Raw genomic sequence first — 461,373 nt, 5'->3', positions numbered from 1 at the left:
ACTCCGATCCGACTAGCCGTCCGAACTCAATTGCAGCAACTGCTTTCGACGTCATCCTGCAAGATGGCAGCGACAGCGTGATTACCGGTGACGGCAGCGACAGCATTGTTGGTGCTGGCGGTAGCGACACGATTGTTGCAGGTGCTTTTGCATTACCCAATCCAGCCAACACCGTTACCTTTGACCGCGACACGGTTGATGGTGGTGCAGGCAACAACTCCATCGTTACCGGCGATGGCGAGGACTCAGTAATTGCGGCTGATGGTAACAACACTATTAATACAGCCGGCGCGGGTTCTGTTTCCTTTGCCTTTGACACCGTTGATGGCGGAGTTATTAATAACCCTCCGAATGCCCCTATCGTGGTGCAAGACACCATTACGATCACTGCAGATAACGTTGGTGAAGATGACGTTGTCGCCACTGGTAACGGCAACAACAGTGTCGTGACTGGCAACGGCAGCGATTCTGTAGTTACGGGTTCAGGCAATGACACTATCAACACAGCCGGCACAGCTGTTACTGATGCTGCCTTCATTGCAGCTTTGAATGCGTTCGTAGCAGCTAATCCTGGGCTATTCGGACCCGGCAACCCTCTCGCTATCCCCGTTCCCCCCTTCGGCGATCTCAGCCCCACCTTGGTAGATTTTGTCGACAACAACGACAACGACATTGTTAATGCCGGTGATGGTGACAACTTTGTGACCACGGGCACTGGCAATGACTCTGTGCTTACTGGCTCCGGTGATGACCAGATCGATGTCGGTGATGGCAACAACATTGTTGTTGCAGGAGCTGGTAGCGATCGCATCATTGCTCAGGACGGCAATGACAGCATCTTGGCTGGTGCTGGCAATGATGAAGTGCTGGCTGGTGCTGGCGACAACATCATTGATGCTGGTGATGGTGCCGACGTTGTTGTTGCACTAGGTGGCGACGACAGTATCCTTGGTGGTGACGGTAACGACAGCATCCTAGCTGGCAATGGCAATAACACCATTGATGGTGGTACTGGTAACGACGTCATTGTCGTTGGTGACGGCGACAATAGCATTCTTGGTGGCAGTGGCAATGATGTCATCACTGCTGATGACGGCAACAACACCATCCTTGGTGGTGCTGGCAACGATGTCATCACTGTTGATGACGGCAACAACAGCATCCTCGGTGGTGACGGCGATGACATCATCACTGCTGATGACGGCAACAACACCATTGACGGTGGAGCCGGCGATGACGTCATCACTGTTGATAACGGCAGCAACAGCATTCTTGGTGGCGAAGGAAACGACTTTATTACCTTCAGTCCGATCAATGAGCTGGATAGCGCAGATACGGTTAGAGGTGGTGCTGGCACCGATACGCTGAGCTTCACCATCGATACAGATACTGACCTTGCACCTCGTGTTGGCAATCCGTTGCTACCTGGCTTCTTGCCACTTGGCCCCAACGACATCAACCCTGTGATCTCGGGCATCGAGCAGTTGGTTGTTGGCATTGACGATTCAGACGTTACCCTGCGTTTGGCACGGACGGTGGCTGCTCAGTCGGATGGAGCCAACGGCATCAGTGTTGTCGCAAATGCTAGCTCCGACTCCGCAAACTCCATTGTCACAGCAGGGTTGATCTCACCCAATGCCAACGATGGTGGTTTTGTGGTTGGCCAGAGTCTGAACATTATCAGCAATGGCTTCTTCAGCGGCTCTACTGCATTGCCCACTCCTCAGTTTGGAGCAGCTCCTAGCATTGCCCCAGCTGGCTCTATCCAAGCGGGACTCACTGGACTGCTAGTCCCCGAAACCGTCACTCGTATCACCAATGAAGATTCTCCTTTCACTGCGGGTGTGGGCGGCAGTGTTGTTAACCCGGGAACCGCAACGACAGCTATTGAAAAGCTTGCTCTGATTAATGGCTTCCTGTTCTCCGATAACCTCGGTGGTACTGCAGACGTTAATGTGGGTGCCGGCGTTGTGGGCGGTAGTGGTGCTGATAGCATTACGGCCGGTACCAAGCCGGTCATTGGCCTTAACGATCCACTGGTGATCGAGAAGACTCGTGGCTTTGTCAGCTACCAAGGGAACGGCGGTGCCGACACCATTACCCTGACTGCTGCCCCCGCAGTCGCAAACCCAGCTACAACAGATGCCTTCAGCGAATTCGTTCGCTACGTCACTGCCAACGACGGCTCTGCACAAGGTGTTGCCTCGGGCTTTGATGTCATCCGTAACTTTGATAACGGTGGCATCACGCTTTATGGCACTGCTGCTGGACAGCCAATCAACCTTGGTCCGGTTCGCGACTTCAACGACGTCGTGACAATTGATGCAAATGGTTTATCAAACCAGATTGATGTCGATCGCGCTGGTGGGGCCAATGATGGTGTCAACATTGACAACATCACTGGCGACAAGATTGTGATTGGTGGCAACCTGCTAGCCGGTATCACTGGAAGCAACGGCAACTACCTCCTTGACGACTTCGGGATTGACCGTGGCATTGACTTTGGCACTCGGGAAGCACTCTTCCTGACCAATGCTCAGGGCCTCGAAGATGCGGATCTCACCAACTTTGGCACGATCGCTACCAAGGTCAACGGCCTCACTGGTGGTATCACAGCAGATAGCGGCCAAGGTGGTCTGATCATTGCTCAGGGTCAAACCCAAAGCGCAATCTACTTCTTCGTTAATGAGACTGGTGCTTCTGGCGCTGGTGCTCAAGTTGAAGCTAATGAATTGCGTTTGCTGGCATTGGTCGATACGGCAAATCTTGCTGCTGACGACTTCCTGTTCCAAGCAACCCAAGCCCCAGTCATCAACCTCTAAACTCTTTCCAGTTAGGGGTAAGCTACTTTGCTTACCCTAGTAACTCGTTCAAGAGGGGCAATAGCCCCTCTTTTTTGTTAGACATCTCTTTGATAACTATGATCCGCTGGCAATATCGCTTGGTTTATCTCTCCACCAGCCCTTCCAAACCTCAAGCCTCTGGCTCAACCTCCCAGGCAGACACTCCCGCCACCTCACCCGAAAAACTGTTCTCCAAACCCTTCCTCGAACAACAATTTCCCGAATACTACAGCGATAAAGCCCAGCGCCCCCTGCCCAGCTCCGGTGGCCTCCAACAACTGATCGATCTCTTCAATCGCCTCGGCTCCGAAGGCTGGGAATACTACAGCCGCGAAGAAATTAGCGGCGTTAATCTCCTTATCTTTCGGCGTCCCTTACAAGACGATACCCCCAGCACTTAGTGCAACACACCCCTCTCCCAAAACAGGAGAGAGGAACCGGATCTTAATTTTGGCTTGGCTTCCCTTCTCCCCTGAGTGAAAGAAGGGATTAAGGGAAGAGGGGGCATAGGACATTGATTAAGCAATAAAAAAGCCCGAAACTTCAACAAAGTCTCAGGCAATATAGATAGCAATCAAAACAATCAAGCAAAAACCTAATCAGGCGTTTTCACTTACAGTTTTGAGAGAACTAAGCATTGCGCTGTGCTGCCTGTTGCTCCTGTTGCACCTGCTCCGACAACTTCCGCAACGCCGCTTCCAGACCCTTCACAAACTGCTCCGCCTTCACCGCCGGAATCAACAGCTCACCCACTTCATTGCTTTGGTTGTCGGCACCGTTTTGCACCAGCGTCAATCTTACCACCCCACCCGACAGCGACACTCGGGTAAAACCATCCGCAAAAATATGCATCGTTGAACTTTCTTATGCAACAGCCTTCGACTGTATCATCCATGCCCTTGCTTTATGTAGCTGGCAGAATCGTCTCTACGCCGCGCTCCAGCCTTTCCGATAGACACCTAGCTCACTAGGAAAGAAGGAGACGACAGTCTCTCGAGTCACTCTCCACGAAAACTACTGCTGAAGAAAAGTAAAAGCGATAGGTTTGGGAAGAAGAGACTTGGCTGAGAGACAGGAGGAAACAGAACCTAATCAATGGCTAATCTCTGTCATCTCAATGATTTGACCGATACAAACTGGGAACGACTTGGGTACTACTAGAGCCTGTCTAATTTTCAGCTGAACTCAAGGATTTCCCCCGCAACTGACCAACTGTGTGCCCAAATGGCGGTGATTACTCTCATTAGAGCCGTGAAAAATTGTTGAAGTAGGTGAATTTAATACTTAATAGATACGCCTGTTGAGTAGCAAGAAAAAAGCTTCTTAATTTGGGCTTGGTAGATACAATCACCAGATCTTCATCAACCTCCCCACAAGCCGGCGACTCCCAAAAAGCGTCGCTGGTCACTATGACTTACACCCATTCCCTCAAGTTCATTAGGAACAGATCCTTAAGAAAAGCTAGTCAGCCCAGACATTGAACATTCAATGCATCCAATTTGGTTTGAGGATCGTAATCTAGACAGAGCCGACTCATTCTCAAGAACTTTAGCAAGAATCTTAAAAAGATAGTGTTTTCTGCGGTACATAATTGTTGACACCGAGTATTCTAGTGTCTAAACAGCAGATTAATTGAGTCTGTTCTGCACTAACTATCATCAAGGTTGTGTCTCATGTCGTCATTTCTTTCCTCGTTAGCACTTTCAGTCAGAAGATTGATCAATACTCCTCCAACGGTCACAGGACTTTCCATAGGCGAGGATGGAGTGAGATTTACTGCGACAGACATTACCCGAGTCCGCCTTTTTGGCACGAGTTTTGCTTTGTTTAGAGATCCGCTGTCCTATGTCTCGCCATTTAACGGTCTAGGGAGCGTTCGAAATGGTTCTGAGACTACTCTCAGTGCGTTTGAACAGCTGAGTGCACGCAGTGGAGTTCTACAAATTGCAGATGGTTTGAGGACAGTCGATGTCGGTGTCTATCTAGGCTTAGGGACTAACGGTGCTGACACTTTTGATGCATCAGCAACCAATAACCCCAGTAACTATCCAGCAGCCTTGTATGGGTTTGGTGGCGATGACAACCTTGTTGGTGGCATCGGCAATGATGGGCTGTTTGGGGGTGATGGCAATGACACACTCCTTGGCAGAGAAGGTAACGACACCATCAACGGTAATGACGGCGATGACGTCATCAATGGGAATCAAGGCACTGACTTGATTAATGGCGGCATTGGTAATGACATTATCAATGGCGGCAGAGACAACGACACGATTGATGGCGGCGAAGGAAACGACACGATCAGTGGTGACCTTGGTGATGACATCATCTTGGGTGGATCTGGTGATGATGTCATCAACTACAACCTCGACACAGGCGGTGCTGATAGTATCAATGGTGGCGAGGGCCAAGATATCATTCAGTTTGCTACTGTGGCCACTCAAATCCGACTAACCTTTACTAGTTCGGAAGTTGGGAATGACAATCCTAATGATGGATCCACAAACTCCCCTCAAGATGGTGGCTTAGCTGTTCGTGCTCAAGCCGAAGACAACAGTGATGGGCTTATAGGGAGTGCTGGCCGTATTGACGATGAAGGTGTGACCTTTATCGCTGATGGAGTCACAACATTCGATGTTCGTGATATTTCAGGAATCCAGCGCGGTGATCAGTTCAAGGTCGCTGTCTTAGGAACTCAGGCAGCTGATACATTTGACTTTAGTTCAGCGACTGTCAATTACTACGTTAATGCAGGTCAAGGTAATGACTCAATTAATGGTGGTAGCGGTAATGATTTCTTGGTCGGCAGCGAAGGTGACGATACGATTCGTGGCCTGAATGGTAATGACAGTATTCTTGGTGGGATTGGCAATGACTCTATCAACGGTAATGTGGGCGATGATCTTGTTGATGGCGGAGTTGGAAACGATATCCTGAATGGTGGCCAAAACAATGACACCATCCTCGGTGGTGAAGGAAATGACACTATTAGTGGCGATCTAGGAAATGACAGTCTCAATGGTGGAGCGGGTGCCGATCGCCTAACAGGTGGTGCTGACTCTGATGTCTTTGTTCAGGGTGCTACTAGCAGTGTTGCACCAACCCAAATTCAAAATCTGACTGCTGGAAACATCAGGTTTGATTCCGCGACGATACCCTTTGTGGGGAATGTGCCAGCTACTGTTATCACTTTTGATGGCGGAGTTGATGTTATTACTGATTTTCAAGTAGGGATTGATAGGCTTGATATCGATGCAGTCAGCAGTGTTACTACTGCTGCAAATCTAGTAGTTAATGCTTCCAACCTCCCTAATAATACGCTGTTCTTAGCGCGTGGGGATTTTGATAGTGTGACCAATAAGTTTACTTTTAACGCCTTTGGTGGCAGCGACACGTTAGTTGCTCAAAGCGGAGGTAATAGTGGACAGAATGACAGCTTATTCACGAATGCCAGTATCTTCATTCTTGAAGACGTTGGTCCTGCAGCGCTGCTTGTTAATGAGGTGTTTGCCAGTACATTCATCTAGATTGATGGCTGTCATCTAACTAGCACCAAAATAGGTAAATCGCTGACTGTTCTGTTCCCCTTCGCATTGCGGAGGGGAATTTTGATCTGTGTCAGAAATAATTTTTCTTGCTTGGCTGCTTAAAAGCTATTGCAGAGAAAAGATAGTAAAGGGAATAAAAAGTCAAGAACTACAAATGATATCAAAGCCTAATCTACCTCGCTATAAATTGATTTTTTCTCAAAAGTCTCACGAGTTGACAACACTCTTATTCATCACCTCAAACGTTCTAGAAAGCTATTTCTAGAACGTTTGAGGTGAGCTGACATGTACTATGAGCTTCACAGCACATGGGTACCTAACGCCAAAATCAACGCCTGTTGCCGCTTCAGCGAATAGCGCAAGTCATAGCCCTCCACGATCGTTTGCCGAGCTGCCTGCCGCAAACTCTCACCGCGATCGGGATGCTGGAAAATTTCCTTCACCGCCTCCACCAGCTCTGAGGTTTGGAAGTAATCAACTAGCAAGCCATTCTTGCCATGCTGAATCACCTCCTCAAGTGGCGGCGTCTTTGAGCCAATGATCAACGCTCCACAAGCCATCGCCTCCATCAGCGACCACGACAACACAAACGGAATCGTGAAATAGACATGAATCGTCGTGAGCTGTAGCAACTTAATCAGCTGGCCATAGGGCAATGGCCCTAAGAAATGCAGCCGCTGCAAATCGAGTTGCCCCTCTAGCTCCTCCAACATCACCTGCTTATAGCTCTTGCCACTCGGGTGAGGGGCACCATAGCCATTCCCTTCGCTACCCACAATAAAAATATGGGCCTTGGGATGATTTGCCTGAATTTTCGGTAAGGCTCGCATGAAGCGATGGAAGCCTCTCGTTGGCTCCAAATGACGACTAATAAACGTGATTACCTCACTCTCCCGGCTGACCGTCAGGTCTCGGCTTTGGATCAGCAGCTTCGACTGTGGGTTGGGTTTGACATGTTCAATATCGATGCCGTCGTGAATCACACTGGTGCGCTCTTTCACCCTTGTTGGTAGTGTCTCCCACTGAAAGCGCGTCGGCGAAATCCCCCAGTCAATATCTTCGTAGCCCAGCAAAAAAGAAGCATTTTTAGTTCGCAAACGACAAGCATCCTGCCAGGAAGGAGGTGCCACGAACTCACGATCGAAACTCGAGGCATCCTTGTGGTAGTGAAACTCGTGATAGCCCAGAATCTTGACCTTAGGCCATACATCTTTGAGGAATAGCGCTTCACCCCAGCCTGGGTGTGCACAAATCACATCCGGGATAAAGCCCTCATTGCGTAACTGAATGCAAGCATCAGCACAGGATTCACCCCGAATCATCTGGCTTTCGAAGTCAACACTCCAAGGATGAATGTTGGGTGTGCTGCTTCGCTTCGCTTTGTAGCGCCGGACCTCTACCCCCGGTGCATGGATGGGGCGATCGTGCATCGCCAAGGCTACTGCTCGGTAGTTGGGTAAGGCAGCCATCGCTGGAGCAAGGTGCTTCCACTGGCCAGGAAAATTTTGGTGAATGAACAGCAGATTCATGCCGATGCGTGACGAAAGGAAAAGTCCGAAGAGAGCCGCCAACAAGTGCCCAAGGGCCTTGCGGCATGATACTGCGAGTTGGCGCTACATCTGCTTGGCTCAACTCTTACCCGACTAAAAAGCGAAAGTGGCTGAAAAGTTGAGAGTCACAACGCAGCCTAGGATGGGATAAATGTGCGGAGATGCTGCGCTAACCAAGGGAAGCGATCGTATTGATGAATGACTGGAATGATGCTGCGATCGCGATTGATCAGCCGTCCCTCTGCATTGATCAAAAATGACTGTTCATGGAAGAGTGTTAGTGCAAAGCCTTGGTAGTTTCTAGAAGTTTTATAAGTTGGATTTGAGTGGGTGTTCCACACCATACTGTTGAGGCAGGCTTGGTCAACACCCCAAGCTAAGTCAGTTTGCCGCGATCGTAAGCTGGACATTTTTTGTGTAAAGTGCTCAAGAAAGCTAATGAGCTCTAGTCTCTCACCCAAAATTGTGCCAGCACAGAGAACAGGATTTGAAGAGATTATTTGATACTCATCTTCTCCTAAGTATTTCTTGACCCAACTGCTATTCACTTGGCAGCTTGCAATGAGTTGAGGCTCTTCTGCAAAAACAATTCCCTCTATACCAAATGGATCAGATTGAAAATAGACATCACGTGCATCGCTAAGTAGCACCTCATCTGCTTCAATTTTTGCCAAAATCTCTTTGGCAATAAAGAAGCGTCGAAATACCATCTCAGTTAGTTCGCCCTGGAAATCAATAGTCACTAATTTCACTCGTGGCGAACTCAGTAATTGGTGGCGAAGCTGAGGTGAAGTTTTTGATGCTATCAAAATAACATCTGCAGATGTGTTACGTAATGCAGAGGATAGGAACAGATCTACTTTGTCGTAAGAATAGCCTACAACTGCTGAAAGAATTACATTTTTGCCCATTTAGCTATCAAACAACCATCACTGAAATTGGGCTTGATTGTAAAACAGAATCATCTTCTTTGCCTGCTGCGTGGCTATCTTGTATGGTCTGTTTCAGCGATCGCACCGCCCTAGCGCTGAGCTGGCTGCCTTACAACAAATCGGAAGCTTGATTGTGAGTGATCGAAAGCTCCATGTGTTGGTGGCTCTCTTGCAAGTTGATGGTGATATTGCAACCCTCTCCTTGGAATGGTCTGGATGCAAGTGCTCTGTCCTCAATAGGTTGCTGTTGGCATTGATTTAGTATGTCAACCGAAGACAAGATCAGGAAACTGACCAATTTAACCCAGCAATTGCAGTAGAAAAACTAAAATTGACGCGATCTTCTCCAAAAACAGCATCACTGCGACCCCGACCCAACCAACCGAGCAGCTCTCGGAGTTTTTGGGGTGCTGGAAGGAGATCAGTAGGCACGATCGCGCCTCAGTTTGTCTTCGTTCCCAGTTGTGCAGCCTCAGCCGGTTGATTGGCTCAAATGCTGCGCTATTGAAAATTGAGTAGAAGTCCCCGCCGAGGCGTTTGCGGGGACTGAGTGGTGGTGCCTAGGCAGGGATGGGAGACTCCAAGGCTGCGAGCAAGGCATCCCCCATGGCCTTACAGCCCACCAGCGTCATGCCCTCGGCATACAAATCGCCAGTGCGGTAGCCCTGATCAAGCACTTGATTGACCGCAGCCTCAATGCGAGTAGCGGCTTCGGGCTCATCCAAGCCATAGCGCAGCATCATGGCCGCACTCAAGACCTGAGCCAAGGGATTGGCCTTATCTTGACCGGCAATATCCGGTGCGGAACCATGCACTGGCTCGAAGACACCTGGCCCTTCTGCTCCCAAGCTGGCAGAGGGCAACATGCCAATGCTGCCCGTCAGCATGGCGGCAATGTCCGAGAGGATGTCGCCAAACAGATTGCTCGTGACGATGGTGTCGAACTGCTTGGGCCAGCGCACCAGCTGCATCGCCGCGTTATCGACGTAGAGGTGACTCAGTTCGACATCGGCATACTCACTGCTCAGCAGCGTCATCCGATCGCGCCAGAGTTGAGAGACCTCCAACACATTTGCCTTATCCACTGAGCAGAGCCGCTTACCCCGTTTGCGAGCAATGTCAAAGGCTACCCGACCAATGCGATCGATTTCGTCCTCGCGATAGACCATGGTGTTGAAAGCACGCTGACGTCCTTGCTCATCGGCAAAGCATCCCTTGGGCTCCCCAAAGTAGATGCCGCCGGTCAGTTCCCGCACCACCATCAGATCGACGCCCTCAATCACCTCGCGTTTGAGAGAGGAAGCATCGACCAACTGCGGCAGAATTGCTGCGGGTCGAAGATTGGCAAATAAGCCGAGGCCAGCCCGCAGTCCCAGCAGACCGGTTTCTGGACGCTGCGATCGCGGGAGCGAATCCCACTTGTAGCCACCGATCGCCGCCAAGAGCACCGCATCGCTGTTGCGACAGGTTGCCAGAGTTGCCTCTGGCAAGGGTTCTCCGGTGGCATCGATCGCTGAGCCACCAATCAGAGCTTCTTGAAACTCAAATGCCAGATCAAACTGGCGACCGATCGCCCGCAGAATCTCGACAGTCACCGCCATGATTTCGGGGCCAATGCCATCGCCAGGAAGCAAGGTGATGCGGTAGGTGCGGGTCATGAGCGATCGCCTGAAGTCAGCGATTTTCACTGTACTAGAAGGCTTTCCCTCTCACTCAAAATCAGGGTCAGAGCGATCGGAGAGCTAGGCGGTGTTCCCCAACACCCTAGAGGGGACGACTGTGGTCAATCAAACAGCCGGAAATGGGGATAGCGCATCAAGGTTCCGTCTTTTGACTCCAGTTGAAAATTGATCACTGCCCAGCAAGGATCTTCCTCGGGTGCAGGGCTGAACTGTACGGGGAGACCATAGATACGGTGCTCGCCGGCGACCGAAGCACTGCCAAAGCTGCCCGATCGCTGCCAGTAGCTGCGCAGCAACTCGCGATAGCGCACGGCGATCGTAATTCGTACAGCATGTTGCCCTTGGCTAAACAGGCGATCGAGGGCTTCGTGAATTTCAAACCGCAAACCATCGGGATGGGTATGCTGGCGATGCCATTGCTCATCCCAGCGCCGCCAGATCCGTCCAGACTGCAAGTGAGTCAGTTCGCCCGTTTGGGGATTGGCCTCGAAAGCACCGTGCCGATTGCAAAGATAGGAATCGGTGAGCGTTAGAGCAGGAATAGTCTGCCGACAGTGCGGGCAGCTGATCTCGGCACCAAAGAGAGGATACTGGGCGGCCGAGTAGACCATTCGAGATCCTTGCGGGCAGTTCTAGGCCGACATTTTAGCGAGCGATCGCGGGCGGCAGTGGGCTCTTCAGCAAGGCTTTCAATTTGTAGGGTTCTATCAAGGCTGCACACCTCACAGCTGACAATGGCAACGACCTACACAGACTCCAGAGGAGAGTGAGACCATGACTGCATTTGGCGATCGGGCTTGGGGCGAACCCGACTGTCAGCGAGCAACTTACATTGCCGGGAGTGCTGTGATCTGCGGAGATGTCGTTCTCGAGGAAGGCGTCAGCATTTGGCCAACTGCCGTTCTGCGGGGCGATGTCGAGCGCATTGTCATCGGCCGCGACAGCAACGTCCAAGATGGAGCTGTTCTTCACGGCGACCCCGGACAGCCCACGATCCTGGAAGCGGAGGTCACTGTTGGCCACCGTGCAGTCATTCACTCGGCTCAGATTGGCGCTGGCAGCTTGATTGGGATCGGAGCCATCATTCTCAATGGTGTCCAGATTGGGGCTGGCAGCATTGTTGGGGCGGGTGCTGTCGTCACCAAATCAATTCCGGCTGGCAGCCTCGCGATGGGAGTCCCGGCCAAGGTTGTGCGTTCCCTGAGTGAAACGGAGATCGCTGATCTGCGTCAGCACGCCCAGCACTATGTTGCTTTGGCTGAAGCCCACGCCCAACGACAGGGCGTCAAGACTAGCGAAAAAGGATCGGAATCCGCACAATGATTAAGGAAAGTCTGCGCGATCGCGCAAATACCTTAGGAGAGTTGAGATGGACTGGCGTTTAATTGTTGTCCTAGCTCCGATTCTATTGGCAGCTGGCTGGGCAGTGTTCAACATCGGCAAAGCAGCGTTGGATCAGCTCAACCGCGCTCTGAAAGGCGACCAAGCTTAATCCCTCCGCGACGGAAGCTCATGATCCCCGCCAATAACAGCGGGGATTTTTGTCGGCGTTGATTCTGCCCAGGTATTCCGTCTCTCACCAGCGGCTCAACCCTTGGCCTCACCCTCCTCATTTGTCTGCAACTCAAAACTGGCGATTTGCCAAGGCTGAATCTTCGTGGAAGCGTGGGATAGCGGTTGCTCCAGTCCATCCAAACGCGTTCCCAACTGCCAAGCGCGATCGCCCGTCAGTTCCAGCTGTGCTGTCTGACCAGTTGCCTCGTAGCAGCGCAGCAGCCAACGATCGCCATCCTCTGAACGTTTAATGGCAAGGGGCAAGAGCTGATCAGTCTTCCAGCTCAACAGTTTCTGGTTAGGGTGCAAGGAGCCTTGCCCCGATCGCACGGGCTGAACTCGTAAAGGCTGATTGAAGTCACGTGCCAAGGATGCAACGCCCGCTGTTTGCCAAGATTCTGGGTGCGGATAAAGCGCATAGGCAAATTGATGCTGCCCTAAATCGGCTTGGGGATCCGGCCAAGTGCTCCCCCGCAGCAGGGTTAGCCGCAGCTGGCGATCGCGACAGTCATAGCCATATTTACAGTCATTCAGAACGGCGAGGCCACCTTGCTCATCACTCAAATCAGCCCAACGTAAGGCCGGAACTTCCCATTGGGCTGCCTCTTCAGGCGTTTTTGGTTGTGTCGATCGGGCGATCGCGCCAGCTGCCATTTCGTAGGTCGCCGCAGAAGCTGTAACCGTGGTCGGAAAAGCAACTTTTAACAGTTCATGGCGTTGCTGCCAGTCAATCGTGGTTTCCAGCTTCAGCCAAGGATCCGATGTCGTCAGCACATAATCCTGTGTAATCGTCGAGCGATCGCAGCGCAAAACTCGTCTTAGCCGCCAGCGCAGTGGGCCCTGCTCTAGCCAAGTTAGGGACTGTAACTCTGGTGCTTCAAGAGGATGCTGCTCGTAGGCCGGATCGATGTTCCAAGCATCCCAATACTGACCTTGGTCTTGAAAGCGCTGGAATTGATTGCCTTGGCCGTCTAACAGCGATTGTTCTTGGCGATCGCGTAGCTGCTGGAGATCCCCTGTCCGTGGGTCGATTGTGGCTTGCAGCCAATCATTGGCAAGCGCTAACGGCACAGATGGATCGATCGTTGGAAGGGTCGCGATCGCGGGTTCCCGCCACAAACCCAACCAGCCAATTCCCGTGACAGTCACCGCCACAAGAGTCTGGGTTGGTGTGAACTGACTTAGAAGTTCTTGTCCTGCCAGATCAAAAAGGCGCCAATGTCCGTCGATCGCCAGCACGGCAGTGCGATCGTGTGGGAGATCGTTGAAGACCAGTAGCGGCTCAGCGGTAGGACTCGGAGCGGATGGCCAGCTAATTTGTGCCGCGATCGCCTGCATGGCTGTTGCCGTGACTTGTGCTGCTGTAGCGATCGCCTGTTGCCATTCAGGGTCGGCGTCAGCGTAGACCTCGGGAATAGCCGAGCCAGGCAAAATGTCGTGGAACTGGTTAAACAGCGTTGCCTTCCAAGCTGCTTCTAAATCGGCTTGGGGATAGTCCGTGCCCGTTAGCAGACTGGCAAAACTGGCCCAGACTTCGGCGCTATATAAAGCCGTTTCCGCTTGGCGGTTGTAGGCTTTCTGGTCGGCATGGCTGGTGTAACAGCCACGGTGAAATTCCAAATAGAGTTCGTTATCCCAAACCGGTAGGCGATCTCGATCGCCCAATCGATCGAGGTAGGCCGTTAGTGTGTCGAATTGCAGTTCGGGGAAGCAAGGCGACTGTTGCCAGCGGCGGGCTTGCTCCAACATGTCGCGAGTAGGGCCGCCGCCATGATCGCCAACCCCCGGTAGCCAGAGCGCTTCTGAGAGGCCGGTTTGCTGCTCCCACTCCCAGCTGTAATTAGCGATCGCCTCGGGATCAATCCCAGTCCCGATTGATGCCGACATCAGCGCAAGTACTTCACTGCCATCGGGCGATCGCCAGCGGAACAGTCCATGGGGGAATTGGGTGCTGTCATTCCAGCGCAACTTTTGAGTGACGAAGGTATCGATCCCTGCCTGTTGCAGCAGCTGCGGCAGTTGCCAGCAAAAGCCAAAACTATCCGGCAGCCAAGCAACGCGGTTCTGCACGCCCAAAGTCTTGGCACTGTAACGCTGCCCGTAAAGCAGTTGCCGCACCAGCGATTCTGCGCTGACTAGATTCAGTTCTGGCTCGACCCACGGCCCCGCATTGACCTCCCAACGTCCTGCGGCAATTTGGTCTTGAATAGCAGCGAACAGATCGGGCCGATGCTCTTCAATCCACTGATAAAGCGCCGGCGTCGAGTGACCAAAGGTCAGCTCAGGGAACTCTGCCTGCAGCTTCAGCACGGATTCAAAGGTGCGTTGTGCTGCCTCCCAAGTCTCAGCAACCGGCCAGAGCCAAGCCAAATCGAGGTGGGCGTGACCGAGCAGCGTCACTCGGCGATCGGGGATGGGTGCAGCGATCGCAGCCAGTTGATCCCGCAGTGCCGCCAATTGATTTGGTGCATCGGCTTGGCTGCAATCCAAGTTCGTAAAAGACTGCGCGATCGCCTCTAGCTTCGGCAGGAGATCCGGTTGCAGCTGTTCGGTAAAACTGGCAACTACCGCCAGCTCTTGCCCCAAGAAACTCGGTTCCGGCAAGGCTGACGAGGACTCGAAGATGAGCTGCGATCGCACCAAAGCCCCATCATCGTGACCGGGGCTGACAAGGCGTAGTAACAGCTGAATGCGATCGCTTGGTTGAGCTGCTTCCCGCAACAGCACTCGACTGCTGCAATCAAAGAGATCACCGGTTTGAACTAACTGTCCATCGACATAGACTTCAGCAGCTTCTGCCCACCAGGTCAGCGCTAGCCGCAAGGCCATGCCAGCAATGGGCCAGCGATCGCAGCGATCAGGAATCGTCCAACAGCAAGCAAGCCAATACGTTTGCTGACCTCGCGCCCAAGCAATGTGCTGCTTTTCGTTGCGCTCCGCGATCGGCCAAGTCTCGAATCCTTGGGCGATTAGACAATCTTCAGATTGAACAGTGGTAGGAGCAATTCGCCACTGAGGTTGTAAGTCAACTTCTGTTTGCCGACGCAGCAGCGTCACAAGGGCAGCGATCGCAGCAGAGTCAGCCTTCACAAGCGGGATAGAATCGGGTCGGCTCCGCAATCCGGCATGACTTCCGCAGGTCCCTACCAGAGTCGGCTGTTCAATCTTATCCTCCGCCAAGGACGGCAGTGGCGCGATCGCGTGCGTCAAAAACTGCGCGGCCTCAAGCTTTTTTCACGCTGGACACTGGAACTGCTCGCGGTACCGCTCCTAGCCTTCTGGCGATCGCGCGATCAAATTCCGACGATGGCTGGTCAACCTGCTGCCGAGCCTACAGCTTTGCCCAGTGATCATCCGGTTCAAGACGTCCTCGCGATCGCCCAGCGCTGGACCTTTGAGCTAGCCAAGTCCCCGCGATCGTGGCTCCAACGACGCCCTCCTAGCGCGATCGTGCGCGGCGTCGCCACAGATTTAAGTGATCGCAGCTTGGTCCTGGTCGATCACCACAATCAACTCCTCTCTCTCAGCTCCGAGCAGCGTTTATTGCTGCAACAACGGCTGGTCTGGTGGTTAGCTCAACGCCGCCAACTGCTCAGTTCCCGCAGGCGATTCAGCTTGCGCGGCCTGCGATCGCTCTTGCTCCTGCCCTTCCGACCGTTCACTCAACTCTTCCAACTTCCTGCTTTGGCTATTCCTGAACCGTTGGAGCTACCAGCGGCAGCAACTACTCACGTCCAACCGCTTGCCGGAACCCCGCTGCGTGTTGGTCTACCCCCTACGATCGCGGATACCACTCTTGATGCTCAGGTCACCAGTGTTCGCTACATCCAGCATCCGCTCCAGTTTTTGGTTGACTGGTTGGATCGTGCGATTGCCTGGTGTGAACAAGGATTCCTGCGGCTTTGGCAATGGTTGCGATCGATTTGGGATCGCTAACTTCCGTTACAGCCTCGGGATGGGGGATCGGCTCAGGTATGATGGGAAGGCTGTTGGGCGCTTGTGGCGCTCGCCCCTGGACGGCTCTGACGCTCGCGGAGAACCCTAATAATGCTGGCTTTGAAGGTTACGGTCTACGTTGTCGTACTCTTCTTCGTTGCTCTGTTTGTCTTCGGCTTCCTGTCGAGTGACCCGGCCCGAACCCCGAGCCGCAAAGACCTCGAAGACTAAGATCCGGTCTTAAATCGTAATTTCCTCAGAGGCCACTAGCACATCGCTGGTGGCCTTGTTGTGTAGGCGATCGGGTCAGTCGGAGTGGTGGCTGCTGAAGTGCCGGCGTCGCTTGGCAGGAACGGTAGTATTGTTGGGCTGAAATCGACTGGCTGCGATGCTCGACAGTTTGCCCCCCACTTCGGTTGTTGCCGAGATTGTGGCCCCCACTGAGCGGGTAGAACAGGCGATCGCCCAATCCCCAGCCAGTGCCCGTCCTGCAGCACCGGGTTCTGTCCTACCGCCATCCCAAGATGCCAGTCCCCCTCCAGCTCGACCGAGCCTGCGGCTACCTGCCCCCACACCAGCTGCTAGTCCAACAGACCCTGTAACAACGCCAACAACTGCCCCGCAGCCACAGGCCGAAACGGCTCCTGCTCTACCCAACTTGGAGTCCTTGGGCATCGTGCGATTACAGGCCGATCGCCAGAGCTTCGACGGCGAACGCCAATTAGTGATTGCTCAAGGGCGTGCTTCATTACGCTTTCGCGGCGGTGTTCTCTTTGCCGACGAGATTCAAGTCAATCTTCAGGCCAATACCCTCAAGGCCGAAGGGCGGGTTTGGTTGCTTCGCGGCCAGCAAGTAGCACGGGGCAGTCAGCTGACCTACAACCTGCTCCAAGAAAACGGCACCCTGCTCAATGCCCAAGGCCGTTTCAATACAGGTCCCACTGGAGCACGGGATCTCGATCCCTCCATTCCACCGAGTACGGATATTGCCGATCGCATTCAGTCGGTTGAAGAACTCGAACAACCGGTCACCAATGTTCGTCGCATTGGTCAACTGCTGGTCACCTCTGCCTTCGGGGGCGAGTATACCGACCCCAGTGACCTCCAAAGCCTGACTAATCCCGGCGCCGTTCTCCCTACTCAAATCAGTGGTTTTGACATTCGCGGCGGTGTTCAAAATGTTCGTTTTCAGGCCGATCGCCTCGATCTCGGTCCCGACGGCTGGACTGCGAAAGATATTGCCCTCACGAATGACCCCTTTGCACCTCCCCAAGCAGAGATTCGCTCTGCGCAAGCAACCTATCAAGCCCCACCGGGTAGCTTGGGCAGCCTAGGGATTTTTGGCTCCGGTTTGGTGCTCGAGAACAGTCTCCGCATTCCACTCCCCGACAACAACAGCGTGGTGCAGGAGCGAGAAGGCGGTATTCTGACTGTTGGCTTTGATGGAGTGGATCGCAACGGGGCATTTTTGGAGCGTGAGTTTTCGGTTATCAACGAAAACAATATCCAGCTATCCTTGACGCCTCAGTTTTTGCTACAGCGGGCGATTAACTTGGCCGGAGGGGGCCGCGAGCTGGGCAACGATGTCGAAGTCAATTCCGTCAATCCGCTCGATGCTTTTGGCTTGGTGGGACGACTGAACGCCAATATTGCTCCCAATACCCAGTTCAGCCTGATTACCAATTTGGCCAGTCTCAACCCTGAGAACTTGGGGACCCAAAGCCGGATTAGCTCAGACCTCCGGCAGGATTTTGGTTTCTTTGACCTCTTGCTCAACTATCGCTACCGAGAGCGCCGTTTCAATGGCTCGCTCGGTGTGCAAACTGTGCAGCAAAGCTATGGGGTGACGCTAGAGACCCGGCGGTTAAACTTACTGGCGCTTGCTGGTGTGAATCCGAGTGACACCTTTCCACGCATTGATGGGCTAAATTTTCGGTTTCAAGCTAGTTACCAAAATCTGTTAGCCCTGACTGATCAGCCCAATCTACTGGGCGCTCAACCCTCACCGGCCCTTGCCAATCTCAATCGCTTTCAGCTAGAAACCGGTCTAACTCTACCGATTACGCTCTGGCGCGAAGATCCGTTACCGGCCACGCCGGATGCTGGCTTGCGTTATACCTCAGCACCAGTGACCCCAGGACTTCGGATCATTCCTGAAATCACGGGTGTGATCACGAACTATAGCGACGGCACCAGCCAAAACTCGCTCGCCTATCGCTTTGGAGCTGATTTAACCCTTGGTAAGTTTGCCGGAGATTTTTTCGACTACACCAACCTCCGGGCTGACTATCTGCGATCGACGGGCCAAGGCTTTTCTCCGTTCCTGTTCGATCGCTTGGTCGATCGCAATGTCTTGGTGTTGGGGGCAACTCAGCAGTTGCTCGGTCCTTTCCTCGTCGGGGTCACCAGCGCGATTAACCTCGACACCAATGAAGCTTTTAACACCACTTATCGCTTGGAATATAGCCGCCGTGCCTTTGGGGTGTCTTTGAGCTACAACCCCAACCAGCAAGTCGGGATTCTAGCGATTCAACTCAATGACTTTGACTGGCAAGGGCTCGGTGGACAAAACTAGCGCTGGACTTGCCAGAAGGTCGTAGCCGGTCGGTAGCCTAGGTGACAATGGCTGGTGACCAATTTGCTAAACTTTTTACCAAACTTTGAGTTTAATCATCATCAAAACTGCTGTGTTGAGTTAAATCCTCATCATAAAAATTGCGTCGGTTAAAACAATCGAAAAAGTTTTTAATTCAGCTACTGGGAGGCTGTCGCATTGGAGCCCACTGTGACCACAACGAAAGCGGCTGTCATCTACTTGCTGGAACGCTACTTTGAACTATCAGCGGTCCGTGCTGCCGAGGTGCTCCAAAATCTACGAGCCCGTCACCCCGAAGCTTGGATTTATCCCGCCACAGTTGAAGCGATTTACCAAGGGCGCTATCGCTGGGTATCGATCGCTCAAATCCTTTCCTTATGGCAGCGACGGGGTCAACCCAACTGCCACTACAGCCCAGATTACGAACGTCTCTTGCTAGGAGAAGTTCCTGAACAATCCGAGCATCTTTCGCTTGAAATATCAGTGCCTGCGATCGCTATGACTCAGCCTTGGTTGCCGGAGCAGCCTGGCGAAGCGTTTATGCCTGTTCAAGATCAGTCAGGACTGACTGAACGGCTCTATCGCAACCTCGTGAGGGCAGGCGATCGCCCCGAATCCTTTGGCCCAGCTACGCGCGAGGCAATTTGAAGCACTTGGTTGAGTTACGGGCGATCGCGGTCACTCGACCAGAATTTAGAGCCCCCCGAGATCAGCAGTAGAATGCCGAACCCCACAGGCACGCTGGCCCAAAGTCGTGAGGTTCCTTCTACGAATCCAGTCGACGGTCCCACTAAATACGCATTAGTCGGGGACTGGCGGTCATACATCACCTCGAATACCGTCCCCACACTGGCGTTTTGGGAACAGTCCCGCAGCTGCAGCGGTTGGTTGACCCCGATGGCTTGATACTGCACGACCGGGCATTGTTCTTTCTCCCGGCGGCTGCATTTGAAGGGATTACCGCGTTGGATTTGGCGACAGGTCTGGGTGATTTCTAGCGCTACCACAGTTCCCATTGTCTGTTGTTGACGGATTGCCCGCTGCCAGGTTTCCCAAAAGGGTGTCCAGGTAACAGCGATGGTGACGCCCCCAGCAGCTATGGCTAGGATCCCTGTTGCGATCGCGTCCAATCGTTGAAAGGTCATATCGTTTTGGGTGAGATCAACCCATTGAAGCGGTTGTGCGATCGCGCTGCTGTGATGCTAACCGAGCAGCCCTGCGGCGCTATCTGGAAGTCTGGGGATATGGAGCCAGAATTTCCCTACAGTTGCAAGTCATCATCGTGACTGGATTTGAGTCACTGCATCGAGAGAGGCGATCGCTAACTCCAGACAGAGTGAGAGGCTGGTACGGCAGCCTACCGCTGGCATCCGCCACAATCAAAAGCAGTTGCATTCTATTCGGCTTGTATGCCCAGCACCGTCGCAAACCCGCTCTTGCGTGGAGAAGGTCTGCCGCCCTTCGATCAGATTCAGCCGCAGGATGTCGCCGCGATCGCTGACCTGCTGCAGGACCTAGAAGCAGAACTCAGCCAGTTGGAACAGAGCCTAGAACCGACTTGGGAAGGGTTGGTGGTGCCGCTCGATCAGATTGGAGAACGCCTGCGCTGGAGCTGGGGTATCGTCGGGCACCTGATGGGCGTGCGCAATAGTGATGAACTGCGCGAAGCCTACCAAGCGATGCAACCGGCGATCGTGGCGTTCTATAGCCGTTTCGGTCAGAGCCGTCCGATCTACGAAGGATTTAAGGCACTGCGTGACGGCGATCAGTGGTCGCAACTGGATGCCGGACAAAAACGGATTGTTGAAAGTGCGATTCGTGAAGCAGAACTGGCAGGGGTTGGATTGCCGCCCAAACAACAAGAGCGCTTCAACGCCATCCAAATGGAACTAGCGCGGCTCTCCACGGAATTCAGTAACCACGTGCTGGATGCAACCAAAGCGTTTAGCCTGACGCTGACCACACCGGAAGAAATTGTCGGGCTACCCGAGAGTTTGCTGGCCTTGGCGGCTCAAGCTGCCCAAGCCGCTGGTGAAACCAATGCAACGCCCGAAGCAGGCCCTTGGCGAATCACCCTGGATTTTCCCAGCTTTGGCCCCTTCCTGAAGTACAGCGAGCGCCGCGATCTGCGGGAACAGGTTTATCGGGCTTACATCCGTCGCGCCACTGAAGGCGAATTGGACAACCGGCCGCTGATTCAGCAGATTTTGGAGCTGCGTCGCCAAAAAGCACAACTGCTGGGCTTTAACACCTATGCCGAGTTGAGTTTGGCCAGCAAGATGGCCCCTTCTGTCGAAGCTGTCGAAGGACTGCTAGAAGAACTGCGAGTCGCTAGCTGGGATGCCGCGATCGCGGATTTGGAAGCACTCAAAGCCTTTGCCCAAGAGCAAGGGGCACCGGAAGCTGACGACTTGAAACAGTGGGACATTAGCTTCTGGTCGGAGCGGCTACGGGAAGCCAAGTTTGCTTTCAACGCTGAAGAGCTGCGCCCCTACTTCCCACTGCCGCGGGTGCTGGAAGGATTGTTTGGTCTCTGCCAGCGTCTATTCGGCATCCAAATTGAAGCTGCGGATGGCCAAGCCCCGATTTGGCAGAGTGATGTGCGCTACTTCCAAGTCAAGAACGAACAGGGTGAAGCGATCGCGGCCTTCTATCTCGATCCCTACAGCCGTCCGGCTGAAAAACGGAGTGGAGCTTGGATGGATGACTGTTTAGGACGGGCGCGTTTCCAGTTGGGCGATCGCACCATCAGTCGTAATCCGGTTGCCTATTTGATTTGCAACCAAACGCCGCCGGTGGGTGATCAGCCCAGCCTGATGACCTTTGCGGAAGTGGAAACGCTCTTCCATGAGTTCGGTCACGGTCTGCAGCACATGCTGACGACCGTCGATCATCCGGGTTGCTCTGGCATCAATAACGTTGAATGGGATGCCGTTGAGCTGCCCAGTCAATTCATGGAGAACTGGTGCTACGACCGTGCCACGCTCTTCGGTATGGCTCGTCATTGGCAAACTGGCGAACCCCTGCCAGAGGCCTACTACGAAAAACTGCTGGCTGCCCGTACCTTCATGGCAGGGTCTGGAATGCTGCGCCAGATCAACTTCAGCTTGCTAGATCTGGAACTCCATCACCGCTTCGATCCACAAGGAACCGAGACAGTGGAGGCAGTTCGCGATCGCATTGCGGCTAAAACCTCGGTGCTGCAACCCCTGCCGGATGATGCTTTCCTCTGCTCCTTCGGGCACATCTTCGCGGGGGGCTATGCGGCGGGCTACTACAGCTACAAATGGGCGGAAGTGCTCAGTGCCGATGCCTTCTCTGCCTTTGAAGAAGTCGATCTCAGCAATGAAACGGCGGTGCAAACGCTCGGTCGCCGCTTCCGCGATACGGTGCTCGCCCAAGGCGGTAGCCAACATCCGCTGACGGTGTTTGTCGACTTCCGGGGCCGCGAACCGGCTACGGAACCATTGCTACGTCACAGTGGCCTGCAAGCCGCCTAGGTTCTGCTCAAACATCCAATTTCATCAATGTAAGTTCCTCTCTCAACTGCTCGGGGGAGGACTTTCAGTTTGAAGGCGATCGCGGACACTAGAGAAAAGCGTGAGAACAACCCCAATGTCCCCTCTCAGTCGTTTTACTCCCAGCTGGATTCGTGCTGGTGTTGCAGCCCAAGAATATGCAGCACTGATCAACGCAGTCTCAACTGGGGATGAGGAAGCCCTTAAGAAATGGCAGAGCGGTCAAGGTCTTCGGTTACTTACTGAGTTGGTCACGGCAGAGCGATCGCGAGCATTAGGTGCTTATCAAGCAGAAGTCGAAGGCTTTCTCAATAGCATTTTGGTTCTGCTTGGAGAAGCCGAACGGAAGTCCTGAGTTGCAAGTTTATACAGATAGTTCAACTGCGATTACCAGCTTATTCCTTGCACTAATTTCAGTGGTTAAAAGGCTGAGTGGTCGCAGTGTCTCTCTCAATCTATTACAGCTAAAATTTCGATGCGTAACACCAGTTTAAATCTCCAAGAGATTCAGTTAATTTCATCGGGCTTTAGCTGGAAATTTGCCAATGAAAGCGAACTCGAACGCTTTTTATGGGAATTTCTACCTGACTATTTAGACTGTCAGCCTCTACAGCGTCAGTTCCGCATCAACAATCAGTGTTGCGATATTTTAGCGATCGGTTACGAAAACGAGCTGATCGTGATTGAACTAAAAGTTGTAGAAGACCGATATTTAGTGCCACAACTAACTCGTTATTTTGATGCGATCGCTCAAGAGCAGCCTTGTGCTGATCAGGTTAACTATCTACGCCCGATTCGACTGATTGCGATCGCGCCTAGCTATCATCCCGATAACTTGACTGATGTTCGCTACAGTCAACTGTCCTTTGAGTTGTATCAGCACCAAATCGAGCAACAGGCTCAAAATCACTATCTGATAGTACTCAATCTCCACACTCAAGAGCAGCGCCAGCAACAGATCCCAGTCTTCCAACTTCCAAACACGCCAGCTGCTTTACCTGACCCGCCACCTCTGATGCTGACTTGGCTTAAACGTTGTACGCCAAAGCAACGTGATCACCTCCTGAAATTACGGATCAAAATCCTCAACTTCGATCCACGCATTCAAGAAGTTGTTCAAGGTCAAAGTATTTTTTATGGAAAAGGCAAAAAGCATGTAGCAGAATTGTGCATTGATCCTGCGCGTGAGTTCTGTATTTTCTTCTGGTTTCCTAATGATGAAAACTTCTTCCGTGGGCGAGTCAGAAGATTTCGCTACTGGACTAATTGGATTACGGCCAGCTACTGGGGAACCTGCCATGCTGGATTTCAGCTTGACCTCAGACGGCGAGTTACTTATAAAGAAGTCAAACAGCCATTTAATCAGAGATCTTTGGAAAATCTTTTAGAAAAGGCATTGAAAATCTGGAAAAGGCGAATGGAGTGGCGCCAAAATAATAGTGATTCCTAAATCATTAGAACAGATGATTTGATCTGGAGAAGGTTAGCGCGATCGATCGCCTGGAGGTAATAGCCGCCCTTCCAACTTGGCAGTTAGGGGTTCTACAACCCGAACCAAAGCATCTTGAATAAAGCTACGAATAAATTCATCGCGACGATTGAGCTGGAATTGTTGCTGAACGACCTCTGTGATGCCGCCATCACCCCAGCTTTGGTTTTGGCGGAAATATTCAATGAAGCTTCTGCCTGCAATTCGCGTTAGGTAAGCGGCACTCACGCCCTGAATCGCGCGACCTAAAATGGCAGTCGCCACGTTAGTTTGCAAGGCTGCTGCCACAATCTGAGTGGCCCCTTTGATCAGGCCTAAACTTGTCAGTGTTCGAGCGAGAGACAAGGCCAAATCTCGCCCGCGATCGCGATCGAGATCACAGTCATAGAGGCGGCCAATTTCGATCACCATCTGGGCATTGACTGCGGCGGTCCCTAGTAGATCTAGGCCAGGTAAAGGCGTCACAGCAATTACGCCAGCGCTAATCCACTGAAAGCGATCGACGATTTGCTCAGCTTGCCGTTGCCGCTGCTGATCGAGTAGTTGTCGCGTCTCTTCACCCAAGCGCTGCGACTGCAGCAGGATGTTGTCAGCAATCAAATCCTCGCCTTCACTGCGGAGAACTGCTGCCATTCGCTTGAGCAGCGTTGTCACCTCTGGCTCTGGCTGCAAAAAGCTGCCATCCGGTAGGCGCACCGGCTGCGGACATGCGCTAGCCGTCAGAATGTCTGCGGGTGGAATCAGCCCCTTAAGGCGCTCCCGAAGACGCGCCAGAATCACCTCGCGATCGCGCTCTTCGTAAAGATCCGCCTTGTTGAAGATCAGGAGCGATCGCTTGCCAATCCGAGCCAGATCGAGACAAGGCTCCAGTTCTGAGCGGCGCAAATCGTTATCGACCACAAACAGCAGGAGATCTGCTTCGACTGCTAACTGGCGCGCCAGCTTTTCCCGTAATCGACCCGCCACGCCTGCTTCCAAAATTCCCGGCGTATCCGTGATTAAAATGTCACGCCCTACCCCACGCAGCCCCAAACGATAGGTCTCACCCTCTTCCGTAGAACCCATCGTTGCTTCGACCTTGCCGACAATGCGACCGAGCAGCGCATTGATCAGAGAGGTTTTGCCCGCTGAGCCTGTGCCAAAAATCACCACCCGCAGCTCACCGCGTTCCAGTTCGGTAGCAATCTGTCGCGATCGCTCGAGCAGTGCCTCCCGGGCAATTTCATCGGCGATTTGGTTGACCTGTTGCTGTACCGCCTTGAGGTTTTCTTCGGCAGCTTCGGCCTTGACCTCAGGGAGCTGGATGGGCTGCGATCGCTTAGGCGAACGGCCAAAGCGACTAAAGGAATAGATCAGGCTGCCGATGACCGCCACGATCATCAGCACTAAGACAAAGATCAGAAATCCTGCCAGCAGGGGCGAGCTGTAGGACAACTGCCAGTAGAGGCGCTGCAGGGCATCGATCACCCAGATCACCAGCCCCAGCGCAACCAAGACTAAGACTCCCAAGACCAAGAGCCGCGTATTGCGCAGCATCGACCCTCTGCCTCCAGCGCTTCGCCCTTGTAGCGTATCTGGCGATCGCCTCAGCTAGCTGCTCAGCAGCTTGCCAATTGTCCCCACGCAGCCACCAGCACTAGCCGCCCGTATTAAACTGAAAGTCTTGTCGCCTTTGCTGAATCATCATGCTCCAGCGCTTCGATCTGGATTCTCAAGATCTGCTCTTCAAAGCTGAGAGCCTGATTGTAGCTTCCCCCAATCGCTACCACGTCACCCTGCAGATCGCGCGTCGTGCCAAGCAAGCGCGCTACGAGGAGATGGAAAATCTGAGCGAGGAAACTGGCATTAAGCCTGTGCTGCGCGCCATTTTGGAAATGTCAGACGAGTTGAACCAGCCGGAGATCATTGGCGGGTGAAGCGGCAACGCACCCTAAGACTGTGGAGCGGTGTGCTGGCTCTCCTGCTCTGCTACGCATCCGTAGCTGAGGCGCAGCGGCCTCCCAGACCTGAAGAGATTGGGCAGCTCGTTTATGAAAAGCTGCCTAATCTCGAGCGTGCCAATACCTACCGTGGCGTGCGCAGTGGCGAGCTGCGTCCGACCGATACGCTGGTGTCGCGTCTAATTCGCTTCCATCAGCAGAACCGTAACCGTCGTTTGGCCTCGCGCTTGGATTGGAAGATCACGATGGCGGATCTGCTGGGTGTGAATGGGGTCCTGCGCCCCGAGGACTATCCCGGCTTCGAAACGCTTTCCCCTAATCCGCTTCAAAGTGATTTGCAAGCGATCGCGAAACTCACTCGCGCTGAACGCGATCGCCTGATCGATGCGATTTTGGCCGTAGTGCCGCGTCCACAAACAGCAGCGGTGCCGCCAGAAGAGACACTTGCACCGCCCGAAGTGCGGCCGACCCCACCAGTGCCAACACCAGCCGTGCCGCCACTGCCTGCTTTGCCCGGTCGGGGATCGGCTGATCTGTTGCGCTAGGGAAGATGGGGCGAATTCTGCGCGAAGGGTCAGGTTGGCGGCTGGGCTGGGATGAGGCAGCAGAACGCTATCCCGGCTTAGTGGGTACCACGGATTGGGCAGTCGAGCTGACTGCGGACGAGATGGCCGACTTCTGTCGGCTGGTTCAGCAACTTGCGGAAACGATCGCGGCGATCGCCAGTGAATTGATGCCCGAGGAACGCCTGCAGATCGAAGCGGAGTCAGCTCTGCTCTGGCTCGAGGCTGAGGGTTTTCCTGATGCCTATGACCTGCGTTTGATCCTCGCCAGCGATCGCCGCGTCGAAGCCTGCTGGCCCGCTGCTGCCGTACCGGATTTAGTGGCAGCGACCCACACGCTCAAGGCTTTTTAGCAGTCTGGGTGTTATTGGATGACCCAGACTGCCTTGTGGGCATCGCTGAGCCTCGACCATCTGTTTGCTTCAGCGCATCGATCAGCCGCTTGCTCCCGCTTGATCAGCAGGGAGCTGAGGTCGAGATCGCTCAAACCAATTGCGCGCCGTAATAGTCCGGTTCTTGGCCTGGGTGCCACTTGATGTTGCAGCCAATGCTGGGTTTTTGGTCGGCACTAGGTGCCTCTCCTGCAAGCACAGCGGTAATGGCAGCCCGTAGATCTGCTCCCGTCACCGGGCGATCGTTGCTGGGGCGACTGTCATCCAGTTGACCGCGGTAGACCAAGCGGCGATCGCGATCGAACAGGAAAAAGTCTGGTGTGCAGGCTGCCGTGTAAGCCTTGGCGACAGCTTGACTTTCATCGAGGCAATAGGGGAAGGCAAAGCCCAAACGCTCAGCCTGCGCCTTCAGCTGTTCAGGACCATCCTGGGGATGAGTCTGGAGGCTGTTGGGGCTGATCGCCACGATGCCCAAGTCGGGATAGTCATGACCGATCGCGGCCAGCTCCACTTCGATGTGCTTGACGAATGGGCAGTGCTGACAGATGAACATCACCAGCAGGCCAGGGCGATCGCGAAAGTCCGCCAGTTGAACCGTGCGACCAGAGACAACATCCGGCAGGGCAAAATCAGGTGCAACAGTCCCCAGAGCCAACATGGTCGAAGCGGTTTTTGCCATCGTCTTTCCGCAGAATCCATCCACTCTTGATGCTGGCGGATTCTGGTCTAGCCATCAAGTTCTGCAGTGGGGTGCTCACCGGGGAAGCTGATGATATGCAAGTCAACTCCCTGGCCTCGTAACCGTTGGAGCAGGCGATCGGTCAGGGGACGTCGCAGCCACCACAGCCACTTGCGACTGGGGCTTTCGCCAATGACGACTTGGGTGATGCGTTGCTCGGTGGCTGCCTTGGCGATCGCCGCAACGACATCGGTGCTTTCAACGCGGAGAAAGGTGCCCTCAAACATCTCGCAGAGCCGATCGCAAGTCTCGAGTTGCAGCACTTCGGCTTTGGTCAAAAACCGCTGCGGATCCGCCACAAACAGCACATACAGGCGCGCATCCATGGCACTCGTCAGGCGGGCTGCCCGCCGCAACAACCGAATCGACTGGGGATGAGTGGACAGACAGACCAAGACTCGCTCGCGGACGCTGACGGTTCCGGCTCCTTGGCGATCGCCCGCAGCTTGCTCTTCGATGCTGTCGGCCACAGCGCGCAGGGCCAGTTCTCTCAGGGCCACCAGATGGTGCCGTTGGAAGAAATTGGTCAGGGCTTGGGGAACCTTCTCGAGGGCATAGATCCGGCCTTCGCGCAAACGCTCCTCTAGGGTTTCGGGCGTCACATCAACCACGACGACCTCATCGGCTTCCTCCAAGAGGCGATCGGGAATGCGCTCGCGCACAATCACGCCGGTAATGCGAGCCACGAGATCATTCAGGCTTTCGAGGTGCTGAATGTTGACGGTGGAATAGACATCCAAGCCTGCCCTCAGCAGTAGTTCCACATCCTGATAGCGCTTTTCATTGACCGACCCCGGAGCGTTGGTGTGAGCCAGTTCATCGATCAGGACCAGTTGCGGCTGACGCTGCAAGATCGCCTCGATATCAACTTCACTGAGGACCACGCCGTTATAGGTCAGCTGGCGCGCAGGAATCGTCTCCAATCCTTGGGCTTGCTGTCGGGTTTCAAGCCGTCCGTGGGTTTCCAGCAACCCAATCACGACATCCAACCCCTCGCTGCGCAGTTGATGCCCTTCCTGCAGCATGCGATAGGTTTTGCCAACGCCGGGAGCCATGCCAATAAAGACTTTGTGGCGGCCGCGTCGAGCTTTCAACAGCGGCATCATGGGTGGAAGTGAGCGGGAGGCGCGATCGCGCTAGCCAAAGAGACGATCATGGGCGTCTGGCCAACATTCGGGGACTCCAGAAACTCACAGTAGTTACGACTGCAGTAACGCGCCCAACTGAGAGTCAGGGCGATCGTCATCACCCCATAGCCAACGATCACAACCCAAGCCAGCCAACGTCGAATTTGGGGTGGGCTACAGCGTAGAAAAATCAGAATGCCAAGCGTTGCGCCCACGGCCAAGCCAAGTGGCAACAAAATCACAGCAAAGGCGAGAACGTAGACTCCCGCATAAGGGCCTCCACCGATCAGTCCCGGAATCACGCTGATCGGCAGAATGGCCAGCAGCAAGACACCCCAAAAACTACCCAGCAGGCTGCCAGCCAGGGTCCGTCGCCAGCGCCGATTGACGGCTCCCGCGATCGCCCCGATCAGCCCCCCTCCCACCAGGGCGATCGCCAAGGCAGCGACCGTACCTCGCAGCAGATCGAGCAGAACCGGGTACAGCAACAAAGCACTCATGCCGTCAGTCCACGGGTGGCAGCGTTGCTAGCGTACACGGCAGAACTGGCAATGGACTGGTCATTCGGCGGATCAGCGCAGACGGGATGCGATCGCCGCGTTATGCTGCTCTGCGAGGTGGAGGCTGACCCTCGCAGGGGAAAAACTTGTCGCTAACGGGATTGCTTTGGGCGGGAATTGGATTGCTGCTGACGATCGCAGGCACGTTTATTGAACCGGCGATCGTGGTGCCAACCTGGCAAGATGGCAGTCTACGGTGGCTCACCTATTCATTGACCAGTTCAGCCCAAGTGGCGGCGATGCTGTTCACCAGTTGTATGGGCGGTGCCGAAGCCAGCTTTCTCGCCCAAGTGGCCTATCTGGCTCTAGGGCTCAGTCGCTATCCCGTCTTTAGCCAAGGCGGAGGCCCAGGCTATTGGCAAGAGCCGGGCTTTGGCTTCCTGCTTGGCTTTTTGCCAGCAGCTTGGCTCTGCGGTCGCTGGGCCTTTCGTCAGCCAGTCACACCTGAACATCTGAGCCTGGGTTGTCTGTTGGGACTGGCAACCGTCCAGTTTTTTGGGGCGATCTATCTGGCCCTGCTGACTCTAGGAGGTGGTTTACATGGCGGGGCAGCAGCCTTACCCAGCCTGCTCTGGCAATACAATATCGGACCGCTCTCGGGGCAACTAGCGCTCGTCTGCTGTGTCACCTTGATCGCCTTCCTGTTGCGGCGGCTTCTGCTCTACTAGAAAAGTTGATCTGCACACTGCACCCGAATGATGCGCTTTCGCTATCCCGCCTTTTGGATCCCAGCCCTGGGCGGCTTGATCTGCGATCGCCTCAGTAAGCTTTGGGTAGTCACTGAATTTCAGCTCTATCAAAGCTGGCCGATCTGGCCCCAGGTCTTCCATTTCACCTACGTGCGCAACTCAGGTGCTGCCTTCAGTCTGTTCAGTGGCGGAAGTGGCTGGCTGCGCTGGCTTTCCTTTCTGGTCTGTTTGGGGCTGGCGGTGTGGGCTTGGTTTGGCCCACGGATGACGCGTAGTGAGCAGTGGGGCTACGGCCTGATTTTTGCGGGTGCTTTTGGCAATGGCCTTGATCGCTTCTACGATGGCGCCGTCATTGATTTTCTCGACTTTCGGCTGATTCGTTTTCCCGTTTTCAATATTGCCGATGTCTTGATCAATCTTGGGGTTGCCTGTCTCCTGCTGTCCTTTGTCCGTCCACTCTGGACGCGTCGGCGATCGGGACAACCTCCCCAGACTTTGTAATTGACGAGCGATCAGCGAGGACGATTCATTCTGAAGCGGGTTGGTTTGGAGATGATAGCCGTCGGTTCGTGGGGGGATTGTGCACCCCCACCGCACGCACTCAGGGGGACTCGACTCCCTCAGCCCCCCTGCAACAAGATTTCGGATGAGGCACACTGGGGAGCCGCGATCGCAGCGGGTAAAACAATCCGGTATTACCCCTGAGTCTGAGGCTCATCAGACCTTGACACCAAGGCTGGCGGGCTCTTTTAGAGAATGCCGATCTCCTTGAGCATTTTCTTCTGTTGGCTGGCGGGAACGAGGGCATGGGCTGCCAGCGCTCCACTGGTAGCGACGGGTGGAACCCCAATGCCCGGGAAAACGCTGGCTCCACAGAGCAATAGATTGGCAATTGGGGTCTGGCAACCGGGGAACAGTCCCTGATCCGCACCGATCGCAGGCCCATAGCTGCCCTGAAAGGTGTTGAGATAGTGGGCTTGGGTGCGCGGCGTACCCTCCAAGGAAATCACAGCGCGATCGCGGACGTCGGGGATCAATTGCTCCAGCACATCCCAGAAGATTTGACAGCGATCGCGTTTTTGTGCCTCGTAGACCGCACTGCCTGGCTCTAAATCTCGCCACAATTCCCACGGTTCATTGGCTGGGGTGTAACCGTGCAAGACCTGATGGCCGGCTGGTGCAAGGTCAGGTTGCAGCAGAGATGGCATTGAGAGCACCACCATGTTGCGTTCTGCAGTGATCCCTCGCTGCCAATCACCCACCCAAACGTGATGCAGCGGTAAGTGCTGCAAATCATCGCCGCGCAGCCCAAGGTGAAGATGTAAAAAGCCATGACAAGCGGGGGTTTGCTGCCGCTGTTCTCGCCAGCGAGTCGGCAGGCTATCGCTAGGCAGCAGGTTCAATGTGTCCCAAATGCTGGCGTTGCTGACCACGGCGCGACGGGCGTGAATTATCTGACCATCGGCACAGCGAACGCCACAGGCGCGATCGCCTTCCACCAGAATTTCGGTGACTCGGCTGCGGACTTGCAAGGTGCCACCCTGTTTTTGGAGTCCTCGAACCAGTGCCTCTGCGATCGCAGCACTACCGCCAACCGGATATTCCAAACAGGCGTCCGGCTCAAACCATTCTCCAAACAAGGTCGCCATTGCTGCTGCACTGGTTTGATCCGCAGGCAATCCACTGATCAAAAAGCAGAGCAGTTCCACCCAGTTGAGCAGAAACGGATCGCTGAGATGACGTCGAGCGATCGGGCCAAATGCGCCACCCAAAGCAGCCATCCGCCCCAGATGCGGTAGCAGTTTGCCAGCACTTCCCGCCAAGGTGTTGAACAGACTGAGCCCAGGCCGTAACGCCAACAAGGGCAGCGCATTAGCAGCAGCACTATAGGGAGCCAGCCAAGTCATGAAGTCTTGCCACTCTTGAGCAGCAGCTGGTCCACGCAGGGCGGTGACTGTTTTGAGAAAGTCGGTGTTGCCCACCCCAATCTGTAACTGGCCTTCGGGCAGCAACACGCCCCATTCGCGATAGGTCAGGACCGGCACTTCTTCTCCGATCGCTCGTAAGACTTGAGCCAGCGGATTGGTACTCGGCCAGCGCCCTAAGCCTGACCAGAGCGACGGGCCAGATTCAAAGTGAAAACCACGCCGCTCAAAGCCATGAGCAGCACCTCCGGGGCGATCGTGAGCTTCCAAAACCAGCACGTCGAGGCCATAGCGAGCGGCTAAAGCACCACAGCACAGCCCGCCCAAGCCACTGCCAATGACAATCAGGTCAACGGATTCATGGGACTGCGGCATAGTGGCGTCTCGACACAAGCGGAGCGATCGCCGGAAGAACCCCGATCCAGATCCAAGCGATCGCGGCTCTCCTGTTGACCACTGCTTAATCTAGGCCATCCCTTGCGATCGCCGCAGAATTAGGACAGTCTGAATCCCCCAGCGAAGTCTCAGATGAAATCGTCAATCATTCGAATCCGTTTGCACGGTCAAAATACTGAGCAAAAGAATTGAGACTCTGGCTAATGATTGGATGAGGTGCTCTTAATTGAGCTGCCAGTGTTTCTGCAGGGATTGCAGGCTCCAATCCAAAGCACAGCCAATCAGGCCGATCGCCAATAGAACGGCGGTGAGTTCGTTGTAGGCAATGCGATCGCGGGTATCGAGGATGAAGTAGCCCAGTCCCGAGCTAACCCCTAGCATTTCAGCAGGAACCAGGACAATCCAAATCGTGCCGATCGCCAGCCGAAGACCCACGAGAATTTGCGGCACGATCGCAGGAATCACCACACGCCGAATCGTCTCACTGCGAGTCGCACAGAGGCTACGAGCTAGAAGCAAGAGTTTCTGGTTGACGGCGGCAGTACCGCTGCTGGTACTGAGCAGAATTGGCCAGACGGCAGCGATCGCTAGCAAGAAATAGACCGGTAGATCACCAATACCAAAGGCCATGACGGCAATCGGCATCCAGGACAGGGGCGAGATCATGCGGATGAACTGCAATGCTCCGGTTGCCGATCGCTCGATTGTTGGCACCAGCCCAAACAGCAAACCAATCGGAACCCCAACCGTGATCGCTGCCAATAAGCCCACGGCCACTCGTTGCAGGCTTGCACCGATGTGTGGCCAGAGCGTGCCGTTGAACAGCAATTTCCCTAAAGCCGCGATCGCTGATTCAGGGGCAAAGGCCTGCCACACCGGATCAGGGTTGATCCAAGCGGAGGTCAAAGCACTCCAGATCAACAGTCCTAACAGCAGCCCTCGCAAGGGATAAGGAATCCACTGGATAATTCGCTGCCAACCAGAGAACCAGGGGCGGCGCGATCGCAGGCTAATCGTCATCTCAACTGACCTGGAAGACTTCTTGACGACGGAAGTCGGGAGTCAAGCCAAATTGAGCGGGGCCACCCTTTGCCGCGATCGCTTTTCGGACAAAAGAGTCATCCACTAAATCGGTGGCGACCTGCTGGGGCGAGAGTTGATCGAGGAAGGTTCGCTCGCCTTCAACTTGAGTTTGTTGCAGCAGCGTGACTAACTTCTCGGTGTAGGACGGGAAGGGATAGGGCTGGAAGTCAATGCGATCGCTGCCCCAATCGGCATGGCGAATAGCTCCGATGGGGCCATAGACTTCGGGGCTGTAGGCAGTCAGCGCCTGCTGCAGGATGGGTAGTGGGTGGGGCGTATACTTGCCGACTCCATCCTTGGAAAGAATTTCGGCAACTTCTTGGCGGCGATCGCGCATCCACGCTTGGGAAGCCACCAAGCCATTGACGACTCGCTGCGCCCATTCTGGCCGTTCTTTAAGGTCGTCTTCGTGCATGAAAATCACACAGCAGGCGTGATCTTTCCAGACATCACCGGTGAAGCGGAGAATCTTGCCAACCTTGCGTTTTTCAGCGGCGGCATTAAATGGATCGGCCACGATGTAGCCGCCAATGCTGTCGTTGGCTAAGGCTGAAATCATGTCTGGCGGGGGTAGCACCACCAAGTTGACTTCATCGTCTGCGATCGCTGCTTCCCGAGGACGACGCACTACTTTTAGCCCTGTGTCTTGCAGCACTTGTTGCAGCACAACGTTATGGACGGAGTACCAAAAGGGCACTGCGATCGTGCGACCGGCTAAGTCTTCAACCTTGTTGACACTCGGCCCCACCGTTAGGGCTGAGCCATTGGTGTGGTTCCAAGCAACCACCTTGGCAGGGAAGTTCCGGCCATAGCGCAGCGAAATAGTGGCGGGCATCAGGATGTGAATGGCGTTCACCTTCCGGGCGATAAATGCCTCGATAATCTGGGGCCAAGAGCGGAACAGGGTTGGGGCTTCAACCTGTAACCCTTCCTGTTCAAAGAACTTTTGAGAATGACCGATCAGGAGGGGTGCCGCATCGGTAATCGGCAGATAGCCAATTTTGAGGGGCTGGTCATTGGCAGGGCTACTGGGTGCGGTTGAGGTTTCATTGCCCGGACGGCAGCCTGCAGCAAGAGCGAGAGACCCTGTAAACAAGCCTGAAAGCTTGAGGAATTGGCGGCGGGACAGGCCGCAGCATTGGCAGAACGGCGGATGAATCATGGTCGTTAACTCAGCGAGTAAGAATTACGGAGTCAGGGAATCGGAGAGGGCTTGCAGGATTTCGGCACGCAAGCCACTGAGGTCAGTCAGGCAATGAAACCGCGGACGCGGCTGGGGAATGATCCACTGCTGACCGAAGCGACCGGGGTTGCGATGCATCAGGATGACGCGATCGCCCAGTAGCAAGGCTTCATCGAGGTCGTGGGTGACCATCAACACGGCTTCGGTTTGTCCTGCGATCGCCTCCAGCAGCAGCTTCTGCATTTCCAAGCGATGGATCGCATCCAGAGCCGCGAAGGGCTCATCTAGCAACAGCAGATGGGGATGGCGAGCCAAAGCACGGGCAAGAGCCACCCGCTGGGCCATGCCGCCTGAGAGCTGCCGAGGATAGGCGCGTTCAGAGCCAGCTAGCCCAACTCGTTCTAGGGCTTCACTAATTCGCGATCGCCGCTGACTGTCACTTAGCTGTGGCCCCTGTTTCAGTTCCAAGCCAAAGGAGACGTTTTGCCAGACGGTCTGCCAAGGCAGCAGCGCCGGTTCTTGGAAGACAAAGCCAATGCGCGGATGTGGCTGACGCAGCGGCTGACCCAGAAACTGAATTTCGCCGGCATCAATGCTTTGGAGGCAGGCGATCGCTTGCAGCAAGGAGGATTTGCCACAGCCACTGGGCCCTAACAGACAGACGATCTCGCCCGGGTGCAAGCTGAGGGTGAGATCTTGAAAGGCGGTGACGTTGTGGTTGCCGCTGCGATAGTGCTTGGTCAGCGATCGCGCCTGCAGGATGATGTCAGTGGGCGATCGCGGGTTGACAACCGGATCGGCGATTGTGGTGGTCATGCCACTGCCTCAGCAGCGGTGCGCTGCAGTTCGCGCTCCAGTTGCACCAAGCTCGGCGTCAGCACGGGTAAAAAGGCAACTTCTCGCAGCCGTTTCGCGGTGCTGCCAGCGTGGTAGCCCTTGCCCCCACGAGCTTCTAGCTCTAGCCAAGTCACCTCGGTCGCCAAGCGGGTGAGGGCAATCCGCAATTCAAACAACTGACGGAGTTGTGGCAACGAGAACTCGCTGAGCTGCGCCAAGGCATGCAGATCGGCGGTCAGCCCCTCAAGTTGAATTTGAACTTGAGAGTAACGGCTCTTGAGAACTGCACTGGGCCCACTCAGGGTTGGGGCGATCGCTTTGAGTGCCGCTCGAATGGTTCCGAGAGGTAATCCGCACTGAAAGAGCAGAAAACTCGGGCGCACTTTGGGCAAGAAGGCCCGTCCTGCCTCAGCGATGATCCAGCGATCGGGTAGCCAGACCTGATCGAAATTGAGGGCACCCGTCGAGGCGGCAACCATCCCCAGTAAGTCAAAGTCAGGACTGCGTTCAACCCCCAAGGCATGGGAGGGAATCGCCACAATCAAGACCTCTCCGTCGCGAGTTTCCGTGGCCACAGCCACAAAAAATTGCTTAGGGACCAGATTGGAAGCCCAAGGTAGGGAGCCTTGCAACTGAATTCCGCCAGTTTGACGTTCAGCGTTGAGCCGCAAGGGTTCCAAGCCCGAGAGATGCTTCATGGCATTGGACATTCCCGTCGCTCCGGCCTTTTCAGCCCGCAGAACGATGGGCAGAACCTCAGATTTCAGCCAGTCATTCTCGCTAGCAGTAAGGTACTGAATAAACGTCCGTTGGCACCAAAAAGCAAAGCCACTGGTCAAACAGACTTCGGAAACAGCGGCGATCGCTTCGACTGCATCCAGAATGGAGCCACCGTTACCACCCTGCTGGCGATCGACCCCGAGCCCTAACCAACCGGCTTGGGCAATGAGCTGGAGAATATCGAGGCTTTGGGAGCGGTGCTCAGGATCAGCGGCGGAGAGCGCTTGAATCTCGTTTAGCAGAGTGGTGGTTGGCATCCCAGCATCCCTCAACCGATGGTTTCGATGGCAGCGAGGCGATCGATGGGAGCCCCAACGACTTCACGGGCACGGCGAACCGCTGCTTCGTCAGGACCGTCGTAGAAGCAAAGACATTTGGATAGGTCTTCGCAGACGTAGGTGCGCTCGAACTGCACTTCGGGCACTTGGGCATAGAGCGGGGTCTTCTCGGCTTTGCGTTGGAGATAGGTCTCCATCGTTAGGCCAGCGGGTAAATCCCACTCCACGAGGTAATTGGCTTCTGTTTTGCGATCGGGATTGGTGCGCGGGTCTTGGCCAATCAATCGAACTTGCTTAATCGCGGCGATCGCCCAAGGACTCGGTTTAACGGCGGCCTGAGCAACCGTTTCAGAATCCGCTTCAACAATCACAAAAATCTTGCGATCGCTGCGGGCAACTTGCGCTTCGATCAAAACGGCTTGCTGTTGGCTAGCGGCTGCCGCCAACTCACTCAGCTGGGTTTGCACAATCTCGGGAGTGACTTCTGGCAGGCTTGCCTCAACGAGATACAGCGGCATAAACACTCCTAGGGTCAGCTCAATCACTACCGATGTCGTGACCTGTTCTCTTTGAAACGAGGAACAGCTGTAATCACCGATAAATCGATTGAGATTTTGATGTTTACGCTAGTTGGGCGAGGAGACCAAACACAAGTACTGCAAGCTACAAGTTTTTCAAGCGTCTGACTGGAGTTTTAAAGGGGCGATCGCCTGATCGGTCATCGCGATGCGGGTTGATAGACCTCGTAGTTCAGCCAGGTGGTATAGAGCAGCTGGGCATGACTTCGCCAGCGGACGCGGGGCAGTTGGCTGGGGTCATTGTTGGGGTCGTAGTTCAGCGGCAGATTGATCAGCAACCTTTCTCGCGATCGCTAAACCGGCGATCGAGGTCTGTTCGGTAGCATCTCGGCTAGCCGGATGATTTCAAGGTTTCCGTGGTGACAATTGACAAGCGATCGCTGTTTTTTTTGCGACAGCTTGCTTGCTGGCGATCGCCCCATCCCTAGAACACGGCAGAGAAGAGAAGATCAAAACATCTAGCCCCATCCGCTGGTCAAAGCTCAGATGGAAGCCCATCGTCAAATCGTGCAAGTGAGCGGCACCCATCTCAGCTTGGATTTGCCCCCATCCCTGCGCGATCGCCGTCTGGAAGTGATCGTCTTGCCTGCTGCCGATGACGCACTATCTGCTGAAGGTGAGTCCGTTATTGATGAGCAAGCGATCGCCCGTATTTTCGCTGAAACCCAAGGTGCCTGGGGACAGACCGACTCAACTGCGCCAGTAGCAACGAATCAAGCTACCTGATGTGATCATTGCCGCCACTGCTCTCACAGAAAACTTGCCTTTGGTGACACGCAACGCCAAGGACTTTCAAAACATTGTAGGTCTGTAGCTGATCAATCCCTTTGAGCTGGATTAAAGCTGAGCGCTCTACATTAAGCCTCTCCCAAACTGACCTAGAGAGGCAGCTCTATTCATTCCGTATGAATAAATCTAAAACAGTCTACCTACCATTAAGCACTAGACATTTTCGAAACTCGTCGTACCAAGCAGAACTTGAGAGAACTATTTCCAGAATGGGTTCTGAGAAATCGAGTCTTACCGATGCTCCCTCGGTTAGTCAGGCAGGCTTGGATCTCAGCTGTGCGTACGATTTTTCCCTTGTCTCTGGTCTCCCCAAGACCTACAAAAATCCCAGCTTCTTTGCCCCTACTATCCCAGGACGACTGGATAGCGAGTTTAGAAACCGGGATTTTTGTTGAGACTACTAGTAGTCTGCCAAACGTAAAGGTGTAGCTTGGGTCACGCCAGCGCTGTATCCATCCAACCGATTAGGACTCATACAACCAATGCTGATAGACCACCGGCTAGCCTCTAGGACACCCAAGTAGATTTGGGCATGAGGCAGTGGATATGGTAAGCCCCCGCTTCCATACGGCCAATACGGGCATCCAGCGCCAAGCTCGCTAGGGAGTAGGCGTCCAGCGCCGTTAGCCTCTTTTCATCTTTGATGCGATTAACGAGCGTTAGCGCCGCCTGGTTCATGGCTTCCATAGCGTCGGCGTTGACCGCATGGGTAACGAAATCCGTGCGGGTATCCTTCATCGGCAGCGCAGCCATGGCGGGACCGTCGGTTTTAGACAGCATGCAATACACACCCTTGAGCTGATTAACGACTTCGGCTACCCGAATATCGCCATAGGTGGCCATGTAGCGGCGGGCATCGCTGCTGTTCAGGCCCTTCCATTCCGCCAGAAACTTGATCGTTTCCTCTTCCATAATGCGGATGGCCTTGTTCATGTCGCGGTCGTAGCCCACAGTCATCCAGTGGGTGTCGGATTCAATTCGGGGCCAAGACAGGGGCTTCTTCTTGATGACCTCTACCGTGAGGTTGAGTTCGTTGAAGGCCGACTCTACCGCCGTCAGGTTGATTTCGCCGTTGCCCTGCACCGCGTGGGAGTCACCCGACCATAGCAGTGCCCCTTCCACAAATACAGGCAGATAAACCGTTGTGCCTTCTACCATTTCCCGGCAGTCCATGTTGCCGCCAAAGGGGCCAGGAGGAACGGTGCTGTACTGGCCGCTCTCGGCGCGGGCTACGCCCAAAATGCCGGGGAAGGGCCGCACCGGTAGCTCGATACCGGGTAGGAATTCGGTCTTGCCGCGAGCCATATCCAAGTAAAAATACTTGGCCTGAGGTTCGGGGAAAAGCTTGGGAAATTGACCCAAACCCAACTCACCCGGCAGGTTCCAGTTGCAGCCGTAGGTGCGGGGAACAATCCGGTTAATTTTTACCTTTAGAACGTCGCCCGGCTCGGCCCCTTCAATAAATACAGGCCCAGTAATGGTGTGAGGGCCACGGCCAGGATTATCGACCCGCAGGCGAGTGATTTCCTCAATGGAAACGCCAGGAAGCACTTGGTTTTGGGAGGCCATCATCGTTTCGAGGATGATGGTATCCCCCGACTTAATACGGGCGCGGGGCGTTTCGGCATTGTTGAACCAGCCCCACTGCACAGTTTCATCCGTAGCAGGCAGGAGATAGACGCCCCCCTGATACTGGCCCACAAAGCCCTCCTTCAGCGCGATCATTTCCTCACGCTTCGTCTGGGCCTTGCCCTTAGAGGGACGCAGCACAGCCGCGGCAGCCGCCGTCGCAGCAGCACCCAACAAAAAATCACGACGTTTTGCCACAGATGAAAACCAATAAACAAACCGAAAACATGGGGAATTATTTGTTAAGGGTTCTTGCGAATGTGTAGCCTTTATTACGTTCGCGTTTTGGTTCTGACAATCAGAGCCTGTTGGCTGTCCGCCTAGGTTGCCTCATGCGGCCGATCGCACCCCTAAAACTCGATCGCCTTTGCTTCTAACTCCGCAGACAAATAAGCATTGCGATCGCATCCGATTAGATACTGCCGGTACACCACCGCCTGACCTTCTCTGACCATCTGAAGGCTCACATTCTTTCCTTGGTAAAACACCTCCGCGATCAACCGCCCGAAGCGATCGCGGTTGAACGTCCTCAACCTCATCGATGAACCCACTGGCATGAGTTGCTTAAGGCGATCGCCCCATCCCAAAAACACCGCAGAGCCAAGAAGATAGGCTCAAGCCTCAGCATCACTCTTGATGGGCTGCAATTAACCTTGCATCAATGAGTCAGTTGAAGGGCGGGAATGTGCGCGTAAGCTTCTGGATTCTCTACTTGAGCCTGACGTAAATCGTATTGGGCTTGCAAGTTCATCCAAAATTGAGGGCTATTGCCGAAGTACTTGGATAAGCGCAGGGCTGTGTCTGCAGTGATGCTGCGCTTCTCAGCCAGAATTTCACTAATGCGGGTCTGCGGAACCCCAATAGCCTTACTGAGGCGATAGGGCGTGATTTCCAAAGGCTCGAGAAAGTCTAGCCTCAGAATTTCTCCGGGATGAATGTTAGGCAGTCGATTTTCGTCCATGACCAGTTAGCTCAGTGGTAGTCTACGATTTCAACTTGGTCGGCATTATTCTCAGCGGTCCAAACAAAGCAGATTCGCCATTGATCGTTGATCCGAATGCTGTATTGCCCCTTGCGATCGCCTGCGAGTTTTTCTAGCCGGTGGCCAGGGGGGACCCGTAAATCATTGACGGATGTTGCTGCGTCGATCAGTAGCAGCTTACGCAAGGCAGCTCTTTGAATATCTGGCGGGTAATCGCGAGACTTAAAACCCTCAAAGATGAGCTTAGTTTCGTTGGAGCTGAAGCCGATGATCACGATACTACTGCGCTACGTTACTACCGTCAAGCAGTAGTATTATGCTGTGCCTTGGTCACATTTCGCTCCTCTGCGATCGCGCAAATCTTGGAATCACTGTGCGTCCTTGGGTGTGCACAAAGACCTGCAGGCGATCGCAACTTCTATCTCGCCATACAAGTCCCTGTTCTAGAAGCCTGAGGCCTGGCCATCCTTACGCGGATCGGAAGCGGCGACATAGCCTCGGGGCTGTCGCCAAATGATTTGTCCACCACCCAGTCTGGGTTCTGGCTGCCGCTCTAGGCGATGACCGCGACGAGTCAAGCTGGCATAGGTTGCTGACGGGAACCCGGGTTCAATCCGCACGGTGCCGTTGGTTTGGGCTTCCCAGCGAGGGGCTTCGATCGCCGCTTGGACATTCTCGCCGCGATCTAAAAGGCGATGCAGGAGCTGCACCTGTGCCTGAGCTTGGAGCGGCCCGCCCATAACGCCAAAGGCGGCGAGGGCTTGACCATTCCGCGTCAAAAAACCCGGCGTCAAGGTATGAAAGGGTCGTTTCTGGGGCCCCACCTGATTGGGATGTCCGGGGGTGAGAACAAAGCAAGCCCCACGATTATTGAAAGTCAGCCCTGTGCCCGGGACCTCGACCCGCGCCCCAAATCCCTGATAGTTGGACTGAATCAAGGACACCATTCGCCCCTGAGCATCGGCAGTGCAGAGGTAGACAGTGCCGCCCGTCGGAGTGCTTTGAGTCGCATAGGTTGCTGCCACTTTGGGACTGAGGGTGGCGGCGAGGCGATCGAGTCGTCGGGGATGGAGCAGTTCAGCTGGCGTCAGAGGCATCCAATCTAGATCCCCGAGTTCGCGATAGCCCAGATCGAGGGCAGCTCGCACCACTTCCAGCAGCCGATGTTGATTCGTGCCGCTTTCACTCGCGGCTTCTGGTCCGCGCCAACGCTTGAGCAGTTCCAAGGCAATCGGCGTAATTATGCCTTGGCTGTTGGGTGGCAAGGCCCAGACCTCTGCCCCGCTGTAGCTGACCGAAAGAGGTTCCACCCATTCCACTTGATGCTCGGCCCAATCTGCGAGGGTTTGTCCGCCACCGGCTGCCTGAGCCGCTGCGATTATTTTCCGAGCCAGATCCCCGCGATAAAACGCCTCGCCATGACTCTCAGCAATTTGGCGGAGACTCTGGGCAAGTTCTGGATTGCGCTGCCATTCTCCGACGGTTGGGGCGGTCTCTGGGGCATAGAAACGCCACCAGTAGGCCACTTGAGGGGCGATCGCAAACCCTTCTTCTGCGTGGCGAATGGCTTCTTGGAACAGTTGGGCGAACGGGAGCTGTCCCCAGCGATCGGAGAGTGCGACCCACGCAGAAACGGCTCCGGGCACCGTGACGCTCTCCCATCCCTGCTGGGGCATCTGCGGTAAGTGTGCAAACCGTTCCGGGGTCCAAGCCTTGGGCGATCGCCCGGACGCATTCAAGCCATAGAGGCGATCGCCCGTCCAGATTTGGGCAAAGGTGTCGCCACCAACACCGTTTCCTGTCGGTTCGACAACCGTGAGGGTAATGGCCGCTGCGATCGCGGCATCAATGGCATTACCACCAGCACGCAGCGCTTCAATGCCTGCAGCAGTCGCGAGTGGATGCGAGGTGGCAACCACATTCTGGGCATAGATAGGGCTGCGCCCCAGCCGCCTCGCAACAGAAGTCATGCCTGACTTTGGGCGATCGCGACCCAATCAGAAATGTCATCGCTCTCAAGGTTGATGTCGGCAAGCAATGTGCTGGAGAGATAGCGTTCACTGCCGGAAGGACAGACCGCTACGATGCGCTTCCCCGCATTTTCTGGGCGTTTGGCAACCTGTAATGCAGCCCAAACAATGGCTCCACTGGAGATGCCGAGGGGAATGCCTTCGCGGGCAGCACAGGTGCGAATCACTGCGATCGCATCCTCTTCGTAGGCCGAGAGGACTTCATCAATGAGACTGTGGTCGACTAAGGGGGAAACAAAATTAGGGCCCATTCCAGTCAGCTGATGCGATCCGGCCACCCCACCAGAGAGAACGGGCGATCGCGCCGGTTGAACGGCAATGCTTTGCAAGCTGGGTCTCAAGGGCTTGAGGTAGCGGGAAATGCCCATTAGGGTTCCACCCGTCCCGACACCTGCCACGACAATATCGACCTCACCTTCGGTATCGCGCCAAATTTCTGGCCCTGTGGTTGCTTGATGAATGCTGGGATTCGCCGGATTTTGAAACTGTTGCAGAATCACACTGTCTGGAATTTCCTGTTGCAAGGCTTGCGCTTTGGCAATACAGCCGAGCATCGCTTCCGCCGCAGGGGTGAGAACGACTTTTGCCCCAAGCAGTTTGGCCAAGCGGATCCGCTCAGCACTGACGCGATCGGGCATGACGAGAATCAGCCGCAACTGTTCAGCCGCCGCTGCAAAAGCCAAACCAATTCCGGTGTTGCCGGTGGTGGGTTCGATCAGGGTAGTTCCAGCGGTAATCAGTCCCTGCGATCGCGCCGACTGGATCAAGTTAAAAGCTGTGCGATCTTTGACACTTCCCAGCGGATTCAAATATTCCAACTTGAGCAGCACTTCCGCGATCGCCCCATATTGCTGAGCTGTCTCTTGGAGGCGTACCAGCGGGGTATTGCCGATCCATTCCGTTAGTCGATTGAGAATTTGCGGCATTACTCTTGGCTTAAAACCTACTGACAGTAATGGTTTTGGCTTGGATTAGCCTGCCCTCTGGGTTACAAAACGGTGCATTTGGGATGATTCATATAGGGTAGCCAACCGAAGTTAGTTGGCTGACTACTGCTTGGGCCAGAAAATGACTCCTGCGATCGCTGCAATCACGATGATTAAAGGCTCTGGCAACTTTTTACCCAGTTTCCATGAGCTAATTAAAGCAATGAGCCCAATCAAAAATGTAGGGAGATCGTGAAGAGATTGTCGTCCTAGAACAACAACAGCTCCTGCGATTGCCCCAGTAGCTGCGACAGTAACACCATTCACAAACGTAGAAATCTTAGGGTTCTTCCCATGCTTTTTAAAATAGGGTGCGGGAATTACTGTCAGAAGATAACAAGGAATAAACATTGCGATCGCTGCAACGCAAGCCCCCGGAAATCCAGCCACTAGAAAGCCAATAAAGCCCGTTGTAATGACAACCGGTCCTGGTGTAATCATTGCAACAGCAACAGCATCTAAAAATTGCTGGGAGTTGAGCCAACCAAAGTCTTTAACTACACCGCCATACAAGAAGGGAACAATCGCGAGTCCACTGCCAAATACAAATGCACCTGCTTGGGTAAAAAAGAGTGCAATCTGACCGAGCAAACTTGTAGTCGCAGTGGGTACTGCTGCCAAGAGAGGAATCAGAGGCAACCCGATGAAACTATTCAAGCGGTTCTGCTTAATCCAGTGCTTAGGTGGGAACTTGATGAGTAAAACAAGAGCCCCAGAACCCAAGATCAGCTCAACTCGTTCTGATTCTGTCACAATTGTCGTAACAGCATTAACCAAATAAATGCTCCACAATAACCAGCTTGTTCCAACTGTTTTTCGCGTTAATTTATATGCACTGATAGCAATGATGCCAATGACAGCAGCTCCGACGCCATAAAACACTGCCTGCATCCAATTTAAGCCACCATAAAGGGTGTAAGCCCATCCCAGTGCAACAACGATTAGGAAAGAAGGCAGGACAAAGGCAAATCCAACTAATGCTGACCCTAGAAATCCATAGTGGACATAACCCAAATAAAACGATAGTTGCGCTGCTAGTGGACCAGGGGCGACTTGAGCCAGGGTCAGTCCTTCTTGATACTCTGCATCAGAGACCCATTGGCGTTCTTCCACGAGATCCCGATGCATATAGCCAACTAAGGCGATCGGGCCGCCAAAGCCAAGTGTTCCCAGCTTCAGAAAATACTGGGTCAGCTGCTTGAGCGAATATACTGGCTGGACATGAGTGAAAGATTCAGAATCTGTCATTTATAGAACAAGAGAATGAAGACTAGGTCAGAGAACTAATTAAATGATGATTTTTGGTTATTTCATTGATTCCAAGGAAACCGCAACAATCATTTCTTGATGCAATCATGCTTGAAATCAACAGACCTTAATTAATGTGATCGTTGAGCACCTTAATCATCGTCCTCTTCTTCTGTATCGGCGGGTAAAGTCTTTGCGTCCCAAGCGATCAATCGTTCCCAGCTTTGTCGTAGCCACGCGATTCGTTGTAAGCGCTTGAAGCCACTCAGGGTCAGCAAGGTAAAAAAGGCTCCGATCAGGCCAAGTTGCCAAAGGCCACAGCCAATCACAGCACCCAAAGCAGCTGTAATCCAAATGGTGGCGGCGGTGGTTAGGCCACTAACGCGAGGCCGACCCGATCGCTTGGTTTTGGGAGCGCGTTGCAGAATTAGTCCAGCTCCAAGAAAGCCCACGCCTGCAGCAACCCCCTGCACGGTTCGGCTAAGGGCATTGATCGCAGCAAAGCTGCTGTCACCTTCTGCTTGCAATGGCACCATCACAAACAGTGCAGACCCCATCGCCACAAGAGTGAAGGTTCGCATTCCCGCCGGTCGTCCTCCTCTCTGACGATTGAGCCCAATCACGGCACCTACCAACATCGCTAACAGCAGCCGATAGGAGAGACCGAGCCAGTCGCCTTGAGGAAGAAAGATCACATTCATAGTTAGGTGCTCATGGCTCTCTTGTCTGAGCGCTATTCACTCCGGGGTGCTAGCGCGATCGGCCGGTTCTGAAGCGCCTTGAAATCAAGCCAGAGTTGTGGTTAAAGGCCACGGCTGCGCTTGCTATAGGAGAGTGCATAAACGCCTGAACGGAACTGCAAGACCGGATCGTTGGTCGGTTCAATTCCATCACTTAAGACCAGCGGATCATAGTTGATTCCTTCGCAGGCGGCTCCTGGCTGTGGAGAAGCAGCCGTCAAAGTCAGGGTTCCAACTTTTACCTGCTGGCGATCGCTCGGCCAGGCGATCGTTGGATTATCTTCCGCATCGCCGGGCTGACCCAGCGTGATCCAGAAGTCCCATTTCACTGGACTTTGTTGCGTTCTTTCAATCAGTTTCTGTTCCAAAAAATTGGCAGGTGCCGCTTGGAGTTCCGCATCCGTCAGTCGCTTTTCACCATCTTGGGGGACAAACTGCCAACGCACGAGACGGGTTTGATTGGTTTGATTAATGAACTTAAAGGCGTGTAGACCAAAGTAGCTTGTGTTGGCATAACTAGTTGGAGGATTGTTACTAGCGAGAAAGGCAGCCTGAGCTTTATTCTCTGGATACTTTTCACGGAATGCCTTCACCTTTTCGGGATCGGGTTTTCCTGTTGTAGGGTCTGGTCGAATTGCCAGTATGTTTTCATAAAACCCCTCTGGACTGGCGACCCCGAAGACAGGGGTATTGATCAGTGCCATGTTCAAGAAGCGATTATTCGGCAACTGGAACTGAAGCCCGAGGCCACGTGGATTTTTGGCAGTGTCAGGGGCTTTCGGATTGCCTCCTGCGAGGGAGAAACGAGCCACAACGGGAATAGATTTGCCTGAGAAGAGGGGCGATCGCGAGTAGGTCTTGGCTTCAGCCGTCGCGACAAAATTGCCAACAGCACAAGTCCCTTTGATGTGGTTGCGCCGTTGCCCTACGTTGACTCCAAATGTCCCTTCAATGGCACTCAAGACTTGATCAGGTGTGACCCCTGTCGCAGCAAAGCTAACCGTTGCAATACCAATGCTGGCAACAAGGGTAGCAAGAGCGATCGCTAGCCAACGGAACCAACGGTTTCGAATACGGATCATGGTGTTTTCAACAGCGGAGGAATAAAAAACAAGCAGGGAATGAGCAGATTTCAGCAGTGTTTCTGCTAGCGAGCGGCACCAGCAGTCGTTGCTTCAGGCACTTCAATCAAACGACCCGATCGCACATCGTAGAGATAGCCATAGATCGGGATATTGGCAGGGACTAAAGGATGCTTCCGAATACGCTGCACATCCTCAACCACACTCTGAATAGGGTCATCAATGGTTAGCCAGTGAATGTATTTCCCTTCCTCTGAACCTGGCCCTTGTCCGACATTGGTGAATCCATCGGGGCCTAAAACAGCGGTTTCTAAGCTGTTCGCTAGCAGATTGCCAATCACCGAATTCGTGAAGAACTCCATACCGCAATCGGTGTGATGAATCACAAACCACTCTTTGGTGCCGAGCAGCTTGTAGGAGATGACGAGCGAGCGAATCGCATCATCACTGGCACGGCCTCCAGCATTGCGAATGACGTGGGCATCACCCTCTTTCAATCCGGCATACTGCGCGGGATCAAGCCGGGCATCCATGCAGGTCAAGATGGCGAACTGCCGAGCTGGTGGCAGTGCCAAGGATCCCTTGGTTCCAAACGATTCCGCATAGTTTCGGTTCGCCTGCAAGACTTCTTCTAAAACCGCCATCGCAACGCTCGCCTGTGGCACAGCACAAAAACATCGGTATGTCGGTCAAGTTTTAGGTCATTTTCGAGCGACAACAAGTGCTCTAGGGATCTAGCCAAGCAAGGCGATCGGTGTAAGGCAAAGCAACACAGCCCGCTGATCCTGCGCTTGGAGCAACCTCAGGCTATGTAAATTTCCCTGAGACACCCATTAATCCGTGAGTTTTGTCAAGTCTCAGGGGGGACATTTTTTCGAGAGAGTCCCCCTCTAAACTAATTTGCCTAATCTCTATCGGTTTAGAGTAGTTTTCATGGGCTTCCGTTCTTTCCTCCCGCTTCGGCCTGGTATCAAACGATCGCTGGCAGGTGGTTTAGCCGCCGCGATCGCAGCAGGCAGCTTTGCCACAACCGCCGGAGCGCGCAACGCTCAAACCAGCGCAGCAGGGTCCACCCCGCAGCAGGTCGCACAAGCAAAACAAGAGCTGGTGCTGGTGTCCTATGCAGTCACCAAGGCTGCCTACGATCGCATCATTCCAAAATTCACTGCTAAGTGGAAACGCGAGAAGGGACAAGATGTCACCATTCGCGGTAGCTATGGCGGTTCCGGTTCGCAAACCCGTGCGATCCTCGACGGTCTGGAAGCGGATATCGCAGCTTTGGCCTTGGAATCGGATACCGCTCGCCTAGAACGAGCTGGTTTGATTGGCAAAGGCTGGCAAAAACGCCTGCCCAACAACTCCAACCTCTCTAGCTCTGTGGTGGTGATTTGCACCCGCAAAGGCAATCCCAAGAAAATCAAAGGCTGGTCTGATTTGGCTCGGCCTGGAGTTCGCATTGTGACCGCCAACCCCAAAACCTCGGGTGGGGCTCGTTGGAACTTCCTCGCGCTCTACGGTTCTGTGGCCAAGAATGGCGGTACCGAGAAACAAGCCTTCGACTTCGTGAAGAAGGTCTATGACAACGTCCCCGTATTGGCTAAGGACGCTCGCGAATCCACCGATATCTTCTACAAGAAGAATCAGGGTGATGTACTTCTGAACTACGAGAACGAAGTCATCTTGGCGCGCCTCAACGGTGAAGATGTGGGGAACTGCATCACGCCGCAGGTCAACATTGCGATCGAAACACCGATCGCTGTCGTCGATAAGATCGCGAATAAGCGCAAGACCAAAGCGATCGCAGATGCCTTTACCCGCTTTGTCTTTACCCCTGAAGCCCAAGAGGAACTGGCCAAAGTCGGCTTCCGGCCTGCTAATGCAGCCGTCGCTCAGAAATATCGCAAGAATTTCCCGCCGATTCAAAAGCTATTCAACATTAGAAGCTTTGGCGGCTGGGCTGCAGCAGATAAGAAGTTCTTCTCTGACGGCGGCATCTTCGACCAAATCCAAGGCCGCTAATCTCCCCTAACTCGTCCTCATCGCCCCCCATCGACAGCCCCGAGTGTGCAAGCTCGGGGTTTTTTTGTGTAGCAGGTACTTCACCGTGGACTATGGGCGATCGCCCCATGCTGAGCAGAGACGGATTGGGATCGCCCACCGCATCCTTCAACATCCCCTAACAATAAAGAGAGTGATCCCGAGGGGTAGCGAATGAGCGCGATGGACCTTGCCCAGCTCGCGAGGCAACTGGAGAGTGAGCAATCGCGCGATCGCCTGATTGCGCTGGCTTCTCTGCGGGACGTTGAGGCTGAGGATGCCGTCCCTTTGATTAAAAAAGTGCTGGCTGATGAAAGTATCCAAGTGCGATCGATGGCGGTTTTTGCCCTTGGGATCAAGCAGACCCCTGAGTGTTTGCCCTTGCTCCTAGAGGTGCTGGAAACGGAGGACGATTACGGCATTCGAGCCAGTGCAGCCGGAGCGCTCGGTTATCTCCAGGATGAACAAGCCCTAGAGCCCCTGCTGCGCGTGTTCTACGAAGACACGTCTTGGCTGGTGCGTTTTAGTGCAGCGGTAGCGCTGGGGAATCTGCAAAATGCACGGGCTCGGGATGCTCTGATTCAAGCCCTGGATAGTGAGGAAGTGTTGCTCCATCAAGCTGCGATCGCAGCCTTGGGTGAAATTGGGGCGATCGATGCGGTCGATCAGATTTTGCGCTTTGTAGCCGCTGAAGACTGGCTGGTTCGTCAGCGCTTAGCAGAGGCACTCGGAAAGCTTCCCTGCGATAAGGCCTTATCAGCGCTGCGTTACCTCGTTAAAGATAGCCATCCTCAAGTCTCTGCTGCTGCAGAACATGCCTTACAACAACTGGAACTAGGAACAACTGCTCAGTCTGAGAGTGATGACTTCCTGGTATGAAACAAATGGTGAAGAAAGCGATCCCCACACGTATCCTCGACTACAGTAATAGATGAAGCCACTGGGCTTCAGACAACAGAAAAGAATCCACTCCGTAGTGGATCAGCTGTTAGTTGAGAGGTAACCAAACACTGTCTCACACTGCCTTCTCTCAGGATTTGGAACGATACTTGATCGCTCATCGACTCGTCCTCCTCTAAGGTTTTGGGAGCAACTTCCGATTGAATCGGGTCTGCCTCTAAATAAACTTCAGACAGTTGAGGATAACCACCGATTTGTAGCTTGATAGAATGTTCCAATCTTCATCAGAAAGACGTCTTTCCTGTATCAAGTCGAATATCCATTTCAGCGGATTCGGTTCCGTCATTACGACAGGTTATCTGCCTGGTTACGCAACAAGATCTTGTTCGGTTTCACAGTTCAACAGACAAATCAAAAAGCGCACCCTAGGGATTGCTCGCCCAACGAGCCGAACTAGAACTGGGTGCGCTTTTTGTTGTAAATACTGGGAAAACCCTAGGTTGAGACCTAGTTCAGACCTTCAATCTTTGATGAGTTGCGTCCTTTCAAACTGTGGATTTGACAGAGGAGCGTTTCAACTTCAGCTTGCAAGACCAAGAGTTCAGCTTGATGATCAGTGCTGTACAACGATTTAAGTCGATCAAGGCTGGTCGTTGAGGCAGCCGGAGCGGGACGATCGAGAACTGCGTTGCTCATTGTGCCGTTTAATGAAACTTAATGACTGAAGCTTTGCGCATAGTACGCACCCCTTGAGGAATCCGCAAGGGCTGAATCGGGATTTAAGATTTGCTTAAGACTAGGCCGAGAGCTGAGAGTCGCTGGCATTGAAGAGATCGAAAGTCTGGCGGCAGAACTGTTTCAGACGATCGCAGACATCAGAAGCTGGTGTTTTGGGGCCGCGAATCTGCCAATCTGCGATCGTGGACAGCCGCCACTGTTCCCCGACATGACTCAGTCCAACCGCATCAATCCCCAGTAAGCGGCGATCGCCTGTTTCGGAGGTCGGTAACAACCGGACTTGCACCAAAATGCTGCGGCTCTGAAAGCGGGGGCTCCAACCTGGCAAATGGAAACCGATATCGATCGAGTCGGGATCAAGCCATTGTTCTGTCTCAGGGTCATTGCGCCACGGTTTGAGATCGGCGCGAGCATCGGGGAACTGCTGCTTGAACAAGTTGACGAGCGTGGCTATCTTGCTGGCCAGTTGCACGTTAGTAGCTTGTTCGGCTGCATTCACGACCCGAAGACCCCGTCGCATGGGCGCAGAAGCGCGTTCGTTGTTGGGTAGACTAGCGCAATCTTTCGGGGGAATGGCATCAGCGCCTACAGGATAGGCGATCGCTCTCCCGTAGGCTTGAAATGACGTGGATGTTTCGGAGGCTGGTAGCCGTCGATGTACGAGAAGATTCAACCCCCCAGCGAAGGCAGCAAAATTCGCTTTGAAGCCGGCAAGCCGATTGTTCCCGACAACCCGATCATCCCTTTCATCCGTGGCGACGGTACCGGCGTTGATATCTGGCCGGCAACTGAGCGTGTTCTTGATGCAGCCGTTGCCAAAGCCTATGGCGGTCAGCGCAAAATCACTTGGTTCAAGGTCTACGCTGGCGACGAAGCCTGCGACCTCTACGGCACCTATCAATACCTGCCGGAAGATACGCTGACGGCGATTCGGGAATATGGCGTTGCCATCAAAGGTCCGCTGACCACGCCGATCGGTGGCGGTATTCGATCGCTGAACGTGGCGCTGCGGCAAATCTTTGACCTCTATGCCTGTGTGCGTCCCTGTCGCTACTACACCGGTACACCTTCACCGCACCGGACGCCGGAACAACTCGATGTGGTGGTCTACCGCGAGAACACTGAGGACATCTACCTCGGCATCGAATGGAAGCAGGGTGACCCCACCGGCGATCGCCTGATCAAGCTGCTGAATGAGGACTTTATTCCCAACAGCCCCAGCTTGGGTAAGAAGCAAATCCGTCTCGATTCCGGCATTGGCATCAAGCCGATCAGCAAAACCGGTAGCCAGCGCTTGATTCGTCGTGCGATCGAGCATGCGCTGCGCCTCGAAGGCCGTAAGCGTCACGTCACCCTTGTCCACAAGGGCAACATTATGAAGTTCACGGAAGGAGCCTTCCGGGACTGGGGTTATGAGCTAGCGACGACGGAGTTCCGCACCGACTGTGTCACCGAGCGGGAAAGCTGGATTCTCTCGAATCAAGAGAAGCAGCCTGATATCAGCCTGGAAGAAAACGCCCGCATGATTGAGCCGGGCTACGACTCCATGACGCCTGAGAAACAGGCAGCGGTCGTGGCTGAAGTCAAAGAGGTACTCGACAGCATCGGCGCGACCCACGGCAATGGTCAGTGGAAGTCCAAAGTGCTGGTGGACGATCGCATTGCCGACAGCATCTTCCAACAGATTCAGACTCGCCCGGGCGAATACTCGGTGCTGGCGACGATGAACCTGAACGGCGACTATATCTCCGATGCGGCAGCAGCGGTCGTCGGCGGTCTGGGCATGGCGCCTGGGGCGAACATCGGCGATGAAGCGGCGATCTTTGAAGCGACCCATGGCACGGCACCCAAGCATGCTGGCCTCGATCGCATCAACCCCGGCTCTGTCATCCTTTCTGGCGTGATGATGCTGGAGTATCTGGGCTGGCAAGAGGCCGCCGACCTGATTACCAAGGGCATCAGCCAAGCGATCGCCAACCGCGAAGTCACCTACGACTTGGCACGCTTAATGGAACCAGCAGTCGATCAGCCGCTCAAGTGCTCGGAATTTGCCGAAGCAATCGTCAAGCATTTCGACGATTAGGCGATCGCGACAAAGCAAACTGGTAAGTTGGTGCTCAGACGTCTTGTCCGGAGCACCTTTTTTGATGGCTGCGGCTGCCAGCTTGGCCGATTGGAAGGCCGCATCTGCACCGTTTCCACTGTCGGAGCGCAGTGGGGGTGAACTGGCACGTCTGGGTGATCCCGACTGGTGGGTGCCGCCCGATCTCGATGCTTTAGCGGAGCTGATGCAGAAAGCCGCAGCTGAGGGCTGGCGAGTCCTACCAGCGGGACGCGGCACGCGACTGGATTGGGGCGGACTCGGAAACCCTGTCAATGCGGTGATTAGTACGGCTGGCTGCGATCGCCTGATTGAACATGCGGCGGCTGACCTGACAGTGACCGTGGAAGCGGGCATGACCCTTGGGCAACTGCAAGCCATTCTCGCGGAGGCTGGTCAGTGGCTGCCCTTTGACCCGATCGCCGGTGACTCCTCGAGTTTGGGTGCCTTGGTCGCCACAGGTATGTCGGGATCACTGCGCCATCGCTACGGTAGTTTGCGCGACTTTTTAATTGGCATTGCTTTCCTACGCCACGACGGACAGTGGGCGAAGGGCGGTGGCCGCGTCGTTAAGAATGTCGCTGGCTACGACATGATGAAGCTGCTACATGGCTCTTGGGGCAGCTTGGGGCTGATTGGCAAGCTGACCTTCCGCACCTATCCGCTTCCCAGTGCTTGGAGCACGATCGCTTGCCAAGGCGATCGCGAGGCGATTTTGCAACTGCGATCGCAACTGATTCGTAGCGACCTCACCCCCGTTGCTTTTGATTTGCTCGCTCCCGCGACGGCTGAACGCTTGGGGCTGCGATCGCAGTGGACGCTGCTTCTACGCTTTGGCTCGGTGGCTATCAGCGTGCAGGAACAACAACAGGCTGTTGAGGCACAGGCAACCCGCTTGGGTCTGGCAGCAATGACTGTCGAGGAAACGGTTTGGAGCCAACTGAATCACGCCTGTGAGCCACAAACCAACGCCGCAACGCTGTTGAAGCTAGCGCTTTTGCCCAGTCAGTTACCGCAGTTCCTCACAGAATTAGAGGCGATCGCGCCGGAAGCCTTGGGGCGAATCCATGCGGCGAGTGGAGCAGGTTGGTTGATGTGGCCGGAAACAACGCCGACCGTTGAGACGATCTTGCGGCTGCGGCGCAGTTGTGAGGTCGCTGAAGGATTCCTATCGGTCTTGGCAGCGCCGATCAGCTTGAAGCAACAGCTGGATATTTGGGGCTATCCCGGTCAAGGGCTAGCGGTGATGCGATCGATCAAACGACAATTTGATCCGCAATTCCGATTAGCCCCCGGACGCTTTTTGGCTGGTTTAGAGGAGTAAGTGTGGCTGAAACGACAAGCGCGATCGCAGCGGCGACACCGCACCTCACCGACGCCTGTGTTCACTGCGGCTTTTGCCTCTCGGATTGCCCTAGCTATCGCGTTCTAGGACGCGAGACGGATTCCCCGCGCGGTCGTGTCTACTTAATGGACAGTCTCAAGCAGGGACGCATTGAGCTGACCGATACGGTCGTTGAGCATTTCGATAGCTGCTTGGGTTGTTTGGCTTGTACTAGTGCTTGCCCATCAGGGGTGCAGTACGACCAACTGATCGACCAGATGCGGCAGCGCATCGCCCAAGAACACCAGCGACCTTGGCCAGAAGCGCTGTGGCGGAAGTTGCTGTTTACCTTCTTGCCCTATCCCCAACGATTGCGCCCAATTCTGCGACTAGGGCAGATCTACCAATCATCTGGACTGCAAGCCTGGGTCAACCGCCAGCCACTCTTGCAAAAGTTTCCACAACTGGCAGCAGCCTCTGCCCTCTTGCCACCGCTGAGTGAATCGAGCTTCCGAGACGATTGGCCAACCGTGCTACCCGCCCAAGGCGATCGCCGCTTCCGTGTAGGTCTGCTGCTGGGCTGCGTGCAACGGCTGTTTAATCCCGAGGTCAATGCGGCGGCAGTGCGGGTGCTGCAAGCTAACGGCTGCGAAGTTGTGATCCCACCCCAGCAGGGATGTTGCGGCGCGGTTGCCCATCATCAAGGGGAGATGCAGCAGGCACAAGATCTGGCGCGCGCCGTGATCACCAGCTTTGAGGCAGAAAATCTCGATGCCATTTTGGTGACGGCTTCTGGTTGTGGTCACACCCTCAAGCATTACGGCGACATTTTGGCCAATGATCCCGAGTGGAGCGATCGCGCTCAGAAACTAGCCGATCGCGTCCAAGATGTTCAAGAATTTCTGGCCAATGTTGGTCTGACGACTGAACTACAACCGCTGCAAGATGCACCGTTGGCGATCGTCTACCAAGACGCTTGCCATATGTTGCACGGCCAGAAAATTTGCAATCAACCACGGCAACTGTTGCAGCAAATTCCTGGCGTGGAATTGCGAGAGCCCGTCGATGCCCAACTTTGTTGCGGTAGTGCAGGCATTTATAACCTTGTTCAACCTGAAATAGCCGCTGAACTCGGCCAGCAAAAGGCGCGATCGCTAGCAGCAACGGGTGCCCAAGTCATTGCATCAGCCAACATTGGTTGCTATGTGCAAATTCAACGCCACTTGCGAGAACAAGGACTGAACTTGCCAATCTTGCATCCTCTACAGTTGCTTGACCAAGCGATCGCATCTTCTAGCAGTAGTCAGATTTAATGTTCAATTGATTGAAAATCAGCTTTAATTTAGCCATAAAAGTTATCTTTAATTGCAGGCTTAATTATTGAATTTTGCGTACATGTAGATTGCATCTCAGTAGCCTTTATGAGCTCATTAACATCCCTACAGGTCGAGTGCTTCGTTTCGAGGGTTCATTTTAGGTAAAGAGATGCCAGCATCGGTCAATCGCCGCTCGAGCAGCACTGTATAGATTGGCCGGTTGCCCAGGCCATGCGCGACAAGAGTTGCGGCTAAGCAGCTGACCATAATGGGCAAAATCAACCAGTAATTACTTGTAATTTCAGTCGTTAAAAGAATGGCTGTCAGCGGCGCTTGAACAGTCGCAGCGACAAGTGCCCCCATCCCCGCGATCGCCAGCACTTCAGGCTGAGGCAATAATTCTGGCAACCAGTTGACGGTTAACTGCCCCAGTCCCAGAGAAAACAAAGTAGCGATCGAGAGTAGCGGGGCAAAGATTCCGCCAGGTGCCCCTGAGCCATAGCAGAGGAGCGTTAGAGCAAATCGTACGCTGCACAGCAATAGCAATGTGCGGACTGGCTCGACCGTATCAAACGCCCAAAGCACCAGATTTTCGCCACTGTTGGTTGCGGGGGGATAGAGCCAGCTAACTAAGCCAATGAAGCCACCAACGCCCAGCCCTGTTAGCCGCAAAGGCAACCCTTGGAGGGTGGCGAAGCGGTCAAGACTCCAGACCAGCAACCGGTTAAAGCTATAGCCGACCGCCCCACAAGCCAGCCCCAGCAGCACAAACACCCAGAGGGAAGAGAGGGGCGGTGCTCCAAACTGCGTCAGCTCGATCGTGGGTCCCTTGCCCAGCAGGAGTTGGGTGCTAATCGTCGCGGTGATGCAAGCGATCGTCACGGCCTGATATGCCCCTAGCCGGTTCTGAAAGGTGGGCCGCATCTCTTCGAAGACGAAGACAATTCCCGCCAGGGGCGCATTAAAGGCGGTCGCCAAGCCAGCACCGGCACAGGCTGCTACCAACACCCGTGCCTGCTCAGTCGAGGCTCGACACCAGCTCGACACCATCTGACCGATCGCCCCACCCATTTGAATCGTTGGGCCTTCGCGACCCATCACCATGCCGCTCCCCAGCGTCAAAATGCCGGCGAGGAACTTCACTGTTAGGACTCGCCGCCACAACATTGGGAAAAAACCAGCTAGCCAGCCTTCAATCTGGGGAATGCCGCTGCCCGAGGTATCTGGGGCATAGCGACGCATCAGATAAAACCCCAGTGCCACCATGCCACCAGACAGCAGCACCGAGGCCACCAGTTCTGGCCCCAAGGACAAGGACGCCAGCCACTGCACCCGACCGTTTAAGGTGGCTGAGGTCAGCCACCGAAAAGCTCCGCCCACCAGCCCCACCATCAACCCCGCGATCGCTGCCCAGAGCAGCACGAGGTTGAGGCCCTCGGAGGCTTCGAGAAAGCGTCTAAACCGCATCCGCGAAGCAAGGAGCGAGGAGACAAAGCTGTGGGAGTCTGGGGTCATGGGCAGGTTCAGGTTAGAGCGATCGCAGCAGGATCTGGGGAGACGGCCGTCTGGTGAATCACCGTCCAAGCCCGCAGAATTTCACCCACGGACCAAGCTTGGGCAATACAACCGCGCGGTTGAAAGGGCGGGTCGCCGTCAAAGATTTCGCTAACAGTTCCCAGCCCCGCAGTTTGCAAGTGATGGGCGATCGGCTGTAAGACCTGATCTGCCGAGGCGCGATCGCGAAAGACAGCATAGTGAGCGATCGCATAGACCCCCAGCAACCAAGCCCAAACGGTGCCCTGATGGTAGGCACTATCACGCTGGGTTTGGTCGCCGCCGTAATGTCCCTGATATTGGGGCTGATGGGGAGCCAAACTGCGCAGTCCAAAGGAAGTCAACAACTGCTGCCCGCAAATCGTCACCACCTGCTTTTGTTGGTCAGGCGTGAGTAGGGCGGGTTGATCGCGATCGCAACCGAGGGAAATTGCCAGTAGTTGATTGGTGCGCAAGCTGGGGTCAGCGCCCGTCGGGCTATCGAGCACATCGAAGCAGTAGCCTTTGTCCGGCTGCCAATACCGCTGAAATCCCTTGAGGGTTGCCTCTGCCAGCTGGTCGTAATCCGCGCTGGGCTGGCCTAAACACCGGGCAAAGTGAGCCAGCGATCGCAGGGCAGCGTACCAGAGAGCATTGATCTCGATCGGCTTACCCATGCGGGGCGTCACCACCCAGTCGCCGACCTTGGCATCCATCCAAGTCAGCTGTACGCCCGCTGTTCCAGCAGCAAGCAGACCATCTTGGCGATCGAGATGAATATTGAAGCGGGTGCCTTGCTGATGCCAATGAATAATGTTCTGCAGCACTGGAAAAATCTCAGTGAGCAAGGTTTTGTCCCCACTGAAATCAAGGTATTGACGGACAGCTTCTACGTACCAAAGGGTGGCATCCACCGTGTTGTAGTCCGCATCGGTGAGGGGATTGCCATCGTCAGGGAAGCGGTTGGGCAACATTCCCTGACTAACAAACTGGGCAAACGTGAGCAGAATTTCTCGGGCAAGGTTGGGCCGACCAGTCGCTAGCGTCAGCCCCGGCAAGCTGATCATCGTGTCTCGGCCCCAATCAGCAAACCAGTGGTATCCCGCCAGCAGGCTTTTCCCCTCGGGGTGCTTGGGGAGTGGGCGATCGACAACAAATTGATCCGCTGCTAGCACCAGTTGTCGAATCCAATCAGGTGCTTTCGCTGCAAGGTCCGGCTGCGCGTTGTGCCACTGCTGCAGCCTCGTTTGGGTTTGCGATTGGGTGCGCTGGAGGGAGGCTGCGGCATCGAAATCCGGCTTGGCCTCCGTGCTGGCGATCAGGCAAACGGTTTCTCCAAGCATGAGTCTGAGATGGCAAGACCCGACCAGCAGATTGTCGTCGCGATCGCTGAGTCCCCGCTCGGCTTCGATTGCCAGTTCAAAGCCCCGATACCATTCTTGGGCGATCGCCCAGTCGCCCTGCGGTGCCAGTAGATAGAAGGGGCTGGCTTGCGGCCAAGCTAATACTTTGAGGCCGTTCTCCACCGGCTGCACATCCATGCGCCAGTCACCGGCTTGGGTGCGGCTGTGGTAACTGCGGTAATTGACCAAGGTTTTGACAGTGAGCTGGAGCGGCAGACTGCCGCGCAGCAGCCGATAGGAGACATAGGTCGTGTTGGCTTTCGGCTCCATCCAAATCCGCTTTTCTAAAAGCGCATCAGCGATCGCAAATTGCCAAACCGGTATCGTGCCATCCAACCAAAACTGCTCCAGCTGCTCGTAGCCTCGAGGAGCAACGGTGCCATCGGCCCAGCGGGTCGTACTCAACGGCAATGACAGTTCGCCATAGTCGACTTGCTCATCGAGATGTGTGACTAGCAAGGTGCGATCGAGGGGTGGCTTCAGGGCTGCTACTAAAAGCCCGTGGTAGCCGCGAGTTGGCAGTCCAGCAACCGTGCCCGAGGCGTAGCCACCAATCTCGTTGGTGACCAGCCATTCGCGCTGCTGGGCGATCGCGAGATCACCACAGATCTCTCGGCCGAAAGTAATGGTCATCGTCGCAGGCCCCTAAAACGATGGCATCAAGCCCAGAGAGTCGTAGAAAGTCTCATCGTTTAGTTCTTGAATCAACTGCGCGACCAAGGCCGTCCAGCCAGTTTGCTGACTTGCCCCCAGCCCTTTGCCGGTATCGCCATGGAAATATTCATGGAACAGCAGCAGATCACGCCAGTGGGGATCGGTCTGGAAGCGTTCGATGTCGCCGTAGGTGGGTCGAGAGCCATCAGGCTGAGTGCGGAAGACATTGACCAGCCGTTGCGATAGTTCTTGGGCGACTTGCTTGAGTGTCATCAGTTGGCCTGAGCCAGTGGGACATTCAACCTGGAACTCGTCGCCGAGGTAATGGTAGTAGCGCTGGAGCGATTCGATCAGGAGATAGTTCATTGGGAACCAGATCGGGCCGCGCCAGTTGGAATTACCGCCAAAGGTCGCGCTGGTGGATTCTCCCGGTTCGTAGTCCACCCCAAAGCTGTTGCCTCGATAGTGAAGAACGAAGGGGTCTTGAGCATGGGCCTTGGAGATCGAGCGAATGCCGTAGGGCGACAAAAACTCGTCCTCATTGAGTAGTCGCTGCAGTAACCGCCGCAGCTGCTCGGGACTGGCGATCGCGAGTAGATGGCGTTGTTCGCTGCACTCCGTCGTCGTACAAACGACGTTGTTGATCAGTTCCGGGTGATGCTTGGCAGCCCAGTCCATCACCTCTTGGATGTCGGACAAGTCATGGACAAATTTGGGCTCCAGCGTCAGCACGGCCAGCATCGGCGCTAATCCCACCAAGGAGTAGACCTGCAGCTGCTCTTCGCTGTCATCGGGGAACCGGAGGGCACTGAAGTAGAAGCCGTGCGTCTCGTCCCACAGCGCCAAATTGTCATCGCCCATTTGATTCATCGCTTGGGCAATGTTGAGGAACTGCCGCACAAAGCTGCTGATTGCGTGGTCGTAAATCGTGCCTTGCTGATTCAGCTCCAGGGCGATCGCCAGCATGTTGAGCGAAAACAGTCCCATCCAAGCAGTGCCATCGGACTGTTCTAGGTAGCCACCCGTTGGGAGGGGAGCGCTGCGATTGAAGATCGTGATGTTATCCAGCCCTAGAAAACCGCCTTGGAAGAGGCTCTTATCGTCGCGGTCTTCGCGGTTCAGCCACCAGTAGTAATTTGGCAAGAGCCGCTGGAAGATCTGCTGTAGAAACTCGCGATCGCCCTCTCCAGTTCTGACCTTTTCCGATTGGTAAATCTTCCAAGCCGCCCAAGCCTGTACAGGCGGATTGACATCGCCAAAGGCCCATTCATAGGCCGGAATCTGACCCTTGGGACTGACGTAGTTGTCGCTCAGCAACAGGCGCAGCTGCTGTTTGGCAAACTCAGGGTCAATCAGCGCCATCACGACGCAGTGGAAAGCCCAGTCCCAAGCCGCAAACCAAGGGTATTCCCAAGTGTCCGGCATGAGGATGACGTCATTGGCGGAGAACATGCGCCAACTGGCATTACGTCCCTTCTGTCGCGGACTAGGTGGCGGTGGTTGTCCTGCATCGCCCTGTAGCCAAGTCTGCACTTCGTAGAGATAGACCTGCTTGCTCCAGAGCAAAGCAGCTAAGGCTTGACGCTGAATCAGGCGATCGCCGTCGCTCAGTTTGGGAAAGAGCGTTTGGTAAAAGTCGTCGGCTTCCTGCTGCCGTTGGCTGAAGCTGTCAGCAAAATCGGTGTCAAAAGCAGCAGTCTGGGGGCGATCGCAAAAGCGAAGTTGGAGCGTGATCGTCTCGCCTGCTGGCACTTCTAAGCGATAACAAGCAGCGGCCTTCGTGCCAGTCTGAGCCGGATTGACCGCCTCGCGATCGCCTTGAATCAGATACTGGTGAAACGCATCCTTGACGTAGGGCGACGGATTAGTGCTGTCAAACAGTCGCGCAAAGTTTGTTTCATTGTCGGTAAACAGCAGCTCAAGCTCAGCACCATCCACCCGATCGCAGTAAAGCCAGCGATCGCCGTAATCGCGATGACTGAGTTGAATCGTCTGGTCATCAACTTGCGTGAGTCTGCCAGCGGCTACTTCCCCTGTCCAAGTCCAGGTATTGCGCAGCCACAGGGTCGGTAGCACTGCGATCGGGGCGGTTTGCGATCCATGATTCGTGATCTGGAGGCGAATGCCAAGATCAGATGGAGTTGCTTTTGCGTATTCCGCTTCGATATCGAAATAGCCGCCGTCAAAAATGCCGGTATCGAGCAGCTCATACTCCGGATCAAATTTCGATCGCTGGCCATTTACAGCGACTAGTTCCTCGTAGGGATAGGCTGCTTGAGGATATTTGTACCGCCAGCGCATGTAGCTGTGGGTGGGCGTGTTGTCGACGTAGAAGTAGTATTCTTTGACGTCTTCTCCGTGGTTGCCCTCAGAATTTGTGAGGCCAAATAGGCGCTCTTTCAGAATTGGATCGTTGCCATTCCAAAAAGCCAGCGCAAAGCAGATATTGGCTTGGCGATCGCAAAAACCACCTAGCCCATCTTCTCCCCAGCGATAGGCTCGCGATCGCGCATGGTCATGGGGGAAATAATCCCAAGCATCGCCACCCGCACTGTAGTCTTCGCGCACCGTGCCCCACTGTCGTTCGCTCAGATAGGGTCCCCATTGTCGCCAAGGCGAATTGGGGGCCACGCTCTGCTGAATTCGCTGTTGTTCAGGATTCATGAGGCTGTTCCAAGCTGAGACAAATGGGGCGATCGCGATGATGGCAGTGGCTGAAAATGATGATTCGAAATCTATTGATTGTTGTGCTGACTAAGGAAGAATTGAGCGATCGCTTGATTCAGAGCTGACAGACAAGTTCTCTGGAATCGACCAATGCGATCGCGACTCTCAAGTTCGGCGATTCAGCTATTCGTCACTGACGAACATTTACTGCTCGTGGTAATTCCAGAGCAATCCGCCATCTGCAAAGATCGTTGTACCCGTGATGTAATCTGCATCCGGTGATGCGAGGAATAGGACTAAGGAAGCAATATCTTTCGGCTTGCCAAGACGCTTTAAGGGGATGTTCCCGAGGAGTGCATTGAGCTCGGTTGGATTGTTCAACAGATTTGTATTGATTGGCGTCTCGATCGCGCCCGGAGCGACGTTGTTGATCGTAATCCCGTACTCGCCCAGCTCGACTGCCAGATCGCGAGTCATCATTTTGATGCCACCTTTGCTGAGGCAATAGGAAGCAAAATTGGGGAATGGTAACTCTTCGTGGACTGAGCTGATATTGATAATCTTGCCAGGCCGTTTTGTTTCTAAAAGATGTTGCACTAAAGCTTGAGTGGCAAAAAAAGCACCCTTGAGATTGACATTGAGGACCATGTCATAATCCGCCTCAGTCACCTCCCAGAAAGGAGCCCGCCGTTCCATGCCGGCGTTGTTGACTAAGATATCGAGCTTGCCAAAGTGCTTGATGCTTTCGGCAACGAGATTACGAACCTGAGTGACATCGCCCAGATCAGCCTGCACCACGTAGCCTTCTGGCGCATGATCTTTGGCTAAATGACATTGAGCGCCCGCTGCTTCTACCTGTTTGCGAGTCTCTTCCGCGCCTTCTGGGTGAGAGCGATAGTCAATGACAACGCTGGCTCCTTCCGAGGCAAGCCGAATGGCAATTTCTTGGCCGATGCCTTGGCTGCTGCCAGTGACGAGAGCGATTTGATTATCGAGTTTTCCCATGGGTAGTCATCCTTGAGTTGGTTTGTGAGAGCTGGCTACGGATCAAAATCGTGAAAACGCAGATTCACCTAGCCCAGCCGCTCGAGCAGGTGATCACCCACCCGTAGAGCGTTGGCAATGATCGTCAAGGTCGGGTTGACCGCAGCACTGGAGCAGAAAAAGCTGCTGTCGACCACATAGAGGTTGTCGACATCGTGCGTCCGACAGTTGAGATCGAGCACCGATGTCGTCGGGTCTTCCCCAAAGCGACAGGTACCGCACTGGTGTCCCAACACCTGAATGGGCGAACTGCTGCGAGGATAGAGGTTAAAGGGAATGACGTGATCGGCGCGATCGACCGCTTTCAGAATGTCGATCCAACGGTGAATCAGTCGTTGAGTCGACTCAGTGTTGTTAGGGGTGTAGTCCAAATGAATTTGATCGTTGACGACCCGCACCCGATTACTGGGATCGGGCAGGTCCTCGGTCTGGAACCACCAGCCCACTGAATGCTGAGCTGCAGTCTGGTACTGAGGCCCTAAATCAACATCCAGCTTGGGAGCAATCTTGAGGAGCGAGGCCAGCAGCCCTGGTGCTTCAGCTGGCATCATATCGGGCAGTACGTTTCCCGTATTTTGGATGAAGCCCATCGGGTAGTCGTAACCGTCTTCGCCCCAATAGAAATCACTGACTGCGATCGTTTTTTGATAGACCGACTCGTTTTTCTTGGCGTTGAGCGCCACCATCGCCGTTGTCAGGTGCTTCATGAAGTTGCGCCCGACCTGATCAGAGCTGTTGGCTAGGCCATTGGGATGGCGATCGCTCGCTGAGCGAAGCAACAATGCGGCGGAGTTTGCAGCCCCGCAACTGACCACTACGACATCGCCACTAAACAAGACAGTCTCACTGCCAATTTGGGTTTCAACGGCTGTGACCTCACTGCCTGACTCATTAGTCAGTAACCGCAACACCTTGGCCTCAGTCTTGAGGGTGACATTCGGGTAAGTCAGTACCGGCCTGACTGTGTTGACTTCACTATCGGCTTTGCCCCGAACCAAACAGGGAAAGCCATCACAGCTATCGCACCGAATACAGTCCCAGAGGGCGCGTTCCGTCTCGTTGAGCTTGAGCCCCACTGGCAAATGAAAAGGTTTTAGCCCCTGCCCCTGCAGCCCGTCATAAATCTCCTGCATGCGGGGTTCATGACTGACTGCTGGATAGGGGTAAGGAGTTTGGCGGGGTGGCGCAGTCGGATCATTGCCATCCTCGCCGTGAACATCAAATAGAGCTTCAGCTTGGCTGTAGTAGGGCTCAAAGTCCGCGTATTTCAGCGGCCACTCGGGCGAGATTCCATCCCGATGTTGGACGGCTTCAAAGTCGCGCTCCCGCAGACGCAGCAGGGCAGCGCCATAAACTTTGGTATTGCCTCCAACCCAGTAGCTCATCTGGGGACGAAACGCCTTGCCTTCCTTATCGATCCACTGATCGTGGGTGTGATAGCGTTCCTTGCCGTAGACCTCGGTTGCGCTCCAGTTTTCCTTTTCGCGGGGAAGATAAGTCCCTTGCTCAAGAATTAGAATCTTCTTGCCGCTTGGAGCGAGGCGATGGAGTAGCGTTCCTCCTCCGGCACCCGTGCCAATGATGACGATGTCGTAGTGTGTTTGATTAATAGCCATTGGAAAAAAGTCTTAGGCGTTAGCAGCAAACCCGGATAGTCAATGAGCTGTTAGCGATCAAGGCAAGGCACACCGTTCGATCGCACGGAGGTACACGCCAGCCAAAGCCACAATTCAGAAGAGAGTGGCTTTAACTGAGCAAGCCACGCGGGGTGTGTCAGAAAATCTAAGCCGGGTTTCTGCTGGGGTCGGGAGTCCACCGTGGTCAATATCCGGGCCACACATTTACTCCACTCGGCAGATGTTATACGAGACCAATCAGCAGGCTTAGCAACGCATCACCTCAGAGGCAACTGCATCTTTCGGTTGGTTTAGAACTAAAGCCTACGGGATTCACCATAACGCTCGTTTATGAGGGCGCTAGAACCTTTTACTTTTTATAAATGTCCCTAGGCTTGCTATCGCTTAGGACTGGCCTCGAGATAACTAAAGATAAAGTTTCTTGTCACTTAAGGGATAAGAAAAATTTCACAACTCTTGATCTAAACGGGCGATCTCGGTCTCTTGTTCCGCTGTGATCGCATTCAGTCTTTGTGGCAGCAATATTTTTGACCTATCTCAAATGAGGGCGACGCCAATGGATGAGATGACCACAGTGTATACAGCGATACAAAGGGTCGTGATAAAGCTTGGCGCAGAAGATATTGCGATGCCCGATCATCCGTATATAGAGTTCTGCTGCAGTTAACATGCCTGCAATCGGTGCAACAAAATAAAGCCAAATGGCCGTCCAAATCCCGGAGGGTAAAGCTGAGGCAACGGTCCGCGCAGGGTTCATGCCAAAACCTGAGAGCGGTGACTCAAAAATGACGTAGCTGACAATTAGACAGCCTGCAAAAAATGGCGTCAACCGTTCTAGCTTTGGCTGATTGCTGGTGTACAGGACCATGCCCATCATGATTACGGCAATCAAATATTCACCCAGTAGCGCTGCCAATACTCCAAGCCTTCCAGGTACAGTCACGACATAATCAACGGGTGCTTGGGTAAAGGGATCTCTCAATAGCAGTGCGACGATCACAACACCCAAGAAACCACCAATAAACTGAAAAATAATATAAAAAAAGGCATCCCAGCCTGCAATTTTATTCAAACGATAAAAGGTCAGGGTAACAGCTGGATTAATGTGTGCCCCTGAGCGCTTTCCCCAAGGGGAATACATAATTATTATTGCGGTTAAGCCCATGCCTAACCCCATGACAACTCGCTGCATCCAAGGGTTAGTAATAGTCTGATGGATGGGAGATTGAGGATAAAATAATAAGGTTCCAACAACACCAGCAGCCACCATAAATACTCCAAGCCCCCAAGCTTCGATTAAGTACTCTGGCCAGTGACGCTTAAGCGCAAGAATCATCTTGTTCATGGAAGTTGGGTTGGGGAACTAGTCAATGAACGCAACCTATGAATCCAGAAAAGATCTGAGAATATTTCGAGTCAGCGTTTACGTGTCAGCAACCGAATGCTTGAGGTCTAGGCGCGATCGCAGTGCTGTGTCATGGTTGGGCAAGGCAAGCATCCCTATCGTGTTTCCTCGAAATTGGTGAAGTAGCGGCGATCGCTCCACATGGGGTTATGCCACTCGGTGGGTCAGGCAGCAACTTAGGATTACCCACGTGTGAGAACTGACTGACTAAGCTGCAAGTGGTTAGTCATGAATAGTTGACAGAACTGCACCGGATCCGGCAGCTCACGGCCCTAAATTGGTCTGGCTACAAATTCCTCCACGACTCGGGCTTATCAGTGGAGTGCTCACAAAACAGCAGAACTGCTGGAAGGTATCGATCGAAATAAAGTTTTAGCGATAAGTTGATTCTTTAAGTGCATTGCGCTTAGTTGAGAATCCTGTTCCAGACAGTGATGAAGCCTCCTCGCCGGTAAAATAAGGCGTCGGCAACTGCAGGGATGATCAACATGTCAGGGTCGTGGACAACAGGGCGCATGCTTTTGATTGGGGGTGCCCTGCTTTTCGGAACCCTGTGGCTGAGCGATCGCCTGTTAGCTATGGTCAGTGCTGGTGGATCGTGGCTCGGGCTGGCGATCGCCGGTCTCCTGCTGTTGCGCTGGCTGCGAAGTCAACCACCCGCGATCGCGGCAACGACAGCGAAGACTCCAGTTTTGACGCGGGCGATCGTGGAATCACGGTTGGATGCCCTGACTCAGCAGGTCACTGAGCTGACGGAAGAGTACGGACAAGCCTGCGCAGATCCGCTACCGACATTGCGCTCGGGTTTGCAAGCGCGAGACCTAAAACTGGCGGTTGTGGGTGCGCCAGGCGTAGGCAAAACCAGTCTCGTTCAAGCTCTGGCTCGCTTTTGGCAGCCTCGCTTCAGCCTAGAGTTGCTGGATACCTTCTGTCTGTTCCGGAGCATTGCCACGGCAGAAGAGGCATTCACCCTACCACCCGATCTATTGACTGCGGATCTGATCTTGTTTGTGATCAACGGGGAACTCAGCGCTTCAGAACTGCGTTGCCTGCAGAGTCTGTTGCCTCAAGCCGAAGTCCTCGTGATCTGCAACAGTCCGGCCCAGCCCTTAGTGGCTGAGCAACAGCGACGGGCTGTCCTCGCGCATTTAGCAGGTTTGGTGGCAGCTGAGGATGTACTGGCGGTGTCTGCAGTGGCGAGTGATCGCTCTGAAATGGCTGCCCTGCTGCAGCGCTTGGATCAATGGTTGAGCAGTCGCAGTTTGGAACAGCATTTATTACAAGCCGTAGATCGTGCTATCAATCGTCAGCAGGCTTGGTTGACCGCCCAACTGTTTGAACAGCGTCGTCAACGGGCGATCGCTGCGATTGATCGCACCCAGTGGATTGTGGCGGGAACTGTTTTCCTTAGCCCTGTGCCCAGCCTCGACCTGATTGCTACTGCCGCTGCCAATGGTCAAATGTTGGTGGAGATCGGTGGCATCTTCCACCAGCGCTTCACTCTCGAGCAGGCAAAAGCGATCGCCTTGAGTGTGGGGGATCTTTTGCTCAAACTGGGTCTTGTGGAATGGTCTACCCAAACCTTGGCTGGGTTGCTGAAGAGTAGTGGTTTGGCCTATGTGGCGGGCGGAGCCGTGCAGGCGCTGAGCGCCGCCTACCTGACCCGCGTGGTTGGCGTCACCTTGGTGGAGTTCCATCGGCGCCATCCTCACCTCAGCCTAGAGACTGCGGAAGCAAAGCTCGAACTGAGTCGTCTCCTGCCCGAAATTCTGACGCAGGAGCAGCGCAGTACAGTCCTGACGGGCTTCTATCGGCAGGCACGGCAATGGCTCAGTCAGCAGCCAGCACTGCCGGCTAGTGCTTCCTGAATTGGGAGTGAGGATTGCGAGTCTGGGGATCACGTCCGCTATCATTCTCAATATGCCGAGCTAGTTGACTCGCAATGACCTACACAGCTGCCTCTCTCAAAGCGGAACTGAATGAGCGAGGCTGGCGATTGACGCCTCAACGCGAAGAAATCCTGCGAGTCTTCCAAAATCTACCGGCGGGCGAGCATCTCAGCGCAGAGGATCTCTACAATCACCTGCTCAGCCGCAATTCCCCGATCAGCCTGTCGACGATCTACCGCACCCTCAAGCTCATGGCTCGCATGGGTCTGCTGCGGGAGCTGGATTTAGCGGAAGATCACAAGCACTATGAACTAAACCAGCCGCTCAAGCACCACCATCACTTGATCTGCGTCAGTTGCAACAAGACGATCGAGTTTAAGAGCGATTCAGTCCTCAAAATTGGTGCTAGAACCGCTGAGAAAGAGGGGTACCACCTACTCGATTGCCAACTGACTATTCATGGCGTCTGCCCCACCTGCCAGCGATCGCTGGTCTAAGATCGCCAGTCTGATTGAACTCTCAAGGAGTGACACCGGCCGAGAGGGTTGGAGTCGGCAGCAAATCTTGGTAGAGCTGTTCTAAGCGATCGAGGTTGCCCTCAAGGGTATAGCGATCGAGAACTCGCTGGCGCGCCTTACAGCCAAGAATGGCGGTGAGTTCGGGCTGGTCGCGAAGGACAGGCAGCAGAGTTTGCAGTTGTGCGGAGGTGCGCTGCGGATTAAGGACAATGCCGGCTCCCCCTTCGAGTACCTCGCCATCAGCACCAGCATCCGTTGCAAGGCAAGCGGCACCGCAGGCCATCGCTTCCAGCAGGGAAAGGGATAGCCCTTCTACAAACGACGGCAGGATGAAGGCATCAGCCGCACGCAGCATCTCAATACGGCGTTGCTCACTGGGCTCAAAGCCCCACCATTGCACACCCTGCTCAGGGCCGTAGCTGACTTCCAACAGCGATCGCAGAGTGCCATCCCCCACAATCAAGAGTCGATTCTCGGGGCCGAGGTTGGCGAGCTTCCAGCCGCGCAGCAGCGCCTCTACATTTTTCTCAGCTGCAATCCGCCCCATGTAGACAAACAGGCGATCGACCCCAAGTTCCTGCTTGAAGTCAGAAGGGCCAGGACTATAGCGATCGATATCGACCCCGTTAGGGATCACGGCGATGCGATCGCTCGGAACCCCTAGGCGGATCAACAAATCCCGCTGCAGGTACGAGAAAACAATCGTGCGATCGTAGCGGGCGAGGCAGGGTGCGTAGAGCTGATAGGTGAGGTGTTGCGTGCCTGACGAAATGTTACGCAGCTTATGGTCAAAGGCCGGGTGGAAGGTGGCAACCAGCGGTAACCCGAGTTCCTCACAGATTTCAGGCAAGAGGAAATCAAGGGGGGAGAGTGTCAGTGAAGCATGGACGAGATCCGGTCGAATGTCTTCCAGAGAAGACTTGAGAACCTTGCTCGAGCGGAAAGAGGGAATCGTGTAAATCTGCGATTTGTAGAGGCAGGGCAGCGAAACTTCAAGGCCCTCTCCCATCTCGCCATTGGCTTCAGCTTCACTTTGTGCAAAGTGAAAGAAGCTGACATCATGCCCGCGATCGCGGAGCGCGTTTGTGATTTCTCGACTGTAGGTAACGTTGCCGCAGAAAGGAGACTTTTTACCGAGCCAAGCAATCCGCATATCGTCGCCACATCAATCTTAATGGGCAGGATAGCACTCAGTTTTGCTAGGCGCGGCCTGGGCTCAGCCAGCTCCCCAACAGGACGATCGCTGCTAATCCCAGCAACGTCGCACTCAAACCCAGCCAACTTTCTGCAAGACCCGCCAGGGCGAGCGGCAGGCTCAGTGCAATGTTAATCGCGTTATTTTGCAGCCCAAAGACCTTGCCACGCATGTCCGTTGGCGTTTTTTCTTGAATGACCGTCTGCATGGGAATCCCCAGCGCTGCCGCAAAAATGCCCAGTGTCGTAATGCAGATGACGCTGCCCGTCATGCTGGGTTCTAGGCAGCCCAACACAGCTAGCGTGATCGCCATGCCAATAGAACCGCCAAGGGCAAGCCGCTGGCGGGAAAACCGTTGGCCAAACTGGCCGACGAGTAAGGCACCAATGCCCATCCCTAAACCAGCCACCGAGAGCAGAATTCCAAACTGATCAGCACCCAGATTTGGAATCAGCTCTGCGAGCCGAACCGCGAGAACAGCCAGTGCCGCAAAGACGGAAAACAGGATCACTAGCTGCACCATCGCTGAGCGCACCAAGGGCTGTTGCTGGAGATAGTGCAGGCCGTCCATCACATCGACCCAAAGGTGGCGATCGCTCATGCGACTGCGATCGCGGGGACGCAAGCGCAGACCGATAAATACCAGCCCTGAGAGAACGTAAAAGAGACCCACAAGAACCTCTTTGCCCTCACCAATCCCGACCTGAAGCAACAGGTGATCGGCCAGGCGCAACAGAGGTTCACCGACTGCAAAGCCAATGATCGTCGCCCCCATTGTGGTGGTGGTGTAAATCGAGTTGGCTGCGAGGAGATGCGATCGCCGCACAATCAAGGGAATGACAACCTGTTCAGCGGGCGAAAAGAACTGGTTGAGCGTCGAGACTAGAAAGGTAATCGTCAGCAGAATTTGAAAACCGACCGGCTGTCCAAACAGCCAAGTTTGCCCCTCTGTCACGTAGAGCAACAAGGGAATGGCTAACACCATCACGCCTCGGATGACGTTGCTCCAGATCAAGACCTGCTTGAGGGGACCGCGATCGACCCAGACACCGGCGAGAGAGCCAAACAGCACTGCAGGGATGGTGTAGGCAATCATAATGGCCGAAACCCAGCCGCTGATTGGTTGACCCTCAACCTGGAAGCGGCTGCTGATCAAGGCAATCATCAAGACCAAATAGATCTTGTCCGCCATCTGCGAAAAGATTTCTGCCAGCCACAACGCCAAAAAATTGGGATTGCGGAGTACGGGCCAAAATCCAGTTCGACCCACAGGTGACGGCTGAGCCTTCATCTCGTCCTTAGCAACATCAAGCGGGGCCGTTGGGTCACAAGCATGCTCTGGCGTTGGTGGCTGTTCTAGAACAGACTCAGACAGAGGCGACATGGGATCCTGTCAGCAAGGTTTCTAGTAACAGCGCTGATTGTAAGGGCCGTTCCAGATGATACTCGGCGGAGTGGCGAAGCGCTCGCTCTAATATTTGCCAGCCGTCGCAGGACAAGCGATCCAGCGCTAGCACGGTTTCACTCGTAGGAATTTGTTGCAAAGCAGCCAACTCCGTGGCGGTTAATAACAATTCTCGCTGATTGGGGCGACGCTGATAGGCTGCCGACTCGGACAACACACCGCCCAAGCTTGGGCTGTAGCGCACGCGCCAGCGCGGTTGATTCAAGCGCGGTTGCACGGCTTGCTGGGTCAGGCAGCAGTAGTGCGTTTGCGGCGCCCAGCCTGCCCAGGCCAACAGTTGCCAAGTGCTGTGCAGCAGATAGGGTAGGACTTCGAGGCCAGACTGAGTTTCGAGTCGTGCCAAATCGCGGCAGAGTAATGCGAAGAGTTCGGGTTGTGGGTGTCGCTCGAGGGCTTGGGCCAGTACTAGCTCAGTTAAGTATTGCGCTGCTGCTAGACGGGCTAAGTCGCCACTGAGGGCAGTGTGGCTGCTCAGGGTTTCGACTTGTTGGAGACGATCGAGGCTTTTGCCACAGGCAATCAGGCACTCCCCCACGACAAATAGGGCGGTGCGGCCCCCCAACTTTGATCGCGGTTTACGAGCACCCGCTGCCACGACACGCAGCAGTCCTTGATCGGGTGAGAGCAGGGTTAGCAGGCGATCGGCCTCACCCAAGGGCGTGGCTTTAAGCACGATCGCAGTCGTGGTGTAGGTCCGACTCACACTGATGCCGCCACAGCAGCATCAGCCAGCCGTTGCTGAAGGATTAAGGGGCCATAGGATGTCCCCAGCCGCACGGCACCCGCTTCGATCAGATCTGCTGCTTGGTCCCAGGTGCGAATGCCCCCCGCCGCGTGAATACCAACACGATTGCGGGTCAGCTGCCGTAGTTGTTGAACCAAAGCAGGCGTTGCACCACCAAACCAACCTGTACTGATTTGCAGCATCGTAATGCCTGCATCCAAACAGAGGTCAGTCAGTTGCTCCAGTTCGCTGGGGTTGAGTCGCGTGGCTTCGAGAATGGCCTTGATCGGAACGCCAGTGGCCTCGACTATTTCAGCCAGTTCTTGGTGAACCAGATCAGCGCGGTCGCTACGCAACCAGCCAAGGTTGACGACGACATTGAGTTCTTGCGCCCCATTTTCGACCGCTTCCTGAGCGGCGAAGCACTTGCTGGCAGCCGTGCTCGCGCCATTCGGAAAGTCAATTACCGTGCAGAGTCGAGGCGATCGCCCGTTCAACCACTCCCGCGCTTGGCGCACCACCCAAGGAAAGACACAGACTGCAGCGAAGTGATAGCGATCGGCTTCTTGGCAAAGCTGCTCAATCTGCTGAAGGGTGGCTGCGGGGTCGAGCAGGGAGTGCTCAATGTAGGGGGCAAGGTCAAAATCAGACGGTAAATCAGCCACGGGACAACCCTCTTTTAGGCGCGATCGCTTGCAAAACGGCGAATGGCCTCAGCCCGAATTGCCAGCAAGTTAGCGGCCAGATTTTGGTCGAGTTGCGTCTCGATCAATTGAATCGGCATCGGCAGCTTGGGGGCGAGGGTAACGTCATAGGTCAGCTGGGTTCGATCTGCATCTACAGATTGAAACCGCCAGCTGCCGTCAAACTGCTCGAAGTCGCCCTCCAGCATCCGAAATTCCAGGCGATCGTAGGGAACTTCTTGCATCGCGAGAACCACGCGCGCACAGAAGCGAAAGCGCAGGAAACATTGACTACCGATCTGTTCAAGCCGAATTGAGCCATCATGAGTCGGCAGTTGCTGACTAATTGAGAGATTCGGAATGAACTCAGCGAGTCGGTTGTAGTCGGTCAACAAGGTCCAGAGATCAGCGATCGCTACAGGGACTTCGATTTGGACTTGGATCCGCCGCTGTCGAGGACCAAGGGATTGGGCATCGATCTGCACATCTTGCTGCGGAGAACGCTGCAGGGCGGGAAAACTCAGCGACAGAGGACTCACGTCGTCGTCTCTCGAACAGAATCGCTCTTTCAGCCTAGCGGAGGTCGTGGATCTTCGTGAGGGGCCTAGCATTGAAGCCCTTCGAGAACTGCTGTAGGCTGCAGGCAATCCTGGCATCCCTTGGTTTGTGATGGCGTCGTCTGTAGCTGCAGCCTCCTTGCCCCCCACGGCTTCCATTGGCACGGTCAAAGGCCCGGGAGAACAGGCGAACCAATACGTGTTCATCACGGCAGAAAACCACCATGTGCGGGTGGGGGAGTTTGTCTACTACCAGCTCCGCAGCCCGCTGGATGACTCGCTCCAAGCCATCCTTGGCAAAATCAGCGGCCGTCGCCTGATTGAGCACCTGCCCGATCGCATCTTTGCGGATGTGGAAACCAGTCCAGAAGCGATCGCCGCCCTGATTGGCTTCACCTACGACCATCCTGAGCTCTACGAAGTCACGGTTGAGGTGATCGGCTACTTTCAACCTGGCCTCGGCTTTATCAACCCACGACGAGCGCCGGATCCGGGGGCGCGGGTCTACCTTGCAGAGGATCAGCGGCTGCAACAGGTGCTGAATCGCCGCCATAGCGATGATGTGGGAGCTGCCCACGTCGGTTCACTCTTGCTGCGCGATCGCAACGCAGTGCCGATCATCCTCGACGTTAAAGAGTTGGTCAGTACCCACATGGCAATCTTGGCGGGCACAGGCTCCGGCAAGTCCTACACCGCGGGCGTGCTGATCGAAGAGCTACTACGACCTCAAAATCGTGCCGCCGTCTTGATCTTTGATCCGCACGGGGAATACGGCACCTTGGAGGGACTGCGCGGCAATCCCATTTTTGAAGCGGATGGCTATCGTCCGACAGTCAAAGTGCTGACCCCCGAGGATATTCGGATCCGAATTTCTTCGCTGAACTTCTACGATCTGCTGACGCTACTACCCCAGACGACAGAACGTCAGCAGGCGGTCTTGGAGAAGGCAGTCAACAGTCTCCGCAAGAATAAGACCCTGCGCGATCGCTGGGATTTTGGCCATCTGATCGAAGCGGTTAAAGCAGCGGACACCAGCGAAGACGATGAGGGGAACGAAACCATGGGGCCTTCGGCTCAGTCACTGAGCTGGCGCTTAGAACGGTTGCAATCCTCGCCCTACTTCCACAGCTGGGAACATTTGATTCCCCGTGACTTGTTTGAGCCCGGCCAGGCCACGATCCTGCAGATGAATGAAATTCCCCAGGAGCAGCAGCAAGTCATTTGCACGGTGATCCTCAACCAGAGCTATACCGCCCGCATCAACACTGTCCGTGGCGGCTCGACCGAAGGTGCAGAAGACCATCTTCCCTACCCGATCTTTGCGCTGGTTGAAGAAGCCCACCGCTTTGCCCCCGCCCATGAGCCATCGCGCTGCAAGCAAATTCTGCGGACAGTCCTCAGCGAAGGCCGGAAGTTTGGCTTTGGCATGGGACTGATCACCCAGCGCCCCGGCAAAATTGACTCGGATATTCTCTCGCAGTGCATGAGCCAATTCCTGATGCGGATTGTCAATCCGGTCGATCAGGAGAGCCTTAAGCATGGGGTTGAGGCGGCAGGGCGAGATCTCCTGCAGGAACTACCTTCGCTCAGTCGCGGCCAGGTGATCATCTCAGGAGCCTGCGTCAATACGCCCGTACTCTGCCAAGTCCGCACTCGCTACACCCAGCACGGCGGCGAGACAATGAATGCTCCCGAGGAATGGCAAAAGCATTTTCAAGGAACACGAGCCAAGGAGCGAGAGCTGACGATCGCCCCGATCGCTAGCCGACCTGCGGCTGTGCGGCGGCGTAATGTCACGATCGAGTAGATTCGGTTATCTCGACTACAGCGCGATCGCTCACAACGCGAAGGAGTTTCCTATAATGAGGGAACACAAGGGGCTGTAATGGTTTCGACGTGTTGGTGAATCCTTCACCGTGATTCAGGCCGAGAGGGAGTCCACTCTCGTAAATCCAGGCTCAAACAAAAGTAACTGCGAACAACATCGTTCCTTTCGCTCGTAAGGCTGCTCCTGTAGCTGCTTAAACGCCACAAACTTTCTGGCTCGAGCGTCTAGTCGTAGACTCCGTTAATACGCCTAGACTTAAACCCCCAACGGATGCTCGAGTGGCGGCCTCAGGTCCGTCCCCTCGCTAAGCAAAAACCTGAGCATCCCGCCAACGGGGATAATCGTTGGCTCCCGCACAGTGGGTTAACCGTGCTAAGCCTGTGAACGAGCGGAAAGTTACTAGTCAATGCGGACAGCGGTTCGATTCCGCTCAGCTCCATTTCTATTCGTTAGATGGCTTGTTGCGATTGCAGCAAGCTTTTCGTTTTTTCTGCGAAGCAGGATGATGACGATTCAGCAGTGGCTGGCCCTGGGATTTGCCATGCTCTTGCTAGCTGCACTACCCAGCTTGAGTGTGCTCACGGTGGTCACTCGATCTGCCAGTCTTGGGCTAGGACATGGTGCACTCACGACCGCAGGAATTGTCCTAGGCGATTGTCTCTGGATCCTGTTAGCCCTCGTTGGCCTCGAACAAGTTTCACAATTCGAAAGCTGGCTGCCGCTCCTTCGAGCTTTGAGTGGTAGCTATCTGATTGTTTTAGGGATAGAACTATGGCGATCGCGCGATCGCGTGCGTGCGGAATTACCCCTGAAGCAAACGTCACAACCGGCAAGTTTTCTAGCAGGGTTGCTGTTGACCTTAGCGGATCAAAAAGCACTACTTTTCTATCTCGGCTTTTTCCCAACCTTTCTGAATCTGGAGCGAATTACTCTCCAAGAAATTGCTGGGGTGATGGCGATCGCAGTGGGAACCATTGGTGGCGTCAAACTTACCTATGTTTGGCTGACAGTACAAGGACAACAACGATTGATCAGTCGGCACCAGCGCTGGCTGCAGGCGATCGCATCTGGATTGCTGATCACTATTGGCCTGTTGTTATGGCTGCAGTTGATCGGGGGGCGATAGCCTCTCTGGCGCTGACGGCTCCTGGGTTGGTATCAGGATGAGAAAAAGGATAAACACTGCATGATCAGTCCGTCCTACTGTCAGCAAATGGCTGCTTATAATCAGCGCCTCAATCAACAGATCATCGCTGTCTGTCGCACATTGCCCCAATCAGAGCTCGATCGCGATCGTGGGGCTTTTTTCGGTTCGATTCAAGCCACACTCAACCATCTCTACTACGGCGATCGCGTCTGGCTCGGACGATTTCAACGTCAGCCATACCAAGCTCCCAACCTAGGCCGCGATTTATTCACAGAATTTGCGGAGTATTGTCAGGCGCGCCAAGACTTTGATGAACACATTCTCAGTTGGGCCAATCACCTATCAGAAGTATGGCTGGTGCAAGAGTTCGAGTATTACAGCCCGCTCTATCAACAAACGATCGTTCGTCCCCATTGGTTTTTGGTGACTCACTTGTTTAACCACCAAACCCATCACCGTGGACAGGTCACGACTTTACTGAGTCAACTTGGGCTAGATGTAGGCGTCACCGATCTGCCTTGGGTAGTGTCACCGCTGCTGTAATTCCTTGGCTAGGACAGCGATCGCATTGCTCACAAATCAACCGATGATTCGTGATGAGAGCTAGCGACTAAGCGATCGCCGACATAGATTTCAAGCACTTGGCATCCGAGCCCCGCACAGAGTTGCTGACGACGTTGCCAAAAACAACGGGCCATCTGGAGATCCTGTGCCATTACGGACAGCGTTTGTCCATGGCGCTCAATTTCTGCGGTTTGCACCGCGCGTAAAAAGAGGTTGGATTGCACCCGCGATCGCTCGAATGATTTTGCTTAGACTTACGAGATTGCTCTCGCGACTGTGGGTTTCTTAAGCAGATCTTTATGATTGGGCACTGCGATCGCTCCCATCCTGCTGCAATCCCACAAAAAAAGTGGACGCTGTTAGAAGCATCCACTTGTTAAGACTCTGTACTGAACTCAGGAAAAGACCAAGTTCTAGTTAGTAGGTTTCAACATGCCAACGGCCAGCTTTCTTGAGGCTGCGCTGGTAGTCGGACCAGACGATGTCTTCCTTGGCTGCCGCTGTAGCCATGGCTTGGTCAATGCCATCTTCCATGCCACGCAGACCGCAGATGTAGACGTGGGTTTTTTCGTCTTTCAGTAAATTCCAGATCTCATCGGCATGCTCTGCCACACGATCTTGAATATACATGCGGCCGCCCGAGGTATTCTTCTGCTCGCGGCTGATCGCGTAGGTCAGGCGGAAGTTATCCGGGTATTTAGACTGAAGCTCTTCCAGTTCCTCTTTGTAGAGAATGTTCGCCGAGGTCGGAATCCCGAAAATCAACCAAGCCTTGCCGTTGAATTGATACTCAGTGTTGACGGCCCGCTCGTTGTCCTTGAACATCCGCCATAGGTAGGCCCGGAAAGGTGCAATCCCGGTACCGGTGCCCATCATGATGACGTTGGCATCCGTGTCAGCCGGCAGGAGCATCTCTTTGCCCACAGGACCGGTGATCTTGACGTCATCGCCCGGTTTCAAGCCACAGAGGAAGGTCGAGCAAACGCCGTTGATCGTTTCGCCAGCATCATTTTGATATTGCAGCTGGCGCACGCACAGTGAGACTGTTTTGTCATCGACATTGTCGCCGTGGCGAGTCGAGGCAATCGAATAAAGACGCAGTTTGTGCGGCTTGCCTTTATCATCGGTGCCATCAGGAATAATCCCGATACTTTGACCTTCGATGTAGCGCAAATCGCCTTCGGAAATATCGAAGGTGATGTGCTGAACTACCCCAATGCCCCCGTCTTTCACCAAGGGCTCATTCGAGATCACTTTGCCAACAAAAGGCTTATTCGGCCGATAGATGTTGACAGGTACGTCTTCAGCTGAATGCTTTTTGGTCACGGGCGCTGGTGCTGCCGCGGGCTCTTCTGCCGCAGCTTGTAAGGGTGCAGCACTCTCACCGGCAACAGCTTCTGCTGGCCGGATGTTGACGATTTTGCCGCCGAGACGCAGAATCCGCTGCATTTCTTGATTCATGCGGCTGTAAGGCACTTTGAAAAATGTGCTGCCGCTGCGGCGGATTGAGCTGTCGGACGGCTCGCCGTCAGTTTGGCGCAGACCGATCACTTCATAGATAAAGAGCCGGTTGCCATAGGTGGTGGTAGCTGCTCCGCCAGCCACACTCGCGTTCAACATTCAACTTCTCCGAACCTGTTCTTCAGAAGAGCTCCTGCAACCGGGGCGCACCCCGTCAGTGACTTAACTAGTTATCGCAATGCTAAAAAAGCACAGCGTAGGCTGAAGTCACTGTTCTCAGTGTAAGGGTGCAGGCTGCATAAGCTTACCCTGTGCCGTGCTTCTAGGGTGTAGCGATTTCAGCGTTTCTTGTTGAGTCCTCAACCTGTCTGGTAAGATTCCGCATAAACGGATACAGTCCGCTTCGACTCGCCGGTATCGATCTCAACCGATAGTGACTACTGACTTGGAAGGTCAATGTCGGTCCGCCGTAGCGATGCTGTTCTAGAACAGCAAGCGGGCGTCCAGGCGTGGCCTTGTGCCGGATGCTGACCCCATAATCTCGTCACTGTCTTGAGGGATCCTATGAGCAAGCCAGATCGTGTCGTTTTGATCGGCGTTGCCGGTGACTCCGGTTGCGGCAAGTCAACTTTCTTGAATCGCCTTGCTGACTTGTTTGGCACCGAGTTGATGACGGTCATTTGTCTGGATGACTATCACAGTCTTGATCGCAAAGGCCGCAAAGAAGCTGGCGTGACGGCTTTGGATCCCCGCGCTAATAACTTTGACTTGATGTATGAACAGGTCAAAGCGTTGAAGAACGGCGAAACGATCATGAAGCCGATCTACAACCATGAAACTGGCCTGATCGACCCGCCTGAAAAAATTGAGCCCAATCGCATTATCGTGATCGAGGGCCTACACCCCCTCTACGATGAACGCGTGCGCGAACTGCTCGACTTCAGCGTCTACCTCGATATCGACGACGAAGTCAAAATCGCTTGGAAAATCCAACGCGATATGGCCGAGCGTGGCCACTCCTACGAGGATGTTCTGGCCTCGATCGAAGCGCGTCGCCCTGACTTCAAGGCCTACATTGAGCCCCAGCGTGGTCATGCGGATATCGTCATTCGTGTGATGCCGACCCAGCTGATTCCCAACGACACCGAACGTAAAGTGCTCCGGGTTCAGTTGATCCAACGGGAAGGCCGCGATGGCTTCGAACCGGCTTATCTGTTCGACGAAGGGTCGACTATCCAGTGGACGCCCTGCGGTCGTAAGTTGACCTGCTCGTATCCGGGCATTCGCTTGGCCTATGGTCCCGACACCTACTACGGTCACGAAGTTTCTGTCCTTGAGGTCGACGGTCAGTTCGAAAACCTCGAAGAGATGATCTACGTGGAGGGCCACCTCAGCAAGACCGATACACAGTACTACGGTGAGCTAACTCACTTGCTGCTGCAGCACAAGGACTACCCCGGTTCGAATAATGGCACGGGTCTGTTCCAAGTGTTGACGGGTCTGAAGATGCGGGCCGCTTATGAGCGCCTGACTTCGCAGAAAGCACCGGTCGCCGCTAGCGTTTAGGTTGCGATCGCCTCACGGAAGATTGCTTTCAACTCCAGCTGCTCTCTCGTGGGAGCAGCTTTTTCATTGCTTGGTAATCAAAGCGGTGAACTGTGATCGCACCTGCCAAACTACTGCTGGAGGTGGGTAGAGAAATCCGTAGCCACAGAAAACAGTGCTGTTTCAGAGATCCTCACCACTGCGCAGAATTGTTTTCAGCAGCTTGAGGCCTTTCTTGACTTGGCGCGAGACAGTCACAGCACTCAAACCTAGCTGCTCGGCAACCTCGCGCTGGGTGAGGTCATAGAAAAAGACAAATTCCAGAATCTCGCGGGTTTTTTGTTCTAGGAGCTGCATCGCTTGCTGGAGGCGAATTCGGTCCTCTTCAGCCAGTTGAAAACTGCGATATTTCGGATCGGCGATCGCATCGCCAAGGTTGGTGACGTGTTCGTCATCGGCATACAAGGGCTGATCGAGGCTGATCATGGTGCGATTGATGCCAATCATCCGCACTTCTTGCCACTCCTCTGGTTCCAGCCCCAAGGATCGCCGCACCTCCTCTTCCGTTGGCGATCGCCCTAGCTCCCGCTGGAGTTTTTGACGCAGGGGCTCAATTTGCTGATGGAGTTCAGCCCAGCGCCGAGGCACCCGCACGGTATGACTGCGATCGCGCAGGTAGTGTTGAATTTCGCCGCGAATGTAGGGCACAGCAAACGAGCTAAAAGCCTTGCCCCGTTCTAGTTCAAAGCGATCGATCGCAGCAATGAGCCCCAACGATCCAATTTGCACCAGTTCCTCAAAGCTTTCGGGACACCGGTGGACCCATCGATAGGCTTCTTGACGAACTAATCCTAAGTTCAGTTCAACGAGTTGATTTCGAATTCGATGATCTTGGGTTTGTTGATACTGCTTTAGCAATAAAAAGGTACGGCTACGAGTGTCTGAGGGAAGCGGCTCATCGACATTGTCAGCCATATAGGAAAGACAGCATCAAGTATTCTCAGCCTCTCACAGGAGTTGAGGATCTGTAGCTTAACACCCAGTGTGTTTATCAATTATTCAAAGTTCTTGACTCAAGCCAGCAGTTGAATTTCATAGACTGACGACAGGATTTTCAGGATTTACTATAGATTAGTCAAGTGCTTAGACTGTAGGTTTTATTGACAACCTTATTTTTTGTTGAATAGATTTCTTCTCAAGAGTTCTTTTGTATCTCCTGAAGCAACAGATTGAATTCTGATTGGCAATAATTACCTACTGACTAGCCTTCGGCGTAGTGGCGAAAGCGTTCTAGATCCGCTTTGAGCGTGCCTTCTACAATTCGCCCCAAGAACAATTTGTCCATTAGGGGACCGAGACCGCCAGGAATTGAGTAGGAAATACTGAGTCGGACAATGCTGTGATCTTGGCGATCGTAGAACCGAATGGCACCACGATTAGGTAAGCCATCCACTGACTCCCACTGGATGAGTTGATTCGGCACGAGTCGCGTGATGCGTGAAAGCCAAGTGAATTCGAAGCCCTGGGATGCCAGTTTCCAGCGAGAAAGATCCGGATTGTCTTTCTGGACCTGCACCGAGTCAATCCACTTCATCCAGCGGGGCATTTGCTCTAGATCCGACCAGAGTTCCCAAGCACGGGCGACAGGAACGGCGACCTCCACTTGCACACTATGTTCAAGCCAATCGCTCATCCGACGCCCTACTGCTTAGAATCGATCGCCCCACTCGTCATTAAGCCGCTATCGCCTGTGCTTCTAGCATGGCTTTAGCAGCACGACGACCCGAGATGGTGGCTCCTTCCATGCTATCGATGTAGTCCTGCTGCGTATAGCTGCCGGCAAGGAAGAAGTTAGCGATCGGGGTCTTTTGATCGGGGCGGTAAGGATCCATGCCCGGCGCTTCCCGATAGAGCGACTGGGCTAGTTTTACGACGTTCGACCAGAGCAGGTTGAGATCGCGACTGCTGGGGAACAGCTCATGTACTTGCTTGAGCACGTGCTGGGCAATGTCTTCGTTCTTCATGGCGATGAAGGGATCGCCCGGCGTCAGCACACATTGCAGCAGCGAGCCTTGGCCTTCACGGTAGTAATCCTTAGGACTGCTCAGAGCTAAGTCGGCAAAGCAGGAGAAGTCTGCATCAGCGGTGTAAAGCAGGTTATCCAAGCCCGCTGCTTGTCCAAGTTGGTGGCGTTTTTCACGATCGTTCAGCTCGGTGACCCAACCATCGAAGCGGAGTTGTACCGTTGCCACTGGCACGGCATCAAGCTTGTAGATGTTGTCGAACTCCGACCATTTTCGCCAAGCTTCGGGCAGGAGGCGCTGGATGCCCGGTACATCACAGGCTGCTAGGTAAGCATCGGCTTCCACCCGTTCGACCGCATCACCATCTGCGATCTGCAGGCCAGTCACAAGGGTTTGGCCATTGGTTTCGCTGTACTCGATCTCGCGAACCCGTCGCCGCAGGTGGAGCGTGGCGCCTCGCGCTTGGATGTAGTCCAAGATCGGCTTGTGCAAATATTCCGCTGGGGACCCCGCCAGCAGGTTGAGTTTCGAAGCCTCAGTCTTCGCCGCGAACATTTGGAAAACAGTCAGCATGCAGCGGGCTGAGATGTTTTCGGTGTCGATGAAACCCAGTGCATAGGCGATCGGGTTCCACATCCGCTTGAGGCTGCCATTACTGCCGCCATGGCTACGAAACCAGTCCGCAAAGCTCACGCGATCGAGGGCGCGAATTGTTTTCATCGCACCTTCGTAGTCCACAAGACCACGTACCAGCGGGCTCGTGCCCAGCGCCAAGGCGTTTTGGAGCTTATCGAGCCAAGTCAGTTGGCTCGTGGTGAAGAAGGCTTTGAGGCCATTGAAGGGCGCCCCGATGGGGAAGCGAAAGTCTAGTTCCCCAACTTCACCGCCTTTGTTGATGAAGGTATGAGTGTGGGATTTCGGCAGGAGATTCTCAAACGCCCCAACCTTGCGCATCAGGGCGAAGAGGTTGGCGTAGTTGAAGAAGAAAACGTGCAGACCCATCTCGATGTGGTTGCCGTCGGCATCGATCCAGCTCCCGACTTTGCCACCTACAAAAGGCCGCGAATCGTAGATTGCAACTTCGTGTCCAGCATCCACAAGGTCAATGGCAGCCGTAAGACCGGCCAAACCAGCACCAACAATGGCAACGCGCATAGAGCTTTGGAATGCAGAACTATCTACAACGAATTGTAAAGGACTCCGATCGCCTCCCTCGCTTCAGCAATGCATCTCAACGGTCGATCTCGGACCGATCCCCATTGCTCGGTATAGTTGAGAAAAATTTCTGAGGGCATCCCGTGAAAGCAGTGACACTGCTCGGTTCAACCGGCTCGATCGGGACACAAACTCTAGATATTTTTGAGCAATATCCCGATCGCTTTCGACTCGTCGGGCTGGCTGCTGGTCGCAACATTGCGCTGCTAGCCGAACAAATTCGGCGTCATCGTCCTGAAATTGTGGCGATTCAAGACGCGGCCCAGCTGCCGGAGCTGCAAGCCGCGATCGCGGATCTCGACAATCCCCCGCTGATTCTGACGGGCGAAGCTGGCGTCACCGAGGTCGCTCGTTACGGCGATGCGGAAATTGTTGTCACCGGCATCGTGGGATGTGCCGGTCTGCTCCCGACAATCGCGGCGATCGAAGCAGGGAAAAATATTGCCCTTGCCAACAAAGAGACGCTGATTGCCGCAGGTCCTGTTGTCCTTCCCTTGCTACAGAAGTACGGTGTCACGATCACCCCTGCGGACTCTGAGCACTCGGCTATTTTTCAGTGTATCCAGGGGCTCTCAACTCATGCGGACTTTCGACCGGGTCAACCGGCTGCTGGACTACGCCGCATTTTGCTGACCGCCAGTGGCGGTGCTTTCCGTGATTGGCCAGTGGAGCGCTTGCCCCACGTTAAAGTGGCTGACGCACTCAAGCATCCCAACTGGTCGATGGGGCGCAAGATCACCGTCGATTCCGCCACCTTGATGAACAAGGGATTGGAGGTGATCGAAGCTCACTACCTGTTTGGGCTGGACTACGATCGCATCGACATCGTCATCCACCCCCAGAGCATCATTCACTCGCTGATTGAGCTGGAAGACACCTCAGTCCTCGCGCAGCTGGGTTGGCCGGATATGCGTTTGCCCCTGCTCTACGCCCTCTCTTGGCCCGATCGTCTCTCAACTCAGTGGTCCGCCCTGGATCTCGTCAAAGCCGGTAGTCTCGACTTCCGTGATCCGGATCACGCCAAGTATCCCTGCATGGATCTGGCCTATGCAGCAGGTCGCAAGGGCGGCACGATGCCTGCAGTCTTGAATGCGGCTAATGAACAAGCTGTTGCGCTGTTCTTGGATGAGCGGATTGGCTTCCTCGACATTCCGGCACTCATTGAACAGGCCTGCGATCGCCACCAGAGCGACTGGCAACAGCAACCAAGCTTGGATGACATTTTGGCCTGTGATGCCTGGGCACGGCAGTTTGTGCAAGCCGCCAGCCAAACCTTGGAACCCGTCGCCTAGGGCAACGGTGTGGCCTATCGCTATCTGCTCTTTCATAAGCCCTACGATGTGCTCTGCCAGTTCAGCCCGGGCGATTGCCCCGAGCAGCAGACTCTGAAGGACTACATCGATGTGCCAGAGGTCTATCCGGTCGGTAGGCTCGATCGTGACAGTGAAGGCTTGCTGTTGCTGACCAACAACGGGGCATTGCAGCATCGCCTCTGCCATCCTCGTTTTGGGCACGATCGCACCTACTGGGTGCAGGTCGAGCGGGAACCCAGCGAGGAAGCACTGACCACACTGCGCAAAGGCGTACAAATTCAGGACTATCGCACCCGGCCAGCCAAAGTGCAGCGCCTCGTCGACCCCCATATCCTCGATCGCGATCCGCCAATTCGCTTCCGCAAGACAGTTCCAACGGCTTGGCTCGCCATCACCTTACAGGAAGGCCGCAATCGTCAGGTGCGGCGCATGACGGCTGCAGTGGGGCATCCAACGCTACGCTTAATACGGGTGGCGATCGCCACTCACCCAGATCAGCCGCCGCTCCAGCTCCAAGGGCTGGCACCGGGTTGCTGGCGAGATCTAACGGCAGTGGAACGCCGTCGTCTAGAATCCCTTCTACGACAGGCCTAGTTTCTTCTAGGCTCTTTGCGAGGACAGTAGCAGTAGGCATGAGTGAGTCAATTCCCGAATCTGAGGCGTCCTTTGCGGCTGCTGCCGATGAGCGGACGGCCATGCTTTCGCTGTCACTCGCCCAGATGGAGGTGGCAGCCAGCACTGATGTCGGAATGCGGCGCAGTCAAAACGAAGATTTTTACCTCTATCACTATCGGCTCGAACACCTTGAAACCCCGCTGGGAACGTCAGTTCAAGCGAAGGGACTGTTTGTCCTTTGTGACGGCATGGGCGGCCATGCACGGGGCGAAATCGCCAGCTTAGAAGCTGCTCGGGTGTTCAAACAGCAGGTCGAAGCAGAGTGGACGACAGAACTTCCCAGCCGCGAAGTATTACGAGCCGCTGCGCTAACGGCGAATCAAGCCCTGTTTGATCTCAACCAAGCGGCGGCAGTGTCCGGCAGCGATCGCATGGGAACGACGCTGGTGGCGATCCTGCTACAAGGAACGAAAGTTGCGATTATCCATGTTGGTGATAGTCGTGCTTACCGCTATTCGCGGCTGACAGGTCTCGATCAGCTCACCCGCGATCATGAAGTTGGGCAACTCGCGATCGCCCAAGGGGTCGATCCGGATGTGGCCTATGCACGTCCAGAAGCCCATCAGCTTACCCAAGCGCTGGGACCGCGCAACAATGACTGGCTCGATCCCGAAGTGCGCTTCTTGGAAGTCCGAGAAGACACGGTCTTCCTGCTCTGCTCCGACGGCCTCTCAGACTTTGATCTTGTCGAGGAAATTGCCGATACGCACGTTGCTCCCCTCCTGCAAACCCGCACCAGTCTGCAGTTTGGTATCCAACAACTGATCGAAGCAGCGAACGAAGCGGGCGGCCACGACAACATCACAGTGGTTGCGGTGCGGCTGCGGCTCCGTCCTCAACTCGGGCCGGTGATTTAAACAGCGCGTAGACCTTGCCCCAAAGCTCAGTCCGTCGGGCGGCTGGGCCAATGTACGATCTGCCAACGCCAGAGCGCAGTGTTCCAGCGATCGCAGCCGCGATCGCGCCAATCTTCGGTCGAGAGGCTGAGATCGATGGCACCGAGGAGTGGCCAGTCCAGTCCCCAACTGCGGTCGCAGCCTAAGAGGGTGGCGAAGAGATGCTGGAGAAAGCCACCATGGCTGACGATCCAAAGGTCAATGTTGGCTTGAAGTAGCTGGGTGCAGATTTGCTCCGCTCGCATTCGACAGTCGGACAGTGTCTCAGCTTCAGGAATCGGTTGCCAGTGGCGATCGCGGAGTAGTAGCTGGCAGAGATCGGGATAGCGCTGCTCGGCTTCTGGCCAAGTTAAGCCTGTCAAGCAGCCTAAATCGATTTCGGTCAGTGCGGGCTGCAGCACGAGTGGCATTGCTTGCAATTGGGCTTGGCTGAGGGCGATTGCTGTTTGCTGTGCCCGCTGCAGTGGACTACTCCAAATTGCCTGGGGGTGCCAAGACTGTTGTCTCCACTGCACGCCCAATTGCTCTGCTTGAGTCAAGCCAGCGACCGTCAAAGGGGCATCTTGCCGCCCAACCATCCGTGCTTCGGCATTGCCGATCGCTTCAGCGTGGCGAATCAGTCGCAGTCGCATCATCCGAGGGCTCCACGGGAAGAAAAACCGTGATCACCTCACTGGCCTGGGGCGATCGCCGTCGCACCGTCAGTTTTCCCCCAAGCGCTTGGAACAGGTTTTTGCTGACTTCCAGCTTGAGGCTAAGGCTGCCTGTTTCGGGTTGCACAGTCAACAGTTGTCCTAGCGATCGCGGGGCAGTCCGAGGTTGGTCACTGGGGTCGGTCACCAATTCAGTGGCTGTCAACCGGAGCTTAAGCTGGGCTCCCGCCAAACTGACCACAATTTCAATCCGGCTACCGGCGGGCAAATTACGGGTGAAACGCTCCACCAAACTGGTTAGAGCCTGATCGAGCATGGTGGGGTCGCTGACAACTGCTGGCATCCGCTCCGGCAGTTGCAGATCAAGGGCAAGACTGCGGCGTTCGGCTTGCTTGCGCCAGCGCGGTACGGTTTCTGCAAACACATCCGTCAGCGAGGTGCGAGCCAACAACAGTGAATGAGAGTCGCGGTTTTCGAGCTCGACTGCACGGAAAAACAGACCAAAGCGATCGATTTGCTCAGAACACTCCAAATCGATTGCCTCCAGCCGTTTGCGGGCTTGGGCAGGCAAATCAGCACGGCGCAGGAGCGATCGCGTCAGGGTGCGGATCGTTGCAAGGGGAGTCTTCACCTCATGAGCAATAGCCTGTAGCAGTTCTAAATCTGCGCCCAGGGTTGCGCGATCAGGGTGATCGCTCCTCTCCTCTGGTGGGGGGCGATCGCTAGCCAAGACAGTGGGCCATTGCTGGAGAACAGTGGCCCAGAAGGGTGCCCAAGTCTCAGCAGCATTGGCCAGCGGACGAAAGCGATGCAGCGCCAGTACCAGTTCTGCTTGTAGGGCAGGAAATTGACGAGCTGTGTGCTGCGCCAATAAGCGCACCGCTTCTGCCAGCACTTCGGGTGTTTGACTAAAGCAACAAAGCGGCGTCGTCTCGTGCGGGACAAGGATCACCAAGAAACTGAGGCGATCGCTCAGCACGAGGCAAAAGGGTTCTTGCAACAGTGGATCGCCTAGTGCCAAGGGCAACACGCGCGGAAGCGTTAGGTCGACGGCTTCACTGGGATTGCTTTGGGGCAGTCCGAGGCTACCCTGCAAGCCCTCGGGGACCCAAAGCCAATGATCGAGACGATGTAGATCGCTGAGAAAAGGGAGCGGCGCTGTCAGGACGAGCCCAGTTTCCGCCTCAGTTAACTGCGATCGCAGAGCCTGCAGCATCGCCCACCAGGTTGGCTCAGCGGCAGCTCCAGTAATCGTTTGCAATTCCGCCGGAATCAGCTGACTTAGCCCCGGAATTGTCGTTTCAATCAGTGGCGAGGATGGCACACCCAAGGCTTTGCAATTGCGCTTTGACTGAGTCCGAACGGGAGATCAGTCCTGTTCTTCTTGAGCTTATCCTTTGCGGCTCGCTTCCACAGGCATTCCTCCCAGCACACAGGTACCCGGGACAGCTGGCGTGATTCAGTGGAATCGATCGCGGATCACGTCGATCAGCGGAACTGGGTCAGCATGAATGGCTAGCTCAAATCGGCGATCGCTGCTTCGGGGCCGACCAAGGAAAGGCAGCCTTGCTGAAGCCACGTTTGTGCAACGCGCTGCAAGTCAGTTGATTGCACTGCGGCGATCGCTTCAGGGAACTGCTGATCAAATTCAATGCCCAAGCCGAGGGTTTCGTACCAACCGTAGAGCTGAGCAATCTGGGCATTGCTCTGCTTACTCAGGGCATACTGTCCCAAGACTTTGCGTTGCGTTACGGCCACTTCTTCGGGGTTGAGGGATTCCTCAGAGAGGCGATCGAGTTCAGATCGAAGGGATGCCAAGGCGCGCGGTCCATTTTCGAGGGCGGTCCCCAGATAGGCAATAAACGGTGCTGGCCCGAGACGTGTCGGAAATACAGCAGAAACCTCGTAGGCAAGGCTTTGCTTTTCGCGCAACTCCACAAACAGGCGACTGGACATGCCATTACCCAGATAAGCAGCGAGTAACTTGAGCGCTGTGTAGTCGGGCGATTGCACATCAACGGTGGCATAGCCCAGCATTAGAATGAGCTGCTGCATCTGCCGACCTTGGCTGACACGATCGATCGGTTGACTCCGCTCGGGCAGTAAGGCAACTGGAGCCGGATCTAGAGGGTTTTGCCAATCGCCAAACACCGCTTCCACCCAAGCCAAAGCTTCGTCCGGTGTGATCTGACCCGCCACACTGATCACTAGTTGATCGGGGCGGAAATAGTGCTGATGCGCCTCTTGCAGGCGATCGCGACTGAGAGCACTGAGGGTAGCTTCGGTGCCCAAGCTATCGAGGGCGTAGGGATGCTGACCGTAGAGACTCTGCCGCAGTTGGTCGTAGGCCAGATTAAAAGGTTGCTCCCGCTGACTACGGAGAGCTTCGAGAGCGAGGCGTTGTTCTAGGGCGAATTCTGCTTCCGGCAGGCTGGGATAACGCAGCAGTTCTGCCGCTAGGGTCAGCAATGCAGGAAAATCGGCAGTCACACTCTTGAGACTAACCAAGAAGTAGTCGTTGGCGACATCCGTGCCGAGGCTCGCACCGCTGGATTCAACAAAATCGGCAATGTCATGGGCACTGCGATCGCGGCTGCCCTTCGTCAGCAGTGCTGAGAGTAATGCCAGCAAACCCGCTTGTTCTGGTGGCTCGCTGCTACTGCCTTGCCGGAGAAATAGCCGCCCCGCCACAATATTGGCTGCAGGATTTTCGTAGACCAACAGCACGATGCCATTGGCTAACTGACTGCGATGGCACTGGGAGGTCAGTAGAGCAGGCAAGAGAATTATCCTGAGCGAGTCGCCACCATGGCAGCGAAAGGAACAGACTCTACAGGAGAGCCAAGCAGGGTGTGGGAGTACCAAACCCTTTTGTTACGATAACCTGCACGCTTGCCAGCCACGGACAGCCAAGAATTTAGAGTAGGCAACAGGCGTTTTTCAGCGTTGGCGATGTCCTCCAGCACGCAAGTCGGCCTTAAAGATCAACTGCATCCTCTGATTCGGGATCTGGCCACGGGCATCGAAGCAACTTGGCAACAGTGGCTGGACTTAGAACCCTACGAGGCGATGCCTGCTGACCTGGGCTACATCGAAGGCAAGCTGGAGGGAGAACGACTCCAGATTGAAAATCGCTGTTACCAAAGTCGAGAATTTCGCAAGCTGCACCTAGAACTCGCACGGGTTGGCAATAACCTCGATATCCTCCACTGCGTTCTGTTTCCTCGCACAACCTTTGATCTACCGATGTTTGGTGCAGATCTCGTCGGCGGGCGGGGTCAAATCAGTGCCGCGATCGTCGATCTCTCACCGACCACGATCACCCAAGAACTTGCCGATGATTACGTCACAGGTTTGACGGCACTACCGAACCCAACCTTCCAAGGCGTGCGCGAGTTGCCCACTTGGGGAGACATCTTTTCGTCCTTCTGCCTATTTATCCGACCGGGAACTGTCGAGGAAGAAGCCGCCTTCCGCGATCGCGCCTTGGGTTTCTTGCAGGTTCATTGTCAGCAGGCAGCAGCAGCTCCAGCCTTGACCGATCCAGAGGCGATCGCCACGGTGCTTGAGCGGCAACGCTACTACTGCGAACAGCAGCGTCGCAATGACAAAACCCGTCGTGTCCTTGAAAAAGCCTTTGGCGAAGACTGGGCCGAGCGCTACATGACCACCATGCTCTTTGATTTACCAACCGTTTGAGGCGATCGCGCTGGCATCTGAGCTGGTCAGAATCACTGCCGTTACGCTGCGTAATAATTCTTGGCAAAATAAGAGCATCTTTTTGTGACTGCTGCCATGGTTGAAACGCGCAGTCCGGCAACTTTGAAGCCGGTCATCCCAGGCAACCGCCAACGCTGGCTGATCTACGGTGGGATAGGGATTCTCGTGATCGGCAGCGTGGTCTTTTTGCGCAGTCGCAGTGCTGCACCGCCAGAACCTGCTCCAGTCGTTCAGACGCAAACCGATCGCTATGTAGGTGCTTTGGGCCGTTTAGAGCCCGAGGGCCGAGTGGCAAAACTGACAGCTCCTCAGTCGGGCTTTAGTCAGGCTCGAATTGCTGAACTACGAGTCGAAGAGGGCGATCGCGTCGAGGCGGGTCAAATTTTGGCAGTTCTCGATAACCAACCAGAACTGGCAGCAGCCGCTGCTGCGGCTAACAGTGCTGTGGCAGTTGCTCAAGCGGATCTCAACCGGATTTTGGCCGGTGCCAAGTCCACCGAACGCCAAACTCAGCAACAGCAAATCAATCGGATTCAGGCGGAACTGGCGATCGCGCAGCGGGAATATGACCGCAACCAGGCCCTCTTCCAGAGTGGGGCGATCGCGGCCACTGCTCTCGATAGCAAGCGCCTTGAGGTCGAACGCTTGCGCGGTGAACTCGCCGTAGCTCGCAGCACCCTCGATAGTCTGGCTGAAGCGCAGCCCGAGCAAGTGCAACTGGCTCAGGCTCGACTTGCTCAAGCCCAAGCCCAGGCCCAAGAAGCGGCAGCCAAACTGGCCAATACAGTCATTCGTGCACCGTTTGCAGGTCAAGTGCTGCGGGTCAATAGCCGTCCTGGCGAAAGTGGCAGCGATGATGGGGTCATTGAACTGGCCCGCACCGATCGCATGCAAGTGATTGCTGAGGTGTACGAGACGGATGTGGGGCGGATCCAAGTTGGGCAGCCCGTCACGATTACGAGTGAGCATGGCGGTTTCAGTGGCAGCCTCAAGGGTCGGGTTGCCTTGATCGGCGGCAAGATCGACAAGAAAGGCGTGTTTAGCACCGACCCAGCCTCCGATATTGACTCGCGGGTGGTGGAGGTGCGGATTGATCTCGACCCGAGCGATCGCCAACGCGTCTCGCAACTAACCAACCTTCAAGTACTGGTGCGAATCGATGCAGGTCGGTCTTAAATGGCCTTGGCCACGCCGGATTCCCCTGGCGTGGCGGCAGCTCGCTCGCCAGCGTGTGCGGCTACTGGTTGCTTTAGCAGGCATCAGCTTCGCCGGTTTGCTGATGTTCATGCAGATGGGGTTTCGCGACGGGCTGTTCGACAGCATTGTCACGCTGCATGAGGCGATCGCGGCGGATGTCGTGTTGATCAGCCCGCAATCAACCGCACTGACTTCGATGCGGCCCTTCCCGCAGCGCCGCCTTTACCAAGCCTTGAGCTTGCCCGATGTCCAGTCGGTCAGTCCGCTCTACATCGGCCTCGTCAACTGGAAGAACCCTGAGACGCGGCAGCCGCGATCGATCCTGACCTTGGGCATTAGCCCCGACGAGAACGCTTTTGATCTCAAAGGACTATCTGAAAATCTCAATGAGATCCGCATCCCGGATGTGGTGCTGTTTGACCAGACCTCACGAGCGGAATTTGGACCGGTAGCCCAGCAGTTTCGAGCTGGTCAGCCCGTCGTGACCGAGGTGGGTGAACGGCGGATTCGGGTTGGCGGGCTCTTCACGATGGGAGCCACCTTCGGGGCCGATGGCAACATCATCACCAGCGATCTCAACTTCCTGCAGATCTTTCCGCAGCGGCGGCGCGATGAAATTGACGTGGGCTTAATTCGAGCTGAGCCCGGTACCAACATTCCCCAGCTTGTTCAAGAACTACAGCGATCGCTGCCACCGGATGTGCGGGTGCTGAGTAAGCCGGAATTTGTCGAATTTGAGCGCAACTACTGGGCGACGAGCACCGCGATCGGCTTTATCTTCACCTTCGGAACAGTGATTGGCTTCATCGTCGGTGGCGTGATCGTCTATCAGATTCTCTACAGCGACGTTTCGGATCACTTGGCGGAGTATGCCACGCTTAAGGCGATGGGTTACAGCGATCGCTATCTGCTGTGGGTTGTTTTCCAAGAAGCCCTAATCTTGGCAGCCCTCGGCTACATTCCTGGGGTCATTCTGTCGACAGGGCTTTACGCAATCACGCGCAGCGCCACGATGATCCCGATCGGCATGACCTTCGATCGCGCTTCGATTGTTTTTATCCTGACCTTGGTGATGTGCTTAGGTTCAGGCTTGATTGCAGTCCGCCGTTTAGAAGCCGCCGATCCTGCCGACATTTTCTAGGTAGTTTTCAGGTAACTGCTGCAGCCCTCAATGAGTGCAGCCATGACTGATTAAAACAACAGTCTCCATGCACAATGCGAGCAAGTTTCGTTCTGGAAAGTTCACATCAACAAAGCCTAGGAGTTGAGGTGCCGTCCTAACCGCTCCTAGGCTTTGGAAATCAATTATTTGGGCTGGGGGCTTAGAGGTTGCCGATGTTGGCCAAGCCGAGGATGACGCCAATGCCCAGAATGTGGCCGAAGCTAGCGGTCGCGAGGACTGCAGGCAGACCAAAACCACCAAAGAGTTGGGGCGAGGGCAGCGCCGGACCGGCATTCTGAATCTTGATGGTGGCTTTGCCAATGGCGATCGCCACGATGTTGCTCAGAATCATCACCAGAGCCACTTTCGGGCTCCAAGCAACAGTTTGGGGAATTGCAGCTAAAACCGGCAGCATTGGGCCACTCCTAAAAAATAATTTGCTATGACAGCTGCCGCTTCTCCGCGTTGAAAACGACAACCGCTACTCATCTTTTCCGATTGTTGCCAGCTTGCTGAGGAGCCTTCAAAAGACTTTACAGATTGCGATCGCGCTCAGCTTGCATGGTCTGTAGCCGTTGCCGAAAGCCTAACGCCACCAAGATATTGCTGAGGGTGAGAAAGACTTCCGCACTGCCATGCAGCCAGTCCACATTGGCCAAACTTTCGCCGTAGTGGACTTGGGCATAGATGCCTGCCGGAATTGTCACTGCGACGAACACCAAGGTGCCATAGAAGCCCCAAAGCGCTAGCTTTGGGAATTGTCCTGATCGCGTTGCAAACCAGAGAAAGCCCAGATATGGAAAGAGGGAAAGAGCAAAGAGGGTCTCTTTATTCATGAGCGCAAATCAGGCTGCTTGCTTAGTCTAGGCGCTGGAAAGTGGGCGATCGCCCAGTCCAGTTGCTCTCTGACGGGCGCAGATTGCAGCTCTGACGGTAGTTTCAGCCCCAGATGAGCGATCGCTTGGGAGAGCAACGCCGGTGCTTGGCGCAAATCCAGTGCCGGTGCCTTGGTTTGTTTACTGAGCTTGTCACCATTCGGCCAGACTACTAAAGGCAGATGACCGTAGTGGGGCGTCGGTAAATTCAGGAGCTGTTGCAGGGCAATTTGGCGGGGTGTGGAGGCCAGCAAATCAAGGCCGCGAATCACTTCCGTAATCCCCTGCCTTGCATCGTCCACCACCGTGGCAAGGTGGTAGCTAAACAGGCGATCGCGCCGCCGCAGAATAAAGTCCCCGACAGCCTGCGCCAGATGTTGCTGATAGGAACCCTGCCAGGCATCTTCGAGGGCGATCGCCGCTAGACCTTGAACATTGAGGCGATCGCTCCCTTCAACATCGCTGGAGAGCTGGCGATCGCGACAGAAGCCCGGATAGCGCAGCGATCCATCCACGGAGATCGAGTCAGCGGACTGAGACAACTGCTTACGGCTGCACTGACAGCGATAGACTCGCCCCGTCGCTACCAGCTGCTCCAAGGCTGCTTGGTAATGCTCCTGCTGGGGTTGCTGGAAATAGACCGTCTCATCCCAGTGCAGTCCAAAGGCTTCGAGACAGTGCTGAATGCGATCGCTGGCACCAGGCACAACACGAGGTGCATCGAGATCATCGATGCGGAGCAGCCAAGTCCCGCCTTGACTGCGGACATGGAGATAACTACCAACCGCTGCAACCAAGGATCCCAGATGCAGATCGCCGCTGGGGGTTGGGGCAAACCGACCTCGCGGAGCGATCGCCACTAGCCCCAGTATTTAGCCAAGAGGGGAGCCAAGCGCTGGCGCGTTTCGGCCGGTACATGCTCCTGCTGGGTCAGCAGCGCATAGCGGAGCGCGTCATGGGCAGCGGATTCTGGCCAGCGATCGCTGAGCAGCCCCACAGCGGTTCGCACCACTTTCTGAGCATTGGCAGCATTTTTGTGCAGATTGGCCACCACCATTTCAACCGTGACGCTGTCGTGATCGGGGTGCCAGCAGTCGTAATCGGTGACCAGCGCCAGCGTTGCGTAGGCAATTTCGGCTTCCCGTGCCAGCTTCGCTTCCGTCAAATTGGTCATACCAATAATCTGGGCACCCCAACTGCGGTAGAGCTGCGATTCCGCCTTGGTCGAAAAGGCCGGCCCTTCCATACAGACGTAGGTGCCGCCTTGGTGCAGTTTGACCTCAGGCAGCTCGGCCAGGCTGACAGCTTCCGCTAGCAGTTGGCTGAGGGCAGTGCAAAAGGGATCGCCGAAGGTGACATGACCGACGAGGCCATCGCCAAAGAAAGTGGAGGGACGGGCAAAAGTGCGATCGATAAATTGATCGGGAATGACCAAATCGAGCGGTGCGATCTCCGCTTGCAGGGAACCAACGGCTGAGGCCGAAAGAATGTATTCCACGCCCAACTGCTTCATCGCCAAAATGTTGGCGCGGTAGGGCACTTCGGTGGGTAGCAGGTGGTGGTGACGGCCGTGGCGTGCCAGAAAAGCGACAGGAACGCCATCTAGATTGCCGACAATCAGTGCATCAGAAGGATCGCCAAATGCAGTCTCAACCCGGACCTCTTCCACGTCTTTGAGGGCTTCCATGCGGTAGAGGCCGCTTCCCCCAATGATGCCGATCCGTACTTGAGTCATGCCTGTCGCGTCCCTGAATGGCCTCTCCCATTATTGGCTGAAGCCGGTCAGCTAGCCGGTGCTGACGCTGACTTCGGTTTCTGGCGTTGCTGCTATCGCATTCAGGTCAGGCGTCACGGCGATCGCTTCCTCGGGTTGATAAATCGGTAGATCAAACCAGAAGGTAGTGCCAATCCCGACTTCACTAATTAAATGGATGCGGCTCTGATGTTTCTCAACAATGTTGCGGACGATCGAGAGTCCCAGCCCAGTTCCTTCGAGAGTGTGGACACGGTTCTCCACGCGGAAAAAGCGATCGAAAATCGCCTCTTGATCTTCAGCATCAATGCCGATGCCGGTGTCGTTGATCTCAATCCGCACGTTCGGCAGCGAGCTAACAATTTCGAGATGCCCGGTTGCTTCTGTACGCAGTGGCTGCCCCACCAAATAGGCGCGCATCGCCACACAACCACCGGAAGCGGTGAATTTCAGGGCATTACCCACCAGGTTGGCAAACACCTGCAGCAGCAAATCATAGTTGGCGCGAACGGCGGGCAAGTCTGACGCAATTTCCGATCGCAGTTCAATCCCTTTCTCACGGGCATTGAGCTGATAAGTCCGCAGCGTTTGCTCGATTGGCTGCACCAGATCGATACCTTCGAAGCTGTAGCGACGATTCGATTCCAACCGCGATAGATCAAGAACATCGTTGACCAGACGGGTGAGGCGATCGGTTTCATGATTCGCCGTTGATAGAAACTCTCGCCGCTCTTCCTCACTCAGATCATCGCCATAATCATGCAGCGTTTCGATGAAGGATTTGATATTGAAAAGGGGCGTCCGCAGCTCGTGGGAGACATTGCTAATGAACTGACTTTTAGCTTCATTCAGTTCAACCTCGCGGGTGATGTCTTGAACCGTTACTGCGATGCCTTTGACGTTGGCTCGGGCAGTATCTAAGACATTACTGACCAAAATCCGTACGGTCCGATTGCTGCGTTCCGGCAAGGTCAGTCGCAACTCAACGGCTTCACGATCGCCATTCGCGATCGCCTTGAGGGGATCATGCAATTCTTGGGCGAGAGGTGACGGCAAATGATCGATCACGTCATCGCCTTTGAGCGATCGCCCTTCCCAACCAAAGATGCGAATCGCCGCCGGATTGACAAGGACTAAGTTGAGATCCGCATCCAACAGCAAAGCACCATCAGCGATCGTTGAAACTAACGTCTCTAGCTTGGCTTTTTCGGAGGTTAATTCATCAATATTCTGAGCGGCATAGCCTTCCAGCTGCTCTGCCATGTCGTTGAAGCTAGCAATTAACTCGCCGAGTTCCCCGCTGGGCGGCAGGTCGATGCGTTGCTTGAAGTTTCCGGAGGCAATGCTGCGAACGCCTTCCACCAACTCCCGAATCGGGCGGGTGATGATCAAGGCATTAAAGACGGCACCCACAATCACCATCACCCAAATGGTGATGAAAACCGCAATCGTCACATCACGGGTCAAGCCCGATGAAGCAACGACGGCTGGACTGGGGTTCGTACCGATTGCCAGCACTCCCAGATAGCGATCGTTCTGGAACAGCGGCACAAACACATCAGTGACGAGCCCTGCTGGGGTCAAATGCTGCCGAACGTAGGGGCGATCGCCTTGACGCAGATAGTCGGGTGGCAGCTGGATGCGGCGCTGAATCGTTAGGGAGTTACGAACTTCTGATTGCGAAAAAGGAATGCCGAGATAAATTTCGCCTTCCGTATCGGCATAGAGCAAATAGCGAATGCTGCTGGTGCTGCGATAGAAGCGATAGGAGAAGCGCGTCAGCCCGGCGATATCCTCGTCAGCAATGAGAGGCGTCGCGTTGGCAGCCAGCAACAGACCTAAATCGCGCCCAAAGCGCGTGTCATTGAGCCGTGCATCCTCTTGAATGCTGTTGACAGCCCAAAAAGTCAGCCCGCTCATAATCAGCGAGACGACCAAAGTGGCGATCGCCATCAGCTTGGTTTGCAGGGTGAAATCTGCCCACCAGCGGGTCAGCGTATCGCGCAGTTGTTGCCAAAAGGCCAGCATAGGCAGCTGCTCTAAGCCGAACAAACAGGACTGACCCTATCGTATCCGGCTGGCCGAAACCGCTTACGACTCGTGGGTTGCTGCCGCCGCCCCGCCCGATCGCACTTGCCAACCAATGTCACGCCGGTAGTAGCGATCGCGGAACTGGATCGATTCCAACGCCTGATAGACCTTGGCAAAAGCTGCATCAAAGTCAGCAGCCGTAGCCACGACGTTGAGCACCCGTCCGCCTGCTGTTTGGATCGCGTCATCCACAGCAGTAGTGCCGGCATGGAAGACGACAGCGCCCGCCGCTTCCGCTGCGGCCAATCCTTCAATGCGATCGCCCTTGGCATAGTCACTTGGATAGCCCCCTGCAGCCAGCACGACACAGGCCGAAACCGCCTCGTGCCATTCCAGTTCCGGCAAATCTGCCAAGCGACCTTCTGCACAAGCAAGCAGGACATCCACCAGAGGTGTGGCCAGCAACGGCAGCACGGATTGGGTTTCAGGATCACCAAAGCGGCAGTTGAACTCAATCACCTTGGGACCAGCTGTCGTCAGCATCAAACCGGCGTAGAGGATGCCGCGATAGTCAATGCCGCGATCGCGCAGGGTCGCCAGCGCTGGTTCGAGAATCTGGGCTTGCACCTCTGCCAGCAGTTCGGGCGTTGCGAGGGGAGCGGGGGCATAGGCGCCCATGCCACCTGTATTTAGACCAGTGTCGCCTTCGCCAATTCGCTTGTGATCTTGCGCGACTTTCAGCGGGCGAATGGTTTGACCATCGGTGAAGGCCAGCACGGAAATCTCCGGCCCTGTCAGGCATTCTTCAATTACGACCGTCTGACCGGCTGCCCCAAAGGCTCCCTCAAACGAGGCAGTGATGGCGGCTTCTGCCTCGGCCAGTGTTTGGGCGACAATCACGCCCTTGCCGGCAGCCAAACCGTCGGCTTTGACCACAATCGGCGCACCCTGCTGGCGCACATAGTCCAGTGCTGAGGCCGCGTTGGTGAAAACGGCCGCTGTGGCAGTGGGGATATTTGCCTCAGCCATCAACGCTTTTGCCCAGGCTTTGCTGGCTTCAATCTGCGCACCGGCTTGCCCCGGTCCAAAGACCGCAATACCGCGATCGCGCAGGAAATCTGCCACACCTGCTGCCAGCGGGGCTTCCGGCCCGATCACCGCTAAGCTAATCCCTTCCTGGGTGCAGAGGTCAGCCAACGCTTTGCCATCCAAGGGATTGAGCGCGTGGTTGCGGCATTTGGCAGCACCAGCCGTGCCGCCATTACCGGGCACACAAACGATCGCCTCAACAGTCGGCGATTGAGCCAGTTTCCAGACGAGGGCATGCTCGCGGCCCCCGTTACCGACAACAAGAATTTTCACGCTAGTCTGAGGCGAAAGTGGGTCTGGTCAGGTCGAAAGCCTGTCCAATGCAGCTTTCATCGTACCTGTCTGTCTGCCCATCTCCAGCATGGTGTTGGCAGCGACCCCGCCACCGATACAGTGATGCAGAGAGAGTCCAGTGGGGAGCGTGAGCATGAGTGGGCAGCGATGGATGATGGGCGGCGCGATCGCCCTCTGGCTCCTCGGTGCAACAGCGGCGATCGCTCAGACTCCCGCCGATCCAGAAACTGAGGCTCTAATTCCCCGCGCAGTCTTGCTGGATCTCACGACAGGCCCCAGCGATCCGCTCCTGCCGTCCAAACTGTCGACACGGGGCTACACACCCCTAGAAAAACGGGCCATTCGAGCAGCGATCGCCCAATTATTGGATGCAGCCGATGGGGCAGCCAACCTCCAGCAGGATGACTTGGCCTTTGAGCTGCGTTTTCGGGCAATCCGGCTGCAACAAGCCCTTGGGCTAGCGGAAGAGTTGCCGTTGCTCAAACTGACGGGTCAGCAAGCCAGAGAGAAAAATCGCGCGGTCGAAAGTCAGGCGATCACCAAGCGACTGCAGCAGATTGAAGCAACGACCCCCGATCTCAGCCCTGCTCAGCAACTAGATTTAGCGATCGCCTATCAGGAGGTGCGGGATTTTGACAATGCCATTCGCCTCTATCGGCAACTGTTGGCGCAGCCGCAAGCACCCGGCGATCGCCGCGATCTGCTCGATGCCCTCGCGACGAGTGAGTTTGAGAGTTTTCGCCACGCTGCTGCTGCCGAGACCTACGGGGCACTGGTCGCGTTGCTAACCGACAACCCCCTGCTTGACATCGGCCTGAACTCGCAAGTGCAAGAAGCACGACTGGGCCCCCGCCAAGAACCGAACTATAGTCAGCGCGAATGGGCCGTGCGGCAACAAATTTTTAGCTTGGAGCAGCTCCGGCGCTATGAAGAGGCGATTGCGTTACAGCAAGCCGAGCTCGCTCTGATTCGTCCCGATCTACAACCCGCTTGGCTCCTTGCGATCGCTGACAATCAACGGCGGCAAAAACTATTGGCGATCGCGGTCGAAACCTACCAGTCGGTCTATCGACAAGCACTGCCTCTTGGTCAGCTAGCCCTTGCCCGAGATGCTCTCGAAGCGCTGCGTGATCTCTACCAAGAGCAGAACCAAATGGCGGATGCGATCGCGGTTTATGACTTGCTGCTGTCCCAAGCACGAAACGAGGGCGACCTCTACGGCTTGATGGAAAACTACGCGCGGCTAGGGCGCTATCAGCTACGTCAGGGCGATCGTCCCGCTGCTGAACAAGCCCTGACTGAGGGGCAAAACATTGCAGGGCAGCTGGGTTATGGCGGTCCCGAACTGACGGCGCTACAAGCCCAGTTGTCCCCTTGACTTAGCAGGTCAATCTAGCCTTGGCCTATCGCGGTGGGGACTGCAGCTACAGTGGTTTTTCATTCATCTGACTGTTGCGGCGGTTACAGAGGCGAGAATGCCACTGTTGGCTGCCAAATGCTTGGCGATGATTGAGTGCTCAGACTTCGCTTGCTCAAGGGTTAAGGCTCCATGACCGGAAAAGAACTGCATCAGCTCTTGCTCGATCGCTGGGGCTATTCCTATGACGTTCAGCTGCGGCGGACTCAGGGCAAAATCTTTCTGCAAATCATGTGGAAGTATCTTGAGCAGGCCTCCTTTCCGATGGATGAGGCGGAGTACATTGCCCATCTGGATGAGGTTGCCAACTACTTGGTCGCGCTAGGAGCAACAGAAGCGATCGCCCAAACCATTCGTGAAACCCGCGAGAAGCCCCGACTGGGGAAAGCTGTCAGCATCCCCATTGAACTCGGGGCACGGGCCAGTGAGTGGTTTCCCGATTGAGCCTAGCGATTGCGTAGTGATGCCGGTGCATTGCGGATCTCCGCCAGTCGCTATTCTGGAGGGAGAGTCAGCTTTGTCTAGAGTGGCTGGCGCGATCGCCTTAGGAGTCAGACCGTGGTTTCCCTTGAGGAATCCCAATCAATACTCAGTCAGCAAGTTGAGAAGCTGGCGCAACAGTTCAGCGCTGTCTATAGCAACTACCTTGCGGCATTGGCGGCCACGGTTCAAGAGCAGTTGATCCAAGCGGGTTATCAGCTCTGTACCCAGATTTACCCAGAACAGTTTGTGGCACTGGAGGAAGAGCAACAGCGATCGCTGCAGCAGCATCTTCGTCAGCTCGGACAGAAAACGGTTGCTAACCTGACGGTTGATCAGCTCCTTGAAGCAGCGAAGAAGCGAGCGATCGCCGAAGCGGAAGTGGCCGAACAACTGGCTCAAACTGCCAGTGAAGCCAGTGAAGCCGAGTCAGATAAAAGTGCTGAGTCGCCTGAATCTGAACCTGTAACAGCGCCCACCGCCCCCGCCGAAGCGACAGCAGAACAAGCAGAACAACCAGAGTCAGCCGTTGCCGAGCTGGACCTCAGCTACCTGAACCCAGTACCTCCCGCCCATCCTGCTGCGATCTACGCCTGGCTGCAGTCGCTCAACCGGTCTCTGGTGCGACAGTTGCGCCACACCTCTCGCCAAGCCAATCGCCTCCTCGAGAAAATGGGGATTATCCGCAGTGGCGTTCCGCCCCAGATGCTAGAGGCGGCGATCAAAAATGATGGCGCTGAGCAGCAGTCTGGCCCTCCCAATCTCTTGATGCTGACTATCACTACCGCTCCCAGCGAAGAGCGTGAGGAGGAAGAGAGCACAACAATTCAGTTGGCGGCAATCTACCTGCGCCTTGCCGATCTAGAGTTTTCTGTACCCGAATTGCGGCTGGCACGGCAGCAATTGCGAGACTGCCAGCGTCAGCTGAAACAGCTGGGTCGCTTGGTGGCAGCCGAAGAACAACGCCAGGCGATCGCCCAGGCCGAAGCGGCTTGGCGCTTTGCTTGGAATCAGGACCGTTGACCTGCAGCCATGACAGCGGCTAGCCCAGCTCCTGATTGGCGTCGCCTCCAACAAGCCTTGGCGATCGAGGCAGAGCAGGGGTTTGGTGATCTTGTCGGGCGACAGTCCCGCTTCAGTGAATTTCTTAGTCAAGCCCTGCAAGAGGCTGCAACTGCGATCGCCGATGAACGCTGGCAGCAATTAGCCCAAGCCTATCAGCGCTACGGCGAACTGAGCGCCAGCCAGCGTCAGCACCTCGTGGCTAACACGCGGCGTCAAATTCATGAACAACAGCGGCGCAGCCAAGCCCGCGTCAGTGAAAACTCGCCCCCAGCCCGGCGCTTACCGCGTAGTCAATCACCTGTGGCGACCACCACGGCTCAGACGGCATTAGACCAAGCGCTGACTTATCTCAAGGGGGTTGGGCCTCGGGTAGCGGCGCAACTGGAACGGCTAGAGCTACGCACCGTTCGCGATCTGCTGCATCACTACCCGCGCAACTATGTCGATTACGCTCGCCATGTCAACATTCGCGCCCTTGAACCCGGTGAAACTGCGACCCTGATCGGCGCGGTTCAACGCTGCACCTGCTTCACTAGCCCGCGCAATGCCAAGCTGACAATTTTGGAGCTGGTAGTGCGCGATGGCAGCGGTCAAATCCGGCTCAGCCGCTTCTTTATGGGGACGCGCTACAGCGGTCGTGGCTGGCAGGAACAACAGCGACGGCTCTATCCACCGGGCACGATGATCGCTGCCTCAGGCTTGGTCAAACGCAGTAAGTACGGCGTCACCCTCGATAACCCAGAAATTGAAGTTCTCGATAGCCCCGACAGCCCGATCGCCTCTCTCAAAGTCGGTCGAATTGTTCCGATCTACCCGCTGACCGAAGGTGTGGCTGCCGACACCCTCCGCCGGGCGATCGTGCAAGCTCTACCAGCGGCAGAGCAACTGCGCGATCCGTTGCCCACAGCGCTGCGCGAACAACATCAGTTGCTGGTGCTCAATCAAGCGATCGCGGCCATTCACTTCCCAGAGACTCCAGAACTTCTGCAGCAGGCACGCCGGCGACTGGTCTTTGATGAATTTCTCTACCTCCAGTTGGGCTTGTTGCAGCGACGAGCTCGACAACGAGCAGAGTCAGCAGCAGCGGTTTTAGCCCCAACCGGAGAGTTGATCGATCGCTTCTATCAACTGCTGCCCTTCCAACTGACAGGTGCCCAGCAGCGGGTGGTCAACGACATTCTGACCGACCTACAGCAACCTTGGCCGATGAATCGATTGGTGCAAGGCGATGTTGGTTCTGGCAAAACGGTGGTCGCGATCGTCAGTCTCTTGGCGGCGATTCAAGCAGGCTATCAAGGTGCCCTGATGGCTCCAACGGAAGTGTTGGCCGAGCAGCACTATCGCAAGCTAGTAGACTGGTGCACCCAACTGCATCTGCCTGTGGAGTTACTGACGGGTTCCACGCGCGCGGCGAAACGACGGGAAATTCAGCGATCGCTGGCAACGGGGGAACTGCCCCTGCTAGTCGGCACCCATGCACTGATTCAGGATCCAGTTGATTTTCAAAATCTCGGCCTAGTGGTGATTGATGAGCAGCATCGCTTTGGCGTGGCGCAGCGAGCCAAACTACAGCAAAAAGGTGTCAATCCTCATGTCCTGACCATGACGGCGACGCCGATTCCGCGGACCTTGGCACTGACCCTGCATGGTGATTTAGAAGTCAGTCAAATCGATGAATTACCACCGGGTCGGCAACCGATTCAAACCACGGCCCTAGGCCCTAGCGATCGCCAACATGCCCATGATTTGATGCGACGCGAAATCGCTCAAGGGCGTCAAGTTTATGTTGTCCTGCCGCTGGTTGAGGAGTCAGAAAAACTCGATCTGCGATCCGCAATCGAAGAATATCAGCGTCTTTCTCAAGTCTTTCCCGAGTTTCAGATCGGCTTGCTGCACGGACGAATGAGTTCTGCCGAAAAAGACGCCGCGATCGCTGCTTTTCGCGATCGCCAGACCGACATTCTGGTGTCGACAACAGTCGTTGAAGTTGGTGTCGATGTCCCGAATGCGACGGTGATGCTGATTGAACATGCCGAACGATTTGGCTTGTCGCAATTGCACCAATTACGGGGTCGGGTCGGTCGCGGCGCAGCACGTTCCTATTGCCTCTTGATGAGTGCCTCACGCAGTGAAACTGCTCAACAGCGCCTCAAGGTGATGGAACAGTCGCAGGATGGTTTCTTCATTGCCGAAATGGATTTGCGACTGCGCGGCCCCGGCCAAGTGCTCGGCACACGTCAATCGGGCTTACCTGATTTTGCCCTTGCCAGTTTGGTTGAAGATCAAGATGTTCTCGACTTAGCTCGCACAACCGCCGAAACATTAATTGAGCAAGATCCAGAGCTGTCGCGATCGCCTTTGCTCAAACAAGAACTCGAAGCTCGTTATCGACGGCTGATGGGTGGCATGATTTTAACTTAATGTCTCTCTTAATCAAAAAATCCTTACTGTTGACAGTAAACGTAGCAGCTTTCTAGATGGTTAAGCCTCATCCAATTGTCGATTGTGGAGCAGGTTTGACCAATCTTGTGCGTAATTCAAGCCTACAAATCTGGTGAGTGCTGTGAAAGTAGTGAGCCATCACAGAGTGCTCTCTCAGAGGACAGCAGGTGATTGGAGCACCGGTTTGCTAGCTGCAGGTGATTGCGAAAACTGATCAACAATTCTGCGGAACTCATCTCCTTCGATTAACTCTTGATCAATGAGGCGATCGACAAGACGATCCATTAGGTTGCGATTGTCCGATAGGAGCTGGCGCGCTTCAGCATGACAGGCCTTGATCAGTGCCCGAATCTTGTGATCAATTTGAGCGGCAACTGCTTCTGAGTAATCTGCTCGACGTGACATCCAATCGCGACCGAGGAAGACCTCTCCTTGATCACTTTCCAGGGCTAAAGGCCCCAGATCGGACATGCCGTAGCGTGTGATCATTTCACGCGCCAAGTTAGTGATCATCTCAATATCGGAGGCGGCACCTTGGGTGACTTCTGCATCGCCAAAGACCACTTCTTCAGCCGCACGCCCTCCGAGGGCAACAACAATGCGATCGCGTAACCAAGCTCGGCTATAGAGGCCACTATCAATCAATTCTTCGTTGGGAATCGGTTTGGCGAAGCCACCAATGCCGCCCGATCGCGGAATAATCGTGACCTTATCCAAGCGATCGGAATGCTTGAGCAATGTCATCAACAAGGCATGGCCGATTTCGTGATAAGCAATCAGGCGTTTCTTTTGGCTATCGAGTAATGGCGATAGCGTCATGCCGATAGTGATCCGATCGATCGCATCATCGATATCTGATTCATCGACTGCTGTTTTGTTGCGGCGCGCCGTTAGGATTGCTGCCTCATTCAGCAGGTTGGCTAAGTCAGCTCCTGAGAAGCCGGGCGTGCGACGTGCGATCGCTTCTAACGACACATCCTCTGCGAGCTTTTTATTACGGGCATGAACTTGCAAAATCCCGAGACGACCTGCGTAACTGGGCAAATCAACCACGATTTGGCGGTCAAAACGCCCCGGTCGGAGCAAGGCTGAGTCGAGAACGTCAGGACGGTTCGTCGCCGCAATAATGATCACGCCCGAATTCTCTTCGAAGCCGTCCATTTCGGTCAGCAACTGATTGAGTGTTTGCTCCCGCTCGTCATTGCCACCGCCAATGCCCGCACCGCGCTGCCGACCAACCGCATCGATCTCATCGATGAAGACGATGCAGGGAGAATTTTCCTTGGCTTTGCGAAACAGATCGCGCACGCGGCTCGCGCCGACGCCGACAAACATCTCCACAAATTCGGAGCCGGACATGCTGAAGAACGGAACGCCAGCTTCACCAGCGATTGCCTTGGCCAACAGCGTTTTACCCGTGCCTGGCGGGCCAACTAACAGCACCCCCCGAGGAATTCGTGCGCCCACTGCCGTAAAGCGATCGGAACTGCGCAGGAACGAAACTACTTCCTGGAGCTCTTCCTTGGCTTCTTCGATGCCCGCCACATCCTCAAACATCACGCCGGTTTTGGCTTCCATCTGAAAGCGAGCGCGGGATTTGCCAAAGTTCAGGGCTTGGTTCGCCGCACCCGCCGATCGCCGTAGCAGGAAAATCAGACCAACAAGCAGAATGAGAATCAAGCCCAAATTGACGAGCGTGCCTGCAAGGGCACTGTTGTCTTGTGTGGGGGTGACTTCAAAAGGAACGTTGTAGCGGCGTGCCGTTTCGATCAGTTCTGGATTCTGGTTAAACAGCGGAACTTCTGCAGCTCGCCGCCCTTGTAACTGAACCCGCGCCACCCGTTGCACAGGGTCATAGTCAATGCTTTGGACTTGACCGTTCGCAATATCCTTCAGCAGGCCGGAATAGTCGAGGGAAACGGTTGTAGGTTCACTGCGATTCTGCGCAAGGGCAGGTGGAATACTGCCAGTACCGACACCTAATCCAAGCAGCAGCACCCAGATAAAGCGCCAAGAGTGACGGGTGCGGGACTGTGGCAAAAGCTTGGGCATAGTCGGTGGTACGAACCCCAAGGGCATGAAAATAGCACCTCCAGTCTAACGGCGGGCTCTGATCCTGCGTTATTGGGTCGCGATCGCTGCTCGATAGGGCGATCGCAGTGACTCAGCAGTTGACCAGCGTCGCCTTGCGAATCTATGATCGTCTTTCTGTGAATCTTCCAATCATCTAGTAATCTGCCATGGCCGTCCCAAAGAAGAAAACCTCCAAGAGCAAACGCGACAAGCGCAAGGCCACTTGGAAGCGTAAGGCTGCACTGCAGGCTCAACGGGCACTGTCCTTGGGTAAATCCGTCCTGACCGGTCGGGCGAAAGGATTTGTCTACCCGACTCAAGACGAAGACGACACCGAAGAATAGAAGCTGCTGCGATTCAAGTCAGCACTTGGGTGACAGCGTGATCCGCTCCGATCGCTGCCACCCATTTTTTGCTGTCAATTGATGCTTGGCAAAGCGGTTCGATAAATAACTGGGGATGTAATGCTTTCCAGAAGTACTGCACAAACGTGGCGATCGCCTCAGCAGACATGCCCTGCCCTCGTTGGTGCTGCAGTTCTTGCTCGGCTTGCAAACGCCAGTCATAGCTCCAGCGAAAATCTTGAGGCCTCAGGATTAGCAGCTGATCAAAAGACGTCCACAACGGTTCGTAGTCCTTTAAACGCTGATTGCAGTCTGTTGCAAACTCTTGATCTGCCAGTGTCTCAATCGGCCAAGGCCAAGATGTTGGTGGCCAATGGCGATCGCTACGACAGCCCACAAACCAGCCTTCAAAAATCACCAGATCGACAGGCTCCATTGCAATCGGTGCGATGCGATCGCCCGCTCCGGCATGGAGTGATTTATCGAAGCGGGGCAAGAGGGTCGGCTGCCCGGATTGAAGATGAGTCAACGCCTGCTGCAAGACAGCCAGATCGTGGGTACCTGGTGGTCCCCGCCAGATCAGCCGTGGGTCCTGTTGCTGTAACTGACAGCGAGCGCGATAGCTGAGGTAGCCATCGTCGAGGGAGAGACTGCAAACGCGATAGCCTTGCTGTTGCAGGAGGAGGGTCAGTACCTGTCCCAACGTTGTTTTTCCACAGCCCTGACTCCCGAGAACGCCGAGCATGACCGGCTGAGTCTGCTGCTGGATCTGCTCAGCAAGCACTTGGGCAAGGGGCAGCCACAGTCGCCATAGCGTTTTCCAGAAGGCCACTGATCCGGTTCGCAAGGCCGGATAGTGGGCACTGAGGGACGTCCAAGCAGCACGGAGCCACTCGGCTTGAATGTGCCAGTTGGCTTCTGACCGATCGCTGACCGTCAGTGCAGTCTCTGCGAGTCGCCACTGCTGGGCAATCGCTTGCAACTCCTCCTCAGACAAGCGGCTTGCTTGCTCCAAGCTGGCGATGCTGCTGGCGAGCTTCACTACCTCAAGATCCAATCTTGAGGGTTTCCATCGCAAGGGCATAGACCGCGCCCAGCTTGAGATTTTGCAGCAGGAGAAACGGCAGACTGCGATCGCGTTGCCCTGCCCCTGGCCCGCGATAGTACAGCCAGCTACAGACTTCTACCGACAGGGTGATGATTGCGGCCAAGCTCGGATCCCAGACGCCGGACTGCCCTGCGGCAAGAGACAGCGCGTTGATCAGCCAAAAACCAAACAGCAGGCAGATGATCTGCAACGATAGCCGTCGCCACGGTTGCTGGAACCACTGCAGGAGCGCACCGCCTGCGGCACTCACCAGTTGGTTGAGGCGCGTATTCTGCATATCGGCAAAAAACTGGGGCAAAGAACCGCAGCGATCGCGACTCTGGCACGATTGCTACTGCTGAGCATATTAGTCTTGCTGTGTAGAGGTGGGGAACGGTCGTTGCAAAAGGAATCCGAGGCGGGCTGTCGTGTCTTGCGATGGCTGAGTGGGGGTTTGCTACTCACTGTCCTGCTGGGAGGCTGTGGACTGCTCAGCGGATTCTGGGGGGTTGAGGCTCCTTTGGGAGAGACGGCTCCCCCAGTGGCAACGCCACCACTCCCGCCGGTACCGTCGCGCTTTCAAGATAGGGTCTCGCCGCGCGAGAACCCCGAGCTGAGCAATCGCATTGCGGCGAACCCTGCGGCCTATCGGGCTCCGATTCGGGTGGCCAACCGTTCCGATCACCCCGTGCGGGTCGTCTTACAGCAGACGGCTATCGCCCAAAATACTGAGCCTGTCCATTGGGATTTTGCTCCTCAAGAAGTGGGCTCCCAAGGACTGCTCCTCTCTCTGCCCCAAGGCAAGTTGCAGCTGCAACCCCAAGATGTGCTGGTCGCGTTTGCCCTCGATGGGTCGCGGCTCTATTGGGGACCCTATCAGGTGGGTCGCGATCGCCAGCCCCAGTGGAATCCGACCACGCAGGAATGGCAGCTGCTGCTGGAAGATCCAGAACCAGCGCCTGCAACCTCTCCATAACTGGATTCATGGCATGGGCAGGGAGCAAGCACCATAGGGAAGCAGTTGGCTGCGGGAATCCCAGGGGGTGAGAGTACACCCCCATCTTGCAAGACTGCTGAGTATCGTCCTCAACGCTTGGGTTAGCCCGAGATTTAGAGCGATCGCAGAATATTCAGCGATTCCTGAATGTGGGCTTGGGCATTCAGGAGTGAATCAAAGATATGGCGGACTTTGCCTTCTTTATCAATCACGTAGGTGACACGGCCGGGAATCACAAATAGCGTCTTGGGGACGCCGTAGGACTGGCGCAGACGATCGCCCTCGTCGCTGAGGAGTTGAAAGGGCAGGTTGTACTTTTTCGCAAAGCGCTGGTGTGACTCTACCGAGTCGCTACTGACCCCCAGCACCACTGCACCAGCCTCTTGAAAGGCGGTGTAGCTATCGCGGAAGCTGCAGGCTTCGATGGTGCAACCCGGCGTGTCGTCCTTGGGATAGAAGTAGAGGACGACGGGCTTTTGACCTCGGAAGTCACTCAGCGAGACTGTCGAACCATCTTGAGCCGGCAAGGAAAAGTCGGGCGCGACATCACCAACTGCGATCGCCATAGGAAGTTCAGCTTGATCAAAGGGTCGCCCGTATCCTGACACGGATTTCGGCTGAGGGTTTAGTCAGCAGCCATGATGCAATCCCAACGCGATCGCACCTGAGCTCAGTGGATGCACTGAAGCGATCGTCCGTACGTATCAAGGCGAGGTTCAGGCTAAAACGCTGGTGTTACCCTTGTGCGTGTTTGAGTCAAAAATTTTGCGCTTTCATCGGTCCTGAGAGCGGCAACCTAGCGCTGGCAATCACTTCAACACGATTCCGAGCGCGTTGGCAACACAGATTTTGCGACAAGCCTCAAGTGTCACTTAGTGCAGAGAGCGGTTGAGTAATCTCCTGCAATCAGTAACGGAATTTAAATAACGAACGCTGAAACTTTAGGCCTTCAGATATTGAGAAGTTTTACTTTTTTATTGCTTAAGCTGACACTATCAGTGCTGCGAACGGGTTTCGCGAGAACGGCAGTCTCTAACCGCGATCACTGCTGGAACGACTGATGACTCGCCACTGCTGTTCCTTAGGCTGGTAGAGTCTTTGCAGGAACTCAAGCGCCGACTGGCGATCGCAAAATTCTAGGGATTGGCCATTTACTTCGACAAAGAAAGATGCGGGTAACTTGTAGTCAGCCATACAGAAATTTTCAGAGTTCAGCAGAGATGCGCCCATGATGGCAGAACTTCGTTAAGCTGTAGTTATATCAGAGTCATGGATTAGTGAAGAAACTGTAATCCCTCTTACATTTTCGACACATTCCTAATCTGAAGATAACCTTAAGAGCCTTGATTTAAATCATCGTTTTGCTGCATTTTTCTCTTAATGCTTTCGGGGGTGCGTATGGCAAGTGCTTCGGCCCATGCTGTCGCGACGGCTCAGCGACGAACAAGAGATAACGTGAGCTGGTACCTCAGCTCTATTGGTCGAATTCCGCTGCTCACTGCAGATCAGGAAATCGAGTTGGGTCAGAAAGTGCAGGTGATGATGAACCTGCTTGAAGACGCTTCCAGCGATCGCTCTTTTACCGAGGCAGAGACCGCAGCGATTCAGCTCGGGCAACGCGCCAAAGAGCGAATGATCAAGGCAAACCTGCGTCTTGTCGTCTCGGTCGCAAAGAAATACCAGGGTAAGGGTCTCGAGTTTCTCGACCTCATCCAAGAAGGTGCCTTGGGTCTTGAGCGCGCTGTCGAGAAATTCGATCCTTCCAAGGGCTATAAATTCTCGACCTACGCTTTCTGGTGGATTCGCCAGAGCATGACACGGGCGATCGCCTGCCAATCTCGTACGATTCGCCTACCCGTTCACTTAACTGAACGGCTGAGTCAAATTCGCAAGGTCACCCGCGAGCTGGCCCATGAGCTTGGCCGTCTGCCCTCGCGCCAAGAAATTGCCGAAGCAGTGCAGCTGCCGCTCCAAGACCTCGAAACGATTTTGCGCCAGTCGCGCCAGTGCACCAGCTTGGATGCTCCGGTCAGCGGCGACGACGGCAAGAGCTTCTTGGGTGAATTGATTGCCGATCCCAACGGCAGTGAACCCATGGATCTCATGGAAAGTGCGATGCAGCGCGAGCAGCTCGATGCTTGGCTCGAGCATCTGACCCCCCAAGAGCGCCAGGTGCTCTATCTCCGCTTTGGTCTGGGTGATGGCGAGCGGCACACCTTGGCAGAGATCGGTCGAATGATGGAGGTCTCGCGGGAGCGCGTCCGGCAGGTAGAAGTCAAAGCCCTACGAAAACTGCGCAACTTGACCAAGCGATCGCGGATTGCTGTCTGATAGCACCTTCGGGGAATGAGAACGGGATCTGCAAGAAGTTTGGGCGCGGTGCTTGGCGTCCGAACTTTTTTATTGCTGAACCGAGATCTTGCGACTGAGTAGACGATTGCATCTGCGGACTGTTTTTCCCCTGAGATAGCTTCTCAGCACTGAGGAGCAATCGCATACTGGGGTTTTAATTGCAGTCGATCGCTATGGTTCAGGAGCCGCTGCCGACGGGTCTCTATGAGCAGTTGATTTCTCTTGGCCTGCAGCGGCAGTTACAGCAAGTTCCAACAAACAGGATTGATCTCGAGAATCTGGATCCTGCTGAGGCGCCCCAGCAATTAGCGCACTACCTCCGCAGCCTGGTGGTGATCGCCCTGCCCCATCTCAGTGGGAAGGATAAGGTCGCAGCGCAGATTGAGCTGATCAACCGTCTGGTTGAAGTCTTACAAACGGCAGCTCCAAAAGCGATCGTGACGGACGATCAGCTCCTCAATCCCAGTCAACGACTGACGGAGATTCGTAGCCACCGGCTGCTCCCCGGACAAGCCGGTGTCAGTCGGCCCCTGATTCCGCTCAGCGACAGTACGCTACTGGTCAATGCCACGGGCGAACCGAATGTCGGACAGGCGCTACAGCATGAATTACCCTCTGCCGATCGCGTCGATCTCCTCTGTGCCTTTATCAAGTGGTCTGGGCTACGACTGCTGCAAGACCGACTCAAAACCTATTTGGAAAGCGGGCGATCGCTGCGCGTCCTCACCACGGTTTATCTAGGAGCAACTGATCGCCGGGCGTTAGATTGGCTGGTTGGGCAAGGTGCAGAAGTACGGGTGAGCTACGACACCCGCCGCACTCGTCTCCATGCCAAAGCTTGGTTTTTTCATCGTCAGAGTGGCTACGACACAGCCTATATCGGCTCATCCAACCTCTCGACTGCGGCGCTGCAAGATGGGCTGGAGTGGAATGTACGTCTCTCGGGTGTTGATAACCCCAGCATTTTGAGTAAATTTCAAGCCGCCTTTGAGAGCTACTGGGAAGAAGGCGAGTTTGAGCCCTATCGAGCGAGTGAGCAAGAGCAGTACCGCTTCGATCGCGCCTTGGGTCGTGAGCAATCGGATACCTCGGCCACAATCGCTTTCTTCGATATCCATCCCTACGCCTACCAACAGGAAATTCTGGAGCGTTTGCAAGCAGAACGGCTCCTGCACGATCGCTGGCGCAATCTGGTTGTAGCAGCCACTGGCACTGGCAAGACCGTGATGGCAGCGCTGGACTATGCACGCCTGAGCCGCGACTTTCCCAAATTTGCTGGAACAGCCTCGCCACGACTATTGTTTGTTGCCCACCGTAAGGAAATTTTGCAGCAAAGCCTCAGCACGTTTCGGATGGTACTCAAGCAGGGCGATTTCGGTGAACTACTCGTCGATGGTCAGCGGCCTCAGCAGTGGCAGCATGTCTTTGCTTCGGTGCAGTCCCTGGCCAGCCTCGATCCAAATCAACTCGCAGCCGATCGCTTTGCCGTGGTGATTGTCGATGAGTTTCACCATGCCGCTGCCGACAGCTATCGTCACTGGCTGGACTATCTGCAACCACAACTATTGCTTGGGCTGACAGCGACGCCTGAGCGGAGTGATGGCGAGACCATTCTGAATTGGTTTGACAACCGAATTGCGGCTGAACTCCGTCTCTGGACAGCTCTAGATCAAGGCTTGCTCTGTCCTTTTCACTATTTCGGGATTCACGACAGCACTGATCTCTCACGCTTACAGTGGCGTCGGGGTGGCTATGTCAGTGAAGAGCTGAGTGCGCTCTATACCGGCGATGATGCTCGGCTCCGGCTAATTCTCAAAGAGTTGTTCGATAAAGTGCCTGATGTCTCGCGCATGCGAGCCTTGGGCTTTTGCGTCAGTGTGGAACACGCTCACTACATGGCGTATAAGTTTCAAAAAGCTGGCATTGGTGCGATCGCCCTGGATGGTATTTGCGATCGCCACACTCGTCAGGAAGCTATTCAGCAATTACGACGCGGCGAGTTGCAGATTATCTTTGCGGTCGATCTGTTTAACGAGGGTTTAGATATTCCGGAGATCAATACGATTCTGCTGTTGCGCCCCACGGAGTCTGCCACGGTTTTTCTGCAGCAGCTCGGGCGCGGACTCCGGCTCCATCCTGGTAAAGACTGCCTGACTGTTTTGGATTTTATTGGTCAAGCGCATCGGCAGTTTCGCTATGACTGGCGCTATCGAGCTTTGTTGGGGGGCAGTCGCCAACAATTCAAAGAGCAATTAGAGCAGGAATTCCCCTTTCTGCCGGCTGGCTGTAGTCTGCAACTCGATCGCGTTGCCCAGGGGATCATTCTCGATAATCTCAAGCAGAGCCTACCGAGCCGGCGATCGCAACTGTTGCAAGAAGCTGCCCGTCTTGGCCGCTGTTCTTTACCAGAATTCTTAACCGCACTGGGATTAGAGTTAGCAGATTTCTATCGCTTGGCCGGATCGTGGACTCGTCTGCAGCGCGACCTTGGTTGGCGCCGGGATTCCCCGCATCCCGATGAAGATCGCTTGGGGCGTGCGATCGCTAACCTCTCCCACATAGATGATCCGCAGCGACTGCAGTTCTATCAGCAACAGTTGAGTCAGCCAACACCACCGGATCTGCAGCACTGTAGTTCGCGAGAACAGCGTCTCTGGCAAATGCTGATGGTGCAAGTGTGGGGAACGGGGAAGCAGTATGTTGCTTTGTCTGAAGCGCTTTCACGTTTTTGGGCCGCGATCGCGATTCGGGAAGAACTGCAAGCCTTGTTCGAATTCCTGGTGGAATCCACCGATCATCTAGTTCGGCCGCTCAGCTGGACGCAACCCATTCCGCTACAAGTGCACGGTCGCTATAGCCGCGCCGAAATTCTGGCCGCCTTTGGAGCGCTCAATGATCAACAACGCTACCTCAGCCGTGAAGGTGTTTATTTTGAGCCAACGAGTCAAACTGATCTACTCTTCGTCACTCTGAAAAAGTCGGAGAAACTGTTCTCGCCCACGACTCGCTACAACGACTATGCCATCAGTCCTACGGAGTTTCATTGGGAAAGCCAGAGTACAACCCGCGCTACTTCTCCCACTGGACAACGCTATATCCACCACCGCGATCGTGGCAGTCATGTGATTTTGTTTGTCCGTGAAAGCCGCCAACAGAATGGACAAACCCTGCCGTTTCTCTGTCTAGGATTTGCCGATTACGTCAGACATCAAGGCGATCGCCCGATGGCAATTCGCTGGCGACTTCATCACCCAATTCCGGCTGCCCTCTATCCGACGATCGCGATCGCGGTTTGACCGGCATGGATGAAAACCGAGGGAAGTTAGTAGCGGCTGATCTGTCGGAAGCGCCAAACCGACTCCACAATGCCAATCGCGATGAAATTGGCGAGAAGTGCCGATCGCCCATAGCTGAGCCAAGGCAGCGGAATACCCGTGACTGGGCCAAGTCCAATCGTCATCGAAATATTGATGACAATCTGGAAGACCAGCATCGAGAGCACCCCGATCGCCAGCAATGAGCCAAAGTTGTCGCGGGCACTGGTCGCGATCGCAATCAACCGCCAGCACACCAACCAGAACAGCAGGATGACTGCGATCGAGCCAACAAAGCCCAACTCTTCACCCACCGCTGAGAAGATGAAGTCCGTGTGCTGCTCTGGAATGAAGCGCAACTGGGTTTGCGTGCCCTGATGCAGCCCTTGCCCCCAGAGTCCCCCTGCCCCGATCGCAATCCGCGCTTGAATCAGGTTATAGCCGCCCCCAAGTGGGTCCTTGTTGGGATCGAGAAAGAGGATCAGCCGGTCGCGTTGGTAGTCCTGCAACAGGTTTTCCCAAGCCCAACCGGCAACAACCCCACTGGTAATATTGGTCAGTAATGCTCCGATCGCGCCACGCCAGTGCCACGCGAAACTTTGCCAGCCCACATAGGTCATCCAGCCCAGCCAGATGGGCCAGACCCAAGGCAGCGCCTCAAACAAAATGGCTGAGGGCAATGGCGACAGCATCAATAAGAGCCAACCTGGTTTGGCATTGGCCCAGTAGAGCATGCCAAAGACAATCGCCCCAAAGATCAAGGACGTCCCAAGGTTGGGCTGCAGGAAGATCAACAGCCAAGGGACTGACATGATGGCGATCGCTTTCAGTAGTCCTGGGAGGCGATCGGCGGTCTCGCGGCTCAAAATGCCCGCCAGCACAACAATCATCAGCGGTTTGGCAAACTCTGAGGGCTGGACGTTGAAGCCGCCAATACTGATCCAGCGTTCGGCTCCCAGTGCAGTGGTTCCCACAAAGCGCACCGCAATCAGCGAGAGGCAGGTGGCGCCATAGAGCCACCACTGCAGCTTCAGCCAGTTGTCATAGCGCCAACGGGCGATCGCCAGCGCCAGTCCCACACCCACCGCGCCAGTAATCCAGTGTTGCCACCAGTCTGCAAAGTCCTGATTGGCTTGAGTACTGCGGATCAGGAGACCACCCAGCAGCGTCAGCCCGATCGGAATAAACAGCAGCCAGCGATCTAGATCCTTCCAAGCGTCGAGAAAGGCAAACCGTTGGCGCCACTGTCCAAACCGAAAGCTGCGAGCCAGCATGAATGTCCTCAGAGCAAGTCCTTAAGGCAGGGTAGCTTTCTAGCCTTGCTTATGGCGTCAACGCAGCGACGGAGATGGCAGCTGCCATCTTTTGGGCGATCGCAGTTAAGGCTTGTGCCGAGGCGGATTCGGGCTGACTGACCACGATCGGTACACCGCGGTCGCCGCCTTCCCGCAGCGGAATTTCGAGGGGAATACCCCCTAGCAGGGGCACTTCTAGCTCGCGAGCGGTTTTCTCGCCACCGCCGGAACCAAAAATGTCGTAGCGGCGATCGGGCAGATCCGGCGGAATGAAGAAGCTCATGTTCTCGACAATGCCCAACACCGGCACCTTGAGCTGCTGGAACATCCGTAAGCCCTTGCGCGAATCCAGCAAGGACACCGTTTGCGGCGTTGTGACAATCACCGCTCCAGCCAGAGGCACCGCTTGGGCTAGCGTCAGTTGGGCGTCCCCCGTTCCCGGTGGCATATCAACGATCAGGTAGTCCAGTTCGCCCCATTCTGTCTGATAGAGAAACTGGCGAATGATGCCGTTGAGCATAGGCCCCCGCCACATCACCGGCTGATCGGGGTCAATCAAAAAGGCCATCGATACCAGCTTGATTCCGTGGGTCTCAATCGGAATCAGGATGTCCCCTTGAGGACTGGGCTTGACCTGCGGCTGAGCATCGGCAACCCCGAGCATAGTGGGGGTATTGGGTCCGTAGATATCCGCATCGAGCAGACCCACTCGTGCCCCTGCTTTGGCCAGAGCAACAGCAGTGTTGACCGAGACGGTGCTTTTGCCGACCCCGCCCTTACCGCTGGAGATCGCCAGAATATTGCGCACGCCGCCAATGCCTTGGCGATCGGGCAGGCTGCGTTGCTGGGGAATTTCGGCCCCAACGTCGATATTGACAGTGGCGACACCCGGTAGGGCTTTCACCGCTTTTTCGCAATCTGCCACGATGAACTCACGCAACGGACAAGCCGGCGTCGTCAGAACCAGCCGAAAACTAACCTGATCACCCGCGATCGCCACATCGCGAATCATGTTGAGTTCCACCAAGCTGCGACGGAGCTCAGGATCTTCTACGGGACGCAGAGCATCCAAAACAGCCGCGGTCGTCAAAGTCATAGGTGCGAGGGCGTGACAGCATACCGCCCTCTATCTTATAGACAAGCGTTCTCCAACCCAGCAGGCATGAGCCTGGGATGTATGGCGGGGAACCATAGAGAACCTTAGCGGCCAGCCTCCACTGGGATAATTAAGCAACAGGGACCGAGCTGGTCTCGCCCACATGGACGGTTTTGACCCAGCGCAATTGTTTCGGCCAGAAGGCCATGCGAGCGGTGGTGTAGGCCATCACCGGAACCCAATGCAGCATGTAGATCACGCCGAGCAGGCTCTGTCCGATCGGCCAAGGATTACGCAATTCTGACGATCGCGCTTGGCGGATGCCACGCAGCAAACTGATCACTGTCAGCCCGACTGTCAAACCTGCGAGCGGGCCATAGAGGGGCGATCGCTTGAGGATCAGGGCAAAAACGAGGTCGGGAATCGCGGCGGTGGGCAGGACGTATTGAGTCAGCCAAAAGATCGCGAGATCTAAACTGCGTTGGCTTCCCAGACGGTTGCGGATCAACCAGGGCCAGTAGTCGAGATAGCGCTGGTAGCCTCCTTCGGCCCAACGGCGTCGCTGATGCCAGAGGGCTAGGCTGCGCACCACCCCTTCTTCTTGCACCGCCGGATGAATGCAGCAGTCAATCCACCAGTGATCCAGATGGAGCCGGAACGCTAAATCGAGGTCGTCAGTAATGGTTTCTTCGTTAAAGCCCCCACAGCCTTCTAGGGCAGCTCGCCGGATGAACTGACCATTGCCCCGCAGCTCGCCAATGCCTCCGATCGCCACTCGCTGTTGTTGCAGGTAGGCATCGAGCATCATTTCCACGGTCTGTCCCCGCGTCCAAAAATTGCTGCCACTATTAGTGATCGCCTTTCGCACTTGAACTGCGCCCAATTGGGGCTGTTGGAAACGCGGCAGGACTTGTTGCAGCAAATCGGCTGGTGCTTGGGCATCGGCATCAAAGACTGCAATAAATTCGCCTGTCGTTTGGGGCCAGACTTCATTGAGTGCTCCTGACTTGCCCCCTGTGGCTCCAGCTTCGCGGCGATGCACCCGCAGTTGGGGATAGCGGCTTTGCAGTTGGCGCAGGCGATCGGGTGTGGCGTCGGTGCTGGCATCGTCGATGATCCACACCTCGAGGCGATCGCTGGGATAGTCCAACTGGCAGAGGTTGTTGACGAGGCGATCGATGACCTCGGCTTCATTTTTGGCCGCTACCAGCAAGGAAACTCGAGGCCAGTCTGCACGATCGGCAGGCAAGCTGGCGGGGTCAGTGTGACTGCGGCTGCCCAGGAGTCGCATGCAGTGGATCGCCAAGGCGATCGCGATCGCCCAGACTATCACCCCACCCCCAGCACTCAGATGCAGCGCGAGGGTCAGTCCCCAGACAGCGATTAGGACAAAAGCGGCCTTACGACGACGCCCAGCGGTGTATTGGTAATAGTTCATCTCTGGGGTGGATGGGAGTGCCACAGGTGAGGGAGTCACGGCCACATCCGAGGCTGAATTAAGAGGCATGGACAGGGTCGCCGCAAAAGAAACAAGAACAGGCGTTAAGACTCTCTGTTCTTATCACAGGCTCAGCCGATTCGGCGGGAACACTGATTAGCTGCTCAGTAAAGTTGCGTTCTCCTGGGACTCTGTGCGATCGCACCCGATTCCTGTGAGGCACTACAGAATTGGGTACGCGTTCCAAGATTCTGTTCTGGGAAAAGGATTGCAAACCGCAATGGCTCGGCCTTGATAACCTCAATGCCTTCAAGCCCTACTAGCGGAAAACGGATGACCAGTTCTGGAGCCGGCTTTAAGTGCGCCCCGGCTTATTCCGAGTGGGGTCTAGGACGTCTCCTGCTTCGAGATCGAGGGGCTGATCAGCCTGTCGCTGCGCTTGTTCTTGGCGATCGCGTTCGGACTGCCAGTGCAAAACTCCCCCCGCGACGATCGCCGGCAGTGCAGAGAGCCAGCGATCGCGCCGCGTGGTCGGCAAGAGGAGGCAGAACATTCCAAAGAGTGCAAGCGCAATCCCGGCAAAGCGTTCCATGCGCTAAATCAGCCGTTCGCCGTTTCTCAGGCGTGCTGATGCCTCCAACAGTTGCTCCTCGAGGTAGGGCTTGGAGAAGTAGGCCCGTGCCCCCAAGTGAGCCGCGATCTGTCGATGGCGATCGGCACCTCGCGATGTCAGCATAGCCACTGGTAACCGCCGCAGTTTGGGGTCCGCCTGCAGGCGCTCCAAGAGCTCTAGGCCATTCATCTTCGGCATCTCGATATCGCAGAAGACCAGATCGCAGGGCAGTCCCGAATAGAGTTTTTCAAGGGCCTCTTGACCATTGCGCGCCTGCTCGACGATGTAGCCTGCCTTCTTGAAGGTCATCGACAGCAGTTCGCGGACGGTGATCGAGTCATCGACAATCAGCACCATGGGTTCGGTCGCGGTGTTGAGTTCATCAGAACTGGGTGGCGTTGGAGCTGTCTGGCGCTGCCGCACCCGTCCATAGGCGATGTCAAACAGTTCCAAGACGTCGACAATTGGCATCACCTGACCGTCGGAGCGAACCGTGACCCCCAGAATGCCGAGGGGTTTGGCGATCGGACCTTCGATCTGCTTGATCACAATTTCACGCTCGCCCTCAATCTGATCGGTCTGAACGGCGAGGTACTCGTTGTCATTGCGCAGGATGACAATCGACACCACGCCGTCATCACCCAGATTGTTGTAGTAGCGAGTGCGCCCGAATGGCAGGTAGAAATTCAGCAGTGATGAGAGTGGAAACACTGGCAGCGATTGATTGTGCCAGTCCAACGCTAGTTGGCCTTGCGGCCCCATCGAGAGGCGTTGCTGAGGAATGTCGAGCATCTCCTCGACGCTGTCCATCGGGAAGGCCAGCCGTGCCCGCTCGTGTAGACAGGTCAAGGCTTTGGTAATCGAGAGCGTCAAGGGTAGTCGGAAGGTAAAGGTCGTTCCTTTACCCAGCTCCGAATCGACCACAATCTCGCCTTGAATTTCATGCAGCGCTCGCCGCACTACATCCAAGCCAACCCCGCGTCCAGCGAGCTCATCAGCTTGGTCGCGGGTACTAAAGCCCGGACGGAACAGGAGTTCGTAAATCTCCCGCACGCGCATGCCTGCGGCTTCTTCTGGGGTAATCAGACCCCGTGAGAGAGCTTTGATCTTCACCTGCTCCGCATCAATGCCTGCCCCGTCGTCACTGACGGTAATCAGGGTCCGGTTGCCCTGCAGCGAAGCCCGAACTACCAGCGTTCCCTCCGGGGATTTATTGCGGTATTGCCGCACTTCTGCAGTTTCAATGCCATGACTGAGGGCGTTGTTAATCAAGTGGGTCATGGGCGCCTGCAGTTTTTGCAGGATCATCTTGTCAATCAAGATGTCTTGCCCCTCAATCTCGAGGTGAGCCCCTTTACCGCAGCGGCGCGAAATCTCCCGAACGGCACGCGGGAGCTGGTCGGTGAGGTCCGAGAAGGGGACCATGCGCGTCTGGTTCAGCTCGCTCTGCAGTTGCAGAGTAATTTGCTGGAAGTTGCGGGTCAGTTGGTCAAACGGTTCATTGACCATGAAGTCAATGTCTGAGGCCGCCTCGCGCAACCGCACCAGCAACTCCATCATTTCTTGGGAGATGGAGTGGAAACCACTGAAGCGATCGAGTTCTAGATCGTCGAACTGATCAGTGGGGAAGGTGGAAAGATTACTCGTTGCGACGGCGCTAGGGGCTCCGACCAGTTGCCGGCGAGCCGCCAGTGCGGTTTCCAGCAGCGATCGCTCGTACAGTTCCCGCATCCGCTCACCCAGATCCCCTAGCTGATGCACCTGCAGCATCAGGTTCTCGAGGGTTTCCCGCAGGTGGGATTGGTCGCTTTCGAGGGTATTCCGGCTGACAACGATTTCCCCAACCAGGTTACTGAGGTTATCCAATTGCCGTACGGGGACCCGCAACGTCTGCTCGAAGGCCACAGGGCCTCGATCCTGGCTGCGGGCTTTGGTGACGGGCTCTAGGGTCAACGTTACAGGTAGCCGTGGTGGGGCTTGAATGACAGCACTCAAGACGGCGGGATCGATCCCCAGCGTCAGGGGTTGCTCTTGGGACTGTTGTGTCAGATCGGCGATCGCGGCTTCTAGAACTTTGAGCTGGGCGGCAACGTCTACTTCAGCTGCCTGCGATGCTTCTTCACTGGCCTCAATCCAGTCTTCAAGGTCAAAGTTAAGTTCTTCCAGCGGTGGGCGATCGTCGTCGGAGTCAGCAGGCTTCCCGAGTTCTTCGAGATCGCCGAGCAAGGCATCCAGCGTCTCATCCAAACTGGGATCGGCAGGTGGCAAGACAGGCTCAAAGTCTTGACTGAGTAAATCTTCAAGGGTGTTTTCAACCACTTCCTGCTGATCGACAGGCGTGTGAAGAGCGGTTTCCAGCGTTCCTTGCAGCCGGGTCAACTGTTCGACCAAGTGCTGCCCTTCATCAGGCAGCAAGCCGAGATCATCAGCGTCCGCCTCGATCCGATCAGTGGCGGTCACGAGCAGGGTCGTTGTCTGCTGAAACAGGGGCAGACTGGCAGCGTAGTCCGGTAGCTCTGCCTCGGCGAGAAGCGATAGACAAGATTCCAGACCTGCTGCGAGCTGTCGGAAGGTTTCGAACTTAAGCAAAGCCGCTGCACCCTTGAGCGAGTGAGCCGCCCGAGATGCGTCCGCCAGCGTGGTCGCTTCTGGGAGGCCTGCTTCGAGCTGGCTGAGAGTGCTGCTGAGAAGCTGTAAATTCTCCCGCGTTTCTCGGAGAAACAGCGATCGCAGGACATTATCACTGGTGGGTGACATGCTCAGTTCTCCTTAGAAGCCGATGCTTGCAGACGGAAGCGGTCTACGGACTCTCGCAAGGTTCCGGCGATGGTTACCAAGCCCTGCAGCGAGGTTGCAACCTGCTGCGCCTCCTGTGAGGTATTTTGGGCGGTGGCTTCAACCGATTGCATCACCTCAGCCATGCTGCGAGACATGGCCGTTTGCTGAACCGTGTCAGCCGTAATCGACTGCACCAGTTCATCGATTTTGGTCGAGACCTGAATGATTTCATCGAGCGCGCCACGGGCCTGTTCTGCCAGCCGGGTGCCCTGAATGACCTGCTGGGTTCCTTCCTCCATCGCGGTCATCACCAAGCCGGTTTCACTCTGAATTTTGAGCACGATTTGCTCAATTTCCTTCGAGGATTTGGCCGCGCGATCGGCAAGCTGTCGGACCTCGTCCGCAACGATCGCAAAACCGCGACCGGCTTGACCGGCTCGGGCTGCCTCAATACTGGCGTTGAGTGCCAAGAGGTTGGTGCGCGAGGCGACCTGAGAAATCAGCGCCACAATCTTGGAGATTTCTTGGGACGACTCAGCCAGCTTCTTCACCTTGCGGGTGGTTTCGGCCACCGTCTCTCGAATCCGCAGAATCCCCGACAGGGTCTTGTCAACGGCCTCACCGCCCTTGAGTGCGGTTTGTGAGGCTGCACGGGCAACCGCTTCGGCCTCACTGGCGCTGACTGCAACCCGTTGAATGGACTCCGTCATCACCTGCACTGAATTAAGAGCAGCGGCGAGTTCTTCAGCTTGGTGCAGCGCTTCCGCCGACAGATTTTTGGCTGACTGTTCGTTATCGCTGGCCGCAGCGTTCACCTGTAGTGCAGCGTCTCGCACTTGCGCCACGATTTCGCGCAGGTTCTGAATCGTCAGGTTGAAGGAGTCGGCGACCGCCCCGAGGATGTCTGCAGTCACCTCCGCCTGCACGGTCAAGTCACCGTGGGCAACCCCCTCCACGTCATCCAGCAGCCGAATCACTTGGTTTTGCAGACCTTCCCGCTGTTGCTCGAGGGTGGTCAGGCGCTTATCCTGCCGATTGATGCGATCGCCGAGGACACTGCGCATGCGATCGAAGCGCAGAGCCAACATTCCCACATCGTCGTTGCCTCCGATCTGCAGCGGCGTCTCGAAGTCGCCATTGCTCATCTGCTGACACTGCTCGTTGAGGCGTTCCAACAAGTCTCGGTAACGCTTACCAGTCTGGTTCTGCAGTTGTAAGGCCAGCGCTGCTGAGGCCCCCCCTGCGACCGCGATACCAGCCAGACTGCCCAGCAACACGCGATCGCGGTTTTCAGGAGCTGATGCCTGCCAACCAACAACTCCTACGACACCAGCCGCTAAGGCTGAGATTAGCGCGATCAGGCTAACCTGCGCTTTAGCCGGTGGTTTGGGCGCAGCAGGAAGCGCCTTCGGTGCATTGTTGCTAACTGCTGAGGCGGCCGCTCGGGCTCCTTTCGACTCTTGGGGCCGCAGGGGAGAAGTCACCGGTTGCCGAGCGATCGCAGCAGCCTCAGCCAGGTTTGGTGGTGCTGGTAGGGTGACCTCTGCTGGGTTGGCGATCGCTTCGGGCTGGGTTGCCGGAGCCGTAGGTGCAGCGCCCAAAACCTCCTCGGCGATTTCCTCTGCAATTTCTTCAAAGACTGTTTGATCCGATGTTTCAACGGCCAGACTCAGTGTTTCAGCCGGAATAGCCACTGCTTCTGTTTCCGTCAGTGCAGCAAACTCCGCCGCCAAAGCGACCTCTTCGGTCACCCCATTGCTCTCAGCGGCGATCGGCACTTCTTCAACCGCAGCGGGTTCATCTGAGGCCGGTTCAGGACTGGCTGCAGGCTCAACAGACGCCTCTAGCTCAGACTCCAGCGCTTCTGTAGAGACGGCTGTTTCTGTTGTCAAAGGCTCGGCTTCAACCTCCGCCCAAGGCGCGGGACTGGCTTCTTCTGCGATGGGCTCTTCGGCTGGACTCTCCTCAAGGTCGGCTAACCAGGGAGGTGCTGCCGTCTCCGCTTCTGGTTCAGCGGCCTCTGCAGCCTCTGGTGCGATCGCGAAGGGATTATCCCCGTTCAGCTCAGGGCCGGACTCGGCAGGAATATCGGGTTCAACAATTGGGGGTAAATCCAGAGCCAAAGGAGACGGGTCGAGGCGATCAATCGACGGCAATTCAGCACCGATCGGGACAATGACCGTGCCTTCCGTGTCTTCTGAGGCAGCATCAGCTTGGGGGCGGCTATCACAGCGATCCATGCCCAGCAGGGCCTGTTCGAGCATTTCCGGATCGGGCGTCAGACCGCGAATTAGTTCATATTCCACGCGCGCCTGATCATTGCGCCCCAGACTGTAGAAAATGTGCCCACGCAACAGGCGCAGCCGAGGGTTTTGCGGCTCAGCGCGCACCAGTGCTTCGGCGAGCTCAGCGGCTTCAGTGTAGTGACCACTGAGATACTCCTGCTCAACTTGCTCGTAGGACAGGCTGCGATCTTCGGATGCCATCGGGGTCATAGCGCTTGTAGTAGGGAGACTAGAGGGACCAGTGCTTGGGTTCGAGAATGACGGTTGGGTCTAAGATGCGAATGGCTCGGCCAGTCTCACTGGCAGGGCGTTCCTCACGACAAAACGTCTGGAGTTGGGCATGGCCAGCGATGGGCCGCAAATCCTGCCGATTCAACCAGACCATGCCGCCGAGTTGATCGATCATGAGTGCCATCAGGGCATTGCCGTGCTCGATCGCTAACAGTGGAACCTCAGGACGATCCGATCGAAATTGGCTCGGAATGCCCAAGAGTTGAGCGAGATCACCCACCCAAATCACGCGACCGCGTAAATTGAACATGCCCAAAACGGACTTCGCAACATTGGGCATTGGCGTGATTGTGTCAGCGGGTTGAAGGATGACTTCCCGCACGCTGGTTGCCGCAAACGCAAAAATTTCTCCCTTACTGACTTGGAAGGCAAGGTAAGGGTCCCCCTGCGACTGGGGCTCGTTGGAGGTGGGATCAGCCATAGCGAGGGTGTATGCAGCCCTAGATCTGCACCAAACTGTACCGTACGTCTATTGATCAGACGAGTACATCCGCAAAACCGTGTCGATTGTCACGGTCTCAGGAATGGGGGGGTCAGCACCGTCGTTGAGCGCGATCGCCTCTTCCCAGTCTGCCTCCCAATCGCCTGCACAAGGGGATAAAGGGGGATCTTGAAACTCCTCAGCGTAGTTTTCATCAGCAGTCATGCTGTTAAACAGGGAGTTTGGCCTCACAGAGTGGCCTCCAGTTGGGCGACCAGTTCAGGGGGTAATTCGAGGTTGGCTGTGACGCTACAAACATCTTCTAGGTCTTCAAGACTGTCTAACAAACGCAACAGCGATCGCGCCTGCTCCCAGTCAGTGACCAGTTGGTAGTCGTTAGGAATCCAGCGCAGCTCACTGTCTTCCACCTCAAAACCCGCTTGGCGCAACTGCGTAGATAGAGCTTCGAGATCAGCAACACTCCCGTAAACGACTGCCCCCGTCTCATCGAGGTCATAGGATTCGGCAGGCAGCTCCAGCAAGGCCTCCAAGAGATCAGCCTCTGCGATCGGGCCAGCAAGCTGCACCACCCCGCACTGGCGAAACATCCAGCTGACACAGCCGGTTTCACCGAGATTGCCGCCCTGCTTGCTAAAGGCAGCTCGGAGGTTAGCTGCAGTCCGGTTGCGATTGTCGGTCAGTGCCTCAATCAGGATGGCGATGCCGCCGGGGCCATAGCCTTCATAGCGAACTGACTCGAACTGACGACCATCGCCGCTGAGGGTCCCGGCTCCCTTGGCGATCGCCCGCTCAATATTGTCGTTGGGGATGCCCGCCGCTTTGGCCTTCTCGATTGCGGTGCGCAGCTGAAAGTTGCCAGCCGGATCCGGCAGCCCTTGGCGAGCAGCAACAATCATTGCCCGAGACAACTTGGCAAAAATCTGCGCTTTTTTGGCATCAACCCGCGCTTTCTGGCGCTTGATATTCGCCCATTTGCTGTGACCCGCCATAGACCTCTCGCTGCTGTCCTCACTCAGCCTAAAAGATGCTAGAGCAACTCTATTGAGTCCGGAGCCCGAGGGCGGATCTTGATAGACTGCTGTGCATTCTTGCTGGGCTGATCAGTCCTGATGCTTCCTTCTGCCCATCCCCGCGTCCATGGCTGGCTGCAACAGGAAACGTCAGCCATTCAACAGGCTTTTCAGGCTGATCCGTGGCAGACGGCGGCTCCGTTTGTGGCGCTTTATGAACGCTATGCCGACCCACTTCTAGCCTTGGCGAGCGATCGCATCGCTGCTCCCACGCAAGCAGACTGGGCTGTGGCGCAAGCCTGGCAGCAACTGTGGCGGGCCTTGCAGCAGGCAGAGACGACTTGGGATTGGCCCGACTACCAGTCATTCGCCGAATGCTATTGGAAGGATTTGTGGCTGCCGCCCACTGAAGCGATCGCCTACGACTTAATCTCAATGCCGCCACCGCTTTGGGTTTATACCCAAGTGGCGATCGCCCAACTGCCGGGCATCGATCGGCTGCTGCTGACCTTGACCTACACCTATCGCTGGTCGCGATCGCAGGTGCTGGATCAGTTGCAAATGTTGGGGCACCGGCTCGGTGAACCGCAACTGCAGCAGTTACTGGAGATTGCGGAAGTGCGGCTGTTGGCCGCTCTACCCCCAGATTTACTCGACATCTACGGCGACTGGTCCTATCCGGCCTTACCCCCTACAACGCGATCGCCGCTTTGAGCTTTGGGTCAGCGATCGCCTACGGGTACGCTGAAAACGTCTTGCCCCTTGGAGTTGCGCCGTGTTCACACGAGCCGCCGGCATCTTGCTACATCCCACGTCGTTGCCGGGGCCGTTTGGCAGCGGTGACTTGGGTCCTGCCTCTCGGCAGTTTCTCGACTGGCTGGCATCGGCTGGACAGCAACTCTGGCAAGTCTTGCCCCTAGGACCGACGGGCTATGGCTATTCGCCTTATCTCTGCTATTCCGCACTAGCCGGAAACCCAGCCCTGATCAGCCCTGAACTGTTGGCAGAAGATGGCTGGCTCCAGGAATCGGACTGGGCGGACTGTCCTACTTTTCCGAGCGATCGCGTCGATTTTGCCAGCGTCTTGCCCTATCGCGATCAACTGCTGCGCCGCGCCTACAGTCAGTTTCTGCAAAAAGCAGCCGCCAGCGATCGCCAACTTTTCCAAGCCTTTTGCGAACAGGAAGCTGATTGGCTCGATGACTATGCCCTGTTCATGGCGATTAAACAGGCCAGCCAGGGTCAGCCCTGGACGGAATGGCCAGAGGCCCTGCGTCAGCGGCAGCCTCAAGCCTTAGCCAAAGCCCGCGATCGCTGGGGCGGTGAAATCAGCTTCCAGCAGTTTTTGCAGTGGCAGTTTCGGGAGCAGTGGCTGGCGCTACGGGAAGAAGCTCAAGCCCGCCGCATTTCCCTGATTGGCGATATTCCGATCTACGTCGCTCATGACAGTGCGGACGTTTGGGCCAATCCTCAGTTTTTCGCCCTCGATCCTGAAACGGGCGCAGTTAATCAGCAGGCTGGTGTGCCGCCCGACTACTTCTCCGAGACTGGCCAACTCTGGGGCAATCCGGTCTATAACTGGGCTGCTCTGCAAACCGATGGCTATCGCTGGTGGTTGCAGCGGTTGCAACAGCTCCTCAGCTTGGTGGACTACATTCGCATCGATCATTTCCGAGGGCTGGAAGCTTTTTGGTCGGTCCCGGCGGGTGAAGAAACGGCGATCGAAGGGGAGTGGGTCAAAGCACCGGGTGCTGACCTGCTGAGTACGATTCGCCAGCAACTCGGGGCGTTGCCGATTCTGGCAGAGGATCTGGGTGTGATCACGCCCGAGGTGGAAGACCTGCGCGATCGCTTTGAGCTGCCGGGTATGAAAATTCTGCAATTTGCATTCGACTCTGGCTCGGGCAATGCTTATCTACCGCACAACTACTGGGGTCGCCGCTGGGTGGTTTACACGGGCACTCACGACAACGACACGACCGTCGGCTGGTTCTTGTCCCGTAATGACAGCGATCGGCAGGCAGTGCTGGACTATCTGGGAGCGGAATCGGGCTGGGAAATTGAGTGGAAGCTGCTCCGCTTGGCTTGGAGTTCAACGGCGGATTGGGCGATCGCCCCCCTCCAAGATGTTTTTGGTTTGGATAGCAGCGCTCGCATGAACCGTCCGGGGCAGGCTACTGGCAACTGGGACTGGCGCTTCAGTGCCGACTGGCTGACGGGCGATCGCGCCCAACGCTTGCGGCGACTCTCGCAGTTGTATGGACGCTGTTTTGGATGAGCTTGCGGTTCGCGTTTCGGCTCTATCAGCGCCGCTTGCGGCAACCGCTCCGCACAGCGCGGGATGCCCAGATCACCGTGCGATCGGGGATTTGGTTGCGCCTTGAAACCGAGACGGAACTGCGCTGGGCTGAAATTGCGCCTTGGCCCTCCTTTGGCAGCGAGACCTTCGCGGAAGCGATCGCTTTCTGTGAGGCTTTTCCAGCACAACCTACGTGGGTGGATCTTGCGGCTGTGCCCGCAACCCTGCCGGCCTGTCAGTTTGGCTTTGGCTGCCTGCGCAAGCCGATCAGGACAGGATTGCTGCCAACTAGTGCAGTACTGTTGCCAGCGGGTGCAGCGGCTCTGCGCGCGATCGCATCAGCAGCTCCCGCAACCACCTACAAGTGGAAAATCGGGCTGGATTGGGAGAGCGAACTTGAACTCCTCCTGCAGCTCGATCGCCAATTACCGCGATCGGCAAAACTGCGGTTGGATGCCAATGGCGGCTTGACGACGGCGCAAGCCGATCGCTGGCTGCAAGCGCTGACTGCGATTAACGAACGGCAGCCCGGCCGGATTGAGTGGTTAGAGCAACCGCTGGATCCTAATCAGGTTGATGGTCTGCTCAAGCTGGCCCAGAACTGGCCGCAGGTGCCGCTCGCCTTAGATGAATCAGTCAGTCAGCTGTCATCCTTGCAGTTTTGGCAGACCCAAAGCTGGCCCGGACTCTACATCCTCAAACCGGCGATCGCAGGCTGGCCCCAGACCGTTCTGCAGTTTTGTCAGGAGCATCAATTGCCCGTCGTCGTTTCATCGATGTTTGAAAGTCCGATCGGTTGGCGATCGGTTGCTGCGATTGCCGCGCAACTGGGTCGAGCCGATCAAGCGCAGGGCTTGGGAACCACTGCTTGGTTTGCTGATGATTGGGAGAGCAAGACTGCAGCAGCACTATGGCAACACCCCTCCAACAGCTAGCCCAATGGGGACCGAGCTGGCTGGCCAGTGGTCAGGGCGATCGGCTCTGGCAGTTGGCGGAACAGCGCTGGCTGAGTTTACAGGAACGTCCGGCTCGGCGGGTGCTGATTGTTCACACCGATGCGATCGCCTACCTGGCCGACTGGATTGCAGCGGTTAGTGCTGGCTGGCCGGTCATTCTGGGGAATCCGCGTTGGCGGCGGCAGGAATGGGAGATAGTTGCCACGCAACTGCAGCCGCAGCAGATTTGGGGCGCGGCACCGATCGCAGCCGCGGCGGGCATTGCTGACCCAAGCGAGACAGGCTGGATTGGGATTGCCACCGGTGGTAGCAGTGGTGGTCTGCGCTTTGCGATTCAGACTTGGGATCGACTGATGGCGGCAGCCATCGCTTTTCAGCGATCGCCCCTGATCGATGGTCCAGCGATCGCGGGCATCTGTAGCCTGCCCCTGCATCATGTCAGCGGCTTGATGGTGGCGGTTCGCAGCTTGGTGACGGGTGGCTCGCTCTGGCTTCTACCTTGGTCTGAGCTGCAATTAGCCGAGTCCTTGCCGACTTGCCCTCAAGCGGTGTTGTCGCTGGTGCCGACGCAACTCCAACGCTTACTGCCGCAGCGATCGCTTTGGCTCCAGCAGCGATCGCTGATTTTGCTGGGAGGCGCACCGGCTTGGCCAACCTTGCTCCAGCAGGCGCAGCATGAACAATTGCCGATCGCGCCTTGCTATGGCGCGACCGAAACGGCTGCCTTTATCAGCGTTCTTGCCCCGCAGCAGTTTTTGGCCGGCGATCGCGGCGTTGGCAAACCGCTAGCGGGCGTCACGATCGAACTCAATGCCGATCAGACGGTGGCGATTCAAGCCCCGAGCTTGGCCTTGGGCTACTGGCAGGGTCCAAGCCAATTGCAGCCGATCGTTGATGACCAAGGATTTTGGCAGAGCGGCGATCGCGGTGAATGGTCAGCGGATCACAGTCTAATTTTGCTGGGGCGACAGGGCGATCGCATTCTCAGTGGCGGCGAGAAAATCTGGCCGTTGGAAGTGGAAACAGCGCTCTACAACAGTAGTCTGGTGCGGGAAGTCTGCGTGATTGGGCTTGCTGACTCTGAATGGGGCGAAGTTGTGGCCGCAGCCTATGTCCCTCAGTCGGAAGAGACTACCGCTGAACAGATGAAAGCCGCGATCGCGCTGGAATTGGCCGCCTATAAGCACCCTAAGCGCTGGCTAAGCTGCACGGCTTTACCCCGCACAAGCCAGGGCAAAATCGATCGCGCTGCTGTGCGCCAGTTCTTGCAGTCAACGGGGCACTAAACCCTGCTCTGACCTGAGTCCAGCAGCACCTAGAGCGGGATGCTACCCACCTGAATTCGGTGGATCGCTGCTGCTAGCGTCTCTAACTCCTCAAACGTGTTGTAGAAAGCCAGAGAAGGTCGCACTGTCGTTTCCAGCCCGAAGCGTCGCAGAATCGGCTGAGCGCAGTGATGCCCCGCTCGCACCGCAATTCCTTCTCGATTCAAAGCCTGCCCGATCGCCTCTGGACTGAAGCCTTCCAACACAAACGACAGCACCGCTGCCTTGTGAGGCGCCGTGCCGATCAGCCGTAGCCCCGGAATCTCGCTGAGCAGTGCCGTGCCGTGGAGCAAAAGCTCATGCTCATAAGCCGCGATCGCTTCTAGCCCAATCTTTTGAACGTAATCGAGCGCCGTCCCCAAGCCAACGGCATCGGCAATATTCCCCGTCCCCGCTTCAAAGCGCGCCGGAGCCGGTTGATAGACCGTCTTCTCAAACGTGACATCGGCGATCATGTTGCCGCCACTTTGCCAAGGCAGCGTGGCATTGAGCAGATCTTGTTTGCCATAGAGCACGCCAATGCCGGTCGGGCCAAAAACCTTGTGCCCCGAGAACACGAACCAGTCGCAGTCCAGCGCTTGCACATCGACCGCCAGGTGAGAGACCGACTGAGCACCATCGAGCAGCACCTTTGCTCCATAGCGATGGGCGAGTTCAATGATTTCTCGTGCTGGCGTGATTGTGCCGAGAGCATTCGAGACCTGCGTAAACGAAACAATCTTGGTGCGATCGCTCAGCAGCTTTTGATATTCATCCAGACGGACTTGACCATGATCATCCACAGGGACGACCCGCAGCCGCGCTCCGGTCTCAGCACTGAGCTGTTGCCAAGGCACAATATTGGCATGGTGCTCTAGCCAAGTAATGATAATTTCATCGCCTTCTTTGAGATTCTGAGATCCCCAACTTTTGGCAACTAAATTGATAGCCTCGGTAGTGCCCCGAACAAATACGATTTCTTCAGTGGAAGAGGCATTGAGAAAACGCCGCACTTGCTCGCGAGCCGATTCATAGGCATCGGTCGATCGCGCCGCCAGTTCATGCGCGGCACGGTGAATGTTGGAATTTTCGTGCTGGTAATAGTGCGACAGGCGATCGATTACGACCTGTGGCTTTTGAGTTGTCGCCGCATTATCAAACCAAATCAGCGGTCGACCATTGACCGTCTCCTTCAAGATTGGGAAATCTCGACGGACTTGATGGATATCGAAGCCAACTGCCCCAGCAGAATGGGCACCTGTCAATGCTGGAATCGCAGGGGTCGAGTTGAATTGTGAAAACACGGTCAGACTGGGCTGCAGCGCCGCGATCGCTGTCTCTACCTGCTCATCAATGAAATAAAAACCGCTGCCACCACTGCCCGCAGGCGGTTGCTGTAAACCTGTTGGCGTGGGTTGGCTCGGAACTGGCAGTTGATGATGCGGAATCACGCCCACTTCATCATGAATGGGTGGCGTAGTAGGAACTAAGCTCGGTGCAAAACTTGGCAGAGCAGTTGCTGATGGGGTAACTGAAGCTGCCATCGGAACCGTTGCAGCAGGAAATACAGCCGCGATCGCGTTAGCAAACTGCGGATCTTGCAAAACAGCCTGCGCCAACTGAGCCAGCGATCGCTCATCAAAAGAACTCGGAGGAGTAGGGATATGCGCGATCGCAGCAGCAGCAGCAGATTGGGGCGTTACTGCAGCCGGTGTGTTTGGGAGCGATGCCGTTGGAAGAGAAGGCGGAATTGGAGCCGATTCTGCTTCGCTCACTCCAGCCTGCTGTAGATCCTGCAAGACCGTTTGAGTTAGCTGTTCGAGCGATCGCTCATTGAAAAAGGGATCGGGTTGAGTCGGCAGATTAGGAATCGCCGGCACGGACGGAACAGTATTCGTCATGTCAATCCTCGTGATTTCGACTCCAAACCAACCAGCTAGCGATAGGGGAGCTGGGGTATGTAACCACCCCGAAAAACAGATTGATGCGGTCAAATCTGGCCTGCATTCACCTGAATAGCTCCCCGTCAGTCCTCACACTCAAAGGGAGCAGAATTAGTCGTAGCGATAGGTGTGGTATTGAGTGACGTCGACGTTGTCCAGCACTGCCAACGCGTCATCCGTCAACACTGCCAGCGAGCAGTAGAGCGACACCAAATAGCTCGCTAAGGCTTTGCGGTTAATCCCCATGAACCGGACGGACAGGCCCATTCCCTGTTCCCCTGGCAGATTGGGTTGATAGAGCCCCACGACGCCCTGCCGACTTTCACCAACCCGCAGCAGCAGGATTTTGGTCTTACCGTTTTCCAGTGGCACCTTGTCAGAGGGAATCAGTGGCACCCCTCGCCAAGTGATGAAAGAGGAGCCAAACAGGGAAACCGTTGCGGGCGGTACGCCGCGGCGTGTACATTCCCGACCAAAGGCCGCGATCGCCTGCGGATGGGCGAGGAAGAAGGCCGGTTCTTTCCAGACGCGAATCAATAACTCATCCAGATCGTCAGGTGTCGGTGCACCAGTACGGGTTTGGATCAACTGACCCGGAGCCACATTGTTCAGCAGCCCATACTCACGGCTATTGATTAGCTCGCTTTCCTGCCGCTCCTTCATGATCTCGATCGTCAGCCGCAGCTGCTCGCGGATTTGATCGTGGGGATTGCTGTAAAGGTCGGAGATCCGTGTGTGGACATCTACCACCGTATTAACGGCACTGAGCAAATACTCCCGCGGATTATCGATGTAATCGACAAAGGTTTCTGGCAGCTCCGATTCATCGCGTTCCGAACAGGCCACCGTAATCTGAGAGGCATCTTTGACTTGGTTGACGCGATAGATACCGGCTTCCACCGGCGTCCAGTGCAAGAGCCGCACCAACCAACGGGGTGTAATGGTCCGTAGCTGCGGAACGGTTTTGGTGGCGTTGGCTAACTGGCGCGCAGCAACATCACGCAACGCTAACTGCGGGGCGTTATCAGTCATGGATTTCAATTCCTGGGTAATGAAAAAGAGTCAGCGCAAGGGCAAAAATCCTTGCTTCACCGGCTAGCGTCGGGGTCGCGACAGCCTGCCATCGCTAAATGCCTCCGCCACTTTCAAAGTTTTCCGAACGGATTTGTGCCTGCGAAATAAAGCTGCCGGGGGGAACGTTGCGAGTCAGCCAAACATTGCCGCCAATCGTAGAGCCACGACCCACGGTGATCCGCCCCAGCAACGTGGCTCCGGCGTAGATCACCACATCGTCTTCAATGACGGGGTGGCGAGCCTGTCCCTTGATCAGAGCGCCAGTTTCATCGCGGGGAAAACTCTTGGCCCCCAACGTCACCGCCTGATAAATCCGCACGCGATCGCCGATCACACAGGTCTCACCAATCACCACACCCGTGCCGTGGTCGATGAAGAAGCTCCCCCCAATCGCAGCTCCCGGATGAATATCAATGCCCGTTTCTGAGTGGCTGACCTCCGCCGTAATCCGTGCCAGAAGCGGTAGCCCCAACTGATAGAGCCGATGAGCAAGGCGATGGAAGGTAATTGCTGTGATGCCGGGATAGCAAAACAGAATTTCGCTAATCGACTGCGCCGCAGGATCGCCCAGATAGGCTGCATTGACGTCGCTATCGAGCAAACGCTTAATTTCAGGCAAGGCTTGGGCAAAGGCTTGCGTGAGTTCACTAGCCCGATGACTGAGCACCGCTGGCGCGGATTCAGGCGTTCCTTGGGTGAGGTGCTGCAACCACAACTCCCGCCGAATTTGTTCACTTAGCAGGTTGAGGGTTTTATCGAGCGTGTTGCCAATGAAATAGTGCGTGGTCTCTGCCGAGAGTTCAGGATCGCCAAAATGACGGGGAAACAGCACCGATCGCAGGCCATGCAAGATTGCACCCAAGCTCTCCCGCGATGGCAATGGATAGAACTGGTCGGATAGAAGATGGTGCGGATGCGGATCTGTCGAAGCTTGACTAAGAGCCGAGACAATCGAGTCGAGGCCCCAACCAGTGCGAATCTCAGCGCGATCGCTGCGAGGGGGCAAACTCATACGATCGCCAGCCCCTGCTCGTTGAAAATGCCGTCAAACAAAGCCGTGCTGAGATAGCGTTCACCGGAATCAGGCAGCACCACCACGATCGTTTTGCCCGCATGTTCGGGTTGCTGAGCCAGCCGAACCGCTGCCGCTACAGCGGCACCGCAGGAAATGCCAGAGATCAGCCCCTCTTCTTGGGCAAGGCGACGGGCATAGGCGATCGCCTCTTCATTCGAGACTTGCTCTACCTGATCAACCAGTGACAGATCGAGGTTGTCTGGCAAGAACCCCGCACCAATCCCTTGAATCTTGTGTGGCCCCGGCTTCAGCGGAATTCCCGCCCGCCGTTGACTAATTACCGGACTAGCCTCAGGTTCGACTGCCACTGACAGAATGGGTTTGCCCTGCGTTTCCTTGATGTAGCGCGAAACGCCCGTAATCGTGCCGCCGGTACCCACGCCTGAGACCAAAATATCGATCGCGCCGCCCGTGTCCTCCCAAATTTCCGGCCCTGTTGTTTGCTCATGAATTGCGGGGTTGGCCGGATTGCGAAACTGCTGCAGCAAGACATAGCGATCGGGATCTGAGGCCGCAATGTCTTCGGCTCGCTGCACGGCTCCCGTCATTCCCTTCACCCCTTCGGTCAGCACCAACTTGGCGCCATAGGCTGCCAGTAGCTTGCGCCGCTCCAAACTCATCGTCTCTGGCATCGTCAGCGTCAGCGGAATCCCCCGCGCCGCTGCCACAAATGCCAGTGCAATGCCGGTATTGCCGCTCGTGGGTTCAATCAGTTCCTTGCCAGGACCGAGTAGCCCTCGCTCCTCTGCATCCCAAATCATGGCCGCGCCAATCCGACATTTGACGGAATAGGCTGGATTGCGCCCCTCCACTTTTGCCAATAGCGTCACGGGTGCCCCTTTGAGAATTCGATTGAGGCGAACCAAGGGCGTCTTGCCAATGGTCTGACTGTTATCAGCGAAAAAGTTTCCTGCAGGACTCATTGGCAACCTACGCTTGCTTGTCAGGACTGGGGTTTCGGACTACTGCAAGATTGATCAAGAAAATGAATTCAACTTACAAAACTCAGAATTCTTTAAGCTTGGCGCTAACAAGATTAATCACAAAAACTTTAACCTTGAATACGACAAATAACAAAAACAAAGACCCTATGACCAATAAATTTAATTATCTAAATATCCATCATTAAATAGTTATTAAGGAATCCAAGTCTCTTGAGTTCTGGTTGGTGATTAGTGCGATCGCTGCGTGAGGTTTTAAGCAGCCAATTGAGGATCCAATGCTTTCATAACCTAACTACCTAAAGTTAACAAGACTTGGCCTGCGATCGCCACCTTTCCCTAGCTTAAATATCTATATTTAGACAGAAATTTAGTGTTTTGGTTTGGTGACACTTTCTAGGTTTTGTTATCCGCAATACTTTTTTCAATATCTAGGCCGATTAACTCCTAGTTACTGCCATTGCTTTTCTCATTATTGGAGATTTTGGCCATGATGATGACGATGATGAACCCAGCAATGACCGATGACATGCAAATGTGTATGTCGGCTTGCATGGACTGTATGAAGACCTGCATGGAGACCATGAGCTATTGCCTAAAGATGGGCGGCAGCTACATGGAACCGATGATGATGGGCATGATGCGCGACTGCGCCGAGATGTGCCAAACCTGCATGAACATGATGATGTGTGGTTCGGAATTCATCGGCAGCATGTGTAAGCTCTGCAGCGAAGTTTGCCTGAAATGCGCTGAGTGCTGCAGCGCCATGTCAGACGACGAAATGATGATGAGTTGCGCAGCCGCTTGTCAGGCTTGTGCCGACTCTTGCATGAAGATGTGTGCTGCTTAGGAGGCTTGCTTTTGATCCATGCTTGCTAGATGACGAAATTTACTTAAGTTGATGCATGATATCTGCTCCTATCTACTGACTTTTAACGCATACTGAAAGAGTGATCTCAGGTTTGCTTGAGTTCACTACAATCAGGCTAATTCTGTTGAGGTTCTTCCGGCTTTTAGTCGTTCTAGGTCCTCCACACAACCGGCGACTCTACCCTGCGTAGGTCGCTTTATCTGAAACTATTTATCCACTAATCAATAGAGAAATAGGCTTAGGGGTAGGGTTGGGAAATCTTGCTGCCTTGATGAGAAATCCAGCCATCTTGACTGGTAAAGCAGCGTACTGCTTGCAGTTCAAGTAATGGCCCCAAATTCAAACGATGGGACAAAAAGCTGCCGATCTGTAAGACGTCACCGGGTTCTAACCAGAGTTCTAGGGTTCCATGCTGCGCCACTTCGAGGCTATAGGTGCAGTTGCCTCGTAGAATCATGATGATTTCAGGGCCGGAATGAAAGTGGCTGTGGTGCTGTTGCTCCCAGAAGCTCAGTAGACGGGGTGATCCCGGTTGAATGGTCAGTGGTTCGCACCAAGCTTCCTCACTCCAGAGTGCGAGATCCTGCAACAGGCGTTGTCCCCAGGTTGAGACCTCGAGCCCCGGAGAGTTACGCCAGCGATCGAGCTTAGCGGTGTCACTCAATAGCCCAGCGTGATGGCTCTCCTGCAGGGAGTGGAGGCGCGATCGCCAAATTTGCAGTAGGCCGTTGATGCGATCGCTATCCCGGATTAGCTGGCCGTTGAGGTTTTTCAGTACTGCCATAGCGCGGAGATCAGACGAGAGGTCACAAGCTTAGCTCAAAATTACTTAAATCCGGTCGAGTTATGGGAGTATAGTCGGGCACATTTACAAAAATTCCCTAGCCTTGGCGATCTCCAGTACGTTTCGCTATGCCCTCATTGCTCTGGTCGAAGTTGCCAAAATTCGGGAGAGCGGTGGTGTGTTGCAGATTGAGGAGATTGCCACGCAGCAGCAACTGCCCACGAAATACCTCGGTCAAATCTTGACATTGCTGAGGAAGCAGGGATTCTTGATTAGCCAGCGTGGACGGAATGGCGGTTACCGACTAGCTCGAGACCATTGGCAGATTCGACTCATCGATATCTATCACTCTTTAGAGGAGGCCCCTCAAGCGATCGCCCAAGCTTCTGATCAAGCGACGTCAAGCGCCAAAGTGGTTGATCAGCTGTTAGTCGAAGTGGAGTCTGCCTGGCGACAGCAGCTTGAACAGTACACTCTTCAGGATTTACGTGAGCAGGCGGAAGGACTGAGCGATCGCGGTCGCATGTTTTACATCTGAACCCAGTGAGGCAAGAGAGGTTGCACTGTGTAGGTGTCTTCTATTAAGTAAGCTTCTTCTCTGATTAGGGCTATGGGGGAAATGAATTAAGGTGTGATCAGAGAACTCTCCGGAGCGATTTCTGTAATCTAAAAATTCTAGCTAAAGTATTCAATTGGTATTTGTAGCGGCAGTAATTGCAGCTATTTTAAATTGATTGATCTAATCTTTAATTCATTTTGCATTTAATAGCTAATAGGTCATTTAGACTTTTTTGGGGAGTCTTATTGCTCTCTGTATCCCTCACTAAAGGCATTGAATGAACGTCATAATAAAGGAGGGGATTGACCCTGATCAGTGGTGTGAGGAGTGGTCTAGTCTTGCTGATTCAGTTACATGGGACTGAGTTTAGGAGGAGATAACCATGTTGACCAATCGCCGACTCTGGATTCTTACCGAACGCAAAAGCAGTCATAAAGCTCCGAAAGTCACTCGACGACGTCTGAGGAAGCTACGGCAATTAGCAGCCCATGAGCGGTAAAACGAATTAGCCACCATAGGTTGCGAGGTTGCGGGTATCGCCACTGTTGGCTTCCGCGAGTTGATGTCCTGCGGTTTTGAAGCCGAGGGCTTGCTGGACTTGGGTAATCAGCTGCGATCGCTGATTGGGGTGTTGCAGCCAAGGCCGTAGGTCAAATTCACCGGTGCCGAATAGACAGAGTCGTAGGGCACCGCGACTGGTGATGCGGAGACGATTACAGTTCTGACAAAAGTTGGGACTGTAGGGAGCAATGACGCCCAATTTCCCTTGGTAATTGGGATGGTAGTACTCTTGCGCGGGGCCAGACGTGCGATCGCGTTCAATTGGTTGCCAGCCCTGATCAAGCCACTGTTCCGTGAGGACGGAGGCAGAAAGGAATTGTTGTTGAAAATAGTCGTGATTCTCCAGAGTTTGCATCAGCTCAATGAAGCGGAGACTGATCGGGCGATCGCGCACGAATTCAACAAAGTCTGAGAGTTCTGGATAATTCAGCGTCTTTAGCAGCACTGCATTGACTTTGATGATCGGCAGTTGCAGGGCGATCGCTTGTTCAAGCGCAGCCATCACCGCTTCAAAACGGCTGCTGCCAGTAATCTGCTGAAAACTTGCAGCATTTAAACTATCGAGACTGAGATTGAGCTGCGTCAGTCCGGCGGCTTGTAGATCAGCCAAGCGATCGCGCAAATTCCAGCCATTACTCGTCAGAGCAACTCGACGAATGCCGGGTACAGCCGCTACCGTGCGAACGATCTCCACTAGATCCGATCGCAGTGTGGGTTCGCCACCCGTCAGCCGGACTTTTTCGATACCCAGCGCCACAAATCCTTCGATCAGATGACGAATTTCCTGAATCGTCAGCAGGACTGGCCGCTGTGGGTCTAACTGTTGACCATTCGGCAGGCAGTAGCCACAGCGGAAATTGCAAACGTCGGTCAGGGACAGGCGCAGATAGCGAAATTGTCGATCGTGGGAGTCGACTAAAACACTCATTCCCGCCTCGCTTGCAGCCAGCGATCGCGCGATCGGCGCTCTTGGCAAAGACAGTTGCCCGGCACCCAGCCCGAGTCTCCGTCTTCATAATGTTCCAGTTTCCAAATCGGGGCGCGGTGTTTCAGCTCCTCAATCACATAGCGGCAGGCTTCGCAGGCTTCATCACGATGAACCGCACCCACACCGATCAGCACGGTGGGATCGCCGACGCGAGTTTCACCCAAGCGATGTTGAACGTAGATCCGCAGTTCTTGACCAAAGACTTGCTCTGCTTCTTGGCAGATTTCTGTAAGGACGGTGCGACAGAGCGGCTGGAAACTTTGATAGGTAATGCCCGTGACTAAGCGGCCAACATTGACGCGCCGCACCCAGCCCACAAAGCTGGCAAAGGCCCCATAGCGATCGTCGTGGCAAAACTCAGCGGCAGCTGAGAGAGGAATGGGTGCCAAGCTCAACTCAATCTGATGGCGATCGCAAGTCAATTGCTCCAGCATGCTCAACCTCCACTTACCGGCGGTAGCAAAGCCAGTTGCGAGAGGCTGGCGGGAATGGGATCGGTATCAAGATAAATCTGCGTTTCGCTGCCGATCGCGGAATTTTGCAGCAGTTGTGCCAAGGCTGAATCCGCTGCCAGTCCACAGGCTTGGGCGATCGCTGCTTTTACTTGCGTAGCCGTTGCAGGCAGATTGAGCGCCAGCTGCAGCGGTTGACCCTCGGGGCTGAGCGCAGCGAGCCCCCCAAAACAGAGCACCGTGACCATGTACGTCATCCCTTCACCGTTCCATGATCTGCGCCCTTCAAGATTGCCAAACTGTGGGGCAATACGGGCAGCAACGTCGCCAGACCGCTGCTAACTGCACGAGGACTGCCAGGCAAGGCAATCACGAAACTTCCGTCGATAATCCAGCCGCCACTACGGGCAATCCAAGTCATGGCTGTTTCCGCTCGTCCCGCTTGCCGTAGGGCTTCGCCAATGCCAGGAACCGGAATGGCACCCAAGGCGGCGATCGCTTCAGGGGTGCGATCGCGAGGACCAAGCCCGGTGCCCCCCGTCAGCAGGATCAACTGTGATCCTTGGGCGATCGCCTGCTGAATGGCTGTTTGAATCAAGGCGGGTTCATCCGCAATGCAAGTTGTGGCCAAGACCGTTGCAGCTTGCTCTTCTAACCAGTGCTGGATCACAGGGCCAGAGCGATCTTCCGCTTGACCCGCTGCGACGCGATCGCTGACCGTGATCACCGTCGCTGAGATCCCTGCTAAGGGTCCCGTCAGAGCTGCTTCTGGGGCGATCGCTTCTCGTTGCCAATGTCCCGACTTGCCACCCGTTTTTTCCAGCAGCGTGATTCCACCAATTTCTGCTGTGGCATCGAACATCTTGGTCAGGTCGTAGAGGCAGAGCAAAGCAGCGGAAACGGCGGCGAGGGCTTCCATCTCCACACCCGTCTTGCCCGTCGTACGAACCCTTGCTTCAACCCGAATCGTCTCGCCATCTGCCAGCGCTTGGCAGTCAACCTTGACCCCTTCAATCGGCAGGGGGTGGCAGAGCGGCAACAAATCTGCTGTCCGTTTCGCCCCTTGAATGCCAGCGACTTGGGCCAGCAAAAAGGCATCACCCTTGGGGAGTTGGCCCAAAGTCACGCGCTGATAGACCTCGGGCGCGAGGCGAATCCAGCCTTCGGCGCGAGCTGCGCGCTCCGTGATGGCTTTATCGCCCACGTCGATCATGCGGATGCTCATGCCCGCTGCCTTGCCCATCTGCTTCGCTCTTGATTGTGCCAGTGAGTGGGCTGCCAACTGATTTGATGGGAAAGAATGGGCAGGCGATCGCAGAGAGGTGGGGATGATGTTGTCCTATTCGGCAGCGCTCGAATTGCTGTTGGCTGAAGTAGATCAACTGACGCTGTCCACCGAAACAGTACCGCTGCTGGAGGCGGGCGATCGCATCTTGGCCCGGGATATCGCTGCTCCCTGTGACTTGCCCCACTGGGATAACTCCGCAATGGATGGCTTTGCCCTGCGCAGTCAGGATGTTGTGGCAGCCAGCCCCGATCGCCCCGTGCGGTTGCCGATTGTCGGTCGGGTGATGGCCGGTGAGCAGCCACCGTTACTTGAGAGTCCTGTGGGCGTTGCCTGCGCGGTGATGACGGGTGCACCGATGCCAGCAGGCTTTGATGCGATCGTCAAAGTCGAGGATGTGGTGCAACAAGAGAATGCGATCGCGGTCTCAACGCCGATTCCGGCTGGGCAGTTTATTCGGGTGCGGGGCGAAGATCTCCGCCAAGGCTCGCCCTTACTGGCGAAAGGTCAGCACTTAACTCCGATGGCATTGATGCTGGCCGCTGCTGTGGGGCTGAGTGAGCTACCAGTTTGGTCGAAACTGCCGGTGGGCTTGATTTCGACAGGGACTGAGGTGGTGCCTTGGTCGCAACCGACGTTGGCACTCGGGCAGATCCGCAATTCCAGCCAGCCATTTTTGATTCAGCAGCTCCAGCGACTGGGTTGTGAGATCCGTGCGATCGCTCATGTCCCCGATGACCCCGAACAGTTTGCTGCGATCGCCCAGCAATTCTGGTCGCAAGGCGTGCGCCTGCTACTGACGACGGGTGCCGTCTCGATGGGGGTGGCTGATTTTGTACCCGCCGCTTTAGAGCGTTTGGGCTGCCAAGCCATCTTCCACAAAGTTGCGATTCGACCTGGCAAACCCTTGTTGTTTGCGATCGCACCCGAGCAACAGGGCTTGGTCTTGGCCTGTCCAGGAAATCCTGTTTCCACAACGGTCACCGCTGAGTTTTTCCTGAAACCCTTGCTGATGCAGCGCCGTGGTGAATCGCGATCGCCCCTCTGGTTGCCCTTGGCAGAATCAGTTCGCAAACCAGAAGGACTGCAATGCTTTTGGCGATCGCGGCTTACCCCTGATGGCAAAGTCTGGGTGGATCCTCAGCAGTCTTCGGCTGCACTGAAATCGTTAGTTGAATCCAGCCACTGGGCGATTCTGCCGGCTGATACGGGATTTATCGCCGCTGGAACCCCAGTTGAGGTGCAATCGCTAACTTGACCCCATTTTGTGAATTGGGTTACATAGATCTGTCTGCCTTGATAGGGAAACGGAGTTGTAGTTTAGAGGCTCTATTCCTCAAATATAGGAAGTGAGGTTCACAATTATAGAAAAAGCGTGGAGCCTCAGGGTCTCCCTCCCATGAATCTCTATAACAACGTAATCTAGGGGTTGCATTGACTGATGCTGTCCCAAGAGCTGAGTTTTAGCGAATTCTGAAAGGCTGAACAAGCCAACCATTGGATAGCCAAGTCCTAGGTAATTGGTGGAAACCTCAATTGCCGACAGAAATTTAGGTATGCGCTATGATCCAAAGAAATTTGTCTAAAACCCAAATTTTCACGATCTATCTGATTTTGGGTTAAGTCATTCACCATTGAAAGTGGGTTCTAACTCCATGGCATTGTCTAGCATTAGTGCTTTCAGTTTTCTTAGACTCTTCTTGCGTTTATTCAATTTCAACAGCAGGCCAATTGCTGAAAATCAAACGCAAAACTTGGTTGAAGATCAAGGGCTTTTTAATGGTCAGCTAGTTGCGAGAGACCCTAATGACGATCCGATTACTTTTCAGCTAGCTCCCAATCAAGTAGCTCCAGCGGGATTTTCTTTAAATCCTAATGGTAGTTACTCTTTTGACCGTAATGATCCAGCATACGATAGTTTAGGTTCTAATGACACTCTTTCGATTCCGATTAACTATATTGTCAAGGATTCACGAGGTGCAGTATCGCAAGTAAGAACACTGACAATTAAACTCACAGGCATCAATGATGGGCCGACAATCACTGAGGGTCCTACTGTTGTTGATAATACTATTACTTTCACAGCAGTAGGTATTGACCCTTTAATCGCACGGGTTGGGAATACTGATCTTAATCCCAGCACCGTCATGAATGGAATGCCGACTACCCTAACGATCACAGAGTTAGCCACAGTCTTGACAGGCGAACTGAATGTCTTTGATGGAACTAACTCAACTAATGTTGGTTTATTCCTAGGCATTGGAACTACAGCAGATGACACAATCACTGTAACCGGCACCACCAATCCAGCAGCACTTTACGGATTTGCTGGTGCAGATACCCTTAATGGTGGTTCAGGCAACGACACCATTGATGGTGGTGAAGATGCCTACATGACTGATGAAATTGATGTTGTTAATTACACTGAGTTACTGACTGAAGACAACTTTAGCTTTGACAATGGTAGACTCATTATCTCTACGACTATGTCAGGCACGGATACACTCGCAAATATTGAAAAAGTTACTGATGGCGCCAGCACTTTCTTAATTGTTGGGACTGGTGGTTTTACAACTATCCAAGAAGCTATTGATTCAGCAGTTGAGGGTGATACTATCCTGGTAGCGCCTGGAAACTATATAGAAAATGTCTTAATTAATAAGTCAAATATAAAGTTACTGTCAATTCAGGGGTACTCATCGACAAAAATTACTGGAGTTAATGATTCTGGGCTAGGAGCTATCCAGTTGTCTACGGGCTTGACAGGAATACAAATTGGAGATGTTGACAATGGTTTTGAGATAATTGGAATTAATGGTGATGGAGCAATTGAAAAAGCTGCAGTTTACTTACAAGGTAATCAAAATAATATTTTAATTAAAGGGAACAAAATTATCGCTAATGGTGATACTGGACTTCAGTCAGAATTTTCTGGAGTCTTGACTAATATCACGATTGAGGGTAACGAGTTTTCTGGTCAGACTTTTGTAGGTTCTGAACCAGGTGGATTAGGATTTAGCACACAGTTTGATTTAGGCAATAATGTTCCTCGACAGTTAGTTCTCTTAGGAAATGGAGGAACATCACCACAAGCTTCTAGCAATATTATTTTTAATAATAACTTAGTTAGTGGAACTGCAGGAGGCCTAAATTCAAACAGTCAAGAACAAGGAAATACTCTAGTTACTATTGATGCAGTTGATTCATCGATTGAAGGAAATATATTCACTGGATTTACAAATCGTTCTGCAACAGCTTTGAGAGTTCGAGGTGAAGGAACTGACGTTATAAATAATACCTTAGATCAAACTATGGGTGGTTCTAGCCGAGGAATTACTATTCTCAATGCTAATGAAAATTCCTCTTTCTCTGGTAATACATTGATAGTTGGAAGTAGCCCAGCACTTATTTTTGAGTTTACTCCTGGGGCTGATAGCTTGATTGGTGGTTCTGGCAATGACACACTTGCTGGAAGCGGTGGTAATGACACCATATCAGGGAATGGTGGTGACGACTTTATTATTGGAGGAGTGGGTTCTGATGAGCTAACAGGTGGGGATGGAGCTGATCGCTTCGTGTTTGCTGCTGGTAGCTCACAAGCAGTTGCTGGTAAGTTTGATACTATCACTGACTTCGATCGCACTGAAGGTGACAAGATAATCCTGAATGGCATAGTTGTTGATGGTGGTGGTATATTTCCATTTCCTGATGAAAGTAGTCTCTTAGCTAACCTAAATAATGGAGCTCCATTGGGGATCAATGGTAATCAGGTAACTCCGGGTATCCTGTTCCGCTACACAGTCGCTGGAACTGATGGGTACTTCTATTACGATGCAAATAATAATGGCTTGATTGACGGTCTAAATACTGACAGTGGCGACATCTTTGTCAAAGTTAACGATGTTAGTGATCTTGCCTTTGCTGACTTTATGAGCGCTACCCCTTAGACCTGGATATTCACTAATAATCCAAACCGTTTCTCTGTCAGGCACTCCCGTTTATAGCCCTGCTGAAGCAGGGTTTTTTTGTTGCAACTACATTAAAATTGCAACTTCACTCTTGATTTGGGCATGCTAGCTGCTGTTTTCAAGGGGTTTAAGCTGTGGAACTGGCAGATTTTTGGGCAATCATTCAAGCTGTGCACGATCGCAGTGCCGGTGAGATGGAGGCGAAATGCGATCGCTTGCAAGCGGTTCTCGCGGGGCTCAGCGTTGAAGAAGCGATCGCCTTTAGTCAGCACTTTGATGCCTTGATGGATCGCGCCTACCATTGGCCCCTCTGGGGAGCAGCCTATTTGTTGCAAGGGGGGTGCAGTGATGATGCGTTTAGTGACTTTCGCGCCTCGCTGATTTCGCGGGGGCAACAGGCCTACGAAACGGCGCTGGCTGATCCGGATGCGATCGATACCAGCAACTTTGATGAAGAGGTGTGGTTCTACGAAGGATTTCAATATGCCGTGACCGATGGTGTTGAAGCTGCGGTTGGCTTTAATCCACCCCGCGCTCAGCCTCACCCCAGCCAACCGAGCGGGGAAGAATGGCAAGAAGATCAGCTGGATCAACTACTGCCACGGCTTGCAGCTGCTTTCTAGTGATTGATGCTGTCGTTGAGCAAGGTAGAGAGATGACTTTCAGAGCTGTGATGGACTGCCATCGTCTTCCCGAAGTAGGTCACTTTCCGGTTTGGACGATCAGGACATCGCAACTGACGTGGTGCACCACATAGCTGCTAACGCTGCCCATCAGCAGTTCGGAAATACCCTGCAAGCCGCGCCGCCCAAGAACCACCAAATCAACTCCGAGGTCTTTGACGGCATCGCAAATACCCCGATTCGGGTCGATGAAGCGCAGCAGCGGAATGGCCTCAACGTTGACATCCAGCGCCTGTTGTCGCAGTTCCTTGAGATGTTGGCGAGCCAGCTCCGCATCTTGGCGTTGGCTCTCCTCTGCCAAGCTCAAATCCATGGTCCAGTCGGCGGGGGAGTTGAGAAAGTTGATGTAATTGCTGCTGTAGACCGGTGGCAGCGGTGAGCAGTGCAGCAGCACAAGTTGCGCTTGGTTCTGCTGAGCCAATGTCAATGCTTTCGTGAAAATCGGACTTTCACCAGCATAGAGGTCGATCGCTGCCAAGATTTTTTGATAGCTCATCGGGGACCTCATAAGCAGCGCTGTTCTACCCCAATTATCCCGCCAGGCCTCCCGATTCAGGTACAGGTCTTTCCCATTGATTGGAGGATGGCCGAACACGATTTGAGCTGGTTACCGCCCAGACTGACAGCGATCGCAGTGGCCACATCGCCAGGGGGCCGGGCGATCGCTCCCAAACGATTGCAATAGCGATCGCCACCGACAGTCACGACCGTAAAGAAACTGACGCAGGGGTTGCCAATTGAATTGTGGCGCAGGTCGTGGAGTCGGAACAGCTCGCCGCCGATAGCGGAAGGGATCGAGCCACTGCAACTGCCCCAGTTTCTGTAGGTAGGCCAAAGCAAGGTCAAGATCAGAACTACTGGGCAGACTCCGGAGGTCGCCACTGGCAGGCAGCTGCTTGGCCTGTTGTTGCGCCGCTTGCCACTGTTGCTCACTCGCTCGTTGAAATCCCTGCCAGCGATCGCGATCGCTTGGGTCGAGCAATCCACTGGGTTCACTTACTAGAGTCAGTCCCTGCGCTAGCTGCTGATCGCGCCCGCCGCGTCCCACTTCCTGTAAGTACTCACTCAGCAATAAGGGCGGTTGCACATGGGCAACCCAGCACACATCCGGTTTATCGATGCCCATGCCAAAGGCAGAACTACAGACCGCAAAGGGCAGGGTACCCCTCTGCCAATCGCGTTCAATCTGCCGCCGATCGCGATCAGCCACTCCGGCGTGATAAGCGGCGCAGCGGTAGCCGCGCTCGCGCAGGCGATCGGTCCAAGTCTCACAGTCGCGCCGACTGCGCAGGTAGATTAAGCCGCTCTGACCTTGATGTTTGGCTAAAAAGTCTAAGAGCTGATTCTGACGCTGGCGCGGCGTCCACACCGTTTTCACCGCTAGGGCGAGATTGCTGCGATAGGGATCGCGTTGATGTCGTTGGGGGTGCTGCAATTGCAGAATCTGGCTGAGCCTCGCCACCTCTTGGGGGTGAGCGGTTGCTGTAAAAGCGGCGATTGGGAAGGAAGGTTTACCCAATCGAATAAGGGCAGGTCGGATCGCGCCTAGCCGCAGGTAGGTCGGGCGGAAACTTTCACCCCACTGCAGGAGGCAATGGGCTTCATCGAGGATGAGAGCAGCGATCGCGGTGGTTGGTTCTGTCAGGCGCACCCAGAGAGGTGGACTGAGCAAAGTTTCTGGCGCAAGGTAAAGCAGCTTGAGCTGCGGTAATTGCTGGAGCACAGCCTTGCGATCGCGTGGAGCCAGCTGGCTATGGAGGCAGGCTGCCGTAATCCCCCGCTCTTGCAGGTCAGCGACTTGATTTTCCATCAGGGCAATCAGCGGCGTCACCACGATCGTCAACCCCGATCGCAGTAGGGCTGGCACTTGAAAACAAAGCGATTTACCACCCCCCGTTGGCCAAACAATCAGACTATCTTGGCCTTGGGCGATCGCTTCCACAATCTCAGCTTGACCCGGTCGAAAGTCGGGATAGCCCCAGTAGTGCTGGAGTAGGTGCTGAGCGGTTGGGGGTGCAGAGCGAATCATGGCTGGCAGACAATGATTGCCCCCAGCATTCCCCAATTACTGTGAAAACTCCTGTGCTCATGTAGAGTCAATGAGCTGATAGCCTTCCTCAGTGCAGAGAGCTGAAAAGGGGATATCCCAAGGGTCACGCGGCAATTCAGGCACAACTTGAGCTGCGTAGACGACCACGATCGCCGGAATCAATCGCCAAGCCGGATCTGCCCGCAGGCGATCGTAGTAGCCACCGCCATAACCCAACCGATAGCCTTCTTCATCCACGGCCACTGCTGGCACGATGAGTAGATCAATTCCATCCGGAGGAACTGTCGGGGAGTCTGCCGAAGGCGCAAGCACTCCAGCGCAGTCTTTCTCTAGGAGCTGTTCCGACTCGTAGCGATGGGCGTAAAGATGTTGATTTTCACAGCGTGGCAGCGCCCATTGTTTGGGTTGAGATAGGAGCGATCGCAAATCCGGCTCAGCCCCCAGCGGCCAGTAACTCAAAATCGTCGTCGCTTGCTGAAACAGGGGACAGAGCTGCAAATGAGCCGCGATCGCTTGGCTGTATTGCTGACGTTCGGCTGCTGTTAGCGATCGCCGTTGCGCAAGTAGCTGTCGCCGCAGACTGGCTTTATCGAGAAGCAAGCGCGGAGTCATCCAAAACTGAGTGATCCACAGATTACAAGCGATCGGGATTAAAACGCTGTAATCCTGCTTCAGGAGGGATTTTTATGCATTTAACTCGACCATTGAGTCTTAGTTGTGTCAAGTAGTCTTAAAATGAGATTAATTAGACCAATTTTAAGTCTATTGTGAGTCTATAAATAGACTGCTAGATCGATAAAAATTTAAGACTCGCGGTTAGGATCCCAGAGATGAACGGGATGAGTTGGCTATGTCACCGACGGTTGCCTTGCTCCGAGTCGATCACTACGAAGCCCAGCTACTGAACGAGCGACTGGCGACTTTGCTAGCGCCTTGGGGGGGTATGCCAGCCTTTGTGAAACCTGGTCAGAAGGTGCTGCTCAAGCCCAATTTGCTGACGGGTAGCCGTCCAGGCAAAGAATGTGTGACACGGCCAGAATTAGTTGCGGCGATCGCGCGACAAGTTCGGCAGGCAGGCGGCGAGCCTTTTCTGGGTGATAGCCCGGCCTTTGGCAGTGCCAAGGGGGTCGCGATCGCTAGCGGCTATGGCTCAATGCTGGAGGAGCTAGCAATTCCTGTCGTGGAGTTTCGCGGGGTACGTCAGAGTACTGACAGTCCAGCCTTTCAGCACCTTCGGCTCAGCCGCGAAGCCTTAGGTGCAGATGTGGTGATCAACATTCCGAAACTCAAATCCCATGTGCAACTGACGCTTTCAGCCGGCGTAAAAAACCTGTTTGGTTGCGTCCCCGGCAAGATGAAAGCTTGGTGGCACCTTGAAGCCGGAAAAGATCGCGATCGCTTTGGAGAAATGCTGGTGGAAACAGCCCGAGCGATCGCACCAGCACTGACGATTTTGGATGCGATCATCGCCCATGAAGGCAATGGCCCTAGCAATGGTGAGCCGCGATCGCTACAGTTACTGGGCGCTTCAACAAATGTTTTTGCCCTTGATCAGGCGATCGCCTCCCTCTTGGGAATTGATTGGAGGTCAGTACCAACCCTTACGGCTGCGGAACGGCTGCAACTTCGCTACGAAACGCTGCATTACCCGTTACTCGATGTTCAGGATTGCTGCATTACAGATTGGCGACTTCCCGATCGCCTAGTGCCCATTGATTTTGGGGCACCACGGGTTTTGCGATCGACGCTCAAGCATCTCTATATCCGACTCATTAAAGAGCGATTTCAAAACTATGCGCGTTCCTCACCATAGGCGTATCTCTTCTATGGCTTGATCTCTATTGCGATCGCGTCTGTTGCTCATAGTTGGCTAGCACAAACTGTCTGATCACGTCCATTGAGTTTGGCTTTGAGCAAAGCCATATTGGCAGCTTTCAACAGCTCAGAGGGAATCTGTCCAGCCTCAGGAAATGCGGCAACTCCCAAAGAGATCGTAATGCGGCGATCGCCAACAACCCGTTGACTCACTGCGAGGCGGATTCGCTCTGCCCGCTGATAGGCCATCTGCTCATTCATGCCGGGCAAAATCAGCACAAATTCTTCACCGCCATAGCGACAGGCAAGGTCTTCACCACGGCGACAGGACTCCATGAGCGTCTGTCCTAATGTTTGCAACACTTGATCGCCAACTGCGTGGCCGAAGCGAGTGTTAAAGTCTTTGAACCGATCAACATCGAGGAAAATCAGCCCCACGGGATAAGGTGATTGCTCAGTCGACCGACCTTCATTTTTACGAATTGCAGCGAGTAATGTTCGCTCCAATATTTCATCTAAAAAGCGTCGGTTATACAGACCTGTATTGCTATCGCGGTAGCTAAGTTGCTTGAGTTGTTCTTGTAGATGCATCACTGCTAATGGCAGTGCTAACTGTTGACCTAAAGACTCAACGATCTGCTGAGCCTCAGGCTCGATATTAGTAAGGTGTAAAATGCCAATGAGTTGCTCATGTGCCTGCAGAGGAAAGCAGACAACGTTATCAGGAATTGTTTCACCATGTAGGTGGTGGCAAAGACTACAAGGATAAGTAAAATCTGCTTGGCTGGAGTGATAACATTCTCCTCGCCGCATTGCCCAACAGTCAGAGGGCTGCGCCAGGGGTGGTAAATTAATCTCACCAAAACAAGCAATCTCTAATAGTGCATCTCGTGAAGCACTGATCTCCAGCACAGCGCCTTGACCATTGGGAAACCAGCGTCGGAAAAAATCTTCCAGGATGCTTTTAATCTCTTCTGTAGAACGACAGGTTAATAGCAAGCTACTTAGCTGCTGCTCAATTTGTAGAATTTGGAGTTTTTGATTTAACACATCTTTCTTCTCTTCGTAATCGTTATCAATGACAGTGAGCTGTTTCTGCTCTCGTCGTTGTTCTTGATAGAGTGCGATCGCGAGAGCTATCCCTAGAATTGATCCTAGAATCAATAAAAGATTAGTAAGCAGACGATAGTTATCAACAGTTACTTGTCTTCGCGCAAGTATCTGACGTTCATTTTGAACAATTTGATTGATTTGTGCATGAATGTCATAGTAGGAATCGTTTAATAATGGAGATAGATTCTGGCTAGAGCCTAAACTCTGCTTCTGCTCTTGTAATTTGAACTGAACAAGATCAGCGAGAGTCTTTACTTCTTGGACTTGCTCTCGATCTTGGCTCTGTATACTTACAAGCTTATTAGTTGCTGCTAAAAGACGAATTTGACTGAGTTGGTACAGTTTTTGATCAGTCTCTTGTTTTGTTTTAAGATAATGATTGAGCCTAAAAAGGAGTTGGATTTGATAATAGTCAATTGACTGGGCAACCTCAATTGTCTTCAGCGATTGGTCAACTTGCCGACGAGCTTCTTGAATTGCGAAGAGACCAAGAGTGCCAGTGATACCAAAGGCCCCAAGTAGTAGACCTACTCCGCCATAGACCCAAGATCGCCAATTTTTGACCTTCAGAATCGGTTTTGTTTCTGAAGACTGAGATGATTTGCTCTGAATTGGAAAGAGATTTGTAGAATCTGCTTTTTGGGAGTTTTCTGTCATCGATTTTAATTAGGAATCCTCCCAAAGTCATGATTGCTATGACGTTCTTCTAGTATTCCCTACTTCGGTCTCTTGCCGAGCAACGCTCTCTGTAAGTGACTATAGTTTTCAATTCGGCAAGTATAAGTGCTGATAAACATCGCTGACTTGTCTTGTTTTGTGAGCTTGAGATACCAGCGTGCTAGGAGATTAACGCTGGGTCGAAAAATGCTCGTTTGTAGTCCAGAGACTAGTTTTAGCTGCGGTCGCTTCTACTTCTTGAGCGAAGTAGTCACTCGCTTGGAGTAGGGGTGTCTTGGAAATGGTCTGGGCTGAGTAAACCACCTCTGAGTTCATGAGGTAAGACGAGTATGAGACTAAGAAAATCTGTATTTGAGGGTTTGACACCCCCACTGAAGTGGCTTTGGCATTCTGCGGTGAACGCAAGAGAGCAAAGTTCTAGATTGTTTTTCAGAAAAGCTTTTAGAGTGGGTAGTTAGTCCGAATAAATTAGATTTGGACTAATTTAACAGCCTTTTCTTCGGCTTATCTATTGACTCAAGTTTAGCAGCAGTCAGGCACTTTTTCTTATTTTAGTCTCAAGGCTAGCTGTGCGATAGCTCCTCGATTGGGGCATCCTGCACAGGAAATAAGTCGGTCTCAAATATGGCACGAGTGATGGCATTGGGATGGGTTGCCGTGAGCGTTCTAGGGAGTGTGTGGCTCACTCCACCGGCGATTGCGCAAGCAGCGACCAACGCTGCCGCCATCCTGAGTCAGCTGCCTCGGCCGACAGGGTCACCGAAAGCTGTGCAATCCATGTTTGCTGCCAATGCTTACCAGCAGCAATCAATTAACTTTCAAGCCAAACCTCAAAAACCTGCTGCTGTTCTTGCTTTCTATCGGCAGGCCCTCAGCCAAAAAGGTTATCGAGAACGAACAATCAACACTGTTTCAGGAGATTGGGGCTTTAACTTAGTGCTTGATCTACCATCCAGCCTGCAACTGGCAGCCAAAGCTCCTGAAAAAACTGTGGTTCTGGTTGTACAAGGCACGGCACTCGGGCCAGATACGCTCAACGTCAACGCCCGCTTTGAGGAAATTTAGGCTTCAACTAACTTTTAACTGATATTAATCAGCCTCGGGGCGATCGCCCCGAGGCTAAGATTCATTGCAGCTTTGATGCGGCTTAGTGGGTAGTGACGAGGGTTCGTGCCAAGCCATTCGCTTGGGCAGCAGCTACAACGGCAGCAGCGACAGCCGGTGCAACACGAGAGTCAAAAGCACTCGGCACAATGTGCTCCGCCGACAACCGTTCAGCAGGAACCAAATCCGCGATCGCGCGGGCAGCAGCCAAAAACATGCTGCTGGTCAAACTTTTCGCCCGACAATCCAGCGCCCCCCGAAACACGCCGGGAAAGGCAAGGACGTTGTTGATTTGGTTGGGATAATCGCTACGTCCGGTAGCAATTACAGCAGCCCGCCCCTGAATCAACTCCGGTTGAATCTCAGGAATGGGGTTCGCCATCGCAAAAATAATGCGATCGCTTGCCATTGTCTCCACCATTTCCACCGTCAGCACTCCCGGCACACTGACACCGATAAAGACATCGGCACCGACGAGAGCATCGGCTAGGGTGCCGCCTTGCTCCACGGCAAAAGTCTGCTTCTGGGAATTGAGATCTGTGCGATCGCCACTGAGAATCCCACGGGAATCGCAAATGATGATGTCTGTTGCGCCGGCTTCCTTAAGCAAAGAGGCAACGGACAAGCCAGCAGCCCCTGCACCATTCATCACGATTCGTACCTGCGACAGGGATTTTTTGACCAGTTTCAGCGCATTTTCTAGCGCCGCTAGGGTGACGATCGCGGTGCCATGCTGATCATCGTGAAAAACCGGGATATCCAGCTCCTGCTTGAGTCGCGCTTCAATTTCAAAGCAGCGTGGGGCAGCAATATCCTCCAAATTCACGCCGCCAAAGACCGGCGCAATCCGCTTCATCGTCTCGACAATCTCATCCGTGTCTTGAGTATCGAGACAGATTGGGAAGGCATCAACCTCGCCAAATGCCTTGAACAGCATGGCTTTGCCCTCCATCACGGGCAAGGCACCCGCTGGTCCTAGATTCCCCAACCCAAGAACCGCCGAGCCATCCGTGAGGATCGCCACCATGTTTTGCTTGACCGTCAGCTCGTAGACGCGATCGGGATCCGCTGCGATCGCCTTGCAGACCCGCCCTACCCCGGGGGTATAGGCCATGGCTAGCTCCGCTTGACTGGTCAATTCCAGCTTGGGCTCAACGCTGATTTTGCCGCCTTGGTGCAGAGCAAAGGTGCGATCTTCGCTATCGATGATCTCGACATCCGGTACCGCTGCGATCGCTTCGAGTACAGCAGCAGCTTGTTCTTCGCTGGCTGCTTCAATCACCAAATCGCGATCCAGCCATTGATTGGTGCGATGCAGTAACTCAATCTCAACCAGATTCGCTCCCGTCGCCGCGATCGCCTGCACAACATGCAGCATGGCAGCGGTATTGCTGGGCATACGCACCAAAACAGTGACGCTGTGACTGGCATTCGGGGTAAGTGCAGAGGTCATTGAGACAGGGGGATGCAAAGAGTCTTACTGCCATTGTCCCACCCTGTTTGAATCTCCCCCCCAGAGAGCACCCCCACCCATCAGGCGATCGCGTTTACTCCATCCAATACCAGTTAGTCTCTTTAATATTGTTTAAGACTCATATTAGACTCATTTTAAGTCTATTTAGTCTCAAAAATAGACAAAAGGAGCAGTCCAGTTACGTGCGGAAGATGCCAGCCTCTACAACCCTTGTAGAAGCTACAGTTCAGCAGCTCGCTCAGCAATTGATCTGATTTCAGGGATCTCTCAGTTTTGAAGATCGCAGTCAGCGCAGTGGAACTGGACTCCAGCGATCAACTGGGGGAGCTAGATATTCCGGAGCTAAACCGGTTGCCGATCGTGCCGTGATGTAAAGGTCAAAACTGACAGAGAGTCGAGTGAAATCGGTCACATTTTCGGTGACGCCATGCCGAGTGCTCGCAGGAAATAACAGCAGCAGGCCTGTCTGCGGCGGGTAGTCAACCCAAGCTTGATTGAGTGGTGCCTCTTCCTTAATCACTTCGCCATAGCCAACAGCCATGCCAGGCACCAACTCATTACGGGGGCGATCGTCAAAGATTCGTAGGGCACCGAGATCCGGATCCGCTTCGCCGTTGAGGTAATAGATAGCGCTGAGGTGAGCGTTGGGATGGTGGTGGGCGCCGATGCTCTGGCCGGGTTCCGAAACAACTGGCCATGACCGCTGAATCCACAGTTGTAAGGCTTCCGTTTGGAAGCCAAGGGCTTGGCAAAACTGTAGGGCTTGAACTTCCACCTGCGATCGCAGCCACGCAAAATCAGGATGTTCATGCACCAACGCGACGCCGTTCATGTCGCCGGTCCAAGCCGCTTCGCCACTCGGATTAGCCCACAGATCCCCACGCCACTGAAATATCTGCACGATCATGCGCTCCAGCAAGTCTGGATCTGGCATTAGTACAGTGCGAGAGACAGCCAGAGGAAACCAAGTATCGATGGGCATGGAGTGATGAAAGAACGGTTCTTGTGTACCCTACTCCACCGATCGCAACTGGCCGAAGCCAACATGAGCTTCCAGCAATTGCAGGTCACAATATGGGCGATCTTGGCCGTTTCAGGCGATCGCGCGATCGCTACTGCCCATGCCCCATGCCATCGTGCAACAGGCGCAGCCAGCACTGCGCTTTATTCCGCCGGACTATCAGCCTTGGCTGCACCTTGTGGTCAAGACAGTCTTGCCAATGCTGCTGCGATCGCATGGCATCCAGCGCGTCGAAACAACGGGCGTCGAAGAACTGGCGCAACGCCTCGCCCAATTCCAAGCTCGACAATCTCGGCTCATTTTGGCATTCCGGCATCCAAGCACCCAAGACCCTCTCGTTTTGGCGCATTTACTCTGGAAGACGGTGCCGACGGTGGCACGCCGCAACCAAATTCCCTTGCGATCGCCCGTTCATAGTCAATTTCTCTATGATCGCGGCATTCCCATTTGGGCTGGTCAATTGACGGGCTGGGTGCTGTCAAAACTGGGTGGTATTCCCATTCAGCGCGGCAAGCTCGATCGCCTCGCCCTCAAAACCGCGCGGGATTGTCTCGTCAATGGTGACTTTCCGCTGGCGATCGCGCCAGAAGGGGCAACCAATAATCACAGTGAAATCCTCAGCCCTCTTGAGCCTGGTATCGCCCAGCTCGCCTTTTGGTGCTGTGATGATTTGGCTGAAGCAAATCGATCTGAAGCCGTTTTCATCATTCCTATCAGTCTTCAGTACCCCTTTGTTGATCGTCAGAATTGGGTGGTTATTGATCGGCTTTTTAATGACCTCGAACAACAACTAAAACTCCCCAAATCTCTATCTCCAGCCATTGATCATCCCGGTGAGAAACGCTATGCGCAGTTAGCAAGACTGGGACTAGAGATGTTGACAATGTTCGAAACCTTCTATCGTGAGGCTTATGGGCAGAGCCTAGCGGTTGACTCTGCTAAAAATGTGGTTGAGAAGACTGCCTATCCAGACTTTGCAACTCGACTACAACGTCTCCGGGAAATGGCTCTTTCCGTTGCGGAATCCCACTTTAATTTGCCAGCTAAAGGCACCATTAGCGATCGCTGTCGCCGCATTGAGCAAGCGGGCTGGGATCGCATCTACCGTGATGACCTTGAACAGCTCTCTCCAGTGGCACGAGGTCTCGCAGACTGGAATGCTATGGAAGCCAGTATTCGCATGGGGCATATGCGACTGGTAGAGCAGTTTGCTGCCGTTTCGGGCTCCTATGTTCGCGAAAAACCGAGCATTGATCGCTATGCAGAGGTGTTGACCATCATTGCGCGCGCGATCGCCTGGATTCAGGGCCGTAATCCCCAGTCAATTTCAAAGCTGGGGCAACGGATTGCCAAGCTACAAATCGGTCAGCCCATCAATGTCAGCGATCGCTATCTGGACTATCGAAAGAGTCGACGTTCGGCGATCGAGCAGTTGACTGCTGATCTACAAACACAACTTGAAAAATCCATCAAGTAATAGACCGAGAGATTGTTTCAGCTAGGAGTTGAAACAATCTCCAGAAGATGGCAGTCAATACTCGCTAGGGCTGCAAAGAGAAACTAAGTCTTAAAACAGGCGACCATGACGACCATCAGGCATGATCGTCCACCAGTTCGTTTTAGCCATCTTGAGTTGCACGGGGGTCAACTTAGCACCGCGTAGGTTAGCACCACAGAGGTTGGCACCCCGCAGATTGGCATTGCTTAAAGTTGCATCACTCAAGTCTGCTTTTTGCAGGTTGGCAAAACTGAGGTCGGCATTCCCAAAATAGGCTTGATGGAGGTTGGCTCGCCGGAGATTAGCGCGGTGTAGATTGGCCTGGCCAAAATCAGCTCGTTCAAGCTGCGTCGCTGTAAAAATGGACTCTTTGAGCTGCGACCCTTGAAAGTTAATGCCTGGCAACTGAGACTCGCTAAGGTCAATGCGATTCAGGACTTGCTGACTAAAATCGCGCCGGCCGCGCTGGTAGGTTGCCAAGATATCCCGAGCATTGAGGCTGGCTCGACCTAACCCCCCAGTTGTAGGATTCGAGCTTCCTGTCAAAGCGAGCAACTGTTGTGGATCAGCAAGCTGCTCAGGTCGCTGCCCCCCGCGATCGCGCCGACGGGCTCGAATCGCCGCAGCCTGACGCTCTTGGGGAGAGGGATAGCCAGATCCTGTCCGTCCCGAGGAGGGTTTAATGGGCGCAGTGCCGGGCGGTAAGGCACTCAGCCCTTGGATCAAGCTGTCGTGGTAGGGCTGCAGATCCAGTGCTGTCATCACCTGCTCTGCTCGCTGATAGCGGAAGCGCACAGAGGCTGCCAGCATTTTGCCCAGCACCGTCGCAAACGCATCGCTAATTTGCACGGCTTGGCGCCAGAGCAATTCACCGCTGACGGGATTGTAATCCAGTTCCTGAGGTCCTTTACCGGTCATCAGGAACAGACAAGTGATCCCCAGCGAATAGATATCGCTGCTGTAGACCGGCCGCATCGCTAGCTGTTCGGGCGGAGCATAGCCTCGTGTCCCCACCGAGAACGAGGTCAGTGCTGTCAGTCCACTACCTCCCTTGATTTGGCTGACTTGGTCTTTGACTGCGCCAAAGTCGATCAAGACAAGTCGCCCATCAATATCTCGCCGAAGCAAATTCGCGGGTTTGATATCGCGGTGAATCACCTCTTGGTTGTGGAGATATTGCAAAAGCGGCAGAAGTTCACTGAGGAACTGCTTGACGGCAGCTTCGCTGTAGAGTCCTCGCTCGCGCACCTCCTGCTCAAGGGTTTTGCCGCGAATGTATTCCTGAATGAGGTAGAAGCCCTGCGGGGTTTCGAAGTAGTCCAGCAGGGTGGGGACTTGGGGATGGTTGCCAATCCGGCCCAAGGTTTTGGCTTCGCGCCGAAACAGCTCCCGAGCCATCAGCATCATCTCGGGATCTTGCACTTGCGGGAGTAGCTGCTTGATCACGCAGAGTGGTTCGCCGGGCAACTGAAGGTCTTGCCCCAGATAAGTGGCACCAAAGCCCCCTTGCCCCAGGGCTTTGATCACGCGATAGCGATCGCGCAACAACAGGGGCGATCCGCAGCTTGCACAGGAATCGTTCGTGTCTTCGTTATCCGGTTGTTCGCAGGCTGGGTTGAGACAGAGAGCCATGGGCAGTATGTCTTGAAGATCCGGATCGTCTTCAGTTGCCTCCACTTTAGCGGCGATCGCGGCTTCGCAAAGCCCTCCACCCTTTGCCGATAGAATGATTGAGCCGAAACGAGGCGCTCAAGGAAGGCGGTTAGCATGCGGATATCCCTGAACTGGTTGCGCGAGCTGGTCCAGGTTGACCTCGAGCCCGAGGTGCTCGCGGAAAAACTGACCCTAGCGGGCTTTGAAGTTGAAGAAATTGAAGATCGCCGCACTTGGGCCGCAGGTGTGGTTGTTGGGCGCGTCCTTCAGCGGGAGCAACATCCCAATGCCGATCGCCTCAGCGTTTGTCAGGTCGAGATTGGTCAAGAAGAACCAGTCACGATCGTCTGTGGCGCGAGTAACGTCCGGGCAGACATCTGGGTTGCGGTCGCCACTTTGGGGAGTTACTTGCCCTGTATTGACCTCAAGTTAAAACCCACCAAACTGCGGGGTGTGCGATCCGAGGGCATGATCTGCTCACTGTCTGAGCTGGGATTGACCAAAGAATCGGAAGGCATCCATATTTTCTCAGAGGACGCAGATCTCAAAGCCGGGCAGCCCGTAGGACCGCTGCTAGGGCTGGATGATGTTGTCCTTGATTTGACCTCGACGGCGAATCGGGCCGATGCCCTGAGCTTGATCGGGATCGCGCGGGAAGTACGAGCTTTGACTTCTGCCGCCCTGACGCTGCCTGAGGTGGAACTGCAAACATATTCTGAGTCGCCGAGTCTGGCGATCGCCCTGCAAAGCGAAGCCTGCAGCCACTACAGCGGCACGATTATCGAAGGGGTGACGATCGCGCCTTCTCCCGAGTGGTTGCAGAAGCGGCTGCAACTGGCAGGGATTCGGACGATTAATAATGTCGTCGATATCACCAACTACATCCTGTTGGAGTACGGCCAGCCGCTCCATGCCTTCGATCGCCAGAAACTGCAAGCGATCGCGGGCAGTACCAATCTTGCGATCGGGGTGCGATCGGCGCAGGCCGGTGAAACGCTCAAGACCCTCGACGATCAGGAACGGACACTCTCAGAAGCAGCGTTGGTAATTACTGCGGGCAATCGCCCCGTCGCACTCGCTGGGGTGATGGGCGGCGCTGACAGTGAAGTCAGTGATCAGACCACCGATATCTTGCTGGAAGCAGCATGGTTTGAGCCGATTGCAGTCCGACGCTCAGCACGCAGCCAAGGCTTGCGCACCGAAGCTTCAGCTCGTTATGAGCGTGGCGTCAACGTGACCGAACTGCCGATCGCAGCGCAACGAGCGATCGATCTGCTGCTAGAAATTGCGGGCGGCCGTGTGGTCAGTCAGACTGTTGCGACCAGCCAACGCCAGGCTGAACTCGAGCCCAGCATTACCCTGCGTCTCCAGCGCATCAATGAACTGTTAGGTCCCATCCAAGCCGAAGACGATGAACTCAAAGACCTTGGTGCAGACGATATTGAGCGGTTACTAACTGCGATCGGCTGCCATTTGACTTTGGTTGATGATGCAGTCTGGCAAGTGCGCGTCCCCCCCTATCGCCGGCGTGATCTCGAGCGTGAGATTGACCTGATTGAGGAAGTCGCACGGCTCTATGGCTACGACAATTTCGGGGAAACGCTGCCGAACTTGGGCGACACCGAAGGCGCGCTCTCAGTCGATGAGAATTTGCGGCGACAGATTCGGGCGGTCTGCCGCGGAGCAGGACTGACCGAGCTGCAGCACTACTCCTTGGTCAAACCCGGCAGCGATCGCCAAGTTCATCTGGCCAACCCACTGCTGGCGGAATATGCCGCTCTGCGACTCGATTTGCTCAGCGGCCTGATTGATGCCTTCCAATACAACTGGGAGCAAGGAAACGGCCCGCTTTGGGGCTTTGAAATCGGTCGGGTTTTCTGGCGAGAAGAAGATGGCTTCTTCGAGGCCGATCGCATTGGCGGTATTCTCGGAGGTGATCCCAGCCGCGGCCGCTGGCAGCGCGGTGGCAAAGAACAAGCGATTGACTGGTATGCCGCCAAAGGCATCTTGGAAGAGATTTTTGGGCGCTTTGGACTGACGATCGAGTTTCAGCCCGATCGCCAAGACGATCGCTTCCATCCGGGTCGTACTGCTTCGCTTTGGCTGCAGGGCGATCGCCTTGGGCGCTTTGGTCAGCTCCATCCGTCGCTTTGCGAAGAGCGGGGACTACCGGCAGAGGTCTACGCCTTTGAGCTTGAGCTAGATGTCTGGCTCGACCACCTCGATCAGCCCGATCGCCAAGTGCCACGATTCCAGCCCTACAGCAGCTTCCCAGCCAGCGATCGCGACTTGGCATTCTTTGTCGATCAGTCCGTGACTGTGGCGGAGTTGGAGCGGATCATTCGCCGTCAGGGCGGGGCACTGCTCAGTGAAGTCGAGCTGTTCGACCAATATCGGGGTGAGCACGTTCCCGAGAATCAGCGCAGTTTGGCCTTCCGCCTCACCTATCGGGCAGGCGATCGCACTCTGACCGAAGCAGAGGTTGAGCCGGTTCACGATCAGGTACGTCAGTCCCTCGTCGAGCGCTTCCGCGTCACCCTGCGCAGCTAGAACAGTCCTGAAGCGATCGCTGTCAATCTCTCTCTAGTGACGAGGGAGAGTGCTTGCTGGCGATCGCCTTGCCAATTTTTACGACCCCCCTGCGGGGATCAAAAGTCTCCCTCACAATAGGAGCAGGTTGCCCAAGGCGGCCATGGATACTCCTCGGCTTCATCCCGAAACGATCGCAGCAGTCAAAGAACGGGCCGACATCGTCGATGTCGTCTCGGAGCAAGTCGTGCTCAAAAAGCGCGGCAAGGATTTTGTTGGCCTCTGCCCGTTTCACGACGATAAATCGCCGAGCTTCACCGTCAGTCCGGCCAAGCAGTTCTACTACTGCTTTAGCTGTGGCGCGGGCGGCAACCCGATCAAGTTCCTGATGGAGCTAGGCAAGCAGTCCTTTAGCGAAGTTGTCCTCGACCTCGCGAAGCGCTACCAAGTCCCGGTTCGTACCCTCGAAGTTCATCAGCATCAAGAGCTGCAGCGCCAGCTCAGCCGCCGCGAACGCCTCTACGAAGTTCTAGCCGTCGCCACCCAGTTTTATGAACAAGCCCTGCGCCGACCAGAAGGTTCAGCAGCGCTCACCTATCTCAAGCAGAATCGTCGTCTACAAGAGTCCACGATTCAGAAATTTCAGCTGGGCTATGCTCCAGCCCAGTGGGCCAGTCTGGCGACCCATTTAATTGAGCAAAAGCGCTTCCCTGCCGACTTGGTTGAAGAAGCAGGTTTGGTAGTGGCGCGGCGCAATAGCCAAGGCTACTACGACCGCTTCCGCGATCGCCTGATGATTCCGATCCATGACCTGCAAGGGCGGGTTGTTGGTTTTGGCGGCCGTACGCTGACCGGCGAAGAACCGAAGTATCTCAATTCGCCCGAGACAACCCTATTCGAGAAGGGCAAGCTGCTGTTTGGCTTGGATAAAGCCCGTGCCTCGATCGCCAAGCAGGATCAAGCTGTCGTCGTTGAAGGCTACTTCGATGTGATCGCCCTGCATGCAGCGGGCATCGATCACGCAGTGGCTTCCCTCGGGACAGCCCTCAGTCGCCAGCAGGTCAAGCTGCTCTCGCGCTACAGCGAATCCAATCAGATCGTGCTCAACTTCGACGCCGATCGCGCTGGTGCAAAAGCGGCAGAACGAGCGATCGGGGAAGTCAAAGATCTGGCCTATCAAGGGCAGGTACAGTTGCGCGTCCTCAATCTGCCCGGCGGTAAGGATGCTGATGAATACCTCCAGCTGCATAGCGCGGCTGACTATCGGGAACTGCTGGCGCGATCGCCCCTTTGGTTGGACTGGCAGATCGAGCAACTGCTGCGCGATCGCGATCTCGATCAGGCCGACCAGTTTCAGGCAGCGGTTCAAGCGATTGTGCAACTGCTGGGCAAGCTGCCCAACACACCCCTACGGACTCACTACGTCCACCAGGTTGCCGAGCGCCTTAGCCAAGGCGAAGCTCGTACAGCACTGCAATTGGCCTCAGATCTTCGGGCGCAGGTCCGAGGACAACGCTGGCATGGGCAGGCGAGCCGCTGGGAGAAACCCGGCGACATCAGCATTCGCGAGCAGGCCGAAGCACAAATTATCAAGGTTTACCTCCACTGTCCCCGTCTCCGTTTGACCGTGCGACAAACCCTGCACGATCGCGAAATTCAAGGTTTTAGCCTCCAGCCCCATCGCTTGCTCTGGCAGGCGATCGCTGAGATCGAAGAAGCCCATCTCGGTTTGGAGTCCATGTACCAAGTAGAGCGGGGCGAAGGAGATCCAGAAGATTTAGCTGCCATTGATCTCGTGCCAATTCTGCGCGATCGCCTCGATCAGTTGACGGGGGTTCCCCTCGCGAGTTTCTTGGAACTGAGCGAAACTGATCGCGCTGATCTCACCCACCCATTACCCTTGTTGCGAGGTGCTGTCGCCTTGGTTGAGCGGTTACGTTGCGAAAAACGCTGCCGCCATCTGCTCGACTCTTGGGCACGCCAAAGCATTCACACCTTCGAACATTGCATTGAGCGGCTGCTTCAAGTAGGCGTGAGCACTGAAACAGACGCTGAGGCCGAGATTACAGCACTGCACGAGCAGCTCAATCAAGAGGCGCTTCACTTTCAAAAGCTCTACTACAACGAGCGCCGCTACCTACAACAACTGGATGAGGAGCGTTGCCTCAATCCCCAGGCTTTCCGAGCAAACACTACTGAACCAGCCGCGATCGACTCAGCGGATCAGCAACCCATCCCAGCCTAAGGACTGCTCTTATTCCGGACATTCCTGCAAGTGATCGAGGGCGTTTTGATACAGCGCCACAATGTGGTGATCCTGCAAGCGGTAGTAGACGTGTCGTCCTTGTTTGCGATAGCTGACCAGCCGCAGATTGCGCAGCGATCGCAATTGGTGCGACACCGCCGACTCAGACAGGCCAATGGCCTGTGCCAAATCTCCCACGCACAACTCCGACTGCGCCAAGAGCGATAGCAACCGCAGTCGATTGGGGTCTGCGAGCACTGCAAAAAATTCCGCAAGGGATTGGGCAACCTCCGGTGCAACCGCTTGCAGTTCCGAGGCGATCGCAGCATGCGTTCCTTGGCAAACTGCCGCATCTCCATCCTGCAGCGCTGGTTTTGTCATGAGCCTGTAACTGTTTGTCCACCCACCATACCTGAATCAAGATTCAGATGTTAGGGTAAACACATGAACACCTATTCAGATATTCAAGGGAGTTGCGATCATGACCTCGGCCACCCTCGTCAAATGCGCTTGTGAACCCTGTCTGTGTAACGTCGATCCCAGCAAGGCGATCGCTCGTGACGGCAAGTACTACTGCAGCGAAGCCTGTGCTGATGGTCACGCAGGCGGTAGCAAGGGCTGTGGCCACACAGGCTGTAATTGCCACGGCTAGCGGACTGGCGGCGTAATCTCAATAAAAAAACGCTGGCTCTTGGTCTCGGAGCCAGCAATTTTTGGTGGAAAGTTTAATGATGTGAGAACCGTTGAAGCTGGTCTAGAGAGCTGATGCTTCTGTTCGTGGGGGTGATTGCGCACCCCCAACCCACGCATTGGGGAACTAGCCTCCCCCAAGCTCCCCGCAACAAGATTTCGGGTAAGACACATCGGTGGAGCAGCGATCGCAACCGGTAAAACTCGCTGGTGGTAGCCTTGGGCTTGAGGCTCATCAGATCGAGCTACAAAGGGCGATCGCGCTGATCCAGATGGCTTATTCGCCCGTGATCGAAAGCCCTTCAACCCAGACAGCAGGAGCAATCCCACCGGGGGTAACCTGCGCGATCACATCGACTTGGACGATGTTGCGCAACAGCTCGCGGAAATCGCCGGCAACCGTGGCCGACTCAATGCTGCTGCGATCGCCTTGATTGACCAGCCATCCATCGAAGGGTAGTGAGAACGATCCCTGTAGGGCTTGCACCCCAGCGTGCAGCGCCTGCAAATCGTCGATCAAGACCACAGATTCTGCTGTCTCTAAATTCAGCTCCGATCGCGCTTCTGCTGCTTCCACCACACCGAAGTGAGGACTGACCGTCACCTTGGCACCGAGATTGGCGTGACCTGTTGGACTTGCTCCCAGCCGTTTGGCTGTTCCCGCACTATGCAAGAAATTTTTGAGGACACCGCTTTCAATCAACGGGAGGCGGCGAGTGGGTGTGCCTTCGCCATCAAAAGCCGTTGCACCCACATTGGCTGGATGGCGAGCATCGTCGTAGAGATTCAACAGTGGTGAGGCGATCGCCGTGCCCAAGGATTCAGGGGTCGAGAGACTCTGGCGATCGAGTATGCTTTGGGCGTTGAACAGATTGGAAAACGCTCCAAGCAGTTGCAGGAAGGCTTCGGGCGAGAAACAGACCAGGTATTTACCAGACGCGATCGGACGGTAGTCGAGGTGGCTGATGGTCTTGTCAGCCGTCTCTGAGACGCAACCACTGAAGTCAAGATCCGCGAGGCGGTGTGCCATCCGAAACGCCCCAGCACTACGAGGTTTGCGATCGGCCTGCTCTGTTTTGCTGTAGAGGTAGAGCGAGGCATAGCTCCCTTTCTCAGAGCGCAGTGCCCCTGCACTGTTGAGATAGAAGCCCTCACTGCGCCGCCGCGCCAAGCCGTTGTAGGGAACGGCAGCGATCGCAGGATGGCTGGCAAGCAACTGCTGTTCTGCATCAGCCAAAGCCGTGATCAATTCTGGAACCGCTTCGATGTCGTAGTTGGGAATTTCCAGCGGTTCTAGGAGCGCTGTCGCCTCGGGGCTAAAGTCCGGCGCATGTTCCCGAATGCCGAATTGGCTGGCTTCCAAAGCCGTTTGCAAGGCCAACTCCAAACCTGGAAGATCGCTTTCGCTGGTGGACGTGATTCCAACTTGTCCTTGCTCATTCCAGACGCGAACCGTCACGCCCGATCGCTGCGAGGCCTTGACCTGTTTGGGTTCTCCCTTCTCGACCTGCACACTCGTCTCTTCGACGGCAGAGCCAGAGACATCGTATTGGTGGATGCCCAAGCGACGGGCACTGTCACTGACTTGTTCAGCAAGGTGATCGATGGCCAGGGGCATAGTCATGTGGGAGAAACACAGAAAGGAGCCTCTATGGCTCCCTTCCTTAGTGTATGGATTCTTCAGCGGCGACGGGGTAAGTGAGCTGCTGAGGCAGCAGACGATCGCCTCTCATAAATTGGCCCAGCCCGCTCTAAACCTGAGCGGTGATGAGCGACTGGGATCTGAACCTTTATGAGGAACAACAGTTTTGTTGTGGAGGTGATTGCGCACCCCCCAGCTTGCTGCTTAGTAAGATGTTGTCCTAAACCAGACCTGCGTCACGAATCCGCTGCATTGCCGTCACCACGTTTTCGCGGCTATTGAAGGCTGAGATACGGAAGTAACCCTCACCAGCAGCCCCAAAGCCTGAACCCGGTGTGCCGACCACATTGCAAACGTGCAGCAACTTATCGAAGAAGTCCCAGCTTGTCAGACCAGCGGGTGTTTTTACCCAAACGTAGGGTGCGTTGACACCGCCATGGACTTCTAGACCAGCAGCCGTCAGCTCTTCGCGGATGATCCGAGCATTCTCGAGATAGAAGGCAATCAGCTCTTTGATCTGAGCTTGACCTTCTGGGGAGTAGACTGCCTCAGCCCCGCGTTGAACGATGTAGGAAACGCCGTTGAACTTGGTGGATTGACGACGGTTCCACAGTCCCCAAAGCTCCACGTCGCTGCCATCCGCTGCTTTGCCTTTCAAGCCTTTGGGCACCACGGTGAAAGCGCAGCGAGTACCGGTAAAGCCAGCGTTTTTAGAGAAGGAGCGGAACTCGATCGCGCAGTCCCGAGCGCCCGGAATTTCAAAAATGGAGTGGGGAATGGCCGGATCGGTAATGAATGCTTCGTAGGCGGCATCGAAAAGAATGATTGAGCCATTGGCGCGGGCGTAATCGACCCACGCTTGCAGATACTCGCGGCTAGCAACAGCGCCAGTCGGATTATTCGGGAAGCAAAGGTAGATCAGGTCAACTTTTTCGCTGGGAATTTCAGCGGTGAAGTTATTTTCGGCACTGATGGGCAAATAGACTAGGCCGTCATATTCGCCGCGATCGTTGGCGTCACCGGTGTGACCTGCCATCACGTTGGTATCGACATAGACCGGATAGACCGGATCGGTGACGGCGATGCGGTTGTTATCGCCAAAAATGTCGAGGATGTTGCCGCAATCGCACTTGGAACCATCAGAAATAAAGATTTCCGATGCGTCAATCTCACAGCCCCGCGCTTGGAAATCCTGGGCAGCAATTTTTTCGCGCAACCAAGCGTAGCCTTGCTCGGGACCATAGCCCTTGAAATTCTCGCGCTGGCCCATGTCTTCCACGGCCTGAATCATGGCTTGGCGACAGGCAGCGGGCAGCGGCTCGGTCACATCACCAATGCCCAAGCGGATGATCGCGGCGTCAGGGTTGTTCTGGGCAAAGGCATTGACCCGTCGTGCAATTTCGGGGAAAAGATAGCCCGCTTTGAGCTTCAGGTAGTTGTTGTTAATGGTCGCCATAGGACGCTGGAGAATTCGCCAAGCAGCAATCTCGTAGTGTATCGGTTTGCTGCGATCGCCAACGACGGCGCTAGTTATTGCAAGCGCATGCTGAGATCGAGCCAAGGCGATCGCGTGATGGGGGCGCTGCTGGAGATGTAGTCCACGCCGGTCTCTGCGATCGCTCGGATATTGTCGAGGGTTATGTTGCCCGAAACCTCAATTTTGGTGCGGGGAGCGCGATCGCGAATCACTTGAACTGCTGCTTGAATCTGCGACAGATTCATGTTGTCGAGCATGATCACACCAACGCCCGCGGAAATCGCCTCCATCACCTGACCCAGGGTTTCAGTTTCCACTTCAATCACCAAGGGAAAAGGCAACTGCGATCGCAGCTTCTTGACGGCTGCCGCAATGCTGCCACCGGCTGCCGCAATATGGTTGTCCTTCACCATGACAGCATCATCCAAGCCCAAGCGATGGTTGGTGCCGCCGCCCACACGGGTTGCGTACTTTTCCAGCAGCCGCAAACCTGGGGTTGTCTTGCGGGTGTCGACAAACTGGGTGGGTAGATCGGCAATCTGATCGACAAAGCGTCGGGTTGCTGTGGCAACCCCGCTCAGCCGCATCGCCAGATTGAGGGCAACCCGTTCCCCACTCAGCAGTGAGGCCAGCGGTCCCTCCAGTTCCGCAATAATCTGACCACTGTGGCAGGCAAACCCTTCTGCGAGCTTGGCGGTGCATTTCACCTGCGGATCAAGCAACTGAAAAATGCGGAAGGCGATCGGCAAGCCCGCGATGATACCCTCACTTTTCGTGACCCAAGCGGCTTTGCCCTTGGCCTCATCCAAACCCAGTCCTTGAGCAGAGTGATCGCCACGGCCGAGGTCTTCGCGTAACCAGTCGGCCAAGATCGGGTCAAGCAGGATCCAAGGAGGCAGCATGGGTTGGGAAGACTGGCAAACACTTCCTTTGATTGTCGCTGGCTTTGGAGTCCTGTGAGCAGGTCTGTTAAAACGGCAGTGACGGTCTGCTTTGGAGCGTTCCCATGCCGCTCTTGCGTGGTTGGACAATTCGCTGGCGATCGCTGCGGTTAGTCCCTCTGCTGCTCACCCTTATGCTGACCCTAGCGATCGGCTGGATGGGGACGGGAACCCAGCGATCCGCTGCGGCTGATTCGACCATTGTGTTGCGAGCGCTACTACCCGCACCGTTTCGAGAGGCGATGCAACCGGCGATCGCTCGTTTTGCGACTGAACATCCTGAAATTCAGCTGGAACTGGTGGCTGGGCCCAACGACACGAGTCTCGTGTCAGACCTCTACACCACCGCCTTTTTGCTGGGTAATGCGCCCTACGATTTGGTCTTCCTCGATGTCACCTGGCTACCGAAGTTTGTTGCTGCTGGTTGGTTGCTGGATCTGAGCGATCGCATTTCGCCTGAAATCCAAGCTGAATTTTTGCCCTCGGCCCTGAATGGCAGTTTTTACCGCGATCGCCTCTATCGCCTGCCCCTGAATGCCGCCGTTGGCTTGCTCTACTACCGGCAGGACTTGATGCCAGAGCCGCCCCAAACCTTTGCGGAACTGGTGCAGCGATCGCAACAACTCCAATCGCAAGGCCAGGTGCCTTGGGGCTATGTCTGGCAGGGCAAACAATACGAAGGCTTAGTCTGCAACTTTCTAGAAGTGCTGGCGGGTTTTGGGGGCTATTGGATTGATCCGCAATCCGGTGAGGTTGGTTTGGATCGTCCCGAAGCGATCGCGGCGGCCACCTGGCTGCGCAGCACAATTACGGACCAGATCTCGCCAGCGGGGGTCAGCACCTTTCAAGAAAATGAAGCCCTCAAGATCTTTGAAAGTGGCCAGAGTGCCTTTATGCGCAACTGGCCCTATGCCGAAATGCTGCTGGAGCGACCGGAGTCGGCGGTACGCGGCAAAGTGGGGCTGGCTCCGATGGTGCATGCGCCTGGCCAGACCAGTGCTGCCACCCAAGGGACTTGGGGGGTGGCGATCGCTCAACAAACCACGCATCCCGACGCCGCTTTGACAGCATTATTGGCTCTGACCGATGCCGAATCTCAGCGCTTGATCAGTCTCGGTTCCAACTACATTCCGACGCGATCGGCGCTCTACCAAGATCCAGAATTGCTGGCACGCTATCCCTTCTATGGGGAACTGCAGCCCATTTTGGAGTCGACGGTGCTGCGATCGCCCTTGCCTGCCTACGACGCCCTTTCGGATATTTTGCAGCGGCACCTGAGTGCAGCCATCAGCGGCCAAACGCCTGTCGCGATCGCCCTGCAACAGGCTGCGCGGGAGTCCCGTCAGTTGCTTGCTAGTCAGCAAGGAGCGGCGGCATGACGACCCATCCACCTCGCTGGCTCACGGTTCCGGCCCTGCTAACCATAGCGGGTGTGTTTGCCTACCCCCTGCTGCGGGCGGCTTGGCTAAGCTTGCAGGCGCTCAATCTCAACACCCAGTTACAGCCGGTCTTCATTGGATGGGCGAACTATCAGCGCCTTTGGGGTGACAGCCGCTTTTGGGGCGACCTGTTCAATACCAGCGTTTTTACGATCACCTCCGTCAGTTTGGAGTTGGTGCTGGGACTCGCGATCGCGTTGCTTTTGCATCAACCCAGTCGCTGGCGGGGACCCTTGCGGACGATCGCGCTCTTGCCTTGGGTGCTGCCGACAGCGGTGATGGCTTTGGGCTGGGCCTGGATTTTCAACGATCCCTACGGCGTCTGGAACGATTGGCTGCAGCAGCTTGGCTGGATCTCCGCCCCGATCAACTGGCTGGGCAATCCTGGTTGGGCTTGGCTGACCTTGGTAGCGGCCGATGTCTGGAAGACAACGCCGTTTGTGGCGATTCTGCTGCTGGCGGGTCGTCAGGCCATTCCTGAGGATCTCTACGAAGCGCTTCGATTGGAAGGGGCGACAGCCTGGCAAAGTTTCTGGCAGATCACCCTGCCTTTGCTACGACCGCAGTTGGCGATCGCGCTTTTGTTTAGGTCGGCACAGGCCTTTGGTCTCTTCGATCTGGTCAAGGTGATGACAGGGGGTGGACCAGCCAACTCGACGGAAACCTTGGCGCTCTATGCCTACACCACGGCTCTGCGCTACCTCGACTTTGGCTACGGCGCCACACTGGCGATCGTGACGGCTGCTATCTTGGCCGCTGGTCTCGGTCTGATCTGGAGTCTTGGGCGATCGCGATCAACACTGTCCTGACGATTGCTATGAAATCTCGCATTCTCTGGGCGATCGCTGCCCTTGCTCTCAGTCTCTTTTCCCTCGCCCCGATCCTCTGGCAGCTGTTGACCTCGATCAAAATCAACGCGGATATTGCCGCCATTCCCACGGTCTACTGGCCGCGCCAATGGACCGCTGAACATTACCAAGCGCTTTGGCAACAGACCCCAGCCTTTGGTCGTTACCTGCTCAATAGTGCTGTGGTCTCAGCTGTTGCAACTCTCGCAGCCCTGCTGATCGGGACACCCTGCGCCTACGCGATCGCCCGCCGCCGCGATCGCAGCAGTCAGCTGTTGGTGGGCGTGCTGCTACTCGTGACGCTGTTCCCCTACGTTTTGCTGTTTCAGGGCCTGCTAGAAGTAGTGCGTTGGTTGCAGTGGGGCAACAACTATGCGGCGCTGGTGGTGCCCTACACAGCGCTGAATTTACCGCTGGTGATTCTTTTGTTGCGCAGCTTTTTCGAGCAACTGCCATCGGAATTGGAAGAGGCGGCTCAACTGGACGGCTTCTCGCTGGGACAGCGCCTGTGGCTGATTCTCGTGCCGTTGACCGCACCTGCGTTAGCAACCGCTGGCATCCTTGCTTTTATTTTTTCTTGGAATGAATACGTGCTGGCGCTCAGCTTCATCTCGCAGCAAGCCCTGAAAACCGTGCCGATCGCGGTGGCAGAAATTGGCGGTATCTCGATTTTTGATGTGCCCTACGGCGATATCGCTGCCGCTACTGTCGTGGCAACCCTGCCCTTGATTAGTTTGGTCTTAGTGGCGCAGCGGCGCATTCTAGAAGGGTTAACTGCCGGAGCGGTAAAGGGCTAGAGTCATGGCGTCATTTGCCCTCGAACTGCGTCAACTCCGTAAGGCCTACAGTCCGAGTGTGGTGCCGGTGGCGAACCTGTCGCTCCAGCTGCAGCCCGGTGAATTTCTGACACTGCTGGGACCGTCAGGCTGCGGTAAATCCACGACCTTGCGGCTGATTGCCGGCTTGGATCAACCGACCAGCGGCAGCCTCTGGCTGGGCGATCGCGAGATTACCAACCTGCCACCGGGCGATCGCGACATGGCGATGGTTTTCCAGAGCTATGCCCTCTATCCACACCTCAGCGTTCGCCAAAACCTGACGCTGGGGCTGCAAATTCGTCGCATGCCTCTAGCTGAAATTGAGCAGCGCCTCCAGCAGGTTGCCCACAATCTTGAACTGGAGCATCTGCTCGATCGCCGACCTGCTCAGTTAAGTGGTGGTCAGCGGCAACGGGTAGCTTTGGGGCGAGCCCTTGTGCGTCAGCCATCGGTTTTTCTGCTGGATGAACCCCTCAGTAACTTGGATGCGCTGCTGCGCGAACAGGTACGCGCTCAAATGAAGGCCCTGTTTAGCCAGCAAGCCTCGCCAGTGGTCTACGTCACCCATGACCAAACTGAAGCTCTCAGTCTGTCCCATCGGATTGCCATCCTCAACGGTGGTCATCTCCAGCAACTCGACAGCCCCGATCGCATTTACCAAGCGCCCGCTAATGCCTTTGTGGCTGGTTTTATCGGCAGCCCTCGCATGAATCTGCTGCCGCTGCCCGTTCAATCTGGCCAAGCTTGGTTGGGGACCCATGCTCTACCAACGCCCCCTCATCTCGCCTCGCGATCGCAGGTGTTGTGGGGATTACGGCCCGAACATCTCAAGGTCGCAACTGCAGATGCGGACTTGGCCATTCCGGTCCAGCTGCAGCTGACTGAGAATCTGGGCATGCAGCGCTTATTGACCGTGGCGATCGCGGCGACACCCGAATTGCAACTACGCCTACTCGTGCCTACGGATCAGCCGATCCCAACGGATCTGCAGGTGACATTCGATCCGCAAACCCAGCACTGGTTTTGTCCGATAACGGGCGATCGCCTTTAGATTGCAGCGACTAGCTACTTAGGTACAGCGTTGTTCTTGCCGCAGGAACGTATCAGCTTCAGGCTGTGCGTCCGGATCAATTTGTCGTGCAGCTCGAAGTCCCGACTCGATCGCCCCTTCTACCCAGCCAGACTTCATCGTCGTGAAATCACCAGCAAAGTGAATCAAGCCCTCCGGCGTTGTCCACTCGCCAATCATCCAAGCCCCGCCCAGCGGTGGCCCACCGAAGGAACCCCGAATCCAGGGTTGCTCACCCCAAGCGAAATCAGCAAGCGTTACTACCTCATCAAAAAGATCGGGCAAATCTGCCCGGAACTGATCGACGATCGCCTGAGCGCGCTCCGATTTGGGTCGAGCCAGCATGGCATCTTTATTACGACCGTTGAGATAGAAGAACGTATTGCCGTAACCGCCGCCCTCATTACCAGTGATGTCGATCACTCGCTCCCAAGGACGATCGGATCCAGCCATCGGCCAACCATGGACATTTTGGGCTAACCAAACGGGCGATCGCGTCTGAGCAATTACCTTGACAGTCTGCTCCCATTCCATCTCAGCAAACATCCGCCGTTTACCTGCCGACCAGCCCGGCCGAACTGCTACTTCCGGCAAGACTGTAAAGGGGATGGTAGAAATGACTGCATCTCCTTGGAATGTCCGTCCATCTTTGACCGTAACGGTGACTCGGTTCGCCTGTTGCTCGATTGCGACGACGGGGGCTCCGAGGACAAACCGCTCCGAGCCGATCGCTGTGGCCATGGCCTTGGGTAGTCGATCATTACCCCCTTGAATGCGAAATAGGTTTTGATCGCCGAAATGGTAAGCCAGATCGGGAATGACACCCAATGCTGGTGAACTACTGGTGAACGTACCGCCGTGGGCATCAAGCAGCTGAATGAACGCGTCTGAGCCCCCCACTTGGCGGATGAGCTGAGCCAGCGTCAGATTATCAAGTTGCTGAATGGCTTGGGCATCGGGCCAATTGGCATCAAGAACCGTATCCGTGTCTAGTCCATTGAGAATCAGGTAGGTGTTCAAGAGTGAGGCGACACCGACCCGTCGCTCTTGCGGGGTCAAACCCCAGGGCCAGCGACTGAGGTTGGCTGCATCTGCCGTCTTGCCATCGAACAGGTAACGGGGCAAACCGTCGTTGAGTGTGAGCAACGGAAGCTTGAAGTGCCGGATGTAGCTGAGCACGTAGGGCATATTGGCCCGCAAGTGTCCCCCACCCGCTTCGCTAAACTGACCGCCTTTGAGAGGCACTGAGAGGAGGCGCCCACCAATCCGGTCTTGGTATTCGATGACCGTGACTTGATGGCCGCGTCGCAGCAGTGAGAGGGCTGCAGTTAGCCCCGCCATACCAGCGCCCAGCACTAGCACCGATCGCTTTCTGACTGGTGTAGAACGGGTTTGGGCTTGTCCACCTGCTGCCAAGGAGCCCGCCAGACCGGTAGTTGCTGCCGCACCAAGGCTCGACTGCAGAAAACGACGACGGCTAAAGCGCATGATGCTGCCAGTCCTTGCTAAAAAGAAAAATTGAAACTAGGTCAAATAACAGGCTTAGACAATCTGAGTTAATGCTGAAGTCTCAGATGAATAATGCTGTTATCAGGCGCTCTAGGTATAGCACAAGCTCTTGTTAGTTTCTTCGTTTAGAAGCGCTCAGTAACATTCAGCTCAAGAATGAGTTGATGAAAGAATCAGCCAGACAAGTTTAATTGACTCCTGAACTACATTGCCTCTCTTGTTGATTGTTAAGTTAGCGCTACAGTAACAGTAGTTCTCAAGCTCGATCGCAGAATTGTTCTATGCCTGCAACCTCTTCTGTCAGTCCAGTCGCTAGTCCCTTGTTATCTCCCTTTCAAGACAAGCTGCGATCGCCCTTGACGAAGAGCAGCATTCATACACTGCAGATCAATTTAGGAAAGCGCTGTAATTTAGCCTGTAGTCACTGTCACGTTGAAGCAGGACCAAAGCGTACAGAAGAGCTTACGGAAGAAGTTTGCCAGCAACTGATTACTCTCATTCAGCGGTTTCCCCAGATTCAAGTTGTTGACTTGACGGGTGGTGCACCGGAAATGCTGTATGGCTTTCGGCCTTTGGTAGAAGCTGCTCGTCAAGCTGATAAAGCTGTGATTGTGCGATCGAACCTCACGATTTACTTTGAGCCAGGCTTTGAAGACCTACCAGAGTATTGCGCTCAAAAGCAAGTGCGAATCGTAGCCTCACTCCCTTGCTATCTTTCCGACAACGTCGACAAGATGCGAGGCCATGGTGTTTATGACGCCTCGATTCGAGCCTTGCAAAAACTGACCCAGCTCGATTACGGCAGCCATCCTCAGTTGATTTTGGATCTGGTGTATAATCCTCCCCTTCCGACTCAAGAGAGCCAGTTTCGATTAACCCCAAATCAAGAAGGTCTTGAACAAGACTATAAGGCTTTCTTAAAAGAGCAGTTTGGGATTCAATTTAATCATCTCCTGACGATCACCAATTTACCTATTGGTCGTACTGGAGAGTTTCTCAAACGACAAGATCTCTATGAGCCCTATCTACAATTTCTCTCGAATCACTTTAATCCTGATACCGTTGATGGCTTAATGTGTCGTCAGCAGCTTTCGGTTGATTATCAGGGCCAAATTTACGATTGTGATTTCAATCAAATGGCAGAGTTACCTGCATTAACTCCTGAAGGGCAACCGCTCACTATTACTGACTTGCTCGCCAGCGATCGCCTCGATCATATTATTGCGATTCAAACACGAGACTACTGTTATGGATGCACTGCGGGATCAGGATCTAGCTGTGGGGGTGCTCTTCTGTAATCTCATCAGCTCTCTGCATTATTGATGACAGGAGAGGTGCAAATGGCGATATAAGTCCCCTCGGGACTGCGCAAATACGCTACAGTTTGCCCCCAAGGCATGACTTCGGGATAACGCAGCGCTTCACCGCCTATCTGAATTGCTTGATAAAAGACAGATGCAACATCATCTGTATACAATGCAAGCTCTACCGAAGTAGACACCGATGCCTCAGGGAATCCTGGCATGAGCAGTGCTCCCAGAGCAGGCGTACCAAATTGTACTGTGCCTCCCGGAATTTTTAGCTCCCCAAACTGATACTGTCGGCCTGAGATACGACCAGGGAATTGGACATCTGGATCAAGAAAGTTGACCTCAAAGCCAAAAGCCTTTGTATAAAACTGCATGGCTTTTGGGACATCGCTGACATAAATCACTATCGAAGCAAGTCTCATCTACTAACTCTCTCTACTCAATCTTTAGATGATGAAAATTCATTGAATCGTAGGTTGTGAATAATTGAAGTCACTCACTAACCCCAGGCAAAACCCATGCCCTTGGATGATGTTGAAATCCGATTTTTGAGTAATATTCATTTGCCTGTGGCGCTGCAATCAGTACAATCATGCATTCCTTAGCTAACTGTTTTTGAGTTTCCTCAATCAGTTGTTTGCCAATACCACGTTTTTGATAGTCTTGATCAACTGCAAGATCGGCAAGATAAGCGACATAGGTAAAGTCTGTCAGTGCTCTGGAGATACCAACGAGCCGATCGCCATGCCATGCCGAAATAGTGACATCAGCATTTTTTAACATGCCCTCAAAAATATCTAAGCGATCGATGGGACGGCGCTCTCCTAGAGTTGATCTTTGGTAGAGTTCTATGGCCACCTCAATTGCGATTTCTACATTATATTTATAGGTAATCTGCACTTTGCTTACAAGAATCCTAGCGACAACTAGCTTACTAAAATGAGCTGCTAATTTTAATAGCAGTGACTTGAACCTTTAGATTTAAGATGAACTGCTGGATCACAAGGCTATTACCTACCTTGTTTTCTGAATAGGCCATTTAATAGAGACCTGAACCCACGAAAGTTACAAAAGTTTTTAAATTCGAATTTGCTTTGTTTAGAGAGTGTTCACTGCTCAAGTGCGACTGACTATTTAACTATTCCTAGATCCACTGACGAGCCAAAACAAATCCCAAGCTGAGGGAAAGAGCACTCCAAAACTGAAAGTGAATCGCTAAAAATTTTGCACGACTGATAGGTTCTGGCTGTGAATGCCACCGTTGTACATATTGGCAAAGCGATTGCGCAGGCCAGAAGCTGAGCAAGGCGATCGCAGTCCAGACCGGAAAAATACCTGCGATGAGCGGTCCCGCGATCGCGGCTAAGGTCAGTCCACAAGCCCAAGGGAGAAGTTGGGCAGCACGGGCTGTCCCTAATCGGACGATTGGCGACCTCTTACCAGCGGCTAGGTCGTCATCAATTTGATGAAAATGCGAACAGAACAAAACGAGGGTGGTACTCAAGCCAAGGCTGATCGATGCCCAGAGAGCGGTGCTAGAAAAAGTGCCTGACTGACTGAAGTAGACTGCCGAGACTGCCAGAGGCCCAAAGGCAGGAAAGCACAGAAACTCCCCCAGTCCTCGGTAGCCTAATCGGAAAGGGGGACCTTGGTAGAGATAGCCCAACAAACAGCAGACGAGAATGAGCCCCAGAATCAACCAGCCTTGGGTTTGAGCGATCGCCGTAATCAGAGCTAAGCCGGTGACTAAGCAGCCTTGGGCTAGCCAAAACAAGCCCCATCGCTGACCCGTCAGGTTAACGAGCGAGTGATACTTCCGGCGATCGATCCCCGTAGCTGCATCAAAAACGTCGTTGCAGAGGTTTTCCCAAAGCAGGATCAATACAGCAGCAAGGCCAAAACGCAGCGCGGTTGCCCAATTGATTTGGCTAGTTTCCCAGTAGGCGATCGCCGTTCCTAGCACAATCGGCATAATCGCCACGCTGTACATGGGTGGTTTCAGAGCCGCAAGCCAAAGTCGGCTATTTTTTGGCGGAGCAGTCTGCATGGCGATCGCACAAAGTCAGACTCATTCTAGGATTAGCGCTGATCCCTGCCTAGCAATCATGTTGCCTCCTGGCCCTTCGCAACCGGCGCTGATACAAACCCTACGCATCATCACCCAACCTGTCTCCTTTCTGCTGAGCTGCGCCGATCGCTACGGGGACTGGTTCACACTGCGCGTGTTGGGACCGCAATCGCCACCTGTGGTCTTTGTCAGTGATCCCGAGGCGATTCTGGCGATCTTTGGAACGTTGGCCGATCAGCTGGAGCTCGGACGAATTGCCGATGTGTTTCGGCCCTTGGTTGGCAACGAATCCCTGATTATGCAAAACGGCGATCGCCACCGCCAGCAGCGCCAGATTTTGATGCCTGCTCTGCAAGGTGAACGACTATTCGACTACACACCGGCGATGCGAGCAATTACCGAGGCCGCGATCGCCGAGTGGCCGCTGGGGCAGTCCTTAGATCTGCGGCGGCAAATGTCCCACATTTCCCTGGCCGTGATTCTGCAAGTGGTGTTTGGTCTGACGCCCGGACCACGCTACCGCGATCTCTACCACCGCCTCGACCATCTGCTGGAGGCGATTACCGATCCCCTCTATTCCCTGCAATTTTTCTGGCCAGCTCTGCAGCAGGATTGGGGTAACTGGAGCCCCTGGGGGCGCTTCTGTCGGCACCGTGAAGCGATCGATGCCCTCATCACCGCCGAAATTCAGGAGGGTCGCCAGAGTCAGCAGCCCCGTCAGGATGTGCTGGAGCTGCTGCTGGCTGCCCGCGATCGCGAGGGTCAACCGCTCAGTGATCAGGAACTGCGGGATCAGTTGATGACCTTGCTCTTGTTGGGCCACGAAACCACGGCTTCTGCTTTGACCTGGGCGGTCTTTTGGCTGCTGCGTCATCCCGATTGTTTAGCGCGACTCCAAGCAGAACTGGCAGCGATCGGCCCTAATGACCGCGCGATCGCTAAAGCGCCTTATCTGGATGCCGTTTGCCGTGAGGCTCTGCGGCTGCAACCAATCGCGCTGATTGCCCAGCCTCGCCTTGTGGCAACTCCGCTCTCCTTGGGTGGCTATGACTTTGCATCCGGCACGATTTTAGTGCCCTGTGTCATGACTGCCCATCGCCGGGCCGAAACTTATCCCAATCCTGAGCAGTTCCAGCCCGATCGCTTCTTAGAACGCCGTTTTTCCAACGGTGAATTTTTGCCCTTTGGCGGCGGGCAACGCAGCTGCATTGGCATGGCGCTATCGCTGATTGAGATGAAAGTGGTGCTGGCAACGCTGCTCCGCCGCTGTCAACTGGCGGAAGTCAGTCGCCAACCTGTCCGGCCCCTGCGGCGCGGAATTACATTTGTGCCCTCGCACCACTTCCGGATCCAGGTGCAGCAGTGGCACAATCCCTCTGCACAGACTGCGATCGCCTCAGTCTGATCAACTCATCTCGTCACCGAATCCATCATGTTGTCCACCCTTCTCGTCACAACCCTTCTGGCAGCTGTGCCAGAACCCCCCAAAATCGCCTGTGCTCCGCTGGTCAACTATCCGGCGCGGGTCACCACTTACTACAATCGCTCACGGGTGTTCCTGCGATCGACCCCCGATCGCAAGGATTGGCGCAATATCCAAGGCTCAATTCTCAATGGGCGATCGGGCATGGTTCTACAAGAGCAGGAAGTCGACCAAGAGCTTTGGTATCTCGTCGAGTTTTCTCGCGGCGCCAACGATCAATTCCGGGGCTGGATCCGCAGTGACTATCTCGCCGGCCAGCATTGCGGAGTTATTGCGACACCGTGATCCTGCAACCTCCAATTGATGGTGACTTTCCCCCGCGATCGCTGGCAAGCTCGCAAGCGATCGCGGGAAATCTATATAGAAATCAGAGCTGACCGCGCATCGCTAGCTTCATCTCTCGCACAGCTCGCTCGAGTCCGACCAAGACGGCTCGGCTGATGATCGTATGACCAATATTGAGTTCTTCCATACCCGGTAACTGAGCAACGGGATAGACATTCCAGTAAGTCAGCCCATGCCCAGCATTGATACGTAAGCCTGCTGCGATCGCCTGCTCACAGCCTTGACGCAAGGCAGCCAGTTCTTGCGTTTGAGCCGCTTCTCCCTCAGCCTCGGCATAGCGTCCTGTATGCAACTCGATCCACTGTGCTTGGATCGCTGCTGCTGCCGCAATTTGCTCGGGTTCTGCATCAATAAACAAGCTGACAGGAATTCCAGCCGACTGGAGCTGATCGACGATCCCCGTCAGTCGATCGCGTTGCCCCACCACATTCAGGCCGCCTTCTGTGGTCACTTCTTCGCGCCGTTCCGGCACCAAGGTGACGTAGTCGGGGCGAATTTCCAGCGCGATCGCGACCATTTCATCCGTCGCCGCCATCTCTAAGTTGAGGCGGGTGCGCACCGTCTGCCTGAGTAAACGCACATCCCGATCTTGAATGTGTCGCCGGTCCTCTCGGAGATGGGCGGTAATGCCTTCTGCACCCGCTAGCTCAGCCAGTACCGCAGCGGCGATTGGATCCGGTTCAACGGTTCGACGAGCTTGGCGAATCGTGGCAACGTGGTCAATGTTGACGCCTAGGGTTGGCAAGGTAGCAGAGCCTCCAGCACTAAACATGCACATGCGATCGACCTGATCCCCAAGCGATGCTTTGACTGCCCACGCAGTTGGCTGCAGAGCTACCCATCACAGTGATGGCATCGATCCCACAGCTTTGCAAAGAGGGGGTGAACTTGGGGGAGGTCCTTGACTAGTATTGTGCGATCGCCTCAATCCCTTGCATAGAGGCGATCGATAGCAGCAACCGACAGCGACCCCAACAATGGAAGAAGGATTGGCATAGACTCTGGCCAAACTGTCCGATCGCGATCGGTCCTGAGTCACCTCAGTCACTAGCATGGTGAAGGTTTTTGCCCGCCGTCATGCTGCTGTCTCCTGCCTCTGATCTGCTCGAGGATCATCAACCCATGCTGCAGTGTCAGCAGTCTCGCGTCTCTGGCTGGTTGGCCCCGCTGGCCTATCAACTGGTCGGGCGACTTGTTTTGCCCTGTCACTTTGCCGAGATCAACATCGCGGGCACTGAAAATATTCCTCGCAGTGGACCAGTCATCCTTGCCCCTACTCACCGATCGCGCTGGGATGCTCTGATGGTGCCTCATGCCGTGGGGCGGCGAACGTCAGGTCGTGATGTGCGGTTCATGGTTTCAGCCAACGAGATGCGCGGCCTCCAAGGCTGGTTTATCTGGCGACTGGGCGGCTTCCCCGTCGATACCGATCGCCCCGGTATCGCCAGCGTCCGCTACGGCGTCGAGCTGCTACAGCAACAAGAGATGGTGGTTGTCTTCCCAGAAGGCGGCATCTTTCAGGATCGGCAGGTACATCCGCTCAAGCTGGGGCCGGCGCGAATGGCCTTGCAAGCTCAGCACTTGGGTCAGCAGCCCGTTGAGATCGTGCCGATTGGTTTGGTCTACAGCGACCTGCAACCGCGACGGGGCAGCCGTTGCAGCATTCGCATTGGTCAGCCCCTCTCCACCCAAGGCTACCAGCATCTTTCCCCCAAGCAAGGAGCGATCGCGCTCACCCACGAACTAGCCGATCATCTAGGTCGACTGCACCAGCAAGCCCTCCATCACCTAGCCCCTTGTCAGGAACCTTTGATGCCGTTGCCGCCGTCCCAAGAGTTGCTCTAGTTCTGTGGAGCTTCTGTTGTAGACTGCGATGGCAAGTCCGGCGGGGGCGTCCGACGGCTGTCCTACCCCTCCTTGAGTGTGAGAACTCCCAATATGCGTTTAGTCGTTCGTAGTCTCGTCTCACTGGCCGCGATCGCCAGTTTGGCCTCTGGGCTTCCAGCGCGGGCGCAGTCTGGCAGCTCCGTCCCAGCGCCCGAAAGAGTCACCACCCAATCCAACCTCAACTACGATGCAGTGCTACGCATCATGGCTGAGGGGGATGCTGCAGTTGCCGCCCAAAAGTTCCCGGTTGCTCTCGATAAGTATGATTTGGCGCGGAAGTCCTTTGGTGCGTTGGTGCAGTTTCACCAAGGGCTAGCGGGCTCCTTCAGCGGGATTGACGTCAAGATTTCCAATGATCAGCGGCAGCGGGCAGCCCAAGCCGCCCAAGGTCGTGATCAAGCCGCCTACAAGCTCGCCCTGCTCTACCGTCGTCTCAATCAACCCGAGGTTGCCATTCCGCTTCTCGTCCAAGTTGTTCAGTCCCAGAACCCAACCACGGATCTCGGCAAACAAGCCTACGCGCAACTCTATGAGTTGGGCTTCACCTCCCTGCCCTATCCACGCAGTGTTGACGGTACGCAGCCTGCGCCTCAGCAACCGGCTCCCCAGACACCCCCTGCGCAACAACCACCAGCACGCTAGCGATCGCCTTGGGGTCGGTGAGCCGACCCTAGTGTGATTTCAGGGGAGCCTCAAAACGCTAAGCAAAAATAGCGTCCTCGAGTGCTGCGATCGCGCTGTCCAATTGGTCATTGATCACGCAGCGGTCAAACTCCTTGGCCGCGCTGATTTCTGCTTGGGCCCGGTCGAGACGCCGAGCGATCGCGACCTCATCTTCGGTGGCCCGTTCACGAATGCGGCGCTCGAGCTCTTCGATACTGGGCGGTAGCAGCATCACTTGCCGAGCAGTTGGCAGGGTTTGGCGGACTTGGCGGGCACCCTCAAGTTCAATTTCGAGAATGACGGTCCGCCCCTGATTGACCTGCTCAATCACCGGTGATCGCGGGGTGCCATAGAGATTGCCAGCAAATTCTGCCCATTCCAAAAACTCACGCTCGGCAATTTTGGCTTGGAAGTCTGCCCGACTGAGGAAATAGTAGTGCTGACCATCCACTTCGCCAGAACGGGGCGATCGCGTTGTGGCCGAAATTGAGAGAAAGGCCTCGGGATGCTGGGCCAAAATTGCTTTCAACAGGGTGCCCTTCCCCACGCCACTCGGTCCAGTCAAGACCACTACACGACCAATACTCATCAGCACGCTTCCGTTCGCTGGGGTTTATCTTAGTGCTCCGCGAGTCCTATCCCTCAGGAGTGCTGGGCTGATTGCGATCGGAGCGGCTCAAGACCTTCAGTCAGCCTGCAGTCGATTCAAGGCTGTCTGATAGCTGCGTCAGGGCTAGTCGAAAGGTCTTGTGAAGGAAGGTCAAAAATGCTATCCACTCAGCGAAGCTGTCCTGTTAGACAGCGTCTTGTAACGACTCCCTTGATAGAATCGCCCCACGCGATCGCCGGAGTGATGGATGGGTAGCGCTTCTTCTTCTCGCCGCATCTACATTGGCACGGAAGCCAATCAGTATTTGGCAGAGCAGACCCTGATCTATTCGATCCGCAAACACCTTTCGGATCCCAGTATTGAGATCATTCCACTCACCCAAACCCAGCGCCGAGTTGGGGGCACACGTTTTGGCTTCGTCCGCTTCACGCTGCCACAAGCCATGGGCTATCAGGGTAAGGCACTCTACCTCGATGCCGATCAGCTAGCGCTGACGGATCTGGCTCCTCTGTTCGATCTCTTGCCTGAGGATAAGGCGATCGCCTGTGTCTATGAAGCCGAAGGTCTCTACAATGGCAAGCCCCACGTCCATACTTGGCACACCAGCGTGATGCTACTGGACTGTGCGCAACTACCGTGGCAACCTGACGAGCTCTTTGCCTTGGTGGTCCCCAACAAACAGGAACCCTTGCCCGGACAAATTCGCTATCGCAACTTTATGGAGCTGCAGTGGTTTGAACAAGATCGCATCGCCAAGCTACCACCCAGTTGGAATCACTTCAACATCGTGACGCCAGAGACGAACATTGTTCACTTCTCCCATGTCCGCAGCCAGCCTTGGAAAAATCCTCGGCATGAGCTGACAGATTTTTGGCTGGGTTACTTGAGAGAAGCGATCGAAGCTGGTTATCTACGGCGGCGGGATGTAGTCTCAGCAGTGGCATGGGGACACGTTCACCCCTGGACACTCAAAGCGATCGCTTAGGGGTGAGTCTTCGCCTTGTGCGGGATTAGAATCCCAGCCAGCCCCAGTTGAGGATCAAGACGGTTGCCAAGACAAGGGTGACGCCTAACATGGCAAAGCGCCCATTCCAAATCTCGGCTTGAGGCGTAAAGCCGCGCTTCCAAGCATTCAGCTCCTCTTTGGGAACCAGCGGCGTGACGTCAGTCTCCGAGACATCAGTGAGGTTGAGTTCGCGGCTATCAATGGGGGCCATAGGGGGGATCCGAGGACTGCACTCCAACCTGGATTCAGGATCAGGCCTGATCCCTGCCAGATGATTAACTGCTTTACATATTGACATCATTGCAACGATTGTGGGGCAAGTCCCTAGCTGCAGCGCATCATCGTCTAGCAGCGATCGCGTTTTGCTAGATCTCGAGGACAGCTCTCGCATCATGAGTAGTCTCTGTTGAGCCGCCTGCTTCAGCTAGTGGGACGCCCCGAGCGAATCAGCAGCGGCTTCGAGCCAGCTTGTAACAGAGGTTGCGACATTCTTCTCATAAACAGCGGCTGGCGATCGCAGATCCTGATCTGCCAGATTTTTGCCTGAGTCAGTTTGCCCAGCCACCCAATCACATCCAAGATTGATTCGGTTAGAGCGCGTCGAACCCCAAGGTGTTGACCTCCCGCTGAAGCAAGCAGCGTTGGCCTGAAGTCAGGACAAAAAATCAAACAAAAAAGCGGTCTCCCCGCGCGAGGAGGCCGCTAATTCAGGAGGGGTCTTCAATACGCGACTGGTTGAACCGCAGACTACGCCGCGTCATCCAGCGCAGCTACACCGGGCAGGACTTTGCCTTCCAGCAATTCCAAGCTGGCACCGCCACCAGTGGAAATGTGGCTCATTTCTGAGGCGACACCCACTTTCTCAACGGCTGCCACTGAGTCACCACCGCCAATGATCGTAGTTGCGCCCTTGCGGGTCAGTCCTGCCAAGCTGCGAGCGATCGCCTCGGTGCCGACTGCAAATTTGTCGAATTCGAACACACCCATCGGGCCGTTCCAGATCACCGAACGGCAGTCAGCCAAGGCTTCTTCGAATTGTTTGACCGACTCGGGACCAATGTCCAAGCCCATCCAGCCATCGGGAATCGAATCAACGGCCACGGTTTTGGCGTTGGCATCCGGTGCAAATTTATCGGCCACCACGACATCGACGGGGAGCAACAGTTGAACGCCTTTCTCTTGGGCCTTCGCGATCAGCGATCGCGCCAGATCGAGTTTGTCTTCTTCAACCAGCGAGCCACCGACCGACAAACCTTGGGCTTTGTAGAAGGTGAAGATCATGCCGCCGCCAATCAGCAGCTTGTCGCACTTATCCAGCAGTGTTTCAATCACGCCAATTTTGCTGGAGACCTTCGAGCCACCCACGATCGCAGCCAAGGGGCGTTGGGGGTTATCGATTGCTGCTTGCAGGTACTGCAGCTCTTTTTCCAGCAGGTAACCGGCCACGCAAGGCGACAGATATTCCGTCACGCCAGCGGTGGAAGCGTGGGCCCGGTGAGCAGCACCGAAGGCATCGTTGACGTAGAGATCCGCCAAGCTTGCCAGTGCTTTCGCAAATTCAGCGTCGTTGGCTTCTTCTTCAGCGTGGAAACGCACGTTTTCCAGCAACACGACTTGACCATTGTTGGTCGCTGCTACCTGGGCTTCAGCGCCGGCACCAATCGCATCCGTCGTTTTGACCACGGGGCGACCCAGCAATTCCGAAAGGCGCTCAGCCACCGGGGTCAAGCGCATGCTCTCGACGGGCTTGCCTTTGGGACGACCAAAGTGGCTGGCCAGAATGACTTTGGCGCCATTTTCCGACAGGTAGCGAATCGTCGGCAGCGCTGCGCGGATGCGGGTGTCATCCGTAATTTTCCCGTTGCCGTCCAAAGGGACATTGAAGTCGACACGCACGAGGACGCGCTTGCCCTCTAAGTCAGCGGCGGTCAGGCTTGCTAAAGTTCTTTTGGACACGGTTGGATAGTCTCCTTAGGACAGGCTCAGCTCAGCGGGGCAAGATCTTCCAGTCCCACGCGATCGCTGGGGGGAGGGAAGTCCAGATTGCGAGACAATACTCACGAGGCGGCGATCGCAGCCCACAACCCTATGGCCGGGGGCCTGCCGATCACGAAAAATCAGGGCAGTCCCGCTGAATTCGGAGCATCGACGGTAATCATTATTACTGAATAGAGGGGCCTGATCTGGGTTCAGGGAGCCATCATGTTTGAGACCATACTGTTTCCCGTCGATCGCAGCCGTGAAGCTTGGGAGCCATCCCAGTTAGTGCTGGAGTTAGTGCAGCAATACAACAGTCGCCTGGTATTGCTGTCAGTGGTGGCCGATGATGCCGAGTCAGCGGCAGCTGGGGCAGAGCTCCTCGACAAAGGGCGATCGCTGTTTGAATCTCAGGGCATCATCCCCGAGATCGTCGAGCGCCAAGGCAATCCCCCTTTTGCCATCTGTGATGTGGCCGATGAAGTCGGCGCTAGTCTGATTGTGATGGGCTGTCGAGGCATTGGCCTCACGCCGGAAGGGGCAGCCGAAAGTGTCACCAACCGAGTCATCAATTTGGCTCCCTGTCCCGTGCTAGTTGTGCCATGAGTGCTCCGCAAATCCAGTGGTATCCCGGCCATATTGCCAAGGCTGAACGTCAGCTGCAGGAGCAATTAAAACGGGTCGATGTGGTCTTGGAAGTACGGGATGCCCGGATTCCTCTGGCGACCGATCACCCGCGCCTAAAAAGCTGGCTGGGGAGTCGCGAGCGGCTATTAATCCTCAACCGCTTGGACATGATCCCTGCTGCCGCACGGCAGGCCTGGATTGACTGGTTTCGGGGGCAGGGCGATCGCGTCTTGTTAACCGATGCCCAAGCTGGAACCGGAGTGGCGCAGCTCTCGCAAGCAGCACAGGCAGCAGGAGCAGCCATGAATGCTCGCCGCAAGCAGCGGGGGATGCTGCCCCGAGCTGTTCGGGCTGTCGTGATTGGCTTTCCCAATGTCGGCAAGTCGGCCCTGATCAATCGCTTGGTCAAAAAAAAGGTGGTTGAAAGTGCCCGTCGCGCAGGGGTGACGCGATCGCTGCGCTGGGTACGGGTCAGTGAGCATTTGGATTTACTGGATGCCCCTGGCGTTTTACCAAGTCGGCTCGATGATCAGACTGCGGCGCTCAAGCTGGCGCTTTGCGATGACATCGGCGAAGCAGCCTACGACAATCAACGGGTGGCAGCGGCCCTAGTCGATTGCCTGCAAGCCTTGGAAGCGCAGCCCCTCAGTGGCGTGACCCCAACCCTCTTCTTCGATCGCTATGGGCTATCGGTGGAAGATAGCGGAGAGGCTTACCTAGCGGCATTAGCGGACCATCGCTGTCAGGGCGATCGCGAACGAACTGCGCTGATGCTACTCAATGATTTTCGTCGCGGCAGCCTTGGCCCGATCGCCCTTGAACTTCCTCCAACGGCCTGATCTCCTATGAGTGAGAGCGATCGCCGCATTTCCCTGACGACCGACAGCCTACTGCTGATCGTGGGGCTAGCGCTTGCACTGCTCATGCTCTGGCAGTTGCGGGGGCTGATTTTAATCTTGATGAGTGCGATCGTGCTGGCAGCGTCGATTGCGCCGATCGTCAATCAGCTCGAGGCGTGGCGCTTCCCACGCTGGCTGGGGGTACTGGTGGCCTATGGCGGCTTGCTAGCTATTTTGACGGGGGCAAGCTTGCTGGTGGGCCCCCTCGTAATCAGCCAAATTGAAACCCTGTTGCGGCAACTGCCCAACCTAGTCGAGCGGGTGGAACTGCTCTCGATTGACATTGCTGAACAGCTCGACCTGCAGGACTCCCCCCTCTTGCCCCAATTGGTCAATCCCCAAGAGGTCGCAGGCTGGGTGATCAATACCTCCCAACAATTACTCCGCCAGTCCTATGGGATTACGCGCGGCATCGTGGGTGGTTTCTTCAGTGTTGTTCTCGGTCTGCTGCTGTCCAGTTACTTAGTCGCTGACAGCAAAACACTCGGGCGAGGCTTCGTACGGCTCTTTGCCGCCCCTTGGGACGATCGACTAGCTGCGCTACTCGGTCCGGTGGGCCAGCGCATGGGCGCCTATATTCGCGGACGAGTGTTGGTTTCGCTGCTCTTGGGCATCGCGATCGCGCTAGGGTTACGGGCTCTCGGCTTGGGCGATTACGCCATTGGCCTCGGGGCGATCGCCGGTTTTACCAACCTGATTCCCTTCCTCGGACCCTTCTTGGGAGCCATTCCGGCTCTGTTCGTTGCCCTAGCGCAGGGAGATAGCGCTTGGTTATTTCTCTGGGTTTTGCTGTTGTTCGTCATTATTCAAAATCTGGAAAGCTATGTGCTCGATCCACTGCTAGTGGGTGCAGCCGTGGGGATCCACCCGCTGTATCAGCTCTTGGCAGTGTTGGGGGGTGTGCAACTCCTCGGGATCGTTGGGGCTGTCATTGCTCCCCCTTGGATTGCCGGTGCTGCGCTTTTACTCGAGCGGCTCTACCTCCAACCGAAGGACTTGGCCAAACAAGGGCTACCACCCGAGGCGAACCAGCCATGAGCGATCGCCTGCACCTAGAAATTACGGAAGTCCCGGCTGAAAGGCTCGATCGCTGGCTAGCGCAGCAATGGCCGCAGCTATCGCGGGCACGGCTCCAGAAGTTGATTGCCGCCGGTCAATTGCGGGTCAATGGTCAGATTTGCGATGAGCGTCGCTGGCAACCGCGTTTGGGCGATCGCCTCGAACTGGAAATGCCGCCGACAGAAGCGATCGCCCTTGCGCCCGAGGCCATTCCCCTCGACATCCTTTACGAAGACGCTGACTTGTTGATCGTCAATAAGGCAGCTGGCATGGTGGTGCATCCTGCGGCTGGGCACGACAGCGGCACACTGGTCCATGCGCTACTGGCGCACTGCGGTGACTCCCTGACTGGAATTGGTGGCGAGCAGCGCCCTGGCATTGTCCATCGCCTCGACAAGGACACAACTGGGGCGATGGTGGTGGCGAAGACCGAAGCAGCGCTGGTATCCCTACAGGATCAAATTCGAGCGAAAACTGCACAGCGGGAGTATCTCGGCGTTGTCTTTGGTTCGCCCCGACAAGACAGTGGTCAGGTTGAAGCTCCGATTGGCCGGCATCTGCGCGATCGCAAACGGATGGCTATCGTCCCGATCGAGCGTGGCGGGCGCTGGGCACTCACCCACTGGCAGGTCAAGGAACGCCTGGGTAACTACACCTTGATCCACTACCGCCTTGCCACCGGTCGCACACATCAAATCCGGGTTCATAGTCACCACATTGGTCATCCGCTGGTGGGCGATCTGCTCTACGGCAATGGGCGATCGCTGGGGGTTAATCTCCAAGGACAGGCCCTGCATGCCTGGCGGCTGAGCCTCCAGCATCCCCGTACGGGCGAGGCGATCGCGGTCGAAGCACCCCTCCCTGCTGAATTTCAACGTTTGCTACGCGTTTTGCGCGACCGGAGTCCCCACCCATGAGAACCCCAACACTGCTAGCCGGTCGCTATCAGTTGCAATCTGCGTTGTCTTCGGGAGGGTTTGCCGAAACGTGGTTGGCGATCGATACCATGACGCCCTCCCGGCGATCGGTAGTGGTCAAACAGCTAAAAGCCCCAGCCGATGACAGCGTTTTGCCCGTCGTGCTCGCCGCTTTTGAGCGTGAAGCCGCAGTGCTCGAACAGCTTGGCCAGCACTGCGATCGCGTGCCGGTCCTCTATGCCTATTTTGAAGAGGCGGGGCAACTCTACCTCGTTCAGGAGTACATCGCCGGTCAGACCTTGCGGCAGGTTGGACGGCGGTCCCCCGCACAAGCGCGATCGCTTCTAGAACAGCTCTTGGCTATCTTGGCTCCCATCCACCAGGCAGGCGTTATCCATCGGGATATCAAGCCCGACAACATCATCCTGCGCGAGTCCGACGGTCAGCCCGTCCTGATTGACTTTGGTGCGGTACGCCAAGCGATTGAAACTGCCAGCGCAACCCAGCTGCGTACCGCCTCGAAGGTCATTGGCACCCCGGGCTATATGGCACCCGAGCAAGCGATGGGGCGCGTCACCTTTGCAACCGACCTCTACGGCTTGGCCATGACACTTGGCTTTGCGTTGACAGGGCAGGATCCACTCGATTGGCCAACCGATCCTCGCACTGGCTTGATTCTCTGGGAAACACTCCTGCCCGATCTCGATCCCAGCCTGCGAGGGATTCTGGAACAGGCCAGCCAGCCTCAGTTGGCCCAGCGCTATGGATCAGTCGCTGAGGTCCAAGCGGCACTGTACACAGACACAGCGATCGCCACTCAAGTAGTCGCCCCTCGAGATCAGCCAAGAAAGCAGGAACGACGGGCGAAGCCCCCACGCCGCAAGTCTGAACCGCGATCACTGCAACCTGTGCCGCCACCCCTACCCCGCAGCAATCGCCCCCAACCGCGACGAGGTCTGTGGTTCGGGATTGGGATCTTTCTGGTCTTGAGCCTGACGGGAGCAGGCTTGGCAACCGGTCTCTGGTTTTGGCAAGAACAAGAACGCGCTAAGCAACAGGCACTGCAGCAGCAATTCGAGGAATTGCAAGCCAATCTTCAAGAAGCGCGTCGTCGTGCCGAAGCGGCAAGGGCTGAAGCAGAGCGAGCCAAGGCCGAGGCTGAAGCCGCCAAGAATAATCCCATTGGCGCCTTGGCTGAGCAATGGTTTGGAGGCAGCGACGAGCCGGAAGCTCCGACTACGCTGACCGCTGACAATGCGATCGCCACGGTTCAATCGCTCTATGGTGCGATCGCAGCTCGTAATTGGTCTACTGCGCAAACGTATTTTGCTGGCGATCTGGCTGCCCAATTCGATCCGCAGTTCTTTGCACAATTCCGCGAGGTGACGGTTGAAAATTTCAGCATCACTCGTCAATCTCTTGATCGCATTGAACTTGTAGGCGAGAACCGCTACATCTGGCCGGATGGCAGCCAGCAGCGAGAACAGCGAGCGTTCACGATCGTCCCAGAGGGAGAGACCTTGAAAGTCGTCGAGTCTCAGTTTCTGAGCGTAATAGAACCACGACGCTAACTGGATCTAAATCAGGCGATCGCCAGTCATTCACCAGCGATCGCCCAGGGCTCGCTACTGAAGCCGTTGTTTGATGAACGTCACCAGTTGTCCCATCTGCCGCTTCAGCGACGCCAATTCTTCCTCAACAGTCTTGAGGCGCTGCTTCAACTCAGCCACCTCAGCGCTGCTTCCGGCTGCCACAGGTGCAGGCGCAGGTTTAGAGGCTCGCTGGCGTGCTTTAGCCATCGCCGAGCGAATCGCCTCAACTAAGTCGTGGCGTTCAAAGGGCTTGCCCACAAACTCGAAATATTCGAAGGGCTCGGTAACGTGTTCCGTTACCTCTTCCTTGCGGCCTGACATCACCACCAGCGGGATATCCCAGAGTGTGGCATCTTGCTGAAGCTGCTGCAGGACTTCCCAGCCATTCATCCGTGGCATCAAAAAGTCCATCAACACTAGATTGGGATGAACTTGGCGAATCAGTTGCAATCCTTCGGCCCCATCCTGAGCTTCGAGGACTTCAAAGTTTCCCTGAGGCAACATGTCACGGATCCGGGCCCGAATCACTCGGCTGTCGTCAATGATCAGGATCTTCTCTAGGCTCACCAGTTCTCTCCTCTGTGCCGTTTGGCAGGATTCCAGCCCTGTCTATGACTTTGATTGTGGAATGTCGGGATGGTATCGGCAAGCAGTTGACAGCCGTAAGGTCGGAGCAGAGAGATAACGGTGTAACTCAGTGGACAGAGGAGTCAACGGAGCAATCGCCTCCTTACAAGAGAGGCAACGAGTCAGCGATCGCAGTTCGCAGCAGTTAAAACAGGCTGATTCAACAGAAAATGGCTCAAGCCGTCCCCGCTCAAAACCGCTTTGGCTCATGAGATGTAGTGAGTCAGCGATCGCCCGAGAGCCTCAAAATGACTTTTCATAACAAATAGTTTTTCAATTTAAAACAGCTTTTGGTCTATGCTATTTACCTAGATTTTTAAGAAGAGAATCACTGAGAAATACAAGGCCTTAATTTTAGTCTTTTATTTTTGCATGAGTGACCCCGAACAGCTCCAGTCACCAGCTACAGGGAAAAGTCAATTCTTTATTTTTGTTGATGCTGTCTTGCCGATCGCAAATGCGAACTTTATTTTAAGGGGCAGCTTTAAAAGCTTAGAGGGTAAACAATGCCTTTAACAAAGCGGTGCGTTGCAGAGTTTATAGGAACGTTCTGGTTAGTTTTGGGTGGGTGTGGCAGTGCCGTGCTGGCAGCTGCCTTCCCCTACTCAGCACAACCGGATCAGAATGCCAACTTCTTCGGATTGGGATTTCTCGGTGTCTCGATCGCTTTTGGGTTGACACTTCTGACGATGGCATATGCGATTGGTCACATTTCCGGGTGTCACATCAACCCAGCAGTTTCCTTTGGCCTTTGGGCAGGTAAGCGATTCCGGGGCTCAGAGTTATTGCCCTACATCGTGGCCCAGGTGCTGGGGGCTATTGCCGCTGGAGGTGTCATTTATTTGATCGCAAGCGGTCGTCCTGGCTTTGCGCTCAGCGGCAGCAATCCCTTAGCTACCAATGGTTTCGGAGCCCATTCGCCGGGAGGCTATAACCTGCTTGCGGCCTTAATCACGGAAGTGGTGATGACGTTTATATTCCTTTTGGTGATTTTGGGGTCTACCGATCGCCGCGCCCCAAAAGGCTTTGCACCAATTCCTATCGGCTGGAGCCTGACATTGATTCACCTGATTAGTATTCCTGTTACCAATACTTCTGTGAATCCGGCTCGAAGCACAGGCGTTGCACTCTTTGCTGGATCAACAGAAATTATCAGTCAACTCTGGTTGTTCTGGTTGGCACCAATTATTGGCGCGATCGCAGCAGGCTATTTTTACCTTGCTGTGTTTGAGCCTTCGAGTCGCGAATCAGCAGAATAACAAGGGTCGTGAAAGAGGATACTGTGCGATGGGAAGTTGTCTGTGAACTCATGTCTCATCGTACGGATCCTGCTTTGGTAATAGAGACGCTTAGTGAAGCAAAGGCATTGGTAAGAGATCACAAGTCTGCAAGACTCATTCATCAATAGAGACGGACTAGAGCCTCACCCATGATCTTGCTAGAGTAAGATGCTGATCGGTTGGCTTAACTGTTCAATTGAGGCAGTTCACAACTCTGCTCCTGCTTTTATTCATGACGATTCATTCACCTTGCCAGAGAAATACCCGCGATCGCCTCTAGGAATTAACATTCCTCACAGTTGCAAACTGAAACTGCAGCTTCTTGTGGGAGGAGGCTAATGGAGGGCTCTAACCAGCAGCCTTCGACACTCGTGGTCACGGGCGGTATTTTGCAGCTGCTGGGGCAGTTGGCCGCGTTATCGGCAGCTAGCCTTACTGATCCTGTAGACGTTGTGTTGACCGGAGCCTACTCACCTGATCGTCGCCAATGGGTCGAACAGCATCTGCAAGCCTGGTTGGCTTGGCGCGATCGCGGCGATCGCTGGCTCACGGCAGAGGCTGCTGCTGAGTTGCAGTACGGTAGGGTGCTGATCAATGTTGAGTGGCAGGCTAAACAGCGGCAGTTTCTCAGTCAGGGAAGTGAGACTTGGATTTGCGGCGACAGCTTAGGGTTTTACTACCGGCAGCGTGATGAAGTGGTCGCTGTTCTACAGTCCTTGGCAGAAATTGCTCTGCGGTCGCGATCGAGTCGGCAACGCCGCTACGCCCTCAGTCATCAACCCCGTTGGTACAACCATCCGCCCCATCGTTGGCATCGGGTAGCGCCCCAAGACTATCGGCAGCTCTGGCAGGACTATCAACAGTTCTGTTGGCAGTCCACAAGTTTTGCCGAGGCGTGGCAGACCGTTATCCAAAGGCTACCAACTGATCTCGATCCGATTATGTTGCTTTTACCCAACCTCCTGCCCCAGCTGCGGCATCCCGAGGACTTTTGGGCACTTTTAACCGATTGGTGTCGCCCTCTACTGATGACACCACGGCCTGTCCTCCTCAAAGTGCATCCTCGTTTCAAGGCCTTGGATCTGACGACTTGGCTGGCACAGCAAGGGTGGAGCGATCGCTTGCTGCTATTGCCAGAGTCGTTGGGTGGTTATCCAGCCGAGCTTCTGATTGCAGCGCTGCGGCAGTGTGGCTGGCAACCCACGATTTATTCTTTGTCGACGGCCAACTTCAACAGTCGTCTGCTACTGGATTGGCCCTGCCGAAGTTTTTCCCTACGATCGCTACAACCTTATCGCGGCAGTTGGCATCGCTGGTTCCACCTTCGACTACACTGGGCACGCATTCAAGCGGCGGAGCGATCGCTCCTGTCGCTCCGTTAATCACGAGGAAGGAGCATGCTGCGATCGCTGTTACGAGGCCTTTATCGCCGCTGGTCTTGGCATCAACCGGCTTGGAGGGCTCGGTTCTATCGCTGGCTCTACCCTCAAATTCAGGCCATTCGCATTGGCCGCCATCTGCAGATCAGTGGTGAAGACCGAATTTGGATTGGGCCAGGCTGCATTATTCACGACGATGTAGAACTGGTGGCGAAAGCAGGAGCCCGCATCAAAATTGGTCCAGGTTGCACCCTCTATCCCCGCACAAAGTTATTGGCCTATTCCGGTGATCTTGTGCTGGAAGGAGATGTTTCAGTGAACTCCTTTGCGATCGTGTTTGCCAACAGTGGCACGACGATTGGACGCCTGACGCGTATTGCTTCCCATGCAGTGATCAATCCGACAGAACATCGCTACGATGACCCCTCGCGCCCGATTGATGATCAACCTATTTCTAATCAACCCGTTCAAATTGGATCGGACTGCTGGATTTGTACTGCCGCCGTGATTCGGGGCGGTACCCAACTCGGGGCCGGCAGTATTGTCGGTGCTCAAGCGCTAACCCACGGTTCTTATCCAACTGGTTCTGTCCTCGTTGGATCGCCTGCAAGACTGCTCCGACGGCGAGCTATCCAAGAAGATCCCAGCGCGATCGCAGATCACCTTTGATCCCGACTGCCTGCTGCACCTTGCACCTGCGAATTCAACATTTCCTCTCCGTTCCTGTTGCTAATGGGTTCTCGCTGGCACTGTTTTGCACTCCCTAAGTTGGAGTATTATCCTGCGCCGAGCGAGCTTGGGTTTCCATTCGGTGCTCCATCTCCATTTCCCGAGCCAGGAAAAAATTAAGAAAGGTTCGGATCAGAGCTACCACGCCAAGCTGAATGAGGTTAACAGTGTTAGGTGTGGTGGTGGTTGCCACAATATCGGCACCCAGCTGAAACTCGAGAGCTAACGAGAGCCAGGCCCCAAACCCTAAGCGAATTTTGGTGAAGGGCAAGTCGCTACTGTGCCTGAGTTGTCGTCGCATCATACTCGTGCGGCGCAGGGTTGCTAGTAACCCAACCAAAACACAGAGAACCGAGAGGGTTTCTAAGCTGAGGCGAGTCCCTTCGGCTAGGATACGGAGGCCTTTTTCGAAGACTTCTAGCTCGACCATGATTCAGGCTTCTCCCGCTACTCACTTCGCAGCATGGAAGTGATGTTTCTGCTTGGCTGGTCTACGGTTGAGGGCTGAGATCAGCCTGAAGACTCGCAGTCAGCAGCCTACCGCTTCATTTGCAGCAATTGCTCAACAAAGGATCTGCATAAAGCACTAGGCCCGGCCTTAATCTCAACGGACTGCAGCAATCCATGCCTCCCAAGTGTCCCAGCTGATCACTCCTAAGACTGGGAAACGAGGCCTAAGGATCCGTGTTTTTACTGTCCTTTAATCAGGCTGGAGATACAGCTTAGGGAAGCCCGCGTCGCAAAATCCTGCTGTAGCTTTTGATTTTTTTCCAAGCTGATCAAATAAGCATTCCCTTTGGATCGCAGCTCATTGAGCATGCACTGACAGATGGGCCGAGCGAACTGGGAGGGAGCCCCCCGAGTTTTAGCCGTTTCTTGGCAGACCTGTAGGAAGTTGGCCTGTTTTGCTGCTGGGATCTCGTCTTTGGCGTGAACAGGTGTAGCGAATCCAAGGGCGATCGCAACAATGGGCAGCAGTTTCATCGAGTTTCCTAGACGCAAAAGGCCGGACAAGCACCGACCGGACTAACAATCCTAAGCTGGCCGCATGTCCACCGAGAACATCAGACGCTTAAGTCTCTTTTTGGTTTCTGAATTTAGGCGGCGATCGCCAATTCTGACAAGGTGCTTTGCAGGGGGCTGAGCCAAGTGATCAGATTTTCCACCTGCTGCTCAGCACTCTGAAGCCCTAACCCGCGCACAGTAACGCGCCCTGAGGCATAGACAAAACGGCTCTGAAGATTGCTAGCAATTTTTTCGTGCAGGCGTTTCCACGCTGGGGCTTCCATCGGCGTTTCTAGAATGACGTGCTGCTTGGACTCAGTGCGAATGCGGGCAAAGCCCAGTGATTTTGCCACTTGCTTGAGTTCCATTACCCGCAGCAATTGCTGAGCCGCTTTGGGCAACGGGCCATAGCGATCGCTCCAGTCCGCTGCGATTTGCAGCAGATCAGCGGGGGTACGCGCCGAGGCTACAGCCCGATAGGCGCTCATCTTGGCATCGAGGTCGGGAATGTAGTCAGCAGGGATGAAGGCCGTGAGATTGAGGTCGATCTGGGTGTCATCAACCTGGGGAATATCTTGACCGCGAATTTCCTGCAGCGATTCCTGCAGCATTTCCATGTAGAGGTCGAAGCCGATCGCCTCCATCTGACCGGATTGCTCGACTCCCAGCAGGTTGCCAACGCCACGAATCTCTAAGTCCCGCATGGCGAGCTGATAGCCCGATCCCAGCTGTGTGAACTCCTGAATAGCCCGCAAGCGTTGTCGTGCCTGATCGGAGAGCACCGTTTCACCGGGATAGAACAGCCAAGCGTGGGCTTGAATTCCAGCCCGACCGACGCGACCGCGCAACTGGTAGAGCTGCGAAAGGCCAAAGCGCTGGGCGTCTTCGATCAAAATCGTGTTGACGCGGGGAATATCCAAGCCAGACTCGATGATCGTGGTGCAGATCATCGCGTCGGCTTCGCCGTTATTGAAGGCCAGCATCGTTGCCTCCAATTCGCCTTCTGGCATCTGACCATGGGCAACGGCAAGGCGCAAGCTGGGCAACATTTCCTGCAAGCGAGTCGCGATCGCCTCAATTCCTTCGACACGAGGGACGACATAGAAGACTTGTCCACCGCGATCGATCTCCTGGGAAATTGCCGTCCGCACCGCCTCCAAGTCGTAGGGCATTAGGTGGGTTTTAATCGGGCGACGGGAAGGGGGCGGGGTAGTGATCAGGCTCATTTCCCGCACACCTGAGAGCGCCATGTAGAGCGTGCGCGGAATCGGTGTGGCACTCAGGGTCAGAACATCGACCTGGGTTTTGAGGGCTTTGATTTTTTCCTTCTGGTTAACGCCAAAGCGCTGCTCTTCATCGACGACTAGCAGGCCAAGATCGCGAAACTGCGTGTTTTTGCCCAGGAGCTGGTGGGTGCCAACCACGACATCAAGTTCACCAGTCGCGAGGCGCTGCAAAATCTGCTGCCGTTCACTCGCCGTTCGGAAGCGGTTGAGCAAGCCAATTTGAATTGGATAGGGCGCGAAGCGTTCCTTGAGGGTGTGGTAGTGCTGCTGGGTCAGGATCGTTGTCGGAGCAAGTAAAGCCACCTGCTTTCCGGCGGTCACTGCCTTAAAGATGGCGCGAACCGCGACTTCCGTTTTGCCAAAACCCACGTCCCCGCAGACTAAGCGATCCATCGGTTGCGGACTTTCCATATCGCGCTTGACTGCTTCTACCGCCTTGAGCTGATCCGCTGTCGGCTGGTAGGGGAAGGAATCTTCCAGCTCTTGCTGCCAAGGCTGATCCGGTGGGTAGGCATGACCCTCCTGCTGCGATCGCTGGGCGTAGAGCTTGAGCAAATCGACCGCGACTTTCCGAACGGCTTTGCGGGCTTTGGCTTTGGTCTTCTCCCAAGCCTTACTGGTCATGCTGCTCAGTTCAGGGCGCTCACCGCCCATACCGCGATAGCGGCTGAGGCTGCCAAGTTGATCGGCGGCAACTCGCAGCAGACCATCGGCATATTGCAGCACCAGATACTCGCGCATTTCGCCGCCAAGACTGAGGCTTTCCAGCTTGGTAAAGCGACCGATGCCATGGTTTCGGTGGACGACGTAGTCGCCGGGCTTGAGGCGATCGAGGTCAACTTGCTTAGAGGCTGCCCGTCGCCGTTTGCGGACGTAGGTCGGTGAGGCGAGGACGTGCTGACCAAAGCATTCGCGATCGGTGATCAAGGTCAGCCGGAAAGTGGGCAGGCTGAAGCCTTCTAGCTCCGCCAGACTGGAATGCTTGAGTGCGATCGGGAAACGTTTTTCACTAAGGCGATCGATCGCCGGATAGTCGCGGGGGTTGGGGATAAACTGCGCCGGGCAGTCGTGTTCTTGTAGCAGTGCCACCATCCGCGAGGGCTGAGCAGAGACCAACCAAATGCTGTGGCGATCGCGCTCAGTGCGGATGAAGTCCGCCAGCTTGCCGAACTGATGCGGCAGAACAGGAAGCGATCGCGCCGCCAGATCGAGCACGGGCAACTCACTCTCGCCGCCGGTTTGCAGCTGTGACAGCTCGATCCGCTGAAAGCAGCTGATTTCCTCCCAAGCGGCTTGAAAATCGCGATGAATGGCTGGCCAAACTTGCTCCTGTTCCTGCCAGTGATCTTGAACATGCTCCAGCCAGCGATCGCTATGGGCGCGACACTGCAGCGGCTCATCGATCGCAATCACCGTGCCCGCCGGTAGATAGTCCAGCAGGGAAGCAGGCTGTTTGAAGGCCACCCCTAAAAAGCGGCGCATCCCTTCCGGTGGTTGCCCTTCTTGCCAGGCTTCCTGTTCGGCCTCGGTCAGCCAGTCATCCAGCGATCGCCCCTCTAAAGCAGCTGCAATCACCGGCGCATAGCTGGTTGGGGTCAGTCGTAGGATTTCGATCTCATCCAGCGATCGCTGGGTTGCCGGATCGAATTCCCGCAAGCGCTCCAATTCATCGCCAAACAACTCCAGTCGAACCGGTAACTCCGCTGAAACTGGAAACAAGTCGATGATGTCGCCACGACGACTCCACTGGCCTTCTGCTTCAACGGTCTGTACCCGCTCGTAACCAAACTGGGCAAGGCGATCGCCCAATTCCCCAAGATTGATCTCCTGACCCCGCTGCAGCGTTTGGCAAAAGGGACGCAGCACTTCCACGGGCGGCAGATGGGGTTGCAGCGATCGCTCGGTTGCCACGATCGCCACAGGCTGACTCTGTTCCAGCAGATCGGCCAGCACCTGCAACTGCCCCCAAACCATCTCGGACTCGGGGTCAAAGGCTTCGTAGGGTGAGGATTCCGAGGTGGGGTAAAAGTGCAGCGTCGGCCAGCCCATGCCTTCCAGTTGCGCGGCCCAGCGACCGGCTTCTTCGAGGGTGGCGCAAATCACCAGCAGCGATCGCGATTGGGCTTGGACAAGGGCTGAGGTCACCAACCCCTGCGCTAAGCGACCGGCTCCAATCAGACGCAGGCCCGATTGCTTCTCTAACTTCGTCAGCAGATCTTGGCTGAGGGGCGATCGCGCCAAGGTGCGAATCAGTGCTGAAAAAGTCATGGATAGATGACCGGTGCGTCAGAGATAAAGTCAAGGAAGAATTTGTCGATCCATTGTGCCGTTTGGGCGATCGCGCCGCCTCAAACCGCAGGAGCGCTACTGCCCGCCAGGTTGCGGAAACGGGTGAACTGCGGCTCAAACAGGAGCTTGACGGTGCCGACCGGCCCATTCCGATGCTTGGCAACAATAATTTCGGTAATGCCGCGATCGGGAGTGTCAGGATTGTAGTATTCATCCCGATAGATCATCATCACTAAATCAGCATCTTGCTCAATCGAACCGCTTTCCCGCAAATCCGACATCATCGGTCGCTTATTGGTTCGTGATTCCACACCACGACTGAGCTGCGAAAGCGCAATTACCGGAACGTTTAACTCCCGTGCCAAACCTTTCAGCGATCGCGTAATCTTAGAAATTTCTTGAACCCGGTTATCGCTGGAACTACCTTCCATAAGCTGCAGATAGTCAATCAGAATTAGCCCGAGTTGCCCTCCTTGTTCAGACATCAATCGTCGAGCCTTCGATCGCATCTCCGAAACAGTCAATCCGGGCGTATCGTCAATAAAAACGGGAAGTTGGGAAAGTTGCATAATCCCTTTGCCAAGCATTTCCCACTCATGATCGCCAATCCGGCCCGATCGCAAGCGGCTACTCTCGATGCCAATTTCCATCGACAGCAGGCGATAGATCAATTGCTCCTTCGACATCTCCAAACTGAAGACACAAACCGGCAGCTTATGAGCAACGGTAATATTGCGAGCAATGTTGAGGACAATACTGGTTTTTCCCATGGCCGGTCGTCCCGCCACAATAATCAAATCCGATCGCTGGAAGCCCTGAGTCATGGCATCCAGATCGTAGTAATTACAAGAGATGCCCGAGAGCGCCGTTCCCATGGAACGACTCTCGATTTCTGCAAAGGTACTCGTCAGGATTTCGGAGGCCGGTAGCAAGCCCATAGTCGGGCGTTCTTGGGTAATGCCAAAGACCTTTTGCTCCGCCTGATCAAGAACGGCTTCCAGCGGCTTGGTCGTGTCGTAGCCCAGTTGAATGACGGAATTACCGGCTTGAATCAGTTGCCGCCGCAGAAACTTGTCGATTACTAACTGAGCGTATTGCTCGACGTTAGCCGTCGTCACCACGCGATCGACCAGCTTTGCCAGTCGAGATTGACCGCCGACCTTGTCGAGCTGACCCGCATCTTGCAGGCAGGTCGTCAGACTGGTCAGATCCGTTGGCTGACCTTGGCTATGCAGCCGGACTGCCGCCCGATAAATATCGCGGTGGTTGGAGTTGTAGAAGGCTTCCGGTGAGAGTACATCGGCAATCCGCCCGATCGCCTCGGGATCGAGCAGGATGCTACCCAGAATTGCTTCCTCAGCTTCGACATTTTGGGGCGGCTCATGGCGATCGGGAAGGATATCAAAGCGGAGTTCCTGAACCATGACTGCCTCAGCAGACGAGCGTACCGATCGTGACACACTCCCGCCGCTCGCAAAATGGGCGACGGGTGGGTTGATCCATTTTGCTGGAGGCACGACAGGTTTGAGTTGGTCGCAGCCTCCGTGCCACGGTCTGAAGCCCCTCCGCTTGCCACGAACCGGCGACGTCTCTGCGTAGTTGAACTATCCAGCTAGAAGGGCTAAGGGCTGGCCATACCAAGCTGTCAGGGACTGATTTGAGAGCTAGCGCCAGCCTGCCCGATCCATGATTTTCACAGCTTCAGCGTTATTTGCTCCATAGATATCGACATTGACGGGCGCTGCTTCAAAGGTGCCGAAGCTTTGGACAACTGCATCTTCAGCGGTATTGGCCTTGGCTGGATATTCGTAGGTGCCTTGGGTAAAGTAGCGCTGACCTTCAGGGCTCGCTAAGAATTCCAGAAATGCAATTGCATTGTCTTTGTGCGGAGCATTGGTTGCAACCCCAGCACCGCTGACATTGATATGGGTCGGTTGTGGGAAGAAGACACCGACTTTAGCAGCGATTTCGCGATCGCCAGCCTCTTTCGATTCCATGAGACGTGCCAAGTAGTAGTGGTTCACAACGGCCACATCGCACACGCCTTCGGCAACCGCTTTGATTTGGGCGGTGTCGTTCCCTTGGGGAGGACGGGCAAAATTCGCCGTGATTCCCTTGATCCACTCTTCCGTTTTGGCTTCGCCATCAGTCGCGATCGCAGCAGCTACAAGAGACTGGTTATAGATGTTGTCTGAACTGCGCATACACAGCTTCCCTTTCCACTCAGGGTTGGCGAGGGCTTGATAGGTGGAGAGCTGACTGGGTTGCACCTTGGACTTGTTGTAGATAATGACGCGGGCACGGCGGGCAAAGCCAAACCAACGCCCATCCGGATCGCGCAGATCGGCAGGGAGTTCCGTGGTGAGCACTGTCGATTGCACAGGTTGGAATAGCCCTTTGGATTCTGCCTGCCACAGACGTCCCGCATCAACTGTAATCAGGACATCAGCAGGACTGTTGGCTCCTTCGCTTTGGATGCGTTCAATCAGCTCGGCATCCTTGCCTTCAATGACGTTGACCTGTATGCCCGTTTTGTCGGTAAAGGCTTTGTAGAGCTGGTCGTCTTGGTTGTAGTGCCGTGACGAGTAGACATTGACGACTTTATTGTCACTACTGCCGCAGGCTGCTAAACCCGCACTGAGGAACAGGGCTGCAAAACCAGTTGACCAGAGACGTAGGCGAGACAATGACTTGCTTCCTTATTGCAACTATTTCTAAATAAGAGAGTACGGTCTTTATCCCTATTTCGGCAAGGTAGTGCTCATTGCTGAGGACACTAGCGGTCTCAATAAGTCCTGCTTACTGCAACTTAATTGCAGGCAAATTGCAGGACTCCTCATCCCTTGCCAAGACGTGGCATCAGGCTGCTCGAGGCTGTTTGCTGGAGCTTGCTAGCCGCGACAGACAGCTTCTGCTGCGTGCAGCCAAAGAAAAAACGCTGCCCTGAGCAATCAAGACAGCGGTCGGTTTGGCCCTGACGGGATGGTTTATGTCAGCTGCGGTACAAAGCGTTCTTTTTCAGGAACTTGACAGTACTCAGCCACGATCTGGCGGAACTCATCGCCATCGATCGTTTCCTTCTCGATCAGTAGATCAACCAAGCGATCGATCACAACGCGGTTGTTGCGGATGATCTGCAGCGTTTCTTCGTAACACTGGGCAACGATGTTATGCACTTGAGCATCAATGCGAGTTGCAATCCGCTCTGAGTATTCCGATCGCGTCATCAGGTCACGACCCAAGAACACTTCTTGACTTTGACCTTCCAGCGACAGCGGCCCCAGATCCGACATGCCGAAGCGAGTCACCATCTGACGCGCCATGCCCGTCACCTGTTGCAAGTCATTGCCTGCACCCGTGGTCACTTCGTCATGGCCGAAGATCACGTCTTCTGCAGCACGGCCACCCAGTGCACCTTTGATCCGAGCCAGGATTTGCGCCCGCGAGGTCAAGCCTTGCTCTTCATCCGGGGCAAACCAAGTCAGGCCTTGGGCTTGGCCACGGGGAATCAGCGTCACTTTTTGAACTGGGTCGTGGTCTTTGACCAAGGTGCCGACGATCGCGTGACCAACCTCGTGGTAAGCAATCAAGCGCTTGCTCTTGCCATCGACCAGCGGTGTGCCTTCCATACCGGCCACAACGCGATCGACTGCGTCGTCGATTTCCGTGAGCGTGATCGCATCTTTGCGACGACGAGCCGTCAGGATAGCCGCTTCGTTCAGCAGGTTTGCCAAGTCTGCCCCAGCGAAACCAGGCGTACGGCGGGCAATTACATCCAAGGAGACATCTTCAGCCAGCTTCTTGTTGCGGGCATGAACCTTGAGGATTTCTAGACGGCCTTTGATGTCCGGCGCATCGACGATGATCTGGCGATCGAAACGGCCAGGGCGGGTCAGCGCTGCATCCAAGACATCGGGGCGGTTGGTGGCCGCGATGATGATGATGCCGGTGTTGCCCTCAAAGCCGTCCATTTCGGTCAGCAACTGGTTGAGGGTTTGCTCCCGCTCATCGTTGCCACCACCAATGCCAGCGCCACGCTGACGACCGACGGCGTCAATCTCGTCGATGAAGACGATGCAAGGTGCGTTTTCTTTGGCTTTCTTGAACAGGTCGCGGACGCGGCTGGCACCAACACCCACAAACATTTCAACGAATTCAGAACCGGAGATGCTGAAGAAGGGAACACCTGCTTCACCGGCGATCGCTTTCGCCAGCAGGGTTTTACCAGTACCCGGAGGGCCAACCAGCAAGACACCTTTAGGAATTCGGGCACCAACAGCCGTGAAGCGCTCAGAATTTTTCAGGAAGGTAACCACTTCTTGCAGCTCTTCCTTCGCTTCTTCGATGCCAGCGACATCGTCAAACAAGACACCGGTTTTGGCGTCCATTTGGAAGCGGGCTTTCGATTTGCCGAACTGCATCGCTTGACCCGGGCCGCCCGGAACGTTGCCGGAGCGACGGAACAGGAAGAACAGACCGACGATCAGCAGGATTGGGAAAATCAGGTTGCTCAGCAAGCCCCAAATCGCGCCATCGTTGCGCGGTGGGTGCACGTCGAAGTTAATGTTGCTGTCGCGCAGGCGCGTGATCAAATCAGGGGACGTGCCGGGCAAATCGACGCGGAGGCGTTGCAACCGGTTATCTAAATCAGGATCCACAGCTTCAACGATCGCTGTCCGGCCACCTTCATAGAAATCGACGGCAGTAACTCGGCCTGCATCGAGGTACTCCAAGAACCGGCCGTAGGTCATGCGGGTACTAGCCGCATTAATGGTGCTGTTGGTCTGTAGGTTGGTGCCAAAGCCCCCCTGCCATACGAAAAAGCCGATGACCAGGATCGGCAGGGTCCACAGTGCCAAGGTGCGCCAGTTCCATTTCATGGGCGTCGATCCTTAAAGAGTCCGATAGGGCCGGAGAATTCTGAGAAAATCTCTTAACCAAATTTAACGTATTGTTGCAAAGTCTGCGTTGACAACCTCTCCAGCGGTTTCAGCATATCGCTCAGATTTTGCTTTGGCAGGGGAAAACAGCCATGGCTGCTGTGCTGGCGTCTGACAGTCGCCCTGTTCAGCCGAGGACTGCCAAGCCCGAAAATGATGCGGTTCTAGCCAAGGCTTGGCTCGCTTTTCACGACGAGCGATCGCCAGAGACGCTTTCCGGAATGGCACTCTACATCCTCTCGGATGCCGACCTTATAATCAGTGGATCATCCAATCGCTCTGTAAGCCGCTGACAGAGGAGTTAATCGCGTGAGCCCCGAAACCGTCTTGGCGGCAACTGATGCCGCGATCGCATCGCCATCCTTCAGCACTGACGCCTTCGATGCTTGCGTCATGCAGACCTACGGGCGTTTTCCGATCGCCTTGGAACGGGGTGAAGGCTGCCGTGTTTGGGATACAGAGGGGCGCAGCTATCTAGACTTTGTGGCTGGGATTGCCACCTGTACCTTGGGCCATGCCCACCCAGATCTGATCGACGCGATCAGTGATCAGATTCGCAAGCTTCATCACGTCTCTAATCTCTATTACATTCCTGAGCAAGGCCAACTGGCGGCTTGGCTAACGGCTAACTCATGCGCCGATCGCGTCTTCTTCTGTAATTCCGGCGCGGAAGCCAACGAAGCAGCGATCAAGCTGGCGCGCAAGTACGGCAATACGGTGCTGGGGGTCGAAAATCCGATTATTTTGACGGCTCAGGCCAGCTTCCACGGTCGGACACTCGCGGCAGTGACTGCGACGGGTCAGCCGAAATACCACAAAGGCTTCCAGCCGTTGGTGCAAGGCTTCCGCTACGTGCCCTACAACGATTTAGCAGCGCTGGAAGCGACCTTGGCAGAGCTGGATGCAGCAGGCGAAACGCCCGCAGCCATTTTGCTGGAACCGCTGCAAGGTGAAGGCGGGGTGAATCCCGGCGATCGCGCCTACTTCCAGGCGGTGCGCCAGCTTTGCGATCAGCGGCGGATGCTGCTGATTCTGGATGAAGTCCAAGTCGGCATGGGGCGATCGGGCAAGCTCTGGGGTTACGAAAACCTCGGCATTGAACCTGATGCTTTCACGGTTGCTAAAGGCTTGGGTGGCGGCATCCCGATCGGTGCCCTGCTCGTAAAAGAATCTTGCAACATCCTGCAGGCGGGCGAACATGCCAGCACCTTTGGCGGCAATCCGCTGGCTTGTCGAGCTGGGCTGGCGATCGCACAAGTAATGGATCGCGATCAACTGCTGGCGAATGTGCAGGCACGGGGCGAACAGCTCCGGTCTGGATTGCAAGAACTCGTCGATCGCTATCCGAATTTGTTGGCTGGCGTGCGCGGCTGGGGTCTGATCAATGGCTTGGTGCTGCGCAATGATCCAACCGTGACGCCGATCGCATTAGTCAAAGCTGCGATCGAGCAAGGTCTGCTGTTGGTCCCTGCCGGTGCAGAAGTAGTGCGTTTTGTACCGCCGCTGATCGTCAGCGCAGCTGAAATTGACGAAGCGCTGGCGATGACCGAACGGGCTTTGTTGGCGATCGCTGGCGCATGAGTCTCGCGGAACTCGATCGCCTGCTGGGTTCATTTGCTCAGCGGGGTGTTGATCTTGGGCTCGATCGCAGTCTGAACGTGCTGGAGCGGCTGGGGAATCCGCAGAATCAGGTACCGATCGTCCATATCGCTGGCACCAATGGCAAAGGTTCGACCTGCGCTTTTGTTGATGCAGCCTTGCGGGCGAATGGCTATCGAGTCGGGCGCTACACCTCGCCGCACTTGATCAGTTGGTGCGAACGCCTGCAACTCAATGGGCAGCCAGTCAGTAGCGATCGCCTGCTGCAAGCCGTCCAGACCGTATTGACTGCCGCCGATGGCATCGATCTGACACCATTTGAGCTGCTAACAGCTGCCGTCTGGCTGGTGCTCGCTGACAGCGATCTCGAGATCGCTGTCATTGAAGTCGGGCTCGGTGGCCGCCTCGATGCCACGAATGTTGTTGCACAACCTCTCGTCACGGCGATCACCAGCATTGGTCACGACCATCAAGCGGTTTTGGGATCGACGTTGGGTGCGATCGCAGCCGAAAAAGCAGGGATTTTGAAGGCAAATTGTCCGGTTGTTTTGGGCGTCCTGCCATCGGAAGCGGAAACCGTGATCCGTGCTCAAGCCGATCGCCTACAAGCACCCATCACTGCGATCGAACCGGCAACTGTCATCGAATCGGGACTGTGGCAGAGTCAAGGGCTAACCTACCAGTCGGGGCTGATTGGCGACGTGCAGCGCATCAATTCTGCGATCGGGATCGCCATTTTGCGGCAACTTCAGCAACAGGGCTGGATTTTGCAAGATGAAGCGATCGCTCAAGGCTTAGCGAATACGAGCTGGCCCGGTCGCCTGCAATGGCTGGACTATCAAGGCCGAAAACTGCTGATCGATGGAGCGCACAACCTAGAGGCTGCGATCGCATTGCGTCAGGCCGTTGATCAGCTTTTCCCTGATCAGTCTGTGACTTGGTTGCTGGGAATGCTGCGAGCGAAAGATGCGCAAGCGGTTCTAGCAACACTCATTCGGTCGGGCGATCGCTGTATTGCCATTCCTGTGCCAGAACATGATTGCTGGGCCCCCCAAGAACTGCAAACTTGGGCAGAAGGTCTTGGAGCAATTACAGCAACCGCTGCTGATTGGGCCGAGGGACTCGCGATCGCGCAATCCTATCCGCAAGCGATCGTCTTTTGCGGATCCCTCTATTTACTCGGTGATTTTCTCCAAAACTTGCAAGCGACAGGCTATTAATGAGCAGTTTGAGCAAGTAGCTCTTCAGGAGTCAATAGATCTTTTAGTCCGGATCACTCGATCCAAACGGCACACATAAGAGCCTTATTTTTGCAGCTTAGACATCTGACTAGAAAGGCGATCGCCCGATGGTGACTGAGATGATAGACGATAATTCAGTTCAAGCAGAATACGCGCGCTTAGCGCCAACGTATGATCATCGGTGGGCATTTTATATTGGTGCAACAATTCAGGCGACACTTCAGCGACTAGATCTGAGCTCTAATGCAACTGTTCTCGACCTTGGCTGTGGAACTGGTGTCCTACTCCAACAACTCATCAATCAGTATCCAACAGTAACGCTGATTGGCCTCGACACCTCAGCAGCCATGTTGGAGGCTGCTCGTAAAAAACTACCTCCGTCTGTTGAGTTACAGCTGAGTTCAGTTGAGCAATTGCCATTTCCAGCTCATCAGTTTGACTGTATTATCTCCACGAGCGCTTTTCACTATTTCCGTAATCCCTCGCAAGCGATCCGAGAGATGGCTAGAGTCTTAAAACTCAACGGTCGATTACTTTTAACAGACTGGTGCCGTGATTATTGGACGATGGCTGGCTTGGATCTTTGGCTAAAACTAACTGATCGTGCTCACTTCAAAACCTATTCAATTCGTGAACTCAAGGATCTGCTTGATCGTGAAGGATTTCAATCTCTATCCATTGAACAGTATCGAATTAATTGGTTTTGGGGGTTGATGACAGTCCAAGCAGTCAAAGTCGCTGAGAATAATCGCGAGTAACAATTGCTATCTCACTTAGTTCTACCAGCCCTCAGAATCGAGCAAGATGAAAAAAGTTGCAATCTTTGGAAATGCAGGTGGTGGCAAGTCAACTCTAAGTCGCCAATTAGCTGAAATCACAGGATTACCACTCTATACCCTCGACAAAATTAAATATCGACCGGGAGGGGTGGCAGTCTCATTAGAAGAATATCAGCAAGCTCACCAACAGATCCTCGAAGCAGACCAATGGATTATTGATGGGTTTGGTTCGCTCGACACTCTTTGGCCTCGCTTAGATCAGGCAGATACACTCATCTACGTTGATCTGCCGATCGCCCTGCACTTCTGGTGGGTCACCAAACGCTGGATTACTGGCTACTTTTACCCACCGATGGGCTGGCCAGAAGGAAGTCCTCTCTTCAAAAGTTCCATGAGTAGTTATCAAGTCCTCTGGCTTTGCCATCGCCGCTTGACCCCTAAATATCGGGACTATATTCAAGCTGCTCGTGAAACAAGAACGGTCTATCACCTTAGTTCTGCAAAGCAAGTCAACCAGTGTGTGAGGGCGATCGCACAGGAATATAAGACTCAGAAATTGTGATACTTTTGCTCCTGCTGATCAGAAATTTCTTGTTGCTTAACCTGGAAAATTAATCAATTTCTTTGCCAAGATACGGCTCTTGAAAATCAGTTCAATGGCTGAGGCTTTCAGCTCAAAAGGTAAACTAGAAGCGGGGAAAGGAGGCGAGGCAGTTGCGGCTAGGGCTTCGGTCCTAAGCTGAGGAAAGTCCGGGCTCCCGAAAGACCAGACTTGCTGGGTAACGCCCAGTGCGGGTGACCGTGAGGATAGTGCCACAGAAACATACCGCCGATGGCCTGCATGCAGGCACAGGTAAGGGTGCAAGGGTGCGGTAAGAGCGCACCAGCAACATCGAGAGGTGTTGGCTCGGTAAACCCCGGTTGGGAGCAAGGTGGAGGAACAACGGTTGGTCTTTTACCGGTTCCGTCTTTGGACCGCTAGAGGTGACTAGTAATAGTCATCCCAGAGAGATAACTGCCCTCTGTCTCTGGCAGAGAACAGAACCCGGCTTACGTCCTGCTTTTCCCTTTCTTTGTCTGGATCGGTTATGACTGCTTCCTCTGCTCAGCCAGCGATCGCGCTAGAACCTCAGCGCCTTAAGCAACTGCAGCGACTGCTGGCGAAGTTGCCGCTGGCGATCACACCCGATTTGGATTGGCAGCAGATCGATCGCGCCCTGACGCATCCCAGCGCAGCAGAAGACCACTACGATCGCTTGGAGTTTTTGGGCGATGCAGTGCTGCGCCTTGCGGTCGCCGACTTTCTGGATCGTCACTACCCCGATCTCTCGGTTGGGGATTGTTCTGCTCTACGGTCGGAATTAGGGAGCGATCGCACCTTAGCCGCGATCGCCGCTAGCTATGGCTTAGAGCGGGTGCTGCGGGTCGGCAAAACAGCAGTGAATGATCATGCTGGTCAACAGAGTCGCCTCGCCGAAGCTTTTGAAGCCTTACTCGGAGCGCTGTACCTCAGTCAACGTACCCTCGATCCCATCCGTCCTTGGCTGGATCCGCTATTACAGCAACGAGCGACGGCCATGTTGCAGGATCCAACTCGAGGTAATTACAAAGCGGCTCTGCAGGAATGGACCTTGCAACGCTACCAAGAGTTACCGGAATACCGCACCGAGCAGCGCAGTGACGCCTGTGGCGATCCAGAAGCCTTTGCGGCTGAGGTCTGGTTCCGAGGCGAGAAATTGGGCAGTGGGGTTGGGCGATCGATCAAAGCAGCTCAGCAAGCTGCAGCCCAAGTCGCTTGCACGGCTTTAGCCCTGACCAATGCTGAGCGTTGAGCCTCAGCCTCAACCGTCCAGCCCACAACTAGGATGAGGCGATCGCCAGCACAAAAAGAGTGTTTGATTTCTAGCGACTGAATAGGACTAATTCTCATCGTCGAGTTTTTAACAAATCGTTATTTTTGAAGCTCTTTAGCCACTGCAACTCAAGTTAAAGAACTCATAAGAAATGAATGGCTTGGCAGTAAAGAAATTAGAGTGAAATCATCCGGGCTGATCGACCTGATAGGCGATTGCTTGAGCCCGTTACTAGATGAAGCACAGGCAATAGCAATGAAAAAAACTCTAGTCTGGTTTGGCCTTGTGCTAATTGCCAACACGGGGCTAGCACTGCCAGCCTCAGCGCGTCCTGCTGGTTTTGGAAGACCTGATTTTGATCGACCGATTGAACGTCCCGCTGATTTTCCCGATCGCCCCATTGATCAGCAAAACTGGCAACGTGATAATTTCGATCGCCCGGTCATCAATCAGCCGATTAATAACCGACCCATTGACTCGAATAACACGATTATTAACAACCGTCCTGTCAACATTAATAACATCAATACTCGTCCGAACTGGGTTAACCCCAATTGGGGTGGTTCACGACCTTGGGGCGGCTACGGCTGGTATGGCGGCTGGTCTAATCCTCCATGGGGGTGGTGGGGCGCTAATGCTGCTTTATGGGGAATTACATCACTCACGAGTGCAGCTATTATTGGCAACTCTATCAATAATGCGATCAGTAATGATGTGACGTATGTTTCAGTCCCCAATAGTGCCTACAATCTCTACTATGGAACGGTCTTGCCACTGGATAACAGCCAAGTTCAATTTGCCTTTGGCTACCAAGGACAGACCTATCAAGCTCTAGCAGATTGTCAGCAAGGTTGGCTCAATGGTCAGCCGCCCAACACCCCTGCGGATGCTGAGCTGATGAATGCTGCTTGTCAAGTTGCTTTTTCCAACTTTTAAGTTTTAATCCGACGAATATACTAATTGCTTTTGTTGCGATCGCAGACACGTTTTAGTCTCTATAAATCTCTGGATGAATAGGAATCGTGTGCCAATGGTTCAAGCAATCCAGACGCTTGGCCTCAACTTGCATTGCAGCAAATGGGAATGATGGCGATGAATGCGCAGGCTAGTCAAGCTCCCTGTCTCTTATTTGCGCAGCATGGTTGGGACGATCGCGCTTACCAAATTCAGCAGTTAGTTCAGAGCATCGCGCCCCAGCAGGCTCGCATCTATGCGCCGGATTTGGGACGATTCCGAACTTGGATTGCGATTGACCCTCTGATTCAAACTGTGGAGACGATCGCGGCCCAAGCGATCGCGCAGTATCCCGACCGGCCTCTGCGATTGATCGGTCACTCTATGGGGGGACTCCTGTGGCTGGAAGTCCTCGATCGCCATCGCGAGTGGTGGAGTCGCGTTCATAGCCTCGTGCTGATTGGCTCGCCAGTGGGTGGATCGGATGTCTGTCGCTTCCTCGATCCCTTGGGTTATTTGCCAACCATTGCCAAGGACTTAGGACGGAATCGTCGGCCAATCGCGGAAGCGATCGCTGCACAAATTCCGACCGCCTCGATTGTTAGCGACCTTGGCGACTATAGTGATGGCCTTGTGCCCGTGAACAGCTCGGAGTTTGCCCGAGCGACCTTGGTGACACTGCAGGGCATTACCCACGCTCGCCTTAAATCCGATTCGCGAGTGGCTGAGGCGATCGCTCAATTTTGGCAACGGCCTGTTGTAGCTCCCTCTCCTAGCGATCGCGTGGCAGACCTAGTTGCCAAGCTCCGCAGCCTCAATCTCACCGAGTGCAACCATCGTTATTTCAGCAAGGCCAGATTGCTCAAGACCCAACCCGAGGGCCTCAAAATTTGGCAGTGGTTAAGCGGATTACGAGTGCGACATGTCTTTGTCAGCAGCTTCGATCCACTCACAGGGCGCGATCGCTGTCGCTACGCGGCCTATACCGGCTGGCTGGACGATGCAGCACTGGCTGCGTTTCTTCAACAACTGTAATCGTCAGGCTTCAGGCGATCGCGTTTGTTGCTGAACAGGACTCGCATTGACCCCAAATAGTCACCTCATAGCGCTCTGGACGAAAGCCCGGAGGTAAAAGACTCAGATCGATCGGGGCGATCGCGTCCCAGTCGAGGTCTTGAATACTGCCACAGACTTGGCAGCGGCAATGATGGTGTGGCTCTGTGCGGGCATCGTAGCGGGTCACCCCTTCTTCCAAGAGCACCTCACGAATCAGACCCACTTCGCGCAGCACTGAAAGTGCACCATAAACAGCGGCTTTCGACGCCATTGGTAAGGCTTGGTTGATGTCCTGCAGGATGGTCTCGACGGTGGGGTGATCGTGACGACTCAGCAAATTGGCATAGACCGCATAGCGTTGTGGGGTCACCCGCAATCCGGCTTGCTGCAGGCGATCGCGGATATCGGCTGAAAGCACAGGAGTAGCGGTCATGGTGCCTAGGGCAAGAATCACTCAGTTGCCCTTATCCTAGCCTTTTTCCTAAATCGGACTCGGAACTGAAAGAAGATTGCTCTTGAGTTTGACGAATTTTTATCTAAGACTTATTCTTAGATAAGTTGTTTTCTGTCACAGGTATGGATCTCTCTAACCCCGTCACCTTGGCCAACCTCGAAGCAGCATTCGGGGGTGAATCAATGGCCAACCGCAAATACCTCTTCTTTGCAGACGTTTGCAAAAAACTCGGCCTCGCGGATTTAGCGAAACTGTTTCGGGAGACGGCCAATCAAGAGACCGAGCATGCTTTTGCGCATTTCCGATTGCTGCATCCCGAATTAGTCGTCGATGATCCGTCCAGCCTCAGCGAGGAGGAGAAGAAGCAAATCGCTGCTCGCTGCTTAGAACTGGCGATCGAAGGCGAGACTTACGAGTACACGACGATGTACCCCGAGTTCCACGCTCAAGCCGTGGCGGAGAAAGATGCGATCGCTGCCGCTGAGTTCAAAGAACAGGAGGAAGAATCCCGTGAGCATGCCGGCATCTTCAAGACAGCCGCTAAAAACTTTGGTCTCTTGACCCCGATCGAGGAGTACCACGCCAAGCAGTATGGTGTTGCGCTGCAAGCCTTGGCCGGTGGAGCCGCCAGCAAGGCACCTGCGGATACCAATCCAGCAACCCAGAAATGGATTTGTCTGCAGTGCTCGATGATCTATGACCCCGCCGTGGGCGATGCTGATTCAGGGATTGCTCCGGGCACACCTTTCGCTGAGATTCCAGACGATTGGTTCTGTCCCATCTGTGGAGCCACGAAGAAGACCTTCGTTCCTTACCAAGAACCCGCGATCGCCGCGTAATCCTTGCTGATCCCAACAGCGCTTAACCTGTCCCATCTTGCAAGATGTCTCACCAACGAGATGTTCCTGCAGGATGGGATTTTGGGATTCGACAAAGTTTGCTCCTGCCGAGTCTTCAAGCGTTCGGTGAACGTTAGCGTGGCAGCTCAGCGGCAGGAACCGGCTGCTTCTCTTCGCTGAGGAAGCGCACGGCTTCGAGAACAAAGCGACGACATTGCTCCGGCGATCGCTGATAGAACTGCTGCCAAGCAGCGGCCTTATCTTCGTCGTAGCGATCGCGGCGATCGGCGTGATCCGCAAGCCAAGCCAGACGGACTGCGTGGCCCACCAGGACATCCAACACGATGTAATCCTCCAGTCGCAGGCTGGGATTATCTGCGAAGAAGCTGTGCAGGCTCATCAGCGCTTCGATCGTGATCTGCCGATACTCCGGCGCATCGATTTTGTTGAGCAGGTGCTCAATGTAGAGTGCGAAATTCTTTTCGCCCGGCGTCATTTCGGCCAACAACGGATCGCTGTCAAGGCGATTGCGGCGCTCTAATTTATCGCCAATCACCAAGCCCCGACAGTGACACATCACTTCCCAAACACAGGGATAAAAGCGGGTTGGAACGCGGTTGAGAGCTCCTTCCCGCTGCCGTTGCAGATGCCAGTTTTTCTGAGTGGATTCTTCAGATTGACCGTTGGTTTCAGGAATCTGCCAAACGATGTTGGAGACTGCCGTGTTGAGGTGCAAACTCTCTTGCTGACGGAGGAGTTGATTGACGGTGTCAAAACCAAAGATCACCGATCGCAGCCGCTGCTTGACCTCATGGGGGCTGAGCTGCATCAACTGCTCATAGGCTTCATCCTGGGTCAGTTGTCGTTCCTGCGCGAGATCACTGGTCAGCAACAGAATCAAATAGCCTACGCGCAGGGTTAAGAAGCCTCGGAATTGATCAGGATCGCTCTTCACCAAGACATTGAGATGCACCAAGATCTCTTGCGTTAAGACCCGTTCGCGGATGTCTTCCCGACAGTAAAGGTTGATCTTTTCCTGCAGCTCCGGTGTCGTTAGCGGCTCCACAATCAAGGAATCGCGGCTATAGGCTTTGCCCACAGCAATTTGCTTTTGCCGCACCAGCAGATCTGTGACCGCATCCGCCAAGCTGATATCAACTCGACCCAGCAACCCTGCCGCCCGTCGCAACACGCCCCAGAGTCGCAGTTGCGCGCCGCGTTCGTAGACCTCTTCCAGCAAGGTGGTCAGACTAACGGGTGGGCGATCGCCATACAGCTGAATCTCGGCGGCTTCGCCCGCGATCGCCTGTAGATCCTGCAGCAGCTCCACTTGTTCGTAGAGGTTGGCACTGTCGCGCAGTTGCTGAATCAGCACCTCAATATCGGCCTCAACCTCCAAATCAAATTCCTGGCGGCGACTGAGGGGGCGATCGCTGGCTGGATCATGCTTGAGCCAGTATTGCTGTTGCTGTTGGCCGTCTTGAACGGCGGCTTCAACGAAGCGAAAGTCGTGCAGATCATCGATCCGTTCCGTCGAGGCCGTCCGCAACAGCTGTTGAAGCGGCCCCAGCTTAATTGCGACCCCGTAGCATTCTCCTTGCTGGAGTTCCGCCATTAAATCGAGTAGGGCTTCCTGACCGGTTTCCAGCATGGTGTGGGTGATCAATAGCGTCAGGGTCGGCCGACCCAAGGCATCCCAGTTGCGTTGGATGTAGCGCAATTCGCTCTTGAATTGGTCGATCAGCAGGGTGTAGTCCAAGGGCAAATAGGACTGCCGCTGATCGAGAAACGTCGGCAGAAAAACAACCCGTTCACCGGCCAGTCGGTAGACCTTCGCCGTGCTGAGGCTGCGGAGTCGGCGAATCGGACGACCGGTCAACCGCAGCTTGGCATTGCGGCCCACTTGGCCATAGACCTGCGCCAGATCGGCAGCGCTACGAATCTGAATGGGGGCAACCTGACTGGGGGTTTGGCTAGCGATACCCCGGACGGCTAGCTCGGCTTGTAACCGCTCATCCTCCGCAATCAGAGCAATTTGTACGAGCGGTTGCGATTGTGGTCGCTGCGATCGCAGATGACGACCCAGCGGATCGATATCACCCGGCGCAATGAGGTCATCCGCGAGCATTTGCCCGAGGAGATAGAGGCTCTGGGCCCAGACTAAGGGGATGTTGTCGTTCGGGAGGCGGGCCTGACTGCGGGGATTCGCCCGTTCGGCGTCAATGCGTTCGAGGGGCACATAGTACAGCTCTGGCAGCAACCCAAACTCGCCCTGCCGCACTTGCAAAAAGTCCAAGCGATCGCGGTAGTGCTGAGCCCGATCGCGATCGCCGGCAAACAGGCCATCCAGTAGCAGGTAGGTGAAAAACAGCGGCCACTCGCACTCAATGTGCTCAAACTGCTGCAATTCCCACGGCTCGTAGTGAAGGCGGCTAGTGTCTTCGATCGCCGTTTGGTGGCCATCGCGCAGGAAGCGCTTGCAGCCGTAGCGGCCTTCGAGCTTTTCAACGATTTTGTGGCGCGTCCGCTCAATCAACTCCGCATCTTCGACCGCAAAAGCTGGGAAGCCGATCACACTCAAGGTCGCCGCATCGACCTCCTTGGATGCGGATTCTCGGGGCAGCAGCGATCGCAGCGTCAGCCTTGTCCGTGCAATCTCATCCGGCATCACATGGATCACCGAGGACTGATCGCCTTCGATGCCAAAGAGATTGAAGCCGCTCATTGCTTCCAGAGCGGCCTTGGCCATGCCGATCGAGCTGGCATTCAGCTCCGCCTTGCCATGGTTGATTTTGTTGCCGCGCTCCCAGATGCCGTAGTCCGGTGTGCGGTAGGTACGGCCGATGTACCAGACCAGATTTTGAACAAAGTTGACCTCATCCAAGCTGTAGATAATCCGCAGCCCAGAGCTGGTCATCTGTGCCAGCATCAGCAGAAACAGCGAGGTGGCATCCAGTTGCAGATGCCCCCATTCGCTATCGCCGACGATTGTGCTGCCGGTGGGCGTGTCGTACTTGGCGTGGAGGGCGTCGAGGGGATCCTGCGTATTTTTAAAGCGCTCAACTTTGTCGGCCTGCTGCATCATCGAAAACAGCAAACCGCGCATCAGCTTAATGACGCTGTGCTCGAGCTGGTAGGCCCGCGTTGGTTGCAAGCCATGCTTGCGGTAAGCGATCGCCAAGCCCCAAACCGCGAGGATGCTATAGACGTTATCCCGCACCCAAGCATCTTGATAGTTGCCGTGATTATTGACCGCTGTACTCGCTGGCATCAGCCCCGACACGGGATGCTGACGCTCTAGGATGACCGCTTGAATTTGCTGATAGTAGCGGTCGAGTTGGGCTTCAACCGAAAGCGAGGTGGCGGGGGTCATGGCTCTCCAGTGGCAGCGAAGCGATCGCTTCACTCCCTAGAATTAACGTGTAATGGTCTGATCCTCCCAAAATCTGTCCGGAGCGAACAGCCCTTGTCAGGATGGCCTTCATGCCTTTGGTTTCCGTGCCCGATCGCCAGCGTCACAGCGTTCTGAAATTACCCGTCGATCTCTGCGCGGACTATCCAACTTGGTTGGGCGATCGCCTCAGCCAAGGTCAGGGCGCCCATGTGGTGACGATCAACGCTGAAATGGCGATGCAGGCAGAGCAGGATCCCGAACTACGGCGGGCGATTTGCGAAGCCGATCTTGTCATCCCTGACGGGGCTGGGGTGGTTTGGTATCTGCGGCTACGGGGCAAGAAAGTACGGCGTAGTCCCGGCATTGAATTGGCAGCGGATCTCATTCGCCAAGCAGCAGATTTAGGCTGGCAGGTCTTTTTCTTTGGCGGTGCGCCGAGTGTAGCGGCGGCTGCCGCCCAAGTCTGGCAACAGCAATATCCCAACCTGCGTGTGGCGGGTGTGCAGCATGGCTTCCTCAGCGATGAAGAGCGATCGCAGCTGCTGCGCGACCTCGAAACCCAGCAACCGCAACTGATTCTGGTCGGTCTGGGTGTACCCCGCCAAGAGTTTTGGATTCGTGAACATCGCCACCTCTCACCCCAGTCGATTTGGATGGGCATTGGCGGCAGTTTTGATGTTTGGTCGGGGCAAAAGCAACGCGCTCCGCGCCTGTTGCAGCAGCTCAACTTGGAATGGACTTGGCGGCTGATCCAAGAGCCATGGCGCTGGCGGCGAATGCTGGCCTTGCCTCGCTTTGCTTGGCGCGCCGTCACGGATTGGTCATGAGTTCAACTGCGAGCAGCGTCTTTGCTGACGAAACGCTGCTGTTTGAGCCAGCCACACCGATCGCTAATGCGGTGCCGCTAATTTTTGCTTTCCCGAATGAGTACAGCGTCGGGATTACCAGCCTCGGTTTTCAGGTCGTTTGGGCAACTCTGGCCGCGCGATCGGATCTGCAGGTTAGTCGCCTGTTTACGGACATTGCAGAATCCCTACCGCGCCAGCCGGAACTCCTCGGCTTTTCGCTGTCGTGGGAACTGGATTACGTCAATATTCTGGCGATGCTGGAGCAGTTGGGCGTGCCATTGCGATCGCGCGATCGTGGGGATGAGCATCCGCTGGTGTTTGGGGGTGGCCCAACGCTAACTGCCAATCCTGAACCCTTTGCCGATTTCTTTGACGTGATTTTGGTTGGTGACGGTGAGGTCTTGCTCGACGCTTTCATCGACGCCTATCAAACGGTGCGCGATCGCCCGCGATCGCAACAGTTGCGGCAACTCGCACAGGTACCGGGACTGTATATCCCTGCGCTTTACGAGCCAATTTATGAGGCTGAAGATGGGGCGATCGCAGCCATCCAGCCGATCGATAGCGACATTCCTGCCCAGATTGAGAAGCAGACCTATCGCGGCAATGTACTTTCGGCTTCAACGGTCGTAACGCCCCGCGCGGCTTGGGAAAGCATCTACATGGTGGAGGTGGTGCGCAGCTGCCCCGAGATGTGCCGCTTTTGCCTCGCCAGTTATCTGACCCTGCCTTTCCGCACGGCCAGCATTGAGGAATCGCTGCAACCCGCGATCGCCCGAGGATTGACGGCAACGCAACGGATTGGCTTACTCGGTGCTTCCGTGACACAACACCCCGAGTTTCCTGCCTTATTGGATTGGCTCGGGCAACCAGAGTTTGCCGATGTCCGCCTCAGTGTGGCCTCGGTTCGCACGAATACGGTCACTGAAAAATTCGCTAGCATTCTGGCGCAGCGTGGCACCAAGTCACTCACGATCGCAGTCGAAAGCGGCTCAGAACGGCTCCGCCAAGTGATCAACAAGAAGTTGGCGCAGTCTGAGATTGCTGAAGCGGCAGTCAATGCCAAGGCCGGTGGACTGCAAGGACTGAAGCTCTATGGCATGGCAGGAGTCCCAACTGAAACGGAAGACGATCTGCTGGCAACGGCAGACATGCTGAAAGGGCTGAAGAAAGCAGCACCAGGACTCCGGTTGAGCTATGGTTGCAGCACCTTTGTCCCGAAAGCCCAGACACCCTTCCAATGGCAGGGCGTGTCGCCGAAAGCGGAGAAGCGGCTGCAATTTTTGCAGAAGCAGTTACGGCCGCAGGGGATCGAATTTCGCCCAGAAAGCTATAGCTGGTCTGTGATTCAAGCGCTGATCTCCAGAGGCGATCGCCGCATTAGCGGACTGTTGGAGCGCGTTCGACACTATGGCGAATCGCTGGGCAGTTACCGCCGCGCTTTCAAAGAATTGAAGGGAACATTGCCGCCGCTGGATTTCTACGTTTTCCAAGATTGGGATCCTGAAGCAGCGCTGCCTTGGCAACATTTGCGTGGCCCCCTGCCAGTCGAAACCCTGCGCAAACACCGCCAACAAGCCCTGGCGATCGCAACTGCTGGGGTCGGATCCAAATAAGTAAGCGAGCCTCGTTGCAGTCATTCAGGACAACTTCATACGCTTTGCCTAAAACAAACTCAGTATTGAGTGATCCTCACATCACCCTTATCTCATAGGAATTGGGACTCAGCCCTGTAGACGACGATAAGCGCTGTCTCCGACCCGCTCGGATACGCTCAGGCCCAAGTGGTGAGCTTTAAGAATTGCCGATCGCACGAATTCTGTCGTCACTGGCATCGGCATGTTGCTGACAAAGGGGAAGCCCAGCGCAGCTTCACTGACGAGATCGATCGCATCCGTATCGCTGGCAGCAAGCGACAGTTGACCGAGATGAACCGGCAGGCCGACTGTGGCAAAGAACTCGGCGACTCGAATGGCTTCTTCAGGACGCGACTCCATCATCAGTTGGGCAAGAGTCCCCATGGCCACCATCTCGCCGTGTAGGTAGTTGTCGCGCACATGGGAGATAGCCGTATAGCTCTGGGCGACGGCATGGGCCCCCGCCAACCCACCACTCTCAAAGCCCAGCCCACTGAGCAGGGTATTCGCTTCCACCACTGACTCCAGCGCTTCATTGACCGTTTTGGCGGACACGGCGGCAGCGGCAGCACAGCCTTCCTGAAAGAGGGTGTGGGCACAGACTTCTCCGATCGCACAAGAAGCCAAGGTGGGACGAGCACCCACAGCTGTGACGGCGGCTGGATTGAGCAGACAGATACGCGCCTCGTACCAAGTAGCCATGGCGTCACCCATCCCTGCCACGAGGTAGCGCTCGGGTGCTGCGGCAATGATGTCGGTATCGACAACCACTAGGGCAGGGCTGTTCGGATAGAACTCGACTCCCTCTGAAATCCCCTCCGGAGAATAGAGAACAGAGAGTGCAGAGCAGGGGGCATCGTTGGACGCAAGGGTCGGGACAACGACGACAGGAATCCCCAACCGAAAGGCGATCGCCTTACCGGTGTCGATACACTTCCCACCGCCTGCAGCAATCACGCAGTCGATTCGCTCTTCTGAAAAAGCGGTGGTGTGAGTCGTGATTTCATCGCTCGTACATTCGCCCTGAAAGGTGCTGACGACAGCATCAACACCGGCTGATCGCAGTCCTGCCAGTAACGGCTCTCCTTCGTTGCGACTGCTGCGTTGTGACATCAGCACGCCGGCTCGCCTTGCTTGCATGAGGGAGAGGTAGCGGCCAACGCTGTGGATTACGCCGCGACCTTGGATGTAGCGCTGGGGCGAAATGAAGACGCGCGGGGCAGGAAAATCTTGGTCTTGCGGTGCGAAGACGGCTTGCGGGAGATAGGACGAAGAGACTTCCATGACTGGGCTCCGCTTGGCTGACCAAGGGTGAGGGCTCAATTGCGGAGCTTAGTTGCCCTATTCATTTGGCGGGAGTAAACCCTGTAAATCATTTAATTTCAGATGCACATTTCGATACATTCTGTTGAATGAAAACCTATCAATCCCATTCATTATCAGGATCGATTTTGTTGGTTTTATTGAGGCTCAATCGCCACAGTTACAGAAGCCGGTTTTGAGGTCGATTGGGGCTTGATGCTGGGATAGGGTTCGACTTGGGTTAATCGAACGCGATACCGTCCGATGACATGACTCTGAGGTTCTAGTGTTGTGTGAAAGGTGTAATCCTGACCCGCGATCGCTAAAACCACCTGTGCATCACCCTGCCAAACACATCGTGCCCCAGTGGGACAGCGGGAATCGGCCACGAGCGATCGGTATTGAATCGTGAGCTGGCTAGGAGTGGCGGTGATGGTTTTACCTAGCGGGATGGTGTAGCTCGCCGCATTTTGCGCGATCGCCAACATCTGAAAAGAAGCGAAATACACAATGCCTGACAACAGTTTTAAACTCATTAGCTCACGCAAAAAAGCTGGAGCATGTTTGCTAGATTGGTTTTCCGGGGCCAGTTGACCCAGGAAATTGCCAGCTCATTCCAGCAACAGTATTAATGACAGCACATATTAACTCAACTGTATGTTGTTGAATTTGATCGAGATATTGGCAGTCTATTGGAGTGTCAAAAATCATCATCTGACGATTAACAAAGAATGGTATGGAGGCACCATTTGAGTCCGGTGGTCTCCATGAGCCATGACAAAGAACATTTCTCATTTTTGAGGCTTCTCTCAAATTATCTAGAAGCTCTTGAAGATTCTCCATCAAAACATCTGGATGATCTTTTACTGATTTCTCATAGGAATCTATGAGATTTGATAGAGAGTCCTTCAGTGCGTGCTCTAGTTTTGGTAGCCATTCATCATAGGCCTGTTGAACTTCGTGCTCCTCATACACTTTTGTTGCTGTTAGTGCAAAAATTGCCTTTCCTAAGACTTCTTCTAGAAATCCGAAGGTCGCAACAGCCCGCCCTAGACTTTCCCAAAAAGAAGCCTCATGAAGGTGAGTTGGGAATTTTTCATGTAAACAAGTTTGATCAACCTAATATTGAGATAAGTTTTTATCGATTTCATTCATCTATTAGAAAAGTAAACTTCCCCAAAAATCCCCACACCGTAGAGATTAACAGCGTGGGGATGGAGTTAGAGAATTAAGGCTTAGGCCAGATCAAAGCGATCGGCATTCATCACCTTCGTCCAAGCAGCGACAAAGTCCCGCACAAACTTCTCTTTGTTGTCGTTCTGGGCATAGACCTCTGCGTAGGCTCGCAGAATCGAATTTGATCCAAAGACCAAATCGACTCGTGTTGCCGTCCACTTCACCTGATTCGTCTTGCGATCGCAGATTTCATACAGGTTTTTACCGGCTGGCTTCCACAGATAGTTCATGTCGGTCAAATTCACGAAGAAGTCATTGGTTAATACCCCTTCGCGATCGGTGAAGACACCGTGCTTCGTGCCGCCATAGTTTGTCCCCAGCACGCGCATCCCGCCAATCAACACCGTCATCTCTGGCGCAGTTAGGCCCAGCAGTTGCGTGCGATCGAGTAGCAACTCTTCAGGCGTTGCAGCATAGTCCTGCTTGAGCCAGTTGCGGTAGCCATCATGGACCGGCTCCAGCACTGCAAAGGATTCCGCATCCGTCATCTCGTCGGTTGCATCACCTCGGCCTGGCGCAAAGGGAATCGCAATTTCAACACCAGCAGCCCTTGCAGCTTTCTCAACACCGACATTGCCCGCCAAGACAATCACATCGGCAACACTGGCACCTGTTGCGGCAGCAATCCCTTCCAGTACGGAGAGCACCTTCGCCAACCGCGACGGTTCATTGCCGACCCAATCTTTCTGGGGAGCGAGACGAATCCGTGCCCCATTCGCCCCACCGCGCTTATCTGACCCTCGGAAGGTTCTGGCGCTATCCCACGCGGTGCAGACCAGCTCACTGATGCTCAGCCCGCTCGCAGCGATCCGATCTTTCACGGCCTGAACGTCATAGTTGCGGTTGCCTGCTGGAATCGGATCTTGCCAAATCAGGTCTTCCTGCGGCACATCCGGGCCGAGATAGCGAGCCTTTGGCCCCATATCGCGGTGGGTCAGCTTGAACCAAGCCCGTGCAAAGACATCCGCGAAGTAGTCGGGATTTTGATAGAAGCGCTCCGAGATTTTCCGATACTCCGGATCCATCTTCATGGCCATGTCGGCATCGGTCATCACCAAGTTGCGGCGAATCGATGGATCCTCGACATCGACCGGGAGATCTTCCTCTCGGGGGTTAATCGGTTCCCACTGCCATGCGCCTGCGGGACTCTTCTTCAGTTCCCAGTCGTAGTTGAGCAGCATGTGGAAATAGCCGTTGTCCCACTGGGTCGGGTGGGGTGTCCAAGCCCCTTCCAGTCCGCTGGTGACGGCGTTGCGACCAATGCCCCGCTGAGTTTTATTAATCCAGCCCAAGCCCTGATCTTCGACATCTGCGCCTTCTGGTTCTGCACCCAGCAAAGCCACTTCCCCGTTGCCATGGCACTTGCCCACCGTGTGCCCGCCCGCTGTCAGCGCCACTGTCTCCTCATCGTTCATGGCCATGCGGGCAAAGGTGACGCGCACATCATGGGCGGTTCTGAGGGGATCAGGGTTGCCATCCACGCCTTCGGGGTTGACGTAAATGAGCCCCATCGTTACTGCCGCTAGGGGATTTTGCAGTTCGCGATCGCCCGAATAGCGACTGTGGGGGTTATCTGTCGGAGCTAACCATTCCGTTTCGGAACCCCAGTAGATATCCTTCTCGGGATGCCAAATATCTTCCCGACCAAAGGCAAAGCCAAAAGTCTTCAGTCCCATCGATTCGTAGGCGATCGTGCCCGCATAGGCAATCAGATCTGCCCAACTTAACTTGTTGCCGTACTTCTGTTTAATCGGCCAAAGTAGGCGACGTGCCTTGTCCAAATTGGTGTTGTCTGGCCAAGAATTAAGCGGCGCAAAGCGTTGATTCCCAGTGCCTGCACCACCGCGTCCATCGGCAATTCGATAAGTACCTGCCGCGTGCCAAGTCAGACGAATCATCAAACCGCCGTAGTGACCCCAGTCTGCTGGCCACCAGTCTTGGCTGTTGGTCATCAAGGCGAGGAGATCTTGCTTGAGTGCAGCAACATCGAGTTTCTTGACTTCTTCCTGATAGTGGAAGTCCGCCCCCATCGGGTTGGTCTTACGATCGTGCTGACTCAAAATATCGAGATTGAGATTTTTGGGCCACCATGCGGCTGGCGCCATGCTTGGGGTAGTTACGGCACCGTGCATCACTGGGCATTTGCCACCAGTTGTCGTTACGTTGTTACTCATGTCAGATTCCTTTCATGATTGGATGGCTACACACAGCACTCACTCGTACCAAGGAAGAATTGGGGAAGGGAGTTCAGTCACACAGGCTGGCGCAAGCCTCTACATGCTCTTGTGATTTTTGCCGATAAAAATCGCCAATATCTATTTGTCATAAATAGCAAGATATATTGACTTAAATTTGTAAATTTCCATCAAAGACAGCTACGATTCTTGCAATGTGCAAACCAGTGTGGCCCTATGATCTACGGGATAATTCCTGCAATCCAACAATTTAATTATATAAATCAACAACCTAAATCTTCTAGGATGGAGCCTGGTAAATAGCAGCCTAAAATTTAGCATTTTCAGATTAAAAGGCAATATATTATGCTGTCTATATGAGGATAATTTTATTGTTTTTAACCATAACGACTACCAAGATAATTAATAGAGACAGCAAGCACAAGTAGGGATTAATATTTAACATGAAGACTCAATCGTTTTTCACCCTGTTCTGCCAAGAAAGATTGAAGTAAACGGTAATCAGCCAATGCAGCTTAACTTTGCCTGCGATCGCTTCTATCACTATGCCGAGCTGACTCAACTTCTGCAGGATTGTGCAGCTGCTTATCCTCAGCTCCTGCGATTAGAGTCTTTGGGCAAAAGTCACGAAGGACGTGAGATTTGGTTGCTGCGGATCACGGACTATAGCAGCGGTGATGATACCGAGAAACCGGCACTCTGGATTGATGGCAACATTCATGCCACGGAGTTGGCAGCTTCCAGTGCCTGTCTACGATTTTTGCAGGTGCTGTTGCAGGGATTTGAGCAGGGTGATCCAGTCATTCAACGCTGTCTACAGCGCTGCACCATCTATTTATGTCCGCGTCAAAACCCAGATGGCGCTGAGTTAGCCCTTGCTGATCAGCCTCAGTTTGTGCGATCGAGCACGCGCCCCTATCCCTTACGCGATCGCGATTCGAGTGGTTTGCAAGAAGCCGATATTGATGGTGATGGTCGTATTCTCTTGATGCGAATTCCTGATCCGCACGGCGCTTGGAAAGTTCACCCCCAAGAACCGCGCCTGCTGGTGCGCCGTGACCCCGTTGAAAGCGGTGGCCAGTATTATCGAGTGCTACCAGAAGGATTAATTCAAGACTACGACGGTGATTTGATTCCGCTGCAACCCCGCCAGCAAGGCTTAGATCTCAATCGTAACTATCCCATCGACTGGCGACCGGAGCATGAGCAATTGGGAGCAGGCCCCTTCCCGGCCTCTGAACCAGAAGTACAAGCCATTGTCAAATTTTTAAGCGATCGCACCAATCTGTTTGCAGCCATTTCCTTCCATACGTTTAGTGGCGTCTTGCTGCGTCCCTACAGTCACAAACCGGATGAAACGTTCCCCGTTGCAGACCTGCGGACCTATGAAGTGATTGGAAAAGCGGGTGAGGAGCAAACGGGCTATCCAGCGATCGGGGTTTATCATCACTTTCGCTATGACCCCAAAGAGATTACAACGGGTGTCTTTGATGACTGGGCCTATGACCATCTCGGGCTATTTGCTTGGACCGTTGAAATTTGGAGCCCGCAGAAAGCAGCCGGCATCGAGAAATATGACTGGATTGATTGGTTCCGAGAGCATCCGGTTGAAGATGATTTGAAGTTCCTTGACTGGAACGATCGCGAGTTAGAGGGTAAGGGTTTTATTGATTGGTATCCCTTTGAGCATCCGCAGTTGGGGCCTGTGGAACTGGGCGGCTGGGATGACTTACATACCTGGCGGAATCCACCCCAAAAATTCCTGCAAGCAGAACTCGATCGCTTCCCGCAGTGGCTACTTTGGCAGCTACAAATTGCCCCGCAGCTCGAAGTCATTAGCGCAGAGGTTCAAGCCTTGGGCGATCGCCTCTATAAAGTCAAATTGGTCTTACAAAATAGTGGTTGGTTGCCGACCTACATCAGCCAAAAGGCCCTAGAGCGGCATTTGGTTGATCCACTGGTGGCGGAATTACAGTTGCCGGAGGGTAGTGAACTCTGTCAGGGCAAAGCGCGGCAAGAGTTGGGGCAGTTGGAAGGGCGAGCGCAGAAAGGAGTGATGCCTGAGGCTGATCCCACCAGCGATCGCGCCAAGGCGGAGTGGATTATTCGGGGCGATCGTGGTCAAGGGATCACGCTGGAAGCCCGTCATCCGCGTGCTGGTAAGCTGCAGCGATCGCTGACTTTGCCCTGACCTCCGCTTATTTGCCGATACAAAAGCGGCTGAAGATTAAATCCAACATCGATTCGGCGATCTCTTCGCCTGTGATTGAACCGAGTGCCGCGATCGCTTCTCGGAGATCAATCGTCCAAAAGTCGAGGGGAAGCTGCGCTTGCAGAGTTTCTTCAACACGTCGCAGGGCAGTTTGAGCAGCTGTCAGGGCGGCAACTTGCCGTTGATTCAAGGCCCAATCCCAATTGGCGCTGGTTAAGTCGCCGGTGCCGACTGCTGCCAGAATCGCTGCTTCCAAATCCTCAATGCCTTGTTGCTGAGCAGCTGCCGTCCAAACGATCGCTTTAAACTCCTGCTGTGGCAGGGCGATCGCGTTGCGTTCTGCTTCTGAAAGGCGATCGCGTTTGTTGATCACTAACAGGATGGGGCGATCGCCGACAGCCTCGAGAATGACTTGATCCGCTGCTGTCCAACCGACGCTGGCATCGATCGTCAGCAGTACTAGGTCAGCTGACTGAGCGGCTCGGCGCGATCGCTCGACCCCAATTTGCTCGACCTGATCGCTGGTTTCGCGGATACCAGCGGTATCAAGGACTTGCACCGGAATCCCACCGACAACCAGCTGCGATTCCACCAAATCACGGGTAGTACCCGGCAGATCCGTGACGATGGCGCGATCGCAGCGACTCCAAGCATTAAGCAAGCTGGATTTACCGACATTGGGCCGTCCTACGATCGCGACCTTTAGGCCAGTGCGCAGTAGCTCCCCGCGATCGGCAGTGGCCAGAATTGCTTGGAGTTCAGCCCCTGCTGCCGTTAATTGATCCGCGATCGCCTCCAAGTCCAAGGGTGGTAGATCGTCTTCGAAATCGATGCGGGCTTCGACTTCCGCCAAAATGTCCAAGCAGCGATCGCGGAGCTGGCGAATTGGGTGCCCCAACTTGCCCTGCAAGCTCCCCAGTGCAGCCTGTGCCGCTTGAGGCGACTGGGCAGCGATCAAATCAGCAATGCTCTCGGCCTGACTGAGATCCAAGCGGCCATTCAAAAAGGCTCGCAGGGTAAATTCCCCTGGCTCCGCTAGTCTTGCGCCAGCGCGAATACAGAGTTGCAGCGTCTGCTGAACTGGCATCAAACCGCCGTGGCAGTGCAACTCGACCACGTCTTCCCGCGTGTAGGAGCGGGGTGTCAGCATTGGCAATAACAGCGCTTCATCAATCAGCGCCCCCGACTCGGGATCGCGGATATAACCGTAGAGAATGCGGTGGCTTTCCCAGGGCTGTTGGCCCGCAATCTGGAAAATCTGGCGAGCGATGCTGGTCGCAGCTGCACCCGAAAGCCGCACAATGCCAACGCTTCCCTGTTGGGGAACAATGGCAGTGGCGATCGCGGCTATAGTATCGCCCGAAAAACCGACCATGCGAGCTGAATGAGGAGCAACGGTTCCGGTGTTATTATCCGCCCGCCAGCGTCGATACACTTGGCAGCAACGTTGGCAACGCCGCTGCCGCTATTGGTATTATCGAGCGTTGCGCCTTGAAGCTTGCCCAAAAGCTCTGGCGCGAGGCATTGGCCTTGGCGTGTTTGCAGGCTGTTTCCCGCTGTTTGGACTACAAATTTTGATCGGGGTCAGTCTCGCCACCTTGCTGCGGGGCAACAAAGTTCTGGCTGCCGCCGCCACCTGGATTAGCAATCCCTTCACCTATCTGCCGCTGTTCAGCTTCAATTTCCAGCTGGGACGATTGTTTCTGCCCACGGATAACCGCCTGCTGACTCTGGAAAAACTGAGCTCTTGGCAATCCCTACAGGAATTGGGCAGCGATTTCCTGCACGCCCTCATGCTGGGGAGTGTGCTGGTGGCAATCGCCCTAGGCTTTGCGGCCTACTGGATCAGCTTGAACTTGGCACGCCGGCATCATCATCGGCGACGGTTACGTCGTGCCGCCAGCGATTGAGCAGCGCTTCTAATGGCTCCCAGTTGTCATCGATTGCGATCGGGTCCCAAACGGATTCAACCACCGGCCGGATGGGTGCAATCTCTGGATTGGCTTGGGCGAGCTGCTGCTGAATGAGCGGCAGTTGCGACTCGGGTAGATGCGTTAGTACTTGGTGGTAGCGATCGCGCCAAGCTTGCCACTGGGCTTCTGGCAATGTCTCGCGATTAGTTGCGATCCAGTCGGGCACGATCGCACTGAGATCGCCGCGCCAACCGGGTTGGAAGTGAGTCCGAAGCTGTGCAAAAAACTCGTTGTAACCAATCGGAGCCTGCAGCAGCAGTTGCAGGGTGGCAATGATCAAGTCATCCGCGATCGCTGAATGGAGCTGATCGGCTTCAAAGCCCAGACGCCGCAGTATCAAACGGCTGTAGGTTGCTTGGTAGCGATCGCCAAAACCGGCGATTCCAGCTTCCAGATCGGCCGCCGACATCACCATGCCCAAGGGCACTTGCAGTAACTCCAGGTTGAGCTGGCAGATGCCGGGCTGGTTCTCGTAGCGATAGCGGCCACTGTGATCGAAGTAGGCAGCGGTGAATTTCGGGTCGAAGCGATCGAGAAACGCCCAGGGGCCATAGTCGAAGCTCTCGCCCACAATCGAAAGGTTGTCAGTGTTTAAGACCGCGTGGCAGAAACCTGCGGCCATCCACTGCGCTGCCAAGTCTGCGGTTCGCTCCGTCAGTTCTGCGTAGAACTTGGCATCAGCCTCCGGATCACCGAGCAGGTGGGGATAGTAGGTCGCGATCACATGATCGAGCAGTTGCCGCACCAGGTCCTTGCGCTGGAAGTAGTGCAGGCGCTCGAAGGTGCCAAAGCGGATATGGGTGCGATTGAAGCGCACCATCACCGACGATCGTGTGGGCGAGGGTTCATCGCCGCGCCAGAGTTGCTCTCCCGTCTCGATCAGACTGAAGCAACGCCCCGTCCGCACCCCGAGGCGCTGCAGAAATTCTGAGGCCAAGACCTCGCGCACACCACCTTTCAGGGTCAGACGACCATCGCCCCCCCGCGAGTAGGGCGTCCGTCCAGATCCCTTGGTTCCCAAGTCGTAGAGCCAGCCATCGCGTCCCCGCACTTGGCCATAGAGAAAGCCCCGGCCATCGCCCAAGTCTGGGTTGTAGATCCCGAATTGATAGCCGTGGTAACGCATCGCCAGCAAAGGCGATCGCCCTTCAAAGCGGCCAAATGCCTCAATGAAGTGTTCATCTGTCACCGCTGCGGGGTCTAACCCAAGGGTGGGAAGCAGGCGATCGTTACGGAATCGCAGTTGATGCAGTGGAAAAGTGGCGGCTTCCACGGGATCGGAGAACTCACTGCCCAAGCTGGCAAAAGCGGGTTCGTAGGGCAGGGTCAGGAAGGGATTAGTGCTAGGCATTCCTCTATTAGAGCGTTTCCAGCCAGCTGAATCACGAATGACTCAATCAGGCAGGGGGCACGCTCGCCAGGCGATCGCGCAATTGGCTGAGTTGGGCAAGCAGGCGATCGCGTTCGAAACTACGGGGGTCAATTCGTTCTCCAGATAGATCCACCTCTCGGTGGGTCGTGATCCGCTCAGCGGGCACTTCTGTCTGGGCAATCAACCAAGCGAGGCTACGATACTGCGCTGCGGTGTAGCCGCTGTGAGTCAGTTCGGCATCCTGGCCGTCCAGCGGCGTTTCCAGGGAGATGTGGTAGGCAAAACTGTTCACAGACGGGGGTTCCTGCGGGTCACCATAGAGGGTTTCAATCCCTTCTGCTGTGGGAAAACCCGACTCTGCCGCGCCATAAGCTTTGTCTTGAGCAGGGACGATGGAAATGATCGTGCCATTGCGGCGAATGATGGCGTGGTAACTGGCCGCTTCGGCCCCTAAATCTCCTTGTCGGAACCAGTCGACCGCTGACTCCGCCGAGTAAACCGTTTCATGCAGGACAATCAAAGGCTCGTTATCGACTAGGCTGCCATCAGCGTTGAAGCGGAGGCGATCGCCGTAGTTGTTGGGATGGGCCCAAGCGATTTCAAATTTAGGTGTGAGATCAGCTAATTCGGGAGCTGGGCGTAGGAAAAACTGTTGAAACGCGATCGCTGTTGGCAAGGTCACGATCGATTGCGACTGCTGTCCGTCGTGCAACAGGACGCCCGTTATCAGCACCCCTAAGAACAGCAGTAGACACCCCAGCCGTTGCCAGAATCGGCGCTTGGATAACGCTGCCATGAGCCTGGACACAGGCGATCGCTCCTCAAGGATCGGCACGACTCTGCGAGATCTGCTCAGGACCTGTCTGTCAAATCCAGCACAAGCCTAGCAATTTCAGGTTTTCAGGACTCAGTGGCTGCCCAAGTTCGACTCTGGAGGACGGCGATCCTGCGATCGCTGCCCCGGTCAGCGTGTCCCCATCTCGGTGGCTGCCGACCAGCAGAGAGAGATCACCTGCACGGCAATTCCAGCCAAAAAGGGCAATCAATCATCGGGCATCATGGAACCCCTGGCAGCGCAGCCCCTAGACTAGCGGCTCGGCTGCAACAGTGCTGCCGTTGCTGGCTGAGTGAGCATGCCACGATCAAAGGCGATCGCTCCCTGCTGTTGCGCCATGTTTTCTGCGACGCGCCGCCGCCTTGCACTTTGGTACACCCTCCTGACCGCCATTCTCCTCTTTGCTTTTGCCGTCAGTGCCTATGTCTATGTGCGCGGCACCCTCATCGATCGGGTGGATGACACCTTGAACCATGTCGTCGAGGTGATCGAGCGATCGCTGGTCATTGAACCCACAGGCCCAGATCGAGCCCCTCAGGTCAACCTCGAGATTAGCTTTCGTAGCCGCGAGGCCAGTGCCGAAGCCGATCGCATTGACCTGGAATGGTTCAGTCCAAGCGGCGATCGGCTGTGGAGCACTTTGGATGCCCCCTTGTCTGTGCCCCTCGCTCCCAGTCGTCGGGCTGAAACGGTCAGTTATCCCAGCCCCTACGATGAACCCGCCTTGGTCCGTCAGCTGACCGAACCGGTCATTTTCGATCGCCAATTGTTGGGTTACCTGCGCGTCAGCCATCCTTGGTTTGAGGTCAGCGCCCCCACCCAGCAACTGCTGATCGATCTGAGCTTTGGCAGTGCGCTGATGTTGGTGGCGGTGGCAGCGACAGGCTGGTTTCTCTCGGGTTTGGCAATGCGACCGGTCTACGAATCCTACGGGCAGCTCAAGCAGTTCACGGCTGATGCCTCCCATGAGCTGCGCAATCCAATCGCCACGATTCAGGCCAATGTGCAGGCAGCGCTGACCGAGCCGCAGAGCTTGGCACCCGAGCAACAACAGGTCTTGCAGGTAGTCGAACGCCTGACGCGCCGCCTGGGCAGCCTCGTGGATGACTTACTGTTTCTCGCCCGCCAAGACAGTGGCCTTCAGCAACCAGCGCCGGTTCAGAACTTAGACCTCGATGCGTTGCTGCTCGAAGTTGTGGAAGAGCAAAGCCTCACGGCCCAAGACCAGGGTGTGAGCTTGGATCTGCAACTGCCCGATACGGATCAACCCCTGCAACTGACGGGCATACGGGAACAATTGGCGCGCTTGTTTACTAATTTGATTGCCAATGCCCTGCAATATACCCTCGCTCCTGGGCAGGTAACGGTGCAGGTTCAACCCCAGAATCAGGGTTTACAGGTGGAAGTTCGCGACAGCGGCATTGGCATCAGCCCCGAGACACTACCCCACGTCTTCGAACGGTTCTACCGAGCTGATCCAGCCCGCCGACCCCGCGATCGCGGCGGTTCAGGGCTGGGGCTGGCGATCGCTAAGGCCATCGTTGAGCAACACCACGGCAAAATTCAGTTGCGCAGTCAGCTGGGACAGGGAACGACTGCCATCGTTTGGTTGCCGCTCCAGCAACCGGATTGAATGAGCGGATTGAACCTGCGATCGCCTGATTAGATGATGAATCCTCGGCGATCGCAGTCATGATTTCAGCCAAAGTCTAATCGGTCAAGTCAAGAGTGAAAGCGTTGGCATTTTTAGTATCAATTTCTGCAAATCCTTGGGTGATATAACCGCGACGTTCGCAGTTTTCATCGCCAAGAATTGAGAACTCTTCAGGATCACGAATACAGAATTCGTAGTCACCTTCCCAGAGCAGCGAGGCATCCGTATTTTCTGCGTAGTAGTAGTAATAACGCAGCCTGAGTCGGCCACCGACAACCGTTTCACAGCCTCGGGGTGAGATGGTATACCACCCCCGCGATCGCCAGGAGTCGCCTTCTTTATAACCAACGGCAAGGTTGACAGCCTTACGCGTTTTATTGCAGATCACCAGCTCCGCGCTGGCAGGTTCTGCAAAGCTGGCAAACCCGAGCCAAGCAACGGTCGAGACGGCTGCCAGTGAACAAACCTGACGGATACCCGAAAATAACTGCTTCATTCCAATCAGCCGAACAGTTTGCCTTCAGTGTCGAGGATCAATGCCGGACTGACAACTGCAAGAACATCATTTTTGCCCAGTGTTAACGTCTTTGCACAATCACTGTTTGCGGTGCCTGCGCCAAGAGTTCCTTCCAGAGGGTGGTCGTTGGCAGTTGTTCTAAGGTCAGTGACAACATCACGGCTTCAATGCCTCGACTCCGCATCAAGTCCAGCAGAGCTGAAGTGACCGATCGCGCACAGATTAAATCGGCTTGAATCGGTTGCCGGAGGCGGCTCTCTAAACGTCGCTGCAACTGATGGAGTCGTTTGGCAGAAACGGTTTGCCGAGGAAGGTCAATCTGACAGAGCGAGAGATCGGGATCGGGGATCAACTGCAGGAGCTGTTCCAAGGATTCTGCCAACCCCGTCTGGGGCACTTGAGCACTGAGAGGAATCAACCAATGGCGCAGAGGGAGAGTCGGGTGATCGCCTTGGACTAGTGGGGCGGCCGCCAAGAAGGTCGATCCAGGCTTGATCAATACCACTCGGCAGGGCGCCTGCTGCAAAATCTGGTCGACACCTTCGCGGAACAGGCGCTGGGCCAGTGATGCACCGCCGCCCCAACCCATCACCAATTCGTTGATGTGGCGATCACTAATCGTCTCCAGAATGGCCGCTGACAGGTCGTGACAAACCCGGATTTGCGTATGAACAGGAATATGCCAGCGGCGTCCTAAGCGCTCGGCCTGCTGTAGCATCCGCCGAGCACCGAGTGTGGAAACAGCCGTTTCCGATGGATCTGCTTCCCGAGAGACGGGGATGAGATGCAGACATTCCAACTCGTAGTTGCGCAGACTGGCGAGCCCCGCCGCAAATTGCAAGAGTGCTTGAGCAGTGCGGGGGTTGGCTAAGAGCACCAGCAGTCGTCCCTGACCTGTTGCGGGCGATCGCGTTTCGTAGGCAACATAGGAAGGTGCGATCGGGGCAGCTGCAATATCTTGACCGCTCAACAGCTCCGACTCTGCTCGGATGATGTCAGCCCGCGTGATGATACCCACCAGTTTGCGGCCATCGACCACGGGCACGCGACTGATCTGGTAACGATTCAGCACGTAGAGCACATGGGCCAAGCTGTCCTGCGGCGTTACGGTCAAGGGATGGGGCGTCATGACATCTTGGAGCCGCACTGTGTCGTCCTGACCTTTGAGGGTGTGCTCATCCAAGTCAGAACTGGTGACAATGCCCACCAGAACGCCTTGCTGAGTAACAGGAAAACCTCGATGGTGCGTACGGTTGAAGTGCTGGATTACCTCAGTTAGGAGCTGGTTCGCCTCCAGAGTTTCCACAGGACTGGCCATGACTTGGGCCGCCGTCAGCCCCAAGCTGCTATTGAGCGTCGGTAAGGACTCAGGTGCCGGTGTTTGGCTAGGCGATCGCCCGAGGCTAGCGATTCCATAGGCGGTGATCGAGGCCACCATCAGCGGCAGCACCGCGTTGAAATCGCGGGTCATCTCAAACACAATCACGATCGCGGTGATGGGCCCTTGCGTAACGGCGCTAAACATCGCGCCCATGCCCGCCAGTGCATAGGTTGCTGGCGCATCGATCCGTAGAGGAATCCCAATCTGTAGAAAGATCGCTTGAATGGAGAGCACCACGCCTAGCCCCAGACTGGAGCCGAGCACAAGGGCCGGTGCAAAAATCCCGCCAGAGGCACCAGAACCAGCGGCAACCAGCGTCAGCCCGAAGTTGATCGTCAACATGACGAGGGCGATCGTGCTGCTATCCGGGATCGTCACTGTAAAAGGGTTGCTGAGTCCTTGCCGCATCGCGACAGGTAGAGCCAGCAGCAGCAGCGCTGAAATGCCACTGGCGATCGCGACTCGCCACGGCAGACCCTTGACCGGCAAGCGTTCATAGCAGCGTTGACTGAACACCAAGCCACGATTAAACAAAATGCCAAGGCCACCGGCGAGCAGACCCAACAGCAGCACCACCGGCAGCTCTGGCACGGTCAAAGCAGCCGGAGCTGCCACAATTTCAGAGCTGAAACTCAGGCTTTGGCTACCGAGAATGCCCGAGACGACCGCGCCGATGAAGGCAGCAAGAACTGCGGTTCCGAGGGTAAAGCTAGAGACATCGTGGAGCAGCTGCTCAAGGACCAACATCACGCCAGCCAGAGGTGCGTTAAACCCTGCCGCCAGTCCTGCTGCTGCCCCTGAAGCAATTAACTGTCGTCGGTAGTCGGGTGACGTGGGAAACCACTGGCTCATCTGCCCCGCAAGGGAGGCTCCCACCTGCACAGTTGGTCCTTGGCGCCCTAGAGGGAGCCCCGAGCCCAACACCAGCATCGTGCTGGCAATTTTGACGATCGCGACCCGCAGGTTCAAGGCGATACGGCTGCCTGACAGCGCGGCTTGCACTTGACTGATGCCGCTGCCCTCAGCTTCGGGGGCAAAGCGCTGTACCAACCAACCGGCGATCGCGCCCAGAATGGGTGGCAGGAGTAGCTGCAGACCGAGCGGCAGTCCTGGGCGATCGCGCAGATCTTGAACCCCAGTTGCACCCAGTTTGAGCAGGAAGGCACTCGCCCCTGAGACGAGTCCGATCGCGCAGGCTTCCAGCACAGCCCACTGCTGCGCTTTGGCAAACCGAGGCGGAAAACGCAGAGGAAACACGCATCAGTTGAGCGAAACGCTTGTGTAGCCTAGCGCGGCCAGCTCAGAATCGATCCACTGTGATGTTTTGCCGCGACCCACTGCGATCGCGACTTTCCCTCAGCAGACTAGAGCGCACTGACCACCGAGAGGGCCGGCACCGCGATCGCGGGCGTCCAGCAGTTACCCTGCCAGCTCAGGTCATTAGCCAGTTGACAGTCCTGTAATGCGGTGTAGACATTTCCCGCCAGCATGGTGTCTTTGACTCGGCCAGTAATTTGACCGTTTTGGATGCGATAGCCCAAGTCGACATTGACCGAAAAATCACCAGCTAGATCGGGGCCGCCGCCCAGGGTTTGATCGAGCAGAATGCCATCGTCGATCGCAGCAATCAACTCCGGCAGGGAAGCCATACCGGGTTCCAGACAACAGTTGACCAAGGCGGGTTGCGGATAGCTACCCAATCCGGGGCGGAAGCCATTACCCGTCGTTTCGCTGGGCTGTTGGCCGCAGCGGCGATCGCGGTAGAACTGGCGCAGGACTCCGGCTTCGATCAGCATTAGAGACTGGGTGCGATCGCCCGCGTCATCAAAGGGACAGGCATAGGGTCCAAAGTCAGGCTGTTGCCGCAGCGTCACTGCTGGACTAAGAACGCGATCGCCTAGCCGCTCACTCCACGGTGAACTCCCTTCCTGCACCCGCTGACCATTCAAAGCGGCTTGCACCGTTCCCCAGAGCAGATCCGTCGCCCGAGCAGCAATCACAACTGGGCGTTGACCTTGGGGGGCAGACACACTTTGCTCGGCCCATTGCAGCCGCTGCAGAATCGAGGCCGTCAGTGCGGCTGGGTCGAGGATTGCGTTCTCTAGGGCTTCTTCACCGACTGCTAGAAAGTCTTCACCCCGCGTCCATTCCACCTGCAAGTAGGCGCTAAGGCTGACATCTTGCTGCTGCAAATCCAGCCCCCGACTGTCGATCAGGCGCACGGCTTCCTGACTGCAGCTCCATTCACCGCTACAGAGAACAGCCGGATAGCGATCGCGGATCTGGGCGATCGCCGCTTGACCCGCCGTGATCAAGGCTTCTCGCTCAACGGGCGATCGCTTGTCCAGAAACTGAGCCTGCCATGGCTCAGCCAACAGCGGCTCTTCCGGATCGTTGAGATCGCTGAGAGCACAGGCGCGATCGACTAGTTGCTGTGGATCGACAGGGCCATAGGCGACAGCAAGTCCCGGTTTCCCCTGCCGCCACAACCGCAGGGCTACGCCCTCCGACTGCGTTGATTCCAGCTGTTTGAGGTCATTGGCTTCGAAGTAGACCGGCCGCGATTCACTGCTACTCCAGTAGACCTCGGCCAGCTCCGCACCCGATCGCCGTGCCAAATCCAGCAGTTGTTCCGGCTGCAACTCGTTGCTCATCGGCTACCCAAGCGGCAATTCCCGCAGCAACCAAAAACCAGCAAAGCGATCGCTGTTGGGATCGGCTTGCACCGCCAAGAAGTGCAGTCCCTTCGCCGCCTGCTTCGCCGCCGTAAACTGAGCCGCTTCTTGCTGAAGTGCTGGGACGTTCAGCGCTGCTAGGGTCCAGCGCTCACTGCCGCCTGTTTCCAGCAATAGTTGTTTGGCGGGCGAGGCGTAGGTCAGCCAAGCGGGTTCCAATCCCGAGAGCCAAGCAGCGATCGGCATGGCACGACTGGCAAAAATGATCAGCCCCGGAATCGGCGTCTCGTCGGGCAGATCAAGCCCTGTCAGGGGAAAGGCTTCGCCAAAATCGATCGCCCATTCCCCATGCTCTGCCAAAGCAGCAAAGGGCAAATCGACAAGAGCCCAGCGATCGCCCCGTAGGGCATCAGGCAGGGGCTGGGGCGCTTCGTCAGGCATCTGAACACCAGCAACTGGGCCAGGGTTATAGCCCGGATGACTCGCATAGACCTGCTGCTGCCGTTCTTCCAGCCAGTTGTGGAGACTGACGGTGCGGCGGCTGAGCTGGCAGGGCAGCCCCAAATCGGTACAAGCCTTGCGAATCATGTTGTTCATCGGTCGCCGGAAGTAGCGAATCCGATCGGGGGTTGCCCCCGCTTCCGCGATCGCCGTTTTCAAGGCGTCCTGCAACGTCACTGAGTTGACCTGATCACCCGTGACAAAGCTGGCATAGCGAAAGGTCGAGTCAGGTGCAGCGACCGTAGTGATGGTTTCCGCGATCGCGACTTCCCAGAGTTTTTTGCCCGCCTCATCGAGGATCGGCCGCGAGTAAAAATCGAGTTCCCAAATCCGGGTCATGCCCTACTGCGACTCCAGTTGCTTACGGGCCCGCTCAGCGCGATCGGCAGCAGAAGCTTGCAGTTCAGCAACATTCTCCAGAATTTCGCCCGGATGATTTTCCAGAACTTTGGTCGACAGCGAAATCCGGCCTTTGGTGTTGTCGATCGCGACGACCAAGGCTTGAATCGGGTCACCAACCTTGAAAATTGTGCCGACGTCGGAAACAAATCGCTGACTGATTTGGTTAATCGGCAACAGAGCAGTGGCACCACCCAAGTCAACAAAAACGCCAAAAGGCTTGAGTCCGGTCACCTTGCCGCTGACTAGTTGACCCACTTCGATTTCGCGCACCAGTGCGGTACGAGCAGCTTGCCGTTCCGACAGCACCAGCTTTTTGTCAGCGCGGTTCACTTCCAAGAAAGCAACCGTCAAGATTTTGCCCTTGAGGCCATCCAAATCTTCTTTTTCATTCAAGTGCGATCGCGGAATAAAGGCGCGTAGCCCTTCCAGATCCGCCGTGACGCCGCCTTTATTGCTACCTGTGACTTTGACCTGCACGGTCTGGCCACTTTCCTGTAGCTCAGCCACACGGGTCCAAGCCTGTTGCAACGCCAGCGCCCGCAGCGATACCGTCACCTGACCATCTTCGTTTTGGTCACGAATGACGAGGAACTCCAGCTCTTCGTCCTTGGGCAGATGGGCTTCCAAGTCCAGCACCGCGTGCAGGGCAGCTTCCCGCTTGGGCAAGAAGGCCGGCGCTTTACCGCCAATGTCGATGTAGGCCCCATCGGTGCTGTATTCGTAGACCTTGCCGCGCACCAGTTGGCCTTTTTGGGAATCCAGCGACTGGGCTTCCAAGGCTTGGGCAAAGTCGTCGTAGGAAGGGGTGTTGGCGGCAGAAGGACTCATACTGTTCGGACGATGGACTTTCGCAGAATGCGGTTCTTCTTACTTTGACACTGCATTGCGATCGCTCACTAGCCCCAAAGGAGACAAGTCACGGCAATGTTGCATGGATCCATCCCCGCCGATCGCTTCTTTCCTTACCTGCGCTGGCCAGAAATTGCGGCACTACCCGATCGCGATCGCATTCTGATCATTCAACCGATTGGGGCGATCGAGCAGCATGGCCCACATCTGCCGCTGGTTGTGGATACTGCGATCGCCACTGCTGTTACCGGTGAAGCCCTACGCCGCCTGCCCGCTGAGATTGCTGCCTATGGCCTGCCGCCGCTCTGCTATGGCAAATCGAACGAGCACAACGGCTTCCCTGGCACGATCAGTCTGCGCACAGAGACACTGCTCGCTGTTCTGACCGATAGCGCCGCCAGTCTCTATGCAGCCGGTTTTCGGCGGTTGATCTGGCTAAATGGCCATGGCGGCCAGCCCCAGATTGTGCAATTGGCTGCCCGCGATCTGCGGGAACGCTTTCCCGACTTCGAGATTCTGCCGCTCTTCGTCTGGAACGTGCCGAACCAGATCGGTGAGCTGTTGACACCCCGTGAACAGGATCTCGGCTTCCATGCTGGCGATGCCGAAACGAGTTTGATGCTGCATCTGCTGCCGGAACAGGTGCAGATGGATCAGGCGATCGCAGAATATCCACCGGATCTGGATGCTCAAGGCTTGCTGAGCTGGGAGGGCAACCTACCAATCGCCTGGCTAACCCACGACCTCAGCCAGAGCGGTGTGATTGGCGATCCGACCTCGGCAACTGCCGACAAGGGGGCGGAAATCTTTGAGCAATTAGTGCAGGGTTGGGTTCAAGTGCTGACGGCGATCGCAGGCTGGCAGCGATCGTCCCCGCTGTCACCTAGGTAAATACCGCTAGAGTGTAGATTGGTGCGTACCCACTGGGATCCACCAATCCCAAATTCTCCCTTTCATCCGTGTCAGGAGACCGCAGACTCATGCCGCAGCTTGAAGCCAGCCTTGAACTGGACTTTCAAAGCGAGTCCTACAAAGACGCTTACAGCCGCATCAACGCGATCGTGATTGAAGGCGAACAAGAGGCGTTCGACAACTACAATCGCCTTGCAGAGATGCTGCCCGACCAGCGGGATGAGCTTCACAAGCTAGCCAAAATGGAACAGCGCCACATGAAGGGCTTCATGGCCTGTGGCAAAAATCTCTCCGTCATTCCTGACATGGGTTTTGCCCAAAAGTTCTTTGCCAAGCTGCACGAGAACTTCAAGGTAGCCGCTGCTGAGGGCAAGGTCGTCACCTGCTTGCTGATTCAATCACTGATCATCGAGTGCTTTGCGATCGCGGCCTACAACATCTACATCCCGGTAGCGGATGCTTTCGCTCGCAAAATCACCGAGGGTGTGGTGCGCGATGAATACCTGCATCGCAACTTCGGCGAAGAGTGGCTGAAGGCTAACTTCGAAGCTTCGAAAGCTGAACTCGAGGACGCCAATCGTCAGAACCTACCGCTGGTTTGGCAAATGCTCAACGAAGTGGCTGACGATGCGCGGGAATTGGGCATGGAGCGCGAGTCTCTCGTTGAGGACTTTATGATTGCCTACGGCGAAGCGTTGGAAAATATCGGCTTCACGACGCGCGAAATTATGCGCATGTCCGCCTATGGCCTTGCGGCCGTTTGATCCAGGAAATCTGAATGTTCGGTCTCATCGGTCATCTCACCAGTTTGGAACAGGCCTGCGACGTTGCTCGCAGCATGGGCTACGAAGAATACGCCGATCAGGGTTTGGAATTTTGGAGTAGTGCTCCCCCCCAAATCGTTGATGAAATCACGGTGACCAGTGCTACGGGAAAAGTGATTCACGGGCGCTATATCGAATCGTGTTTTCTGCCAGAAATGCTGGCAGCACGGCGTTTCAAAACAGCAACCCGCAAAGTGCTCAACGCCATGTCCCATGCGCAAAAGCATGGCATTGACATCTCTGCCCTCGGTGGTTTTACCTCGATTATTTTCGAGAATTTCGACCTTGCCAGTCTGCGGCAAGTGCGAGACACCACCCTGGAATTTGAACGGTTCACCACCGGCAACACCCATACGGCCTACATCATCTGTAAGCAGGTTGAAACCTCAGCTCAGCAGCTTGGGCTAGACCTCACTCAAGCCACGATCGCAGTCGTGGGAGCGACAGGGGATATTGGCAGTGCGGTTTGCCGCTGGCTCGATCGCAAACTCGGTGTCGGTGACCTGATTTTGACGGCTCGTAACCAAGAGCGATTGGACAATCTCCAAGCTGAACTGGGGCGGGGCAAAATCCTGCCCCTGGAAGCAGCGCTGCCCGAAGCCGACATCATTGTCTGGGTAGCCAGCATGCCCCAGGGCGTGACGATCGACCCCACCACGCTGAAGCAACCCTGTGTCTTGATCGATGGGGGCTATCCCAAAAATCTCGGCAGCAAAGTGCAGGGTGAGGGCATTTACGTCCTGAATGGCGGCGTTGTTGAACATTGCTTCGACATCGACTGGCAGATCATGTCAGCAGCCGAGATGGCGCGGCCCGAGCGGCAGATGTTTGCCTGCTTTGCCGAGGCGATGCTCTTGGAATTCGAGGGCTGGCACACCAACTTCTCCTGGGGACGCAACCAGATCACGATCGAGAAGATGGAAGCAATCGGTGAAGCCTCGCGCCGCCATGGCTTCCAACCCTTGGCATTGGCAATCTGAGGTTCCTTGCATGGCTGCTCCTGTCGCGAAGAAGCCGATCCTGCTGGAGTTTGAGAAACCCCTCGTTGAGCTGGAAGAGCGGATTACCCAAATTCGCACCCTTGCAGCCGATAACCAGGTCGATGTCAGTGGCCAGATTCAGCAGCTAGAAGCCCGCGCGGCTCAACTACGGCGAGAAATTTTTAGTAATCTCTCGCCAGCTCAGCGGATTCAGGTTGCTCGTCACCCTCGCCGCCCCAGCACCTTGGACTACATCCAAGCGATCAGCGACGAGTGGATCGAGTTGCACGGCGATCGCAACGGTAGCGATGACCTCGCGCTGGTCGGTGGAGTCGGTTCTCTTGATGGCCAACCCGTCGTCTTTTTAGGTCACCAAAAAGGGCGCGATACCAAGGACAACGTTCTGCGTAACTTTGGCATGGCCTCGCCCGGTGGCTATCGCAAAGCCCTGCGGCTGATGGAGCATGCCGATCGCTTTGGCATGCCGATTCTGACCTTCATTGATACGCCTGGTGCCTATGCCGGGGTCAGTGCGGAAGAACTGGGCCAAGGAGAGGCGATCGCGGTCAACCTGCGCGAGATGTTCCGTTTCTCGGTGCCAATTCTCTGCACGGTGATTGGTGAAGGTGGCTCGGGTGGTGCCTTGGGCATTGGCGTGGGCGATCGCCTGCTGATGTTTGAGCATTCCGTGTATACCGTTGCTAGCCCCGAAGCCTGTGCTTCGATCCTCTGGCGAGATGCAGGCAAAGCCGTTCAAGCGGCGGAAGCCCTCAAGATTACGGCGCGGGATCTCAAGCAACTGGGCATTCTCGACGAGATCATCAACGAGCCTTTGGGTGGTGCCCATTCTGCACCCCTGGAAACGGCCCAGAGTTTGCGTCAGGTTTTGTTGCGTCATCTGAAGGACTTAAAAGCCCTCAGCCCGGCTCAACTGCGTGAGCAGCGCTACCAGAAATTCCGCCAGCTTGGCGTGTTCCTGGAAACCCACGCCTGATCCCTGCGACTCGGCCCAAATGGTATAATTGGATGCGTTACATTTCGTCATGTCTTGGCGAATCTTGCATTCCCAGGCCGTCACGTCTTCGGCTAAACATCCACGCTTGACTGCCTGATGGCTGGCATGAGTTTTCTGCCTTCTCCTTTTGTTCTGATTACGGGTGCCAGTAGTGGCATCGGTGCAGCGGCTGCACAAGCCTTCGCACAAGCAGGCTGGTCGTTGCTGCTGTTGGGGCGCGATCGCGATCGCCTCCACTCGGTTGCTGAGACTGCTCGCGCTAACGGTGCGCCGGCTGTCGAAACCTACAGTCTTGATTTGACCGATCTACCCGCTATTGCTCCTGCGATCGCCCAACTGGTAGAGCAATTCGGTGTACCCGACGTCCTGATCAATAACGCAGGCATTGCTCAGACGGGGCCACTGGCGACCCTCCCCCTCGCTGAGTTGGAGCGTATTTTTGCGCTGAACACCTACAGCCCCTTGCTGGTCGCGCAAGCACTTCTTCCGGGTATGCGGCAGCGGCAGCGTGGCTTGATTCTCAATCTCGCTTCGATCGCTGCTCAACAAGCCTTCCCTGACTGGGGAGCTTACTGTGCGAGCAAGTCGGCCTTTGCCGCTTGGTCACGGGTGCTGGCCGCCGAAGAGCGATCACACGGCATCCGCGTGTCGTTAGTCTGCCCCGGCTCGGTTGATACGGCGCTCTGGGACCAACCCAGCGTGGGCGCTAACTTCGATCGTCAGGCAATGTTGCGGCCCGAGACAGTCGCCCAGGTGCTGCTCCAGGTCGCAACCTTGCCGGAGACGGCAGTGGTGGATGAGCTGACCCTGATGCCCAATGCGGGCACGTTCTAGATCGGAATCGCGATCGCCCTCTCAATTACCTCGAGGTTTCTTGTGACGATGACTTCTCCCTCTTTGAATGGCAGTAACAGCTTGATTGACGCCGTCCGTCCCGACGAGAATGGCACCTCGCAAGCGGAGATGGAAGCGGCTGTCCGCACGCTGTTGCTCGGCGTTGGAGAAGATCCAGAGCGGGAAGGACTGCTGAAAACCCCAAAACGGGTGGCTGAGGCTTATCGCTTCCTGACTAGTGGTTACAGCCAATCATTGGATGATCTGGTCAATGGGGCCATCTTCGACGAAGGCCATAACGAAATGGTGTTGGTGCGCGACATCACGGCTTTTAGCCTTTGTGAGCACCACATGCTGCCGTTCATGGGCAAAGTTCACGTCGCCTACATCCCCAACCAAAAGGTGGTGGGTCTGAGCAAACTGGCTCGCATTGTCGAGATGTACAGCCGCCGTCTGCAGGTGCAAGAGCGCTTGACTCGCCAAATTGCCGAGTCAGTGCAGGAAATCCTCGACCCGCAGGGTGTGGCCGTGGTGATGGAAGCCACCCATATGTGCATGGTGATGCGTGGCGTACAGAAGCCCGGATCTTGGACCGTGACCAGTGCCATGGTTGGCGTTTTCCAAGAAGATCAACGCACCCGCGAAGAATTCCTGAGTTTGATTCGCCATCAGCCTGCCGCATTCGCCTAAGCCAGCAATGGCCATTCCCCTCCTGCAAATTGATGCTTTCACGCGGCAGCCCTATCGGGGTAATCCGGCGGCGGTTTGCTGGTTGACGCAGCCGCTGCCCGATGCACAGATGCAGGCGATCGCTGCGGAGATGAATCTATCGGAGACAGCATTTCTGCTGGCCGATGGAAGTGCTTGGCAATTGCGTTGGTTTACGCCCGCTTGCGAGGTCGATCTCTGTGGTCACGCCACCTTAGCTGCCGCCCATGCCCTCCAAGAGTGGGGACAGGCACAGCCCGGAGAAACGCTTCAGTTTCAAACGCGCAGTGGTCTGCTGCAAGCCCAGTTGGGGGAACAGGGCATTGTGCTCGATTTTCCGTTGCAGCAACCTCAGCCCTTGTCAGTCTCGCTTGACTTGGCTGCTGCGATCGGGGTGCCCGTTTTAGACTGCCGAACTAGTGATTTGGGCTATTGGCTTCTCGAGGTGGAGTCGGCAGCACAACTGCAGAAGGTTCAGCCAGACCTAGCCGCGATCGAGCAGTGGCCCTGTCAGGCCGTTGTCGTCACTGCAGCAGGCATGGCAGAGGATGGGTGCGACTTTGTTTCACGCTTTTTTGCACCGCGCTTCGGCCTGGCTGAGGATCCCGTGACTGGATCGGCGCATTGTCTGCTGGCACCGTATTGGCAGGCTAAATTAGGGAGCGATCGCTTACAGGCTCGGCAGCTCTCAGCACGGGGCGGCGAACTGGAAGTGGAAGTTCAAGGCGATCGCGTCATCCTGCGAGGCCAAGCGGTGACAGTATTGCGAGGAGAGTTGGTGTGAGCCGTCAACCGGCAACTGAGAAGCGCATCGCTGAGCGATCGCTTCAACTGACGGGATGGCAACACCCTAAACGATGGCTGATTGGAGGAGCGGTTATTCTCCCCCTGTTGACCCTGTGGGGAGTCAGCAGCCTACGCCAAGCGCAGCCGAATGCTGCTGAGTTACAGGCGATTCAAGACTCTGAACGCGCCTTGGAGCGCTTACTCAGCGTCAATCCGACAAACAACTCACCCACAGCAAGTCCAAATGCTGGTCCAGAGGCAACCCCTACGACTCCAGCTAATGCTTCAGCTGCCAGCAATGCACTGCCCGATCCACGATCGGCACCGGCCCTGACCATTCCTGGCGGGGATGTAACTGCGCCAGCACTGTTGATTCGCGTGGCGATCGCCCGAGACGGATCGCAGGCAACAGTGGGCAGCCAAACCGCTGGCTATCTCACCCGTGAAGACGGACAAATCCTTGGAACTTTAGCAGCAGGACAAACCGCTACTGTCGTGGCCCAAGCAGGTCGACTGCGGCTAGCGAGTTGGACCTCAGGCGGCCCCCTCTGGTTACAACCGGCACAGGGCGGTGCAGTTCTCGTCAATGGCAAACCCTATCGCGGCAAGCTCAAGCTCATTGCGGAAGGCGATCGCCTGATTGCTGTGAACTATGTTGATCTGGAGCAGTATCTCGTCAGTGTTGTTGGCTCAGAAATGCCGGCTAGTTGGCCCTTAGAAGCCCTCAAAGCCCAAGCTGTAGCAGCCCGTTCCTACGCGATCGCCCACATGGCCCGGCCAGCCAGCGCCTATTTTGATTTAGGCTCAACGACACGCTGGCAAGCCTACAGCGGTATGAGCAGTGAAACAGCACGGGTTGAACAGGCCGTCAGCCAAACCGCAGGGCTCTTGCTCAGCTACCGCGGCGGTATCGTCGAAAGTTTGTACGCAGCCACCAACGAAATTGTGGCTGAAGCCCATGGTCATCTCGGCGCCAGCATGAGCCAGCACGGAGCCCGAGAGCTGGCCGAGCAGGGTTTTGATTTCACGCGGATTTTAGGCAACTATTATCGGGGTGCCCAGCTGGCGCGACTTTCCCTGTGAAGCCGATGCAAAATTTACTGCAACTGGCACAGGCGCAAACTACCGCGGCTCTCGCGAGTGGCGCACTGCAACCGATCGCGACAGACTCTTGCTGGCTCGAGGATCAAGACCAACGCTTTTTAGTACGGATGTTGCGAGGTTGGCGCGCTAAGCATCCTTCGCTCAAAGCCCACGGCCCCGTTGCCAATCCCTTTCAACCCTACGACCCGCGCTTATTTGTTGCGGATGCTGGCGATTGCCACCTCTGGCTCCTCAATAAATTTCCGGTGATCGATCAGCACTTATTGCTGATCACCCGGCAGTATGAGCCACAAACCCAGTGGCTGAACTTAGCGGATTTTGAAGCGATCGCCTCCGGTTTACAGGCGATTGACGGCTTTGCCTTTTTCAATGGCGGGCCTTTAGCAGGGGCGAGTCAGCCCCATAAACATCTACAACTCGTTCCGTTGCCCCTCGATCGGGAGTGTTGTCAGCCCCTGCCCCTCAGCGATCGCTGGCAGGCTGCTCTCAGTGGCGATCGCAATGCCTTACCGTTTCAGCATGCGATCGCAGAACTACCGAATTTTCTGGGCCTATCGGCCATACAAGCAGGGGAAATTCTCTTCGAAACCTATCAAAAGCTCTGGGTACAGTTCGATCTTGTTGTGGATGGCGATCGCCCACCCGCCTACAACCTCTTGCTCACCCGTCAGTGGCTGTTAATTGTGCCGCGTAGCCGTGAAAGCCATCTCCACATCAGTGTTAACGCCTTGGGATTTGCCGGTGCATTGCTCGTCCGCGATCAGGCTCAACTCCAGCAGCTCCAAGATCTAGGGCCGCTTCAACTCCTGCAAACTGTCGGCTGTTGACCCTAAACACAAGTGCAGGAAGACGATACTTCCGCTAAGTCCCTGCTCCCGTATGGCGTTCAGCAGATCAGCTTGGGTCATTGACCGGATCTGGTGAGCCTCAAGCACAAGGCCGCCGCCAGCAAGTTTTACCGGTCGCGATCGCCACTCAATCGGTATGCCTCAGCCAGAATCTTGTTGCGGGGGGGCTGGGGGAGTCGAGTCCCCCAGTGCGCGGGTGTGGGGGTGCGCAATCACCCCCACGAACAGCGGGTTTTGATGCTGAGCCCAATGAGCAGGTCTAGATATCCTCAGGCACAGACTGCTATCTACTCCTCACCCAGCTGGCTCACTGAAGACCGACGACGGCGGCAGCGATCGGAGCAATAGCGCACCTCATCCCAGCAATCCTTCCACTTACGGCGCCACTCAAACGGACGCCCACAGACCACACAATCTTTCTGCGGCAGATTCGACTTGGTGTAGCGCTGCGCCATGAGTTGCCAAGGACTGAACAAGCTCTGCCATTGTAGAAACTCTGTCGCTTGGCCCTTCAACCCATGAGTTTGCGCATCGTTCTGGTCGAACCTGCTGGGGCACGGAATGTTGGCGCGATCGCCCGCGTGATGATGAACTTTGGGCTCACTGATTGGGCGATCGTTCGACCGCGATGCGAGGTTCAGGGCGAAGAAGCGCGACAGATGGCCGTGCATGCAGCTGCCCTGCTGGCCCAAGCGCGGATCGTTGAGGATTTACCCAGCGCTCTGCTGGGCTGTGAACGGGTGGTTGCCACCACAGGACAACGGGATCTGAGCGATCTACCGTTGGAGGCTCCGACTCAGGTGATGCCTTGGTTGCGACAAGGGCCAGCCGCGCTGGTCTTTGGACGCGAAGACAGCGGCTTACAGCGATCGGAATTGAGCTTAGCCCAACGCTACCTGACCTTTCCCACCACCGCCGCTTACCCCTCACTCAACTTGTCACAGGCCGTGGGGCTCTGTTGCTACCACTACGCTTGTGTGCCTGACGGTGCCGAAGCGATCGCCTCCGAGTGTTCTCACGAGACGCCACCACTCGCAGCATTTGAACAACTCCATGGCTATACCCGTGATTTAGAAACGCTGCTCCTGCGGGTGGGTTACCTGCATCCCCATACAGCAGCAAGTCGCATGGAAAAAATTCGAGCCATCGCCCAGCGAGCAACCCTGAGTACCGAGGAAGTGGCGCTGCTGCGGGGCATGGTCCGTCAGCTGAATTGGGCACTGGATCAGGACAAAGAGCGCGATCGCCCCTAAAATCCAAGTCCGCGACCCAGCGCTAGCCCCTGCCCAGAACCTCCCGAGGCTGCTAGGCTGTTCGACAGTTTTGGCTGAATGCTGCTCCAAGGAACCGCCATGCCCCCTCGCGATCGCACTGCACGGCGCCCCTCTCGCACGGCACGACCTGCTTCTCAAGCAACGCGGCCCCTGCGAGCGGTGGATAGTCCGCGCAACCAACGGCGATCGCCAGCTCCAGCGAAACCGCTACGGATTCCCCCGCTTTTACAGAATGTTTTGCGCTTACTCGTGCTGGGGGTTGGCTTGGGAGTTCTGGCCGGAAGTCTGATTGCTGCTTGGGAACCCAACCTCAAACTAGCGCCCACACCGCAAGCAGCAACCGCAGCAGCGCCAGAGCCTGCAGTCACAACCCAGCCAATTGCGTTTCAAGTTCCACTCACGCCACTCCAAACTCAGTTAGCGGCGCTGATTCAGCAACAACCCACCCTCAAAGCCGAACTATTTCTGACCGATCTCGATACGGGCAACTACGTCGATATCAACGGCACAACCTCCATTCCTGCCGCCAGCACGATCAAAATTCCAGTGCTTACTGCGCTGATGGAAGCAGTGCAGGAGGGTAAGGTCCAGCTGGATGAACAGCTGACCATGACCAAAGAGCTTGTGGCTTCAGAAGCAGGCGCCATGCAGTATCAGCCGGTGGGCAGCAAGTTCACGGTGCTGGAAAGCGCGATTGAGATGATCCGGATCAGCGACAACACCGCAACTAATTTGCTGATTGCCCGTCTCGGGGGGATTGAAGCCGTTAATCAACGCTTTGCAGCTTGGGGGCTGGAGACCACCCGTTTGCGGAATCTCCTGCCCGATTTAGAAGGCACCAACAGCACAACACCTAAAGAGATGGTGGAATTGCTCGCCAAAATTGAGAACGGTTCATTGCTCAAGCCGCGATCGCGCGATCGCTTTTTTGCAGTTCTGCGCACCACAGAGACCAATACACTGCTGAGCCGCGGGCTGGGAGAGGAAGCAACGATCGCCCACAAAACGGGTGATATTGCCATGGTGGTTGGAGACGTCGGCCTGATCGACATGCCCAACGGCAAACGCTACATCGCGGCCATGCTGGTGCGCCGCCCCGACAATGACCTCAAGGCCAATGAATTGATTCGCCAAGTGTCGCAACGCACCTATCAATTCCTCAACACCTTGCCGGTCTCGACCGCTTCAACTCAACAACCCAGCTAGCTGATTGCTATGTTTTTTGTCGCCCAATCTCCTGCACCACCACCGGTTGAAATTGTCCGTCCCCAAGAGGTGCGCCCATTGCCGGGGTCACTGGACAACATCCCGGTCTTCAATAGCAATAGCCCCGAGCTGGTGTTGCAAGAAGGCATTCTGCTGTCGACGTTTCCGGGCAGCGACAAGCAGCATCCTGACGCGCATCTCAACTATGTCTTCCAAGGGCGGTTTGATCTGTTTGCTCACCACATCGCCCGTGCCGATGAAGGGCGATCGCTACGGACGCTCCACCTGGGGATTTTGGTGGGCAATCCCAGTGATCAACCCGTAACGCTGCGGGTCTTAGATGGCGCTAGCTACGTCAGTCAGCCGGATGCTCCGTTCAAGCCCCTACCCAGTCGTAGTGACAATAACGAAGGCGCAGTCTACGCCGGTCCTGGCGATCGCGTCATGCTCGACCTGATCCAGGGTCGACGCTCGATTGATCTACCACCAACGATTACGATTCCACCCCGCAGTACGCGGCTGCTGGCAGATTTACCGATTCCAGTCGCCAGCCTGACGCCTCCCCTGAATGGCCGTTCCGCCTATCTACGCCTCGAAAGTACAGGGCCGGTCTACGTCGCTAGTTTGGCCCAGTACGCCAAGCTGGATGCCAACAATCAAGAGCGATCGCCCTCACTAAGTGAGTGGCAACGACTGTTGCAAACTAGTCCCGTCGCTGGTCCCCGCGATCGCACGCCCTCGCCCCCTGATGCCCCAGGGCCTGTCATCTACAGCCGTGTTGCGGGTGTTGCGATGGGGAGCCGCTGGCAGGCAACACTGACCGACCCCAACTGGCGAACCCTGAAAATTCCCCAGCCAGGTCAAGCCTTTTCCTATGGCATCAGTACACTCCAAGGCGGTCGCCAAGGCACGGATCAGGTTCAGACTGCCCCCCTCGTGGTTCGCTATCCGGATACGGCCTACTCCGCCCACGGCAACTATGGCTTGGAATATGACCTGACGCTGCCTTTGGTCAACCTCGATCGCCAGGCTCGGGTCGTCGATCTGATTTTAGAAACACCGATTAAAGAAGATCGCCTGAGCAAAGGGGGCCTGCGCTTCTTCCAAACGCTGCCGAATGTCACCTTTTTCCGAGGCAGTGTGCGGCTTCGTTACACCGATGATCAAGGTCAAGCCACCATTCGCGATGTCCATCTCGTCCAGCGGCGCGGCCAGCAAGGAGACCCTCTCTTATCCTTGACGCTGCAACCTGGCGAGCAGCGAACGGTACGGGTGCAGCTGCGCTATCCCCCCGATGCGACACCGCCGCAAGTGCTGACGGTGAAGACTCAAACAACCGACACGGCGAGTTCTCCCTAGCCTGAACCCGTCGCTTCAGGACTCTGGTGGTAGCTCCGCAAAGATAATCGGAGCTTGCTGGAGTCGTTGATAGCTGCGGTAACGATGGTGAATCTCTCGCTTTTTGAAAATGATCAGCGAGACGGCTTCCCAAAGAAAGACCCAGCCACTGACCACTACACCTTCCAGGAGCGTTGAGACGAGGATAGTTTCGCCAAGGCGATCGCGAAAAAGTGTGGCACTGCCAATGAGACTGAAGCCCGCCAACACAAACAGGAATACATAGCGATTAAGTCGTTGTTGCTCCTGATTGAGGAGATACAAGCGAAAGGTCAGACAGTTGTGAAAGCCGTCACAGACTTTTGTCTCTAGCGAGCGATCGCGCAAGCCCTGCGGGAGCTGAAAGCAGATTTCAAGGGGATAACGAAGCGGAATCTCATCTGAGCTTTCTTCGAGATACTGCTGCAAATAAGGGTCGAGATCGCGGCGTTTAAAAGGCGCAGGATCCCACTCATTAAAAACATCACTGTATTGGTCAAGAGAAATTTCGATGACAAAGCGACCATTGTCGAGATTTTGAGAATAGACCTGTTGGAAGCCCTGCTGATTCTGCATTGCGATCGCCCTGTTTTGGATCATGCAGAGGATGTACTGATTTCAAGATTCCCGAGAAATGCGATGAATCTACAAGACAACTCTTCAGCATCAGGTTATTCAAAAATTGTGTCTTAAGTGATGGCTAACATTATTCTTAATAACCACATGACAGTGATCAAACTGTCTTCCACTTTGAGTCAATGAGAAACTCATGATGAACTTCTCCGTCAAAGAGCAGTGTTTGTTGAGTTCATACCAGCCTCAATGCGTTTCTCTTCTCTATTCAAAGGAGCTCTTGCAGCTGCGCTCATTCTGAGTCCATTGCTAGGTGCAATGCCTGCACAGGCAGAAATAAGTAAGCCAGCTGAGTCAACGACTACAACAGAGATTCAAACCTCTCAACCCGCCCAGTCCTCGATTTTAGATATTGCTAAGAGCAATGAAAACTTCAGCACCTTTGTTGCCGCCATTCAAGCTGCCGGCCTGGAAAAGGTTCTATCTAGTGATGGGCAATTTACTGTCTTTGTACCTACAAATGAAGCATTTGCCAAACTCTCTGAAGGCCAGTTAGAAGCATTACTGAAGCCCGAAAACAAGAATCAGTTAATTAGCATCTTGACTTATCATGTCGTGCCAGCAACAGTCACTTCGGCTGAAATTCAGCCCGGCGCTGTCACGACAGTTGAAGGCCGTAGTCTACAGCTAGCAATTGTCGATAGCAAAGTAAAAGTCAATCAAGCCACTGTTATTGCTACTGATATTAAAGCCAGAAATGGTGTCATTCATATTATTGATAGCGTTATCATTCCGTCAGTCCAATAACACTCGCTCGACAATCGTCTACTTCTAGGATATTCAGAAAGGTCCTGTTAGTAGCCTGACAGGACCTTTAATCTTGGTGTGTGGATAAAGAAATGATGGGAACTAGAAGCGGAAGATCGTTCTCAGATAGGGAACGTAACTAGTTCCACCATTCTCGAGACCATTGGTGTTGTTAAACAAATAAATCCCGGGCGTAATCGAGATATTGTCCGTCACTTGGAATTGATAGTTCACCTCTAAACCCAGCGAGCCTGTATCTTCAGCAGACTGTTGGCTGGCACTGGTGACAAAAGGCATTTGACCAACAGTGATCGCGCCCAAATTGCCTTCGGCAAACAAATCTGGGAAAGTCATGCCCACATTCCAAGTCTGAATCGTGGCGCTGTCTGAACCACCCGCTACATTGGCAAAGCCGATACCGTAAGATCCCGAAATGGTGAACCCATCGCTCACTGCCCAGCCCATCGTCAGGGCAAAGTTGTTGGTGCTGTAGCTTGCTGCACCAAAGGGGCGTTCAGCCCGAGTCGTGCCCAAGTCAGTCACGTAGCGATCGTTGCGGAGGCTATAAGCCAGAGCAGCTCGAAACTTGCGATTGTCCGTTTCAAACCGCAACTGTGTTGCTACATCCCAGCCCGATTTGCCGGTGCCTAGGGTGCCTTGGCCAAAGAACCCCCCTTGATCAACGCCAACTTGATCGGCACCCCGATTGAGATAGCCCAGCTGGAAGCTGAAGTTTGGATTGATGCGCCAGTCGAAACCCACCCCTGCCTTGCCGTTACTTTCGTAAATATTGGCGGGGCCTTTGCGGAAGGTTTTACCTTCATTGGCACTGCTCGAGAAGGTGGCGTCGCGCATGCCATATTCCTGAACACCCACTCCTACTGTCCCGACGGTAAAGCGAACGCTGCCAACCGGAAAGGTGTAGTAGAGCTTGTCAATGAAGAAGGTGTTATTGGAGTTACCACCATAGTCCAGCACCGAGCCAGGAGCTCGAAAGCCCGGATCTAGGCGATTCGTGATCGGTTCAATGTTGCGGGCCCGCAGCCGCGTTTTAAGCAGATCACTGCCGGTAAAGCTGGTGTCTAAATCGAGGTCGACTTTGTTACCAAAGGAGACAGCATCATTGCTGTTGACCTCATTGCCATTGCTGTTCGCGAGAGCATCTAGACCGAAGATGACGTTACCGCGCAGTTTAGTCGTAGTCGAAAACTGATTGGCTTCGAGTTCCGTCGTGCGCGCTTCTAAGGCATCTACCCGACCCCGCAGTGTGGCCAACTCAGTCTGAAATTCTTCAGTCAGCCGCTTGAGGGTGTCGAGATCTTCTTTGGAAGCAGCAAACTCAATCACTTTCTCTAGACAAGCGTTGAGACCCGCCGCAAATTCATAACGACTCAGTGGCCGACTACCCCGGAAGGTGCGATCGGGATAGCCCACAATGCATCCATACCGCTCAACGAGGGACTGCAGAGCTTGATAGGCCCAGTCGGTGGGCCGAATATCACTGAGTTCATTCACCGAGGTGATTTGTCCTGCTGTAATGCCCTCGGGAGTGACTGCGTCAATTTTTTGAATCTGGTCAAGACTCAGGGCTTGGCCAGGAGCGATCGCAAGCAGGTTGATGCCGGTGACCATCAGGCCTGCTTTGACGGGAAAATTCATGATTCCGAAACTGAATAATTGGCAAGCAGCGAGGAGTGAAGTGAGCAAAAGGGTGAGGTTGGGGCGACCGTACCACCGGCTTTTTGGCTGCTGGCGTGTGCCAATTCACGTTTGTGATCCGCTATACAAAGCGTGTGCTGGCTGACGACTTCAGCACTGCCTAGGGTTTACAGACAAAGAGGTGTTCGGCTGCGATCGCTGTCCAACTCAGCACCGAGACCAACCCGCCTGCGGTATCTTGGGTCAGCCGACGCATTGCTGTGGAAAGTCCTCTCATGCTGGTTCCGGTCATCCTCTCCGGCGGAAGTGGGAGTCGCCTCTGGCCCCTGTCTCGCGAGAGCTACCCTAAGCAATTTCATACGCTGCTGTCCGACTACTCCTTGCTGCAAGAGACGCTGCTGCGCTTAGAAGGGCTGCCTGGGCTTGCATCACCACTCCTGATTTGCAACGAACAACATCGCTTTCTCGTCGCTGAGCATCTGCGAGCGGTTGGGCAGACGGCGGCTGCGATTGTCCTTGAACCAGAAGGTCGCAACACTGCGCCGGCAGTGGCGATCGCGGCATTGCAAGCCCAAGCCCAAGGCGATGATCCGCTGTTGCTCGTTCTGCCTTCTGACCATTCGATCGCGAGTCCCGAGGCGTTTCGCGCCACTGTTCAAACGGCGATCGCCTTGGCGACCGCTGGACATCTCGTCACTTTTGGCATCGTCCCCGAAGCACCCGAAACGGGTTATGGCTATATCAAAGCGGGGTCTGATTTAGACCTAGGTGGCTACTCAATCGATCGCTTCGTCGAAAAACCCGATTTGCCCACCGCTGAGGATTATGTCGCCTCAGGCTGCTACTACTGGAACAGCGGCATGTTCCTGATTCGGGCCTCAGTTTACCTCAGTGAACTGGCTCGCTATGCCCCCGAAATGTTCACAGCCTGTGAGGCTGCTTGGCAAAAACGACAGACTGACTTGGACTTTATCCGTCTCGATCGCGACGCCTTTGCTCAATGCCCCAGCGATTCCATTGACTATGCCGTGATGGAGCACACCCAACAGGGTGCAGTGCTGCCTCTGCAGGCGGGCTGGACGGACGTTGGATCGTGGAGCAGCCTCTGGCAAGCCCTAGAACAGGATGGTGCTGGCAATGTCACGGTTGGCGACAGCTTGGCCCTCGACTGCCGAAATGTCTATCTGCGGTCAGAAGGTCGCCTTGTCGTCGGCGTTGGCCTAGAAGATGTGGTTGCAGTAGAAACCGATGATGCGCTACTGATTGCTCACCGCGATCGCACCCAAACGGTTAAGCAAGTGGTGGAAGCATTGCAGCGGGAAGCTCGTCGCGAGAGCCGCGCCCATCGCAAAATCTACCGACCTTGGGGTCGTTATGACTCACTGGACTTGGGCGATCGCTTCCAAGTCAAGCGGATCACCGTCAATCCTGGCGCAAGTCTTTCGCTCCAGATGCATCACCACCGAGCTGAGCACTGGATCGTCGTCAAAGGTACGGCTCTCGTCACTCGCGACAACGAAGAAGTTCTGCTGACGGAAAACCAGTCCACTTACATTCCCGTCGGCTGTAAACACCGGCTCAGCAACCCCGGGCGGGTGCCGCTGGAAATGATCGAGGTGCAGTCCGGTAGCTACCTCGAAGAAGACGATATTGTTCGCTTCGAGGACCACTACGGTCGCAGCTAAGGGCTGCTGCTGGGGCTTCACACCAGTTCATGATGGGAGGGGTGAGAAGACCTTATAGTCTTTGCTCTGATATACTCTTTCGCTCTCCGTTCAATCTGCTAAACTCTATCCCTAGTGCTTAAACCGGTTGGCAGGGGCTAAATACAATGGTGCAGGAGCTATCTCGGGTTCTTAGGATTAGTGATTTTCCTGCCACAGCTCCTGCGGCCAATCCTGTTTTTTACCGGACTTACAGCCGTAAGACAGCAACAGGGCGCGAGTCTTGGCAGGAAGTCAGCGATCGCACGATTCAAGGGCTAGCGGAACTTGGCAAGCTGACTCAAGCAGAAGTTGACCTCCTGCAGCGCTACCAAGAGAAACAGCAATCCTTGCCTTCTGGCCGTTGGCTCTGGGTGGGGGGCACCGACTGGATTGCCAAACCCGAGAACTACAACGGCGGCTACAACTGCACTAGCACCAACGTCATTGACTGGCGCGCCTTCGGCCTGATGATGGATCTGGCGATGATGGGCTGTGGGACCGGCGCTATCCTTGAGCCGAAATACATCAATCAACTGCCCGCAATTCGCAACTCGCTGCAGGTTGCGGTGATTGGCGAACTGGGTCAGACTCCCGCCGAGGATCGCCAAGAGCAGACCCGCATTGAAATCGATGGCAACAGCGTCACGATTCGGGTGGGTGACAGCCGTGCGGGTTGGGTCAAGTCCTACCAAACGCTGCTGGAACTGAGTAGCGACGATCGCTTTACTGGTCCTGTTCAAGTGGCGATCGACCTGTCGGATGTTCGACCGGCAGGTGAGCGGCTGAGAGGCTTTGGCGGTGTTGCCAACCCGGTGAAACTGCCGGAACTTTACGATCGCGTTGCCAAAATCCTCAACAAAGCGGTCGGTCGGCAACTGGACTCGATCGAATGCTGTCTGCTGATTGATGAAGCAGCCGTTGTCGTTGTTGCCGGTAATGTGCGGCGATCGGCAGGAATGCGCCAGTTCGACAGCGGGGATACCAAGGCAGCAGGTGCTAAGGAAAACCTCTGGCAACAAGATGAAGCCGGTAACTGGCGGATTGATCCTGAGCGTGACGCGCTGCGGATGGCAAACCACACACGGGTTTATCATCACAAACCGACGCGTGAGGAAGTCCTTGAGGCGGTCACCAAGCAGTTCTATAGCGGTGAGGGGGCAATTCAGTACGCTCCAGAAGCGATTGCCCGTTCCAATGCTGACCTCTTAAAAACACCAGAACTGCGTCAAGAATTCATTCAAATCTATCTGGAACTCGGGTCAGACGAAGCCAAAAACTGGCTCAAAACCAATTGGCCGAATCAAAGCGATCGCGAGTTGAATCATCGCTTACAGCGCTACGGTCTGAACCCATGTGGTGAAATTTTGGGCGCAGATTTTCACTGCAATTTGGCTGAGGTTCACCTCAATCAAATCGATCCTAAGGATACGAAAACGCAAGAAGATGCCTTCCGCGCTGGCGCCATTTCAGTTGCGGCGCTTCTGAATCATCAGTTCTCTGAAGAACGCTATCAATTTAGTCGCGAAGTTGATCCGATTGTTGGCGTTTCTTTCACGGGTTTGTTCGACTTCTTTGTCCATGCCTTTGGTACGCCTTGGTTGGACTGGTGGACGGAAGGACGTCCGGAAACACTGCAAGGGTTGGAATTTAAGCGTCAAGAAGCGGCTTACCTGAACCGTTGGCGGGACGTGGTTCATGAAGCGGTTTGGGACTACTGCGATCGCCATAACCTGCGTCGTCCAAATCGCTGCACGACGGTGCAACCGGCTGGCACAAAATCGCTGCTAACCGGTGCATCGCCGGGCTGGCATCCGCCTAAAGCTCAGCGCTTCCTACGTCGGATTACCTTCCGCAAGAATGATCCGGTTGCTCTGGCTTGCTTGGATTACGGTTACAGCATCGTCCCCTCGCAATCCGACAAGGATGAAAACGGCCACTTGCTGAATGATCCGTTTGATCCGCGCTGTACTGAATGGTTGGTGGAAATTCCCACGGAAGTCAGTTGGGCGAATTTGCCCGGTGCAGATCAAGTCGATATCAGTCAGTTTTCAGCACTGGCGCAATTCGACTTCTACATGCAGGTGCAGACCCACTACACCACCCACAACACCAGCGCCACGATCGAATTCCGTGAGCCGGAAATTCAACCACTGGCTGATCGTATTTATGAAGCGATCGCCAACAATCAAGGGTATATGTCGGCGGCACTCTTGGCTCGCTTTGATGCCAATGCCACCTTCCCGCGCTTGCCTTTCGAGCCAATCGATAAGGCCACCTACGAACGACTAGAAGCGGAAGTGGTACAGCGTCGTCGTACCGATGATTTCTTGGCTTCACTACGGCTCTACGATTCTGGGTTCCAAGTGGAAGCAGGTCCAGCCGGTTGCGACTCCGATAAGTGCATGATGCCGGAGCAAAAGCCAAGCTAGGCATCATTCATTGCTTTCGCAAGTTTTAATCACCCAATCCCCTTCTAGGCGAATGTTTAGGAGGGTTTTTTCTGTTCAGGAGCTTGGGCTGACATGAGCTGATTCGAGAAAAGTGCGGATTAAAGACCATTGATTTTCATAGTGTTCGATGTTATCGATCTGCTTCAGAAAGACTTTACCCCAATGACTATCGATTAGTTGAGCAGACTGAACCACAGCAATCGGGCAAATAAAAAACTGAGGGTCTTTGCGACCAGTATCTTTAGCGGTAACCCTGCGGCGATACCGATAGCCTCGATTTAGGGCAACCAATACAACAAAGTCACAGTCGAAATTACGGATTGGGAAGCCGCCATCAAAATCAGTTGCCCAGCGGCTTTTTACTTGAATTCGGCAAGCAGTCTGATGCTGGGGGCTCGTAGCAATCAAGTCATAGCCAGGGAAATTAGTATAGGCTTTGAAGGTTTGAATTCCTTCAATTAAGAGATTGCCCAAAACAAGGAATTCTGCACCTGAGGATTCTAGTGATGTGTCGAGACGAGGCATTTCAATTGCTCACAAGGCTGCTGATAACAAGAGAGGAATCACTCTAGCCGAGGGCGACACAATTCGTGCAAGCTCACAAATCATCAGTGATTCTTAATTGCGCGATCGCATTGATGAACAAGGCTGACAATTAGGACAGAAATGACTCGATCGCCCTGCTAGTTTGAGCTTCTGAATCGGAGTACCACAGACGCGACAGAGCTGATCTTTACGTCCATAGACCCAAGCCTGACCGCCATAGTTACCGTTCACCCCTGTTAGATTGCGGAAGTCACTAAAAGTGGTGCCACCTGCACCAATGCTGACTGTCAGCACTTCCACGATCGCCTCCCGTAGTTTTTCTACCTGTACCTTGGTCAGGCGATCGCTGGGTATGGTCGGATGGATGCCGCTGAGAAACAAACTTTCATCAGCGTAAATATTGCCAATACCTGCCACCAAAGCTTGATCAAGCAGCGCCGTCTTGATCGGGCGTTGGCTGCGTTGCAACTTGCTGTGCAGATAGCGAGCAGTAAATTCTGGAGCAAACGGTTCTGGCCCCAACTTCGCTAGGCCAGTGATCACGGATTCTACTGGGCGATCGGGCGGCACCCACCACATCTGCCCAAAGCTGCGGATATCGATGAAGCGCAATTCGCGATCGCCCTCAAACTGCAATCGCACTCGCGTATGTTTAGCGATCGGAGTCTCGGGCGTTGTCCAGAAGAATTGCCCCGTCATCCGCAAGTGGACGCCCCACGTTCCGGCAGGGCGATCGCCCTGCTGAAGGCTCGCTAACAGGTACTTACCACGCCGTTGCCATTCCTGAATCTGAGTCTGCTGCAAGGCAGCAAGGAATTGCTCAGAGTTAGGTGCCGCGATCGTGCGATCCAGCAACACTTCCCCGCCCATGCAAGTGCGTTGCAGGGTTTGTTGATCCAGTCCACGGCGGACAGTTTCGACTTCGGGTAACTCAGGCAAGACAGGAAGCGATCGCAACCGAAGCAGTATACGGCGAGAGCTTCAGTCACAAAAAACGGCCACAGTTGCTGTAGCCGTTTCAGGAACCTCTTGTGAAGACAGGCGCAGTCTATTTTTTGGCAGCGGCGGCAACCACTTGCAATTCTGCTTCGGCGAAGTTGTTGGTGTTGACACCGCCATCCGAACCGCTGAAGCCGTTGTAGTTCACTTTTTCAAAGCGGACGACCACGGGATACTTGATGCCGCTTTGGTCGACCGAAGCCACCGTGCCGACTTCGTTGAACCAGTAAGACTCTGGGCGGAGGATCCGAACCTTATCACCACGCGCGATGGCCATAACTGATGCTTCCTCGATGAGCTTCTGCGATGTCTCAAAAGGCTGGAATCAGCTTGCAGACATCGTTTCTAGACTACTACCGGTGTTCCAATTGCCGAGGCTTCTCGCCTTTAAGTTTTGTTTCTCTGGCCGCGACAGCCCAGTGCGATAATGACCGCCTACCTCTGTTGCCCTTGCTCATGACTGTTCTTGCTGCCCCGCCTGACGCTTCGTTAGATTTGGAACTGCCGGATCCAAGTGATGAAGCGCTAACAGAAGGTGACTTTCAGCAGCAGGTCGATCAGGCTTGGCTGGTCTGCGATCGCTTTGACTTACAAACCGAGATTTGGCGCGGGCGAATTTTGCGCGTGGTGCGCGATCGCGAGAAACGGGGCGGTGAAGGTCGCGGCATGGGATTTCTGAACTGGCTTAAGGATCGCGAGATCACCAAAAGTCGCGCCTATGCCTTGATCGAGTTGGCCAACAGTGCCGATGCCTTGGTGGATGAAGGCATTTTGGAAACGGACACCCTCTCGCGCTTCAGCAAACGCGCCTTTGTTGAGACCTCCCAATCGGCACCCGAAGTCCAGCAGTTGATTGGCGATGCAGCGCGCAATGGACAGCGGATCACACGGCAACAGGTGCGCCAACTGACAGATGAATGGACAGCGGTTAGCTCGGATCTGTTGCCTGAACCCGTGCGTCAGAAAGCCGCTGAAAACCGACTCCCTGCCAAAGCGATCGCGCCTTTTGTCCGCGAGCTGGAAAAACTGCCAGAAATCCATCAAGCTCCGCTGCAAGAAGAAGTGGCGCTGCAGCCCGATCTCAACACTCTCAAGGAGATGACAGCGGCAGCCCGCTACTTGTCGCGCTACCTCGAAGCGGCACAGCAGGTGCGCACACTCAACAATACGACGCTGGATTTGGAGCAGGCGCTGAATGAAGCCCAGCGGCTCGATATTCTCAATTTGGTCTCCGACCTGTTGAGCCAGTCAGCGCAGCTAGAGCAGGCGATCGCCAAGCTTTACACCAGTTGGCGGCGCGTCAGCAGCCTCAGCGATCGCCTCTACGTCGAAAGTGGTGCCAGCACGCCCAATCTGCGATCGCTCCTCCAGCACCTGCAAACTCTCTCCGGCACATTAATCAGCCTGCCCCTCGGTGACATTCAAAGTGGACGGGTGATTCAGCTACAAGTCGTCGATGATGGTGAGCCTGCTTAGCAACTGTCTTCACTCAGGAGCATTGGCGAATCTAAGGAATATCAAGCTATCAATGCCTTGCTCTTGGTGGCTGGACAGTCATCTTCGTGGGACTGCTGCCAATTGGAGGGGCGAGCGGGATAGGTCACAATTGGAACATTGCCCTCAATTGTGGATACCCTCGTGAGTCAGACTGAAACAGCTTTTTCGCTGGATGTAGCGACGCTGTTTCCGTTTGAGCTAGATGATTTCCAGAAAGAGGCGATCGCAGCACTCGATCAGGGGCGATCGGTGGTGGTTTGCGCCCCGACTGGCTCAGGCAAAACGCTGATCGGTGAATATGCAATCTATCGGGCGCTGGCACGGGGTAAGCGCGTTTTCTACACCACGCCGCTGAAAGCACTCTCTAACCAAAAGCTGCGGGACTTTCGCGAACAATTCGGCAGCGATCGCGTTGGGCTCCTGACGGGCGACACCTCGATTGCACGGGATGCTCCGATCGTGGTGATGACCACTGAGATTTTCCGCAACATGCTCTATGGCACGCGGATTGGCGAAGTCGGCACCTCGATGATCGATGTTGAAGCAGTGGTGCTGGATGAGTGCCACTACATGAATGACCAGCAGCGGGGCACCGTCTGGGAAGAGTCGATCATCTATTGCCCACCCACTGTTCAATTGGTTGCGCTCTCGGCCACCGTCGCCAATGGCGGGCAGCTCACCGATTGGATTGATCAAGTCCACGGCCCCACCGACTTGATTTATTCGGACTATCGCCCGATTCCCCTTGCTTTCAGTTTCTGCGGCAACAACGGTTTGTTTCCGCTGTTGGATGAGACGGGCAAAGCGATTCACCCATCTTTCAAAGTGCGGCGCAAGGCGAAAGGGGCCAAGCACGATCGCAAGGGGCGAGAAATCCCGGAGATCCCCTCCCTCGGCTTTGTGGTGGGTCAGCTCCAACAGCGGCAGATGCTACCGGCGATTTACTTCATCTTCAGTCGCCGCGGTTGCGATAAAGCCGTGCGCGATCTGGGGCCAATCTCGCTCGTCAATGCGGAGGAAGCGGCACGGCTCAAAGCACGGATTGATGCCTTTCTTGCCCAGAGTCCTGAAGCGGCGCGATCGGGTCATGTGGAACCACTGATGCGCGGTATTGCCTCGCACCATGCTGGGGTGTTGCCAGCGTGGAAAGGCTTGATTGAAGAACTCTTCCAAGAAGGACTGGTCAAAGTTGTTTTCGCCACGGAAACCCTAGCGGCGGGCATCAATATGCCGGCACGGACAACCGTGATTGCCAGCCTCTCGAAGCGGACGGATAGCGGCCATCGGCTGTTGTTGCCCTCCGAGTTTCTGCAGATGTCGGGTCGAGCCGGACGGCGAGGCTTGGATGACCAAGGCTATGTGGTCACGGTTCAGTCTCGCTTTGAGGGCGCGCAGGAAGCCGCTCACCTAGCAACCGTCGGGCCGGACCCGCTCGTTAGCCAGTTCACGCCCAGCTACGGCATGGTCTTGAACCTGTTGCAAAAGCACAGCCTCGAAGAGGCAAAGGAGCTAGTCGAACGTAGCTTTGGGCGCTATTTAGCCAACCTCTCGCTTAAGCCAGAGCAGGAGAAAATTGCCGCGGTCGAAGCTGAGCGCGATCGCCTCCAGGCCGAGCTAGCCGATGTTGATTTTGTCGCCTTGGCTGAGTACGACAAGCTCTACGGTCGCCTTAAGGAAGAAAAGCGCCTGCTCAAAATCCTGCATGAGCAAGCCGAAGAAGTCGTGCATCGCGATTTAGCGATGGCGCTCTCATTTGCAGTAGCTGGTACGATCCTCAGCCTCAAGGGTCGCCATGTGCCGGTGCCCGAGCCACTTCCCGCAGTATTGATCGCTAAAATTCCTGGCTCGGGTCAATTCCCCTGGTTGCTTTGCCTTGGAATGGACAATCGCTGGGTGGTCGCGACCACCTCCGATGTCGTGGGGCTTCATGCCGAACTCGCCCGCATCAGCGCTGTCGATTATCTCCATCCACCCGCGCATCTACAGAAACCCGGTCAGCATGGCAAGGGAGATGAAGCCACGGCTTGGATTGCGGAAAAACTCTGGGAATTGAGCCAGCGGCATCACCTCGCCTTGGCAGGCAGTGATTTGGCTGAGGAAGTGGTGCAACAAGCGGAACAGGTTGAAGCGGTCAACACGCTTTTGATCAACCATCCCGTCCATCGCTGGCAAAACCGTAAGCGGCTCCATAAACGCCAGCAGCAATTGCAAGCGCTGGAGGACGAAATTGGCGATCGCCGGGCTCGGCTTGAGAAATTGGGTCAGCGTCACTGGCAGGAGTTCCTCAGTTTGATGAGCATCTTGGAGAACTTCTCCTGCTTAGAAGACCTGAAACCGACGGAAATGGGCCAGAACGTCGCGGCTCTCCGAGGTGATAACGAACTTTGGCTCGGCCTAGTCCTGATGAGCGGTGAGCTGGATGGCTTGACACCTGCTGAATTTGCCGCAGCGAGCGAAGCCTTGGTCACAGAAGTCTCACGTCCGGATCTCTGGACGCGCTTTGACGTTCCGCCTGCCGTAGAAGATGCCTTGATGGGGGTGCGTGGACTACGGCGTCAGCTCCAACAGCAGCAGAGTCGTCGCAATGTCTTCACCCCAATTTGGCTTGAGCTGGATCTGACCGGACTGGTGAAGGCTTGGGCTGAAGGCATGGACTGGAATGAACTCTGCGCCGCGACCAGCCTCGATGAAGGCGATATTGTGCGCGTGCTGCGCCGCACGATCGATTTCCTCGCGCAAATTCCTCACATGCCTTACTTGCAGGCTGGCATTAAAGACACCGCCCGTGCTGCCTTGGATCTGATTAATCGTTTTCCTGTCAAGGATTTAGAAGACGAGGCGTAAACCGAGGCGGACTTAAAATTTTGTTCTCGTTTTCCATCCCCTGCAGACTGCAGTGCAGAGGCGGTTTACTGCTTACTGCGGCACTGAACCCCCTGCCATCGGAGCAGATAGCCGATCAGGAGAGTCCTTTGCTGCAAAAGGCTGGGGGCGATCGCCTCTGTAATAGATTCCCGCTCGTTGCAGCAGTATGCTTCCATGGGAGGCGATAGAGGACAGAAAGCGATGAGTCTGGAGTTCCCACGGCTTGGTTCAGCCAGCGATCGCAGTGGCCAAGCTAGCCTGCTGCGGGAAGCCCGCAAAATCTACCGTGCCTATTTCGTTGCCCATCCACAGACGGATCAACGACCCGTGGGGGTGGTGCTGAATCGGCGATCAGGACGGGGCGATGTCGTCTTTGGTCAGCGTCCCATCTTGTTGCCCCAAGAGTTTTTTGTGCCCCTCGATCAGCTTCAAGCTGACGCTTAACCACTATGTTTGAAGCCGTTGCGCTGTTGTTTGTCGCGGTTTTAGGCGCTGCAATCGGCAGTTTTCTCAATGTGGTGATCTATCGGCTGCCATTGGGACTATCGCTGCTGCACCCGCCCTCCCGTTGCCCTTACTGCCGGCGATCGCTGCGTCCTCAAGATAATGTGCCGATTATTGGCTGGCTAAAGCTAAAGGGTCGCTGTCATTTTTGTCAGCATCGGATTCCCGCCCGCTACCCAATTATTGAGGCATTTACTGCAGCTCTATTTGTTTTGCTAGCGGTACAGTTTGGCTGGTCGGCAGCCACGGTCGGTGGTTGGATTCTCTTCTCGTGGCTCGTGGCCTTGAGTGTCATTGACCTCGATACGATGACGCTGCCCAATGCCCTGACGGCTTCGGGACTAGCTGTGGGCGTCGCTTTTCAGTTGGCGATCGCGCCAGCAAACTGGCCTGTGACGTTGTTCTGGTCGTTGTTTGTAGCGATCGCGGCACTGTGGCTCAGTGATCTATTCCGCTGGGTTGGTGAATTTGTGCTTCGACAGCCGGTACTCGGCGGTGGCGACAGCAAGTTGCTAGCGCTTTTGGGTGTTTGGCTAGGCGGTCCTAAACTGCTTTTAGCACTGTTCCTCGCTTGTCTGAGTGGTGCGATCGCGGGGGGTATTGGACGCTGGCTTGGCACACTCAAGCCAATGCAGGCGATGCCTTTTGGTCCGTTCCTAGCACTAGGCGGCGCGATCGCCTGGATCTGGGGAGCCGAGTGGATTCAACTGTATCAACAGGTTTTACTTTTTTAGACTGTTTTTAGAAACTCCATTATTTAAGTTAGTGATTCCAACTGAGAAGTCGGGCACTTTACAGATGGCTACCTAGATTTTTAGTCTGGCCGACCTGACTTTGACTAGTGCCGATGTCCACCAAAAAATTGCTGCAGCATATTAAGCTGCGAGCCCATTTGCGAGCATCTCAGAGACAGCTAAGACATGGAGGCTATATTCTCCCTGCAGTGCTTGTTCTTGCACTCATACTAGTCGTGAGTTCAACTGCATTGATGGTGAGAGCGACTAGCGAACGTACAGCAAGTGGGCAAGATAGGCAAATTTTATTAGCGCGAAATAATGCTGAGAATGGGATTTCTGAAATTATCCGACAACTTAATGGTCCCTATAGCTATCTAGTAGGGCTAGATAGGGATGAATGGGAAGAAACTGCAAAAGTTTTCAATCAGCGTAGAGCTGACTACTATGAATCAATTAAGAGTCAACTAGAAAATATCAAAAAAGGAATTCAAGACAATCCCCGCATCAGGGTTGGCTGTGGAAAAGATTCTGATGGCAATCTTCAACTTTATGGAGAAGACGACATTAATTCCTTGCTGCAGCAGCTAACAAAAGCAGTCACAAACTCACGAGAAGGCCGGCTACCTGCTTGGATAACAGGTCAAATAGACAGCGAGCGCGAGATTAAAAGGGACAGCCTCAATATCAGTAATTTACTAGATTACAGAACCAATAGAGATAAAGCGAATAATATCCCACCTACCCAGGCAACACTGGCAGTTGTGGGGCGAATAGGAACGAGGGGAAATACTCAGGCTGTTATCCAACAATCTTTCAATTTACAGGAGTTCTCCGAAAACTCTAGTCCTTCTGGATTCCTGTACGGTGCAGGCTTACTCTTCAAGTCGGCCAAGAGTAATCTTGGTGGTTTGGACATCGAAACTGCAGGAGAAATAATCAAGGATCCTGCAAACGGCCAAGATTCAACAGCCTATGATTTTTGTCTTGCGAATGCGACCTGCATTGACTGCGAAAGCATAGATGCTATCCAAAGTAAGGGAGATCGCGCTGCAATTGCTGGAATCGTAACCGCGCTTAAGGGGGAATATGATTTTCCTTATGACATTATCACAAAATTATTTAATAACAAAAATGTGATTTTTGAAATAATTGATGTTCAATCGGAATCTATTAAGATTAAGACGCTCAACCAAGATAAAGAGCCAAATCTCAATTTTTTTACAGTCAATTTTTTAGGTGATCAAAAAGATAATGCAAATCAAATCGCCAATAACGACCTTATCAATAAACAATTAGAGTCCTTATTCAATAGGGATAGGCTAGATGCCAATAATTCACTCAATGGTAATCAAGTGATCGAAATCACTGTTGATGGTAGGAATCGTGCTGTCATTCGAATTGAGGCTGGAAGTAGCGGTGTAATTCCTCAGTTCGTTATTCGGCGATCTACACCAAACACGCCACTTCCGATCGTGGTGATTGAAGAATCGGGAACCTTAACTATCAATGGCAACGAGTCCCTAGGTGATGCATTTATCATTGCTCCGAATGTCGATTTAATTATTAATGGTGGGGGTGGAGAAGCATCTCGACTCATCACTGGCTCACTATGGATCAACTCAATTCAAAACCCATCGAATGCAGGTGGTAAAAGTAGTAAAACATTTCTCGATGGTGAGGCTGAAATTGTTGTTGATCCAGAGATGAGAACTCTCTTGGCGCAGTTTGGACTAGCACAACTTGGAGTCAATCAAAGCAAAGCAAATCGCCTATATAGTTATCGCTTAGTGCCAGGATCCGCCAGTAGCTGGACTCTAAATTCTCCACTTCGCTAGCTCTGGGTCAACTCATTTGATCAAATAATTCTTGTACTGACATGAAATTCTTTTCTCATCGATTGTATCGACATCAACAATCATATTATCAGCGTTGTAGGTCACATCAAGGGAGTTCAATTGTTGAGGTTCTGGTCAGTGCTATTTTGCTGACAATTGTAGCTACAGGAACAGTTGGTGCCATTCAAATTACGGCGCAAACTAGTAGCTTTAGTCGTGTTAATCAGTTCACAAGTAGTCGTATTGTGTCAGATGTAGAACAAGCGAGAGCGATCGCGAATCAACTATGTCGCGCGAGTGACAACAACTATGATTTAGAAAACTCCTGTGCTGGCTCTGTCACCCTGCAAACATTGTGCAATCCAAGTAGCACTCCCAGCTTTGCTGAAGCGATCGCAGCACAGTTGCCAGCATTTAATGAGAATGGATGGCCCAATAATCGTGGTATTTTGCAAGGCTCTCGGATTGATCAAGACCTCGACACTAGTCAGCAAACAGTATTAGTCCTCAACTATCGCGATCGCGACAACAATAACCGCCTCGTCAAACAAACGGAAGTCATCCCTCCTGCTCTTGCTTATTGTCCTTGTAGTGTTGATAACCCCATCAGCAATTCAGATGGAGGCGTTGCTATCTGTCGCTCGTGATCCCTTTAGCGATCGCAGCGGGAGAGTGGCGCCATAGCATTCACCAAGCGATCGATGCGGCTACCGAGGTTCGTGGCATTGGGTTGATTGGCCAAGATGCTGAAGGCGATCGGGCCGTAGTTCGGTAAATCGGCAAACCCCGAGAGTCCTGCTGCGCCTGTTAGAAAACCAGTTTTTGCTTGAACCCGTCCACGAAGTGGGCTGTTCGTAAAGCGACGGCGCAGCGTACCACCAGAGCCTGCGATCGGCAGGGAGGCGCGTAGGGTCTGATTCGTGGGCTGCTGAGCTTGCCAGAGTAAGGCTTCCAGCAAGGTCTGGGCACTGACTCGATTACGACGCGACAGGCCAGAGCCGTCATCCACCACTAATCCTGCTGTCGAAATTCCGATCGCTTGCAGGGATTGGCGCAGTTCTGCTTGATCCGCTGCACGGCGATCGCGAACCGGATCCGGTTGCCCCTCCCGTCCCAGCCAGCGCAACAACGCTTCCGCATAGAGATTTTGACTGTCCTCATTGGTGGTGCGGATCAACTCACGCAAGGGTGGCGAGTCCACTGTGGTTAAGAGTGTGCGATCGCCACTGGGCCAACTGGTTTGGAGACGAACCGTCTCGACTGAACTACCGGCAGACTGTAGCCGCCGTTGAAAGGCTTCCAGAAAGCGCTGACCCGGTTGGGTAGCCGCGATCGCCACGGGCTCTGATTCCGAGCCAACGCGCAATTGCCCCGCCACAGTCAAGATTGGCCGCAGCGGATCGCGATCTAGATTGATAAATTCAGCGGCTTGACTAGCAACAGTCCGCGATCGGTTGCGGACTTGCCAACGCTGGCTATCCAAGGGGTCTTCCCAGATCACCCCCAGCGGTTGACCCAAGGCACGGGGTTGGAGCGTGAGCTGATGGGCATTTTCCAGCAAAATCAGGCGGTTCAGTGGAGCACCATAGCCCTGTTGTCGGTCAAGCGCAGACCAAGCCGCTGGCCAGTAGCCACTTGGGGGATCATCCAGACCGATCAATTGGCTGTAGCGATCGCGCGGAACAGCCGCCGCTAACGCATCGATGCCCGTGCGATTAAAGCTGGGATCACCGGCGCCTTCCAGAATCAAAACCTGCTGGCTGGACTGGAGCCAGAGTCGGGTTTGCAAACGAGCCTCGGAGCCTAGCTGCTTGAGTGCAGCGATCGTCGTGAGCAGTTTTTGATTCGACGCCGGAATCAGCGCTTCCGTAGCCCGGTAGCGGAACAGCGATCGCCCCTCTAAATCCGCGATCGCAATACTCCAGCGGATCGAGCGGTCTTGTCGGAGTAGGGTTTCCAGTCGTGCTGGCAGAGCTGCCGGACAAAAGCTCCAAGCTGGCGAACTGATCAGCAGGGCAGCAAGACACCCGGACGCTGCAGCGCCGCCCAGTCGGGACTGTCGGTGCAGAAGCGCACGATGCGTAGCTCGGCCAATAACTCGGTAATCCATCGATCCAGTGCCTCTTCCGACTGGTCTGCAGCGACCAAGAAGGGGCGCGCTAAGCCCACGAGGTCCGCTCCGAGGGCGATCGCCTTAGCCGCGTCGAGCCCGTGGCGAATACCGCCGGAGGCAATCAGTGGAACCGAAGCACTGACCTGGCGTACCTGCTGTAAACTCTCCGCTGTGGGAATGCCCCAATCGCCAAAGCGATCGCCTAGACGACGCAACAGAGGATCAGCAGCACGTTGGCCCTCTACCCGCGCCCAGGAGGTGCCACCTGCACCAGCGACATCTAACGCAGCCACCCCGACTGATAACAGTTGCTCTGCCACAGGTGCCGAGAGACCATTGCCCACTTCTTTGACGATGACCGGGACGTTCAAGCCTGCACAGAGTTCCCCAATCCGAGCCAGAAGCCCGCGAAAGTCTGTATCGCCTTCTGCTTGAATACATTCCTGCAACGGATTGAGATGCAGGATCAGCGCATCGGCTCCAAGGCGATCGACAAGTTGCTGGGCATCTGCCAGCGTGACGCCATAGTTGAGCTGCACCGCGCCAAGGTTAGCCAGCAGCAGAATATCCGGTGCCAGATCTCGCACGTCAAAAGTCGAGGTGGTTTCAGGCTGCCGCAGCATCACCCGCTGGGAACCCACCCCCATGGCTAGGCGGTACTTTTGAGCCGCGATCGCGAGGCGACGGTTGATTAGCTGGGCAGCGGCAGTGCCACCCGTCATCGACGAGATCAGCAGCGGTGCCCCCAGCGATCGCCCCAAAAACTGAGTGCTGAGATCTAAGGACTGCAGACTCAAATTCGGGAGGGCGCAATGCTGAAAGCGATAGCGCTCTAGACCCGTTGTGACTTCTGGGCTTTCGACGTCAGGGGCAAGACAAAGCTGCAGATGCTCTGCTTTGCGTTGGGGCAGGGACGAGTCAGCCGCGATCGGAAGGTTCACAGGCTTACTCAGGGTTGAACCGGACGAATATCAATGACACTGCCGCCAAACCGGTAGTTCTTACCTTCCAGCTCAATCGGGGTGCCCACCTTCAGCTTGACGTTGCCAAAGACATAGCCATCGGGCGTCGGTTGTGCCTGCCCCGCCAAGGTAATGATCGTGTCGCTGGTGTAGGACTGTTCAGGGCGCGGATCGGGCAGGGCCTTGACCCCTCCATCTGGCTGGGGAACGAGAACTGTGCGGGGTAGAGGCTGAATGCTCACCAAGTCGATCTGGCCGTAGGGTTGATTGCGGATGATCAAATTGGTTTTGGCTTCTTTCTCAATCCCAGCAAACAGCGCCGTGGGGTTGCGAGCGGTGAGGCCGCGAATCATCACATCCACTTGTAGGGACTGGCGTTGGCCGCTGACTTGCGCCACCGAAGTCGTCAGGGTTGGCGAGAGAAAAATACCGGCGATCGCAGCCACCAAGATGATTCCAGCACCCAGATCGATCAGGCTTATGCGGCCAAAAAGACGACCTTGGGAATCGAGAATAGCCATGCTGGAACCCTGAAGTGTCGGGCGCTATTTTACCGTGCGGTTGCCTAGGCTCGCGGTTGCCGCAGCAGCGATCGCCGAGTCGCCAGTTGTTGAGGCGTCACGGTTTGAACCCGATCTGACAAGTCGTAGATCTGGGTGGCGTCCCCATGGGCATGGACTTGGAAGACCCGCTGATTGTCCCAATCTAGGGCTGTCAGCCAGCCACTGCTGGGATGATAAACGCCGGTGTCGAGTCCCAACCAACCAGCGCCAGCCGCAAGGTAGCCAGGCTGAATGCCATTCATGGTGCAGGTGATGGTGTGGCCAACGAGGATGGTTTTGTTAGTAAAGAAGGGGCGAGTCTGCATCAGAAAGCGATCGCGGATCCAGCAGAACTCATTGGCATTTTGGCGACTCAAGGGCAGGTCTGGATCGACACCCGCATGGACCAGCCAAATCTCGCCTAAATCCAGATAGAGCGGTAGCTGTTGCAGCCACGGCTGCAGTTCTGCCAAGGCTTCCCAGCTACCAAAGCTGGATAGAGTGGCCTGACCGCCTGCTTGAAACCAATGCAAGCGCAACTCGGGTAACTCGGGAAAGGCCAGTACTTGGGAGAGCAAATGCTCGTGGTTGCCCATGAGGCTGACGTAGCCCTGCGACCGCACCAGCGCGATCACCTTGGCACTGTCGGGGCCGCGATCGATCAAATCGCCCAGACAATAGACCTGATCCTCTGCATCGGGCTCAGCTAGCTCCAGCAGGCGGTAAAGACTGCGGTAATGTCCGTGCACATCGCCAATGATTAGCCGCCGCCCTGCCATGTTTGGTTAGCTCCCAAGGGCTCGGAGAAAACGCTGTAACTCGTTCAGGAGCCCCCCGCGATTTGGCCGACTTGCGGTGGCAGCCGGTGCAGCCACGCCAATAGGGGCATCGACATCGACCGCTGCAAGACCCGCAAAGAGGCGATCGAGATCTTCCCCGTTAGGACGCTGGTCATATTCCTGCAGGAGTTCGTAGTCGTTCTCTGTCTCTTGCCAAACTTGCCACCGCTGCGGATAGGCATGAAAGATGGCAGCTCCTTCCAAGGGCGAGAGATAGTAAGCCGACTGCCACTGGTTCAAGAAGCGTTCCCGCAGTTGACGTGCGGCGTAGCCAATCCCAATCGTGGCTACATCTTCCAAGCGCGGATTCAAGAGAATCACAGGGCGATCGCCAATCTCTTGGCAGAGCTGTTCTAATCGCTGAACTTCGACAGACGAGGGCTCAATGAAGATGAAGAGTTCTTCCTCGGGCTGCACTGCCGCCTTCAGCTCTTCCATACCGCGCACAGCAAATGGCAGCTCGCCCCAATCGCGCCGCGCGAGGGCAGCCGCACCGGGATCGGGGAAGAAGACCCGCAGCTTGGCTTCTCGATCCACAAAAGCCTGCAGAAACTGCCAGGCGATCGGCTGAATTTTGAGCTCCGGGATCGCCAGATCGACCTGAATGCGGGTCAATCCAGCAGCAAGGGCTTGCTGTGCAGCGTCCTTCGCCTGTTCAACGGCAGTTTCAAGATCGGCGGGAAAAGCCAGCATAGAGGCACTCATCTCAGGCTGGAGACAACAACGAGGCTTGGGGCAAACTGTGCAGCGCCGATCGCAGGGCGATCGCAGCCGCTTCGATGTCCGCCATTTGAGTCGAGCGACCCAGGCTGAAACGAATGCCTGCCAAGGCTTCTTGGGGACTATACCCCATGGCTAGTAGAACTGGACTGGGTTGACTGCGGCCACTATTGCAAGCAGAGCCAGCACTGATGCCAAAGCCCAGCCGGTTCATGGCTCGCACCAGTTGTTGACCAGTTCCACTGCCGCCTCCGCGCACCACAACACTGACGTGATGGGGCAAGCGCTGCACTGGATCGCCAGTCAGTTTCAAACGAGACTCTGCGGACAGAAGAGCGATGAGGCGATCTCGCAGCTGTTGTAGACGCAACCTTTCCGACGGCAGTTCTGCTGCGGCAAGCTGGGCTGCTTCGCCAAAGGCCGCGATCGCAGGCACAGGTGGAGTACCCGATCGCAGGCCACCTTCCTGATTGCCGCCCTGCAACAACGGCGGAATCGTCAGGCCAGGTCGAATGTAGAGCGCCCCTACACCTTGCGGCCCATACAACTTATGGCTGGAGAGCGAGAGCAGATCGATCGGCAACCGCTGGACATCGATCAGTAGGCGTCCCGCCACCTGCACCGCGTCCGTGTGGAAGAGAATGCCATGCTCATGGGCGATCGCGGCTAATTCAGCGATCGGCTGCAACGTCCCGACTTCACTTTGACCCCAGATCACCGAGATCAGGCGCGTGTTGGGTCGAATGGCACTCGTGAGGTCGGCTGGATGGATCCGACCATGGCAGTCGACGGGTAAGCGCGTGATCTGCCAGCCGCGCTCCTCTAACCAAGCGGCAGGGCGTGCGATCGCGGAATGCTCAATCGCAGAAATAATCAGGTGTCCCGGTTGTGGATCGGCCAGGTAGGGGCTAAGAATCGCCCAGTTATCCGACTCCGTGCCACCCGATGTAAAGGCAATCGCCTCCGGTTCAGCCTGAATCAGAGACGCGACTTGCTGGCGCGATCGCTCTAGCACCAGGGCCGCCCGATTCCCCCACTGGTGCAGACTGGCTGCGTTTCCCCATTGCTCTTGGGCAACGGCCGTGAAGCGCTCCAACACCTCCGGGCGCATCGGTGTCGTGGCGCTGTAGTCCAGATAGGTTGACATAGCAGTCTGTCCTCACCGCCCTTGATTGACGGAACTGGAGCCAATCAGCAGGTTAGAAACCATCCGGCTGAATGCCATCTTCGGGGAACACCCACTGCGGCCCGCTGCTGCCGCCTGCCAAGCGTTCTAGCTGCCGCCGCCGCACTGCTTCTGCCGCAATGTCCAACATCTGATCAAGGGGAGTCTCGCGGATGAAACGCTCGGCCTCTTGCTGGAACGGCCGACCTGGGCATTGCTCGCCCAAGACGCATCCCTCCACACAGTCCACGGCACAATTAACGCGGGCAGGCTCTGACATCGTTGGTAGCAACTAGGCAGCTAGCTCCATGCTACCGCTGAACACCCGTACTGCCGGGCCAGTCATGAACAGATGGTCATCTTCATGCCACTCGATCTGCAGCGGCCCACCGGGTAGCTCTACCGTCGCTTGGCGATCGCTCCGCCCCGTCAGGACAGCAGCAACCAAAGTCGCGCAAGCGCCCGTGCCACAGGCCAAGGTTGCCCCAGCCCCTCGTTCCCAAACCCGCATCTTCAGGTAGTCGGGGCGCACAACTTCCACAAACTCGGTGTTAGTGCGCTGGGGAAAGACAGGATGGTGCTCAAACAGCGGCCCAATCTCAGCGAGTGGAATAGCCGCAACATCGTCTACGAAGGTGATGCAATGGGGATTGCCCATGCTGACCGTCGTGACTTTCCAAACGCGATCGCCCACTTCCAGCTCAGCTTCAACAACGCGATCGCCGTCACCTGCCAGCGTCGTTGGAATTTCAGCGGGTTTCAGGTAAGCCGGTCCCATATCAACGGTGACGAGTCCTGTCTCCGTCAGCTCCGGCACAATTAGCCCCGCGCCCGTGGCAATGCGGTAGCGCGATTGAGCACCGCCATCTAGTTCGCTCAGGAACTTGGCCAGACAGCGAATGCCATTGCCGCACATTTCTGGCTCCGAGCCGTCGGAGTTGAAAATCCGCATCACGTAGTCGCTGCAGCTAGTGCCGGGCAGGGCGAAAATGACGCCATCTGCTCCGACCCCAAAATTGCGATCGCAGATTTGCACGGCCTGTTCAGGCGTTAGTTTCGGTTCCCCAGACTCACGGTTGTCTACCAATATGAAATCGTTGCCAAGACCGTGATACTTCGCGAACTGCAGAGTCATAACCGCTGGGGACAAAGAAGTTCTTTGATCCTACGGCGATCGCGGGCTTGGATTCGCAGGAATGGCTGCAGAGCCCAGGCAGGGGTGTTAAGCTGCGGTCGCTAGCGCTCCATGCAATTTCTGTGGCCTTGCTCGATACCAGCCTGCCCAGTGTTCGACTTCTGCAGCAGTACATCCGCGAACAGGTGTTGCTAGAAGTCAAACTCAGCAGTGGTGATGTCTGGCAAGCGCGTCTGGCTTGGCAGGATCCTGACTGCCTCTGCCTCAATACCCAACAGGGAGAAACGATCATTCTCTGGCGATCGGCGTTGGTTTTCCTGCGACCGCTGAGCTAGGGGCGATCGCTGCCTTCTATGCCCTCACTGCCCTGAGCTTTCGCTGAATCTTTGCTTGCTCACGCAATCGGGAACCCTCTCATGCTGCGTCCTCTGCTCCCCTCGTTTCTCTCCGTGGTGGCGCTCACGCCCGTGATTGTGCAGCCCACCGATGTGCTGACGGCAACGGTGACGCCGATAGCGCCCCGTCAAGGCGACACCCTGCAGGTCAAAATTCAGTCCTCTGCCGAGACACCGCCCCAAGTTCGGTTTGGCCCTCGCGAGGTCCCAGTCTTTGCGATCGGGGCGGGCCAGTATCGCGCCTTGATTCCCACCACCCCCCTACTCAAGCCGGGCGGCTATCTGCTGACCGTGCAAGGCACCACCCAAGAGCGGCGCATTCCCATCGAAGTGGCACGGCGCAGTTTTCCGGTACAGCGCATTTGGCTACCCCCCGGCAAGTCCAATCTGGGGACTGATTTGGAGTTCGATCGCGTAGCTGAGTTCAAAGCACTGGTGACGCCAGAATTGTTTTGGAACGGTCCTCTACGGCGACCAGCGCCCGGTCGCATTTCAACGGTCTATGGTGTGCGGCGCTACTACAACGGCGTTTTTGCAGAAGACTATTTCCACCGTGGCCTAGACTATGCCGATGCCACGGGGACACCTGTCCGAGCGCCTGCGGCTGGCCGAGTGGCTCTCGTCGGTTATGAGCAGCAAGGCTTTGAGGTGCATGGCAACACGGTCGGTATCGATCATGGTCAGGGCATTGCCAGCATCCTGATTCACCTCAATCGCATCAATGTCCGTGAAGGACAGTTCGTGCAGGCCGGCGAAGTGATCGGAACGGTTGGCAATACCGGAGCTTCAACGGGTCCTCACCTGCACTGGGGCTTCTACGTGCTGGGTGAGTCGGTCGATCCCACTCCATGGCTACAGGGAGGGCTGAACTGATGGCGATCGCTTTAGAGCAATGCGTTGATGAAGCCCTACGGTTGGGTTTCCTAACGCCTGCCCTCGAAGCGGGGGTCAACCGCATCTGTGAGCAGGCAACGGCCTTATCTGAATTGCAGCAGCTGGCTCTACGGCGATTGATCGGGGCGCTGCGCAGCGGTGAAGTGATCGTCATGCCCCGGCAGCAGCTCTTCAACTTGATGGAAGAACTCGTCTTTTCGGAGGCGATCGCCCAGGTCAGTGCCTTTGAGTTGCGAGAAGACGTCACCCTCGATTTGCCCGCGATCGTGGTGCATGCGCTGAACCGTCTACCGCCGCTCTACGCCAGCAGTCTCGAGCAGGCCCAATCGGTGCGCCAGTTGGGGTTAGAGCAGTATCAAACCCTGATTGCTGCGCGGGTCAGTGAGGCGATCTCCCTTGGTTTTGGGCTGCGATCGTCTGCCTCCAGCAGCCGTGACAACCTTGAACGCCAACCGCTCTTGCTCCAAGTTGCACCGCTGTTGCAAATGTTGGCCCCCGACGATTGATAACTGGTCATCTTGTCGATCGTGATGAGGCGATCGACCGATGAGCTAAGCCCAGCGATCGCGCTGGATCGGTTAGGGGACTGCCCAAGGACTGGCTCTGGCTCATCGCTCAACCCCTTGGTGACATGGCACGATGACCCCATAGCAGGGAACCTTTGCCAGGCTGAGCCGTCTGAAGCTGCAAATAACAGACGTCTGCGTCCATGACTGCATCTGTTCCCTGTGCTTGGTCTAATTCCGAGGCGACAGGTTCTCGCTTGCCCCGCTCTGTTGATCAGCTTCCGCTCGATGAACTGGTGCTGCGCTGCCAAAAGCAGCCCGGCGATCGCTTGGCGTTTACGGAATTGGTGCGGCGCTATCAGAACCATGTGGAACGTTTGATCTACCATCTCGCTCCTGACTGGGAAGATCGTGCCGATCTCGTGCAAGAAGTTTGGATTCGCGTCTATCGCAATCTCAAAAACTTGCAGGAGCCGCGCAGTTTTAAGGGCTGGCTCAGTCGCATCGTCACCAACCTGTTCTACGACGAACTGCGGCGGCGCAAACGGCGGCAGCCCGCCCTCTCGCTGGATGCACCCCGCCAAATTGGCAACGATCAGATGGATTGGGAACTACCGACCGACCAGGCAGGGCCCAGTGAAGAGCTGGAGAAACAGGAGTTCTACGGGGAACTACGTCGGGCGATCGCTGGTCTGCCAGAAAGTTTCCGCACCACGATTGTGCTGCGGGAAATTGAAGGGCTGGCCTACGAGGAGATTGCGGCGGCGACTGGTGTCTCCCTCGGGACCGTCAAATCGCGGATTGCCCGCGCCCGCCAGCGGCTGCAAGACCAGCTCAGCGGTTATCTAAAACTCTTCTAAGAAGCCCTAAACTTCTCAGTCGTCCTGTCTAGGATGGAATTGAGGCCAAAAGCTGTGAACGCAAACCCAGAGGTTGACGCCCGTGTCTGAGCAACGATCCTTTGAACGGACCTCAGAACAGTGTTTTGAACTGTTGAGTGCTTATCTCGACAATGCGGTCACCGCTGCTGAGCGTCAACAGGTTGAACAGTGGCTAGCAGAAGATCCCGACGCACAAGCAACTTATGCTCAACTGCGACACATCCAGAGGGCTTGGTTGCAGCAGCAATCGACGGTGATCAGTAGCGATCGTAGTGCTGAAGCGATCGCGGCAGCCGTCTTTGCCGACCCACGGGTTCGCCGTCGGCGTTGGCGTCGCTGGCTAATTCCCACCGGCTTGGTGGCCATGGTGGCAGTTGCAGTGGGCAATCCTTTCCTACCTGAAGTCAGCGTTCGCACAGCAACCAATCGTGAACCAGCCAACGCTTCTTACCCCAGTAGTGAGCCGCTGCTGCTCGCGCTGGATGAACCTGTGATCGATCTGCCCCGTCCGCCGCTCAAGGCTGTCAAACCGGCAACCTTTATGCCAGCGAGTCGTCGCTAATGCTCGACCCTTGGTCCCCAGAGTTCTGCTTGCACAGCAGCCGTCCAGTGGCCTGACGGGACTTCAATGCCTCGCTGACGAGTGACCGCAGCGATTGCCATGCGATACAACCAGGCCTCTTCTAACGGCTGTCCCATTTGGTCGTAGATCGTTTCCCAGCAACGCTCATATAGGTTGAGACTGCGATCGCGATCGGGAACATAGCCTTCTAAATCATCGAGCCGAGGCAGTAGCGCAGCAGATCGAAAGCGCAACAAAACGCCACTGACCCAGTCTTTACCCTCCGTGAGCGCAGGATAGCCTGCTGGCAACGCATAGAGCTGGCCTCGTACCTGCGCTGGCGTGGCTGATTCTACCCACGGTGCCAAGTTGAGGACTTGATAATAGTGTTCGCCCGGCTGCAGCGTGCCATAGACGAAGACGGCCAGCGGGGTCTGGGGGGACTGGGAAGGCATTATGCGAAAATGCGAAACGGTGCCAAGTCACGCTTGCAGAATACCAAGGAGTTCCGGTGGACAGCCGCTACGATCCCCAGGCAATTGAAACTAAGTGGCAACAGTCCTGGGCCGCTGCGCAGCTCGATCGCACTCCCGAAGCGGACGATCGCCCCAAATTTTATGCCTTGTCGATGTTCCCCTACCCTTCAGGGAATCTGCACATGGGCCACGTGCGCAACTACACCATTACTGATGCGATCGCGCGGGTCAAGCGTCGTCAAGGCTTCCGAGTGCTGCACCCGATGGGTTGGGATGCCTTTGGCTTGCCTGCGGAAAATGCGGCGATCGATCGCGGGGTTCAACCAGCGGATTGGACCTATCAAAACGTTGCGCAGATGCGCGAACAATTAAAGCAGCTGGGGCTGTCCTACGACTGGGATCGCGAAGTCACCACCTGCTCACCGGATTACTACCGCTGGACGCAGTGGCTGTTCCTACAGTTCTTTGAAGCGGGGCTGGCCTACCAAAAAGAAGCCACGGTCAACTGGGATCCAATCGACCAGACCGTCTTGGCGAATGAGCAGGTTGATAGTGAAGGACGATCGTGGCGATCGGGTGCCAAAGTTGAGCGCCGTCAGCTCAAGCAATGGTTCCTCAAAATCACGGACTACGCCGAAGAACTGCTGCAGGATCTCAACCAACTGACCGGTTGGCCAGAGCGCGTGCGCTTGATGCAGGCTAACTGGATCGGTAAATCCACCGGCGCTTATCTGGAATTTCCGATCGTGGGTTCCAGCGATCGCGTCAAAGTCTTTACAACCCGTCCAGACACAGTCTACGGCGTCAGCTACGTGGTGCTTGCACCGGAGCATCCGCTCGTGGCACAGGTGACGACAACCGAGCAACAGGTGGCCGTTGAAGCCTTTGCAGCGGAAGTCAGCCAGACCAGCGAAATGGATCGGACGGCAGAGGATCGTCCGAAACGTGGCGTTCCGACCGGCGGCTTCGTCACCAATCCGTTTACCGGCCAGCAGGTGCCGATCTGGATTGCTGACTACGTCTTGGTGGAATACGGTACTGGCGCGGTGATGGGGGTTCCGGCTCACGACAGTCGTGACTTTGCTTTTGCCCAGCAGTACGGCTTGCCAGTGCAGCCGGTGATTCAGCCGACAGAAGGCGCGATCGCAGAACCCTGGACGGCGGCCTTCACAGAAACGGGCGTGATCGTTAACTCCGGCCAGTTTGACGGTCTGCCTTCAACTGAAGCGAAAGCCAAGATCATCGCTTTTGCCGAGGAACAAGGCTGGGGACAAGCCCATGTGCAATATCGGCTGCGCGATTGGCTGATCTCCCGTCAGCGCTACTGGGGCTGCCCGATTCCGATCGTTCATTGTCCTGATTGTGGCCTTGTGGCCGCAGCGGATCTGCCAGTACAACTGCCAGATTCCGTGCAATTCAGCGGTCGCGGTCCTTCGCCACTAGCTCAACTGGAAGATTGGGTGACGACAACTTGCCCAAGCTGTGGCAAACCAGCACGACGTGAAACCGACACGATGGACACCTTCATGTGTTCGTCTTGGTATTACCTGCGCTACAGCGACGCCACCAATCCTGAAATTGCCTTCACCAAGGACAAGGTCAACGACTGGCTGCCGGTGGATCAGTATGTTGGCGGTATTGAGCATGCGATTCTGCACCTGCTCTACTCCCGCTTCTTCACCAAAGTGCTGCGCGATCGCGGTCTGCTCAGCTTTGATGAGCCGTTTAAGCGGCTGTTGACTCAGGGCATGGTGCAGGGGCTGACCTACAAAAATCCGAAGACGGGTAAGTATGTGCCCAGCGATCGCATCAGCGATCCCAGCCAGCCCCTCGACCCCGACACCGGCGATCGCCTTGAGGTCTTCTTCGAGAAGATGTCGAAGTCGAAGTACAACGGCGTTGATCCGGCGCGAGTGCTCGATCGCTACGGTGCGGATACCGCACGGATGTTCATCCTCTTCAAAGCGCCGCCCGAGAAGGATCTGGAGTGGGATGACGCCGACGTTGAAGGTCAATTCCGCTTCCTGAATCGGGTCTGGCGGCTGGTGCAAACCGCGAGTCAAATCGAGGTAACCGCTACCGCAGATGCAAAAGCCGAGAAGGATCTGCGCCGCGCCGTGCATACCGCCATCCAAGCCGTCACTGAGGATTTGGAAGAGGACTATCAGCTCAACACGGCGATCGCCGAGCTGATGAAGCTGACCAATGCGCTTAACGATGCGCCTACTGCTGGTAGCCCAGCCTATCTAGAAGGCGTGCGGACGTTGGTGCTACTGCTAGCGCCCTTTGCCCCTCACATTGCCGAAGAACTCTGGCAGCAATTGGGTGGAACGCGATCGGTGCACCTTGAGCCTTGGCCCGAGTTGGATGAATCGGCATTGGTCGTCGATGAAATTCCTTTGGTGATTCAAGTTATGGGGAAAACCCGAGGCACGATTATGGTGCCGGCCGCTGCCGATCGCGATCAGCTGCAACAGTTAGCAGAACAATCCGAGGTGGGTCAACGCTGGTTAACTGGTCAGACAATTCGCAAAGTTATTGTGGTTCCAGGCAAGCTCGTCAACTTTGTCATTGCTCCAGCCTGAATTATCACTAAAGAGACAACTATGAATCCTGCAGTCCTTAATCAGATGACTACCTGTGATGTTTCTAAAACACGATCGCCTGTCGAGAATTAAGATGCCTTGTTCCTGTTAAACCCGTAACATTTTTCAGGGCTGGAAGATGAGCAAAGCAGTCTTTATGGATAAAAGATTGAGTCAATATCCTGCACATTTTGAGGTCAAAATACTGTCCAAATTGCCTAGAGAGAATTATTATTGAACGGTTGTAAACTCTACGTGGCCGGTTGTTGATGCCTTCGAGCAACTTCGAGATTGATAGCCAGCAGCGAGCTTTACGTCTCGCTCGCCTCGTTCAACAAATCCGCGCTAACTTGGCTGGCCGATCCCTGCGTCCTTTCGCAGACATGTTGCCCGCTCCTGAGAATCTCTCGAAGCGCAAGCTATCACGATTATTAGGGGTTTCTCCGACCCTGATCAACAAATACGAATCTGGAGAAATTGATCCCTGGGAAATTCGCTGGGGGTTGATGCGACGATTAGCGCGGCTTGCCGAGCTCTCGCTAGAACAATTGGATGCCACTCTGAGCGGCGATGAGACCTATGCTCAGCAGCCCGGACAAGAGCCGCGATCGCTCCCTCCCCATGAACTAATTGCATCGATTCGAACCGCGATCGATCGTCTCGAAATCAGCCTGGAACAGACCCAAAGTACTGGCGATCGGGAATATTTAGTGCCTTGGTTCGGTCGTTATCTGCGGACACTCTTGGCCGATCAAGCTCGAGAATCGCGGAAAACCCTCAGTGATCTGACGGAGTCGCTCATTGCGGCGCTGCCCAGTGCTGACCCAGAACGCGATGCTTTGCTGCGCAAGGTCCTCGAAGGCCAAGCAGAATTGACCGATCGCCAGATTGAAGCAGAGTGTGTGGGCTTGGCTGCCGCGTTAAGCGCCGTCATTGAGGTACCGGTCACCGCTGGACAGTTACTGGCCCTGCTGCCAGACAGTGGACAGCGATCGCAACTCGAGGCTTCAGCCAGTCGCTAGAGGCAGAAGCCACGCTTCCAAGCGCCGTCCCATCGCCGCCAGCGAGAATTCAGCTTCAGCTCGTTCTCGACAACGCTGGCGATCAATTGCTGACAGTTGCCCGATCGCATCGACTAAAGACTCGATCCGATCGGGCTCGACTAACCAGCCACTCTTACCTTGCTCAATAATTTCCAATGGGCCGCCGCGGGCATAGGCAATGACCGGTACGCCACAGGCAAGAGCTTCGATAGCGACATTTCCAAAGGCTTCGACCCACTTGGGCGTCATCAGGAGCCCTTGGCAGCGCCCCAAGCCTTGCTGAAGTTCGGCTGTGCTGACAAAGCCTTGATAGCTGACGGCGCGATCGCCAAAGCGTTGTTGCAAGGTTTGCCAATAATCTGGTTCGGTCAGCGCGCCCCACACGCGCAGAGGCAAGCCTGCTTGCTGAGCAGCTTGAATTGCATCCTCCAACCCTTTTTCCGGAGCCAGCCGCCCCACCCAGCCCAAGACTGGCTCGGGCTCGGGGTTGAAGTTGTAGGTGCTGAGATCAAGGGCATTGCCGATGCAGAGGCAGCGATCGCCGAAGGGAAAGGTCGCAGCTTGCGCCTGGCTGTGGACAGCGATGCTGCCAGGAACCCGATCCAGCATGGTGGCGATCGCCTGATCCATCACTTCTGAAAGCGATCCCATGCTGACGAGGTGGGCGACCGGCGTTGTCAAAAATGGCGTCAGGTAAAACGGCAGCCAGTCGTAGGCAAAGTTGAGGATCAAATCGAACTGAGCCTGTTGCTGGCGAACCCACTCCCACATCTGTGCCAGCACACTCTCGGCGGGAATCTCAGCGGGAGTGGCCCGTCCATGACTTTGGGCGGTGCTTTGCCAAGTTCCCGGTACCGTTTCCAGCGGTAAATCAGGCAGTACCGATCCGGCAGGTGCAAGGACAGTGACCTGATGTCCCTGTTGAATCAGGGCCTTCGCCAAATTGGGTAGGGTCAGCTCAACGCCTCCCCCCCGACCGGAGCCCAGTGGGCCAACGGGCGTCGAGACAAATAGGAAACGGCGGGCAGTCATAAAACCTCCTCCCAGAGAGGCTGATAGAACCGCGATCGCGGTTGGGGAAAGATTTCGAGGTTGCTATTGGGACGAGCGATCGGGTCCTTCAACCAGTGCCGGATCTGCTGCCGGAGGCTGCAAGCGGGTTTTCAGCCATTGGGCTGTCAGCCAGTCGCGCTGGCTAATCAGCAGGATGCTGATCAAGCTGAGGACAACGCCAACCCACTGGATCATGCCCAACTGTTCGCCCAAAAAGAGGTTGCCAAACAGGAGGGCAAAGACAGGCGTGAGAAACGTCAGCGCACTCAGACTCGTCAAACTACCGCTGGCCGCGAAGTAGAAGAAGAGGCCGTAGGCGATCGCACTGCCAAAGACGGTCGCGTAGCTCAAAGCTAGCCAATCATTCAGACCGAGCTGTTGCCACTGCTGGCTTTCGAGGCTCCAGCTGCCAAAGGCGAGGGGAATGGATCCGACCACCATGTGCCAGCCGGTAGCTGCGATTGGGTCAGCCCAACGCGAGACGTAGCGACTGAGAATTGTGCCTACGGCCATGGATGCGGCGGCAAGCAGCATCAGCCAGCGACCATTGTTGAATAGTGCCCTCAGCCAGTTTTGGTCGGTAGGCCAGAGATCCGCGATCGCTGGTGTGGCCGCATGAAGTGGTAAATGTAGCCATTGCAGCAGGCGATCGCTCACCGCCAAGAGCCAAGCTTCCGGTAGCCCCAACAGGCTGATGCCAAGAATGCCGATCGCCAGCCCGAGCCAGCCCCAAAGTCCGATCCGTTCTCCAAACAGCCAAAAAGCCAGCAACGCCACAATCAGTGGCTGCGAGTCAATCATGACGGAACCAATACCGGCTCCGGTTCTCGCTAATCCTTCCGCCAAAAAGCCTTGGAAAAGGGTGCCATCCACCACGGCAAACAGACTGATCCAAGCCCAAGCCCGCCAGCCCTGAGGATGAGGGCGACCGAGCCAAACGGCGGCGAGAAGAACTAGCAGTCCAGCTGGTAGCAAGCGAACAGTCGCGAGAAACAGTGGGGTGGTGTGATCGGTGGTGCCTTTCATGGCCACCATGGCTGTTCCCCAGAGGAAAAAGGGCGCCAGCAAAAGCGGAGTCTTGGCGAGCGCAGGCGGCCCAGCAGCAGGCATAGCGATGGCGGAAAGGTCGGCGCTCATTCTAACAAGGCTGCGATCGCCGCTTTTGGCTTCAGCTCTAACGGGGATTTCCTACAATCAGAGAACTTCAACATTCTCGGATTCCCTATGGTTTGGCCCTTCCCGCGCCGTGCCCGCAAACAAATTGCTCGCATCGAAGTGTCGGGGGCGATCGCCGGGGGAACCCGTCAACGGCTATTGCGATCGCTAAAGACTGTGGCCGAACGAGGCTATCCCGCACTGCTGCTGCGGATTGATAGCCCGGGCGGGACTGTGGGCGACTCTCAAGAAATCTATGAAGCCCTGAAGCGGCTGCGCAGCCAGCATCAAACTAAAGTCATCGCCAGCTTTGGCAATATCTCGGCGTCAGGCGGTGTCTACATTGGCATGGGAGCCGACAAAATCGTCAGCAACCCCGGTACGATCACGGGCAGCATTGGCGTGATTCTGCGCGGTAATAACATTGAACGCCTGCTGGAACGGGTTGGTGTCTCCTTCAAGGTGATCAAATCCGGTCCCTATAAGGACATCCTTTCCTTCGATCGCGAGCTGACTGAGAACGAAAAGGACATCCTGCAAACCCTGATCGACACCAGCTATCAGCAATTTGTCCAAACGGTCGCCGAGGCGCGGCAATTGAGCGTTGACACCGTGAAAAGCTTTGCCGATGGACGAATTTTCACGGGAGAGCAAGCGCTGAGCTTAGGGTTAGTCGATCGCCTGGGGACTGAAGAAGATGCCCGGAGTTGGGCGGCTGAACTGGTGGGGCTGGATCCTGAGAAAGCAACCCTCGCGCCAATCGAAGAACCCAAGCCCCTCACTCGTCGACTGCTGCCCTTGGGACAGGTCGGTGCCGGCCTTGATTGGCTGGAGTTTGAGCTGACGGCTGCTGGTCAACCACTCTGGCTCTACCGTCCTTGAGGTCTGGCCTGAATCACGGGATACTCTGGAGGGATGATTGCCCAGGAGGATAGGCCGTGTCGTGGCGGGTCAAAGCGATTCGAGGTGCAACGACCGTTCGTGAAAACACGGCGGAAGCAATGCGTGAAGCCGTCAGTGAACTACTGGATGAGCTCGAGCGCCGCAATCCTCTCAACCCGGACGATATTGTTAGCCTGACTTTCTCGGTCACCCGTGACCTTGATGCCATGTTTCCAGCGGCGGTCGCGCGCCAGCGCCCCGGTTGGCAGAACGTGCCGCTGCTGGACGTTCAGCAAATGTATGTGCAGGGCAGCTTAGAGCGCTGCATCCGTCTGCTCCTGCATTTCAACTGCCCCGCAGATCAGCCACCGATCGAGCATCCCTACCTGCGGGGCGCTCAAGTCCTCCGACCTGATTGGGTACTGACCGAGTCTGTAAACCACCGCTAGGGATCGGCCTGCAAGCCCCAGCGTCGACGCCAAGCACTGGTGGACTCCAGCTCACTCTGCTGCTGCTCGCGATCGCGTCGTTGGCGAATGACTTCGGCGGTATCCTGCAACGTCGGATCGCGATAAGGCACGGCAGCGCGGCAGTGTAAGTGCTCCTGCTCAGCTTGAGACAGGGAAGGGAGCGGTTCCCAAGCGGCGATCGTGCCCAAGGACCAACGATGGGCAAAGGCCGAAGCGGGTGCCGGCAGGTTGGTGATCTGCAAGCCAGCTAGCTGTAGAGCAGTGCGGACAGCGGCAGCACGACAGTAGGTGACCAGTCGTCCCTGGGGTGCTAAGCAGCGAGCCACGAGCTGTAAAAACTCCACCGTCCAGAGCTGGGGACAGCGCTTGGGCGAGAAGGGATCGAGAAAAATAGCGTCAGCTTGAAAGTTCTGGGCGATCGCCTCTTGGATTGTCTGGCGGGCATCGCCCCAGAGCAGTTGCCCCTGAAAGCGATCGCTCTGGTGGTTACCGGTCTGGGCCAGATCCCGCAGCATCTGTTGCACCGGCGGTGACCATTCCTGAATCAAATTGCTACTGACCACAGCCTGCGGCACAGTGGGATCCAGTTCTAAGCCCAGCCATTGCAAGTGCCCCTCACCGGCTGCCAGAACCGATTCCAACGCTGCAGCGGTGTTGTAGCCGAGGCCATAGCAGACATCTAAAATCCGCAGGGGCGATCGCTGGGCTGCCCAAGTGCCGATTTGCAACTGCTGCACATACTTTTGCTCAGCTTCCTGACGGGCTCCCTCGCGGCTGTGAAAGGTCTCCTGAAACGTCTCGGAGTAAAACGTGTAGGAGCCATCGTCTGTGGGAACGGGCGTCCAAGTTGGGGGAGCAGCGGACATGATCAGCGCAGCGCAATTTCCTCAGGCTGCCATGTTGGCGGCTGCCTCACAAGTCAGTGCTCAGCTCGTTGCGGTTGCTGAGGGCGTGGTTGGTAAAGCGGGCAAGGCAAGGGCGATCGCGGCGGCCAGCGCCACCATCAAGGCGGATCCCCAAAGGCATCCTGTCAGCCCTAGCAGTTGGAAGATCAGTCCTGACAGGACAGTACCCGCCAGTCGCCCCGCTGAATTCGCCATGTAGTAGAAGCCAACATCTAAGGCGACCTGATCATCGGCGCTGTAAGCCAAAACCAAGTAGGAATGCACGGCGGAATTAACGGCAAACAGCAGGCCAAACAAGGCTAGCCCCACAATCACCACTGGCCCTGCCGCCCAACCCGCTTGCAGTGCGATCGCCATCCCAGCAGGTGCGATCGCTAGGCCACTGCCCCAGCGTTGTACAGTCTGCGGACTGGGGGGACGACCTGTTTCCAGCCAGCGCAATAAAGGCGGCGCGATCGTTTGAATTAAGCCATAGCCAATCACCCACAACGCCAGAAAGGCGCCCGTCTGCGTGAAACTCCAGCCCAATCCCAAGGGTGGCGCGGTGCGGAGGAAGACCGGTAAGGCAACGACGAACCAAATATCCCGTGCGCCAAACAGGAAAAAGCGAGCTGCGGAGAGGATATTGATGCCCTGAGATTTGGAAAAAAGCTGCTTGAACTTTGGCTTGCGCTTCAGTTGGCCAAGGTTGGCGGGCACCCCGATGCTGCTAATCAAAACCAGGCTGAGACCGACAGCGAGAGCCTGTAATGCCCCTTGGTAGCCCAAACTGGCTAGCAACAGACTGCCGACAAAAAAGCCCACGCCTTTCAGAGCATTCTTAGAGCCGGTGAGCACGGCCACCCATTTGAACAGGCGTCCTTCGGCCTGACGCGGCACCACCAAGCGAATCGCACTCTTGGCGCTCATCTTGGTCAGATCTTTGGCGATGCCGGAGAGCGCTTGCGCGGCCATCACCCAAGCGATCGCGCCCCACATTGGCCAGTTGCGATTGAGGCTGGATAGCAGCAACAGCGCCGCAATTTGCAAAGCAACGCCGCCGTAGAGCGTCAGCTTGAGGCCAAAGCGAGCCCCAATCCAGCCACCCAAAAAATTGGTGACGATGCCGAAGATTTCGTAGAGCAGAAAAAGGCTCGCGATCGCCAGCGGACTGTAGCCAATCTGGTTGAAGTAGAGCAGGACGAGCAGTCGCAGCGCCCCATCGGTAATCGTGAAGCCCCAATAGGCCAGTGTCACCAAGGCGTAGCGGCGCAGGGCGATCGCCTCAGAGGAAGCACTCATGCCAACGCCCTCGCAACTTTCCGTGCCAGTTCCGTCAAGCGGTTGCTATAGCCCCATTCGTTGTCGTACCAAGCCAGAACCTTGACCTGCGTACCGTTGATCACGCGTGTGGAAAGGGCATCCACGATCGCTGATCGCGCATCACCGCGATAATCCACCGAAACTAGCGGTCGCTCTTCGTAGCCCAAGATTCCTTGCAGTGAACCGCTGGCAGCTGCTTGAAACAGACCATTAACCTCCTCAACAGACGTCTCATGCTCTAGTTCAAACACCGCATCAGTCAGTGAGGCATTGAGCAGCGGCACCCGCACTGCCAAACCGTCGAGTTTGCCCTGCAGCTCTGGAAAAATTAGCCCGATCGCAGTGGCTGATCCAGTCGAAGTCGGAATCAGCGACTGCCCCGCTGCCCGCGATCGCCGTAGGTCTTTGTGATAGGAATCAACGATTGACTGCGTCGCCGTTTGGTCATGAATGGTCGTCACCAAACCATGGCGAATCCCGATCGCCTCCTGCAAGACTTTGACAACGGGTGCCAGACAGTTGGTCGTACAGGAAGCAGCGGTTAGCAGCCGGTGCTGGCTAGGGTCGTAGCGATTGTCGTTGACCCCCATGACGATATTCAGCGCCTCTTTTACGGGCGCAGAAACAATCACGGTTTGAACGCCCGCCTGAAAATGTGGCTCCAGCTTCTCTGCCGTCCGAAATTGGCCGCTGCACTCCAAAACCAGCTCAACGCCCTGCGCTGCCCAATCGATCGCGGCTGGATTGGTGGCGCGACTGTAGTGTAGCGATCGCCCCTCAATCGTCAGGCTGTCTGCCGTCGCCGTGATCTCGCGCGACCAGCGCCCTTGACTGGAGTCAAACTCTAATAAATGCGCTGCAGCGGCAGCCTCACCGTAGGGTTCATTGATCTGGACAACCTCCAGTTCTGTCCAATCCCACGCGGCTCGCAGAGCCAGTCGGCCGATCCGCCCAAATCCATTGATGCCAACGCGCATGGCGTCATTCCTTGACAGTTGCACTACTCATCAAATTATCTTGATAAGCAGCGCCAGCCTGTTTTCTGCAACACAAGCCCCACTCCTATGACTGCTTCCTGCGATCGCGCCCCCCGCTTGGGTTTCTTTGAACGCTGGCTCAGTCTCTGGGTAGCGATCGCGATCGGGTTGGGTCTACTGCTGGGTCAGCAATTTCCGGCTTTCTTTGCCGGTTTAAGCCGTTGGGAAATTGCTCAGATCAACCTGCCGATCGCGGTGCTGATCTGGTGCATGATTCTGCCGATGCTGGTTGATGTTGATTTAGGGGCTGCTAAGCAACTCGGTCGTCAGCCCAAGGGGTTTATCGTCACGCTGGCAGTCAACTGGGCAATCAAGCCATTCACGATGGCGCTGCTCGGCTGGCTGTTCCTCGGTTGGTTCTTTCGGGACTGGATTGAACCCCAGCTTGCGGAGTCGGCGATCGCCGGTCTGATCCTCTTGGGGGCTGCGCCTTGCACTGCCATGGTTTTCGTCTGGAGCCGTCTGACGCAGGGCGATCCGACCTTCACGCTCATTCAAGTGGCGGTCAATGACTTGGTGACAGTCGTTGCCTATGCCCCGATCACTGCGCTGTTGCTAGGACTCGCTGCGATCACCGTACCTTGGCCAACCCTCTTGGGCTCCGTGCTGCTCTACGTGGCGGTGCCCTTGCTCGTCGGACAAAGCTTGCGCAACCGCTTGTTGAAACGGGGAGCGGCTGCAATCAGTCAGTTCGATCGCGCCTGTAAGCCATTCTCAACCCTCGGACTATTGCTGACGGTGCTGCTACTCTTTGGCTTTCAAGCATCGGCTTTTTTGGCGCAGCCCCAGACGATCGCTCTCATTGCCGTGCCGATTTTGCTGCAAAGTCTGCTGATTTTTGCGATCGCCTACGCCTGGGCTTGGCGCTGGAAGCTACCCCACAGTCAGGCTGCCCCCGCTGCTTTGATCGGGACTTCGAACTTCTTTGAGCTGGCAGTTGCTGTGGCAATCAGTCTGTTTGGCCTGCAGTCCGGCGCGGCGATCGCCACGGTAGTCGGTGTTTTGGTGGAAGTGCCGATGATGCTGGTGCTGGTCGCGATCGCTAATCGCAGTCGATCTTGGTTTGGACCGAGCGAGACGGTCGCCTGAAGCCCTCGGTTGCGCTGCGATCGTTGCGACCCTAGGCAAGGGGAGAGAAATGGCAGAGTGGAGAAGCACATTCCTGCGATCGCACCATGTTTGGACTGTTTGGCAAGAAACCCGGCCTCCCTACTCCTGAACAGGCCTTACCGGGTCGTGCGCAAGCGATGCTGGTGCCGGCAAAACACTTTGTGCTGGGGACTCCGCTTGATGGCCCCTTTCCAGTCGGGATTCAACTCGCCCTCTTTGGTAACGGCTGCTTCTGGGGAACCGAAAAACAGTTTTGGCAGTTGCCCGGCGTCTACTCGACAGCGGTTGGCTATGCTGGCGGCCTGACCCCCAACCCGAACTATCGTGAAGTCTGCAGCGGACTGACAGGCCATAACGAAGTCGTGCGCGTTGCCTACGATCCCGATCGCATTAGCTACGCGGACCTGCTCAAAGCCTTTTGGGAGAGCCACGACCCCACCCAAGGGATGGGTCAAGGACCCGATCGCGGTACGCAATACCGCTCTGGCATCTATTGCTACACGCCCGAGCAAAAGCAGATTGCGCTGGCTTCTCAAGCAGCCTACCAAGCGGTCTTAAAAGCCAAGGGCTACGGCGCCATCACTACTGAAATCATTGATGCGCCGACCTTCTACTTCGCGGAGGAGTACCACCAGCAGTACCTCGATAAACCGGGCAGCCGTCCCTACTGTGGCGCTCAACCCACTGGCGCTGACCTGCCCCATCCCGAACAGTGGAATTTGCCTGCTGAACTCAAGTCGCAACTGACGGTTCACCCTGAGGTTTGGTCGAAAAACTTCGCCGAATGCCCTGTAGTGCCCCACTAACGCGATCGCTGTCAGTTGTAGCTTCTCTTACTCCTGACTGGCAGCGGGCCAATCAATCTGGAGGCGATCGCCTTGAATCTGGGCGATCGCCCAGACCGGCAAGGCAGCATTTTCGCCATCATGCCCGAAGGGCAAGTCCGCGAGCACTGGGATCCCAAGGTCACTGAGGCGATCGCGCAGAACCGCTTCGACACTAAAACTGGGGCGATCGGAGGGCGGATCGCACTGACTGAAGCGCCCGACCGCAATCCCAGCCAGATGCTGGAGTTGACCGCTTAAGCGCCACTGGGTCAACAAGCGATCAAGCCGATAGGGTTGCTCCGAAACATCCTCGATCGCCAGAATGGCACCGCGCAGGTCGGGCAGCCAAGGCGTTCCCAGCAGATGGGTCGCCACTGTTAGGTTGGCGGGGTAGATGGGGCCTTCTGCTGTTCCGGGCACCCAGACGCTACCGGCGAGGGGTTCTAGTGGTTTGCCTTGCAGACAATCCCAAAGGCGCTGCAGCGATCGCGGGGGTTCCGCTGCTAGGGTCGTCAAAACGGGAGCATGAACCGCTCCCCGTTGCTGGCGCGTCAGCGTCCACAACAGCGTGGTGATATCCGAAAAGCCAATCAACCATTTCGGTTCTGGTGGAGTTGGCCAGTCGTCCCATCCTTCGAGAAGTCGAGCAGCACCCCAGCCACCCCGAATGCAGACCAAGCCGCGATAGTGCGGATCGAGCCAACCTGCTTTCAAGTCCGCGAGGCGATCGCGATCGCTGCCGGCTAAATATCCCTGTTGCTCCTGCCAGTGCGGCGCGAGGTCAATCTGAAAGCCCGCCTGCCGCCAAAGCTCAAGCGCTGCTTGCAGAGCGTCAAGTTCACGCAGGCAACCACTAGGCGCGATCGCCAGCAGGCGATCGCCCGGTTGAAGAGGCTCTGGCCAGACGCTCGTCACAGTAGCCCAACCCCTAACCAAAAGCCTGTCAGTACCAACAGACCAATCGAGACGTTCTCCGCAAAAATCTGGCTATAGACTGAGCGCGGCAGCGGCTCTCGCAAGCGCCAGCTTTGATAGACCCACAAGCCTGTCGCCCCGCCCCAGGTCAACCAAAAGAGCGGATGGAGGTTGAGTAAAACCCCCGTCCAAGCCAGGAAGAGGCTAGTCAAGAGGTAGCAAGCCGCGATCGCCTGTGGGGCTAAGTCACCAAAGAAGCGGGCGCTGGACTGGATGCCCACTTGAATGTCGTCTTCGCGATCGGCGAGGGCATAAACCGTATCAAAGCCCAAGGTCCAAAACAGTGTCGCTGCCCAGAGTGCCGCTGTTGCTGGCTGCAGTTCCCCTTGGACGGCTGCCCAGCTGATCAGCACACTGAATCCCCAAGCGATCGCCAGCACCAGTTGCGGGACTGGAAAGACGCGTTTCGCACCAGGATAGAGCACAATCACAGGCACAGCCGCCACGCAGAGCCAGTAGCCAAGGGGAGTGAGGAATTGGGACAGTCCCCAAGCAGCGACTAGCGATACGATCGCCGCGATCGCGCCCACCCGTGTTGAGAGACGACGAGAAGCCAACGGGCGTTGTTTGGTGCGCTCAACCCGCGGATCGAGGTTGCGATCCCAAAGATCATTGATCACGCAACCGGCGGCACTGGCAGCCAATCCGCCACTCACGATCACCAACAGCAAGCCAAAATCAGGCCGCCCAGCGGAAGCCAGTACCACTGCCCAGAGTGCAGGAATCAAGAGAATCAAGCGCCCTGCTGGCTTGTCCCAGCGCAGTAGGCGAATGACTGCTAACCAAGTCGATTCACGGGAGGCAGAGGAACTCATAGCACCGTCAAGAACGGCTTTATTATCCCACTGCCAGTGAGTCCCCCGCTGCATGGCAGACTAGGCCTAGCTTGGAACCCGCGCCCATGAGCACCGAGATTGTGCCCCACACCCAGCCGTCCCTGCCGAGCGAGCTAGGGTCGGAACCGATTTTGGCGGCGATTGATGTGGGCACGAACTCCATTCACATGGTGGTGGTGCGGATTCGGCCCGATCTGCCCGCCTTCGACATCATTGGCACCGAGAAGGCCACAGTTCGCTTGGGCGATCGCGATCCGGCGACGGGGGAATTGACTGAAGCTGCGATGGAGCGCGCATTGCAAGCCCTGCAACGGTGCCAGGCGATCGCGGCGGCTCGGGGAGCCACCCAAATCGTGGCTGTGGCCACCAGTGCGGTGCGGGAAGCCCCCAATGGTCGCCAATTTCTCGATCGCGTCATCCATGAAGTCGGGCTGGAAGTTGATTTAATCTCTGGCCCCGAGGAAGCACGGCGCATTTACCTTGGGGTGCTGTCGGGCATGGATTTCCAGCAACGACACCACGCCATTATCGACATTGGCGGCGGTTCCACCGAGCTAATTCTGGGTGCAGGGCAAGAACCCCTCTGTCTGACCAGTACCAAAGTCGGTGCAGTCCGGCTGACTCAGGAGTTCATTCACACCGACCCGATTAGCCCCAGTGAATACACTGTGCTGCAGGCTTATGTGCGGGGCATGGTCGAGCGGGCGGTCGATGAAGTCAAAGCGGCCCTACCCCCCAGCACGCCCCTGCGCCTAATTGGGACCTCGGGTACGATTCAAGCCCTGGCAGCCCTGCATGCCCATCAAAGTCAGGGGGGCTTGCCCACGACATTTAATGGCTACAGCTTGGCCCTGAGTGATCTGCAACAACTGGTTCAGCAGTTGCGACGGATGCCGTTTGCCGAGCGTCAAACCCTGCCGGAGCTCTCAGAACGACGGGCCGAGATCATTGTGGCTGGGGCGATCGTGCTGCAGGAAACGATGCAGATGTTGGGCTGCGATCAGATCACGATCTGCGAGCGGGCGCTGCGCGAAGGGTTGATTGTCGATTGGATGCTCAGTCATGGGCTGATCGAAGATAAATTGCGCTATCAGGGATCGGTGCGGCAGCGCAGTGTCTACAATCAAGCGCGCAAGTTTCGGGTGGATGTCAGTCACGGCGAGCAGGTTGCCCGGTTAGCCCTCAGTCTCTTCGATCAGCTGCAGGGATACCTGCACCAATGGGGCGAAGGCGAACGACAGCTGCTCTGGGCCGCTGCAATTCTCCACAACTGCGGCCATCACATCGACCACTCCTCGCACCACAAGCATTCCTATTACTTGATTCGCCACGGCGGACTGCTGGGCTACAACGAGACAGAAATTGAGTTGATCGCCAATCTGGCACGCTATCACCGCAAGAGTCTGCCCAAGAAAAAACACGAGAACTTCCGCACCTTACCTACCAAAGAACAGCGCCGCCTCGTGGAACAGCTCAGCGCTATTCTGCGGGCGGCAGTTGCCCTCGATCGCCGACAAGTAGGAGCGATCGCCAGCCTCCACTGTCGTTATCTCGCACCCCAACGACAGCTGCTGCTTCAACTCCATCCCGCTCGGTCTGGTGAGGACTGTGCCCTAGAACTCTGGAGTTTTGACTACAACCGTCATGCGCTGGAGGCCGCTTTTGCCATCAATGTTGCAGCGGAACTCGTTCCCCAGCCGCTCAGCACCGTTTAGGCGTTGACGAATCTCTTCTAGGAGTTTGCTATGGCCAATGCTCTGCTCTATCGCGAAGACGCCTATGTCCTGCTGGAACCCAATCAGCCAGAACGGTTTGTGACGCCAGAGGAAATGCTGGCCTATCTAGAAGCCCTGATCGATCGCTATCCCGACAATTTGCCGATGGGTACGGCGGAGCGCGGCGATCGCAAAGCCCAAGCGCAGGACCTGCTCAACACTGCCTGCGAGTTTGAGACAGAGCCTGGACTGGTGGTGCAGTGGTACGTGGTGCGGCTCGAAAAGTAGCCAGCCGCTCGATTGCCGCGATCGCCACAACGAAAGAGCAACAATCAGTCACAATGCTGAAGTTGTCTCACGCCCGTGATCCGCGGACAGGAAGCGCTCTCCATGCTCATTGCTGTCAGTAGCGCCGATCGCCTCGACCTTTGGCAGGCCATTGTTTTGGGGTTTGTCCAAGGTGCCACTGAATTTTTGCCAATCAGCAGCACAGCTCACCTCAAAGTTGTGCCAGTGGTCTTGGGCTGGGGCGATCCTGGTGTGGCGTTTACTGCGGTGATTCAGCTCGGCAGCATTGTGGCAGTCCTGTCCTACTTCCGTCAGGACTTGACCTACGTTCTGCGGGGGCTGGTCAGCGCCGTCCGGCAAAAGGATTTTCGCAGTGAATCGGCCCAGATGGGCTTGGGCATCCTCTTTGGCACCATTCCAATTCTGATCGGCGGCCTGCTGATCAAGCGCTTCATTCCCGATTACGACAATTCCCCTCTGCGTAGTTTGGGCGCGATCGCGGTGGTCTCCATCGTGATGGGGCTCTTGCTAGGTGCCTCTGAGCAACTGAGCAAACATCAGCGCGATCTCAGTCAACTGCGCCTTGCAGATGGCCTGTGGATGGGCTTGGCCCAAGCCTTGGCCTTGGTGCCTGGTGTCTCGCGATCGGGCTCAACCCTGACTGCAGGTTTATTCCGAGGCTTGAAACGCGATACCGCTGCCCGCTTCTCCTTCCTGCTGGGAATTCCGGCGATCACGATCGCAGGCTTAGTCGAACTCAAGGACTTACTCGAGGCAGGATTGGACGGATCCTCCTTGGGTGTTCTCGCAATCGGTACGCTGTCTTCGCTGATCTTCTCTTGGTTGGCGATCGCTTGGTTGCTGCGTTTTCTGCGCACCCACAACACTTGGAGCTTCGTCATCTATCGGATTATCTTTGGCGGTCTGATTCTGACGGCGATCGCCACGGGAACTTTGCAGAATATTTAATGGAAGGGTGTGCTTTTTTCATTAATCCTGTCCTGCGATCGCCCCCATGAGCCGTTCGAGTCTTCAACCCGCCCGCATTAGCCGAGTTTTACCGGATTCGATTGCGGCTGAAATTGGCTTTGAGCCGGGCGATGCGATCGTTTCGATCAATGGTCAGCAACCCCGCGATCTGATCGATTATCAATTCCTCTGCAGCGATGAGTTTTTAGCGTTAGAGGTGCTGGATGCTGCTGGGCGATCGCACCAAATCGACATTGAGAAAGACACCGACGAAGGGCTAGGGCTGGAATTTGAGACCGCTCTCTTCGATGGGTTGATTCAGTGCAACAATCGCTGTCCCTTTTGCTTTATTGATCAGCAACCCCCCGGGAAACGCGAGAGCCTTTACTACAAAGATGACGACTATCGCCTTAGTTTTCTCTACGGCTCCTACCTGACACTGACGAACCTCAGCGAAGCAGAATGGCGACGCATTGCTCAGCTGCGGTTGTCACCGCTCTATGTTTCCGTCCATGCCACCGATCCCGATCTGCGGCGGCGGTTGCTCAAAAATGAACGGGCGGGCTTGATTGTTGAGCAGTTGCAGTGGTTCCGTGAGCACCACCTGCAAATTCACGCGCAGGTCGTCGTCTGTCCAGACCTTAACGATGGGGCCCAACTGCAGCGAACTCTGACGGATTTAGCCGCTTTTCATACAGGTGATCCTGCAACCGTAGCCTCGGTGGCTGTTGTGCCCGTCGGTCTGACCCGCTTTCGGCCCACGGAGGATGAATTACGCCCCGTGCAGCCTGCCGATGCTGCGGCGACGATCTCACTCGTTGAGGCTCTCCAGTCGCAATTTCAAGCGGAACTCGGCAGCCGCTTTGCTTGGTTGGCCGATGAATGGTATCTCATTGCTGGTCAACCCCTGCCCGCCGCCAGTTGGTACGAACAATATCCCCAACTGGAAAACGGCGTAGGTTCCATTCGGTCGTTTATTAGTGAATTTGAACGCCAAGCCGAGGCTTTACCTCCTCAAATTGCGCCATCCCGTCGGCTGACTTGGGTGGTGGGGAATGTGGTAGAGCAAGCTTTTCAACCCCTCCAAGCTCGATTAAATCGAGTCCAAGGCTTGCAAGTCGATCTAGTCGGTTTAGCCAGTCGCTACTGGGGTCAAGCGCTCACCGTCACCGGCTTGCTCACGGGTCAAGATTTGATTGAATCCCTAGGCGATCGCGATTTGGGCGATGGCTTGTTACTACCTTCCGTGATGTTGCGCCACGGCGATCGTTGCTTCTTGGACGACTTGACGGTAGCGGACGTGGAAACAGCTCTCAATGTGCCGATTTATATTGCTGAGGGCATCACAGGGTTGATGGAGCAGTGTTTACGATCGCCGCTTAAACCGCTGGCCCCCGACCAGCCGGCTACTACAGCACTGCTCTAATCAGAGCACAGTCACTCAATCTAGGCAGTGTGCAAGCCCCCCCTGAAACTAAGCCGACGGGCGATCGCTCAGTAGCTGTTGCAGCGCCAGCCCCGGATCCGGTTGCTTGACTAGCGACTCACCAATCAAGACAGCCCGTGCGCCCGCTTGGCTAACGCGAGCGAGATCCGCTCCTGAGAACAGACCTGATTCACTGACCAGCAGCAGATCGCGATCGCGGCATTGGGCAGCCAAGTGATCGGTCACGGCCAGATCGGTGACAAAGGTCTTGAGATTGCGGTTGTTAATGCCGACCAGCCGCAGGTCATCTAGAGCTAAAACTCGCTCCAGCTCCGGCAGGCTGTGCACTTCCACCAAGGCATTCAAGCCCAGACTATGGGCGATTTTGAGGAAGTAGCGCAGGTCGGCATCCGAGAGAATTGCCGCGATCAACAGGACGGCATCGGCCCCAAGCAGGCGTGCTTTGTAGATCTGGTAGGGGTAGATCACAAAGTCTTTGCAAAGCAGCGGCACATCGACAGCTGCTCGCACTCGTTGCAGATTCTCGAAGCTGCCTTGGAAGAATTTCTCGTCGGTCAGGACTGAAATACAAGCTGCGCCATTAGCGGCATAGGCTTGGGCGATCGCCACGGGATCGAAGTCTTCCCGCAGGACGCCCTTGCTGGGTGAAGCTTTTTTGACCTCAGCAATCACCGCAGGCTGGATAGGAGCTTGACGCAGTGCCGCGAGGAAATCGCGAGGGGCTTGGGTCAGTTGGCGAACTTGAGCCTGGAGCTGTTGCAGCGGCAACTGTTCCCGCCAAGCACTGACCTCGCGCTCCTTGTACCAGACAATTTCCTCGAGGATATTGCTGGGGCTACTCCCCGGCACCTTGACCTGATAGGTGAGGCTGGCAACATGCACAGCCGGATTGGGCGGACGGCGACGGACTTCCATGGGAGTGTGAGCGCAAGGAATAGAGGGGCGATCGCTAGCCGGATTATGACCAGCGATCGCAAGAGAAGAACCGGAATTTAGGCGATCGCAGTAGCAGCTTGTTTGTAGGCCGATTCGATCACCTCACTCAGAGTCGGGTGGGTGTGCACCTCAAAGGCTAGCTCTTTGACCGACTGGCGACGAGCGATCGCGTTGGCGACCTCTTGAATCAGGTCAGCAGCATGCAACCCAAAGATATGAGCGCCCAGCACTTCGCCGGTATCTTTGCGGAACAGGAGCTTGGCGAAGCCATCGGCATCGGCCTCTGCCAGGGCCTTGGAGTTGGCCTTGAAGTAACTGCGGACGCTGGCCACTTCAAACCCTTCTTGTCCACCCAGTGCTTTGGCATCGGCTTCACTGAGGCCGACCGAACTGATTTCGGGGTGGGTGAAGGTCGCCGCTGGAATGCTGCGGTAATCGACACTGCGCGGATGGCCAGTGATGTTTTCGATCGCGACCACGCCTTGAGCCGCAGCAGCGTGCGCCAACATCAGTTTGCCAGTGGCATCACCGACGGCGTAGAGGTGCGGCACTGGATTACCATCCCGCAGGACGCGCATCCCCGCATCGACGGGAATAAAACCGCGGCGATCGGCTTCAACAGCAACGGTTTCCAAACCCAGATTTTTGGTGCTGGGAATCCGACCCGTGGCCACTAGGCAGGCGTCGACTTCCAGCACTTCCACCAGTTCTTTGGTTTCGAAGTCGGCCAATTCAATCACAACCGGCGAGCCCGGCGTAATTTTGCGGGCCAAGACGCCGGTACGAGTTTCGATATCCCGCCCCTCCAGCAGCGATCGCTGGGCAACTTTGGCGACATCGGGGTCAAAGGTCGGCAAGAGGCGATCGAGGGCTTCGATCATCGTCACTTCGCAGCCCAACGCCGTGTAGACATCAGAGAACTCTAGGCCGATGTAGCCACTGCCGATAATCGCAATCCACTGAGGCAGGGTTTCCAGCTTGAGGGCATCGTCGCTGGTGAAAACGGTTTTACCGTCGATTTCAATGCCGGGCGGCACAAAAGGATCAGAGCCCGTCGCCAGAATCACATCCCGGGCGCTATAGGTTTTTTCCACTCCATCAGCAGCAGTGACGGTGACGCGCTGGCTGCCGGCCAACCGACCGCGACCCATCAGAATGTCAGCCCCCAGCCGTTTGAGGGTGTTGCCAAGATTGCCGCGAATCGTCTCGACCAAGTTAGCCGCGTGATCCGCGATCGCTTGGCGATCGAAGCTGACGCCTTGGACTTGAATGCCAAAGTTTTGGAGGTGATCAGTGTCGGTAATTTCCCGCACCCGCCCTGAGGCTGCCAGCAGTGCTTTGGAAGGAACGCAACCGCGATTCACACAGGTGCCGCCAAGGTCACGGGCTTCCACGATCGCCGTCTTTAGGCCTTTTTCACAGGCATGTTTGGCTGCATCGAAACCGCCGTAGCCTGCACCAATGACGATGACGTCGTAGTCAAACTCGCTGCTCACCCTTGTTTCTCCGTGCCAATTGCAGAAGCATTTCGCCATTGTACGGCGGCGATGCGGCTAGCTTTGTCGCTGGCGGCGGGCTTCGTAGAGCAGTAGAGCTGCCGCGATCGCCACATTCAGCGATTCCACGCCCGCAGCTTGGGGAATTGTGACAGCGGTATCCGCGATCGCCGCCAGGTTGGCACTTAGCCCTGCGCCTTCATTTCCCAAGAGCAGCACCGTTGGTTGCCGAAAGTTCGCTTGCCACAGCGTCGTTTCGGTACGCGGCAAGGTCGCAACAATCTGGTGGCCCTGTTGCTGCAACGATCGCAGGGTTTGCCCGAGATCGGGGGCGATCGCCATTGGTAGCCGGAACCATTGACCGGCAGAAGCTCGCAGCACTTTCGGATGGTCAGGGTCGACGCAATCGGCACTAAGCCAGAGGCCTTCTGCCCCTGCTGCTGCTGCCGTGCGAATAATCGTGCCGAGATTGCCTGGGTCTTGCAGAGTTTCGACAGCAACTAGCAACGAAGCGCGTGAATCAGGTTTCCGGAGCGGTTGTCGTGCCGCGATCGCCACCACTCCATCCGGACTAACCGTGGTGCAAAGATACGCCAGCAAATCTGCGCTGACGGTTTGCTCCGGTGCCACTTGCGTTGCCTGCTGCCAGAGCTGCGGATGCTGGTCTTGCCACTCGGGGGTCGCACAGACTTGCAGGAGTGGCCAGCCGGTTGCGATCGCCTCCTGTAAGAGGTGGGTTCCCTCCAGCAAAAAGGCTTGCTGCTGGCGGCGACCTTTAGCCTGATGCAGTTGGCGAATTTGTTTAGCGAGGGGATTTTGGCGACTGGTCAGCATCGGGTTCAGGGAGAGGAGACAACGCGAGAGATTTAAGGGTGCGACTTTGGCGATGCAAGGCAACCCAGCCGATCGCGATCGGGAACCAGAGAGTCAGCAGGCGTATTAGCACGGTCGCGGCGATCGCTTGATCGCGATCGGCCCCGTAGAGGAGTGCCAAGGAGATCGAAGCAGCTTCCGCACCGCCCAAGCCGCCCGGCAGCAACGTCAACACTCCGCCCAAACCCATGGCTGCCCGAATCAGGATGGCCGTCGGCAGATTGATCGTTTCCGCTTGCAACACCTGAAAACAGCCGTAGAGCACTACCCCTTCGAGTGACCAAATGGCGACCGAGACAAGCAGTCCACCGGCTAAGTAACGCGGCTGTAGCAAGCGACGGGCACTGAACAGGAGATGCGCCAAGCGCTCTAAGCCTTTACGCCGCCGCGAACGCCCACCAAAGCGTTCAGCCCACGCTTGCAGACGTTGAGGCTGGCCGAGGATTAGAAATAGGGCGATCGCGAGCCCCAAGCAAGCCCACCAAAAGCCTGCCCCGAGTCGGGCTGAGAGCCCCAGCCCCACAATCAGCAGAGCCGCCAGCAGATCGCAGAGCCGTTCACAGACCAGACCCGCCAGCGATCGCGCCGCTGAAACGCCGAATTGCTGCCGCAACCAGAGCGATTTGATCGATTCCCCTGCTCGCCCCGGTGAGGCAGTCAGCGCCAAACTGCCCAAAAAAATCCGTAGGCTGGGGCGGATGGGTAACCAGTGATCGAGCACCTGCAGGTAGGTATGCCAGCGCCAAAAACCGATGCCATAGCCACAACAGAGGATCAGTGCACTGAGCGGATAAAAGGCGAACGGGATCTGGCGGAGCTGTTGCCAAATCGTCTGCCAACCGCCCCAGAGTATCAGCCCCAGATTGAGCAGCACTGTAACCAACAGCAGCGGTACAATCCAGCGCTGGCTAGTTATCGTCGAGGGCGGTGGGGTCGCAGGAGTCAAGGAGCGTTAGTACGGGAACTTCAGTTTGCCAGCAGCGTAAAGACACATCCGTGCCAGAATCAGCCCTTCGCGGACGTGGGCAATGTTGGAACTGCCGTAGCTGCGTTCCTGATAACGCACTGGCACTTCGACAATTTTGAGGCCGAGTTTGGCGGCACCAAACAGCAGATCAAAGTCGCCAAAGGGATCAAAATCCCCAAAGTATTTCCGTCCTGCCGCCACGCGATCGTAGTCGGTTTTCCAGAGCACCTTAGTGCCGCAAAGGGTGTCCTTGAGCGGTTGTCCTAGCAGGAATGAAAAGATTAGGGCGAAAGTCCGATTAGCAAAAGTATTCAGCCCCGGCATTGCCAGCCGCGATCGCGGATAGACCAGCCGCGAACCGTTGATGAATTCACCCCGTCCACTGGCGATCGCACGGTAGAAGTGCCCCAGATCCTCGGGCTGCACGGTCAAATCCGCATCAAGAATCATCAGAATGTCGCCACTGGCCTTATCAAAGCCCAACCGCACAGCATCGGCTTTACCCTTGCCGGTTTGGCGGCAGGCTAGCAGCTTCAGCGGCCCCTGATACTCAGCCACAGTCTGCTCGATCGTCTCCCAAGTCTGATCACGGGAGTGGCCTTCCACAAAGATCAACTCAGTTTCTGCACCCAGTTCAGGCAAGCGCTCAACAGCTGCGGCAATATTGCCCGCTTCATTGCGAGCCGGAACAATCACCGAGACACTGGGCTGAGCTTGGGGTCGAGCAATCGGACGCGCAATGACATAGTTGGTCAGTGCCAGATGCTCGATCACCGGCAGCGGACTAATCCAACGGTTGATCCAGCCCGTTAGCAAAGGAATCTGTCGTGGCACTAAGAAACGCCGACCCTGTTTGATCGGCTCATAGCCTGCCAGCGTCAGCAGGTTGAGAATATCCTGCATACCCAGCCAGCTCTCGGGCGGTTGGGGCGATCGCTGCCCCGCTTTCTCAGCCAGCGTCAGCAGGGGCTGCCAGAGAAAGTTATGGAAGCCGAGAATCAGCCGCGTACGAGGATGACAAAAAGCTTGCAGTCGCTCCATCACCACTTGAATATCTGTCAGGTAGCTGAGGACGCCCGTCAGGATGATCACGTCGAACGGTTTCGGATCACCGATCGCCTCGGGTGTCAACTCTTCGGCAGCCAAGCAATGAAACTGAAACTGTGGATGGCGTTGCTGGGCGATCGCCACCACCTGCGGCGAGACATCAATCCCGACGCCGAAGGACGGTTCAACGGTCGCGAGGAGATCTCCTAAACCGGAGCCAATCTGCAGCACCCGTGAGCCTGCTGGTATCCAAAAGCGATGCAGCTTTTCCAGATCGCGGTAGTAAGTGCGGTTGCGTCGCCGCCAGCGATCGAGATCCGGTGCCAATTGATCAAAATGAGCAGCGATCGCAGCCGTATGGTCATTCATCACTTAGTTCATCTCTCCCCGTAAACGGGCGATCGCTTCGCCCCACTGTCCAGACTGCACCGCAGCCACCGCTTGCAAAGTCGGCAGAATCGGCACTTCGGGCTGACGCATCGCTGCTTCTTGCAAAGACTGTCGCGCCTTAGCGCCTTGGAACTGATAGAGCTGCACAAACCCGAGGTATGTCCAGTTCCACGCATTGTCAGGGTTGACCGCCACGACTCGTTGCAGCACAGCCTCCGCTTGGGGGGCTTGCCGCTCCAGCACATAGCTGAGGGTGAGGGGATAGAGCCAGTCCAACTGGTTCGGCTCATCCTCTAACCGCGCTTGGAGACTGGCGATCGCCTGATCAAGATAGTGCTGCTCAGGGTCAGCCTGATTGAGAAGACTCACGTCAGCAAAGAGCGGATCAACCTGACCAGTCTCTAGGAGTGTCCCCAACTGATGCAAGCGACTGACCGGATCAAGGGCCGTCGGACTGGTCGGCGCCAGGATCGTCCCCAGTTGAATGACCGTCGAAGCCGTCGGCAGGATTTGGCGATCGCCGGTCTCGCGATCCAGACGTTGAACCTGCAACTGATAGGAACCCTCTGGGAGCGAGTCGGGGGCTTGGGTGGTCAGGCGTTCTTCCAGTTCAATGCAGCCCGCACCGGCTTTAAGGTAGCCCAGGCCCGGTTGGTGATCCTGCACCCAGAGCCGATCGCGATCGTTCTGCCAAGTGATCAATAACAGGCTGTTGCGCAGTTGTGCGATCGACCCGCGCAGCCGATAAGTGATCTGAAACGGCTGACCGGCCTTGGCTTGAGGCGGTGCAATGACTGCTAGTTCCAGTGGCTGCTTGGGGCAGGCGCTCGGTTTGGCCGAGAGGGTCAGGGCTCGCCGTTGCCAGAGTTGCGCTTGACTTCCATCTGGAAGTGGCCACTGTCCCACGGACTGAAATTCAGGCGATCGCGCGATCGCTTCCACCAGCCGTTCTTCCGTCTTGCCCGCCATCACCCCCTGATCGCCGGTTTTGCTGAGGAACCAGTCAAACGCTTGCAAGTCTGCCTGCCAGTTCTCTTCCGGCGCTAGGGTTTGCCGCGCAAAAACGCTGAAGTCCTGCTTTTGCCCCTCGGCGTTGAGGTTGAAGGCATTCAGAGCTTCGGCATCCGTCAAGACGGCTAGGGTTGATTGCAGCTGCGGTTGTGTCTCGCGAATGCGCTCGATGATCCCAGCCAACGGCCAAGCCTGCGTTTGGGGAAAGCGGGTCGGCCAAGCTGCTCGGATCGGCCCTGGGAAAATGGTCTGTAATCCTACTGCGATCGCGATCGCCGCCACCCCCGTCCACAGTGCCTGCTGCCAGCGTCGGGGCAGAACCGTCGGTAGGGCAACTAAGGGCACGATCAAGCTGGGCAGCAACGGCAGGAAGAAACGTGTGACTTTGGTGCTGCCCAGGACACAGATCAGATATGCACCAAAGAGAAAGCCCGCCAGCCAGAGCCAGCGATCGCGCGAGCCGGGTCCCGATTCACCGCGCCGCCAAAGCCAAACAGCAGCAATGGCACTACTGACGACCAACACACCGAACAGCCAGGGCGACAGCATCTCCGGCAGATTTTCGGGGTAGTAGAGCCAGCCTGCGAGAGTATTGGCCTCCAAACCCTCCTGATACTTCACCCCCCAGTCGCGAGCATTGGCGATCGAGGACAGAATCGTCAGCCAGTTGGTGCTAAACCAAGGCCAAGACAACAGCCCTGCAATGCCACCTGCCACCAGCAATTCAGCCAAGGGTTGCCAGCGGCGTTGCTGGAAGAGTTGGCCCACTGCCGCGATCGCCAGCCACAACAGCGGCAACCACAGAAAGATCAGTCCGGTCGGACGGGTCAGAAAGACCGCCGCGATCGCGACCCCACTGGCCGCTGCTGCCCCCAGTCGTCGCTTGGGGCTCCTCGCAAACTTCCAGAGCGATAGGCAGAGCCAAGTCAGCGTCAGCACTGCCGTCAGGCTGTAGTCGATCAGGTAATCGACCCGCTGAATGATCGCCAGCGGTGCCGCCAGACTCAGACCCGCCGCCACCAAACCCGTGGTGCGATTGGCATAGAGTCGCCCCAGGCCGTAGGTGCTGATCAGTAGCAGTCCGCTAAACAGACCGTTGCTAGCGATCGCGCTCTCCCAGTTGGCTCCAAACAGCAGGAAGAGCGGCAGGGTCAGCAGATAGGTCAGTGGCCCCCGATAGGTCGGCGCGAGTTGCCATAGCTGTGTCCACCAACCGCCATTCAAAAGCTGAGGTGATTGCCATGCCTGCCAAAAGGCCAGAGCCCGACTGAAGTGATCGCCTTGATCCCAAGCCGGTGGGGCGAGGTCAACGCTGCGCCAGAGTCCATCGATCGCTAAGGACAGCAACCAGAACCCCAGCAAGATCAGGGCATCGCGGCGATCGCGCAGACGGACTTTGGGACTATCGGGCGGAGAGAGCGTCACGGGCGATCGCAGGGACAAGGCAACAGCAACCTACCATTTTGCTGATGGGGACCGGAGACCCACCCGTCTAAAGTCGCCAGGGAGAGCCAGCAAGCCTGCGACAATAGAAGATGAAGATTTGTGAACCCCTTATGGCTCCTCAGGTCACGGACATTGCAGTCAAGACAATCGATGGTGCAGCGAAAAGCCTCGGTGACTACGCTGGTCAGGTGTTGTTGATCGTTAATGTCGCTTCTTACTGCGGCTACACCTCCCAGTACAGCGGCTTAGAAGCCCTCTATCGGCAATACCGCGATCGCGGGCTGCAGATCTTGGCGTTCCCCTGCAATGATTTCGGGGCGCAGGAGCCGGGCAGCAACGAGGAGATCAAAACCTTCTGCTCAACTCGCTTCGATGTCAGCTTTGAGCTGTTCGACAAAGTCCACGCCAAAGGGGCTGATCAACATCCCCTCTATGCGGCACTGACCCAAACGGAACCTGCTGGAGATGTCGCGTGGAACTTTGAGAAATTCTTGGTCGGCAAGGACGGTACGGTTTTGGCACGCTTCAAGAGCGGTGTTGCCCCTAACGATCCGGCGCTAATTCAAGCGATCGAAGCGGCCTTGGCCGCTTAGCTCCAATGCGATCGCCTCAGATATCGGTGAGGGAGTGGAACTGCAAGCCCTGCAAAATTGGCTGACCGCCGAGGTGCAGCCCCAAGCAGAAGCGATCGATCAAGATCCTGCTGTCCTAGCCACAGTGCTTGGGCAAATGGGCGATCGCGGTTGGCTGGGGCTGTCTCTTCCTACCATTGCGGGGGAAGCGGCACTCTCCCCGCTGCAGGTTTGGCAAGCACAGACTGCAATCGCCAGTGCTTCAGGTGCCTTGGCGTTTCTGCAAACCCAGCACCAAAGTGCCGCGGCGCTTCTCGCCAGATATTGTCCCGGCGATCGTTGCTTGCAAGGTCTGCGTCAGGGTCAACCCAAAGTTGGAATTGGCTTTTCCCATCTGCGGCGATCGCCCGTTCCTTTGCAAGCTCAATGGCAAGGAGATCAGATCTGCCTGAGTGGTCAGCTTCCTTGGCTGACGGGCTGGGGCTTTTTTGAGGAGTTTTTGATTGCCGCCCCTTTACCCGACGGCCAAATTCTCTTTTGCTTGATCCCAGCCAGCGCACCTGAATGGCAAGTCTCGCCCTTGGCGCTGGCTGCGATGGGAACAACTGGCACAGTCGCTGCTCAGCTGAGCATTACGCTGCCCCGCGATCGCTTGGTAACGATTCAGCCTGCCACATGGATCCACGATCGCGATCGCCAAGGCATTCTTAGTCCAACGGCTTTTGCCTGCGGCGTTGCGCGGGCTGCAATCCGAACTCTGGAAAAGCAGTCATTGGACAGTGCGGCTCTCCTCCAGTCCCGATTGGAGCAGATCGAACAGGCGATCGCCGCCACTCTCCTGCAATCCGAGCGATTGCCAGATCGAGCGCTAGATTTGCGGGTGCAAGCCCTTAGCCTGATGCATCGCTGTACCCAAGCTGCTGTCTTTAGCGCAGCTGGTGCCGCCAATTCACTACAACACCCAGCCCAACGGCTCTATCGCGAAGCGCTCGCGTTCTCCGTTCTAGGACTGACGGCTGATCTGCAAGCGTGCTATCTGACGGCGATCGCCACCGCAGACTAGCTTTCCGGCCCCTTTTCTTGAACGCCGCGCACAATCCGCGACAGCTCACTCTTCTCATCCACAGTGATCCGTGTTGGTGAGCCGGAAATAATCCGCTCGAAATTCCGGAAGGAGTCTTTGATATCCGGTCCTTTGTCGCTGATCATGAATTCACGAATCGCTTTGTCGTGCCAAGAACCGCGCATCTTAAAGACGTTAATAGCACGAGACATTTCGCCGCGGATTTCAACGTACTGCAGCAAGATAATCGTGTCAGTAATGGTTGAAATATGGGAGTCTGTAATCGAGTGGGCTCCCATAAACTGATCGCTGGTGTTGGTGAAGAGTCCTGTGATCTCTTCCTGTTTGGCATAGCCAGTCACGCCAATCACAAATTGTCGGAAAGCATTATTACTCACACCACGCGCTAAAGCCGAGAGAGAGTCGATCGCAATTCGAGCCGGTTTAAATTCGCTAATCTCCGACTTAATGATCTGCAAATGGTCTTCCAAACCCGCTGATTCTGGATAGGCACAGACAATTTTAAGAAGGTCCTGACGCTCCATTTCTTCGAAGTCCATGCCCCAAGAATAGGCATTGCGGAGCAGCTGTGCCCGTGACTCTTCATAAGCAAAGAGAATGGCTCGCTCTTTGTTCGCACAGGCATTCTCAACAAACCGACTCACCAGCAGTGTTTTGCCAGTGCCAGTCGCACCCGTCGCAAGAATAATCGAGTCTTTGAAGAAGCCGCCACCGCACATTTCATCGAGTCGCGTAACCCCAGAAGAAACGCGGACGTTCGAAGATCGCTGCGTGAGGCGCATTGCCCCGAGCGGGAAGATATTAATGCCGTTATCCGTAATCGTGAACGGATACTCCCCTTTCATGTGGCTCGTGCCACGCAGCTTCAGAATTTCGAGGGTTCGGCGGCGGCGTTCGCCTTCCAACACGTTGCGTAGGATGACGACGTTATCGGAGACAAATTCTTCAACGCCATAGCGAGCGATCGGGCCGTATTCCTCCAAGCGCTCAGTAGTCATCAAGGTCGTGGCACCAATTTGCTTGAGACGAGCGACGAGTCGGAACAATTCTCGGCGAACGACTGAAGAAGCATCATATTGCTGAAAAACGGATGTAACTGAGTCAATGGAAACCCGACGAGCACGGTACTTTTGAATAGCATAATTAATACGTTCGATCAGGGCTGATAAGTCAAAGCCACCGACTACTTCTTGACCTTCTGGATCTGGGGAAGCATCAAGAATAAACAATTTTCCTTCATCCACAAGCTTGGCGAGATCCCAGCCGAAACTGCGCGCATTTTTAATAATGTCTTGTGGCGTTTCTTCAAAGGTGACGAAGACACCCGGCTCATCAAATTCAATAATGCCGTTGTAGAGAAATTGAATTGAGAAGAGGGTTTTGCCAGTTCCAGAAGTCCCACTGACAAGTGTGGATCGCCCAATCGGAAGACCACCATGACTAATATCGTCAAAGCCTTCAATCATCGTGCGCATTTTGGCAACCGCTTGGTGCGTAGAGCCGTTATTGGAACCAGTCATCTCAGCGGGGGTCATTTTATAAGAGCTTGAACAATCAAGTGGTACTGATGGGAGGATTCAAAATCCCTAAAAATCATCCGTGTCTTGCAAGTCTCCGTAGAGCAAGTCAAGACCAATCAGTACCTTCTCGCGATCGGATAAATCACCGATAATCCGACGCACCGGCAACGGTAAAACCTTAGCAAGCGTTGGCGTCGCTAGAATTTTATCCTCCTCTGCCAACTGAGGATTTTTTAAAACATCGATCACCTTCAGGGCATAGACACCTTGAAACTCGACTTCAAGGATGTTCTTGAGCGTCTTGAGGGCTCGAACCGAGTTCGGAGTATTGCCGGCGACGTAGAGCTTGAGAATGTAGGTTTTACGAGGGCTCATGCACAGATTAAGAACGGGTCAACAGCAATCAGACTATCTAACAGGCTCGAATGAGTAATTGAGCGGGGCTTAAGACCTCCTTTACCTTTTTAGGTTTCCCGTGGGATAGAGCGCCGATACATCTCACAGAGATGAGCGATGACATCAATTAAAGTCAGTCGATAGTCCAGCAAAATATCCTCGGAACGGCCCTCCACGCGCAGCTTTTTGGCAAACTCATCCATGAGTTCCATGTGAATTTCCACCACTTGAGTAACCGGAACATCGGCAAAAAATGCCATGTTGACAAAGTTGTCAAGACTCTGATTGAGATTGCTATTGGGGGAGAAATAGCTCAGCACAATCTCGCGATAGCTGGTCTGCATCGCCTCTAGTAACTTCTGTCCCTCGTAGGCCGGTAAATTGCGCAGAAAGCGATCAGGATCGCGTTTGTAGTAGACACCGAGGTAGCCCAAGCGTTCTTGTAAGCGTTGGGCTAGGTCGCGCTGATGACTAGCGAGTTCGGGATCATGGGTAGCCGCCATCAGCATGACCTGGTCGGCGATGGTCTCGACGGGGGCTTGGCGCAAAAATTCCGCTAGAGCTGCATCCACTTGATAGGGCAGTTGCTCCAGCTGATGGATACCGAGATGCAGCTCGGCGCTGTGGTAGACCCAGTCTTTCTGGGTGTCGGTGACATCGTCAGTATCGCGATCGCCCACCACGATCGCCGGTACCACAATGCCCTGGAAGCAGAGTTGCTGAATGACGGTTTTGCAACCAGGATTGGTAGCGACTAGCAGCAGACAGTCAATCTGGTCGCGATGGGTTTGCGCATAGTCGAGCAGCAGATCGCCAGAGCTACAGATCTGCAATTGGTAGCGATCGCCCGCCAATGCTTGCTGGCAATCCTGCAGAATTGCCGTTGATTCTACCCAAATGCAGATTGCAATTTGCGAGAGCACGCAGTCACTCCTTTAGGACTGGGGCCGCAGACCAATTAATCTCTGACAAAGAAAAAACTAATCTACCCTAGCATTGCGGGTTTCACTGCCGCGATCGCTATGCCCACAGTTTGACAGTTCTCAAATTTTTCTGAGATGATAGAGGGCTGTTGTCTCAAAAGGCGGCTCGGAACAGGTTTTAATTAAGTGCCTTCGCTGCTTCAGGCAGCAGTGGCCACCTCTACGGCTGAACATACATGGCTTACGCAATCATCGAAGCAAGCGGTAAGCAACTCTGGGTTGAACCCGGTCGGTTCTACGATCTCGATCGCCTCGACGCAGAATTGGATCAATCCCTGACGCTCGACAAAGTTCTGCTTGTCCAGGACGAAGGCGCTCCGCAGATCGGCCAGCCCTATGTGGCAGGTGCCAGTGTGCAAGTGACGGTTCTCAGCCACCCTCGCGGTCGCAAGATCACCGTCTACAAGATGAAGCCCAAGAAAAAGACCCGTAAAAAACAAGGCCATCGCCAAGATTTGACTCGGGTTTTGGTCGAGTCGATCACCGTGGGTGGCAAGGTTTTGACGGCTAATGTGGCTGACCTACCCAAATCAGAAGCGGACATCGACGCTGCTGGCTAATTATTGAATCGTTCTCACCAGAGGATCCAACACCATGGCTCATAAGAAGGGAACCGGTAGTACTCGGAACGGGCGCGACTCTAACGCCCAGCGCCTCGGCGTCAAAAAGTTTGGCGGCGAAGTCGTGCGCTCGGGTAGCATCATCGTTCGCCAGCGCGGAACGAAGTTCCACCCCGGCGTCAATGTCGGTCGCGGTGGTGACGACACCCTGTTCGCTCTGATCGACGGCGTGGTCACCTTTGAACGGAAGGGCAAAGGCGGCAAAAAAGTCAGTGTTTATCCAGCCACCTCGGCTGCTTAGGTTTCACTGACCGATTAGGGGGGCCCGAACAAGCAGCGGGTCCCCCTTGTTGTATGGCAGCGAACGGCTCGTTTAGGTAGGGGTTCGGTGAAAACCGATCGCCCAGCCGTAGGTCCATCGCTGAGCACTAACCTGCAGAGCTAATTTGTTCCTGCACCAAAACCAGCAGATCGTTGACCTCATAGGGCTTGGTTAAGTAAGCAGTCGCGCCCTGCTTTAGGCCCCAATACTTATCAAAGTCTTCGCCCTTCGTGGAACAAAGGATGACGGGAATGCTAGCTGTGTCCGGCGATTTCTTGAGTGATCGCAAGACATCGTAGCCATTCATTTCCGGCATCACAATGTCGAGCAAGATCAGGTCTGGCTTTTGCTGGGCAATGGTTTGTAAAGCTTCCTGACCATTGTTGGCAAGAGTCACGTGATGGCCATGTTCAGCTAGCGCTTGACGCGCCAGTTCTAAATAGAGACTGCTGTCGTCAACAACGAGGATATTGGCCATCAGCGTTACTGGAATTCAAAGAAGCTAATTCTACTACCGACGACTGCTCACCGCTGTGGCGTAGTCTACTGTCCTTGCGAGGGATTGCCATGTTGTCTGAAGGGTTTGTCAACCTCGATAAGCCAGCCGGCTGGACTTCCCACGACTGTGTCGCCAAGCTGCGGCGGCTGTTGCGAGAGCGACGCATCGGGCATGGGGGCACTCTCGATCCAGCGGTCACTGGAGTGTTACCGATCGCGGTGGGGCGAGCCACCCGCCTCCTGCCCTATTTACCGAGTGGTAAAACCTACGTCGGGATGATCCGGTTGGGCTTACAAACTAGTACGGATGATCTGAGTGGCGATCGCTTGGCAGAAGCTGATACTAGCCACCTTCCTCTGACCGCAATCGAAGCCGTTCTACCGCAATTCCTCGGACAGATTCAGCAACAGCCTCCCCAAGTCAGTGCAGTGCAAGTCCAAGGGCAGCGCTTATATCAGCTTGCACGTCAAGGGAAAGCACCGGTGGATTTGCCCTGGCGCACGGTTGAGATTCAGGTTATCCGCATTCTTGGCTGGCGGCCTGGCGCCCAAGCAGAATTGGACCTTGAGGTTCAGTGTGGAGCGGGAACTTACATCCGATCGCTGGCGCGGGATTTGGGAGCAGCCCTCGGGGTGGGGGGTACGTTGGCTGAGTTGCGGCGCACGGCCAGTAGTGGCTTTGAGATCAGCACCAGTACACCGCTCACCGATCTCCTCGACGGTGCCCCCGTACCGCTGTTGGCCTTGGATTCACCGTTGCAGCACTTAGCCGTAGTGAGACTAGCAGAAGAAGCCAGCGATCGCTGGCGGCAAGGGCAGGCCATTCCGATCACGGACCTGCCCGCTGTTGAGGGATCGCCGGCGCGAGTCTATTGTCCCCAGAACCGTTTTCTGGGGATCGGCACCATCACGGCGGGACTCTGCAAACCCAAAGTGGTTCTAGCAGCGATCTAGCCACCTTCGAGCAACCTGAATCGATCGCTGCGCTCGATACGGATCAGTCGCGCTCTTTGATCGGTGGCTGCCAAGTCGAAGCGACGTAGAGCTCCTTGAGTTGGCGATCGCTGACATCGGCGGGAGCATCGGTCAGCAGACATCGCGCTTGCTGGGTTTTCGGGAAGGCGATCGCATCACGAATCGAGTCTTCACCCGCCAACAACATCACCAAGCGATCGAGGCCATAGGCGATACCACCGTGGGGCGGGGTGCCAAAGTCAAACGCTTCTAGCAAGAAACCAAATTTAGCCTGCGCTTCCTCATAGGAAAGGCCGATCGTTTCAAATACGCGTTCTTGAATGTCGCGCTGGTAAATCCGCAGGCTACCGCCGCCAATTTCCAAGCCGTTCAGAACAATGTCGTAGGCTTGCGCCCGAGCCGTGGTTAGGTCGTCCAAATCCTCAGGATTGGGCGCTGTGAAGGGGTGGTGCAACGCTTCGTAGCGCTTCTCGTCGGCATTCCACTCCACCATCGGGAAGTCCACGACCCAGAGCAGATTGATCGCGTCAGGATCGATCAATCCCAACTCTTTGCCGAGGAATTGGCGAACGCGATCGAGGGACTTGTTGACGATATCGGTGCTGCCAGCCCCAAACAGCAGCAGCGTTCCGGGCTGGGCTTGGGTGCGGCGGAGAATCTCTGCTTTCTGCTCGTTGCTGAGATTGTCTTTGATTGCGCCGATCGTGTCGATCTCGCCATTTTCACGAACGCGAATGTAGGCCAGACCAGCGGCACCCGCTTCCGTGGCTTCCTTGAAAATATCGCCGCCGGGTTTGATCCGCACGTTGGAAATACGATCGTTGCCATCGGGAATGGGCAGGATTTTGACCTTACCGCCGGATTTGACAGCGCCGCTGAACACCTTGAAGCCCATGTCCGCGACAACATCGGAGACATCAACGAGCTCGAGGCCGAAACGCGTATCAGGGCGATCGCTGCCGTAGCGATCCATCGCCTCGGCGTAGGTCAAACGCGGGAAGGGACGCGGCAGATCAATGCCTTTGACCGTCTTGAAAATGTGGGCAATCAGCCGCTCGTTCAGGTCGATGATTTCTTCCTGCGAGAGGAAGCTCATTTCCATGTCGAGTTGGGTAAATTCTGGCTGGCGATCGGCGCGCAAATCCTCGTCACGGAAGCAACGGGCGATTTGGTAGTAGCGATCGAAGCCTGACACCATTAGCAGCTGTTTAAAGAGCTGGGGTGACTGTGGCAGAGCAAACCATTCGCCGGGATTGACCCGTGAGGGCACCAAGTAATCCCGTGCACCTTCCGGCGTCGACTTGGTCAGGACAGGGGTTTCGATTTCGATGAACTGCTCCTCATCCTCCAAGAAGCGGCGCATCGCCTTAACGACTTGGTGACGCAGTTGCAGGTTGCGGTTCATGCGCTCGCGGCGCAGATCCAAGTAGCGGTAGCGCAGGCGTAGGTCTTCCCGCACTGTTTCTTCGTCAGCGCTGGAGACTTGGAAGGGGAGCTGACGGCGCACCGCATTCAGAATTTCAATGCGATCGGCGTAGATTTCGACTTCGCCAGTCGGTAGCTTCGGGTTCAGCGATTCGGCCGGTCGCGCGCTGACCCGTCCGGTGATTTTCACCACATATTCGTTGCGCAGCCCTTCCGCTTGGTGATAGGACTCCGGCGTCCGCTCCGGATCGCTGACGATTTGCACCGTGCCCGTGCGATCGCGCAGGTCCACAAAAATCACGCCACCATGATCGCGTCGCCGATCGACCCAGCCAAAGAGCGTGACGGTGGTGCCGACTTGTTCGGCACGGAGATCGCCGCAGTAGTGAGTGCGCATGGAGACGGGGGCGAGCTTGAACAACAAACTCTCTATTATCCGTGAAGCGGTTCCGATCGCGTGCGATCGCACCAGAAGTCTTGGTCACTGGCGATCGCAGGCTTAGCTGCGCCCATTGCCAAGCGATCCAGCCCTGGTCTACTGTCTGCAAGAATCGAGGATCTTCTGGTCAGCCCCCCTTTGAACGACCTGTTTCGCCTCTGGTCTCATCTCTCGCCCCGCCGTCGCCGGCAGTTGATTTTGCTGCAACTGCTGATTCTGGGATCTAGCTTGGCGGAGCTGAGTAGCTTGGGGTCAATCTTGCCGTTTTTGACGGCGCTGGCTCAGCCTGCACAGCTATTGCAATACCGTTGGCTGCAACCGATCGCCCAGCAATTGGGGATCGATAGCCCTAGCAAGCTGATTCCTTGGGTGACAGGCGTTTTTGTTGCGACCGTACTGCTCAGTAATGGCCTGCAGCTACTGACCCTGAATGTGCGGGTGCGACTGGCCTATCGCATTGGTTCTGACCTCAGTCGAGCCGTGTTTCGCGGCATTCTCTACCAGCCCTATCCCTTTCATGTCCGCCACAACAGCAGCAGCCTGATTGCGGAGATCACCCACGATGTCAATGGTGTGGTTGCCAGCGTGATTCAACCGCTGCTGCAACTCAATGCCAGCGCGGTCGTGATTGCAGCGCTGCTGACAGGCTTGCTGATTTTGACGCCCGAGCTGACGATCGCAGCGGCTCTAATTCTGGGTTCGACCTACAGCGCCGTCTATTGGCTTAATCGTCAGCGCCTGCTGCGGTTTAGTCGCCTCAAATCTGAAAACTCTCGCCTCGTCCTCAAGATTTTGCAGGAGAGCTTGGGCGGCATTCGTGATGTCTTACTCGATGGCAGCCAAGGTCTGTTTGAAGACCTTTACCGACGCTTCGACTACAACTATCGCCGCAGCCAAGAGGCGCGGATGTTGATCGCTGAATCACCTCGCTTTGTGATCACTGCGATCGCAATTGTCAGCATTGCTTTAATGGCACAGATTTTGGCGAGTCAGGAACGGGGTTTTGCCGAAGCCTTGCCGATTCTGGGTGGCTTTGCCCTCGGTTCCTATCGACTACTCTCGCCCTTGCAGCAGGGGTTTGCCGCGATCGCCACCATCCGTTCCGATGCTGTGGCATTAGGAGCCGTTTTGACAGCACTCGATCGCCCTGTCCAGTCCCCGTCAACGGCGATCGCCCCGCTACCCCTCACGCTGGAGCGATCGCTGCAGTTCGAGTCCGTTCGCTTCCGCTACGGCGAAACAGGACCGTGGATCCTGGATCAGCTCGATCTGATGATTCCAGCTCGTAGCACGGTCGCTTTTGTCGGCAGCACAGGCAGCGGCAAGAGTACAACTGCTGATCTGATTTTGGGTTTACTGCAACCCGTCGAGGGCACGATCTGGATTGACGATCAGCCCTTGCAGTCGCCTGAGACGATTCGGGCTTGGCAGCAGGCGATCGCGCATGTGCCGCAGTCCATTTTTCTGGCTGATGGCACGATCGCAGAAAATATCGCCTTTGGCATTCCACCCAGCCGCATCGATCGCGATCGGGTTCGCCAGGCTGCTCAATGGGCACAGATTGCTGAATTCATTGAGGCACTGCCCAAGGGGTATGACGAAGCGATCGGGGAGCGTGGCGTTCGGCTCAGTGGCGGTCAGCGCCAGCGCATCGGCATTGCCCGCGCGCTCTATCGCCGCGCCTCAATTTTGGTACTCGATGAAGCAACGAGTGCTTTAGACAATGCCACTGAAACTGCGGTGATGGCGGCCTTACAGGAACTCAGTCGCGATCTCACCGTAATTCTGATTGCCCACCGCCTCTCGACGGTAGAGCGATGCGATCGCATTTTTGAGTTTTCCCAAGGCAAAGTGGTTGCCAGCGGCACCTACGCCGAACTGCTCGAGCGATCGCCTTCTTTCCGGCGCCTCGCCCAACAAGAAACTTGTCCCACGGATTGATACAGACTCGCTGCTATTGCGTCTCTGAATTGGGAAGAAGAGGGTACACATATTGTGTTGACAATCCGGTTGAGTCTTGGACTCAGTCTTCTAAAGCTGCAATCAAAGCCCTAGCAAATCATTCATGACTGCCGAAGCTAAATCACCCACTGAAGCAAAGGCAGAACTTTGAACCATCGCAATCAAATCAAGACTTCCAGAAGCGGAGGTTGTGTAGAGATTGACTTGATTGATGTTGGCTGAGTCAGCAGATGCGACTTGCAAGATGACAGGGCTATCAACGCGAAGCGTATCTTCTAGACTAAAGTCTAGGATTTTGGCATATAGGTTCGGGAAAATAGAGCTGTCGCGATAGCTCTCCACATTAATGACAAACTGATCAGCACCCAGTCCGCCAGTGATCAGATCCCGTCCACCCCCGCCATTAAGAACGTCATTGCATGTCCCACCCGTTAAGGTATCGTTTCCCATCGACCCAATCAGTAGATCATTTCCTTCCCCACCATCCAGAAAATTGCCATCGATTTCAAAGGGAAATGTCTCGCCAACAGCAACTTGAGATAGCTGAGGTTTAAATCCGTAGCCGTCTAGTATGTCATCGCCCACTCCACCATAGAGAGAGTCACGACCGAGCCCTCCAAGCAAGAGATCATTACCAGCCTCGCCATAGAGCGTATCGCCAGAGAGATCATTGATGTACTGGCCGCTGGAGTAGCTTGCCATCGAATAGGTCGTGCCACCAGAGAGGAGATCATTGCCATCACCGCCATAGATGATGTCTGCAAAAAAACCGCCTAAAAGATTGTCATTGCCCGTGGAGCCGTAGATGGTGACAACTGCTGTTGGGGCAGAGACCGTCAACGTGTTGATCGGCTGCAGGTTTTTGAGCGGCGTTATGGGGGATTTTACTTGGCTGGTGGAGCCGATCAGAGAGCGGAAGGTCATGGCTGAGTGCTGCAGGGAGAATAGGTTTACTCTCGCTGAGAGCCATGAGCCAAGCTGTGATCTATTGCAGTACAGCTTGTGATTTTGATCACAGGTCTTCAAGCAAGAAAAAACCTCCGGAAGCGATCGCCTCCGGAGGTTATTGCGCAATCAAAAATGGGCTTAGACAGTTGTCAGAATGCGATCGACTTCCTCAGCCGGTTTGACACGACCTTCATCGGCAAAGCCTTCCAGTTGGTCGAAGTTGAGGTACTGATACAGGTCAGCCGCAAAGGGATTGATCTTCTCAGCCGCGATCTTCAGGTATTCCTCCGGTGTGGGAATACGTCCCAAGAGGGCGCAGACTGCCGCCAATTCCGCTGAACCTAAGTAGACCTGAGCACCTTTGCCCATGCGGTTGTTGAAGTTGCGGGTACTGGTCGAGAAGACCGTAGTGTTGTCCGCAACGCGGGCTTGGTTGCCCATACAAAGTGAACAACCGGGCACTTCCAAACGAGCGCCAGCCGCGGCGAAGATGCTGTAGTAGCCTTCTTCCTTGAGCCGGTCTTCATCCATCCGGGTCGGTGGGCAAATCCAGAGGCGACCGCCAACTTGACCTTCGCCTTCCAGCACTTTGGCCGCGGCGCGATAGTGACCAATGTTGGTCATGCAGGAGCCGATGAAGATTTCGTGGATCGGATCGCCGGCGACTTCCGACAGCTTTTTGACATTGTCGGGATCGTTGGGGCAAGCCAGAATCGGCTCGGTCAGCTCATCGAGGTTGATTTCGATGATGGCTGCGTATTCAGCGTCATCATCCGCCGAGAGCAGTTGTGGATTGGCGAGCCAATCTTCCATCTGGCGAATGCGACGCGCCAAGGTGCGGCTGTCTTCGTAGCCACGGGCGATCATGTTTTTCATCAGCGCCACATTCGATCGCAGATATTCGGCGACGGTGTCCTCGCTGAGTTTGATCGTGCTGCCGGCGCAGGAACGCTCCGCTGTGGCATCGGTCAGCTCAAAGGCTTGCTCTAGCTTCAGATCGGGGAGTCCCTCGATCTCCATAATCCGGCCAGAGAAGACGTTGACCTTGTTCTCTTTAGATACAGTCAGCAGTCCTTGCTGAATCGCTTGGTAGGGAATGGCGTTGACCACATCTCGCAGGGTGATGCCCGGTTGCAGTGAACCGGTGAAGCGCACCAGCACGGATTCCGGCATGTCTAGCGGCATGGCTCCGATCGCAGCTGCAAAAGCAACCAGACCGGAACCAGCCGGGAAGGAAATCCCGAGCGGGAAGCGGGTGTGACTGTCGCCACCAGTCCCGACCGTATCGGGCAGCAGCATCCGGTTCAGCCAGCTGTGGATGATGCCGTCACCGGGTTTGAGGGCGACGCCACCGCGCTGGGCAATGAAGTCCGGCAGGGTTTTATGGGTTTTGATGTCAACAGGTTTGGGATAGGCGGCGGTGTGGCAGAAGCTCTGCATCACCAAGTCGGCACTGAAGCCAAGGCAGGCCAGCTCCTTCATTTCATCCCGCGTCATTGGCCCCGTGGTGTCTTGGCTGCCAACGGTGGTCATGATCGGTTCGCAGCTCGTGCCGGGACGAACCCCCGGAAGACCGCAGGCGCGACCGACCATTTTTTGGGCGAGGGTATAGCCTTTGCCGGTATCCGCAGGGGGTTGCGGCCGAACAAAGACATCGCTAACGGGCAAGCCCAACTGCAATCGCACTTTATCCGTGAGCGATCGCCCAATCAGCAGGGGAATCCGGCCACCAGCTCGCACCTCATCGAGGATGGTGTCTGGCTTGAGGCTAAAGGTGGAAAGAACAGTACCCGCCTCATCTTTAATCACCCCTTCGTAGGGATAAATGGTAACGACCATGCCGGTGTCGAGGGCGCTGACATCGCATTCGATCGGCAGTGCACCCGAGTCTTCAGCGGTGTTGAAAAAGATCGGCGCGATTTTGCCGCCGAGGATGATGCCGCCACTGCGCTTATTCGGCACAAAGGGAATGTCTTCGCCGATATGCCAAAGGACAGAGTTGATTGCGGATTTGCGCGAAGAACCGGTGCCAACCACATCGCCGACGTAGGCCAGCGGATAGCCTTTCTCTTTCAGAACGGGAATCGTTTCGAGGGAACCCGGCAGCCGCGTTTCCAGCATTGCTTGGGCATGGAGCGGAATGTCGGGACGGGTGGTGGCGTGGGTTGCGGGTGAAAGGTCATCGGTGTTGGTTTCACCCGGCACTTTGAAGATGGTGACGGTGATCGCTTCCGGCAGGGTGAGTTTGCTGGTGAACCACTCGGCATTCGCCCAAGATTCCAGAACCTGCTTGGCGTAGGCGTTGGTTTCAGCCAGTGCGACCACATCGTTGTAAGCGTCGTAGACCAGCAAGGTTTTGCTCAGAGCAGCAACGGCAGCTGTGGCGATCGCCGCATCTGCACTCTTAAGTAGATCAATCAGCGCGGCAACGTTGTAACCGCCGATCATCGTGCCGAGCAGTTCAACTGCCTCGACCGGCGTGATCAGCGGACTAGTGGTTTCGCCGTGGGCGATCGCACTCAGAAAGGTGGCTTTGACATAGGCAGCTTGATCGACCCCAGGGGGAACGCGATCGCGCAGCAAATGGAGCAGTGTTGCTTCCTCACCGGCGGGCGGTGCTTGCAAGAGCTCACACAGGGCTGCTGTTTGATCCGCATCTAGCGGCAGCGGCGGAACCCCCAAAGCTTCGCGCTCAGCGGCGGCTTGGCGGTAGGCTTCCAACATTGCGATCGTCTCCTGCGTTGTCACTCTCAAAATCCCAAGCTGACTCGGCGATCGTGCCTGCAGCTAGATTTCCGATTTTATTCCCACCCTACCGTTCAGATTGCAGGATTCGTTACCACTCACATCCCCAACAGCTCTCATGCTCGGCCTTGTCGAAACCGGCGGGTCTAGCAGTGTTCTACAAGGTTTCTCGAAGCTCAGAGCTGCACGATCTCAATCGAAAGACAGCCTTATCTCAATTCGCTACGTTGAGTTCACCTTTGTAGAATGGCAAGACAGGCCACTGATGGGTTTGAACGGTTCGACAGGAGCCCTAACGCCATGACGCAAACGACCACTGTCCCCCAAAAAGGCATCTTGATCAGTGAAACGGCCCTTGCACAGCTGCAAGCAATGCAAGCCCAGCAAGGTACCGATCTGCTGCTGCGGGTGGGCGTCCGGCAAGGCGGCTGCTCTGGCATGTCTTACACCATGGACTTCATCACCGCCGATGCAATTCACGAGAAAGATGAAGTCTACGACTACGACGGTTTCCGCGTCGTCTGCGATCCTAAGAGCCTGCTCTACATCTACGGCATGACCTTGGACTACAGCACCGCTTTGATTGGCGGTGGCTTCAAGTTCACCAACCCCAATGCCGCTCAGACCTGCGGTTGCGGTAGCTCCTTCTCGGCTTAGTTGCTGCAACTCTAAGGCTCGAAGAATCCTCCCCAAACACGATAGGCTGATCGAATCGAAAGAATCTTGCGATCGCAGCATGAGCTTCACTGAAACTCCCGAATCTCTGTTCGAAGACGGTATTCGTCGCTATCAAGCCGGTGAACCGCCCGCGGATTTGGTGCCGCTGTTTCAGTCCATCTGCGAACGCCAACCCCGTAGCAGTGCATCTTGGACCTGCTTGTCTTGGCTGTATTTGCTGCTCGATGAACCGCGTCAAGCGATGAAAGCAGCGCAGCGGGCAGTGAAGCTCAATCCTCAGGATCCGCAGGCGCGGGTTAACCTGGCTTTGGCAATGTTGGAAACAGATACCAAGGGCGTGCGTCAGCACATTGATATCGCCCTCCGGGTAATCACGGTGTCCGCAGAACTGCGCCAAGATCTGCGCGAAAGTTTGGCCGATGGCCAGAAGCGCAAACCCAACTGGGCTAGCCTCGATCGCATCCAAAACTGGCTCTTCCCGATCTAACCCCATCCAATGTTGCAACGACTGCTGCAAGGGCTCGATCGCCTGCTCGTCTTCAATGTCTTTTTTGTGATTGCGGCCCTCATTTGGTTTGCGATCGCGCTGTTGGGGCGACGTTTCGATTGGCCCTTGGGTTTTGACCTGTGGATGTCGCTCTGGCAGCCTTTGTTTCAGCCTGCCCTTGGACTCTTGATGGCAGGCGCTATCCTCAGCGGTGTGGGGTCTTGGGTGCGTCGTCGCTTTTTCCCAGAGCAATCCTCCTAGTGCCCAGCAGGAACAGCAGGACGGATGCTGCTCTGCTAGCCTGATCTCCTCTGCTGATTGCACTGCTGGTTGTCGATGGCCTACGAACCGCTGCATCACAAATATCGGCCGCAATGCTTTGCCGATTTGGTGGGGCAAGAGGCGATCGCGCGGACGCTGAGTCAAGCCCTGGCGCAGCAGCGGATTGCCCCCGCTTACCTGTTCACAGGTCCACGCGGGACGGGCAAAACCTCCAGCGCCCGCATTCTGGCCAAGTCCCTCAACTGCCAAGCCAGCCCTGTGCCAACGGCCAGTCCCTGCGGGACTTGCGAAGCTTGTCGGGCGATCGCACAGGGTAACGCCCTCGATGTCATTGAAATTGACGCGGCTTCCAACACGGGCGTCGATAACATCCGTGAGCTGATTGAACGAGCACAGTTTGCCCCCGTTCAATGTCGCTTCAAGGTCTATGTGATCGACGAATGTCACATGCTGAGCACGGCAGCGTTTAATGCCCTGCTCAAAACCTTGGAAGAACCGCCCGATCGCGTCGTTTTTGTGCTGGCGACCACCGATCCGCAGCGGGTTTTGCCGACGATTATTTCCCGTTGCCAGCGTTTCGATTTTCGCCGCATCCCCCTACAGGCGATGACCGATCACCTGCAAGTCATTGCCCAGAAAGAATCCATTGAAATCGAGCCGACAGCGATCGCCCTCGTGGCGCAACTGGCTCAGGGCGGCCTGCGCGATGCCGAGAGCCTGCTCGATCAGTTAGGACTTCTGCCACCACCGGTGACGCCAGAAGCGGTCTGGGATCTGCTCGGTGCTGTGCCGGAACGCCAGCTCCTGCAACTACTGGAAGCGATCGCCGCCAATGATCCTGAGGCATTACTCACCTTCATCCGCCAACTGCTCGATCGCGGTCGGGAACCCCTCACTGTTCTGCAAAATCTGACCGCCTTTAGTCGTGATCTCTTGATCGCTCGTACCGCACCTCAACGCCGCGACTTAACCACAGTTACCGAGGCCACTTGGCAGGCGCTCTGCACCTTTGCCCAAGCCTGGAGTCCTGAGCGGATTCTGCAGCTGCAACAACACCTACGGCAGTCGGAACTGCAGATCAAAAACACAACTCAGCCGCGACTCTGGCTAGAAGTTGCTTTGCTCGGGTTGCTGCCCAGCGCCCAAGCAACGGTTGAACCTGTAGCCACAACCCCCGTTCGTCCTGTCAGTCTGCCGACTCCCGTCAGCCCGACTGTAGCGGCGAGTCCGGCCCCACCCACAGCACCCACTGCTGCCCCTGTTGCTCCGCCAGCAGTTGCCACGCCTGCTCCTGTAAGCCCGGCACCTGAGCCGATCGCAGCGCCGCAACCAGATCCGCTGGATTTAGAAGAGTTGTGGCAGCGCGTCTTGGCCAATATTGCCTCGCGGGGGATGCAAATGTTGTTGCGGCAGCAAGGGCGTTTGCTCCGCTGCCAAGCCGGTCAAGCCGTGATCAGCCTGCCGCCCCAATGGCTCTCGACCGTGCAGAGTAAGCGCAATCTGCTGGCCGAAGCATTTCAAACCGTTCTGGGCCAAGCGATCGCGGTGGAATTAGAATCCAGCAGCGGTGCAGCCCCCAACCCTGTGAGTCTGCCGGCCCCGCCCACGGTTCCAGTCGTCACCGAGTCGGTGCGATCGCCCATTGCACCTTCCCCCAGCCCTCGGCCAGCGCCACCCTCAGAACCGACTGCGATCGCAGAACCCTCGCATCAGCCGGCGATCGCCACGATCGCACCTCCGGCTCCAGCGCCTGGGCCAGTTGCACCGATTCAACAATCAAAACCAGTCGCGATCGCACCCCGTTCACCCCAACCAACTGAGATTGCTCCAGCTCCCAAGATTGAAACGCCGCCTGCTGCGCCTCGCCCCCTAGCGGATTGGGAACTTGATCCGGGGTTGAAAGCCGCCAAGAGTCTGGCGCAATTTTTTAATGGCGAAGTCGTCAGCGATCGCGAGTCCGACAGCGAGACTGTTGCTGACCCTGACGTAGACTTCTAGCCACACTGCGACGGGAGAGAGGCTGCTCACTACGGCGGTGCTAGAAGGAAGCAGCTGCAGGGCTCGACGACTCAAGGACTGGGATCTTCACTTCCAGCGATCGCGGTTGGTGCAGACGAATTAACTGCGCTAGGGTTTTCTTCATTTGGGTGCGCGGCACAATCACATCGACAAAGCCGTGTGCCTGCAAATATTCCGCCGTTTGGAAATCGTCAGGCAATTTCTCGCGCAGCGTCTGCTCAATCACCCGCCGCCCAGCAAAGCCAATCAGCGCCTTGGGTTCGGCAATGATCAGATCGCCCAGCATGGCGAAGCTGGCCGTGACGCCGCCAGTCGTGGGGTGAGTCAGAATCGGCAGATAGAGCAAGCCTGCTTCGCGGTGCCGTTCCAGTGCCCCTGAAATTTTGGCCATCTGCATCAGGCTGAGCATGCCTTCCTGCATGCGGGCACCGCCGGAAGCGCAGACGATGATCACGGGCGATCGCTGCTCAGTCCCTTTTTCGATCAGGCGGGTCAGTTTTTCGCCGACGACAGAACCCATGCTGCCGCCCATGAAGCGAAAGTCCATCACGCCCAAGGCCACAGGCTGACCTTCAATCAGTCCTAAGCCAGTCCGGACGGCATCACTCAACCCTGTTTTTGCTTGGGTTTCCCGCAGGCGATCGCTGTAGGACTTGCGATCGCGGAAGCCAAGCGGATCGGTGGGTGAAACTTCTTCATCTAAAAACTGCCAGGTGCCAGGGTCAATCAGCTGGCGAATGCGCTCATCGCTGTAGATGCGCATGTGATGGCCGCACTGCAAACAGACCATCAAATTGGCCTGCAGATCCTTGGTGTAGGTCAGGGCATCGCAGGCTTCACACTTAGTCCACAAACCATCCGCAATTTCCCGTTCCTGATAGTCGTGAACGACGGGTTCGGTCTTACGGCGATTGGCAAACCAGTCCAAGAGCGACATGGTCTGAACCCGACTCAACGGCCTTCTTATGGTAACTCACGCTACCAAGCGGAACGGCGTGTGAGAGGGTTAAGCAATCGCGCCAGCCCAGACTACATCAAGGGTCTCAGCAGGCTGAACGACTCACCCTAGCAGTAGTCCTAAATCCGTGGGGGCAGGCAACATGCCACCGCGACTGTCCAAAATCTGCACAAGGACGAGGTAGGCGATCGCCAGCAACAGCGAAATTGCACCCGTCACAATAGCCACGAGTTTGGAGCGATCCATAGGGGTTCGGCGACAGTTCGCCCCGATTGTACTGCCTGCAACCCGCCCGCCATGTTAGAGTCGATCGCTGTGCCAACAGCGACTGGGACTGAACGCTGGAAGAGTATGACTAAGTTCATCTTTGTGACCGGTGGCGTGGTTTCCAGCATCGGCAAGGGAATTGTGGCCGCCAGTTTGGGCCGACTGTTGAAGTCGCGGGGCTATTCGGTTTCGATTCTCAAGCTCGACCCTTATATCAACGTCGACCCCGGCACGATGAGCCCCTATCAGCATGGGGAAGTGTTCGTCACAGCCGATGGTGCCGAAACGGACCTCGACTTGGGGCACTACGAGCGCTTTACGGACACCCCGATGTCGCGCTTGAACAGTGTCACCACCGGCTCGATCTACCAAGCGGTGATCAACAAAGAGCGTCGGGGTGACTACAACGGCGGCACGGTGCAGGTCATTCCCCACGTCACTGCCGAAATTCGCGATCGCATTCACCGCGTTGCCCAAGATACCCATCCTGATGTAGTAATCACGGAAATTGGCGGCACGGTGGGCGACATTGAATCCCTGCCGTTTCTAGAAGCGATTCGTCAGTTCCGCAAGGATGTGGGCCGTCGCGATATCGCCTACATTCACGTCACCTTGGTGCCTTGGATTCCGTCGGCAGGCGAGATGAAAACCAAGCCGACCCAGCACTCCGTCAAAGAGCTGCGATCGATCGGGATTCAGCCCGACATTTTGGTCTGTCGCTGCGATCGCCCGCTGCAAGCTGGCATGAAAGAAAAAATGTCAGAGTTCTGCAATGTTTCACCCGAAGCGGTGATTACCTCGCAGGATGCCAGCTCGATCTACGAAGTTCCGTTAATGCTGGAACGCGAGGGACTCGCCGAGCAAGTGCTCGATATTCTGCAACTTGAGCAGCGCCAACCCGATCTGACCCAATGGCAACGCTGGGTTCATCAGCTCCAGAACCCCAGCCGCCGCGTCGAAGTGGCGATCGTGGGCAAGTATGTGCGGCTCAATGACGCTTACCTCTCCGTCAGTGAATCCCTGCGCCATGCGGCTGCCAGTGCCGATGCTGATCTCCAGCTGCGCTGGGTCGATGCCGAGGATCTCGAAAACGGCGATCCGGCAGCCTATCTAGACGGGGTTGATGGCATTGTTGTCCCCGGTGGATTCGGGGCTCGCGGCGTGGATGGCAAAGTCGCAGCGATTCAATTCGCCCGCGATCGCCAGATTCCCTTCTTGGGCTTGTGTCTGGGCATGCAAGCGGCGGTGATTGACTGGGCTCGCAATGTGGCGGGTCTAGAGGGTGCCAACAGCGCTGAATTTGACCAAGAAACCCCACATCCCGTTATTGCCCTCTTGCCCGAGCAGCAAGATGTGGTGGACTTAGGCGGCACAATGCGGCTGGGTCTCTGTCCCTGCAAGCTGCAGGCCGGATCCCTAGCCCAGCGACTCTACGGCGAAGACATCATCTACGAACGGCATCGCCATCGCTACGAGTTCAACAATGCCTACCGCAGCCTGTTCTTAGAAAGTGGCTATCGGATCAGTGGCACCTCACCCGATAGTCGCCTTGTCGAGATTGTCGAGCGTTCTGATCACCCCTTCTTTATCGCTTGCCAATTCCACCCCGAATTTGTCTCGCGTCCGAACCATCCCCACCCACTCTTCCAAGGCTTGATCAAAGCGGCTTTAGGAAGTGACGTGATGGCTGTGGACCCTACTCCTCTGCCTGCGGAAACGGTTTAATTCATGCCCCGTTGGACTCTAAGTACCGAATTTAGCTTCAGCAGTGCCCATTTCATTCGGGACTACGATGGTCCCTGTGGACGGATGCATGGCCATACCTATCACGTGCGGATTGAAGCGATCGCTGCGCAGTTAAGTGCTTCGGAATACTGCCCACACCCTGTTATGGTGGCGGATTTTCGGACGCTACGCTGGGCCAAAAAAGATGTCACGAAAGGCGGTCTCGATCACTGTGTTCTCAACGAAGTCATGCCGCCTGAGTATGAGACGACTGCAGAGATGATCGCGAAGTACATTCACGACAAAACAAAAACGATGCTGCCAGCAGGTACCCAGCTCAAGGTTGCCGTCTCTGAAACGCCAAATTCTTGGGCGACCTACGAAGACTGAAGCGATCGCGTAGTGCGTTTCAGGCAGCAAAGCCCGACTGCGGGCTAGGTAATGTCCTAGGGCGATCGCGTAGCCCACGCTGTGATTATTTAGAAATAGAGTTGGGTATGATGACAGCGCATTGATCAGTCATCTGCTCTCAGGTGACAGGGTTGCTGGTGTCTCCGATCACAGGATGAGGACTGTATTTTGCCGATCTCGCTATCCAAGGGCCAAAACCTCTCACTCTCTAAAACAGACCCGAGTCTGAAGAAAATCATTGTCGGTCTTGGCTGGGACCCTCGAAGGACTGAGGGTGAGAAATTTGATTTGGACGCTTCTGCTTTCCTGCTCGCTGACACCGGTAAAGTCCGCTCAGAGAAAGACTTTGTCTTCTATAACCAACTGCAGTCAGGTTGTGGATCGGTGGTCGCTGCCGGTGACAATCGAACCGGTCAGGGTGAGGGCGATGATGAGCAAATCAGAATTAACTTAGAGTTTGTCCCTGCAGCAGTACAGAGGATCGCAATTGTTGTCACCATTCATGAGGCCATAGCCCGAAAGCAATCCTTTGGCCAGGTGTCTAATGCCTTCATTCGGGTTGTGAATGAAGAGACCAACACTGAGATTGTGCGCTACGACCTTTCTGAAGATTATTCCACCGAGACATCACTCATCTTCGGCGAGGTCTATCACTATGGCGGCGAGTGGAAATTTAGAGCCGTTGGCCAGGGTCATTCAGGCGGTTTAGAGATCATGTGCCGACAGTTCGGTGTTGATGTCTAAACACTTTTAGCAATCATGATTGAGTTCAGCAGCAATCGAACTAGCTGCCTGCGTCCTCTGATTCGGTTGCCTCGGCGGAGTAGGTCGAGATCGATCGGAGATTCTCCGGAATCGGCTGATCAGGCGTAAAACTGAGCTGGACTTCTGACAGTCCTAGATAGCCGGACTCCCAAAAAGAGATCAGCATGCGCTGGAGCGCTGGCCAAATCTCTGCTTCAAACTCCCAAGGGCGATCGCGCCGTGCTCGGGCTGCGATCGATTTCAGCGCCCAAAAGTAGGAATTCCGTACCATGCCCCCAGTCTTGCGGTAGGTCGGGGCATCATCCTCATGGATATAGAGCACATTCCCTTGAATCCAAGCGCGCATCGGGATAGCAGCGGTAAGGGGATGGTGAGAAAACGGAGAGGGTGGGATTCGAACCCACGGACCTTTTGGGTCACTCGATTTCAAGTCGAGCGCATTCGACCACTCTGCCACCTCTCCAAGCCTGTGACTACGATCGCGGGCGATCGCTGTCCCGAGAGCTTGCTGTCTGATTGTACTCAATTCCGGCGCGCTGCTCTAGCGCGATCGCCTAGCTCAGCGGGCTGAGCGGCGACTGCTCCCGCTCTAAGGTGCAAAGCTGCGCGTAGGTTGAGACTTTCCGCTCCAGCGGAATATCCATCGGCTTGAGGCGATCGCGCAGCCAGTCCGCAAATTCCGTGCCTTGCAACCGCAGGCGCTCTGCTTGATCGAGCAACTTGAGGGCTTCGCGCCAAAAGGCCAGCTCTTCTTCAGGGGCTTGCATCTCCACCAGCCCTTCCAATCCTTGCCCGCTCTCTGGATGAATCGCCGTCGAGAACTGAATCTCCTGACCACTGCGCAAATGACGCAGCACCATCACTAGCACACTCTCGATCGCGGCGGGTTCACCCTCTAGAGACACCGTCAGTTTCATGGGCCGAGCCTACGCTGCTGACCATTCTAGAGCGGATTGATCCCCCCGCAAAAAGCCCAGACCCTATAGGTACTGGGCAGGCAGTGAAGCAGTCACCGATCCCATTAAGAAGGCGGAGACAGACTAGCCATGCAATAGACAAGTCCCCTCTATCTGCTGAGGCTAGGAAATCATTTTCTCGTGATGAACGGGGATGGAGACTTCCAATCGTCCGCCATTGCGCATATCAAGATTACTCACACTGTAAAAATTCGCTTTAATTCCAAACTGGTCAAGTTCTTTTGCCAACTCTTCAATCAGCACTTTTTCAACTTGGGGCAGTTCATCAGCAACGACATTGATCAACTTGGCTGCTAGCCGTCCGACCCGCTGGCGGATGATGTCTTGGGGATTGGTGATTTCAATCAGAATCATAAGTGTTGAACAGCAATCAGGGCAGGACAGACAGCAGGCAGCGATCGCTCAATATAAAGGGTTCTAGGCCCTGCTCACAGTCGTTTCTGAAACTCTTCAAGAATCTCAATCAGCGCTGTAACGCAGGACATTGGGATCAAATCCAACAGCGCCATTTGTCGCCTGCCACCCCCTACTTTGACGGGGAATTGATTCAGGATGGTCGTCACTGCATGTTCGTCAATCTGACCGTGTTCGAGGGGGGTGATTAGCAGTTCAGCCAGACGGCGACTGAGCTTGGCATCATCCAAGTAGAGGTGCCATTGGGCAATATCCAGATAGATTTGATCACCAATTTCGGCCGCGAGCTGTTCGAGCAACTCAGTGGAGATGGCGTAGCTCATCGCAGTGTCAGAGTCTGGGGCACCCCTACCCTAGCCCCCACCTAGGAGCGATCGCGGATTTCTTCACTGGGCTTCAGATTTACAGGGCGATCGCGCAGCACAAAGACGGCATGCAAACCCAACCCCGCCAGCCAAAGCAGGGTCACCGTTGAAAGATTCTCAAAAGGATGCCGGAGTTGCTGGAAAAACCAAAGCCCTGAGTTCACCGCTGAGAACAGGGCGATGTGGAAGGCAAAGTTAATTCGATTTTCGAGCCGACGATAGGCTGGGTCGTTGGGATCAGGTTTCCGAGGCCAGCGAGGAGGCATAGCAAGACTATCCGCTGTGTTTTTCGTAGCTTAACGAACCTTGGGATTCGTCTTTGAATTGCTAGACGTCAGCCCCTAGCCATGACCCCTCAACTCGTAGTCTGTTCGAGAAGGCGAAACGAGACTGTTAGAGTGGGCTGGTCTGTGCTGCTCTTCTTTCGTTTGCGCGTGTGGTTTCGACTTCCCTTTGAACGGCGGGCGATCGCAGTCTTGCTAGTTTTGGTCTTTTGCAGCATCGTCTTGGTCTCCGTAGGCGATCGCAGCCGACCGACGGTGCGCTGGTTCAACTGGTCTGAGCGATCGGTGGGTGCTGATGCCGCTGCGATGCTGTTCACCTTCAGCCGCCCGATGGATGCCGCCTCCATCGAGTCCTCTTTTCAATTGACCCCCAGCTTTCCCGGGCGTTTTAGTTGGGCAGGACGCCGGTTAGCTTTCACGCCCGAGCTCCCGCTCCCCTACGGCTTGGAATACACGGTACAGCTCTTGGCCGGCAAGGAGAAGCGATCGCCCCAACGCCCGCTTGTCCCTTTCCAATCCACCTTTCGCACCCACGATCGCGCCTTCGCCTACCTCGGTGTAGACGGCGAAGAAGAAGGGCGACTCCTGCTCTACAACCTGACCCGACAGCAGCAGCAGATGCTAACGCCGCCGGACTGGGTCGTGCTGGATTTTCTCCCCTATCCCCATGGCGATCGCATTCTCTTTAGCGCGATTCCTCGCCAAAAGACCGCCACAATCGCTTCAGCGGCACTCTACAGCGTGACCACTGGCCTCAATTACTGCAATCCCGAACCCGCTCCTTGTGAATTGCGATCGCGCGGCGGTGAAGTTCAAGAAATCCTGAGCAGTCAGGATTACCAAAATCTCGCCTTTGATCTCTCGGCTGACGGGCAGACGATCATCGTGCTGCGGAGCAATCAAAAAATTCCCAATGCCGCCCTAGAGCTGTGGAAGGTACCCGCCACAGGCGATCCCACTGTCATTCAACGCGACCCAGGTGGCGAGTTTCGGATTGCTCCCGATAACAACTCCCTCGTCATTGCTCAAGGTCAGGGCTTGGCGGTCTTACCCTTGGAAGCGGGCAGCGATCCCCTCGACTTTCTCCCCCAATTTGGGCGGGTCTTGGGTTTCAGTCGGGATGGCACCCAAGCTGCAACGGTGCGTTTTAATTCCGACTTTCGCCAGTCCCTCTTCTGGGTTGATAGCGCCGGTAAGCGACAGGAGCTCCGCACCGTCGAAGGCGAAATTCTCAGCGCTGATTTTGCACCGAATCGCAAAGCTCTCTACAGCTTGCTGAGCGAAACAGATGATGCAGAGTTCCTTTCCCTCTTTGCCTTTGACCTGAAAACTTCGAAACCACAAGGCAACCTGCTCCTCAAAATCCCCCGCCAAGGCCCCGTCAACTTAGACTTGGCACCGGATGGCCTCGCGGTGATCTTCGATCAACCGATCGCAACGCCAACGACTGCAACCGATGTCGCCACAGCAGCTAGTCCCCGTAGCCAGTTATGGGTTCTCCCGCTGACTCCGCCGAGCAGCACTCTTGCGCAAGCCCAGGAGCAACTGCCGCAACCAGAAGCACTACCGCTGCAAGGAGTTCGTCCTCGCTGGGTGCCCTAACTGGCGATCGGAATTCAATCTGTTCTCTGCAATCGGCCTTAAAGAATCCGGCTTTAGAGATCCTTCGCTCCAGACTGGGATTGGCGATCTAGTGCAGTCATCCCATGTCATCGTGCTGTCTGCCATTGCGTTGGTCTCTATTGTTTCTGCTGATCTCCTTTGCAGGACCGCCGGTCAACGCTGAGACGGCGAATGGCACTGGCAACCTCCGACAGCAGATCCCCGTGCAGCAGCAACGGGGAAACTGCCCAGCTCAAGTTCAGCTCACCACAAGCTGGCGTTGGTATGAGGGGGGTGGCGAACATCTCGTGATTCCAGAAACAACCGCGACGGCTGGCCGAGCTCGCTACATCAAAGGCACCGCAAAAACGGCTGAGTATCAAGCTCCCTTGAAACCGGCCTTCACCTCTTGTGTTGCCGAGGTTCGCCCCAGTGCAGATCTGCCCTATCGGTTGATCTGGAAAGACGGTCGCTTAACCTTTCGGGTTGAGCTGCCAGCCAACACGCCAGCCAATCCTTCTCAGATTAGTCAGCGAGCGATTCTGGGCGGCCGTCCTTATGTTCGCTGGCAGATTGCAGACTAAATTCGGCTCGTTCAGCTCTGAGAAGCTGGACCGCTAGAGTAAAAGGCGGTTAAGGGATTGCCCCATGATCGCTGCAACGCCAACGCCACTGCTGAAGCAACCCGATCGCCTTGAAGCGCGATTGCGGGAATTGCCTGCTGAACCTGGCGTGTACTTTATGCGCGATGCCAGCGATCGCATTCTCTACATCGGCAAAAGCAAAAAGCTGCGATCGCGGGTGCGCTCCTATTTCCGCGATCTCGATCGCCTTAATCCCCGCATCAATTTAATGGTGCGGCAAGTCTGTGAGATCGAGATCATCGTTACGGATACGGAAGCTGAGGCCTTGGCTCTTGAAGCCAACCTGATTAAACAGCATCAACCCCACTTTAATGTCCTACTCAAGGACGACAAGAAATATCCCTATCTCTGCATTACTTGGAGCGATGATTATCCCCGAATTTTTATCACCCGTAAGCGCCGACTCGGAAATAGCCGCGATCGCTACTACGGCCCCTACGTTGATACGCGACTGCTACGTCACACCCTCTTTTTAGTGAAGCGATTATTTCCGCTGCGACAAAGGCCTCAACCCCTTTTCAAAGATCGACCCTGCTTAAACTACGACATCGGTCGTTGCCCCGGCGTTTGCCAGTCTTTAATTCGACCAGATGACTATCGCAAGACGCTCCAGAAAGTCGCAATGATCTTCCAAGGGCGCAGTAGCGAGTTGGTCGAACTGCTTGAGTCGCAAATGCTGCAAGCCGCTGAAAATCTTGAGTTTGAAAGGGCTGCCAAGATCCGCGATCAAATTCGTGGACTCGAAGGGTTAGGGGCTGAGCAAAAAGTCCAGCTCCCCGATGACCGAATCTCACGAGATGCGATCGCGCTGGCCATGGATGAACAGCACGCTTGCGTTCAGCTCTTTCAGATTCGTGCCGGCAAATTGGTGGGTCGTCTAGGGTTTGTCGCCGATGCCCAGTCCGGTACGCCTGCCGCGATCGCACAACGGGTGTTGGAAGAGCACTATGCGGGCGTTGATTCGGTGGAAATTCCGCAGGAAGTCCTTGTCCAGCACGACCTACCTGAAGCAGAACTACTGGAAGCTTGGCTATCAGAACGACGGGGGCGCAAGGTTGAAATCCTATCGCCGCAGCGACAGATCAAAGCTGATTTGATTGCGATGGTTGAGCGCAATGCAGAGTACGAACTCGCCAGAACTCAGCAATCGGCAGAACGCCACGCAGCAGCCTTGATTGATCTTGCTGATCTGTTGGACTTACCCGAGCTGCCGCGCCGCATCGAAGGCTATGACATTTCCCATATCCAAGGCTCGGATGCGGTGGCTTCGCAAGTGGTTTTTATTGATGGCTTGCCCGCCAAGCAACACTATCGCCGCTACAAAATCCGTAACCCCGAAGTTCGGGCGGGTCACTCCGATGACTTTGCCAGCTTGGCGGAGGTTTTGCAGCGTCGTTTCCGCAAGTTTGCTGAAGCAAAAGCCCGCGGGGAGTCTTTAGCACCGAGTGAACAACGGCAGGGTAGTTTATTACGACCAGATGACCTCGCGGATTTCCCTGATCTAGTGATGATTGATGGCGGCAAAGGACAACTCTCAGCCGTTGTTGAAGTCCTGCGCGATTTGAATCTCCTAGAGGATGTCAAGCTCTGCAGCTTGGCTAAGAAGCGCGAGGAAATTTTCTTGCCGGGGGCTTCAGATCCACTGCCAACGGATGCCGAACAACCGGGCGTCCAATTGCTACGGCGGTTGCGCGATGAAGCCCACCGCTTTGCCGTTAGTTTCCATCGCCAAAAGCGGACGGAACGGATGCGGCGATCGCGTTTGGATGACATTCCTGGTTTGGGCCACAAGCGCCAGAAAGAGCTATTGGCACACTTCCGCTCGATCGACTATCTGCGATTGGCAACGCCAGAGCAGATTGCCGAGGTCCCCGGCATTGGCGCAGTTCTGGCCCAGCAAATTTGGGACTACTTTCATCCCAGTGAAACCGTGTGATTGTCCAACAAAAAGCGATCGCTACTCAGTCCCATCGAGGCGTTTGTAGCGATCGCCTATTTTTTGTCAGTCAAGACTGGCTTTAGTCTTCTGCCCAGATATAGCGGGTCAGTTCTTCGGGCTTCGGTTCGGGGCTGGAGATCGCAAATTCCACCGCCTCTGCAACCAAAGCTTCGATCTTCTTGTCGATCGCCTTCAGTTCTTCGTGAGTTGCCAGATTGAACTCCGTCAGGTGAGCCGCAAACCGTTTGATTGGATCGCGAGCCAACCAGAACTCTTTCTCTTCCTTCGAGCGCAGTTCATCCGGATCCGCCAGCGAGTGACCCCGGAAGCGATAGGTTAGTGCCTCAATCAGCGTCGGGCCTTCGCCAGCCCGTGCCCGTGCGATCGCTTCTTGAGCCACAGCGCGGACTGCCAAGACATCCATGCCATCGACTTCCACGCCGGGCATGCCGAAAGCGGGACCCTTCTTGTAGATTTCTGGATCGGAAGTCGCCCGCTCGTGGGACATCCCGATCGCCCATTTGTTGTTCTCGACGACAAACAGGATCGGCAGCTTCCAGAGCGTCGCCATGTTCAGGCATTCGAAGAACTGGCCGTTGTTGGCGGCACCATCCCCGAAGAAGCAAGCCGTCACTTGGTCGGCACTGGTATCGCCCAAGGCATTACGCCGGTAGGCCGTGGTAAATGCAGCACCTGTTGCGATCGGAATGCCCTCAGCCACAAACGCAAAGCCGCCCAGCAGATTATGTTCGGATGAGAACAAGTGCATCGAGCCACCGCGACCGCGGCTGCAGCCGGTCTCTTTACCAAAGAGTTCCGCCATTACCTGACGAGCCGGAACACCAGCACTCAGGGCATGCACGTGGTCGCGATAGGTACTGCAGACGTAATCGTCCGATCGCATCGCCTTGATAATGCCGCTGGCGACGGCTTCCTGTCCGTTGTAGAGGTGGACAAAGCCAAACATTTTGCCGCGGTAGTACATCTCCGCACACTTGTCTTCGAAGGTGCGACCCAGGACCATGTCCTCATACACGCGGAGGCCTTCTTCACGGCTGATTTGCGCCTGAGAAGCCTGAAAACTAGGCAGTGTACGTTCCTGAACCATAGCGGCGGCGTTCCAGTGATTGAGCACGAGCTTGCCAATAGGGGGCTAAGCATCGCCATTCATTAGATTAAAGCAGTCTGTCGGGAGCGCTGTGACCCTTGACACCGTCGCGGGCTAGCGCTCGGTGCCTCTGCCCAACCATCGCGAATGACTGCAGACGGATTGGTGGATACTGGCAATGATCCATTCCAGTGTCTGCTACAGAGACAACGTTGATCGCTCAACAAACTTGGTAAGTTGACGGTCAAGTTGGGATGATGAGGTCGGCTTAAGCCGGCAGTTCGGCTCTGGTGGGTGTTCTGTGCGTATTCCTCTCGATTACTACCGAATTCTCTGCGTTGGGGTACAGGCATCAGCGGATGCGATTGCCGAGAGTTACCGCGATCGCCTCAACCAAGTTCCCTCACACGAGTTTTCGGAACTGGCCCTGCAGGCACGACGACAACTGCTGGAGGCTGCGATTACTGAGCTCAGTGATTCTGAGCAGCGCGATCGCTACGATCGCCGCTTTTTTCAGGGGGGTGCGGAAGCGATTGAACCCACCCTGGAGCTTGAGGACTGGCAGCGCATTGGGGCTTTGCTCATTCTGCTGGAGCTTGGGGAATACGATCGCGTTTCGCAGCTGGCGGAAGACCTGCTGCCAGAGTATGAAGCCAGCACGGAAGTGCGCGACCAGTTTGCCAGCAGCGATGTGGCACTGGCGATCGCCCTTTCCCAGCAAGCGTTGGGACGGGAATGCCGACAACAAAACCTTTACGAGCGAGCGGCGCAGAATTTCAGTCGCAGTCAAGCCGCGATCGCCGATCACCCTCGTTTTCTAGAACTCAGCCGAACCCTAGAGCAAGAGCAAGCCCAGCTGCGCCCCTATCGCATTCTGGACCGCCTCGCCCAGTCTTTGACTGCCGATAGCGATCGCCAGCAGGGACTACTGCTGTTGCAAGCGATGCTGGATGACCGGCAAGGGATTGAAGGCCCCGGGGATGATGGATCGGGACTGACACTCGATAACTTCTTGCTGTTTCTTCAGCAAATTCGTGGCTATTTAACGCTGGCTGAGCAGCAGCTCTTGTTTGAATCCGAAGCCCGCCGACCCTCACCCGCCGCCAGTTTTTTTGCCTGCTATGCATTGATTGCCCGCGGTTTTCGCGACCATCAGCCAGCCCTCATCCATCGCGCCAGTTTGCTGCTGCGGGAACTGCAAAGCCGCATGGACGTGCACCTCGAGCAAGCGATTGTCAGTTTGTTGCTGGGGCAACCGGCGGAGGCAGAGACGCTGCTGGTCCAGAGCAAAGATGAGGAGACCCTGAGTCAAATCCGCACTCTAGCCCAGGGCGAGGCTCTGATCGTCGGCTTGTGTCGCTTTACGGAAAACTGGTTAGCCACCACCGTCTTTCCGGGCTTCCGCGACCTCAAAGGCGCCGCTGCCCCGCTCCAGCCCTACTTCGACAATCCCGATGTCCAGACCTATCTGGATGCGATTGTTGAGCTGCCACCGGATCTCATTCCGGAGCCACTGCCTACAGAGCTGCTGGAAACGCGATCGCCGCTGGTGGCAACCGAATTACCGACCTTAACTACTCCCTCGGCTGCTCCACCTGCTCGTCGTCGCCGTCGCGATCGCTCGGCACGTCCCTCTCAACGGCTGCCCATCCGCTGGCTAGCGATCGGAGGTGTGGCACTCCTTGTGGGTGGCAGTGTTTGGGCTTGGCGATCGCGTTCACAATCCCCTCCTACTCAGCCACCTCAGACGACTCAGACTCCGCCCCAACCGGCCCCCGCACCAGTCCCAACTCCAGCACCGGTTGCCCTCGATCGTGCTCAGGCGCAGACCGTTGTGCAGAACTGGTTAGCCGCCAAAGCAGCAGCATTGGGCCCTCAATACGATCGCGATCGCCTCGCGACGGTGCTGACGGGTGACATCCTACGGCGATGGCAGGGTTTGGCAATCCAGCAAGCCGATACGCAGTCGACATCGCAGTTTGACCACAAAGTCGCGGTTGAATCCGTGGAGCTCAGTGACGGCGATCGCCGGGCGACAGTTCAAGCCAAAGTTGATGAAATTGAGCTGGTTTACCGGGACAACCGACTCATTGACACTCGCCAAGATGTGGGGCTTGTGATTCGATATCAGCTGATTCGCGAAAATGGTGTCTGGAAAATTAGTGCTAGTGAAGTGGTGCCCTAAGAAACGCTACAGCTTGTGAGGGACTGTCATTCGATGAGAGCGATACCTGCAGCAACCCAATCAATCGCTGGGAGGGCGTTGCTGGCTCGGGGGGCATTGTGAGCAGTCATGGCACAACGTCAGGAGTCTTCAGGCTGGTAGCGGCCGAGCATTGACACCGAGGCGTTGTCGGAGCTGCCGCAGTTGTGACCGAGCAATCAAGAGGGGTCGATCGCAAACTCGCCACAGCACCGGCTCAGAGCAAGGTGGGGTCGTTAGGGAACCGGAGTAGCGCCAGACCGTGCGATCGCGGGGCAGGAAGACTGAGGGTTGTAAATCGGTCGTGAGCTGCTGACTGCTCGAGCGCTTGGGCATGGCCAGAATGGCTTGCAGTTCAGGGTGCAGGCGATCGCCTGGCGCTAGAAAGACCGCAATAACCGCTAATTGGCCGCGATCGCTGCGATGAACCAAGTGAATTTCCGCAGGGAAACGCCGACCTTGGCGATAGTGTTCGCTGGGTGTGTGGAAATGAAATTGCAGCAATTCGTAGAAGACACCGTCTTCCCAACAGCCACAACCGCTAGGGCAGTCGATGCGGAGGGAATGCGGTGCCGATTGCAGGATGCCCTTGAAGGGGCGATCGCGATAGTCCAAGGCAACGGTCGAGGGTTGTCCTTGCAGGTTGATCGGCGATTGTTGACGACCTTGCTTACACAGCCCATAAGCCGGATCGAGCTGAGCCCAGCGACGCGGCCCACGGCGACGGCCGTAGTCCCACTCAGCACTCGCCCAGACGGGCTGACTGCTGCCCAGCCAACCAACGCAGCTTCCCCCTAAAGCGGCTAGGAGCGATCGCCGGCGCATGGTGTCGCTAACACACGATTGAGTTTGCCACTGACCAAGCCTTCCAGATCAAGGCTGACGTAGCGGAATCCCAAGGATTGGAAATGGCTGACCAGAGCGGGTAAGTCAGTTTCTACTACAAACCGCTGTAAGTCCTCGTGCGGCAATTCAATACGAGCCGTATCCTGCTGGGATCGCACCCGTAGCGACTGCCAGCCCAGTTGGCGCAGATAGCGCTCTGCGGCCCCGACGCGTGCCAGTTTCTCCGCACTAATCGCTTCACCATAGGGAAAACGCGAGGAGAGACAGGGCATGGCGGGTTTATTCCACCAGGGAATCCCCAGCTCCTGCGCCAGTTGACGAACTTCCAGCTTGCCAATACCCGCTTCTGCTAACGGCGATCGCACACCCCGCTCCCGAGCGGCTTGCAGTCCCGGACGGTGATCGCCGAGATCATCTGCGTTGACACCATCCAAGACCACCGCAAAGCCCCGCGCTTGGGCGAGAGGTTGGAGGCGATCGTGCAGCTCGCTTTTGCAGAAGTAGCAACGATTGCTGGGGTTGCTGGCGTAGTTGGGATTGGCTAGCTCATCAGTATGAATTTGCTCATGGGCAATGCCGATCCAGTCTGCCTGCGATCGCGCAGCGGCAAGGTCTTCCGGCAGAAGAGAAGCCGAGACCGCAGTAACAGCTAGGGCGCGATCGCCTAACTCTTGAAACGCAAGGTAGGCCACCAAGCTGCTGTCGATGCCGCCCGAGTAGGCCACCACTGCTGAAGGCCACGATCGGAGTTGCGATCGCACCTGCTCTAGTTTGGCCTGAAGCATGAATGTCGAACCCAGCAACGCCCTCTAGCCTATCGAACTCGCAGCGATTGCAGCAGATCGATAAGATCAGGGCTGTCGCAGACTCAGATCAGCATGGCGCGCTCAGGCATTGGCATCCGTACCGCTCAGCAGCAGTCGGGGCGCTTAACCGGTCAAATCCATGTCTATGACGGGGCAGGCAAGGGCAAGTCCCAGGCGGCGTTGGGAGTGGTGCTGCGCTCAATTGGCCTAGGCATTCGCGATCAATGGCAGTCCCGCGTCCTGTTGCTGCGCTTTTTGAAAGGGCCGGGTCGCACCTATGACGAAGATGCTGCGATCGAAGCCCTCCAGCAGGGATTTCCTCATCTGATTGACCAAGTCCGCACGGGTCGTGCTGAATTTTTTGGTCCCGACGCTATCAGCCGCTTCGATCGTCAAGAGGCACGCCGGGGCTGGGATATTGCCAAAGGGGCGATCGTTTCGGGTCTCTATTCCGTGATTGTGCTGGATGAGCTCAATCCGATTTTGGACTTGGGCCTCCTGCCCGTGGAAGAGGTAGTGCAAACCCTGCGCCAAAAGCCCCCTGAAGTTGAGATCATTGCTACTGGCCGCGGGGCACCTCCGCAACTGCTGGAAATTGCCGACTTGCACTCGGAGATGATTGCCCATGCCAATCCAGCCATGACACCAGTTGGCATGGAAGGGATTGAGATCTACACCGGCGACGGTAAAGGGAAGTCCACCAGCGCCCTTGGCAAAGCACTACAGGCGATCGGGCGGGGTATTGGGCAGGATCTCTCACATCGCGTCTTGATTCTGCAATGGCTCAAAGGCGGTAGCGGCTATACGGAAGATGCCGCCATTCAAGCGCTCCGCCAAAGCTATCCGCATCTGGTTGACCACCAGCGATCGGGTCGAGATGCGATCGTTTGGCGTGGCCAGCAACAGGAAATTGACTACATCGAAGCAGAGCGGGCATGGGAAATTGCACGAGCCGCGATCGCTTCAGGGCTCTATAAAACGATCATCTTGGATGAACTCAACCCAACAGTTGATTTAGAGTTGTTGCCCGAGGAACCAATTCTGCAAGCCCTGCTACGTAAACCCCGGGACACAGAAGTGATTATCACGGGGCGCTGCAAGCAAACGCCAGCCTACTTCCACCTCGCTAGCGTCCACTCCGAAATGGTTTGCCACAAGCACTATGCAGAGCGTGGCATTGAGCTGAAACGCGGCGTCGATTACTAGGGCATCTCTTCAAAATCAAGGGGAGAGCGGACGGCCTTGGCTTCCAGTAGGCCAATGAATCTGAAGTTGTTAACCCCTCTCGGGAGCAACCGATGGTTTCGAGAGACTATCGCGGGTTAGACCTGAGCGACATACTGTGAAGCCACATCAGTCTATTGGCCATGTCTACTCAAGAGTGAATTCTTGCGGCTGCTCGTCATTGGGTCCCAACCCATGTCCCCCAGGACATTAGCCTGACAGCTGAAGTCCTCCACAACAGTGCGACGAAGGTTGTCCTCCCCATCGATCAGACCGAGGTGCGGACTGTTGCCCGACGCTTTCGGCTCAGTGAAGACCGCCTCGCCAAGCTCCAGCCCCTCGAAGCCCTCTGCCGCTTTGGGGTGCAGCTGCGCCATGTCCAAATCCATCCCTACTGGCAGCGTCAAGGAGCAGAGTCATGATCCAGCAAGCCCTTGTTTTAATCCTGATGATGGTGGCGATCGCCGCCTGCAGCTCCGCCACTGCTGAAGCTCCCAATCCCGCGCAAACCGCGATCGCTCCTGTGGAAACTCCCACAGAACCCGATCCAGCTGCACCCAATCAACCGCGACAACTCAAGCTCAAGTTCGAGGTTGAAAAGCCCGAGGATTTGCAAGTCGTTGAGGGCGATCGCCTCCAAGCGGGACAGATGATCGCTCTCCGGCCCGGTCGAGCCACGCTGCAAGCACGGTTGGCACAGCTCCAATTCGAGCTATCCCAGCCACCCGCTTTGCCCAGCACTCAGCCTCAAGAAGCCGCCGCCGCTCGGGAACAAGCGCAGTTAGTTCTCTTGCAAGCCCAGTCGCGCCTCACAACAGCGCAAGCCGAAGCGGAGCGATCTCAATCCCTCGCAGATCAAGGACTTCGACCCCAGCGGGAAGCAGACCTCGCCGCGATCGCCCGTGATCAACAAGCCCTGCAAGTCCAAGTCGCTCAACAGCAACTCAAAGCTTCAGAGCAACGACTCCTCAATGCGATCGCTCAAGCGCAGCGCCAAGACAAGCTCAATCAGTGGCAAGCCCAGCAACGACAGATGGAACTCAACTCAGTCCAAGCTCAACTCGATGCTCTGGTGGTCAAAGCACCCTACTCAGGACGGGTCAGGCGTGTGCGCTGGCTGGAGCAAGTCGGTGGGCAAGTAAAAGTAGAGATCTCTTTGCAAATCACCAGCAGTCTTTAAGCCATCCATCTCGGTGATGGATTTAGTTTCAAAGAGTTAGAGATCTGCTGCAGAAGACTGCACCAATAGCTGAGTACGAGAAATACCTCTCGGACAATGTTCTGGCTGACGAAACTGGTAATAGCCACACCAAGCATTTTCTTCGTCTAATACCGGCAACGGAGGTATTTCCTGCAATGGACTTAAACGGATAATGTACTCTTGCAAATCAAACTCTTCACTATCGATATAGTCATTTTCTAATAAAAACTTGAACCAATCTGGCTGTTCTGCTTTAGTTTTATCTTGTAGATGAAACCATTGCTGCCACTGCTTTCGAGGAATCTCCTCCAGATGGAAGTTGAAGTTCATACTTCCTAAAAAGGCATAAACTTCAACTAGATAGTCCCCAGGAGGAATAGTAAACTTCTGGAAGTTAAACAGATGCGGATTAGGTGGATCAGCATGATGAATCGCAACCTCCCAATCCTCTTCGCAACCACCACCACCCAACAACATCAACTCACCGCAGGGAATGTGTAAATAACTTTGTATACGACCCAGCCATTCATGTTCCTGCCCAGGGGTTAAGTCACCCAACACAACCACAACCTGATCTAAGGCACAATCACCAGGGAAGAACAAAGGTAAGCAAATCCCCTCTGCAATGAGTTGCTGAATAGCTTCCACGCCACCTTGCAGTTGACCAACAATTTGGCCAGGTTCTAAACCGCTATTCCCTAAGCTGGTAGAGCTTAAAACGTACCAAGCCCCATCATTGAAAAAACGCTGGTCAACTGGCAGTACTCGCTGGTTTGACATTTCCTTCACCTTTTCAAAAGACCAGACTGCAGATAATCGCTAGGTGTGTCTAAGCCCTATCAGGACCTTGCCAAGACCAAGGGCAAATCCTGCCATCGCGTCGTGTACTGCGGCGTTCGATGATTTGATTGCATCGCCCAAGCTTGAGTCGTTCCCACGGCTCCATACTTCAGGGACTGCCGCCCAAACTTCCGATTAATCCGGTCAATGGTCGCCATCAGCACTTCACCTTTGCCGTCGCCGGTTTCCTCAAACAGACTCTGCTGAACTAACTGGTCTGAGCTCAACCCTTGGAGTAGCACTCCTGCTTTCTTGTAAGCTCGCCCAGTTTGATAGATGGACTCCGTACAACGCAGGGCGACTTCCAATAGCTTTCCCGTATGGCTGGTAGATGTGAGTAAGCCTTGACTGGCACTCGGCGCTTCGTAGTTCTCTTGAAACCGATTCGTCCGCGCAAAGACGGTCAGATAACTAGTCGTCAGCTGCCGACTCCGTAGCTTCTCCGCTGCTCGACTCACGTAGGTGGCCACAGCTTGTTTCAGTTCCGGCAAGGTTGTAATCGGCTGCCCGAAGGAACGGGAAACGACTAAGCTCTGCTGCGGATTAACGATGGATTCGAGGGGTAAGCAGGATTCGCCCCGCAGTTCTCGCACAATCCGTTCCAGCACCACGTTGAACTGCTGACGAATTAGAGCAAGGTTGGCCGACTGTAGTTCAGCAGCAGTGTTGATCTTCAATGCTCGTAATCTCTGACCCCAACGACCAGAGATGCCCCAAACATCTTCAACCGGCAGCGTGGCGAGGACTTCGGAAACCTTTGAGGGCGATAGGACAAATACACCGCCGTTCTGCTTGGCCAGTTTGTTTGCCACTTTTGCTAGGACCTTCGTGGCAGCAATCCCAATCGAGACAGGGATGCCTGTCCACTGACCCACGGTCTGACGAATTAATTGACCTTGCTGCAGCGGTTGGGATTGAAACCCAGAAAAGTCTAAGAAGGCTTCGTCAATTGAATAGACTTCCAGCTCTGGACAGAGCGTTGCTAGGGTTTGCATCACCCGCTGGCTCATGTCGCCGTAGAGGGCGTAGTTGCTGGAGAAGACCTGAATCTGATGTTGCGTCACTAGGTCTTTGACTTTGAAGAATGGGATCCCCATAGGAATTCCCAGGGCTTTCACCTCGGCGGAGCGGGCGATCACACAGCCGTCGTTGTTGGAGAGAACAACCACAGGCTGACCGTGGAGTTTGGGATTAAAGACCCGTTCACAGGAGACGTAGAAGTTGTTGCAATCTACAAGAGCAAACATTTCAGAGTCCCAATAATTGAGAACTCAGAGCGTATGAATAACATTGGTCACGACTCCCCAAATTTGGAAGGCACTGGCGTCAGTAATCTCAAGGTCGGGATAGTTCGGGTTCTCGGCTTGTAGGAATAGCCGTTGGCGGTCTTGGCGCAGGCGCTTCACGGTCAGTTCGCCGTTCAAGACTGCAATCACAATTTGTCCGTCACGGGGTTCAAGGGAACGGTCGACGATAATCATGTCCCCGTTGTGAATTCCTACCCCAATCATTGAGTCGCCAGAGACTCGCGCCATGAAGGTAGCGGCCGGATTCTTAATCAAGTGCCGATTGAGGTCTAGTCTCTGCTCGATGTAGTCATCAGCGGGTGAAGGGAACCCTGCTGAAACTGGCATTTGGTAAAGCGGTAGGGCTAAAACAGCTCCGCGCTGCGGGCGATACACCTCGCTCAGGGTTGTCCTGGACTGCTGCTGATCGAGGATCTGGGGCAGTTGCTCAATCACACTCAGTGGTAGACGGACAGACTTGGTGGGTTCGCCATACTTCCCACTCCCTCTCGGTCGGCCGGCTCCAGATCTAGCTCCACCGCGCATGAATACTGTACGGAATTCAATATCTTCATCTTAATCAGCTAGGACAAGTGGGGGGATAAATTGAAATAAAGCTTGTCTTGTAGGTTTCTACCGCGTCCTAAGGCCTGACTGGAGTTGAGTGGGACGTTACGATTACTGCGAATGACTGGAGTCATAGATTAGAGTGGCTTTGTTATTACAATTTATCGCCGGTAATATCCTTGCCTTGATCATTGGGGCAATCGTTGGCAGCATTCTCAACTCAATCGTTAGAGCACTCTTCAGACGTCGAGAAGTGCAATCCCTTCCAGCCATTTTGGGCTCTTTCTTAGGAGTATTCCTCGTTGCTATTTTGCCCATGATTGGCCAACCTGTGCTGAGTGGTGATGCTTACGCTGCTATTATTCTGAACTTTATTCTAGTGATATTGATTCCTCTGGGATCTATCCTCGGGGGCATTATTGGCAGTGTATTTGGTTTGCTCTTTTCGAATCGACTCAGTCTGAAGCAGGGATGGATTTCATTTGTGGGAATTTACCTCTTCTTATTTGCTGGGTTTTATCTCAAGGATTTACGAGCGCCAGAGCCGCCTCTCCTCGCTGAATCATTGCCATTAGTCAGTACAGTTCCCAACGAGTCGCCCTTTGTCTGCTGTATGGCCTTTAGTCCAGATGGTCGGCGCTTAGCAGTCGCTAATTCTGCTGATGTTCGAATCTGGCAGATTGATTCAGGTAAGGTGCTGATCAGTCTGAAAGGGACTCCACATACAAAAATGAATATTGAGCGAGAACAAATTGAGGCGATCGCTTTTTCTCCTGACAATACAACGCTAGCAACTGCAACAGCTCAAATCATTAAAGTGATTGATTCTAAAACTGGACAGCTCCTGCACCAATGGGATGGTGGCGGTGATGTTCAGTTCACACCGAATGGTCGTACCCTTGTTGGTTTTATTAAGCCAGCAGCAGAAAATGCCCAAGCATCACTACGAGCCTGGGACGTTAAAAGTGGCAAAATTCTGCAAACGATTCCACTCAAACGGAGCGATATTGACCGACCCTTTCCAATCTTCGATATTTCTTCTAAAGGAGACAGTCTAATTGTTGCCCCTGACTACGGTAATCGTATTGAAAAGTGGGACCTAAATACTGGGAAAATTCAACAGACGTGGGCTAGTGACCAACAAGGACAAATTACGACTCTCGCTCTAACACCTGACGATCAGACTGTGATCCTTGCTCAGCATAATTCTCTACTGTTTTTAAGTTTATCGAGTGGCAAGATCATCCAAAAGGCTAATGCCTACAGTGTCCTCAATCTGATGGTTGATCAGCGAGAGGATCAACTGCTCAGCGAAAATCGTTCTGAACTAATGCTCTGGCAGCTGAAAACGGGCGATCGCCTCGCGCAGTGGCGACTAAGTGGAACATTGGGAATTGCTTCTAAACCAGTAGTGTTAAGTCCAGATGGTCAACTTCTGGCAACTTATACCCATGAAGGACCCATCAAACTGTGGCAGTTGAAAAGTGAGTCATCATCTCGCGGTCAAAGATAACCGGCGCGACTATGGCGAAAAGCGAGTGCTCTCCGTTAGCTTCCTCGATGACCACATGGTCATGGTTGGCTACACCTCGCGGGCGATCGCGTCACATCTTCTCTATGAGGAAATGCAATGCCCGAGAAATCCGCCGCTACACGCCATACTTCCAGCGAACCTGATGACGATTTGCCCGAGTTGACAGATGAAATGCTCAGTCGAGTGGTGCTCAAGCAAGGCGGCAAGCGCAACAGCAGACCCCGATCGCAATCTCCCAAAGTGGCCATTAGCCTGCGCTTAAAGCCGGATGTCTTGCGCTTGGGTGCCTTTGCCGGAAGGCAGCGCCACGATACTGCTCTGGGGAATCGCATCGAGGGCGATCGCTTTGGATAGGTCTGGTTCTGAAACCTGAAGTGAGGGTTGATAGTGACTGAGCGGAAAGCGCAGCCGTTGCAGCATCGCACCTTCAATCCATCGCCGCTACCAAGCTTCAAAGGATGGGGTGGCATCTAGAATCTGATGCCATTTCTCAGCCTCGTGAGCGGCGATGAGGTCATCGAGGCCTTGGCCTAATTTGGGGTTCCACTGGGCAACATGGACCGAGCACTCAGCCGCCATAATCAGCCCTTTGGCTCGGCAGGGGAGAAGCTGGTGTCTGTATTCCTTTCTGAGGGGGATCGCTTTTCTGATCCGATCAAGGCTTATGTAATGGGAGTCTTGGGCAAGTTTTTAGAGTGCTACCGGATCTCGTTGCAGGTACCAGAGTTGCTAGTGAGCCAAGCGGAGTACTATGCTTTGGGAGATGGCCAAGGAACAGAGCAGCCCCAGCGAAACCCTCTCGACCAAGCTGTTCCGCAGTCGCCTTGCCTTGATTCAAGCCCTCGATCGATCGCTACCCCCTGAGGCAATCGGCCTCCAGGATGATCAGACCGATTTACCCCGTGATGAGGCGGACTATCGGGCCCAACTGGCGGGTCAGCTGCGGCAGACAATTCAGGCGATGAACCCCAATAACTTTTTGGTGAAGCCTTTCCGCGAGGCTGTGCAGCAATGGAGTGACGGCGATCGCTGGCGGAAACTGGATGACACTGCCGGAACCTTGCTGGCAGATCAACTCGCCACGCTGCCCTCGCAACTACCCAGTGATGATAAGGCCGCCCGTGAGTTTGACCTGTTGCTTTACAAGCTGCAAATTGCCCTGCTGAAACAGGCATCTGACTATCCCAAATTGCGATCGCGGGTACAGACCGTTGCGCAGTTACTGGAAGGCCGTTGCGCCATCCCGATGGTGGGGGCAGAACTCAGCTTGATTCAGGACTTGCAAACCCAAGACTGGTGGGAGGATGTGACTCTGCCGTTGCTGGAGAAAGTGCGGCGCACCCTGCGGGGCTTGGTGGGGCTGATTGAAAAGACGGCACGGCAACCGCTCTACACCAATTTTGAGGATCAGCTCGGAGAAGCGCAGGAGCTGGATCCCTTTGCCCTAATTACCAGCGATGACTTTACGCGCTTTCGTTTGCAGGCCAAAAAGTTTTTACTGGAACACGATAGCCATCTGGCGATTCAACGTCTCCGCCGCAATCAACCGCTCACACCTACCGATCTAGAGGAGCTCGAAACTTTTTTGCTGTCGAACAAGATTGGCAGTCAGGCGGCGATCGATCGGGCGAAGCAGGAGAGTCAGGGATTTTGGCGGTTTGTCCGCAGCTTGGTCGGTCTCGATCGCAACGCAGCAAAAGAGGCGTTTAGTGAGTTTTTAAGCGATCGGCTGTATAGCGCTGCGCAGATTCAGTTTGTCAATGAAATCATCAACTATCTGACGACTCATGGCGTAATGGATAAGGCTCTACTCTATGAGCCACCGTTTACGAATTACTGTGCAACGGGGCCAGAGGAGCTGTTTGAGGATGACAGTATCGATCAGCTTTGCGACATCATCGATCTGGTGTCTGCCCGTGCCGAGACTGCTGTTTAACAGATTGTCATGGACAGATTTATCTAGCGGCGATCGACATAGCGCCAGCCAGATTCAGTACAGATATAGCCATTTTCGGGAACAATAGAATTAGGTCGGTATCGAATAATTCCCTCATGATAGTTGGGTCGCGGCAACTTATCTAGCCTGGCATTACAGTACAGTTTGCCAGTTTTTTTATCTTTGTAAATATACTTTTTGACAGGCTGAAAACGTGCAGCAATAGGCTTTCTATTATCATTTGATCCTTGTGTATAAGTAGAACCTTCAAGAGTGAAAAAATCTTGATTATATGCAGGAGAAAAATGCTCATAACCTCCATCATTTTCTGTTGAAGATTGAGCATTAGGAAGCCAAGAGTAATCTAAGCCTAGTTCAGTAGCAGATTTATAAACATATAAAAAACCATCTTTAAATCGATATTCTGCAACGCTTGAACACCACTCATCAGTTATTGCACGTGCATTACACCCAACGAGTTTACTCATTTCTTGTGCATTGTCAAGAATTGCAAAATCAAGATTCTGATCTCGATAGGAGAAGTAATCTCTAAAAACTATACATTTTTCATCTATCTCTGGCCTCAGAGCACCACAATCTTTCAAAAATAAATAGTCTTTCTCTACTGCTATTAAATTTCTTCCATCTGTTTTTAGAATTGTGGAAAACTGAATCAAAGATGGATGCTGAAATAGGAATTCACAACTAGATACATTAAACTGACATTCAGTCAGATATCTAGAGTTAAAATCACGCATTTTTCCATCAGACTCAGGGCTTTTTTTGTAAAAGAAAATATAGCCAAGACTTTGAAGATACTTAATAGCGTTTTGGGCGCTGGAGCCAGGCGTAAGCTTACCACTACTCGTCTGACAAATATAGGCGAAGACCATATCATTATAGTTTGCTCTTTTGGCAGATCTTAGAAAGGCTGAATCCTCTTGCGCTAAATAACGAGGGTCTTGTGTAAATTTTGTATTCTCCTGAAGACAATTATCTTCTCTAATACCTGAGAGTGGGTTAAGTCGATCTAGATATCGAAACTCTGTTCTAAAGATTGGTTTTTCAGGAGAAATCTGCTGTGTTTGTCTGATTTGAGCTCTAGTTCCTTGTGGATCACTACCAATCGTGACCCACCCCGGCTCTACTATCCATTCTTTAACTGAAGCTAGCCGAGTACTCTTTTGTACTGTAGTTCCTTCAGAGTGATTATTATCTTTTTCTTGATTACAACCAGTAAGTGATGAAAGTGAGAGAAGACTAAGAACTGAAATAGAGAACATCTTGTAAAAACTGAATTTCATATTTTGACTTGAATTTCTGTATGAGTATACCGAAAAACAGATAAGACTCATCCCATTACTGTTGAGTAGTGCTGGATCTCTTAAAACCTTGCATCAGTACAGCGATCGCTGCTCCTCACGTTGCCCCTAGAGCGTTTTCCTGCTGAGTGGGATAGACTATAGGTGACCCGAGACAAAATTCGGCTCCACGCCGTGTGATTACCTTCCCTGAGTCGGTAATCCTATATCTCGGGTCTAGCTTTTTGAATCTCAGCTAGGCTAATCGGCTTCTGACGTGAGTAGTAGCGACCAAAGGGCTGGCGAGTCGCATCATCAATATCGACAATCAGACTGAGAGCCGGTAGGACTTGCTGCAGGTACTGATCTTCCTGCTTCTCGAAAAGCCGTTGCACGACCCAGAGAAAGTAATCCGCCAGCTGTAGGCAGGGCTGCTCTCTCGATAGAACGGACTCAACTTCGATCGCCGCTGTAGAACGGATGCCCTTGGCTGATTCCAGATTAGCGATCGCGCCTTGGAGAGCAGCTTTCAAAGCCTTGGTGCGATCGGAATTGCCACGCTTGGCAAAGAAGATGCGATAGGCCTCTTGAGTATGCAGGCGATCGCGGAAGAGCCTGCGCACGAGGTAGTCATAGAGCTCGTTGTCTCGGTAGCGGTAGTCTTCGGATTGGCGCTGGCGCTCGTAAATGTATTGGAGTAGCGCCGTTTTGCAGCGAATCACCGCGAAGAACTTGAGCTGCGACTGGTGCTTCTCAATCAGGTGGAAAACTCGTTCCCTGACTAAAGGATGATCATCCTTGGCATGAAAGGCGATCGCAGTCTTGCGGCGATCGGGTTGGAGAGAGGGAATATGGGCGAGGTTTGGATCTGCGAGGATTTCTTTCCGTAAGTCCTCTAGTTCTTGGCCAATGCGATCGGGGTCTTCGACTTGCAAGAGGCCGAGCATGAAAAAACGAGAACAGCCTTGTGTCCCAATGATGACTTTGCCCTTGGCATTAAAGACCGTGCCATCGCCTGCTTCATCGACGAAATAGCAGGTTGGCGATCGAGGGGCTCCGTCCATACTCACAATGCAAGATTAGTCTTCTACTCTTGCATTAAGCTGGATGGGAATCAGTACAGCGATCGCTAGCGCTGGAGTTCCTGCTCATGACATCAAGGGCGATCGCGCGATCCAGTCCGACTGAGCTTGTTCCATCCTCCTCAGCAGATACTTGGGAACCAGCCTTAGCACTGTGGGTCCATGGGCGATCGCCACATACTCAGCGTTACTACTTGCAAGAGGCACGGGTGTTTCGGCACTGGGTTCAGAAGCCTTTGCCCCAAGTGACGCTGGCGGATTTGCAAATCTATCTCGATCGGCTCGATCAACTACCTCGGGGCGATCGCGCTGTCCTTCTTCGTCATTCGCCTGAGTGTTTGCAGGCTTCGAGTCGGCGGCGGACTGTGGCTGTGCTGAAGTCGCTGTTTAGCTTCTTGTCGAAGCGCTTGGGTGTGGTGCCCGTGAATGTAGCAGCTGCCATTCATGCCCCCAAAGTCAAAGACACGTTGGCTGAACGGATCTTGCCTGAAAGCATCATTCAAAGCCTGATTGCAGCGGCGGGCAATGACCGCGATCGCTTGATTCTGCAAGTGCTCTATGGAGCAGGGGTGAGGGTTTCTGAACTCTGTAGCCTCCGCTGGCAGGATCTAAAAGCGCGATCGCCCTCAGACAGAAACACCGACACCAGCTTCTCCCCTGCCGAGGCAAAGGGCTGATTCAATCCGTCCAGCAGAAGTGCATAGGTGGGACGACTCAGGTATCTTCTCTCTAATTCCTCTGCCGGTAGCTCATGCAGTGCTTGGAAGAGAGCGTCCACTGCAGCTTCAGTGCCAATCCGTTTCAGAGTATTGGCAATCCAGCAGCGTACTTCCATGTCTGGATCCACTAAGCGGGACTTCAACTGAAATAAATAGTTATACAACCCAAAACTTATTCATAAATCCCAGAAGATAGACAGCCTGTAATGCAGAGAAAAAACTGATCAACCATGCATAATGAACCTCTTTTTTAAGAGAAGCTGCAAGCATAAAAAATACAGGAAACAAAACCGAACAAAACCGAACCATAGAATCTGTGCTTCCTGTTGATAAAGGGAAAAGAACACCAATTAAAACCCAAAGTGGAAGTGTTATGTTTTCTTGAGATTTTAAGTTTTTAATAAGCATCCATGCCCCACTCCCTAAAAACAAAAATGCACAAAAAGAATTAACCAGTATTTGCGTATTATTCATATCTCTTGGCAAGGAGAAATTGATTTCTTTTATTGATTGAATGAGTGATAAAAGAGGAAAATTAAAACTGCGCCCCCAATAAACTTGAGAAGTACTAAATATAAATGCATTGCCTGTATAAATATAGAGAAAAGCCATATAAGTAAGTAGTCCCAGTGGTATTAAAAGTAAAAAAGAAATAGATGGTTTGATTGTTTTTTTACCCAGAATTTTCTGAAATGCGCTAGAGATAGCCATAGCGATAATTAGTGAAACTCCAGTAGGACGTGTGAGAGATGCAAGAAATCCAAAGCAGCCAGAGGCTAGATAATTATCTCTAAAATAGTAAAGTAAACTTGCAGAAGTTAGAAAAAAGTAAAGGCCTTCAGTGTAGTATGTGCTGAAGAAAAAAGAACCGGGAAATGACAAAATTAAAATTATTGATCTTTGAACAATCTGTTCCTTATAGAACTTTACTCCAATTCTATAGCAAATACCTAGAGCAAGGAGTAGTGAGACATTAGATATCACTAATCCTGCAATTAGATGAGAGCTAAAAACATGAGACAGCCACCTTGAAAGAAGTGGAAAAAGAGGAAAAAAAGCAGTTGTATTCCCCTTTCTTTCATCCTGACCATTAAAATATCCCTCTCTCGCAATCAAGTCATACCAGTCTGCATCCCAGCGAAAGAAGCCATTAAGAATATAGTTGTTCTCAAAGTACACCCAATGAGAGTTGTGATCATAGGTTCCTGGATACTCTATCGATAAGCTTAACCCTGTAAATGCGACAATAAATAATGCTAGACGCCACAAAAGAAAAGTGGCTATAAGCCATTTAATTGAGTTAATAAAAGAAATTGATTCCTTCGCAGAGACAGACACAGACAACCTCAAAATTGTTCAAAAAAACCCCTAATCTCATCAGAGACTCGGGGTTAAACCATTGCTTCAGCTATATGGCAACACTGCTCTCTGATGCTGAGATCTAAATAGCAGTGAGACTAATGCGGAACTGCAGATCATTAAAATCAGCATCACCGCTACCAAACGTATCCTCAAAGCGGAAAAGGCGATCGCTTTCCGAGACGAGAATATGATCGGCTTTGTCAGGATTAGCACCTAAGAAGGAGAAATAGGTACGAGACAGCTCAGGCGATTCCACAACATTCAGGAAGGGAGCATACAGCTCGCCACCCGACAGCGTAATGCTTTGACTACCACTGCTGTTGTCGATGATGAGACCAGACACTGCATTCTGCTGTGCTAGCGCTGCATAACCAGGATCATTGGGGCTGATCAACTCTCCACTCAGCGGATCACGGATGCGACCCAATCTGTCAGCTACGGCATAGAAGCCAACAGAGTTACTGAAACCAGCATCACTAACAATCTCGCTGAAATCTACGCGGACTTGTTGACCATCAAAGCCAGTGAGATCAATGAACTCATTGAATCTCGAAGGTTGCTCAACTTTAATAATGAAGTCATCAAAGTCACGATCGCCACCATTGAGTTGGTCTTCAAAAGCAAAGGTATTGTCTGCCAAGAGCCGTACATGGTCGATCTTGTCGGGGTTTGCGTTTGCATAGGCAAAGTAGTATTCCACACCATTATCTGATTCACTGATCAGGAATGGGGCATACATCTTGCCAGCATCTACTTCTGCCGCTAATCGTTGACCATCTGAGATCAACTCGATCTGCTGTGCTAGTGCTACCTCTGCATAGTTGGCATCTCCCGGTCGGACAGTCTGGTTAGTGCCTTGAATGCGGATAGTACCGGCTTCGTCAATCACTTCGTAGAAGGCAAAGCGATTGAGGTTAGCGGCCTCGGATTGAATTTGGAAGCCGATTTGAATTTTGCCATCGACGACTGCTGCAAGGTTGGCTGACTCCGAACGGAAATCAATAATCTCAGCCTGCAAAGCCCCTTGAGTCCGTGCTCCTAAAGGAACAGGGTCATTCGTGAGTTCAACGGTGAACTCAAGATCATTGAAATCAAAGTCTTCAATGTTGGCTGTGCCACCGTCTTCCCAACGCAGCAGAATTTTGTTGCTTTGCATCTGATCTAGGACATAAGCGTTGCCACCGTTGGCAGCGTTCTGACCAAAGAAGACTTTGGTGGTGAGATTCCCTGCCCGCAACTCTTCGGCAACAACATCGAGGGTGTTGTTTTGCACCAACAGGAAGCCAAGGGGCTGATCGGGTCTAAAGGTGTCTGAGATGCGGGTGAGAGGTTCGCCAAACAGGAGTGCTCCACCTTCAAGCCGAGTCAGTTCTCCAAGACCGGAGAAGATAACTTCACCTGCCCCACGATTAACTTGGTCCAAAATGGCTTGCAGGTAACCAGGAGTTCCTGGCAAGACACCGTTGATAGCACCCTGGGAATCATCGACTCGGAAAGCTACGACTTCATTATTGAACTCTCCACGAGCTTGATTGAGGGTGAATTTGAGACGAGGTTGTTCAGGCGTTAGAGCAACATTAACCGTTGCAGTTCGAGTCTCTCCATTTACATCTATCACGGTGTAAGTAAAGCTATCAGTTAGCCCCTGTCCTGCAATTTGCAGGAGACCTTGCTGAGGAGACCCAAGCGCAAAGGGAGTGGCATTGGGATTAGCCGTATAGATGAGTTGATCATCACTGAAATCATTTGGAGTGCCATTATCGTCAATCGCTACCGTGCCATTTTGAGGCTGAGTAAAACTGGTGATTCGAATACCAGAGCCTCGATCATTCGCAAGCACATCAATGACGATAGCTTCTCCAGGCGGAACGGAAGCTAAATCATCCTCAGCTGAGAGATTGACAGTAATCGTCAGCTGAGCTGCTCCAACCAGCCCTACATTGCCAGCTTGATCGGTGATTTGAGCCTCAATGTTGTAAACCCCTTCCTGTAGCTCTTGGGTCGTGATCCGAATGGAGGGTTGGCCATTACTGCTGACAATGCCTGTTCCAATCACATTGCCCAGCCCGTCCAAGAGGTTGACAATGTCTCCGGTCTTAGCAGTATTAGGCAGGAAGACATCAAAGGTGGGAGTAGTGTCTTGGGTAATGTTGTCAGTATTGCTGACCCCCGTATCCGAGGAGTCAATAAGATCGAGTCCTGTAGCCGATTCTGGCGCCAGCGTATCAATCTCAAATTGGCCCACTGCTGTACTGCTCCCCACTGCATCAGTCGCCACGATCGTGTAAAGACCGTCGCTGGTGTTGTCGGGATTACCCGTTGCTACGCCGTTAAAGAAATCACCAAAGGGTTGGTTGCCGACAGTGGTTAGATCAGCATCGAGCAGCGTCACCGTATAGAGGGAAGGGTCGCCAGGATTAGCGCCTGGTTTTTCTGTGACGCGGTAGGAACCGCCTAGTAATACGGTTCCGGCTGGTCCTATAAGAGTGATAACCAGCCCCGGCTCGCCAGTAAAGGTAAGGACAGGGTTACTATTGTTGGTCAGCAGGTCATCGGCAGCGCTATCCGTCGGATCCGTAACATCTAGGTCATCCCCAAGTTCTGGTGCGGCAGTATCAGCCCCCAGACTCAGGCTGTCGCCAGTACCGCCATTCCCCGCCGCATCGGTGTAGCTGTTATTAGCGACAGAGATGCTGGGGGTGGCATTACCCGACTGAGTGAAGGTCGCTGTGAAGATCAGCGGATTGGCAGTCGGTGAGAAGTTGGAGAGGGTACCACCCGCCACAACGACATCAGCACTGGTGAAGCCCACAGGGATTTCACTGAAAGTGAAGGTGAGGGTGGTGCTTCCCCCTGCCGATAGGTTTGTATCGGCTGCGGAGATGTTCAGAGTCGGAATGACCGTATCAAGGATGTAGCTTTCTGTATCGGTAGCGGTGGTGCTGTTACCAGCGAGGTCAGTGGTGGTGACGCTGGCCTGAATCGTACGATCAGCGTCAGCGACTAAGGCGCTACCTAAGACGTTAATGCTAAAGCCACCATTGGCGACTGCTCCCGTGAAGGTTTGGTCGTTGATCGTGAGAGTGACGATGTCACCAGCTTTGACATCCCCACCGACGGTTCCGGTGATCGGAATCAACTGTCCCGCTTCGACGGCGTTGATGACATCATCTGCTGTGATGTTGGATGTCAGCGTGATGCTGGCACTGGGTGCCGTGGTGTCGATCGTGACGTTTTGAGTGGCTTGGCTGGTGTTGCTAGCCAAATCGGTGGTGACAGCAGTGATGGTGTAATTCCCTGGAGGGGTGGTGATACTGCTGAGGTTTAGGGTCCAGTTGTTGCCATTGACTGTTAGCTGAGGACTTTGCCCCAAGGTGTAGGTAGTACCGTTGAAGGTCACTGCCAAAGTATTGGTGGGCAGGTTGGTCCAAGTCCCGGCAATAACTAGGGTTTGGTCGTTGGTGATAAAGTCGCTCGGGACACCACTATCAGTACTAATGCCAGTGATGGCAATCCCTGGTGCCGTAGTTTCAACGGTGATGGACTGCGTATCGGTGGTTGTGTTACCAACCAAGTCTGTTGTGCTGGCTGTTAGGGTGTAAGTGCCTCCAGCCAAGGTTTCGTTGGCAGTGCGATCTATTGTCCAGTTGCCATTGCCATCTGCGGTGGTGGTGGTAATGAAGACAGTGTTGCTGTTGCTATCTGTAAGAGTCAGTGTTACCCGTGCATTGGCGTCAGCTGTCCCGACATAGATCAGAGTTTGATCGTTGGTAATGAAGTCACCGGGGGTGCCACTGTCGTTGGTGATAGCAGTGATAGCGATGTTAGGAGCAGTCGTATCAATGACAAACTCATCAACGTTGGTGCTATTACCCGCTTGATCGGTGGCAACGAGGGTGTAGATACCGTCGCCAGTATTGTCTGGATTGTTGGTTGGACTGCCATTCAAGAAATCACCAAAGGGCTGTACTCCATTGGTGCTCGGGTCAGCATCTAATAAGGTGACCCTGTAGGTCGATGGGTCACCAGGATTGGTACCCGGTGTTTCGATAACGGTGTAGGCAGCACTATCCACCATCTGGCCATCCGGCCCTTCGAGGGTGATGGTCAGGTCAGGTTCACCCGTGAAGGTCAGAACAGGATTGCCATTGCCAGTAATCAGATCATCTGCACCCGTGTCTGTCGGTGTCGTGATATCCAGCGCTCCTACCTGGGGAGCATCCAGATTGAGTTGAGCGCTATCAGTTCCATCAGCTCCTTGGTTAGCAGCTGCATCGGTGATGAAAGCTGTGACCGCAATAGTCTCACCATCATTCGGAGTCGGGAAGCTGACAGTGACACTCCCTGCCGTAATGTCATCGGCATCTAGGGTGATGACTTGGTCTGGATTAACCCCATCTCGAACCGTGAGAGTATCGCCAGCAACTGCATCCTTCGGTAGAGCAACTTCAACATCCACGTTGCCTGTGAGTTCAGCCGCACTGATGAACCCATCGTCATTGGCATCTTCGGTGATGCTGACAACAGGAGCACCTGGCGCTGTCGCATCAACGGTATAGGTTTGATTGTCGGAAGCACTGCTTGGATTACCCGCTGCATCGGTCGTGGCAACACTGGCAGCAATGGTCAGGTCAGGGTCATTAACTAAATCACTACCAGGAACATCGATACTGAAGTCACCATTGGCATCGACATTACCCGTGAAGGTCTTGCCGTTGATGGTCAACGTGACGGTATCACCAGTATTGAATTCACCACCAACAGTGCCCGTAATCGCAACAGTGCCACCGGCTTCAGCCGCATTAATCACGTTATCCGCTGTTACCGCATCAACCGTAATCGTGGGAACAGGGACATCAGTATCAACAGTGATAGCTTGCGTCGCGCTGGCACTATTCCCAGCGGGATTGGTTGCCGTCACACTTAGTTGATAGTCACCATCGACTAAGGGAGTGCCGGTGTAATCTAACGTCCACTCGCCAGCGCCATTAGCAGTCACAGTGCCGATTTCGACGCCATCCAAGCTGATGACAACGGTGCTATTCGCTTCTGTAGTGCCGTTGAAGACGAGAGTGTTGTCATTAGTGACAAAGTCTCCCGCAGCACCGCTATCCTCACTAATGCTGTCAATCGTTACAACAGGGACATCGGCATCAACGGTATAGGTTTGATTGTCGGAAGCACTGCCTGGATTACCCGCTGCATCGGTCGTGGCAACACTGGCAGCAATGGTCAGGTCAGGGTCATTAACTAAATCACTACCAGGAACATCGATACTGAAGTCACCATTGGCATCGACATTACCCGTGAAGGTCTTGCCGTTGATGGTCAACGTGACGGTATCACCAGTATTGAATTCACCACCAACAGTGCCCGTAATCGCAACAGTGCCACCGGCTTCAGCCGCATTAATCACGTTATCCGCTGTTACCGCATCAACCGTAATCGTGGGAACAGGGACATCGGCATCAACGGTATAGGTTTGATTGTCGGAAGCACTGCCTGGATTACCCGCTGCATCGGTCGTGGCAACACTGGCAGCAATGGTCAGGTCAGGGTCATCAACTAAATCACTACCAGGAACATCGATACTGAAGTCACCATTGGCATCGACATTACCCGTGAAGGTCTTGCCGTTGATGGTCAACGTGACGGTATCACCAGTATTGAATTCACCGCCAACAGTGCCCGTAATCGCAACAGTGCCACCGGCTTCAGCCGCATTAATCACGTTATCCGCTGTTACCGCATCAACCGTAATCGTGGGAACAGGGACATCGGCATCAACGGTATAGGTTTGATTGTCGGAAGCACTGCCTGGATTACCCGCTGCATCGGTCGTGGCAACACTGGCAGCAATGGTCAGGTCAGGGTCATCAACTAAATCACTACCAGGAACATCGATACTGAAGTCACCATTGGCATCGACATTACCCGTGAAGGTCTTGCCGTTGATGGTCAACGTGACGGTATCACCAGTATTGAATTCACCGCCAACAGTGCCCGTAATCGCAACAGTGCCACCGGCTTCAGCCGCATTAATCACGTTATCCGCTGTTACCGCATCAACCGTAATCGTGGGAACAGGGACATCAGTATCAACAGTGATAGCTTGCGTCGCGCTGGCACTATTCCCAGCGGGATTGGTTGCCGTCACACTTAGTTGATAGTCACCATCGACTAAGGGAGTGCCGGTGTAATCTAACGTCCACTCGCCAGCGCCATTAGCAGTCACAGTGCCGATTTCGACGCCATCCAAGCTGATGACAACGGTGCTATTCGCTTCTGTAGTGCCGTTGAAGACGAGAGTGTTGTCATTAGTGACAAAGTCTCCCGCAGCACCGCTATCCTCACTAATGCTGTCAATCGTTACAACAGGGACATCGGCATCAACGGTATAGGTTTGATTGTCGGAAGCACTGCCTGGATTACCCGCTGCATCGGTCGTGGCAACACTGGCAGCAATGGTCAGGTCAGGGTCATTAACTAAATCACTACCAGGAACATCGATACTGAAGTCACCATTGGCATCGACATTACCCGTGAAGGTCTTGCCGTTGATGGTCAACGTGACGGTATCACCAGTATTGAATTCACCACCAACAGTGCCCGTAATCGCAACAGTGCCACCGGCTTCAGCCGCATTAATCACGTTATCCGCTGTTACCGCATCAACCGTAATCGTGGGAACAGGGACATCGGCATCAACGGTATAGGTTTGATTGTCGGAAGCACTGCCTGGATTACCCGCTGCATCGGTCGTGGCAACACTGGCAGCAATGGTCAGGTCAGGGTCATCAACTAAATCACTACCAGGAACATCGATACTGAAGTCACCATTGGCATCGACATTACCCGTGAAGGTCTTGCCGTTGATGGTCAACGTGACGGTATCACCAGTATTGAATTCACCGCCAACAGTGCCCGTAATCGCAACAGTGCCACCGGCTTCAGCCGCATTAATCACGTTATCCGCTGTTACCGCATCAACCGTAATCGTGGGAACAGGGACATCGGCATCAACGGTATAGGTTTGATTGTCGGAAGCACTGCCTGGATTACCCGCTGCATCGGTCGTGGCAACACTGGCAGCAATGGTCAGGTCAGGGTCATCAACTAAATCACTACCAGGAACATCGATACTGAAGTCACCATTGGCATCGACATTACCCGTGAAGGTCTTGCCGTTGATGGTCAACGTGACGGTATCACCAGTATTGAATTCACCGCCAACAGTGCCCGTAATCGCAACAGTGCCACCGGCTTCAGCCGCATTAATCACGTTATCCGCTGTTACCGCATCAACCGTAATCGTGGGAACAGGGACATCAGTATCAACAGTGATAGCTTGCGTCGCGCTGGCACTATTCCCAGCGGGATTGGTTGCCGTCACACTTAGTTGATAGTCACCATCGACTAAGGGAGTGCCGGTGTAATCTAACGTCCACTCGCCAGCGCCATTAGCAGTCACAGTGCCGATTTCGACGCCATCCAAGCTGATGACAACGGTGCTATTCGCTTCTGTAGTGCCGTTGAAGACGAGAGTGTTGTCATTAGTGACAAAGTCTCCCGCAGCACCGCTATCCTCACTAATGCTGTCAATCGTTACAACAGGGACATCGGCATCAACGGTATAGGTTTGATTGTCGGAAGCACTGCCTGGATTACCCGCTGCATCGGTCGTGGCAACACTGGCAGCAATGGTCAGGTCAGGGTCATTAACTAAATCACTACCAGGAACATCGATACTGAAGTCACCATTGGCATCGACATTACCCGTGAAGGTCTTGCCGTTGATGGTCAACGTGACGGTATCACCAGTATTGAATTCACCGCCAACAGTGCCCGTAATCGCAACAGTGCCACCGGCTTCAGCCGCATTAATCACGTTATCCGCTGTTACCGCATCAACCGTAATCGTGGGAACAGGGACATCGGCATCAACGGTATAGGTTTGATTGTCGGAAGCACTGCCTGGATTACCCGCTGCATCGGTCGTGGCAACACTGGCAGCAATGGTCAGGTCAGGGTCATCAACTAAATCACTACCAGGAACATCGATACTGAAGTCACCATTGGCATCGACATTACCCGTGAAGGTCTTGCCGTTGATGGTCAACGTGACGGTATCACCAGTATTGAATTCACCGCCAACAGTGCCCGTAATCGCAACAGTGCCACCGGCTTCAGCCGCATTAATCACGTTATCCGCTGTTACCGCATCAACCGTAATCGTGGGAACAGGGACATCGGCATCAACGGTATAGGTTTGATTGTCGGAAGCACTGCCTGGATTACCCGCTGCATCGGTCGTGGCAACACTGGCAGCAATGGTCAGGTCAGGGTCATCAACTAAATCACTACCAGGAACATCGATACTGAAGTCACCATTGGCATCGACATTACCCGTGAAGGTCTTGCCGTTGATGGTCAACGTGACGGTATCACCAGTATTGAATTCACCACCAACAGTGCCCGTAATCGCAACAGTGCCACCGGCTTCAGCCGCATTAATCACGTTATCCGCTGTTACCGCATCAACCGTAATCGTGGGAACAGGGACATCAGTATCAACAGTGATAGCTTGCGTCGCGCTGGCACTATTCCCAGCGGGATTGGTTGCCGTCACACTTAGTTGATAGTCACCATCGACTAAGGGAGTGCCGGTGTAATCTAACGTCCACTCGCCAGCGCCATTAGCAGTCACAGTGCCGATTTCGACGCCATCCAAGCTGATGACAACGGTGCTATTCGCTTCTGTAGTGCCGTTGAAGACGAGAGTGTTGTCATTAGTGACAAAGTCTCCCGCAGCACCGCTATCCTCACTAATGCTGTCAATCGTTACAACAGGGACATCGGCATCAACGGTATAGGTTTGATTGTCGGAAGCACTGCCTGGATTACCCGCTGCATCGGTCGTGGCAACACTGGCAGCAATGGTCAGGTCAGGGTCATCAACTAAATCACTACCAGGAACATCGATACTGAAGTCACCATTGGCATCGACATTACCCGTGAAGGTCTTGCCGTTGATGGTCAACGTGACGGTATCACCAGTATTGAATTCACCACCAACAGTGCCCGTAATCGCAACAGTGCCACCGGCTTCAGCCGCATTAATCACGTTATCCGCTGTTACCGCATCAACCGTAATCGTGGGAACAGGGACATCGGTATCAACCGGCTGAACTGATTGAGTTGCGGCAGTATTGGGATTACCTGCAGCATCAATGGCAACACCAGCTGCTACATCGACTGTGATGTTGCCTTCAAAGCCAGCATCAGGAGTAACAACAAGGGTGTATTCTGTTGGGCTGACAGCGGTAAATGTTCCTTTCGTGCCATTGGCTACTGTGATGTCATCAGCAGTGAACCCTGTAACGGCTTCGTTGAAGGTAAAGGTATAGACAATATCCCCGCCAGCAATATTTCCTGTTCCTGGCTCGTCATCCGTAATCGTGACAGTCGGAGCAGTGGTATCAATGATTAATTCGCCGGCAGTTTGATCGACGAGGACGTTATTTCGAGTAACAGTAACGTTGTAAGTGTTTTGGACTAGAGCATTTCCATTGGGAATAGTTAGGCTCCAAGTCAGTCCGTTAATTGTTAAGCTGGCATTATTTCTGTCGTATGTAACACCATTAACAACAACAGTAAAAGGCTCTGATCCACCCAGCACTGTATTGCCAACCGTACCCGTAATTGTTGGGGTAGTGTCGTTAGTGATTTGGGAGTTGACAGTGGGTGTAGTGACAGTCGTGGGAGTACTTGCAAACGGAATAAATGCAAAGACTGAGCCAAACTGTCTATTGGTTGCTGCTCCATTAATACCTAACGTGATGGTAAAAGAACTAGCGCTATCGAAGAGTGTTTGGACTCTTCCTTCATCATTAAGAATTAGTCCTGTAGCACTATTTGAATAAGTTGTTTGAGGTGTATTAACAAACCGAACTTGCCCCCCTGTACCGGCAGCAGCAGCTATTTCAGTGGGAGTTGTTAAGTTTGTATTTGTACCGCTCGATGTACTAGTAGTCCCTGCTGTACGAGTCCTTGGAAGCCCTGTGATATTGGATACTTGGTATTGTGAAAAACCTCCATATTCAACAAACTCACTACCATCTAAGTCGATAGAATTGTTGTATAGGTTTGTTAGGATAATAGGACTATTGTCGGCATTGTTCTGAAACTCAACTCTGAAACTAACGTTTCCGCCTGCTCCTGTTGTTGTAATTGTTGGGCTCCAAAAATTTGTACCGTTGAATGTTTGCGAGCCAACTGTATAATTAACACCTGCGTCTGTATCAATATTTGTTAGTGTTGTACCAGCGCTAATACTGGCAACTGTGATCAAGGCGTTAATCTGAACTCCACCGACAGTGGCAATATTTGTATATTTATAGACTGCGCCAGCTTGCAAAGCAGTACCACTTTGCAACTGAGGACCATTGAAGTTAAGAAAAACGCCACCAACATCAATTGTTGGTGCTGATTGCTCAATAGAAATAGCTTGACCATCAAGATTAATTTGCGCTTGATCAGCACTCTGCTGCAAAGCAGCAAGATTAAATTCATTGCCCTGCACAAGATTTGCGAAGATTTCGCCTTCGTCACCAAGGCTATCAACTCCATTGTTAAGTCGATTGTCAAAGTCATGGCCAATCTCTTCGAGCAAGACTGCTTGAATCTGCGCAGCACTGGCTGAAGCTAACCAATCTCCATTCAAATAAACTGTAGGTTGCCCTGTGGTATCCGTGGCACTATATGCCCCTAATGCCCCATTGAGATCTGCGCCCGATCGCACCTCTAGACGAATTGAATAGCTGCCATCCAAGATCGACTGGCGCAAGACCTCAGCATTAGCTATCCAGCTCTCGGTTCCTGCTGTCGCACTAAAAGGAATTGCAAGCTGTGTTAAGTAGTCCTCTTGATTAAACCAAGTTGATAGTTGCTCTTGAACCAACAATTGGAGAGGCGTCAGAAGTTCTACTTGGGTGCTCGATAACTCCTCATAGGTAAACAACGAAACTGCTGTGCTCAAGATCCCAGTGTTGTTGTTTAAATCAGAGTTGGAAGGAGACAATCCCATCACAAAACTACCTAGCTAATAGTTGACACGACAATTACCCCCCATCAAGAATCTATCCTTGGGAAGGCTGGCCAAATGGACAGAGGCACTTTAATTACCTTACCCAAGTTTTCGGGAAAAATTTCTCAAATTCCTTCATCTTTAGACATGAGTTGCCGGAACAATCATGTTTAACCAGTAGTTGGAAACTAGTGATTAAACCTCACGCTATCCAAGCCCTTAACCCAGTCCCAGTCTGGGATAAAAGGAATTAAAAATATGAAAAATATAGTGACAGACTGCTTGGGAGGAATGATGATTTCGCACTCATCTAAGACTGCTGTCGCCTCATTATGGCTGTCAGCTTAAGAGCTTAAAATTAGAATTAAAGTTAACGATCAAGCCATCACCAGAGAAGCTTCTCCCCTGGCATTAGGACGTCCAGCCTTTCAGAGAGATCCCCTCTAGATTCAGCTCTTGTTCCTCTCCAAGTGGTAGCGAGGTAGGAAAAGATAATATGGAAGAGTTTGGCAGCTCGAGCTGTCAGTACTTCACAGCAATGACCAGAAAAAGAAAGGTCTAGCAGCCGTAAAAGTAGTGGCTGAAAAAGCAACGTCAGCCTTACCTATGGCTTCAGTCGCAAAATTTAGAGCAGTTGCTTAAATTGCTCTGTCAATCACTCTTGTCCAATACGTGTCGTGACTTTCTACAACTACGCCTAGAGGTGATGATGAACTCATCGCACGATGGGAGAAATTCCGCTCAAATTTCGACTGTGCAAGCTCGTTTAAATAAAAACATGATTTAGAAGGTTAAAACTGGATAGTTTTAGGCTTCATCAGTGAGCAAGACATTAGCTATGTATCCCACAATACTATAGTGCTGCCTCGGATCTTGCAATACAGTCTGTCTCGAAAATTCTGAGGCCGCGATCGCTTTACCACTCAACCAAACTAATTCCCTTAAGTACCATCAGCGCAGCCAATTCTCGCACCCTAACTTTCGAGGAAGCGATCGCCTCAACGGATTGCTCCTGCCAGACCAAGCGACAGCACCACTGCCCATTGGCTGGTTCATAGTCAAACTGCGGAGCGGTGCCAATCAACTGCCCCAAGGTATTGAGCACCATCAAGCCATTCAGCAGCGGATCACCCTGACTGAGCTTGGCAATCAGCGCCTGCTTCAAATCGGCTGGAAACTCCTCCGAGAGGATCTGGGCTGCATGTTTGGGCGTCAGACTCCCCTTTTTCAATCGCTCCCGTAGCTGTTGCTCCAACTTAGGCGGAATCGCACCAATCACCGAGACTTGCCGCAACACCGCTGAAAACTGCCCCTCAGTCACCGTTTCCAATTGCTTGACCGAAGACGCCGCCCTCAGCCACTTCTCCTCCGACTTCTGTTTCTGCCGCTCCACCTCAGCTATCGCTCGATCCTGAAGGCGATCGCAAACGCCCAGCAATAACTCCGGCGGATAGAAAGACGGCGACTGATTCAAGACCGCTAGCAACTGTCGCTGATTGACCAAATCCTCATAGCGCCGTAGTGGACTAGATGATCGCGCATAGGCAGGCAGCTGCAACGCCCAGTGAAGACCAGCCTTAACGCGATGCTGTGCCCTCGGTAGACAGTGACTAATCAAGGGAGCCAGCACCACCGGATCGCCGTCATGTTGCTCAAAAAGTGGCGCGATCGCCTCATCCTGTCGGGGGTCTTGCACCCGAAATAGCGCTGGTAGTCCTGCCTGCTTCAGCACTTCTCCTACCAGTTGGTTGTAGAGAATCGCCGTGGAAGCAATCAACTGCTCCGCCTTGCCCGTAACCACAGAGCCCAGGTCATCGCGAAACTCCCCCTGCCGCGATCGCCCCCAGAGACCACGCCGGTTCTTATCCAAGCGAGTTGCCACCACCGCAAGACAGCGCAGCACTTCCTTCAGACCATGATCTTCCTGTCCAGCCAGGATCTGATTGACCTGCTCATAGCTGAGCTTCGCTGCCGACTCCACAACGGTTTCCGAAAACTCAAACGACAGCACCTCCCCCCGCCGCGAGATCGCCGCCTGTAAACAGACCACTGGACGGGGACCCGCAGGCAACAGAGATAAAGCCTCGGTTCGCTCTGGCGAGAGCATGGCGCGAGTCATCTGAGTGCCGTGATAGACCGTCTGCAGCCGAGCCAGCGCCACACATTCCTCAATCCCGAGATGCGGCAAAGCTGTAGCGACTCCCGCGATCGCGATGGTCAGTCGAATGCGATCGCCCTCCGGTTCTGCCCAGACCCCATCATCAAGGTCAAGGCTAGTCGGTCCATCAATCGTCAGAACAGGTTGCATCCCCTGATTCTGCCGGATACCAGTTCAGCAGCGGCAGCTAACATCACCTCGACCGCAGGAGAAGAACCTGATCGCCGCCGTTAGATCAAATCAAGATGTTGTCACCCAAGAGCAAGTCAGAGGAGGAGACCCCCAACAAGGTCACCAGTGGGACAAAGTCCGGCACTCCACCCAGACCCGCATTGACAGATACCGTGGTTCCTAAGAACAGTTGAGTACTGAAGCGCAGGACTTGATCGGCGAGGGGATTAGAGCCTTTGTACCCCAGACTATCCAACAGCACACTCAAATCCAGACTGTCTTGCTTGACATTGAAGTCGACGATCAAGTCTCGAGCGTCAGAAACAGCGGTGTAGACGAAGCGGTCATTGCCAGCACCACCAGACAGGAAGTCTTGACCAGAACCGCCTATCAAGATGTCATTTCCACCCCCCCCAAACAGGAAGTCATTGCCTCCGAGTCCTGTGATAAAGTCATTGCCCTTCGATCCAACGAGGAAGTTCGATCGTTGCGATCCAGTGATTTCATTTAGGTTCGTGACATTGATGGTGAAGGGTTCGCTATAGACCAAGCTGCCATCAGTACTCGTGATGGTGATGGCGTAACTGGGCTTGGTTTCGAAATCAGGACTGGAGCCGACAAAGAAGAGTTCAGTTCCGCGGATTTCGAAGGAAGCAGCATCATCTCCTGCGAGGGACAGGACGTTGTTATTGCCCGTGGTGTCAGGGTCAGTGATGGTGATATCGGCAACTTTAATACCGTCGCCCACGACCGCGTTCTCAGTGATCGCGGTATTGCTCAGCGCCAGATCCGTGGGTGCGCGATTGAAGCTCAGCGTTGTGGAGACCAGTGCACTGGTGTTGGCGAAGTCAGAGCCATCATCAAGCACGAACTCAATCGTGCGGGCACTGCGATCCAGATTCGAGCTATTGGTGTAGGTGACGGTGCGCAGGACTTGTTCATAGTCCGCCACGGAAGCCAGCCCTGAGAGCAACAGCACACCGGTATTACTGTCGTAGCGAGCAGAGATGGAGGTGCCATCGGTGATGGCACTCAGCGACTCTGCCGTGCCATCGGGTCGATTGACCAAGGTCACGGTCGCTGCAGCCAGGGTCGGAGAATTGAGGTCTTCAATAGTGAGGTCTGCTCCTACCACCAAGACGGGTGTGCCAGTGAAGACCGCACCAAAGTCCTGGGATAGCGTGGCAGAGCCATCGAGGTCAAGAATGGGTGCGGCATTACCAAAGACCACATAGCTCTGGCCGGACTGACTGCCATTAGGGTCGGCACCATTCGCTCCAATGATCAGGTCATCGATGCTATCGCCATTGACATCCCCCGCACCGCTCACAGAACGGCCGGAGAGGTCATTTGCCGCAATGCCGTTGATGGCAAAGCCATCACCAGGGGCAAGGGTGGAGAGATTAATATCAGCCCGCGTCGCCCCTTTCTTGCCAAAGACTACATAGCTCTGACCAGAACCATTAATGCCATTGGGATTGGCACCAATGGCTCCAATGATCAGGTCATCGATGCCATCGCCATTGACATCCCCCGCATTACTCACCGAAAAACCGGAGAGGTCATTTGCCGCAATGCCATTGATGCGGAAGCCATCACTAGGGGCAAGGGTGGAGAGATTAATATCAGCCCGCGTCGCCCCTTTCTTGCCAAAGACTACATAGCTCTGACCAGAACCATTAATGCCATTGGGGTCAGCATATGAGGCCCCAATGATCAGGTCATCGAGTCCATCGCCGTTCACATCCCCCGCACTGCTCACTGAACGGCCGAAGTTATCAAATGCCGCAATGCCATTGATGCGGAAGCCATCGCTGGGCGCGAAAGTGGAGAGATCGATATCAGCCCGCGTCGCCCCTTTTTTGCCAAAGACTACATAGCTCTGACCGGAACTCAAGTTCATATTAGGGTCGGCAAATTGAGCCCCAATGATGAGGTCATCGAGTCCATCGCCATTCACATCCCCCGCATTGCTCACTGAAAAGCCGGAGCGGTCATCTGCATTAATGCCATTGATGCGGAAGCCATCGCTAGGGGCGAAAGAGGAGAGATCGATGTCAGCCCGCGTCGCTCCTTCCTTCCCGTACACCACATAGCTCTGACCAGCATCAATATCGCCATTGGGGTCAGCACGATTCGCTCCAATGATCAGGTCATCAATGCCATCGCCATTCACATCCCCCGCATTGCTTACCGCAATACCGGATTGGTCATATGCCGCAATGCCGTTGATACGAAAACCATCGCTAGGGGCGAGGGTAGAGAGATTAATATCAGCCCGCGTCGCCCCTTTCTTGCCAAAGACTACATAGCTCTGGCCAGAATTATTAGTGTTGCCATTGGGGTTAGCGCCAAGAGCCCCAATGATCAGGTCATCGAGTCCATCGCCATTCACATCCCCCGCATTACTCACTGAACGGCCGGACTCATCACCTGCCGCAATGCCATTGATGCGGAAGCCATCGCTGGAAGTGAGAGAGTCTAGATCGATGTCAGCACTAAAGCCCCCTTTCTTGCCAAAGACTACATAGCTCTGACCGGCTCTATCAATGCCGTTGGGATCGGCACCAAAAGCCCCAATGATCAGGTCATCGATGCCATCTCCATTCACATCCCCCGCACCGCTTACGGAATAGCCGGAGAAGTCAGAAGCGACAATGCCATTGACGCGGAAGCCATTGATGCCATCGAGAGCGGAGAGACTAACGCTCGTTTTGCTAGCCAAGGGGAGCTTGAGGACCGTCACGGTTGTCGTGACAACGGCACTGGTGTTGGCAAAGTCAGAGCCATCATCGAGCACGAACTCAATCCGGCGGCGGCTTAAATCTAGGTCTGCGGCACTCGAGCTATTGCTGTAGGTGACAGTGCGCAGGACTTGCTGATAGTCCGCCACAGAAGCAATACCCGAGAGCAACAGCACGCCGGTATTGCTGTCATAGCTCGCAGTGATCGAGGTGCCGGTGGTGATTGCACTCAGCGATTCTGCTGTTCCATCCGGCCGGTTGACCAAGGTCACCGTCGCCGCAGCCAGCGTTGGAGAGTTGAGGTCTTTGATGGTGAGTCCTGAACCCACGACCGAGACTGATGTGCCGGTGAAGACAGTGCTGAAGTTCTGTGATGGCGTCGCAGCACCATCGAGGTCAAGAACGGGTGCGGCATTGCCAAAGACTACGTAGCTCTGGCCAGCAGTGTTGTTGGCAGCATAAGCCCCAATAATGAGGTCATCAACGCCATCCCCATTAACATCCCCAGCACTACTGACAGAGAAGCCGGAGTAGTTAATATCACTAATGCCATTGATGCGGAAGCCATCGCTGCCATCAAGGGTAGCCAGATTGATGTCAGCCCGCGTCGCCCCTAATTTGCCAAAAATCACATAGCTCTGACCAGAAGAGTCGCCGTTTGGGTCAGCAAACGGAGCCCCGATGATCAGGTCATCAATGCCATCCCCGTTCACATCCCCTGCATTACTGACAGAACGGCCGGAGCGGTCATCTGATTTTATTCCATTGATGCGGAAACCATCATCGGGAGCGAAAGTTAAGAGATCGATGTCAGCTCGAGTTGCCCCTAGCTTTCCATACACCACATAGCTCTGACCGGAATATAACTTGCCATCAGGGCTGGCAAACGGAGCCCCAATGATGAGGTCATCAATACCATCCCCGTTCACATCCCCTGTATTACTGACAGAAAAGCCAGAACGATCCCCTGATTTCATGCCAGTGATGCGGAAGCCATCGCTAGCATTGAGGGTGGCAAGATTGATATCAGCCCGAGACTCCTTCTTGCCAAAAATCACATAGCTCTGACCAGATTCAGGTCTGTCATCAACGAGATCACGATAAGCCCCAATAATGAGGTCATCAATGCCATCCCCGTTCACATCCCCTGCATTACTGACGGAGAAGCTGAAGAAGCTATTAGCGAGAGAACTATTAATGCGGAAGCCATCCTCGGGAGCAAAAGTCACGAGATTGATGTCAGCTCGAGTTGCCCCCTTCTTGCCAAAAATCACATAGCTCTGACCAGTGTTGTTGCTGGGAAATGGATCTCCAATGATGAGGTCATCAATGCCATCTCCATTGATGTCCCCGGCATTACTCACAGAAAATCCAGAAGAATAAGAGGGATCAATGCCGTTGCCATTGATACGAAAACCATTGCTACCATTCAAGCTCGACAGTGCTAAAACGGGATCAAAGCTTCCCTGCCGCGCTACATCCTTACCAAAAATCACATAGCTTTGACCAGCACCAGCGTTACCGTTAAGGCCGGCGCGATTAGTTCCGATAATAAGGTCATCAATGCCATCCCCATTGATATCTCCAGCACTACTCACAGACCAGCCAGAGTAGTCAAATGCATTAATGCCATCAATACGGAAACCATTAATGCCATTAAGAGCTGAGAGATTTAGGTTGCTACCAAAGCTATTGCGAGAGCCAAAGACCACATAGCTCTGACCAGTAAAGTTATCGGCACCAAAAGCCCCGATGATGAGGTCATCAATGCCATCCCCGTTCACATCCCCTGCATTACTAACAGAACGGCCAGAGAAGTCAAATTCATTAATGCCGTTAATGCGGAAGCCATTACTGCCATTGAGAGCAGAGAGATTCAAGGATGCATTCGCCATGACCACACCAACGGGGAAAGAACAGAAACGACAACAGGTTGGGTTTATGAGGAATTCAGACCGGCTTATCCCGACTCTTGGATCCGAATCACACGCCGGATTTCATCGGTCTTGAATCCAATCGCCATGGGCCGACGGATCTGGGGCAAGACCTGCACGTCATAGAGCTCTTTAACCACCCCCTCAATCCGCAATTGATGGACCACATCGCCAGAGCGAAGATCAATCACCGCTAATCCACAGCGGGGCTGCGCTTGCTTCTGAGTTAGAGTCTCAGTCAGCGGCAAATCACTGAAAGTCTTGTTATGCCGCGCTTGGGAAAGCCCCACAATCGCAAAGTCACCACGGAAAGCTAAACCGCGTAGATAGCCTGCACAGAAGGCAACGGGCTCAAACTTCCCTTGCTCTAAATCGACATAGCCAAACTCGCCCGTGCCGGAGTTCAACAGCCAGAGCTGGTCGCGATACCAGCGCGGCGAATGGGGCATGGTCAAGCCCGTTGCCACTATTTCGTTATTGGAAACATCCAAGACACAACCGCCATCCAGTCGATGCTCTCGCCAACCATCAGCGACATCGGATTGACTAACCACTGTGACATAGCGGGGTTGTCCATCCCGCAGGGCAAGACCATTCAAGTGACAGCGGTCTTCAGCAGCAAGCTTGGAGATAAACGGTGGCTGCCAGAGCGGTTGAAAGCTATGGCTCTCACTCATCACACTCAGGCAGCTGAATAGGGTATTGACCCCTACGATCTGCTCCGCACTGCTGTGGAAGTTGCCTTCCCGAATGACAAGGTCATGCAGGTCAAGGTCACCCGTGACATAGCTCAGTTGGGGAATATAAAGCGCGTCATAGCCGTTATGCAGTTCTCCCGCATTCAAGACATTCTCAAAGCGCCAGAGTTGATAGAGGGTACTGAGATAAAGACTGGACCCCTGGGCATAGAGGCCCATGCAGCGCTCAAAGGTGCGCTCAAAAACGGACAGGTTGCCATCGGGCTGCAGGCCAATGAAGAACAGCTTGCCCGCTTGATAGGTGGAAAAGGTCAGACTCAAATGCTGTTCATACAGCCAAGCGGTGAATTGCCGTGAGGCGCTGATCTCCAAGCTCGGTTGCTCAGGGCGATCGCTGCTGAGAGTTGTCATGTCTGCTGTTCAATGAGCTTGCTGCAGTTCACTGGACTCTCTTCCGTGGTTCGGGTCTATCCCTTGGGTTCAGGGATACCCTGCACCCTACTTCTAGGCCGAAATCATTGGCCAATAGGTCATTGAAATGGTCGAGTGATTGTAACCCTACATAGTTCCACTCAATCTTTTGGATTGATTGCACTCTCGAGTGGTTACATTTACGGCCTCAGTCTAGACGCCCAATAACTGCCTGTAAACGTGAATGCTTGAAAGCTTCAGCAAAAATATATGGATGGCCGAGCTGAGGCAATCTTGGCCTGAGCGGTGGCGATATCCGATTCCCAACAACCAGGGTTCTGTACTGCAGACTTGAGCGCTTCAGCAATACCTCCGAAAACTCGTCAGGCACTCGCTCTCAATAAGGCTGCTCAGTCTATCAATCGTCAGAACAGGTTTCATCTCCCGATTCTGCTGGATGTGACCTCCTAAGCTAATAACAGGCCAACCCCAGACTTGCCCAACACTGAGAGCGACTCACCCTGGAAAGAACTGATTGAAGCCTTCTTTCCGACGAGATTATCGGCTTCTTTCTGCCGATTCCAAAATTGCTTGAGAGCGCGGCTACGAATTCCCAGATAAGGAACTGCAACAGATCACGGCTGACGCCAAGGTGGGTCGCCGCTACGCCGACAAGCTGGTAAAAGCTTGGACGAAAGCTGGCAAAGAAACGTGGGTGCTCGTGCAGATGGAGGCGCAGAGCGCGCAAGAGAGCGTCTTCGAATAGTTGAACCTCATTCAAGTCCTCAATGCTATGGAGTCATTGATCGGGTGGAGACGGCTATCGAAAGACAACCCATGTAGAGGCTGCGGCAGCCTCAGAGATCAAACCGAACGCCATACTTGTTGGCAACTCTGATTACCTCTGGGACATCTGGTGGACCAGGAACAACCTCACGATTTAACGCCGAGAACATTTGAACGGCCCGACTGCTTGCCCCAGTAACCTCTAATATTTCGCCACCACCAGGACCGTAGCTAAAAGCATGAACAGTCCCAGCAGGGACATGGACTAAGGTGCCAGCAGGGCACATCGTCGTTCTGTCGCTGCAGGTGAACTGAACTTGACCCTTGGTCACGTAAAATGACTCGTCCCAGTCGTGGCTATGGGGTGGTGGACCTGATCCCTCATCCCCCGACTGCAGCGTGATCTGCTGACTTGCTGAGTCCGCTTCTGATACGAGAACAGTGACTTTTGTGCCGACGACATGGAGGGCAGCACTGCGATCGCCCGGTTTCAGGACAAGCGGTTTCGGATTCATCATTTGGCCTCCAGTTCAACAGGCACATCGCGGGTATCACCCGACAGGTTAAACACGCTGTTCCATATGCACGTGCTTGTTAGCTACTCTGACTCCGGTTGCCTCAGAGTTCATCAAATGATCGACTCAATCTACAGAAATCAATGAGGTGCTTCTTTTCATCCCTAGACGGAGTCAAGCGGTAGTCGCTCGTTTGACTTGCTCCCTGCGATCGCAGGTCTAGGTGATGAGACATTCCCTAAAAATTCAGGTGTCATCAGAGCAGAGCGATTGCTGGTTGCTGCGCTTGCCTCGATCTCCCTTCGACTGGCCTACGCTCAGTGGACCTGCGCCTTTAAACCTGGCGCCGCAGGCTAAACCGGGACGCTGGCACGCCAAACAAATCCCGAAAGAGGGCCTGGCGCTCGGCTACAGGCTCCGGCGCATCGTACCAGAGGCTTTCGTAGTAGAAAAAAGCTACCCCTAGTCCCTGACCCGTCGATTGCAGCACCTTGGATTGAATCATCGACATTGGCATGGGGCGATTGCGTAACCCCGTCAGAATGGCAATGGCCACGGGGATTTTCGTTTGGGCTGTCTGAATTTCGGGCCGCAGAATTTGAGTTGTAAAACTGTTCATATCCCAGCGGTAGACCTGCACCAGCAGCTCATCCACCAAACCACGGTTAATCCAGCCCACCCAATCCTGCAAAAACGAGTTGTAGGCCGTCTCGTAGGGATTGGGCGACACGGACAGGATGGCTTGGGGGCGCTGCTGTTTCAAAGTCCGATTTAGCTGACCCACAAAGTCTGTAATTTTGTCCGCCCGCCAGCGCATCCAAGCTGGATCTCGGGGGTTACTCGGTACCGATCGCTTGGTTTCCTTCTGGTATTGCGCCACGGTATAGGGGTCGTAGCCAAAGTCGACGGGCAAGGCCGTGTGGTCATCAAACTGAATGCCGTCGATGTCGTAGCGAGAAGCGATTTCAGCCACTAGGCCATTAATGAATTGCTGAACCTCCGGCTTAAACGGGTTGAGCCACACCACTTCCCCTGCTGCACTGCCCGAAGTCTGGCTACCGTCCCGTCGCTGGGTGAGCCAGTCTGGGTGGGCTACAGCCAACTCCGATGATGGCGGAGCCATAAAGCCAAACTCAAACCAAGGAATGGCCAACAAGCCCTGGCGGTGAGCTTGGTCAATCACATCTGCCAGAATGTCCTGCCCCGCAGCACCTTGGTGGATGTAAGGAATTCCAGCTCGCTGAGCAATGGCGCTGGGATAGAGGGCATAGCCCGAATTCCAAACCACGGGATAGACCGTATTGAAGTTGAGCTGAGATAGCTCAGTCATGGCGCTCTGTACCCGCGACGAATCCCGCAGGACAGGGATATCGTTGGTGGTCAGCCATACCCCCCGGATTGGCTGGGAGCTCTGGGGCATCTGCGCAATCTGCCTTAACTCAGGCTCCGAGGGCGCAAACGGGAGCGGTAGAAAGGCGATCGCAGTCCTACCCATCATCACCACTGCCAGCAGCGTGGTCCAAAACAGCAGAATTCGGCGTATCAGTTTGGGTTTGAGCTGGGGGGGCATAGGGAAAAGGAGTGCTGAGCGTGATCTGCGCCTTGTGACAAAACCCCCTAGTAGTCGAGCGATCGCGAGGCTTAGGGCTCTGACAAGGGAAAGGAGGAAGGATTCTGGAACAGAATTTTGGTTCTGTTTAAGAGAGGCTGACAACAGATACAGATCCTGAGGGATAGAGCTTCCTTTGAAGTTTATGACTCATTGACGTAGCGATCGCCTGATATTGACCCCTCAGCTTAAGTAGATGTTTGGATCGAGATTGTTCCGCAGCGTAGCGCGAGTTTAACTCGCCAGCTGATAGAAAAATGCAATCTAAACACTAGATTGAGGCTGATTGGAGAGAGAAAAGGTGATCACCCAATCCCATCAGGGTCCACTTTCTAGGTCCATCAGGAAAGCAAGGCAGAAAACGCCTACAAAATGCTGTCGTTAGCCCAATAATCTGAGCATCTGCTGAAGTCGAGAGGTTGGCATGGGCTTCTATTCCAATGTGCTGTTGCCATGGTTGATGGATCGCAGCATGGCTGACCCGGCCCTAGTCCCCCATCGGCGGGAAATTTTGGCCAACGTCTCAGGCAATGTGCTGGAAGTTGGTTTTGGCAGCGGAATTAACTTGCCCTATTACCCCGAGGCAGTCACTCAACTCACTACCGTCGATATCAATCCAGGGTTGAATGCGATCGCCCAGCATCGAATTGCCGCTTCGCCCCTGACGGTCAGCAATCAGGTCCTCAATGGCGAGAGCCTTCCGATGGCCACAGCCGGCTTTGACTATGTGGTCAGCACCTACACGCTATGCAGCATTGCCCAAGTGCACGAAGCCTTGAGTGAGATCGCCCGAGTGCTCAAGCCAGGAGGGCAGTTTGTCTTTCTGGAGCATGGATTGAGCGATCGCCCAAACGTCCAGCGTTGGCAGCATCGTCTGACTCCTCTCAATAAGCTGTTGGCAGATGGCTGCCATCAAAACCGCAACATTCAACAGCTCATCGAAGCTCACTTTGAGCAGGTTACGCTGGAACGTTTCGCGGATGAATCCATGCGGTTCATGGGCCAGATCTACTACAAGGGAACCGCTACCAAGACCCCTGTCGCTCCTGACTAAAAGTGGCGAGACCATATCTTAAAAGGATTGAATCGTTATGGCCTTACAACCCTACTCAAGCTCTTTAATTGCGTGTCACCAATACACAACGATGAGATAGGGCGATCGCTCCCTGCTTGAAAAGGTGAATTTCCATTCGCCCAGTGCTCGCTATCACGCTGCCAGCTCTGCCGAGCGCAATGCAGCCATGGCCGAGTTCGGTTTGTCTCTGCAACTACGTTTGGAACTAGCAGGAAACTTTGTTGCTTGCGAAGCCCTACGGGATCTCGATTGCCCCAGTTTGCAAACCGCCCTCGAACTCTGGAAAGCAGCTCAGCAGCAAGTTTGCCAAGCCGATGCAGAAGCAATCGCCCGTGCTGAAGCTCTGCCTCAACCTGACGATTCGCCCCAGCATGCAACCCACCGCGATCGTCGGCATGGTGCTCAAACAGTTTGGCCTCAGTACCGTCATGCAGCGCGACGGTGGCAACTGCCAGACCCGTCTCAGAACCCGCTACTACCGGCTTGAGCAATCGAGCCTCAAACAGCTCAAAACCCTGTTGCAGACAAGGGCAAAGCACTACCAGGAGCAGGGCTTCCGACTACGGCCACACCCCCTAACTCTCCTCCTATTAGAAGGTGTGGCCGACAACGAGCCGATCTCGACTCCCCAGCCGCAAATCCTAGAGGCCCATCCCCTAAATCACTCCCTAAATCGCCTCCAAGAAGCGTCCTAAACCACGGCAGCAGGGCAGGAAGCGAAACGCGATCGCCTGAGCCTTACCCTAAACACCCGCTTTCTCAACCGCAGCTTTCTGCGGCATGGATCCATATGCTTCAACATCTCTAGCTGCATGGTTCACAAAAGCTACTGGCCAATCGCCAGAGCTAAGTCTTGTCATTTTCTAACAACTATGAAATGATTCAATTGCCAAACATCTAAAGCTCTACCGGTTTACCGCAGATTGCTAATGCAGGTTGCTTATTCTCCATCTGATCTGCCTCGTTTTTTGCTGCAAATACGAGGAAAACCTCTTGTTAATTCTCAATCGAGACCTGAGCCTAAAAGAGTTTCCCTACAGCTTCACCTCAGTATTTCAATCTGTCTTTTATTTGGGTTATTTCTAGTAGAGCTAGGAATTGGCTACTGGAGTCACAGCCTGGCTCTAATAGCTGATGCTGGTCATGTCAGCATTGATATTGCCGCACTGCTTACAACGCTTATTTCAAATTACTTAGCTCAATCACCACACCGGTATCGCTGGCTTCCGAGTCCAGAGCGTCTCGAAATTCAATCTGCTTTTATCAATACCTGTAGCTTACTAATTGTTGCAGTCACAATCGCGATTGAAGCAATTCAACGATTGCAGCTCGGAGAAATAGAAATTCTAGGGCTCCCCATGCTGGGGGCTGCAGTTGCAGGCTTATTAATTAATCTCATTAATGCTATCTGTCTCAAAAGCTGCAGTCACCATAATCTCAACCTTAAAAGTGCTTTCTTCCATGTCATTGCAGATGTTGTTAGCTCTGTTGGCGTTGTTCTTGGTGCGATCGCAGTAACGTATTGGAATTGGAGCTGGGCAGACGGTCTAACAAGCTTATTAGTCTCTTTAATGATTCTAATTTTTGCTTTGCTACTCCTGCTTAAGGTTAGCCAACAACTCTTTAGTCTTCCAACAATTCAAGTAGCGAAATCATTCCAAAAGCCAATAACAGCCTTGCAATCTTGTCTTGCAGACTATTGCAACTGCTCTGTGAACCATTCCCCGCGTACCTTGAATCCTTTGCTCTCTCCATCTCTAGAGGATCTAATCCGATGAAAAAACGACTCCTATCAATGAGTTTGCTGTTTATTCTGGGAACTTTTCTTGTCTTCGGAGTAACCAGTTTTCTTCAGCCCTCTCGTGTTCTAGCAGCATCACCACCGGCTGGTCAAAACCGTATTACTAGTCTGTACGATGCAATTAGCTCTAGTCAGACACTCGAAAAAGATTGGGGTTACAGTGCACTTGTTGAGTACAACGGTAAACGCATCTTGTTTGATGCTGGTAATAATGCCGATATTTTTAAGCGCAATGTTAAGAAGCTAGGACTTGACCTAAGGACGATTGATTTTGCGGTTCTCTCGCATCCCCATGCCGATCACTTGAGTGGTTTTGACTATCTTGTTGAAGTCAATCCCAACGTCAAACTCTATCTCCCTGCTGACCTTCATAACCTTGGAGCACCATCCCTCTTCAAGTTTGGTGGCCCTGATCCCAATGCCGCCGCTGCACTCCCACCGGAAGAACGTTACTTCGATACAGGTGCAACAGAAGTTCAACTCAAGCCGAGTGGACGGTACTACAAAGCCAAAAATGTTGAATATCTTCGTGACAACTTAACAGTTGCTCCGGGAATCACCATTATTTCAACGCGATCGCCCTACCTCGGAGGCTTTAACGGCTATCCCCCCAAAACCCCAACAGAGCCCGCACTTGTCGGCTTACCAGAACTCTCCCTTGCCCTCGATACTTCCCGAGGAGAAGTTCTCATTTCGGGTTGCTCTCATACTGGCATCGAAGCCATTATTGAAGCGACTCAAAAAGCGACTGGGAAGTCTACTTATGCTGCATTGGGTGGGTTTCATCTTTTCCCCTATGATGCGACATACATCACAGCTCTTGCTAACAAAGTCAAGAATGATCTGGGAGTTCGGATTGTTTCACCAGCCCATTGCACAGGACATCTTGGCTTTAAAATTTTCAAGGACTTTTACAAGGATAACTATCTCTATGGTGGCCTAGGATCACAATTTAAATTCTCAGCATAGCCTCATAAGGCTATCCACCTTTAAGGAGCTGTTCTGTCTTTAAGATTGAGCAGCTCTTTTGTTTGAGTTAACTCAGTTAGAACAGTAATTATCAGTCTGTAAATTCTCACTAAAAACTACTCATCACCCGCTTGCTCTCTATCCCCTTAGAGAGCCAAGCTAACTCCCTTCATCACTATCAGCGCTGCCAATTCCCTTGCCCTCACTTTCGAGGGAGCGGATCGCCCCTAAATATCTGCTTTCTTAACCACAGAGCCCAGCAGCGTGGAGCTGTTTACTTAAAAAGATTTCCTTCTATTTCCAAATACCAGCCCCATAGCTTGCGATGGGCGTTGATCCAATTTCATCAGTCAAGAATCCGGTGATCTAGTCACTAATAGCCTTGGTGCGCATCGTTGCCTCCAACTCCTTGATATCTGCGGGTGACAGCTGAGGTCGATTGACCGTCACAGTCAGCTTATTGAGCTTGCCAGTAAAGCGGAATGGAGGCTGGTAGTCAGCGTCATTAACACCGGTGAGCGTATCAGAGCCGATATCAAAGCTTTCATCCCACTGCAGGATCATCGGCAGGGTTTTGGGCATAGTTTTGGTCGCAACCACTTGACCATCCACCTTGAGGGTGCCGGTGCCGGGGCGGCCAACGCCACTGAAGTCGTTGAAGGCCAGGGTGCCGGTCCCCTTGCCGTCGTAGACAAAATCGAACGCGACCTTGTGCTTGCCAGGCGAGAGCGGCTCGGTTCCCTCCCACTTCAGGCGCTCCAGATCCACCATGTTCCACACCCAAACGGGCCTGCCATTCTTGAGGTAGAAGCCATAGCCACCGAAGCGGCCGCCAGAGGTCAGCAGCATGCCCTCGGCGCCGCCAGCCGGCACCTCGATGTCGGCAGTGACGCTGTAGGAGGTGTTGAGCAGCAGGGGTGAATCGCCCTGGGGCAGCCCCACCATCGGCCGGGTGTAGACGAACTCACGGCGTCCGGCGGTGATGTTTGGCCGTGGCGCCACGATCCGCGCCGCTACCGAGGCATCAAGCGGGAACACCTGATACTTCTTCGCCTCGGCAATGAACGCCTCCTTCATCTCCTTCAGTTTCTGCGGATTCTGGGCTGCCAAGTCGGTGGTCTGGCTGAAGTCACGCTTGAGGTCGTAGAGCTCCAGCGTCTGGTTGTTGAGCGGATCGGGGTTAGCCGGGCCAAAGGACTCCCAAGGAGCACGGTTCACCTTTGTGCTCAGCAGCCAGCCCTTGTCATAGAGAGCCCATTGCCCAAACATCTCGAAATACTGCCGCTCGTGCCTTGAGGGCGCCTTGGCATTCTTGCCATCGAAGGTATAAACGAAGCTCGTGCCCTCAATTGGCTTCTGGGGGATGCCGTCCACCAGATTTGGCGCCCGTAGACCCGCAGCCTCTAGGATGGTCGGCACCACGTCGATCACGTGCACGAACTGCTCACGCAAAGCGCCCTTGTCCTTGATCCGCGCTGGCCACGACACAACCATGTTCTGATTCACGCCGCCGAGGCGGGAGGCGTTCTGCTTGAACCAGCTGAAAGGGGTGTCGAAAGCCCACGACCAACCCGCCGACATGTGGTTGTAGGTCTGGTCGGTGCCCCACACGTCGAAGAACTTCATCTGAACATCGACGGGCAGCATGTTGAGGCCGTTGAACCAGGCCACCTCATTAGGGGTACCTAGCGGGCCGCCTTCGGCGCTGGTGCCGTTGTCGCCGTTGATGTAGATGATCAGCGTGTTGTCGAGCTTACCGAGGTCTTCGAACTGCTGGATCACCCGGCCGATCTCATAGTCGCTGTAGGCGGCGTAAGCAGCGAACACCTCCACCTGGCGGATGAAAAGTTTCTGGGCCTCCGGGCTCAGCTGGTCCCAAGGCGTAATCAGATCAGCAGGCCAAGGATCGAGCTTGGCGTCCTTGGGAATCACGCCGAGCTTCTTCTGGTTCGCGAAGATTCGTTCCCTCAGTTTCTCGTAGCCATCATCAAAGAGATGCATGGCGTGGATCCTGTCCACCCACTCCTGGGTGGGGTGGTGGGGAGCATGGGTAGCTCCGGGGGCGTACTTGATGAACAGCGGCTTGCTGGGGTTGATCTGGTGCATCCGCGTCATGTAGTCAATGGCGTCATCCGCCATCGCGGTCACCAGGTTCCAGCTGCCGGGAGTCTTACCCTCGAAGGGATAGATCTGGGTGGTATTGCGGAACAGGTTCGGCTGCCACTGGTTGGCGTCCCCACCCACGAAGCCGTAGAAGTACTCGAAGCCCATCCCCGTGGGCCACTGATCGAAGGGCCCGCTCTGGCTGGCCTGGAAGGCGGGCGTGTTGTGGTTCTTGCCGAACCAGGCGGTGGCATAGCCATTGTCCTTGAGCAGGCGGCCGATCGTGGCCTTGTCGCGCTCGATGATGCTGTTGTAGCCAGGGAAACCGGTAGCCTGCTCCGAGATCACTCCAAAACCGGCGGAGTGGTGATTGCGGCCGGTGATCAGGGCGGCACGCGTGGGAGAACACAGCGCCGTGGAGAACATGCGGTTGTATCGCAGCCCGGCCTTGGCGACACGATCCATCGCTGGAGTAGGAATCACACCACCGAAGGTACTGGGCACCCCAAAACCAGCATCATCGGTGATGATCAACAGCACATTAGGCGCTTGCTGCGGAGGAACGATCCTGGGTGCCCACCAAGGCTTCGACTGCAAGGCTCCATTCTTGATGACACCGCCAAAGGGCGAGGGGGGAGCTGGGAGCTGATTGCCGAGGATAGTCGTCGTGGCATCCGGTGCTCCAGGGGTTCCAGTGATTTTTTGAGCGATCGCGGGAGTCCACCAAAACCCGGTTGAGATCACCAGGATCAGCGCCAAAAAACCAGCCAGAACCGACTGCAGCGGACGGAGAGACAGGCGCGAGCAAAGTCGAGAGAACAGGCTAGGCATGGCAGCTTAGGAATGAGCAGACAGTAATGGTGAGAAGTCTTCTAGGGGCGCGACCAAGCGGAAGCCAATGTGAGAGGTGCCCGTATCAGGGGATTGGGCTTCGCGGGCGGCTGGCCGATAACGACTGCAATAGTTCTGGGCACAGAGAAACGACCCCCCTTTAATGACGTGTTTGGCGATGCCGGGATCGCGGGGATCTAGACTGTCCTGAACTTGACTAACCCAAGGATTATGTTGGTGTGCCTTCTGGGGATGTCCTACTTGGTACCAGTCTTTTGTCCACTCCCAGACGTTGCCGGTCATGTCGTAGAGGCCATAGCCATTCGGCGGAAATGACTCGACTGGAGCAGTCCCAAGATAGCCATCCGCACCGCTATTGTCCTTAGGGAAATGCCCTTGCCAAGTGTTGGCTTTGCGGGGTGAGTAGGTGTTGCCCCAACTAAAAATTTGATCTTTGAGCCCGCCCCGTGCCGCAAACTCCCATTGGGCTTCGGTGGGGAGGGTTTTGCCTGCCCAATCAGCATAGGCTTGGGCATCTTCAAAAGCCATATGGACAACAGGATGATCCCCTTTGCCCACGAGGTCACTGTTGGGTCCCGTCGGGTGTCGCCAGTTGGCACCGGGAACCCAATGCCACCAACTCAATTCTGGAACCGCTTGATTGGCTTCTGGAGCTTGAAAAACCACTGAGCCTGGGGCTCGCTCTGCTGGACTCAGCTCGGGAAACTGGTCAGATAGCAGCGGCCGCTCTGCCACAGTGACGTAGCCAGTCGCGCTCACAAAGGCGAGAAATTGATCGTTGGTTACTTCGTGGCGATCGATACAAAACGTAGAGAGGCGAACATCGTCAACGGCCTGCTCTTCAGGTAATTGTGCGGCAGCGCCCAAGCGAAACGTGCCGCCCGAAATAGCAACCATCTCAGGGGGACAAGCCCAAGCAGGCTGAGCCCACAGCAGAAGTCCGGCCAAGCAAAGACTCCATAGCCAAAAGAACCCAAGCCTTTGATACCAAGGGTCAGGAAGCTTCAATCTACCCATCCAGGCTGCCAATTCATCGGTTCAAAACGATGGTCAAATAGCCTTCACAGACTGACACGGCGACCCAGAAATAGTGTTTATGTAACTAAAGTGCAATTCAAATGAAAATCTCTTAATTCAAACTAAGTATGCATTGCGATCACAGCCTTTATTTCTATACACCAGCATCAAAAATTCGGCAGTTTGAGTGTTCGCGGAAGGATTTTTGAAAGAGCTTTACGAGAGCTTTCTCACTCTTTATGATGAAGAACCAACCTAGCTATCACCCGAGGATTGTGGGCTTTAAATATTTTTTACTACCTGTTGCTAGCCTGAGCCTCCTCACATTAGCTACAGCCCCAGAGAGTCGTGCCGATACACTCCTAGAATCGAGTGATGCTCAGCCTAAGCTGATCTCCACGGAAGTCCAAGAATCCCCTCAGACAGAATCCCCTCAGTCAGTAACTAATGACTCAGAGTCATCAGAGGCCTGGAAATTTAGTATCGAGCCCTATGTTTTTGCTCCCCTCCGAGTCCAAGGACCGATTACTGTTCGTGGAGTAACCGCCAATATTGATGCAGGTCTGGGACAAGTTTTAGAAGCACTCTCCTTTGCAGCAGCAGCAAGAGCTCGACTTGAAAAGGATCAATTTGCACTCTTTACAGACTTGTACTATGTGGATTTAAAAGGCAGCGGTCTACGTTCAATCAATGTGTTAGAAGGGCCAAGAGGACGGACTCGTGCGATCGATGCAGCGACAACTGTCAACACAAGTCAAGGGATCTATGATTTCGCTGCTCAATATCGCTTTGGTAGCGATCGCCCTGATCCAAATGGGGGATTAGTCCTATCTGTCTCGCCCTATGTGGGGGTTCGGGTGGTCGATGTTGCAACATCCCTTGATCTACAGGTTTCAAGTACCTCACGGACAGGACGACGAGAGATCAGCAGTCAGCGCTTTTTGAGTTCATCGCAAACCAAAGTTCAGCCCTTGCTAGGCAGTGAACTGAAGCTGATCGTCACGCCCGAATTTTCACTCTTTGCCAGAGGAGATATTGGTGGACTTGGTCTAGGCGGTGGAGAAAACCTCAGCGCTAACGGCATTGTGGGTGCCGCAATTAAGATAGGAAACTCGACGAACCTCAATCTGGCCTATCGAACGCTCCGCCTAAACTTAAGCAATACGGATGCGAGCCCTAATAGCTTTGATATCACTCAAACAGGGCTGCAGCTTGGGCTTCAAATTCGTTTTTAAGTGACTTAAATTCAAAATTTAAGTAGCTAAAATAGGCTCGCAGCGCATCCAACAAGCCGCGCCCAAGTGAGAGGAGAGAGTTCGATCACTCTGATAAACAGATTCCCTTCAGAAGCAGTGCTGCGAGTTCACGCGCCCTCACTTTTGAAGAAGCGATCGCCCTCGACATCCCCTAAATCACCGCGTTTTCAACCACAGTTCCCTGCGGCATGGAGTTGTTTGGCTAAATAAAAGATGTCTTTTCTCAGCAAAAAGCAGCGGCTTACCTTCGTCCGCTGCAATCTGCCAAGGCAGTGCGCCCATTCTGATCTAAAAGCCGAAAAGCTCAGCAATTTTGGCTGCAACAGTTGACATTGAATCTTCTGCGGTGCTCAGTCCGCTACGAGATGCCAGTAGGGGGCTGACGTTACGGAGAGCCTCATACGTTGTTTCGTGCACGATGATAATGATCTGATCACGTGCAAGCAGTTCTGAAAAGTCTTTATCAGTAATGCCCTCTGTTGGTAATCGGTGCAGCAGCGCAGGGGTCACCAACACAATCCCGACTCGTGCGTTCGCCAAACCTTCGTCAATAGATAATAGCAATGGCACGCCGAAACCAACGTCTTTCTTGCTGGACCAGACTTGCAGGCCACGTTCTTCCAATCGATCATGGAGCTTCTTGGCTGCGCCCTGACGGTCGTCCCATGCGTGGCAAAGGAAAACATCCCAAAGGCTTGGTAGTGTCGCTAGCTTCTCAACACTGTTGTAAATCGGTGTCAGTGCTCGTATTTCTGTAGGAGTGTAGACGACAGAGGATCTGGCCGGAGACCAATGGGGCCTTGTACTGTTGCCCTGACTGCCCTCGATGCTCCCCAAAGAAGAGTAGGACAAAGACGTTCCGTAGCCTTGATTGCGTCTATAGCGACCACCGCATACAGGGCAGTTCGCAGCAGCGCTCGCTGAGCGATGGCCCTCTCGAGGAGCCGTGCATTTGGCCACTTCATGATCCTCGTTATTGGGTTAGCACTAGAGTATTTGTTTTTTGAGCAGTCAAGACAGTCAAATAAATTCTAGTCATAGAAAATAACTACGGCTGATTTATATTCTCAAACCTTAATGTTAAAGACTAAATATTAGAGTTAAGTGATCGCCCGATCACTTAACCAAACAAATTCCCTTCAGCACCATCAGCGCAGCCAGCTCCCTTGCCCTCACTTTTGAGGAAGCGATCGCCTCAAACGCTTGCTCCTGCCAAACCAATCGACAGCACCACTGTCCATTGGCTGGTTCATAGTCAAACTGCGGAGCGGTTCCTACTCCCGCGATCCTCTAGTGCAGGCGATCGCGTTTATCCTTCCAAGCTCGTTGTCTTCCTGAAAGCCAGTCTTAGTAGCAATTGACCGTCAACTCCTAAGGCTGAAAGCAGTATTGGAAAGCTACAGGCTAAAACCAGAACTTTGTCAAGCTTCCTAGAGACTTGATGGCATTATTTTTCAAAAATACGGTAATTACATGGAGATTTTGTAGATAAGAGGATCGAGTACCTGTGGCTCTCAAAACTGCTCTAGGCCGCCGCAAAGTCAAAGCCTTGCTAGCGGGCGTTGCCGTTGCTGCCACCGCGACGACAGCCGTGACAGTTTTTGGGAACTCCGCCCCCGTTACAGCCAAGCCAGAAGAAAAAGTCCAGGTGCGCATCGGCTTCCAAAAAGCCGGCCCTGTTCTTATCTCTGTCAATGCCAAGAAAACGCTAGAGAAAACCCTCAAAAAAACCGGTAGTTCTGCCACTTGGTCAGAATTTACTGCCGGTCTGCCGATGGTCGAGGCTCTGAATGCTGGCGCGATCGATATTGCCTACGTTGGCGAAGCCCCGCCCATCTTTGCGCAAGCTGCCTCTGGCTCTGTGACTCGCTATGTTGCCTACGATCCCTTTGGGCCGAAGGCCGAAGGCATCCTTGTTCATCGCAACTCTCCCATCAAAAAACTGTCAGACCTGAAAGGGAAGCGGATTGCGGTCCAAAAAGGCTCCAACACCCACTACCTATTAATCAGTGCGCTGAAATCGGCCAATCTCAAACCCAGCGACGTCAAAATCTCTTACCTCAAGCCCTCTGATGGCCGAGCTGCCTTCGAGCGTCGGGATGTCGATGCGTGGGTCGTCTGGGATCCTTTCCTCGCCGCTGGCGAAGTGGAAGCCGGTGGTCGTCTACTGACCAATGCCCAAGGGCTAGCGCCCAACCGCGGCTACTATCTCGCTTCTGCCTCGTTCATCAAGAAATATCCAGAGACTCTCAAGACCGTCCTCAAGGAATTCAAGCAGGAAGCCCAACTGCTCAACAAAGACAAAACGAAGGCGGCCAATCTTCTTTCCTCAGCCACGGGTATCAGTCCTAAGACCTTGCTCATCGCTGAAAACCGTCGCACCCACGATGTCTTACCCATCACCAACCCCGTCATTCAAAAACAGCAAGAAATTGCAGACACCTTCCGCGCGCTAAATCTCATCCCTAAATCGATCAAGGTCAAAGACGCCGTTTGGATTTGGAAATAGTGACGGGTGCCCCCCAACAACGCCACTCTCTGCCGATCGCAACACTGCTTTTTGTCCTTCCGCGTCTCCTGCCATGCAGCTTTTTTGGTTCATCCCCCTTCACGGTGATAGCCGCTATCTCGGGACTGCTACCGGAGGGCGACAGATCACCCTCCCCTACATCCAGCAAATTGCCAAAGCCGCCGAAGACCTTGGCTATCCGGGGGTTCTTCTCCCCACCGGCCGCTCCTGCCACGATGCCTGGGTAGCAGCCTCCATGCTGGCGAGTTCCACCGAACGGCTCAAGTTCCTCGTTGCAGTCCGCCCTGGGCTGATGTCGCCGAGCGTCGCGGCCCGCATGGCCGCCAGCTTCGACTGGCTCAGCAACGGCCGCTTGCTGATCAATGTCGTCACTGGGGGCGACCCCGTGGAGCTGGCTGGAGATGGACTCCATCTCAATCACGCGGAACGCTATGAACTCACCGATGAATTCTTGACGGTCTGGAAACAGATCATTCAAGGCCAGAAAACAACTTTCAAGGGCAAGTACCTCGATATCCAAGAAGGGAATGTTCTCCTCAAAGGCGTCCAGCGTCCCCACCCGCCGCTGTGGTTTGGCGGGTCTTCCGAGGTAGGACAAGCGATCGCGGCTCGCCAAGTCGATACCTATCTCACTTGGGGAGAGCCCCCCGCTCAAGTCGCAGAAAAAATTGCCGCCGTGAGAGCGAAGGCGGCTCAAGCGGGTCGTCAGCTCCAGTACGGCATTCGCCTACACATCATCGTCCGCGAAACGACCCAAGCCGCTTGGGATGCCGCTAACGACCTGATTCGTTATGTCGATCAAGAGACCATTGATGCGGCTCAAGCGGTGTACCGGCGCATGGATTCCGTTGGCCAAGCTCGCATGAGCCAGCTCCACGGGGGGAGTACTCAAGCTCTCGAAATCAGTCCCAATCTCTGGACGGGCATTGGACTGGTGCGTGGCGGTGCCGGAACGGCGCTCGTGGGAGATCCCGAAACCGTTGCGGCCCGCCTGCAAGAATATGCCGACCTCGGCATCGAGCATTTCATTCTCTCCGGCTATCCCCACCTCGAAGAGGCCTATCGAGTCGCAGAACTGCTCTTCCCCAAATTGCCCCTCCAACAGACTCATCGCCTGCAAGGGGATGTCCTCTTTGCGCCCTTTGGCGAAATTATCGCCAACGACAAAGTCCCTACGGTGGCCGGTTAACGACCATGACAGTCTCTGTGCTTCGCTTCCACCGAGCCCAGCTCCAGCGCTGGATTCTGCCTTGGATCGTTCCGATCGCCCTCATCATCGTTTGGGAAATCCTTGCCGATATCGGTTGGATTCCTGTCCGAATTCTGCCTGCTCCCAGCGCGATCTTCTGGGCCGGCATCCAGCTGGCTCAATCGGGTGAGCTGTGGTCCCACCTCGGCATCAGCGCTGCACGGGCCGCCACCGGCTTTTTCATTGGGGCTTCCCTCGGGCTCACCCTCGGCTTTATCAACGGCATTTTGCCGATCGCCGAGACCCTGCTCGATTCCTCGCTGCAGATGCTGCGCAACATCCCCAACCTCGCGCTCATTCCGCTGGTCATCCTCTGGTTTGGCATTGGTGAAGAGGCCAAGATTTTTCTGGTTATGCTCGGGGTCTTTTTCCCTGTCTATCTCAACACCTTCCACGGCATTCGCAACATCGACCCCAGCCTGCTGGAAATGGGGCGCGTCTACGGGCTCAACCGCCTCCAACTGATCACCAACATCATCCTGCCCGGTGCACTGCCGTCCATCTTGGTGGGAGTTCGCTTCTCCTTAGGCATTGCCTGGATCACGCTGATTGTCAGCGAAACGATCGCCACCGACAGCGGTCTGGGCTACATGGCCATGAATGCTCGGGAGTTTATGCAAACCGACATCATCGTCTTCAGCATTCTGCTCTATGCCCTGCTGGGCAAATTGTCCGACGGCATTGCCAAGACCCTAGAGTTCCAACTCTTGCAATGGCATCCCAACTTTCAGTCCGGTAGCAAGGACACCTATCCCGTTGCCAAAGTCTGAAGCCCATTGATGACCCAGAGGAAACACTGATGACCCGCCAGACCGAAGGGACCCGTATTGATTTGCTGGGACTGACCAAAGCCTATGCGGGGCGTCCTGTGCTCCAGCAGCTAGAACTGACGATCGCCGCTGGGAGCTTTGTTGCTGTGATTGGGCGCAGTGGTTGCGGCAAGTCCACCCTGTTGCGCTTGATCAGTGGTCTCGAGCAGGCCAGTGCGGGCGGCATCCTCATCGATGGACAGCCCCTGAAGGGCCTGAACCGCTTGGCGCGGGTCATGTTCCAAGATGGGCGACTTCTCCCTTGGAAAAACGTGATCAACAATGTTGGCCTTGGGCTGAAGGGCAACTGGAAACCCAGAGCAGAACAGGTTCTCAAGCAAGTAGGTCTACTGGAGCGATCGCAGGAATGGACAGCTCGGTTATCCGGTGGGCAAAAGCAGCGCGTCGCCCTCGCCAAAGCGCTGATCACCCAACCCAAACTGCTGCTCCTCGATGAACCCCTCGGGGCTCTCGATGCCCTCACCCGCGTCGAAATGCAGCGGCTGATTGAAGGCCTCTGGCTCGATCAAGGCTTCACCACACTGCTCGTCACCCACGATGTCGAAGAAGCCGTTGCTCTCGCCGATCGCATCTTGGTCCTCGAAGACGGTGGCGTTGTCCGCGATATCCCCATCCAGCTCCCTCGGCCCCGCCATCGCGGCAATCCAGAGTTCGCCCGTCTGGCCGAAGACATCCTCGAAGGCATCCTCAGCGGCAACAACCCACCGCAGCGGTCTGCGATCGCCCCAACCCTCAGCCATCCAGCCCTTGAAATCGAACTGACCGCCTAGTCTTTCTCCCGCTATGTCGATAGAAACCTCAACCAACCGCCCCAACATTGTTCTGATCCTGACCGATAACCTTGGCTACGGCGAACTGGGCTGCTACGGCGGCGGGGAGCTGCGGGGAGCGCCGACCCCCCGTGCCGATCAACTCGCTGCCGAAGGCCTACGCCTCACCAATTTCAACGTCGAGGCCCAATGTACCCCCAGCCGTTCAGCGCTCTTAACGGGTCGCTATGCCTATCGGTCTGGCACCTTGACGGTTCCCATCGGCAACCCCGCGATCGGGGAGCCGGAAGCGCAAGGACTCAATCCTTGGGAGATCACCCTTGCCTCTGTGCTTTCAGACAAGGGCTACAAAACTGCTCACTACGGCAAATGGCACCTCGGCAGTGTCGAAGGACGGTTCCCAACCAACCACGGCTTCGACGAATGGTGGGGAATTCCCCGCACCACCGACGAAGTCTTCTGGCCGGATAGCCCTGGCTTCGCCAATTCAGGCGTCGAGCCCCAGTACATTTTGGAAGGAAAAAAAGGCGAACCCACCCAACGACTTGCGGTCTACGACCTCGAGCAGCGATCGCACCTGGATGCTGAAATTACCCGTCGCACGATCGACTTCATCGAGCGCAGCGTCCAAGCAGGAAGTCCCTTCTTCGCCTACGTTCCCCTCACCCAAGTTCACCTGCCCACCCTGCCACATCCCGACTTTGCAGGCAGTACGGGGAACGGTGACTTTGCAGACTCCGTTGTCGAAACCGACCATCGACTGGGGCAAATCCTCGATACCCTCGATCGCCTTCAGATTAGCGACAACACAATCGTCATCTTTACCAGTGACAACGGCCCCGACCCCACGTGGCCGTGGCAAGGTTCCGCTGGCCCTTGGCGCGGCTACTACTTCACTCACATGGAAGGCTCGTTACGCGTTCCCTTCCTGATTCGCTGGCCCGGCCGTATTCCTGCCGGTCGCGTCAGCAATGAAATCGTCCACCAAGTCGATCTGTTCACCACCCTGAGTCACCTCGTCGGGGCTGAGCTGCCGAGCGATCGCGCCATCGATGGGGTTGACCAGACGGCATTTCTGCTGGGGCAGCAGTCCCAGTCCAATCGCGAAACAGTACTGGCCTTTGTGGCCGATCGCCTCGAAGCCGTCAAATGGCGGAACTGGAAGCTCGCCTTCTACGAAGAAACCCGCGATTGGTTCAGTACCCCCAGCAAACTGACCCTGCCCAAACTCTTCAACCTCACCACCGATCCCAAAGAAGAGTATCCCGAAGAGACTCTGCGCAATACCTGGGTCATCGATCGCTGCCTTGCTGCCATTCGTCAGTTCCAAGACAGTCTCCAGCACTATCCCGCCATTCCCGAAGGAACCAAGGGTCGCTTCGACCCCACCACCGTGAGCACGCCTTGAGTCACGGTCATCTTCTCAACGAACACCCATCCCATCCCCCACAATTTCCATGACCCAAACTGCCCCGATCCTTTGGAAAGATCTCGCTTTTGACACCCTCGATGCCGAGGTCTACGCACCCAAACCCGCGAGTTTGCTGCTGGCCGAACAAGCGATCGCCCAGAGTCAGCCCGGCGATCGCATCCTCGATGCCTGCACAGGCAGTGGCGTGGTGGGAATTGCCATCGCTCGCTATGTGCCTGGTAGTCGAGTTGTGGTTTCCGACATCAATGAAGCGGCCCTTGGGGCTGCGCGTCGCAATGCTGCCCGCAACCAGGTTGCAATTGAAGTCGTCGCCAGCAATCTCTACAGCGCCTTTGACGAAGCGCAATTTGACACCATCACGGTGCATCCACCAGCTGTCCCCTATCCCAACGATGCCGATTGGGGTCTGTCTTCTGGTATTACGATCGCCACCAATGGCGGGAGTGATGGCTCAGAGCTGGTGATCCGCTCGATTGTGGAAGCAAAGTCTCGGATCCGTCTTGGGGGTAAGCTGCTGCTGCTCCTCCCTCACTGGTCCAACGTAGCCAAAGCGCGCCAAGCCCTAGCCGAGAACTACAGCAACGTCCGTGAACTGGCGCGACAAACCGTTGAGTTCTTTCCAGTGCGTGAGGGTCGCACCGACGCCCACCTGCTAGCGCATGTCCGCCAGCTGGCAGCAGCAGGCATTATCGAGATGACCTTTGAAACCGAAATTCCCCTCTCTATCGTCTCTGTGATTGAAGCAACAGTGGATTAAATCCTGTTGGGGTGACCATCGACATCAGGTCAGCAGCGGGTCGCCCTGCTTTTAAGAGTGCTGCCATCACCTGCATGTAGGGATCGATGTAATTAAAAAAGGCTCGGTATCCTTCGCAGAGATAATTTAACCCTGGCTCACCCTCTGGAGTTGTGGCAAAGCGATTGCGGGGACATTCTCCCTGACAGGCAAATTTCACCTCACACTTTCGACAGTATTGAGGCAAACTTGTCTGTTTGGCTTGGCCAAACTGAATCTGCTGTTCAGACGTCAGCATTTCTAAAAAGCTGTGCTGCTCGATATCACCAATTTGATGATGTGGGGTGACGTAGTGATCGCAACTGTAGACTTTGCCATCATGCTCCAATGCGATCGCGCGTCCACAGGTTTCTGCAAACAGACATAAACTAGAGCCAAGCCCCATCCAATTCCCTAAGGAAACATCAAAAATCTGAACAAAAACCTTGCCAATATCAGTTCGAATCCACTGATCAAAAATCCGGATAAGAAAGTTTCCATAGTCTTGAGGTCTGACACTCCAATCGGCAACTTGACCGTTCACTTGATCAACAAGAGGGATGAACTGGATGAAGTGAGCTCCAATTCCTTTAAAAAAAGAATAGACCTGTTCAGGATGTTGAGCATTATGGCGATGTACAACACAAAGAAGATTGAACTCAATCTGATATTTGCGAAGGATAGCAAGCCCCTTCATCACTCGATCAAAGCTTGGCTTAGCCTTTTTATCAACACGGTAGCGATCGTGCAATTCCCGAGTTCCATCTAAGCTTAGCCCAACCAAAAAGTGATGCTCTTTCAGAAACTTGCCCCAGCGATCGTTCAGTAATGTTCCATTGGTCTGAATAGAGTTAGAGATGGTTTTACCTTGGGCATATCGTTTTTGCAGAGCAATCACTTTCTCAAAAAACTTGACGCCCAGTAGCGTTGGCTCTCCACCTTGCCAGGCAAAATTAATCTCATCTCCAGACTGAGAAGCGATGTAGTTCTGGATATAGCGCTCTAGCTTATCCTCTGATATCTGAAACGAATGGTCTTGGGGATAGCTTTGCTCTTGCTCAAGATAGAAACAATATTCGCAATCGAGATTGCAAATTGGGCCGGTTGGCTTCGCCATCACGTGAAAATGAGCCATTCGCTGTCTGGTATTCGGTATTTTTCGGGGTCTTTCAGTTCTGACTTCAAGAGCTAAAGAATCAAACAAAGACCAACCCATAACCTTACAATTCTTAGATTGTTACCGTCATGACAAAAAATTAAACCTAATGCCAAGGTCGAGGATTGATGCCTGTCTATTGACCCATCAATAACTGAGTCAAGATCATCCATCAAGAACCATAATTTGACTTAAACACCGACAAGTCGGTAGGCTTTTTGTGGTATATCTTAAAGCTGTGTGAAAACACCCGCTATACCCGATAGATTTTCAGGAGAATTGAGTGCCGTGACCAACGATAGGCATGAGCTTTATGACGAGAAATCTCGCTTTAATCGCTCGTTTCTCAGTCGGCGATCGCTGCTCAAGAACCTCTCCTTTGCAATGCTTGGATTAAGCCTAAGTGCTAGTCTGGGGAGTCACGCTGGAGCATCACAATCATCAGTTTCAGATTTACTGCTTGCGCAACGTAGAACACTCCGAGTGGGCTATCAAAAGTCAGGGTCCTTCAACCTTTTGCGTCATCGCGGTAACTTTGAGAAGCGATTAAAAGCTTTAGGTGTTGCTGTCACTTGGTCAGAATTTACATCTGGCCCACCTCTTCTGGAAGCCCTCGCTGCAGGTAGCATTGATCTTGGCCAAACCGGAGATGCACCACCTGTCTTTGCTCAAGCAAAGGGTGATGGCATCGTCTACATTGGTCAGTCTGACAAGAGTCCAGACAGTGTTGGCATCCTAGTGCCACAAAACTCCTCAATCCGATCAATTGCTCAGCTCAAAGGTAAAAAAGTTGCTTTTGCAAAGGGCTCTAGCGCTCACTACTTTATTGTCAGAGCATTAGCAACAGCAAAACTCTCACTGAAAGATGTAACGCCAGTTTATCTCCAACCCCCAGATGCTCGTGCAGCTTTTGAACGGGGTGCTATCGATGCTTGGGCAATCTGGGATCCCTTTTTTGCAGCAGCTGAACGAGATGCAAAAGCAAGACTGCTTATTAATGGAAAAGGACTAACACCCTTCCGTGAGTTCTATTTAGCAGATCGTAAGTTTGCTAATAACAATCCTGACCTTATCCCTGTGATTATTCAGGAATTGCGTGCCTTAGGTAATTGGGCGATCGCTAATCGCCAAAAATCAGCAGAATTTCTAGCTGACAAGACCAAGATTAACGTCGATATCTTAGAAGTCTCTGAACGGAGACGAGTGGGACGTTATCGGACAAGCAATATCACTGCAGAAGCGATCGCAGAGCAGCAACAGATCGCGGATACGTTCTTAGCAGCTGGTCTCATTCCCAAGAAAATCAAAGTTTCTGACGCTGTTTGGCGGCCTCGATCGCAGCGCTAAATCTAATTTGAGCTATTCGTTCTTACTGCTCACTTCCAATTTGCTGTTTGCCTTGAGTTCCATCATGCCTCAATTCTTCCAATCAACCCGCCGTAAATTTCTCTCGCTATTTGCCTTGGGAGTGATCACAGTTGGATCGCTGAATGCTTGCAGCAATCAACAGACCTCTAGCTAAACTCCCAGCAGTGCAAACGCACCGCAAGTTGTCCGCCTCGATTACGCTTACTACAATCCAGTCAGCCTTGTCCTCAAGAAAAAAGGTTGGCTAGAAGAAGAATTACAGAAGTCAAACATCAAAGTTGAATGGGTACTCAGCCAAGGCAGTAACAAAGCCCTTGAGTTTCTGAACAGCAGCAGTATTGACTTTGGATCAACTTCTGGCGCTTCTGCCTTAGTCGGTAAAGCTAATGGGAACCCCATCAAGTCTATCTATATCTATTCCAAGCCGGAGTGGACGGCTTTAGTTGTTCCAGCAAATTCGCCGATTAACAGTGTTGCCGATCTCAAAGGCAAACGAATTGCTGCAACTCGAGGAACAGATCCCTTTATCTTCCTCTTGCGAGCACTCAATGAGGCAGGTCTATCAGATAAAGAGGTTGAAATTGTCCCGCTTCAACATGCAGACGGAAAAGCAGCACTAGAAAAAGGCGATGTAGATGCTTGGGCAGGGCTTGATCCCTTCATGGCACAAACTGAAGTTGAAAAGAATTCTAAGCTTTTCTATCGCAACCCTCAATTCATTAGCCAAGGCTTCCTTAACGTTCGAGAATCATTCGCACAGCAATATCCCAATCAAGTTTTGCAAGTGCTAACTGCCTATGAAAAAGCCCGTCAATGGGCGATCGCCAACCCTGATGAACTTCAGAAAATTGTGATTGAGGAGGCCAAGCTCTCAGAACCCGTGGCTCAAAAGCAGCTCAAAGAGCGGACGAATCTTACAGAGCCAGTCATTGGCGATGAGCAAAAACAAGTGATCACTGCAGCAGGAACAGTTCTTAAAAGCAGCGGTATTATTCCTGAATCCATCAATGTCACTGAAGTGGTCAACACTTTAATTGACCCACAATACGTCAATAAAGTTGTTAAACCCTAATTCTTGAGGATTAGAGGGAAAGCTGCTATGACACAAAAACTCGCGATCGCGACTTTTAAGCCTCCTAATAAAAGTCTGAAAACAGTCCTTAAACGTTTTCCACAACTGCAAGGATTGGTAATTCCCGCCTTCATTCTTGTAGCTTGGGAAAGTGCGGCTCAGCTGGGCTGGGTCGCTCCTAACCTATTACCTGCCCCTTCAACTGTCTTATCAACGATTTGGGAACTTGCCAGTAAGGGAGAGCTTTGGCAGCACATTGGCATCACTCTATATCGAGTCTTTTTAGGGTTTTTAGTAGGTGCCATTTCAGCAACCATCCTCGGCAGATTAACAGGTTATTCAAAGATTGTTCATGCATTCTTAGACCCGTTGATTCAATCTTTACGCAGTATCCCCTCACTTGCTTGGGTACCTCTATTCATTCTTTGGTTAGGAATTCAGGAAACCTCCAAAGTAACGTTAGTTGCGGTTGGGGTCTTCTTTCCGATTTATCTCAGCCTGATGAGTGGGATTCGAGATGTCGATCGGAAACTGATCGAGGTTGGCAAAATCTATCGACTCAAAAACTGGCAATTAATTGTACGTGTTTTTCTACCTGCAACACTTCCAGCTTATGTTGTTGGGGTTCGGAGTGGTTTAGGACTCGGCTGGATGTTTGTAGTTGCTGCTGAGCTAATGGGAGCCAGTCAAGGGCTGGGCTTTCTCTTAGTGGACGGCCAATCCACTGGCCGTCCTGCTATTACGATCGCCAGTATTTTGCTCTTTGCAATTTTCGGCAAACTAACAGATTCATTAGTCGTGCTTCTTTCTAGCCGTTTCTTAAATTGGCAAGATAGTTATATCGCCAAAGCATAGCTGATTAAAAACTTGCAATTCCCCATGAGGAAAAAATGTTAATCATTGAGAATTTGTACAAACAATTCAAGAATGGCTATGTTGGTTTAGAGTCTATTAGTTTAGCCATTCAGCGCCATGAAATCGTCACTTTAATTGGGACAAGCGGTTGTGGAAAAAGCACTCTCCTACGAACGATCGCTGGGCTTGAACAAGCGACCCAAGGTGAAGTAAGAATTGACCACCTCAGAATTGAAGAGCCCCATCCGGAGATTGGGGTTATTTTTCAAGAGCCCCGTCTAATGCCTTGGCTCAATGTTCTTGAAAATGTTCAATTTGGTCTTCACCATTTACCTCGCAATCAACGTCGCCAGCTTGCCAGTGAAGCCTTAGCAAAAGTGGGTCTAAGTAACTTTGCCCAATGTTTGCCTCATCAGCTTTCAGGTGGGATGGCACAACGGGTTGCGATCGCTCGAGCCCTTGTTACTAATCTCTCAATTCTCTTATTAGATGAACCTTTTAGCGCACTAGACTCCTTCACGAGGCTTAAACTTCAAAACCGTCTATTAGAGATTTGGGAATACGATCGCCCAACGCTAATTCTAGTCACCCATGACGTGGAAGAAGCACTCGTTTTGAGCGATCGCATTATTGTGATGCGAGGAAACCCAGGCAGAATTCATCAAGAGATTACGTTAGATCTGCCTCGACCCCGTAAACGCAGCGATTCTGAATTTCAGCGTTGGAAAGAGAAACTACTGAGTGCCTTGGATCTTTCTGACACCCACTTTGTTCCAGCTAAGGTTTAGCTTGCCATGATTACCAAACTGCTTCCTGCCTACGATCCCACACTCTTTCAAGGCGCAATTCCTTACTATGTCGACTATCGTCCTCGTTATCCTGAAGCGGTCTACCGACTGATTCAAGAGTCATTCCATCTGGATGGACGAGGTCGTCTCCTTGATCTAGGCTGTGGAATTGGTCTTGTTGCTCTCACCCTCGAAGCGCAGTTCGAGGAAGTTATAGGCATTGATCCAGATCCAGAGATGCTAAGGGTTGCGATTCAAGAGTCTGAACAACAGAACGCTCAAAAAATTACCTGGAAGCAAGGACTTGCAGAAGAGATTACAGATGACTTAGGCTCTTTTCGCTTAGTCACGATTGGTCGTGCTTTTCATTGGATGGATAAGCCCACCGTTCTCCAACGGAGTTATGAGCGATTAGACTCTTTACATTTGACGGACTCTTCTAAGTCTGGAATTGCAATCATCCAAACTGAAAAAGATATTTGGTCAAATGATTCTGAGTGGGCACAGAACGTTCTGACTGTAATCAAAAAATGGTTGGGAGAGAAAAGACGGGTTGGGAGTACAACTGTTCCTCTTCTGTATCAATCTGATCTCGAGATTTTGGAAGCTTCTCCCTATAAGCAAATTGAAAAGCACACAATTGACTTCCAAAAACAATGGACAGTTGATACCTTCATCGGCTATCTCTATTCAACAGCCTATTGCCGACGAGACTATATCAGTGACATCCCGGCATTTGAAGCAGATATTCGAGCTGCTTTGCTCGCTTCAGAGCCCTCAGGAGTCTTTGTAGAAGATATTCCGATCACTGTCTATCTAGGCTTTAAGGCATAGCCTCCTCAATCTGAACGACGATACTGGATTTACATACCTTATGGGACAGTCTTTAAAGTTGAGCCAGACTTCAGTATTGAGTCCTGAGCTTCAAGTTCAATCGAAAGACTATTTGCAGATTGCAAAAGACCTAGCTCAAGAATTTGCAAAAACAGCAATTGAACGGGATAAGCAAGGAGGAACTCCACAAGCAGAGCGCGATCGCATCCGTTCCAGCGGCTTACTTTCCTTGGTAATTCCCAAACAGTATGGTGGTGCCGGAGAGAATTGGATTACTGCCTTCCAAATCTCTCGAGAGTTTGCCAAAGTGGATAGCTCTCTTGCTCATGTTTACTCCTATCACCATCTTGGGGTCACAATTCCCCATATTTTCGGCTCAGAATCTCAGAAAGAGCAGTTCTATACTAAGACTATTCAAAACCAGTGGTGGTGGTGCAATGCACTCAATCCCCTCGATCGTAGTCTTGTCCTAACTCCCCATCAGGATTACTTTATATTGAATGGTGCTAAAAGCTTCTGCTCTGGCTCCCATGACTCTGATGTCCTGCCAATTACTGCAGTAAATTCTGAGACTCAAGCAATTATTATCCTTGCAATTCCATCTAATCGACTAGGAATCAAAATTAACCATGATTGGGATAACATTGGTCAGCGCCAAACCGATAGTGGAAGTATTCATTTTGAAAATGTGAGGGTCTATCCTGAAGAAGTTTTTGGCGATCGAACTCAAACTGATATCCCTTTTCGGACAATTCGTGCTTGCCTGACCCAACTTAATCTAGCGCACATCTATCTTGGAATCACTGAAGGTGCATTAACTGCAGCAAAGCACTACACGCTCACTGAAACACGACCGTGGCTGACATCTACAGTAAATCAAACAGCTGAGGATCCCTATATCCTTCAACACTATGGAGAGATGTGGGTAGAGCTTCAAGCTGTTATTCATTTAACAGAACGGGCTGCAATTCTTCTCCAATCTGCTTGGGATAAAGAGATTGCTCTCAGCGAGGAAGAACGGGGACAATGTGCGATCGCGATCGCCGCTGCTAAAGTGACAGCAGCTAAAACAGGCTTAAGAATTACTAATCGAATCTTTGAAGTAATGGGTGCTCGATCAACAAACAGTCGATATGGGTTTGATCGCTACTGGCGTAATCTCAGAACCTTTACTCTCCATGACTCTATCGACTACAAAGTTCAAGAAATTGGTAAATGGGCATTGAATAATCAACTGCCTCAGCCAAGTTTCTATAGTTAGAAATAGAAAGACTTCAGTGATCACTCTGCATCACTGAGACTGGTCGCAGCGCCGCCGAAAACTGCTCCTCTGTCACTGTGTCCAGTTACTTGACTGAAGAAGACGCCTTCAGCCACTTCCCCCGATTCTGCCGGATGCCGGCTCAACAGACACAATCGCCTGAGTCATCTCCTCAACAGCCGCTTTTTCAACCACAGTCCTCTGGCGGCTCGATCTGAGGCAATGATTAGCAACAAAGAGGCCAGAGAACACTCTAGCCTCACCCTTGATCAGACACCGTGACTCAAGACAGGTTAGTTACCCGTCCGAAGGACAGGTGGAGGGTTCCATTCACCGTTGATCGCTTGGGAGGCTGGCGCGTAGAGGCGCATTGTCAGGTTAAAGGGTCCCTTGGGTGCAGGTAGCCAATTTGCCTCCTTATCCTTCCCAGGGCTTTCATTCTGGATGTAGAGGTCGAGAGAACCATCGGAGTTGTAGACAAACGGCATCCAACTGCTGACAGCAAATCGGTTCAGTGGATTCGCCACTTGGAACCCGGCTTGGTCATACAAGGTCACCGACCAGAATGCGCCCACCGGCGGCAGGTTCTCCTTGGTAAAGCGCAGCTTGTAGGTGTTAACTCCGTCGAGTGGTTTCCCAGTGCTGTCGGCAATATTGAGCGGGTAGATCGCGTCCTCTGGCAAGTTTGCCCCAAGTCCAACCTGAGCAATGATGGCCCGCTTCAGGTAGTAGTTGCCGTAAACACCCATCGTCGAAGTGTTCATCGACCAGCCGTTAGTGACCGTCGCGAGTGTCGGAATCTTCCACGCCATCAGCTTTTGTGCATCCTGCGGCACAGTTGCAAATGCCTTCTGCACCTCAGGTGCAGCCGACTTCAGGTCAAAGCTCTTACCCGCTTCGAAACCAAGGCGCTTCAGCTGCGCAATGAGCGGTTGGTCGGTAATGTGCGGCGGGTTCACCTTTAGTAGCTCTGCAGCGTAGGCAAAGAAAGTGGCAGCATCCATACCATCCACCTGTTCCTTCGGTGGGGTTTTCATGTCGATGGTGGTGTCCGGCACAAACGGTGGAGAGGTTACCGTGCGGCCCCACTGCGACAGTGGCGTGATTTTGTAGCCAGACTGGATTTTATGAACTGCAGCGTAGTCGTCAGTCCCGTTCGTTTGTGTCCGACCAATAATCCAGACGAACGGCGTCGGCGCATTGATCCGGGTGACTTTAGAGGGTACGGTACCGGACCAGCCTGGCGGAGCAAGGAGAAAGTCTTGGGCTTGTGTGCCCGTCGTCCGCCAGCCCGGCGAGGCGAACACGTCAGACCACATATCGAGCATCGGCAGGAGGTAATACCGGCCGTTGGTATTCGGGACTGAGACAACCATTGGCTCCTTCGTCAGGTCGAGCCAAGCGGACGAATAGAGCGTGTCGAAGTTTGGCCGCACCACGCCCTTGAAGTCAGCCGGTGGATAGGTCTTCACGTTCACGAACGTGTTCGGCGGCCCAGCAAAGTCGCTCGCACCGGCCGGAGCATTGCTGAGCTGCCGGCGAGTAATGTCCATGGTTACGAGCGGATAGAAATAGAGGTAGGCATCGACGCCGATAGTACGAGCTGCTTGCTCGCTTATCTGCGCCTGCGCCGGCAATGGCATTGGTGCCCCGCTGGCCAGCACAGTTGCTCCTCCAATCATTGCGGCAGACAGAATACGTTTCATATAGTCCCTCCATGTGCAGAATTAGAACGCAAGCGCACGTAATGCAGTCTGCCCATCTCCGGTTAGGCGGTCACTTTCTAAGCTCATAAAAAGTTTTTATTTAGTGTTGTTTCAAGAACTAGAAAACTCTATGTGAAGTCAGATTCAGTCGCTGATTAAGATCTTGAGTGACAGGTACTTTGTCGCTTCGTTCCTTTTTGCTTGAGTCAGGAGCAAGCGGGGGAACCTCGGTGCGGGTAGAGAGCAAATTGATATGGCATCTGAACTGCTAATTGAGGTCGAGAGCCAGTCTCATGATTGAGCACTAGCTTCAAATAATTCTGTATCCTGAGTGCCCATGCAAGAGCAAAGGAGTTATAAAAGAGTTTTGTTGAGAGGGCTTTACTGGGACTATCTCGCTCTTTATTATGGGCGATCCATTTAGCGATAACCTCGTGGCTGTGAGCTTGAAAAACCTTTTATTATCTGTTGCCTGTCTTAGCCTCATCACATTAGCCACAGCACCTGATAGTCGTGCTGAATCACTCTTTGAAATTAGGGATCAAAAAGCAGAAGTTGCAGTGCCTGATTCAGTAGATTCTGCTGAGCCAGAAGTGTCTCAACCGAATGCCTCTAGTAATTCAGATTCATCAGACTCCTGGCGTTTTAGCCTAGAGCCTTGCGCTTTTGCACCACTCCGAGTCCAAGGTCCGATTACAGTTCGCGGCATCACGAGGAATATCGACTCAAATCTAGGCTAAATTCTAGAAGTTCTCTCTTTTGTAGCCGCAGCAAGATCTCGACTTGAAAAGGGTAACTTTGCCCTCTTCACGGATCTGTACTATGTTGACTTGCAAGGCAGTGGTCTACGCTCAATTAATGTGTTGGAAGAACCAAGAGGACAAACTCGTACGATTGATGCAACTGCAACTGTCAATACCAGTCAAGGAATGTATGATTTAGCTGCTCAATATCGCTTCGGAAGCGATCGCCCTGATCCGAAAGGGGGCTTAGTTCTATCTGTCTCGCCCTATTTGGGGGTGCGGGTTGTAGATGTTGCAACATCCATTAATTTATAAGTCTCGAGTACAGGGCGAAGAGAGCTAGCTAGTGAACGAGTGCTGAGTGCATCTCAGACTCAAGTTGATTCTGATGCCTGATTTTTCTCTTTTTGCAAGAGGAGATGTTGGTGGGCTTGGGCTTGGAGGGGGCCAAAACTTGAGCGCTAATGGCATTATTGGGGCTGATATTAAGCTAGGGAACTCGACGAGCCTTAATTTGGCCTATCGAACGCTCCGCTTAAAATTAGAAAATACAGATGAGCTCTCAACTGGCTTTGATATCAGTCAAACAGGGCTGCAGCTCGGGCTCCAAATTCGTTTCTAGAAGAAAAGCAATTTAAGTAGCTTAAATCAGGTTCAGCTGGCAAGCATAGAATCGGCCGTGCTGTCATTCAGGGTGACTAGAAGTTGAGCAATGGCTGAGCTGCAAGCGCCATAAACACCGAAGGGGTTAGCCACACTCTGGGCGGATGCGTTGAAGGAGGTCCACACACAGTTACCCGATGCCCCGTCCGAAATCCTCGGTTCCGTAGCGACCAGCATCCCGATTCACCTCACCGGCAGCAAGCGTTAAGCCCTAACCCTAGACCCTCTCCTACAGAAAGGAGAGGACATCCCCTCAGCGGCTCTCGACAACAAGCAACAGATTCAACTTGAGTCTTCAGTTCGCAACTACAAGTAAGACCTATTGTCTTATCTAGTTAATATAGGTCGGCGCACCCACTGCATTGCCCTTAAAACCAACTCAAACAGAACAATGACCGAGGTTCCTAGCCCGTTTGATGCCGTACTCGATATGCCAACCACACCGCTGTTGGCCAATGAAGCTCAAGAAGCTGCCCGAGCGACCCTAGCGATCGCCGAGCGACTCACTGCCACGCCCCAAGATGAGCTAGCGACCATCGACAATGGCGTGCTGGTTCAGGCCATCAAGTTACTTGCCAAGGTGGAAGCATCTCGTGAGGCTGACCCTGGCACAGTGACCTCCATGCAAGTGATTGCAGCGCTCGCTAATCCCAAGAGCGAGGAAAAGTTGTAAGTCGCTCCTGAAGGGATGTAGAGAATCCCACAGCATCCAGAGCATCAAAACCCAGTGTCAGTCCTTTTCTGACTAGGGGTCCCCCCAGACAGCGGAGTGGGAACAATCGTTTGCCAAGACGGAGATCAGGGTCGGGAGGGGCTGAAGTACCTAGAGGCCAAGGGCTATCCCCCGTTCGCTTGATATCTTCCCAGCCCTGAAGAAAGCGGGTCGAAACTCGGCGACCCAGAACCATAGCCTTGAATGTTCCTGAGTAATGTTACTTACGACACTGGAAATTATTGAATCTGAAACTAGAGTAGGGAGTCTGAACACCTTTACAGAGCATTGACTACTGCAGTGTCGGAGAATTGACTATGACAGCTCGTGATTTCCTCCGCGACGTTCGACAGTTCTTTCCCAGTGCTGGCCTTCGCACTGCTAGCCCGCGACAGCACGCCGCCTATTGTCGGGAACACGAAGCATTCATCTGCTACAACTTTGAGACCCAACGCTGGCTGGTTGAGACTGCCTATGACTACATCTTTGAAGCTGAGTTAGCAAAGGCTGTTTCCCAGATGACTACCCGCCGGCAGGGTGCTCTAGCGCTGGTCTAGAGTCCTTTGTAGGCTGGTGGGCCGGAGTGATCTGAAGCGACAGCAGTAGGAACTGTCCGTTCAGCCAGCAGTCAAGACTGCTGGCTGGAATGGCAGGGCTAGTCTCATGCTTGAAAACGGAGTTTTTTGAGACCCTGCTCCGGCCTAGGGTAAGTTACGTCCAATCAAGGCTTGGCAATTCTCGAAAACTGTTCTTAAAACTGACCGCTCAAGTCCTGACCGGCACCGTGAGCTGCGAGAGTGTTCAGGCTCTGATTGAACACTGCACTGTATTGCGGGGTCCCAGCCTCCTCTTACCCTTAGCGTACGATTAATTCCGTTTTCTCTAGGCAGATAAAAGCAAATAGAGAGAGTGCTATGTCTAGCTGTGTACCCCTTTGACGCTATCAAGTCGTTGAATCCACGCCGTAATGAATGGAGTGAGGGATAGCCTGCAAAGTGCAGTTATCTTTTGTGGCGTTAAGGCATGTAACGTAGGCTACCAATTATTAGTTACCTTGCAACTATGTTCACAGGCTTTTGATGCCACCAGGTATTGATTCCTGCAATTTCTGAGATGTGATGTGACAGATCGTGAATTCCTCCGTGCCGTACAGCAGTTTTTCCCAAAAGCTGGCCTCCGCACCGTCAGTCCTCGTTTGTATGCCGCCTACTGTCGCGATCGCGAGGCATACATCAGCTACAACCTTGAGACGCAACGCTGGCTCGTCCAAACTGCTTACGACTACATCTTTGAACCTGAGTTAGCGAATGCTGTTGCTCAGATGAGCGCTGACCGCTGGGATTACTAGCTGCAGGACTTTAGGAATAGCCACATCACCTCAGCAGCCACGCCAGATGCTTGGTGTACTCTCCTTGGTAGTTCTGTTGCGCATCGTCATAGCGTTGCAAGGTCTCTAGCCGCGAAAAGACAATACATCAGGCTTCAATTCATCTTGATCACCTTGCTGCCATAGGCAGAGCCCCCACACTACTTTGCCTTCATTCACTATGACGATTGAATCCTCCCAGCCAGCGATCGAAATCAGCACGCTCCAAGCGGAGTTTCTCGGGGCACTCCACACCCTCGGTGGCTCGGCAGGCAATGGCAAGTTGCAACAGTTACTGGATTGGGATGACGCTTGCTATGAGTCGATCAAAGCAGAACTCATGCTTCAAGGGCAGATTCAAGCAGGTCGGGGTCGAGGAGGATCGATCACCCTAACGGAGAGCCAAGGAGCTGCGATCGCTTCTCCGCCAGCCTCTCAAACAGCAACCCCAATCGAACCGCAACCCACGGGACGACAGAATCTTTCAGCCTTCATTTGGAGTGTGGCTGACCTGTTGCGGGGTGACTACAAACAGAGTGACTACGGCAAAATCATCCTGCCGTTTACGGTGTTGCGCCGGTTGGACTGCGTGCTAGCGCCGACCAAAGCAGCGGTTCTTGAAGAAAAGGCTCTACGCGAAAGTCAAGGACTGGCACCGGAGCCGTTTTTGCTACGAAAGTCAGGGCAAAACTTTTGCAATACCTCGCCCCTCGATCTCAAGCAGTTGCTGGGCGACACGGACAATATTGGTGAGAATCTCCGCGCTTATATTCGAGGCTTTACGTCGGCAGTACGGGATATTTTTGACAGCTTTGAGTTTCACCTGCAAATCGATCGCCTCGAGAAAGCAGGCTTGCTGTACATGGTGACGGAGCGGTTTACCCAGATTGACCTGCATCCCGATACGGTGAGCAATGCAGAAATGGGGCTGGTGTTTGAAGAGTTAATTCGCAAGTTTGCAGAACTCTCGAATGAAACGGCTGGAGAACACTTCACGCCCCGCGAAGTGATTCGGTTGATGGTGAATTTGCTGTTTATCGAAGATGATGCAGCCCTGACTCAGGCCGGAATTGTCCGGAGTCTCTACGATCCGACGGCCGGCACGGGCGGGATGCTCAGCGTGGCGGAGGAACACTTGACGGAGTTAAATCCCACAGCGCGATTGGTGTTGTCGGGGCAGGAATTAAATCCGGAATCCTATGCAATCTGCAAAGCAGACATGCTGATTAAGGGGCAGGATATTCAGAACATTTGCTTTGGCAACACGCTCTCCGATGACAAGTTACCAGATGCTAAATACGACTATATGTTGTCGAATCCGCCTTTTGGGGTGGAATGGAAGAAGATTCAGAAAGAGGTTCAGCGAGAGGCGGAGCAGCTCGGTTATAGCGGCCGCTTTGGCCCTGGCTTGCCTCGTGTCAGTGACGGGTCGTTGCTATTCCTGCTGCATTTGATTTCTAAGATGCGGCCTGCGAGTGAGGGCGGCAGCCGACTAGGAATTGTCTTGAATGGATCGCCCTTGTTTACGGGCGGTGCTGGTTCTGGCGAAAGTGAAATTCGCCGCTATGTTCTTGAGAACGATCTGGTTGAGGCGATTATCGCGTTACCCACGGATATGTTCTACAACACGGGCATCAGTACCTATATCTGGATCCTGAGCAATCGGAAGCCGGAGATTCGGAAGGGCAAGGTACAGCTGATTGATGCCAGTGGCTTTTGGCAGAAGATGCGCAAGAGCTTGGGCAGTAAACGGAAAGAGTTAAGCGATGAGCATATCGATGCAATTACAAAACTCTTTGGCAATTTTGAAGTGGCTGAACAAGAGGGTAAGCCGGTCAGCAAAATCTTTCGGAATGAGGATTTTGGCTATCGCACCATTACGGTGGAGCGGCCCCAGCGGGATGAGGCAGGGAAGATTGTGTTGGCAACGCGTGGCAAGGCGAAGGGACAGCTGGTTGCCGATGCCAGCTTGCGGGATACCGAGAATGTACCGCTGACGGAAGATGTGGAGACCTATTTTCAGCGGGAGGTGCTGCCACATGTGCCCGATGCTTGGATTGACCCTGAGAAAACCAAGGTCGGTTATGAAATCCCGTTTAATCGACATTTTTATATGTTCACACCGCCGCGCCCTCTTGAGGAAATTGATGCGGAGTTGCAGCAAGTCACCGATCGCATCTTGACCATGTTGGGTGGACTCTCCCACTAAAGGAGGGAAGGTATGACAGCTATTAGAGCGATCGCAAGCCATAGGAAATGACGGATTCTGCGCTGCCACCCACAGAGAGTGATTCGCCTTGGAAGGAGCTGATTGAGGCGTTCTTTCCGGAGTTCATTCGTTTTTTCTTGCCTGTTGCCGATCCGGAGATTGATTGGGAGCGCGGCTACGAATTTCTGGATAAGGAACTGCAGCAGATTACGGCTGATGCAGAAGTGGGGCGTCGCTATGCCGACAAGCTGGTCAAGGTCTGGACGATCGCGGGTCAAGAGGCTTGGGTACTCGTACACATTGAGGTGCAGGGCGCGCAAGAATCTAACTTTGCGGAGCGAATGTATGTCTATCGCTATCGCATTTACGATCGCTTTGCCGTGCCGATCGCCAGCGTTGCGATTTTGGCGGATGAGTCACCCTCATGGCGGCCAATCACGTTTGAGACTGGGCTTTGGGGCAGCAGCGATCGCAGTGAGTTTGTCAGCATTAAGTTGCTGGATTACCTCGATCGCATGGATCAGCTCCTAGAGGATGAGAATCCATTTGCGATCGCGATCGCGGCGCATTTGCGGGCGATTCAGACGAAACAAGATCGGCAACTGCGCAAGCAGTGGAAGCTGGAACTACTGAAACTGCTGTATGAGCGAGGACTAAGCCGAGAGCGGATTGTTGGCCTCTTTAAGTTCATCGATTGGCTCTTGAGCCTTCCCGAAGGTCTTGAGCTAGAGTTCAGGAGTGAGCTGTCGGCCTATGAGCAGGAGCGACGTATGCCCTACATCACTAGCATTGAGCGAATTGGTAGGAAGGAAGGGTTTCATCAAGGAGAAGTTGCTGTGGTGCTACGACAGTTGAGTCGTCGCTTGGGCCAATTAAGCGCTGCTCAAACCGCTCAAATTCAGGGATTAACCCTTGAGCAAGTTGAGGAGTTGAGTGAATCACTATTAGATTTTGCATCAGTGACTGACTTGGAATCTTGGTTGAGCCAGCAGCAGTAGCTAGGAGCGTCGTATGCCGTACGTTACGAGCGTGGAACGCATTGGGCTCCAAAAGGGAATTCAACAAGGAATTCAACAAGGTGAAGTTGCTGTGGTGCTGCGTCTATTGAACCGTTGCTTGGGTTCATTAAGCCCTGCTCAAACCGCTCAAATTCAGGGATTAACCCTTGAACGAGTTGAGGAGCTGAGTGAATCACTGTTGGATTTTAAGACGGTTGCTGATTTGGATGCGTGGCTGAACAAGCAGTCAGTTGAGTAGAGTTGGTCGGCCTATAAGCAGGAGCGACGTATGCCCTACATCACCAGCATTGAGCGAATTGGAAGACAAGAACAAGCCATTGTCTTAGTGCTTCGCCAGCTTGCTCGACGTTGTGGCAAACTTTCGCCCAATCTATTGGTGCAAGTGCAAGCCCTCTCTCTTGAACAACTCGAAGGTTTATCAGATGCTTTGTTGGACTTTGCCAGCATCCAAGATTTAGAAGCTTGGCTGAGTCAGCAAGAGGGTTGAGGGGCAATCGCCGAACACTTAGGATGAGCGAGATGCAGCCGAAGGAACCGCCAAAGAATGCGGAGCAGGAGCAACAACGGAAGCGCCGCCGCCGGTTGCTAGGGTTGCTGTTTGGGACTGCGGGAAAGTAGGGCGATCGTTATCGCTTCGATATCTGCACGGAACGCAATCAGGAACAGCGCATCCAATCCTTTGCTTACGTCTTGCAAGTCTTAGCGGTGCTCACGGTTGTCTATCGACCGGGGGAGATCCCGCGAATTATTAGCTTTCGTCCTGCTAGCCGGACTGAACGGGAGGTTTATTATGAGTGGCTCGAAACGAACCCGCATGACGCTTGAAGAAATGCAGAATGCGATCGCCCAAGGACAAGATGAAAGTGACTGGGAACGGGTTCGGCAGCAGGTTCAAGCAGGCGCAGACCCAGAGCCGGATGAAGACTCCCCCGATGCCACTGAACTGATGCGAGCAGCATTGCAGCAAAGACGGGGCAGACCGCCGAGTCTGAATCCTAAAACGCAGATTGCAATTCGGCTCGATCGCGATGTTGTTGAGGCCTTTCGGTCAGGCGGCCCCGGCTGGCAAACTCGGATGAATGCTGCCCTACGGGAGTGGTTGGCAACGCATCCGCAGTAAAGGCCGCGATCGCGGGCAGCGCATTTGTTGCTTTCTTGAAGAGTCGATCGGTTGGTTCTCTCCCAAGCCAGAACGATTCTAAAACGAGGGGCTTAAGCCCGTTGTTGCCTATCCTCAAGCAGTCAGCCGATCGCCTTCATCCTTCTGACTCAGCTTCTAGGAGCGGTTGGATCGCTTGCAGAAGTTCAGGCAGGTTGATTTGCAGCAAATGCCATTGCCCGAGGTCGATAAATGGGCTGGGCTGTTGAGAGAATTTCGGCTTTGCGAATGGGTTGGCAGTAATTCTCTATGAGGATTGCCGATGGATTGTTTCGCGGAGAAGGAATGGCGCGGGCTAAGCTAGGGCAAGGCCTAAATCTGCAGTGTGCAGGTGTGGGTAATGGTGAGCGGTGCAGTAGGGCTGGAGATCAATCGCAGTGAGTTTCCCAAAGTATCCAGCTTATAGAAAAGCTGATCATGAATGGCTTAGGGAAATTCCCTCGGACTGGCACGAGGTAAGACTCAAGAATTTGTTAGCAAAAAAAATCACAGATGGACCTCATACAACTCCTGAATTTGTTGAAGAAGGAGTTCCATTTTTATCAGTCGATGGCATTCAAGAAGGTGAATTAGTTTTTAGTGGCTGTAGATATATATCTCATACAGCACACGAAGAGTACAGCAAAAAAGCTAAGCCTCAGAAAGATGACATATTAATGGGTAAAGCAGCTTCAACAGGAAAAATTGCAAGGATCAAAACAGATTTAGAATTTAGCATTTGGTCTCCACTGGCATTGATAAGAGTCAGTAGTGATCATATAACTCCTGCTTTCTGCGAATACTGTCTTAAGTCAATTGAGTCACAGCATCAAATCGAGCTTTTATGCACATCTAACACGCAGAAGAATATCAGCATGGATGATATTCCAAAGATTAAATTAGCACTTCCTCCTTTGAGTGATCAGCATGATATTGTTTGTTTCCTCGATCGCGAGACAAAAAAAATTGATGCGCTGATTGCCGAGCAGCAGCGACTGATTGAACTGCTGCAAGAAAAGCGCCAAGCGGTCATTTCCCACGCCGTCACCAAAGGACTCAACTCAGACGCGCCAATGAAAGACTCTGGCGTTGAGTGGCTCGGCCAAGTCCCCGCTCATTGGTCAGTCAAGCCCTTAAAAAGGTGTGCGTCAAGAGTTGTTGTTGGGATTGCAGAAGCAGCAACTCATGCATATTGCGATGAGGGTATTCCAATCCTCAGATCTACAAATATTCGTGCTGGAAAAATACAAGGAGAAATACTCTATGTTGATCCTGAATATGCATCTGAACGCGAGTCAAAAAAAATTCGAGCAGGTGATCTGGTAACTGTTAGAACTGGGAATGCAGGGGTGACTGCATTAGTTCCTGAAAGTTTCGATGGATGTCAATGCTTCACTATGTTGATAACAACATTATTACCAAGCCAAGATGGCAATTTTTACACTTACCTCCTCAACAGTACTTCCGTGCAAGACTACTTTCGCTTAGAAGGATGGGGCACAGCTCAAGTCAATATCAGTGTTCCAATATTGCAAGAGCTGACGGTCGCACAGCCGCCCTTTGATGAACAAAAGGAGATTGCAGAATTTTTGCGAATGAGAACATCTAAATATGAATTACTTACCGAGGAATCACTGAGCGTTATTTCACTTCTGCAAGAGCGGCGATCGGCGTTGATTTCGGCGGCGGTGACAGGGCAAATTGACGTGCGGGGATTGGCGGAGGCGGTGGCATGAGCGTCTACCTCGAAAGTGCGTTTGAGGCGGAAATTTGCGAAGACCTCGCGCAGCAGGGTTGGCTCTATGAAGCGGGCGATGCCGCCCACTACGATCGCGCTTTGGCACTCTATCCGCCCGACTTAATCGCTTGGATTCAGGAAACTCAGCCCGAAGCTTGGGAGACGCTCCAGAAAAAACATGGGGCAGCGGCAGCAGACCTATTGCTCAAACGGGTACGCCAGCAGCTCGACCTGTTGGGGACGCTGAATCTACTGCGCAATGGCCTAGAGGTGCTGGGGCTATCGGGATCGCTGCGGCTCGCCCAATTCAAACCCGCCTTTGCCACCAATCCCGAAATTCTGGCTCGCTACCAAGCCAATCGTCTGCGGGTAGTGCGGCAGGTGCGCTACTCCGTCCACAACCAGAACTGTTTGGATTTAGTCCTGTTTCTCAACGGCATTCCAGTTGCCACCGCAGAAATCAAAACCGACAACACCCAGAACATCGCCGACGCAATCTATCAATACAAAAGCGATCGCAATCCCCAAACCGCAGGGCGATCGCCAGAACCGCTCCTCAGCTTTCCCAATGGTGCGATCGTGCATTTCGCCGTCAGCAATCGCGAAGTGCAAATGACCACGCGACTGGCAGGCTTCAAAACCGTGTTCCTGCCCTTCAATCGCGGCAGCCATCCCAACGCTGCCGATTGTGGTGCCGGCAATCCTGTTCCCGAGGGTGATGATAACGGCCATCGCACCGCCTATCTCTGGCAAGAAGTCTGGCAGCGGGACAGTTGGCTAGAAATTCTAGGGCGCTACTGCATTGCCGAACGCAACAAGAAGCAGCAAATCCAACGCCTACTCTTCCCGCGCTATCACCAACTCGTCGCCACGCGGCTGCTGCAACAAGCCGTTCTGCGTGATGGCCCCGGCCAAAAGTACCTGATTCAGCATTCGGCAGGCTCCGGCAAAACCAACTCGATCGCTTGGACCGCGCACTTCTTCAGCGAACTCCACGACGCCGACAACCGCAAAGTCTTTGATTCCGTCATCGTTGTTAGCGATCGCACCGTCATCGATACCCAACTCCAGGAAGCGATCGAAGCCTTTGAACGCCGCAAAGGCGTCGTCGCCACCATCACCCGCGACGACGGCAGTAAAAGTGCCCAACTGGCCGAAGCCCTCAAGGGCGATAAAAAAGTCGTTGTCTGCACCATCCAGACCTTTCCCTTTGCTCTACAAGCCGTCCGCGAATTAGCCGCCACCCAAGGCAAACGCTTTGCCGTCATTGCCGACGAAGCCCACAGCTCGCAAACTGGCGAAGTTGCCAGCAAACTCAAGCAAGTTCTCTCCGCCAGCGAAGCCGCGGATCTCGAAGATGGCGGGGACGTGGATATGGAAGCCGTTCTCGCTGCTCAAATGAGCGATCGCGCCCGCGAAAGCGGCATTACCTACGTTGCTTTCACCGCAACGCCCAAGGCAAAGACGCTCGAACTATTTGGGACTCGCCCTGATCCGAATCGACCGGCGGGCCCCGACAATCTGCCTGCGCCTTTTCACGTCTATTCGATGCGGCAGGCGATCGAGGAAGGCTTCATCCTTGATGTTCTCCAGAACTACACCAGCTACAAAGTCGCTTTCCGGCTGGCGCAACAGGGCGAAACCCTCAGCGATCAAGAAGTGGAGCGTAATACTGCCCTCAAAAAGCTGATGGGCTGGGTCAAGCTGCATCCCCACAACATCGCCCAGAAAGTTGAAATTGTGGTCGAGCACTTCCGGCAGTACGTCGCACCGCTGCTGGAGGGCAAAGCCAAAGCAATGATCGTCGTCGGCTCCCGCAAAGAAGCCGTGCGCTGGAAATTGGCGATCGATCGCTACATTGCCGACAAACACTACGATCTCGGCACCTTGGTTGCTTTCAGCGGCGAGGTCAGCGATCCTGAATCTGGCCCTGGAGCCCTCAGTGAGCGCAGTCCCAGCCTCAACCCCCAGCTCAAAGGCGATATCCGCGAAACCTTCAAAAGCGATGACTATCAAATCCTGCTGGTCGCCAACAAATTCCAAACCGGCTTCGATCAGCCCTTGCTCTGTGGAATGTACGTCGATCGCCGCTTAGCGGGGATTCAAGCCGTCCAAACCCTCTCTCGCCTCAACCGCTGCCATACCGGCAAAGACACCACCTACATCGTTGATTTCGCCAATGACCCTGCTGAAATCTTGGCTGCCTTCAAGACTTACTACACCACCGCCAACCTAGCCTCAGCCACCGATCCCAACATCATCCTCGACCTCAAACTCAAGCTTGACGCCCAAAATCACTACGACGAATACGAAATCGATCGCGTCGTCAAAGCGTTGCTCGACCCCAGCTACAAACAAAGCGATCTGCAGAAAGCCCTTGAACCCGTCGCCGATCGCTTGATGACGCAGTACCGCAACGCTCGCCAAGCCGCCCGCGACGCCGAAGCCAGCAACGATGCCGCTGCCCTCAAAGCTGCCAAAGACGAACTGGCTGCCCTCACTCTCTTCCGCAGTGACCTCGGCACCTACGTCCGCTTCTACACCTTCCTCGCGCAGATTTTCGACTACGCCAACACCGCCTACGAAAAACGCGCCCTCTTCTTCCGGCGGCTCATCCCCCTGTTGGAATTTGAACGCGAATCCGGCCGCGTCGACCTCTCCAAAGTCATCCTCACCCACCACCAAATCCGCAAACTGGGCCAGCGCAACCTCAACCTCAGCGACGGCGAAACTCCCGCCATCCCCGGCTTCCAACCCGGTCGCGGCATCGTCCAAGATCAACAAAAAGTCTGGCTCTCCGAACTGATCACCAAGCTCAACGCCCTCTTTGTCGACGTTAGCGACGCCGATCAGGTTCACTACGTCGGTACCGTAATTCGCAGCAAACTCCTCGAATCACCGACATTGGTTCGGCAAGCCAAAGCCAACAGCAAAGAACAATTCGCGATCTCGCCCGACTTCTTCCCTGCCCTGCAAGAAGCGATCATCAGTGCCTTCGACGCCCACCAAAGCATGAGCCGCCAAGCCCTCAACTCCATGGAGGTGCAAAACGGCATCCGCGACATCCTGCTCAACAACACCGGCCTCTATGAAGAGTTGCGATCGCAGGCCGCCTAGCCTTCCTTTCTTAGGGAAGTGATATTGCTACCCAGACGATATTTCCGCCTCAGCAAGTCGACTAATTGTGATGTTTGACTCCCACCGGTAGTATCCCACCGACCATCCTGTTGCGGGGGGTCTGGGGGAGTCGAGTCCCCCAGTGCGTGGGCGTGGGGGTGCGCAATCACCCCCACAAACCCGGCTGTTCGCCTCTCCACCAACTTCTCGCTTTCATCCCCTGCAGCACTTATGCCCCCAAACTTCGACTCCTCCCAAATTGCAGCCGCAGCCCAAGCCCTCGTCTTACAGATGATGGCCGAACGAGGGCGCGGCGTTGTTCTGGTCGGAGCAGCCCGTCTCGATCTCGCCCTCGAACGCCTCTTGCAATCCGTCATGATGCCCCTTGGCGACGAGGAAGATACGCTCTTCATCCCCGATCGCTCCCTCGGAAGCTTCGCTGCCAAAATTACCCTTGCCGCACGACTCGGCCTCCTCGACCCCACCGTCGAAAAAGCGCTCAACAGCATTCGTTCCGTGCGCAACGACTTCGCCCACAGCGCCGGTGACACCAGCCTCAGCGAAGCCCGCCACCAAAAACGCTTAGCCAAGGCCTACCAAGAAGCCCGCAAAAACCCGCTCTGGCAACCGCTCGAGCAGGTCTTCAACGAACACAGCGTCACGATCAACAGCCGCGATCGCGAATTCATCTTGCTAGTGACGATCCTGGCCGCCTTCATTGATGCCTGCACCGCCCTCCAAACTCCCTTCCGTCCGCGAGCCACCGTCCGCTTCAGCTGAGGGCCTCTTGTCCTCGGCCGCCAGCCCCTGCACTGAACAGCAGCAACCAGCCAGCTCCACCTCAGTGAGAGGCAAGTAGCGATCGCTACAGCACCGATCAACCGAGAAAAGATTGGTTAAAAAGGGATTCTGTGCGATCGCATTCTGTCATTCCTGCCGCCATGACTACTGTGCCGAAGCTATTGACCCCTCAGGAACTCGCTGTTCTCAACCAGCGATCGGATGCCAAGGGCTGGATGCAATTCCTCGGGCACATTGCATTGTTAGCCGTCAGTGGCGGACTCTGGCTGAGTGGTTGGGGTGGCTGGGCCGTTCGCCTGCCGGCATTGGTGATCTACGGCTTTGGACTAGCAGCAATGTTCGCGGCAGTGCATGAATGCGTCCACCGCACAGCCTTTGCCAGCAATCACACCAACGATGCCATCGCTTGGATCGCAGGACTGCTGTCCTTCTACAACAGCAGCTTCTACCGGCGCTATCACAAGTGGCACCACCGCTTCACCCAAATTCCGGGTAAAGATCCAGAGCTGGATGACCCTAAACCACAAACCTGGCCGCAGTATCTCCTGGAACTCAGTGGGCTGCCTTGGTGGCTGGGCAAACTTCGCACCCACTTTCGAGTGGCAACGGGCCAATTCGCAGACTATCCCTACATTCCAACTGAAGCCCGGGCAGAAGTACAGCGATCGCTCTGGGGGCAACTCGCAGTCTACGGAGCCTTGATTGCTCTCTCGATCGGGCTAAAGCAGCCGCTCTTCCTGACAGTTTGGCTGCTGCCGCTGGCGGTAGGGCAACCTATTCTGCGCGCCATTCTGCTGGCAGAGCACTCCGGCTGCAGCGAGGATGACAACTCACTGACCAACACTCGCACCACCCTCACTTGGGCGCCGCTGCGCTGGCTGATGTGGAACATGCCCTTCCACGCCGAGCACCATTTCTGTGCCTCGATTCCCTTCCATGCTCTACCTGTGGCCCATGGGAAACTGGCTTCACACTGGGCACATCTCGATCGCGGTTACCTTGCCGTCAACCGTGCATTGGTTGCTCGCTTTGGGCAGGCATGACAGTCGGCCATTGGACGCTGCCTCAATTTGAATTGGACTGTGGCGCGGTTCTGCCCGAGGCACGGCTCGTCTACGCGACCTATGGTCAGCTCAACCGCGATCGCAGCAACGCGATTCTCTACCCCACCTCCTATGGGGCACAGCATTCAACAATCGACTGGCTGATTGGGCGCGATCGCATCCTCGATCCCGATCACTGGTTCATCGTGATCGTCAACCAGTTTGGCAACGGGCTCTCAAGTTCCCCCAGTAACGATCTCGCTTGCGGACTGATCGAACAGGGCTTTTGGTTCAGTCATTGGGATAACGTCCGCGCCCAGCAAGCGTTGCTCAGCCAAGTCCTGGGCATTGAACAGCTCGCCTTGATCTACGGCTGGTCGATGGGGGCACAGCAGGCCTATCACTGGGCGATCGCCTATCCCGATCGGGTGCAGCGGGTTGCTGCCCTCTGTGGCACCGCCAAAACCACCGAGCACAATCGTCTCTTTCTAGAAAGCTTGCGGGCAGCCTTGACCGCAGATCCGGCTTGGGACGGCCAACGTTTTCAGTCAGTCCCCGATCGCGGCTACAAAGCCTTTGCTCGAATTTATGCCAGTTGGGCTGCCTCCCAAGCTTTTTATCGCGCTGGCATCTACCGGCAGCAGGGCTACACCTCGCTGGAGGACTATCTGGAACGGGGCTGGGAAGCGAACTACCGCCAGCGGGATCCCCATGATTTACTGGCGATGATTGACACTTGGATCCGCTGTGATGTCAGCGATCGCCCCGCTTTTGGGGGGGATTTAGCGAAGGCGCTGGGCTGTATTACTGCTCGGACGCTGGTGATGCCCTCTACCACGGATCTCTATTTCACCCCCGAGGATTGCGAGGCCGAAGCGCGATTGATTCCCTACGCCCGCTACCACCCCATTCCCTCGATCTGGGGACATCGGGCTGGCAACCCTAGCCAAAATCCTGAGGATGAAGCCTTCATTCGTCAGGCTGTGCAAGCCCTGCTCGAAGAACCTAGCTGAGGCAAGGGCGTGAGGTCAGTCATGCTGCTCAGCAGCCATCGAAGGAATCTCCTGACGTTGCCACGCTTGCGGCCGAGACTCGTCCTAGCGCTGCTTGGTTGGCGCTGCTGATGGGGTAACCGATGCAGTCGGTCGCCAGAGCCAATAGGCGGCCAGCATCAGCGTGCAGTTGCCCAAGAGTGTCGTAGCAGCCTGGAGGGTGACCAGCCACTCCAGCTTGGGTGCATTGTCAAAGTAGTGCCAAGTACAGGCGCAGAGAGCGCTGATTAGGGCCGGGAGCATGGCGGCAGCTAGGCCAAACCAACGGCGATCGCCCTGTTCTCCCAGCCGCCAGAGGTAGAAAATGGCCAGCACCCATTCCAAGACACTGGAAATGTGGATGACCCAGGTGGGAAGGGATAGAGCGTGCATGAACCAGCAGGAAAGGCTCTCCAGTATTGTAGGAGGGCAAAAAGGGCGAGGACAGCATGCGGGCGTTGCTCTGTGGCTACTACGGAGAGGGAAACGGCGGCGATGAAGCGCTGCTAGCGGCGCTCCTGCAACTCTTGCCGCCGACCCTAGAACCGTTGGTGCTCTCGGGGAATCCTGCTGCAACCCAAGCTTGCTACGGCGTCGAAGCCTGCGATCGCCGCTCTGGAATGGCGGTGTGGCAAGCCCTGCGGCGCAGTGATGTCTTTATCTTTGGGGGCGGTAGCTTGATTCAAGATGTCACGAGCTGGACGAGTCCGCTCTATTACTGCGGGCTGATGGGGCTGGCCCAACAAATGGGGCTGAAGACGATCGCTTGGGCCCAGGGAATTGGGCCGTTGCAGCGCAAACGTACCCGCTGGCTCGCGCGGAAAACCTTCCAGCATTGCGATCGCATCACGGTGCGCGATCGCGGCTCGGCAGCCTTGCTAGAAGACTGGGGGATTGCCGCTGCGATCGCCCCTGATCCCGTCTGGGCTTTGGACCCTCTGCCGCTGGATCAACCGTTATCCAGCCAAGAAGCGATCGCGGTTTGTCTACGCCCCCATGCAGATTTGACGCCTGAACGCAGCGATCGCCTGAAAACAGCCTTGATTGCGCTGCAAGCACAAACCCAAGCACCTGTGCTGCTGATTCCCTTTCACCATCAGCAAGATCGACCCCTCGCAGAAGCTTGGGCAAGCGTCATTCCCCAAGCGCAGGTGGTGGATTGGCAGCACCCGCGTCAGCTCTTGAGTTATTTCCAGTCCGTCCGATTGACGATCGCGATGCGCTTCCACGGGCTCGTGATGGCAGCAGCGGCGGGGAATCGCTGTTTTGGCCTCAGCTATGACCCCAAAGTGCGCCGTTTCTTGGATGCGCTGGAGCAACCGGGCTGGGATTTGCCGGATATTCCGGACTCGGCTGAGGCGATCGCGGCAGCCTGGCTCCAAGCTTGGCAGACTGACCCGATTCGTCCAGAGGCGATCGCGGATCTTCGGCAGCAGGTCGAGGTGCATCGCCAAGCGCTGATTATCTAAACGACGATGCCTGATTCAGTGAGTCTTTACGGCAGATGAGCAGGAGGCAGTGGCACTATGGGCTGCTGATAGGGCTGAGTGCGATCGCTGTCATCTTGGGATTGCAGCTGATGGGGCCACGGCTGACCCCTCAGTCTTCTTCCCAGCCCTCCTCATCCCTGCTGGTGGCGGCGGCGGCGAGTTTGCAAAATCCACTGCAGGCGATCGCGGCGCTCGACTCTCCCGACCTGGCCAATGTCTCCATTCGCTATACGTTTGCGGCTTCTGGCGTTTTACAACGGCAAATCGAGCAGGGGGCACCGATTGATATTTTGATTGCCGCTGCAGAAAAGCAAATGCAGGCGCTTCAAGATCAAGGGTTAATTCTGACGGACACGCGATCGAATCTACTGACCAACCAACTGGTGCTGGTTGTCCCGAAGACAGCACTTTCATCTGTGGCTCGCTTTCAAGATTTAGTCCAACCCCAGATCAAACGACTGGCCATTGGCGAACCGCGAAGCGTTCCAGCGGGTCACTATGCCCTCGAAGTGCTGCAAAATCTTGGGATTCTAGATCAGGTACGACCCAAGTTCGTGCTTAGCAATAATGTGAAAGCCGTCTTGACGGCGGTGGAAACGGGTAATGTCGATGCTGGCATTGTCTATTGGACGGATGCTCAAGCGTCGAGCAAGGTTGCGGTTGTGGGTGTTGCCGATCGCTCGCTGCACTCCCCAATTGTTTATCCGATAGCCATTGTCCGCTCGAGCCGATCGCTACCTCAGGCTCAGCAATATCTGGAATTTCTCAAGCGTGAGCCAGCCCAAACCATCTTTCAACGCTATGGTTTTGGTCGGCCAGCAGCCTAACGCCGATGTTTGATCTTGGCTCGCCGATCTGGGTTTCGCTCAATATTTCGCTCTCAGCGACCCTGGTGGTGCTGGGGTTGGGTACCGTGGCTGCCTACCAGATGAGTCACTATCGCGGCAAGGCGCGATCGCTCATTGAAAGCTGTCTAATTGCGCCGTTGATTATGCCGCCGACAGTCGTCGGTTTTATCCTCTTGATGCTTTTGGGGAAGAACAGCGCGATCGGACAGCTTCTAGCGCAATATGACTTGCAAATTGTTTTTACACCCGTTGGTGCTGCGATCGCCGCCAGTATTGTTGCCTTTCCACTGATGTATCGCTCTGCACTCGGTGCCTTTGAGCAAATTGACGGACTGCTTTTGGATGCAGCCCGACTCGATGGCGCTTCTGAAATGGAAGTCTTTTTTTGTATTGCACTGCCAGCTGCCATGCCCGGAATTTTGGCAGGCACAGTCCTGTCATTTGCGCGGGCACTTGGGGAGTTTGGCGCCACATTGATGGTGGCAGGCAATATTCCTGGCCAAACACAAACCATGCCCATGGCCATCTACTTTGCTGTAGAAGCCGGACAAACCCAAGAGGCTTGGTTCTGGACTGTGATTATTCTCTGCACAGCCTACTGCGGTGTTGTTGCTGTCAATGCTTGGCAAGCCTTACGCTAGAACGACTCAGACTCCCTGCCGTCCTTCTTCAGCGGGACTGTATTACCGGCGATCGCTCCCATGCCCAGTGCCGTTCTCGACCTGAACTTTAAAATTTGGCGGCAAGCCTCCGCTGAAGCTCCCGGCCAGTTCCAGACCTATACACTCCAGCAAGTCTCGGCAGATCTGTCGTTGCTGGAAGCCTTGGATGCCCTGAATGAGCAGCTGATTATTCAAGGAGAAGAGCCGATCGCCTTCGACCATGACTGTCGGGAAGGCATCTGTGGCTCCTGTGGTTTTTTAGTCAACGGTCAAGCCCACGGCCCTCTGGCTGGAACGAGTGTCTGCCAACTCTATCTGCGTCATTTTCGATCGGGAGACTGTCTGACGCTGGAACCTTGGCGAGCCCAAGCCTTTCCCCTCGTTAAAGACTTAGTCGTCGATCGCAGTGCCCTCGATCGCATTATTCAAGCCGGTGGCTACTGCTCGGTAAACACTGGGAATGCTCCTGAAGCCAATGCAATTCTGATCAGTCAGGCAGAGGCTGCACAGGCCTTTGATGCCGCGGTTTGTATTGGTTGTGGTGCTTGTGTCGCAGCCTGCAAAAATGCTTCAGCCAGTTTGTTTACCGCAGCGAAACTGGCGCATCTCTCTCTCCTGCCCCAAGGTCAACCCGAACAATCGCAACGAGTGCTGCGCCTAGTGATGCAGATGGAAGCCGAAGGGTTTGGGAGCTGTAGCAGCCTCTTGGAATGTCAGGCGGTTTGCCCCAAGGAAATTTCTGCTGACTGGATCAGTCGCATGCAACGCCAATACTGGCAGGCCCGCTGGCAAAACAGCTAACTAAACTTTTTCGCCACTGGCTACTCACCCTTCTATCCGGCAGAGGTTGAGCTAACCCATCCTGTCGTTCACTGCGATCGCTCGACTCCGTGGGCAGCGGCGTTGCTGCAATTTGAGGGTGCAGCCTTTAGGATGGCGTCAACGCAGAGGGCGAAGCCGATGGAGATGCCCCGCATCAGCCGCGATACGGCCCGGATGTTGGTCAACTATCTGACCTATCAGGCCGTGTGCGTTATCCGCGATCAACTGGCCGAAACGAATCCAGCCGGTGCGTATCGGCTGCAGGTCTTTTCGGCTGAGTTCTCGTTTCAAGATGGTGAAGCCTACCTCACTGCTTTGCTAGACCACGATCGCGAATTGGCACTGCGGGTGATGACGGTGCGTGAGCATCTGGCCGAACATATTCTCGATTACCTACCGGAGATGACGATCGCCCAGATTCATGAGGCGAATATTAATCATCGCCGTGCCTTGTTGGAACGGTTGACCCGTCTGGGGGCTGAGCCCAGCTTGCCCTCATCCGAGGATGTCGATCGCCCCACTGATGCAGCGACTGCTGACGACGCTCCTAATGCCTCCCATGCGGATTGAAATTGTTCAACACATTGACTTTGAGGGAGCAGCTGCGATCGCTCCTTGGCTAATCGAGCGCGGTCATATGCTCTCGACAACCCTGCTGACTGCTGGTGATCCACTGCCCGACTGGCGCGATCGCGACGCGGCCATTTTGATGGGCGGGCCGATGAATGTCGATCAGATCGAGGCGTATCCCTGGCTGCTGACCGAAAAGCAGTGGTTAAAAACTGCGATCGCAGCGAATAAAACGCTGGTCGGCATTTGCTTGGGGGCCCAACTCTTGGCTCAAGCCTTGGGAGCGACCGTTGCCCCCGGCCCCGAACCAGAAATCGGCTGGTTTCCGATTCAGTTCAGTGCTCAAGCCCAAGCGATCGCCGGCATCCCTCCAGAATTGATGGCGTTTCATTGGCATGGCGATCAATTTTCATTGCCACCAGCCGCTATCCCCCTGGCGCAAAGTGCCGTCTGTCCTCAACAGGGCTTCCTCTGGGGCGATCGCATTCTGGGGCTGCAGTGTCATCTGGAAATGACCCCCGACGCACTCGCGACCATCACCCAAGCGGCAGCAGCGGATCTGCGTCCGGCTCCCTTCATTCAATCGGCTGAGCAAATCTTGGCTGGGAGCGATCGCTGTCCCAGTAACCATGCCGTTCTGTTCGCCCTACTGACGCATTTGGGTTTTTAAGCCGCGATCGCCCCCTTACAAGCAGGTCTCTCGCATTGTGGCGAGGTACTTCACAATGGATAAGACTGCTGCGCTGGTGAACCATGACGCCACCCCCATCCGACCTGGAAGCTTCGGCAGCGCCGACTCTCTATCGTCCCTCAGAGCCACCGACCCCTGAGCCGGGACTCGAGCCAGATTCAGACTCGCTGCCCGAAGACGATGTGGAAATGTCGCTGTTCGATCACCTAGAAGAACTGCGGCAGCGTCTGTTCTATAGCCTGGCTGCAGTGGTTGTCAGCGCGATCGCTTGCTTTGCGGGCGTACGTCCTCTCGTCGCTTTTTTGGAGCGCCCTGCCCAAGGGATTCGCTTCCTGCAACTGTCGCCGGGTGAATTCTTCTTTGTCTCGCTCAAGGTAGCGGGCTATAGCGGCCTGCTGCTGGCCAGCCCGATTATTCTCTATCACGTCATTCGCTTTGTTTTACCGGGGCTGACGCGACGCGAACGACGCATTGTGACTCCTGTGATCTTGGGGTCCTCGGTACTGTTTTGGGCGGGGCTGGGCTTTGCCTACTGGCTGCTCATTCCGGCAGCGCTCAACTTCTTTGCCAGCTATGGCGCTGATGTGGTTGAGCAGATCTGGTCAATCGAACGCTACTTCGAGTTTGTGTTGCTGCTGCTGTTCAGTACGGGACTGGCCTTTCAAGTGCCCGTGGTGCAGCTCATTTTGGGAGCGCTCGGGATTATTGATGCCCAGCAGATGTTGGCAGGCTGGCGCTATGTCCTGCTAGCGGCCGTAGTCTTGGGTGCCGTGCTCACCCCCTCGACAGATCCTCTGACACAGAGTTTGCTGGCCGGTGCGGTGACGGCGTTGTATTTGTTTGGCACGCTCCTCGTCAAGCTTTGGTGTGGCGATCGCTCTGAGGAAGAGGTTTCAACAGAGGTCTAAAAATCACTACAGGTCAGCCAGATCCGAGATCCAATAAGACAGGAAACGCTCAAGAGTTTTGAGAACTCTGTCTATCGTGAGGATCGGCAAGAGAGCGTTCAAAGGTCCTCTTCGACGATCGCCTCAATCCTGCCGCTTGTGACAGCCTGTACCAAAGCGTCGTAGTCTTTCTCCGTCTGATCTGCGTAAGCTAAGGCAAACTTTGCCAGCGCCTGATCAAAGGAGTCTCCCTTACCGAGATAGCCACTGATCGTTGCTGCATCACCAGCCTTTGCGTGGGAACGAGCCAGACTCCAACCGCAGAACTCGGCATATCGATAGAGTTGATCCGCGGCAATCCCCGTGATTGGTAAGGAGAGCTTCATATCCCGTAGTTGGCGAACATAGTAGTCGCGGCCCCGTTCCGATCGCGCCCAGCCTAAAAAGATGTCACTCGAAGACTGCATTAACCGCTGGCCAACAACCACTCTCTGTCCTTGATTCTCATAGCGACAGGGCTGCGTATAAGGCTCTAGGACGGATCGACGTGCTTCTTTCACTTGCAAAATCAATGGATGATTCTCTTCAGAAAATAAGAGAGCAATACTACAGTGAGTTCCAACACTGCCGATCCCCACAACTTTCATTGCGTAGTCTTCTAATTGATAGCGATCAAAAAGCACACGGCGCTCTTCAGACAGGGTTTGACGATAGGTCTCAAGACCACTCATCACGCGTTGTTGAATATCCTCATCAGGGACATGAAAGAGAATCGGGGGCTGATCGACAAATTGATGCTTCCCATTTTTAATGGTGACAATTTTGGGGAACAAATACTCAATCACCCGCTTGCGAGCTCGTTCGGCTAAATTCTCTCGATATTTTTTGATTTTCTCATTTGGAGACATTGCAATCAGTTCTTTAACATCGATGCGCTTATACCAAACCTCTAAGGGGCTCATGCGCGAATAAGCCCGCAGATGTTCTCGATAGGAGCGGACACAAGCAGCAGCAATTGATTGCGAGTCCTTGTCTGTAATTTGATTGTCTCTCCCGGCGAGAATGAAGCTCGCAACAAGACGCTTAATGTCCCATTCCCAAGGCGCTGGATGGGTCTCGTCAAAATCATTGATATCAAAAACAAGGTTTCGCTCTGGTGTTGCGAAGAAGCCAAAATTTAACAGGTGACAATCACCACAGGCTTGTACATGAATGCCAGTATTGGGAGTTGTTGCCAAATCATGAGCCATGATTGCTGCAGATCCTCTTAAAAAGGTGAAAGGACTGCGCAGCATTCGCCCATAACGAATGGGAATCAACTCCGGCATACGCCCTTGGTTAGATTCCTCTAGGATTGCGATCGGATCACGCCGATTATTGGTGATTTTCCAGTCCGCGTGATCGGCACGAGGAAGCTTTTTCCGAATTGTCTTCCCTGCAGCAATTCGTTCGGCCCGTACATGAAACTGAGCTACTGCTAAGCTATCTTCTTTATCCTTGCCAGGCATTCAATCACTCCTTCTCAAGGGCTTATCAATATTCAACCGATGAAGACAGTGAGCCAAGATGAGGTCGGCAAGACATATCTTGGCGATGAATCATTAACTTCAAGCTTGAGCCTTAGTATTCACCAAGCTTGATTGAGGTGCAGTGCTTGTAGAGAAATCGTATTAAATGTGAAATAACGGTCACGTTAGCAGCGAGGTTTTTACCCGCAGTCAAATAATTAATTGGTTTTGATAAGACCTACAAGCTTTTAACCAGTAGTCAAGCCTCACCTGTCACAGGGACTTGTTGGGTGGCAGGAGGTGGAGCAACGACTGTTCAATCTGCAATTACTACGAATCATCCAGTAGCAGTGCTGATTGATCGAGTTCTAAACGTAGCGCGTTAGTTCAAGGCGATAGCGTTCTTTCTTGGTGACTTGAATCTCGCCAACACTGAGGCGCCCCTTGCCGCGCACCGTCACTAAATCGCCACTTTTCAGTTGTGTACTGGGCTGAGTCACAGACTTCCAGTTGACGCGCACATCGCCGCCACTAATCAAGTCGACCATTTTGCTGCGTGAGAGGCCAAAGCCTGCAGAGGCGATCGCATCTAGCCGCAGGGAGGCTTCCACCGTTGTCAGCTGCTTGACACGCGGGGCCGGTACTCGCAGCTCTGCCAGCGGAATTTCACGCACCTTGACCGGCACGCTGCGAACTTGAGTCAGGTGCAGGCCCAGAAATTCAACCAGTTCTGGCATGACTAAGGCTTGGGCACCGCGATCGCCCAAGACGAGGATGTCGCCCACTTTTTCGCGGACAAGACCTGTGCCGAGCAAAGACCCCAAAAAGTCACGATGGCTAGCCGGGTCGAACAGGAAGTTGCCAGCGATTTCTACAGCCGCGATCGCAATTTGCTCAACTTCCAAGGGCATTTCGCTACGAGCGATCGCCAAGCGCTGCCGTTCCGCCTGCGGATAGCCGCCCCAAGGCAATAGCTGTAATTCCGTCAGTCGTCCCAGTCGTTCTTGCGCTTCAGCCAACTCGGGCGGTGAGAGAAAATCACTGATCGCCGGTTCCCAAGTTCGAATCGATTGTTCAGCTAGGTCAATCAACCGCGCTAAACAATCGCGATTGTCAGCCCCAGCGAGCAACTCTTGACGCGGCAACATCTACAGACTCTCCTCGACGGTTTGTAAGGACTCCGGATCGACCGATCGCAATAGGCGCCACGCTTGGGTGGTCACGGCATCATTGCCCCGCAAAATCAGCACAAATTTGCCTTCTTCTAGTCGGTTGCGGAACGGTAGCGGGTCAAAGCCCGACAAGTTACCCACGCCGAAGCCACCGCCGATAAAGGCGCTACCCATCAAGCCCGATAGGGCACCCAAGACGCCACCCACCAAGTCATTGCCGACCGGACCTGCCCAAGCAAAGGTTTCCAAACCCGTGATCTTGCTAAAGACCAAGCCGCCCGCAAAGCCAAAGGGCACGAGCCACGTTGCCATCCAACGCACCCGTTGCCGCGATCGCTCTTTGGGGTTGAGCAGACCAAAGCGATCGCTACTCTCCCAGCCTTCGCCAACCACGCTCCAGAAGTCACTGGACCAGCCGGTTTCTGCCAAAGCAGCGCAGGCGGCTTCCACGGTAGAGCGATCGCGCAGGACAGCAATGAGATAAGTCATAGGTTTCAGTAGCAAGGGAGCAGCGGACTCTTCAACAGCAGGGGCATCGGCAAGGCCACCTACTCATAGAATGAATGATTGGGCTGATCTGCGATCGCCCGTCCCTGTCGCTCGTTGTCTCGCCATGCCCAAGGTTCTGGTCTCTGATCCAATCGATCAGGTCGGTCTCGACATTCTCTCGCAAGTCGCTCAAGTAGACGTCAAGACGGGATTGTCGCCGTCCGAACTGGCGCAGATTATTGGCGACTACGACGCGCTGATGCTGCGATCGGGCACCCGCGTCACCGCAGAAGTGATCGAGGCGGGGCAAAAGCTGCGGATTATCGGTCGAGCTGGGGTTGGCGTCGATAACGTCGATGTGCCAGCTGCCACTCGCCGCGGCATTGTGGTCGTGAACTCGCCGGAAGGCAACACGATCGCAGCAGCAGAACACACCCTGGCGATGATGCTGTCGCTGTCGCGACATATTCCCGACGCCAACGCTTCAACCAAATCGGGCGTCTGGGATCGCAAGAGCTTCGTCGGCACCGAAGTCTATAAGAAAACCCTCGGCGTCGTTGGTCTGGGCAAAATCGGTTCCCACGTTGCCACCGTTGCCAAGGCCATGGGCATGAAACTACTGGCCTATGACCCCTTCATTTCGGCGGAACGGGCAGAGCAGATCGGCGCTCGGCTGGTGGAGCTGGACATCCTCTTCCAAGAAGCGGACTACATCACCCTCCACATCCCTAAAACGCCGGAAACCGCCAACCTGATCAACGCCGAGACCTTGGCGAAGATGAAGCCGACGACTCGGATCATCAACTGTGCTCGGGGCGGTGTGATCGATGAGCAAGCGCTAGCGGATGCGATCGCTGCTGGAAAAATTGGTGGGGCCGCCCTCGACGTGTTCGAACAGGAACCGCTGCAAGCCGATTCACCATTGCGCGCCTTGGGCAAAGACTTGATCCTGACGCCGCACCTTGGGGCTTCAACCACAGAAGCGCAAGTCAATGTTGCTGTTGATGTGGCGGAGCAAATCCGTGATGTGTTGCTGGGTCTGCCGGCGCGATCAGCGGTCAACATCCCCGGCCTCTATCCCGATGTTCTCGAGAAACTGCGCCCTTACCTGCAGCTTGCAGAAACCCTCGGCAATCTGCTCAGCCAAGTGGCAGGCGGTCGCTTGGAACAACTGACGGTACGCCTGCAAGGGGAACTGGCAGCACAACAGAGCCAGCCGATCGTGATTGCAGCACTCAAAGGGTTGCTGACCCAAGCCCTGCGCGAGCGGGTCAACTACGTCAACGCCATGATCGAGGCCAAAGAGCGGGGCATTCGCATCATCGAAACCCGCGACGAATCGGTGCGTGATGACTATGCAGGCGGTTCGCTGCAGCTGATGGCAACGGGCTCTAACGGCGAACACCGCGTCATGGGTGCACTGCTCGGCGATGGCGAAATTCGGATCACCAACGTCGATGAGTTCCCGGTCAACGTGCCGCCCAGCCGCTACATGCTGTTCACGCGCCACCGTGATATGCCCGGCATCATCGGCAAAATTGGCTCACTGCTCGGCAGCTTCAACGTCAACATTGCCAGCATGCAAGTCGGCCGCCGGATTGTGCGTGGCGATGCGGTCATGGTGCTGAGCTTGGATGATCCGCTGCCCGAGGGCATCTTGGCGGAAATCACCAAGGTAGCCGGCATCAGTGACGCCTACACGGTGGTGCTCTAGTGCCGATCAGTCAATCTTGGTGGCAGGTCGAGGTCAGCTGCGATCCCCTACTGGAAGACCTGCTCTACTGGCGGCTGTCGGAGGCGGGCGGACGGGGCTTTGTCTGTGAAAGCAAAGCCCAAACGCTGCAGGTTCACAGCTACTTTCCAGCGGAATTGTGGGAGGAGACGATTCGCGATCGCCTCCTGCAGGAAATCAGCGCTGATGCTGCAGATCTTGGCTTGCCCACGCCCAGTTTGAGCTGGCAGACCCTCGATGAAGAGGATTGGTCTGAGAGCTGGAAACGCCACTGGCAACCCCAAGAACTAGGCGATCGCTTCTTGATTCAGCCGGCTTGGCTGGAGCCAGAACCGAGCGATCGCCTATTGCTGCGGCTCGATCCTGGCACCGCCTTTGGCACCGGAGCCCATCCCACCACTCAGCTTTGTTTGGAGGGACTGGAAACGGTTCCCGTTGCTGACAAAGTGATTGCGGATGTCGGCTGCGGCTCTGGGATTTTGGCGATCGGGGCTCTGCTGCTCGGGGCCAAACAGGTCTATGCGGTGGATACTGATCCTCTCGCTGTGGGGGCGACTCAGTCCAACGCCGCCTTAAATGATCTGGAAGGCGATCGCTTTTGGACCGCGATTGGTAGCGCTGATCAACTCCAGCCTCTCCATGCCCAAGGTGTCCGGTTTGACGGCTTTTTGTGCAACATCTTGGCGCACATCATCCAAGCCCTAACGCCAACGCTTTCGGAGTTAGCGAGCCCTGGCAGTTGGGCAATTTTCAGTGGTTTGCTGACCAGCCAAGCGGACAGTGTCAGCGCCACGCTCGAGGAGTATGGCTGGGTGATTCGTGGGCAGGCTAGCCAAGGGGACTGGTGCCGTCTGGTTGCTGATTTTCAGCCAGAACGATAAATCTCGCTAATGCTTAACTTTGACAGCTCTTTGGGAGCGAGTTGAGTTTAAGCCGCGATTAACCCTAGGAATGTTGGGATAACGCCCTTGCCGCAAGAGATAATGTTCCCTTATGTCTTGCGAGGCGATTGATAGCATTTCTCTCTGCACAGTTCGCCCTTGGGCAACCCATAGTATCAATGGGAAAGGTACGGGCAGGCTGTCAATCGATGAGCTCTGCCACCCCCAAAGCGATAGAGGACACGCTCATGGCAACCTACAAGGTTACGCTCGTCAATGCTGCCGAAGGCTTGAACACGACGATCGACGTGGCTGACGACACCTACATCTTGGACGCCGCTGAAGAGCAAGGCATTGACCTGCCTTACTCCTGCCGCGCTGGCGCTTGCTCGACCTGCGCCGGTAAAGTCGTCTCCGGTACCGTCGACCAATCGGATCAATCCTTCTTGGATGACGACCAAATTGCAGCTGGCTTCGTCCTGACCTGCGTCGCCTATCCGACCTCTGACGTCACCATCGAAACCCACCGCGAAGAAGACCTCTACTAGGTTGCTCTTCAGCTGTCTCAATTTTTAGAATCTGCATTTCATAGCGACCTTCTATGTTGAAGGTCGCTTTTTTGTGGCTGGACTGGAATAGGAACTGCTCGTCATACCCAACAGGAGGAAAGCGATCGCTCTCCATCGAGAGCTGCCGACCATCCTGAGACGGATCGCCCAGACTCACTCAGGATGGGCACTGACAAATCCCGGATGCCAAGGCTGTAGGACGGCTGGTAACGCTATCCTCGGCCCCGATCGCCCAGGAGTCACCGACGACTTAACGGTGAGATGATGGGGAGATTATCCTCAGAACGCTCAAGATTTTGGTGATGACTGCCCCTCTCGCGCAACTTCGCGATCGCTTTCAAGCGGCATTGGCTGCGAGCTTTGGTCCTGAGTGGGCAGGGATCGACCCGCTGCTGGTTCCAGCCACAAACCCCAAGTTTGGTGACTACCAGTCAAATGTGGCAATGTCTCTGGCGAAACAACTGGGGCAGCCACCACGGGCGATCGCTGAAACCCTGGTCAAAAATCTCAACCTGACCGATCTTTGTGAGCCCGCCGCGATCGCTGGGCCAGGCTTCATCAACCTCACCTTGCAGCCCTCCTATCTTGTTGCTCAACTGCAACAACTCCAAACGGATGCACGTCTGGGAATTCAACCCGTAAGTCCTCCTCAACGGGTAATTGTCGATTTCTCTAGCCCCAACATCGCCAAGGAAATGCATGTCGGTCACCTGCGATCGACGATTATTGGCGACAGCATTGCTCGGGTGCTGGAGTTCCAAGGCCATGAGGTGCTGCGGCTCAACCACGTCGGCGATTGGGGCACCCAGTTTGGCATGCTGATCGCCTTCTTACAGGAGCAATATCCTCAGGCTCTCAGTCAGCCAGATGCACTGGATATCAGTGACTTGGTGGCTTTTTATAAGCAGGCCAAAGCGCACTTTGATGCAGATCCATCCTTCCAAGAAACAGCTCGTCAGCGCGTGGTGGATCTGCAGTCAGGCGAGGCCACAGCCCGTCAGGCTTGGCAGTTGCTCTGCGATCAGTCGCGGCGCGAGTTTCAGAAAATCTACGATCGCCTCGATATTCAGCTAGAAGAACGGGGCGAGAGCTTCTACAACCCCTATCTACCGGCGATCGTTGAAGACCTACGGCGACTGGGATTACTCGTTGAGGATCAGGGCGCTCAGTGCGTCTTTCTGGAAGGCTTTCAAAACAAAGAAGGCCAGCCCCTACCGTTGATCGTTCAGAAAAGCGACGGCGGCTATAACTATGCGACGACTGACTTGGCAGCACTCCGCTATCGTCTTGGACGGGACCAAGCCCAACGCATCATCTACGTCACTGATGCAGGGCAGGCAAATCACTTTGCCCAGGTTTTCCAAGTGGCGCAGCGCGCTGGCTGGCTCCCCGTAGAAGCTCGCATTGAGCACGTTCCCTTTGGCTTGGTGCAAGGGGAGGACGGCAAGAAGCTGAAAACTCGCGCTGGCGATACGGTGCGCTTGCGCGACCTTTTAGATGAAGCAGTGGATCGCGCTCGGACAGACCTGACGACTCGTATTGCTGCCGAAGAGCGATCGGAGACACCGGAATTTGTTGAAGCGGTGGCAACAGCGGTAGGTCTTGGCGCAGTCAAATACGCTGACCTCAGCCAGAACCGCAACAGCAACTACATCTTCAGCTTCGACAAGATGTTGGCGTTGCAAGGGAATACGGCTCCTTACTTGCTCTATGCCTACGTGCGGATTCAAGGTATTGCCCGCAAAGGTGGCATTGATTTTTCACAGCTTGACCCTGTTGCCGCAGTGTTAACGGAACCCACCGAGCGATCGCTGGCGAAACAAGTCCTCCAACTGGGCGAGGTGCTTGATGAAGTGGCCCGCGATCTCCTGCCGAATCGCCTCTGCACCTATTTGTTTGAACTGAGTCAAACCTTCAACCAGTTCTACGATCGCTGCCCGATTCTCAATGCTGAGGAACCTCAGCGCACAAGCCGCTTATTGCTCTGTGATCTGACGGCACGCACCCTCAAGCTGGGACTCTCGCTGCTGGGGATTTCGGTGCTAGAGCGAATGTAAGGAGTCGCAAGGGCGATCGCTAATTTAAACATTTTGCGATCGGGCTTGACTCTACAGCTAACTCGAGACTTGAGACTAGGAGCAGTTCCCGCTCCGCTCCTGTCCCGAGAATGACCATGGTTAATCAGCAACTGTTTGCCTTGCGCGGCCTGAGCTGTGCCTCTTGTGCCAGTCGGGTCGAAGCAGCCCTTCAAGCTGTACCGGGTGTTCAAGCTTGCAGCGTCAACTTTGCCGCCGAGCAAGCCAGCGTTCGCTATGACGCAGACCAGACCAGCATTGCGGCCATTCAAGCCGCCGTGGATGCAGCTGGCTATCAAGCATTTCCCGTGCAAGACCCTTGGGAGGCAGAAGACGACAGCCAAGAGCAGCATCGCCGTTCACGCGATCGCCATCAACTTGAGCAGCGAGTCTGGGTGAGTTGCTTCATCGCCAGCCTGTTGGTGATTGGCTCCCTACCCATGATGTTGGGCATCTCAATTCCGGGCTTCCCAATGTGGCTGCACAATCCTTGGCTGCAGTTGGTCTTGACCTTACCCCTGATGTTCTGGTCAGGCCGAAGCTTCTTCATCAATGCCTGGAAAGCATTACGGCAACACACAGCTACGATGGATACCTTGGTGGCAGTTGGCACGGGCGCTGCCTTTCTCTATTCCTTAGCAGTCACGTTGGTTCCCCAATGGCTGACCAGCCAAGGATTGCCACCGGACGTCTACTACGAAGCGATCGCAGTCATCATCGCGCTCTTGCTACTGGGGCGATCGCTAGAGGATCGCGCTAAAGGGCAAACTTCTGCAGCTATTCGGCAGTTGATTGGCTTGCAGCCCAAGACCGCGCGGGTCCTGCGCCAAGGCCAAGAAATCACGCTGCCCATCACCGAAGTGCAAGTCGGGGATGTGGTTCGCATTCGCCCCGGCGAGAAGGTGCCGGTTGATGGCGAGGTGATCGATGGGCGATCGACGGTGGATGAAGCCATGGTCACAGGCGAAAGTCTGCCCGTCGAAAAACAAGCTGGTGATGAAGTGGTTGGTGCCACCCTCAACAAAACCGGCAGTTTGACGGTGCGAGCCACCCGCGTTGGCCGTGAAACCTTTCTGGCGCAGATCGTCCAACTGGTGCAGCAAGCCCAAGCCTCCAAAGCACCGATTCAGCGCTTGGCCGATCAGGTCACGGGCTGGTTTGTCCCAGCGGTGATTGCGATCGCCATCCTCACCTTCGTGCTTTGGTTCAACAGTGTGGGCAACATCACCCTTGCCCTGCTGACCGCCGTTGGGGTGCTGATTATTGCCTGTCCCTGCGCGCTGGGTTTAGCAACCCCGACTTCGATCATGGTCGGGACGGGGAAAGGAGCTGAGTACGGCATTTTGATTAAAAGTGCCGAAAGCCTAGAGCTGGCGCAAAAGATTCAGACCGTCGTTCTCGACAAAACCGGCACTCTCACCCAAGGCCAGCCCAGCGTCACGGATTTTCTGGCTCTCGGCGATCGCGACCAACAGCAAGCTCTACTCGGTTGGGCAGCTAGTCTCGAAAACCACTCTGAGCATCCCTTAGCGGAAGCCATTGTCCGCTACAGCGAAACTCGGGGCATCGCGCTCTCCACGGTCACAGACTTTGAAGCCATTCCGGGCAGCGGCGTTCAGGGTCAGGGCGAGGGTATCTGGCTGCAGATTGGCACCCAGCGCTGGTTCAATGAACTGACCATTGAAACAACAGCACTGCAAAGCCAATGGGAAGCTTGGGAAGCGGCTGGCAAAACTGTGGTCGGGGTAGCTGCAGATGGTCAACTGCAAGCCATCCTCAGCATTGCTGATGCCCTTAAACCCAGCTCCGCTGCTGTGGTGCGATCGCTGCAGCGACTGGGACTGCAAGTGGTGATGCTGACAGGCGATAACCGCCGCACCGCAGAAGCGATCGCCCAAGCCGTTGGCATCACCCAAGTCCTCGCAGAAGTACGCCCCGATCAAAAAGCTGCGCAGGTGGCACAACTGCAAGCCCGAGGTCAGGTCGTCGCCATGGTCGGCGATGGCATCAATGACGCACCCGCTCTGGCTCAGGCCGATGTGGGCATTGCGATCGGCACCGGCACGGATGTTGCGATCGCGGCCAGTGACATCACGCTGATTTCCGGCGACCTACAAGGCATCGTCACGGCGATTCAGTTGTCCCGCGCCACGATGACCAACATTCGCCAGAACCTCTTCTTCGCCTTCATCTACAACGTGGCTGGCATTCCGATTGCCGCTGGCATCCTCTATCCGCTGCTGGGTTGGTTGCTCAGCCCCATGCTGGCCGGCGCCGCCATGGCCTTTAGCTCCGTCTCAGTTGTAACCAATGCCCTGCAACTGCGGCGTTTTCGCCCTGCTCCAATTCGCTAAGCCCTTCCTTTAGAGATTTCCAGCTATGACCTTTCAATCTGTCTTCCTATCCACACTCCTAGCGGTGACTGATCCCGTACCCACTGACATCGCGATCGCCGCGCCCGTCATTGCAACCCGTCACTCCTTTCAGTCTGTCGAACAACCGCCATGGGCGAAAACCACTGTCACCGGTGCAGGACTCGCCCTGATTGGTCTGGAATTGTGGTGGTTTTTGGTCCATCGGACAAAATCCCAAGCCGCCGTGAGCCGGGGCAACTGGCAAGAACTGACGATCACGGTTGATGGCGGCTACACTCCCAATCATCTAATTGTGCAAGCCGGACAGCAACTGCGTTTGAATTTCGATCGCCGCGATCCCAGTCACTGCCTCGACGAGGTGCGCTTCCCCGACTTTCAGATTGCGCAGCAACTGCCAATCAATCAGGTCACTGCGATCGAGTTCACCCCTGCGCAACCGGGGCAGTACGAGTTCACCTGTGGCATGGCAATGTTTCGCGGCATTTTGGAGGTTCGGCCTGCCGTCACGCCCAGCCCAAGCTGACTGCAGTCATCGATCACAGTCCCACAAGTTTTTGGCCATTGGACTTGACTCTACAGCTAGCTCAAGGGTTGAGACTGTAGGCAACCAAGACGTCCTTTCCTTCTATGACCGCCCCGTCTTCAGCCTTGTACAGCCCATTTGGACAACCTGCCATGAAACTTTCTGCACTCCTTGTCAACAGTAGTCTGAGCCTTGGTCTCCTGTTAGGACTCACCTCCCCTGCGATCGCGATGCCAGGGATGGATCACAACCACGATCACCATCAGCACGGAGGCGGCGACCACAGCAGTCATGGCAGCCACGCTCTGCACGATGTTGGTCCTGCCGACGCCACCTACGATCTGCGCTTCATCGATGCCATGATCCAGCACCACTACGGCGCGATTGAGATGGCTAGGGTCACGATCAACCAAGGTCATCCCGGAGCAGGTGCTCTCGCCAGCGAAATTATCTCGGCACAGTCTTGGGAAATCGCCAACATGCTGAGGCAACGGCGACTCCGTTTCCCCGATGCTCCGATCACTCCCGTGCGCTACACCCCGGGTCAGCCTACTGTGCTCAATCAGCTGAAACCGATGACCGAAGCCGATAAAGTAGCAATGCGGATGAGCGGCACGATGGACATGATGGGCGATCGCGGCAAAGCCTTTGCAGCAGCGATGATTCTGCACCACGAGATGGCGATCGCGATGGCAGAAGATGCACTGGCCAAATCTGGCGATTCGTTTGTGCGATCGATTTCGTGGGACATCATTCGTACCCAAAGCGATGAAATCCGCCGCCTACGGGGGCTGCTCTAAAGCGGTTTTAGTCGACTCACTCTTCTTTTAAATCCACTGAGGAGATAGCAATCATGATCCGATTGAACGTACTCAACGCTGGTTTAGCGATCGCCATTGCCCTAGGAGCAGTAGCCCCTGCCTTTGCAGAATCCGCTTCCAGTTGCCCCAAAAGTCAAACGCAAACAACCTGTCCGGCACCGCAGAACCATCAACACAACCACTGAGGCAATTGAAACAGAGGCTGAGGATCAGACCGCTGCATTCCGCAGGCTGCTTCCGAACGCTTACTTCAGCCTCCCTGGAATCTTGGTGCTAGCCTGTCGTTCCGCCTGCCTCCTTACAGCTCACGAGGGTCATCGGACGACTAGTAGTGACAACCCGCGATCGCACCTTTACGCTTGCTTCTGAATCCAGTTCTGGAGCGCCAAGGTCAAAATCGCCACGATCGCCAGGAGCGAAGCGCAGGCAAATGCAGCTGTGGCTTGATATTCCAAGTAGACCCGCTCGACATGGAGGGTCAGTGTGTTGGTGGAGCCAATGATCTTGCCAGAGACCACGGAGACGGCACCAAACTCCCCAATGGCCCGCGCGGTACTCAGCACAATCCCATAGAGCAGCGCAGGACGAATTGCAGGGAGCGTCACCCGCCAGAAGGTTTGCCAAGTCGTGGCCCCCAGACTTTGAGCTGCTTCTTCATCCTCTCGGCTGGCCGTTTGCAGAACCGGAAAAATCTCGCGCGCCACAAAGGGGATCGTCACAAACATCACCGTTAGGACTAACCCCGGTGTGGCGAAGACAATTTTGATCCCCCAGCGATTGACCCAATCTGCCAGCCAGCCAATCTGAGGACTGTAGAGCAGGATCAGCATGAAGCCTGCGACGACTGGTGAAATCGACAGTGGCAGATCGAGCAAGGCCAGAACGATCGCCTGCCCCGGAAAGGATTTCCGCGCCAAGACCCAAGCGATCGCCACACCGAAGACGGTGTTCAGAGGAATCGCGATCGCGGTAATCAGCAACGTCAGACGGATAGCATGTAGGGCTTCGGGTTGGTTGATCCCTTGCCAGTAGGCACCGAGTCCTTCGCCAAAGGCTCCCCAGAAGATGACCAGCAGTGGAAACAGAATAATCAAGGCCAGAAAAGTGAGCCCTGTGCCGATCAAGAGATAGGCTTTCCAAGCCGATGCAGTAACGGCGGGCGATCGCACAAAGACAGAAGGAGCCATCAATATTTGTGGGAGAGACGGAACCAGAGGCCCAAGCTGTTCGTAATCGCGAGCAGCAGCAGGGAGACCACCAACAGCACGAGGGAAACAGCCGTTGCCCCGCTGATATCAAACTCTTCAAACCGTTGATAGACGTAGACGGTCGCCACCAAGGTCTTGTAAGGGATATTGCCGGAGATGATGGTGACCAAGCCGTATTCCCCCAGACCCCGCGCCAGCGCCAAGCTAAAGCCCGTGACTAAGGCAGGAATCAGTTGTGGAAACAACACGCGCCAAAACGTCTGGCTCGGCGTTGCCCCAAGCGTAGCTGCCACTTCCTCCAGCTCCGGCTCCAATTCAGCCAGCACGGGCTGCACCGTCCGCACCACAAAGGGCAGTGTCACGTAGACCATGGCAAAGATGACACCCAGTTGGGAGGCGGTGAAATTAAAGTCCTCGATCCCCACCTGGGCGAGTAGGCGTCCCAACGGGGTCTCCGGTGCCCAAATCTGGGCAATGGTGCCATTGGGACCATAGAGGCTAAACAGGGCAATCCCAGCCACCACCCCCGACATCGCAAAGGGGAGATCGATCAAGGCATCCGCCAGCCGTTTACCCGGAAATTGATAACGCACCAAAATCCAAGCTAGCAACAACCCCAAGAAGGTGTTGAAAATCGCTGCACCCACAGATGCCGTTAACGAGAGCTTGAACGCCTCGATCGCTAGCTCTTGGGTGAGCAACGTGCGGAGATCGTCCGCTGGTTGCAACCAAGCAGCCCGCAGCAGTGCAAGCAGCGGAAAACCCACAACCCCAAAAGCGTAGAGGACGATTGCCAGAATCAAACTGCGCCCGCCCCATCGTTCCCAACGGCTCGACTTTGGCATTAGCGAGCAGCTCTTTGCGCCTGATCGAACAGTGCTCCATCGGCATAGAGCGTTTTGTCAATGGTTGGCCAGCCGCCAAAATCAGCGATCGTTCGCAACTGCTTCACTGGCTTAAATTGCTTGCTATAGCGTTGGAAAACTTGGCGATCGAAGGGACGATAGCCTGCTTCTGCGTAGATCGCTTGAGCTTTAGGCGTGAACAGAAATTGTGTAAATGCCTCAGCCACGCGCCGCGTTCCACGCTTATCAACAACCGTATCGATGACGGTTACCGGAAAATCGACCCGCACATTAGCTGAAGGAACAATGTAGGGAAAATCTCTTGGAACCGCATCATTCGTGACAATAATCTCATTCTCAAAATTGATTAGTGCATCGCCAACTCGGTTCTTGACGAACGCATCTGTGGCTTCCCGACCAGAATTGACTTGAGTTGTGATGTTCTTAGCAAAGTTAAAAAGGAAAGTACGGGCTGAATTCGCGCCTTGTGCTTTCAAAATTGAGCCGTAACCGGCCAAGATACCCCAGCGAGCATTCCCGGAAGTTTTGGGGTTGAGGGATACAAGACTGACACCCGGTCTCGCAAGATCAGCCCAAGTTTGAATCTTCTTAGGATTCCCCGGCCGCACAATAATTCCCATGACTGTTGTGGCTGGCGAGGCATTGTTCGGCAGGCGTTGATTCCAATTGGAGCGTACCAACCCTTTATCAACCAGCGGGGTGACATTGCTGGTGATATTCTGGGCCAGAATATCAGCTTCTAAACCACCCAAAATAGCTCGTGTTTGCGCCCCCGAAGCTCCGTAGGACTCCTTAAATGTCACGGTTTGACCCGTTTTTGCTTTCCACTCCTTTTGGAACTCGGGGATCAGCTTTTCAAAGACTGGCTTGGCGACAGCATAGCTAACTAAGGTGAGTTCTACAGGACGCGACTGTGCATCCGCCTTGGATTGAGACAGTTGTGGCAAGGCGACAAGACTGCCAAAAACAGCCAAGGCCAGCACGGCACGGCGGGTTACTTTCATAGTATTTGATTCGGTAAAAGCTTCTTGCAAGCTAGTTCAAAAGTGAATCCAAAGGCTTGTAATCCAGAAGACAATTTCCGTAAAAAGATTCAGTCAAAAAAGAAATGGGATGACTGAAAAATCTCAATCATCCCTTCGCGCTGAGAGTCACAAATTTTGTGATTAATGCAATCGACCCTGACGTCCTGTGCGTGCTTCTAAAATCGCCTTCAAAACCAACGTTACGAGGGAGATGCCACCCAACAGTAACGCTGCCGTGTAGGACAGGGTGGTCTGGTATTGTTTGTACGCCTCTTCGACAAAAAGAGGCAGAGTTTGAGTTTTACCCGTGATGCTCCCCGAGACGACAGAAACAGCACCAAATTCACCCAAGGCCCGCGCCGTAGTTAGCACCACACCATAGAGCATGCTCCACTTGATGCTGGGCAAAGTGACCCGCCAAAACGTCTGCCAGCCATTAGCCCCGAGGGTACTCGCTGCTTCTTCTGCATCCGTGCCAATCTCTTCGAGGTTCGGAATCACTTCCCGCGCAACGAAGGGCATGGAGACGAAGATTGTGGCTAAAGCCATCCCCGGCCAAGCAAAAATAATTTTGATGTTGTTGCTTTCCAAGAAGGGTCCTAGCCAGCCATTTCGGCCATAGAGCAAGACAATCATCAGACCAGCAACCACTGGCGAGATCGAAAACGGCAGGTCGATCACGCTCAGCAGGAGGGACTTGCCCGGAAACTGCTTGCGGGCGATCGCAAAAGCAGCAGCAAGACCAAACAAGGTGTTGAGGGGAACGCTGATCACCCCCATCAACAGGGTGAGTCGAATCGCCTCTTGTAGGTTGCGATCGCCCAAGTTTTTGATGAAGCCACTCAGTCCTTCACTAAAGGCTTGAACGGCCACATTAGCCGCCGGAATGATGATGATCAAACCGACGTAGAACAGAGATAAGCCAATCAACACCAGGGGCAGGAGCGATTTCGACTCCTTGGCACCGGCAATTTGGCGACGGGCTTTGACGAAAGCAACCATGGGTGTAGCCAGAACAGAAGACAGGAAACAGAAAGCCGATCTAGGCCGAGAGCCGTGCCGGTGGATAGAGCGCCTCGGGGTAGCGCACAATCAAGGCGCGATCGCGACGGCTAATCCGCCCAGCCTGACGAAATTCTCCCAAGAGACGGGTCGTTGTGACGCGGGTAGACCCCGATAGCTCCGCAATTACTTGATGGGTCAGTGGGATCCGCCGCAGATCAATCTCCCAGCCATTGGCGCTGGGGTGACCAAATCGCTCCCCAATCCAGCTCAGCAAATTGGCAAGTTTCGCCTCGGCTCGCCGGAGGCGCGTAATGCTGAGCAGTTGCTCGGTATAGCGCAAACTTCGGACTAAAGACTCGTGGGACTCCAGCGCAGGATCTGTCACAGCCACTACTTCAACGGCTGTCAAGCACTCCAATTCATAAGGATCCAAGCAGCTGAGAGGACGACCAATCAGATCACCTGGTCCCCACAGCCCCAGGCTAATCATGTCGCCCTCTTCGCCCCAAGTCGAGGATCGCACCAGGCCCGACTGAATCTTCCAAATCGTATCGGCCCCCGTGGGCACCATGCCCCGCCGGCCAATCAGCAAACGCGGGGGTGTAGCGATCGCCGCAGTCACGGGCGGCAGTAGGGTTGCGGTCTGTTTGTTAGACATGGGATCTCTCCTGCAAAACGGCAAGCCTTAAAATTCGTCTTCGGGATCCGACCAAAGCTCCACCTCGCGATCGCGTAGGACCGCAAGTGCAGCGGTAATATCCTCGGGAGTCCCCGTGAGCAGCACGTCAAACCAGCCGTCTTCCTCACGGTTCGGCCCTAAATGAGCCGCGAGAATGTTGAATTGCAGTTGACAACTCGCCAGCACATCTCCCATCAACGGCTGATCGCGATATTTCTTTGGGACTTGCAGTCGAACTCGTAGCGTTGCCATCGCGAGACCCTCCGCACGGTTGGGTTAGCCGTTGTAGCGGCTGCTCCAGTTTTGGAGCGCATTAATCACAAACAAAATCACGAGTGAAAACAGCAGCAGGACAGAGCCAATCACCGTCGCACCTGCGTAGTCGTACTGTTCTAGCCGTTCGAAAATGAGAACTGGAGCAATCAAGTCGTCAAACGGCAGGTTGCCCGAAATAATGACCACCGATCCAAACTCACCGACAGCGCGCGAGAAGCCTTGGGCAACCCCAGCCAGGACCCCGGGCAGGATCGGCGGCAGAATGACGCGCCAGAAGGTTTGGGCAGGGCTGGCGCCCAGGGATGCCGCTGCCTCTTCTGCTTCGACTTCCAATTCCAGCAGCAAGGGCTCCACCGTCCGCACCACAAAGGGTAAGGAGATGAAGACCATTGCCAAGAGAACGCCCCAGCGCGTGAAGGCAATTTGAACGCCAAAGGGTTCAAAGAACTGCCCAATCCAGCCCTCACTGCTGTAGACCGTGGCTAGGGTGAGGCCTGCCACCGCCGTCGGCAGGGCAAAAGGGAGATCGATAAAGCTATCGAAGAGCTTTTTACCCGGGAAGTCATAGCGGGTAAGAACCCAAGCGATGATCACCCCAAACACGCCATTCAGCGCTGCTGCAGCCAAAGACAGACCAAAGGTCACTTGGTAGGCCGCAAGGGCAATGGGCTGCGTCGCCAATTCCCAAATTCTCCCGATCGGCAGGGAAGCTGCCTTGAGGAATAAGGCAATGACCGGCACGAACAAAATCAGGGTGAGATACACCCACGTAAACCGCCAAGACCAACTCAGACGAGTCAGCCAAGCCAGAGAAAGAGAGGGAAGACGCAGGGACATGAGGCGACGCTAACAAACAGAAGAGTAATAGTACGGCGCTAGCCAAGCGATCGGAGCAGGGCCGAAACCCTAGCGACCTGCGACCGCCTGTTGCACTTTGTCAAAGATGCCGCCGTCACCAAAGAACTCCGGTTGAACCTTGGCCCAACCGCCCAAATCCGCGACGGTAAACCAGGTTTGAATCTTCGGAAATGCTTCCAGTAGCTTAGGGTCAACACCCTCAGGAACAGCAGGACGAAAACCAACCTTGGCAAACTCGGCTTGGGCTTCGGGGGTGAACAGGAACTGCACAAAGGCTTCACTGACTTCGCGGGTACCACGTTTGTCGACATAGGTATCGACGACAGCTACCGGGCCCTCGATATTGATATTGACCGATGGAATTGCGTAATCGACTTGCTGGCCTTTCTGTTGAGCCAGAATCAGCTCGTTTTCATAGTTAAGCAAAACGTCGGCTTGGCCTTTAGTGAAGACGTCAGTCGATTCCCGTGCATCTTTGGCCAAAATCGGCACATTTTTATAAAGAGCTGTCGTGAATTCCAGCGCTTTCTCTGGTGTTCCACCAGTTTGGGTCACTGAGCCCCAAGCACCGAGGAAATTCCAGCGAGCACCACCAGACGTTTTCGGATTCGCTGTCACGATACGCACATCGGGCTTAATCAAATCAGACCAGTCTTTAATGCCCTTGGGATTACCTTCTTGGGTCACCAAGGCCACAACGGAATTGGTGATGATTCCGTTGTTGGGAACTCGTTGCTGCCAGCCAGACTTGATGAGCCCTGCCTTTTCGATCTGATTGATGTCAGATTCCAAAGCCAGCGCAACAACGTCAGCCTCGAGCCCATCAATCACAGCACGGGTTTGAGAGCCAGAGCCGCCGTAGCTCTGGTTGAAGCGTACTTCCTGGCCCGTTTTTTCTTTCCACTGCGCAGCGAACTTAGGAATGATTTGCTCGTAGGCAGCTTGAGTCACTGCATAGGAAACCAGCGTGACTTCCACAGGTTGGCTGCCACCCCCCGAAGAGGATTGATTGTTGCCGCCGCAGGCTGCGATGGTGAGCACGGTGGCTGTCGCCAGTGCAGCAGATTGGAGGAAGGAGCGGCGAGTCCAAGCAGTCTTCATGGGTTCTTAGAGAAATGGGGCTGGCAATCAGCCGAAACAGGGAGCAAGAATACATTTGAGGAAGCAATCTCCGGTATTTTTTCGGGGATACCGTAGATTTTTCACTGTGCGCAGTGTATCATGCCAGACATACAGTGCAACTAAATTCTCCTGATTTTCCTTGTAGAAACCGGAGATTTCTCGTTGCCAGTCCGCGTTGCGCGTGCCGAAGGATAAAGCTGTGGGTATCCAAGTCAGTCAGGTCAATAAGCAGTTTGGGAACTTTCAAGCCGTCAAGGATGTGGATTTGACGGTGGAAACCGGCAGCCTGGTTGCCTTGCTGGGACCATCGGGGTCAGGAAAGTCCACCTTGCTGCGGTTGATTGCCGGCTTAGAGCAGCCCGATAGTGGTCGCATTTTCCTAACGGGGCGTGATGCCACCGATCAATCGGTGCGCGATCGCCAGATTGGCTTTGTTTTCCAGCACTACGCGCTGTTTAAGCATTTGACCGTTCGCAAAAATATTGCCTTTGGCCTAGAACTCCGCAAACAGTCCAAGGAGAAAGTCCGCGCCCGAGTCGAGGAATTGTTGGAACTGGTGCAGCTGACTGGGTTGGGCGATCGCTATCCCTCGCAGTTGTCGGGGGGGCAGCGGCAACGGGTGGCCTTGGCGCGAGCCTTGGCGGTTCAGCCCCAAGTGTTGCTCTTGGATGAGCCGTTTGGTGCCTTGGATGCCAAGGTTCGTAAGGATCTGCGGAGCTGGCTGCGCAAGCTGCATGACGAAGTGCATGTAACGACGGTGTTTGTCACCCACGACCAAGAAGAAGCGATGGAAGTGGCCGATAGCATTGTGGTGATGAACCACGGCAAGGTCGAGCAGGTCGGATCGCCAGCCGAGATCTACGACAACCCCGCCACCCCGTTTGTGATGAGCTTTATTGGGCCGGTCAACGTCTTGCCCAACAGTTCCCATATCTTCCAAGCCGGTGGCCTAGATACACCGCATCCCGAAGTCTTCCTGCGACCCCACGATATTGAGATCGCGATCGACCCGATTCCCGAGACAGTGCCTGCACGGATTGATCGCATTGTCCACTTGGGCTGGGAGGTCCAAGCCGAAGTTCGTCTGCAGGATGGACAGGTGCTGGTGGCCCACCTTCCCCGCGATCGCTATCGGGATCTGCAACTAGAGCCGGATCAACAGGTCTTTGTGCGGCCTAAACAGGCGCGATCTTTCCCGCTCAATTACTCGATTTAGGACTGAGATCAAAAGCGATCGCCCAACGAGCTTGTCGATCTGCGATCGCGAGGAACAAACACTCAATCAAAAAGCACGGGTGGACGATCATGTGATCATCCACCCGTTGTTTCATCAGCAGGGCAAGGCAGCCATCAGATGATGGCTATGCTTGGGTGAAGCCCAAACCGTTGGCTTCTGCGTAGCGCTGCATAAAGCGCATGAAGCGATCCCACTCGTCAGGGCTGCGCATTAGATAGACCGCTTCAAGACCTGCCGGCTGACCATTGATAAACTTGGCTTTGACTTCCCGCGTTGCCAGTTCGCCTTCATCATCCAGCAAATACATCCCTGTGATGTCTTGGCGAACCTCACCAACGAGGGCCTGCGGTTCATCAAAGTAAAAGGTAGCGGTGCCGCTTTGACCATCGCGCGATCGCGTCAGACGGACATCAGGAACGACGGGCTCGTCAATTCCTCGCGTGAATTGGATCGCAGCGGGCATAGAAGTCGGAGGTGTCAGAACGGTTCCTTCATCATACAAGGCCGATCCCAAGGATCCCCGCAGAGGAGCGCCATACCTGAATCTGGCCATACCTGATCTGACAGTCTGTTACGACATGAAACCTCGGCCTGCTTGTCACGTCTACAGAATGCGGTAGCTTAAAGTGCCCCTGTTGATTGAGTGATGCGAATTCCAGGTTGGCTCTTCTCCCTTGCCCTCCTCAGCCTGCCAGCAGCACCAGGCTGGGCCCAACCCAATGCGGCCTGGCTCGATCAACCTCCGCCTCCGATCCGTGCCCTCCAGCCGCTTGAGGCTGCGCCCCCTTTCGTTGTTCCTGAGGGATCCCGCGATCGCTTAGCGGTGCCCAGTATGCCAATCCCCACAAGTCGACCGGAGGATCCGGGCGTACCGCGCTTCGTCCTCAGCGATCGCTCGTTTAACCCTGCCAGCGGCGACCCGCCCCCGCCCCCGCAGGGCTTGAATGCACCATCGGGTCCGCGCTATCGCCTACTCGTACAAGTGCGCAACAGCGCTGAGCAACAGAGTTTGGCGAGCTTAGTCCCCGACGCCTTTGCCGATGGACAGGGTCGCATGCAAGCCGGTATTTTTCGCGATCGCCAACGGGCTGATCAGCTCCAACAGTCCCTCAGCAGTCTGGGTTTAGCGACGACCTTGGAAGTCCTGCCCTAATCTCCCTGCGTGACACTACGGTTCCAGCAAACCGTGCCTTTCAGCGCAGGATGCAGGGTTAGTCACAAACGGATTGCACTGTCGGTAACTAGAGAGGCAAGTGTCTTTCCTGACCGTCGCTAGGATGATGGTGAAACTAGGCTCAATTCAGGGTTGAAATGAGGCGGCCGGATCACCCCGAGTGTCTGTCTTGCCTGAATGAAGCCCTCCCGCCCTTGGCAACCGGCGAGCACCTCTCATGCTGCAGTGCATTCCCACCCGTTTTGAAGAGCAGCGGCTGGCCGCGCTCTATCGCTACAGCATTCTGGATACACCGCCCGAGCAGTATTTTGATGAGCTGACCCAGCTGATTGCCGCCATTTGTGACGTACCGATCGCGTTGATCAGTTTGGTGGACAGCGATCGCCAGTGGTTTAAGTCAAAAGTGGGCATTGAGGCCGAGTCAGGGCCGCGATCGACCTCATTTTGTGGCCATGCCATCCATCAAGACAGCCTCTTCATCGTGGAGGATGCCCAAGCCGATCCGCGCTTTGCCGATAACCCCTTTGTCACTGAGGAACCCTATGTGCGCTTCTATGCGGGTTCTCCTCTGGTCACCGATGACCAGCAGATCCTTGGGACGCTCTGCGTGATCGATCGCCGACCCCGTCATCTGACGGATCTCCAACAACTGGCGCTACGAACCTTGAGCCATCAAGTGATTCGGGAGCTGGAGCTGCGTCGTGCCCTGTATCTTGCAGACCATCGCTGGACTTTGGCTCGCTTCAAACGACGACTGGGTAATTTGGTGCGCAGTAGTCTCGATCTCGATCAGATTTGCCAATTAGCCGCTCAAGAACTGGGAGAGACTTTGGAAATCGATCACTGCTCCATCAGTCTTTGCACAGAGGCAGTTGCCCTTTGCTCGATGTCGCATTACGTCCGGCCTGAGCACATTCATCACCCTATTCAGTGGCACTTGCCAGACACTCTCGCTGAGAAAGCGCTGCAGCAGGATCAGGCGATCGCGTTTGATCAGTACCCAGCAGAGAAGGCTCCCGCAGTACAGTCGCCCCAATCACTGCTGTTGGTGCGAACCTCGGTCCAAGATCGTGCCAATGGCTTAATTGCCTTAGCGCACTACAGCAGTCGTCATGCTTGGACCAGCGATGAGATCGATTTGCTGGAATCAGTGGCAGTGCAGTTGGGGTTAGCCATTGAGCAGGCTCAGCTCTATCGATCGGTGCAAGCGGCCAACCTTGAGCTGCATCAGTTGGCCTATACCGATCCGCTGACCCAAATTCCTAACCGTCGCGCTTTTGATGAAACCTTTGCGGAGCTGTGGCAAACCGCCCTGTTGCACCAGCAATGGCTGTCGTTGATTGTGGCGGATATCGATCTCTTCAAAACCGTCAACGATCGCTTTGGCTATGAGCAGGGCGATCGCTGTCTCAAGCATGTAGCTCAGACGCTCAAGACTGGCATCCGTCAGCAGCAGGACTTTATTGCTCGGTTTGGCGGTGAAGAGTTTGTGGTGCTCTTGCCCAATACGGATACCGACGGCGCGATCGCTGTGGTGACGAAGCTGCAAGAGCGTTTGGCTCAAAGTGACACTACTCAATTACCCGTCTTGCCAACCCTCAGCTTCGGCATTGGCTCCGTCATTCCACAGCCCCAACACACGCCTGAGCAATTGTTCCGGGTAGCGAATCAAGCCGTGCGTCATGTCAAAGACCATGGACGCAATAGCTTTGCGGCTCGGCTGCTCGCCACTCCAGAGTAAGTGACCGAAACCCTATCCCCAAGGTCAATACCGGCTCGTTTTACCGGTCGCGATCGCGGTCCAACCGGTGTGTGCCTCACCTCCATGAACAGATGGCTGCCCATCGCTACAGCTCTCCAAGTTCAGTCTGACCCTGCATTTTTTAGAACAAGACCTAAGGAAAGCGTGATTTCAGGGATGGATTGGGGGACCAAACCGAACTCTTTTGACAGCTCTGAGGGTTCTACCGATCAATCCCCGACAAGATAAAGAGGTGACTGGGGGCGATCGCTCATCAAGGTGAGGACATGGATTTAATCATTCAATTGCTGATCATGGCTTCGATCGTCGCCATGATGATCAGCCTTGGCTCACAAATCTCCTTTCAAGCCTTGATTCAACTCCAAGCCCAAAGAGCGCTTGTTTTGCGATCGCTCCTGGGTACTAGTGTGCTCTTGCCCCTCATCGGAGCGGGACTGCTGGCGTTGGCGGTGCCGTTCTTGGAACCCCCCGCAAAAGTAGCGATCGCGTTAATGGTGGTCTGCCCCAGTGCACCCCTAGCTCAGCTCCGAGCAGCCAAAGCTGGTGGCAATCATCTCCTCGCTGTGCGGATTCAACTGAGTGCCGCGATCGCGGCGATCGTCACGGTTCCCGTGTTTGTCTACGCCTACACCGCGACTTTTGGTGCTAGCGTTTGGACCCTCTCACCCTTAACCGTGGCGATTCAAGTCTTAGGGGTGCAAGTGCTGCCAGTCCTGTTGGGGATGCTGTGGAAGTCCCTATCACCCACCACGGCAACACGCCTGCATCCGTGGGTGGTGGCGATCGCCCAAGGGATGGTCATTGTTCTCAGTCTGCTGATTCTGCTCAAGGTTTCGCCCTTGATTTGGCAGTTCTTTCGCGGCAATGGCGTGGCCTTAATCACAATGCTGGTCCTCATTGCTCTCTCCCTTGGCTTAGGGCAGCGCCTTGCCGGTCGCGACACTACGCATCAGACCACTGTGGCTGTGGTCACAGCAATGCGAAATCCGGGATTGGCATTGCTGCTGGCTCATCAAGATCCATCCCTAGCGATCCCGTCCGTTACCATCGGCATTTTGAGCTATCTACTGCTTACCCTCATCGGGGTCACCCTCTACCAGGTTTGGCATCACGAGCGCTGAACTCTCGCGCTCAGAAGGAAGGATATGGATGGGAGCTTCAGGTTTCGTGACGCTCAGGCGGCAATGAGTGAGGCGATCGCTCTGACATGGGGATCCTCCCAGCCCAGAGCCGTCAGAGCTTGGTCGAGCCGGAGCACATACTCGGTATTGCTGCCGCTAGGCCCGTGACTACGGCGTACCTGATCAGCGATCGTGGGCACAGGAGTAGGGCCTGCAAAGCGTGGATTTTGAGCTTGTGCCACATAGACGATCGCCGTGACTTGCCGCTGGTCTTGCAGTTCGATTGCAAGTTTCTGCCGGTCGTAGCCATCCTTCTCGCGATAGTCGAGAGCAGCCAGCGTCGCTTCCACATCACCAGCAAGCTGAAATGCCACTCCCACGCATTCTGCCTGTGCATCTGGAACTAAGGTCACAACTCGTCCGGGCTGGCTGGGTGTGCCGCGATGATCCGTAGACAGTTGCCAAAAGCGGCGCTTCCATCCGCGTAATACTGCTGGCTGGCGATCTTGCCATGCAAAGTCAGGCCGCCAAATCAGTGAGCCATAGGCAAAAATCCAAGGTGCGATCGCCATGCTGGGCTGGTTCAGAACTGCGTTGAGGAGAGTTTAACGGAGCGAGGCAAGCCCTGAACTAGAGTAGATCCGAGCCTGCCAGAGTTGTCCTATGCCCCAGCATCACCGCTTTTTCTCGCTTGGTTTTGATGGCAGCGATCGCCCCAGTTTTGAATTGCCTGGAGCCAAGCCACACTACGTGCCCGATCGCCCAGGTCAGGTGGAGCATATTGCGCTGGATTTGACGCTGGATTTGCAACAGCAGCAAGTGGCAGGAACCTGTCAGATTCGCCTCAAGCCGGTGCGCGATGGCATTGAGCTGCTGGAATTGGATGCGGTTCAACAGCAGATTGAAGCAGTGAATGTCGGGCGACGATCGGCGCGATTTGACTATGACGGAGAGCGCCTGCGCATTTACTTGCCCAATGCCACCAAAGCAGGGCGATCGCTAGAAATTACGATTCACTACCGACTCGATCGCCCGCAGCGCGGGCTCTACTTCATCCAGCCGGATGAGGACTATCCAAATAAGCCTGTTCAGGTTTGGACGCAGGGCGAGGATGAAGACTCGCGCTATTGGTTCCCCTGCTTCGACTATCCGGGGCAACTGGCAACAAGCGAACTCAAGGTGACGCTGCCCAAGCCCTACCGTGCCATCTCAAATGGCGAGGCGATCGCGGTTACGGATTTAGGCAATCAGCAACAGTTTCACTGGCGGCAGTCGGAGCCGCATCCCACCTACCTGATGACGTTAGCAGTGGGTGACTTTGCAGAGCTTGAGGATAGCTGGGATGGCATTCCCATCCGCTACTACGTCGAAAAAGGTCGCGAAGACCAGGGCCTGCGCACCATGGGCAAAACGCCGCGCATGGTTGAGTTCTTCAGCCGCACTTTTGGCTATCGCTATCCCTTCGTCCAGTACGCGCAAGTCTGCGTCGATGACTTCATCTTCGGCGGTATGGAAAACACCGCCTGCACCCTCCTGACCGATCGCTGCCTGCTGGATGAACGGGCCGCGATCGATAACCGCAGCTCGGAAACATTAGTCGCCCACGAACTTGCACACCAATGGTTCGGCGACCTGCTGGTGATTCGCCACTGGTCCCATGGCTGGATCAAGGAGGGGATGGCGACCTACTCCGAAAGCCTCTGGATTGACCATGAGTACGGCGCGGATGAGGCAGCTTACTACCGTCTGCAGACTCTACGTAGCTATCTCGACGAAGACCGCAATCGCTACCGCCGCCCAATCGTCACCCACGTCTACCGCGAAGCGATCGAACTCTACGATCGCCACCTTTACGAGAAGGGGGCTTGCGTCTATCACCTGCTGCGGACGGAACTCGGCGAAGAACTGTTCTGGGCTTCCATCCATCGATTCGTGCAGCAACATGCTCATCAAACGGTGGAGACCGTCGATCTCCTGCGCAGTATCGAGCAGACCACAGGGCGGAACCTGCTGCCACTATTTGATCAGTACGTCTTCCGAGGCGGCCATCCCGACTTCAAAGTCAGCTACAGCTGGGATGCCGATGCCAAGCTCGCCAAGCTAACGGTACAGCAGACCCAATCAAAAGACGGCAAGGATTTATTTGACCTAACGGTACCGATCGCCTTCTGTCAGTTGCGGGGCCGTGGCCGTCGTGTGGAAACCGAAAGCCAAGTCTTCCGACTCCGCATCCACGAAGCAGAACAAACCTTCTATCTACCGCTGGCAACTAAGCCCGATTTCATCAGCTTTGATGTCGGCAACCATGCCCTCAAGACTGTCGAGCTGGATTACCCGCTGGCTGAACTGCGATCGCAGTTGCAGCACGATTCTGATCCGGTATCGCGGATTCAAGCTGCAACAGCACTAGCGAAACTGGGAGGGCGGGAAGCGATCGCAGCCCTCGCTGATGCGCTGCACAAGGATGCGTTCTGGGGTGTCCGCGCTGAGATTGCCGGGCAACTCGGCAGCATCGGCCTCGAAGCTGCGGAGACTGCATTGATTAAAGCGGTTAAAGATAGCGACCCTCGCGTTCGTCGCGCTGTGTTTACAGCCCTTGGGCAGAGCCGTAGTCGCGATCGCTATCGGGCGTTGAAAGCGGCGGTCGAAGCCGGAGATGCTAGCTACTACGCCGAAGCAAGTGCCATCACCGCGCTAGCTCAGGTTGCTAGCCAACCGATCGGCGGCGATCGCAAAGATAAAGCCGTGGTCAAGCTGCTCAAGACCGTCCTCAAAGAGCGATCGGGCTGGAATGAGGTGGTGCGATCGGCAGCTGTAACAGCGCTGGCGCAGTTCTCCGACTCTGCGGAAGCCCTAGAGCTGATCGAAGCACAAACCCTGCGGGGTGTGCCGCAACCGCTGCGGCTAGCCGCTATTCGGGCGCTGGGTCCTGTTTCGGCAGGTCAGACGGAAGCCGCGATCGCTCGTATCCTCGCGACCCTACAAAGCTTGGCGCAGGAGGACTTCTTCTTGACTCAGGTTGCAGTCGTCATGTCCTTGGGGCGGATGAAAACACCGAAAGCCTTGGCACTGCTCCAAACCCTCGCAGCCACCAGTTTGGATGGCCGGGTCAAGCGGCTGGCAGATGAAGCGATCGCCCGTGTCCAGAAGCAACTGGGGCCGGATCAATCCTTCAAGCAGCTACGCGAGGAAGTCGATCAACTACGCCAAGAAAATCAAAAGCTGCAAAACCGTTTGTTAGCCCTCGAAGCCAAGCAGTAACGCTCTGGGAATGGCAGAGGTTGGATGGTGCAGTCGCTCAAAACTTGGGCGATCGCACTTCTTTTTCTAAAAAAAGCTCCCGCTGGGCTAAGACCTCAACGGGAGCTTTCGTTGTATTTCAGTGAGCACGTGAACTCAATCGATCGAGTTCGCGACGCTGCAATTAGTGAGCTTGAGCAACCCGAGCGCGATCGAGGGCTTCAACGAAGCGTTGAACTGCAGCAATCATCGCCAGCTCATTGTCGAGGCGGTTGATCGCCGAACCCACACCAATGCCGGCTGCACCGGCTGCGATCGCCATTGGAGCCGTGACGTCCGACAGGCCCGAAGCGCAGAGCACCGGTACGTTCACTGCTTTAGAAATCACGGAAGCGGCAGCCAAGGTCGGGGCTGCTTTCTCGATCAGGCCGAGAACGCCTGCATGGGTCGGAGCTGAGCTGGTGCCGCCTTCGGTTTGGATGATGTCCGCACCGGCTGCCACCAATTGTTCTGCCAGCGTCGCTTGTTGATCCAGCGGCAGGGTGTGGGGAACGGTCACCGACAGGGTGATTGCGGGCAACAGCGATCGCGTAGCTTGGGTTAGTTCCAGCACTTCAGCGGCGCTGAACTCCCGACCTTGAGCATAGAAGCTGTCGTAGTTACCGATTTCGATCAGGTCAGCACCGGCTTCAACAGCTGCCAAGAAAGCCGTCGGTTCCACCGAGGACACACAGATCGGCAAGGCAGTCTGTTGACGAGCCAAACGCACCAAGCTGGCATCGCAAGCAATATCCACAAAGGTGGCGCCACCCCGATCAGCTGCGCGCACCACCGCTGCAACGTGATCGGCATCAAAGTTAGCAAGGCCGCTGATCACTTTCAGCGCGCGACCTTGGGACAGGGCTGCTTGCAGCGCACCAGGCATGGACATAGCAATTTCCTAACAGCAGTGACCAACTTCAGTCTGCGATCGCTTGGGCAAGCGCAGCTGAATTCTTACCATTGTTGCATCGCCCTTTGCCGTCGCCTAGCGCTTTGCCCTCAGATTGCTGGAGTCCCTTCCACGCTCACCTGCATCAACTCCTACAGCAGCGATCGCTCTTGCCTGCCCAATCGCGCCTCTTACTCGCCGTCTCTGGCGGGCAGGATTCGCTGGCACTTGTTCACCTGCTGTGCGGTTTGCAACCCCACTGGCATTGGTCGCTGGCGATCGCCCACTGCGACCACGGCTGGCGATCAGACTCAACTGCTAATGCAGGGCATCTGCGTCAGCTGGCAGACCAATGGCAACTGCCTTTCTACTGCCAGCGATCGCCGGAACCCCCAAGCGGTGAAGCCGCAGCACGGACTTGGCGCTATCAAACGCTCGCGGCGATCGCGGCTGAAATCGATGCCCCCTTACTTGTCACTGGCCACACCGCCAGCGATCGTGCCGAAACCCTGCTCTACAACCTGACGCGGGGTAGCCATCTGCAGGGCTTGGCCAGTCTGCGCTGGCAGCGATCGCTCAGCGATCGGCTCACCTTGGTGCGACCCTTATTGGTCTTTACTCGTGCCGAAACAACCCAGATGGTTCAGCAGTTTCAACTCCCCGTCTGGGAAGACCGTACTAATAGCGATCGCCGCTTTGCCCGTAATCGCTTGCGACTGGAGGTTTTTCCGCAACTCCGGCAGATCAATGCCCAATGCGATCGTCACCTCGCCAATACTGCCGAACTGTTTGCGGATGAAGCGGACTGGTTGGCGGAATTGACCGAGCAAGCCTATCAGCAAGCGCTAGGTGAGAACGGACTCTGCCGTTCCCTACTGGCACAACAGCCGATCGCGTTGCAGCGGCGAGTCCTCCATGCATTCCTCCAAGACCATCTGCAGCGATCGCCCACCTTGGCACAAGTGGAAGAACTACGACAGCTGATTACTGCGCCTCAGGGTAGCTGCAGCTCAAGCCTGCCGCAGCGACAAGTGATGAAGGTTATGGGTGACTGGCTTACGCTGCAATCAACTGATGACTAAGCTCTGACACCTGCTGCTGTAATTCAGCGCGCTGCGCTTGCTGTTGTCGCTGCTGATCCAGCAAAGTATTGACCGTTGCTTGGACATCTCCGTAGGTTTGGATAATTTGCTGCAGCCAATCCCGACAGCCGGCGATCGCTTGGTTGTAGCCCTTAATCTCAGCAACATACAATTCCCGCTTGCGCCAATCTTCCTCGGATGCCTCCAAGGCTTCCTTGAGGCGATAAACGTGATCGGCTTGAGTCTGAATTCGGCCTTCCAAACTGTCCAAATCGGCTTGGAGCTGCTCAATCCGACTCTGGACTTGGGCAATCAAGCTATCGACATCGGGCAGTTCGCTTTCCAAGAGTGAGCGGAGCTCCGAGAGATCCATCTCTTTGGGCATTGGGGTACCGCTCTCCCGACTTTCCAGCACGTGTTGGTACTGCTGCAAGACAGCCAGCCGCTCTTGGGCAATCAGTCGTTGGGCCACTAGGGATTCATCCAGCAGTTGACACCGCTGTTCTGCTTCTATCAGCTCCCCTTCCAAGGCTAGCCGCTCTAGCTCATTAGCCTGCTCGAGGTTGGCACGGAGCTGCTCAAGGTCCGTCGTTTCTAGTCGTAGTTCCTCTTCTTGGTCATTCACGAAGGAATAGATGCGCTCGTAATCCTTCTGGATCGTGGCGACTCGCTCTTTCAGTTCTTCGATTGGCATCGACTCCAGCGCAGCGCGATCGGCTTCTCCCACAAGCGCACGAATCAGCTGACAAGCATGGGCGAGGGATTGACGACGTTTTTCAAGCCCAGAGAGCAAGGCCTGTTCTTGGCTGAGATGTTGCTTGCCCTGTTCCAGCCGTGATTGCTGGCTCATCCACTTCAAATGGGCAGTTTGAAACTCACGGCGCTTCTCTTGGAGTAACTGCTGTAGCTCTTCGAGGTTGCCCACTTCGGGTTGCACCGGTGCTGCAAACGAGTCGATCCGAGCTTGTAAATCCTGTTGAGCAGCAGCGACCTTGTGGCTCAGCTCTGCGAGCACGGTGTCATCTTGATTCCAGCTGGCAATCTGCTGTTCGAGCCGAGCGATCGCCGCTTGGGTATCAGGTGAGAAGGAGACGGCTCCAAAGGGCTGATTGCTGAAGGTTTGGCGCTGGATTTCAATCTCTTGCCACGCTTCTTTCAGTTCACGATCGCGGCGATCGAGTTCAGCGCGCAGGGCATCTGCCTGCTGTTGAATCGCGATCGCTTCCTGCTTTTGCTCCTCCAACTGCACCAGTTCCATTTGCAGTTGCTGAAGCTGATCTTGGCGGCTCTCAAATTCTTGCTGACGGCGGCTCAGTTCTTGGCTCTGGATGCTCAGCGACTCTTTCCACTGTTCGACCTCCGCTTCTTGGGCACGATAGCGCTCTTGGAGTCGCGAAAATTCACGCAGAAAGCCTAGCAAACGCTGCGTGGCTTCTTGAACCCGCTGCACCTGCCGTGAGTTATTGAGATCGAGTAGAACCAGCGCCCCTGTGGCGAAGTCACAGTTCTTATCGCTGGCGACCACCTCTTCTTCCGGCAGCACTTGCCAGCCTTCATCTGGCCGCTGAAAGGCAATCAGGCGGAACTCGACTTTGTTCCCCCCAAACAGACCGCCACGCTTCCCGACTTCCGCCAGATAGAGCACTGCTACTGCCTCATCAATCCCTGTATTTCCCGCGAGGGGTATCCTTCTCCAATGTACGATGCCCAAGATGGAGAATGTGGAGGTTCTACGATCCTGCCAAGGGCTTTGTCAAGCATGGAGTGCTTCAGCAATCAGCCAGTGCCCAGCTGGATTCAACAAACCTGCAACTGAGAGTAACGTGCGATCACTTAGTGCTTTGAAGTGCTGATCGATCGCGGCATCCAGTGTCACCAATTGCCAAGTGTTTGTGCCGTCGTGCAATTGATAATTTTGTTCACCTAATTGCTCAAATTGGCCTGTGAGGGTCTCAGCCTGAGCTGAAATTAGAGGTTGGGCAGGAACTCCTCCGTGCTCCCCAGTGGCGGGGTAAGACTCAGGCTGATCCAGATAGTGACGTTGCCGCGCCAGCCAGTCGGGATGCTCAGGCGGGGTGTCGTAGAGCGGCACGATCGCCTGCGGTGCATTGGGATCTGTCAGTAAGGCTTCTTGCAAATCCCGCACTGAGAGCGATCGCGGATCACAGCCCTGTTCCACAGCTAAAGCTGCTGCCATCCCCGCTGCTTGTCCGAGTCCCAACACCACGGGCTGGAGTCGAGTTGCCCCGTTGGCAATGTGGCTGACGGCGATGTTTTTCTCACACACAAGCAGCCCTTCGGTTTGCGCGGGCAGCAGACAGTCGTAGGGCAGACTAAAGGCTGTCCCCGTCCAGCGGCCACCCCAGCGCATCGATTTGGGCTGGAGTCGGAAGTCCCAGTTGGGATAGTGATGGTCGTTGGCGTAGTTACCGATCGCGATCGCTGACACTTCTCCAGCCGCATTGCAGGGCAACTTCGCGACTTGTCCTTGGGGCTGTGGCAGAAGATCCAACTCCGTCACGGTTGCGCTGCCAATCACCCGCCGACTTTCGCGGTAGTAGGGTTGCAGCGCAAAGGCACCGCCACCGATCGCTTGGTTCGGGAACTGATCCATTGCCAAGCCGTAGCGATCGCCGAAGTGAGCCTGAATGTGGTGGGCAAAAGCTTGGCTGTGCGCGATCGCCTCCTGCATCCATTCCTGATGAGCGCGATCGCCCTGAATCAATCGCTGTAGCCCTTCGCCGTAGTCATTGCCGGGTCCTGGCCAGTTGATCATGAAGCGATCGCTGGGCAAGCGTCCGTAATCCAAAAAGGCGAGGTTATCCGGCGTCTGCCAAGCCCCAGCAAAGAGGTCGGGGTTGTAGCTTTTGGGTACTGGAATCAATGACGCGGACTGGCCATAATCTTTCATCACCATCACCCAAGTCGGCGACTGCACCGGATAGCGCCGATAGCGTTCGTCACTTTCGAGTTGAGCCGATGTTGGCGCACTGGGTTCCTGCCACTGTTCCTGCGGCTCCCATCCCCAGCGGTGAGGCACATCCGCAATTGCTAGCAGATCACCCAGTTCTGTGGCATCGATGACGACCTTGGCCTCGATCCGTACCCGCTCAAATTCCACACCGCGCAGGCGATCGCGATCGCCAATTACCGCCCTCGGGCGATCGCCTTGGATCCAATGCAGATTAGGTAGCGCCTGCACCCAGTCCGCGAAAATTTGCGCGCCAACACGGGGATCGTAGGTAAAGAAGCTGACCCAAGCGTGATTGAGACCACCGGGTTGCCGCTGACGTAACGCCCGCAAAAACGCGCCCCAAATGCCGGTTTGAAAGGCGCGGAGTTCATTACCATCAGGAGCGCTGACACCTGCCGAGGTCAGCATGCCGCCTAGCCAAGGTCCTTCGCTGACCAGAATTGTCTGCACTCCACCACGGCGAGCGGCTTGGAGGGCTGCCGCCGTACCGCCGGTGCCGCCCCCCACAACCAGAACATCGGTGCGGAGGGTTTCAAGCACAGCGATCGCCGCCTCGTTTTACAAAATGGAAGAAGCCGATTCCGTCGATCCCGCTGAACAATAGGCCGAAATGTCCTCGCCACAGTCGTCGGCAAGGTAACAAAGGGCGCGAAAACGCAGAGAAACTAGCTGCTCGTAGAGCGGATTGAGTTTGCACAGCGGCGGAATGTGGACCAGTTTGTGGCCAAACAGAACAATATCCCGCTCGAAGGGACATTGAGCCGGAATGAGTTTAACCAAGAAGTGGGCCAGCCTTGGCTCGTGGACTTGCAAGTCATCTAGCCAGTGGCGAACGGGAGCAAGCAGGTCAACGGTCGCAGCCCCTGCATCGAGAGCAGGAGCCTCGCGATCGCAGCGGGTGTGCTCGAGGGCGTCAATGACGTCAGTCTTCATAGACAGGGCAGTCGCAAATTGGCGGAGTAAGGTTGCTTCGGTTTGGGTGTAGACCCCATCAGCCAGCGCCACCATCACAGCGGTGCGCAGAAAGTTTTCGCGTCGCTCGGGATCATCACCGAGGTCAGCCGCTAAATCAGACGGGCTGATCGAACCGAGGGCTTGGAGGTCGCAGGGATGGCCCAAAATCTCTTGAGTCAGGCCACAAATTAAGTCCTGCTCGTGCACTTCGAAGTCATCGTCAGCAAGTGCAATCGACAGCAAGCCACGCAGCCAAGCAAGTAAATGGGGATCATCGACGGAAACAGCAGGTGACATGGAGCGATCGCGAACTGGGTCTATCGGTTATAGCCAAGGGATCACGAGCTGTCAGTGCCAGAGATGACGATTTGACCGGCGTGGGGGGCGCTTGTCGCTAAGATCGAGCGATGGCCTCTCTTTGCCTGCACTGCTCATGCCATCGACTTTTGCTCTGACGACGCCGCTTTATTACGTCAACGATGTGCCCCACATCGGCAGTGCCTACACCACGATCGCGGCAGATGCGATCGCTCGGTTCCATCGTCTACAAGGCGATCGCGTGCTGATGATCACCGGCAGCGATGAGCATGGCCAAAAGATTCAGCGTACGGCGGAGAAGAACGGCAAGCCACCCCAAGACCATTGCGATGCGATCGTGGCGCGCTTCCAAGACCTTTGGCAGGCGCTCAACATTCGCTACGACCGTTTTAGCCGCACCACCGATCCCCGTCATCAGGCGATCGTCGAAGCTTTTTATCGCCGTGTCGAAGCTCAGGGCGACATCTATGTTGGACGGCAACAGGGCTGGTACTGCGTTGCCTGCGAAGAATTCAAAGAAGATCGAGATCTCCTTGAGGACAAGCGCTGCCCCATTCACACCAACCAAGCGGTTGAGTGGCGCGACGAAGAAAACTACTTTTTCCGCCTCTCGCGTTATCAAGAAGCGCTAGAAGCTCACTACGCCGAGAATCCTGGATTCATCCAGCCCGAAAGCCGCCGCAACGAAGTCCTCAGTTTTGTGGAGCGCGGCCTACAGGATTTCTCGATTTCACGGGTCAACTTGGAATGGGGCTTTGCAGTACCGGACGATCCCAAGCACACGCTCTATGTCTGGTTTGATGCGCTGCTCGGCTATGTGACGGCGTTGCTCGATCCTGATGCAGAACCGACGCTGGACAATGCCCTGAGTCAGTGGTGGCCAATAAATTTGCACCTGATCGGCAAGGACATTCTGCGCTTTCATGCAGTTTACTGGCCGGCAATGCTGCTCTCTGCGGGATTGCCGCTCCCCGATCGCGTTTTTGGTCATGGCTTCCTGACGAAAGATGGCCTGAAAATGGGCAAGAGCCTCGGCAACACGCTTGATCCCTTTGAATTAGTCGATCGCTTTGGTAGCGATGCCGTGCGCTACTACTTCCTCAAAGAAATTGAATTTGGGCGCGACGGTGACTATCAGGAAACGCGCTTCGTCAATGTTGTCAATGCGGATCTGGCTAACGATCTTGGCAACTTGCTCAACCGCACCCTGAGCATGGCCAAGCGCTACTGCAAGCTGCAAATCCCAATTGGTAGCGAAGCGATCGCGGCTGATAATCCTCTGCGCCAGCAAGGGGAAGCGCTAACTGAGTCGGTCAAGTCCGCTTACGATCGCCTGGCCTTTAGCGAAGCCTGTGGTCAAATCTTGGCGCTGGTTCAGGCAGGTAACCGTTACCTTGACCAAGAAGCACCTTGGACGCGCTTCAAACAGGGTGAGCAAGCTCGCGTTGAAGAGATTCTTTACGCAGTACTGGAGTCCGTGCGTTTGGCGGCCTACTGGCTCTCGCCACTCGTGCCTGGGATCAGTCAAGAGATCTATCGACAGCTAGGGCTTGTTGCAGATTTTAATGATCCGGCAGTCGCCCAACGGCTTGATCCCCAAAGCCACGGCTGTTGGGGCTTTTTACCGGCTAACCAACAGTTCTTGGATCCTAGTCCAGTCTTTCGCAGCCTTGAGTTAGCATCTGCAGATTAGAACTTTTGCTGTTTAATGAGGGGGCGGTTTTGCCGCTTTTTTAACATCCCTTTTTAACAAGCAGCAAGGTTTCTTTTGATGGCCTCTGTTCAGGAACCCCCTGGCTATTCTGGTTCAGCTTCAATCCTTGAAAACCGCGGTAGGATTGCCATCTTCATCGATGGTTCTAATCTGTTTTATGCGGCTTTACAGCTTGGCATTGAGATCGACTACACCAAGTTGCTGGCCTGTTTGACCAATGGTTCGCGTCTGTTGCGATCCTTCTTTTACACCGGAGTGGATCGCAGCAATGAGAAGCAACAGGGCTTTCTGTTGTGGATGCGTCGCAATGGCTATCGCGTCGTTGCCAAAGACTTGATTCAACTGCCTGATGGCACCAAAAAAGCCAACCTCGATGTCGAGATTGCGGTGGATATGTTGGCTTTGGCAGGAACCTACGACACCGCCGTACTTGTCAGCGGCGACGGCGACCTAGCCTACGCGGTGGAAGTGGTGGGCTATCGAGGTGTTCGGGTGGAAGTGGTCAGTCTGCGATCGATGACCAGCGATAACCTGATCAATGTGGCCGATCGCTACATCGACCTCGAAAGCTTGAAAGCTAGCATCCAAAAACTGCCGCGACAGCCTTACAGTCGCTCAGTGGCCGTGCCTCCCGACAGCTACAGCCAGCCTTGAAGCATACTCCCTACAGCGTCCTAGGGCAGGCAAAGCCAAACTCGTAAGGACACGGTCATCTCGTCCTGCGTCTCGTTGGTTACGGGGCGCAGCGATTGGACGGGGACGTGGTTTTGCCGTCTCTACCCGCCCGTAGAACATCAGACGGACATTCAGCAGTCGAGGAACGACAGAGACTGCTGCAGCCTACAATCGGCTTGCTCCGATTGCAGTTAGGTCCGTTCTCCAGCTCCGGCGATCGCGACTGCCCTCACTCCGCAGATTGCGATTGCCGGCGTGCCTGTTGTTTGGCTTTTTGCTTTTCCCGCTTAGTAGCAGCCTTAGCAGCTTTTTCAGCTTCTAGGGCAGCAAGGCGATCGCGTTCTTGTTCTAGCTGAATCTGTTCAAGGTAATAGTGATAATCGCCAGCGTAAACGCGGAATTCGCCATCCCGAATCTCAACAATTTTATTCGCGACTCTAGAGACAAAGTAGCGATCGTGAGACACGATCAAAGCAGTTCCTTCATACTCCCGAAGGGCTTCTTCCAGCATTTCTTTTGCGGGAATATCAAGGTGGTTGGTTGGCTCATCAAGGATGAGTAAATTTGCAGGTTGCAACAGCATTTTAGCTAGCGCAAGTCGTGCTTTCTCCCCGCCACTGAGTGCCTCGACTTTCTTGAAAACAGTATCGGAACGGAAGCAGAAACTACCGAGGAGTGTTCGGACTTCTGAGTCTTTCCAACTAGGTACTTCGTCGTGAATCGTATCGAGTACTGTCTTGTTGAGATCGAGAGCTTCCGCTTGATTTTGTTCAAAGTAGCTGGGAATCACTTGGTGTGCGCCCAGCTCAACTTTGCCCTCCAAAACTGCTTCACGACCGAGAATTAGCCGCAATAGTGTTGATTTTCCGGCTCCATTCGGTCCTAAGAAAGCAATGCGATCGCCTCGCTCAATCAGCAACTCAGCTCCTAAAAAGAGGATCTTGTCGTTGTAAGCATGGGTCAGATCCTCAATAGTTACAACTTCTCGGCCACTGCGGGGCGCAGATGGGAACCGAAACTGAATGCCACGCAAGCTTTCTTCCGGTGCTTCAATGCGATCAATTTTCTCCAGTTGCTTTTCGCGGCTCTTGGCTTGGGTACTGCGCGTTGCACTAGCTCGGAAGCGATCGATGAACGCCTGTTGCTCTGCGAGTTCCTTTTGTTGCCGTTCAAAGGCTGCGAGCTGGGCAGTCTTTTCCAGTTCTTTCTGGGTCAGATAGTCGCTGTAGTTACCCAGATAAGTCCGAGAATAACCGCGCTCAGTCTCAACAATCTGGGTACAAAGGCGATCGAGAAACTCGCGATCGTGGGAGATGATCACCATCGGCTGGCTCAACCCCTTCAAGTAGGTTTCCAGCCATTCAATCGTCTCAAGATCGAGGTGGTTAGTTGGCTCGTCTAGTAGCAGTAAATCAGGCTCTTGGAGCAGGATTTTACCCAACCCCATCCGCATCTGCCAGCCGCCACTAAAGGCAGCAACAGAGCGATCGCCGTCCTCTAATCCGAAGCCTAAATCAGGCAACAATTTGGCAATGCGCGCATCGATCGCATAGCCATCCAAGGCTTCAAAACGCCGTTGCAGGCGATCGAGCTGATGGATCAGATCCTCGAGTTGATCCGGCTCTGCCGTTTGGAGTCGGTGTTCGACCTCTGACAGTTGGTTAAAAACGGCTGTTGCCTCTCCGAAGGCCTGCCAGAGTTCTTCCCGAACCGTACGACTGGGATCGATATCAAACTCTTGCTGCAAATAGGCAATTTTGAGACTACTCGGCCGAATAATTTCACCGCTCGTTGGCTCTTCCAATCCGGCGATGATGCGCATTTGGGTCGATTTACCCGCCCCATTCACACCCACTAAGCCAATGCGATCGCCGGGCTTCACTTCCCAGCTCACCTCTCGGAGCACCTCACCGGTGGGGTAAATCTTAGAGATGCGATCGAGACGCAACATGGTTGTTGGGCAGACAGGGATCCTCGCAATCCTAACGGAAAGTGACCCGCTCAGTTCAGCTCAAGACGATCGCTAAATTCGCTAGTTGATGAATTCGAGCACAACACAAGAGATGCAGTCTAGAGATTGATTGATCATCGCGCTCGCAGTAAAGCAGCAGTAATTGTCCATCTAGTCTGGGTCGAGACGGGGGCGTCGCACTGCTGATTGCGTGACCTGACGGCTAATCAGAATGACGGGGAGCAACCCAGCTGCCAGAATCATCAGGGCTGGGAGTGCTGCTTCAGCTAAACGCTCGTCCGAGGCGTACTGATAGACCCGGACTGCCAACGTATCGAAGTTGAAGGGACGCATCACCAAAGTCGCCGGCAGCTCCTTCATCACATCGACAAATACCAGCATGCTGACGCTCAGTAGGCCTCCGCTCAACAGGGGCAAGTGAATACGCCGAAGCACGCCGCTGCTACTCTCTCCGAGGCTTCGAGCGGCTTCATCATAGCTGGGGCGAATTTTAGCCAGACTGGATTCGATCCCAGAAAAAGCGATCGCAAGGAAACGGACGAGATAGGCAAACACCAGCCCCACCAACGTTCCTGTCAGCAGGATGGGAGCGGTTCCCCCCAGGCGATCGCTCAGGGCGGTCAATCCCTGATCCAGTCCTCCCAAGGCCAGTAAGATCCCGACGGCAAGCACCGATCCTGGAATGGCATAGCCGAGGGATGCTGTGCGAACCGCCAACTGAATCAGCCAAGATTTCTGTAACCGCTGACCGTAGCTAACGGTTAGGCCCAAGAATGTTGCGAGGATCGCAGTGATGCCTGCCAAAAGCAGGCTGTGGCGAGTTAAGTCGAGCAGGTTGTCTGTGCTGCCCTCTTCGCTGTAATGGATCGCCAGCTCCAGCAAAATGCCCACCGGCAGTACTAGACCCAGCAGCACCGGCACCAGACAGATGATCGCGGCTAGCCCCGCTCGCCAACCCCGTAATTGATAGACTGGCGCCTCAGCATAGCGGCTGCCCGCCTCGTAAAATCGCGCCTGCCGCCGCGACATCCACTCCAGAATGAGCAGCACCGCGATAAACAGCAGCAAAACCGCAGAGAGCTGCGTCGCTGCAGGGCGATCGCCTAGCCCCAGCCAAGTGCGATAGATGCCGGTGGTAAACGTGTTAACGCCCAGATATTGCACTGCCCCAAAGTCATTGAGGGTTTCCATCAAGGCCAAAGCCATCCCCGCTGCGATCGCCGGACGAGCCAAAGGCAGGGCCACGCGCCAAAAGCTTTGCCAAGGACTACACCCCAGACTGCGGGCAGCCTCGACGGTACAGTGCGACTGCTCTAAAAAGCTGCTGCGAGCCAGCAGATAGACGTAGGGATAGAGCGTCAGGCTGAAAAGCAGGACAGCTCCCGGCAAGGAGCGAATGGACGGAAACCAATAGTCTTGGCTACTACTCCAGCCAAACAGATCCCGCAGCAGCCCTTGCACCGGTCCGTAGTAGTCCAAAAAGTCAGAGAGGGTGTAGGCCAGCAAGTAGGTTGGTGTCGCAAGGGGGAGCAGTAAGCCCCACTGCAGCCAGCGACTCCCCGGAAATCGGCAGGCTGTAACTAACCAAGCGGTCGCGGTGCCAATGACCGCCACGCCAAAGCCGACCCCAAACAACAAGACCAAGGAATGGCGAACGTATTCCGGCAGTACCGTTGCTGCTAGATGAGCCCAAACCTCGCTCTGTTGGGTAAACAGGCTAGCCAGAATCACCAGAATGGGCGCTGCCACCAGCAAGGCCAGCCCAAGGGTGAGTGCCGTCCTGCCTCGACGTGCCATCAGCGTCGGCCAATGCTGTGGGGGTGGGGTGACAGCGGTGGGGGACGAGACAGCGCTCACAGGGCAATTGAGAATAAATCGCAGAAGATCACTCTACACTGGAAAAGCTCTCTCTATGGCCGCTGTCGCGGTTCTTCGCAGTTGCCCATGTCTCAAGCTGAGGTCCTTTACCTAGACCGCGTCTGCAAGCAATTCACAGGGAGTTCGATTGCGGCAGTCGATCAGGTCAGCTTCCGCCTTGCGCCAGGCGAAATTCTCGGACTGGTTGGCCCCTCGGGTTGCGGTAAAACGACCTTATTGCGAATGATTGCTGGTTTTGAGAACCTACAGTCGGGCAGCATTCAGTTGGCAGGTGAGACGGTCGCAACAGCCCAGCGATCGCTGCCACCTGAGGCGCGGGCGGTGGGCATGGTCTTTCAGGACTATGCGCTGTTTCCGCATTTAACGGTCTTGGACAATGTCTGCTTTGGCCTCCGCGATCGCAAAGGAGCCGCTAGTATTGCCCGACAGTCTTTGGCCTTGGTCGGGTTAGAGGGGCTCGAGCGACGTTATCCCCACGAGTTATCCGGGGGGCAGCAGCAACGGGTTGCCCTCGCGCGGGCACTGGCGCCACAGCCACCCCTGATTTTGCTGGACGAGCCACTCAGTAATCTGGACGTCCAAGTGCGACTACGGTTGCGACAGGAATTGCGCGATATTCTGCGCCAAGCTCAAGCCACTGCCATTTTGGTGACCCATGATCAAGAGGAAGCCCTCTCGATTTGCGATCGCGTAGCAGTGATGCGCTTGGGTCGCTTTGAACAAATGGGTCCACCGGAGGAGTTATTCCAGCGCCCAGCCAGCCGGTTTGTGGCGGAATTCTTATCCCAGGCCAACTTCTTGGCCACTGACTACCGCGACAATATTTGGCACACCGCCCTCGGAGACTTTGAAGCCTTGATGGCTCCCGAGGGTGGCCGCACGGGCGGAGAACCTCCTGTGGTGATGGTGCGGCAAGAGGAAGTCTGGCTACAGCCTAATCCCGAGGGTGCTGGGTTAATTCGCGATCGCCAATTTCTGGGGCGTGACTACCGTTACTTTGTGCAACTCCCAGCCGGCCTCGAAATTCAAGCGTTAGGGCCAGTCAGCGAAGCAATCGCGGTCGGCACTGCGGTTCAGGTGCAATTGCGGTCTGGTCAAGCCCGGCTCTATCCCTATGATCTGCCGCTGGTCTGGCGCGGAACGTCAACCTGTCCTGCCCCAGCGAGAGCTTGACCCCTCCAGAGTCTCGATCGCCTGCAGGAATTTGGTGCGCGTACGGCTTGAGGCGATCGCGATCGCCCTGCCACAATAGCGGCCATGACCTATGAACTGCCCACTGCTGCTTGGCGCCGACCCCTTGGTCTGGGCTGGGATAAACCGTACACCGTTCGCTACGCCAGCAATCTAGATGATGGGCCTTGGCATGGTGCGCCACTGGGTGGGTTTGGTGCTGGATGTTGGGGGCGATCGCCGCGCGGTGATGTGACGCTCTGGCACTTGGATGGCGGCGAGCATTGGTATGGCAGCATCCCCGCCTGCCAGTTCGCGGTCTATGAAAGTGGCACGGGTGCCTACGCACTCAGTACTGAAGCGCCGACGGATGGCAGCCTCAGCCGTTGGAACTGGTATCCGGCTAGCACTCCCGAGCAATCGACCGGAGAATACAGTGCTCTCTATCCGCGCAGTCAGTTCAGCTATCAACAGGTCTTTCAGGCGGAGATTCACTGCCGTCAGTTCTCGCCCATCCTGCCCCATGACTATCAAGCGACCAGCTATCCTCTCGCGATTTTTCGCTGGCAGCTCCATAATCCCAGCGATCGCCCGCTGACGATCAGCCTTTTGCTGAGCTGGGAAAACCTCTGCGGCTGGTTCACCAACACCAACAAAGCGCCAGAGGTGGTCTATCGCGATGATGGCAGCCCCGTCTATGACTACGTTCCGGCTTGGGAACAGAGCGAAGGTAATCTCAACCAGCGAATTGAGGGTGAAGGCTGGCAGGGGCTGCTGCTCGATCAAACGCGATCGCAGGCACCCGAAGAAGGGGATGGCCAATGGGCGATCGCCGTTGCTGAAGCCGAAGGACTAGAGATTTTTCGCTGCGATCGCTGGAATCCAACTGGTGATGGATCAGAACTGTGGCAAACCTTTGCAGCTGACGGATCGATTCCCGATCGCCAAGATTCTTCAGCGGCGGTGGCAGGGGAACGACTGGCTGGGGCGATCGCAGTTCGGCTGACGTTGCAACCGGGAGAAAGTCGCGAAATTCCCTTCAGTATTGCTTGGGATTTACCAGTCACAGAATTCGCGGCGGGCGTGAAGTCCTTCCGGCGCTACACGGATTTCTTTGGTCGCGAGGGTCGCAATGCTGCCGCGATCGCGGCCACGGGACTACAGCACTACGCCGAGTGGGAAACGGCGATTGAAGCTTGGCAACAACCGATTCTCGATCGCGCGGATCTATCTGACACCTTCAAGCTGGGGCTGTTCAACGAACTCTACGACCTCTGCAGCGGCGGCAGTTTGTGGACAGCGGCGAGTGAAGCGGATCCAGTTGGCCAATTCGCCGTGCTGGAATGCCTCGACTACGCCTGGTACGAGAGTCTGGATGTACGGCTCTACGGCGCTTTTGGGCTGTTAATGCTCTGGCCAGAGCTTGAAAAAGCCGTGATGCGAGCTTTTGCGCGGGCGATTCCCCAAGCCGACGATCGCACGCGAGTGATTGGCTACTGGTTCACGATCGGGCAAGAGAGTCCGCTCGCCAAACGCAAGCTGGCCAATGCCACGCCCCACGACCTCGGCGCACCGAACGAGTCACCGTGGTTGCAGACCAACTACACCGGCTATCAGGACTGCAATCTCTGGAAGGATTTGGGCTGCGATTTTGTCCTGCAGGTTTGGCGCGATTACCAACTGACGGGAGCAAGCGATCGCCAATTCCTATTGGACTGCTGGCCGGCAGCTGTGGCAGCCCTGCGCTACCTCAAGGACTTTGACCTCGATGGCGACGGCATTCCCGAGAATAGCGGTGCGCCGGATCAGACTTTTGATGACTGGCGTTTGCAGGGCATCAGTGCCTACTGCGGTGGGCTATGGATTGCAGCGCTGGAATCAGCGATCGCGATCGCTGATGTTTTGGCACTGCCCAAAGATGATCGCGATCGCCAAGACTTCCAAACCTGGCTGACTCAGGCGCGATCGCTCTACCACGACACCCTCTGGAATGGTCGCTACTACCGACTCGACAGTGGCAGTGGTAGTGAAGTTGTGATGGCCGATCAACTCTGCGGTGACTTCTACAGTCGTTTGCTGAAACTACCGCCGGTTACTCCAATCGAAGCTGCGCAATCAACCGCTGATATTGTCTACGAAGCTTGCTTCCAGAAGTTTCATCAAGGGAAATTCGGCCTCGCCAATGGTTTGCTACCGGATGGCTCACCAGTAGATCCAAAAGGCACACACCCACTGGAAGTCTGGACAGGGATTAACTTCGGCATCGCAGCTTACTGGTTGCTGCTTGGTTACCGCGATCGCTGCTTTGAAGTAGCGGAAACAGTCGTGCGCCAGGTCTACGACAACGGTTTGCAATTCCGCACACCGGAAGCCATTACTGCCAACGATACTTTCCGCGCGAGTCACTACCTTCGGCCCATGGCGATCTGGGCTATATATGGCGTCTTGACCGACTTTGCACCAGTGGGATTAAACAGCAACAAGTCGGCTTAGCCACGCCTAATACCAGTTTGTTGGGCAACAAGTCCTGATTCCAACGCGATCGCACTTTAACTGGCGTTCCGGTCATGCACTTGGGCTTGTGCTGGAGTCAGCATGACTGGATTCACAACATTCTCACAACAGGCACAGCGCTGGGGAGCAGCCGACAATCAGCTAGACACAACTGAAGCGGAGCTTCTCACTGGCCTGATAGGCTGGCAACAGTCTGCCTGCCGAAGTCCCATGCAACCTGTCGATTACACCACGTTGGTCGCGGTCTGCCGGGAACTCCAAACAGCCGTTGTGCCGGCTCGGCTAGAACAGGTCTATCAACGCGATCGCCATAGCCTTTCCTTGGGTTTACGCACCTTCAGTGATCGCCCTTGGCTGTTGCTGTCGTGGCACCCTGAAGCCGCACGACTTCATTTAGATACGCCGCCGCCTCGCGATCCCGATACCTTTACCCTCAGCCAGCAGCTCCAAGCAGTGTTGAAGGGGTTTGCCCTGATTGACTTGCAACTACCGCAGCCTTGGGA

407 protein-coding genes, 1 tRNA gene, 2 other RNA genes and 2 pseudogenes (2 of these 412 running past the window's edge) are annotated in these 461,373 nt (G+C 54.8%); 209 read left to right on the top strand and 203 right to left on the bottom strand.

The annotated features are described in order from the left end of the window. Both DOP62_RS02940 and DOP62_RS02935 read left to right on the top strand, forming a co-directional pair. Positions 1-2,822, top strand: partial view of a beta strand repeat-containing protein gene (locus DOP62_RS02940; RefSeq protein WP_208672746.1) — the 3' portion only. 1,351 nt of this gene lie to the left of the window's left edge; 2,822 of the gene's 4,173 nt are visible here — the last part of the coding sequence; its start codon lies beyond the left edge, outside the window; it ends in the stop codon at positions 2,820-2,822. A gap of 98 nt (positions 2,823-2,920) precedes the next feature. Beyond that, on the top strand, positions 2,921-3,244 hold the full coding sequence (locus DOP62_RS02935) for a hypothetical protein (RefSeq protein ID WP_208672748.1): 324 nt from the start codon (positions 2,921-2,923) through the stop codon (positions 3,242-3,244). A gap of 229 nt (positions 3,245-3,473) precedes the next feature. Here DOP62_RS02935 and DOP62_RS02930 read toward each other — a convergent pair whose 3' ends face one another. Further along, positions 3,474-3,695 carry a hypothetical protein gene (locus DOP62_RS02930; protein WP_208672750.1) on the bottom strand — a complete coding sequence of 74 codons (222 nt, stop codon included), beginning with the start codon at positions 3,693-3,695 and terminating at the stop codon, positions 3,474-3,476. An 821-nt stretch (positions 3,696-4,516) separates the two neighbouring features. Here DOP62_RS02930 and DOP62_RS02925 point away from each other — a divergent pair. Beyond that, the gene (locus tag DOP62_RS02925) at positions 4,517-6,370 is read left to right on the top strand and encodes a calcium-binding protein (RefSeq protein WP_208672752.1); all 1,854 of its coding nucleotides are present in this window, start codon (positions 4,517-4,519) and stop codon (positions 6,368-6,370) included. Positions 6,371-6,690: 320 nt separating this feature from the next. On the opposite strand, the gene DOP62_RS02920 is transcribed toward DOP62_RS02925, so the two are convergent. From DOP62_RS02920 to DOP62_RS02905, 4 genes are all read right to left on the bottom strand, one after another. Continuing rightward, positions 6,691-7,920, bottom strand: coding sequence for a glycosyltransferase (locus DOP62_RS02920; RefSeq protein ID WP_208672754.1), 1,230 nt, complete (start codon positions 7,918-7,920; stop codon positions 6,691-6,693). Positions 7,921-8,078: 158 nt separating this feature from the next. Next, on the bottom strand, positions 8,079-8,852 hold the full coding sequence (locus tag DOP62_RS02915) for a hypothetical protein (RefSeq protein WP_261789764.1): 774 nt from the start codon (positions 8,850-8,852) through the stop codon (positions 8,079-8,081). A gap of 581 nt (positions 8,853-9,433) precedes the next feature. After that, positions 9,434-10,531, bottom strand: a complete 1,098-nt coding sequence (gene leuB, locus DOP62_RS02910; protein ID WP_208672756.1) for a 3-isopropylmalate dehydrogenase — start codon at positions 10,529-10,531, stop codon at positions 9,434-9,436. Between the two features lie 125 nt (positions 10,532-10,656). Next, positions 10,657-11,166, bottom strand: coding sequence for a TIGR02652 family protein (locus DOP62_RS02905; RefSeq protein WP_208672758.1), 510 nt, complete (start codon positions 11,164-11,166; stop codon positions 10,657-10,659). A gap of 163 nt (positions 11,167-11,329) precedes the next feature. On the opposite strand from DOP62_RS02905, the gene DOP62_RS02900 reads away from it, so the two are divergent. Next, a complete protein-coding gene (locus tag DOP62_RS02900; RefSeq protein ID WP_208672760.1) occupies positions 11,330-11,878 on the top strand; it encodes a gamma carbonic anhydrase family protein in 549 nt (182 codons plus the stop codon). A 46-nt stretch (positions 11,879-11,924) separates the two neighbouring features. Beyond that, positions 11,925-12,047 (top strand): photosystem II protein Y, encoded by a 123-nt coding sequence (locus tag DOP62_RS02895; RefSeq protein WP_208672762.1) that lies wholly within the window; start codon positions 11,925-11,927, stop codon positions 12,045-12,047. 95 nt (positions 12,048-12,142) lie between these two features. Here the strand turns inward: DOP62_RS02895 and DOP62_RS02890 are convergent, their stop codons facing one another. Then, entirely contained in the window at positions 12,143-15,199 is a 3,057-nt protein-coding gene (locus tag DOP62_RS02890) for an alpha-mannosidase (RefSeq protein ID WP_261789765.1), read from the bottom strand. A 36-nt stretch (positions 15,200-15,235) separates the two neighbouring features. On the opposite strand from DOP62_RS02890, the gene DOP62_RS02885 reads away from it, so the two are divergent. The 4 genes from DOP62_RS02885 to DOP62_RS02870 all read left to right on the top strand — a co-directional run bounded on the left by DOP62_RS02885 (position 15,236) and on the right by DOP62_RS02870 (position 19,289). After that, positions 15,236-16,045, top strand: a complete 810-nt coding sequence (locus DOP62_RS02885) for a hypothetical protein (protein ID WP_208672766.1) — start codon at positions 15,236-15,238, stop codon at positions 16,043-16,045. A gap of 111 nt (positions 16,046-16,156) precedes the next feature. After that, positions 16,157-16,276: a photosystem II reaction center protein I gene (locus DOP62_RS02880; protein WP_011244696.1), complete on the top strand. Its 120-nt coding sequence runs from the start codon at positions 16,157-16,159 to the stop codon at positions 16,274-16,276. A gap of 169 nt (positions 16,277-16,445) precedes the next feature. After that, a complete protein-coding gene (locus DOP62_RS02875) occupies positions 16,446-18,620 on the top strand; it encodes a DUF3769 domain-containing protein (RefSeq protein WP_370538856.1) in 2,175 nt (724 codons plus the stop codon). A 210-nt stretch (positions 18,621-18,830) separates the two neighbouring features. Next, positions 18,831-19,289, top strand: a complete 459-nt coding sequence (locus DOP62_RS02870; RefSeq protein WP_208672768.1) for a hypothetical protein — start codon at positions 18,831-18,833, stop codon at positions 19,287-19,289. Positions 19,290-19,303: 14 nt separating this feature from the next. Here DOP62_RS02870 and DOP62_RS02865 read toward each other — a convergent pair whose 3' ends face one another. After that, positions 19,304-19,786, bottom strand: a complete 483-nt coding sequence (locus DOP62_RS02865; RefSeq protein ID WP_208672769.1) for a DUF3592 domain-containing protein — start codon at positions 19,784-19,786, stop codon at positions 19,304-19,306. 264 nt (positions 19,787-20,050) lie between these two features. Between DOP62_RS02865 and DOP62_RS02860 the strand changes: the two genes are divergently transcribed. The 3 genes from DOP62_RS02860 (at position 20,051) to DOP62_RS02850 (ending at position 23,609) form a co-directional block, all read left to right on the top strand. After that, positions 20,051-22,141 carry a M3 family metallopeptidase gene (locus DOP62_RS02860; protein WP_208672770.1) on the top strand — a complete coding sequence of 697 codons (2,091 nt, stop codon included), beginning with the start codon at positions 20,051-20,053 and terminating at the stop codon, positions 22,139-22,141. 115 nt (positions 22,142-22,256) lie between these two features. Then, positions 22,257-22,514, top strand: coding sequence for a hypothetical protein (locus DOP62_RS02855; RefSeq protein WP_208672771.1), 258 nt, complete (start codon positions 22,257-22,259; stop codon positions 22,512-22,514). A gap of 324 nt (positions 22,515-22,838) precedes the next feature. Next, on the top strand, positions 22,839-23,609 hold the full coding sequence (locus DOP62_RS02850) for a hypothetical protein (protein ID WP_370538855.1): 771 nt from the start codon (positions 22,839-22,841) through the stop codon (positions 23,607-23,609). A 33-nt stretch (positions 23,610-23,642) separates the two neighbouring features. On the opposite strand, the gene DOP62_RS02845 is transcribed toward DOP62_RS02850, so the two are convergent. After that, positions 23,643-25,184: a DUF697 domain-containing protein gene (locus DOP62_RS02845; RefSeq protein WP_208672774.1), complete on the bottom strand. Its 1,542-nt coding sequence runs from the start codon at positions 25,182-25,184 to the stop codon at positions 23,643-23,645. A gap of 149 nt (positions 25,185-25,333) precedes the next feature. Here DOP62_RS02845 and DOP62_RS02840 point away from each other — a divergent pair, with 149 nt between their 5' ends. The 3 genes from DOP62_RS02840 to DOP62_RS02830 are packed head-to-tail and all read left to right on the top strand — an operon-like array spanning position 25,334 to position 26,504. Continuing rightward, positions 25,334-25,564 carry a DNA-directed RNA polymerase subunit omega gene (locus tag DOP62_RS02840; RefSeq protein WP_208672775.1) on the top strand — a complete coding sequence of 77 codons (231 nt, stop codon included), beginning with the start codon at positions 25,334-25,336 and terminating at the stop codon, positions 25,562-25,564. Beyond that, positions 25,561-26,133 carry a hypothetical protein gene (locus DOP62_RS02835; RefSeq protein WP_208672776.1) on the top strand — a complete coding sequence of 191 codons (573 nt, stop codon included), beginning with the start codon at positions 25,561-25,563 and terminating at the stop codon, positions 26,131-26,133. Before DOP62_RS02840 ends, DOP62_RS02835 begins: the two co-directional genes overlap by 4 nt. 5 nt (positions 26,134-26,138) lie before the next feature. After that, a complete protein-coding gene (locus tag DOP62_RS02830) occupies positions 26,139-26,504 on the top strand; it encodes a DUF1818 family protein (protein ID WP_208672777.1) in 366 nt (121 codons plus the stop codon). A 130-nt stretch (positions 26,505-26,634) separates the two neighbouring features. Here the strand turns inward: DOP62_RS02830 and DOP62_RS02825 are convergent, their stop codons facing one another. The 3 genes from DOP62_RS02825 to DOP62_RS02815 are packed head-to-tail and all read right to left on the bottom strand — an operon-like array spanning position 26,635 to position 28,909. Further along, positions 26,635-27,222 carry a thioredoxin family protein gene (locus tag DOP62_RS02825; RefSeq protein ID WP_208672778.1) on the bottom strand — a complete coding sequence of 196 codons (588 nt, stop codon included), beginning with the start codon at positions 27,220-27,222 and terminating at the stop codon, positions 26,635-26,637. 47 nt (positions 27,223-27,269) lie between these two features. Next, positions 27,270-28,388 (bottom strand): sensor histidine kinase KdpD, encoded by a 1,119-nt coding sequence (locus tag DOP62_RS02820; protein WP_370538854.1) that lies wholly within the window; start codon positions 28,386-28,388, stop codon positions 27,270-27,272. Next, positions 28,385-28,909 (bottom strand): hypothetical protein, encoded by a 525-nt coding sequence (locus DOP62_RS02815; RefSeq protein WP_261789766.1) that lies wholly within the window; start codon positions 28,907-28,909, stop codon positions 28,385-28,387. Before DOP62_RS02815 ends, DOP62_RS02820 begins: the two co-directional genes overlap by 4 nt. A gap of 146 nt (positions 28,910-29,055) precedes the next feature. On the opposite strand from DOP62_RS02815, the gene DOP62_RS02810 reads away from it, so the two are divergent. Together DOP62_RS02810 and lspA are read left to right on the top strand one after the other, a co-directional pair. Then, positions 29,056-29,637, top strand: coding sequence for a biotin transporter BioY (locus DOP62_RS02810; RefSeq protein ID WP_208672780.1), 582 nt, complete (start codon positions 29,056-29,058; stop codon positions 29,635-29,637). Positions 29,638-29,664: 27 nt separating this feature from the next. Further along, positions 29,665-30,159: a signal peptidase II gene (gene lspA, locus DOP62_RS02805; protein WP_222610232.1), complete on the top strand. Its 495-nt coding sequence runs from the start codon at positions 29,665-29,667 to the stop codon at positions 30,157-30,159. 248 nt (positions 30,160-30,407) lie between these two features. Here the strand turns inward: lspA and DOP62_RS02800 are convergent, their stop codons facing one another. The 7 genes and pseudogenes from DOP62_RS02800 to DOP62_RS02770 form a co-directional block, all read right to left on the bottom strand. Next, positions 30,408-31,958, bottom strand: a complete 1,551-nt coding sequence (locus DOP62_RS02800; protein WP_208672781.1) for a phytoene desaturase family protein — start codon at positions 31,956-31,958, stop codon at positions 30,408-30,410. Positions 31,959-32,201: 243 nt separating this feature from the next. Then, positions 32,202-32,999, bottom strand: coding sequence for an ABC transporter permease (locus DOP62_RS02795; RefSeq protein ID WP_208672782.1), 798 nt, complete (start codon positions 32,997-32,999; stop codon positions 32,202-32,204). Position 33,000: 1 nt separating this feature from the next. Then, positions 33,001-34,224 (bottom strand): ABC transporter substrate-binding protein, encoded by a 1,224-nt coding sequence (locus DOP62_RS02790; protein ID WP_208672783.1) that lies wholly within the window; start codon positions 34,222-34,224, stop codon positions 33,001-33,003. Between the two features lie 24 nt (positions 34,225-34,248). Further along, positions 34,249-35,061 carry an ABC transporter ATP-binding protein gene (locus DOP62_RS02785; protein WP_208672784.1) on the bottom strand — a complete coding sequence of 271 codons (813 nt, stop codon included), beginning with the start codon at positions 35,059-35,061 and terminating at the stop codon, positions 34,249-34,251. Continuing rightward, positions 35,058-36,119: an acyl-CoA dehydrogenase family protein gene (locus DOP62_RS02780; RefSeq protein WP_208672785.1), complete on the bottom strand. Its 1,062-nt coding sequence runs from the start codon at positions 36,117-36,119 to the stop codon at positions 35,058-35,060. The genes DOP62_RS02785 and DOP62_RS02780 overlap by 4 nt, the downstream gene beginning before the upstream one ends. Positions 36,120-36,130: 11 nt before the next feature. Then, a complete protein-coding gene (locus DOP62_RS02775) occupies positions 36,131-36,658 on the bottom strand; it encodes a DUF4242 domain-containing protein (RefSeq protein ID WP_208672786.1) in 528 nt (175 codons plus the stop codon). Positions 36,659-36,858: 200 nt separating this feature from the next. Continuing rightward, positions 36,859-37,028, bottom strand: a pseudogene (locus DOP62_RS02770) (homoserine O-acetyltransferase/O-succinyltransferase family protein); the annotation flags it as partial. A 176-nt stretch (positions 37,029-37,204) separates the two neighbouring features. On the opposite strand from DOP62_RS02770, the gene DOP62_RS02765 reads away from it, so the two are divergent. After that, entirely contained in the window at positions 37,205-37,444 is a 240-nt protein-coding gene (locus DOP62_RS02765; protein WP_208672791.1) for a hypothetical protein, read from the top strand. A 570-nt stretch (positions 37,445-38,014) separates the two neighbouring features. Here the strand turns inward: DOP62_RS02765 and DOP62_RS02760 are convergent. From DOP62_RS02760 to DOP62_RS02715, 10 genes are all read right to left on the bottom strand, one after another. Further along, positions 38,015-39,334, bottom strand: a complete 1,320-nt coding sequence (locus tag DOP62_RS02760) for an acetamidase/formamidase family protein (RefSeq protein WP_208672793.1) — start codon at positions 39,332-39,334, stop codon at positions 38,015-38,017. 152 nt (positions 39,335-39,486) lie between these two features. After that, entirely contained in the window at positions 39,487-39,729 is a 243-nt protein-coding gene (locus DOP62_RS02755) for a thermonuclease family protein (protein WP_208672795.1), read from the bottom strand. Positions 39,730-39,794: 65 nt separating this feature from the next. Then, the gene (locus DOP62_RS02750; RefSeq protein WP_208672797.1) at positions 39,795-40,097 is read right to left on the bottom strand and encodes a HigA family addiction module antitoxin; all 303 of its coding nucleotides are present in this window, start codon (positions 40,095-40,097) and stop codon (positions 39,795-39,797) included. An 11-nt stretch (positions 40,098-40,108) separates the two neighbouring features. Beyond that, positions 40,109-40,393, bottom strand: coding sequence for a type II toxin-antitoxin system RelE/ParE family toxin (locus DOP62_RS02745; protein WP_208672799.1), 285 nt, complete (start codon positions 40,391-40,393; stop codon positions 40,109-40,111). Positions 40,394-40,561: 168 nt separating this feature from the next. Continuing rightward, positions 40,562-42,088, bottom strand: a complete 1,527-nt coding sequence (locus DOP62_RS02740) for a gamma-glutamyltransferase family protein (RefSeq protein ID WP_208672801.1) — start codon at positions 42,086-42,088, stop codon at positions 40,562-40,564. Beyond that, positions 42,085-43,074 (bottom strand): cysteine synthase A, encoded by a 990-nt coding sequence (cysK, locus tag DOP62_RS02735; protein WP_208672802.1) that lies wholly within the window; start codon positions 43,072-43,074, stop codon positions 42,085-42,087. The genes DOP62_RS02740 and cysK (DOP62_RS02735) overlap by 4 nt, the downstream gene beginning before the upstream one ends. A 123-nt stretch (positions 43,075-43,197) precedes the next feature. Next, positions 43,198-44,382 (bottom strand): chromate transporter, encoded by a 1,185-nt coding sequence (locus tag DOP62_RS02730; protein WP_208672803.1) that lies wholly within the window; start codon positions 44,380-44,382, stop codon positions 43,198-43,200. 152 nt (positions 44,383-44,534) lie between these two features. Beyond that, positions 44,535-45,083, bottom strand: coding sequence for an MgtC/SapB family protein (locus DOP62_RS02725; RefSeq protein ID WP_208672804.1), 549 nt, complete (start codon positions 45,081-45,083; stop codon positions 44,535-44,537). Between the two features lie 101 nt (positions 45,084-45,184). Next, the gene (locus tag DOP62_RS02720; protein WP_208672805.1) at positions 45,185-46,204 is read right to left on the bottom strand and encodes a catalase family peroxidase; all 1,020 of its coding nucleotides are present in this window, start codon (positions 46,202-46,204) and stop codon (positions 45,185-45,187) included. A gap of 65 nt (positions 46,205-46,269) precedes the next feature. Then, a complete protein-coding gene (locus DOP62_RS02715; RefSeq protein ID WP_208672806.1) occupies positions 46,270-46,848 on the bottom strand; it encodes a beta-class carbonic anhydrase in 579 nt (192 codons plus the stop codon). Between the two features lie 289 nt (positions 46,849-47,137). On the opposite strand from DOP62_RS02715, the gene DOP62_RS02710 reads away from it, so the two are divergent. Beyond that, positions 47,138-48,223, top strand: a complete 1,086-nt coding sequence (locus DOP62_RS02710; protein WP_208672807.1) for a sulfate ABC transporter substrate-binding protein — start codon at positions 47,138-47,140, stop codon at positions 48,221-48,223. A gap of 192 nt (positions 48,224-48,415) precedes the next feature. Then, a complete protein-coding gene (locus DOP62_RS02705) occupies positions 48,416-49,120 on the top strand; it encodes a HEAT repeat domain-containing protein (RefSeq protein ID WP_338430570.1) in 705 nt (234 codons plus the stop codon). A gap of 817 nt (positions 49,121-49,937) precedes the next feature. Here DOP62_RS02705 and DOP62_RS02700 read toward each other — a convergent pair. After that, complete coding sequence (locus DOP62_RS02700; protein WP_425330087.1) at positions 49,938-50,399, bottom strand: hypothetical protein; 462 nt, start codon at positions 50,397-50,399, stop codon at positions 49,938-49,940. A gap of 135 nt (positions 50,400-50,534) precedes the next feature. On the opposite strand from DOP62_RS02700, the gene DOP62_RS02695 reads away from it, so the two are divergent. From DOP62_RS02695 to DOP62_RS02685, 3 genes are all read left to right on the top strand, one after another. Then, complete coding sequence (locus DOP62_RS02695) at positions 50,535-51,962, top strand: NADP-dependent isocitrate dehydrogenase (RefSeq protein ID WP_208672808.1); 1,428 nt, start codon at positions 50,535-50,537, stop codon at positions 51,960-51,962. Between the two features lie 64 nt (positions 51,963-52,026). Beyond that, positions 52,027-53,304: an FAD-binding oxidoreductase gene (locus DOP62_RS02690; RefSeq protein WP_208672810.1), complete on the top strand. Its 1,278-nt coding sequence runs from the start codon at positions 52,027-52,029 to the stop codon at positions 53,302-53,304. Between the two features lie 2 nt (positions 53,305-53,306). Then, positions 53,307-54,617 carry a (Fe-S)-binding protein gene (locus DOP62_RS02685; protein WP_208672812.1) on the top strand — a complete coding sequence of 437 codons (1,311 nt, stop codon included), beginning with the start codon at positions 53,307-53,309 and terminating at the stop codon, positions 54,615-54,617. A 126-nt stretch (positions 54,618-54,743) separates the two neighbouring features. Here DOP62_RS02685 and clcA read toward each other — a convergent pair whose 3' ends face one another. The 6 genes from clcA to DOP62_RS02655 all read right to left on the bottom strand — a co-directional run bounded on the left by clcA (position 54,744) and on the right by DOP62_RS02655 (position 64,903). After that, positions 54,744-56,135 (bottom strand): H(+)/Cl(-) exchange transporter ClcA, encoded by a 1,392-nt coding sequence (gene clcA / locus DOP62_RS02680; protein WP_370538853.1) that lies wholly within the window; start codon positions 56,133-56,135, stop codon positions 54,744-54,746. An 8-nt stretch (positions 56,136-56,143) separates the two neighbouring features. Further along, the gene (locus tag DOP62_RS02675; RefSeq protein WP_370538852.1) at positions 56,144-58,189 is read right to left on the bottom strand and encodes an amylo-alpha-1,6-glucosidase; all 2,046 of its coding nucleotides are present in this window, start codon (positions 58,187-58,189) and stop codon (positions 56,144-56,146) included. Between the two features lie 12 nt (positions 58,190-58,201). Further along, a complete protein-coding gene (locus tag DOP62_RS02670; protein WP_208672813.1) occupies positions 58,202-60,874 on the bottom strand; it encodes an MGH1-like glycoside hydrolase domain-containing protein in 2,673 nt (890 codons plus the stop codon). Between the two features lie 207 nt (positions 60,875-61,081). Further along, complete coding sequence (locus DOP62_RS02665; protein WP_208672814.1) at positions 61,082-61,882, bottom strand: glucose 1-dehydrogenase; 801 nt, start codon at positions 61,880-61,882, stop codon at positions 61,082-61,084. 68 nt (positions 61,883-61,950) lie between these two features. Next, complete coding sequence (locus tag DOP62_RS02660; protein WP_208672815.1) at positions 61,951-63,537, bottom strand: GMC oxidoreductase; 1,587 nt, start codon at positions 63,535-63,537, stop codon at positions 61,951-61,953. Between the two features lie 553 nt (positions 63,538-64,090). Continuing rightward, the gene (locus tag DOP62_RS02655) at positions 64,091-64,903 is read right to left on the bottom strand and encodes an aquaporin (protein ID WP_261789771.1); all 813 of its coding nucleotides are present in this window, start codon (positions 64,901-64,903) and stop codon (positions 64,091-64,093) included. A gap of 548 nt (positions 64,904-65,451) precedes the next feature. Here DOP62_RS02655 and DOP62_RS02650 point away from each other — a divergent pair. Beyond that, a complete protein-coding gene (locus DOP62_RS02650; protein WP_261789772.1) occupies positions 65,452-66,831 on the top strand; it encodes a DUF697 domain-containing protein in 1,380 nt (459 codons plus the stop codon). A gap of 74 nt (positions 66,832-66,905) precedes the next feature. Next, complete coding sequence (locus DOP62_RS02645) at positions 66,906-67,349, top strand: transcriptional repressor (RefSeq protein WP_208672817.1); 444 nt, start codon at positions 66,906-66,908, stop codon at positions 67,347-67,349. A gap of 22 nt (positions 67,350-67,371) precedes the next feature. Here DOP62_RS02645 and DOP62_RS02640 read toward each other — a convergent pair whose 3' ends face one another. Genes DOP62_RS02640 through DOP62_RS02620 form a run of 5 tightly spaced genes read right to left on the bottom strand, consistent with a single transcriptional unit; the run spans position 67,372 to position 71,976 of the window. Further along, positions 67,372-68,523, bottom strand: coding sequence for a glycosyltransferase family 4 protein (locus tag DOP62_RS02640; protein ID WP_208672818.1), 1,152 nt, complete (start codon positions 68,521-68,523; stop codon positions 67,372-67,374). Positions 68,524-68,569: 46 nt separating this feature from the next. Then, positions 68,570-69,949 carry an MFS transporter gene (locus tag DOP62_RS02635; RefSeq protein ID WP_208672819.1) on the bottom strand — a complete coding sequence of 460 codons (1,380 nt, stop codon included), beginning with the start codon at positions 69,947-69,949 and terminating at the stop codon, positions 68,570-68,572. Continuing rightward, positions 69,933-70,733 (bottom strand): DNA repair protein RecO, encoded by an 801-nt coding sequence (gene recO / locus DOP62_RS02630; protein WP_208672821.1) that lies wholly within the window; start codon positions 70,731-70,733, stop codon positions 69,933-69,935. The genes DOP62_RS02635 and recO overlap by 17 nt, the downstream gene beginning before the upstream one ends. Continuing rightward, positions 70,730-71,419, bottom strand: a complete 690-nt coding sequence (deoC, locus tag DOP62_RS02625) for a deoxyribose-phosphate aldolase (protein ID WP_208672824.1) — start codon at positions 71,417-71,419, stop codon at positions 70,730-70,732. The genes recO and deoC overlap by 4 nt, the downstream gene beginning before the upstream one ends. Positions 71,420-71,433: 14 nt before the next feature. Further along, positions 71,434-71,976, bottom strand: a complete 543-nt coding sequence (locus DOP62_RS02620) for an SRPBCC family protein (protein ID WP_261789773.1) — start codon at positions 71,974-71,976, stop codon at positions 71,434-71,436. 130 nt (positions 71,977-72,106) lie between these two features. On the opposite strand from DOP62_RS02620, the gene DOP62_RS02615 reads away from it, so the two are divergent. From DOP62_RS02615 to DOP62_RS02600, 4 genes are all read left to right on the top strand, one after another. After that, complete coding sequence (locus tag DOP62_RS02615; protein WP_208672828.1) at positions 72,107-73,801, top strand: ATP-binding protein; 1,695 nt, start codon at positions 72,107-72,109, stop codon at positions 73,799-73,801. Between the two features lie 69 nt (positions 73,802-73,870). Beyond that, positions 73,871-74,264: a transfer-messenger RNA gene (ssrA, locus tag DOP62_RS02610) on the top strand. A 60-nt stretch (positions 74,265-74,324) separates the two neighbouring features. After that, entirely contained in the window at positions 74,325-74,948 is a 624-nt protein-coding gene (locus DOP62_RS02605; RefSeq protein ID WP_370538851.1) for a LysE family translocator, read from the top strand. A gap of 87 nt (positions 74,949-75,035) precedes the next feature. Next, complete coding sequence (locus DOP62_RS02600) at positions 75,036-75,512, top strand: DinB family protein (protein ID WP_261789775.1); 477 nt, start codon at positions 75,036-75,038, stop codon at positions 75,510-75,512. 29 nt (positions 75,513-75,541) lie between these two features. Here DOP62_RS02600 and DOP62_RS02595 read toward each other — a convergent pair whose 3' ends face one another. Next, positions 75,542-75,757 carry a hypothetical protein gene (locus DOP62_RS02595; RefSeq protein ID WP_208672834.1) on the bottom strand — a complete coding sequence of 72 codons (216 nt, stop codon included), beginning with the start codon at positions 75,755-75,757 and terminating at the stop codon, positions 75,542-75,544. Positions 75,758-75,950: 193 nt separating this feature from the next. Next, positions 75,951-77,153, bottom strand: a complete 1,203-nt coding sequence (gene petH / locus DOP62_RS02590) for a ferredoxin--NADP reductase (RefSeq protein WP_208672836.1) — start codon at positions 77,151-77,153, stop codon at positions 75,951-75,953. A gap of 405 nt (positions 77,154-77,558) precedes the next feature. On the opposite strand from petH, the gene DOP62_RS02585 reads away from it, so the two are divergent. Beyond that, positions 77,559-78,560 (top strand): phosphoribulokinase, encoded by a 1,002-nt coding sequence (locus tag DOP62_RS02585; RefSeq protein ID WP_208672838.1) that lies wholly within the window; start codon positions 77,559-77,561, stop codon positions 78,558-78,560. Positions 78,561-78,722: 162 nt separating this feature from the next. Here the strand turns inward: DOP62_RS02585 and DOP62_RS02580 are convergent, their stop codons facing one another. The 3 genes from DOP62_RS02580 to zds all read right to left on the bottom strand — a co-directional run bounded on the left by DOP62_RS02580 (position 78,723) and on the right by zds (position 81,718). Continuing rightward, positions 78,723-79,514, bottom strand: coding sequence for an RNA polymerase sigma factor SigF (locus DOP62_RS02580; RefSeq protein WP_208672839.1), 792 nt, complete (start codon positions 79,512-79,514; stop codon positions 78,723-78,725). Positions 79,515-79,800: 286 nt separating this feature from the next. Then, positions 79,801-80,232 (bottom strand): SRPBCC family protein, encoded by a 432-nt coding sequence (locus DOP62_RS02575; RefSeq protein WP_208672841.1) that lies wholly within the window; start codon positions 80,230-80,232, stop codon positions 79,801-79,803. 40 nt (positions 80,233-80,272) lie between these two features. Further along, positions 80,273-81,718 carry a 9,9'-di-cis-zeta-carotene desaturase gene (gene zds / locus DOP62_RS02570; RefSeq protein WP_208672844.1) on the bottom strand — a complete coding sequence of 482 codons (1,446 nt, stop codon included), beginning with the start codon at positions 81,716-81,718 and terminating at the stop codon, positions 80,273-80,275. 143 nt (positions 81,719-81,861) lie between these two features. Between zds and dxr the strand changes: the two genes are divergently transcribed. Genes dxr through DOP62_RS02555 form a run of 3 tightly spaced genes read left to right on the top strand, consistent with a single transcriptional unit; the run spans position 81,862 to position 84,623 of the window. Further along, positions 81,862-83,070: a 1-deoxy-D-xylulose-5-phosphate reductoisomerase gene (gene dxr / locus DOP62_RS02565; RefSeq protein WP_208672846.1), complete on the top strand. Its 1,209-nt coding sequence runs from the start codon at positions 81,862-81,864 to the stop codon at positions 83,068-83,070. Positions 83,071-83,079: 9 nt separating this feature from the next. Next, complete coding sequence (locus DOP62_RS02560; protein ID WP_208672847.1) at positions 83,080-83,685, top strand: pseudouridine synthase; 606 nt, start codon at positions 83,080-83,082, stop codon at positions 83,683-83,685. A 38-nt stretch (positions 83,686-83,723) separates the two neighbouring features. Next, the gene (locus tag DOP62_RS02555; RefSeq protein WP_208672848.1) at positions 83,724-84,623 is read left to right on the top strand and encodes a serine/threonine phosphatase; all 900 of its coding nucleotides are present in this window, start codon (positions 83,724-83,726) and stop codon (positions 84,621-84,623) included. A gap of 26 nt (positions 84,624-84,649) precedes the next feature. Here DOP62_RS02555 and DOP62_RS02550 read toward each other — a convergent pair whose 3' ends face one another. The 3 genes from DOP62_RS02550 to DOP62_RS02540 form a co-directional block, all read right to left on the bottom strand. Continuing rightward, a complete protein-coding gene (locus DOP62_RS02550) occupies positions 84,650-85,297 on the bottom strand; it encodes a histidine phosphatase family protein (RefSeq protein WP_261789776.1) in 648 nt (215 codons plus the stop codon). Next, positions 85,266-86,639 carry a sensor histidine kinase gene (locus DOP62_RS02545; protein ID WP_208676982.1) on the bottom strand — a complete coding sequence of 458 codons (1,374 nt, stop codon included), beginning with the start codon at positions 86,637-86,639 and terminating at the stop codon, positions 85,266-85,268. The genes DOP62_RS02550 and DOP62_RS02545 overlap by 32 nt, the downstream gene beginning before the upstream one ends. Positions 86,640-86,830: 191 nt before the next feature. Then, positions 86,831-88,096, bottom strand: coding sequence for a M16 family metallopeptidase (locus DOP62_RS02540; protein ID WP_208672849.1), 1,266 nt, complete (start codon positions 88,094-88,096; stop codon positions 86,831-86,833). Between the two features lie 171 nt (positions 88,097-88,267). On the opposite strand from DOP62_RS02540, the gene DOP62_RS02535 reads away from it, so the two are divergent. From DOP62_RS02535 to devC, 3 genes are all read left to right on the top strand, one after another. Next, the gene (locus DOP62_RS02535) at positions 88,268-89,014 is read left to right on the top strand and encodes a phycocyanobilin:ferredoxin oxidoreductase (RefSeq protein WP_208672852.1); all 747 of its coding nucleotides are present in this window, start codon (positions 88,268-88,270) and stop codon (positions 89,012-89,014) included. Positions 89,015-89,110: 96 nt separating this feature from the next. Beyond that, positions 89,111-90,211, top strand: coding sequence for an HlyD family efflux transporter periplasmic adaptor subunit (locus tag DOP62_RS02530; RefSeq protein ID WP_208672853.1), 1,101 nt, complete (start codon positions 89,111-89,113; stop codon positions 90,209-90,211). After that, positions 90,195-91,373 carry an ABC transporter permease DevC gene (gene devC / locus DOP62_RS02525; RefSeq protein WP_208672854.1) on the top strand — a complete coding sequence of 393 codons (1,179 nt, stop codon included), beginning with the start codon at positions 90,195-90,197 and terminating at the stop codon, positions 91,371-91,373. The genes DOP62_RS02530 and devC overlap by 17 nt, the downstream gene beginning before the upstream one ends. A gap of 181 nt (positions 91,374-91,554) precedes the next feature. Here the strand turns inward: devC and psaK are convergent, their stop codons facing one another. The 6 genes from psaK to purD all read right to left on the bottom strand — a co-directional run bounded on the left by psaK (position 91,555) and on the right by purD (position 97,415). Beyond that, on the bottom strand, positions 91,555-91,809 hold the full coding sequence (gene psaK / locus DOP62_RS02520; RefSeq protein WP_011242934.1) for a photosystem I reaction center subunit PsaK: 255 nt from the start codon (positions 91,807-91,809) through the stop codon (positions 91,555-91,557). A 118-nt stretch (positions 91,810-91,927) separates the two neighbouring features. Beyond that, a complete protein-coding gene (locus DOP62_RS02515) occupies positions 91,928-92,230 on the bottom strand; it encodes a DUF3593 domain-containing protein (protein ID WP_208672855.1) in 303 nt (100 codons plus the stop codon). After that, entirely contained in the window at positions 92,227-93,129 is a 903-nt protein-coding gene (gene gluQRS, locus DOP62_RS02510) for a tRNA glutamyl-Q(34) synthetase GluQRS (protein WP_208672856.1), read from the bottom strand. The genes DOP62_RS02515 and gluQRS overlap by 4 nt, the downstream gene beginning before the upstream one ends. Beyond that, on the bottom strand, positions 93,129-94,004 hold the full coding sequence (locus DOP62_RS02505; RefSeq protein ID WP_208672857.1) for an S-methyl-5'-thioadenosine phosphorylase: 876 nt from the start codon (positions 94,002-94,004) through the stop codon (positions 93,129-93,131). Before DOP62_RS02505 ends, gluQRS begins: the two co-directional genes overlap by 1 nt. Before the next feature lie 51 nt (positions 94,005-94,055). Further along, positions 94,056-96,050 carry a two-component system sensor histidine kinase NblS gene (nblS, locus tag DOP62_RS02500; protein WP_208672858.1) on the bottom strand — a complete coding sequence of 665 codons (1,995 nt, stop codon included), beginning with the start codon at positions 96,048-96,050 and terminating at the stop codon, positions 94,056-94,058. Between the two features lie 63 nt (positions 96,051-96,113). Continuing rightward, the gene (gene purD, locus DOP62_RS02495) at positions 96,114-97,415 is read right to left on the bottom strand and encodes a phosphoribosylamine--glycine ligase (protein ID WP_208672860.1); all 1,302 of its coding nucleotides are present in this window, start codon (positions 97,413-97,415) and stop codon (positions 96,114-96,116) included. Positions 97,416-97,569: 154 nt separating this feature from the next. Here purD and DOP62_RS02490 point away from each other — a divergent pair, with 154 nt between their 5' ends. From DOP62_RS02490 to recG, 4 genes are all read left to right on the top strand, one after another. Continuing rightward, positions 97,570-98,814, top strand: coding sequence for a tetratricopeptide repeat protein (locus tag DOP62_RS02490; RefSeq protein WP_208672862.1), 1,245 nt, complete (start codon positions 97,570-97,572; stop codon positions 98,812-98,814). A 171-nt stretch (positions 98,815-98,985) separates the two neighbouring features. Beyond that, positions 98,986-99,297, top strand: a complete 312-nt coding sequence (locus DOP62_RS02485; protein WP_208672864.1) for a DUF3067 family protein — start codon at positions 98,986-98,988, stop codon at positions 99,295-99,297. Between the two features lie 114 nt (positions 99,298-99,411). Next, on the top strand, positions 99,412-100,356 hold the full coding sequence (locus tag DOP62_RS02480; protein ID WP_208672865.1) for a hypothetical protein: 945 nt from the start codon (positions 99,412-99,414) through the stop codon (positions 100,354-100,356). Between the two features lie 9 nt (positions 100,357-100,365). After that, positions 100,366-102,819 (top strand): ATP-dependent DNA helicase RecG, encoded by a 2,454-nt coding sequence (gene recG, locus DOP62_RS02475; RefSeq protein ID WP_208672866.1) that lies wholly within the window; start codon positions 100,366-100,368, stop codon positions 102,817-102,819. A gap of 174 nt (positions 102,820-102,993) precedes the next feature. On the opposite strand, the gene ftsH is transcribed toward recG, so the two are convergent. Continuing rightward, positions 102,994-104,892 carry an ATP-dependent zinc metalloprotease FtsH gene (gene ftsH, locus DOP62_RS02470; protein WP_208676984.1) on the bottom strand — a complete coding sequence of 633 codons (1,899 nt, stop codon included), beginning with the start codon at positions 104,890-104,892 and terminating at the stop codon, positions 102,994-102,996. Positions 104,893-105,080: 188 nt separating this feature from the next. Between ftsH and rpmF the strand changes: the two genes are divergently transcribed. Then, a complete protein-coding gene (rpmF, locus tag DOP62_RS02465) occupies positions 105,081-105,257 on the top strand; it encodes a 50S ribosomal protein L32 (protein ID WP_208672867.1) in 177 nt (58 codons plus the stop codon). Between the two features lie 13 nt (positions 105,258-105,270). Here the strand turns inward: rpmF and DOP62_RS02460 are convergent, their stop codons facing one another. Further along, entirely contained in the window at positions 105,271-106,299 is a 1,029-nt protein-coding gene (locus tag DOP62_RS02460) for a hypothetical protein (RefSeq protein WP_261789777.1), read from the bottom strand. Positions 106,300-106,303: 4 nt separating this feature from the next. Continuing rightward, positions 106,304-106,663 (bottom strand): DUF565 domain-containing protein, encoded by a 360-nt coding sequence (locus DOP62_RS02455; protein WP_261789778.1) that lies wholly within the window; start codon positions 106,661-106,663, stop codon positions 106,304-106,306. An 81-nt stretch (positions 106,664-106,744) separates the two neighbouring features. On the opposite strand from DOP62_RS02455, the gene DOP62_RS02450 reads away from it, so the two are divergent. Further along, on the top strand, positions 106,745-107,320 hold the full coding sequence (locus DOP62_RS02450) for a hypothetical protein (protein ID WP_370538850.1): 576 nt from the start codon (positions 106,745-106,747) through the stop codon (positions 107,318-107,320). 134 nt (positions 107,321-107,454) lie between these two features. Here the strand turns inward: DOP62_RS02450 and DOP62_RS02445 are convergent, their stop codons facing one another. Both DOP62_RS02445 and DOP62_RS02440 read right to left on the bottom strand, forming a co-directional pair. Further along, positions 107,455-107,907 (bottom strand): peroxiredoxin, encoded by a 453-nt coding sequence (locus DOP62_RS02445; protein ID WP_208672868.1) that lies wholly within the window; start codon positions 107,905-107,907, stop codon positions 107,455-107,457. A gap of 466 nt (positions 107,908-108,373) precedes the next feature. Then, complete coding sequence (locus DOP62_RS02440; RefSeq protein WP_370538849.1) at positions 108,374-108,571, bottom strand: hypothetical protein; 198 nt, start codon at positions 108,569-108,571, stop codon at positions 108,374-108,376. Positions 108,572-108,739: 168 nt separating this feature from the next. Between DOP62_RS02440 and DOP62_RS02435 the strand changes: the two genes are divergently transcribed. Beyond that, entirely contained in the window at positions 108,740-109,672 is a 933-nt protein-coding gene (locus DOP62_RS02435) for an RpoD/SigA family RNA polymerase sigma factor (protein ID WP_338430634.1), read from the top strand. A 194-nt stretch (positions 109,673-109,866) separates the two neighbouring features. Next, on the top strand, positions 109,867-112,989 hold the full coding sequence (locus DOP62_RS02430; RefSeq protein ID WP_208672870.1) for a DUF3427 domain-containing protein: 3,123 nt from the start codon (positions 109,867-109,869) through the stop codon (positions 112,987-112,989). A 26-nt stretch (positions 112,990-113,015) separates the two neighbouring features. On the opposite strand, the gene rodA is transcribed toward DOP62_RS02430, so the two are convergent. The 9 genes from rodA to DOP62_RS02385 form a co-directional block, all read right to left on the bottom strand. Further along, the gene (rodA, locus tag DOP62_RS02425; protein ID WP_208672871.1) at positions 113,016-114,281 is read right to left on the bottom strand and encodes a rod shape-determining protein RodA; all 1,266 of its coding nucleotides are present in this window, start codon (positions 114,279-114,281) and stop codon (positions 113,016-113,018) included. 49 nt (positions 114,282-114,330) lie between these two features. Further along, positions 114,331-115,398, bottom strand: a complete 1,068-nt coding sequence (locus DOP62_RS02420; RefSeq protein ID WP_370538848.1) for an Mrp/NBP35 family ATP-binding protein — start codon at positions 115,396-115,398, stop codon at positions 114,331-114,333. Positions 115,399-115,528: 130 nt separating this feature from the next. Then, on the bottom strand, positions 115,529-116,905 hold the full coding sequence (locus DOP62_RS02415; RefSeq protein WP_208672872.1) for a glycosyltransferase: 1,377 nt from the start codon (positions 116,903-116,905) through the stop codon (positions 115,529-115,531). A gap of 286 nt (positions 116,906-117,191) precedes the next feature. Further along, a complete protein-coding gene (locus DOP62_RS02410) occupies positions 117,192-117,428 on the bottom strand; it encodes a hypothetical protein (protein WP_208677661.1) in 237 nt (78 codons plus the stop codon). Between the two features lie 3 nt (positions 117,429-117,431). Next, positions 117,432-120,206 (bottom strand): hybrid sensor histidine kinase/response regulator, encoded by a 2,775-nt coding sequence (locus DOP62_RS02405; RefSeq protein ID WP_208672874.1) that lies wholly within the window; start codon positions 120,204-120,206, stop codon positions 117,432-117,434. Between the two features lie 2 nt (positions 120,207-120,208). Beyond that, complete coding sequence (locus tag DOP62_RS02400) at positions 120,209-122,722, bottom strand: methyl-accepting chemotaxis protein (protein ID WP_208672875.1); 2,514 nt, start codon at positions 122,720-122,722, stop codon at positions 120,209-120,211. Between the two features lie 19 nt (positions 122,723-122,741). Continuing rightward, a complete protein-coding gene (locus DOP62_RS02395; RefSeq protein ID WP_208672876.1) occupies positions 122,742-123,224 on the bottom strand; it encodes a chemotaxis protein CheW in 483 nt (160 codons plus the stop codon). Between the two features lie 48 nt (positions 123,225-123,272). Continuing rightward, positions 123,273-123,449 carry a hypothetical protein gene (locus DOP62_RS02390; protein WP_208672878.1) on the bottom strand — a complete coding sequence of 59 codons (177 nt, stop codon included), beginning with the start codon at positions 123,447-123,449 and terminating at the stop codon, positions 123,273-123,275. Positions 123,450-123,472: 23 nt separating this feature from the next. After that, complete coding sequence (locus DOP62_RS02385; RefSeq protein ID WP_208672880.1) at positions 123,473-124,234, bottom strand: YebC/PmpR family DNA-binding transcriptional regulator; 762 nt, start codon at positions 124,232-124,234, stop codon at positions 123,473-123,475. Positions 124,235-124,354: 120 nt separating this feature from the next. Between DOP62_RS02385 and DOP62_RS02380 the strand changes: the two genes are divergently transcribed. From DOP62_RS02380 to DOP62_RS02365, 4 genes are all read left to right on the top strand, one after another. Continuing rightward, on the top strand, positions 124,355-124,969 hold the full coding sequence (locus tag DOP62_RS02380; RefSeq protein WP_208672881.1) for a hypothetical protein: 615 nt from the start codon (positions 124,355-124,357) through the stop codon (positions 124,967-124,969). A 61-nt stretch (positions 124,970-125,030) separates the two neighbouring features. Continuing rightward, positions 125,031-126,533 (top strand): 4-alpha-glucanotransferase, encoded by a 1,503-nt coding sequence (malQ, locus tag DOP62_RS02375; protein ID WP_208672882.1) that lies wholly within the window; start codon positions 125,031-125,033, stop codon positions 126,531-126,533. Further along, entirely contained in the window at positions 126,530-127,489 is a 960-nt protein-coding gene (locus DOP62_RS02370; protein WP_208672883.1) for an o-succinylbenzoate synthase, read from the top strand. The genes malQ and DOP62_RS02370 overlap by 4 nt, the downstream gene beginning before the upstream one ends. After that, positions 127,465-128,796 carry an AMP-binding enzyme gene (locus DOP62_RS02365; RefSeq protein ID WP_208672884.1) on the top strand — a complete coding sequence of 444 codons (1,332 nt, stop codon included), beginning with the start codon at positions 127,465-127,467 and terminating at the stop codon, positions 128,794-128,796. Before DOP62_RS02370 ends, DOP62_RS02365 begins: the two co-directional genes overlap by 25 nt. 29 nt (positions 128,797-128,825) lie before the next feature. On the opposite strand, the gene DOP62_RS02360 is transcribed toward DOP62_RS02365, so the two are convergent. The 4 genes from DOP62_RS02360 to cysK (DOP62_RS02345) form a co-directional block, all read right to left on the bottom strand. Further along, entirely contained in the window at positions 128,826-130,715 is a 1,890-nt protein-coding gene (locus DOP62_RS02360; protein ID WP_208672885.1) for a family 2A encapsulin nanocompartment cargo protein cysteine desulfurase, read from the bottom strand. A gap of 153 nt (positions 130,716-130,868) precedes the next feature. Continuing rightward, the gene (gene srpI, locus DOP62_RS02355; protein WP_208672887.1) at positions 130,869-131,789 is read right to left on the bottom strand and encodes a family 2A encapsulin nanocompartment shell protein SrpI; all 921 of its coding nucleotides are present in this window, start codon (positions 131,787-131,789) and stop codon (positions 130,869-130,871) included. Between the two features lie 94 nt (positions 131,790-131,883). Next, positions 131,884-132,843 carry a serine O-acetyltransferase EpsC gene (gene epsC / locus DOP62_RS02350; RefSeq protein WP_208672888.1) on the bottom strand — a complete coding sequence of 320 codons (960 nt, stop codon included), beginning with the start codon at positions 132,841-132,843 and terminating at the stop codon, positions 131,884-131,886. Continuing rightward, positions 132,840-133,829: a cysteine synthase A gene (gene cysK, locus DOP62_RS02345; protein WP_208672889.1), complete on the bottom strand. Its 990-nt coding sequence runs from the start codon at positions 133,827-133,829 to the stop codon at positions 132,840-132,842. The genes epsC and cysK (DOP62_RS02345) overlap by 4 nt, the downstream gene beginning before the upstream one ends. Positions 133,830-134,337: 508 nt before the next feature. Between cysK (DOP62_RS02345) and DOP62_RS02340 the strand changes: the two genes are divergently transcribed. Then, positions 134,338-134,697, top strand: a complete 360-nt coding sequence (locus DOP62_RS02340; protein ID WP_222610233.1) for a four-helix bundle copper-binding protein — start codon at positions 134,338-134,340, stop codon at positions 134,695-134,697. Positions 134,698-134,956: 259 nt separating this feature from the next. On the opposite strand, the gene DOP62_RS02335 is transcribed toward DOP62_RS02340, so the two are convergent. Further along, positions 134,957-135,502 carry a hypothetical protein gene (locus DOP62_RS02335; protein ID WP_208672890.1) on the bottom strand — a complete coding sequence of 182 codons (546 nt, stop codon included), beginning with the start codon at positions 135,500-135,502 and terminating at the stop codon, positions 134,957-134,959. A 103-nt stretch (positions 135,503-135,605) separates the two neighbouring features. On the opposite strand from DOP62_RS02335, the gene DOP62_RS02330 reads away from it, so the two are divergent. Beyond that, positions 135,606-136,040 carry an RrF2 family transcriptional regulator gene (locus DOP62_RS02330; RefSeq protein WP_208672891.1) on the top strand — a complete coding sequence of 145 codons (435 nt, stop codon included), beginning with the start codon at positions 135,606-135,608 and terminating at the stop codon, positions 136,038-136,040. A gap of 526 nt (positions 136,041-136,566) precedes the next feature. Here the strand turns inward: DOP62_RS02330 and moaA are convergent. From moaA to moaCB, 4 genes are read right to left on the bottom strand one after another with little or no spacing between them, the layout of a single operon-like run. Further along, positions 136,567-137,550 carry a GTP 3',8-cyclase MoaA gene (gene moaA, locus DOP62_RS02325; protein WP_208672892.1) on the bottom strand — a complete coding sequence of 328 codons (984 nt, stop codon included), beginning with the start codon at positions 137,548-137,550 and terminating at the stop codon, positions 136,567-136,569. Next, positions 137,547-138,044 (bottom strand): molybdenum cofactor biosynthesis protein MoaE, encoded by a 498-nt coding sequence (locus DOP62_RS02320; RefSeq protein ID WP_208672893.1) that lies wholly within the window; start codon positions 138,042-138,044, stop codon positions 137,547-137,549. The genes moaA and DOP62_RS02320 overlap by 4 nt, the downstream gene beginning before the upstream one ends. Positions 138,045-138,046: 2 nt before the next feature. After that, a complete protein-coding gene (locus tag DOP62_RS02315) occupies positions 138,047-138,319 on the bottom strand; it encodes a molybdopterin synthase (RefSeq protein ID WP_208672895.1) in 273 nt (90 codons plus the stop codon). Next, complete coding sequence (gene moaCB, locus DOP62_RS02310; RefSeq protein WP_261789780.1) at positions 138,316-139,305, bottom strand: bifunctional molybdenum cofactor biosynthesis protein MoaC/MoaB; 990 nt, start codon at positions 139,303-139,305, stop codon at positions 138,316-138,318. The genes DOP62_RS02315 and moaCB overlap by 4 nt, the downstream gene beginning before the upstream one ends. 85 nt (positions 139,306-139,390) lie before the next feature. On the opposite strand from moaCB, the gene DOP62_RS02305 reads away from it, so the two are divergent. From DOP62_RS02305 to DOP62_RS02295, 3 genes are all read left to right on the top strand, one after another. After that, the gene (locus DOP62_RS02305) at positions 139,391-140,605 is read left to right on the top strand and encodes a molybdopterin molybdotransferase MoeA (RefSeq protein WP_208672899.1); all 1,215 of its coding nucleotides are present in this window, start codon (positions 139,391-139,393) and stop codon (positions 140,603-140,605) included. A 397-nt stretch (positions 140,606-141,002) separates the two neighbouring features. Beyond that, positions 141,003-143,294: a VCBS domain-containing protein gene (locus DOP62_RS02300; RefSeq protein ID WP_208672901.1), complete on the top strand. Its 2,292-nt coding sequence runs from the start codon at positions 141,003-141,005 to the stop codon at positions 143,292-143,294. Between the two features lie 155 nt (positions 143,295-143,449). Next, complete coding sequence (locus tag DOP62_RS02295; RefSeq protein ID WP_208672903.1) at positions 143,450-143,938, top strand: DUF4240 domain-containing protein; 489 nt, start codon at positions 143,450-143,452, stop codon at positions 143,936-143,938. Between the two features lie 79 nt (positions 143,939-144,017). Here the strand turns inward: DOP62_RS02295 and DOP62_RS02290 are convergent, their stop codons facing one another. The 3 genes from DOP62_RS02290 to DOP62_RS02280 all read right to left on the bottom strand — a co-directional run bounded on the left by DOP62_RS02290 (position 144,018) and on the right by DOP62_RS02280 (position 146,660). Further along, on the bottom strand, positions 144,018-144,494 hold the full coding sequence (locus DOP62_RS02290) for a universal stress protein (RefSeq protein ID WP_261789782.1): 477 nt from the start codon (positions 144,492-144,494) through the stop codon (positions 144,018-144,020). A gap of 111 nt (positions 144,495-144,605) precedes the next feature. Continuing rightward, a complete protein-coding gene (locus tag DOP62_RS02285) occupies positions 144,606-146,027 on the bottom strand; it encodes a RecQ family ATP-dependent DNA helicase (protein ID WP_208672907.1) in 1,422 nt (473 codons plus the stop codon). A 57-nt stretch (positions 146,028-146,084) separates the two neighbouring features. Then, a complete protein-coding gene (locus DOP62_RS02280; RefSeq protein ID WP_208672909.1) occupies positions 146,085-146,660 on the bottom strand; it encodes a 5-formyltetrahydrofolate cyclo-ligase in 576 nt (191 codons plus the stop codon). A 238-nt stretch (positions 146,661-146,898) separates the two neighbouring features. On the opposite strand from DOP62_RS02280, the gene DOP62_RS02275 reads away from it, so the two are divergent. Beyond that, positions 146,899-147,861: a DUF362 domain-containing protein gene (locus DOP62_RS02275; RefSeq protein ID WP_208672911.1), complete on the top strand. Its 963-nt coding sequence runs from the start codon at positions 146,899-146,901 to the stop codon at positions 147,859-147,861. Positions 147,862-147,908: 47 nt separating this feature from the next. Here DOP62_RS02275 and DOP62_RS02270 read toward each other — a convergent pair whose 3' ends face one another. Beyond that, positions 147,909-149,633 carry a sensor domain-containing diguanylate cyclase gene (locus DOP62_RS02270; protein WP_208672912.1) on the bottom strand — a complete coding sequence of 575 codons (1,725 nt, stop codon included), beginning with the start codon at positions 149,631-149,633 and terminating at the stop codon, positions 147,909-147,911. Between the two features lie 657 nt (positions 149,634-150,290). Between DOP62_RS02270 and DOP62_RS02265 the strand changes: the two genes are divergently transcribed. After that, the gene (locus tag DOP62_RS02265) at positions 150,291-150,719 is read left to right on the top strand and encodes a hypothetical protein (RefSeq protein WP_208672913.1); all 429 of its coding nucleotides are present in this window, start codon (positions 150,291-150,293) and stop codon (positions 150,717-150,719) included. Between the two features lie 82 nt (positions 150,720-150,801). Here the strand turns inward: DOP62_RS02265 and DOP62_RS02260 are convergent, their stop codons facing one another. Together DOP62_RS02260 and DOP62_RS02255 are read right to left on the bottom strand one after the other, a co-directional pair. Further along, on the bottom strand, positions 150,802-152,211 hold the full coding sequence (locus tag DOP62_RS02260; RefSeq protein ID WP_208672914.1) for an NAD(P)-dependent malic enzyme: 1,410 nt from the start codon (positions 152,209-152,211) through the stop codon (positions 150,802-150,804). 307 nt (positions 152,212-152,518) lie between these two features. Then, positions 152,519-153,214 (bottom strand): 2OG-Fe(II) oxygenase family protein, encoded by a 696-nt coding sequence (locus DOP62_RS02255; RefSeq protein ID WP_208672915.1) that lies wholly within the window; start codon positions 153,212-153,214, stop codon positions 152,519-152,521. Positions 153,215-153,353: 139 nt separating this feature from the next. On the opposite strand from DOP62_RS02255, the gene DOP62_RS02250 reads away from it, so the two are divergent. Beyond that, the gene (locus DOP62_RS02250; RefSeq protein ID WP_208672916.1) at positions 153,354-154,730 is read left to right on the top strand and encodes a lysophospholipid acyltransferase family protein; all 1,377 of its coding nucleotides are present in this window, start codon (positions 153,354-153,356) and stop codon (positions 154,728-154,730) included. Between the two features lie 90 nt (positions 154,731-154,820). Here DOP62_RS02250 and DOP62_RS02245 read toward each other — a convergent pair whose 3' ends face one another. Then, positions 154,821-156,383, bottom strand: coding sequence for a serine/threonine-protein kinase (locus DOP62_RS02245; protein ID WP_208672917.1), 1,563 nt, complete (start codon positions 156,381-156,383; stop codon positions 154,821-154,823). Between the two features lie 135 nt (positions 156,384-156,518). Between DOP62_RS02245 and pheT the strand changes: the two genes are divergently transcribed. Further along, positions 156,519-158,954 (top strand): phenylalanine--tRNA ligase subunit beta, encoded by a 2,436-nt coding sequence (pheT, locus tag DOP62_RS02240; protein ID WP_208672919.1) that lies wholly within the window; start codon positions 156,519-156,521, stop codon positions 158,952-158,954. Positions 158,955-159,096: 142 nt separating this feature from the next. Then, a complete protein-coding gene (dnaG, locus tag DOP62_RS02235; protein ID WP_261789783.1) occupies positions 159,097-161,178 on the top strand; it encodes a DNA primase in 2,082 nt (693 codons plus the stop codon). Between the two features lie 9 nt (positions 161,179-161,187). On the opposite strand, the gene DOP62_RS02230 is transcribed toward dnaG, so the two are convergent. Then, a complete protein-coding gene (locus DOP62_RS02230; protein WP_208672921.1) occupies positions 161,188-161,559 on the bottom strand; it encodes an ArsR/SmtB family transcription factor in 372 nt (123 codons plus the stop codon). 100 nt (positions 161,560-161,659) lie between these two features. Here DOP62_RS02230 and DOP62_RS02225 point away from each other — a divergent pair, with 100 nt between their 5' ends. Next, positions 161,660-161,830 carry a metallothionein gene (locus tag DOP62_RS02225; protein WP_208672923.1) on the top strand — a complete coding sequence of 57 codons (171 nt, stop codon included), beginning with the start codon at positions 161,660-161,662 and terminating at the stop codon, positions 161,828-161,830. A gap of 315 nt (positions 161,831-162,145) precedes the next feature. Here DOP62_RS02225 and DOP62_RS02220 read toward each other — a convergent pair whose 3' ends face one another. The 3 genes from DOP62_RS02220 to nadC form a co-directional block, all read right to left on the bottom strand. Beyond that, on the bottom strand, positions 162,146-163,486 hold the full coding sequence (locus DOP62_RS02220) for a TldD/PmbA family protein (protein WP_208676991.1): 1,341 nt from the start codon (positions 163,484-163,486) through the stop codon (positions 162,146-162,148). Between the two features lie 244 nt (positions 163,487-163,730). Next, positions 163,731-164,966 carry an LL-diaminopimelate aminotransferase gene (locus DOP62_RS02215; protein WP_208672924.1) on the bottom strand — a complete coding sequence of 412 codons (1,236 nt, stop codon included), beginning with the start codon at positions 164,964-164,966 and terminating at the stop codon, positions 163,731-163,733. 74 nt (positions 164,967-165,040) lie between these two features. Further along, positions 165,041-165,889: a carboxylating nicotinate-nucleotide diphosphorylase gene (gene nadC, locus DOP62_RS02210; protein ID WP_208672925.1), complete on the bottom strand. Its 849-nt coding sequence runs from the start codon at positions 165,887-165,889 to the stop codon at positions 165,041-165,043. Between the two features lie 104 nt (positions 165,890-165,993). Between nadC and DOP62_RS02205 the strand changes: the two genes are divergently transcribed. From DOP62_RS02205 to DOP62_RS02190, 4 genes are read left to right on the top strand one after another with little or no spacing between them, the layout of a single operon-like run. Next, positions 165,994-167,307, top strand: a complete 1,314-nt coding sequence (locus tag DOP62_RS02205) for an ABC transporter substrate-binding protein (RefSeq protein WP_208672926.1) — start codon at positions 165,994-165,996, stop codon at positions 167,305-167,307. Further along, positions 167,304-168,176, top strand: a complete 873-nt coding sequence (locus tag DOP62_RS02200; RefSeq protein WP_208672927.1) for a carbohydrate ABC transporter permease — start codon at positions 167,304-167,306, stop codon at positions 168,174-168,176. Before DOP62_RS02205 ends, DOP62_RS02200 begins: the two co-directional genes overlap by 4 nt. An 8-nt stretch (positions 168,177-168,184) precedes the next feature. After that, positions 168,185-169,012 (top strand): carbohydrate ABC transporter permease, encoded by an 828-nt coding sequence (locus tag DOP62_RS02195; RefSeq protein WP_208672928.1) that lies wholly within the window; start codon positions 168,185-168,187, stop codon positions 169,010-169,012. Positions 169,013-169,016: 4 nt separating this feature from the next. Beyond that, positions 169,017-170,084, top strand: coding sequence for an ABC transporter ATP-binding protein (locus DOP62_RS02190; protein ID WP_208672929.1), 1,068 nt, complete (start codon positions 169,017-169,019; stop codon positions 170,082-170,084). Between the two features lie 18 nt (positions 170,085-170,102). On the opposite strand, the gene DOP62_RS02185 is transcribed toward DOP62_RS02190, so the two are convergent. Continuing rightward, the gene (locus DOP62_RS02185) at positions 170,103-171,590 is read right to left on the bottom strand and encodes a flavin monoamine oxidase family protein (protein ID WP_208672931.1); all 1,488 of its coding nucleotides are present in this window, start codon (positions 171,588-171,590) and stop codon (positions 170,103-170,105) included. 302 nt (positions 171,591-171,892) lie between these two features. Here DOP62_RS02185 and arsS point away from each other — a divergent pair, with 302 nt between their 5' ends. After that, positions 171,893-172,909, top strand: a complete 1,017-nt coding sequence (gene arsS, locus DOP62_RS02180) for an arsenosugar biosynthesis radical SAM (seleno)protein ArsS (protein ID WP_208672933.1) — start codon at positions 171,893-171,895, stop codon at positions 172,907-172,909. A gap of 5 nt (positions 172,910-172,914) precedes the next feature. On the opposite strand, the gene DOP62_RS02175 is transcribed toward arsS, so the two are convergent. From DOP62_RS02175 to menA, 3 genes are all read right to left on the bottom strand, one after another. Further along, positions 172,915-173,343 carry a VOC family protein gene (locus tag DOP62_RS02175; RefSeq protein WP_208672935.1) on the bottom strand — a complete coding sequence of 143 codons (429 nt, stop codon included), beginning with the start codon at positions 173,341-173,343 and terminating at the stop codon, positions 172,915-172,917. Positions 173,344-173,413: 70 nt separating this feature from the next. Then, complete coding sequence (locus DOP62_RS02170; protein WP_208672937.1) at positions 173,414-173,821, bottom strand: GNAT family N-acetyltransferase; 408 nt, start codon at positions 173,819-173,821, stop codon at positions 173,414-173,416. Positions 173,822-174,065: 244 nt separating this feature from the next. Beyond that, positions 174,066-174,968: a 2-carboxy-1,4-naphthoquinone phytyltransferase gene (gene menA / locus DOP62_RS02165; protein WP_208672939.1), complete on the bottom strand. Its 903-nt coding sequence runs from the start codon at positions 174,966-174,968 to the stop codon at positions 174,066-174,068. A gap of 58 nt (positions 174,969-175,026) precedes the next feature. Between menA and DOP62_RS02160 the strand changes: the two genes are divergently transcribed. Beyond that, entirely contained in the window at positions 175,027-176,394 is a 1,368-nt protein-coding gene (locus tag DOP62_RS02160) for a cytochrome P450 (RefSeq protein WP_208672941.1), read from the top strand. Between the two features lie 27 nt (positions 176,395-176,421). After that, positions 176,422-176,757, top strand: a complete 336-nt coding sequence (locus DOP62_RS02155) for an SH3 domain-containing protein (protein ID WP_208672943.1) — start codon at positions 176,422-176,424, stop codon at positions 176,755-176,757. A gap of 82 nt (positions 176,758-176,839) precedes the next feature. Here DOP62_RS02155 and DOP62_RS02150 read toward each other — a convergent pair whose 3' ends face one another. Then, a complete protein-coding gene (locus tag DOP62_RS02150; protein ID WP_208676994.1) occupies positions 176,840-177,562 on the bottom strand; it encodes a pyridoxine 5'-phosphate synthase in 723 nt (240 codons plus the stop codon). Positions 177,563-177,894: 332 nt separating this feature from the next. Between DOP62_RS02150 and DOP62_RS02145 the strand changes: the two genes are divergently transcribed. Both DOP62_RS02145 and DOP62_RS02140 read left to right on the top strand, forming a co-directional pair. Continuing rightward, entirely contained in the window at positions 177,895-178,662 is a 768-nt protein-coding gene (locus DOP62_RS02145; protein WP_222610234.1) for a lysophospholipid acyltransferase family protein, read from the top strand. A 93-nt stretch (positions 178,663-178,755) separates the two neighbouring features. Further along, a complete protein-coding gene (locus tag DOP62_RS02140) occupies positions 178,756-179,346 on the top strand; it encodes a hypothetical protein (protein ID WP_208672945.1) in 591 nt (196 codons plus the stop codon). 58 nt (positions 179,347-179,404) lie between these two features. Here the strand turns inward: DOP62_RS02140 and gmk are convergent, their stop codons facing one another. Beyond that, positions 179,405-179,956 (bottom strand): guanylate kinase, encoded by a 552-nt coding sequence (gene gmk / locus DOP62_RS02135; protein WP_208672947.1) that lies wholly within the window; start codon positions 179,954-179,956, stop codon positions 179,405-179,407. Between the two features lie 268 nt (positions 179,957-180,224). Between gmk and DOP62_RS02130 the strand changes: the two genes are divergently transcribed. Then, positions 180,225-180,962, top strand: a complete 738-nt coding sequence (locus DOP62_RS02130) for a glycosyltransferase (RefSeq protein ID WP_208672949.1) — start codon at positions 180,225-180,227, stop codon at positions 180,960-180,962. A gap of 25 nt (positions 180,963-180,987) precedes the next feature. On the opposite strand, the gene DOP62_RS02125 is transcribed toward DOP62_RS02130, so the two are convergent. Continuing rightward, positions 180,988-181,194, bottom strand: coding sequence for a high light inducible protein (locus DOP62_RS02125; protein ID WP_228383014.1), 207 nt, complete (start codon positions 181,192-181,194; stop codon positions 180,988-180,990). Between the two features lie 536 nt (positions 181,195-181,730). Beyond that, complete coding sequence (locus DOP62_RS02120) at positions 181,731-182,939, bottom strand: phosphoglycerate kinase (RefSeq protein WP_208672951.1); 1,209 nt, start codon at positions 182,937-182,939, stop codon at positions 181,731-181,733. Between the two features lie 246 nt (positions 182,940-183,185). Between DOP62_RS02120 and DOP62_RS02115 the strand changes: the two genes are divergently transcribed. The 5 genes from DOP62_RS02115 to DOP62_RS02095 are packed head-to-tail and all read left to right on the top strand — an operon-like array spanning position 183,186 to position 188,033. Then, positions 183,186-183,566, top strand: coding sequence for a universal stress protein (locus DOP62_RS02115; RefSeq protein WP_208672953.1), 381 nt, complete (start codon positions 183,186-183,188; stop codon positions 183,564-183,566). Beyond that, entirely contained in the window at positions 183,563-184,426 is an 864-nt protein-coding gene (gene ylqF / locus DOP62_RS02110; RefSeq protein ID WP_208672955.1) for a ribosome biogenesis GTPase YlqF, read from the top strand. The genes DOP62_RS02115 and ylqF overlap by 4 nt, the downstream gene beginning before the upstream one ends. 6 nt (positions 184,427-184,432) lie before the next feature. Next, positions 184,433-185,524, top strand: coding sequence for an AI-2E family transporter (locus DOP62_RS02105; RefSeq protein ID WP_208672958.1), 1,092 nt, complete (start codon positions 184,433-184,435; stop codon positions 185,522-185,524). Next, a complete protein-coding gene (locus tag DOP62_RS02100; protein ID WP_208672959.1) occupies positions 185,521-186,462 on the top strand; it encodes an RluA family pseudouridine synthase in 942 nt (313 codons plus the stop codon). Before DOP62_RS02105 ends, DOP62_RS02100 begins: the two co-directional genes overlap by 4 nt. Beyond that, positions 186,459-188,033 (top strand): serine/threonine-protein kinase, encoded by a 1,575-nt coding sequence (locus DOP62_RS02095; RefSeq protein ID WP_208672961.1) that lies wholly within the window; start codon positions 186,459-186,461, stop codon positions 188,031-188,033. The genes DOP62_RS02100 and DOP62_RS02095 overlap by 4 nt, the downstream gene beginning before the upstream one ends. A 54-nt stretch (positions 188,034-188,087) precedes the next feature. Here DOP62_RS02095 and DOP62_RS02090 read toward each other — a convergent pair whose 3' ends face one another. Further along, positions 188,088-188,621 carry a response regulator gene (locus DOP62_RS02090; protein ID WP_208672964.1) on the bottom strand — a complete coding sequence of 178 codons (534 nt, stop codon included), beginning with the start codon at positions 188,619-188,621 and terminating at the stop codon, positions 188,088-188,090. A gap of 566 nt (positions 188,622-189,187) precedes the next feature. Between DOP62_RS02090 and aqpZ the strand changes: the two genes are divergently transcribed. From aqpZ to DOP62_RS02075, 3 genes are all read left to right on the top strand, one after another. Beyond that, positions 189,188-189,940, top strand: a complete 753-nt coding sequence (gene aqpZ / locus DOP62_RS02085) for an aquaporin Z (protein ID WP_208672967.1) — start codon at positions 189,188-189,190, stop codon at positions 189,938-189,940. Positions 189,941-190,299: 359 nt separating this feature from the next. Continuing rightward, a complete protein-coding gene (locus DOP62_RS02080) occupies positions 190,300-191,343 on the top strand; it encodes a hypothetical protein (RefSeq protein WP_208672969.1) in 1,044 nt (347 codons plus the stop codon). A 15-nt stretch (positions 191,344-191,358) separates the two neighbouring features. Beyond that, positions 191,359-192,009, top strand: a complete 651-nt coding sequence (locus DOP62_RS02075) for an acyltransferase (protein ID WP_208672971.1) — start codon at positions 191,359-191,361, stop codon at positions 192,007-192,009. 94 nt (positions 192,010-192,103) lie between these two features. Here DOP62_RS02075 and DOP62_RS02070 read toward each other — a convergent pair whose 3' ends face one another. The 4 genes from DOP62_RS02070 to dnaB all read right to left on the bottom strand — a co-directional run bounded on the left by DOP62_RS02070 (position 192,104) and on the right by dnaB (position 198,073). Further along, complete coding sequence (locus DOP62_RS02070) at positions 192,104-192,499, bottom strand: DUF1622 domain-containing protein (protein ID WP_208672974.1); 396 nt, start codon at positions 192,497-192,499, stop codon at positions 192,104-192,106. A 260-nt stretch (positions 192,500-192,759) separates the two neighbouring features. Then, the gene (locus DOP62_RS02065) at positions 192,760-193,053 is read right to left on the bottom strand and encodes a hypothetical protein (protein WP_208672975.1); all 294 of its coding nucleotides are present in this window, start codon (positions 193,051-193,053) and stop codon (positions 192,760-192,762) included. Positions 193,054-193,166: 113 nt separating this feature from the next. After that, positions 193,167-196,628 carry a transcription-repair coupling factor gene (gene mfd, locus DOP62_RS02060; RefSeq protein WP_370538847.1) on the bottom strand — a complete coding sequence of 1,154 codons (3,462 nt, stop codon included), beginning with the start codon at positions 196,626-196,628 and terminating at the stop codon, positions 193,167-193,169. 80 nt (positions 196,629-196,708) lie between these two features. Beyond that, a complete protein-coding gene (dnaB, locus tag DOP62_RS02055; protein WP_208672976.1) occupies positions 196,709-198,073 on the bottom strand; it encodes a replicative DNA helicase in 1,365 nt (454 codons plus the stop codon). Here dnaB and DOP62_RS02050 point away from each other — a divergent pair. Beyond that, positions 198,072-198,248: a hypothetical protein gene (locus tag DOP62_RS02050; protein WP_370538846.1), complete on the top strand. Its 177-nt coding sequence runs from the start codon at positions 198,072-198,074 to the stop codon at positions 198,246-198,248. The two genes, dnaB and DOP62_RS02050, sit on opposite strands and share 2 nt — an antisense overlap. 65 nt (positions 198,249-198,313) lie before the next feature. Here DOP62_RS02050 and DOP62_RS02045 read toward each other — a convergent pair whose 3' ends face one another. From DOP62_RS02045 to DOP62_RS02035, 3 genes are all read right to left on the bottom strand, one after another. Further along, positions 198,314-199,336: a Fe(3+) ABC transporter substrate-binding protein gene (locus DOP62_RS02045; protein ID WP_208672977.1), complete on the bottom strand. Its 1,023-nt coding sequence runs from the start codon at positions 199,334-199,336 to the stop codon at positions 198,314-198,316. Between the two features lie 300 nt (positions 199,337-199,636). Then, on the bottom strand, positions 199,637-201,529 hold the full coding sequence (gene ftsH2, locus DOP62_RS02040; RefSeq protein WP_208672978.1) for an ATP-dependent zinc metalloprotease FtsH: 1,893 nt from the start codon (positions 201,527-201,529) through the stop codon (positions 199,637-199,639). Positions 201,530-201,592: 63 nt separating this feature from the next. Further along, positions 201,593-201,817, bottom strand: coding sequence for a hypothetical protein (locus tag DOP62_RS02035; RefSeq protein WP_208672979.1), 225 nt, complete (start codon positions 201,815-201,817; stop codon positions 201,593-201,595). An 81-nt stretch (positions 201,818-201,898) separates the two neighbouring features. On the opposite strand from DOP62_RS02035, the gene DOP62_RS02030 reads away from it, so the two are divergent. The 8 genes from DOP62_RS02030 (at position 201,899) to DOP62_RS01995 (ending at position 209,050) form a co-directional block, all read left to right on the top strand. Further along, positions 201,899-203,170: an aspartate aminotransferase family protein gene (locus tag DOP62_RS02030; protein ID WP_208672980.1), complete on the top strand. Its 1,272-nt coding sequence runs from the start codon at positions 201,899-201,901 to the stop codon at positions 203,168-203,170. After that, entirely contained in the window at positions 203,167-204,408 is a 1,242-nt protein-coding gene (locus tag DOP62_RS02025; RefSeq protein ID WP_208672982.1) for a bifunctional folylpolyglutamate synthase/dihydrofolate synthase, read from the top strand. The genes DOP62_RS02030 and DOP62_RS02025 overlap by 4 nt, the downstream gene beginning before the upstream one ends. 140 nt (positions 204,409-204,548) lie before the next feature. Next, entirely contained in the window at positions 204,549-205,187 is a 639-nt protein-coding gene (locus tag DOP62_RS02020) for a class I SAM-dependent methyltransferase (protein WP_222610235.1), read from the top strand. Positions 205,188-205,233: 46 nt separating this feature from the next. After that, positions 205,234-205,770, top strand: coding sequence for an adenylate kinase (locus tag DOP62_RS02015; protein WP_208672986.1), 537 nt, complete (start codon positions 205,234-205,236; stop codon positions 205,768-205,770). 135 nt (positions 205,771-205,905) lie between these two features. Further along, an RNA gene (gene rnpB / locus DOP62_RS02010) (RNase P RNA component class A) lies at positions 205,906-206,277 on the top strand. A gap of 19 nt (positions 206,278-206,296) precedes the next feature. Beyond that, positions 206,297-207,040 carry a ribonuclease III gene (gene rnc, locus DOP62_RS02005; protein ID WP_208672987.1) on the top strand — a complete coding sequence of 248 codons (744 nt, stop codon included), beginning with the start codon at positions 206,297-206,299 and terminating at the stop codon, positions 207,038-207,040. Positions 207,041-207,316: 276 nt separating this feature from the next. Next, positions 207,317-207,997, top strand: coding sequence for a hypothetical protein (locus DOP62_RS02000; RefSeq protein ID WP_208672988.1), 681 nt, complete (start codon positions 207,317-207,319; stop codon positions 207,995-207,997). A 147-nt stretch (positions 207,998-208,144) separates the two neighbouring features. Next, positions 208,145-209,050 carry an alpha/beta hydrolase gene (locus tag DOP62_RS01995; protein WP_370538845.1) on the top strand — a complete coding sequence of 302 codons (906 nt, stop codon included), beginning with the start codon at positions 208,145-208,147 and terminating at the stop codon, positions 209,048-209,050. Between the two features lie 10 nt (positions 209,051-209,060). Here the strand turns inward: DOP62_RS01995 and DOP62_RS01990 are convergent, their stop codons facing one another. After that, positions 209,061-209,504 carry a Fur family transcriptional regulator gene (locus DOP62_RS01990; protein ID WP_208672990.1) on the bottom strand — a complete coding sequence of 148 codons (444 nt, stop codon included), beginning with the start codon at positions 209,502-209,504 and terminating at the stop codon, positions 209,061-209,063. A 143-nt stretch (positions 209,505-209,647) separates the two neighbouring features. Here DOP62_RS01990 and DOP62_RS01985 point away from each other — a divergent pair, with 143 nt between their 5' ends. Further along, positions 209,648-210,364 carry a rubrerythrin family protein gene (locus DOP62_RS01985; RefSeq protein WP_208672991.1) on the top strand — a complete coding sequence of 239 codons (717 nt, stop codon included), beginning with the start codon at positions 209,648-209,650 and terminating at the stop codon, positions 210,362-210,364. Positions 210,365-210,497: 133 nt separating this feature from the next. On the opposite strand, the gene DOP62_RS01980 is transcribed toward DOP62_RS01985, so the two are convergent. Further along, positions 210,498-213,737, bottom strand: coding sequence for a glycoside hydrolase family 15 protein (locus DOP62_RS01980; protein WP_208672993.1), 3,240 nt, complete (start codon positions 213,735-213,737; stop codon positions 210,498-210,500). Between the two features lie 110 nt (positions 213,738-213,847). Between DOP62_RS01980 and DOP62_RS01975 the strand changes: the two genes are divergently transcribed. Together DOP62_RS01975 and DOP62_RS01970 are read left to right on the top strand one after the other, a co-directional pair. Then, a complete protein-coding gene (locus tag DOP62_RS01975) occupies positions 213,848-214,585 on the top strand; it encodes a WecB/TagA/CpsF family glycosyltransferase (RefSeq protein ID WP_261789786.1) in 738 nt (245 codons plus the stop codon). After that, entirely contained in the window at positions 214,582-216,222 is a 1,641-nt protein-coding gene (locus DOP62_RS01970) for a B12-binding domain-containing radical SAM protein (RefSeq protein ID WP_208672997.1), read from the top strand. Before DOP62_RS01975 ends, DOP62_RS01970 begins: the two co-directional genes overlap by 4 nt. Positions 216,223-216,330: 108 nt before the next feature. Here DOP62_RS01970 and DOP62_RS01965 read toward each other — a convergent pair whose 3' ends face one another. The 4 genes from DOP62_RS01965 to katG form a co-directional block, all read right to left on the bottom strand. After that, complete coding sequence (locus tag DOP62_RS01965) at positions 216,331-217,527, bottom strand: glycerol dehydrogenase (protein ID WP_208672999.1); 1,197 nt, start codon at positions 217,525-217,527, stop codon at positions 216,331-216,333. A 176-nt stretch (positions 217,528-217,703) separates the two neighbouring features. Further along, entirely contained in the window at positions 217,704-218,081 is a 378-nt protein-coding gene (locus DOP62_RS01960) for a hypothetical protein (RefSeq protein WP_208673001.1), read from the bottom strand. Positions 218,082-218,112: 31 nt separating this feature from the next. Then, positions 218,113-218,520 carry a hypothetical protein gene (locus DOP62_RS01955; protein WP_222610236.1) on the bottom strand — a complete coding sequence of 136 codons (408 nt, stop codon included), beginning with the start codon at positions 218,518-218,520 and terminating at the stop codon, positions 218,113-218,115. Positions 218,521-218,780: 260 nt separating this feature from the next. Further along, a complete protein-coding gene (katG, locus tag DOP62_RS01950; RefSeq protein WP_208673003.1) occupies positions 218,781-220,955 on the bottom strand; it encodes a catalase/peroxidase HPI in 2,175 nt (724 codons plus the stop codon). Positions 220,956-221,484: 529 nt separating this feature from the next. Between katG and DOP62_RS01945 the strand changes: the two genes are divergently transcribed. Further along, complete coding sequence (locus DOP62_RS01945) at positions 221,485-223,167, top strand: M14 family metallopeptidase (protein ID WP_208673005.1); 1,683 nt, start codon at positions 221,485-221,487, stop codon at positions 223,165-223,167. Positions 223,168-223,174: 7 nt separating this feature from the next. On the opposite strand, the gene mnmE is transcribed toward DOP62_RS01945, so the two are convergent. Beyond that, entirely contained in the window at positions 223,175-224,563 is a 1,389-nt protein-coding gene (mnmE, locus tag DOP62_RS01940; protein ID WP_208673007.1) for a tRNA uridine-5-carboxymethylaminomethyl(34) synthesis GTPase MnmE, read from the bottom strand. Between the two features lie 28 nt (positions 224,564-224,591). On the opposite strand from mnmE, the gene DOP62_RS01935 reads away from it, so the two are divergent. Beyond that, positions 224,592-225,098: a DUF2062 domain-containing protein gene (locus DOP62_RS01935; protein WP_208673009.1), complete on the top strand. Its 507-nt coding sequence runs from the start codon at positions 224,592-224,594 to the stop codon at positions 225,096-225,098. On the opposite strand, the gene DOP62_RS01930 is transcribed toward DOP62_RS01935, so the two are convergent. Then, positions 225,034-226,512: a protein adenylyltransferase SelO gene (locus DOP62_RS01930; protein WP_208673011.1), complete on the bottom strand. Its 1,479-nt coding sequence runs from the start codon at positions 226,510-226,512 to the stop codon at positions 225,034-225,036. The genes DOP62_RS01935 and DOP62_RS01930 overlap by 65 nt on opposite strands. A 46-nt stretch (positions 226,513-226,558) precedes the next feature. Beyond that, complete coding sequence (locus tag DOP62_RS01925) at positions 226,559-227,329, bottom strand: peptidoglycan recognition protein family protein (RefSeq protein ID WP_261789788.1); 771 nt, start codon at positions 227,327-227,329, stop codon at positions 226,559-226,561. 376 nt (positions 227,330-227,705) lie between these two features. Between DOP62_RS01925 and manS the strand changes: the two genes are divergently transcribed. Then, positions 227,706-229,001, top strand: coding sequence for a photosynthesis regulation sensor histidine kinase ManS (manS, locus tag DOP62_RS01920; protein WP_208673015.1), 1,296 nt, complete (start codon positions 227,706-227,708; stop codon positions 228,999-229,001). Positions 229,002-229,077: 76 nt separating this feature from the next. Here manS and DOP62_RS01915 read toward each other — a convergent pair whose 3' ends face one another. The 5 genes from DOP62_RS01915 to DOP62_RS01895 all read right to left on the bottom strand — a co-directional run bounded on the left by DOP62_RS01915 (position 229,078) and on the right by DOP62_RS01895 (position 235,326). Then, the gene (locus DOP62_RS01915; RefSeq protein ID WP_228383006.1) at positions 229,078-229,518 is read right to left on the bottom strand and encodes a DUF1036 domain-containing protein; all 441 of its coding nucleotides are present in this window, start codon (positions 229,516-229,518) and stop codon (positions 229,078-229,080) included. An 82-nt stretch (positions 229,519-229,600) separates the two neighbouring features. Continuing rightward, positions 229,601-232,177 (bottom strand): chloride channel protein, encoded by a 2,577-nt coding sequence (locus tag DOP62_RS01910; RefSeq protein ID WP_208673016.1) that lies wholly within the window; start codon positions 232,175-232,177, stop codon positions 229,601-229,603. Between the two features lie 107 nt (positions 232,178-232,284). Next, the gene (locus DOP62_RS01905) at positions 232,285-233,574 is read right to left on the bottom strand and encodes a TldD/PmbA family protein (RefSeq protein WP_208673018.1); all 1,290 of its coding nucleotides are present in this window, start codon (positions 233,572-233,574) and stop codon (positions 232,285-232,287) included. A gap of 3 nt (positions 233,575-233,577) precedes the next feature. After that, positions 233,578-234,435, bottom strand: a complete 858-nt coding sequence (locus tag DOP62_RS01900; RefSeq protein WP_208673020.1) for a Tab2/Atab2 family RNA-binding protein — start codon at positions 234,433-234,435, stop codon at positions 233,578-233,580. A 3-nt stretch (positions 234,436-234,438) separates the two neighbouring features. Further along, a complete protein-coding gene (locus tag DOP62_RS01895) occupies positions 234,439-235,326 on the bottom strand; it encodes a S1 RNA-binding domain-containing protein (RefSeq protein ID WP_208673022.1) in 888 nt (295 codons plus the stop codon). A gap of 96 nt (positions 235,327-235,422) precedes the next feature. Between DOP62_RS01895 and DOP62_RS01890 the strand changes: the two genes are divergently transcribed. The 9 genes from DOP62_RS01890 to DOP62_RS01850 all read left to right on the top strand — a co-directional run bounded on the left by DOP62_RS01890 (position 235,423) and on the right by DOP62_RS01850 (position 243,337). Next, positions 235,423-236,238: a creatininase family protein gene (locus tag DOP62_RS01890; protein ID WP_208673023.1), complete on the top strand. Its 816-nt coding sequence runs from the start codon at positions 235,423-235,425 to the stop codon at positions 236,236-236,238. Between the two features lie 89 nt (positions 236,239-236,327). Continuing rightward, entirely contained in the window at positions 236,328-237,023 is a 696-nt protein-coding gene (locus tag DOP62_RS01885; RefSeq protein ID WP_208673024.1) for an aldehyde oxygenase (deformylating), read from the top strand. Between the two features lie 14 nt (positions 237,024-237,037). Next, complete coding sequence (locus DOP62_RS01880) at positions 237,038-238,063, top strand: long-chain acyl-[acyl-carrier-protein] reductase (RefSeq protein ID WP_208673025.1); 1,026 nt, start codon at positions 237,038-237,040, stop codon at positions 238,061-238,063. A gap of 10 nt (positions 238,064-238,073) precedes the next feature. Further along, entirely contained in the window at positions 238,074-239,057 is a 984-nt protein-coding gene (locus DOP62_RS01875) for an acetyl-CoA carboxylase carboxyltransferase subunit alpha (protein ID WP_208673026.1), read from the top strand. Positions 239,058-239,174: 117 nt separating this feature from the next. Then, the gene (locus DOP62_RS01870) at positions 239,175-239,912 is read left to right on the top strand and encodes an SDR family oxidoreductase (protein ID WP_208673027.1); all 738 of its coding nucleotides are present in this window, start codon (positions 239,175-239,177) and stop codon (positions 239,910-239,912) included. 48 nt (positions 239,913-239,960) lie between these two features. Beyond that, on the top strand, positions 239,961-240,602 hold the full coding sequence (gene folE, locus DOP62_RS01865) for a GTP cyclohydrolase I FolE (RefSeq protein WP_208673028.1): 642 nt from the start codon (positions 239,961-239,963) through the stop codon (positions 240,600-240,602). Between the two features lie 7 nt (positions 240,603-240,609). After that, the gene (locus DOP62_RS01860) at positions 240,610-241,404 is read left to right on the top strand and encodes a PhzF family phenazine biosynthesis protein (protein WP_208673029.1); all 795 of its coding nucleotides are present in this window, start codon (positions 240,610-240,612) and stop codon (positions 241,402-241,404) included. After that, positions 241,401-242,489, top strand: coding sequence for a SpoIID/LytB domain-containing protein (locus DOP62_RS01855; RefSeq protein ID WP_208673031.1), 1,089 nt, complete (start codon positions 241,401-241,403; stop codon positions 242,487-242,489). Before DOP62_RS01860 ends, DOP62_RS01855 begins: the two co-directional genes overlap by 4 nt. Positions 242,490-242,494: 5 nt before the next feature. Next, on the top strand, positions 242,495-243,337 hold the full coding sequence (locus DOP62_RS01850) for an ATP adenylyltransferase family protein (protein WP_208677002.1): 843 nt from the start codon (positions 242,495-242,497) through the stop codon (positions 243,335-243,337). Between the two features lie 308 nt (positions 243,338-243,645). Here the strand turns inward: DOP62_RS01850 and DOP62_RS01845 are convergent, their stop codons facing one another. Further along, entirely contained in the window at positions 243,646-243,813 is a 168-nt protein-coding gene (locus DOP62_RS01845; RefSeq protein ID WP_208673033.1) for a DUF2256 domain-containing protein, read from the bottom strand. Between the two features lie 63 nt (positions 243,814-243,876). Here DOP62_RS01845 and DOP62_RS01840 point away from each other — a divergent pair, with 63 nt between their 5' ends. The 3 genes from DOP62_RS01840 (at position 243,877) to DOP62_RS01830 (ending at position 247,197) form a co-directional block, all read left to right on the top strand. Continuing rightward, positions 243,877-244,611 (top strand): RNA methyltransferase, encoded by a 735-nt coding sequence (locus DOP62_RS01840; RefSeq protein ID WP_208673035.1) that lies wholly within the window; start codon positions 243,877-243,879, stop codon positions 244,609-244,611. Between the two features lie 99 nt (positions 244,612-244,710). Next, on the top strand, positions 244,711-245,838 hold the full coding sequence (locus tag DOP62_RS01835) for a serine hydrolase (protein WP_208677004.1): 1,128 nt from the start codon (positions 244,711-244,713) through the stop codon (positions 245,836-245,838). A gap of 9 nt (positions 245,839-245,847) precedes the next feature. Then, a complete protein-coding gene (locus DOP62_RS01830; RefSeq protein WP_208673037.1) occupies positions 245,848-247,197 on the top strand; it encodes a DUF3370 domain-containing protein in 1,350 nt (449 codons plus the stop codon). A gap of 15 nt (positions 247,198-247,212) precedes the next feature. Here the strand turns inward: DOP62_RS01830 and DOP62_RS01825 are convergent, their stop codons facing one another. Next, on the bottom strand, positions 247,213-247,815 hold the full coding sequence (locus DOP62_RS01825; RefSeq protein WP_370538844.1) for a hypothetical protein: 603 nt from the start codon (positions 247,813-247,815) through the stop codon (positions 247,213-247,215). A 195-nt stretch (positions 247,816-248,010) separates the two neighbouring features. Here DOP62_RS01825 and DOP62_RS01820 point away from each other — a divergent pair, with 195 nt between their 5' ends. Beyond that, the gene (locus DOP62_RS01820) at positions 248,011-248,595 is read left to right on the top strand and encodes a fasciclin domain-containing protein (RefSeq protein ID WP_370538843.1); all 585 of its coding nucleotides are present in this window, start codon (positions 248,011-248,013) and stop codon (positions 248,593-248,595) included. A 102-nt stretch (positions 248,596-248,697) separates the two neighbouring features. Here DOP62_RS01820 and DOP62_RS01815 read toward each other — a convergent pair whose 3' ends face one another. Beyond that, positions 248,698-250,254 (bottom strand): iron uptake porin, encoded by a 1,557-nt coding sequence (locus DOP62_RS01815; protein ID WP_370538842.1) that lies wholly within the window; start codon positions 250,252-250,254, stop codon positions 248,698-248,700. Between the two features lie 275 nt (positions 250,255-250,529). Between DOP62_RS01815 and DOP62_RS01810 the strand changes: the two genes are divergently transcribed. Both DOP62_RS01810 and nrdJ read left to right on the top strand, forming a co-directional pair. Continuing rightward, the gene (locus DOP62_RS01810; RefSeq protein WP_208673041.1) at positions 250,530-251,939 is read left to right on the top strand and encodes a mannose-1-phosphate guanylyltransferase/mannose-6-phosphate isomerase; all 1,410 of its coding nucleotides are present in this window, start codon (positions 250,530-250,532) and stop codon (positions 251,937-251,939) included. A 146-nt stretch (positions 251,940-252,085) separates the two neighbouring features. Continuing rightward, positions 252,086-254,389 carry a ribonucleoside-triphosphate reductase, adenosylcobalamin-dependent gene (gene nrdJ, locus DOP62_RS01805; RefSeq protein ID WP_370538841.1) on the top strand — a complete coding sequence of 768 codons (2,304 nt, stop codon included), beginning with the start codon at positions 252,086-252,088 and terminating at the stop codon, positions 254,387-254,389. 75 nt (positions 254,390-254,464) lie between these two features. On the opposite strand, the gene DOP62_RS01800 is transcribed toward nrdJ, so the two are convergent. From DOP62_RS01800 to DOP62_RS01790, 3 genes are all read right to left on the bottom strand, one after another. After that, on the bottom strand, positions 254,465-254,935 hold the full coding sequence (locus tag DOP62_RS01800) for a hypothetical protein (protein ID WP_208673043.1): 471 nt from the start codon (positions 254,933-254,935) through the stop codon (positions 254,465-254,467). 93 nt (positions 254,936-255,028) lie between these two features. Continuing rightward, on the bottom strand, positions 255,029-255,895 hold the full coding sequence (locus tag DOP62_RS01795; protein ID WP_208677008.1) for a DNA-formamidopyrimidine glycosylase: 867 nt from the start codon (positions 255,893-255,895) through the stop codon (positions 255,029-255,031). 109 nt (positions 255,896-256,004) lie between these two features. Continuing rightward, positions 256,005-256,232 (bottom strand): photosystem I reaction center subunit IV, encoded by a 228-nt coding sequence (locus tag DOP62_RS01790; protein ID WP_011242545.1) that lies wholly within the window; start codon positions 256,230-256,232, stop codon positions 256,005-256,007. Between the two features lie 179 nt (positions 256,233-256,411). On the opposite strand from DOP62_RS01790, the gene DOP62_RS01785 reads away from it, so the two are divergent. The 6 genes from DOP62_RS01785 to DOP62_RS01760 all read left to right on the top strand — a co-directional run bounded on the left by DOP62_RS01785 (position 256,412) and on the right by DOP62_RS01760 (position 264,040). Continuing rightward, positions 256,412-257,431 carry a hypothetical protein gene (locus tag DOP62_RS01785; protein ID WP_208673045.1) on the top strand — a complete coding sequence of 340 codons (1,020 nt, stop codon included), beginning with the start codon at positions 256,412-256,414 and terminating at the stop codon, positions 257,429-257,431. 162 nt (positions 257,432-257,593) lie between these two features. Next, entirely contained in the window at positions 257,594-260,296 is a 2,703-nt protein-coding gene (locus DOP62_RS01780) for a DEAD/DEAH box helicase (RefSeq protein WP_261789791.1), read from the top strand. Between the two features lie 222 nt (positions 260,297-260,518). Beyond that, positions 260,519-260,761: a hypothetical protein gene (locus DOP62_RS01775; RefSeq protein ID WP_208673049.1), complete on the top strand. Its 243-nt coding sequence runs from the start codon at positions 260,519-260,521 to the stop codon at positions 260,759-260,761. A 5-nt stretch (positions 260,762-260,766) separates the two neighbouring features. Further along, positions 260,767-261,555: a prepilin peptidase gene (locus DOP62_RS01770; protein ID WP_208673052.1), complete on the top strand. Its 789-nt coding sequence runs from the start codon at positions 260,767-260,769 to the stop codon at positions 261,553-261,555. Positions 261,556-261,791: 236 nt separating this feature from the next. Then, entirely contained in the window at positions 261,792-263,393 is a 1,602-nt protein-coding gene (locus DOP62_RS01765) for a hypothetical protein (RefSeq protein ID WP_222610237.1), read from the top strand. Between the two features lie 41 nt (positions 263,394-263,434). Next, complete coding sequence (locus tag DOP62_RS01760) at positions 263,435-264,040, top strand: type IV pilus modification PilV family protein (protein WP_208673056.1); 606 nt, start codon at positions 263,435-263,437, stop codon at positions 264,038-264,040. Positions 264,041-264,045: 5 nt separating this feature from the next. Here the strand turns inward: DOP62_RS01760 and dacB are convergent, their stop codons facing one another. Genes dacB through dapF form a run of 8 tightly spaced genes read right to left on the bottom strand, consistent with a single transcriptional unit; the run spans position 264,046 to position 270,869 of the window. Further along, positions 264,046-265,503 (bottom strand): D-alanyl-D-alanine carboxypeptidase/D-alanyl-D-alanine endopeptidase, encoded by a 1,458-nt coding sequence (dacB, locus tag DOP62_RS01755; protein ID WP_208673059.1) that lies wholly within the window; start codon positions 265,501-265,503, stop codon positions 264,046-264,048. Next, entirely contained in the window at positions 265,401-266,447 is a 1,047-nt protein-coding gene (gene fni, locus DOP62_RS01750) for a type 2 isopentenyl-diphosphate Delta-isomerase (protein ID WP_208673063.1), read from the bottom strand. The genes dacB and fni overlap by 103 nt, the downstream gene beginning before the upstream one ends. 8 nt (positions 266,448-266,455) lie before the next feature. Then, a complete protein-coding gene (locus tag DOP62_RS01745) occupies positions 266,456-266,989 on the bottom strand; it encodes a DUF4330 domain-containing protein (RefSeq protein ID WP_208673066.1) in 534 nt (177 codons plus the stop codon). A 44-nt stretch (positions 266,990-267,033) separates the two neighbouring features. Further along, on the bottom strand, positions 267,034-267,789 hold the full coding sequence (locus tag DOP62_RS01740) for a metallophosphoesterase (RefSeq protein ID WP_208673069.1): 756 nt from the start codon (positions 267,787-267,789) through the stop codon (positions 267,034-267,036). Between the two features lie 6 nt (positions 267,790-267,795). Next, on the bottom strand, positions 267,796-268,542 hold the full coding sequence (locus DOP62_RS01735) for a DUF1995 family protein (protein ID WP_208673072.1): 747 nt from the start codon (positions 268,540-268,542) through the stop codon (positions 267,796-267,798). A 13-nt stretch (positions 268,543-268,555) separates the two neighbouring features. After that, positions 268,556-269,716, bottom strand: coding sequence for a cysteine desulfurase family protein (locus DOP62_RS01730; protein WP_208673075.1), 1,161 nt, complete (start codon positions 269,714-269,716; stop codon positions 268,556-268,558). A 52-nt stretch (positions 269,717-269,768) separates the two neighbouring features. Next, positions 269,769-270,014 (bottom strand): hypothetical protein, encoded by a 246-nt coding sequence (locus DOP62_RS01725; protein ID WP_208673076.1) that lies wholly within the window; start codon positions 270,012-270,014, stop codon positions 269,769-269,771. A 12-nt stretch (positions 270,015-270,026) separates the two neighbouring features. Further along, complete coding sequence (gene dapF / locus DOP62_RS01720; RefSeq protein WP_208673077.1) at positions 270,027-270,869, bottom strand: diaminopimelate epimerase; 843 nt, start codon at positions 270,867-270,869, stop codon at positions 270,027-270,029. Positions 270,870-270,991: 122 nt separating this feature from the next. Between dapF and DOP62_RS01715 the strand changes: the two genes are divergently transcribed. From DOP62_RS01715 to DOP62_RS01695, 5 genes are all read left to right on the top strand, one after another. Beyond that, a complete protein-coding gene (locus DOP62_RS01715) occupies positions 270,992-271,204 on the top strand; it encodes an Hfq-related RNA-binding protein (protein WP_261789792.1) in 213 nt (70 codons plus the stop codon). 81 nt (positions 271,205-271,285) lie between these two features. Next, positions 271,286-272,137, top strand: a complete 852-nt coding sequence (locus tag DOP62_RS01710; RefSeq protein WP_208673078.1) for a M23 family metallopeptidase — start codon at positions 271,286-271,288, stop codon at positions 272,135-272,137. Then, positions 272,137-272,664 carry a late competence development ComFB family protein gene (locus tag DOP62_RS01705; protein WP_228382998.1) on the top strand — a complete coding sequence of 176 codons (528 nt, stop codon included), beginning with the start codon at positions 272,137-272,139 and terminating at the stop codon, positions 272,662-272,664. The genes DOP62_RS01710 and DOP62_RS01705 overlap by 1 nt, the downstream gene beginning before the upstream one ends. A gap of 203 nt (positions 272,665-272,867) precedes the next feature. Continuing rightward, positions 272,868-273,524 carry a sigma-70 family RNA polymerase sigma factor gene (locus tag DOP62_RS01700; RefSeq protein WP_208673082.1) on the top strand — a complete coding sequence of 219 codons (657 nt, stop codon included), beginning with the start codon at positions 272,868-272,870 and terminating at the stop codon, positions 273,522-273,524. Positions 273,525-273,606: 82 nt separating this feature from the next. After that, positions 273,607-274,107 carry an anti-sigma factor family protein gene (locus tag DOP62_RS01695; RefSeq protein WP_208673084.1) on the top strand — a complete coding sequence of 167 codons (501 nt, stop codon included), beginning with the start codon at positions 273,607-273,609 and terminating at the stop codon, positions 274,105-274,107. On the opposite strand, the gene DOP62_RS01690 is transcribed toward DOP62_RS01695, so the two are convergent. Beyond that, positions 274,104-274,562 carry a gamma-glutamylcyclotransferase family protein gene (locus tag DOP62_RS01690; RefSeq protein WP_208673086.1) on the bottom strand — a complete coding sequence of 153 codons (459 nt, stop codon included), beginning with the start codon at positions 274,560-274,562 and terminating at the stop codon, positions 274,104-274,106. The genes DOP62_RS01695 and DOP62_RS01690 overlap by 4 nt on opposite strands. 56 nt (positions 274,563-274,618) lie before the next feature. Between DOP62_RS01690 and leuS the strand changes: the two genes are divergently transcribed. Further along, positions 274,619-277,168 carry a leucine--tRNA ligase gene (gene leuS / locus DOP62_RS01685; RefSeq protein WP_208673088.1) on the top strand — a complete coding sequence of 850 codons (2,550 nt, stop codon included), beginning with the start codon at positions 274,619-274,621 and terminating at the stop codon, positions 277,166-277,168. A 269-nt stretch (positions 277,169-277,437) separates the two neighbouring features. Further along, positions 277,438-278,190 carry a helix-turn-helix domain-containing protein gene (locus DOP62_RS01680; protein ID WP_208673090.1) on the top strand — a complete coding sequence of 251 codons (753 nt, stop codon included), beginning with the start codon at positions 277,438-277,440 and terminating at the stop codon, positions 278,188-278,190. Here DOP62_RS01680 and DOP62_RS01675 read toward each other — a convergent pair. Together DOP62_RS01675 and DOP62_RS01670 are read right to left on the bottom strand one after the other, a co-directional pair. After that, positions 278,176-279,243 carry a glycosyltransferase family 4 protein gene (locus DOP62_RS01675; protein ID WP_208673092.1) on the bottom strand — a complete coding sequence of 356 codons (1,068 nt, stop codon included), beginning with the start codon at positions 279,241-279,243 and terminating at the stop codon, positions 278,176-278,178. The genes DOP62_RS01680 and DOP62_RS01675 overlap by 15 nt on opposite strands. 63 nt (positions 279,244-279,306) lie before the next feature. Next, a complete protein-coding gene (locus tag DOP62_RS01670; RefSeq protein ID WP_261789793.1) occupies positions 279,307-280,374 on the bottom strand; it encodes a DMT family transporter in 1,068 nt (355 codons plus the stop codon). 114 nt (positions 280,375-280,488) lie between these two features. Between DOP62_RS01670 and sppA the strand changes: the two genes are divergently transcribed. Continuing rightward, entirely contained in the window at positions 280,489-281,301 is an 813-nt protein-coding gene (sppA, locus tag DOP62_RS01665; protein ID WP_208673095.1) for a signal peptide peptidase SppA, read from the top strand. A gap of 56 nt (positions 281,302-281,357) precedes the next feature. Beyond that, positions 281,358-281,750, top strand: coding sequence for a chorismate mutase (aroH, locus tag DOP62_RS01660; RefSeq protein WP_208673097.1), 393 nt, complete (start codon positions 281,358-281,360; stop codon positions 281,748-281,750). On the opposite strand, the gene DOP62_RS01655 is transcribed toward aroH, so the two are convergent. The 3 genes from DOP62_RS01655 to DOP62_RS01645 are packed head-to-tail and all read right to left on the bottom strand — an operon-like array spanning position 281,747 to position 284,955. Continuing rightward, positions 281,747-282,637 (bottom strand): tRNA (5-methylaminomethyl-2-thiouridine)(34)-methyltransferase MnmD, encoded by an 891-nt coding sequence (locus tag DOP62_RS01655; RefSeq protein WP_208673099.1) that lies wholly within the window; start codon positions 282,635-282,637, stop codon positions 281,747-281,749. The genes aroH and DOP62_RS01655 overlap by 4 nt on opposite strands. Before the next feature lie 60 nt (positions 282,638-282,697). Next, positions 282,698-283,957 (bottom strand): organoarsenical effux MFS transporter ArsJ, encoded by a 1,260-nt coding sequence (arsJ, locus tag DOP62_RS01650; RefSeq protein WP_208673101.1) that lies wholly within the window; start codon positions 283,955-283,957, stop codon positions 282,698-282,700. After that, positions 283,954-284,955, bottom strand: coding sequence for an ArsJ-associated glyceraldehyde-3-phosphate dehydrogenase (locus DOP62_RS01645; RefSeq protein WP_208673103.1), 1,002 nt, complete (start codon positions 284,953-284,955; stop codon positions 283,954-283,956). Before DOP62_RS01645 ends, arsJ begins: the two co-directional genes overlap by 4 nt. Positions 284,956-285,042: 87 nt before the next feature. Between DOP62_RS01645 and arsB the strand changes: the two genes are divergently transcribed. Both arsB and msrA read left to right on the top strand, forming a co-directional pair. Continuing rightward, positions 285,043-286,104, top strand: coding sequence for an ACR3 family arsenite efflux transporter (gene arsB, locus DOP62_RS01640; RefSeq protein WP_208673105.1), 1,062 nt, complete (start codon positions 285,043-285,045; stop codon positions 286,102-286,104). An 86-nt stretch (positions 286,105-286,190) separates the two neighbouring features. Next, positions 286,191-286,931, top strand: a complete 741-nt coding sequence (gene msrA / locus DOP62_RS01635) for a peptide-methionine (S)-S-oxide reductase MsrA (RefSeq protein WP_208673107.1) — start codon at positions 286,191-286,193, stop codon at positions 286,929-286,931. Between the two features lie 27 nt (positions 286,932-286,958). On the opposite strand, the gene DOP62_RS01630 is transcribed toward msrA, so the two are convergent. Further along, a complete protein-coding gene (locus tag DOP62_RS01630) occupies positions 286,959-287,867 on the bottom strand; it encodes a S66 peptidase family protein (RefSeq protein WP_208673109.1) in 909 nt (302 codons plus the stop codon). After that, positions 287,864-288,742, bottom strand: coding sequence for a 4-hydroxybenzoate solanesyltransferase (locus tag DOP62_RS01625; RefSeq protein WP_208673112.1), 879 nt, complete (start codon positions 288,740-288,742; stop codon positions 287,864-287,866). The genes DOP62_RS01630 and DOP62_RS01625 overlap by 4 nt, the downstream gene beginning before the upstream one ends. Before the next feature lie 86 nt (positions 288,743-288,828). Here DOP62_RS01625 and DOP62_RS01620 point away from each other — a divergent pair, with 86 nt between their 5' ends. The 4 genes from DOP62_RS01620 (at position 288,829) to DOP62_RS01605 (ending at position 293,161) form a co-directional block, all read left to right on the top strand. Continuing rightward, on the top strand, positions 288,829-290,478 hold the full coding sequence (locus DOP62_RS01620; protein ID WP_208673114.1) for a Ppx/GppA phosphatase family protein: 1,650 nt from the start codon (positions 288,829-288,831) through the stop codon (positions 290,476-290,478). Positions 290,479-290,508: 30 nt separating this feature from the next. After that, positions 290,509-290,766, top strand: a complete 258-nt coding sequence (locus tag DOP62_RS01615) for a chlororespiratory reduction protein 7 (RefSeq protein ID WP_208673116.1) — start codon at positions 290,509-290,511, stop codon at positions 290,764-290,766. Positions 290,767-290,868: 102 nt separating this feature from the next. Continuing rightward, positions 290,869-291,735, top strand: a complete 867-nt coding sequence (locus DOP62_RS01610) for an undecaprenyl-diphosphate phosphatase (RefSeq protein ID WP_208677012.1) — start codon at positions 290,869-290,871, stop codon at positions 291,733-291,735. Positions 291,736-291,781: 46 nt separating this feature from the next. Continuing rightward, on the top strand, positions 291,782-293,161 hold the full coding sequence (locus DOP62_RS01605) for a TIGR03279 family radical SAM protein (protein WP_208673118.1): 1,380 nt from the start codon (positions 291,782-291,784) through the stop codon (positions 293,159-293,161). Between the two features lie 48 nt (positions 293,162-293,209). Here DOP62_RS01605 and trpC read toward each other — a convergent pair whose 3' ends face one another. From trpC to DOP62_RS01575, 6 genes are all read right to left on the bottom strand, one after another. Then, positions 293,210-294,097, bottom strand: a complete 888-nt coding sequence (gene trpC / locus DOP62_RS01600) for an indole-3-glycerol phosphate synthase TrpC (protein WP_208673120.1) — start codon at positions 294,095-294,097, stop codon at positions 293,210-293,212. Positions 294,098-294,174: 77 nt separating this feature from the next. Next, positions 294,175-295,653 (bottom strand): dihydrolipoyl dehydrogenase, encoded by a 1,479-nt coding sequence (gene lpdA / locus DOP62_RS01595; protein ID WP_208673122.1) that lies wholly within the window; start codon positions 295,651-295,653, stop codon positions 294,175-294,177. An 18-nt stretch (positions 295,654-295,671) separates the two neighbouring features. Then, positions 295,672-296,448, bottom strand: coding sequence for a TrmH family RNA methyltransferase (locus DOP62_RS01590; RefSeq protein WP_208673124.1), 777 nt, complete (start codon positions 296,446-296,448; stop codon positions 295,672-295,674). After that, the gene (locus DOP62_RS01585; protein ID WP_208673126.1) at positions 296,417-297,433 is read right to left on the bottom strand and encodes a lysylphosphatidylglycerol synthase transmembrane domain-containing protein; all 1,017 of its coding nucleotides are present in this window, start codon (positions 297,431-297,433) and stop codon (positions 296,417-296,419) included. Before DOP62_RS01585 ends, DOP62_RS01590 begins: the two co-directional genes overlap by 32 nt. A 6-nt stretch (positions 297,434-297,439) precedes the next feature. Then, complete coding sequence (locus tag DOP62_RS01580) at positions 297,440-298,870, bottom strand: glycosyltransferase (protein WP_208673128.1); 1,431 nt, start codon at positions 298,868-298,870, stop codon at positions 297,440-297,442. Positions 298,871-298,873: 3 nt separating this feature from the next. Beyond that, complete coding sequence (locus DOP62_RS01575) at positions 298,874-301,327, bottom strand: phospholipid carrier-dependent glycosyltransferase (protein WP_208673129.1); 2,454 nt, start codon at positions 301,325-301,327, stop codon at positions 298,874-298,876. 131 nt (positions 301,328-301,458) lie between these two features. Between DOP62_RS01575 and DOP62_RS01570 the strand changes: the two genes are divergently transcribed. Together DOP62_RS01570 and DOP62_RS01565 are read left to right on the top strand one after the other, a co-directional pair. After that, on the top strand, positions 301,459-301,941 hold the full coding sequence (locus tag DOP62_RS01570; protein WP_208673130.1) for a glutathione peroxidase: 483 nt from the start codon (positions 301,459-301,461) through the stop codon (positions 301,939-301,941). A gap of 34 nt (positions 301,942-301,975) precedes the next feature. Continuing rightward, positions 301,976-302,983 (top strand): acyl-CoA dehydrogenase family protein, encoded by a 1,008-nt coding sequence (locus DOP62_RS01565; RefSeq protein ID WP_261789795.1) that lies wholly within the window; start codon positions 301,976-301,978, stop codon positions 302,981-302,983. Here the strand turns inward: DOP62_RS01565 and kaiC are convergent. The 3 genes from kaiC to DOP62_RS01550 all read right to left on the bottom strand — a co-directional run bounded on the left by kaiC (position 302,980) and on the right by DOP62_RS01550 (position 305,843). Further along, on the bottom strand, positions 302,980-304,539 hold the full coding sequence (kaiC, locus tag DOP62_RS01560) for a circadian clock protein KaiC (RefSeq protein WP_208673131.1): 1,560 nt from the start codon (positions 304,537-304,539) through the stop codon (positions 302,980-302,982). The genes DOP62_RS01565 and kaiC overlap by 4 nt on opposite strands. Positions 304,540-304,590: 51 nt before the next feature. After that, a complete protein-coding gene (gene kaiB, locus DOP62_RS01555) occupies positions 304,591-304,899 on the bottom strand; it encodes a circadian clock protein KaiB (protein WP_208673132.1) in 309 nt (102 codons plus the stop codon). A gap of 89 nt (positions 304,900-304,988) precedes the next feature. Beyond that, positions 304,989-305,843, bottom strand: a complete 855-nt coding sequence (locus tag DOP62_RS01550; RefSeq protein ID WP_208673134.1) for a circadian clock protein KaiA — start codon at positions 305,841-305,843, stop codon at positions 304,989-304,991. A 236-nt stretch (positions 305,844-306,079) separates the two neighbouring features. Here DOP62_RS01550 and rplU point away from each other — a divergent pair, with 236 nt between their 5' ends. After that, positions 306,080-306,463 (top strand): 50S ribosomal protein L21, encoded by a 384-nt coding sequence (rplU, locus tag DOP62_RS01545; RefSeq protein ID WP_208673136.1) that lies wholly within the window; start codon positions 306,080-306,082, stop codon positions 306,461-306,463. 34 nt (positions 306,464-306,497) lie between these two features. Continuing rightward, the gene (gene rpmA, locus DOP62_RS01540) at positions 306,498-306,764 is read left to right on the top strand and encodes a 50S ribosomal protein L27 (protein WP_208673138.1); all 267 of its coding nucleotides are present in this window, start codon (positions 306,498-306,500) and stop codon (positions 306,762-306,764) included. A gap of 127 nt (positions 306,765-306,891) precedes the next feature. Here rpmA and DOP62_RS01535 read toward each other — a convergent pair whose 3' ends face one another. After that, on the bottom strand, positions 306,892-307,263 hold the full coding sequence (locus DOP62_RS01535; protein ID WP_208673140.1) for a response regulator: 372 nt from the start codon (positions 307,261-307,263) through the stop codon (positions 306,892-306,894). A gap of 89 nt (positions 307,264-307,352) precedes the next feature. On the opposite strand from DOP62_RS01535, the gene truB reads away from it, so the two are divergent. Then, the gene (gene truB / locus DOP62_RS01530) at positions 307,353-308,237 is read left to right on the top strand and encodes a tRNA pseudouridine(55) synthase TruB (protein ID WP_208673142.1); all 885 of its coding nucleotides are present in this window, start codon (positions 307,353-307,355) and stop codon (positions 308,235-308,237) included. A 43-nt stretch (positions 308,238-308,280) separates the two neighbouring features. Here truB and aspS read toward each other — a convergent pair whose 3' ends face one another. Continuing rightward, complete coding sequence (gene aspS, locus DOP62_RS01525; RefSeq protein ID WP_208673144.1) at positions 308,281-310,080, bottom strand: aspartate--tRNA ligase; 1,800 nt, start codon at positions 310,078-310,080, stop codon at positions 308,281-308,283. A 180-nt stretch (positions 310,081-310,260) separates the two neighbouring features. On the opposite strand from aspS, the gene DOP62_RS01520 reads away from it, so the two are divergent. After that, positions 310,261-312,063, top strand: a complete 1,803-nt coding sequence (locus DOP62_RS01520; RefSeq protein ID WP_208673146.1) for an ABC transporter ATP-binding protein — start codon at positions 310,261-310,263, stop codon at positions 312,061-312,063. A 102-nt stretch (positions 312,064-312,165) separates the two neighbouring features. On the opposite strand, the gene DOP62_RS01515 is transcribed toward DOP62_RS01520, so the two are convergent. Further along, positions 312,166-313,008 (bottom strand): calcium-binding protein, encoded by an 843-nt coding sequence (locus DOP62_RS01515; protein WP_208673147.1) that lies wholly within the window; start codon positions 313,006-313,008, stop codon positions 312,166-312,168. A gap of 162 nt (positions 313,009-313,170) precedes the next feature. After that, on the bottom strand, positions 313,171-315,756 hold the full coding sequence (acnB, locus tag DOP62_RS01510; protein ID WP_208677016.1) for a bifunctional aconitate hydratase 2/2-methylisocitrate dehydratase: 2,586 nt from the start codon (positions 315,754-315,756) through the stop codon (positions 313,171-313,173). 321 nt (positions 315,757-316,077) lie between these two features. Between acnB and DOP62_RS01505 the strand changes: the two genes are divergently transcribed. From DOP62_RS01505 to DOP62_RS01490, 4 genes are all read left to right on the top strand, one after another. Then, a complete protein-coding gene (locus DOP62_RS01505) occupies positions 316,078-316,434 on the top strand; it encodes a HesB/IscA family protein (protein WP_208673148.1) in 357 nt (118 codons plus the stop codon). A 79-nt stretch (positions 316,435-316,513) separates the two neighbouring features. Further along, positions 316,514-316,942 carry a tetratricopeptide repeat protein gene (locus DOP62_RS01500; protein WP_208673149.1) on the top strand — a complete coding sequence of 143 codons (429 nt, stop codon included), beginning with the start codon at positions 316,514-316,516 and terminating at the stop codon, positions 316,940-316,942. A gap of 9 nt (positions 316,943-316,951) precedes the next feature. Continuing rightward, the gene (locus DOP62_RS01495; protein WP_208673150.1) at positions 316,952-317,203 is read left to right on the top strand and encodes a hypothetical protein; all 252 of its coding nucleotides are present in this window, start codon (positions 316,952-316,954) and stop codon (positions 317,201-317,203) included. A gap of 75 nt (positions 317,204-317,278) precedes the next feature. Continuing rightward, on the top strand, positions 317,279-319,222 hold the full coding sequence (locus DOP62_RS01490) for a DNA polymerase III subunit gamma/tau (RefSeq protein ID WP_208673151.1): 1,944 nt from the start codon (positions 317,279-317,281) through the stop codon (positions 319,220-319,222). A 40-nt stretch (positions 319,223-319,262) separates the two neighbouring features. On the opposite strand, the gene accD is transcribed toward DOP62_RS01490, so the two are convergent. Next, positions 319,263-320,180, bottom strand: coding sequence for an acetyl-CoA carboxylase, carboxyltransferase subunit beta (accD, locus tag DOP62_RS01485; RefSeq protein WP_208673153.1), 918 nt, complete (start codon positions 320,178-320,180; stop codon positions 319,263-319,265). 123 nt (positions 320,181-320,303) lie between these two features. Then, entirely contained in the window at positions 320,304-320,447 is a 144-nt protein-coding gene (locus DOP62_RS01480) for a hypothetical protein (protein WP_208673155.1), read from the bottom strand. A 105-nt stretch (positions 320,448-320,552) separates the two neighbouring features. On the opposite strand from DOP62_RS01480, the gene DOP62_RS01475 reads away from it, so the two are divergent. From DOP62_RS01475 to DOP62_RS01465, 3 genes are all read left to right on the top strand, one after another. Further along, positions 320,553-322,193: a CTP synthase gene (locus DOP62_RS01475; RefSeq protein WP_208673157.1), complete on the top strand. Its 1,641-nt coding sequence runs from the start codon at positions 320,553-320,555 to the stop codon at positions 322,191-322,193. A 3-nt stretch (positions 322,194-322,196) separates the two neighbouring features. Next, positions 322,197-322,583, top strand: a complete 387-nt coding sequence (locus tag DOP62_RS01470) for a 6-pyruvoyl trahydropterin synthase family protein (protein WP_208673159.1) — start codon at positions 322,197-322,199, stop codon at positions 322,581-322,583. Between the two features lie 189 nt (positions 322,584-322,772). Beyond that, entirely contained in the window at positions 322,773-323,348 is a 576-nt protein-coding gene (locus DOP62_RS01465; protein ID WP_208673161.1) for a TerD family protein, read from the top strand. A 40-nt stretch (positions 323,349-323,388) separates the two neighbouring features. Here the strand turns inward: DOP62_RS01465 and DOP62_RS01460 are convergent, their stop codons facing one another. From DOP62_RS01460 to DOP62_RS01435, 6 genes are all read right to left on the bottom strand, one after another. Beyond that, entirely contained in the window at positions 323,389-323,715 is a 327-nt protein-coding gene (locus DOP62_RS01460; protein ID WP_208673163.1) for a hypothetical protein, read from the bottom strand. A gap of 33 nt (positions 323,716-323,748) precedes the next feature. Beyond that, positions 323,749-323,832 (bottom strand) — tRNA-Ser (locus tag DOP62_RS01455). A gap of 91 nt (positions 323,833-323,923) precedes the next feature. Further along, positions 323,924-324,286: a hypothetical protein gene (locus DOP62_RS01450; RefSeq protein WP_208673164.1), complete on the bottom strand. Its 363-nt coding sequence runs from the start codon at positions 324,284-324,286 to the stop codon at positions 323,924-323,926. A gap of 162 nt (positions 324,287-324,448) precedes the next feature. After that, the gene (locus tag DOP62_RS01445) at positions 324,449-324,700 is read right to left on the bottom strand and encodes a hypothetical protein (RefSeq protein ID WP_208673165.1); all 252 of its coding nucleotides are present in this window, start codon (positions 324,698-324,700) and stop codon (positions 324,449-324,451) included. A gap of 74 nt (positions 324,701-324,774) precedes the next feature. Beyond that, complete coding sequence (locus DOP62_RS01440; protein ID WP_208673166.1) at positions 324,775-325,083, bottom strand: DUF3181 family protein; 309 nt, start codon at positions 325,081-325,083, stop codon at positions 324,775-324,777. 41 nt (positions 325,084-325,124) lie between these two features. Continuing rightward, positions 325,125-325,391, bottom strand: coding sequence for a 2TM domain-containing protein (locus DOP62_RS01435; RefSeq protein ID WP_208673167.1), 267 nt, complete (start codon positions 325,389-325,391; stop codon positions 325,125-325,127). Between the two features lie 132 nt (positions 325,392-325,523). Between DOP62_RS01435 and DOP62_RS01430 the strand changes: the two genes are divergently transcribed. The 3 genes from DOP62_RS01430 (at position 325,524) to uvrC (ending at position 329,591) form a co-directional block, all read left to right on the top strand. Continuing rightward, positions 325,524-327,011, top strand: coding sequence for an Ig-like domain-containing protein (locus tag DOP62_RS01430; protein WP_261789796.1), 1,488 nt, complete (start codon positions 325,524-325,526; stop codon positions 327,009-327,011). Positions 327,012-327,136: 125 nt separating this feature from the next. Further along, positions 327,137-327,595 carry a hypothetical protein gene (locus DOP62_RS01425; protein WP_261789797.1) on the top strand — a complete coding sequence of 153 codons (459 nt, stop codon included), beginning with the start codon at positions 327,137-327,139 and terminating at the stop codon, positions 327,593-327,595. A 64-nt stretch (positions 327,596-327,659) separates the two neighbouring features. Then, on the top strand, positions 327,660-329,591 hold the full coding sequence (uvrC, locus tag DOP62_RS01420; protein WP_370538840.1) for an excinuclease ABC subunit UvrC: 1,932 nt from the start codon (positions 327,660-327,662) through the stop codon (positions 329,589-329,591). Positions 329,592-329,673: 82 nt separating this feature from the next. Here uvrC and pdhA read toward each other — a convergent pair whose 3' ends face one another. Beyond that, positions 329,674-330,702 (bottom strand): pyruvate dehydrogenase (acetyl-transferring) E1 component subunit alpha, encoded by a 1,029-nt coding sequence (pdhA, locus tag DOP62_RS01415; RefSeq protein WP_208673169.1) that lies wholly within the window; start codon positions 330,700-330,702, stop codon positions 329,674-329,676. Positions 330,703-331,003: 301 nt separating this feature from the next. Between pdhA and DOP62_RS01410 the strand changes: the two genes are divergently transcribed. Then, positions 331,004-332,887 carry an IMS domain-containing protein gene (locus DOP62_RS01410; protein WP_208673171.1) on the top strand — a complete coding sequence of 628 codons (1,884 nt, stop codon included), beginning with the start codon at positions 331,004-331,006 and terminating at the stop codon, positions 332,885-332,887. 129 nt (positions 332,888-333,016) lie between these two features. Here the strand turns inward: DOP62_RS01410 and DOP62_RS01405 are convergent, their stop codons facing one another. Then, positions 333,017-333,730 (bottom strand): carbonic anhydrase, encoded by a 714-nt coding sequence (locus DOP62_RS01405; RefSeq protein ID WP_370538839.1) that lies wholly within the window; start codon positions 333,728-333,730, stop codon positions 333,017-333,019. After that, complete coding sequence (gene larE, locus DOP62_RS01400) at positions 333,709-334,536, bottom strand: ATP-dependent sacrificial sulfur transferase LarE (protein WP_208673173.1); 828 nt, start codon at positions 334,534-334,536, stop codon at positions 333,709-333,711. Before larE ends, DOP62_RS01405 begins: the two co-directional genes overlap by 22 nt. 93 nt (positions 334,537-334,629) lie before the next feature. Between larE and DOP62_RS01395 the strand changes: the two genes are divergently transcribed. The 3 genes from DOP62_RS01395 to DOP62_RS01385 all read left to right on the top strand — a co-directional run bounded on the left by DOP62_RS01395 (position 334,630) and on the right by DOP62_RS01385 (position 336,961). Next, positions 334,630-335,763, top strand: a complete 1,134-nt coding sequence (locus tag DOP62_RS01395) for a cob(I)yrinic acid a,c-diamide adenosyltransferase (RefSeq protein WP_208673175.1) — start codon at positions 334,630-334,632, stop codon at positions 335,761-335,763. A 296-nt stretch (positions 335,764-336,059) separates the two neighbouring features. Beyond that, positions 336,060-336,203 carry a hypothetical protein gene (locus DOP62_RS01390; RefSeq protein WP_208673177.1) on the top strand — a complete coding sequence of 48 codons (144 nt, stop codon included), beginning with the start codon at positions 336,060-336,062 and terminating at the stop codon, positions 336,201-336,203. Continuing rightward, positions 336,200-336,961, top strand: a complete 762-nt coding sequence (locus tag DOP62_RS01385) for a hypothetical protein (protein ID WP_208673179.1) — start codon at positions 336,200-336,202, stop codon at positions 336,959-336,961. Before DOP62_RS01390 ends, DOP62_RS01385 begins: the two co-directional genes overlap by 4 nt. Positions 336,962-336,997: 36 nt before the next feature. On the opposite strand, the gene DOP62_RS01380 is transcribed toward DOP62_RS01385, so the two are convergent. From DOP62_RS01380 to DOP62_RS01370, 3 genes are read right to left on the bottom strand one after another with little or no spacing between them, the layout of a single operon-like run. Continuing rightward, the gene (locus tag DOP62_RS01380) at positions 336,998-337,762 is read right to left on the bottom strand and encodes a hypothetical protein (protein ID WP_208673181.1); all 765 of its coding nucleotides are present in this window, start codon (positions 337,760-337,762) and stop codon (positions 336,998-337,000) included. A gap of 59 nt (positions 337,763-337,821) precedes the next feature. Beyond that, positions 337,822-339,069, bottom strand: coding sequence for a Y-family DNA polymerase (locus tag DOP62_RS01375; protein ID WP_208673182.1), 1,248 nt, complete (start codon positions 339,067-339,069; stop codon positions 337,822-337,824). A 24-nt stretch (positions 339,070-339,093) separates the two neighbouring features. Further along, positions 339,094-339,654, bottom strand: coding sequence for a LexA family protein (locus DOP62_RS01370; RefSeq protein ID WP_208673184.1), 561 nt, complete (start codon positions 339,652-339,654; stop codon positions 339,094-339,096). Between the two features lie 163 nt (positions 339,655-339,817). Between DOP62_RS01370 and DOP62_RS01365 the strand changes: the two genes are divergently transcribed. Both DOP62_RS01365 and DOP62_RS01360 read left to right on the top strand, forming a co-directional pair. Next, the gene (locus DOP62_RS01365) at positions 339,818-341,188 is read left to right on the top strand and encodes a hypothetical protein (protein WP_208673186.1); all 1,371 of its coding nucleotides are present in this window, start codon (positions 339,818-339,820) and stop codon (positions 341,186-341,188) included. Beyond that, entirely contained in the window at positions 341,160-341,372 is a 213-nt protein-coding gene (locus tag DOP62_RS01360; protein ID WP_208677109.1) for a hypothetical protein, read from the top strand. Before DOP62_RS01365 ends, DOP62_RS01360 begins: the two co-directional genes overlap by 29 nt. A 95-nt stretch (positions 341,373-341,467) precedes the next feature. Here DOP62_RS01360 and DOP62_RS01355 read toward each other — a convergent pair whose 3' ends face one another. Further along, positions 341,468-341,629 carry a hypothetical protein gene (locus tag DOP62_RS01355; RefSeq protein ID WP_261790102.1) on the bottom strand — a complete coding sequence of 54 codons (162 nt, stop codon included), beginning with the start codon at positions 341,627-341,629 and terminating at the stop codon, positions 341,468-341,470. Positions 341,630-341,650: 21 nt separating this feature from the next. After that, positions 341,651-341,788 (bottom strand): DUF3854 domain-containing protein, encoded by a 138-nt coding sequence (locus tag DOP62_RS01350; protein ID WP_208673190.1) that lies wholly within the window; start codon positions 341,786-341,788, stop codon positions 341,651-341,653. A gap of 184 nt (positions 341,789-341,972) precedes the next feature. On the opposite strand from DOP62_RS01350, the gene DOP62_RS01345 reads away from it, so the two are divergent. Further along, the gene (locus DOP62_RS01345) at positions 341,973-343,145 is read left to right on the top strand and encodes a type I restriction-modification enzyme R subunit C-terminal domain-containing protein (protein WP_370538838.1); all 1,173 of its coding nucleotides are present in this window, start codon (positions 341,973-341,975) and stop codon (positions 343,143-343,145) included. A gap of 23 nt (positions 343,146-343,168) precedes the next feature. Here DOP62_RS01345 and DOP62_RS01340 read toward each other — a convergent pair whose 3' ends face one another. Both DOP62_RS01340 and DOP62_RS01335 read right to left on the bottom strand, forming a co-directional pair. Further along, on the bottom strand, positions 343,169-344,428 hold the full coding sequence (locus DOP62_RS01340) for a hypothetical protein (protein WP_208673196.1): 1,260 nt from the start codon (positions 344,426-344,428) through the stop codon (positions 343,169-343,171). Between the two features lie 242 nt (positions 344,429-344,670). Further along, on the bottom strand, positions 344,671-345,510 hold the full coding sequence (locus tag DOP62_RS01335; RefSeq protein ID WP_370538837.1) for a DUF3800 domain-containing protein: 840 nt from the start codon (positions 345,508-345,510) through the stop codon (positions 344,671-344,673). 86 nt (positions 345,511-345,596) lie between these two features. On the opposite strand from DOP62_RS01335, the gene DOP62_RS01330 reads away from it, so the two are divergent. Beyond that, positions 345,597-346,205, top strand: a complete 609-nt coding sequence (locus DOP62_RS01330; RefSeq protein WP_370538836.1) for a tyrosine-type recombinase/integrase — start codon at positions 345,597-345,599, stop codon at positions 346,203-346,205. A 198-nt stretch (positions 346,206-346,403) separates the two neighbouring features. Here the strand turns inward: DOP62_RS01330 and DOP62_RS01325 are convergent, their stop codons facing one another. The 7 genes from DOP62_RS01325 to DOP62_RS01295 form a co-directional block, all read right to left on the bottom strand. Then, positions 346,404-347,585 carry a hypothetical protein gene (locus DOP62_RS01325; protein WP_370538835.1) on the bottom strand — a complete coding sequence of 394 codons (1,182 nt, stop codon included), beginning with the start codon at positions 347,583-347,585 and terminating at the stop codon, positions 346,404-346,406. A gap of 103 nt (positions 347,586-347,688) precedes the next feature. Then, positions 347,689-358,695 carry an Ig-like domain-containing protein gene (locus DOP62_RS01320; protein WP_370538834.1) on the bottom strand — a complete coding sequence of 3,669 codons (11,007 nt, stop codon included), beginning with the start codon at positions 358,693-358,695 and terminating at the stop codon, positions 347,689-347,691. A gap of 916 nt (positions 358,696-359,611) precedes the next feature. Further along, positions 359,612-361,003 carry an RNB domain-containing ribonuclease gene (locus DOP62_RS01315; protein WP_208673968.1) on the bottom strand — a complete coding sequence of 464 codons (1,392 nt, stop codon included), beginning with the start codon at positions 361,001-361,003 and terminating at the stop codon, positions 359,612-359,614. A gap of 85 nt (positions 361,004-361,088) precedes the next feature. Continuing rightward, entirely contained in the window at positions 361,089-365,663 is a 4,575-nt protein-coding gene (locus DOP62_RS01310) for a type I secretion C-terminal target domain-containing protein (protein WP_370538833.1), read from the bottom strand. Positions 365,664-365,728: 65 nt separating this feature from the next. Beyond that, entirely contained in the window at positions 365,729-366,811 is a 1,083-nt protein-coding gene (locus DOP62_RS01305; protein ID WP_208673954.1) for a TIGR03032 family protein, read from the bottom strand. Between the two features lie 857 nt (positions 366,812-367,668). Further along, positions 367,669-368,115, bottom strand: coding sequence for a cupin domain-containing protein (locus DOP62_RS01300; protein ID WP_222610246.1), 447 nt, complete (start codon positions 368,113-368,115; stop codon positions 367,669-367,671). Between the two features lie 331 nt (positions 368,116-368,446). Continuing rightward, a complete protein-coding gene (locus DOP62_RS01295) occupies positions 368,447-369,607 on the bottom strand; it encodes a glycoside hydrolase family 10 protein (RefSeq protein ID WP_370538903.1) in 1,161 nt (386 codons plus the stop codon). Positions 369,608-370,145: 538 nt separating this feature from the next. Here DOP62_RS01295 and DOP62_RS01290 point away from each other — a divergent pair. From DOP62_RS01290 to DOP62_RS01275, 4 genes are all read left to right on the top strand, one after another. After that, positions 370,146-370,775, top strand: a complete 630-nt coding sequence (locus tag DOP62_RS01290; RefSeq protein ID WP_208673950.1) for a class I SAM-dependent methyltransferase — start codon at positions 370,146-370,148, stop codon at positions 370,773-370,775. A gap of 335 nt (positions 370,776-371,110) precedes the next feature. Further along, positions 371,111-371,491, top strand: a complete 381-nt coding sequence (locus tag DOP62_RS01285; RefSeq protein ID WP_370538832.1) for a hypothetical protein — start codon at positions 371,111-371,113, stop codon at positions 371,489-371,491. A gap of 234 nt (positions 371,492-371,725) precedes the next feature. After that, positions 371,726-372,574 (top strand): cation diffusion facilitator family transporter, encoded by an 849-nt coding sequence (locus tag DOP62_RS01280; RefSeq protein WP_208673944.1) that lies wholly within the window; start codon positions 371,726-371,728, stop codon positions 372,572-372,574. After that, positions 372,571-373,566 carry an MBL fold metallo-hydrolase gene (locus DOP62_RS01275; protein ID WP_222610244.1) on the top strand — a complete coding sequence of 332 codons (996 nt, stop codon included), beginning with the start codon at positions 372,571-372,573 and terminating at the stop codon, positions 373,564-373,566. The genes DOP62_RS01280 and DOP62_RS01275 overlap by 4 nt, the downstream gene beginning before the upstream one ends. Before the next feature lie 366 nt (positions 373,567-373,932). Here DOP62_RS01275 and DOP62_RS01270 read toward each other — a convergent pair whose 3' ends face one another. Both DOP62_RS01270 and DOP62_RS01265 read right to left on the bottom strand, forming a co-directional pair. After that, on the bottom strand, positions 373,933-376,500 hold the full coding sequence (locus DOP62_RS01270; RefSeq protein ID WP_208673939.1) for an arylsulfatase: 2,568 nt from the start codon (positions 376,498-376,500) through the stop codon (positions 373,933-373,935). A gap of 6 nt (positions 376,501-376,506) precedes the next feature. After that, entirely contained in the window at positions 376,507-377,469 is a 963-nt protein-coding gene (locus DOP62_RS01265; protein ID WP_261789846.1) for a formylglycine-generating enzyme family protein, read from the bottom strand. Positions 377,470-378,230: 761 nt separating this feature from the next. Here DOP62_RS01265 and DOP62_RS01260 point away from each other — a divergent pair. Then, positions 378,231-378,773, top strand: a complete 543-nt coding sequence (locus DOP62_RS01260) for a hypothetical protein (protein WP_370538831.1) — start codon at positions 378,231-378,233, stop codon at positions 378,771-378,773. A gap of 309 nt (positions 378,774-379,082) precedes the next feature. On the opposite strand, the gene DOP62_RS01255 is transcribed toward DOP62_RS01260, so the two are convergent. Continuing rightward, positions 379,083-379,646, bottom strand: a complete 564-nt coding sequence (locus tag DOP62_RS01255; protein ID WP_261789845.1) for a toll/interleukin-1 receptor domain-containing protein — start codon at positions 379,644-379,646, stop codon at positions 379,083-379,085. Positions 379,647-380,301: 655 nt separating this feature from the next. On the opposite strand from DOP62_RS01255, the gene DOP62_RS01250 reads away from it, so the two are divergent. The 6 genes from DOP62_RS01250 (at position 380,302) to DOP62_RS01225 (ending at position 386,362) form a co-directional block, all read left to right on the top strand. Continuing rightward, positions 380,302-381,303 (top strand): aliphatic sulfonate ABC transporter substrate-binding protein, encoded by a 1,002-nt coding sequence (locus DOP62_RS01250; RefSeq protein ID WP_208673933.1) that lies wholly within the window; start codon positions 380,302-380,304, stop codon positions 381,301-381,303. A 73-nt stretch (positions 381,304-381,376) separates the two neighbouring features. Continuing rightward, on the top strand, positions 381,377-382,513 hold the full coding sequence (gene ssuD / locus DOP62_RS01245; RefSeq protein WP_208673930.1) for an FMNH2-dependent alkanesulfonate monooxygenase: 1,137 nt from the start codon (positions 381,377-381,379) through the stop codon (positions 382,511-382,513). Between the two features lie 5 nt (positions 382,514-382,518). Continuing rightward, the gene (locus DOP62_RS01240; protein WP_208673927.1) at positions 382,519-383,343 is read left to right on the top strand and encodes an ABC transporter permease subunit; all 825 of its coding nucleotides are present in this window, start codon (positions 382,519-382,521) and stop codon (positions 383,341-383,343) included. Between the two features lie 29 nt (positions 383,344-383,372). Further along, a complete protein-coding gene (locus DOP62_RS01235) occupies positions 383,373-384,173 on the top strand; it encodes an ATP-binding cassette domain-containing protein (RefSeq protein ID WP_370538830.1) in 801 nt (266 codons plus the stop codon). Positions 384,174-384,186: 13 nt separating this feature from the next. After that, complete coding sequence (locus DOP62_RS01230; protein WP_208673924.1) at positions 384,187-385,581, top strand: arylsulfatase; 1,395 nt, start codon at positions 384,187-384,189, stop codon at positions 385,579-385,581. Positions 385,582-385,630: 49 nt separating this feature from the next. Then, entirely contained in the window at positions 385,631-386,362 is a 732-nt protein-coding gene (locus DOP62_RS01225; protein ID WP_208673920.1) for a methyltransferase, read from the top strand. Here the strand turns inward: DOP62_RS01225 and DOP62_RS01220 are convergent. Further along, positions 386,328-387,596: an anaerobic sulfatase maturase gene (locus DOP62_RS01220; RefSeq protein WP_222610242.1), complete on the bottom strand. Its 1,269-nt coding sequence runs from the start codon at positions 387,594-387,596 to the stop codon at positions 386,328-386,330. The two genes, DOP62_RS01225 and DOP62_RS01220, sit on opposite strands and share 35 nt — an antisense overlap. Before the next feature lie 180 nt (positions 387,597-387,776). Between DOP62_RS01220 and DOP62_RS01215 the strand changes: the two genes are divergently transcribed. The 6 genes and pseudogenes from DOP62_RS01215 to DOP62_RS01190 all read left to right on the top strand — a co-directional run bounded on the left by DOP62_RS01215 (position 387,777) and on the right by DOP62_RS01190 (position 393,714). After that, the gene (locus tag DOP62_RS01215; protein WP_222610241.1) at positions 387,777-388,883 is read left to right on the top strand and encodes a sulfonate ABC transporter substrate-binding protein; all 1,107 of its coding nucleotides are present in this window, start codon (positions 387,777-387,779) and stop codon (positions 388,881-388,883) included. 217 nt (positions 388,884-389,100) lie between these two features. Next, positions 389,101-389,976, top strand: a pseudogene (locus DOP62_RS01210) (aliphatic sulfonate ABC transporter substrate-binding protein); the annotation flags it as partial. Positions 389,977-390,003: 27 nt separating this feature from the next. Then, the gene (locus DOP62_RS01205) at positions 390,004-390,831 is read left to right on the top strand and encodes an ABC transporter permease (RefSeq protein WP_208673917.1); all 828 of its coding nucleotides are present in this window, start codon (positions 390,004-390,006) and stop codon (positions 390,829-390,831) included. Positions 390,832-390,866: 35 nt separating this feature from the next. Beyond that, complete coding sequence (locus tag DOP62_RS01200; protein ID WP_208673915.1) at positions 390,867-391,619, top strand: ABC transporter ATP-binding protein; 753 nt, start codon at positions 390,867-390,869, stop codon at positions 391,617-391,619. Between the two features lie 6 nt (positions 391,620-391,625). Next, a complete protein-coding gene (locus DOP62_RS01195; RefSeq protein WP_208673912.1) occupies positions 391,626-392,453 on the top strand; it encodes a class I SAM-dependent methyltransferase in 828 nt (275 codons plus the stop codon). Positions 392,454-392,493: 40 nt separating this feature from the next. Then, positions 392,494-393,714, top strand: coding sequence for an acyl-CoA dehydrogenase family protein (locus DOP62_RS01190; protein WP_208673908.1), 1,221 nt, complete (start codon positions 392,494-392,496; stop codon positions 393,712-393,714). A gap of 293 nt (positions 393,715-394,007) precedes the next feature. Here the strand turns inward: DOP62_RS01190 and DOP62_RS01185 are convergent, their stop codons facing one another. Further along, the gene (locus DOP62_RS01185) at positions 394,008-395,420 is read right to left on the bottom strand and encodes a DUF1254 domain-containing protein (RefSeq protein ID WP_261789844.1); all 1,413 of its coding nucleotides are present in this window, start codon (positions 395,418-395,420) and stop codon (positions 394,008-394,010) included. 1,131 nt (positions 395,421-396,551) lie between these two features. Between DOP62_RS01185 and DOP62_RS01180 the strand changes: the two genes are divergently transcribed. The 14 genes from DOP62_RS01180 (at position 396,552) to DOP62_RS01115 (ending at position 410,982) form a co-directional block, all read left to right on the top strand. After that, positions 396,552-396,785 carry a hypothetical protein gene (locus DOP62_RS01180; RefSeq protein ID WP_208673906.1) on the top strand — a complete coding sequence of 78 codons (234 nt, stop codon included), beginning with the start codon at positions 396,552-396,554 and terminating at the stop codon, positions 396,783-396,785. A gap of 432 nt (positions 396,786-397,217) precedes the next feature. After that, positions 397,218-397,499: a hypothetical protein gene (locus tag DOP62_RS01175; protein WP_208673903.1), complete on the top strand. Its 282-nt coding sequence runs from the start codon at positions 397,218-397,220 to the stop codon at positions 397,497-397,499. A 356-nt stretch (positions 397,500-397,855) separates the two neighbouring features. Beyond that, a complete protein-coding gene (locus tag DOP62_RS01170) occupies positions 397,856-398,095 on the top strand; it encodes a hypothetical protein (RefSeq protein ID WP_208673900.1) in 240 nt (79 codons plus the stop codon). A gap of 563 nt (positions 398,096-398,658) precedes the next feature. Next, complete coding sequence (locus DOP62_RS01165) at positions 398,659-398,886, top strand: hypothetical protein (RefSeq protein ID WP_208673898.1); 228 nt, start codon at positions 398,659-398,661, stop codon at positions 398,884-398,886. Positions 398,887-399,085: 199 nt separating this feature from the next. Then, positions 399,086-401,113 carry a type I restriction-modification system subunit M gene (locus DOP62_RS01160; protein WP_370538829.1) on the top strand — a complete coding sequence of 676 codons (2,028 nt, stop codon included), beginning with the start codon at positions 399,086-399,088 and terminating at the stop codon, positions 401,111-401,113. Between the two features lie 47 nt (positions 401,114-401,160). Continuing rightward, positions 401,161-402,111: a DUF4351 domain-containing protein gene (locus DOP62_RS01155; protein WP_208673894.1), complete on the top strand. Its 951-nt coding sequence runs from the start codon at positions 401,161-401,163 to the stop codon at positions 402,109-402,111. Between the two features lie 13 nt (positions 402,112-402,124). Beyond that, the gene (locus DOP62_RS01150) at positions 402,125-402,370 is read left to right on the top strand and encodes a DUF4351 domain-containing protein (protein WP_208673891.1); all 246 of its coding nucleotides are present in this window, start codon (positions 402,125-402,127) and stop codon (positions 402,368-402,370) included. A 30-nt stretch (positions 402,371-402,400) separates the two neighbouring features. Then, a complete protein-coding gene (locus DOP62_RS01145; protein WP_208673888.1) occupies positions 402,401-402,619 on the top strand; it encodes a DUF4351 domain-containing protein in 219 nt (72 codons plus the stop codon). A gap of 303 nt (positions 402,620-402,922) precedes the next feature. After that, positions 402,923-403,252 carry a BrnA antitoxin family protein gene (locus DOP62_RS01140; RefSeq protein ID WP_208673885.1) on the top strand — a complete coding sequence of 110 codons (330 nt, stop codon included), beginning with the start codon at positions 402,923-402,925 and terminating at the stop codon, positions 403,250-403,252. Between the two features lie 416 nt (positions 403,253-403,668). Further along, positions 403,669-405,006 carry a restriction endonuclease subunit S gene (locus DOP62_RS01135; protein WP_370538828.1) on the top strand — a complete coding sequence of 446 codons (1,338 nt, stop codon included), beginning with the start codon at positions 403,669-403,671 and terminating at the stop codon, positions 405,004-405,006. Continuing rightward, on the top strand, positions 405,003-408,125 hold the full coding sequence (locus DOP62_RS01130) for a type I restriction endonuclease subunit R (RefSeq protein ID WP_208673882.1): 3,123 nt from the start codon (positions 405,003-405,005) through the stop codon (positions 408,123-408,125). Before DOP62_RS01135 ends, DOP62_RS01130 begins: the two co-directional genes overlap by 4 nt. A 231-nt stretch (positions 408,126-408,356) precedes the next feature. After that, positions 408,357-408,905 carry a DUF4145 domain-containing protein gene (locus DOP62_RS01125; protein ID WP_208673881.1) on the top strand — a complete coding sequence of 183 codons (549 nt, stop codon included), beginning with the start codon at positions 408,357-408,359 and terminating at the stop codon, positions 408,903-408,905. Positions 408,906-409,066: 161 nt separating this feature from the next. After that, positions 409,067-409,969, top strand: a complete 903-nt coding sequence (locus DOP62_RS01120) for a fatty acid desaturase family protein (RefSeq protein WP_208677074.1) — start codon at positions 409,067-409,069, stop codon at positions 409,967-409,969. After that, entirely contained in the window at positions 409,966-410,982 is a 1,017-nt protein-coding gene (locus DOP62_RS01115) for an alpha/beta fold hydrolase (RefSeq protein WP_208673879.1), read from the top strand. Before DOP62_RS01120 ends, DOP62_RS01115 begins: the two co-directional genes overlap by 4 nt. Before the next feature lie 84 nt (positions 410,983-411,066). Here DOP62_RS01115 and DOP62_RS01110 read toward each other — a convergent pair whose 3' ends face one another. After that, a complete protein-coding gene (locus DOP62_RS01110) occupies positions 411,067-411,393 on the bottom strand; it encodes a DUF2499 domain-containing protein (protein WP_208673877.1) in 327 nt (108 codons plus the stop codon). Between the two features lie 56 nt (positions 411,394-411,449). Between DOP62_RS01110 and csaB the strand changes: the two genes are divergently transcribed. The 7 genes from csaB (at position 411,450) to tatC (ending at position 416,991) form a co-directional block, all read left to right on the top strand. Beyond that, complete coding sequence (csaB, locus tag DOP62_RS01105) at positions 411,450-412,469, top strand: polysaccharide pyruvyl transferase CsaB (protein ID WP_208673875.1); 1,020 nt, start codon at positions 411,450-411,452, stop codon at positions 412,467-412,469. A 35-nt stretch (positions 412,470-412,504) separates the two neighbouring features. Then, positions 412,505-413,317 carry a molybdate ABC transporter substrate-binding protein gene (gene modA / locus DOP62_RS01100; protein WP_208673873.1) on the top strand — a complete coding sequence of 271 codons (813 nt, stop codon included), beginning with the start codon at positions 412,505-412,507 and terminating at the stop codon, positions 413,315-413,317. A 5-nt stretch (positions 413,318-413,322) separates the two neighbouring features. Next, positions 413,323-413,979 carry a molybdate ABC transporter permease subunit gene (gene modB, locus DOP62_RS01095; protein ID WP_208673871.1) on the top strand — a complete coding sequence of 219 codons (657 nt, stop codon included), beginning with the start codon at positions 413,323-413,325 and terminating at the stop codon, positions 413,977-413,979. 60 nt (positions 413,980-414,039) lie between these two features. After that, the gene (locus DOP62_RS01090; RefSeq protein WP_208673869.1) at positions 414,040-414,801 is read left to right on the top strand and encodes a succinate dehydrogenase/fumarate reductase iron-sulfur subunit; all 762 of its coding nucleotides are present in this window, start codon (positions 414,040-414,042) and stop codon (positions 414,799-414,801) included. 159 nt (positions 414,802-414,960) lie between these two features. After that, positions 414,961-415,392 (top strand): chaperonin family protein RbcX, encoded by a 432-nt coding sequence (locus DOP62_RS01085; RefSeq protein ID WP_261789842.1) that lies wholly within the window; start codon positions 414,961-414,963, stop codon positions 415,390-415,392. Further along, entirely contained in the window at positions 415,382-416,062 is a 681-nt protein-coding gene (locus tag DOP62_RS01080; protein WP_208677073.1) for a type 1 glutamine amidotransferase, read from the top strand. Before DOP62_RS01085 ends, DOP62_RS01080 begins: the two co-directional genes overlap by 11 nt. Positions 416,063-416,271: 209 nt before the next feature. Then, entirely contained in the window at positions 416,272-416,991 is a 720-nt protein-coding gene (gene tatC, locus DOP62_RS01075; RefSeq protein WP_261790092.1) for a twin-arginine translocase subunit TatC, read from the top strand. A 98-nt stretch (positions 416,992-417,089) separates the two neighbouring features. On the opposite strand, the gene DOP62_RS01070 is transcribed toward tatC, so the two are convergent. The 3 genes from DOP62_RS01070 to DOP62_RS01060 form a co-directional block, all read right to left on the bottom strand. Then, entirely contained in the window at positions 417,090-418,478 is a 1,389-nt protein-coding gene (locus tag DOP62_RS01070; protein WP_208673862.1) for a DUF2252 domain-containing protein, read from the bottom strand. Between the two features lie 368 nt (positions 418,479-418,846). Further along, on the bottom strand, positions 418,847-419,626 hold the full coding sequence (locus DOP62_RS01065; RefSeq protein WP_208673861.1) for a photosystem II S4 domain protein: 780 nt from the start codon (positions 419,624-419,626) through the stop codon (positions 418,847-418,849). Beyond that, positions 419,627-420,139, bottom strand: a complete 513-nt coding sequence (locus tag DOP62_RS01060) for a hypothetical protein (protein WP_338430490.1) — start codon at positions 420,137-420,139, stop codon at positions 419,627-419,629. A 70-nt stretch (positions 420,140-420,209) separates the two neighbouring features. Between DOP62_RS01060 and serA the strand changes: the two genes are divergently transcribed. The 8 genes from serA (at position 420,210) to DOP62_RS01020 (ending at position 429,300) form a co-directional block, all read left to right on the top strand. Further along, the gene (gene serA, locus DOP62_RS01055) at positions 420,210-421,853 is read left to right on the top strand and encodes a phosphoglycerate dehydrogenase (RefSeq protein WP_425330085.1); all 1,644 of its coding nucleotides are present in this window, start codon (positions 420,210-420,212) and stop codon (positions 421,851-421,853) included. Further along, complete coding sequence (gene prmA, locus DOP62_RS01050; RefSeq protein WP_208673860.1) at positions 421,853-422,752, top strand: 50S ribosomal protein L11 methyltransferase; 900 nt, start codon at positions 421,853-421,855, stop codon at positions 422,750-422,752. The genes serA and prmA overlap by 1 nt, the downstream gene beginning before the upstream one ends. Before the next feature lie 248 nt (positions 422,753-423,000). Continuing rightward, entirely contained in the window at positions 423,001-423,300 is a 300-nt protein-coding gene (petF1, locus tag DOP62_RS01045; protein ID WP_208673857.1) for a ferredoxin, read from the top strand. 323 nt (positions 423,301-423,623) lie between these two features. Beyond that, on the top strand, positions 423,624-425,378 hold the full coding sequence (argS, locus tag DOP62_RS01040; protein ID WP_208673854.1) for an arginine--tRNA ligase: 1,755 nt from the start codon (positions 423,624-423,626) through the stop codon (positions 425,376-425,378). 116 nt (positions 425,379-425,494) lie between these two features. Further along, positions 425,495-427,750, top strand: coding sequence for a heavy metal translocating P-type ATPase (locus DOP62_RS01035; protein ID WP_208677071.1), 2,256 nt, complete (start codon positions 425,495-425,497; stop codon positions 427,748-427,750). Between the two features lie 25 nt (positions 427,751-427,775). Then, on the top strand, positions 427,776-428,294 hold the full coding sequence (locus tag DOP62_RS01030) for a cupredoxin domain-containing protein (RefSeq protein ID WP_208673853.1): 519 nt from the start codon (positions 427,776-427,778) through the stop codon (positions 428,292-428,294). Positions 428,295-428,446: 152 nt separating this feature from the next. After that, positions 428,447-429,094, top strand: a complete 648-nt coding sequence (locus DOP62_RS01025) for a DUF305 domain-containing protein (protein ID WP_208673852.1) — start codon at positions 428,447-428,449, stop codon at positions 429,092-429,094. Positions 429,095-429,147: 53 nt separating this feature from the next. Then, positions 429,148-429,300, top strand: a complete 153-nt coding sequence (locus DOP62_RS01020; protein ID WP_208673851.1) for a hypothetical protein — start codon at positions 429,148-429,150, stop codon at positions 429,298-429,300. A gap of 168 nt (positions 429,301-429,468) precedes the next feature. On the opposite strand, the gene cysW (DOP62_RS01015) is transcribed toward DOP62_RS01020, so the two are convergent. From cysW (DOP62_RS01015) to DOP62_RS00980, 8 genes are all read right to left on the bottom strand, one after another. Continuing rightward, the gene (cysW, locus tag DOP62_RS01015; protein ID WP_208673848.1) at positions 429,469-430,302 is read right to left on the bottom strand and encodes a sulfate ABC transporter permease subunit CysW; all 834 of its coding nucleotides are present in this window, start codon (positions 430,300-430,302) and stop codon (positions 429,469-429,471) included. Beyond that, on the bottom strand, positions 430,302-431,168 hold the full coding sequence (gene cysT / locus DOP62_RS01010) for a sulfate ABC transporter permease subunit CysT (RefSeq protein WP_208673846.1): 867 nt from the start codon (positions 431,166-431,168) through the stop codon (positions 430,302-430,304). Before cysT (DOP62_RS01010) ends, cysW (DOP62_RS01015) begins: the two co-directional genes overlap by 1 nt. Further along, positions 431,168-432,223: a sulfate ABC transporter substrate-binding protein gene (locus DOP62_RS01005; protein WP_261789838.1), complete on the bottom strand. Its 1,056-nt coding sequence runs from the start codon at positions 432,221-432,223 to the stop codon at positions 431,168-431,170. The genes cysT (DOP62_RS01010) and DOP62_RS01005 overlap by 1 nt, the downstream gene beginning before the upstream one ends. 132 nt (positions 432,224-432,355) lie before the next feature. After that, positions 432,356-433,216: a sulfate ABC transporter permease subunit CysW gene (cysW, locus tag DOP62_RS01000; RefSeq protein ID WP_208673844.1), complete on the bottom strand. Its 861-nt coding sequence runs from the start codon at positions 433,214-433,216 to the stop codon at positions 432,356-432,358. A 40-nt stretch (positions 433,217-433,256) separates the two neighbouring features. Next, positions 433,257-433,877: a Crp/Fnr family transcriptional regulator gene (locus DOP62_RS00995; protein ID WP_208673842.1), complete on the bottom strand. Its 621-nt coding sequence runs from the start codon at positions 433,875-433,877 to the stop codon at positions 433,257-433,259. A 27-nt stretch (positions 433,878-433,904) separates the two neighbouring features. Beyond that, positions 433,905-434,150 carry an NIL domain-containing protein gene (locus tag DOP62_RS00990; protein WP_208673840.1) on the bottom strand — a complete coding sequence of 82 codons (246 nt, stop codon included), beginning with the start codon at positions 434,148-434,150 and terminating at the stop codon, positions 433,905-433,907. A 24-nt stretch (positions 434,151-434,174) separates the two neighbouring features. Continuing rightward, complete coding sequence (cysT, locus tag DOP62_RS00985) at positions 434,175-435,011, bottom strand: sulfate ABC transporter permease subunit CysT (protein ID WP_208673837.1); 837 nt, start codon at positions 435,009-435,011, stop codon at positions 434,175-434,177. A gap of 69 nt (positions 435,012-435,080) precedes the next feature. Next, positions 435,081-436,133 (bottom strand): sulfate ABC transporter substrate-binding protein, encoded by a 1,053-nt coding sequence (locus DOP62_RS00980; protein WP_208673831.1) that lies wholly within the window; start codon positions 436,131-436,133, stop codon positions 435,081-435,083. A gap of 220 nt (positions 436,134-436,353) precedes the next feature. On the opposite strand from DOP62_RS00980, the gene DOP62_RS00975 reads away from it, so the two are divergent. Then, positions 436,354-437,370 carry a sulfate/molybdate ABC transporter ATP-binding protein gene (locus tag DOP62_RS00975; protein WP_208677069.1) on the top strand — a complete coding sequence of 339 codons (1,017 nt, stop codon included), beginning with the start codon at positions 436,354-436,356 and terminating at the stop codon, positions 437,368-437,370. Between the two features lie 145 nt (positions 437,371-437,515). Here DOP62_RS00975 and psb28 read toward each other — a convergent pair whose 3' ends face one another. Next, the gene (gene psb28, locus DOP62_RS00970) at positions 437,516-437,854 is read right to left on the bottom strand and encodes a photosystem II reaction center protein Psb28 (protein ID WP_208673830.1); all 339 of its coding nucleotides are present in this window, start codon (positions 437,852-437,854) and stop codon (positions 437,516-437,518) included. A 183-nt stretch (positions 437,855-438,037) separates the two neighbouring features. Here psb28 and DOP62_RS00965 point away from each other — a divergent pair, with 183 nt between their 5' ends. From DOP62_RS00965 to DOP62_RS00955, 3 genes are all read left to right on the top strand, one after another. After that, on the top strand, positions 438,038-438,544 hold the full coding sequence (locus DOP62_RS00965) for a hypothetical protein (protein WP_208673829.1): 507 nt from the start codon (positions 438,038-438,040) through the stop codon (positions 438,542-438,544). 238 nt (positions 438,545-438,782) lie between these two features. Further along, positions 438,783-440,306 (top strand): sensor domain-containing diguanylate cyclase, encoded by a 1,524-nt coding sequence (locus tag DOP62_RS00960; protein ID WP_208673828.1) that lies wholly within the window; start codon positions 438,783-438,785, stop codon positions 440,304-440,306. A gap of 287 nt (positions 440,307-440,593) precedes the next feature. Continuing rightward, on the top strand, positions 440,594-441,448 hold the full coding sequence (locus DOP62_RS00955; RefSeq protein ID WP_261789837.1) for a bile acid:sodium symporter family protein: 855 nt from the start codon (positions 440,594-440,596) through the stop codon (positions 441,446-441,448). Positions 441,449-441,501: 53 nt separating this feature from the next. On the opposite strand, the gene DOP62_RS00950 is transcribed toward DOP62_RS00955, so the two are convergent. After that, positions 441,502-442,020 (bottom strand): gamma-glutamylcyclotransferase, encoded by a 519-nt coding sequence (locus DOP62_RS00950; protein WP_208673827.1) that lies wholly within the window; start codon positions 442,018-442,020, stop codon positions 441,502-441,504. Positions 442,021-442,111: 91 nt separating this feature from the next. Here DOP62_RS00950 and DOP62_RS00945 point away from each other — a divergent pair, with 91 nt between their 5' ends. Next, positions 442,112-444,709, top strand: coding sequence for a M1 family metallopeptidase (locus DOP62_RS00945; RefSeq protein WP_208673826.1), 2,598 nt, complete (start codon positions 442,112-442,114; stop codon positions 444,707-444,709). A 163-nt stretch (positions 444,710-444,872) separates the two neighbouring features. Here DOP62_RS00945 and DOP62_RS00940 read toward each other — a convergent pair whose 3' ends face one another. Next, complete coding sequence (locus DOP62_RS00940; RefSeq protein WP_208673824.1) at positions 444,873-445,619, bottom strand: DUF561 domain-containing protein; 747 nt, start codon at positions 445,617-445,619, stop codon at positions 444,873-444,875. A gap of 86 nt (positions 445,620-445,705) precedes the next feature. Between DOP62_RS00940 and tilS the strand changes: the two genes are divergently transcribed. After that, positions 445,706-446,701 carry a tRNA lysidine(34) synthetase TilS gene (gene tilS / locus DOP62_RS00935; RefSeq protein ID WP_261789836.1) on the top strand — a complete coding sequence of 332 codons (996 nt, stop codon included), beginning with the start codon at positions 445,706-445,708 and terminating at the stop codon, positions 446,699-446,701. Here the strand turns inward: tilS and hmpF are convergent. From hmpF to DOP62_RS00920, 3 genes are all read right to left on the bottom strand, one after another. Continuing rightward, positions 446,676-448,346 (bottom strand): pilus motility taxis protein HmpF, encoded by a 1,671-nt coding sequence (gene hmpF / locus DOP62_RS00930; RefSeq protein WP_208673820.1) that lies wholly within the window; start codon positions 448,344-448,346, stop codon positions 446,676-446,678. The two genes, tilS and hmpF, sit on opposite strands and share 26 nt — an antisense overlap. Positions 448,347-448,454: 108 nt before the next feature. After that, on the bottom strand, positions 448,455-450,215 hold the full coding sequence (locus DOP62_RS00925) for an FAD-dependent oxidoreductase (RefSeq protein ID WP_208673818.1): 1,761 nt from the start codon (positions 450,213-450,215) through the stop codon (positions 448,455-448,457). Between the two features lie 18 nt (positions 450,216-450,233). Then, positions 450,234-450,926, bottom strand: coding sequence for a Mo-dependent nitrogenase C-terminal domain-containing protein (locus tag DOP62_RS00920; RefSeq protein ID WP_208673816.1), 693 nt, complete (start codon positions 450,924-450,926; stop codon positions 450,234-450,236). 136 nt (positions 450,927-451,062) lie between these two features. On the opposite strand from DOP62_RS00920, the gene metG reads away from it, so the two are divergent. Both metG and DOP62_RS00910 read left to right on the top strand, forming a co-directional pair. Further along, positions 451,063-452,640: a methionine--tRNA ligase gene (gene metG, locus DOP62_RS00915; protein WP_208673814.1), complete on the top strand. Its 1,578-nt coding sequence runs from the start codon at positions 451,063-451,065 to the stop codon at positions 452,638-452,640. A gap of 78 nt (positions 452,641-452,718) precedes the next feature. Then, complete coding sequence (locus tag DOP62_RS00910) at positions 452,719-453,315, top strand: LabA-like NYN domain-containing protein (RefSeq protein WP_208673811.1); 597 nt, start codon at positions 452,719-452,721, stop codon at positions 453,313-453,315. Positions 453,316-453,565: 250 nt separating this feature from the next. Here the strand turns inward: DOP62_RS00910 and DOP62_RS00905 are convergent, their stop codons facing one another. Both DOP62_RS00905 and DOP62_RS00900 read right to left on the bottom strand, forming a co-directional pair. Continuing rightward, positions 453,566-455,287 (bottom strand): ABC-F family ATP-binding cassette domain-containing protein, encoded by a 1,722-nt coding sequence (locus DOP62_RS00905; RefSeq protein WP_208673808.1) that lies wholly within the window; start codon positions 455,285-455,287, stop codon positions 453,566-453,568. 171 nt (positions 455,288-455,458) lie between these two features. Continuing rightward, positions 455,459-457,165: an ABC transporter permease gene (locus DOP62_RS00900; RefSeq protein WP_261789835.1), complete on the bottom strand. Its 1,707-nt coding sequence runs from the start codon at positions 457,163-457,165 to the stop codon at positions 455,459-455,461. Between the two features lie 87 nt (positions 457,166-457,252). Between DOP62_RS00900 and DOP62_RS00895 the strand changes: the two genes are divergently transcribed. From DOP62_RS00895 to DOP62_RS00885, 3 genes are all read left to right on the top strand, one after another. After that, complete coding sequence (locus DOP62_RS00895) at positions 457,253-458,359, top strand: ABC transporter ATP-binding protein (protein WP_208673806.1); 1,107 nt, start codon at positions 457,253-457,255, stop codon at positions 458,357-458,359. An 84-nt stretch (positions 458,360-458,443) separates the two neighbouring features. Continuing rightward, entirely contained in the window at positions 458,444-460,849 is a 2,406-nt protein-coding gene (locus DOP62_RS00890; RefSeq protein WP_208673805.1) for a GH116 family glycosyl hydrolase, read from the top strand. Positions 460,850-461,080: 231 nt separating this feature from the next. Then, positions 461,081-461,373, top strand: the beginning of a protein-coding gene (locus DOP62_RS00885) for an Rqc2 family fibronectin-binding protein (RefSeq protein ID WP_208673804.1). 1,462 nt of this gene lie beyond the right edge of the window; the window shows 293 of its 1,755 coding nt (coding positions 1-293); it begins with the start codon at positions 461,081-461,083; its stop codon lies off the right edge, out of view.

The organism is Synechococcus elongatus PCC 11801 (assembly GCF_003846445.2).
In the GTDB taxonomy this organism is placed as follows: Bacteria; Cyanobacteriota; Cyanobacteriia; order Synechococcales; family Synechococcaceae; genus Synechococcus; species Synechococcus elongatus_A.
The sequence above is the reverse complement of the archived record's forward strand: the minus strand, read 5'-3'. Positions and strand labels throughout refer to the sequence as shown.

Bases quoted from the DNA above. Each gene is read 5' to 3' on its own strand.
- DOP62_RS02515 (WP_208672855.1), bottom strand. From the start codon at position 92,230: ATGAATAAAGAGACCCTCTTTGCTCTTTCCCTCTTTCCATATCTGGGC.
- DOP62_RS01735 (WP_208673072.1), bottom strand. From the start codon at position 268,542: ATGCTGGCTTTTCCCGCCGATCTTGAAACTGCCGTTGAACAGGCGAAG.
- lpdA (WP_208673122.1), bottom strand. From the start codon at position 295,653: ATGGCGAAATGCTTCTGCAATTGGCACGGAGAAACAAGGGTGAGCAGC.
- DOP62_RS01985 (WP_208672991.1), top strand. From the start codon at position 209,648: ATGGATCTCTCTAACCCCGTCACCTTGGCCAACCTCGAAGCAGCATTC.
- DOP62_RS00950 (WP_208673827.1), bottom strand. From the start codon at position 442,020: ATGGCGATCGCACCTTGGATTTTTGCCTATGGCTCACTGATTTGGCGG.
- rpmF (WP_208672867.1), top strand. From the start codon at position 105,081: ATGGCCGTCCCAAAGAAGAAAACCTCCAAGAGCAAACGCGACAAGCGC.
- DOP62_RS02380 (WP_208672881.1), top strand. From the start codon at position 124,355: ATGCTTCCTTCTGCCCATCCCCGCGTCCATGGCTGGCTGCAACAGGAA.
- DOP62_RS01570 (WP_208673130.1), top strand. From the start codon at position 301,459: ATGGCTCCTCAGGTCACGGACATTGCAGTCAAGACAATCGATGGTGCA.
- DOP62_RS02655 (WP_261789771.1), bottom strand. From the start codon at position 64,903: ATGAACAAGATGATTCTTGCGCTTAAGCGTCACTGGCCAGAGTACTTA.
- DOP62_RS01155 (WP_208673894.1), top strand. From the start codon at position 401,161: ATGACGGATTCTGCGCTGCCACCCACAGAGAGTGATTCGCCTTGGAAG.
- DOP62_RS02880 (WP_011244696.1), top strand. From the start codon at position 16,157: ATGCTGGCTTTGAAGGTTACGGTCTACGTTGTCGTACTCTTCTTCGTT.
- DOP62_RS02270 (WP_208672912.1), bottom strand. From the start codon at position 149,633: ATGACAGAAAACTCCCAAAAAGCAGATTCTACAAATCTCTTTCCAATT.
- arsS (WP_208672933.1), top strand. From the start codon at position 171,893: ATGCCTGCAACCTCTTCTGTCAGTCCAGTCGCTAGTCCCTTGTTATCT.
- DOP62_RS01395 (WP_208673175.1), top strand. From the start codon at position 334,630: ATGGCGCGCTCAGGCATTGGCATCCGTACCGCTCAGCAGCAGTCGGGG.
- dapF (WP_208673077.1), bottom strand. From the start codon at position 270,869: ATGACTCTGCAGTTCGCGAAGTATCACGGTCTTGGCAACGATTTCATA.
- nadC (WP_208672925.1), bottom strand. From the start codon at position 165,889: ATGCTGCCTCCTTGGATCCTGCTTGACCCGATCTTGGCCGACTGGTTA.
- DOP62_RS02660 (WP_208672815.1), bottom strand. From the start codon at position 63,537: ATGGCTATTAATCAAACACACTACGACATCGTCATCATTGGCACGGGT.
- DOP62_RS00990 (WP_208673840.1), bottom strand. From the start codon at position 434,150: ATGGCAACGCTACGAGTTCGACTGCAAGTCCCAAAGAAATATCGCGAT.
- DOP62_RS02025 (WP_208672982.1), top strand. From the start codon at position 203,167: ATGAGTCTCGCGGAACTCGATCGCCTGCTGGGTTCATTTGCTCAGCGG.
- DOP62_RS01150 (WP_208673891.1), top strand. From the start codon at position 402,125: ATGCCGTACGTTACGAGCGTGGAACGCATTGGGCTCCAAAAGGGAATT.
- DOP62_RS02585 (WP_208672838.1), top strand. From the start codon at position 77,559: ATGAGCAAGCCAGATCGTGTCGTTTTGATCGGCGTTGCCGGTGACTCC.
- DOP62_RS02385 (WP_208672880.1), bottom strand. From the start codon at position 124,234: ATGGCGGGTCACAGCAAATGGGCGAATATCAAGCGCCAGAAAGCGCGG.
- DOP62_RS01905 (WP_208673018.1), bottom strand. From the start codon at position 233,574: ATGAGCAACGAGTTGCAGCCGGAACAACTGCTGGATTTGGCACGGCGA.
- DOP62_RS02320 (WP_208672893.1), bottom strand. From the start codon at position 138,044: ATGCTGGAGCAATTGACTTGCGATCGCCATCAGATTGAGTTGAGCTTG.
- DOP62_RS01745 (WP_208673066.1), bottom strand. From the start codon at position 266,989: ATGGCTATTCTCGATTCCCAAGGTCGTCTTTTTGGCCGCATAAGCCTG.
- DOP62_RS02915 (WP_261789764.1), bottom strand. From the start codon at position 8,852: ATGGGCAAAAATGTAATTCTTTCAGCAGTTGTAGGCTATTCTTACGAC.
- DOP62_RS02095 (WP_208672961.1), top strand. From the start codon at position 186,459: ATGAGAACCCCAACACTGCTAGCCGGTCGCTATCAGTTGCAATCTGCG.
- DOP62_RS01115 (WP_208673879.1), top strand. From the start codon at position 409,966: ATGACAGTCGGCCATTGGACGCTGCCTCAATTTGAATTGGACTGTGGC.
- gmk (WP_208672947.1), bottom strand. From the start codon at position 179,956: ATGAGTATTGGTCGTGTAGTGGTCTTGACTGGACCGAGTGGCGTGGGG.
- DOP62_RS01030 (WP_208673853.1), top strand. From the start codon at position 427,776: ATGACCTTTCAATCTGTCTTCCTATCCACACTCCTAGCGGTGACTGAT.
- DOP62_RS02930 (WP_208672750.1), bottom strand. From the start codon at position 3,695: ATGCATATTTTTGCGGATGGTTTTACCCGAGTGTCGCTGTCGGGTGGG.
- DOP62_RS01610 (WP_208677012.1), top strand. From the start codon at position 290,869: ATGCTCATTGCTGTCAGTAGCGCCGATCGCCTCGACCTTTGGCAGGCC.
- DOP62_RS02105 (WP_208672958.1), top strand. From the start codon at position 184,433: ATGAGTGAGAGCGATCGCCGCATTTCCCTGACGACCGACAGCCTACTG.
- DOP62_RS02080 (WP_208672969.1), top strand. From the start codon at position 190,300: ATGGAGGGCTCTAACCAGCAGCCTTCGACACTCGTGGTCACGGGCGGT.
- DOP62_RS01770 (WP_208673052.1), top strand. From the start codon at position 260,767: ATGTTTGAAGCCGTTGCGCTGTTGTTTGTCGCGGTTTTAGGCGCTGCA.
- DOP62_RS02645 (WP_208672817.1), top strand. From the start codon at position 66,906: ATGACCTACACAGCTGCCTCTCTCAAAGCGGAACTGAATGAGCGAGGC.
- DOP62_RS02070 (WP_208672974.1), bottom strand. From the start codon at position 192,499: ATGGTCGAGCTAGAAGTCTTCGAAAAAGGCCTCCGTATCCTAGCCGAA.
- DOP62_RS02185 (WP_208672931.1), bottom strand. From the start codon at position 171,590: ATGCGCTTTAGCCGTCGTCGTTTTCTGCAGTCGAGCCTTGGTGCGGCA.
- acnB (WP_208677016.1), bottom strand. From the start codon at position 315,756: ATGTTGGAAGCCTACCGCCAAGCCGCCGCTGAGCGCGAAGCTTTGGGG.
- DOP62_RS01850 (WP_208677002.1), top strand. From the start codon at position 242,495: ATGCAAAATTTACTGCAACTGGCACAGGCGCAAACTACCGCGGCTCTC.
- DOP62_RS02820 (WP_370538854.1), bottom strand. From the start codon at position 28,388: ATGATGCCGCTGTTGAAAGCTCGACGCGGCCGCCACAAAGTCTTTATT.
- DOP62_RS02160 (WP_208672941.1), top strand. From the start codon at position 175,027: ATGTTGCCTCCTGGCCCTTCGCAACCGGCGCTGATACAAACCCTACGC.
- DOP62_RS02615 (WP_208672828.1), top strand. From the start codon at position 72,107: ATGGCGTCGTCTGTAGCTGCAGCCTCCTTGCCCCCCACGGCTTCCATT.
- truB (WP_208673142.1), top strand. From the start codon at position 307,353: ATGTTGTCTGAAGGGTTTGTCAACCTCGATAAGCCAGCCGGCTGGACT.
- DOP62_RS01500 (WP_208673149.1), top strand. From the start codon at position 316,514: ATGAGCTTCACTGAAACTCCCGAATCTCTGTTCGAAGACGGTATTCGT.
- DOP62_RS01975 (WP_261789786.1), top strand. From the start codon at position 213,848: ATGCCTTTGGTTTCCGTGCCCGATCGCCAGCGTCACAGCGTTCTGAAA.
- DOP62_RS01070 (WP_208673862.1), bottom strand. From the start codon at position 418,478: ATGCCTGGCAAGGATAAAGAAGATAGCTTAGCAGTAGCTCAGTTTCAT.
- DOP62_RS02230 (WP_208672921.1), bottom strand. From the start codon at position 161,559: ATGACAAAACCAGCGCTGCAGGATGGAGATGCGGCAGTTTGCCAAGGA.
- DOP62_RS02300 (WP_208672901.1), top strand. From the start codon at position 141,003: ATGGCATTGTCTAGCATTAGTGCTTTCAGTTTTCTTAGACTCTTCTTG.
- DOP62_RS01790 (WP_011242545.1), bottom strand. From the start codon at position 256,232: ATGGCCATCGCGCGTGGTGATAAGGTTCGGATCCTCCGCCCAGAGTCT.
- DOP62_RS01960 (WP_208673001.1), bottom strand. From the start codon at position 218,081: ATGAGTTTAAAACTGTTGTCAGGCATTGTGTATTTCGCTTCTTTTCAG.
- uvrC (WP_370538840.1), top strand. From the start codon at position 327,660: ATGATCGCTGCAACGCCAACGCCACTGCTGAAGCAACCCGATCGCCTT.
- DOP62_RS02780 (WP_208672785.1), bottom strand. From the start codon at position 36,119: ATGCCAACCACCACTCTGCTAAACGAGATTCAAGCGCTCTCCGCCGCT.
- DOP62_RS01020 (WP_208673851.1), top strand. From the start codon at position 429,148: ATGATCCGATTGAACGTACTCAACGCTGGTTTAGCGATCGCCATTGCC.
- DOP62_RS02640 (WP_208672818.1), bottom strand. From the start codon at position 68,523: ATGCGGATTGCTTGGCTCGGTAAAAAGTCTCCTTTCTGCGGCAACGTT.
- DOP62_RS01060 (WP_338430490.1), bottom strand. From the start codon at position 420,139: ATGACTTATCTCATTGCTGTCCTGCGCGATCGCTCTACCGTGGAAGCC.
- DOP62_RS02720 (WP_208672805.1), bottom strand. From the start codon at position 46,204: ATGATCCGTATTCGAAACCGTTGGTTCCGTTGGCTAGCGATCGCTCTT.
- DOP62_RS01845 (WP_208673033.1), bottom strand. From the start codon at position 243,813: ATGGCGCAGCGCTACACCAAGTCGAATCTGCCGCAGAAAGATTGTGTG.
- argS (WP_208673854.1), top strand. From the start codon at position 423,624: ATGACTGCCCCTCTCGCGCAACTTCGCGATCGCTTTCAAGCGGCATTG.
- DOP62_RS01235 (WP_370538830.1), top strand. From the start codon at position 383,373: ATGACCCGCCAGACCGAAGGGACCCGTATTGATTTGCTGGGACTGACC.
- DOP62_RS01185 (WP_261789844.1), bottom strand. From the start codon at position 395,420: ATGAAACGTATTCTGTCTGCCGCAATGATTGGAGGAGCAACTGTGCTG.
- DOP62_RS01800 (WP_208673043.1), bottom strand. From the start codon at position 254,935: ATGCCTCGTCTCGACACATCACTAGAATCCTCAGGTGCAGAATTCCTT.
- DOP62_RS02935 (WP_208672748.1), top strand. From the start codon at position 2,921: ATGATCCGCTGGCAATATCGCTTGGTTTATCTCTCCACCAGCCCTTCC.
- DOP62_RS02785 (WP_208672784.1), bottom strand. From the start codon at position 35,061: ATGACCACCACAATCGCCGATCCGGTTGTCAACCCGCGATCGCCCACT.
- DOP62_RS02415 (WP_208672872.1), bottom strand. From the start codon at position 116,905: ATGCCTCTTAATTCAGCCTCGGATGTGGCCGTGACTCCCTCACCTGTG.
- DOP62_RS02245 (WP_208672917.1), bottom strand. From the start codon at position 156,383: ATGGCTCTCTGTCTCAACCCAGCCTGCGAACAACCGGATAACGAAGAC.
- moaA (WP_208672892.1), bottom strand. From the start codon at position 137,550: ATGAGTGTTTTAGTCGACTCCCACGATCGACAATTTCGCTATCTGCGC.
- DOP62_RS01605 (WP_208673118.1), top strand. From the start codon at position 291,782: ATGAGCCGTTCGAGTCTTCAACCCGCCCGCATTAGCCGAGTTTTACCG.
- DOP62_RS01320 (WP_370538834.1), bottom strand. From the start codon at position 358,695: ATGGGATTGTCTCCTTCCAACTCTGATTTAAACAACAACACTGGGATC.
- DOP62_RS02250 (WP_208672916.1), top strand. From the start codon at position 153,354: ATGCCCCATGCCATCGTGCAACAGGCGCAGCCAGCACTGCGCTTTATT.
- mnmE (WP_208673007.1), bottom strand. From the start codon at position 224,563: ATGGTCGGTTTTTCGGGCGATACTATAGCCGCGATCGCCACTGCCATT.
- DOP62_RS01830 (WP_208673037.1), top strand. From the start codon at position 245,848: ATGTTTTTTGTCGCCCAATCTCCTGCACCACCACCGGTTGAAATTGTC.
- DOP62_RS02895 (WP_208672762.1), top strand. From the start codon at position 11,925: ATGGACTGGCGTTTAATTGTTGTCCTAGCTCCGATTCTATTGGCAGCT.
- DOP62_RS00895 (WP_208673806.1), top strand. From the start codon at position 457,253: ATGTCTCAAGCTGAGGTCCTTTACCTAGACCGCGTCTGCAAGCAATTC.
- nrdJ (WP_370538841.1), top strand. From the start codon at position 252,086: ATGGTGCAGGAGCTATCTCGGGTTCTTAGGATTAGTGATTTTCCTGCC.
- DOP62_RS02335 (WP_208672890.1), bottom strand. From the start codon at position 135,502: ATGGCAGTACTGAAAAACCTCAACGGCCAGCTAATCCGGGATAGCGAT.
- DOP62_RS01475 (WP_208673157.1), top strand. From the start codon at position 320,553: ATGACTAAGTTCATCTTTGTGACCGGTGGCGTGGTTTCCAGCATCGGC.
- DOP62_RS02905 (WP_208672758.1), bottom strand. From the start codon at position 11,166: ATGGTCTACTCGGCCGCCCAGTATCCTCTCTTTGGTGCCGAGATCAGC.
- DOP62_RS02440 (WP_370538849.1), bottom strand. From the start codon at position 108,571: ATGGGCGCATCTCTGCTGAACTCTGAAAATTTCTGTATGGCTGACTAC.
- DOP62_RS02900 (WP_208672760.1), top strand. From the start codon at position 11,330: ATGACTGCATTTGGCGATCGGGCTTGGGGCGAACCCGACTGTCAGCGA.
- DOP62_RS01495 (WP_208673150.1), top strand. From the start codon at position 316,952: ATGTTGCAACGACTGCTGCAAGGGCTCGATCGCCTGCTCGTCTTCAAT.
- DOP62_RS02530 (WP_208672853.1), top strand. From the start codon at position 89,111: ATGGTTGAAACGCGCAGTCCGGCAACTTTGAAGCCGGTCATCCCAGGC.
- DOP62_RS01995 (WP_370538845.1), top strand. From the start codon at position 208,145: ATGATGGCGATGAATGCGCAGGCTAGTCAAGCTCCCTGTCTCTTATTT.
- DOP62_RS01705 (WP_228382998.1), top strand. From the start codon at position 272,137: ATGGCGATCGCTTTAGAGCAATGCGTTGATGAAGCCCTACGGTTGGGT.
- DOP62_RS02065 (WP_208672975.1), bottom strand. From the start codon at position 193,053: ATGAAACTGCTGCCCATTGTTGCGATCGCCCTTGGATTCGCTACACCT.
- DOP62_RS01310 (WP_370538833.1), bottom strand. From the start codon at position 365,663: ATGGCGAATGCATCCTTGAATCTCTCTGCTCTCAATGGCAGTAATGGC.
- DOP62_RS01290 (WP_208673950.1), top strand. From the start codon at position 370,146: ATGGGCTTCTATTCCAATGTGCTGTTGCCATGGTTGATGGATCGCAGC.
- DOP62_RS01515 (WP_208673147.1), bottom strand. From the start codon at position 313,008: ATGACCTTCCGCTCTCTGATCGGCTCCACCAGCCAAGTAAAATCCCCC.
- DOP62_RS01175 (WP_208673903.1), top strand. From the start codon at position 397,218: ATGACCGAGGTTCCTAGCCCGTTTGATGCCGTACTCGATATGCCAACC.
- cysK (WP_208672802.1), bottom strand. From the start codon at position 43,074: ATGCCGCAAATTCTCAATCGACTAACGGAATGGATCGGCAATACCCCG.
- DOP62_RS02175 (WP_208672935.1), bottom strand. From the start codon at position 173,343: ATGAGACTTGCTTCGATAGTGATTTATGTCAGCGATGTCCCAAAAGCC.
- zds (WP_208672844.1), bottom strand. From the start codon at position 81,718: ATGCGCGTTGCCATTGTTGGTGCTGGTTTGGCCGGTCTTACGGCTGCC.
- modA (WP_208673873.1), top strand. From the start codon at position 412,505: ATGAGCAGGAGGCAGTGGCACTATGGGCTGCTGATAGGGCTGAGTGCG.
- DOP62_RS01280 (WP_208673944.1), top strand. From the start codon at position 371,726: ATGCAGGTTGCTTATTCTCCATCTGATCTGCCTCGTTTTTTGCTGCAA.
- DOP62_RS02100 (WP_208672959.1), top strand. From the start codon at position 185,521: ATGAGCGATCGCCTGCACCTAGAAATTACGGAAGTCCCGGCTGAAAGG.
- DOP62_RS02275 (WP_208672911.1), top strand. From the start codon at position 146,899: ATGTCACCGACGGTTGCCTTGCTCCGAGTCGATCACTACGAAGCCCAG.
- DOP62_RS02125 (WP_228383014.1), bottom strand. From the start codon at position 181,194: ATGGCCCCCATTGATAGCCGCGAACTCAACCTCACTGATGTCTCGGAG.
- DOP62_RS02690 (WP_208672810.1), top strand. From the start codon at position 52,027: ATGGCTGCGGCTGCCAGCTTGGCCGATTGGAAGGCCGCATCTGCACCG.
- devC (WP_208672854.1), top strand. From the start codon at position 90,195: ATGCAGGTCGGTCTTAAATGGCCTTGGCCACGCCGGATTCCCCTGGCG.
- DOP62_RS01690 (WP_208673086.1), bottom strand. From the start codon at position 274,562: ATGCCTTCCCAGTCCCCCCAGACCCCGCTGGCCGTCTTCGTCTATGGC.
- menA (WP_208672939.1), bottom strand. From the start codon at position 174,968: ATGCAGACTGCTCCGCCAAAAAATAGCCGACTTTGGCTTGCGGCTCTG.
- DOP62_RS01305 (WP_208673954.1), bottom strand. From the start codon at position 366,811: ATGACAACTCTCAGCAGCGATCGCCCTGAGCAACCGAGCTTGGAGATC.
- DOP62_RS01120 (WP_208677074.1), top strand. From the start codon at position 409,067: ATGACTACTGTGCCGAAGCTATTGACCCCTCAGGAACTCGCTGTTCTC.
- DOP62_RS01945 (WP_208673005.1), top strand. From the start codon at position 221,485: ATGCAGCTTAACTTTGCCTGCGATCGCTTCTATCACTATGCCGAGCTG.
- DOP62_RS02775 (WP_208672786.1), bottom strand. From the start codon at position 36,658: ATGCCGCTGTATCTCGTTGAGGCAAGCCTGCCAGAAGTCACTCCCGAG.
- DOP62_RS00940 (WP_208673824.1), bottom strand. From the start codon at position 445,619: ATGTCCATGCCTGGTGCGCTGCAAGCAGCCCTGTCCCAAGGTCGCGCG.
- DOP62_RS01295 (WP_370538903.1), bottom strand. From the start codon at position 369,607: ATGGGTAGGACTGCGATCGCCTTTCTACCGCTCCCGTTTGCGCCCTCG.
- DOP62_RS01065 (WP_208673861.1), bottom strand. From the start codon at position 419,626: ATGTTGCCGCGTCAAGAGTTGCTCGCTGGGGCTGACAATCGCGATTGT.
- DOP62_RS01435 (WP_208673167.1), bottom strand. From the start codon at position 325,391: ATGCCTCCTCGCTGGCCTCGGAAACCTGATCCCAACGACCCAGCCTAT.
- DOP62_RS02430 (WP_208672870.1), top strand. From the start codon at position 109,867: ATGGTTCAGGAGCCGCTGCCGACGGGTCTCTATGAGCAGTTGATTTCT.
- DOP62_RS01815 (WP_370538842.1), bottom strand. From the start codon at position 250,254: ATGAATTTTCCCGTCAAAGCAGGCCTGATGGTCACCGGCATCAACCTG.
- DOP62_RS01870 (WP_208673027.1), top strand. From the start codon at position 239,175: ATGGCTGGCATGAGTTTTCTGCCTTCTCCTTTTGTTCTGATTACGGGT.
- DOP62_RS01860 (WP_208673029.1), top strand. From the start codon at position 240,610: ATGGCCATTCCCCTCCTGCAAATTGATGCTTTCACGCGGCAGCCCTAT.
- DOP62_RS01825 (WP_370538844.1), bottom strand. From the start codon at position 247,815: ATGATCCAAAACAGGGCGATCGCAATGCAGAATCAGCAGGGCTTCCAA.
- trpC (WP_208673120.1), bottom strand. From the start codon at position 294,097: ATGGAAGTCCGTCGCCGTCCGCCCAATCCGGCTGTGCATGTTGCCAGC.
- cysT (WP_208673846.1), bottom strand. From the start codon at position 431,168: ATGCCAAAGTCGAGCCGTTGGGAACGATGGGGCGGGCGCAGTTTGATT.
- DOP62_RS00955 (WP_261789837.1), top strand. From the start codon at position 440,594: ATGGATTTAATCATTCAATTGCTGATCATGGCTTCGATCGTCGCCATG.
- tatC (WP_261790092.1), top strand. From the start codon at position 416,272: ATGTCGCTGTTCGATCACCTAGAAGAACTGCGGCAGCGTCTGTTCTAT.
- DOP62_RS01880 (WP_208673025.1), top strand. From the start codon at position 237,038: ATGTTCGGTCTCATCGGTCATCTCACCAGTTTGGAACAGGCCTGCGAC.
- DOP62_RS01725 (WP_208673076.1), bottom strand. From the start codon at position 270,014: ATGTCAGAGCCTGCCCGCGTTAATTGTGCCGTGGACTGTGTGGAGGGA.
- rodA (WP_208672871.1), bottom strand. From the start codon at position 114,281: ATGCTGGCTCGCAGCTTTCGGTTTGGACAGTGGCGCCAACGGTTTGCC.
- DOP62_RS01760 (WP_208673056.1), top strand. From the start codon at position 263,435: ATGAAATTCTTTTCTCATCGATTGTATCGACATCAACAATCATATTAT.
- DOP62_RS01535 (WP_208673140.1), bottom strand. From the start codon at position 307,263: ATGGCCAATATCCTCGTTGTTGACGACAGCAGTCTCTATTTAGAACTG.
- DOP62_RS02200 (WP_208672927.1), top strand. From the start codon at position 167,304: ATGACGACCCATCCACCTCGCTGGCTCACGGTTCCGGCCCTGCTAACC.
- DOP62_RS01355 (WP_261790102.1), bottom strand. From the start codon at position 341,629: ATGCTGCAACGGCTGCGCTTTCCGCTCAGTCACTATCAACCCTCACTT.
- cysT (WP_208673837.1), bottom strand. From the start codon at position 435,011: ATGTCCCTGCGTCTTCCCTCTCTTTCTCTGGCTTGGCTGACTCGTCTG.
- DOP62_RS01810 (WP_208673041.1), top strand. From the start codon at position 250,530: ATGCTGGTTCCGGTCATCCTCTCCGGCGGAAGTGGGAGTCGCCTCTGG.
- DOP62_RS01700 (WP_208673082.1), top strand. From the start codon at position 272,868: ATGACTGCATCTGTTCCCTGTGCTTGGTCTAATTCCGAGGCGACAGGT.
- DOP62_RS00980 (WP_208673831.1), bottom strand. From the start codon at position 436,133: ATGAAGACTGCTTGGACTCGCCGCTCCTTCCTCCAATCTGCTGCACTG.
- DOP62_RS02290 (WP_261789782.1), bottom strand. From the start codon at position 144,494: ATGAGCTATCAAAAAATCTTGGCAGCGATCGACCTCTATGCTGGTGAA.
- DOP62_RS01915 (WP_228383006.1), bottom strand. From the start codon at position 229,518: ATGAAGCAGTTATTTTCGGGTATCCGTCAGGTTTGTTCACTGGCAGCC.
- rnc (WP_208672987.1), top strand. From the start codon at position 206,297: ATGACTGCTTCCTCTGCTCAGCCAGCGATCGCGCTAGAACCTCAGCGC.
- moaCB (WP_261789780.1), bottom strand. From the start codon at position 139,305: ATGGGCAAGGCAGCGGGCATGAGCATCCGCATGATCGACGTGGGCGAT.
- DOP62_RS01240 (WP_208673927.1), top strand. From the start codon at position 382,519: ATGACAGTCTCTGTGCTTCGCTTCCACCGAGCCCAGCTCCAGCGCTGG.
- DOP62_RS01200 (WP_208673915.1), top strand. From the start codon at position 390,867: ATGTTAATCATTGAGAATTTGTACAAACAATTCAAGAATGGCTATGTT.
- DOP62_RS02650 (WP_261789772.1), top strand. From the start codon at position 65,452: ATGTCAGGGTCGTGGACAACAGGGCGCATGCTTTTGATTGGGGGTGCC.
- DOP62_RS01615 (WP_208673116.1), top strand. From the start codon at position 290,509: ATGGCCAATGCTCTGCTCTATCGCGAAGACGCCTATGTCCTGCTGGAA.
- rplU (WP_208673136.1), top strand. From the start codon at position 306,080: ATGGCTTACGCAATCATCGAAGCAAGCGGTAAGCAACTCTGGGTTGAA.
- DOP62_RS01085 (WP_261789842.1), top strand. From the start codon at position 414,961: ATGGAGATGCCCCGCATCAGCCGCGATACGGCCCGGATGTTGGTCAAC.
- DOP62_RS02825 (WP_208672778.1), bottom strand. From the start codon at position 27,222: ATGGCAAAAACCGCTTCGACCATGTTGGCTCTGGGGACTGTTGCACCT.
- DOP62_RS02190 (WP_208672929.1), top strand. From the start codon at position 169,017: ATGGCGTCATTTGCCCTCGAACTGCGTCAACTCCGTAAGGCCTACAGT.
- DOP62_RS02075 (WP_208672971.1), top strand. From the start codon at position 191,359: ATGCTGCGATCGCTGTTACGAGGCCTTTATCGCCGCTGGTCTTGGCAT.
- pheT (WP_208672919.1), top strand. From the start codon at position 156,519: ATGCGGATATCCCTGAACTGGTTGCGCGAGCTGGTCCAGGTTGACCTC.
- DOP62_RS01170 (WP_208673900.1), top strand. From the start codon at position 397,856: ATGACAGCTCGTGATTTCCTCCGCGACGTTCGACAGTTCTTTCCCAGT.
- msrA (WP_208673107.1), top strand. From the start codon at position 286,191: ATGTTTGGACTGTTTGGCAAGAAACCCGGCCTCCCTACTCCTGAACAG.
- DOP62_RS01205 (WP_208673917.1), top strand. From the start codon at position 390,004: ATGACACAAAAACTCGCGATCGCGACTTTTAAGCCTCCTAATAAAAGT.
- aqpZ (WP_208672967.1), top strand. From the start codon at position 189,188: ATGCCTTTAACAAAGCGGTGCGTTGCAGAGTTTATAGGAACGTTCTGG.
- DOP62_RS00890 (WP_208673805.1), top strand. From the start codon at position 458,444: ATGACCTATGAACTGCCCACTGCTGCTTGGCGCCGACCCCTTGGTCTG.
- petH (WP_208672836.1), bottom strand. From the start codon at position 77,153: ATGTTGAACGCGAGTGTGGCTGGCGGAGCAGCTACCACCACCTATGGC.
- sppA (WP_208673095.1), top strand. From the start codon at position 280,489: ATGGTTTGGCCCTTCCCGCGCCGTGCCCGCAAACAAATTGCTCGCATC.
- DOP62_RS02675 (WP_370538852.1), bottom strand. From the start codon at position 58,189: ATGACCATTACTTTCGGCCGAGAGATCTGTGGTGATCTCGCGATCGCC.
- DOP62_RS01450 (WP_208673164.1), bottom strand. From the start codon at position 324,286: ATGAAACTGACGGTGTCTCTAGAGGGTGAACCCGCCGCGATCGAGAGT.
- DOP62_RS01370 (WP_208673184.1), bottom strand. From the start codon at position 339,654: ATGCGCGGTGGAGCTAGATCTGGAGCCGGCCGACCGAGAGGGAGTGGG.
- DOP62_RS02555 (WP_208672848.1), top strand. From the start codon at position 83,724: ATGAGTGAGTCAATTCCCGAATCTGAGGCGTCCTTTGCGGCTGCTGCC.
- DOP62_RS02015 (WP_208672986.1), top strand. From the start codon at position 205,234: ATGAAAAAAGTTGCAATCTTTGGAAATGCAGGTGGTGGCAAGTCAACT.
- DOP62_RS02370 (WP_208672883.1), top strand. From the start codon at position 126,530: ATGAGCTTGCGGTTCGCGTTTCGGCTCTATCAGCGCCGCTTGCGGCAA.
- DOP62_RS02400 (WP_208672875.1), bottom strand. From the start codon at position 122,722: ATGACCCCGATGGCATCCGAAGATCGCAGCCTGTCCTACGAGCAAGTT.
- ftsH (WP_208676984.1), bottom strand. From the start codon at position 104,892: ATGCCCAAGCTTTTGCCACAGTCCCGCACCCGTCACTCTTGGCGCTTT.
- DOP62_RS02390 (WP_208672878.1), bottom strand. From the start codon at position 123,449: ATGACTGCTGATGAAAACTACGCTGAGGAGTTTCAAGATCCCCCTTTA.
- DOP62_RS01710 (WP_208673078.1), top strand. From the start codon at position 271,286: ATGCTGCGTCCTCTGCTCCCCTCGTTTCTCTCCGTGGTGGCGCTCACG.
- DOP62_RS01340 (WP_208673196.1), bottom strand. From the start codon at position 344,428: ATGTTCTCTATTTCAGTTCTTAGTCTTCTCTCACTTTCATCACTTACT.
- DOP62_RS02265 (WP_208672913.1), top strand. From the start codon at position 150,291: ATGGCATTGGGATGGGTTGCCGTGAGCGTTCTAGGGAGTGTGTGGCTC.
- DOP62_RS01835 (WP_208677004.1), top strand. From the start codon at position 244,711: ATGCCCCCTCGCGATCGCACTGCACGGCGCCCCTCTCGCACGGCACGA.
- DOP62_RS01740 (WP_208673069.1), bottom strand. From the start codon at position 267,789: ATGGCAGGGCGGCGGCTAATCATTGGCGATGTGCACGGACATTACCGC.
- DOP62_RS01385 (WP_208673179.1), top strand. From the start codon at position 336,200: ATGATCCAGCAAGCCCTTGTTTTAATCCTGATGATGGTGGCGATCGCC.
- DOP62_RS02705 (WP_338430570.1), top strand. From the start codon at position 48,416: ATGAGCGCGATGGACCTTGCCCAGCTCGCGAGGCAACTGGAGAGTGAG.
- DOP62_RS01130 (WP_208673882.1), top strand. From the start codon at position 405,003: ATGAGCGTCTACCTCGAAAGTGCGTTTGAGGCGGAAATTTGCGAAGAC.
- DOP62_RS01990 (WP_208672990.1), bottom strand. From the start codon at position 209,504: ATGACCGCTACTCCTGTGCTTTCAGCCGATATCCGCGATCGCCTGCAG.
- petF1 (WP_208673857.1), top strand. From the start codon at position 423,001: ATGGCAACCTACAAGGTTACGCTCGTCAATGCTGCCGAAGGCTTGAAC.
- psb28 (WP_208673830.1), bottom strand. From the start codon at position 437,854: ATGCCCGCTGCGATCCAATTCACGCGAGGAATTGACGAGCCCGTCGTT.
- DOP62_RS01885 (WP_208673024.1), top strand. From the start codon at position 236,328: ATGCCGCAGCTTGAAGCCAGCCTTGAACTGGACTTTCAAAGCGAGTCC.
- DOP62_RS02925 (WP_208672752.1), top strand. From the start codon at position 4,517: ATGTCGTCATTTCTTTCCTCGTTAGCACTTTCAGTCAGAAGATTGATC.
- DOP62_RS01300 (WP_222610246.1), bottom strand. From the start codon at position 368,115: ATGATGAATCCGAAACCGCTTGTCCTGAAACCGGGCGATCGCAGTGCT.
- DOP62_RS02115 (WP_208672953.1), top strand. From the start codon at position 183,186: ATGTTTGAGACCATACTGTTTCCCGTCGATCGCAGCCGTGAAGCTTGG.
- DOP62_RS01590 (WP_208673124.1), bottom strand. From the start codon at position 296,448: ATGCTGACCAGTCGCCAAAATCCCCTCGCTAAACAAATTCGCCAACTG.
- cysW (WP_208673844.1), bottom strand. From the start codon at position 433,216: ATGGTTGCTTTCGTCAAAGCCCGTCGCCAAATTGCCGGTGCCAAGGAG.
- ssuD (WP_208673930.1), top strand. From the start codon at position 381,377: ATGCAGCTTTTTTGGTTCATCCCCCTTCACGGTGATAGCCGCTATCTC.
- DOP62_RS01440 (WP_208673166.1), bottom strand. From the start codon at position 325,083: ATGAGCTACGCCATCTCCACTGAGTTGCTCGAACAGCTCGCGGCCGAA.
- DOP62_RS01930 (WP_208673011.1), bottom strand. From the start codon at position 226,512: ATGCCTAGCACTAATCCCTTCCTGACCCTGCCCTACGAACCCGCTTTT.
- DOP62_RS01490 (WP_208673151.1), top strand. From the start codon at position 317,279: ATGGCCTACGAACCGCTGCATCACAAATATCGGCCGCAATGCTTTGCC.
- DOP62_RS01190 (WP_208673908.1), top strand. From the start codon at position 392,494: ATGGGACAGTCTTTAAAGTTGAGCCAGACTTCAGTATTGAGTCCTGAG.
- DOP62_RS00905 (WP_208673808.1), bottom strand. From the start codon at position 455,287: ATGTTGCGTCTCGATCGCATCTCTAAGATTTACCCCACCGGTGAGGTG.
- DOP62_RS00945 (WP_208673826.1), top strand. From the start codon at position 442,112: ATGCCCCAGCATCACCGCTTTTTCTCGCTTGGTTTTGATGGCAGCGAT.
- DOP62_RS01375 (WP_208673182.1), bottom strand. From the start codon at position 339,069: ATGTTTGCTCTTGTAGATTGCAACAACTTCTACGTCTCCTGTGAACGG.
- ftsH2 (WP_208672978.1), bottom strand. From the start codon at position 201,529: ATGAAATGGAACTGGCGCACCTTGGCACTGTGGACCCTGCCGATCCTG.
- dnaB (WP_208672976.1), bottom strand. From the start codon at position 198,073: ATGGTTCAGGAACTCCGCTTTGATATCCTTCCCGATCGCCATGAGCCG.
- DOP62_RS02580 (WP_208672839.1), bottom strand. From the start codon at position 79,514: ATGGCTGACAATGTCGATGAGCCGCTTCCCTCAGACACTCGTAGCCGT.
- kaiB (WP_208673132.1), bottom strand. From the start codon at position 304,899: ATGAGCCCTCGTAAAACCTACATTCTCAAGCTCTACGTCGCCGGCAAT.
- DOP62_RS02405 (WP_208672874.1), bottom strand. From the start codon at position 120,206: ATGTCACCCACCAGTGATAATGTCCTGCGATCGCTGTTTCTCCGAGAA.
- DOP62_RS01330 (WP_370538836.1), top strand. From the start codon at position 345,597: ATGACATCAAGGGCGATCGCGCGATCCAGTCCGACTGAGCTTGTTCCA.
- recG (WP_208672866.1), top strand. From the start codon at position 100,366: ATGACAGCGGCTAGCCCAGCTCCTGATTGGCGTCGCCTCCAACAAGCC.
- DOP62_RS02725 (WP_208672804.1), bottom strand. From the start codon at position 45,083: ATGAATGTGATCTTTCTTCCTCAAGGCGACTGGCTCGGTCTCTCCTAT.
- DOP62_RS00960 (WP_208673828.1), top strand. From the start codon at position 438,783: ATGCTGCAGTGCATTCCCACCCGTTTTGAAGAGCAGCGGCTGGCCGCG.
- srpI (WP_208672887.1), bottom strand. From the start codon at position 131,789: ATGACTGATAACGCCCCGCAGTTAGCGTTGCGTGATGTTGCTGCGCGC.
- DOP62_RS01730 (WP_208673075.1), bottom strand. From the start codon at position 269,716: ATGTCAACCTATCTGGACTACAGCGCCACGACACCGATGCGCCCGGAG.
- ylqF (WP_208672955.1), top strand. From the start codon at position 183,563: ATGAGTGCTCCGCAAATCCAGTGGTATCCCGGCCATATTGCCAAGGCT.
- DOP62_RS02140 (WP_208672945.1), top strand. From the start codon at position 178,756: ATGCGTTTAGTCGTTCGTAGTCTCGTCTCACTGGCCGCGATCGCCAGT.
- cysK (WP_208672889.1), bottom strand. From the start codon at position 133,829: ATGAGTCCTGCAGGAAACTTTTTCGCTGATAACAGTCAGACCATTGGC.
- nblS (WP_208672858.1), bottom strand. From the start codon at position 96,050: ATGCTGGCCTTTTGGCAACAACTGCGCGATACGCTGACCCGCTGGTGG.
- DOP62_RS01625 (WP_208673112.1), bottom strand. From the start codon at position 288,742: ATGAGTTCCTCTGCCTCCCGTGAATCGACTTGGTTAGCAGTCATTCGC.
- DOP62_RS01875 (WP_208673026.1), top strand. From the start codon at position 238,074: ATGGCTGCTCCTGTCGCGAAGAAGCCGATCCTGCTGGAGTTTGAGAAA.
- DOP62_RS01655 (WP_208673099.1), bottom strand. From the start codon at position 282,637: ATGTCCGCTGCTCCCCCAACTTGGACGCCCGTTCCCACAGACGATGGC.
- DOP62_RS02280 (WP_208672909.1), bottom strand. From the start codon at position 146,660: ATGACTCCGCGCTTGCTTCTCGATAAAGCCAGTCTGCGGCGACAGCTA.
- DOP62_RS02360 (WP_208672885.1), bottom strand. From the start codon at position 130,715: ATGACGAATACTGTTCCGTCCGTGCCGGCGATTCCTAATCTGCCGACT.
- DOP62_RS01460 (WP_208673163.1), bottom strand. From the start codon at position 323,715: ATGCGCGCTTGGATTCAAGGGAATGTGCTCTATATCCATGAGGATGAT.
- DOP62_RS01035 (WP_208677071.1), top strand. From the start codon at position 425,495: ATGGTTAATCAGCAACTGTTTGCCTTGCGCGGCCTGAGCTGTGCCTCT.
- DOP62_RS01275 (WP_222610244.1), top strand. From the start codon at position 372,571: ATGAAAAAACGACTCCTATCAATGAGTTTGCTGTTTATTCTGGGAACT.
- DOP62_RS00920 (WP_208673816.1), bottom strand. From the start codon at position 450,926: ATGTCACCTGCTGTTTCCGTCGATGATCCCCATTTACTTGCTTGGCTG.
- DOP62_RS02485 (WP_208672864.1), top strand. From the start codon at position 98,986: ATGACCGGAAAAGAACTGCATCAGCTCTTGCTCGATCGCTGGGGCTAT.
- DOP62_RS02800 (WP_208672781.1), bottom strand. From the start codon at position 31,958: ATGCCGCAGTCCCATGAATCCGTTGACCTGATTGTCATTGGCAGTGGC.
- DOP62_RS01145 (WP_208673888.1), top strand. From the start codon at position 402,401: ATGCCCTACATCACCAGCATTGAGCGAATTGGAAGACAAGAACAAGCC.
- DOP62_RS02205 (WP_208672926.1), top strand. From the start codon at position 165,994: ATGCCGCTCTTGCGTGGTTGGACAATTCGCTGGCGATCGCTGCGGTTA.
- DOP62_RS02710 (WP_208672807.1), top strand. From the start codon at position 47,138: ATGGGCTTCCGTTCTTTCCTCCCGCTTCGGCCTGGTATCAAACGATCG.
- DOP62_RS01350 (WP_208673190.1), bottom strand. From the start codon at position 341,788: ATGGCGGCTGAGTGCTCGGTCCATGTTGCCCAGTGGAACCCCAAATTA.
- DOP62_RS02670 (WP_208672813.1), bottom strand. From the start codon at position 60,874: ATGAATCCTGAACAACAGCGAATTCAGCAGAGCGTGGCCCCCAATTCG.
- modB (WP_208673871.1), top strand. From the start codon at position 413,323: ATGTTTGATCTTGGCTCGCCGATCTGGGTTTCGCTCAATATTTCGCTC.
- DOP62_RS00995 (WP_208673842.1), bottom strand. From the start codon at position 433,877: ATGTCTAACAAACAGACCGCAACCCTACTGCCGCCCGTGACTGCGGCG.
- accD (WP_208673153.1), bottom strand. From the start codon at position 320,180: ATGTCGCTCTTGGACTGGTTTGCCAATCGCCGTAAGACCGAACCCGTC.
- DOP62_RS02715 (WP_208672806.1), bottom strand. From the start codon at position 46,848: ATGGCGGTTTTAGAAGAAGTCTTGCAGGCGAACCGAAACTATGCGGAA.
- serA (WP_425330085.1), top strand. From the start codon at position 420,210: ATGAATGATTGGGCTGATCTGCGATCGCCCGTCCCTGTCGCTCGTTGT.
- DOP62_RS02860 (WP_208672770.1), top strand. From the start codon at position 20,051: ATGCCCAGCACCGTCGCAAACCCGCTCTTGCGTGGAGAAGGTCTGCCG.
- DOP62_RS02130 (WP_208672949.1), top strand. From the start codon at position 180,225: ATGGGTAGCGCTTCTTCTTCTCGCCGCATCTACATTGGCACGGAAGCC.
- DOP62_RS01315 (WP_208673968.1), bottom strand. From the start codon at position 361,003: ATGCAACCTGTTCTGACGATTGATGGACCGACTAGCCTTGACCTTGAT.
- DOP62_RS02855 (WP_208672771.1), top strand. From the start codon at position 22,257: ATGTCCCCTCTCAGTCGTTTTACTCCCAGCTGGATTCGTGCTGGTGTT.
- DOP62_RS02840 (WP_208672775.1), top strand. From the start codon at position 25,334: ATGCTCCAGCGCTTCGATCTGGATTCTCAAGATCTGCTCTTCAAAGCT.
- DOP62_RS01285 (WP_370538832.1), top strand. From the start codon at position 371,111: ATGCAGAAGCAATCGCCCGTGCTGAAGCTCTGCCTCAACCTGACGATT.
- DOP62_RS01220 (WP_222610242.1), bottom strand. From the start codon at position 387,596: ATGGGTTGGTCTTTGTTTGATTCTTTAGCTCTTGAAGTCAGAACTGAA.
- DOP62_RS01480 (WP_208673155.1), bottom strand. From the start codon at position 320,447: ATGGATCGCTCCAAACTCGTGGCTATTGTGACGGGTGCAATTTCGCTG.
- DOP62_RS02435 (WP_338430634.1), top strand. From the start codon at position 108,740: ATGGCAAGTGCTTCGGCCCATGCTGTCGCGACGGCTCAGCGACGAACA.
- DOP62_RS01195 (WP_208673912.1), top strand. From the start codon at position 391,626: ATGATTACCAAACTGCTTCCTGCCTACGATCCCACACTCTTTCAAGGC.
- DOP62_RS02600 (WP_261789775.1), top strand. From the start codon at position 75,036: ATGGCTGCTTATAATCAGCGCCTCAATCAACAGATCATCGCTGTCTGT.
- DOP62_RS02730 (WP_208672803.1), bottom strand. From the start codon at position 44,382: ATGACAGATTCTGAATCTTTCACTCATGTCCAGCCAGTATATTCGCTC.
- DOP62_RS01180 (WP_208673906.1), top strand. From the start codon at position 396,552: ATGCCTGATTTTTCTCTTTTTGCAAGAGGAGATGTTGGTGGGCTTGGG.
- DOP62_RS02445 (WP_208672868.1), bottom strand. From the start codon at position 107,907: ATGGCGATCGCAGTTGGTGATGTCGCGCCCGACTTTTCCTTGCCGGCT.
- DOP62_RS02255 (WP_208672915.1), bottom strand. From the start codon at position 153,214: ATGCCCATCGATACTTGGTTTCCTCTGGCTGTCTCTCGCACTGTACTA.
- cysW (WP_208673848.1), bottom strand. From the start codon at position 430,302: ATGGCTCCTTCTGTCTTTGTGCGATCGCCCGCCGTTACTGCATCGGCT.
- DOP62_RS02740 (WP_208672801.1), bottom strand. From the start codon at position 42,088: ATGACTTCTGTTGCGAGGCGGCTGGGGCGCAGCCCTATCTATGCCCAG.
- DOP62_RS01900 (WP_208673020.1), bottom strand. From the start codon at position 234,435: ATGACCCGGATTTGGGAACTCGATTTTTACTCGCGGCCGATCCTCGAT.
- DOP62_RS02765 (WP_208672791.1), top strand. From the start codon at position 37,205: ATGGAAGCCCATCGTCAAATCGTGCAAGTGAGCGGCACCCATCTCAGC.
- DOP62_RS01840 (WP_208673035.1), top strand. From the start codon at position 243,877: ATGAGTTTGCGCATCGTTCTGGTCGAACCTGCTGGGGCACGGAATGTT.
- DOP62_RS01225 (WP_208673920.1), top strand. From the start codon at position 385,631: ATGACCCAAACTGCCCCGATCCTTTGGAAAGATCTCGCTTTTGACACC.
- DOP62_RS02490 (WP_208672862.1), top strand. From the start codon at position 97,570: ATGAGTGGGCAGCGATGGATGATGGGCGGCGCGATCGCCCTCTGGCTC.
- mfd (WP_370538847.1), bottom strand. From the start codon at position 196,628: ATGACTTTTTCAGCACTGATTCGCACCTTGGCGCGATCGCCCCTCAGC.
- DOP62_RS02305 (WP_208672899.1), top strand. From the start codon at position 139,391: ATGATGTTGTCCTATTCGGCAGCGCTCGAATTGCTGTTGGCTGAAGTA.
- dnaG (WP_261789783.1), top strand. From the start codon at position 159,097: ATGGATACTCCTCGGCTTCATCCCGAAACGATCGCAGCAGTCAAAGAA.
- DOP62_RS02315 (WP_208672895.1), bottom strand. From the start codon at position 138,319: ATGACGTACATGGTCACGGTGCTCTGTTTTGGGGGGCTCGCTGCGCTC.
- DOP62_RS01675 (WP_208673092.1), bottom strand. From the start codon at position 279,243: ATGACTGCCCGCCGTTTCCTATTTGTCTCGACGCCCGTTGGCCCACTG.
- DOP62_RS01230 (WP_208673924.1), top strand. From the start codon at position 384,187: ATGTCGATAGAAACCTCAACCAACCGCCCCAACATTGTTCTGATCCTG.
- rpmA (WP_208673138.1), top strand. From the start codon at position 306,498: ATGGCTCATAAGAAGGGAACCGGTAGTACTCGGAACGGGCGCGACTCT.
- manS (WP_208673015.1), top strand. From the start codon at position 227,706: ATGTTTTCTGCGACGCGCCGCCGCCTTGCACTTTGGTACACCCTCCTG.
- csaB (WP_208673875.1), top strand. From the start codon at position 411,450: ATGCGGGCGTTGCTCTGTGGCTACTACGGAGAGGGAAACGGCGGCGAT.
- DOP62_RS01380 (WP_208673181.1), bottom strand. From the start codon at position 337,762: ATGTCAAACCAGCGAGTACTGCCAGTTGACCAGCGTTTTTTCAATGAT.
- arsB (WP_208673105.1), top strand. From the start codon at position 285,043: ATGACTGCTTCCTGCGATCGCGCCCCCCGCTTGGGTTTCTTTGAACGC.
- DOP62_RS02885 (WP_208672766.1), top strand. From the start codon at position 15,236: ATGACTTCCGCAGGTCCCTACCAGAGTCGGCTGTTCAATCTTATCCTC.
- DOP62_RS02845 (WP_208672774.1), bottom strand. From the start codon at position 25,184: ATGCTGCGCAATACGCGGCTCTTGGTCTTGGGAGTCTTAGTCTTGGTT.
- DOP62_RS01645 (WP_208673103.1), bottom strand. From the start codon at position 284,955: ATGCGCGTTGGCATCAATGGATTTGGGCGGATCGGCCGACTGGCTCTG.
- DOP62_RS01620 (WP_208673114.1), top strand. From the start codon at position 288,829: ATGAGCACCGAGATTGTGCCCCACACCCAGCCGTCCCTGCCGAGCGAG.
- DOP62_RS02830 (WP_208672777.1), top strand. From the start codon at position 26,139: ATGGGGCGAATTCTGCGCGAAGGGTCAGGTTGGCGGCTGGGCTGGGAT.
- DOP62_RS01680 (WP_208673090.1), top strand. From the start codon at position 277,438: ATGCCTTCGAGCAACTTCGAGATTGATAGCCAGCAGCGAGCTTTACGT.
- DOP62_RS02020 (WP_222610235.1), top strand. From the start codon at position 204,549: ATGATAGACGATAATTCAGTTCAAGCAGAATACGCGCGCTTAGCGCCA.
- DOP62_RS01670 (WP_261789793.1), bottom strand. From the start codon at position 280,374: ATGCCTGCTGCTGGGCCGCCTGCGCTCGCCAAGACTCCGCTTTTGCTG.
- DOP62_RS02225 (WP_208672923.1), top strand. From the start codon at position 161,660: ATGACCTCGGCCACCCTCGTCAAATGCGCTTGTGAACCCTGTCTGTGT.
- DOP62_RS01980 (WP_208672993.1), bottom strand. From the start codon at position 213,737: ATGACCCCCGCCACCTCGCTTTCGGTTGAAGCCCAACTCGACCGCTAC.
- DOP62_RS01470 (WP_208673159.1), top strand. From the start codon at position 322,197: ATGCCCCGTTGGACTCTAAGTACCGAATTTAGCTTCAGCAGTGCCCAT.
- lspA (WP_222610232.1), top strand. From the start codon at position 29,665: ATGATGCGCTTTCGCTATCCCGCCTTTTGGATCCCAGCCCTGGGCGGC.
- pdhA (WP_208673169.1), bottom strand. From the start codon at position 330,702: ATGGTTCAGGAACGTACACTGCCTAGTTTTCAGGCTTCTCAGGCGCAA.
- DOP62_RS01025 (WP_208673852.1), top strand. From the start codon at position 428,447: ATGAAACTTTCTGCACTCCTTGTCAACAGTAGTCTGAGCCTTGGTCTC.
- DOP62_RS00965 (WP_208673829.1), top strand. From the start codon at position 438,038: ATGCGAATTCCAGGTTGGCTCTTCTCCCTTGCCCTCCTCAGCCTGCCA.
- DOP62_RS01335 (WP_370538837.1), bottom strand. From the start codon at position 345,510: ATGGACGGAGCCCCTCGATCGCCAACCTGCTATTTCGTCGATGAAGCA.
- DOP62_RS01785 (WP_208673045.1), top strand. From the start codon at position 256,412: ATGACTGTTCTTGCTGCCCCGCCTGACGCTTCGTTAGATTTGGAACTG.
- DOP62_RS02395 (WP_208672876.1), bottom strand. From the start codon at position 123,224: ATGGCTGATCCCACCTCCAACGAGCCCCAGTCGCAGGGGGACCCTTAC.
- aspS (WP_208673144.1), bottom strand. From the start codon at position 310,080: ATGCGCACTCACTACTGCGGCGATCTCCGTGCCGAACAAGTCGGCACC.
- DOP62_RS02215 (WP_208672924.1), bottom strand. From the start codon at position 164,966: ATGGCGACCATTAACAACAACTACCTGAAGCTCAAAGCGGGCTATCTT.
- dacB (WP_208673059.1), bottom strand. From the start codon at position 265,503: ATGGATTACCGAGTTATTGGCCGAGCTACGCATCGTGCGCTTCTGCAC.
- clcA (WP_370538853.1), bottom strand. From the start codon at position 56,135: ATGACCCCAGACTCCCACAGCTTTGTCTCCTCGCTCCTTGCTTCGCGG.
- DOP62_RS02790 (WP_208672783.1), bottom strand. From the start codon at position 34,224: ATGATTCATCCGCCGTTCTGCCAATGCTGCGGCCTGTCCCGCCGCCAA.
- DOP62_RS02000 (WP_208672988.1), top strand. From the start codon at position 207,317: ATGAAAAAAACTCTAGTCTGGTTTGGCCTTGTGCTAATTGCCAACACG.
- DOP62_RS01580 (WP_208673128.1), bottom strand. From the start codon at position 298,870: ATGAATGACCATACGGCTGCGATCGCTGCTCATTTTGATCAATTGGCA.
- epsC (WP_208672888.1), bottom strand. From the start codon at position 132,843: ATGAGTTTGCCCCCTCGCAGCGATCGCGCTGAGATTCGCACTGGTTGG.
- DOP62_RS00910 (WP_208673811.1), top strand. From the start codon at position 452,719: ATGGCCTCTGTTCAGGAACCCCCTGGCTATTCTGGTTCAGCTTCAATC.
- metG (WP_208673814.1), top strand. From the start codon at position 451,063: ATGCCATCGACTTTTGCTCTGACGACGCCGCTTTATTACGTCAACGAT.
- DOP62_RS02155 (WP_208672943.1), top strand. From the start codon at position 176,422: ATGTTGTCCACCCTTCTCGTCACAACCCTTCTGGCAGCTGTGCCAGAA.
- DOP62_RS02750 (WP_208672797.1), bottom strand. From the start codon at position 40,097: ATGGACGAAAATCGACTGCCTAACATTCATCCCGGAGAAATTCTGAGG.
- DOP62_RS02410 (WP_208677661.1), bottom strand. From the start codon at position 117,428: ATGGAACGCTTTGCCGGGATTGCGCTTGCACTCTTTGGAATGTTCTGC.
- larE (WP_208673173.1), bottom strand. From the start codon at position 334,536: ATGCTTCAGGCCAAACTAGAGCAGGTGCGATCGCAACTCCGATCGTGG.
- DOP62_RS02695 (WP_208672808.1), top strand. From the start codon at position 50,535: ATGTACGAGAAGATTCAACCCCCCAGCGAAGGCAGCAAAATTCGCTTT.
- kaiC (WP_208673131.1), bottom strand. From the start codon at position 304,539: ATGACCCCCGCTGAGATGACTGGTTCCAATAACGGCTCTACGCACCAA.
- DOP62_RS02605 (WP_370538851.1), top strand. From the start codon at position 74,325: ATGATGACGATTCAGCAGTGGCTGGCCCTGGGATTTGCCATGCTCTTG.
- DOP62_RS02050 (WP_370538846.1), top strand. From the start codon at position 198,072: ATGACTGCCTCAGCAGACGAGCGTACCGATCGTGACACACTCCCGCCG.
- DOP62_RS02920 (WP_208672754.1), bottom strand. From the start codon at position 7,920: ATGAATCTGCTGTTCATTCACCAAAATTTTCCTGGCCAGTGGAAGCAC.
- DOP62_RS01890 (WP_208673023.1), top strand. From the start codon at position 235,423: ATGTTGCATGGATCCATCCCCGCCGATCGCTTCTTTCCTTACCTGCGC.
- DOP62_RS02365 (WP_208672884.1), top strand. From the start codon at position 127,465: ATGGCAACACCCCTCCAACAGCTAGCCCAATGGGGACCGAGCTGGCTG.
- DOP62_RS01775 (WP_208673049.1), top strand. From the start codon at position 260,519: ATGAGTCTGGAGTTCCCACGGCTTGGTTCAGCCAGCGATCGCAGTGGC.
- DOP62_RS01080 (WP_208677073.1), top strand. From the start codon at position 415,382: ATGCGGATTGAAATTGTTCAACACATTGACTTTGAGGGAGCAGCTGCG.
- DOP62_RS02700 (WP_425330087.1), bottom strand. From the start codon at position 50,399: ATGCGACGGGGTCTTCGGGTCGTGAATGCAGCCGAACAAGCTACTAAC.
- DOP62_RS01125 (WP_208673881.1), top strand. From the start codon at position 408,357: ATGCCCCCAAACTTCGACTCCTCCCAAATTGCAGCCGCAGCCCAAGCC.
- DOP62_RS01505 (WP_208673148.1), top strand. From the start codon at position 316,078: ATGACGCAAACGACCACTGTCCCCCAAAAAGGCATCTTGATCAGTGAA.
- DOP62_RS01110 (WP_208673877.1), bottom strand. From the start codon at position 411,393: ATGCACGCTCTATCCCTTCCCACCTGGGTCATCCACATTTCCAGTGTC.
- DOP62_RS02535 (WP_208672852.1), top strand. From the start codon at position 88,268: ATGTCCTCCAGCACGCAAGTCGGCCTTAAAGATCAACTGCATCCTCTG.
- DOP62_RS01140 (WP_208673885.1), top strand. From the start codon at position 402,923: ATGAGTGGCTCGAAACGAACCCGCATGACGCTTGAAGAAATGCAGAAT.
- DOP62_RS02420 (WP_370538848.1), bottom strand. From the start codon at position 115,398: ATGACTTTGACGACCGCGGCTGTTTTGGATGCTCTGCGTCCCGTAGAA.
- DOP62_RS01895 (WP_208673022.1), bottom strand. From the start codon at position 235,326: ATGAGTCCTTCTGCCGCCAACACCCCTTCCTACGACGACTTTGCCCAA.
- DOP62_RS01090 (WP_208673869.1), top strand. From the start codon at position 414,040: ATGCCCAGTGCCGTTCTCGACCTGAACTTTAAAATTTGGCGGCAAGCC.
- DOP62_RS01445 (WP_208673165.1), bottom strand. From the start codon at position 324,700: ATGATTCTGATTGAAATCACCAATCCCCAAGACATCATCCGCCAGCGG.
- DOP62_RS02145 (WP_222610234.1), top strand. From the start codon at position 177,895: ATGCTGCTGTCTCCTGCCTCTGATCTGCTCGAGGATCATCAACCCATG.
- leuB (WP_208672756.1), bottom strand. From the start codon at position 10,531: ATGACCCGCACCTACCGCATCACCTTGCTTCCTGGCGATGGCATTGGC.
- DOP62_RS02195 (WP_208672928.1), top strand. From the start codon at position 168,185: ATGAAATCTCGCATTCTCTGGGCGATCGCTGCCCTTGCTCTCAGTCTC.
- DOP62_RS02340 (WP_222610233.1), top strand. From the start codon at position 134,338: ATGATGATGACGATGATGAACCCAGCAATGACCGATGACATGCAAATG.
- DOP62_RS02815 (WP_261789766.1), bottom strand. From the start codon at position 28,909: ATGAGTGCTTTGTTGCTGTACCCGGTTCTGCTCGATCTGCTGCGAGGT.
- DOP62_RS02285 (WP_208672907.1), bottom strand. From the start codon at position 146,027: ATGATTCGCTCTGCACCCCCAACCGCTCAGCACCTACTCCAGCACTAC.
- DOP62_RS01970 (WP_208672997.1), top strand. From the start codon at position 214,582: ATGAGTTCAACTGCGAGCAGCGTCTTTGCTGACGAAACGCTGCTGTTT.
- psaK (WP_011242934.1), bottom strand. From the start codon at position 91,809: ATGCTGCCGGTTTTAGCTGCAATTCCCCAAACTGTTGCTTGGAGCCCG.
- DOP62_RS02635 (WP_208672819.1), bottom strand. From the start codon at position 69,949: ATGTCGCCTCTGTCTGAGTCTGTTCTAGAACAGCCACCAACGCCAGAG.
- folE (WP_208673028.1), top strand. From the start codon at position 239,961: ATGACTTCTCCCTCTTTGAATGGCAGTAACAGCTTGATTGACGCCGTC.
- DOP62_RS01345 (WP_370538838.1), top strand. From the start codon at position 341,973: ATGGCCAAGGAACAGAGCAGCCCCAGCGAAACCCTCTCGACCAAGCTG.
- arsJ (WP_208673101.1), bottom strand. From the start codon at position 283,957: ATGAGTGCTTCCTCTGAGGCGATCGCCCTGCGCCGCTACGCCTTGGTG.
- DOP62_RS02505 (WP_208672857.1), bottom strand. From the start codon at position 94,004: ATGACTCAAGTACGGATCGGCATCATTGGGGGAAGCGGCCTCTACCGC.
- DOP62_RS02550 (WP_261789776.1), bottom strand. From the start codon at position 85,297: ATGATGCGACTGCGACTGATTCGCCACGCTGAAGCGATCGGCAATGCC.
- DOP62_RS01965 (WP_208672999.1), bottom strand. From the start codon at position 217,527: ATGGAAGTCTCTTCGTCCTATCTCCCGCAAGCCGTCTTCGCACCGCAA.
- DOP62_RS02865 (WP_208672769.1), bottom strand. From the start codon at position 19,786: ATGACCTTTCAACGATTGGACGCGATCGCAACAGGGATCCTAGCCATA.
- DOP62_RS02575 (WP_208672841.1), bottom strand. From the start codon at position 80,232: ATGAGCGATTGGCTTGAACATAGTGTGCAAGTGGAGGTCGCCGTTCCT.
- DOP62_RS01270 (WP_208673939.1), bottom strand. From the start codon at position 376,500: ATGCCTAGCCTGTTCTCTCGACTTTGCTCGCGCCTGTCTCTCCGTCCG.
- katG (WP_208673003.1), bottom strand. From the start codon at position 220,955: ATGAGTAACAACGTAACGACAACTGGTGGCAAATGCCCAGTGATGCAC.
- DOP62_RS02795 (WP_208672782.1), bottom strand. From the start codon at position 32,999: ATGACGATTAGCCTGCGATCGCGCCGCCCCTGGTTCTCTGGTTGGCAG.
- DOP62_RS02260 (WP_208672914.1), bottom strand. From the start codon at position 152,211: ATGACCTCTGCACTTACCCCGAATGCCAGTCACAGCGTCACTGTTTTG.
- DOP62_RS01160 (WP_370538829.1), top strand. From the start codon at position 399,086: ATGACGATTGAATCCTCCCAGCCAGCGATCGAAATCAGCACGCTCCAA.
- DOP62_RS01925 (WP_261789788.1), bottom strand. From the start codon at position 227,329: ATGGCAGCGTTATCCAAGCGCCGATTCTGGCAACGGCTGGGGTGTCTA.
- DOP62_RS01405 (WP_370538839.1), bottom strand. From the start codon at position 333,730: ATGCGCCGGCGATCGCTCCTAGCCGCTTTAGGGGGAAGCTGCGTTGGT.
- DOP62_RS02220 (WP_208676991.1), bottom strand. From the start codon at position 163,486: ATGCCCCTGGCCATCGATCACCTTGCTGAACAAGTCAGTGACAGTGCC.
- DOP62_RS02665 (WP_208672814.1), bottom strand. From the start codon at position 61,882: ATGGGAAAACTCGATAATCAAATCGCTCTCGTCACTGGCAGCAGCCAA.